Origin of the sequence: Candidatus Njordibacter sp. Uisw_002, assembly GCF_047730155.1 — a bacterium.
In the GTDB taxonomy this organism is placed as follows: Bacteria; Pseudomonadota; Gammaproteobacteria; order Pseudomonadales; family Balneatricaceae; genus Njordibacter.
Window position 1 is genome coordinate 437,501 of the sequence record NZ_CP159832.1, and the last position, 390,000, is coordinate 827,500.

The 390,000-nt window shown below is 44.0% G+C and carries 348 protein-coding genes, 17 tRNA genes, 2 rRNA genes and 1 other RNA gene (2 of these 368 only partly in view); 223 read left to right on the forward strand and 145 right to left on the reverse strand.

Features of this window, described 5'->3' with window-relative positions:
* A 23S ribosomal RNA gene (locus ABXT42_RS02100) occupies positions 1 to 2,293 on the forward strand; it begins 596 nt to the left of the window's first position.
* Between the two features lie 189 nt (positions 2,294 to 2,482).
* Positions 2,483 to 2,598, forward strand: a 5S ribosomal RNA gene (rrf, locus tag ABXT42_RS02105).
* Positions 2,599 to 2,697: 99 nt separating this feature from the next.
* Here rrf and xseA read toward each other — a convergent pair.
* Positions 2,698 to 4,029: an exodeoxyribonuclease VII large subunit gene (xseA, locus tag ABXT42_RS02110; protein ID WP_443628731.1), complete on the reverse strand. Its 1,332-nt coding sequence runs from the start codon at positions 4,027 to 4,029 to the stop codon at positions 2,698 to 2,700.
* Positions 4,030 to 4,181: 152 nt separating this feature from the next.
* Here xseA and guaB point away from each other — a divergent pair, with 152 nt between their 5' ends.
* The 5 genes from guaB to ABXT42_RS02135 all read left to right on the forward strand — a co-directional run bounded on the left by guaB (position 4,182) and on the right by ABXT42_RS02135 (position 12,500).
* Positions 4,182 to 5,651, forward strand: a complete 1,470-nt coding sequence (gene guaB, locus ABXT42_RS02115; protein ID WP_443628732.1) for an IMP dehydrogenase — start codon at positions 4,182 to 4,184, stop codon at positions 5,649 to 5,651.
* An 84-nt stretch (positions 5,652 to 5,735) separates the two neighbouring features.
* The gene (guaA, locus tag ABXT42_RS02120) at positions 5,736 to 7,310 is read left to right on the forward strand and encodes a glutamine-hydrolyzing GMP synthase (protein ID WP_443628733.1); all 1,575 of its coding nucleotides are present in this window, start codon (positions 5,736 to 5,738) and stop codon (positions 7,308 to 7,310) included.
* 49 nt (positions 7,311 to 7,359) lie between these two features.
* Entirely contained in the window at positions 7,360 to 7,920 is a 561-nt protein-coding gene (gene tadA, locus ABXT42_RS02125; protein ID WP_443628734.1) for a tRNA adenosine(34) deaminase TadA, read from the forward strand.
* Positions 7,921 to 7,929: 9 nt separating this feature from the next.
* The gene (gene purL / locus ABXT42_RS02130; RefSeq protein ID WP_443628735.1) at positions 7,930 to 11,838 is read left to right on the forward strand and encodes a phosphoribosylformylglycinamidine synthase; all 3,909 of its coding nucleotides are present in this window, start codon (positions 7,930 to 7,932) and stop codon (positions 11,836 to 11,838) included.
* A 23-nt stretch (positions 11,839 to 11,861) separates the two neighbouring features.
* Positions 11,862 to 12,500, forward strand: coding sequence for an MBL fold metallo-hydrolase (locus tag ABXT42_RS02135; RefSeq protein ID WP_443628736.1), 639 nt, complete (start codon positions 11,862 to 11,864; stop codon positions 12,498 to 12,500).
* 38 nt (positions 12,501 to 12,538) lie between these two features.
* Here the strand turns inward: ABXT42_RS02135 and ABXT42_RS02140 are convergent, their stop codons facing one another.
* The gene (locus ABXT42_RS02140) at positions 12,539 to 13,063 is read right to left on the reverse strand and encodes an NUDIX hydrolase (protein ID WP_443629426.1); all 525 of its coding nucleotides are present in this window, start codon (positions 13,061 to 13,063) and stop codon (positions 12,539 to 12,541) included.
* Positions 13,064 to 13,150: 87 nt separating this feature from the next.
* On the opposite strand from ABXT42_RS02140, the gene ABXT42_RS02145 reads away from it, so the two are divergent.
* The gene (locus tag ABXT42_RS02145; protein WP_443628737.1) at positions 13,151 to 13,744 is read left to right on the forward strand and encodes a CoA pyrophosphatase; all 594 of its coding nucleotides are present in this window, start codon (positions 13,151 to 13,153) and stop codon (positions 13,742 to 13,744) included.
* A gap of 2 nt (positions 13,745 to 13,746) precedes the next feature.
* Positions 13,747 to 13,944, forward strand: a complete 198-nt coding sequence (locus ABXT42_RS02150; protein ID WP_443628738.1) for a DUF1289 domain-containing protein — start codon at positions 13,747 to 13,749, stop codon at positions 13,942 to 13,944.
* On the opposite strand, the gene ABXT42_RS02155 is transcribed toward ABXT42_RS02150, so the two are convergent.
* Together ABXT42_RS02155 and ABXT42_RS02160 are read right to left on the reverse strand one after the other, a co-directional pair.
* Complete coding sequence (locus ABXT42_RS02155) at positions 13,941 to 15,218, reverse strand: HlyC/CorC family transporter (protein ID WP_443628739.1); 1,278 nt, start codon at positions 15,216 to 15,218, stop codon at positions 13,941 to 13,943. The genes ABXT42_RS02150 and ABXT42_RS02155 overlap by 4 nt on opposite strands.
* Before the next feature lie 75 nt (positions 15,219 to 15,293).
* Complete coding sequence (locus ABXT42_RS02160; RefSeq protein ID WP_443628740.1) at positions 15,294 to 16,076, reverse strand: cytochrome C assembly family protein; 783 nt, start codon at positions 16,074 to 16,076, stop codon at positions 15,294 to 15,296.
* Positions 16,077 to 16,226: 150 nt separating this feature from the next.
* Between ABXT42_RS02160 and ffh the strand changes: the two genes are divergently transcribed.
* The 3 genes from ffh to ABXT42_RS02175 all read left to right on the forward strand — a co-directional run bounded on the left by ffh (position 16,227) and on the right by ABXT42_RS02175 (position 17,938).
* A complete protein-coding gene (gene ffh, locus ABXT42_RS02165; RefSeq protein WP_443628741.1) occupies positions 16,227 to 17,681 on the forward strand; it encodes a signal recognition particle protein in 1,455 nt (484 codons plus the stop codon).
* Between the two features lie 82 nt (positions 17,682 to 17,763).
* Positions 17,764 to 17,853, forward strand: a tRNA-Ser gene (locus ABXT42_RS02170).
* An 8-nt stretch (positions 17,854 to 17,861) separates the two neighbouring features.
* Positions 17,862 to 17,938, forward strand: a tRNA-Arg gene (locus ABXT42_RS02175).
* Positions 17,939 to 18,272: 334 nt separating this feature from the next.
* On the opposite strand, the gene ABXT42_RS02180 is transcribed toward ABXT42_RS02175, so the two are convergent.
* From ABXT42_RS02180 to ABXT42_RS02200, 5 genes are all read right to left on the reverse strand, one after another.
* Positions 18,273 to 18,797, reverse strand: coding sequence for a Csu type fimbrial protein (locus tag ABXT42_RS02180; protein ID WP_443628742.1), 525 nt, complete (start codon positions 18,795 to 18,797; stop codon positions 18,273 to 18,275).
* A 423-nt stretch (positions 18,798 to 19,220) separates the two neighbouring features.
* Positions 19,221 to 19,748 carry a Csu type fimbrial protein gene (locus tag ABXT42_RS02185; RefSeq protein ID WP_443628743.1) on the reverse strand — a complete coding sequence of 176 codons (528 nt, stop codon included), beginning with the start codon at positions 19,746 to 19,748 and terminating at the stop codon, positions 19,221 to 19,223.
* Positions 19,745 to 22,111 carry a fimbria/pilus outer membrane usher protein gene (locus ABXT42_RS02190; protein WP_443628744.1) on the reverse strand — a complete coding sequence of 789 codons (2,367 nt, stop codon included), beginning with the start codon at positions 22,109 to 22,111 and terminating at the stop codon, positions 19,745 to 19,747. The genes ABXT42_RS02185 and ABXT42_RS02190 overlap by 4 nt, the downstream gene beginning before the upstream one ends.
* A complete protein-coding gene (locus ABXT42_RS02195; RefSeq protein WP_443628745.1) occupies positions 22,101 to 22,847 on the reverse strand; it encodes a fimbrial biogenesis chaperone in 747 nt (248 codons plus the stop codon). Before ABXT42_RS02195 ends, ABXT42_RS02190 begins: the two co-directional genes overlap by 11 nt.
* Complete coding sequence (locus ABXT42_RS02200; protein ID WP_443628746.1) at positions 22,847 to 23,443, reverse strand: Csu type fimbrial protein; 597 nt, start codon at positions 23,441 to 23,443, stop codon at positions 22,847 to 22,849. Before ABXT42_RS02200 ends, ABXT42_RS02195 begins: the two co-directional genes overlap by 1 nt.
* Before the next feature lie 350 nt (positions 23,444 to 23,793).
* Here ABXT42_RS02200 and ABXT42_RS02205 point away from each other — a divergent pair, with 350 nt between their 5' ends.
* Both ABXT42_RS02205 and ABXT42_RS02210 read left to right on the forward strand, forming a co-directional pair.
* Positions 23,794 to 23,982, forward strand: coding sequence for an MFS transporter (locus ABXT42_RS02205; RefSeq protein WP_443628747.1), 189 nt, complete (start codon positions 23,794 to 23,796; stop codon positions 23,980 to 23,982).
* Positions 23,983 to 24,520: 538 nt separating this feature from the next.
* Positions 24,521 to 25,990 carry an MFS transporter gene (locus ABXT42_RS02210; protein WP_443628748.1) on the forward strand — a complete coding sequence of 490 codons (1,470 nt, stop codon included), beginning with the start codon at positions 24,521 to 24,523 and terminating at the stop codon, positions 25,988 to 25,990.
* A 31-nt stretch (positions 25,991 to 26,021) separates the two neighbouring features.
* Here the strand turns inward: ABXT42_RS02210 and ABXT42_RS02215 are convergent, their stop codons facing one another.
* Entirely contained in the window at positions 26,022 to 26,687 is a 666-nt protein-coding gene (locus tag ABXT42_RS02215) for a TetR/AcrR family transcriptional regulator (protein ID WP_443628749.1), read from the reverse strand.
* A gap of 399 nt (positions 26,688 to 27,086) precedes the next feature.
* On the opposite strand from ABXT42_RS02215, the gene ABXT42_RS02220 reads away from it, so the two are divergent.
* A complete protein-coding gene (locus tag ABXT42_RS02220) occupies positions 27,087 to 27,224 on the forward strand; it encodes a hypothetical protein (RefSeq protein WP_443628750.1) in 138 nt (45 codons plus the stop codon).
* A 154-nt stretch (positions 27,225 to 27,378) separates the two neighbouring features.
* Here ABXT42_RS02220 and ABXT42_RS02225 read toward each other — a convergent pair whose 3' ends face one another.
* The 3 genes from ABXT42_RS02225 to ABXT42_RS02235 form a co-directional block, all read right to left on the reverse strand.
* On the reverse strand, positions 27,379 to 28,026 hold the full coding sequence (locus ABXT42_RS02225; RefSeq protein WP_443628751.1) for a class I SAM-dependent methyltransferase: 648 nt from the start codon (positions 28,024 to 28,026) through the stop codon (positions 27,379 to 27,381).
* Positions 28,027 to 28,185: 159 nt separating this feature from the next.
* Entirely contained in the window at positions 28,186 to 28,599 is a 414-nt protein-coding gene (locus ABXT42_RS02230) for a YchJ family protein (RefSeq protein ID WP_443628752.1), read from the reverse strand.
* On the reverse strand, positions 28,596 to 29,147 hold the full coding sequence (locus ABXT42_RS02235) for a glutathione peroxidase (protein WP_443628753.1): 552 nt from the start codon (positions 29,145 to 29,147) through the stop codon (positions 28,596 to 28,598). Before ABXT42_RS02235 ends, ABXT42_RS02230 begins: the two co-directional genes overlap by 4 nt.
* A gap of 210 nt (positions 29,148 to 29,357) precedes the next feature.
* Between ABXT42_RS02235 and ABXT42_RS02240 the strand changes: the two genes are divergently transcribed.
* Together ABXT42_RS02240 and ABXT42_RS02245 are read left to right on the forward strand one after the other, a co-directional pair.
* Positions 29,358 to 29,771, forward strand: a complete 414-nt coding sequence (locus tag ABXT42_RS02240) for an acyl-CoA thioesterase (RefSeq protein ID WP_443628754.1) — start codon at positions 29,358 to 29,360, stop codon at positions 29,769 to 29,771.
* Positions 29,772 to 29,818: 47 nt separating this feature from the next.
* Positions 29,819 to 31,453, forward strand: a complete 1,635-nt coding sequence (locus tag ABXT42_RS02245; RefSeq protein ID WP_443628755.1) for a sulfatase-like hydrolase/transferase — start codon at positions 29,819 to 29,821, stop codon at positions 31,451 to 31,453.
* Between the two features lie 26 nt (positions 31,454 to 31,479).
* On the opposite strand, the gene iadA is transcribed toward ABXT42_RS02245, so the two are convergent.
* Complete coding sequence (gene iadA, locus ABXT42_RS02250) at positions 31,480 to 32,646, reverse strand: beta-aspartyl-peptidase (RefSeq protein WP_443628756.1); 1,167 nt, start codon at positions 32,644 to 32,646, stop codon at positions 31,480 to 31,482.
* A gap of 265 nt (positions 32,647 to 32,911) precedes the next feature.
* Here iadA and ABXT42_RS02255 point away from each other — a divergent pair, with 265 nt between their 5' ends.
* From ABXT42_RS02255 to ABXT42_RS02290, 8 genes are all read left to right on the forward strand, one after another.
* Positions 32,912 to 34,465, forward strand: a complete 1,554-nt coding sequence (locus ABXT42_RS02255) for a trimethylamine methyltransferase family protein (protein WP_443628757.1) — start codon at positions 32,912 to 32,914, stop codon at positions 34,463 to 34,465.
* A 55-nt stretch (positions 34,466 to 34,520) separates the two neighbouring features.
* The gene (gene ltaE / locus ABXT42_RS02260) at positions 34,521 to 35,585 is read left to right on the forward strand and encodes a low-specificity L-threonine aldolase (protein ID WP_443628758.1); all 1,065 of its coding nucleotides are present in this window, start codon (positions 34,521 to 34,523) and stop codon (positions 35,583 to 35,585) included.
* A gap of 197 nt (positions 35,586 to 35,782) precedes the next feature.
* Positions 35,783 to 36,454 carry a response regulator transcription factor gene (locus ABXT42_RS02265; RefSeq protein WP_443628759.1) on the forward strand — a complete coding sequence of 224 codons (672 nt, stop codon included), beginning with the start codon at positions 35,783 to 35,785 and terminating at the stop codon, positions 36,452 to 36,454.
* Between the two features lie 59 nt (positions 36,455 to 36,513).
* A complete protein-coding gene (locus ABXT42_RS02270; RefSeq protein ID WP_443628760.1) occupies positions 36,514 to 37,899 on the forward strand; it encodes an ATP-binding protein in 1,386 nt (461 codons plus the stop codon).
* A gap of 98 nt (positions 37,900 to 37,997) precedes the next feature.
* On the forward strand, positions 37,998 to 39,245 hold the full coding sequence (locus ABXT42_RS02275; RefSeq protein WP_443628761.1) for an ABC transporter substrate-binding protein: 1,248 nt from the start codon (positions 37,998 to 38,000) through the stop codon (positions 39,243 to 39,245).
* Between the two features lie 133 nt (positions 39,246 to 39,378).
* A complete protein-coding gene (locus tag ABXT42_RS02280; protein ID WP_443628762.1) occupies positions 39,379 to 40,251 on the forward strand; it encodes a carbohydrate ABC transporter permease in 873 nt (290 codons plus the stop codon).
* Positions 40,248 to 41,114 carry a carbohydrate ABC transporter permease gene (locus ABXT42_RS02285; protein WP_443628763.1) on the forward strand — a complete coding sequence of 289 codons (867 nt, stop codon included), beginning with the start codon at positions 40,248 to 40,250 and terminating at the stop codon, positions 41,112 to 41,114. Before ABXT42_RS02280 ends, ABXT42_RS02285 begins: the two co-directional genes overlap by 4 nt.
* Positions 41,115 to 41,145: 31 nt before the next feature.
* Positions 41,146 to 42,249 carry an ABC transporter ATP-binding protein gene (locus tag ABXT42_RS02290; protein WP_443628764.1) on the forward strand — a complete coding sequence of 368 codons (1,104 nt, stop codon included), beginning with the start codon at positions 41,146 to 41,148 and terminating at the stop codon, positions 42,247 to 42,249.
* On the opposite strand, the gene ABXT42_RS02295 is transcribed toward ABXT42_RS02290, so the two are convergent.
* Together ABXT42_RS02295 and ABXT42_RS02300 are read right to left on the reverse strand one after the other, a co-directional pair.
* Positions 42,246 to 42,839, reverse strand: a complete 594-nt coding sequence (locus ABXT42_RS02295) for a dimethylsulfonioproprionate lyase family protein (protein ID WP_443628765.1) — start codon at positions 42,837 to 42,839, stop codon at positions 42,246 to 42,248. The two genes, ABXT42_RS02290 and ABXT42_RS02295, sit on opposite strands and share 4 nt — an antisense overlap.
* Before the next feature lie 29 nt (positions 42,840 to 42,868).
* Positions 42,869 to 43,603 carry a GntR family transcriptional regulator gene (locus ABXT42_RS02300; RefSeq protein ID WP_443628766.1) on the reverse strand — a complete coding sequence of 245 codons (735 nt, stop codon included), beginning with the start codon at positions 43,601 to 43,603 and terminating at the stop codon, positions 42,869 to 42,871.
* Between the two features lie 220 nt (positions 43,604 to 43,823).
* On the opposite strand from ABXT42_RS02300, the gene ABXT42_RS02305 reads away from it, so the two are divergent.
* From ABXT42_RS02305 to ABXT42_RS02325, 5 genes are all read left to right on the forward strand, one after another.
* Complete coding sequence (locus ABXT42_RS02305) at positions 43,824 to 45,770, forward strand: tripartite tricarboxylate transporter permease (RefSeq protein ID WP_443628767.1); 1,947 nt, start codon at positions 43,824 to 43,826, stop codon at positions 45,768 to 45,770.
* 87 nt (positions 45,771 to 45,857) lie between these two features.
* A complete protein-coding gene (locus tag ABXT42_RS02310) occupies positions 45,858 to 46,832 on the forward strand; it encodes a Bug family tripartite tricarboxylate transporter substrate binding protein (protein ID WP_443628768.1) in 975 nt (324 codons plus the stop codon).
* 104 nt (positions 46,833 to 46,936) lie between these two features.
* The gene (gene sauS / locus ABXT42_RS02315) at positions 46,937 to 48,343 is read left to right on the forward strand and encodes an acylating sulfoacetaldehyde dehydrogenase (protein WP_443628769.1); all 1,407 of its coding nucleotides are present in this window, start codon (positions 46,937 to 46,939) and stop codon (positions 48,341 to 48,343) included.
* Positions 48,340 to 49,905: an AMP-binding protein gene (locus ABXT42_RS02320; protein ID WP_443628770.1), complete on the forward strand. Its 1,566-nt coding sequence runs from the start codon at positions 48,340 to 48,342 to the stop codon at positions 49,903 to 49,905. Before sauS ends, ABXT42_RS02320 begins: the two co-directional genes overlap by 4 nt.
* Positions 49,906 to 50,029: 124 nt before the next feature.
* Positions 50,030 to 50,635 carry a hypothetical protein gene (locus ABXT42_RS02325; RefSeq protein WP_443628771.1) on the forward strand — a complete coding sequence of 202 codons (606 nt, stop codon included), beginning with the start codon at positions 50,030 to 50,032 and terminating at the stop codon, positions 50,633 to 50,635.
* Here the strand turns inward: ABXT42_RS02325 and lnt are convergent.
* From lnt to miaB, 5 genes are read right to left on the reverse strand one after another with little or no spacing between them, the layout of a single operon-like run.
* Positions 50,588 to 52,087: an apolipoprotein N-acyltransferase gene (lnt, locus tag ABXT42_RS02330; protein ID WP_443628772.1), complete on the reverse strand. Its 1,500-nt coding sequence runs from the start codon at positions 52,085 to 52,087 to the stop codon at positions 50,588 to 50,590. The two genes, ABXT42_RS02325 and lnt, sit on opposite strands and share 48 nt — an antisense overlap.
* Positions 52,065 to 52,943 carry an HlyC/CorC family transporter gene (locus ABXT42_RS02335; protein WP_443628773.1) on the reverse strand — a complete coding sequence of 293 codons (879 nt, stop codon included), beginning with the start codon at positions 52,941 to 52,943 and terminating at the stop codon, positions 52,065 to 52,067. Before ABXT42_RS02335 ends, lnt begins: the two co-directional genes overlap by 23 nt.
* Before the next feature lie 44 nt (positions 52,944 to 52,987).
* Positions 52,988 to 53,485 carry an rRNA maturation RNase YbeY gene (gene ybeY, locus ABXT42_RS02340; RefSeq protein WP_443628774.1) on the reverse strand — a complete coding sequence of 166 codons (498 nt, stop codon included), beginning with the start codon at positions 53,483 to 53,485 and terminating at the stop codon, positions 52,988 to 52,990.
* Complete coding sequence (locus ABXT42_RS02345; RefSeq protein ID WP_443628775.1) at positions 53,482 to 54,513, reverse strand: PhoH family protein; 1,032 nt, start codon at positions 54,511 to 54,513, stop codon at positions 53,482 to 53,484. The genes ybeY and ABXT42_RS02345 overlap by 4 nt, the downstream gene beginning before the upstream one ends.
* Before the next feature lie 6 nt (positions 54,514 to 54,519).
* Positions 54,520 to 55,893, reverse strand: a complete 1,374-nt coding sequence (gene miaB / locus ABXT42_RS02350; RefSeq protein WP_443628776.1) for a tRNA (N6-isopentenyl adenosine(37)-C2)-methylthiotransferase MiaB — start codon at positions 55,891 to 55,893, stop codon at positions 54,520 to 54,522.
* Between the two features lie 136 nt (positions 55,894 to 56,029).
* Between miaB and ABXT42_RS02355 the strand changes: the two genes are divergently transcribed.
* From ABXT42_RS02355 to ABXT42_RS02365, 3 genes are all read left to right on the forward strand, one after another.
* Positions 56,030 to 56,497, forward strand: coding sequence for an HIT domain-containing protein (locus ABXT42_RS02355; protein ID WP_443628777.1), 468 nt, complete (start codon positions 56,030 to 56,032; stop codon positions 56,495 to 56,497).
* A 269-nt stretch (positions 56,498 to 56,766) separates the two neighbouring features.
* Positions 56,767 to 57,402 (forward strand): class I SAM-dependent methyltransferase, encoded by a 636-nt coding sequence (locus tag ABXT42_RS02360; protein ID WP_443628778.1) that lies wholly within the window; start codon positions 56,767 to 56,769, stop codon positions 57,400 to 57,402.
* 51 nt (positions 57,403 to 57,453) lie between these two features.
* Positions 57,454 to 57,843, forward strand: a complete 390-nt coding sequence (locus tag ABXT42_RS02365) for a VanZ family protein (protein ID WP_443628779.1) — start codon at positions 57,454 to 57,456, stop codon at positions 57,841 to 57,843.
* Here the strand turns inward: ABXT42_RS02365 and ABXT42_RS02370 are convergent.
* Both ABXT42_RS02370 and pepQ read right to left on the reverse strand, forming a co-directional pair.
* Positions 57,835 to 58,374: a manganese efflux pump MntP gene (locus ABXT42_RS02370; protein ID WP_443628780.1), complete on the reverse strand. Its 540-nt coding sequence runs from the start codon at positions 58,372 to 58,374 to the stop codon at positions 57,835 to 57,837. The two genes, ABXT42_RS02365 and ABXT42_RS02370, sit on opposite strands and share 9 nt — an antisense overlap.
* Positions 58,375 to 58,431: 57 nt before the next feature.
* The gene (gene pepQ / locus ABXT42_RS02375) at positions 58,432 to 59,811 is read right to left on the reverse strand and encodes a Xaa-Pro dipeptidase (RefSeq protein WP_443628781.1); all 1,380 of its coding nucleotides are present in this window, start codon (positions 59,809 to 59,811) and stop codon (positions 58,432 to 58,434) included.
* A 76-nt stretch (positions 59,812 to 59,887) separates the two neighbouring features.
* Between pepQ and ABXT42_RS02380 the strand changes: the two genes are divergently transcribed.
* On the forward strand, positions 59,888 to 60,289 hold the full coding sequence (locus ABXT42_RS02380) for a GFA family protein (protein WP_443628782.1): 402 nt from the start codon (positions 59,888 to 59,890) through the stop codon (positions 60,287 to 60,289).
* 23 nt (positions 60,290 to 60,312) lie between these two features.
* On the opposite strand, the gene ABXT42_RS02385 is transcribed toward ABXT42_RS02380, so the two are convergent.
* The gene (locus tag ABXT42_RS02385; RefSeq protein ID WP_443628783.1) at positions 60,313 to 60,816 is read right to left on the reverse strand and encodes a M48 metallopeptidase family protein; all 504 of its coding nucleotides are present in this window, start codon (positions 60,814 to 60,816) and stop codon (positions 60,313 to 60,315) included.
* 116 nt (positions 60,817 to 60,932) lie between these two features.
* The gene (locus ABXT42_RS02390) at positions 60,933 to 61,826 is read right to left on the reverse strand and encodes a pseudouridine synthase (protein ID WP_443628784.1); all 894 of its coding nucleotides are present in this window, start codon (positions 61,824 to 61,826) and stop codon (positions 60,933 to 60,935) included.
* Between the two features lie 87 nt (positions 61,827 to 61,913).
* On the opposite strand from ABXT42_RS02390, the gene ABXT42_RS02395 reads away from it, so the two are divergent.
* Together ABXT42_RS02395 and ABXT42_RS02400 are read left to right on the forward strand one after the other, a co-directional pair.
* Positions 61,914 to 62,129, forward strand: coding sequence for a TIGR02450 family Trp-rich protein (locus tag ABXT42_RS02395; RefSeq protein WP_443628785.1), 216 nt, complete (start codon positions 61,914 to 61,916; stop codon positions 62,127 to 62,129).
* Positions 62,130 to 62,188: 59 nt separating this feature from the next.
* Positions 62,189 to 62,539 carry a Fis family transcriptional regulator gene (locus tag ABXT42_RS02400; protein ID WP_443628786.1) on the forward strand — a complete coding sequence of 117 codons (351 nt, stop codon included), beginning with the start codon at positions 62,189 to 62,191 and terminating at the stop codon, positions 62,537 to 62,539.
* A 26-nt stretch (positions 62,540 to 62,565) separates the two neighbouring features.
* On the opposite strand, the gene ABXT42_RS02405 is transcribed toward ABXT42_RS02400, so the two are convergent.
* From ABXT42_RS02405 to ABXT42_RS02455, 11 genes are read right to left on the reverse strand one after another with little or no spacing between them, the layout of a single operon-like run.
* A complete protein-coding gene (locus ABXT42_RS02405) occupies positions 62,566 to 63,984 on the reverse strand; it encodes a cryptochrome/photolyase family protein (RefSeq protein ID WP_443628787.1) in 1,419 nt (472 codons plus the stop codon).
* Position 63,985: 1 nt separating this feature from the next.
* Positions 63,986 to 64,540, reverse strand: a complete 555-nt coding sequence (locus tag ABXT42_RS02410; protein WP_443628788.1) for a DUF3833 domain-containing protein — start codon at positions 64,538 to 64,540, stop codon at positions 63,986 to 63,988.
* Complete coding sequence (locus ABXT42_RS02415; protein ID WP_443628789.1) at positions 64,537 to 65,127, reverse strand: hypothetical protein; 591 nt, start codon at positions 65,125 to 65,127, stop codon at positions 64,537 to 64,539. The genes ABXT42_RS02410 and ABXT42_RS02415 overlap by 4 nt, the downstream gene beginning before the upstream one ends.
* Positions 65,096 to 65,587 carry a DUF2878 domain-containing protein gene (locus ABXT42_RS02420; protein ID WP_443628790.1) on the reverse strand — a complete coding sequence of 164 codons (492 nt, stop codon included), beginning with the start codon at positions 65,585 to 65,587 and terminating at the stop codon, positions 65,096 to 65,098. The genes ABXT42_RS02415 and ABXT42_RS02420 overlap by 32 nt, the downstream gene beginning before the upstream one ends.
* 10 nt (positions 65,588 to 65,597) lie before the next feature.
* Entirely contained in the window at positions 65,598 to 66,821 is a 1,224-nt protein-coding gene (locus ABXT42_RS02425; protein ID WP_443628791.1) for a class I SAM-dependent methyltransferase, read from the reverse strand.
* Positions 66,818 to 67,699: a DUF1365 domain-containing protein gene (locus ABXT42_RS02430; RefSeq protein ID WP_443628792.1), complete on the reverse strand. Its 882-nt coding sequence runs from the start codon at positions 67,697 to 67,699 to the stop codon at positions 66,818 to 66,820. Before ABXT42_RS02430 ends, ABXT42_RS02425 begins: the two co-directional genes overlap by 4 nt.
* Positions 67,692 to 68,999: an NAD(P)/FAD-dependent oxidoreductase gene (locus ABXT42_RS02435; protein ID WP_443628793.1), complete on the reverse strand. Its 1,308-nt coding sequence runs from the start codon at positions 68,997 to 68,999 to the stop codon at positions 67,692 to 67,694. Before ABXT42_RS02435 ends, ABXT42_RS02430 begins: the two co-directional genes overlap by 8 nt.
* The gene (locus ABXT42_RS02440) at positions 68,999 to 69,730 is read right to left on the reverse strand and encodes an SDR family NAD(P)-dependent oxidoreductase (RefSeq protein WP_443628794.1); all 732 of its coding nucleotides are present in this window, start codon (positions 69,728 to 69,730) and stop codon (positions 68,999 to 69,001) included. The genes ABXT42_RS02435 and ABXT42_RS02440 overlap by 1 nt, the downstream gene beginning before the upstream one ends.
* Positions 69,727 to 70,149 (reverse strand): nuclear transport factor 2 family protein, encoded by a 423-nt coding sequence (locus tag ABXT42_RS02445; protein ID WP_443628795.1) that lies wholly within the window; start codon positions 70,147 to 70,149, stop codon positions 69,727 to 69,729. The genes ABXT42_RS02440 and ABXT42_RS02445 overlap by 4 nt, the downstream gene beginning before the upstream one ends.
* Before the next feature lie 24 nt (positions 70,150 to 70,173).
* Positions 70,174 to 71,178 carry a YbgA family protein gene (locus ABXT42_RS02450; RefSeq protein WP_443628796.1) on the reverse strand — a complete coding sequence of 335 codons (1,005 nt, stop codon included), beginning with the start codon at positions 71,176 to 71,178 and terminating at the stop codon, positions 70,174 to 70,176.
* A gap of 18 nt (positions 71,179 to 71,196) precedes the next feature.
* Entirely contained in the window at positions 71,197 to 72,258 is a 1,062-nt protein-coding gene (locus ABXT42_RS02455) for an NAD(P)/FAD-dependent oxidoreductase (protein WP_443628797.1), read from the reverse strand.
* 119 nt (positions 72,259 to 72,377) lie between these two features.
* Between ABXT42_RS02455 and ABXT42_RS02460 the strand changes: the two genes are divergently transcribed.
* From ABXT42_RS02460 to ABXT42_RS02485, 6 genes are all read left to right on the forward strand, one after another.
* Complete coding sequence (locus ABXT42_RS02460; RefSeq protein WP_443628798.1) at positions 72,378 to 73,268, forward strand: MerR family transcriptional regulator; 891 nt, start codon at positions 72,378 to 72,380, stop codon at positions 73,266 to 73,268.
* 7 nt (positions 73,269 to 73,275) lie between these two features.
* Entirely contained in the window at positions 73,276 to 74,187 is a 912-nt protein-coding gene (locus ABXT42_RS02465) for a TIGR01777 family oxidoreductase (RefSeq protein WP_443628799.1), read from the forward strand.
* 47 nt (positions 74,188 to 74,234) lie between these two features.
* Positions 74,235 to 74,597: a sirohydrochlorin chelatase gene (locus ABXT42_RS02470; protein WP_443628800.1), complete on the forward strand. Its 363-nt coding sequence runs from the start codon at positions 74,235 to 74,237 to the stop codon at positions 74,595 to 74,597.
* Positions 74,598 to 74,670: 73 nt separating this feature from the next.
* Positions 74,671 to 74,859 carry a DUF2986 domain-containing protein gene (locus ABXT42_RS02475; RefSeq protein WP_443628801.1) on the forward strand — a complete coding sequence of 63 codons (189 nt, stop codon included), beginning with the start codon at positions 74,671 to 74,673 and terminating at the stop codon, positions 74,857 to 74,859.
* 24 nt (positions 74,860 to 74,883) lie between these two features.
* Positions 74,884 to 75,930: an aldo/keto reductase gene (locus ABXT42_RS02480; RefSeq protein WP_443628802.1), complete on the forward strand. Its 1,047-nt coding sequence runs from the start codon at positions 74,884 to 74,886 to the stop codon at positions 75,928 to 75,930.
* Positions 75,931 to 76,019: 89 nt separating this feature from the next.
* The gene (locus ABXT42_RS02485; protein ID WP_443628803.1) at positions 76,020 to 76,427 is read left to right on the forward strand and encodes a PaaI family thioesterase; all 408 of its coding nucleotides are present in this window, start codon (positions 76,020 to 76,022) and stop codon (positions 76,425 to 76,427) included.
* Between the two features lie 31 nt (positions 76,428 to 76,458).
* Here the strand turns inward: ABXT42_RS02485 and ABXT42_RS02490 are convergent, their stop codons facing one another.
* The 10 genes from ABXT42_RS02490 to ABXT42_RS02535 form a co-directional block, all read right to left on the reverse strand.
* Positions 76,459 to 77,592, reverse strand: coding sequence for a M14 family metallopeptidase (locus tag ABXT42_RS02490; RefSeq protein WP_443628804.1), 1,134 nt, complete (start codon positions 77,590 to 77,592; stop codon positions 76,459 to 76,461).
* A gap of 364 nt (positions 77,593 to 77,956) precedes the next feature.
* Positions 77,957 to 78,031: transfer RNA gene (locus tag ABXT42_RS02495), tRNA-Gln, on the reverse strand.
* Between the two features lie 25 nt (positions 78,032 to 78,056).
* Positions 78,057 to 78,133: transfer RNA gene (locus ABXT42_RS02500), tRNA-Met, on the reverse strand.
* A gap of 91 nt (positions 78,134 to 78,224) precedes the next feature.
* On the reverse strand, positions 78,225 to 79,316 hold the full coding sequence (gene ychF / locus ABXT42_RS02505) for a redox-regulated ATPase YchF (protein WP_443628805.1): 1,092 nt from the start codon (positions 79,314 to 79,316) through the stop codon (positions 78,225 to 78,227).
* Positions 79,317 to 79,352: 36 nt separating this feature from the next.
* A complete protein-coding gene (pth, locus tag ABXT42_RS02510) occupies positions 79,353 to 79,949 on the reverse strand; it encodes an aminoacyl-tRNA hydrolase (protein WP_443628806.1) in 597 nt (198 codons plus the stop codon).
* A gap of 79 nt (positions 79,950 to 80,028) precedes the next feature.
* Positions 80,029 to 80,619: a 50S ribosomal protein L25/general stress protein Ctc gene (locus tag ABXT42_RS02515; RefSeq protein ID WP_443628807.1), complete on the reverse strand. Its 591-nt coding sequence runs from the start codon at positions 80,617 to 80,619 to the stop codon at positions 80,029 to 80,031.
* Positions 80,620 to 80,728: 109 nt separating this feature from the next.
* Positions 80,729 to 81,673, reverse strand: coding sequence for a ribose-phosphate pyrophosphokinase (locus ABXT42_RS02520; protein WP_443628808.1), 945 nt, complete (start codon positions 81,671 to 81,673; stop codon positions 80,729 to 80,731).
* A gap of 64 nt (positions 81,674 to 81,737) precedes the next feature.
* Positions 81,738 to 81,812 (reverse strand) — tRNA-Gln (locus ABXT42_RS02525).
* Positions 81,813 to 81,871: 59 nt separating this feature from the next.
* Positions 81,872 to 82,609: a lipoprotein insertase outer membrane protein LolB gene (gene lolB, locus ABXT42_RS02530; protein ID WP_443628809.1), complete on the reverse strand. Its 738-nt coding sequence runs from the start codon at positions 82,607 to 82,609 to the stop codon at positions 81,872 to 81,874.
* Positions 82,590 to 84,344, reverse strand: coding sequence for a tetratricopeptide repeat protein (locus tag ABXT42_RS02535; RefSeq protein ID WP_443628810.1), 1,755 nt, complete (start codon positions 84,342 to 84,344; stop codon positions 82,590 to 82,592). The genes lolB and ABXT42_RS02535 overlap by 20 nt, the downstream gene beginning before the upstream one ends.
* 228 nt (positions 84,345 to 84,572) lie before the next feature.
* Here ABXT42_RS02535 and hemA point away from each other — a divergent pair, with 228 nt between their 5' ends.
* The 7 genes from hemA (at position 84,573) to ABXT42_RS02570 (ending at position 89,208) form a co-directional block, all read left to right on the forward strand.
* Positions 84,573 to 85,874, forward strand: a complete 1,302-nt coding sequence (gene hemA, locus ABXT42_RS02540; RefSeq protein WP_443628811.1) for a glutamyl-tRNA reductase — start codon at positions 84,573 to 84,575, stop codon at positions 85,872 to 85,874.
* Entirely contained in the window at positions 85,871 to 86,962 is a 1,092-nt protein-coding gene (prfA, locus tag ABXT42_RS02545; protein ID WP_443628812.1) for a peptide chain release factor 1, read from the forward strand. Before hemA ends, prfA begins: the two co-directional genes overlap by 4 nt.
* A gap of 10 nt (positions 86,963 to 86,972) precedes the next feature.
* Entirely contained in the window at positions 86,973 to 87,866 is an 894-nt protein-coding gene (gene prmC / locus ABXT42_RS02550) for a peptide chain release factor N(5)-glutamine methyltransferase (protein ID WP_443628813.1), read from the forward strand.
* Positions 87,863 to 88,609: a HesA/MoeB/ThiF family protein gene (locus tag ABXT42_RS02555; RefSeq protein WP_443628814.1), complete on the forward strand. Its 747-nt coding sequence runs from the start codon at positions 87,863 to 87,865 to the stop codon at positions 88,607 to 88,609. The genes prmC and ABXT42_RS02555 overlap by 4 nt, the downstream gene beginning before the upstream one ends.
* Positions 88,610 to 88,710: 101 nt before the next feature.
* Positions 88,711 to 88,801: transfer RNA gene (locus tag ABXT42_RS02560), tRNA-Ser, on the forward strand.
* A 113-nt stretch (positions 88,802 to 88,914) separates the two neighbouring features.
* A tRNA-Lys gene (locus ABXT42_RS02565) sits at positions 88,915 to 88,990 on the forward strand.
* A 142-nt stretch (positions 88,991 to 89,132) separates the two neighbouring features.
* Positions 89,133 to 89,208, forward strand: a tRNA-Lys gene (locus tag ABXT42_RS02570).
* A 19-nt stretch (positions 89,209 to 89,227) separates the two neighbouring features.
* Here ABXT42_RS02570 and ABXT42_RS02575 read toward each other — a convergent pair.
* Positions 89,228 to 90,190, reverse strand: a complete 963-nt coding sequence (locus ABXT42_RS02575) for a DUF1853 family protein (protein ID WP_443628815.1) — start codon at positions 90,188 to 90,190, stop codon at positions 89,228 to 89,230.
* Between the two features lie 38 nt (positions 90,191 to 90,228).
* Here ABXT42_RS02575 and ABXT42_RS02580 point away from each other — a divergent pair, with 38 nt between their 5' ends.
* Positions 90,229 to 91,638 carry an MFS transporter gene (locus ABXT42_RS02580; RefSeq protein ID WP_443628816.1) on the forward strand — a complete coding sequence of 470 codons (1,410 nt, stop codon included), beginning with the start codon at positions 90,229 to 90,231 and terminating at the stop codon, positions 91,636 to 91,638.
* Positions 91,639 to 91,668: 30 nt separating this feature from the next.
* Here ABXT42_RS02580 and greB read toward each other — a convergent pair whose 3' ends face one another.
* Positions 91,669 to 92,199 carry a transcription elongation factor GreB gene (gene greB, locus ABXT42_RS02585; RefSeq protein ID WP_443628817.1) on the reverse strand — a complete coding sequence of 177 codons (531 nt, stop codon included), beginning with the start codon at positions 92,197 to 92,199 and terminating at the stop codon, positions 91,669 to 91,671.
* On the reverse strand, positions 92,196 to 92,912 hold the full coding sequence (locus ABXT42_RS02590) for a 16S rRNA (uracil(1498)-N(3))-methyltransferase (RefSeq protein WP_443628818.1): 717 nt from the start codon (positions 92,910 to 92,912) through the stop codon (positions 92,196 to 92,198). The genes greB and ABXT42_RS02590 overlap by 4 nt, the downstream gene beginning before the upstream one ends.
* 46 nt (positions 92,913 to 92,958) lie before the next feature.
* On the opposite strand from ABXT42_RS02590, the gene udk reads away from it, so the two are divergent.
* Positions 92,959 to 93,567, forward strand: coding sequence for a uridine kinase (gene udk, locus ABXT42_RS02595; protein ID WP_443628819.1), 609 nt, complete (start codon positions 92,959 to 92,961; stop codon positions 93,565 to 93,567).
* Between the two features lie 28 nt (positions 93,568 to 93,595).
* Positions 93,596 to 94,120, forward strand: coding sequence for a glycine cleavage system protein R (locus tag ABXT42_RS02600; protein WP_443628820.1), 525 nt, complete (start codon positions 93,596 to 93,598; stop codon positions 94,118 to 94,120).
* Between the two features lie 47 nt (positions 94,121 to 94,167).
* Here the strand turns inward: ABXT42_RS02600 and gatB are convergent, their stop codons facing one another.
* The 3 genes from gatB to gatC are packed head-to-tail and all read right to left on the reverse strand — an operon-like array spanning position 94,168 to position 97,425.
* Positions 94,168 to 95,619, reverse strand: a complete 1,452-nt coding sequence (gatB, locus tag ABXT42_RS02605) for an Asp-tRNA(Asn)/Glu-tRNA(Gln) amidotransferase subunit GatB (protein ID WP_443628821.1) — start codon at positions 95,617 to 95,619, stop codon at positions 94,168 to 94,170.
* Between the two features lie 2 nt (positions 95,620 to 95,621).
* Positions 95,622 to 97,106, reverse strand: coding sequence for an Asp-tRNA(Asn)/Glu-tRNA(Gln) amidotransferase subunit GatA (gatA, locus tag ABXT42_RS02610; protein ID WP_443628822.1), 1,485 nt, complete (start codon positions 97,104 to 97,106; stop codon positions 95,622 to 95,624).
* 31 nt (positions 97,107 to 97,137) lie between these two features.
* Positions 97,138 to 97,425 carry an Asp-tRNA(Asn)/Glu-tRNA(Gln) amidotransferase subunit GatC gene (gene gatC, locus ABXT42_RS02615; RefSeq protein WP_443628823.1) on the reverse strand — a complete coding sequence of 96 codons (288 nt, stop codon included), beginning with the start codon at positions 97,423 to 97,425 and terminating at the stop codon, positions 97,138 to 97,140.
* A 285-nt stretch (positions 97,426 to 97,710) separates the two neighbouring features.
* Here gatC and ABXT42_RS02620 point away from each other — a divergent pair, with 285 nt between their 5' ends.
* The 5 genes from ABXT42_RS02620 (at position 97,711) to ABXT42_RS02640 (ending at position 105,763) form a co-directional block, all read left to right on the forward strand.
* Complete coding sequence (locus ABXT42_RS02620; protein WP_443628824.1) at positions 97,711 to 98,748, forward strand: rod shape-determining protein; 1,038 nt, start codon at positions 97,711 to 97,713, stop codon at positions 98,746 to 98,748.
* Between the two features lie 99 nt (positions 98,749 to 98,847).
* Positions 98,848 to 99,687 (forward strand): rod shape-determining protein MreC, encoded by an 840-nt coding sequence (gene mreC / locus ABXT42_RS02625; RefSeq protein WP_443628825.1) that lies wholly within the window; start codon positions 98,848 to 98,850, stop codon positions 99,685 to 99,687.
* On the forward strand, positions 99,687 to 100,175 hold the full coding sequence (mreD, locus tag ABXT42_RS02630; RefSeq protein WP_443628826.1) for a rod shape-determining protein MreD: 489 nt from the start codon (positions 99,687 to 99,689) through the stop codon (positions 100,173 to 100,175). Before mreC ends, mreD begins: the two co-directional genes overlap by 1 nt.
* A 21-nt stretch (positions 100,176 to 100,196) precedes the next feature.
* On the forward strand, positions 100,197 to 101,678 hold the full coding sequence (rng, locus tag ABXT42_RS02635; protein WP_443628827.1) for a ribonuclease G: 1,482 nt from the start codon (positions 100,197 to 100,199) through the stop codon (positions 101,676 to 101,678).
* The gene (locus ABXT42_RS02640) at positions 101,678 to 105,763 is read left to right on the forward strand and encodes a YhdP family phospholipid transporter (RefSeq protein WP_443628828.1); all 4,086 of its coding nucleotides are present in this window, start codon (positions 101,678 to 101,680) and stop codon (positions 105,761 to 105,763) included. Before rng ends, ABXT42_RS02640 begins: the two co-directional genes overlap by 1 nt.
* Before the next feature lie 47 nt (positions 105,764 to 105,810).
* Here ABXT42_RS02640 and ABXT42_RS02645 read toward each other — a convergent pair whose 3' ends face one another.
* The 8 genes from ABXT42_RS02645 to ABXT42_RS02680 all read right to left on the reverse strand — a co-directional run bounded on the left by ABXT42_RS02645 (position 105,811) and on the right by ABXT42_RS02680 (position 114,942).
* A complete protein-coding gene (locus tag ABXT42_RS02645) occupies positions 105,811 to 108,141 on the reverse strand; it encodes a 3-hydroxyacyl-CoA dehydrogenase NAD-binding domain-containing protein (protein WP_443628829.1) in 2,331 nt (776 codons plus the stop codon).
* Between the two features lie 2 nt (positions 108,142 to 108,143).
* Entirely contained in the window at positions 108,144 to 108,944 is an 801-nt protein-coding gene (locus ABXT42_RS02650; protein ID WP_443628830.1) for an alpha/beta fold hydrolase, read from the reverse strand.
* A gap of 1 nt (position 108,945) precedes the next feature.
* The gene (locus tag ABXT42_RS02655; protein ID WP_443628831.1) at positions 108,946 to 110,259 is read right to left on the reverse strand and encodes an O-acetylhomoserine aminocarboxypropyltransferase/cysteine synthase family protein; all 1,314 of its coding nucleotides are present in this window, start codon (positions 110,257 to 110,259) and stop codon (positions 108,946 to 108,948) included.
* A gap of 35 nt (positions 110,260 to 110,294) precedes the next feature.
* Positions 110,295 to 111,419 (reverse strand): dimethylsulfoniopropionate demethylase, encoded by a 1,125-nt coding sequence (locus tag ABXT42_RS02660; protein ID WP_443628832.1) that lies wholly within the window; start codon positions 111,417 to 111,419, stop codon positions 110,295 to 110,297.
* A 217-nt stretch (positions 111,420 to 111,636) separates the two neighbouring features.
* Positions 111,637 to 112,572 carry an HAD-IIA family hydrolase gene (locus ABXT42_RS02665; RefSeq protein ID WP_443628833.1) on the reverse strand — a complete coding sequence of 312 codons (936 nt, stop codon included), beginning with the start codon at positions 112,570 to 112,572 and terminating at the stop codon, positions 111,637 to 111,639.
* Positions 112,573 to 112,590: 18 nt separating this feature from the next.
* On the reverse strand, positions 112,591 to 113,367 hold the full coding sequence (locus tag ABXT42_RS02670; protein WP_443628834.1) for an ion transporter: 777 nt from the start codon (positions 113,365 to 113,367) through the stop codon (positions 112,591 to 112,593).
* A gap of 50 nt (positions 113,368 to 113,417) precedes the next feature.
* Entirely contained in the window at positions 113,418 to 114,452 is a 1,035-nt protein-coding gene (locus tag ABXT42_RS02675) for a YeeE/YedE family protein (protein WP_443628835.1), read from the reverse strand.
* 91 nt (positions 114,453 to 114,543) lie between these two features.
* On the reverse strand, positions 114,544 to 114,942 hold the full coding sequence (locus tag ABXT42_RS02680) for a DsrE family protein (RefSeq protein ID WP_443628836.1): 399 nt from the start codon (positions 114,940 to 114,942) through the stop codon (positions 114,544 to 114,546).
* Positions 114,943 to 115,176: 234 nt separating this feature from the next.
* On the opposite strand from ABXT42_RS02680, the gene soxC reads away from it, so the two are divergent.
* The 15 genes from soxC (at position 115,177) to ABXT42_RS02755 (ending at position 128,872) form a co-directional block, all read left to right on the forward strand.
* The gene (gene soxC / locus ABXT42_RS02685; protein ID WP_443628837.1) at positions 115,177 to 116,496 is read left to right on the forward strand and encodes a sulfite dehydrogenase; all 1,320 of its coding nucleotides are present in this window, start codon (positions 115,177 to 115,179) and stop codon (positions 116,494 to 116,496) included.
* Positions 116,480 to 117,514: a c-type cytochrome gene (locus tag ABXT42_RS02690; RefSeq protein WP_443628838.1), complete on the forward strand. Its 1,035-nt coding sequence runs from the start codon at positions 116,480 to 116,482 to the stop codon at positions 117,512 to 117,514. Before soxC ends, ABXT42_RS02690 begins: the two co-directional genes overlap by 17 nt.
* A gap of 38 nt (positions 117,515 to 117,552) precedes the next feature.
* A complete protein-coding gene (soxX, locus tag ABXT42_RS02695; RefSeq protein ID WP_443628839.1) occupies positions 117,553 to 117,915 on the forward strand; it encodes a sulfur oxidation c-type cytochrome SoxX in 363 nt (120 codons plus the stop codon).
* A 46-nt stretch (positions 117,916 to 117,961) separates the two neighbouring features.
* A complete protein-coding gene (soxY, locus tag ABXT42_RS02700; RefSeq protein ID WP_443628840.1) occupies positions 117,962 to 118,417 on the forward strand; it encodes a thiosulfate oxidation carrier protein SoxY in 456 nt (151 codons plus the stop codon).
* Positions 118,418 to 118,438: 21 nt separating this feature from the next.
* Positions 118,439 to 118,753, forward strand: coding sequence for a thiosulfate oxidation carrier complex protein SoxZ (gene soxZ / locus ABXT42_RS02705; protein ID WP_443628841.1), 315 nt, complete (start codon positions 118,439 to 118,441; stop codon positions 118,751 to 118,753).
* Positions 118,754 to 118,787: 34 nt separating this feature from the next.
* Positions 118,788 to 119,648 carry a sulfur oxidation c-type cytochrome SoxA gene (gene soxA / locus ABXT42_RS02710; protein ID WP_443628842.1) on the forward strand — a complete coding sequence of 287 codons (861 nt, stop codon included), beginning with the start codon at positions 118,788 to 118,790 and terminating at the stop codon, positions 119,646 to 119,648.
* Between the two features lie 18 nt (positions 119,649 to 119,666).
* Complete coding sequence (locus ABXT42_RS02715) at positions 119,667 to 120,089, forward strand: hypothetical protein (protein WP_443628843.1); 423 nt, start codon at positions 119,667 to 119,669, stop codon at positions 120,087 to 120,089.
* A 98-nt stretch (positions 120,090 to 120,187) separates the two neighbouring features.
* On the forward strand, positions 120,188 to 121,948 hold the full coding sequence (gene soxB, locus ABXT42_RS02720) for a thiosulfohydrolase SoxB (protein ID WP_443628844.1): 1,761 nt from the start codon (positions 120,188 to 120,190) through the stop codon (positions 121,946 to 121,948).
* Positions 121,949 to 121,966: 18 nt separating this feature from the next.
* Positions 121,967 to 122,881, forward strand: a complete 915-nt coding sequence (locus ABXT42_RS02725; RefSeq protein WP_443628845.1) for an alpha/beta hydrolase — start codon at positions 121,967 to 121,969, stop codon at positions 122,879 to 122,881.
* A gap of 6 nt (positions 122,882 to 122,887) precedes the next feature.
* A complete protein-coding gene (locus ABXT42_RS02730; protein ID WP_443628846.1) occupies positions 122,888 to 123,397 on the forward strand; it encodes a hypothetical protein in 510 nt (169 codons plus the stop codon).
* A 15-nt stretch (positions 123,398 to 123,412) separates the two neighbouring features.
* Positions 123,413 to 124,120: a rhodanese-like domain-containing protein gene (locus tag ABXT42_RS02735; protein ID WP_443628847.1), complete on the forward strand. Its 708-nt coding sequence runs from the start codon at positions 123,413 to 123,415 to the stop codon at positions 124,118 to 124,120.
* A gap of 276 nt (positions 124,121 to 124,396) precedes the next feature.
* A complete protein-coding gene (locus ABXT42_RS02740; protein WP_443628848.1) occupies positions 124,397 to 125,896 on the forward strand; it encodes an FAD-linked oxidase C-terminal domain-containing protein in 1,500 nt (499 codons plus the stop codon).
* Positions 125,889 to 126,953 carry a glycolate oxidase subunit GlcE gene (gene glcE, locus ABXT42_RS02745; RefSeq protein WP_443628849.1) on the forward strand — a complete coding sequence of 355 codons (1,065 nt, stop codon included), beginning with the start codon at positions 125,889 to 125,891 and terminating at the stop codon, positions 126,951 to 126,953. The genes ABXT42_RS02740 and glcE overlap by 8 nt, the downstream gene beginning before the upstream one ends.
* A 3-nt stretch (positions 126,954 to 126,956) precedes the next feature.
* Positions 126,957 to 128,210, forward strand: coding sequence for a glycolate oxidase subunit GlcF (gene glcF / locus ABXT42_RS02750; protein WP_443628850.1), 1,254 nt, complete (start codon positions 126,957 to 126,959; stop codon positions 128,208 to 128,210).
* 95 nt (positions 128,211 to 128,305) lie between these two features.
* Entirely contained in the window at positions 128,306 to 128,872 is a 567-nt protein-coding gene (locus ABXT42_RS02755; RefSeq protein WP_443628851.1) for a glycine zipper 2TM domain-containing protein, read from the forward strand.
* A gap of 2 nt (positions 128,873 to 128,874) precedes the next feature.
* Here ABXT42_RS02755 and ABXT42_RS02760 read toward each other — a convergent pair whose 3' ends face one another.
* Positions 128,875 to 129,855 carry a threonine ammonia-lyase gene (locus ABXT42_RS02760; RefSeq protein WP_443628852.1) on the reverse strand — a complete coding sequence of 327 codons (981 nt, stop codon included), beginning with the start codon at positions 129,853 to 129,855 and terminating at the stop codon, positions 128,875 to 128,877.
* A gap of 128 nt (positions 129,856 to 129,983) precedes the next feature.
* Here ABXT42_RS02760 and ABXT42_RS02765 point away from each other — a divergent pair, with 128 nt between their 5' ends.
* Both ABXT42_RS02765 and ABXT42_RS02770 read left to right on the forward strand, forming a co-directional pair.
* The gene (locus tag ABXT42_RS02765; protein ID WP_443628853.1) at positions 129,984 to 130,334 is read left to right on the forward strand and encodes a hypothetical protein; all 351 of its coding nucleotides are present in this window, start codon (positions 129,984 to 129,986) and stop codon (positions 130,332 to 130,334) included.
* Positions 130,335 to 130,392: 58 nt separating this feature from the next.
* Positions 130,393 to 131,040: a response regulator transcription factor gene (locus ABXT42_RS02770; RefSeq protein WP_443628854.1), complete on the forward strand. Its 648-nt coding sequence runs from the start codon at positions 130,393 to 130,395 to the stop codon at positions 131,038 to 131,040.
* A 67-nt stretch (positions 131,041 to 131,107) separates the two neighbouring features.
* Here ABXT42_RS02770 and ABXT42_RS02775 read toward each other — a convergent pair whose 3' ends face one another.
* A complete protein-coding gene (locus ABXT42_RS02775; protein ID WP_443628855.1) occupies positions 131,108 to 134,605 on the reverse strand; it encodes a hybrid sensor histidine kinase/response regulator in 3,498 nt (1,165 codons plus the stop codon).
* Positions 134,606 to 134,892: 287 nt separating this feature from the next.
* On the opposite strand from ABXT42_RS02775, the gene ABXT42_RS02780 reads away from it, so the two are divergent.
* The 7 genes from ABXT42_RS02780 (at position 134,893) to ABXT42_RS02810 (ending at position 143,362) form a co-directional block, all read left to right on the forward strand.
* On the forward strand, positions 134,893 to 136,872 hold the full coding sequence (locus tag ABXT42_RS02780) for an AMP-binding protein (protein ID WP_443628856.1): 1,980 nt from the start codon (positions 134,893 to 134,895) through the stop codon (positions 136,870 to 136,872).
* Between the two features lie 3 nt (positions 136,873 to 136,875).
* Positions 136,876 to 137,673 carry an ABC transporter ATP-binding protein gene (locus ABXT42_RS02785; protein WP_443628857.1) on the forward strand — a complete coding sequence of 266 codons (798 nt, stop codon included), beginning with the start codon at positions 136,876 to 136,878 and terminating at the stop codon, positions 137,671 to 137,673.
* Between the two features lie 11 nt (positions 137,674 to 137,684).
* On the forward strand, positions 137,685 to 138,686 hold the full coding sequence (locus tag ABXT42_RS02790; RefSeq protein ID WP_443628858.1) for a branched-chain amino acid ABC transporter permease: 1,002 nt from the start codon (positions 137,685 to 137,687) through the stop codon (positions 138,684 to 138,686).
* 3 nt (positions 138,687 to 138,689) lie between these two features.
* Positions 138,690 to 139,766 carry a branched-chain amino acid ABC transporter permease gene (locus tag ABXT42_RS02795; protein WP_443628859.1) on the forward strand — a complete coding sequence of 359 codons (1,077 nt, stop codon included), beginning with the start codon at positions 138,690 to 138,692 and terminating at the stop codon, positions 139,764 to 139,766.
* A 101-nt stretch (positions 139,767 to 139,867) separates the two neighbouring features.
* The gene (locus ABXT42_RS02800) at positions 139,868 to 141,151 is read left to right on the forward strand and encodes an ABC transporter substrate-binding protein (RefSeq protein WP_443628860.1); all 1,284 of its coding nucleotides are present in this window, start codon (positions 139,868 to 139,870) and stop codon (positions 141,149 to 141,151) included.
* A gap of 108 nt (positions 141,152 to 141,259) precedes the next feature.
* Positions 141,260 to 142,075 (forward strand): ABC transporter ATP-binding protein, encoded by an 816-nt coding sequence (locus ABXT42_RS02805; protein WP_443628861.1) that lies wholly within the window; start codon positions 141,260 to 141,262, stop codon positions 142,073 to 142,075.
* 51 nt (positions 142,076 to 142,126) lie between these two features.
* Entirely contained in the window at positions 142,127 to 143,362 is a 1,236-nt protein-coding gene (locus ABXT42_RS02810; protein ID WP_443628862.1) for a phenylacetate--CoA ligase family protein, read from the forward strand.
* Between the two features lie 54 nt (positions 143,363 to 143,416).
* Here ABXT42_RS02810 and ABXT42_RS02815 read toward each other — a convergent pair whose 3' ends face one another.
* Positions 143,417 to 144,682, reverse strand: coding sequence for a hypothetical protein (locus ABXT42_RS02815; RefSeq protein WP_443628863.1), 1,266 nt, complete (start codon positions 144,680 to 144,682; stop codon positions 143,417 to 143,419).
* Entirely contained in the window at positions 144,679 to 145,365 is a 687-nt protein-coding gene (locus ABXT42_RS02820; protein WP_443628864.1) for a glutathione S-transferase family protein, read from the reverse strand. Before ABXT42_RS02820 ends, ABXT42_RS02815 begins: the two co-directional genes overlap by 4 nt.
* A gap of 213 nt (positions 145,366 to 145,578) precedes the next feature.
* On the opposite strand from ABXT42_RS02820, the gene ABXT42_RS02825 reads away from it, so the two are divergent.
* The 14 genes from ABXT42_RS02825 (at position 145,579) to ABXT42_RS02890 (ending at position 157,655) form a co-directional block, all read left to right on the forward strand.
* Positions 145,579 to 145,654 (forward strand) — tRNA-Glu (locus ABXT42_RS02825).
* A 106-nt stretch (positions 145,655 to 145,760) separates the two neighbouring features.
* Positions 145,761 to 145,836 (forward strand) — tRNA-Gly (locus ABXT42_RS02830).
* 251 nt (positions 145,837 to 146,087) lie between these two features.
* Positions 146,088 to 146,163 (forward strand) — tRNA-Glu (locus tag ABXT42_RS02835).
* Between the two features lie 78 nt (positions 146,164 to 146,241).
* Positions 146,242 to 146,317, forward strand: a tRNA-Gly gene (locus ABXT42_RS02840).
* Positions 146,318 to 146,323: 6 nt separating this feature from the next.
* Positions 146,324 to 146,397: transfer RNA gene (locus tag ABXT42_RS02845), tRNA-Cys, on the forward strand.
* Positions 146,398 to 146,783: 386 nt separating this feature from the next.
* A tRNA-Leu gene (locus tag ABXT42_RS02850) sits at positions 146,784 to 146,870 on the forward strand.
* Positions 146,871 to 147,363: 493 nt separating this feature from the next.
* Positions 147,364 to 148,335: a PstS family phosphate ABC transporter substrate-binding protein gene (locus ABXT42_RS02855; protein ID WP_443628865.1), complete on the forward strand. Its 972-nt coding sequence runs from the start codon at positions 147,364 to 147,366 to the stop codon at positions 148,333 to 148,335.
* 163 nt (positions 148,336 to 148,498) lie between these two features.
* Positions 148,499 to 150,778: an ABC transporter permease subunit gene (locus ABXT42_RS02860; protein ID WP_443628866.1), complete on the forward strand. Its 2,280-nt coding sequence runs from the start codon at positions 148,499 to 148,501 to the stop codon at positions 150,776 to 150,778.
* 12 nt (positions 150,779 to 150,790) lie between these two features.
* Positions 150,791 to 152,467: a phosphate ABC transporter permease PstA gene (pstA, locus tag ABXT42_RS02865; protein WP_443629427.1), complete on the forward strand. Its 1,677-nt coding sequence runs from the start codon at positions 150,791 to 150,793 to the stop codon at positions 152,465 to 152,467.
* 78 nt (positions 152,468 to 152,545) lie between these two features.
* Positions 152,546 to 153,310, forward strand: a complete 765-nt coding sequence (pstB, locus tag ABXT42_RS02870; RefSeq protein ID WP_443629428.1) for a phosphate ABC transporter ATP-binding protein PstB — start codon at positions 152,546 to 152,548, stop codon at positions 153,308 to 153,310.
* A gap of 20 nt (positions 153,311 to 153,330) precedes the next feature.
* Positions 153,331 to 154,062 carry a phosphate signaling complex protein PhoU gene (gene phoU / locus ABXT42_RS02875; RefSeq protein WP_443628867.1) on the forward strand — a complete coding sequence of 244 codons (732 nt, stop codon included), beginning with the start codon at positions 153,331 to 153,333 and terminating at the stop codon, positions 154,060 to 154,062.
* A 68-nt stretch (positions 154,063 to 154,130) separates the two neighbouring features.
* The gene (phoB, locus tag ABXT42_RS02880) at positions 154,131 to 154,832 is read left to right on the forward strand and encodes a phosphate regulon transcriptional regulator PhoB (RefSeq protein ID WP_443628868.1); all 702 of its coding nucleotides are present in this window, start codon (positions 154,131 to 154,133) and stop codon (positions 154,830 to 154,832) included.
* A gap of 1 nt (position 154,833) precedes the next feature.
* A complete protein-coding gene (gene phoR, locus ABXT42_RS02885) occupies positions 154,834 to 156,129 on the forward strand; it encodes a phosphate regulon sensor histidine kinase PhoR (protein WP_443628869.1) in 1,296 nt (431 codons plus the stop codon).
* 350 nt (positions 156,130 to 156,479) lie between these two features.
* Complete coding sequence (locus ABXT42_RS02890) at positions 156,480 to 157,655, forward strand: sirohydrochlorin chelatase (RefSeq protein ID WP_443628870.1); 1,176 nt, start codon at positions 156,480 to 156,482, stop codon at positions 157,653 to 157,655.
* A 72-nt stretch (positions 157,656 to 157,727) separates the two neighbouring features.
* On the opposite strand, the gene ABXT42_RS02895 is transcribed toward ABXT42_RS02890, so the two are convergent.
* The gene (locus ABXT42_RS02895; protein ID WP_443628871.1) at positions 157,728 to 157,880 is read right to left on the reverse strand and encodes a helix-turn-helix domain-containing protein; all 153 of its coding nucleotides are present in this window, start codon (positions 157,878 to 157,880) and stop codon (positions 157,728 to 157,730) included.
* 514 nt (positions 157,881 to 158,394) lie between these two features.
* On the opposite strand from ABXT42_RS02895, the gene ABXT42_RS02900 reads away from it, so the two are divergent.
* Positions 158,395 to 160,452 (forward strand): oxidoreductase, encoded by a 2,058-nt coding sequence (locus tag ABXT42_RS02900; protein ID WP_443628872.1) that lies wholly within the window; start codon positions 158,395 to 158,397, stop codon positions 160,450 to 160,452.
* A gap of 6 nt (positions 160,453 to 160,458) precedes the next feature.
* Positions 160,459 to 161,490, forward strand: coding sequence for a trans-3-hydroxy-L-proline dehydratase (locus tag ABXT42_RS02905; RefSeq protein ID WP_443628873.1), 1,032 nt, complete (start codon positions 160,459 to 160,461; stop codon positions 161,488 to 161,490).
* Positions 161,491 to 161,517: 27 nt separating this feature from the next.
* Here the strand turns inward: ABXT42_RS02905 and ABXT42_RS02910 are convergent, their stop codons facing one another.
* The gene (locus tag ABXT42_RS02910) at positions 161,518 to 162,441 is read right to left on the reverse strand and encodes a DMT family transporter (RefSeq protein WP_443628874.1); all 924 of its coding nucleotides are present in this window, start codon (positions 162,439 to 162,441) and stop codon (positions 161,518 to 161,520) included.
* A 200-nt stretch (positions 162,442 to 162,641) separates the two neighbouring features.
* Here ABXT42_RS02910 and ABXT42_RS02915 point away from each other — a divergent pair, with 200 nt between their 5' ends.
* The 4 genes from ABXT42_RS02915 (at position 162,642) to ABXT42_RS02930 (ending at position 171,894) form a co-directional block, all read left to right on the forward strand.
* Entirely contained in the window at positions 162,642 to 163,178 is a 537-nt protein-coding gene (locus ABXT42_RS02915) for a YaeQ family protein (RefSeq protein ID WP_443628875.1), read from the forward strand.
* Between the two features lie 61 nt (positions 163,179 to 163,239).
* Positions 163,240 to 166,638, forward strand: coding sequence for an exodeoxyribonuclease V subunit gamma (gene recC, locus ABXT42_RS02920; RefSeq protein ID WP_443628876.1), 3,399 nt, complete (start codon positions 163,240 to 163,242; stop codon positions 166,636 to 166,638).
* Complete coding sequence (gene recB / locus ABXT42_RS02925; protein ID WP_443628877.1) at positions 166,631 to 170,134, forward strand: exodeoxyribonuclease V subunit beta; 3,504 nt, start codon at positions 166,631 to 166,633, stop codon at positions 170,132 to 170,134. Before recC ends, recB begins: the two co-directional genes overlap by 8 nt.
* Positions 170,131 to 171,894: an AAA family ATPase gene (locus ABXT42_RS02930; RefSeq protein WP_443628878.1), complete on the forward strand. Its 1,764-nt coding sequence runs from the start codon at positions 170,131 to 170,133 to the stop codon at positions 171,892 to 171,894. Before recB ends, ABXT42_RS02930 begins: the two co-directional genes overlap by 4 nt.
* On the opposite strand, the gene ABXT42_RS02935 is transcribed toward ABXT42_RS02930, so the two are convergent.
* Complete coding sequence (locus ABXT42_RS02935) at positions 171,891 to 173,594, reverse strand: hypothetical protein (RefSeq protein ID WP_443628879.1); 1,704 nt, start codon at positions 173,592 to 173,594, stop codon at positions 171,891 to 171,893. The genes ABXT42_RS02930 and ABXT42_RS02935 overlap by 4 nt on opposite strands.
* A 226-nt stretch (positions 173,595 to 173,820) precedes the next feature.
* Here ABXT42_RS02935 and ABXT42_RS02940 point away from each other — a divergent pair, with 226 nt between their 5' ends.
* From ABXT42_RS02940 to ABXT42_RS02965, 6 genes are all read left to right on the forward strand, one after another.
* Complete coding sequence (locus ABXT42_RS02940; RefSeq protein WP_443629429.1) at positions 173,821 to 174,762, forward strand: ABC transporter ATP-binding protein; 942 nt, start codon at positions 173,821 to 173,823, stop codon at positions 174,760 to 174,762.
* Positions 174,762 to 175,535 carry an ABC transporter permease gene (locus ABXT42_RS02945; RefSeq protein ID WP_443628880.1) on the forward strand — a complete coding sequence of 258 codons (774 nt, stop codon included), beginning with the start codon at positions 174,762 to 174,764 and terminating at the stop codon, positions 175,533 to 175,535. Before ABXT42_RS02940 ends, ABXT42_RS02945 begins: the two co-directional genes overlap by 1 nt.
* A gap of 22 nt (positions 175,536 to 175,557) precedes the next feature.
* Entirely contained in the window at positions 175,558 to 176,379 is an 822-nt protein-coding gene (gene queF, locus ABXT42_RS02950) for an NADPH-dependent 7-cyano-7-deazaguanine reductase QueF (RefSeq protein ID WP_443628881.1), read from the forward strand.
* Positions 176,380 to 176,397: 18 nt separating this feature from the next.
* Positions 176,398 to 176,955 carry a nitroreductase family protein gene (locus ABXT42_RS02955; protein WP_443628882.1) on the forward strand — a complete coding sequence of 186 codons (558 nt, stop codon included), beginning with the start codon at positions 176,398 to 176,400 and terminating at the stop codon, positions 176,953 to 176,955.
* Between the two features lie 57 nt (positions 176,956 to 177,012).
* Positions 177,013 to 177,100: transfer RNA gene (locus tag ABXT42_RS02960), tRNA-Ser, on the forward strand.
* Between the two features lie 81 nt (positions 177,101 to 177,181).
* Complete coding sequence (locus ABXT42_RS02965) at positions 177,182 to 177,979, forward strand: DUF6538 domain-containing protein (RefSeq protein WP_443628883.1); 798 nt, start codon at positions 177,182 to 177,184, stop codon at positions 177,977 to 177,979.
* 203 nt (positions 177,980 to 178,182) lie between these two features.
* On the opposite strand, the gene ABXT42_RS02970 is transcribed toward ABXT42_RS02965, so the two are convergent.
* The 9 genes from ABXT42_RS02970 to ABXT42_RS03010 are packed head-to-tail and all read right to left on the reverse strand — an operon-like array spanning position 178,183 to position 185,621.
* Positions 178,183 to 179,877 (reverse strand): Na(+)/H(+) antiporter subunit D, encoded by a 1,695-nt coding sequence (locus ABXT42_RS02970; protein ID WP_443628884.1) that lies wholly within the window; start codon positions 179,875 to 179,877, stop codon positions 178,183 to 178,185.
* Positions 179,870 to 180,181: a hypothetical protein gene (locus tag ABXT42_RS02975; RefSeq protein WP_443628885.1), complete on the reverse strand. Its 312-nt coding sequence runs from the start codon at positions 180,179 to 180,181 to the stop codon at positions 179,870 to 179,872. Before ABXT42_RS02975 ends, ABXT42_RS02970 begins: the two co-directional genes overlap by 8 nt.
* Positions 180,171 to 181,661 carry a proton-conducting transporter transmembrane domain-containing protein gene (locus ABXT42_RS02980; protein WP_443628886.1) on the reverse strand — a complete coding sequence of 497 codons (1,491 nt, stop codon included), beginning with the start codon at positions 181,659 to 181,661 and terminating at the stop codon, positions 180,171 to 180,173. The genes ABXT42_RS02975 and ABXT42_RS02980 overlap by 11 nt, the downstream gene beginning before the upstream one ends.
* The gene (locus tag ABXT42_RS02985; RefSeq protein ID WP_443628887.1) at positions 181,658 to 183,136 is read right to left on the reverse strand and encodes a monovalent cation/H+ antiporter subunit D family protein; all 1,479 of its coding nucleotides are present in this window, start codon (positions 183,134 to 183,136) and stop codon (positions 181,658 to 181,660) included. The genes ABXT42_RS02980 and ABXT42_RS02985 overlap by 4 nt, the downstream gene beginning before the upstream one ends.
* Entirely contained in the window at positions 183,130 to 183,504 is a 375-nt protein-coding gene (locus ABXT42_RS02990) for a cation:proton antiporter subunit C (RefSeq protein WP_443628888.1), read from the reverse strand. Before ABXT42_RS02990 ends, ABXT42_RS02985 begins: the two co-directional genes overlap by 7 nt.
* Complete coding sequence (locus ABXT42_RS02995) at positions 183,501 to 184,472, reverse strand: Na(+)/H(+) antiporter subunit B (protein WP_443628889.1); 972 nt, start codon at positions 184,470 to 184,472, stop codon at positions 183,501 to 183,503. The genes ABXT42_RS02990 and ABXT42_RS02995 overlap by 4 nt, the downstream gene beginning before the upstream one ends.
* A 26-nt stretch (positions 184,473 to 184,498) precedes the next feature.
* Positions 184,499 to 184,858, reverse strand: a complete 360-nt coding sequence (gene mnhG, locus ABXT42_RS03000; RefSeq protein WP_443628890.1) for a monovalent cation/H(+) antiporter subunit G — start codon at positions 184,856 to 184,858, stop codon at positions 184,499 to 184,501.
* Complete coding sequence (locus tag ABXT42_RS03005; protein ID WP_443628891.1) at positions 184,858 to 185,151, reverse strand: monovalent cation/H+ antiporter complex subunit F; 294 nt, start codon at positions 185,149 to 185,151, stop codon at positions 184,858 to 184,860. The genes mnhG and ABXT42_RS03005 overlap by 1 nt, the downstream gene beginning before the upstream one ends.
* Entirely contained in the window at positions 185,148 to 185,621 is a 474-nt protein-coding gene (locus ABXT42_RS03010) for a Na+/H+ antiporter subunit E (RefSeq protein WP_443628892.1), read from the reverse strand. Before ABXT42_RS03010 ends, ABXT42_RS03005 begins: the two co-directional genes overlap by 4 nt.
* A gap of 107 nt (positions 185,622 to 185,728) precedes the next feature.
* Here ABXT42_RS03010 and ABXT42_RS03015 point away from each other — a divergent pair, with 107 nt between their 5' ends.
* Positions 185,729 to 186,277 carry a peptidase gene (locus tag ABXT42_RS03015; protein WP_443628893.1) on the forward strand — a complete coding sequence of 183 codons (549 nt, stop codon included), beginning with the start codon at positions 185,729 to 185,731 and terminating at the stop codon, positions 186,275 to 186,277.
* 210 nt (positions 186,278 to 186,487) lie between these two features.
* Positions 186,488 to 187,045: a class I SAM-dependent methyltransferase gene (locus ABXT42_RS03020; protein ID WP_443628894.1), complete on the forward strand. Its 558-nt coding sequence runs from the start codon at positions 186,488 to 186,490 to the stop codon at positions 187,043 to 187,045.
* 444 nt (positions 187,046 to 187,489) lie between these two features.
* Here the strand turns inward: ABXT42_RS03020 and ABXT42_RS03025 are convergent, their stop codons facing one another.
* From ABXT42_RS03025 to ABXT42_RS03035, 3 genes are all read right to left on the reverse strand, one after another.
* Positions 187,490 to 187,723, reverse strand: coding sequence for a hypothetical protein (locus tag ABXT42_RS03025; protein ID WP_443628895.1), 234 nt, complete (start codon positions 187,721 to 187,723; stop codon positions 187,490 to 187,492).
* Positions 187,724 to 187,847: 124 nt separating this feature from the next.
* Positions 187,848 to 188,879 (reverse strand): hypothetical protein, encoded by a 1,032-nt coding sequence (locus tag ABXT42_RS03030; RefSeq protein WP_443628896.1) that lies wholly within the window; start codon positions 188,877 to 188,879, stop codon positions 187,848 to 187,850.
* Between the two features lie 15 nt (positions 188,880 to 188,894).
* A complete protein-coding gene (locus tag ABXT42_RS03035) occupies positions 188,895 to 189,275 on the reverse strand; it encodes a DUF2237 family protein (protein WP_443628897.1) in 381 nt (126 codons plus the stop codon).
* 797 nt (positions 189,276 to 190,072) lie between these two features.
* Here ABXT42_RS03035 and ABXT42_RS03040 point away from each other — a divergent pair.
* The 8 genes from ABXT42_RS03040 (at position 190,073) to ABXT42_RS03075 (ending at position 197,285) form a co-directional block, all read left to right on the forward strand.
* A complete protein-coding gene (locus ABXT42_RS03040; protein WP_443628898.1) occupies positions 190,073 to 192,028 on the forward strand; it encodes a S8 family serine peptidase in 1,956 nt (651 codons plus the stop codon).
* Positions 192,029 to 192,040: 12 nt separating this feature from the next.
* Positions 192,041 to 192,703: a hypothetical protein gene (locus ABXT42_RS03045; protein ID WP_443628899.1), complete on the forward strand. Its 663-nt coding sequence runs from the start codon at positions 192,041 to 192,043 to the stop codon at positions 192,701 to 192,703.
* A 260-nt stretch (positions 192,704 to 192,963) separates the two neighbouring features.
* Positions 192,964 to 193,218 carry a hypothetical protein gene (locus ABXT42_RS03050; RefSeq protein WP_443628900.1) on the forward strand — a complete coding sequence of 85 codons (255 nt, stop codon included), beginning with the start codon at positions 192,964 to 192,966 and terminating at the stop codon, positions 193,216 to 193,218.
* A 60-nt stretch (positions 193,219 to 193,278) separates the two neighbouring features.
* The gene (nhaA, locus tag ABXT42_RS03055; RefSeq protein WP_443628901.1) at positions 193,279 to 194,469 is read left to right on the forward strand and encodes a Na+/H+ antiporter NhaA; all 1,191 of its coding nucleotides are present in this window, start codon (positions 193,279 to 193,281) and stop codon (positions 194,467 to 194,469) included.
* A 155-nt stretch (positions 194,470 to 194,624) separates the two neighbouring features.
* Positions 194,625 to 195,149 (forward strand): DUF3429 domain-containing protein, encoded by a 525-nt coding sequence (locus ABXT42_RS03060; protein WP_443628902.1) that lies wholly within the window; start codon positions 194,625 to 194,627, stop codon positions 195,147 to 195,149.
* A 1-nt stretch (position 195,150) separates the two neighbouring features.
* Complete coding sequence (locus ABXT42_RS03065; RefSeq protein ID WP_443628903.1) at positions 195,151 to 195,549, forward strand: thiol-disulfide oxidoreductase DCC family protein; 399 nt, start codon at positions 195,151 to 195,153, stop codon at positions 195,547 to 195,549.
* Positions 195,550 to 195,551: 2 nt separating this feature from the next.
* Entirely contained in the window at positions 195,552 to 196,298 is a 747-nt protein-coding gene (locus tag ABXT42_RS03070; RefSeq protein ID WP_443628904.1) for an SDR family NAD(P)-dependent oxidoreductase, read from the forward strand.
* 114 nt (positions 196,299 to 196,412) lie between these two features.
* Positions 196,413 to 197,285 carry a DMT family transporter gene (locus tag ABXT42_RS03075; RefSeq protein WP_443628905.1) on the forward strand — a complete coding sequence of 291 codons (873 nt, stop codon included), beginning with the start codon at positions 196,413 to 196,415 and terminating at the stop codon, positions 197,283 to 197,285.
* 4 nt (positions 197,286 to 197,289) lie between these two features.
* Here the strand turns inward: ABXT42_RS03075 and ABXT42_RS03080 are convergent, their stop codons facing one another.
* The gene (locus ABXT42_RS03080) at positions 197,290 to 198,192 is read right to left on the reverse strand and encodes a LysR substrate-binding domain-containing protein (protein WP_443628906.1); all 903 of its coding nucleotides are present in this window, start codon (positions 198,190 to 198,192) and stop codon (positions 197,290 to 197,292) included.
* A gap of 131 nt (positions 198,193 to 198,323) precedes the next feature.
* On the opposite strand from ABXT42_RS03080, the gene ABXT42_RS03085 reads away from it, so the two are divergent.
* The 3 genes from ABXT42_RS03085 (at position 198,324) to ABXT42_RS03095 (ending at position 201,213) form a co-directional block, all read left to right on the forward strand.
* A complete protein-coding gene (locus ABXT42_RS03085) occupies positions 198,324 to 199,184 on the forward strand; it encodes a pirin family protein (RefSeq protein WP_443628907.1) in 861 nt (286 codons plus the stop codon).
* Between the two features lie 9 nt (positions 199,185 to 199,193).
* A complete protein-coding gene (locus ABXT42_RS03090; RefSeq protein WP_443628908.1) occupies positions 199,194 to 200,171 on the forward strand; it encodes a glutathione S-transferase family protein in 978 nt (325 codons plus the stop codon).
* Between the two features lie 136 nt (positions 200,172 to 200,307).
* Positions 200,308 to 201,213, forward strand: coding sequence for an MBL fold metallo-hydrolase (locus ABXT42_RS03095; RefSeq protein WP_443628909.1), 906 nt, complete (start codon positions 200,308 to 200,310; stop codon positions 201,211 to 201,213).
* Positions 201,214 to 201,232: 19 nt separating this feature from the next.
* On the opposite strand, the gene ABXT42_RS03100 is transcribed toward ABXT42_RS03095, so the two are convergent.
* Together ABXT42_RS03100 and ABXT42_RS03105 are read right to left on the reverse strand one after the other, a co-directional pair.
* Positions 201,233 to 202,633, reverse strand: coding sequence for an amidase (locus ABXT42_RS03100; protein ID WP_443628910.1), 1,401 nt, complete (start codon positions 202,631 to 202,633; stop codon positions 201,233 to 201,235).
* 46 nt (positions 202,634 to 202,679) lie between these two features.
* Entirely contained in the window at positions 202,680 to 203,939 is a 1,260-nt protein-coding gene (locus ABXT42_RS03105) for a M24 family metallopeptidase (RefSeq protein ID WP_443628911.1), read from the reverse strand.
* A gap of 185 nt (positions 203,940 to 204,124) precedes the next feature.
* Here ABXT42_RS03105 and ABXT42_RS03110 point away from each other — a divergent pair, with 185 nt between their 5' ends.
* Positions 204,125 to 205,624 (forward strand): cryptochrome/photolyase family protein, encoded by a 1,500-nt coding sequence (locus tag ABXT42_RS03110; protein WP_443628912.1) that lies wholly within the window; start codon positions 204,125 to 204,127, stop codon positions 205,622 to 205,624.
* A 106-nt stretch (positions 205,625 to 205,730) separates the two neighbouring features.
* Positions 205,731 to 207,605 (forward strand): propionyl-CoA synthetase, encoded by a 1,875-nt coding sequence (locus tag ABXT42_RS03115; RefSeq protein WP_443628913.1) that lies wholly within the window; start codon positions 205,731 to 205,733, stop codon positions 207,603 to 207,605.
* Here ABXT42_RS03115 and ABXT42_RS03120 read toward each other — a convergent pair.
* From ABXT42_RS03120 to ABXT42_RS03135, 4 genes are read right to left on the reverse strand one after another with little or no spacing between them, the layout of a single operon-like run.
* Positions 207,602 to 208,192, reverse strand: coding sequence for an HD domain-containing protein (locus tag ABXT42_RS03120; RefSeq protein ID WP_443628914.1), 591 nt, complete (start codon positions 208,190 to 208,192; stop codon positions 207,602 to 207,604). The two genes, ABXT42_RS03115 and ABXT42_RS03120, sit on opposite strands and share 4 nt — an antisense overlap.
* Positions 208,193 to 208,201: 9 nt before the next feature.
* Positions 208,202 to 209,347: a 2-trimethylaminoethylphosphonate dioxygenase gene (gene tmpA / locus ABXT42_RS03125; protein WP_443628915.1), complete on the reverse strand. Its 1,146-nt coding sequence runs from the start codon at positions 209,345 to 209,347 to the stop codon at positions 208,202 to 208,204.
* A gap of 50 nt (positions 209,348 to 209,397) precedes the next feature.
* A complete protein-coding gene (locus tag ABXT42_RS03130; protein ID WP_443628916.1) occupies positions 209,398 to 210,666 on the reverse strand; it encodes an NAD(P)/FAD-dependent oxidoreductase in 1,269 nt (422 codons plus the stop codon).
* Positions 210,667 to 210,694: 28 nt separating this feature from the next.
* Positions 210,695 to 212,119: a coniferyl aldehyde dehydrogenase gene (locus ABXT42_RS03135; RefSeq protein WP_443628917.1), complete on the reverse strand. Its 1,425-nt coding sequence runs from the start codon at positions 212,117 to 212,119 to the stop codon at positions 210,695 to 210,697.
* Positions 212,120 to 212,337: 218 nt separating this feature from the next.
* Between ABXT42_RS03135 and ABXT42_RS03140 the strand changes: the two genes are divergently transcribed.
* A complete protein-coding gene (locus tag ABXT42_RS03140) occupies positions 212,338 to 213,849 on the forward strand; it encodes a fumarate hydratase (protein WP_443628918.1) in 1,512 nt (503 codons plus the stop codon).
* Between the two features lie 31 nt (positions 213,850 to 213,880).
* Here ABXT42_RS03140 and nfsA read toward each other — a convergent pair whose 3' ends face one another.
* A complete protein-coding gene (gene nfsA / locus ABXT42_RS03145; RefSeq protein ID WP_443628919.1) occupies positions 213,881 to 214,621 on the reverse strand; it encodes an oxygen-insensitive NADPH nitroreductase in 741 nt (246 codons plus the stop codon).
* 95 nt (positions 214,622 to 214,716) lie between these two features.
* Between nfsA and ABXT42_RS03150 the strand changes: the two genes are divergently transcribed.
* A complete protein-coding gene (locus ABXT42_RS03150) occupies positions 214,717 to 215,529 on the forward strand; it encodes a DnaT-like ssDNA-binding domain-containing protein (protein WP_443628920.1) in 813 nt (270 codons plus the stop codon).
* A 55-nt stretch (positions 215,530 to 215,584) separates the two neighbouring features.
* Positions 215,585 to 216,253 carry a replication protein P gene (locus ABXT42_RS03155; RefSeq protein ID WP_443629430.1) on the forward strand — a complete coding sequence of 223 codons (669 nt, stop codon included), beginning with the start codon at positions 215,585 to 215,587 and terminating at the stop codon, positions 216,251 to 216,253.
* Here ABXT42_RS03155 and yjgA read toward each other — a convergent pair.
* The 11 genes from yjgA to ABXT42_RS03210 form a co-directional block, all read right to left on the reverse strand.
* Positions 216,250 to 216,795 (reverse strand): ribosome biogenesis factor YjgA, encoded by a 546-nt coding sequence (gene yjgA / locus ABXT42_RS03160; protein WP_443628921.1) that lies wholly within the window; start codon positions 216,793 to 216,795, stop codon positions 216,250 to 216,252. The two genes, ABXT42_RS03155 and yjgA, sit on opposite strands and share 4 nt — an antisense overlap.
* Positions 216,796 to 216,805: 10 nt before the next feature.
* Positions 216,806 to 218,140 carry a magnesium transporter gene (gene mgtE, locus ABXT42_RS03165; protein WP_443628922.1) on the reverse strand — a complete coding sequence of 445 codons (1,335 nt, stop codon included), beginning with the start codon at positions 218,138 to 218,140 and terminating at the stop codon, positions 216,806 to 216,808.
* Between the two features lie 12 nt (positions 218,141 to 218,152).
* Positions 218,153 to 218,422, reverse strand: a complete 270-nt coding sequence (locus tag ABXT42_RS03170) for an HPr family phosphocarrier protein (RefSeq protein WP_443628923.1) — start codon at positions 218,420 to 218,422, stop codon at positions 218,153 to 218,155.
* 106 nt (positions 218,423 to 218,528) lie between these two features.
* Positions 218,529 to 218,975, reverse strand: coding sequence for a PTS IIA-like nitrogen regulatory protein PtsN (gene ptsN / locus ABXT42_RS03175; RefSeq protein ID WP_443628924.1), 447 nt, complete (start codon positions 218,973 to 218,975; stop codon positions 218,529 to 218,531).
* Positions 218,976 to 219,007: 32 nt separating this feature from the next.
* Entirely contained in the window at positions 219,008 to 220,492 is a 1,485-nt protein-coding gene (locus ABXT42_RS03180; protein WP_443628925.1) for an RNA polymerase factor sigma-54, read from the reverse strand.
* A gap of 65 nt (positions 220,493 to 220,557) precedes the next feature.
* Entirely contained in the window at positions 220,558 to 221,283 is a 726-nt protein-coding gene (gene lptB, locus ABXT42_RS03185) for an LPS export ABC transporter ATP-binding protein (protein ID WP_443629431.1), read from the reverse strand.
* Positions 221,284 to 221,327: 44 nt separating this feature from the next.
* Entirely contained in the window at positions 221,328 to 221,891 is a 564-nt protein-coding gene (lptA, locus tag ABXT42_RS03190; RefSeq protein ID WP_443628926.1) for a lipopolysaccharide transport periplasmic protein LptA, read from the reverse strand.
* A 2-nt stretch (positions 221,892 to 221,893) separates the two neighbouring features.
* Positions 221,894 to 222,469 carry an LPS export ABC transporter periplasmic protein LptC gene (gene lptC / locus ABXT42_RS03195; RefSeq protein ID WP_443628927.1) on the reverse strand — a complete coding sequence of 192 codons (576 nt, stop codon included), beginning with the start codon at positions 222,467 to 222,469 and terminating at the stop codon, positions 221,894 to 221,896.
* A complete protein-coding gene (kdsC, locus tag ABXT42_RS03200; protein ID WP_443628928.1) occupies positions 222,469 to 223,035 on the reverse strand; it encodes a 3-deoxy-manno-octulosonate-8-phosphatase KdsC in 567 nt (188 codons plus the stop codon). The genes lptC and kdsC overlap by 1 nt, the downstream gene beginning before the upstream one ends.
* Position 223,036: 1 nt before the next feature.
* On the reverse strand, positions 223,037 to 224,044 hold the full coding sequence (locus tag ABXT42_RS03205) for a KpsF/GutQ family sugar-phosphate isomerase (protein WP_443628929.1): 1,008 nt from the start codon (positions 224,042 to 224,044) through the stop codon (positions 223,037 to 223,039).
* A gap of 23 nt (positions 224,045 to 224,067) precedes the next feature.
* Positions 224,068 to 225,012 (reverse strand): calcium/sodium antiporter, encoded by a 945-nt coding sequence (locus tag ABXT42_RS03210; protein WP_443628930.1) that lies wholly within the window; start codon positions 225,010 to 225,012, stop codon positions 224,068 to 224,070.
* A 163-nt stretch (positions 225,013 to 225,175) separates the two neighbouring features.
* Between ABXT42_RS03210 and ABXT42_RS03215 the strand changes: the two genes are divergently transcribed.
* The 8 genes from ABXT42_RS03215 (at position 225,176) to hisD (ending at position 231,617) form a co-directional block, all read left to right on the forward strand.
* Positions 225,176 to 226,030, forward strand: coding sequence for an ABC transporter ATP-binding protein (locus ABXT42_RS03215; RefSeq protein WP_443628931.1), 855 nt, complete (start codon positions 225,176 to 225,178; stop codon positions 226,028 to 226,030).
* The gene (gene mlaE, locus ABXT42_RS03220; protein WP_443628932.1) at positions 226,023 to 226,805 is read left to right on the forward strand and encodes a lipid asymmetry maintenance ABC transporter permease subunit MlaE; all 783 of its coding nucleotides are present in this window, start codon (positions 226,023 to 226,025) and stop codon (positions 226,803 to 226,805) included. The genes ABXT42_RS03215 and mlaE overlap by 8 nt, the downstream gene beginning before the upstream one ends.
* Positions 226,802 to 227,263: an outer membrane lipid asymmetry maintenance protein MlaD gene (gene mlaD, locus ABXT42_RS03225; protein ID WP_443628933.1), complete on the forward strand. Its 462-nt coding sequence runs from the start codon at positions 226,802 to 226,804 to the stop codon at positions 227,261 to 227,263. The genes mlaE and mlaD overlap by 4 nt, the downstream gene beginning before the upstream one ends.
* Before the next feature lie 50 nt (positions 227,264 to 227,313).
* The gene (locus ABXT42_RS03230; RefSeq protein WP_443628934.1) at positions 227,314 to 227,925 is read left to right on the forward strand and encodes an MlaC/ttg2D family ABC transporter substrate-binding protein; all 612 of its coding nucleotides are present in this window, start codon (positions 227,314 to 227,316) and stop codon (positions 227,923 to 227,925) included.
* Between the two features lie 158 nt (positions 227,926 to 228,083).
* Entirely contained in the window at positions 228,084 to 228,326 is a 243-nt protein-coding gene (locus tag ABXT42_RS03235; RefSeq protein ID WP_443628935.1) for a BolA family protein, read from the forward strand.
* A 64-nt stretch (positions 228,327 to 228,390) separates the two neighbouring features.
* Positions 228,391 to 229,647, forward strand: a complete 1,257-nt coding sequence (murA, locus tag ABXT42_RS03240) for a UDP-N-acetylglucosamine 1-carboxyvinyltransferase (protein WP_443628936.1) — start codon at positions 228,391 to 228,393, stop codon at positions 229,645 to 229,647.
* 16 nt (positions 229,648 to 229,663) lie between these two features.
* On the forward strand, positions 229,664 to 230,308 hold the full coding sequence (hisG, locus tag ABXT42_RS03245; protein ID WP_443628937.1) for an ATP phosphoribosyltransferase: 645 nt from the start codon (positions 229,664 to 229,666) through the stop codon (positions 230,306 to 230,308).
* A gap of 1 nt (position 230,309) precedes the next feature.
* Complete coding sequence (gene hisD / locus ABXT42_RS03250) at positions 230,310 to 231,617, forward strand: histidinol dehydrogenase (protein ID WP_443628938.1); 1,308 nt, start codon at positions 230,310 to 230,312, stop codon at positions 231,615 to 231,617.
* A gap of 58 nt (positions 231,618 to 231,675) precedes the next feature.
* Here hisD and cmoB read toward each other — a convergent pair whose 3' ends face one another.
* From cmoB to ABXT42_RS03265, 3 genes are read right to left on the reverse strand one after another with little or no spacing between them, the layout of a single operon-like run.
* Entirely contained in the window at positions 231,676 to 232,647 is a 972-nt protein-coding gene (cmoB, locus tag ABXT42_RS03255; protein WP_443628939.1) for a tRNA 5-methoxyuridine(34)/uridine 5-oxyacetic acid(34) synthase CmoB, read from the reverse strand.
* Positions 232,648 to 232,694: 47 nt separating this feature from the next.
* Positions 232,695 to 233,444 (reverse strand): carboxy-S-adenosyl-L-methionine synthase CmoA, encoded by a 750-nt coding sequence (cmoA, locus tag ABXT42_RS03260; RefSeq protein WP_443628940.1) that lies wholly within the window; start codon positions 233,442 to 233,444, stop codon positions 232,695 to 232,697.
* Between the two features lie 4 nt (positions 233,445 to 233,448).
* Complete coding sequence (locus tag ABXT42_RS03265; RefSeq protein ID WP_443628941.1) at positions 233,449 to 234,597, reverse strand: S1C family serine protease; 1,149 nt, start codon at positions 234,595 to 234,597, stop codon at positions 233,449 to 233,451.
* A 112-nt stretch (positions 234,598 to 234,709) separates the two neighbouring features.
* On the opposite strand from ABXT42_RS03265, the gene ABXT42_RS03270 reads away from it, so the two are divergent.
* Entirely contained in the window at positions 234,710 to 235,471 is a 762-nt protein-coding gene (locus ABXT42_RS03270; RefSeq protein WP_443628942.1) for a Nif3-like dinuclear metal center hexameric protein, read from the forward strand.
* 9 nt (positions 235,472 to 235,480) lie between these two features.
* Here ABXT42_RS03270 and ABXT42_RS03275 read toward each other — a convergent pair whose 3' ends face one another.
* Positions 235,481 to 235,990 carry a YhcB family protein gene (locus tag ABXT42_RS03275; RefSeq protein ID WP_443628943.1) on the reverse strand — a complete coding sequence of 170 codons (510 nt, stop codon included), beginning with the start codon at positions 235,988 to 235,990 and terminating at the stop codon, positions 235,481 to 235,483.
* A 124-nt stretch (positions 235,991 to 236,114) separates the two neighbouring features.
* Here ABXT42_RS03275 and zapE point away from each other — a divergent pair, with 124 nt between their 5' ends.
* The 8 genes from zapE to ABXT42_RS03315 all read left to right on the forward strand — a co-directional run bounded on the left by zapE (position 236,115) and on the right by ABXT42_RS03315 (position 242,423).
* Positions 236,115 to 237,293, forward strand: a complete 1,179-nt coding sequence (gene zapE, locus ABXT42_RS03280) for a cell division protein ZapE (RefSeq protein ID WP_443628944.1) — start codon at positions 236,115 to 236,117, stop codon at positions 237,291 to 237,293.
* Between the two features lie 252 nt (positions 237,294 to 237,545).
* Positions 237,546 to 237,974: a 50S ribosomal protein L13 gene (gene rplM / locus ABXT42_RS03285; RefSeq protein WP_443628945.1), complete on the forward strand. Its 429-nt coding sequence runs from the start codon at positions 237,546 to 237,548 to the stop codon at positions 237,972 to 237,974.
* A gap of 10 nt (positions 237,975 to 237,984) precedes the next feature.
* Positions 237,985 to 238,377, forward strand: coding sequence for a 30S ribosomal protein S9 (gene rpsI / locus ABXT42_RS03290; protein WP_443628946.1), 393 nt, complete (start codon positions 237,985 to 237,987; stop codon positions 238,375 to 238,377).
* Between the two features lie 179 nt (positions 238,378 to 238,556).
* Positions 238,557 to 239,153, forward strand: a complete 597-nt coding sequence (petA, locus tag ABXT42_RS03295) for a ubiquinol-cytochrome c reductase iron-sulfur subunit (RefSeq protein WP_443628947.1) — start codon at positions 238,557 to 238,559, stop codon at positions 239,151 to 239,153.
* Positions 239,153 to 240,415, forward strand: coding sequence for a cytochrome b (locus ABXT42_RS03300; protein WP_443628948.1), 1,263 nt, complete (start codon positions 239,153 to 239,155; stop codon positions 240,413 to 240,415). Before petA ends, ABXT42_RS03300 begins: the two co-directional genes overlap by 1 nt.
* A 2-nt stretch (positions 240,416 to 240,417) precedes the next feature.
* On the forward strand, positions 240,418 to 241,203 hold the full coding sequence (locus ABXT42_RS03305) for a cytochrome c1 (RefSeq protein WP_443628949.1): 786 nt from the start codon (positions 240,418 to 240,420) through the stop codon (positions 241,201 to 241,203).
* A gap of 135 nt (positions 241,204 to 241,338) precedes the next feature.
* Positions 241,339 to 241,968 (forward strand): glutathione S-transferase N-terminal domain-containing protein, encoded by a 630-nt coding sequence (locus ABXT42_RS03310; protein ID WP_443628950.1) that lies wholly within the window; start codon positions 241,339 to 241,341, stop codon positions 241,966 to 241,968.
* A 5-nt stretch (positions 241,969 to 241,973) separates the two neighbouring features.
* Positions 241,974 to 242,423, forward strand: coding sequence for a ClpXP protease specificity-enhancing factor (locus ABXT42_RS03315; protein ID WP_443628951.1), 450 nt, complete (start codon positions 241,974 to 241,976; stop codon positions 242,421 to 242,423).
* Positions 242,424 to 242,493: 70 nt separating this feature from the next.
* Here ABXT42_RS03315 and ABXT42_RS03320 read toward each other — a convergent pair whose 3' ends face one another.
* The 4 genes from ABXT42_RS03320 to ABXT42_RS03335 are packed head-to-tail and all read right to left on the reverse strand — an operon-like array spanning position 242,494 to position 245,609.
* On the reverse strand, positions 242,494 to 243,063 hold the full coding sequence (locus ABXT42_RS03320; RefSeq protein WP_443628952.1) for a BON domain-containing protein: 570 nt from the start codon (positions 243,061 to 243,063) through the stop codon (positions 242,494 to 242,496).
* Positions 243,064 to 243,657, reverse strand: a complete 594-nt coding sequence (locus tag ABXT42_RS03325; protein WP_443628953.1) for an SIS domain-containing protein — start codon at positions 243,655 to 243,657, stop codon at positions 243,064 to 243,066.
* Positions 243,658 to 243,672: 15 nt separating this feature from the next.
* Positions 243,673 to 244,047 (reverse strand): YraN family protein, encoded by a 375-nt coding sequence (locus tag ABXT42_RS03330; RefSeq protein WP_443628954.1) that lies wholly within the window; start codon positions 244,045 to 244,047, stop codon positions 243,673 to 243,675.
* 2 nt (positions 244,048 to 244,049) lie between these two features.
* Complete coding sequence (locus ABXT42_RS03335) at positions 244,050 to 245,609, reverse strand: penicillin-binding protein activator (RefSeq protein ID WP_443628955.1); 1,560 nt, start codon at positions 245,607 to 245,609, stop codon at positions 244,050 to 244,052.
* Between the two features lie 129 nt (positions 245,610 to 245,738).
* Between ABXT42_RS03335 and rsmI the strand changes: the two genes are divergently transcribed.
* From rsmI to mutT, 24 genes are all read left to right on the forward strand, one after another.
* Positions 245,739 to 246,581: a 16S rRNA (cytidine(1402)-2'-O)-methyltransferase gene (rsmI, locus tag ABXT42_RS03340; protein ID WP_443628956.1), complete on the forward strand. Its 843-nt coding sequence runs from the start codon at positions 245,739 to 245,741 to the stop codon at positions 246,579 to 246,581.
* A 62-nt stretch (positions 246,582 to 246,643) separates the two neighbouring features.
* Positions 246,644 to 247,009, forward strand: an RNA gene (gene rnpB / locus ABXT42_RS03345) — RNase P RNA component class A.
* Between the two features lie 265 nt (positions 247,010 to 247,274).
* Positions 247,275 to 247,730 (forward strand): NUDIX domain-containing protein, encoded by a 456-nt coding sequence (locus ABXT42_RS03350; protein WP_443628957.1) that lies wholly within the window; start codon positions 247,275 to 247,277, stop codon positions 247,728 to 247,730.
* A gap of 4 nt (positions 247,731 to 247,734) precedes the next feature.
* Positions 247,735 to 248,463: a M48 family metallopeptidase gene (locus ABXT42_RS03355; protein WP_443628958.1), complete on the forward strand. Its 729-nt coding sequence runs from the start codon at positions 247,735 to 247,737 to the stop codon at positions 248,461 to 248,463.
* A gap of 60 nt (positions 248,464 to 248,523) precedes the next feature.
* Entirely contained in the window at positions 248,524 to 249,180 is a 657-nt protein-coding gene (csiR, locus tag ABXT42_RS03360; protein ID WP_443628959.1) for a DNA-binding transcriptional regulator CsiR, read from the forward strand.
* A gap of 148 nt (positions 249,181 to 249,328) precedes the next feature.
* Positions 249,329 to 249,796 carry a division/cell wall cluster transcriptional repressor MraZ gene (mraZ, locus tag ABXT42_RS03365; protein WP_443628960.1) on the forward strand — a complete coding sequence of 156 codons (468 nt, stop codon included), beginning with the start codon at positions 249,329 to 249,331 and terminating at the stop codon, positions 249,794 to 249,796.
* Between the two features lie 33 nt (positions 249,797 to 249,829).
* Positions 249,830 to 250,768, forward strand: a complete 939-nt coding sequence (rsmH, locus tag ABXT42_RS03370; RefSeq protein WP_443628961.1) for a 16S rRNA (cytosine(1402)-N(4))-methyltransferase RsmH — start codon at positions 249,830 to 249,832, stop codon at positions 250,766 to 250,768.
* Positions 250,765 to 251,094 (forward strand): cell division protein FtsL, encoded by a 330-nt coding sequence (ftsL, locus tag ABXT42_RS03375; RefSeq protein WP_443628962.1) that lies wholly within the window; start codon positions 250,765 to 250,767, stop codon positions 251,092 to 251,094. The genes rsmH and ftsL overlap by 4 nt, the downstream gene beginning before the upstream one ends.
* Positions 251,091 to 252,773, forward strand: coding sequence for a peptidoglycan D,D-transpeptidase FtsI family protein (locus ABXT42_RS03380; RefSeq protein WP_443628963.1), 1,683 nt, complete (start codon positions 251,091 to 251,093; stop codon positions 252,771 to 252,773). Before ftsL ends, ABXT42_RS03380 begins: the two co-directional genes overlap by 4 nt.
* Positions 252,774 to 252,781: 8 nt before the next feature.
* Positions 252,782 to 254,287 (forward strand): UDP-N-acetylmuramoyl-L-alanyl-D-glutamate--2,6-diaminopimelate ligase, encoded by a 1,506-nt coding sequence (locus ABXT42_RS03385; protein WP_443628964.1) that lies wholly within the window; start codon positions 252,782 to 252,784, stop codon positions 254,285 to 254,287.
* On the forward strand, positions 254,287 to 255,651 hold the full coding sequence (locus ABXT42_RS03390) for a UDP-N-acetylmuramoyl-tripeptide--D-alanyl-D-alanine ligase (protein ID WP_443628965.1): 1,365 nt from the start codon (positions 254,287 to 254,289) through the stop codon (positions 255,649 to 255,651). The genes ABXT42_RS03385 and ABXT42_RS03390 overlap by 1 nt, the downstream gene beginning before the upstream one ends.
* Before the next feature lie 3 nt (positions 255,652 to 255,654).
* Positions 255,655 to 256,737 carry a phospho-N-acetylmuramoyl-pentapeptide-transferase gene (gene mraY, locus ABXT42_RS03395; protein ID WP_443628966.1) on the forward strand — a complete coding sequence of 361 codons (1,083 nt, stop codon included), beginning with the start codon at positions 255,655 to 255,657 and terminating at the stop codon, positions 256,735 to 256,737.
* A 29-nt stretch (positions 256,738 to 256,766) separates the two neighbouring features.
* Positions 256,767 to 258,122, forward strand: a complete 1,356-nt coding sequence (gene murD / locus ABXT42_RS03400) for a UDP-N-acetylmuramoyl-L-alanine--D-glutamate ligase (protein ID WP_443628967.1) — start codon at positions 256,767 to 256,769, stop codon at positions 258,120 to 258,122.
* Positions 258,119 to 259,408 (forward strand): putative lipid II flippase FtsW, encoded by a 1,290-nt coding sequence (gene ftsW / locus ABXT42_RS03405; RefSeq protein ID WP_443628968.1) that lies wholly within the window; start codon positions 258,119 to 258,121, stop codon positions 259,406 to 259,408. Before murD ends, ftsW begins: the two co-directional genes overlap by 4 nt.
* Complete coding sequence (gene murG / locus ABXT42_RS03410; protein ID WP_443628969.1) at positions 259,405 to 260,490, forward strand: undecaprenyldiphospho-muramoylpentapeptide beta-N-acetylglucosaminyltransferase; 1,086 nt, start codon at positions 259,405 to 259,407, stop codon at positions 260,488 to 260,490. The genes ftsW and murG overlap by 4 nt, the downstream gene beginning before the upstream one ends.
* Before the next feature lie 34 nt (positions 260,491 to 260,524).
* The gene (gene murC, locus ABXT42_RS03415; RefSeq protein ID WP_443629432.1) at positions 260,525 to 261,931 is read left to right on the forward strand and encodes a UDP-N-acetylmuramate--L-alanine ligase; all 1,407 of its coding nucleotides are present in this window, start codon (positions 260,525 to 260,527) and stop codon (positions 261,929 to 261,931) included.
* On the forward strand, positions 261,924 to 262,892 hold the full coding sequence (locus ABXT42_RS03420; protein WP_443628970.1) for a D-alanine--D-alanine ligase: 969 nt from the start codon (positions 261,924 to 261,926) through the stop codon (positions 262,890 to 262,892). Before murC ends, ABXT42_RS03420 begins: the two co-directional genes overlap by 8 nt.
* A gap of 5 nt (positions 262,893 to 262,897) precedes the next feature.
* Positions 262,898 to 263,629: a cell division protein FtsQ/DivIB gene (locus ABXT42_RS03425; RefSeq protein WP_443628971.1), complete on the forward strand. Its 732-nt coding sequence runs from the start codon at positions 262,898 to 262,900 to the stop codon at positions 263,627 to 263,629.
* A 162-nt stretch (positions 263,630 to 263,791) separates the two neighbouring features.
* Positions 263,792 to 265,015, forward strand: coding sequence for a cell division protein FtsA (gene ftsA / locus ABXT42_RS03430; protein WP_443629433.1), 1,224 nt, complete (start codon positions 263,792 to 263,794; stop codon positions 265,013 to 265,015).
* Between the two features lie 89 nt (positions 265,016 to 265,104).
* Positions 265,105 to 266,268: a cell division protein FtsZ gene (gene ftsZ / locus ABXT42_RS03435; protein WP_443628972.1), complete on the forward strand. Its 1,164-nt coding sequence runs from the start codon at positions 265,105 to 265,107 to the stop codon at positions 266,266 to 266,268.
* 121 nt (positions 266,269 to 266,389) lie between these two features.
* Complete coding sequence (gene lpxC, locus ABXT42_RS03440; RefSeq protein ID WP_443628973.1) at positions 266,390 to 267,304, forward strand: UDP-3-O-acyl-N-acetylglucosamine deacetylase; 915 nt, start codon at positions 266,390 to 266,392, stop codon at positions 267,302 to 267,304.
* Positions 267,305 to 267,457: 153 nt separating this feature from the next.
* Positions 267,458 to 270,169, forward strand: a complete 2,712-nt coding sequence (gene secA, locus ABXT42_RS03445; protein WP_443629434.1) for a preprotein translocase subunit SecA — start codon at positions 267,458 to 267,460, stop codon at positions 270,167 to 270,169.
* A gap of 29 nt (positions 270,170 to 270,198) precedes the next feature.
* Entirely contained in the window at positions 270,199 to 271,413 is a 1,215-nt protein-coding gene (gene argJ, locus ABXT42_RS03450; RefSeq protein WP_443628974.1) for a bifunctional glutamate N-acetyltransferase/amino-acid acetyltransferase ArgJ, read from the forward strand.
* 9 nt (positions 271,414 to 271,422) lie between these two features.
* Positions 271,423 to 271,833: an 8-oxo-dGTP diphosphatase MutT gene (gene mutT / locus ABXT42_RS03455; protein ID WP_443628975.1), complete on the forward strand. Its 411-nt coding sequence runs from the start codon at positions 271,423 to 271,425 to the stop codon at positions 271,831 to 271,833.
* Here the strand turns inward: mutT and ABXT42_RS03460 are convergent.
* The 3 genes from ABXT42_RS03460 to gcvH form a co-directional block, all read right to left on the reverse strand.
* A complete protein-coding gene (locus ABXT42_RS03460) occupies positions 271,826 to 273,964 on the reverse strand; it encodes an MFS transporter (protein ID WP_443628976.1) in 2,139 nt (712 codons plus the stop codon). The genes mutT and ABXT42_RS03460 overlap by 8 nt on opposite strands.
* Positions 273,965 to 274,115: 151 nt before the next feature.
* Positions 274,116 to 277,019: an aminomethyl-transferring glycine dehydrogenase gene (gene gcvP / locus ABXT42_RS03465; protein WP_443628977.1), complete on the reverse strand. Its 2,904-nt coding sequence runs from the start codon at positions 277,017 to 277,019 to the stop codon at positions 274,116 to 274,118.
* A 76-nt stretch (positions 277,020 to 277,095) separates the two neighbouring features.
* Entirely contained in the window at positions 277,096 to 277,488 is a 393-nt protein-coding gene (gcvH, locus tag ABXT42_RS03470; protein ID WP_443628978.1) for a glycine cleavage system protein GcvH, read from the reverse strand.
* 262 nt (positions 277,489 to 277,750) lie between these two features.
* Between gcvH and ABXT42_RS03475 the strand changes: the two genes are divergently transcribed.
* From ABXT42_RS03475 to ABXT42_RS03490, 4 genes are all read left to right on the forward strand, one after another.
* Positions 277,751 to 278,353 (forward strand): helix-turn-helix domain-containing protein, encoded by a 603-nt coding sequence (locus tag ABXT42_RS03475; protein ID WP_443628979.1) that lies wholly within the window; start codon positions 277,751 to 277,753, stop codon positions 278,351 to 278,353.
* Between the two features lie 103 nt (positions 278,354 to 278,456).
* Positions 278,457 to 279,578, forward strand: coding sequence for a glycine cleavage system aminomethyltransferase GcvT (gcvT, locus tag ABXT42_RS03480; RefSeq protein WP_443628980.1), 1,122 nt, complete (start codon positions 278,457 to 278,459; stop codon positions 279,576 to 279,578).
* 30 nt (positions 279,579 to 279,608) lie between these two features.
* Positions 279,609 to 281,063 carry an exodeoxyribonuclease I gene (sbcB, locus tag ABXT42_RS03485; RefSeq protein ID WP_443628981.1) on the forward strand — a complete coding sequence of 485 codons (1,455 nt, stop codon included), beginning with the start codon at positions 279,609 to 279,611 and terminating at the stop codon, positions 281,061 to 281,063.
* 4 nt (positions 281,064 to 281,067) lie between these two features.
* Positions 281,068 to 281,526: a YqaA family protein gene (locus ABXT42_RS03490; RefSeq protein ID WP_443628982.1), complete on the forward strand. Its 459-nt coding sequence runs from the start codon at positions 281,068 to 281,070 to the stop codon at positions 281,524 to 281,526.
* Here ABXT42_RS03490 and yaaA read toward each other — a convergent pair whose 3' ends face one another.
* Positions 281,527 to 282,300, reverse strand: a complete 774-nt coding sequence (yaaA, locus tag ABXT42_RS03495) for a peroxide stress protein YaaA (protein ID WP_443628983.1) — start codon at positions 282,298 to 282,300, stop codon at positions 281,527 to 281,529.
* Positions 282,301 to 282,470: 170 nt separating this feature from the next.
* Here yaaA and ABXT42_RS03500 point away from each other — a divergent pair, with 170 nt between their 5' ends.
* Positions 282,471 to 283,067, forward strand: coding sequence for a uridine kinase family protein (locus tag ABXT42_RS03500; RefSeq protein WP_443628984.1), 597 nt, complete (start codon positions 282,471 to 282,473; stop codon positions 283,065 to 283,067).
* 19 nt (positions 283,068 to 283,086) lie between these two features.
* On the opposite strand, the gene kdsA is transcribed toward ABXT42_RS03500, so the two are convergent.
* Entirely contained in the window at positions 283,087 to 283,935 is an 849-nt protein-coding gene (gene kdsA / locus ABXT42_RS03505) for a 3-deoxy-8-phosphooctulonate synthase (protein WP_443628985.1), read from the reverse strand.
* Between the two features lie 372 nt (positions 283,936 to 284,307).
* Here kdsA and nrdA point away from each other — a divergent pair, with 372 nt between their 5' ends.
* Genes nrdA through yfaE form a run of 3 tightly spaced genes read left to right on the forward strand, consistent with a single transcriptional unit; the run spans position 284,308 to position 288,037 of the window.
* Positions 284,308 to 286,566: a class 1a ribonucleoside-diphosphate reductase subunit alpha gene (gene nrdA / locus ABXT42_RS03510; RefSeq protein ID WP_443628986.1), complete on the forward strand. Its 2,259-nt coding sequence runs from the start codon at positions 284,308 to 284,310 to the stop codon at positions 286,564 to 286,566.
* 53 nt (positions 286,567 to 286,619) lie between these two features.
* The gene (gene nrdB, locus ABXT42_RS03515) at positions 286,620 to 287,750 is read left to right on the forward strand and encodes a class Ia ribonucleoside-diphosphate reductase subunit beta (protein WP_443628987.1); all 1,131 of its coding nucleotides are present in this window, start codon (positions 286,620 to 286,622) and stop codon (positions 287,748 to 287,750) included.
* A 35-nt stretch (positions 287,751 to 287,785) separates the two neighbouring features.
* A complete protein-coding gene (yfaE, locus tag ABXT42_RS03520) occupies positions 287,786 to 288,037 on the forward strand; it encodes a class I ribonucleotide reductase maintenance protein YfaE (protein WP_443628988.1) in 252 nt (83 codons plus the stop codon).
* Between the two features lie 15 nt (positions 288,038 to 288,052).
* Here yfaE and ABXT42_RS03525 read toward each other — a convergent pair whose 3' ends face one another.
* Both ABXT42_RS03525 and ABXT42_RS03530 read right to left on the reverse strand, forming a co-directional pair.
* Complete coding sequence (locus ABXT42_RS03525) at positions 288,053 to 289,408, reverse strand: class II 3-deoxy-7-phosphoheptulonate synthase (protein WP_443628989.1); 1,356 nt, start codon at positions 289,406 to 289,408, stop codon at positions 288,053 to 288,055.
* A 700-nt stretch (positions 289,409 to 290,108) separates the two neighbouring features.
* Complete coding sequence (locus ABXT42_RS03530; protein ID WP_443628990.1) at positions 290,109 to 290,612, reverse strand: hypothetical protein; 504 nt, start codon at positions 290,610 to 290,612, stop codon at positions 290,109 to 290,111.
* Positions 290,613 to 290,837: 225 nt separating this feature from the next.
* Between ABXT42_RS03530 and ABXT42_RS03535 the strand changes: the two genes are divergently transcribed.
* From ABXT42_RS03535 to msrP, 4 genes are all read left to right on the forward strand, one after another.
* Positions 290,838 to 291,374, forward strand: coding sequence for a hypothetical protein (locus ABXT42_RS03535; RefSeq protein WP_443628991.1), 537 nt, complete (start codon positions 290,838 to 290,840; stop codon positions 291,372 to 291,374).
* Between the two features lie 367 nt (positions 291,375 to 291,741).
* Positions 291,742 to 291,909: a hypothetical protein gene (locus ABXT42_RS03540; protein WP_443628992.1), complete on the forward strand. Its 168-nt coding sequence runs from the start codon at positions 291,742 to 291,744 to the stop codon at positions 291,907 to 291,909.
* Positions 291,910 to 292,274: 365 nt separating this feature from the next.
* The gene (locus tag ABXT42_RS03545; RefSeq protein WP_443629435.1) at positions 292,275 to 292,763 is read left to right on the forward strand and encodes a sulfite oxidase heme-binding subunit YedZ; all 489 of its coding nucleotides are present in this window, start codon (positions 292,275 to 292,277) and stop codon (positions 292,761 to 292,763) included.
* Entirely contained in the window at positions 292,753 to 293,694 is a 942-nt protein-coding gene (gene msrP, locus ABXT42_RS03550) for a protein-methionine-sulfoxide reductase catalytic subunit MsrP (RefSeq protein ID WP_443628993.1), read from the forward strand. The genes ABXT42_RS03545 and msrP overlap by 11 nt, the downstream gene beginning before the upstream one ends.
* 113 nt (positions 293,695 to 293,807) lie before the next feature.
* On the opposite strand, the gene ABXT42_RS03555 is transcribed toward msrP, so the two are convergent.
* Both ABXT42_RS03555 and argF read right to left on the reverse strand, forming a co-directional pair.
* Entirely contained in the window at positions 293,808 to 294,764 is a 957-nt protein-coding gene (locus tag ABXT42_RS03555; RefSeq protein ID WP_443628994.1) for a LysR family transcriptional regulator, read from the reverse strand.
* A gap of 46 nt (positions 294,765 to 294,810) precedes the next feature.
* The gene (gene argF / locus ABXT42_RS03560; RefSeq protein ID WP_443628995.1) at positions 294,811 to 295,737 is read right to left on the reverse strand and encodes an ornithine carbamoyltransferase; all 927 of its coding nucleotides are present in this window, start codon (positions 295,735 to 295,737) and stop codon (positions 294,811 to 294,813) included.
* Positions 295,738 to 296,001: 264 nt separating this feature from the next.
* Between argF and grxD the strand changes: the two genes are divergently transcribed.
* The 11 genes from grxD to ABXT42_RS03615 all read left to right on the forward strand — a co-directional run bounded on the left by grxD (position 296,002) and on the right by ABXT42_RS03615 (position 308,174).
* Positions 296,002 to 296,334, forward strand: a complete 333-nt coding sequence (gene grxD / locus ABXT42_RS03565; RefSeq protein WP_443628996.1) for a Grx4 family monothiol glutaredoxin — start codon at positions 296,002 to 296,004, stop codon at positions 296,332 to 296,334.
* A 49-nt stretch (positions 296,335 to 296,383) separates the two neighbouring features.
* Positions 296,384 to 296,989, forward strand: coding sequence for a peroxiredoxin (locus ABXT42_RS03570; protein ID WP_443628997.1), 606 nt, complete (start codon positions 296,384 to 296,386; stop codon positions 296,987 to 296,989).
* Positions 296,990 to 297,227: 238 nt separating this feature from the next.
* The gene (locus tag ABXT42_RS03575) at positions 297,228 to 298,298 is read left to right on the forward strand and encodes a hydroxymethylglutaryl-CoA reductase (RefSeq protein ID WP_443628998.1); all 1,071 of its coding nucleotides are present in this window, start codon (positions 297,228 to 297,230) and stop codon (positions 298,296 to 298,298) included.
* Positions 298,299 to 299,327 carry a type 2 isopentenyl-diphosphate Delta-isomerase gene (gene fni / locus ABXT42_RS03580; protein ID WP_443628999.1) on the forward strand — a complete coding sequence of 343 codons (1,029 nt, stop codon included), beginning with the start codon at positions 298,299 to 298,301 and terminating at the stop codon, positions 299,325 to 299,327.
* A gap of 51 nt (positions 299,328 to 299,378) precedes the next feature.
* Positions 299,379 to 300,560, forward strand: coding sequence for a hydroxymethylglutaryl-CoA synthase (locus ABXT42_RS03585; protein WP_443629000.1), 1,182 nt, complete (start codon positions 299,379 to 299,381; stop codon positions 300,558 to 300,560).
* Positions 300,557 to 301,639: a mevalonate kinase family protein gene (locus tag ABXT42_RS03590; RefSeq protein ID WP_443629001.1), complete on the forward strand. Its 1,083-nt coding sequence runs from the start codon at positions 300,557 to 300,559 to the stop codon at positions 301,637 to 301,639. Before ABXT42_RS03585 ends, ABXT42_RS03590 begins: the two co-directional genes overlap by 4 nt.
* On the forward strand, positions 301,629 to 302,657 hold the full coding sequence (locus tag ABXT42_RS03595) for a mevalonate kinase family protein (protein WP_443629002.1): 1,029 nt from the start codon (positions 301,629 to 301,631) through the stop codon (positions 302,655 to 302,657). Before ABXT42_RS03590 ends, ABXT42_RS03595 begins: the two co-directional genes overlap by 11 nt.
* Positions 302,657 to 303,685, forward strand: a complete 1,029-nt coding sequence (gene mvaD / locus ABXT42_RS03600) for a diphosphomevalonate decarboxylase (RefSeq protein ID WP_443629003.1) — start codon at positions 302,657 to 302,659, stop codon at positions 303,683 to 303,685. The genes ABXT42_RS03595 and mvaD overlap by 1 nt, the downstream gene beginning before the upstream one ends.
* Positions 303,686 to 303,727: 42 nt before the next feature.
* Positions 303,728 to 304,216: an Lrp/AsnC family transcriptional regulator gene (locus ABXT42_RS03605; RefSeq protein WP_443629004.1), complete on the forward strand. Its 489-nt coding sequence runs from the start codon at positions 303,728 to 303,730 to the stop codon at positions 304,214 to 304,216.
* A 184-nt stretch (positions 304,217 to 304,400) separates the two neighbouring features.
* A complete protein-coding gene (locus ABXT42_RS03610) occupies positions 304,401 to 305,555 on the forward strand; it encodes a glycine cleavage T C-terminal barrel domain-containing protein (RefSeq protein ID WP_443629005.1) in 1,155 nt (384 codons plus the stop codon).
* Positions 305,556 to 305,765: 210 nt separating this feature from the next.
* Positions 305,766 to 308,174, forward strand: coding sequence for a DNA polymerase II (locus tag ABXT42_RS03615; protein ID WP_443629006.1), 2,409 nt, complete (start codon positions 305,766 to 305,768; stop codon positions 308,172 to 308,174).
* Between the two features lie 27 nt (positions 308,175 to 308,201).
* On the opposite strand, the gene ABXT42_RS03620 is transcribed toward ABXT42_RS03615, so the two are convergent.
* Positions 308,202 to 309,338, reverse strand: a complete 1,137-nt coding sequence (locus ABXT42_RS03620; RefSeq protein ID WP_443629007.1) for an alpha-hydroxy acid oxidase — start codon at positions 309,336 to 309,338, stop codon at positions 308,202 to 308,204.
* Positions 309,339 to 309,655: 317 nt separating this feature from the next.
* Here ABXT42_RS03620 and thrS point away from each other — a divergent pair, with 317 nt between their 5' ends.
* The 8 genes from thrS (at position 309,656) to ABXT42_RS03660 (ending at position 316,926) form a co-directional block, all read left to right on the forward strand.
* Positions 309,656 to 311,575, forward strand: coding sequence for a threonine--tRNA ligase (gene thrS / locus ABXT42_RS03625; RefSeq protein ID WP_443629008.1), 1,920 nt, complete (start codon positions 309,656 to 309,658; stop codon positions 311,573 to 311,575).
* A 119-nt stretch (positions 311,576 to 311,694) separates the two neighbouring features.
* A complete protein-coding gene (gene infC, locus ABXT42_RS03630) occupies positions 311,695 to 312,156 on the forward strand; it encodes a translation initiation factor IF-3 (protein WP_443629436.1) in 462 nt (153 codons plus the stop codon).
* A 91-nt stretch (positions 312,157 to 312,247) separates the two neighbouring features.
* Complete coding sequence (gene rpmI / locus ABXT42_RS03635; protein WP_443629009.1) at positions 312,248 to 312,442, forward strand: 50S ribosomal protein L35; 195 nt, start codon at positions 312,248 to 312,250, stop codon at positions 312,440 to 312,442.
* Positions 312,443 to 312,467: 25 nt separating this feature from the next.
* Entirely contained in the window at positions 312,468 to 312,824 is a 357-nt protein-coding gene (rplT, locus tag ABXT42_RS03640) for a 50S ribosomal protein L20 (RefSeq protein WP_046482145.1), read from the forward strand.
* Positions 312,825 to 312,946: 122 nt separating this feature from the next.
* The gene (gene pheS / locus ABXT42_RS03645; protein ID WP_443629010.1) at positions 312,947 to 313,942 is read left to right on the forward strand and encodes a phenylalanine--tRNA ligase subunit alpha; all 996 of its coding nucleotides are present in this window, start codon (positions 312,947 to 312,949) and stop codon (positions 313,940 to 313,942) included.
* Between the two features lie 20 nt (positions 313,943 to 313,962).
* Positions 313,963 to 316,335: a phenylalanine--tRNA ligase subunit beta gene (gene pheT, locus ABXT42_RS03650; RefSeq protein ID WP_443629011.1), complete on the forward strand. Its 2,373-nt coding sequence runs from the start codon at positions 313,963 to 313,965 to the stop codon at positions 316,333 to 316,335.
* A gap of 82 nt (positions 316,336 to 316,417) precedes the next feature.
* Positions 316,418 to 316,708, forward strand: a complete 291-nt coding sequence (ihfA, locus tag ABXT42_RS03655) for an integration host factor subunit alpha (RefSeq protein ID WP_443629012.1) — start codon at positions 316,418 to 316,420, stop codon at positions 316,706 to 316,708.
* A gap of 141 nt (positions 316,709 to 316,849) precedes the next feature.
* A tRNA-Pro gene (locus tag ABXT42_RS03660) sits at positions 316,850 to 316,926 on the forward strand.
* Between the two features lie 306 nt (positions 316,927 to 317,232).
* Here the strand turns inward: ABXT42_RS03660 and ABXT42_RS03665 are convergent.
* Entirely contained in the window at positions 317,233 to 318,036 is an 804-nt protein-coding gene (locus tag ABXT42_RS03665; protein ID WP_443629013.1) for an SDR family NAD(P)-dependent oxidoreductase, read from the reverse strand.
* 433 nt (positions 318,037 to 318,469) lie between these two features.
* Here ABXT42_RS03665 and ABXT42_RS03670 point away from each other — a divergent pair, with 433 nt between their 5' ends.
* The 8 genes from ABXT42_RS03670 (at position 318,470) to ABXT42_RS03705 (ending at position 328,096) form a co-directional block, all read left to right on the forward strand.
* On the forward strand, positions 318,470 to 319,774 hold the full coding sequence (locus tag ABXT42_RS03670) for a M24 family metallopeptidase (protein ID WP_443629014.1): 1,305 nt from the start codon (positions 318,470 to 318,472) through the stop codon (positions 319,772 to 319,774).
* Positions 319,775 to 319,814: 40 nt separating this feature from the next.
* Positions 319,815 to 321,290 (forward strand): NAD-dependent succinate-semialdehyde dehydrogenase, encoded by a 1,476-nt coding sequence (locus tag ABXT42_RS03675; RefSeq protein WP_443629015.1) that lies wholly within the window; start codon positions 319,815 to 319,817, stop codon positions 321,288 to 321,290.
* A 76-nt stretch (positions 321,291 to 321,366) separates the two neighbouring features.
* Positions 321,367 to 323,541, forward strand: a complete 2,175-nt coding sequence (locus tag ABXT42_RS03680; RefSeq protein WP_443629016.1) for an alpha-ketoacid dehydrogenase subunit alpha/beta — start codon at positions 321,367 to 321,369, stop codon at positions 323,539 to 323,541.
* A gap of 17 nt (positions 323,542 to 323,558) precedes the next feature.
* A complete protein-coding gene (locus tag ABXT42_RS03685) occupies positions 323,559 to 324,095 on the forward strand; it encodes a VOC family protein (RefSeq protein WP_443629017.1) in 537 nt (178 codons plus the stop codon).
* 61 nt (positions 324,096 to 324,156) lie between these two features.
* Positions 324,157 to 325,437 (forward strand): pyruvate dehydrogenase complex dihydrolipoamide acetyltransferase, encoded by a 1,281-nt coding sequence (locus tag ABXT42_RS03690; RefSeq protein ID WP_443629018.1) that lies wholly within the window; start codon positions 324,157 to 324,159, stop codon positions 325,435 to 325,437.
* Between the two features lie 55 nt (positions 325,438 to 325,492).
* On the forward strand, positions 325,493 to 326,911 hold the full coding sequence (gene lpdA / locus ABXT42_RS03695; protein ID WP_443629019.1) for a dihydrolipoyl dehydrogenase: 1,419 nt from the start codon (positions 325,493 to 325,495) through the stop codon (positions 326,909 to 326,911).
* Between the two features lie 70 nt (positions 326,912 to 326,981).
* Positions 326,982 to 327,227, forward strand: a complete 246-nt coding sequence (locus tag ABXT42_RS03700; RefSeq protein WP_443629020.1) for an FmdB family zinc ribbon protein — start codon at positions 326,982 to 326,984, stop codon at positions 327,225 to 327,227.
* Between the two features lie 119 nt (positions 327,228 to 327,346).
* Positions 327,347 to 328,096 carry a sulfite exporter TauE/SafE family protein gene (locus ABXT42_RS03705; protein WP_443629021.1) on the forward strand — a complete coding sequence of 250 codons (750 nt, stop codon included), beginning with the start codon at positions 327,347 to 327,349 and terminating at the stop codon, positions 328,094 to 328,096.
* Positions 328,097 to 328,139: 43 nt separating this feature from the next.
* Here the strand turns inward: ABXT42_RS03705 and ABXT42_RS03710 are convergent, their stop codons facing one another.
* The 10 genes from ABXT42_RS03710 to ABXT42_RS03755 form a co-directional block, all read right to left on the reverse strand.
* Entirely contained in the window at positions 328,140 to 329,171 is a 1,032-nt protein-coding gene (locus ABXT42_RS03710; protein ID WP_443629022.1) for a LacI family DNA-binding transcriptional regulator, read from the reverse strand.
* 259 nt (positions 329,172 to 329,430) lie between these two features.
* The gene (locus ABXT42_RS03715) at positions 329,431 to 330,459 is read right to left on the reverse strand and encodes an ABC transporter permease (RefSeq protein WP_443629023.1); all 1,029 of its coding nucleotides are present in this window, start codon (positions 330,457 to 330,459) and stop codon (positions 329,431 to 329,433) included.
* A gap of 4 nt (positions 330,460 to 330,463) precedes the next feature.
* Entirely contained in the window at positions 330,464 to 331,486 is a 1,023-nt protein-coding gene (locus tag ABXT42_RS03720; protein WP_443629024.1) for an ABC transporter permease, read from the reverse strand.
* A complete protein-coding gene (locus ABXT42_RS03725; RefSeq protein WP_443629025.1) occupies positions 331,483 to 333,012 on the reverse strand; it encodes a sugar ABC transporter ATP-binding protein in 1,530 nt (509 codons plus the stop codon). The genes ABXT42_RS03720 and ABXT42_RS03725 overlap by 4 nt, the downstream gene beginning before the upstream one ends.
* Before the next feature lie 185 nt (positions 333,013 to 333,197).
* Positions 333,198 to 334,217: a sugar ABC transporter substrate-binding protein gene (locus ABXT42_RS03730; protein WP_443629026.1), complete on the reverse strand. Its 1,020-nt coding sequence runs from the start codon at positions 334,215 to 334,217 to the stop codon at positions 333,198 to 333,200.
* A 1,019-nt stretch (positions 334,218 to 335,236) separates the two neighbouring features.
* Complete coding sequence (locus ABXT42_RS03735; RefSeq protein WP_443629027.1) at positions 335,237 to 336,934, reverse strand: extracellular solute-binding protein; 1,698 nt, start codon at positions 336,932 to 336,934, stop codon at positions 335,237 to 335,239.
* Between the two features lie 186 nt (positions 336,935 to 337,120).
* Positions 337,121 to 338,122: an inositol 2-dehydrogenase gene (gene iolG / locus ABXT42_RS03740; protein ID WP_443629028.1), complete on the reverse strand. Its 1,002-nt coding sequence runs from the start codon at positions 338,120 to 338,122 to the stop codon at positions 337,121 to 337,123.
* Positions 338,119 to 339,717: a GMC family oxidoreductase gene (locus ABXT42_RS03745; protein ID WP_443629437.1), complete on the reverse strand. Its 1,599-nt coding sequence runs from the start codon at positions 339,715 to 339,717 to the stop codon at positions 338,119 to 338,121. Before ABXT42_RS03745 ends, iolG begins: the two co-directional genes overlap by 4 nt.
* 1 nt (position 339,718) lies before the next feature.
* Entirely contained in the window at positions 339,719 to 340,864 is a 1,146-nt protein-coding gene (locus ABXT42_RS03750; protein WP_443629029.1) for a Gfo/Idh/MocA family protein, read from the reverse strand.
* Between the two features lie 331 nt (positions 340,865 to 341,195).
* Entirely contained in the window at positions 341,196 to 342,197 is a 1,002-nt protein-coding gene (locus tag ABXT42_RS03755) for a sugar ABC transporter substrate-binding protein (protein ID WP_443629030.1), read from the reverse strand.
* Between the two features lie 281 nt (positions 342,198 to 342,478).
* On the opposite strand from ABXT42_RS03755, the gene ABXT42_RS03760 reads away from it, so the two are divergent.
* Genes ABXT42_RS03760 through ABXT42_RS03770 form a run of 3 tightly spaced genes read left to right on the forward strand, consistent with a single transcriptional unit; the run spans position 342,479 to position 345,945 of the window.
* The gene (locus ABXT42_RS03760) at positions 342,479 to 343,438 is read left to right on the forward strand and encodes an ABC transporter permease (protein WP_443629031.1); all 960 of its coding nucleotides are present in this window, start codon (positions 342,479 to 342,481) and stop codon (positions 343,436 to 343,438) included.
* Positions 343,435 to 344,439, forward strand: a complete 1,005-nt coding sequence (locus ABXT42_RS03765) for an ABC transporter permease (protein ID WP_443629032.1) — start codon at positions 343,435 to 343,437, stop codon at positions 344,437 to 344,439. The genes ABXT42_RS03760 and ABXT42_RS03765 overlap by 4 nt, the downstream gene beginning before the upstream one ends.
* 9 nt (positions 344,440 to 344,448) lie before the next feature.
* On the forward strand, positions 344,449 to 345,945 hold the full coding sequence (locus tag ABXT42_RS03770) for a sugar ABC transporter ATP-binding protein (RefSeq protein ID WP_443629033.1): 1,497 nt from the start codon (positions 344,449 to 344,451) through the stop codon (positions 345,943 to 345,945).
* Between the two features lie 823 nt (positions 345,946 to 346,768).
* Here ABXT42_RS03770 and ABXT42_RS03775 read toward each other — a convergent pair.
* From ABXT42_RS03775 to ABXT42_RS03805, 7 genes are all read right to left on the reverse strand, one after another.
* Complete coding sequence (locus tag ABXT42_RS03775) at positions 346,769 to 349,225, reverse strand: hypothetical protein (RefSeq protein ID WP_443629034.1); 2,457 nt, start codon at positions 349,223 to 349,225, stop codon at positions 346,769 to 346,771.
* A gap of 73 nt (positions 349,226 to 349,298) precedes the next feature.
* Positions 349,299 to 350,108 (reverse strand): fimbria/pilus periplasmic chaperone, encoded by an 810-nt coding sequence (locus ABXT42_RS03780; protein WP_443629035.1) that lies wholly within the window; start codon positions 350,106 to 350,108, stop codon positions 349,299 to 349,301.
* A gap of 197 nt (positions 350,109 to 350,305) precedes the next feature.
* Positions 350,306 to 350,836 (reverse strand): hypothetical protein, encoded by a 531-nt coding sequence (locus tag ABXT42_RS03785; protein ID WP_443629036.1) that lies wholly within the window; start codon positions 350,834 to 350,836, stop codon positions 350,306 to 350,308.
* Positions 350,837 to 351,368: 532 nt separating this feature from the next.
* A complete protein-coding gene (locus ABXT42_RS03790) occupies positions 351,369 to 351,797 on the reverse strand; it encodes a hypothetical protein (RefSeq protein WP_443629037.1) in 429 nt (142 codons plus the stop codon).
* A 195-nt stretch (positions 351,798 to 351,992) separates the two neighbouring features.
* The gene (locus tag ABXT42_RS03795) at positions 351,993 to 352,631 is read right to left on the reverse strand and encodes a response regulator (protein WP_443629038.1); all 639 of its coding nucleotides are present in this window, start codon (positions 352,629 to 352,631) and stop codon (positions 351,993 to 351,995) included.
* A 210-nt stretch (positions 352,632 to 352,841) separates the two neighbouring features.
* A complete protein-coding gene (locus ABXT42_RS03800; RefSeq protein ID WP_443629039.1) occupies positions 352,842 to 353,297 on the reverse strand; it encodes a hypothetical protein in 456 nt (151 codons plus the stop codon).
* Positions 353,297 to 353,743 (reverse strand): response regulator, encoded by a 447-nt coding sequence (locus tag ABXT42_RS03805; protein ID WP_443629040.1) that lies wholly within the window; start codon positions 353,741 to 353,743, stop codon positions 353,297 to 353,299. Before ABXT42_RS03805 ends, ABXT42_RS03800 begins: the two co-directional genes overlap by 1 nt.
* Before the next feature lie 546 nt (positions 353,744 to 354,289).
* Here ABXT42_RS03805 and ABXT42_RS03810 point away from each other — a divergent pair.
* Positions 354,290 to 356,296, forward strand: a complete 2,007-nt coding sequence (locus ABXT42_RS03810) for a sensor histidine kinase (RefSeq protein ID WP_443629041.1) — start codon at positions 354,290 to 354,292, stop codon at positions 356,294 to 356,296.
* A 383-nt stretch (positions 356,297 to 356,679) separates the two neighbouring features.
* The gene (locus ABXT42_RS03815) at positions 356,680 to 359,298 is read left to right on the forward strand and encodes an ATP-binding protein (RefSeq protein WP_443629042.1); all 2,619 of its coding nucleotides are present in this window, start codon (positions 356,680 to 356,682) and stop codon (positions 359,296 to 359,298) included.
* A 7-nt stretch (positions 359,299 to 359,305) separates the two neighbouring features.
* Here ABXT42_RS03815 and ABXT42_RS03820 read toward each other — a convergent pair whose 3' ends face one another.
* Positions 359,306 to 359,941, reverse strand: coding sequence for a response regulator (locus ABXT42_RS03820; protein ID WP_443629043.1), 636 nt, complete (start codon positions 359,939 to 359,941; stop codon positions 359,306 to 359,308).
* A gap of 805 nt (positions 359,942 to 360,746) precedes the next feature.
* Between ABXT42_RS03820 and ABXT42_RS03825 the strand changes: the two genes are divergently transcribed.
* On the forward strand, positions 360,747 to 361,322 hold the full coding sequence (locus ABXT42_RS03825) for a thymidine kinase (RefSeq protein WP_443629044.1): 576 nt from the start codon (positions 360,747 to 360,749) through the stop codon (positions 361,320 to 361,322).
* 12 nt (positions 361,323 to 361,334) lie between these two features.
* On the opposite strand, the gene ABXT42_RS03830 is transcribed toward ABXT42_RS03825, so the two are convergent.
* The gene (locus ABXT42_RS03830) at positions 361,335 to 361,715 is read right to left on the reverse strand and encodes a hypothetical protein (RefSeq protein WP_443629045.1); all 381 of its coding nucleotides are present in this window, start codon (positions 361,713 to 361,715) and stop codon (positions 361,335 to 361,337) included.
* Positions 361,716 to 361,914: 199 nt separating this feature from the next.
* Between ABXT42_RS03830 and ABXT42_RS03835 the strand changes: the two genes are divergently transcribed.
* Together ABXT42_RS03835 and ABXT42_RS03840 are read left to right on the forward strand one after the other, a co-directional pair.
* The gene (locus tag ABXT42_RS03835) at positions 361,915 to 363,921 is read left to right on the forward strand and encodes a CocE/NonD family hydrolase (RefSeq protein WP_443629046.1); all 2,007 of its coding nucleotides are present in this window, start codon (positions 361,915 to 361,917) and stop codon (positions 363,919 to 363,921) included.
* Positions 363,918 to 364,859: an alpha/beta hydrolase gene (locus ABXT42_RS03840; RefSeq protein ID WP_443629047.1), complete on the forward strand. Its 942-nt coding sequence runs from the start codon at positions 363,918 to 363,920 to the stop codon at positions 364,857 to 364,859. Before ABXT42_RS03835 ends, ABXT42_RS03840 begins: the two co-directional genes overlap by 4 nt.
* Positions 364,860 to 364,874: 15 nt before the next feature.
* Here the strand turns inward: ABXT42_RS03840 and ABXT42_RS03845 are convergent, their stop codons facing one another.
* Positions 364,875 to 365,654 (reverse strand): HalD/BesD family halogenase, encoded by a 780-nt coding sequence (locus ABXT42_RS03845; RefSeq protein WP_443629048.1) that lies wholly within the window; start codon positions 365,652 to 365,654, stop codon positions 364,875 to 364,877.
* A 114-nt stretch (positions 365,655 to 365,768) separates the two neighbouring features.
* Between ABXT42_RS03845 and ABXT42_RS03850 the strand changes: the two genes are divergently transcribed.
* The 3 genes from ABXT42_RS03850 (at position 365,769) to ABXT42_RS03860 (ending at position 368,854) form a co-directional block, all read left to right on the forward strand.
* Positions 365,769 to 366,641 (forward strand): phytanoyl-CoA dioxygenase family protein, encoded by an 873-nt coding sequence (locus ABXT42_RS03850; RefSeq protein ID WP_443629049.1) that lies wholly within the window; start codon positions 365,769 to 365,771, stop codon positions 366,639 to 366,641.
* A 143-nt stretch (positions 366,642 to 366,784) separates the two neighbouring features.
* Complete coding sequence (locus ABXT42_RS03855) at positions 366,785 to 367,690, forward strand: homocysteine S-methyltransferase family protein (RefSeq protein WP_443629050.1); 906 nt, start codon at positions 366,785 to 366,787, stop codon at positions 367,688 to 367,690.
* 117 nt (positions 367,691 to 367,807) lie between these two features.
* The gene (locus ABXT42_RS03860; protein WP_443629051.1) at positions 367,808 to 368,854 is read left to right on the forward strand and encodes a TauD/TfdA family dioxygenase; all 1,047 of its coding nucleotides are present in this window, start codon (positions 367,808 to 367,810) and stop codon (positions 368,852 to 368,854) included.
* Positions 368,855 to 369,121: 267 nt separating this feature from the next.
* Here ABXT42_RS03860 and ABXT42_RS03865 read toward each other — a convergent pair whose 3' ends face one another.
* From ABXT42_RS03865 to ABXT42_RS03890, 6 genes are read right to left on the reverse strand one after another with little or no spacing between them, the layout of a single operon-like run.
* Positions 369,122 to 370,201, reverse strand: a complete 1,080-nt coding sequence (locus tag ABXT42_RS03865; RefSeq protein ID WP_443629052.1) for an ABC transporter ATP-binding protein — start codon at positions 370,199 to 370,201, stop codon at positions 369,122 to 369,124.
* Position 370,202: 1 nt separating this feature from the next.
* Entirely contained in the window at positions 370,203 to 371,255 is a 1,053-nt protein-coding gene (locus tag ABXT42_RS03870; RefSeq protein WP_443629053.1) for an ABC transporter ATP-binding protein, read from the reverse strand.
* Between the two features lie 6 nt (positions 371,256 to 371,261).
* On the reverse strand, positions 371,262 to 372,107 hold the full coding sequence (locus ABXT42_RS03875) for a carbohydrate ABC transporter permease (protein ID WP_443629054.1): 846 nt from the start codon (positions 372,105 to 372,107) through the stop codon (positions 371,262 to 371,264).
* Position 372,108: 1 nt separating this feature from the next.
* Positions 372,109 to 372,975 carry a carbohydrate ABC transporter permease gene (locus tag ABXT42_RS03880; protein WP_443629055.1) on the reverse strand — a complete coding sequence of 289 codons (867 nt, stop codon included), beginning with the start codon at positions 372,973 to 372,975 and terminating at the stop codon, positions 372,109 to 372,111.
* A 53-nt stretch (positions 372,976 to 373,028) separates the two neighbouring features.
* Positions 373,029 to 374,564 (reverse strand): ABC transporter substrate-binding protein, encoded by a 1,536-nt coding sequence (locus ABXT42_RS03885; RefSeq protein WP_443629056.1) that lies wholly within the window; start codon positions 374,562 to 374,564, stop codon positions 373,029 to 373,031.
* Between the two features lie 37 nt (positions 374,565 to 374,601).
* A complete protein-coding gene (locus ABXT42_RS03890; RefSeq protein WP_443629057.1) occupies positions 374,602 to 375,654 on the reverse strand; it encodes an NAD(P)-dependent alcohol dehydrogenase in 1,053 nt (350 codons plus the stop codon).
* A gap of 198 nt (positions 375,655 to 375,852) precedes the next feature.
* On the opposite strand from ABXT42_RS03890, the gene ABXT42_RS03895 reads away from it, so the two are divergent.
* Both ABXT42_RS03895 and ABXT42_RS03900 read left to right on the forward strand, forming a co-directional pair.
* Positions 375,853 to 377,718: a sigma-54-dependent Fis family transcriptional regulator gene (locus ABXT42_RS03895; protein WP_443629058.1), complete on the forward strand. Its 1,866-nt coding sequence runs from the start codon at positions 375,853 to 375,855 to the stop codon at positions 377,716 to 377,718.
* Between the two features lie 1,004 nt (positions 377,719 to 378,722).
* The gene (locus ABXT42_RS03900) at positions 378,723 to 380,321 is read left to right on the forward strand and encodes an exonuclease domain-containing protein (RefSeq protein WP_443629059.1); all 1,599 of its coding nucleotides are present in this window, start codon (positions 378,723 to 378,725) and stop codon (positions 380,319 to 380,321) included.
* Between the two features lie 177 nt (positions 380,322 to 380,498).
* On the opposite strand, the gene ABXT42_RS03905 is transcribed toward ABXT42_RS03900, so the two are convergent.
* Positions 380,499 to 380,575, reverse strand: a tRNA-Arg gene (locus ABXT42_RS03905).
* 255 nt (positions 380,576 to 380,830) lie between these two features.
* On the opposite strand from ABXT42_RS03905, the gene ABXT42_RS03910 reads away from it, so the two are divergent.
* From ABXT42_RS03910 to ABXT42_RS03920, 3 genes are read left to right on the forward strand one after another with little or no spacing between them, the layout of a single operon-like run.
* Positions 380,831 to 381,871 carry an extracellular solute-binding protein gene (locus tag ABXT42_RS03910; protein WP_443629060.1) on the forward strand — a complete coding sequence of 347 codons (1,041 nt, stop codon included), beginning with the start codon at positions 380,831 to 380,833 and terminating at the stop codon, positions 381,869 to 381,871.
* Positions 381,872 to 381,884: 13 nt separating this feature from the next.
* Positions 381,885 to 383,510 (forward strand): ABC transporter permease, encoded by a 1,626-nt coding sequence (locus ABXT42_RS03915; protein WP_443629061.1) that lies wholly within the window; start codon positions 381,885 to 381,887, stop codon positions 383,508 to 383,510.
* A gap of 15 nt (positions 383,511 to 383,525) precedes the next feature.
* Positions 383,526 to 384,593: an ABC transporter ATP-binding protein gene (locus ABXT42_RS03920; protein WP_443629062.1), complete on the forward strand. Its 1,068-nt coding sequence runs from the start codon at positions 383,526 to 383,528 to the stop codon at positions 384,591 to 384,593.
* Here the strand turns inward: ABXT42_RS03920 and nadC are convergent.
* Positions 384,590 to 385,444, reverse strand: coding sequence for a carboxylating nicotinate-nucleotide diphosphorylase (gene nadC, locus ABXT42_RS03925; RefSeq protein ID WP_443629063.1), 855 nt, complete (start codon positions 385,442 to 385,444; stop codon positions 384,590 to 384,592). The genes ABXT42_RS03920 and nadC overlap by 4 nt on opposite strands.
* A 421-nt stretch (positions 385,445 to 385,865) precedes the next feature.
* Between nadC and aceE the strand changes: the two genes are divergently transcribed.
* Both aceE and aceF read left to right on the forward strand, forming a co-directional pair.
* Positions 385,866 to 388,526, forward strand: coding sequence for a pyruvate dehydrogenase (acetyl-transferring), homodimeric type (aceE, locus tag ABXT42_RS03930; protein WP_443629064.1), 2,661 nt, complete (start codon positions 385,866 to 385,868; stop codon positions 388,524 to 388,526).
* A 26-nt stretch (positions 388,527 to 388,552) separates the two neighbouring features.
* On the forward strand, positions 388,553 to 390,000 hold the 5' portion of the coding sequence (gene aceF / locus ABXT42_RS03935; RefSeq protein ID WP_443629065.1) for a dihydrolipoyllysine-residue acetyltransferase. Its footprint extends 223 nt past the window's final position; the window shows 1,448 of its 1,671 coding nt (coding positions 1–1,448); its start codon is at positions 388,553 to 388,555; its stop codon lies off the right edge, out of view.

Below are 390,000 nucleotides of genomic sequence, written 5' to 3' on the forward strand. Positions count from 1 at the left end.
TAACCGAATAGGGGAGGCGTAGGGAAACCGAGTCTTAATAGGGCGTATAGTTGCTAGGATTAGACCCGAAACCGGGCGATCTACCCATGGCCAGGTTGAAGGTTGAGTAACATCAACTGGAGGACCGAACCCACGTATGTTGAAAAATGCGGGGATGAGCTGTGGGTCGGAGTGAAAGGCTAATCAAGCCCGGAGATAGCTGGTTCTCCTCGAAAGCTATTTAGGTAGCGCCTCGTGTCTCACCATTGGGGGTAGAGCACTGTTTCGGCTAGGGGGTCATCCCGACTTACCAACCCGATGCAAACTCCGAATACCAATGAGTGCAATCACGGGAGACACACGGCGGGTGCTAACGTCCGTCGTGGAAAGGGAAACAACCCAGACCGTCAGCTAAGGTCCCAAAGTTATAGTTAAGTGGGAAACGATGTGGGAAGGTTTAGACAGCTAGGAGGTTGGCTTAGAAGCAGCCATCCTTTAAAGAAAGCGTAATAGCTCACTAGTCGAATCGGCCTGCGCGGAAGATATAACGGGGCTCAAACTATACACCGAAGCTACGGACGCATGCTTGCATGCGTGGTAGAGGAGCGTTCTGTAGGCCGTTGAAGGGAAAGCTGAGAGGCATCCTGGAGGTATCAGAAGTGCGAATGCTGACATGAGTAACGATAAGGGGAGTGAAAAGCTCCCCCGCCGGAAGACCAAGGTTTCCTATCCAATGCTAATCAGGGTAGGGTGAGTCGGCTCCTAAGGCGAGGCTGAAGAGCGTAGTCGATGGAAAGCAGGTTAATATTCCTGCACCACTCAATATTGCGAAGGAGGGACGGAGAAGGCTAGTCCAGCACGGCGTTGGTTGTCCGTGTTTAAGCGTGTAGGCTGGGAGTTTAGGTAAATCCGGACTCCCTTAAGGCTGAGGCGTGATGACGAGGTCCATTAGGACTGAAGTGGTTGATGCCATGCTTCCAGGAAAATCTTCTAAGCATCAGATATTGAGTGACCGTACCCCAAACCGACACAGGTGGTCAGGTAGAGAATACCAAGGCGCTTGAGAGAACTCGGGTGAAGGAACTAGGCAAAATGGTACCGTAACTTCGGGAGAAGGTACGCCGCTGATGGTGATGGGACTTGCTCCCTAAGCTGTTGGCGGCCGAAGATACCAGGTGGCTGCGACTGTTTATTAAAAACACAGCACTGTGCAAACACGAAAGTGGACGTATACGGTGTGACGCCTGCCCGGTGCCGGAAGGTTAATTGATGGGGTTAGCTTCGGCGAAGCTCTTGATCGAAGCCCCGGTAAACGGCGGCCGTAACTATAACGGTCCTAAGGTAGCGAAATTCCTTGTCGGGTAAGTTCCGACCTGCACGAATGGCGTAACGACGGCCACACTGTCTCCACCCGAGACTCAGTGAAATTGAAATCGCTGTTAAGATGCAGTGTATCCGCGGCTAGACGGAAAGACCCCGTGAACCTTTACTATAGCTTCACAGTGAACTTTGAACCTATTTGTGTAGGATAGGTGGGAGGCTTTGAAGCGGTGACGCCAGTCATCGTGGAGCCAAACTTGAAATACCACCCTGGTATGTTTGAGGTTCTAACTCAGGTCCGTAATCCGGATCGAGGACACTGTGTGGTGGGTAGTTTGACTGGGGCGGTCTCCTCCCAAAGAGTAACGGAGGAGCACGAAGGTATGCTAATCATGGTCGGAAATCATGAGGTTAGTGCAATGGCATAAGCATGCTTAACTGCGAGACAGACACGTCGAGCAGATACGAAAGTAGGTCATAGTGATCCGGTGGTTCTGAATGGAAGGGCCATCGCTCAACGGATAAAAGGTACTCCGGGGATAACAGGCTGATACCGCCCAAGAGTTCACATCGACGGCGGTGTTTGGCACCTCGATGTCGGCTCATCACATCCTGGGGCTGAAGCCGGTCCCAAGGGTATGGCTGTTCGCCATTTAAAGTGGTACGCGAGCTGGGTTTAGAACGTCGTGAGACAGTTCGGTCCCTATCTGCCGTGGACGTTTGAGATTTGAGAAGAGTTGCTCCTAGTACGAGAGGACCGGAGTGAACGAACCTCTGGTGTTCCGGTTGTCACGCCAGTGGCATTGCCGGGTAGCTACGTTCGGACAGGATAACCGCTGAAAGCATCTAAGCGGGAAGCCCCCTTCAAGATGAGATCTCACAGGACTTTAAGTCCCTAAAGAGCCGTTCAAGACTAGGACGTTGATAGGTTGGGTGTGTAAGCACGGTAACGTGTTGAGCTAACCAATACTAATTGCTCGTGAGGCTTGACCATATAACGCCAAAAGCGTTGTACAAGCTAATGGAATCGTATGCAAATGCGGTGACATGAAGTACAAACAATTAAGTTTACGATAGAAGTACGACGGGTAAGCCCTCGGTAAACACATTGTGTATCACCTAAACGAAGACATATCACAAATTCAAGGATGCTGATCGAAAGATTATCATTCAACTTTTTTTGCTTGGCGACCATAGCGAGATGGAACCACCTGACCCCATTCCGAACTCAGAAGTGAAACGTTTTAGCGCCGATGGTAGTGTGGGGTTTCCCCATGTGAGAGTAGGTCATCGCCAAGCACCTCATTCAGTACTAAAAAACCCCTAGCCCAAAAAGCTAGGGGTTTTTTATTGGGCGTAAGAAAGGCAAAAAGAGGCAGAAAGAGGCAAATTATACCTCTACCTTGTTGATACGCTTTTCACGTTCACCTGAGCGTGACCATCTAGAAGTGTGATCTTTAAATTTTGTTCAGCTTCAATTTGCGATACTTTAGTAATCACCTGTGCCTGCATGTTTTGCGTCACACTATACCCTCGAGATAAGGTGTGCAAAGGGCTCAATTGGTTTAGTTGGGCAGCCAGTGCCATAAACCTTTGTGTGCGCCTTTGAAGCCCAACACTCTGACTTGTCTCTAATCTACGTGTAAGCTGTGTTACATTTTTTATATGTGCGCCAATAGTGTTATCAGGCCTGAGATTAATAAGTTTGTTTTGTTGTTGATTAAATATCGCCCTTTTACCATGTAGTTGCTTTAGCGAGGCTTGTTCTAAGCGAACTTGTAAGTGATCCAAACGCTGGCTTTGGTCATTAAGTTTTTGTCCAGGGTGTTTGAGTAATCCTCGCACGCGGGACAAGTTAAGTTTCTGGTGTTGCAGGTGCTTGTGCCAGAGTTGTTTTAGTTGACGTTCTATTTGCTGTATTTGATGTATAAGATCTGCTTGGTCTTTGCTCACTAGTTCTGCGGCAGCGGAGGGCGTAGGCATTCGGCAATCTGCTACAAAGTCTGCGATAGTGAAATCTGTCTCGTGGCCCACAGCGCTCACCGTAGGTATACGGCTTGAGTAGATAGTGCGAGCTAGGTGCTCATCGTTATAGCTCCAGAGGTCTTCTATAGATCCCCCTCCTCGGGTGAGAACGATGACGTCATGCTGTCCCATTAGATTGCATAGCTCTATTGCTTTAGCGCTTTGCGAAGCAGCGTTTTGGCCCTGTACGGTTACTGGAACTAAATCTACAGCTAAGCTTGGCATGCGTTGCTGCAATATTTTCAAAAAGTCATGGATTGCCGCGCCATTTTCGGAAGTAATTACTGCAATGCGCTGACAATGAGATGGTATAGATCTTTTATGTTGTTCATCAAAAAGGCCTTCATCAAGAAGCTTTTGCTTTAAGGCTAAAAATGCCTGTTGCAAATTACCACTGCCAGCCAGTTGCATTTGTTCGCCAATAAGTTGGTAATCGCCTCTGTCTGGGTAAAGACTGACTTTGGCTTTAAAGTGTATTAAGTCTCCCTCTTTGGGTTCGAATGAGCAGTATAAATTTCTATTGCGAAACATAGCGCAACTTACTTGGCCATCCATATCCTTTAAGCGGAAATACCAGTGTCCAGAGCGAGCTTTGGTTAATCCAGAAATCTCACCACTGACAGTAATAATGCCAAAACGCGTTTCAAGTAAGTTCCTAGCTGCGTGGTTAAGTTCACTGACTTGCCAAATACGGGGGCTTTCCATTATTACTTCGTCCAAGTGTCAAAAATTCAAACTAAATCATACACTAAAAAATTGTAGAAAAGAGTGGTTAAATTGGAAGCTTATAGTGGTCAAAAGGGCCTGTATTCCGGTATAATATGGCGTTTCCTTTATCCATCCAAAAGGACGCATTCATGCTACGACTTGCCGAAGATTCGCTCACATTTGATGACGTACTCTTAGTACCTGGTTACTCGGAGGTGCTGCCTAACGAAGTAACGCTGCAAACCCGCATTGCACGTGATCTACCACTAAATATCCCCCTTGCATCTGCTGCTATGGACACTGTCACTGAGGCACGTCTTGCTATTGCCATGGCCCAAGAAGGCGGTATTGGTATTGTTCACAAAAACTTAACCATTACCGAGCAAGCTGAGCAGGTTCGTCGCGTTAAAAAGCATGAAAGCGGCGTTGTTCAAGACCCAGTCACCTGTTCATCTAATATGACTGTGGGTGATCTTCAGCGCTTAGCTGCTAAGACTGGATTTTCTGGTTTTCCTGTAGTGGATGACGGCCTACTAGTTGGTATTGTAACGAGTCGTGATATGCGCTTTGAAAATCACGTTGATGCCCGTGTTGATACCATCATGACCACTAAAGAAAACTTGGTGACTGTAAAGCCAGGGGTAGATCAAGATACGGTTCGTAACTTGCTTCGCAAGCACCGCATTGAGCGCGTGCTGGTAGTGGGCGATGACTTTACATTACAAGGCATGATGACTGTTAAAGACATGTACCGTGCCAAAGCTTACCCTAACGCCTGTAAAGATGCCCAGGGCAGCTTGCGTGTAGGTGCTGCTGTTGGCACTGGCCCTGAAACTCAGGAACGTGTTGCTGCATTATCTAATGCTGGAGTGGATCTTATTGTTGTAGATACGGCCCACGGACATTCTGCTGGCGTGATTGAACGAGTTCGTTGGGTTAAGGCTAACTTCCCTCATATACAAGTAGTGGGCGGCAATATTGCTACAGCTGCGGCTGCTGAAGCCTTGGCAGATGCTGGTGCAGACGGCGTCAAAGTAGGCATTGGACCTGGCTCAATTTGTACTACGCGTATCGTGGCGGGCATTGGTGTTCCACAAATTACTGCAGTTGCTAACGTTGCTGCTGTAATGACGCCAAGAGGTATTCCTGTAATAGCAGATGGCGGCGTACGTTATTCTGGCGATTTGGCAAAAGCCATAGCAGCAGGAGCAAGTGTAGTGATGGCGGGAAGTTTTCTAGCTGGCACTGATGAGGCACCAGGTGAGGTAGAGTTGTTCCAAGGTCGTGCTTATAAGGCATACCGCGGCATGGGTTCTATTGGCGCGATGGGTCAAACCCAAGGCTCTAGTGATCGTTATTTCCAAAGCACAGACGCAGGTGTAGAGAAACTTGTACCTGAAGGAATTGAGGGGCGTGTAGCTTGTAAGGGCCCAATGGCAGCAATTGTTCATCAAATGATGGGTGGTCTGCGAGCTAGTATGGGTTATACAGGTTGTGCTGACATGGAACAAATGCGCACTATCCCTACGTTCACCCGTATTACCAGTGCGGGCATGAGCGAAAGCCATGTACATGACGTTACCATAACCAAAGAAGCACCAAACTACCGAGTTAAGTAATTCACACTTAACTATTAGGTTACTAGTTTAATTAATTTGGTTGCAGCTTGTTATAAAAGCGACAACCCACTCACGGAGTTACACATGATGCAGGATATCCACGCACAACGGATTCTCATCTTGGATTTTGGTTCACAATATACGCAGCTCATAGCACGTCGAGTGCGAGAGATTGGCGTTTACTGCGAAATTCGCGCTTATGACATTACCGAAGAAAAAATCCGTGAGTTTGCACCTAAAGGAATTATTCTTGCAGGCGGTCCAGAATCTGTTACTGAAGTAGGCAGCCCTCGTGCGCCAGAAGTTGTTTTCAATATGGATGTTCCCGTATTGGGTATTTGTTACGGCATGCAAACGATGGCTGAGCAGCTAGGCGGCAAGGTGAGTGCCTCTAACGAACGCGAGTTTGGTTATGCTGGTGTGCAAGTTGAAACAGCAGGCGCCTTATTAAAAGACATTCATGATGAAATTGAGGCTGAAAAATGTAGCCTTAATGTATGGATGAGCCATGGTGACAAAGTTACACTGATGCCTGATGGGTTTACTTGCATGGCTTCTACAGACAGTGCACCTATTGCTGGTATGAGTAATGAAGCTAAGCGTTTATATGGTTTGCAATTTCATCCAGAAGTCACACATACCAAACAAGGTGGCGCTATTTTAGAACGCTTTGTAAATGATATCTGTGGCTGTGAAGGCTTATGGACTGCTAGCAATATCATTGATGACGCCATTGCTACTGTGCGTGAAAAAGTAGGAACAGATACTGTATTACTTGGCCTTTCTGGTGGTGTCGACTCTTCTGTTGTAGCTGCTTTATTACATAAAGCCATTGGCGATCAGCTAGTGTGTGTATTTGTAGATAACGGCTTACTTCGTCTCAATGAAGGCGATCAAGTGATGAAGATGTTCGCTGACAATATGGGCGTGCGCGTTATTCGTGCAAACGCTCAAGAGTTGTTTTTAGACAATCTTAAAGGCGTCACAGACCCAGAAGCAAAGCGTAAAGTTATTGGTAATACATTTATCGATATCTTTGATGTTGAAGCAACTAAAATTACCAACGTTAAGTGGCTGGCCCAAGGCACCATTTACCCAGACGTTATAGAGTCTGCAGCCGGAGCCACAGGCAAAGCTCATGTTATTAAATCCCATCATAATGTAGGTGGCTTGCCAGATGACATGGCTTTTGAGCTAGTTGAGCCATTGCGCGAATTATTTAAAGACGAAGTGCGCAAGGTTGGCCTAGAGTTAGGCTTGCCTTATGACATGGTTTACCGTCACCCATTTCCAGGTCCAGGCCTTGGTGTGCGCATATTAGGTGAAGTAAAAGAAGAATATGCTGATCTACTGCGTTTGGCAGATGCCATCTTTATGGAAGAACTGCATGCGTCTGGCTGGTACCATAAAACTAGCCAAGCTTTTGTGGTCTTCCTGCCGGTTAAGTCAGTAGGTGTGGTAGGTGATGCACGTCGTTATGAGTGGGTTGTGAGTCTAAGAGCTGTGGAAACAATCGACTTTATGACCGCACGTTGGGCTCATTTACCTTACGAACTATTAGAAAAAGTTTCTGGCAGAATTATTAACGAGATTTCAGGCATTTCACGTGTTGCCTATGATGTTTCTAGTAAGCCACCAGCCACTATAGAGTGGGAATAGCGGGCTAGACACACCTAGAGCAGTTAAAGTTACTTAGAGAAACTAAGCCATGCAGGCTAACACCCATACCGACACTGATGCAGATCAACAATTCATGGCCCAGGCCATGGGTTTGGCGATGCAAGCTGCTGACATCGGTGAAGTGCCTGTAGGGGCTTTGGTGGTAGTTGATGGCAAAGTCATAGGCCAAGGATATAACCAAACCATTAGTGGCCACGATCCATGCGCCCATGCTGAAATAATAGCTTTGCGACAAGCTGCAAAAGCCATAGGTAATTACCGCCTTAGTGGGTGTGAACTTTATGTCACACTAGAGCCATGTACCATGTGTGTTGGTGCCATTATTCATGCGCGTATTAAACGCTTAATTTATGCTGCTACCGAGCCTAAAGCAGGCGCTGTGGTTAGCCAATTACAATTATTTTCCAAGACCCATTATAATCATCTAGTACAGGTTGAATCAGGCGTTATGGCGGATCAATCTAGTGCTATGTTAAGTCATTTTTTTAAACAACGGCGTTTGTCCCACAAAGCTAAAAAAACTGCTGTTGCTGATTCTACTTCCGTCCCCAATTTCAATATAGACCAACCCATAGATGCAGTTCTCTAGAGGCCTACCATGTTAACTCTTCGCGGCGCACCTGCCTTATCCAATTTCAGAAACCAAAGCCAACTTTCACGTTTGCAAGAAGCACTACCTAGTATTGAGGGTGTCTACGCCGAATTTGTACATTTTGTTTTGGTAGACGGCAAGCTAGCTTTGGCAGATGCAGATAAGCTTGATAAAGTGCTACGTTATGGCCCTAATGTGGCCGTGCAGGAGATGAGCGATAACCTAGTGTTGGTAATCCCTCGTATTGGCACTATTTCACCTTGGTCTAGTAAAGCTACAGACATAGCCCATAACTGTGGCTTACAGCAGGTTAAGCGTATTGAGCGCGGCACTGCTTTCTACCTAGCTACTAATACACCTTTAACACCTCAAGAATATGAAATAGCTGCAGCACTGCTTCATGATCGCATGGTAGAGCAGACGTTAACTTCTCTAGATCAGGCACAAGGTTTGTTTGTGCAAACACAACCTGCTCCGCTAGAGCGTGTGGACATTTTACAAGGTGGCCGTGCAGCACTTGTTAGCGCCAATATTAGCCTGGGGATGGCTTTAGCTGATGATGAAATAGACTATTTAGTGGATGCTTTTGCTGATCTGGGACGCAATCCAACTGATGTGGAGCTGATGATGTTTGCGCAAGCAAACTCAGAGCATTGTCGTCATAAAATATTCAACGCAAGTTGGTCGATTGACGGCGAAGATCAAACCTTGTCATTATTTAAAATGATTAAAAACACTAACGAGCTCAATGGGCAAGGCGTATTATCTGCCTATATAGACAACGCTTCAGTAATTGAAGGGCATAAAGCGGGACGCTTTTTTCCAGAGCCACAAGGCACAGACAACCCTCAGCAATATGCTTATCATGAAGAAGATATCCATATTTTAATGAAAGTAGAAACTCACAACCACCCCACTGCTATTGCTCCTTTTGCAGGTGCAGCTACAGGCTCTGGCGGAGAGATTCGCGATGAAGGTGCAACAGGTAAAGGCTCTAAGCCAAAGGCAGGTCTAACAGGTTATAGCGTATCTAATTTGCGCATTCCAGGCTTTGAGCAAGCGTGGGAGGTAGATTATGGAAAACCCGCTCGCATTGTTTCTGCCTTAGATATTATGTTGGAAGGCCCTATTGGCGGCGCATCCTTTAATAATGAATTTGGACGCCCTGCAATTAACGGATATTTTCGAACCTACGAAGCACTAGTTGCCGGAGTCAATGGCGATGAAGTTCGTGGATACCATAAGCCTATTATGATCGCAGGCGGTATGGGTAATATTCGTGCAGATCATGTAGAAAAGGGCGAAGTAGGCGTTGGTGATAAGCTCATCTGTTTAGGCGGGCCTGCCATGCAAATTGGTTTGGGTGGCGGTGCTGCATCTTCTATGGACTCTGGTGCCAGTGCTGAAAACTTAGATTTTGCATCTGTTCAGCGGGATAACCCTGAACTAGAGCGCCGCTGCCAGGAAGTGATCGATCGTTGTTGGCAGATGGGCGATAACAACCCTATTAGCTTTATTCACGACGTGGGGGCAGGCGGCTTATCAAACGCCTTTCCTGAGTTAGTTAAAGACGGTGGCCGTGGTGGTGCATTTAATATCCGTAATATTAACAATGACGAACCTGGTATGTCGCCACTTGCTATTTGGTGTAACGAAGCTCAAGAGCGATATGTACTGGCAGTGCCTCCAGAAAATATGGCCACGTTTGAAGCACTTTGTGCGCGCGAGCGTTGCCCTTATGCCATTGTAGGTGAAGCAACCCAAGAACATCATTTAACCTTGGGAGACACTCTTTTTGATGAGCAGCCAGTTGACCTGCCCATGTCAGTATTATTTGGCAAGCCGCCTAAAATGCATCGTGACGTTAAGCGTCAAAAGGTAGCATTGCCAGCGCTGGACTTAACAAATGTTGAATTAGCTGAAGCAGCAAAGCGGGTGTTAAATTTGCCGACAGTTGCCAGCAAAGGTTTTCTAATCACCATAGGTGATCGATCAATAACTGGCATGGTAGCACGCGAACAAATGGTAGGGCCTTGGCAAGTGCCTGTGGCTAACTGTGCAGTCACTACATCTGGCTTAGACTCTACTACTGGAGAAGCAATGGCGATGGGTGAGCGTACACCATTGGCATTAATAGATGGGCCAGCATCTGGACGCATGGCTATTGGTGAAACCATTACCAACATGGCATGTGCTCAAATAGATCAAATAAGTGACATTCGTTTGTCTGCCAATTGGATGTCTCCAGCGGGCTATGCAGGCGATGATGCTACTTTATATGACACAGTAAAAGCTGTAGGCATGGAGCTGTGCCCAGCTCTTGGTATCTCTATCCCTGTGGGCAAAGACTCAATGTCAATGCGCACTGTATGGAAAGATGGTGATGTAGATAAGAGCGTAACCTCTCCGGTTTCTCTTGTAATTACAGGCTTTGCTCCAGTGTCTGACGTGCGTAAAACACTAACACCACAACTAGTAACAGATGCAGGTGACACTGTGCTTATTTTGGTAGATTTAGGTAACGGCCAAAATCGTTTAGGTGGCTCATGCCTAGCTCAGGTGTTTAGCCAGTTAGGTGACACTACTCCAGATGTAGATGATGCAGAAGATTTACTTGGCTTATTTAGTGCTGTTCAAGGCCTCAATGACGATGGCTTATTGCTAGCCTATCATGACCGTTCTGATGGAGGCTTGTATACTAGCCTAGTAGAAATGTCTGTCGCAGGCCATGTGGGCATTGATATTGAATGCGCACAAATGATCAGTGATAGTGATGACTTGCTAGCTTGGTTATTCAACGAAGAGCTTGGCGTGGTATTACAAGTTAAAGAAGCAGATAGTGCTGAAGTATTACGCCAACTAAGCTCATGTGGTCTTGCTGAGCAAAGCCGAGTAATCGGCCAGCTTAATGATGACGACCAAGTGCGTTTCACCTTAGAAGGTGAAGAGGTTTTAGTGGACTCTAGAACACAGCTTCATCGTGCCTGGGCGCAAACCAGCTATCGTCTTCAGGCAATGCGAGACAACGCAGACTGTGCGCAACAAGAATACGATGCACTGCTTGATGACAAAAATCCAGGGCTTAACTCATTATTGACTTATAACACTGATGAAGATATTGCAGCCGATTTGATCGCAAGTAACATCCGTCCACGTATCGCCATACTTAGAGAGCAAGGTGTGAACGGGCAGCTAGAAATGGCAGCAGCGTTTGTTAAAGCTGGCTTTGATTGTGTGGATGTTCACATGAGCGATATTTTAGAAGGGCGTCGTGCCTTGAGTGAATTTAAAGGACTCATCGCTTGTGGTGGCTTTTCTTATGGAGACGTTTTAGGAGCCGGTGAAGGCTGGGCTAAGTCGATCTTATTTAACCCTCTAGCACGACAAGAGTTTAGTCAGTTTTTCCAACGTGAAGACAGCTTTGCACTAGGTGTGTGTAATGGATGCCAAATGTTATCCAACCTACATGAATTAATACCTGGCAGTGATCATTGGCCACATTTTGTGCGTAACCAATCAGAGCAGTTTGAAGGCAGAACTGCACTGGTTCAGGTGCAAGAAAGCGACTCTATTTTCCTACAAGGCATGGCTGGTTCACACATGCCAATCGCCATTGCCCATGGTGAAGGCCATGCAGAGTTTGCCAGTGATCAACAACGCCAAGCTTGTGAAGCCAAAGTCGCTCTTAGATTTGTAGATGGGCATGGACAGGTGACTCAAAGCTACCCAGCCAACCCCAACGGTTCGATCAACGGCATTACAGGTTTAACTGCGGCTAATGGGCGTGTGACCATTATGATGCCACATCCAGAGCGGGTCTATCGCAGCTGCACCAACTCATGGGTAGACAGTGCTTGGGGTGAGGATGGGCCTTGGATGAGGATGTTCCGTAATGCCCGTGTATGGGTAGGTTAGAGCTGTAAAATAGAGACATTATCATGGCATTGCAATTTGAAATTATTCCAGTAACACCGTTTCAGCAAAACTGTAGCTTAGTGTGGTGTGATGAAACCATGGAAGCCGCTTTTGTTGACCCAGGTGGTGAGTTACCGCGTTTATTAGATCACGTGGCTGCTCGTGGAGTAGTGCTTAAACAAATTTTGTTGACCCATGCTCATATCGACCATGCAGGAGCAGCAGGGCAGTTATCAGAAGATAAAGACCTGCCTATTATTGGACCCCATGAAGGGGATCAGTTTTGGATAGATGGTCTGGCTGATCAAAGTCGCATGTTTCAGTTTCCAGAAGCAAAAACATTTGTTCCCACACGTTGGTTACATCAAGATGATCAAGTATCTGTGGGCCATGAAACTTTAGATGTATTGCATTGCCCAGGACATACTCCAGGTCATGTGGTATTTCATCACCAAAGCCAAGGTTTGTTGTTTGTGGGCGATGTGTTGTTTCAAGGCTCTATCGGGCGCACAGACTTTCCTCAAGGTGATCATGCAACGCTGATTAATGCCATCAAAACCAAATTATTGGTATTAGAGGATCATGTGGAGTTTGTTCCTGGTCATGGGCCAATGTCTACCATTGGCATGGAGCGCAGAACTAATCCTCACTTACAAGGATAAAAGGGCATTGTAGGTGGTGTGAAAGTGCCATATTGGTTTTAGAAATCGATATGGTGAAGCTGCATTGCTCCATTTTTTCTATCTTCAAAAAAACGCTGTAATGTTTGCGTCACAGTGCCAAATGCCATGTCATCCCAAGGAATATTAGCTTCCTCAAACAGCTCTACTTCTAGGCTTTCTAAGCCAGAGCCATACTGTGCAGATGTCATTTTTGCTAAATAAAAGAGATGTACCTGGTTGTAGTTTGCTAAATTACACACACTGAACAACTCATTGAGCTGCGGTGAGGCATACGCTTCTTCATAGGTTTCTCTAAGCGCTGCTTCTTGTGTGGTTTCGCCATTTTCCATAAACCCCGCAGGCAATGTCCAATAGCCTTTGCGAGGCTCTATGGCCCGTTTACATAGCAGCACTTTATCGCCAAAAGTAGGAAGGCAGCCAGCTATAATGCGTGGGTTTTCGTAAAAAATAAATTCACATGAGCTGCACACGTAGCGATGTCGATTGTCGCCTTGGGGTACAATAAAGCTCACAAGAGCACTACAATGGCTGCAATGTTTCATGGTTTTTGTAGATCTCATACTAAAGAAGTTGGTTTATTGTAAGATAAACCTTCGACAGTAGAAACAAAGAATTGTAGATTCAAGCCAATGCGTCAGTTTATTACCCAAAAATTAGCCCAACAAACGCCTAGAATACTCACGGCAAAGTCACAAATATCAGCTGCAGTGTTGGTGGCGATCACGGACGATCATGACAATCCAGAAGTCATTTTAACGCGCAGAGCCAAACATATGCCCACTCACAAAGGGCAAATTGCTTTTCCAGGAGGCAAGGCAGAGGATGACGATAAAAGTTTGATTGCTACCGCTTTAAGAGAAGCTAGTGAAGAAGTTGCGCTTAGGCCAGAGTCAGTTGTGGTGGTTGGTCAGATGGGACAAGTGTTGTCCAGACAAGGCTTTGTAGTGACTCCAGTTGTGGGTGTGGTGCCCGCTGGCATAGTTAGTGAGCTAATACCTAATCTAGGTGAGCTGGATCGTATATTCACAGTGCCACTTAAGTTTTTAATAGACGGCCCAAGGGTAATGGACGCCTTACCTCTGGCAAAAGGGGTGAATCAGGTGCCTAGCTTTTATTATGATGACTATAGAATTTGGGGTATGACTGCTTTTATTCTAGCTGAATTTGTCAATTTGGTTTACGATGCGCGCATTGACCTATATTCAAAGCCAAAGGATGATTAACAGTGTCCAATAAAACCATAGCCTCACCCTGCGTTAACGTATGCTACCTAGACGAAAATGATATATGTCAGGGCTGTTATCGCTCTGGGGCAGAAATCACTGCATGGATGCGACTAGACAATGATGGACGAAAGCAGGTGCTAACCAAGGTGGCAGAGCGTGAATTAGCTAGTCCATTTGTCACTAGAGTAAAGCTTTAATGTACTTCGTCTACAGAAAGTTGAATTCTGCGTAAACGCACAGTTTTAATGAAATTATCCCTTATTTGTAAGGTTTCCAAATGATATTCACCCATTTTCAAACATACATTAAACTGAGGGATTTCTTCTAAGGTTTCTGTCATTAAACCATTGAGTGTTTTTGGCCCATCAATGGGCAAACTCCATGCCAGCGCTTTGTTAATGTCACGCACCGTAGTGGTGCCATCAATAAAGAAAGAACCGTCTTCTTGTGGGTGTATGTCCTCGTTCTCATGGTCTTGTTCTTCGGCCATATCACCAACAATTTCTTCTAAAATATCTTCCAAAGTTGTTAGGCCCTGAATATCCCCATATTCATCCACTACTAATGCCATCCAGTGCTTACGCTTTTGAAAATTTAGAAGCTGAGTGTTTAAGGGCGTGCTTTCAGGCACAAAGTAAGGCTCCCTAGTAAGGGCTAAAAACTCTTCCTTAGTTGGGTTTTTAGCATGTATCAGAGGCAAGATTTGCCTCACATGAACAATGCCCACTACATTATTTAGCTCTTCTTGGTACAAAGGTATTCGTGTATGCGGGCTTTGACTAATAGTATTTAAAATAGTGTGAATATCTTCATCGACGTCAATGCCGACAATCTCATTACGAGGGATCATAATGTCTTCTACAGTGACTGTATCTAGGTCTAAAATACTCAGTAACATAGATTGATTACGACGAGGAATAAGTGCGCCTGCTTCGTGCACTATCGTGCGTAGTTCTTCAGAGCTTAAGTGATCACTTACTTTTGCGGCAGCATTGAACCCAAGTATGCGCAACAAGCCATTACAAATGGTGTTCACTACCCATACAAATGGATACAGTATTTTAAGCAACGGAGACAGTATAAATGAAGCCGGAAAAGCCACTTGCTCTGGCTTAATAGCAGCCACTGTTTTTGGTGTCACTTCTGCAAAAATGAGTATGACCATCGTCAGCACAGCTGTAGCTACAGCAACACCCGCATCGCCCATCGTGCGCAACGCAATCATAGTGGCAATAGCAGACGCTAATATGTTTACAAAATTGTTGCCAATAAGAATAACGCCAATAAGACGATCGGGGCTATCTAACAGTTTACTAGCGCGCATGGCACCGCGGTGTTTTTGTTTCACTAGGTGGCGCAGGCGATAGCGATTTAAAGACATCATGCCAGTTTCTGCGCTAGAGAAAAATGCAGATAATAAAATAAGAAATGCCAAGCTAGTAAATAAATAGCTTAAAGGAATGTCGCTCAAGGCGGATGTAACCTCATGTAAGTTATGGGCCTCAATTCTTATGCTTGAGGGGCCCCCTGTCAAGTCTTGTGAGGCTTATAACAGCACTTCTAGAACTAATTTAGTGCCAAAAAAGGCCACAACAAGGGTGGCAAAACCCCATAAAGTCCACCGAATAGCCGTGCGGCCGCGCCAGCCCAAACGGTAATGGCCTAATAAAAGAATAGAAAAAATAACCCAAGCCACCAAACTTAAGATGGTTTTATGAACAACATGTTGAGCCCATAGATCATCTAAAAATAAGAATCCAGTGAGTAATGCGATGCTCAATAAAATTTGCCCAGCAGCAAGCACATCAAATAAAAGACTTTCCATGGTTTGAAGAGGCGGCAAGTTTGCCACCAAGGCAGATGAACCATGATTTTTTAAGTACCGGTTTTGGTAAATAAGTAATACAGCCTGACATGCTGCAACGGCAAACAGTGCGTAACTCAAAATAGATGTGATGATATGTAGTAAAATGCCAGAAGAAAAGTGTCGACCTTCAACGCTGGACACGCTAACGATGTCTACCGCTATGGCTAAAGCTGCAATCGGTGCAGTAAATACCAAAAGGCTAGACACGGGTTTGCGTAAACTACTGATCATAATGATGCCAATAACAGCCCATGCAGTTAAAGACAGGGCAGCACCTATGTCCAACAAAAGGCCTGCTTTAGTAAATAAATGAAGGTATAAATACAAACCTTGCAGTACCCATGCAACTAAGCCAAGCGTGTATGCACTTTTTAATACTGGCACAGATGTGGGATTATTTTGAGTCCAAGCGCTCAGAATGTAGAAAAGTATTGCGCTAAGGCCAATTATTAACGAGATCATGGAAGTCTTTTGTTTGGGATGTGTCACCCATCATAATCAAGCTTTGCAGCTGTGCCTAGACTTGATGTTAAAAAAATCTAAAACTAAGCGCCAAAATGAGTCAGCGAGGGTATACTAGGTGCCATAATTTGGGGTAATACAGAGACTTTTATGTTTGATAATCTAACTGACCGCTTAGGCAAAACGTTACAGCACATCCGTGGGCAAGCACGCCTGACTGAAGACAATGTTAAAGGTACCTTGCGTGAAGTGCGCATGGCTTTATTAGAAGCCGACGTTGCCTTGCCTGTGGTTAAGTCGTTTATTGAACAAGTAAAAACTCGTGCCGTAGGTACAGAAGTTAGCCGTAGCCTAAGCCCAGGCCAAGTGTTTGTAAAAATCGTCCAGCAAGAGCTGGAATCTATCATGGGCAGCGCCAATGAAGACCTTAACTTGGCCGTGCAACCCCCCGCAGTTATTCTTATGGCGGGCCTTCAGGGTGCAGGTAAAACCACTTCAGCTGCTAAATTAGCCAAATTTTTAATCGAAAAGAAGAAAAAATCCGTCATGCTGGTGAGCGTTGACGTTTATCGTCCAGCAGCCATTAAACAGTTACAGATGCTCAGCGAAGAAGTGGGTGCCCACTTCTTTCCTAGCACGGTTATGGAACAGCCGGTTGATATTGCCGAAAAGGCCATTAGCCATGCGCGCCAACAGCATTATGATGTAGTTATTGTGGATACTGCAGGTCGGCTAGCAGTAGATACACAAATGATGGCTGAAATTAAAGCTTTGCATGCAAGGGTAGAGCCTGTTGAGACACTCTTTGTAGTGGATGCCATGACAGGCCAAGATGCTGCTGTTACAGCCAAAGCTTTTAATGAAGCATTGCCTTTAACAGGTGTTGTGTTAAGTAAAACTGATGGTGATTCTCGTGGAGGTGCAGCCCTATCTGTGCGCCATATTACGGGTAAACCGATTAAGTTTTTAGGTGTTGGTGAAAAGGTTGATGCGTTAGAACCATTTCATCCAGATCGAGTGGCATCGCGTATTTTGGGCATGGGTGATGTACTTTCCCTGATCGAAGAAGTAGAGCAAAAAGTTGATAAAGTTAAAGCTGAAAAACTTGCTAAGAAAATCAAAAAAGGTAAGGGTTTTGATTTAGAAGACTTTCGTGACCAACTTCAGCAAATGAAAAACATGGGTGGTATGGCCGGAATGCTGGACAAAATGCCAGGTATGGGCGGTATGGCCCAAGCGGCATCCAGTGCTGGCGCTGAAAAGAATTTTGATCAAATGGAGTCGATCATTAATTCCATGACTCCCAAAGAGCGGACGCTACCTGATACTCTCAATGGCTCGCGTAAAAGGCGTATTGCCGCAGGTTCGGGCACCCAGATTCAAGACATTAACCGCTTAATTAAGCAGCATAAGCAAATGGCCAAAATGATGAAGAAAATGTCTGGTAAAGGCGGTATGCAAAAAATGATGCGTGGGCTTCAAGGACAACTGCCACCAGGCATGGGTGGAGGCGCTGGCCCAGGAGCTATGCCTGGCGGAATGCCTCCAGGAATGCCAGGTGGCTTGCCTGGATTGGGTGGCGGTTTTCCATTTGGTAAGAAATAATACCAGCAAAGATAAGATTCAATATAATTTACCTTTAGGCTTTTATTTTTCAAAAGGTTAGGGTAATATACGCGCTCTCTGCGGAGAGGTGGGTGAGTGGCTGAAACCAGTTCCCTGCTAAGGAACCGTATCTTAATTGGTACCGAGGGTTCGAATCCCTCCCTCTCCGCCATTTTTTGAGCGCCCGTAGCTCAGCTGGATAGAGTACTCGGCTACGAACCGAGCGGTCAGAGGTTCGAATCCTCTCGGGCGCGCCATTTTTTAAGGCGCTGTTTTATAAATAATTTTTCGTTATTTTATAAAACGTAACTGTCAGTTATGCTGTCATGTTTACTTCTTTTTCTCTAATATCCTATTGGCGTCCTAGTTGACTCTACAGTTAACTAATTCAACCTACTATAGCTCTTTATCATCCCTCCTATCACACTACCCAATGGCCTGCGCAGTGGCTGTGGTTTCAGGTAGGGCATCCGCAGGGGTAGACTGTCCTTTTTTAAGATGGAACAGGATTTAGTCAATGACCTGATTATCCGCGATACAGGCGATGAGCTCTCCGAAACCCCACAGTGAGTGCAGGCCTAGATATCAGCATCAGTAAGTAATTGTGATGCTGAGCTGGTCAGTGTAAACCCCCTGGGCCACTAGCTGCGCTGGTGGGACGCTACCATAGGCGGTAAGGGTTTGAGAGACGCCAGTTCCGGTAAGCGCCACACCTGTGGGGTCGGTATTTCCCCATACCGTGCCGCGAGCCACATCTGAATAAACTTGATAGACTAGGTACTTGCCTGCTCCAGCAGTCATTCGGCGAACTGGCGCTTCAGCTGAACCAGATCCTGCGGAGGCACCAGCACTCATGGTGATCAGGGCCGCTGCACCTGAGGTGCAGGTCGAAACTACCGTGGCCTTGGCTTCAAGGGCGGTCGATGCGTTACCATCATAGGTTCCAAACGCCATTGGATTAGAGTCTATGGAGCAGGAATGCGCAACCGATACGCTAACGTTCAAGGTTGAAGTAGCCGTGCCAGCGTAGGTATAGACGCTAAGAGCAGTGGAGCCGAGTGCCATGGCCGACATGATAACGAGTTTAAGAGTGCTTTGATTGAATTTCGTTTTCATACTTTGTTCCTTTTGTTAAAAAGGGCCGTTTTTTGAAAGATGATATCTAGTACCTTCCTCATCGAACGGGTCTGAGCCGACGCGAAGCCGTTAATAAACTCAAATATACTGCCAACAATGCTACACAGAAAAAGCGAGAAAAACAAAAGCGGCTTGAGAATGAAATAAGAATAAGATAAACGAAGAGTTTGAGTTTGATATTTACCCGTTAAATGCCCGTTACAACCCCACACGTGTGATAGATATAAAGGTGTGCTATGCGATTAAGGACAACACATTTGATTTAATCGGCTTAGGATACTCTATTGGCTCTAGAATAGAGCATTGATTCTAGCTAGGCCACCAACCTGCCGCTGTTCGCCTCTGTGGTGACTAGAAGGTGTTGCCCGCTTCCCACGCAGATACTTTCGCCTAGATACTTCGTCAAAAATTTATCATTATAGCGATGGTGTCGCTGTAGCTGCCCGGGTGGAGGTTCTGGAGGGCGGGGATGCGGCCGTATACCCCGTGATTTACGCTCACACCAATACCGGTACCATTTACTCTAGCGGTGCCACTGGTGGCATCGCCCCAAACGACGGCGTGGTCAGCGGTGGTGTAAAGATTGTAGTTGAACCTGTGGGCGCCGCTGCCCATGACACGCTGCGTATGGGTCCCGCCGCCCGCGGTGAGGGCCATGGAATACCCGACGCCGCTAGGGCAGTTCACGTCAATGTTGCCGGTGCTATCAAGCGGTGTATTGCTGAACACATCATAACTTCCGAAGTTCACCCCTGTAACGTTAAAGGTACATGCATGACCCTGCTGCGCTGTTAGCGCAAAGGCTAATGCGACCAGCCAAGGCACCAAAACATTACGTTTGCAGGTGCCCGCAAGGGTACTTGCCGCTGCAGAACGAGCTGGTTGAAAAGTTCGGCAGGCGCTGGATTTTAGGCTTATACATACTCTCATGGTTCTACTCCCGTGCAGATATAAGTGCCCAGGTGCGGCAGCGGGTCGGTCGACTCAGGGAAAGGCAGCACGAACTCACAACTCTGCTCTCGCCAAGTGACTCTCAGCCTATTGCTCACCGCCAGCCCGGTCAGATAAACCTCGCCCCTCAAGCCGGTGGGGAATACTTCATTTTGTTCGACGTTATCTCCAATAATTTGCGCCTGTGCGCCCGCTGGTAAAGGGTCGCCGTTATCCAGGACCACGGTGAACAGCGCCCCGCGCGAGCGCTTAACTGGAAACTTCAGCAGCAGGCCACTGCGGAAATACGGCACGGCGTCGAGCTGCACCGCATCGATCTGCGCATCCAGCGGTAAATCAGCCTGCTCGATGCGCACCGTGTTCTTTTGGTACGGGCGTAGCCTTGGCAGCAGTGCACTACCGTTGGCGTCGGTGCGCGCTACCAGTTGGTTGTCCGCGTAGACGCCCACGCCAGAATAGCCGGGCACCTGCACCACGGCGAAGCTGTTGGTAATACGCCGGCTCAAAAAGGCGCTACCCCCTAGGAAAGCCACAGCGCCTCCTGCACTGCCGCGAAAGGCCGTCTGACCACTAATCTGGGATGCTCCCAAGGTATAGGTACCGACCTCATTTTGCGCGCTGACCTCCGCCTGGCGGTAATCTGAATCGCCCGCCCCAGCAACCAGGTGATAACCAACCCCGCTACCTGCTGGCATACTGTGGCTCACTGCTAAACGTGCCTGCTCGCGGCCTGGTTGCGCCGACGTGCTGATGCTGGCGTTGGTCTGATTGCCTAATGGCATAGAGAAATTCAGGTTGAAGGTCGTCTTTGCGTCCTCAGTGAGAGGCCTAGTCACAGACGCGCTCAGGTTGCCAAGACTCCCTATTTTCCTGCTATAACTGCCGGCCAGTATCTTAATTCCCTGCCGGTCACGGAAGGCCTGTTCCGTGTAGTTCGCTGTGAATGAGCCGTGGCCGCTAGTCGCCAAATTGACAAACACCCGGCTTATGTGTCGGGGCGCAAGCGCTTCGGGCTGCATGCCCAGCTTTACGAAGCGCTGGCTGGCGAACTGAGTGTTCACACCGAAACTAAAGGGCTGGCCCTGACGCTGCAACCCAAGCGCCAGTAATCCCCCTACGCCTTTATCGCTGTGGCTCGCAGCAAAGGAACCAGATAATACGCCAGCGGCAGGCAACATCAACACGCCGCCCAGCCCTAAGCTCTGCTGATGGTCGAGCAGCTCACCATGAATCTCGGCGGTGAACTGGTCGGTGATCCCTAAGCGGTGCGTACCGACCGCCAGGGCGCGGCCGTAGTTGTTGCTGTCGGTGCCAAAATTCCTGCGCACAAATCCCAACTCGTAAGAATAATCTTGCAGGCCCTGCTTCAGCAGGCGGGGTGTGGCATAAAAGGGCAAGGTTATGATTTGCTCGCGCCCTAAAATATCGGTTAACACCAAACGAGCATCCCCTTGGCCAGCCCTAACCGGCAGATCCTGGATGCTGAATGGCCCGCTGGGCACTTCGCGGCTCATGCGCAACGCATTATCAACATAAAGATCCACCGTGGAGGGCAGCGCAGCTTCTCCAGACATCCCTGGCACCGGGAAGGAGGTGACGCCAGGCTGGGTGGAAAAATTGGTCGCCCACTGCACCCCACCAAAGCGTATCGCTCCTCCCCAACTGCTCGTGCCGCTGATTCCGTCACCCAAAAGCAGGCTAGCCATTTGCATCGGCTGGTCGCGCGTCCAGGTGGTATCGAGCCGAACAGCCCTCGCTTGCCTGTTCAGGTCTAACGCCAAAATACGAGTTTGGGCTGTACCCCAGCTACCAAACCCCCCAAGTTCCAGTGCCCCGCCAGTATTGGTTTCCCCCGCCCTATGACTGGCAGTCACATCGTAATTAAGAAAGCCGCCGAGAGACGCCGGGGTGGGCGCACTGAAATTGGTTACCGTTCCCTTTAGCCGCGTGGCATCAAATAGGCTTGGCGGCGCTTGAACCGTCAGCACTTGGCTAGATTCATCAAATCTATACGACAGGCCTGCCAGCGCATCAAGCGCGAAGAAGTCTTCGCCGTACTGGGTAAGAGGGGCAGTATTCGGCAAGCGCAAGCGCCAGCGCCGCAGATCTTGAGCTCCCGCGAACAGACGACCGTCGCTGCGCAGTATAACGACGGTGCCTTGTGTTTGCTCGTTGATAAGCACCGCCATAAATACTTCGTCTACATCATGAACTGGATCTTCCGCCAGCGCCGCTAGCGGTGTTAGCGTCAGTATAGTCAGCAGAAGTAGGCGTGCATTGAGATACGTGATGGCATTAATCTTATGAGCAACCATTCCTGCCTGATACACATCAAGGCGCAATAATGACTTCGGCCTCAATGTCACCGGCATCCGTCTGAGCAAAAAGCTTTAAGCTGACGCCTGGCGGCGGAGCTGGGTTTTCCGGGTTAGCCGGCAGGATCCAGTCGCGGCTCTGACCAGCTAGTACATAATCAGACGTCTGTAGGGTTGCCCAAGGTTGCACGCTATCAATCAGTGATAACTTGAAGTTTTTAATTTGGATGTGGGCGTTACCACTATTGCTTAGGCTGATCTTGAGTGCGCCTTGCGAGGTGCGGACCGCCTGCCACAGCAGCAGTGGTTTGGTGTCGATCTCGGGTGAAACAAATACGGGCAGGCTGATACGTAACGTCATACGTGCACCCGAACCCGAAGAATCAGAATCGGGTGGCGGCGGCAATTCCTCTAGGATGACGCGATACGATAGCTCGCGCTGCGCATCAGGTGCGCGGCGCAGCCCAACTCGGACCAACTGCGAGTTTCCAGCTGGAATGGTAAAAATGGGTGGGTTGGCAAGTAACTCTCGAGTAGCTGCGAAAACAGCTTTCCCCTCCCGCTGTGACCAGCTCAGCACCTCCATTTGCATTGTTATTGGCTCAGTACCCTCGTTGCGCACGGAAAGCGAACCTATCTTCTGACTGTCCGATAGTGTTACACGCACCGGACTCACCCCAATTTTGCCGGCGTTAGCGATGCCAGCACAAATCACAAAAAAGAACAGGCCGCAAGCGGCCTGTTTTAACGCTCGTGTTAGCATTAGTAAGTGAGTGTGACTTGGACGAAGTCATGAAACGCTCCGTAGGAAGCCGGTTGTTCCTTCCCAATCGTACCATAGACCGTAGTGGTATTGTCACCTGCAGTCGCGGTGAATGATTGTCCTGATTCCTCATCATTTCCCCAAACAACGGGGCTTGGACCATCATCCTTATACAACTGGTAATTTAGTTTCGAGGTATCAGAGTGGGTCATTTGGCGTAATGGAACGGCATCGGTAGAACCAGTAACTACAGCGGATCCCCCATTCATTGTGATTGTTGCCGAGCCGCCATAAGTGCAGTTCGATGTTATAACAGAAGTAGCTTTTGTATCGCTTGTTGCGGTCGGATCATAACTTGTGAAATCTAACGTAGGGGCACTGACAGTGCAGGACATCAACACGGTCGTCTGAACTCTCATTTGATCGCCGACCGTCGTGGCAGCATAACCAGCAGCGCTAAAACCAGCGGAGCCAACTAACATAGCCGATACGATCGCAAGTTTAAGTTTGCTTTGATTAAGTTTATTTTTCATTTTTTGTTCCTTTCTATTTACAAATGCCGTTTTCGGCAAGGTGATATTTAATGACTTACCCATCGAATTATTTGAGCTAAGAAGATGGATTGGCAATAATACTATGCACACCTCCCCACAAAGTCAACAGATTTTGCTATAAATAAAATTTGGTTGCCAATTAAATCTGTATCAATATGATGCCTCAATCGCCGGCTAAAAGCAGTAACCTGCTGTATTAAATAGGTATTAATTCCTAAAACTTGTCTATTTGGTCAGCTTTTTATATAAAGTTGGTACAAAAATAAAAGTTAATCTACTTCCTCGCAATCTGGCCAAGGCCTGAAAAGGATTTCAATATGTCAAATGTTAGCTTTCAGAATCGTCTGCTGTATAGCTCGGGCATTGTCAGTCACGCACTCAAAGAGGCGGCAATGGGTGTGTTTATCCTGTTTTACTATAAGCAGGTGCTGGGCTTGTCGGGGACGCTAACTGGTCTTGCTATTGCCATTTCAATTATCTGGGACGGCATCAGTGATCCTATGATTGGCGCCTGGTCAGACCGTTTGCGCTCGCGTATAGGTCGCCGCCATCCGCTAATGATTGCCGCTGGCAGGTACTGAAGTCCTTCGAAAGGGCGGCAGCCCCGCCATATGGGTGAGCATGGCTCCAGTGAAATGGTGGCTACCATCGGTGCTTTTAATACGGTGGTCGGCAGCATTCAAAAGTTTACTGGCGTTAGAAGGGCAGCTTTCAGATGATGAAAGGCGATGCCATACATGAAAACGCACAGCGTATTAATCAAAGCCCAGCAGTGATCACGCTGGTCTAATGGGTGAAGTCTATTTATATTTGTAACCTTTTGTAACACTTTCCTACGCTGTGTGACGTTCACTTATGTAGACTCTCCATGCGGGAGTGTAAATGCCTCATAACAAGACTAATAAATAATAGGCCCATTAATGAACAAAAAATAAAATCTATTTAAAAAAATGTTCAATATTTGAACACCTAAATATTCTGCTATTGCAAAAATTCAACACCCTTGGCCCACCATTTGCAACAGTATTTAGGTATATTAAATATAGAAAGAACGCATCGTATCGTATTTTTGGAATATTACGAATGTTCTGATATTATAAATATTTTTGAGTTTTTTTAATGCAAAACTTTCACAACCATTGCAAAGACATCTCAGGTATTAGCTTTCAGAATCGTCTGCTGTATAGCTCGGGCATTGTCAGTCACGCACTCAAAGAGGCGGCAATGGGTGTGTTTATCCTGTTTTACTATAAGCAGGTGCTGGGCTTGTCGGGGACGCTAACTGGTCTTGCTATTGCCATTTCAATTATCTGGGACGGCATCAGTGATCCTATGATTGGCGCCTGGTCAGACCGTTTGCGCTCGCGTATAGGTCGCCGCCATCCGCTAATGATTGCCGCGGTTATTCCACTGGCTGCAGGTTTTGTAATGCTGTACGGGCCACCAGACACCGTGCTGAGCGACCAAGGACAGCTGTTTGCTTGGCTTTTGATCAGCATCCTGCTAGTACGCACAGCCCTGACCTTTTTTATGGTGCCCTACCTAGCCCTGGGCGCAGAGATCACCAACGACTATCACCAGCGCTCGCAGCTGGCTGGCATGCGCACCATTATGGCTTGGTTTATTGGCACTCTTGCTTCGGCCACCGGCCTGATTTTTTTATTCAACGAAGAAAATGGCCTAGACGGCCGCTTTGTCATCGATAATTACCATTTCTTTGGCTGGATCAACGGTTTCCTTGTCATACTGTTTAGTGTCATCTGCATTGCCGGCACCTGGCAATACATTCCCAAACTCTCCAGCGGCGCGGCAAATGCCAGCGGTAATATGCTGCGCGATCTATTCAGCACGTTTCGTAATAAAAACTTTAGATACATGGTGATTTTGGATATGGGTCTTGGTGGTATAGGTGGCATTACCGCGACATTACTAATGGTGACTTACACCTATTTCTGGCAACTGGATGCAACCCAGACTTCCATACTTTTTGCTGGTCCCATTATTGTCGCGATACTGCTGGTGGCTATATTTTCCGGATTTCTGAATCGACTGTTTGAAAAACAACAATTACTGCGCCTGACCTGCGCTTTGACCACCATCAACCTGCTCTGGCTGACACCGTTAAAATTGTTTGACCTGCTACCAGATAACAGTGCGGTGGTATTTGCCTTGATTTACGTCAATTGGGCAGTCCATGTGACCATGACTATTTTGCGTGTGATCGCTGTTCAGTCGCTGCTGGCTGATATCGTGGATGAGCAGGAGTTGGCCACTGGCAAGCGCCAGGAGGGCGTAATTTTTGCGGCGGCTTTCTTTTCTGCCAAATTCATTAGCGGCTTTGGCTACCTAATAGCTGGCCCGTTTCTGGACCTAATAGGCCTGCAGGCTGGAGCACGACCAGGCGAAGTGTCCAGTACGGTATTGTGGGGTCTGGGCCTGATTATGGGGCCGGGGCTGGCGATTATCATGCTGCTGCCCCTGTGGATGTCATTCAAAGTGAAGATGAGTCACGCCAGTCAGTTGGAAGTTCGCCAGGCCTTGTCACAGCGACAACAGGCAGGTGATAGTAGCAACAACGCCACACCCTAATGGCCAATAACGAACGAGATGGTGCTATAAACTATAGGTTGTTGAGTCCATTGATTTCTTCACTCAGCCTAACATGCAGTTCGGGGCTGGCATCGGACGCGTACGCCAAAAGTATGCTCTCTAATACCTGATGGCGGTATTGATCCAAATCAATGTAGCCATCCACCCAGTCAAGTCGCCCAAGCCGGTTGCTATTGTGAACTATTTTCATCATTGTGCTGGGTTGGATATTGCCTAAAAACAACCCACTCTCGTACCACTCCTTCCTGGGCGCTGCCACTTGCTGTGCCCGCTGGAAAAGTCCACCCGGAATTCTAGGATCAAACAATCTTAATTGCTCAGCCGACATAAATGCGGCACGATAAAAGTCGGCATCTTGTTCGAATGCAGCAACCATGTTGTCGAGGAAGAACTTGGCATTTTCAATAGGGTCAATGGGCGGGTGGTGCAGGAAAATACCCTGCATTTTTTCAATTAAATTCGAAACCAACTCTTTAATGATGTCACTTTTTTTCCCGAATAAGTTGTGAATCGTTGGTGTTGATACTCCCGCTTCGCTGGCAAGCCGGTTTATTGTAAAGGCTTCTACACCCTCCGACGCCATTAAGTGAGCGGCAAGTTCAAGGATACGTTGCCGGCGCTGCTTTTTATTAGCCTGGCGGACGGTGTTTCCATAAGCGACGCGTGGAGTCTTCATAATTATTTCTTAGATTAATATTCAATATAGCTAATATAATATTCTACGCCTCTTTGCGGTCTTTTTCAAGCAGTTTTGTGTCTAAGTAAAAACTTAATATTTGGCTTCAGTGAATTTGCCTGCCTAATTAGGCATGGGTGTTTGGTGCAAACCATCAGGCTAGGCTAGCTACTCACTAAGGCGATATGCAACGTAAGACTTTGTCAGCAAAGTAAAAAGATGTAATCAGTGTTGTTGGTAATTAAAAATATTGTTAATTTCACTGTCGAGACTTGATACTCTCTGAGTAGTTGCCTGCTCACTTTTACCACGGGGTTCACCCGAACCTCGGTGGTTTTTTTTGGCAGCCCAATCCTAGAGTTATTGCTCTGCCACCCTTTAACCCACGTTGGAGTTGTTATGATTACGATTATTACTATGGCCTGTGTCGCTGGCTTCTTTATCGGGATTGCTACTCACCTTACGCTTACTCAGTTAGCGCAGAAAAGGAAAGTAGAGCTTGTGCGTGTTGGTTCTAATTGGCAGGTCTATAAATAGTTAGGGCGGGGAAGGTTCTAGCGGTCCTTCCCTGTCACCCTGTTTTTATTTAAGTACCTTATGCAGACACAGTGAGCTATCCTTTGGACAGGTCAATTTATACGCAACAGTCGCTATAGGGGCCTTCTAAGCAGGGCGTTGTTGCGTTTGATTGTTATTTTGCTTGTAACTTCTTTGCTACTACAAAATAGCTAGAAGCTCCTTTATATATTTCTTCTGATGCTACAACCTGAAAGCCGTTAGCAATTAGTAAATCGTCTACTTCAGAGCTCGTTATCCTTCTTATAGGAATGGGAATTAATCCAATCTTACATAAGACCCTAACGAACTGAATTTGCAGATTAACTAACAACGACATCTTTTGCCGTAAGCAAGGTGTGACCGAAATAAATAAACCATCCGGATTTAACATTGCATTTATTCGTTGCGCAACATCCTGCGGACTAGGAACTGTGTGCAACATATTAAAAGCCAGAATGACATCATACGATTCGCTGGAATACTTTTTATCAAAAATATCCGATTGCTCGAAATTTACATTTTCAATGTGACCAAGAGCGGCTTTCTCTTTTGATATTGCAATCATCTTAGATGAAATATCAATTGCATGAATATCTTTTACCAGACTAGAAAATTGGCAGGACGCAGTGCCTGTCCCACACCCATAATCCAGAACAGAGTCGCTATCTTTCAAGAACCTTTTAGTATTTTCTCTAGATTTTTTATGAATGTACTCAAACCGCTCTTCAGTCTTGTCATAGTTTTTTGAAGCGTTATCCCAAAAACTTTCCGATTTATTCATTCTCTATACCTTAGGGTAAAATACCACAGATTATTACTGACACATTGAGAAAGCTAAGGTTACTCATCGTTTATTTATACGCACCTACCTATCCTTGTGTTGATGGTAGCTCTAGTTAACTTATATACACACGGCGCAGTTAGCTATAATTCACTAACATCAAACAAGAGTGCCTTGGGTGTAATACCAAAGGCCATGCTCAAAGACAAATTCACTCCTTTCGTGCAAGCGGTAAGCCTTACCATCAATTTTGTAGCGAGCCACAAACTCTACCATGCCTTGAAGCTCTCCAGGCTTGCCATATTGAGTGGTTACAATTTTAAGGCCAAGCCATTGTTGCTTCGCTTCAAAATCTAGGCTTTTTGGGCGTGTATTAAGGTGCCAGGTGTTTAACAGATAATCTTGGTTGTGCAAGCAAAAGGCTGTGTAACGTGAACGCATAAGTGCCTGCGCTGTTTTAGCTTGAGAGTCTTCGCTAAGTATAGGCTTACAGCATAAATCAAAGCTTACCCCTGATGTGCAATAACAAAGGCCTTCTTTTGGTGGTATAAAACCGCCCTTGTTTTTGCTCATAGGAGATCATCAATAGCATTTTTAAGTAGCCATGAAGTGGGAGTAATCCACTGTCTGTATCGGTCTACTACATTGCCATTTTTGTCTACTAGGTACTTGTTAAAATTCCAGCTAGGTGGCCCTTGTTGTTCATTAATGTGCTTGAATAAAGGATGCGCATTTTCTCCAGTCACCTCAATAGTTTGGCTCATCAAAAAAGTAACACCAAAATTATAAAAGCACACTTTAGCGGCTTCTTCTTCGTTTAAAGCCGCTTGATTAAAGGCGTTACTTGGAAATCCAATAATGACTAACCCTTGGTCTTTATATTCTTGGTGTAACTCTTCTAAACCTTCAAACTGTCCAGTAAAGCCACAATGACTAGCCGTATTGACCAACAAAAGTGGTTTACCTGCTGTGACTGCACACAAATCTAAAGGTTGGCCTGAATGAAGTTGTTTAAGCTCATGCTTTAACCAAGGGGCACAATCTGCCATGGCCGTATGAGATGCCAAAAGGCCAATAAAAAGTATAAATAAACAATGGGTAATACGAAGTGGAGACACCATAAGAGACTATCCTAAGCTTGTGATATAGCTGATATGAAAATGATTTACGATAAAGGCTTTATGTTGTAATAATAGGTTTGAAATATGTGATCTGTCATTTATATTCTATAGTAACTAGGGTGGATTAAGAAGCTAGGATCTGTAGGCAAAGAGCACCTGAGTGTTATCATTAGTGAAATTGAAAAAATATTAGAAAAGGGATGTATTATCGTGACCACACCAGACGAAGAAAATGAACCACTATTAGTAGGCATGCCAGCAGGTAATCCATCTTTGCGCACTGTAGCGATGCCCGCTGACGCTAATCCAGATGGTGATATTTTTGGTGGCTGGATTATGTCTCAAATGGATATCTCCAGTGGTGTGTTTGCAGCCCATGCAGCTAAAGGGCGCGTAGTAACGGTGGCGGTCGATGCTATGACCTTTCACAAACCTGTGTATGTTGGTGACGATGTCAGTTGTTATTGCAAACTTGCAAAGCGCGGTAATACCTCTATTACTGTGCTTGTAGAGGCTTGGGTTAGGCGTCGCCACAGTGATACGATAAATAAAGTAACACAAGGGATGTTTACCTTTGTTGCAGTGGATGCCAACGGCAAGCCAAAACCATTGCCTCCAGAATAAAGGCTTATTTAGGCTGGCTTCAATAGTGCATAAATAAAGGAAAGGTGATGGCGCAAAAAAATATTCTCTTCATTATGTTAGATCAGCTGCGTGCTGATGCGTTGTCCTGTTATGGAAATGAAGTGGTGCACACTCCCCACATAGACCGATTGGCCCAACAAGGCGTGCAGTTTAATAGGTGTTATGTTCAAGGCACCAGCTGTGGTAATTCTAGGGCATCTTACTACACAGGCCGACATGTGCGTTCTCATGGGGCCACTTGGAATGGTTGGCCTAACAGAGTGGATGAGTTAACTTTAGCTGATCATCTTGCAACCTGTGGTATGAACACTTATTTGATGGGTAAAACCCACATGAAGCCAGATCTTGCAGGTATGAAACGCCTGGGCCTTGAGCCACAATCAGAGCTAGGACGATTTTTGAGTAACGCTGGGTTTAGCCAAGGTGAACATGATGATGGCCTGCATACTATAGGTGTGGCTGGTGGTTATGGTGCAGGCACACCGGCTTATTATGATTATCTACGAAAGCATGGATATGAGGCAAAAAATCCTTGGGTCACTTGGGCTAGCGCCATGAAGGATGAAGAAGGTGTGTTGCGCAACGGCATGTTTTTAAAATATGGACACTTACCTGCCCGGGTAGATAAAACTCATTCTGAAACTGCATACACGACCGATCGAGCCGTCGAAATGATTGAGCATTTGGGGCATCAAAATTGGTGTTTACATTTATCTTATATTAAACCTCACTGGCCCCTTGCGGCGCCTGCACCTTATCACCAGATGTATCGCGGTGTTGATTTGCCAAAAGCGATAAAGTGCGAAGCTCAAAAGCAAAACCCTCATCCTATTTATAAAGCTTTTATGGATTTGCCCCAAAGCCAAACCTATGCCAAAGATGAGTATCGCAATCATGCCTTGCCCACATATTATGGCTTGGTGAAAGAAATTGATGACAATTTAGGGCGCTTATTTGAAGCTTTGAAGCTGCAAGGTCAAGATAAAAATACCATGATCGTATTGACGTCTGATCATGGCGACTATTTTGGTGATCATTGGTTAGCTGAAAAAGATTTATTTCATGATGCTGTAGCTCGTGTACCACTGCTTATTATGGACCCTAGTGTTGCCGCCAACTCAAGTCGTGGCACTCAATGTGATCAATTAGTGTGTGCCATTGATCTAGTGCCCACCTTCGTAGATTGGGCTGGTGGTCAGCCCCAGTGGAATTGGTTGGAAGGGCAGTCGTTGGTGCCAGTGATTCATAATCTACCTATGATTGAGCGAAACTGCGTGGTGTCAGAATGTGACTATGGCGTAATGGACTTTACCCAAAAATTGGGCCGTACCAGTGATAATGCCCGCATGACCATGTTATTTGATGGGCGCTACAAATATATCCACTGTTTGGGTTTTAAACCCATGCTATATGACTTACAAGAAGATCCACAAGAGTTTGTAGATCTAGGTCAAGATGGTGGGTATAAAACTGTGCGTGGGCAACTTGGTGAACAAATGTTGGATTGGTCTGCGGGCCTAAAAAACCGTGTGAGCGTTAACCAAAGCATGGTTGATCGTCAGCTAGGTAAAGCAGGTGAGGTGGGTATTTTAATTGGTTATTGGCAACAAAATGACGTACCTCAGGCTCAGCAACTTGTGCCTGAGGTACCAGATAAATAGCAAAAGTTAACTGCCTATGGTGTCTGTTATGGTGTTTCGTAAGTGCCCAAAATTTGCATTTCTCCACTGCGCTTATGCCAGCGACCACGCGCCATGACATCAGTAATATGGTGTTGCTGATCTAAAACCACCATGTCGGCGTCTTTGCCTTGCACTAGCCTGCCTTTTTGAGACAGTTTTAATAAGTCGGCCACGTTAGAGGTAAAGGGCAAAAGGGCCTCCTCCATAGGCACATGGTTATTTAGCACTTCAGCTAAGGTTTTCACCAAGGTGGATGCGCAGCCTATGCCCATGCTCTCAGGCTCTCCTTCGGCATTAAAGTGAGGTAGACACCCGCCACCATCAGAGCTAATGGTTAGCTTATCAGCAGGATAACCCCCATCGCGATAACGTAAAAATGCTTCAGCCGCAGACCAGCCCGGTGCGCTGTGACCCTCAGGGAAGGCAGTTACATCTAGCCTTACCCCTTCAAGAGACAAAGGTAGTGCTTCATCAAATAGGGTTTTGTTACGGTTAATGTGGGTTGGGTTAAATACTCTAGCTGGAATTTCACAAGTGTCCAGCGCTTCACGCACAAGCTCTAGGCCTCGTTTACCATCGCCCATATGAATATGTAAAATACCGGCTTTGCCCGTCATTAAACCAGCTACATGAGCTTCACTTGCTACGCGCAAAAACTCACTCAAAGTAGGCTGGCTTGAACGATGATCACTGATGGCTAATTCTCCCACACCAATCACTGGGTCAATAAACACGATGTCTCCACGAGCACTGTCTGTAAGGGTAGTCAAAGGCAAGTGATAGCCCCCAGTATGACACCAAGCAGACATACCTTCTTCACGTAAACCATAGGCTTGAGTCACTAAGCTCTGGGTGTTGCGGGTGAGGTCGTCTGTACCTAATACACCCACCACACTTGTCACACCAAAGGCTGTAAACTGCGATAAAAATACAGGAGGCACGCGGCTAGCTGGGCCTGTTTCACCGCCGCCACCGGTTATATGAGCATGTCCATCTATGAATCCGGGCACCAATGAAGCCCCTTTTAAATCGGTCACTTCTACCTGCAAGGCGTTATCTAATGCAGGTAAGTGTGAACCGATGTAAACAATGGTCTGTCCAGCGATAAGCAAGTGACAAATGCCCATGGCCTCTGGTGAAAAAAGGTTAGCGTTGGTGATGAGCTTTAGCATGGTGAATCCGTATGTTAAATAATTAAAAGAACTTAAGTCACTACTGTAAATCTTGTATCAAGGTCATTTATTTATCCCAATATTGTAAGGTGCATAGTAAGCCTTTTTGGATCCTAAAAAATAGTAATAGAGCAATATATGCACTAAAACATGAATGTGTTATCTATTTTTCTTTGATTGAGCCAATTAAATGCTATGGTTGATCGTGTTAATCCACTATAAAAACAGAAGTAAGAGGCTATACATTAACCTCTAGGTGAAAATAATGAGCCGTACAGAAGGTCGCCGCCGCAAAGTAAAGCAAGCACCTATTAAATCGTTTGCTATTCATCAGCTTGAAAGGCAAGTAAAACGTAACCGCTTTGCGCCAATGGCTGCGCTTGAGCCAGAGCAAGTTGAGCTAATCCATGATGCCTCTATGGATATACTTGAGCAGCTAGGTATTGAAGTGATGGGCCAAGCGGCGCTTGATTTATTTAAGCAAGCAGGTGCAGATGTAGATGCCCAAGGCATTGTGCGCATGGACAGAGCTTTGGTGATGGAGTGCATCAGCAAAGCCCCTTCACAGTTTACCCTTACGCCCCGTAACCCTAATAATGCTTTGGATATTGGATCTAATATAATTCACTTTGGCTTAACTTCTGGCCCACCAAATGTGCACGACTGCATCAATGGGCGTCGTCTGGGAAATTTCACAGACTATGAGCACATGATTCGTTTTGGCCAATATTTTAATGTTATTGATTTTTTTGGTAATCAGGCCGTGGCCCCCACAGATTTGCCGCCTAATACCAGACATTTAGATACCACCTTTGCTAACCTAACTCTTGCAGATAAAGTGTTTTTTGCCCAAGGCATTGGCGCTGGGCGTGTTAAAGATGCTGTCACAATGAATGCGATTGCTAACGGTATGACATTGCATGAGCTGGCCCAAAAACCAGCCACAATGACCAATATCAATATAAACTCACCTCGTAAGTTGGATGACAGTATGGCCTATGGCGCCATGCAAATGGCAAAAATGGGCCAAGCAGTAACAGTGACACCCTTTACACTGATGGGCGCCATGACCCCAACCACTATGGCAGGCGCACTGGCCCAACAAAATGCTGAAGCTTTGTTGGGTATTGCCCTAGTGCAATTGACCAAAGCTGGCGCGCCAGTAGTGTATGGCGGTTTTACCTCAAACGTTGATATGCGCTCAGGAGCCCCTGCTTTTGGTACGCCAGAGAACTGTTTAGCCAATATGGCCAGTGGGCAAATGGCCAGACGATATAACTTGCCCTACCGCACCAGTGCCTGCAATGCGTCTAACGCAGTAGATGGGCAAGCGGTATACGAAACCCAAATGGCTTTGTGGGGCTCGGTGATGGGCCACGGTAATTTAATTTATCATGCAGCAGGTTGGTTAGAAGGTGGTTTGGTCGCCTCTTTTGAAAAAATTGTGATGGACTGTGAAATGCTGCAGCACATGGCAGTGATGATGCAGCCTCTAAAAATAGATACCATTGAAATTGGTATGGAGGCTATGGAAGAGGTAGGGCCTGGAAGCCATTTCTTTGGTTGCAGCCACACTATGGAACGTTATAAAAGTGCCTTTTACCAGCCGTTTTTGAGTGACTGGAAAAACCATGAAAGCTGGGTTGAAGCAGGGTCCAAAGATGCTACCATGAGGGCCACTGAAATTTGGCAGAAAATTTTAGCCGAGTTTGAACCACCCAAAATAGACATCGCTAAAAAAGAAGAACTTGAAGCATATGTAGCCAAACGCAAAGAAGAGCTTTGTGGCAGTGAGCCACTACTTGAGCCGATTGATTAGAGCCTATCGAAATAGCTAGTACGCGACATAACACATTAATAAACAAGGTTAACTCATGGCATCTCATTACCCATTAGCAGACGCACAACATACTGCCATTGTCCCAATAACGATTGATCTTCGCAGTGACACTGTGACACGACCAAGCGAAGCTATGCGAGAAGTGATGGCCAGTGCCCAAGTGGGTGATGATGTGTATGGGGATGATCCTAATGTAAATGCCCTAGAACATGAGGCAGCCCAGCTATTAGGTAAACAAGAAGGTCTATTTTTACCCAGTGGCACCATGAGTAATTTAGCCTGTGTGCTGGCGCACTGCCAAAGAGGTGAAGAGGTTATAGTGGGTGATCGCTATCACATTAGTTGTGATGAAGCTGCAGGGGTGGCGGTGCTTGGCAGTGTGGCAATACATTCCATAAGCACAGATAAGTTTGGCTATTTTAATCTTGATCAGCTCAATGCGTCGGTGAAGCCCAATGATTTTCATTGCCCCATATCACGGCTACTATGCCTAGAAAATACTGTGGGAGGATGCATTCAAGAGCAAAGCCATATTGATGCTTTAGTAGATTGCGCTAAATCCCACGGGCTATCCACTCACATGGATGGCGCCAGACTCCTTAACGCTGCGGTAGCGCAAAACTTGCCACCAGCTCGATTAGTAGAATCTATCGATACGGTGTCTTTGTGTTTATCTAAAGGCTTAGGTGCGCCTTTAGGTTCGGTATTAGTTGGCCCTAAAGATACCATTCAAAGGGCGCGAAGGTTACGTAAAATGCTAGGTGGAGGCATGCGACAAGCTGGCGTGATTGCAGCTGCAGGCCGATACGCCTTAACTCACAATGTCGCTCGCTTAGCGCAAGACCATGTGCGTGCACAAATATTGGCCACGGCTCTTGAAGGCATAAAAGAGCTGTATTTAGATCGAACTTTAGTGCAAACAAATATGCTTTTTATACAATCTCCACAGATGCCAGCCTTGGCTGATTATCTAGCTAAGCGAGGTATTGCCATCACAGCTGTCGGAAAACATTGCCGGATTGTTTTACATAAGCAAGTGGATGATAAGGCTGTACAGAAAATTTCTGAGTCTATAAAAGCCTTTTTTACGGCCGCTTAAATGGTTTTATAAAGCCGTGTGTTAATCATGTCCAGTCATATGCTGTGGTGGTGATGGCTAATAAAGTAGTGTTTTTAATTGTCTAAAGTGCAGTATCCTTAGCAAAAATTTGCCTATTAAGGGCTTTATCATGATAATAACTACGCTAGTGTTTTTAGCTTTACGCTTTTTATAAATTTTAGTGACCACTTCTTACTATGCAAACTCTCGCACTGATCGACGATGATTTAGAAATCCGTCAGCTTCTAAGCCAATACTTGAGCCAACAAGGGTTTGATGTGATTGCTTTTGCTGATGGTGAAAGTTTCTTAAAAGCCCAGATGTCCCAGTTTGATCTAGCTGTTTTAGATATAGGCCTGCCGGGTATGGATGGGTTAGATGTGTGTCGCAACTTAAGACAAACCTCAAGCTTACCAGTAATTATGCTCACAGCAGCCAGTGATGACCTGGATCGTATTTTGGGTTTAGAGCTAGGTGCTGATGATTATATGGGCAAGCCGTTTAACCCTCGAGAATTGTTAGCTCGGGTAAAAGCTTTGCTGCGCCGCGTCAAGGTTCAGCAACCTGTGGCCAATTCAGAAAATACGCCTACCTTAAGCATAGATACTCTAACGCGCAGTGTCAGCTATGCAGGCACTAATCTGCCACTCACTGGTGCTGAATTTGATCTGCTTAACCTTTTATATCAACACAAAGGGGAAGTGCTCAGTCGAGATGCCATTTGCCAAGTATTACACGGGCGCAATGCACAACCCTTTGACCGCTCTATAGACACCACTATTAGCCGTTTGCGCAACAAGCTTAATCAAGTGGCAGGCGATAGTATTCAAAGTGTGCGAGGCAAGGGCTATGCGCTGGTATTAGTGTGAGTTTATTAAAAGGGATATGGTTAAGGTTACTCCCCAATTCTATAATGGCACGTGTCACCATGGTGCTCTTTGTTGGCATTTTGATGGCTCAGGTTTTTGGTACTTGGTTGTGGGTATCACAACTTAAAGCCAATGAAAGAAATCGTTTAGTGGACGTGTCCCAAACTATGGGTTCTCGTATTGGCCAAACAGTACAGTTTTTTAAGAAGTTGCCAGACCAATATCGCCACATTGTATTAGATCAGCTGCGTGATATGGGAGGCACCCGTTTTTTTGTCTCAGTTAATAAGCAGCATATTAGCTTGCGCAATATCCCTCAAACAGATTTTTCACAATTGGTTAGGCAACAACTCAGCACCAGTATTGTTACTCAAATGGGCGTAGCAAACGGGCTGGATATTCAATTTGTTGATTTTGATGATCTAAAAATACTATCTGGCTCTAATTTAATGGTGGACTTGTCGCCCAAATGGAAACGCTTTGCCCTCATAGAGCCAGGTGATGATAGCCCCATTGCCGTGGTGCAATTACCCGTAGCCAATGAATGGATTTACTTAGCTGCAGTGATTCCTGAAGGCCACATGCTCACCGGAGTAACTTGGCTTACAAGTGAGCGTATGTTAAGTATTAGCTTAGTATCTTTAACCGTGTTGTTGCTTACTTTGCTTTTGGTGCGCTGGGTAGTGAGGCCTTTGCGTCTATTGGCTAGGCAAGCAGAGGCCATAGGCAAGGGTCGCAAGCCTCGCCATATGCGTGAGCAAGGCTCCAGTGAAATGGTGGCTACCATTCGTGCGTTTAACACTATGGTTGGCCGCATTCAAAAGTTTACAGGTGACAGAGAGCGGCTCTTTGCTGCTATTTCCCATGACCTTAAAACCCCGCTTACTAGAGCAAGGCTTAGGGCTGAAATGATCTCTGATACGGATCAAAAGCAGGCTTTAATTGGTGATTTAGAAAATTTAGAAACCATGGTGAAAGGCAGTTTGCAGATGATGAAAGATGATGCCATTCATGAGAACGCAAAACGCATTGATCTAAGTCAATTGCTTTTGGATTTAGCAGCAAACAACCAAATATATGGGCTACCTATAGAGTTAGACATTCAGCCTGGGTTAGTGATCGATGGACGCAGCATGGCCTTGCAACGCCTATTTAGCAACCTTGTTGATAATGCACTAGCCTATGGTAAAGCTGTGAAAATAGTAGCTAAAGCCAACCCACAGGGCACTTTAATTTCCATCATGGACCCAGGTCCTGGTTTAAGTGATGCCGATAAAGCCAGAGTATTTGAACCTTATTATCGTATTAATCAAAAACCCAGTGGTGACCACGTTGGTCTTGGGTTGGGCATTGCGCGCAGCATAGCCAACCTTCACGGAGGGGAGTTAGAGCTTAAAGACCGAAGGGGTGGTGGTCTAATGGTTGAAGTTTATTTCTATTCGTAACCTTTTGTCACACTTCCCTACGTTGTGTCACGGTGACCTATATAAACTCCTGCTACCGGAGTGTGACTGCCGGATAATAAGACTAATGAGGAATTCACATGAACACAAAGTTAACAGGTTTGGCTTTAGCCACTATGATGGCTGCGGCACCTAGCGTACAAGCAGGCGAAGTAGAAGTATTACATTATTGGACCAGTGGCGGTGAAGCTGCCAGTGTGGCATTTTTAAAGGATCAGTTAGCGGCCTCTGGCGTAGATTGGGTTGATTTTGCAGTAGCTGGTGGTGCAGGTGAAAGCGCTGCGACAGTGCTTAAATCTCGTGCTATTTCTGGCAACCCACCTACAGCTGCACAAATCAAAGGCCCATCTATTCAAGACTGGGGCGAGCTAGGCTTTTTGACTAGCATCGATGACGTTGCTCAAGCGAACAACTGGGATGAGATTTTACCAGAAGTCGTATCAAACGTGATGAAGTATGAAGGCAAATATGTAGCTGCACCAGTAAACGTACATCGTGTTAACTGGTTGTGGGCTAACCCAGAAGTATTCCGTAAAGCAGGCGCTACTATCCCAACAACTTGGGATGATTTCATGGTACAAGCTCAAAAATTAAAAGACGCAGGCTACATTGCCCTAGCTCACGGTGGACAAGCTTGGCAGGATGCTACTGTATTTGAAGCGGTTGTTCTAGGTGTTGGTGGTGCTGACTACTACAACAAAGCTTTTGTACAAGCAGATATGGATGCACTAAACAGTGCAACTACCAAAGAAGTCTTTGAAACCTTTGGTCAATTGCGTCAGTTTGTTGATATCAACTCTCCAGGACGTGATTGGAACTTAGCCACCTCTATGGTAATCAATGGTGAAGCAGGAATGCAAATCATGGGTGACTGGGCTAAGGGCGAATTTAAGGTTGCAGGCATGAACCCTGGCACAGACTATGTGTGTGTAGCAGCTCCTGGCACTTCTGGCGCTTATACCTTTAACGTAGACTCATTTGCTTTCTTTAACCAAAGCGATGCTGACAATACTCAGGCTCAAAAAGTGATGGCCAAAGAAATCTTAAGTACCGATTTCCAACGTGTATTTAACCTTAACAAAGGTTCAATTCCAGCACGTTTAGGCATGGCGCGTACCGAGTTTGACTCTTGTGCTCATGACTCTATGGATGCATTTGTTGCTAGTTCAGCATCAGGTAGTTTAGTGCCAAGTTTTGCTCACGGCATGGCTGTTTCAGAAGCGGTTTCAGGGGCAATCTATGACTCTGCAACTCAGTTCTTTAACTCAGATGACTCTGCAGAAGCTGGTGTAGCTGCACTTGTAGCAGCGGTTGCTGCTGCTAAGTAAGCACAACTTGCTTTGTCATTGCCAGCTTCATCGGCAATTATAGGCTGGGCCCAATCGTTGCAATGATGACTGGGCTTAAGTTTGGCAATGACATATTTCTAAAAAATTCATTGAGCTAACCTAGAGCTAACTTATGTTCGATTATCTCGAAAAACAATTACCCAAACTAATTTTGGCACCTACTGCCATTGTTACTTTGGTCTGTATGTATGGCTTTATAGGCTGGACTGCAGCACTGTCTTTCACCAAAAGCCGCATGCTACCCCAATGGGATTTTGTCGGCTGGCAGCAGTACGAGCGTTTATTCGCTAACCCACGGTGGCATGTAGCCTTAGACAACCTGCTAGTGTTTACTGTGCTTTTTATTGTGATTGCATTATTTTTAGGCCTTATGCTGGCCATTTTATTAGACCGTAATATTCGTAATGATGGGGCTTTACGCACCATCTATCTTTACCCCATGGCAGTGTCTTTTATAGTCACAGGTACGGCATGGAAGTGGATTCTTAACCCAGGTTTGGGTATAGAAAAAATGGTCCGCGACTTAGGCTTTACAGACTTTGAATTTCGCTGGCTAGTCGATCCAGATATGGCCATTTATACTATTGTTATTGCTGCAGTTTGGCAATCTAGTGGATTTGTTATGGCGATGTTTTTGTCAGGGCTTCGCGGAGTGGATGATAGCTTGATTAAAGCCGCCCAAATGGATGGGGCCTCGGTATTTCGCACCTACTGGCATGTTATTTTGCCTGTCATGCGCCCTGTATTTTTTGGCGCCGTGGTGATCTTAAGCCACATTGCTATTAAAAGTTTTGACTTGGTGCAGTCCCTCACAGGAGGTGGCCCAGGCTATGCATCAGATTTACCAGCCACCTTCATGTATACCCATGCATTTAGCCGTGCCCAAATGGGCTTAGGCGCCGCAAGTGCCATGGTGATGCTAGCAGGTGTAATGGCCATTATAGTGCCGTATCTATACTCTGAGTTGCGAGGTAAAAAGTCATGAGCTCGTTAACTCTTTCTAAAAAGCTATACAAAGCCTTTTTTATTACTTTGTTGTTGGTGTTTGCATTGGCCTATTTAGGGCCTTTATACGTCATGCTAACAACCTCCTTTAAAGGCATTGAAGAAATCCGTAACGGTAACATCTTAGCTTTGCCAAATGCTCTAAATGGCAGCGCATGGGTTAAAGCATGGAGCAGTGCCTGCACTGGTGGCGACTGTTATGGCTTGGCACCCTATTTTTGGAATAGCATGCGCATTGTTATACCTGCTTTGCTTATCTCTACAGCAGTGGGTGCATTGAATGGCTATGTGCTATCTCAATGGCGTTTTAAAGGCAGTAATTTCCTCTTTGGTGCTTTATTGTTTGGTTGTTTTATTCCTTTTCAAGTAATTCTGCTGCCTATGGCTAAGCTCTTAGCTTGGCTTGGTTTGGCCAATACGGTAACCGGTTTAGTGTTAGTGCATGTGATTTATGGCATAGCATTCACCACCTTATTTTTCCGTAATTACTATGTGGGCATCCCCAATGAATTAGTGCGTGCTGCAAGGCTAGATGGCGCAGGCTTTTTTGCTATTTTTAGGCATGTATTTTTGCCTCTTTCTACTCCAATAATAGTAGTAAGTGTGATTTGGCAATTCACTCAAATTTGGAATGATTTCCTCTTTGGAGTGGTTTATTCCGGGCCAGGCACTCAGCCGATTACAGTGGCACTGAATAACCTAGTGAATACCACCATGGGCGGTAAAGAATATAACGTCGACATGGCTGCTGCGGTCATTGCCGCCTTACCTACCTTAGTCGTTTATATAGTGGCTGGTAAATATTTTGTACGTGGTTTAACTGCGGGCGCCGTCAAAGGCTAATAAGAAGATTTTACAAAGGAAAGAAACCGATATGGGTTCCATACAAATACAACAACTTACCAAGTCTTTTGGCGATACAGAAGTGCTAAAGGGCATAGATTTAGACATTAAAGATGGTGAGTTTCTCATCCTAGTAGGCCCCTCTGGCTGTGGTAAATCTACCTTAATGAATAGTATTGCTGGGTTAGAAGAAGTAACCAGTGGAGATATTTTAATTGATGGCGATAATATCACCGATTTAAGCCCTAAGGAGCGAGACATTGCGATGGTGTTTCAGTCTTATGCGCTTTATCCCACTATGAGCGTCTCGCGCAATATTAGTTTTGGTTTAGAGATGCGCAAGGTACCTAAAGCTGAAATAGAAAAAACGGTTGCTGATGTGTCCCAGCTATTACAAATAGAGCATTTATTAGATCGTAAACCTAGCCAACTTTCAGGTGGTCAGCGTCAACGTGTGGCCATGGGGCGGGCTTTAGCGCGCAACCCTCGGGTGTTTTTGTTTGACGAGCCTTTGTCTAATTTGGACGCTAAGTTGCGAGTAGAGATGCGCACCGAGATCAAAAAGCTACATAAACGCTTGGGTACAACCATTGTTTATGTAACCCATGATCAAGTAGAGGCGATGACTTTGGCTGACCGTATTGCGGTAATGAAAGATGGCCAAGTACAGCAGTTTGGCACACCCTATGAGATCTACAATAACCCAGCCAGTCGCTTTGTAGCAGACTTTATGGGCTCACCGCCAATGAACTTCATTGAATGTGTGGTATTGGATGACAAGTTAGTGATTGAAAGCCAAGGTGAGAAGTTTGAGCTGCAAGTGCCACATGGAGATCACCTTAAAAATGCGGGTGTAGACACAGTGATTCTAGGGATTCGCCCAGAAATGATTACTGAGCCAAAGCCCCATGTTGAAGGCGCGTTAGTGCATTCTATACCTATGCAAATTGAAGTGACCGAGCCTATGGGCCCAGATACTATTGCTTTTGGACAGTGGAATAGCACTGAAATTCAGGCTAGGCTAAGCCCAGAAGCAGGAGTAGATGCGCAGGATACTGGCAAGATTACGGTGCAAGTGGATACCAGTAAAGCCGTATTGTTTGATGCCTTTAGTGGTGCTCGATTAGGTGTTTAAGCATCCATAGTGTAATTATCAAAACTTAAATCACCGCGCCATGCCCATATTGCTAAAAGATCTTCGTCTTTGGTTTTCAGGGCATGGTCTATGCGGTCTAAATGTTCAAAGCTTGCCCCAGGTGTTTGGGGCTTAAAATCTTGGTCACCTCTTTGCCAAAGCGCTGTACCACTTATAATGTGGTAAAGCTCCAAAGCATTATGGCGATGCTTTGGATAAAAGGTATGGGCTTGTTGCCAGTAAATGCCAAAACGAAATTGGTCACTAAACTTCACACCCTCTGGGCCTACTAGCTCTATGTAGGCGCGGTTTACGTCTTCGCTGTTACTAAATACACCGCGTTCTACCCATGTCAAATAAGCCCCAATTTGCGCCATAGCTTTTCGAAATTCGTCGTCATTTATAGCATTTATACTGGCCGCTAATGGCAAAGTGTTAGGGATGTCATTCCAAGTAGGGTGCGTCTTTGAAAAAGGCAGCAACAAGGATGCAACCTCAATGCCAATAGCAGTATTACTTGCAGCAAACCGCGCACAGGCAAGGTGAATAAATTGTTGCCAGTGAAGGTTTCTACTTGAATTATTTGGCATGCTCTAATTCCAGCTTAGTAGTGTTTCGACTAACGAATTTCGGTGCGGTAACTAAAGCTATCCGCCCTGCCTCTAGTAATTCTAAACTCAACAGGGAGGTTATTTTTACTATAGGTTAACCGGTGCAATACCACCAGTGGTTCACCTACCGCTATGCCCAAGCTAGCCGCTGTGGTTTGGTCTGCTATTTCTGCCGTAAGGGATTCTTCTGAGCGAACAATAGGCAAATCAAACTGGTCTACAACCACAGCGTATAACAAATCTGGTATGTGCACTTCCTCTTTTTCCAAACCACGCACTAGGTCTGCTACCCACCAACACTGCTCTATCAATACGGCTTTGTCATCACGAAAGCCTACTCTTTCTATGTAAACCATCTCAGTACCTGTGGGCACATGAAGCCTTTGGCAAATCTTTTCGCTGCCGATAGCAAGCTCTCTCACAGGGGTTTGCTTACGAATTCGTACAGGGTTTCCAGAGTGTGTGCCGTAAGAGAAGAAACGAAATAAGCTGTTATTAAAATCGATGCGAGACACGTAGGTGCCTTTACCTTGATGACGGTAGAGTAATTTTTGATGAACCAGGTTTTCAAGAGCTTTTTTAACGGTGCCAGTGCTGACTGAAAGGTATTCTGCTAATTGTGGCTCAGAGGGGATTAAATCACCAGGTGCTAATTCACCTGCGGTAATTTGTTCTTGGAGAAAATTTTCCACTACTTTGTATAAAAGTTTCCCTGGGGTTTTTTTGATGGGCCATTGAGTCATTAAGTATTTGAATCTCTGATGTTTATATAAAATTAACCTTTAAATTAATAGCTCGAATCTTAACAGATTCTGACATTGGACAAAAAAATATTATCATAAAAGCTTGACTCATGTATATGAGTTATATTATCTATACATTACTTTGAAACGTTAATTCTGAAAAATTAATAATAATTACAACTATTGTGGTGAGTTTTAGGCTCTCCCAGAGGAAGAATCCGTGGAAATATTTGATTATATTGGGGCTATATTCAGCGTCAGTAACCTTACAGTGTTGATTCTAGCCACAGCTGGGGGGTTGATTCTAGGGGCCTTACCAGGCTTAAGCCCCACCATGGCTGTTGCACTACTGATTCCATTTACCTTTCAAATGGATGCGGCTACAGGCTTAGTGCTTTTGGGCGCTGTATATACTGCAACCGTTGCAGGTGGAGCGATCAGCGGCATTTTAGTTAATATTCCCGGAGCCCCTGCAAATATTGCTACGGTATTAGATGGCCACCCCATGGCTAAAAAAGGTAAAGCAACCCAAGCGCTCCATTTTTGTTTTATTAGTTCTTTTGTTGGCGGCATTATTGGTGTGTTGGTGTTGATATTCTTTACGCCCCCCTTGGCTAAGTTAGCACTTCGATTTGGACCTTCGGAAATGTTTTGGATGGCCATTGTGGGTGTCACAGTCATAGGCACTTTAGGCTCCAAGTCAGTGGTAAAAGGGCTGTTCTCTGGGGTGTTAGGATTATGGATCTCAACCATAGGCATCAGCCCAATATTTGGAGAATCACGTTTTGTATTTACCGACCACCTTACTGGAGGGGTGCATATCGTTGTGGCCTTGATTGGTCTATTTGCTGTGCCTCAAATCTATCAACTTTTGGTGACCAGTAGGCAAAAATCTAGTGGAGGTTTATTTGCCACTGAAAAAACCTCGTTATTATCATCTATTCGATACAATTTAAGCCGCTTTAAAGCCTTAACTATTGGCACTCTTTCTGGAGTGATCGTGGGTATTATTCCTGGTGCTGGTGGGCAGATAGCAGGTTTGGTTGCCTATGATCAAGTTAGAAAGTTTAGTCCAGATGCTAGCAAGTTTGGCCACGGTGAACCCGATGGCGTTATTGCGGCAGAGTCGGCTAATAATGCAATGGTTGGCCCCTCATTGGTACCTTTGCTAACCCTAGGTATTCCAGGTAGTCCAACAGCAGCGGTATTATTAGGTGGCCTGCTGATTAATGGTTTGTTTCCAGGCCCTGATTTATTTACGGTGCATGCACAAGTGACTTGGACTTTTATTGGGTCATTACTAGTAGCGCAAGTATTTATGCTTATTATTGGCTTAGCTTTGAGCCGCAGTAGTAGTTACTGGGTGATGCGTGTTCCGTCTCAATATATGGCGGCAGCAGTGACTGTGCTTGCTGTGTTTGGCACCTATAGTATTCAAAATAGTTATTCTGATGTAGTGCTGATGTTAGTGCTTGGTAGCTTGATGTATGTCCTCAACAAATATGGCTTTAGTGCAGCACCTATAGTGCTGGGCATTATATTAGGCCCTATCGCAGAAGATAATTTTTCCATGGGCAAAATGATTGCTGATGTGGGAGATGGCGCACTACCTTACTTTTTGACAGGTTCGGTAAACCTAGTGCTTATATTTGTATGTGTAGTCTCCATTGGCTACAGCGTTTGGGTAGAAATAAAGCAACGCAGGCAGGTGGCTCCAGGTATGAAGCGCTCAGCCCCAGGCACACGAGTGGCTGCCATTGGTGCATTTATAGCTTCGTTGGTGGTGTGGGGCATGGTGATGTCTGCTGATGGTAGCCAAGCCTACGACTTCCCATTTTTACTGGCCGTGTTGATGTTTGCGTTTGCCGCTATATTGTTAATTGATACACTGCGCATGTGGGCACGCCAAAAATCAGGCCCAGGCCTAGTGGAGTGGTCAGACCTTGGTATGGGCATCGCAGTGATTGTGGGTTACTTGTTGATCATGCAAACTTCAGGCTTTTACTTAGCGTCTTGGATTGCTTTTTCAGCTATTGTTTTATTTTATACAACGGATATAAATCGACAAAAAACCACCCGAATAGTGTTGGTTTCCCTAGGGTTTATGACCGCCATTTATGTGCTCTTTAGCCTTTCTCTAAGAGTTATAACACCAGGTTTTTTCTAAACGATTCGCACTATTTGGATGGTCCATATAATGCATAAAAACGCTACTCACATCACATGAGTTGGCTAATAATAAAAGGTAACTACCATGATACTAAAAAAAATAAAATCATCTATTCTTATAGCTGCAGTCACCACCGTATTGTTGGCGCCCAGCGCTACAGTATTAGCAGCTGATTTCCCTAATGCTCCCATTCAGGTAGCTGTTGCTTATGGCCCAGGTGGTGCAACAGACTTCCAAGCCCGTATTGCTACGATGATGGCGGGCAATGAAAAATATCTTAATATGCCAATGGTTATTTTTAACAAGCCAGGAGCAGGTGGCCAAAAAGGCTGGAACTGGTATGCCAGTAGTGCCAGTCAAGATGGGCACCAGCTTGCAGCGTATAACGTGCCACACTTTATTGCGCAATCACTTAAGTTTGACACCTCCTACAATATTAACAATCTAGAGCCCATCGCCAACTGGGGTGCAGACCCAGCTGTGCTTATTGTGCCAGCAGATAGCCCATTTAACTCAGCTACAGAGCTTGTGGCGTGGGCAAAAGCGAACCCAGGCAAGCTTACGGTCAGTGGTGCAGGTTTGTATGTAGGACATCACATTGCTGGACTGCAGCTAGACAAAGCAGCCAACATTAGCACTCAGTACATTCCTGCTGGTGGCGGTGTGCCTGCAATGAAGATGGTGTTAGGTAGTCAAGTAATGGCTGGTTTTAACAACCTTAGTGATGCTTTTCGTCAAGGTGATCGTATTAAAATTCTTGCGGTAGCTGATAATCAGCGCGAAGAGACTTTTTTGCCAAATGTACCTACGTTTAAAGAGCAAGGCATTGATATTGATGACTCGAGTGTAAACTTCAGAGGCATTATGGCTCGCACGGGCACACCATCTGAAGTGATAGATTTCCTTGCAGAACGAGTGCATGCAATGTTCCAAGACGCAAAAGTGGCTGGTAAAATGAAAGCAGGTGGTTCACCTATGCGCATTATGACCCGTGCTCAAGTGCAAAACATGTGGGCTGAGCGTCAAGTTTACTTAGACGGACTATTAGCAGATCTATAATCTTCGTTAAGTAATGAGTACAACTGCATAGACCGGGTCTTTTCAGTTGTACTCTTTTTCCAACTCAACCCTATCGTAAATAATACTTTGACATGGAGATTTAAATGTCACAGATGGACGCTCATAGTCAAGTAGCTCAGTTAATACAGCAAGCTAATCAAGCTCAAAAAACGCTTGAAGCTTATGATCAAGCTGCAGTGGATGAACTAGTGACAGCCGCTGCTTGGGCATTGGTTAACCCAGAAAACAACCAAAAACTATCTCAACTTGCCGTAGCCGAAACAGGCTTGGGTAAGGTATCAGACAAAATTACTAAAAATCACCGTAAAACCTTGGGTTTGTTACGAGACATGAAGGGTGCCAAAACAGTAGGTGTCATTAAACGTGACACCCAAATGGGCATTGTAGAAATTGCTAGGCCTGTGGGAATTGTAGGGGCTATAGTACCTTCCACCAACCCCGTTGCCACACCGATGAACATGATATTGAATGCGCTTAAATGCCGCAACGCGATTATTTTATCGCCTTCACCCAAAGGTCAGCCAAGTTGTAACCGGTTGATTGAACTCATTTATCTTGAGTTGGATCGCATAGGTGCCCCACGTCACTTAGTGCAAGCCTTACCGACTCCAGTTAGTAAAGATTTGAGCATGGAGTTGCTCAAACAAGTAGATCTTGTAGTGGTTACTGGATCTCAAAATAACGTTAGGGCAGCTTACACATGCGGTACTCCAGCGTTTGGCGTGGGGGCTGGTAACGTTACAAGCTTAGTTGATGAAACTGCCGATCTTTCATCTGCTGCAAATAAAATAAAGGCATCTAAAACATTTGATAACGCCACAAGCTGCTCTTCAGAGAACAGTGTGATTATCGTTGAAGAAGTTTACAAAGACATGTTAGAGGCACTGCATTTAGTAAATGCATGTTTGCTAAACGCCAAAGAAACGGCAGCTTTAAAAGCGACGTTGTGGCACAACGGTCATTTAAATGCGGCCATGCTTGCTAAGCCTGTAAGTGTGATGTGTGAGCTAGCAGGCATCACTCGCCAAGCAGCGTGTGATGCTGATTTTCTCATGGTGGAAGAAACAGGAGCAGGAGCTGAGTTTCCTTTTTCTGGTGAAAAAATGGCACTTGTGCTTGCCGTCTATCGTGCTAAACACTTTGAAGATGCACAACACATTGCTAGCGAAATTTTAAACTACCAAGGTAAAGGCCATTCTTTAAGCCTGCACAGTGAATCGGTTGAGCGAGCAGAAATGCTAGGGCTAAAAATGCCCGTATGTCGAGTGATCGTAAACCAAGCCCACTGTTTTGCTACGGGCGGCAGCTTCGATAACGGCCTGCCTTTTTCTTTGTCCATGGGCTGTGGCACTTGGGGAGGCAATGTGACAGATCAAAATGTGCACTACCGGCACTTTATGAACGTGACTCAAATAGTAACCACTATTGCACCCAGAGAAGTATCGGTTGATGATATGTTTGCTGATTACCATCGCAGGTATCTGTCATGAGCTTACAAAACTACATCCCGCCTGCAGATACAGTTAAAGCCCTGATACAACAACATGCTCGCTTACAGCCCAATAATATTTATGCAATATTTCCAGAGACACAAAGCGCATTAACGTATCAGGACTTGGAGCAAGAAATACTAGAATATGCTGCGCAATTTAATGCGTTAGGGCTAGTGCAAGGCGATACTATTTCGTTCATGATGGGCAACGGTAAAACAGCCTTAATGTTGTTTTTAAGCGCCTTATATACCGGCCTTATCATTTCTCCGCTAAACCCTGCAGCAGGGCCAGACCAGATAGCTTATGTGTTACAACATTCAGACACCAAAGTAGTGTTTTTATCCCTAGCGTCCAAGGCTGTGATACTCGCTTTAGAAGACAATTTGCCCAAACAAATTAGGCTTATTGAAGCTGATGAAGATCATAGCCCTAACTGGATAAAAGCAACTCAAAGCACAACAAGCTGGGCCGAAATCACGCCTCAAAACGATGGTTTGTTGATGTATACATCAGGCACTACAGGCCGCCCTAAGGGGGTGATACTGACCCATAAAAACTTGCTGGCTGGCGGCATGAATACAGCCGTAGCCCATGGGCTAAAAAGTACTGATAGGGGCCTTTGTGTGCTGCCTTTATGCCATATTAATGCCCAGTGTGTGTCTGTGATGGCCTCTTTAGTAAGTGGTAGTAGCATAGTGATGCCACACAATTTTAGTGCCTCACGTTTTTGGGATTGGGTGATTAAAAATCAGTGTAGCTGGTTTAGTGTGGTGCCTACAATTATCTCTTATTTGATGCATCAAGCACCAAACGGTGAAGCTCAACGTGTGGCACAAGCTACCACCAAAGTACGTTTTGGTCGTTCTGCGTCTGCCGCACTGCCTCCGGCGCTCCATGCGGGCTTTGAGAAAAGATTTGGTGTGCCTATTGTTGAGACCATGGGCCTTACGGAAACCTCGGCACAAATACTCTCTAATCCATTACCTCCTGAAGCTAACAAATATGGCTCTCCAGGGCTGGCCTATGGCACCCAAGTGAAAGTGGTAGATCCTGCTGGGCAAGAAGTATCCAGAGGTGTGGAAGGGGAGCTACTAGTAAAAGGCGCTTGTGTGATGCGCTGTTATTATAAAAACCCCATAGCTACTCAAGAAACCATAGATGACCAAGGCTGGCTTCACACAGGTGATTTGGCGATTATGGATGAAGATGATTTTTGTTTTATTACTGGGCGCATCAAGGAGCTAATCATTAAGGGTGGGGAAAACATAGCTCCGCGTGAAATAGATGATGTGCTTTACACGCATCCTGCAGTCATGGAAGCAGCAGCCATTGGCATTGATGACCTGCACTACGGGCAAGAAGTAGAAGCCTGTGTGGTGCTAGGCCAAGGTAAAGACATCACAGAGTTAGAGCTTATCCAGTTTTGTCAAAGCCGCTTGGGGAAGGTAAAAACGCCAAAGCAAATACACTTCTTAAGTGATTTGCCCAAAGGCCCTTCTGGTAAAGTGCAAAGGCTTAAATTAGCACAACGAATGGCAAAAACGATACAAAGCTCATGAAGCTATTAGCTATCTATATAATAGGATGTAATTAAGCTGATTTGAGTCTTGCCGTTATCCTGTGTCGCAGGTGTCCATCAATGTGGCGTTTGTTTGCTTTGTTTACGCTCCAGCTTGCTGCATAATGAATCAAAATAAGATTCATCCTAGTGCACACCAAGAGGACACAACCGTGATTGCAAGCGACAAAACATTAGAACATGACTTCATGCACTGGCAGTGTTTAAGCCGATTATTTGCTGCACGCCAAGCAGCAGGTTTCCCATTAGATGAAGCAAAACCTTTAGTGTGCTATGGCGCCGAAGGTGACATAGGTGTTGAGCTAACTATTTTGATATTAAAGCGAGAGCTAGATCATCTGGTAGCACAATATAAGCACAACGCTATAAAAACGGTTGATCCTATTGAACGCTTTGAATGGGTAGTGAAACAGCTGTCTGCAGACTATTATCAAAAAGCGGATAGCTTTCAATCCACCATGACCGCACTTTGCCCCATAGATGCCCCCCATGCCCAAAAATTGCTGGATGCTGGTGAGTGTAGAATGGTGTTTCGAGCGCGTGGTGATGGCTATTTGGTGCCTGCCAAAGTGGTTCAGCTAGAGCCAGATGATATTAGAGCAAAATTCACCCAAATTCATAACTTCCATTTCAATCACAAACAGCCCCAACCCCATGTGATTTTAGGTTTTGAGCCTGATTGGGAAAACGCCTATAAGGTGGCGCCTTAAACCGCATAAGATTAAACCCATGCTGATAAATAATACAGGCCAATTGAGGCCTGCATTATAAGGCGTGCTACCTTCCATCAATACGACCTGACCAGTCACCTGGGCTTGCTCATATAATGGGGCAATGTGAGTAGTCACTCCGCTAGCATCTACTAGTGCAGATACCCCGCTATTGGTAGCTCTTGCAACGGGTTTGCCATTTTCTAAAGCTCTCATCTGCGCCATTTGTAAATGTTGCCATGGTGCTAAAGAGTGTTCAAACCAAGTGTCGTTACTTACGGTTACAATAATCTGTGCATCGGCTGCTTGCGCAGCTATCAACTGTGGGTAGGCGATCTCGTAACAAATATTACCTGCAATGGGTATGCTTTGCGTGAGCAGACCTTGCTCTTTTTGGGGCAATTTAAATGCAGACATCGGTAAGTCAAAAAACTCTATAGTGCCTCTTAACCAAGACTCTAATGGCACATACTCACCAAAGGGTACCAAACGCTGTTTATAATACTGCCCATCTTCGGCACCAAAGGCGATGAGTGAATTATAATAGTGTGCTTGTGTTTGGGCAGTATCTCGGATCACCGTGCCACTGATAATTTGTGTATTCTTTTGTTTGGCTAGCTGGGCAAGGGGTTGGAGCACAGGAGCAATATAGTCCCAATAGGTAGCGATGGCTGTTTCTGGCCAAATGATCAAATCACTGTCTAAATGCCGGTAAGACTGTGAAAGGTAATAAGCTAATGTGGGGGTTAGATTTTCTGGTAGCCATTTTTCTTCAAGCTTTACATTGGCTTGAAGTAAGGTAACTGTAATAGGTTTGTCTTGGCTTGGTTGAGTCCAAGAAATGGTGCTTAAACCATAACCAAAAAGCCATACACTGGTGAGCAAAACAAAACGAACAAGTGGCTTAGTTTGCATGCCAAACACTAATAAACTACTTAATAGCAACAGCAGTGTAACGCCGTGCACGCCAAGTATAGGTGCATATCCGGCTACAAAAGTGTCAAGCCCAGCATAGCCTAAATATAACCAAGGAAACCCTGTGAGTATCCAGCCACGCAATAAATCTAGGCTTAGCCAAAGGCCTATAAATAACAAGCTAGGGTATTGGTGATGAGGTTTTATACGAAAAAACACACCCGCAAAAAGGGCATAAAGTAATGCCAAACCACCACAGAAAAAACTAGTAAGCACAGTAGCTAGTAGCCAGTGTGTGCTGCCATGGTCTACCATGCTGACAAACACCCAGCTCACCCCAACGCCAAAATAACCTAGGCCATAGGCAAAGCCTACAAGGGTGGCGTGTTTGTTGGATTGGCTTTGATTTAGGCTATACCAAAATAGCATTACACTTAGCAATGCCAAAGGCCATAGGCCACTTGGTGCAAGAGCTAATGGTGCTATAGCACCAGCAAAGATGCTGGTGGCTAGATTAGCTTTGGGGTGCAGGCTCATTAGCATCAACGCTAACAGGGTTAACTTGCATGAGACGGATTCTACGGTTGTCAGCAGCCAAAATTTGGAAGATTAGCTCACCAATTTGGATTTTTTCATCTTTAGCAGGTAAATGGCCAAACTGCTGAGTGACAATGCCACCGATGGTATCAAACTCTGTTTCGTCGTAATAAGTGCCAAAGTGTTCGTTAAAATCTTCAATGGTAGTGAGGGCTTTAACTAAAAAGCCATTGTCGGCAAAAGGCCTGATGTTGCCATCGTCATCTTCTTCGGCGTCTGTTTCGTCTTCAATTTCACCCACAATTTGCTCTAAAACATCTTCGATAGTAACAAGGCCGGCTACGCCGCCGTATTCATCTAAAACGATAGCCATGTGGTAGCGATTGGTGCGAAATTCGTTAAGCAAAATAGAAAGACGCTTACTTTCTGGCACAAAAATAGGCTTGCGCAACATAGCGCTTAGGTCAAAATTATCCATTTGCTTAGCAAACGCAAGAGGTAATAAATCTTTGGCTAATAAAATGCCCAGCACTTCATCTGGAGACTCACCAATAACCGGAAAACGTGAGTGTGACGTTTCGGTGATGGTGTGCATAAACTCTTGAGTGGTTTGGTCTGCCTTTACAACTGCCATTTGAGGGCGTGGCACCATAATGTCACGCACTTGCATGTTTGACATCTGTAAGGCGCCTTCAATGGTATCAAGCACCTCACGATCTAATATCTGATCTTCTTCTGCCTGACGGATACGCTCTAACAGATCTTCTTTGGTGCTAGGTCTGTCGCTTAGAAAAAAAGAAAGTTTATCCAGCCAGGAGCGTTTGTCCTGACCGTTGGTCGACGCGTCGTCGTTCATAAGGAGTGTGTATTCCTAAAAGTTAATAAAACCAGTTTATACGCTTAAGTGCTTTGTTTAGCAACATAAGGGTTTGGTATGTTGAGTGAGGACAAAAGCCTTGCCTCTAGAGTTTCCATCGCTTGAGCTTCTGCCTCTTGTATATGGTCGAAACCTTGTAAATGCAAGGTGCCGTGAATAACTAGATGCGCCCAGTGATCTTCTACCGGCTTGTCTTGTTCGGTGGCTTCTTGGGCTACCAACGCTGCATTAATTACTAGGTCGCCCAAATAGTTTATATCACCTAGCTCGGCAGCCATTTGTGCGGCTAACTCTGGGTCATCAAATTCGGGTTGTTCAAAGGCAAAAGACAACACATTAGTGGGCTTATCTTTACCGCGATATTGCAGGTTAAGCTCGTGGCTTTCGGCGTCATCTACTATGCGAATAGTGATTTCAGCTTCAGCGTCTGATGATTGTATTGCAAGCTCAGCCCACTGCTCTAGATGCTCAAGGGTGGGTAATTGCTTACTTTGGCTTGCAATTTGTAAGTCTATAATCATGATGTTTTGTTTTCAAAAGCGTCATAGGCATCAACAATGCGCTGCACTAGGGGGTGGCGCACAATGTCGCTAGACAAAAAGTGGGTGAAACCAATGTTGTCTATACCATCAAGCACTTCAATGACATGTTTAAGGCCAGACGGGGTGCCTTTGGGTAGGTCTATTTGTGTGACGTCACCCGTAATAACCGCCGTAGAGCCAAAACCAATGCGCGTAAGAAACATTTTCATTTGCTCACGGGTGGTGTTTTGGCTTTCATCTAAAATAACAAAACTGTTGTTAAGCGTTCTGCCACGCATATAAGCTAAAGGGGCAATTTCTATGATATGTTTCTCTATCATACGAGCCACTGTTTCTTCCCCAAGCATTTCATAAAGGGCATCATAAAGAGGGCGCAAGTATGGGTCTATTTTTTGTGCTAAATCGCCAGGCAAAAAACCAAGCTTTTCACCCGCTTCTACCGCTGGGCGCACTAATAAAATACGACGCACATCTTCACGCTCTAGTGCTTGCACTGCACAGGCAACAGCAAGGTATGTTTTGCCTGTGCCTGCAGGGCCAATGCCAAAATTAATGTCAAACTCATCAATAGACTTAATGTAGCTTTGCTGAGTTTCACCACGAGGCTTAATAGTGACGCGTTTGGTGCGAATGCTAAGCCCAGTGTCTTGGGGTTGGTTAGCTTTAGGCGCCAAGAGGGCGGTATTGGTTTCTGTCATGGTATGTAGGGCTTCCACTAAGGCAAGATGAACCATTTCTGGGGTAACTTCACTGGTATTTTGGGCTTCACGATAGAGCTGCTGTAATACATTTTCACTAGCAATGCAGGCCTTTGCAGTGCCTGCTAAGTGAAAACGATTGCCGCGGTTACTAATGCTTACATGCAGCCGCTGTTCAATAAGGCGTAGGTTTGCATCCAGCTGACCTTGCAAGCTAGCAAGGTGTCTAGTGTTATCTGGCAACAGGCTAAAAATAGAGCCTGTGTGCTCAGAAGACGTGGATGAAGAGCTATTAGTAGACTTTGTCATAGAGTGCTATTGCAGCACGATTGGGCCAACTGGCGCAAGTCCGTCTAATTCAGACGCTACAAGCACGCCCCTTAATGAGTGAGGAAACGCTTCCAAAATATGTATTTGGGCAAACTTACCAATAAGATCAGCATTGTTACTGGCAAAGTTTACCGAGCGGTTGTTTTCTGAACGGCCCGTTAATTTACCGGGGTCTTTCTTTGAATAACCATTCACCAATACACGCTGATAAGTGCCTACCATGGCTTTACTGATATCAAAAGATTGGCTGTCAATGCGGCGCTGCAACAAGGTTAAACGCTGCTTTTTGGTAGCGTCATCAGTGTTGTCTGGAAGATCTGTGGCAGGTGTGCCTGGGCGCTTGCTGTAGATAAAGCTATAGGATAAGTCAAAACCAATGTCGGCGATTAAATCCATAGTGGCCTGAAAATCTGCATCAGATTCGCCAGGAAAACCAATAATGAAATCTGATGAAAAGCTAATGTCTGGGCGCAGCTTGCGAATACGACGCATTTTAGACTTGTATTCTAGTGCCGTGTGGCCGCGTTTCATGGCCATTAATATCTTGTCAGAGCCTGATTGTACAGGCAGGTGTAAATGGCTGACTAGCTCTGGTATTTGGCCAAAGGCTTCAATAAGGCTATCAGTAAACTCAACAGGGTGGCTGGTGGTGAAGCGAATACGATCAATGCCATCTACATTGGCTACTAAAGCAATAAGCTCTGCTAAATCTACCGTATCGCCGTCTTGGGCTTCGCCTTGATAGGCATTCACATTTTGGCCAAGCAAGTTCACTTCGCGCACACCTTGCTCTGCTAGCTGCTCTATTTCTAGCATTACAGAAGCTAGGGGCCTGCTTACCTCTTCACCACGAGTGTAGGGCACTACACAAAAGCTGCAATACTTAGAACAGCCTTCCATGATAGATACAAAGGCTTCTGCGCCATCTACTTTGGGGGCGGGTAAATTATCAAACTTTTCTATTTCAGGAAAACTAACGTCTATCACACCTTTAGCGCCGGCATCGGTAGCATCTACCATCTCTGGCAAGCGGTGCAATGTTTGGGGGCCAAAAATCATGTCTACAAAAGGCGCACGTTTAGAAATAGCATCGCCTTCTTGGCTAGCTACACAGCCGCCCACACCAATTTTAATATTAGGGTTAGCTTCTTTAAGCTTGCGCCAACGCCCAAGCTGGTGATACACCTTGTCTTGAGCTTTTTCACGAATAGAGCAAGTGTTTAGCAGCAAAATGTCTGCGTCTGCTTCACTGTGTGTGATTTCCATACCATGGCTATCTCCCAATAGGTCTGCCATACGTGAAGAATCGTATTCATTCATCTGGCAGCCGTGGGTTTTAATAAATAGCTTTTTTGTCATCTGGTACACCTACATTAATTGAGGGCGTATTATACATTTAAGCCAGCCCTTATACCTAGCTTCAAAACGCTGTTTTTATTGCTAATGGGCACTAATATGGATGATAAACACTACATAATCTATAAAAGCATATAACATGAACAAAACCACTATTAGAGAAGATAAAACTATGGCCCCAGCCAACAAACACACCGATGACACATTTGTACTAGATGCTCGGCTAGAAGCCGATTGCGAATGGGTAGCAGACATGGGCCTATGCCGGCTATTAATGATGAACAACAAAAGCGTGCCGTGGTTTATTTTAGTGCCACGCATAGCCTGCACTACAGAGCTTACCCATTTACCCATGGCACAGCAGCAGCAAGTGCTGCAAGAAATGAATGAAGTGGCCACCATGGTAACCCAGCTATACACCCCCCATAAGCTAAATATAGGTGCCCTAGGCAATGTGGTAAGCCAGCTGCATATCCATGTGATAGGGCGCTTTACTCACGACCCAGCATGGCCTGGCCCAGTGTGGGGGCAACTGGCGCCTAATGCGTATGATGATGAGCAGCTGGCTAAACACTTAGATGCTGTGCGAGGAGTTTTAGAGGGCTGAATAAAAAGACTAATAGCCTAATAGGTTGTTGTGTTGCTATGGCCTAAAGATGATCAATGCGTTGCAACAAGAAGCTATTAAACTGGGTGCATCTCATATATCTTGGACAGTAAGCAGTGCTAACAACCAAGGCAAAAAATTCTATAATAGAATTGGTGCTCAAGTAGAGCGCACAGATAAAACCTTAACCTATTATAGATTACCCATTAGAGCTAACTAAGCCTTATGAAGGCAGTCCATTAATCGCTTACAAAACTTGGAGTAAATAATTGAAAAACAGCACTCAGCAACGATTTTCTATCCAAGAAAATAAACCCGTAGATTGGTTTGAGCCTTTATATGCAGGCTCAAACAAAGCAGGTGATGGTGTGCCGTGGGCAACTATGGATACGCATCCATCTTTTAAGCGATGGCTAGCAAAAAACCCACTGGTAGGGGGTGCCAAGGCAGCCTTGGTGGTAGGGTGTGGCATGGGTGATGATGCCATAGAGCTGGAACGCCTTGGTTTTGTAGTGACAGCCTTTGATGTGTCACACACTGCCATCAAACTGTGTAAAGAGCGCTTCCCTCAATCAAAGGTGAGCTTTGTCCAAGCCGATCTATTACAAAGCCAAGGGCAATGGGCTAATAAGTTTGATTTTGTGCTTGAGATCTATACCGTGCAGGCATTACCGCCTAAATATGAACACCAATTAATAGAAAATATAGCGGGTTTTGTAGCGGGTTGTGGCAAGCTATTGGTGATCGCTGAAGTAGGAAATAACCAAAGAGATTTTGCTAATGGCCCGCCTTGGCTGCTCACGCCAAAGCATATAGACAGCTTTGTATCGCATGGCCTTAGCCTTCAAAATACAGACCTACAAGGCACACAAACATACGTCACTGTGTTTGAAAATACTAAGTAAAAAGCGCTAGGTTTAAATCACAGCTATGTTTTTAACTAAGGAAAATACCTAATGACATCACTACTTGCCATGGTCAAAACTTATTGGGTGGTGATCACTGCGGTCATACTTGCAGCCATCACCATACTTTCACTCTACCCTGCACAAAGCCTGCCTGTGGTGCCAGGCAGCGATAAAACCCACCACCTTATTGCCTATGGTGCTTTGATGTTCCCCATCGCTTTGCGCAAACCAAAATATTGGTTACTTATGGGTGCATTCTTTGCTTTTTGGGGCGGCGGCATAGAGCTGATACAACCTTTCGTTAATCGCCATGGTGAGTGGCTTGATTTGGCAGCTAACATCACTGGCTTAGGCTGTGGTTTACTTATGGCATGGATTATCAATTGGTTTAGGCCGATTAATTTACAAGGTGATGATAATGAGCAAGGATCAAAATAATAATACCTTAAACCCTATGACAATGAGTACAATGCCCCCAAGCAGCTCCGCCTTTCCTTCTAAGTATGTGCCATTTTTAGCGCCAACATAAACACCAAGCCAACTAAATATAAACGCTGTAGCCCCTATTAACGCACAGGCAAAAAATGGGTTTACATCAAAAAGTGTGAGTGCAAATCCAGCTGCTACCGCATCTATGCTGGTGGCTATAGTAAGAGCTAAGAGCATTTTATGGGTGATCTGTGTGGTTTCTTTTATGCTCACTTGAAAAATAGATTCGTAAATCATTTTCATACCAACCAGCAAGAGAAGGAAAAAAGCGATCCAATGCGCATAACCTTCAACCCATCCAAATACACCCTTACCTCCTAAAAAGCCGATTAGGGGCATTAAGGCGTGAAACAAACCGAAGTATATTGCGGCTTTGGCTGCTAAAGCTCTAGTATTATGCTCATACTTTGACCCCAGGCCGATAGATACAGCAAAAGCATCCATGCTTAGGGCCACAGCTAAAATTAATACTTCAAACATTTACTAACCTCTGCCTGTATTACTGAAGATTATCGATCAATATACCTGTCAATGTGCCTATAAAGAAAGCTTAACAGGCGTTTGTGCCACTACTATATTGTCTTCTATACGCACGCCGCCCAAAGGCCTTAAATGGTCTATTGTGGTGGTGTTAAGCAAGTGTGCAAAGCCTGACTTTTTCCACTTTTCCAACAAACTATCAATAATATAAAGTCCAGGCTCTATGGTGATCACCATGTTTTGTTCTAAGGTTTTAGTGCAGCGTAAAAACCCATGTTGCTTTGGTGGCGACAACATAGTGCCAAGCTCATCTTGCTGCCAGCCGCCGATATCATGCACCTGCAAACCTAATAAGTGGCCCAGCCCATGAGGAAAAAAGGCGCTGCTGATATGGCTTGTTATTAGCTCGTCTTTAGAGCCTTGCACTAGGCTAAAATCCATTAGTATATCTAGCACCAAGTGATGCATTTGTAGATGTAAATCCACAAAGCTCACTCCAGGCTTGGCCATCGCACATATCTTTGCTTGGGCTTGTGTCATAGCCTGTGTTAGCTCTTTGTAAAGCACACTGCCTCGGCTATGGCAGCGGGTCACATCTGCTGCATAGCCATTAAATGATGCCCCTGCATCAATCAAAAAACTTTGAGGCTGATTCATGTTTTGAGGGCTATGATCATAATGTTGATAATGCAATATGGCACTATGGTGGCCAAAAGCCACAATGTTGCGATAGGGCATTTGCAAGGTGTCTTGTTGGGCTGCACATAGATAGGCAAGCTGAGTGTCAAGCTCACTTTTACCCGCCATAAAAGCCTGTTTTGCCCCTTGATGCCCTGCAAAAGCGGCTACATTGGCCTGTGTTAAACAGGCAAGCTCGTATTGGCTTTTAACGGCTCTGGCATAGTGCAACTGGTGCATAAGGCCTTCAGGGTTTGCTTGAAGTATCCCCAGCTCTTTAGCAAGCTCTATGTCTTCTCCAATCCAAGCCCTATTTTCATTTGTAGATTGATACTGCCTTAGCCCACGCTTTACCTGAGCTAAATCAGCACACAAATGAATATCAAAATAATCACACCAAAACCCTTGTGGTGGCTGGGGTGGCACATGCCAAAAGTCATCTGCCAAATGATAAAAAAGCACAGGCTTTTGGCCTGTTTGAATGAGTAGATAACAATGGGGGCTTTGGGTAATAGGTAGCCACCAAGTAAAGTGAGGATTGGCTTTATAGGGGTGGTGGTAATCATCTAAAAAGGATAGCTTTGGCGCACCACTGTGGATCAAAATGCTGTCACACTTTTGATAACTCATGGCTTTTTCTGCAATGCTGGCTAACCCTTGTAGGTGCTTTGGGTATAGTATCGACAGTGAAGCAAGTGGAGTAAGCATAGTGGTTGCTCTGGATAAGCTTAATGTCACATTATTATGATGATGTTGCATGAACTAAGCTAGGGTCTTAAATAAAATTTTAATGTAAATTCAATGTTATGTTGCCAGTTAAACCATGGAGAAAAATATGAAGATTGAAGGTGGATGTTATTGTGGAGAGCTTAGGTATATAGCACAAGGAGAGCCTCAGGCTAGCGTTCAGTGCCATTGTAGAGAGTGTCAGTATATTACTGGTGGCAACCCCAACATCATCATGATCATGCCATTAGAAGGCTTTAATTTCACCAAAGGGCAAGCCAAAACATTTAAACGCCCAGATCTTGAAAAAGCGGTGACACGGCTATTTTGTAATCATTGCGGCACAGCTATTGGTACTCAAAACCCCATGAGGCCTACTTCGATTATTTTAAAAGTGGGCACGTTTGATGATCCTTCTATTTTCACCCCCGCGGTCGCTATTTTTACTTGTGATAAACAGAAGTTTCATCACATCGGTGAAGGCGTTAAGGCGTTTGATAAGCGGCCCTAACATATTGCCTTTGTATGGTGGTGTTAGTAAATATCGCCATACAAAGATATTTGGGTTAAATAAAGACGCATGTCTAGTTCGAGCTGGTGGTAGTCACTTTCCATATGACAGCATAGGTTGTAGAAGGCTTTGTTGTGGTCTTTTTCTTTTAGGTGAGCCAGCTCATGCACCACAATCATTCTTAAAAATGCTTCTGGAGACTTTCTAAACACATCACTAATTCTAATCTCATTTTTACTTTTAAGTTTATTACCCTGCACTCTAGAAACAAAGGTGTGCAGCCCAAGGGCGTTGTTGATGACATGTATTTTAGGGTCATAAATCACCTGACTTAATGGCGATGATTTTTTGATGTATTGGTTTTTGATGGATACCGCATATTCGCGCAATGATTTGTCATTCACAAGCTGATGGGTGGTAGGGTATTTTTTGAGTAGATAATCAGCCAGTTTTTCTTGTTCCACTAGCTTTAATACTTGCGCTTTTACTTGTTCTGAGTAGTTTGAAAGATATTTTAAAGTGGACATTTTTTAGGCATCATTAAGTTGGCAGGCATGGCTAATAGTAATTACATAACACCCACTCAGTATAGGCGTGAACAATGGTGCAATCTACACAGTCGCTAGTATTAATCAGCGATGCTTTATGCAGGTAGTGATAAATTTCCCTCATAGCTAAAGCTCATTGGCTTTTGGGTCATAGGGTCAATAAATGCCAGCTGCTTGGCTAATAGCTGCAATGGCGCGCTATAGTCATCTGCACACAAGGGCTGTAATACGGGGTAGTAACGGTCATTGAGTATAGGCCAGCCCAAGGTTTGCATGTGTAAACGCAGCTGGTGGGTTTTGCCTGTAATAGGGTTTAACTCAAACAGTGCTTGTCCATTTAGCTGCTGCAAACACCTAATCACAGAGTGGCTATTGGCATCACCTTGGGCCACGCGCATGCAAAATTTTGGATTACCCTGCGCAATGCGATTTTTTATCTCCCACTCCAACCCCTTGATAGGCTTATCTTTGTTGATACTAGCAATAGCCTGATAGGTTTTGTGCATTTTTCGTGTTTGAAATAAACCATGATAGTCACTGAGAGTGTCTGGGTTGGTAGAAAACATAACTAGCCCAGCGGTAACTCGGTCTAAGCGATGTAATGCTTGTAGGTTATCAATGCCAGTGCTAGCTCTTAGACGGTTTTGCAGACATTCGTTCACATAAATGCCACCTGGGGTTACTGCTAAAAAGTGGGGTTTATAGGCCACTAAAATATGTTGATTCTGAAATATAATATTTTCTTTAAAGGGAATGACAGGCTCATTTTCTACTTCTCTATAGTAGTAAATCCTTTGCTGTGGTTGAAACAAGGATTGCAGTGTAACCTTGGATCCATCATGGTAATGCACTTTTCCATCTAGCACGCGTTGTTGCCAAATGTGCGCATCAATGTAAGGGAATTTAATGATCAAATACGCAAGCACCGTAGTTACGCCAGGGTTAGTCTGGGGTAAACTTAAATGTGAAGGATGTGTAGAAATGACCATTAATTGATCCAAATCGTTGATTAAAGCATAGCTTTAGTTAATAGACTCATTTTTCAGTGATAAAGTATTTTTACCTAGGAATAAATAGTGAATCCAATTAACCCCAAAAAGTTGCTCAATAGTAAATGGACAGCAGTAAAGCCAGAAAATAAGGAAAAACACTTCACTGTCAGCGCTGTAAAGTTTGATGAAGAAGGTATGGTAACCTCATGCACGATAGAAGCGGTGATGACCAAACGTGAAGCGCCTATACAGTGGCAACAATTAAAAGACATTAGCCAATGGCGACAAGGTTGGTGCTAATTTAACACTAGCTTGCATGATAAAAGCTAAAACCATGTACCTTTCACTAGAGCTAACCGATGCGCAAAACAGATAAAAAAATAGATAAACAGCTTACCCGTGTGCTCACGCAATTGTGTGAACACACGTGTAAAGGCATTCATGGGTTTGTGTGGCTTACACATTTGGTTAACTACACAAACTTCCCTTACAGCTTAAAGGTGGTGTGCATTTTTGATACCAATGAAAATCTTGATGTTTTTATGCAAGACAAAAAGCACATCAAACTTGCCACGCAGATTGGATCAAAATTAAATGAAGCCGATGTGAACGTAAATAACGTGATGGATCACGTGTTATACGACACAGAAGAAAATTGTGCAGCGCAGCACGCTGGTGAATGGGACAAAAGGTTAGCTTACTCCTCTTAAAGAGCAAGCCAGCCAACAAGCCTTCATTAGCCTCTCGTTAAACTATAGGCCTCTAGGGCTCTTAGTCGTGATTCTTTGATCTGCACAACAGGGTGTGGGTAAGTGTCGCCCAAGGTGACATTGGCCTTACGAAGCACCTCTGGAGGCGCTTCCCAAGGTCTATATAGGTATTTGTCGGGCAGGTCTTTTAGCTCCGGTAAAAAGCACCTTGTGTATTCACCTTTGGGATCAAATTTTTCGCCCTGAGTAATAGGGTTAAATACTCGAAAGTAAGGTGAGGCATCAGTGCCACAGCCTGCAACCCATTGCCAGCTTGCACTATTGCTAGCTAAGTCTGCATCTACTAAGCAATCCCAAAACCAGCTAGCACCTAGGCGCCAGTCTACCAATAAGTTTTTGATCAAAAAGGATGCTGTTACCATGCGCACACGGTTATGCATATAGCCTGTTTGCCAAAGTTCGCGCATGCCCGCATCCACTAAGGGATAGCCTGTAAGGCCTTGTTGCCAGCACTTTAAATAATTAGGGTTATTTTCCCATGGGAATTTGTCAAAATTTGGTTTTAAATTTTGCTCTGGCAAACCTGGAAAGTGAAACAATAAATAATAAGAAAATTCACGCCAACGGATTTCTTTTTTAAAGTGTTCACTGTTTTGATCATCTTCTACAGTAAGCAAGGCATTAATGATCTGATCAGGTGAAATGTCACCAAAATGCAGGTGCGGGGATAGGCTAGAAAAAGACTTTAATGCAGGTCTGTCTCTGCCTTCTTTGTAATTATTGATGCCGTCTGCCAAAAAGCGATTAAGTGCCAAAAAAGCACCTTCTTCTCCCGGTGTCCATTGCTCATAAAACGAAGTGTCCCATTTTATCTTTGGTAACAACGAGAGGCTTTCTAAATCTGTGGCTTTTGGATCAACCACCACGGTTTGTGGCAAAACAGGCGCTGGCAAAAGGGCGGTAGGCTGATCTACTTTGCATGCTTCACGATGATATGGGGTAAAGATTTTGTATGGGCTGCCATCTTTTTTAAATACAGACCAAGGCTCGTTCAGTAACGAGCCGTTGATGCTATTGGCCTTAATATCTAAGGCAGATAGTTGTATTTTTATGTGCTTAGTTTGTTCGATGTTATGGGGTTCGTAACAACGATTCCAAAAAACCGCTTCCACATCAAAACGTTGACACAAGTCTTCAATAATCATGGCGGCGTTGCCACTATATACATTAAGTGCATTGCCTAGTGAGGCATCAAGCTTGGTTAATGAATGGTGTAACCACCATCTGCTAGCTGCCCCCATGCGATGTTGGCCTGCTGTTTCATCATCAAGTATATAAATAGGCAGCACATTACTTGCTGTAAACGCAGCGCTAAGGGCTGGGTTATTTTGCAGGCGCAAGTCTTGGCGAAACCACATGATGGTAATGGGGGAGGCTAAGCTCACGTTATTTAACCTTTTCTATAACAAGTGTGATTTGCCCCACATGGAAGCCCCACTTTGTCATTTCAGTGACGTTTATTAGCCGCGAATCATCAAGTTGATAAATCCAATCATTCAATTGGATATCCCACGTTGTATCATCCACGTCAATGGCAAGGGTGTAGCGCCAATTGAATGCAAAACCTTCACTTTGGCCTGTGGCTTCTCCCACAGAATCAGAGGCTACACCGCTGTATTGATTGTTGCCATGCTTTATTAAGCTCCATACACGACGCTGAGTTTCACCATCATCATAAAAAAAGTCCTCTTCTAAAAGGCCAGAATTACCCTCCCATGAGCCCACTAAGTCAGCATGAAAGCGCCTAATGACCTTGCCTTGCCTGTCTTGCACCATGCCATAGGCAATAAGCTTGCCATCAAAAAAACTCTTCATGTCAAATTCGGGTGTGGTGGTTTTGTAATCAGCAATGGTGGTGCTACACCCTACTAAAAATAAGCCTAAGCTTATGGCGATAAAAAAACGTGAAAAAGAACGGATATAACGCGCAAGATTTTTCATAGTGTAATGCCTATTAGTTGGTTACGTTGTGCTGGCTTTATGGTGTTTTCAGATAGCCAAATGGCGCTAAAAGCAGGGGCAAATAAAACATCATTCACTAAGCCTATAAATTGTGAATTATAAAAAAAGTGGCTAATACTTGCCTCATCTACATACAATGTAAGTTGATCCTGTGATGATACGTCTGGCCAAATTTCATTTAACTTTTTGATCCAGAGTTCATCATAATTAATATTTTGACGCTCCCAATCTTTTACTGTGGAGGTGATTAACTGTTTAGCTGTGATGTCTTTTTGGTAATTTAATTCAAGCAATATTGGCCATGTATTAGGCTGATATACCCCACTTGGAGTTTTAAGCGTGGCTTGGTAAATTTTCAACCAAAGCCATTTCATTTGAGCTTTGCCTACTTGCTTAAAACTAGGTAAAGACTCCAATGTAATCGCACTGTTTGTGCTCAATAAAGGCGTATCTAACTTGGCCTCTTCACTGGCAGAAGCTGCCGTTACAAAGAGCAAATGCAAGGCTATAACCAATGTGAACTGTGCGATCCATTTACGCATCAGCAGGCTTACGTATAAATTCATCAGCCTTAACGCACACAGGTAACACAATGCTCCAATTAACAGCGATGATGGCCAAGGAAAATATAGCTCCATATGGCAGCTCTACGGCTCCCAATTTCCAGCTTACCCAATATGCATAGGTCCCACCCAAGGCGCTAAAGCACACAAGATAAATAAGCTTAAATCGTCTTAAAAAGCGCATGCTATGACCCAAATTAAGGATAAAAGCCATCCATAGTAGCAACAACCACAGGGGCCACTGAGCAAAACTAAATAACCCAAATTGAGTCAAAAATAAATCTATGGCAAATCCTACTAATGCTAATGGGATCACTTTCACATCGTCTAAGCGAGTAGGGCTTAACAAAAAATGTAGCGCTAAAATAGCGATGCTTAAAGGTAACCAAGTGTTGCCACCCCAGATAAGGCATAGCCATATGGCTTGAAAGCTAATGGGTTGAAACCATGTCCACATTTTCATTATTGGGTCCTTAATATTCGTTCTTGACCAGCTCAATATGAACTAAGCCAATGGCCGATTCACGAAAGCCGCCTTCGCAGTAACAAAAATAATACTCCCATAAGCGGATAAAATCATCAGTAAAGCCTAGTTGTGTAATAGCCTCACGGTTTTCTAAAAAACTGTCTCGCCATGCACTTAAGGTCTTTGCATAATCAATTCGATAGTCTGACAACTGCTTCATGTACATGTTGGTGTTGTTTTTAAGAAGATCACAAATCACACTTACAGACGGAAGATGCCCCCCTGGAAATATATGACGTTGAATAAAGTCTACATTCTTAACATAACCATCGTAGCGTTGGTCATTCATGGTAATAGCTTGAATGAGAGTTTTACCACCTGGCTTTAATAGGGTGTCTATCATAGAAAAATAGGTAGGCATAAATTTATGACCTACCGCTTCAATCATTTCAATAGACACAATCTTAGAAAATTGCCCGGTTAAGTCACGGTAATCTTTTTTAAGTAAGGTGATTTTTTGGCTAAGATTTTCATCTTCCACACGTTTTTTGGCAAGCTCAAACTGAGCATCTGAAATAGTGGTTGTAGTAACATGGCAGCCATAGTTCTTGGCCGCATAGCAGGCTAGTCCGCCCCAGCCAGTGCCTATTTCTAACAACTGATCATCTTCAGTTAGGTTCAGTGCCTCACAAATGGTTTTTAGTTTATGTTGCTGGGCTTCTTCTAACGTGGCTTGTGCACTGGGGTATATAGCTGATGAGTATTGCATAGCCTTGTCTAAAAAGAGCTTGTACATCTCATTGCTTAAGTCATAGTGGGCTGCAATGTTGGTGCGGCTGCCTTTTTTACTATTGCGATTAAGGCGATGCTTAAACAAATTGGTAATGTTCAATAAAAAGCCAAAGCGCTGTTCATATTGTTCCAAAGTGGCTAGATTTCGAGAGAATAATTGAATCACCCCCACTAAATCATCGGCACTCCACAAACCTTCTACATAGGCTTCTCCAGCACCTATGCTGCCGCCCCACAGGATACTAGAATAAGCTTTTGGGTCATGAATAGTGATCGTTACATTAATGGTGGCATCTTTGTCACCAAATAGCACTTGGGAGCCATTTTCAATCAAACGAATATGACCCCCATTTAGCTTTTTGAGTAATGAAAATACAATGCGCTTACTCAGTGATGGTTTGGTCATTTTCTCAATACTCTGGGTGTTAGTTGTGGTCATGGCTTACTCTTTGTATTGGGCTTCCCAGCAATTACTGTGGGTAGTTCTTGTTGTTTGGTTTGGTAAGGTACGTAACGTATGCCTTTAATATACAATTTGAAGGCCTGCCAATAAATAGCCCTCACTATGCTCACAGTGACAATGGGCCAGCGAAGAAATATGGCTGTTACTTTTTTAGTATTAATATCATAACGTTGGGCGTCAAAAACAGCCATAAATAACCGACGGTCACGCCAGCTTTCGATAACAATTTTAGTGTTTAATTTGGGTTCTTTTACCTGCCACTGATACACCATGTCTAAATCCATAAACGGAGAAACATGAAAAGCTTTTTCGGTAGGGGCAGGGGCAGTTAAGTCGATTAAGTAGCTGTGGGTATTATTCCATGGGGTGTTACTGACTTCTGCAATGAGGTATTTTGCGGTGTTTTTTTCGTATAAAAAGAAAAAATTCACGGGGCTAAAGTAAATACCTAAACAGCGTAGTTGTGCCAACATACACACCTGATCAATGCCACTTAAGTCTGCGCCCAAGGCTTTTGCTGCGGCAAGGGCAGTGGCCTTTAAATGGTTGCCTGTGCTTTGGTTTTCATCGCTAGTTAAAGGCGTTCTATCCTTTAAATAATCTGTGGCTTTGAGCTGTAAAGGAGCCCATTTTTTCGATGAAAACCACCAAAATTTCTTATCAAGTAATTCAACTTCATCAAGGTCGATGAAATTCATATACAAAGGGTAGGTGAACTTATGCACTTTGGGGACAAAGCGCTTATGAAACACATGGCCAATATAAAACGCACTATTAAATGCGCCTTTTGTGGCATTTGTGGTGTCCACAACATTATTGCTGGCTGTTGGGCCAGTTGAATGGGGTCTATGCATCAGCGCTTGCTGTGAGTGGGTTAGTTTCCATAGTATCCAACGTAACACCAAAACGTTGGCATACATCTAGTGCACTTTTCACACCGTCTTCATGAAATCCGTTGTACCAATAAGCGCCACAAAAGTGGGTGAGGTTATCACCACAAATCGTATGACGTTGTTTCTGTGCGGCAATAGACTCAAGAGAAAAAACAGGGTGTGAATATGTAAATTGTCGCAAGATGTGTGCTGGGTCAATGTTTTGTGTTTGGTTGAGCGTGACACAAAGGTCTTGGTTAGTTTTTAGGCCTTGCAAAATATTCATGTTGTAAGTGAGTGTGGGTAGCTCGTCAACCTGTGGGTCAATGCAATAGTTCCAGCTAGCGTAGGCATTTTTGCGTTTGGGTAATAAGGTCTTATCTGTGTGCAACACCACGTCATTGGAGCGATATTTCATAGCGCCAAGCACTTTTGACTCTTGTTGGCTGGGGTCATTCAGTAGATGTAGGGCTTGATCTGAATGGCAAGCAAAAATAACTTCATCAAATACTTCAGTGCCCTTGTCGCTGGTGATTTCTACATGGTCACAGTGACGGGTGACCCATTGCACTGGTGTGCCAAGGCGAATATCTTGAATGGATTGGGTGAGCCCTTTGATATAGCTGCGAGACCCGCCTTCAATCACATACCACTGAGGTCGGTTGGCAATGTCCAGCAGGCCGTGGTTGGTTAAAAAGCTTAGGAAAAACTGCAGTGGAAAATCTCTACAGCTATTAATAGATGCTGACCAAATAGCTGCAGTCATTGCCAGTACATAATGGGTAGCAAAATAATCGCTAAAACTATGCTTATCCAGAAACTCACCTAAAGTACCTAGGTCAGTTTCACCCGATGCATTGGCTTTTTTAGCCATCTTATTGAAACGTAGGATTTCAAAAATAAAGGAATAAAATCGTGGGCTTAATAAGTTTCGTCGCTGTGCAAAGAGGGTGTTTAAACTATGTCCGTTGTATTCAAAGCCTGTGGCTTTATTGTGGACGCTAAAACTCATTTCAGTGGGTTTACTGGTTATGCCAATTTGGTCCATCATTTTGATGAAGTTAGGATAAGTTCGATCGTTAAATACGATGAACCCAGTATCCACAGGCAAAGTTTTACCTTCTATATCTAGGTCAATGGTTGCTGTATGCCCACCTAAGTGATTATTGGCTTCAAATAAGGTCACTTCATTTTGCTTGCTAAGTAAGTAACCGCAAGTTTGACCAGAAATGCCACTACCAATAATGGCAATACGCTTTTTCTTGGTATTTAAAGCTATCATTATGGTGTCCTGATCATTTTAATGGCAAGTTGACGCCACAGTTTGTTTGGTAAAAAGGCTAATAAATTCATAGTAAAAAAGAATAATCTGGGGAAGTTTATCTCTAGTTTTCTTTTTTCAAGGCCGCGCATGATGTACTTGCAGGCTTGCTCTCCCGTAATAATTCCAGGCATAGAAAATGTATTTTTTTGAGTTAGGGCGGTATCAACAAAGCCAGGGCGGATCAATGACACAGCAATGTCTTTGGGGCTTAGGTCTATTGCCAAAGTGCGTGCTAAGTAATCTAATGCAGCTTTTGAGGCGCCATAAGCCTCTGAGCGCGTCAGTGGTAAAAGCGTGACAGAGGAGCTTACAATGGCTAGCTGCCCACCGCGTTTGATGTTGCCGATGACACCCTCTAAACAGTAGCCTGTGCCAATGACATTGGTTTCGATCACTCGCTTAAATAGTGCGCTATCAAATGACAACGGGTCATCCATGTATTCACATGTTCCTGCATTTAAAATCACACAATCAAGTGAATCAAATTGTTTAAGCGTTTCAATAGCTTGCGTTGGTTGGTTTATATCAAACGTGCATAAAGTAAGCTCATTATGGTCTGATGGCATAGCGTCTTGGAGCTTTTGCATAGATCTGCCACAAGCAATAACATGCCAACCAGCTAATAAGTAACTGTTACAAAGGTGCATACCAATGCCTGAGCTTGCGCCTGTTATTAATATACGTTTCACACTGTTAGCCTTTTTTTAAGCATTTTTATTACACCTTTAACTACAGGGACGTGTTCGTAAAACATAGCCCCTACGTCGAAATAGTCGCGATGGTAGGAAATGCGCTCATCAAACTTAATATCACTCACACCATCTACTACAATTTCTTCATGGTTATTTAGCTTGGGGTGAGCAAACATCATGGTCCAAGTGATAAACGCCTGTCCCTCATTACTCACTACATTTATAATTTCAAAGCGGCAGTAGCTCACATTTTGCATCATTTGGCTAAAATGTTGTTTTACATTGTCTAGCCCTTCAAGCTTGCTGAATGGGTCTTGTAAAATGACATTTTGGTGGTACATCTCATCAAGCCCAGGGATGCTTTCTTGGCTAAACTCTTTGTAGTAATTGCAAAACTTCTCAACAAGTATATGCATAGTGAACCTTTCTTAGTTGTAGTGTCATTTAAAGGTGTCAACCATAGGGCTGATTATTTCAGGGTATGGCTCCAAGTAGCGCTGATCTTTAATGTAATCACAGCCGTGCTGCATTAACTGATGCTTAAGCAACGTCAAAGGCGTTGTTAGTGGTGTTAGGCCTTTATTATAATTATGAATCACGCTAATAATATGCTGTGTGGCTATGGGGGATAATTTGTCTTTCAAATAACCCAAAATATGAAACAAAGCATTGGTGTGGTTTTTTCTACTAGCTGGCTTAGAAAGTGCGTCAATAAAGCCACTAAAATAACAATTAATAAGCGCTTCTAGGGAGCCTTTTTTATGGGATCCTAAAAGGCGGCCAAGTGCGCGACACTTATCTTGGTTATGCGCCATGAGTAGGTATTTATAGCTACTATGAAACACCATTAAATGATGGAGGCTAGGCTGTTCTATAACGTCTTTTCTGAAATTGTTGTAGGCATACACACGTAATAAAAAGTTATCAAATAATTTGCTGTCATGCAAACGCCCTTCTTCTTCGATGGGCATAAAAGGGTATTGTTTTTTTAACGCCTTAGCAAAAACCCCAGTGGCCCGGGTTTGATGTGGATGGCCATTACCTTGATAAACTTTTATTTTATCAAGGCCACAGCTAGGCGAGTTTTTCATTAAAATGTAACCGTCAAGATGGCCCATTTTAGGTAGTTCTTTTTCAAAACCTTTAACCAGCTGGTCAGTTAAGTCGTTAGCGTCATCATTGCTAAACACTAGTTTTGGTGAATCTGGGTCACCAGTGAGCCTCATAGTGGGCCTTGGTATGCTAAAACCTGCCGCTACTTCTGGGCAAAAGCTTGTAAATGTGAAGCACTGGCTTAATAAATCAAGACACAAACGTGACTGTGTATGGCCTCCATTATAACGCACCTCATTACCTGTTAAGCAAGCGCTAATGCCAACGTTTATGGCGTCTTGGCTTGGCTTGCTGTCTGCTCTATCAGAGGTGATGGTGTTTGAGTTGGTCATTATTTATACCGTCACAGCCTATATAGAATCAAGCATTGCTTGATGTAATGTAATGGCACTAGTGAGCGCCCCCGTTGTGCCTCCACCACCTAACCAGTCGCCAATGCAACCAATTTTGTTTTCTTCATCCCAAAAATACTGGGCAGTGTTTGGCATTACTGTTTTATATTTAGCCATACGCCAATAATGAGATGTGAGAACTATAGGTTTATCTTCAATACCAAAGTGCTTACAAAATGCATCCGCCAGTTTAGTCGCCGCTGTATTGCTGTCCATGTGGCATAGCTCTTGTGCCCACTCATAGGTGCTTTGTAGCACCCAAACTTCTTTTAAGTCAGTGGGGTATGCTCTGCCAGGTTTACTGTTTTCACGGATGGCTTTGTGTAAGGAAATATGCCCACTTTGGTAGACATCTGCATCCATAATTTGTGGGTGAGCAAAGCCAATAGCACAAACATATTGAGGTAAGCTTTCTTGTGGCAAGGTGTCAGGCAAGCTAATGGGATCTAATAACTGCGCAGTGTCTAATAAAGCACGTGTTTGTTCTGGGGGTGCAGTGATTACAATTTTCTTGCTAACAGCAATAATATGATTTTTTTCATCCAATAAATGCCAGTAGCCGTCAGCTTTTTTTAAGCTGCACACTCTAATTTGGATCAATGTATTAATATGACTAGCAATATTACTATGCCATGAATTCATTGAAGGTGCGCCACACAAAGTAGATACTGTCTTATTGGCTTCACATTGGTGGTCAAAACGGCTAGTATTCTGCACCCATTGGGATAAATAACCTGCATCACGCCAGGTATCTAGCATCTTTTTAAGTAATAAATTTGTGACTTGTTTTGGAGAAATATCAGAGCCACCCAGGTCTATGGCATAGTGTGCATCATGGTCTGTGCTAATACGTCTGCGGCTGCAGCGACCGCCCATACCTCTGCTTTTTTCTATCAGAAGGCAATCAATGCCATCTTTATCAAGCAAATTGGCTATGAGGCAACCGGCGCTTCCAGCACCTATGATGGCAACTTCAGTGGTGATGGCTTTAGTAGAGACAGCAGTAGGTGTGGACAGCATTTGGTATTACGATTAAACAACAGTATAAAAATAATACTGTACAGTTAAATACTTGTACAGTATTATTTTTTGTATAATTATTTTTTGAATTAACATGGATCCATATAGGTTGAAAAGTAATGGCAGACGATGAAAATCAAAGCCTTCAAAGCCAATTCCCGATACGCGAATTGAGTGCGCGCACACAAATCAATACAGTTACTTTGAGGGCGTGGGAGCGTCGTTATGGTTTGTTAAAGCCACAAAGAACACCTAAGGGGCACAGGCTTTACTCAGAAAAAGATGTAGCCATTATAGGGCGCATTCTTACCCTAGTAGCTAGGGGTGTTCCCATTGGTAAGGTGAAATCATTACTTGAGCAAAATGTAGCAATAGACTCACAAGTAGTCGAAATAGGCGATTGGTCAGATGCCACCATTGAGCTCAAAGATGCTGTTACGGCGTTTTCATTAAGTAAGGTCGAACATTTACTACAAAAAGCATTCTCTAATTATCCTGCGCCTATTTGTAGTGAGCACTTATTAAAGCCTTTGTTTGCTGAGCTAAGTTTAATAGATGACCATGGTGCAGCACTTGGTTTTGCTGAAAGTGAATTAGTGCGCTATGCACTGATGCGCACAAATGCCAAGGTGGCTAAGAAAAGGCCTTCAGAAACCGTACTTTTAATCGCCGGCTACCAAACCCCCACATGGCGTCTTGCGCTAATGGCGTTAGAGCTAACGGATGTTAAGTTTTCTGTCCACCTACTTACTCACTCCTTTAGTGTTGCGGCTGCAATTGAATTGGCGCAAAAGTTTGAAAAGGCCTATACGGTGTTTTATCAAGATGGCCTTTGGAAAGACGCTGATAAAGACCTCATGAACAAGTTACCACTCTATAAAAATCGACTTTTTCTTTGTGGCACGGCGCCAGTATTAGCCAATGTATATGCAGAAGGGCGAGTGTTTAAAAATTCAAATGCGTGTATTTCAGAGCTGATAAAGCACCAAACCACACTACATAATGTTTAGGTAACCTATGAATATATTAATAACAGGCGGTACGGGTCTGATAGGCCGCGCATTTATTAAGCAGTTTGATAGCCACCACTACACAGTGCTTTCAAGATCAAAATTAGGTGCATCAAATAAAACCACTGCATTACCAGAACAAGTTACTTTAATACATTCATTAGATCATTTACAAAACTTAGACCTATTTGATGCGGTTATTAATCTTGCAGGCGAGCCCATTATAGACAAACGTTGGAGTGCCAAGCAAAAGCAGGTTATACGTGATAGTCGATGGTTATTAACTCAACAACTTGTTACTTTGTTTGAAAATAGTGAAAGTCCTCCTGCAGTTTTTCTCAATGGATCAGCCATTGGCGTTTATGGTGATCGTGGCGCCCAGGATCTTACTGAGAGTTTCCCTGTAGAAGTCTGTGATTTTCCTACTCAGCTATGTTTGGGTTGGGAAGACATTGCGCAAAAGGCAAGCCCTCATACCCGAGTAGTGTTGCTAAGAACAGGCATTGTATTGGCTTCAAGTGGAGGGGCTTTAGCAAAAATGTTGTTGCCGTTTAAGTGCTTTTTAGGGGGGCGTATTGGCCACGGAGAGCAATATATGTCATGGATTCACTACCAGGACCATATCCATGCCATGCAGCATGTATTACTTGAAAAAACGATATCTGGAGCGGTGAATTTGGTTGCTCCAGATGCACAAAAAAATAGTGCATTTACCAAGGCTTTGGCAGCGTCTTTGAATAGGGTAGCTATTTTGCCAGTGCCCAAAAAAGTAATGCAAGTTTTGTTGGGAGAATCGGCCTGCTTGTTGCTGGACAGTCAAAAAGTAGTGCCTGAAAAGTTATTAGACACTGGATTTAGGTTCAAATTTAATACTTTAAAGTTGGCTTTAGATGATTTGCTCTCTAGTAGCGCCAGCTAACATGAATCAATCAATTAAATAAAATTAAACCTTTGGATACGACAAATATGAGGCAATTAGTAATTGCGGCTCACGGTAGCCGCAGAGAATCATCTAACGACGAATTAAGAGCTCTAGTTGCTCTGGTATCAGATGAATTAGATATGGGTTTTGATGGTGTTGAGGTGGCTTTTTTGGAGCTTGCATCGCCTTCTGTAGAGAGCGTGCTAGGTGAGTTGTTTAAGGGTGAAACTAGTGAGGTGGTTGTTTTACCTTATTTTTTATCAGCGGGTAATCACGTGGTTAAAGACATACCAGAAGAAATAAACAAAGCATTGAGCCTTTGGCCTGATAAAAAAATAACTGTTTTGCCTCACATCGGTGCCTTTGAAGCGATGGCTTCTGTTATTGCACAAGCCTGCCAACACTAATTCAACAGCTAAGGTCTTAGGATACTTTAATAAGTGCCACATATATTTTGGTTACATGAACTAAGCTGCTAGTATGGCCAAGTTAATTACAGAGCAGACACAAATGAATCGTAGAAAAAAAGGCGTACAAATTTTAAAAGCGCAAGCCAAAAAGCATAACGCTAAATCTAGTACTAAAGTTAAGCCTAAATACATTAGTAAAGCGCAGCGAGCCAAGCTAGAAATGGGAGCTATAGATGAGAATGCTTCGGTAGCTATTTAGTAAAATTATACGGAAATATGCACAATGAAAATGAATCCTATGGGGCGCACTGGCGTCATGGTTTCTGAATTATGTCTTGGCACGATGACCTTTGGCACCCAAACCTCCGAGTCCCAAGGGCATGCACAATTAGATTGTGCGCTAGCCAATGGCATAAATTTTGTTGATACAGCAGAAATGTACCCTGTTAACCCTATTTCAAAAAAAACTGTTGGCAAAACAGAAGAAATACTAGGCACTTGGAATGCTAAAAATAAGTCGCGCAGAACAGACTATGTTTTGGCCACCAAGCATTCTGGGGAAGGTTTTAACTATGCGCGTAATGGGGCAGCCATATCCTCACAGACTATTCCTGAGGCTATCGAAGGTAATTTGCGAAGACTGCAAACAGATTATATCGACCTATATCAATTCCATTGGCCCAATCGCGGGTCTTATATGTTTCGTAAAAACTGGGACTTCAACCCTGTCTCTCAAAGCAAAGAAGATACACTAGCGCAGATGGAAGACTGCCTAGAAGCGCTTCAAAAACAAGTTGATAAAGGTAATATAAGGCATTTTGGTTTGTCTAACGAAAGTGCTTGGGGTACTGCTCAGTGGTTACGCTTGTCAGAAGATAAAAATTTACCCCGGGTTGCAACTATACAAAACGAATATTCACTTTTGTGTCGATTGTATGACACGGATCTAGCCGAACTAAGTATGAACGAAGAGGTTGGGTTGATGGCGTTTTCACCTTTGGCGGTGGGATTGTTAACGGGTAAATATCAAAATAATGCCACTCCTGCAGGGTCACGCAAAACTCTTGCTGCAGATTTGGGTGGGCGCACTACAAACCGTGTTTGGCCAGCAGTTGATGCTTATATGCACATTGCTGCTAAGCATGGGGTAGATGTTGTGCATATGTCACTTGCGTGGTGTCTAACTCGACCCTTTATGTGCTCTGCTATTTTTGGTGCAACAAATCAAGCGCAGCTTGAGCATATTCTTAAAACTCCTGATGTAAAACTAAGTGATGAATGCCTTGCTGATATCGCCAAGGCGCATAAGTCACACCCCATGCCCTTTTAGACAGGGTAAGTGCTTACACTCATTATATCTACACAGATTTAAATTTATAAATTACGTTTGTGTGGTTATTCAAATTCAAAGGTACCCTTATGGCAACCCAGCAAGAGATTTCAGCTTTTTTAGCAAAAGAGTTTCCTCAATCCAAATGCGTAATTGAATCCATTGGAGATTGCACTAGTGTGGTTAGCCATGCTGTTGGTTTTGATGAGCTGCGTCCAGGTGGTACCGTTTCAGGGCCAGTGCTGATGGCTTTGGCTGATGTGGCTTTATATACTGCTGTGCTTGGCAAGCTAGGTTTGGTTGCTTTGGCAGTGACGTCAAACTTATCCATCAATTTTTTAAGAAAACCTTCGGCAGATAAAGCCATAGTGGCTCACTGTAAATTAATTAAAGTGGGCCGTACGCTAGTGATGGGGGAGGTGATGCTTTACTCTAGGGGAGATGAAAAGCCAGTAGCCCATGTGATGGGTACCTATGCTTTGCCTGCTAAAACTTAAGCTTTTGTAGGTAAAAACTAAGGTTATAGCATCACCTTAGCTCTTTAATGACAGCCAGCATAGCTGGTAATAAGGCTGCACCCATGTCGCGACTGCGTTGTGCAGACCAGCCATAAATTGGGTCTGGTCGATTAAAATTATCGATAAATGGCATTTCCAAGGTGAATGATAAGCAATTATAGGTATGCCCTACATAGGTGCTTGCAAGTGAAAGATCTGCTTGACCGGGTTCATCGATGTCGTAGCCGTATTTTGTTTGGTAGTCTGGATTACTGGTGAGTAATTGCTGTTTAAAGTTTGCTTCTAGATTGGCCAGTCTAGGTCCATATCCAGGGATGCCTTGGTTATCAACTAAAAATACGTAAGGAATTTCTTCGTCTCCGTGACAATCGATAAAAAGATCGACACCAGTCTCACGCATTTTTTGTTGTGTTAAAAACACTTCTGGGCTTTGGGCCATAGAGGCATTTAGCCACTCACGATTAAGATTAACTCCTGCTGCATTAGTTCGTAGATGCCCTAGCACGCTGCCGTCCGGATTCATGTTTGGAATAATGTAAAATACAGCACTTTCAAGCAGTGCGCGGCTACATGAATCATTTACATCTAATAATTTTTGTAATAACCCCTCTATCGCAAACTCAGCCATGGTTTCACCAGGATGTTGACGAGCAGTGAGCCATATTTTTCTTTTTTGAGGGGCGTCATCACCAATAGTCAAAAGGGACAAAGACCTACCTTCTAGGCTATTACCTAGGCTTGTAAGAGTGCATGAAGGGTAGGTTTGTGCCCATCCAATAAGTTCTTGGTGGCGTTCCCATGAGTAAGGTGTGAAAAAGCTATACCAAACTAGGTCATGCTCTGCTGCATGGCTAAAGGTTAATTGGCCGTTTTCATAGCGCGTGGTGACCCTAAACCACTCTTGCTTATCGTAGGATGCCACCACTTGAAAGTATTGCCAGCCCTCTGGGAAAGCTGCACCTGAGGCATTGGTGAGGCTTATCTCTAAGTTATTTTTGCCTTTAGCTCCAGTAACGGTAAAGTGAAACCACTGATAAAAATCGGATTGATTATCATGACGTATGGCAAGCTCAATGGGGTTGCTGTTGGCATCGATAATCTCAATATTGCCGCTATCAAACTTGCTGTTAATATAAATGCTCATGAGCTTTTCCTTCGCTGGGGCCACTTGAATTTAGTGAAATGTGAAGTTTGCATTAGCGTGCAATCTTGCGTGTAATTAGATCTGGGTATAGAGGTGGTTATCAGCGCCTCAAAAAGCCTCTCAGTAGCTAATTCAGAGTAATCTTTCGTAGTGGGCGGGTGTATCCTCATATGGCCTGAGGGCGTGTAATTGGAGCATCAAGGTGTGTGATAAATGTCCCTTAGCTTGCACTGACTAAAGTGCTACTTTAAGCATTTTCAAGTTCAATCGCAATCACATAAAACACAGTCATCAAACTGATGAGGGTTCAGACAAAGTAATGGGTTTTTTGATCTAGGATTTTTGTAATATATAAAGCAACAAATGGCTGGGATAGCTGGATTCGAACCAGCGCATGACGAGATCAAAACCCGTTGCCTTACCGCTTGGCGATATCCCAGAAATGTCTTACATATTGATCAAAATGGTGGCTATGACTAGATTCGAACTAGTGACCCCATCATTATGAGTGATGTGCTCTAACCAACTGAGCTACATAGCCATTTTGACCGTTTTCAAGCACAGTGGCTGCACTTGAGGACGCGAATTATTCCTTGTTTTGGGGGTGCTGTCAACACCCACAAACAAAGCTTTTACACATTAAATCGGAAGTGCACTACATCGCCGTCTTTTACTCGGTACTCTTTGCCTTCTAAGCGCCACTTTCCAGCTTCTTTTGCGCCTTGCTCACCGTTGCCGGCAATAAAGTCTTCATAGCCTACAACTTCTGCACGGATGAAGCCTTTTTCAAAGTCTGTATGGATTACACCAGCTGCTTGAGGTGCTGTAGCATTTTGCTTTACAGTCCAAGCGCGCACTTCTTTGACACCTGCAGTAAAGTAGGTCTGAAGCTTAAGTAGTTCGTAACCTGCACGAATGACACGGTCTAAGCCTGGCTCTGTCATGCCGATATCTGATAAAAACTCACGTTTATCTTCATCGTCTAATTCACTGATTTCAGCTTCAATTTGGTTACAAACAGCAACAACTTGAGCACCTTCGGTGTCTGCATAAGCTTTAACTGCGTCTAGGTGTGGGTTGTTCTCAAAACCATCATCGGCAACGTTGGCAATATACATCGTCGGTTTGGTTGTAAGTAGGTGAAAGGATTTCACCATCGCTAACTCATCATCATTTAAATCTAGTGAGCGCACAGCAACGCCTTCACTTAGTGGGCCTTCTAGTTTTTCTAAAAGCGCCATAATAGTTTGGGCTTCTTTATCTCCAGTGCGAGCCACACGATGTACGCGAGCCTTCTGTTTTTCTACTGAATCTAAATCGGCTAAAGCCAGCTCCATATTGATAATGCCGATGTCATCTATTGGATCGATACGGTTTGATACGTGAATGACGTTTTCATCTTCAAAGCAACGCACAACGTGAGCGATAGCATCGGTTTCACGGATGTTAGCTAAAAACTTATTGCCCAAGCCTTCACCTTTGGATGCGCCTTCTACTAAGCCTGCAATGTCCACAAATTCCATAGTGGTGGGCATCACACGCTCTGGATCAACAATGGCAGCTAAAGCATCTAAGCGAGGGTCTGGCATAGCCACTACACCTGCGTTGGGCTCTATAGTGCAAAATGGAAAATTTTCTGCGCTGATGCCAGATTTGGTAAGGGCGTTAAATAACGTAGATTTGCCAACGTTAGGTAGGCCTACAATGCCGCAATTGAATCCCATGGGATACCTCTAGTAATAAATTAGTTAGACCGCTTTTTAGCTTGTGTGCAGGTCATTCATAGCTTTTTGCCACTGCCCAGACATCACCTGTGGAATAGCTTTCATTGCTTTATCCATCGAATGCTGGGTGCTGATGCGCTCTTCAAGAGGCGCTTTTTTTAATACGTAACTCGCTACCAGTTTGGCGTTGCCAGGATGACCGATACCTAAGCGTAAGCGGTGGAAATTTTTATCACCACTGAGTTTGCTGATAATATCTCGTAAACCATTATGTCCCCCGTGACCACCACCTAACTTGAGGCGTGCAGTGCCAGCTGGTAGGTCTAGCTCGTCATGGGCAACAAGAATATTTTGCGTATCAATCTTATAAAAGCTACAAAGCGCTTGTACAGCTTGACCACTTAAATTCATAAATGTATTTGGAGCCAGTAAGTGTAGCTTTTGTCCATCCACAAAGCCTTGGCCATAGTCACCAAAAAAGCGTTTTTCTGTGGTCAAGCTAATGCCTTCTTGTTTGGCCAGTTGTATAAGCCAGTCTTTACCTGCGTTGTGACGAGTTTGCTCATATTGAGTGCCAGGGTTACCTAGACCTACAATGAGTTTTATCGGTACATCAGATGTAGAGTTAGACATAGTCTGGGCTCCAAATAAAAACGCCTTTGTTAAGTGAATAACAAAGGCGCTTATACAGCAACAATTAAGTAATGCAGTATTAGCTGCCTTTAGAGCCGCTGATAGTTGCGATAGCTTGGTTGTGGTCATCACCTAAACGCAATGCGCGAATCGTTACGCCTTTTGGCAATACGATATCTGAAAGGTGAACAATGCCACCGATAGCTACATCTTGCATGTCTATAGTTAGACACTCTGGTAAATTTGCTGCCAAGCAAGTGATTTCAACTTCGCTTTTCGCATGAGAAACTGTGCCGCCTTGGATCTTAATGGCAGGTGCACTTGCTTCATTTATAAACCTTAAAGGAACTAAGATGTTGATTAGGTTTGACTTGGTTACACGCAAAAAGTCAACGTGCTGGATTTCATTTTTGGCTGGGTGGCGCTGAATATCCTTAACAATTACAGGCTCTTCTTTGCCAGCAATGTTTAGAGTGATTACAGAGCTGTAAAAGCCTGCTGTTTCAGAAGCTTTCCAAAGGTCTTTATGAACCAAGGTAACAGATTGAGGCTTACGGTTTTTTGCACCACCAAAAACGATAGCAGGTGTACCGCCAGTTAGACGACGTAGGCGGCGGCTCGCACCTTTCCCCAAGTCATCACGGGCTTCAGCATTTAGAGAGATAGACATTTGTCTTTCCTTATTTATTGTCCAGGGCACTTGCGACCGGTGCACTATAGGACGGTTAAAATGGCCTTATTAAAGGCCGATAGTATCAACGCGCGTTTACGACCTAATTTTAGGTGCGAAACATCGCGCTAATGGATTCTTCGTTGCAAACTCTGCGGACAGATTCTGCTAATAAATCAGCCATGGTTAGTTGGCGAATTTTGCTACAGGCTTTGCTGGCCTCAGATAGCGGTATAGTGTCAGTTACTACTAGTTCATCAAGCGATGAGTTACTGATGTTATCAACTGCAGCACCAGATAGCACAGGATGAGTAGCGTAAGCTACAACACGCTTGGCGCCATTAGCCTTCAATGCATCTGCTGCTTTGCATAAAGTGCCTGCTGTATCACACATATCATCTACTAATATGCAGGTACGATCTGTAACATCACCAATGATGTGCATCACTTGAGATTCATTAGCTTTCTCACGACGTTTGTCAATGATTGCTAAATCTGTGTTGAGCTGTTTGGCAACAGCACGAGCGCGTACAACGCCTCCAACATCTGGTGATACAACTAAAGGGTTGTCATAATCTTGTTTGGTAATCTCATCCAATAAAACAGGAGAGCCAAAAACGTTGTCTACTGGAATGTCGAAAAAACCTTGAATTTGTTCGGCGTGCAAGTCGACAGTTAATACCCGGTCAATACCAGAACGAGCCATCATGTTAGCCACAACGCGTGCGCTTATAGGCACACGAGCAGAGCGGGGGCGACGATCTTGGCGTGCATATCCAAAGTAAGGTACCACTGCCGTTACACGGGCAGCAGAAGCTCGGCGCATGGCATCAGCCATTAAAATCAGTTCCATTAGGTTACTGTTGGTAGGTGCGCAAGTAGGCTGGATGATGAATACATCCTTGCCACGCACGTCTTCCAGTAATTCAATAGCACATTCGCCATCGCTAAAGGTGGACACTTTAGCTTCACCAAGAGGGACACCTAAACGATCTACAACCATTTGGGCTAATGCTGGATGGGCACTGCCGGTAAAAACTTTTAGTTTTGACACCTTGGGGGCACCTATGCTTTTTTATGGTTATTAAGACGCAAGCCAATGCTTACGAATTGGAATGTGGCTGGGATAGCTGGATTCGAACCAGCGCATGACGAGATCAAAACCCGTTGCCTTACCGCTTGGCGATATCCCATAAATTTCACGCGCATATTTTCGCGGAATTGGTTTCTAATGTCAACATAATTTGTGCCTTCACTGTCGGTTTGGCGCAAGCTTAGGGCTAAGGTTAGCGCTTAAATTGGGGCTAGGAAAGGGAGACAAGTTGCTCCAACTTTTTAGTACTAAAATAAGACGGATATCCTCGCCAATAATTTCAATCTTCTTGGGCATTGCTAAAGTAACTAAGGAGTCTTCTTGAATATAAGGCAGGGTAGTGAGTTTGTTATAAGAATGGTAGGTCACATGCCAGCCTGATTGCTCTATTGTGCTTGCATCACCTTGTGGATTGTAACTTATTTTTGCCACACTATTAGGCTTTGGAATGCCTCTAACCCAATAGTGTAAGTCCTGCATAGGGAATGACCACCCAAATTCTTGTTCAAATAGATTCTCAATAGTGTTGGAGGTGACTTGGTCTTTGTTGCTGGTAGCAATGACCAAGCCTGGTTTACCTTCTATGCGCAGTTGGCCGCTGCCCAAGGGGCCATTAATTAATAAATCAAATTCATTGCCTCTTTGGCGCCACGTCATTAGGCCAGAATTATTCTTATTATTAACATAAACAGCTAATTTACCTTCAACGTCCCACTGCACAAGCTGTTCTAGTTGCTTTTGTTTGTATGAAAACGGTGAGTAGGCATTGGCTGCTGTTGCTATAGATGGAAGGCTGCTTAAAGGTGCGGTACTGCAGGCTGCGATGCCTATGGAGGCTAAGCCTAAAACGGTGATCCGTATGAGGTTTTTAAAACCTCTAATCCTTTTGGAATTCATTTTGTGCATCCAAGATGGCTTGTTTAATAAGCGCATTATCAGGCTCTTTTTCAAGTGCAAGGTTCCATGTATTAAAAGCACCTTGAGTGTCTCCAAGAGCCCATTTTACAACACCCAAGTGAGCTGCCATTTCTGCTATGGGCATTATATCATAGGCTTGAGAGAGTAAATTTAGGGATTGTCTCAAATGTCCTAGCCGATATTTCACCCAGCCTAGGCTATCCATAATGGCAGGGTTTTTAGGATCTAGGGCGAGTGCTTTGAGAATCAATGCTTGGGCTTCTTTAAGCTTTATATTGCGTTCTGCATAGGAATAGCCCAAGGCATTAAGTGCGTTAACGTGATTAGGTTCTATGTCGATAATGCGCTGTAACATTTGTTCGGTGATATCAAATTGATGAAGTGAATCGGCAAATAAGGCGTAGGCATATAAAAGTGAAATATTATTGGGGTGTTTATGTAATGCTTTTTGGTAGGTCTGTGTAGTTGCTTCAAAGTCTTGTGCTTGTTGTAGATAGCTTATTTCTAAAGCAAAAATATGTGGGCTTAAATCTTGGTTTTGATCGCGCATCTGGAGAAAATATGAAGCCCTTGAAAGTGTGTTGGGGGCCTCTAGTTCAACCAGCAAGTTGAGGGCGTTGACTCGATCAGGGCCTTGGTTTATCTGACTTAAAAAACCGATAGCTTGATTGGGCAGCTCTTCACGAAGGGCACTTAGGGCCATATAGTAGAATGCGCTGTGCTTGGTTGGGTCAAGCTCTATAGCTTTTTTTAAATAAGAAATCGTTGCTGAATAATCATTATTTTCATAGGCTAAAAGGCCCGCTGAATATTGAAAGTAAAAGTGATTGGGCTGGCGCCTTGTTAGCTCTTTGAAATATTCATATGCCAAAACAGGGCGACGCATTAGCGTAAATGTTTGAGCATGCTGATTAATCAACACGCTAGGAGCCTGCTCCAGTGGTCTAGTATATTGGGACAAATAACGATCTGCACCGTCCAGATCATTACTTTGAATTAATAAATCCCCATAAAAAAATTGCGCTTCAAGGTACCTTTCATCAAATGATAGTGATGTTTCTATATGCGCTATAGCCTGATCAGTTTGGTCTAATTTTTTTGCCAAAATAGCCAGTGCGTAATAAATCTTTTTGTGACTTGGGTAGGTGCCTAGCCATAACTGGAATTGATGCTGTAAACCTTTTTGACTTACGTCAGTACTTAAGTTCGCTACACGAACCAATCCTTCACCACCACCACCACGTTTAAGCTCTTTTTCTAAAGCATCTATGGTTTTTTCAAATTGTTGGTTAAGGCTTTGTGCCTGAGCGATGTATTGCCAGGGAAGTGGGTCTTGGGGTGCAAGCTGGCTCCATAAAAAACTAGCTTGAATGAGAAGGTCTGGTGTTTGAGAAAGCTGTGCTGAATATGTGGCTCGTATGGCGGTGTTTAGGTCTTGGGTTGATTTGGCAGCTTCAATCAGTTGTGTTGTTGAGGTTTTGTAATCGCCTCTTTGTAATGATAGTTCACCTATTAAAAGCTTAGATAGCTGCGCAGTAGTGAGGTTATGCTTAGGGCTTGGTAAATTTTGCTCAGTTTCTATGTTGCCAATTTTGATTGCACTATTACTTGTGCTGCTACAACTTATAACCATAACGCAGGCAATGACAACACCTACAAGGCGGGCACCCCAGTGAATGTTGAAGAATAAGTAAAGTGATGGCAATCCCGACAAAATTAAGTTTCTTTGCTAGTGCAGTAATGATTAAGTGTATCAAATGGGGGCCTTTACACAATACTCGCGTAACCACAAAATGATAAATATTAAACCGCTTTTTTGTGATTAGTAGGGCGCAAATACAATAGCCCTTACTTAGGCGCTTTGTTTGCTATGGAGGCGGTTAAGTTTCGGGTATAATAGTTTTTTTAGCGTTTCGTAACTGTTTGGCATCCGCAGACCATCATGACTTTGTTTGTATTCGGCATTAACCACACCACAGCCTCTGTTGATATGCGTGAAAAGCTTGCCTTCGCGCCAGAAATTACTGCGGCTGCTTTACAGCAGTTAGTGAGTCAAGAAGGGGTGTTAGAAGCGGCTATTTTATCTACCTGTAATCGCACAGAGATTTATGGCAGGCTGGACTTGGGTGCTGAAAAAGTTATTCAGCAGGATGCGCAATTAAGTATTGAGTCTGGTCATGTGATTGCCAAATGGTTATCTGACTTCCATCAGGTTCCTTTAGACCAAGTAAAGCACCACAGCTACTTTCAGCAAGACGACCAAGCTGTTAAACACATGATGCGAGTGGCAAGTGGCCTAGATTCTATGGTGTTGGGAGAGCCACAAATTCTTGGCCAGTTAAAGTCTAGTTTTTCTGTAGCACGACAAGAAAAAACCGCCACCAGCCATTTAATCCGCATGTTTCAAAGTGCCTTCAATATGGCTAAATATGTGCGCACTCATACGGCTATTGGTGAGAATCCAGTGTCTGTAGCCTTTGCTGCAGTGGCTATGGCGCGGCAAATTTTTGCTAATTTACAAGATCAAACTGCATTGCTCATTGGTGCTGGTGAAACCATAGAGCTAGTAGCTCGTCATTTACATGATGCAGGGCTAAAGAAAATTATTGTAGCTAATCGCACGTTAGCTAGGGCGCAAGAGTTGGCTCATGAATTTAATGCACAAGCGGTTTTGTTAGCAGATATTCCAGATCATTTAGCTGCTGCTGATATTGTAATTTCCTCTACTGCCAGCCAATTGCCCATATTAGGTAAAGGCGCAGTAGAGCTAGCACTTAAAGAGCGTAAACATAAGTTGATGTTTATGGTGGACATCGCAGTGCCTCGTGATATAGAAGCGCAAGTGGCCCAACTTGATGATGTTTATTTATATACCGTGGATGATTTAAAAGATGTCATCGACGAAGGTATGCGTTCTCGTCAAGAGGCTGCAAAAGCTGCTGAAGTGATGATAGAAGAAGGGTTGTTAGCCTATCTAGAGTCAGAGCGTGCACTAGATGCAGTGGATAGTATTCGCGATTATAGACAGCGAATGGAAGCGATAAGAGATGAAGAGTTGGAGCGCGCGATAGCGCTGTTAGCTAAAGGTGGGGAAGTAGAGATGGTTATGCAGCGTTTTGCTAGATCCCTCACCAATAAAATGATGCATGCACCTACGGTGCAATTAAAAAAAGCCAGTGCCTTAGGTGATGATAAAAGTCTAGCCTTATTGCAAACCATGTTTGATTTGAATAAAACCTTATGAAAGCCTCAATACTTAGTAAATTAGAACGCCTACAAGATCGCTATGAAGAACTAGAAGCCCTATTGGGTGTAGCCGAAGTGATTATGGATCAGGATAAATTTAGAGCTTATTCCAAAGAATACGCAGAGCTTGAAGACGTAGTTAATAACTACGGCCAATACGTTCAGTTGCAAGCTGATATGGAAGAAGCCAAGCTTATGTTGGCTGAAGATGACGCTGAAATGAAAGCCATGGCTGAGGAAGAAATTCAAGATGGTAAAAAGCGTCAAGCAGAGCTAGAGCTAGACCTGCAAAAGCTTTTATTACCCAAAGATCCTAATGACACCCACAACACCTTTGTAGAAGTTCGTGCAGGCACAGGTGGAGATGAAGCGGCTATTTTTGCTGGAGATCTTTACCGTATGTATACACGCTATGCTGAAAATATGGGCTGGAAGGTCGAGATTATTAGTCAAAACGCAGGCGAGCATGGTGGCTATCGTGAAATCATCTTGCGCATGGTAGGCAATGATGTGTATTCACGTCTTAAATTTGAGTCAGGTGCTCATCGTGTTCAGCGGGTGCCAGAAACAGAGTCACAAGGGCGCATCCATACTTCTGCTTGCACTGTGGCTGTCATGCCAGAAGTAGACTCGGTCGATGAAGTTGATATCAATAAAGGCGACCTTCGTATTGATACCTTTAGGGCCTCTGGTGCTGGTGGTCAGCACGTTAACAAAACAGACTCAGCTATTCGTATCACTCACCTGCCCACAGGCACTGTAGTAGAGTGTCAGGACGAAAGGTCTCAGCATAAGAACAAAGCCCGTGCTCTGTCCCTTTTGGCTTCTAGGCTGCTTTCTAGTGCGCAAGAAGTAGTTGCAGCAGAACAAGCAGATGCCCGTAAAAGTTTGGTAGGTAGTGGTGACCGGTCTGAGAGAATACGCACCTATAACTATCCTCAAGGTCGGGTAACAGATCACCGCATAAACCTCACTCTTTATAAATTGGGTGATATTATGGAAGGTGATGTGAACTGCATTATTGAACCACTAAGCAATGAGCATCAAGCCAATCTGTTGGCTTCTCTAGCAGAAAATGAAGGTTAGTTCGAACATAATGTCTAACTCTGGCCCTAACTACACGCGCCAACGCGCATTAGCTTGGGCCAAGTTAAGTTTTTCTACAGCAGCTCAGCCCACCCAAAGCCCTGCTTTGGATGCCCAGCTTCTGTTATGTAAGGTGCTAGATGTGACTAATGCTAGCCTCCATGCTTGGCCAGACAAGCTTCTAAGTATGGAGCAGTGGAGTGGGTTTGAAGCTTTGGTACAAGAGCGCTGCTTGGGCAAGCCTGTAGCTCACTTGTTGGGCACGCAAGGCTTTTGGAGTTTAGACTTACAAGTTGATGCATCCACCTTGATTCCTCGCCCAGAAACTGAGCTGTTAGTTGAAATAGTGCTTGAGTTAAATTTACCCCGTTGCGCCAGTGTTTTAGATTTAGGTACGGGCAGCGGTGCTATCGCACTAGCTTTGGCTAGCGAAAATCCCTATTGGCAAATAGTAGGTGTGGATCAATCATTAGCTGCTGTGAATCTTGCGAAAGCTAACGGGTTTAGCTCCAGTTTAGAGCAAGTTAAATTTTGCCAAGGTAACTGGGCCCATGGGTGGGTGAAAGACGACTCTAAACCCCTGCACTGTATTGTTAGTAATCCTCCTTACATCGATGCCCAAGACCCCCATTTAAATCAAGGTGATGTGCGCTATGAGCCCTTATCTGCCCTTGTGGCTGATAACCATGGCATGGCAGACATCGAAACCATTGCGCAGCAAGCGGCACAATTATTGGAAGTAGATGGGTGGTTGGCATTTGAGCACGGCTACGATCAAGGCGAAAAAGTAGCTAAACTATTAGCCAGTTTAGGATTTAATCATGTCACTACGCGTAAAGATTATAATGGCCAAGACCGAGTGACTTTTGGCCAATGGTCAGCTAATGCAGGAGCTAAATTATGAATGATGAGCAGCTGCAGCGTTATAGTAGGCAAATCATGCTGCCAGATTTTGACTATCAAGGGCAGCAAAAATTACTAAGCGCTAGGGTGCTGATTATCGGTCTAGGAGGTTTGGGCAGCCCTGTGGCACTGTATTTGGCATCTGCAGGTGTGGGTACTTTGGTATTGGTTGATGATGATGTGGTAGATCAGTCCAACTTACAGCGCCAAATTATTCATGGTGAAGCTGATATAGGTACAAGTAAAGTCTTGTCGGCCAAGCAAAGTATTGCTGCACTTAATAGTGATGTGTTGGTAGTGACGATCAACAGTCGGCTTGAAGCTAGTGCGTTACTAAAAGAAGTAATAAAGGCTGATGTGGTATTGGATTGTTGTGATAATTTAGCGACACGCCTAGCGGTTAATAAAGCCTGCTTGCAAAGCCACACACCTCTTGTTTCTGGCGCTGCTATTCGTATGGAAGGCCAGATTACAGTTGTGGATCCTCGCCAACCTAATACACCTTGTTATCACTGCTTAACTCAACTTACAGGAGATCAGCAAGGTAGCTGTTCAACTAACGGTGTGATGGCACCACTTGTTGGGATTATTGGAGCAACTCAAGCGATGGAAGCCATAAAGGTGCTTTCTAGCTTCGGGGAACCATTAGTGGGTAAGCTGTTGTTATTGGAAGCAAAAACGATGCACTGGCAAACTTTTAGCCTAGCTAAAGACATGAATTGCGTAAGCTGTGGTGAAAATTAATCAAATCTCATTTTTTTTATCCTTTTTTAGTGTTTTTTGGGTTTGTTCGGCTGTAGAGGCTTGACTCTAAATCTCAATGGTTTACTATACGCGCTCTCTGCGGAGGGGTGGCAGAGTGGTCGAATGCAACGGTCTTGAAAACCGTCGTGGGTTTGTAGCCCACCGAGAGTTCGAATCTCTCCTCCTCCGCCATTTTATTTGTGCAGGTGTGATGTTTTTAATCATATTTGAGTAGTAACGTAATAGGTTTTTATATTGCGTATTAGTATTAAGGGGCGCAATCTACCAAGCCCCGTAGAGAATTTGGGTCGTTAGCTCAGTTGGTAGAGCAGTTGGCTTTTAACCAATTGGTCGGGCGTTCGAGCCGCCCACGACCCACCATATTAAATCGTATCAACCGGTAAATGTTGGTCAGTTTATTGCTGTACAGTAATAGGTTGTGTGGACATAATTTTTAAACTATTAAAGTTTATTTATTATTAAAAAGTAAGGGGCGCAGTCTACCAAGCCCCGCAGAGAATTTGGGTCGTTAGCTCAGTTGGTAGAGCAGTTGGCTTTTAACCAATTGGTCGGGCGTTCGAGCCGCCCACGACCCACCATCATAAGAAACAGCCCTCGCTAGGCAACTAGCGGGGGCTTTTTTGTGGCTAAAACTAAACCACGATGCTTAAAGACCCAGGGTTCAAGTAAGTGGTCAGCCTCACCAATATCATGGGAGTGGCGAGTGTGTAATGGGTAAGCGCGTTCATATACCAGAACCATGTTTGGCCAAGAATCTGCGGTTGTAAGTTGAATGAGTGTTTCGTGGTTAATAGGAACAGGGTCGCTATAATGACGTGGTCCACCGATCCAATGCCACTTGGGTAAAATAATAAACCCTCGTTCTAACCCCTCAATGGGTTTAATCTGCTCAAGTTCATGGTGCTCTAGCCACCAACCACGCTGATGATTTGGGTCAACACCAATGTCTTTGACAGTGGTGGAGTGCCAGTTTTCATAGGCATAGAACAAGATGCCCGTTAACAGCAGCTGACGGTGACTTGGCAGGGGTAAGCACTGTTGCTGTAAGAAATCTAATACTTGCTCAGTGTGGCTCAATGGAAGCTGGTGTTGGCGTAACCTATCCCACTTAAGGTCTAAGCGGTCTCGCCCCGCTGGGCCAATAAAATCTTCTAGCCTAGAGCCGCCCTTAGTGAGTAAATAAAACTTTATCGAAAGCTCTAAGTGCACAACTTCGCTGGCACTATTTCGATAAATAAGATCTAACTCGCCAAGGGTTCGTTGGGGTGTTTGAATCACCAAGTTTCTGGCAATAATGTGGTTGTTTTTGGATGCGTTGAATAAATGTTCGACGCAATCTTCAAAATGTTTGCCCAAGCGATAGGCGGGCTGTGCAGGGTAAGTTACCAAGCGATTCATGGCTACTTTGGGTTCGACGGTAATATCTTGAGGAATAAATAAGCTTACTGTGGGTGTGGCCAACATAAGGGGTTGGCTTTGTAACAGCCAATCTAAGTCAACTTGGATATCAACTTCAATGGGATTGCCAGTTTCATGGTTGTATTGATCTTGTTGGCCCACAATAGACACCCTAACTTACTGTTTGATAAGGGAGTATAATGGCACAGATGAACGCGACACAACTACAATCCTATTATGATCAAACACCTAACGCTCGAAGAATGGCGTTAGTGAGTGTAGGTTTGGTAATGGTGGTATGTTCTCTAGCTCTTTCTGCGGTCAATATCGCTATTCCTCGCATAGCCTTTGATTTGCAAGCCAGTGCAATTGCGGTGAGCTGGATTCCTGTGGCTATGTTGTGGGGTAATGTAGTTTTCTTATTACCTATAGGCCGCCTTGCAGACATCGTTGGGCGAAAACGCATGTTTGTCACTGGCATAATACTATTTATCCTGTCTTCTTTGTGCGTACTGCTGCCACAATCTATTACCTCTTTGTTGCTTATCCGAGTGGTGCAAGGCATTTCTAGCTCTATGGTTTATGGCACTAGCATGGCGATTATTGGTGTAGTTTATGCCAACTCTAATCGAGGCCAAGCTTTAGGGATAGCGGCATCGTCTGTATACCTTGGGCTCACTCTTGGTCCATTAATAGGAGGTTGGTTAACCCAGCATTGGGGTTGGCAAAGTGTGTTTTGGGCACCCACTGGTGTCTTAATTTTGTGTTTAGTGGTTTTATTTGTGTATGTTAAAGGTGACTGGAAGTCGCAAGTAAGAGTGGCGTTTGATTGGCAAGGGAGTTTGATTTTTGCTGCGTGGGTGAGTGCTTTTATGCTTGGTTTGTCACGCTTAACAGACTGGCGTTTTGCTTTGTTAGCTCTATTTGGCTTGGTGTTATTGGCCTTTTTCGTATGGCATCAATCCAGGGCGCCATCACCCTTGGTAAAGCTCTCTGCATTGCGGGCTAATCGCATATTTAACCGTTCTTTGCTATCAGCGTTCTTTATTTATGGCTCTAGCTTTTCTATGGTGTTTTTACTGAGCCTATATTTACAATACATTCATGGCTTAAGTCCTAGTGAAACAGGTCAAATTGTATTAATACAAACCCTCATAATGATGGTATTAGCGCCTATTACTGGCCGCCTATCTGATCGTTTTGAACCACGAATACTATCCACCATAGGATGTGGTTTTTTTGTTATTGGTTATGGCATGTTGTTTAGGCTGGATATGCAAACTTCATTGCATTATGTAATGCTGGCATTGGTGTTTTTAGGCTTGGGCTTTGGTTTCTTTTCATCACCTAATAACAATGCAGCCATAGGCTCGGTGGCAGCTGATAAGTTGAGTATTGCTGCGGTATTGCTTAACTTAGCGCGAACTATGGGTAATATGGTGAGCTCTGCTATAGTAATGACACTTTTTAGCGTGACCATGGGTGGTGCAGCCATCACCTTGGAGCTTTATCCTGAACTGTTGTTTGTAATTAAAGTCACCATGGCTTTGTCGATGGGTTATGCCTTGATTGCGGCTATTTTTTCGTATCGCCGAGGCACTATTCATTAAGGTAAATCATTTAATGAGTGCTACAGTTTATTATTCAGCTGCAGCGCTTTTATAGTCAATAGCAATAATTTCATAGCCTTTATCTAGGTCGCTTAGTTCTACTCTATCATCTAATTGCTTGCCAATAAGTGCTAAGGCAAGAGGTGAGTCTATGCTGATAAATCCTGAGCTTGGATTAAGCTCATCAGCTCCTACAATACGATAACAGCGTTCATTGTCATCATCGTCCACTAATGTAACCCAAGCTCCAAAATACACTCTATTTGGATCTGCAGGTGTGCCTTCCACTACTTTGATGCGATCAAGTCGACGTTGTAAATACAAAATGCGACTGTCCATTTCGCGTAACATTTTTTTGCCATAAATATATTCAGCATTTTCTGAACGATCGCCCAAAGCGGCTGCTTCCCCTACGGCTTGAGTTATTACGGGGCGTTTATTGCGCCACAAGTCATCTAGTTCAGCTTTAAGTGCTGCTGCGCCTTCTGGAGTAATTAAAGGTGAGCGTTTTGGGCCTGGCGCGCGGTAGCGACCAGCGAAGCGTTGTTTAGCAGATTTCATAATGTACATAACCTTGAGATAGCTACAGGAATTGCAGTTTCTACGCGCATGATCCGAGGCCCAAGGGAAAAGGGCGTAAAGCCTTGCTGGATTAATTTATCCACTTCGTACTCAGTAAACCCGCCTTCTGGGCCAATAGCCAAGGTGGTTGCTTGTTGGTTGGCAGTGGGGCATTGGTGGGCATCACGTGGATGGGCCACAAGGCGGCGACTTTGGCCTGCCCATTGATCAAGCTTATCTTCTACGTAAGGTTTAAATAGTTGCGCTTTGTGCACCAAAGGCAGCTGTGTGGTACCTGCTTGCTCAAGCCCTAAGATTAAGTTGTCATAAATGCTTTGGGGTTGCAAAATGGGTGTTTGCCAATAGCTCTTTTCTACTTTGGCACTATTTAATAATGTAATTTCGCTCACACCCAAAGTAGCACAGGTCTGCAGTATTCTGCGCATCATTTTGGGTCTAGGTATCGCAAGCAATAGTTTTAGTGCAAGTGGCGCAGGGCTAGCTTGATTGAATACGACCTCTAAATGAGTCTCAAGTGGAGTGTGAGAAATGACCTTTGCTAAACCAATAGCGCCATTAATTTGACCTACTCTAATCGTGTCGCCAATAATAGGCTTGATCACTTTAGCTAAATGAGTTTGACGACGCAGGTCGTTAATTATGATCTGTCTCGTATGAGACAGTTCGCTAGCGTTAAAAAGTAGTATATTCATAGCGTCACAGTATAATGGGTGATTCGATATATGTGTTGGAGTTTGTGTGGTTATTATTGGTATTGCAGGAGCATCGGCTTCTGGTAAAAGCGTATTGGCAAAAAATGTAATGGACGGGTTTGGGGCAGATCAAGTCATGATGATGTCAGAAGACAGCTATTACAAAGACCAACACAACTTATCTAAAGATCAGCGTAACCTGACCAATTATGATCACCCAGATGCAATGGATCATGATCTGATGGCCCAGCACCTTGAGGCACTATCTATGGGGCAAACCATTGAGCAGCCTGTTTATAGTTTTCATGAACACTTACGTTTGTCACAGACAGTGTTAATGAAACCTTGTAAAGTGTTAATTGTTGAGGGTATTTTGTTGTTCACGCAAGAGCGGTTGCGATCTTTGTTTAATCTACGCATCTTTATGGATGTTCCATTGGATGTTTGTTTAATTAGACGCTTAGAGCGTGATGTAAACGACAGAGGCCGAGATTTACAGTCAGTTTTGGCGCAATATCAAGCCACAGTAAGGCCTGGTTATTTTAACCATATTTCTCCTTCTCGTGGGTTTGCTGATTTAATTGTACCAGAGGGGGGTGAAAACCCGGCAGCCATAGAATTATTAAAAGCTCGGGTCGCACAAATGCTGATCTAGCTGATACAACTACCAATTGGAGACGATAATGAATAAAACCTTAGTACTCACTGCCATCTGTGCAGACCGTCCAGGCCTTGTGCAAATGCTTTCTGAAGTTATTTACACTCATGATGCCAGCTGGGAAGAGTCTAGTATGGCCCATCTTTGTGGTCAATTTGCCGGCATTCTTACAGTCAATGTTGACGAATCCTTAATTCCCGCTCTTGAGAAGGATTTACGTGAGTTAAGTAAGCATGGTATGGCGGTTACTTTAAACGAAAGTGTAGATGCACCTGAAGCTGACAATCAACACACTATTTGGTTAGACCTGACTTGTCATGACAAGCCAGGCATCATGCGTGAAGTGTCGAATGTGTTTGTAGCACAACATGTCAGTGTGCAAAGTTTAGATACAGAAGTAGTTAGTGCATCAATGTCTGGTGGAGAGATGTTTGTTGCTGGGGCTCAATTGTTAGTCTCAAAAGACTTTGACATGGATAACCTACAGCAAGCACTTGAAGGTTTATCTGATGACTTGATGGTGGACTTAGCTCTTGCTGATGAGGAGTAAAACTGCCGTTAAAAGCGCAGTTTTACTCTCAAACTAAGCTGAGCGTGCTAACACAGCGCGTTTAGCTTTTTGGCTAATAGGCCATTGACTTGGCCTGGATTAGCAGAGCCTTTAGAGGCTTTCATTACTTGGCCCATAAAGAAGCCTAGCATTTTACCTCTTTTGTCTTCTTGGGCTTCCAAGTATTGTGCTACTTGTTTGGGATTGTTGGCAATAACCTCATCCACCATTAAATCAATAGCAAAGACATCGTTGACCTGCTTAAGACCACTGGAAGCAATAATTTCATCCACTTCACCCGTTTGATTCCACAAGCCTTCAAAGACAGTTTTAGCACCCTTGCCATTAATCGTATCATCCTTAATGCGGCAAATAAGCTGGCCAAGGCGGGCTGCACTTACTGGGCATTGTTCAATTTCAATATTATTTTGATTCATGTATTTAGCGACTTCACCCATCACCCAGTTGGCGCTCAGTTTGGCGTCATCACACACATCAACAACAGCTTCAAAATAATCAGCTAAGTGTCTGGATGAAGACAATACAGCAGCATCATATTCACTCAAACCAAGTGTGCTTACAAAACGTGCACTACGCTGGTCTGGCAGTTCTGGCAAGCTTTGGCGAATAGCTTCAATGTAGGCGTCATCAATTTCGATAGGTAGTAAATCAGGGCAAGGGAAATAACGATAATCGTTGGCTTCTTCCTTGCTGCGCATAGGCCGTGTTTCGTTCTTATCGGCATCGTAAAGGCGGGTTTCTTGTACAATTTTGCCACCATCTTCCAAAATATCAATCTGCCTTTCCACTTCTATATTAATGGCGCGTTCAATAAATTTAAATGAGTTGATGTTTTTCAATTCAGTACGGGTACCAAGTTTTTCTTGCCCTTTAGGACGCAGTGATACGTTGGCGTCGCAACGCATAGAACCTTGCGCCATATTGCCATCTGAAATGCCTATAGTGGTTACAATAGCGTGCATCTTTCGCATGTAGGCGACGGCTTCTTTGGCGCTACGCATATCTGGCTCAGAGACGATTTCTAGCAAAGGGGTGCTAGAGCGGTTTAGGTCAATGCCAGTCATGCCATCATAGTCTTCGTGCAATGACTTTCCAGCATCTTCTTCAAGGTGCGCACGGGTGACACCAATGCGTTTGGTTGTGCCGTCCTCTAGTTGAATATCCAAATGACCCAAACCTACAATAGGGTGATCCATTTGGCTAGTTTGATAGCCTTTTGGCGAATCTGGATAAAAGTAGTTTTTTCGAGCAAATACAGAGTGTTTGCACACTTGTGCATCTATAGCAGTGCCAAAAGTCACAGCCATGCGTAAAGCAGCTTCGTTAAACACTGGTAATGCGCCCGGCATACCCAAATCTACCAAAGTGGTTTGAGTATTTGGTGCTGCACCAAAGCCTATTTTAGCACCCGAAAATAGCTTTGTTTTTGTAGCTAATTGAACGTGAATCTCTAAACCAATAACAATTTCCCAAGTCATAATTAAGCTCCCTTTTCTTGGTTAGAGGCAGCTAGGCCGGTTGATGGGGGTTTTTGTAAGTGCCAATCAGTAACTTGCTGATATTGATGCGCAATATTCAAAAGTTTGGCTTCAGCAAAATAGTTACCCATGATGTGCAATCCCACTGGGCGACCGTTGACAAAACCTGCAGGTGTAGACATGGCTGGAATGCCTGCCATGTTGGCAGACAAGGTGTAGATGTCTTCTAAATACATCGCTACAGGGTCTTTGGTATTGCTGCCCAAATCAAATGCTGGTGTTGGGGCGACTGGCCCCATAATCACATCTACTTGAGATAGTGCGCGGGCAAAGTCGTCTTTAATCATGCGACGGATGCGTTGCGCTTTAACATAGTAGGCATCGTAATAACCTTCAGATAAGGCATAAGTTCCCACCATAATGCGGCGCTTCACTTCGGTGCCAAAGCCTTGCGCACGAGTACGACAATAAAAATCCATCAAATCTGTTGGCTGATCGCAGCGATAACCATAGCGAACGCCATCAAATCGGCTCAGGTTAGAGGAGGCTTCTGATGGTGCGATCACATAGTATGCAGGGATTGATAACTCTAAGTTAGGCAGACTAATATCAATAATTTGAGCACCAAGGGCTTCAATTTCTTTTACAGCAGCCATAATGCACTGGGCCACTTGAGGGTTAAGGCCTGCGCCAAAAAACTCTTTAGGTAGACCTACCTTTAGCCCCGTAAGAGGTAAGTTTAGATCTGCAGTGTAATCTGGAGTTTCTTGGTTTACGCTGGTGGAGTCTTGGTCATCAAAACCTGCCATGACATTAAGCATCATTGCTGCGTCTTGCGCACTTTGGCACATAGGCCCAGCCTGATCTAGGCTAGACGCATAAGCAATAATTCCAAAGCGCGAGACACGTCCGTATGTAGGCTTTATACCTGTTAAATTACAAAATGATGCGGGTTGACGAATAGATCCGCCGGTATCGGTGCCCGTGGCTGCGGGCACAAGACCTGCTGCCACGGCAGCAGCAGATCCACCTGAAGACCCTCCAGGCACAGCGGTTAAGTCCCATGGATTTTTAACAGCACCAAAAAAGCTATTTTCGTTGGAAGAGCCCATGGCAAACTCATCCATGTTGGTTTTACCCACACATACAGCACCAGCAGTTAATAAACGTTGGCCCACAGTAGACTCATAGGGTGGTACAAAGTTGGCCAGCATTTTAGAGGCCGCTGTAGTAACGTGGCCTTGGGTGCAAAATAGATCTTTGTGAGCAAAAGGCACGCCAGTAAGAATGTCTGCGGTACCCGCTTTAATGCGCGCATCAGCTGCAGTTGCTTGAGCTAAAGCAAGATCTTCTGACAAGCTAATAAAACTATTGTAGATGGGGTCGCGTGTTTTAATGTCGGCAATGGTGTCCTGAGTGATTTCACGGCTAGAATAAGTTCCAGCAGCTAAATCCTTAGAAATTTGATCGAGGGTTTTAGAGGTCATGATTATACGGTCGCTTTGTTAATCTAATACGTTAATCTAGTACTTTAGGGACTAGGTACAAGCCGTCTTGTGTGGCTGGAGCAATGGCAATAAAAGCGTCACGCTGATTATCGCAAGTGACTATGTCTTCACGCAGGCGCTGGGTGGCATCATGAGGGTTGGACAATGGCTCTATGCCATTAGTATCAACCTGCTGCATTTGGTCTATAAGAGACAAAATGCTAGAAATGCTGTTGGTATAATCGTTGATTTCATTGGGATCGACTTGCAAACGAGCAAGAACAGCAATTTTTTCGATGTCGGCGTTTTCTATGGCCATAATATTCTCGACTTAGCGGTATTTAATCATACAAATGTTATTGAACTTTTTAGCTTAAAAACACTCGAATGCTAGTGTTGTTGTGCTGTCAAATGGAAGCGCAACCTTAATTTAATTTACAGCAAATGTATTAGCGGTAAAACAGGGCTCTAATTTATCATAAATAGAGCCGTTGGAAAACGGATTAACCTTGCTCAAACGCCCCTTGATTGTTAATATTTAACCCTTAGTAGCAGCGATTTATGAAGATCGCCATTATTCTCCGATTAGAGCCAATAAATTAGCATGTTTAAAAAAATACGCGGTCTATTTTCTAGCGACCTGTCCATTGATTTAGGCACGGCCAACACCCTCATTTACGTGCGCGATAAAGACATTGTCTTAAACGAACCCTCTGTTGTGGCAATTCGTACTCATGGAAATCAAAAAAGCGTTGCTGCAGTGGGTGCTGACGCTAAACGTATGTTAGGTAGAACACCTGGCAACATTACTGCCATTCGCCCTTTAAAAGATGGTGTGATTGCAGATTTTCATGTGACGGAAAAAATGTTGCAGCACTTTATTCATAAAGTGCACGAAAACAGTTGGATGACTCCTAGCCCAAGAGTGCTGGTTTGCGTACCTTGTAAGTCTACGCAAGTTGAGCGAAGGGCTATCAAAGAGTCTGCGATGGGGGCTGGGGCACGTGAAGTTTACTTAATTGAAGAGCCTATGGCAGCAGCCATCGGGGCGGGACTGCCAGTAGAGCAGGCCAGTGGTTCTATGGTGGTCGATATTGGTGGTGGTACCACTGAAATAGCTATCATATCCCTTAATGGGGTGGTTTATTCAGAATCAGTGCGTGTAGGTGGCGACCGGTTTGATGAATCTATCATCGCTTATGTGCGTCGTAACTATGGTTCGTTAATCGGTGAAGCAACAGCTGAACGTATCAAACAAGAAATTGGTACTGCTTACCCTAGGTCTGATGTTTTAGAAATAGACGTAAGAGGCCGAAATCTAGCAGAAGGTATTCCGCGTAGCTTCACGCTAAACTGCAACGAAATTATGGAAGCACTGCAAGAGCCGCTTTCAACTATTGTTCAGTCTGTGAAAAGCGCTTTAGAGCACTCACCACCAGAGCTTGCTTCTGATATTGCAGAAAGTGGTATTGTGCTGACCGGTGGTGGCGCATTGCTAAGAGATTTAGACCGTTTAATCAGTGAAGAAACTGGCTTGCCAGTTATAGTAGCTGAAGATCCTTTGACCTGTGTTGCAAGGGGTGGCGGTAGAGTTTTGCAAATGCTTGATGACAGCACCTTTGATTTACTGGCTAGAGACTAAATGATCTAGCTACCAATAACACAACGGCGGGGTAGCTTAAGCAATCTCGCCGTTGTTGTTTAAGGCGACAGGATCGCTAGGAGACTCGTTATTGATCCTTTGTTTAAAGGCCGATCTACCGTTAAAAAATTCTTTATTTACGGTTTTATCTGTACTGGCTTAATTATATCTGACTACCAATTTGATCAAATGCAGCGTTTTCGTGGGTGGCTTTCTGTGGCTGTGACACCTGTGCAATGGTTAGTTGATGTGCCTCAGCGGTCTTGGACTTGGTTAGATGAAAGGCTACAAGTTCGTGATGAGCTAATTGCCGAAAATAAACAATTACGCGCCCAAACTCTTTTAGCCGAAAGGCGAGTTCAAAAACTAGCAGCACTGACAGTGGAAAATTTTCGCCTGCGTGACTTACTTAACAGTAGTGAACAGTTGGATGAAAAAGTGATCGTTAGTGAGCTCATAGGCATTAACTCAGACCCATTTGTTCATCAAGTAATTATTAATAATGGTTTTAATAGTGGGGCTTTTACAGGCCAGCCTGTACTTGATGCAACAGGAGTTATGGGCCAAGTGATCTTTACGTCAGCATATACTAGCAGAGTGCTATTAATTACTGATGCAGATCATGCTATTCCAGTTGAGGTAAACCGTAATGGACTGCGAAGCGTGGCTTATGGCCTAGGACATTATGACTATTTAGAATTACAAGATCTCTCAGACACTGCTGATATTGAAGTAGGTGACACATTAGTAAGCTCTGGCTTAGGTTTGCGCTTCCCCAAAGGCTACCCAGTAGCTGAAGTGATTGAAGTGCAACACTTTGCAGGACAAGACTTTGCCAAGGTGTTAGCTAAGCCTACAGCCGCCTTAGGTCGTTCGCGGCATTTGTTGCTAATTGAAACGCCACAGCAACAAAGTCTAGCTCAGCAGGAGGTTAAGTAATGGTTATGCAAAGAGCCCATAACCTATGGGTGCCTTTTGTTACTTTGCTCATAGCTTTTATGTTGAGTGCACTGCCCATGCTTGAGTGGGTGCAGTGGGGTTGGCCTGAATGGGTGTTAATGGTCTTTCTTTATTGGGTGATTGCTTTACCTCAAAGATTCGGCATAGGTTGGGCCTTTGTATTGGGTTTATTGCTGGACCTATTACAAGGGACTCATTTAGGCATTAACGCGCTAGCCATGGTGGTAGCGACCTTTATTGTTATATTAATGTATCGTCGCCTGCGTATGTATCGTTTGTGGCAACAGGCGTTTGTGATATGTGTCTTAGTGGTTATTTATCAATGCATTAGTTATTGGTTGCAAGGGATTGGTAGCAATGCCAGTAGCGGCCTTTGGTTTTTATTACCTGCGCCAATAAGCGGTGTGCTTTGGTTGTGGTTGTTTGTCGTGCTGCGTGGCATTCGAAGAGCGTTTAAAGTCGCTTAAGGAAAAGGATAGGTCCTCATAATGAACGAAGAAATTCTTATCAATTTTAGCCCAATGGAAACTCGTGTGGCTGTGATTGAAAATGGTATGTTACAAGAAGTTCATATAGAGCGTAATGACCACCGAGGTATTGTAGGCAATATCTATTTGGGAAAAGTTGTGCGTGTTTTGCCAGGCATGCAGGCTGCCTTTGTAGAAATTGGTTTAGAGCGCTCTGGTTTTATTCATGCTGCAGATATTGAGCCCAAAAATGGGCAACCAGATTCGGATGACATTGCATTACTAGTAAGAGAAGGCCAAAGTATACTGGTGCAAGTGCTTAAAGATCCAATTGGTACCAAAGGTGCTCGCCTTTCCACACAAATATCCATCCCATCGCGTTACTTAGTGTATATGCCAGGAAGCGGCCATGTAGGTGTGTCTCAACGTATAGAAGATGAAACTGAAAAACAACGCTTAAAGAACAGCTTAGAGCACTATTTAGCAAAACCTTCCAAGGTTTTGAATGAGACCCCTGAGCTAGCAAAAGAAGGCGTGATTGTGCGCACAGTTGCAGAAGGCGTGAGCGAACAAAGTCTGCACCATGACGTCGATTTTCTGCGTCGTTTGTGGCACACGATTAAGCAGAAAATCTCGACAGCTAAGGCTCCCCAAACGATTTATGAAGATCTGCCTTTAGCGCTGCGTGCGTTAAGAGATATTGCCCACCCACAAATTGAGAAAATCCGTATAGACTCTAAAGAGACTTATCAAAAGGCGACAGAGTTTGTGAACCAGTTAGTGCCTGATATGGCCAGTAAATTAGAGCACTATCCGGGTGAGAGGCCTATATTTGACCTCTACAATGTAGAAGATGAAATTCAAAGAGCCCTTGGGCGAAAAGTGCCATTAAAGTCAGGTGGTTATATTATCATCGATCAAACCGAAGCCATGACTACTGTGGATGTGAATACCGGTGCTTATGTGGGTCATCGCAATCTAGAAGAGACTATTTTCAAAACCAATCTTGAAGCTGCAACAGCTATTGGTCGACAGCTTAGGTTACGTAACCTTGGTGGCATTATCATTTTAGACCTTATTGATATGCATGATCTTGAGCACCAGCGTCAAGTGGCTAGAACCTTAGATCGTGCGTTAGCCAAAGACCACGTTAAAACTAAAGTGTTGGGCGTATCAGATTTGGGTTTGATTCAAATGACACGAAAACGCACACGTGAAAGCTTAGAGCAGCTTTTATGTGAACCCTGTTCAGCATGTGATGGCACCGGTATTAATAAAACACCAGAAACCATCTGTTATGAAATATTTAGAGAAATTTTACGAGCTCACAGAGCCTACGATACTCAAACTTATTTAATTCTTGCATCACAATCAGTGATTGATCAGCTGTTAGATGAAGAAGCTCACCGCTTAGCGGAATTAGAGGCATTTATAGGTAAGGCAATCTCATTGCGCCTAGAACCTATGTACCAAAATGAACAATATGATGTGGTGTTGCGTTAATGATGACTAAAGTTAACCAATGGTTTCTAGCCTTTGCTTGCCTATTATTGGTTACATTAGCGCTGTGTATCTCTTGGCTTCGCTTTGGCATTAGTGAACACTCAATATACCATCAGTGGGTTGAAACCCAGGTGAGTCAGTCTATTGGGCAAGATCTAAAAATAGAGACGTTTGAAGTAAAGCTAGTAGGTACATCCCTTAGGCTCAACTTAACACAGCTTCAAGCTAATACCGGTCTAACCCTTGAGCGTTTAACATTAGGTGTGGATCTGCTGGAGTCCATTAGAACTAGTGTGCTTACTTTATCTAATGTTCAAGCAACAGGCGTGTCCATTAAAGCCAGCCAACAAGAAGATGGACGTTGGGGGGCGCAAGCAACGCATGGCCCTCATTTTTTGCTGAAATTATCATCCAGTGTGCCTCAGTTGTTACTTGAGGATGTCCGCTTAATATTGACACCGTATCAAAGCCAGCCCATTAGCCTGCCCAAACTTAACGCTCAAATTGGTGTTGCTCAAAGTAAGGCTCATAGTGCTACTGAACATACAACTGAGGTAAACCTATCTCTTTACAGTGGCACAGCTACTAAAACATTAAATGATGATGCCAAAATACACCTTACATTAGACATTAATACCACTGGAGGTATTAATGGTCTGCCCCAAGCAAGTATTGAATCAGCCCAGGTATATTTGCACGCCAATGGTTTGGAGGTTGCATCTTGGTTACCCTTAATAATGCCTATTGAATCATCTTTTAATGCTGACAATTTGAGTGTGTTTGGTGAGTATTGGCTAGATTATCAAGCCGCCAAATCTCTTCAGATAGTGACTAAGAAATCTAATTTTAAATTCATTACCCAAATGGAAAAAGTAGATTTGACAGCAGATGTTAGAGCAACGCTCAAGCTAGATAACAATAGTAATAATGTATGGGATTTATCCCATTGGAGCCTTGCAGCGCAGGCACTAAGTGGGAAAATAAATGAGGCTGTTTTGCCTTTTAGTAAGCTACAGATCTTAAAACAAAACCAACATCTAGTGATACAAAGCCCAGTGATTGATCTGGCAGACACACACACATTACTAAGCACCCTTAGTCGCTTACCTGCAAAGGTGAGTATGCCTATTGGATCCCTTGCCCCCAAAGGTTGGTTGTCTCAAGTTGCGCTATTCTTAGACGTTAATCAGCCTAGTGAGTTTTTATTCACTGGCGACCTACAACAGGCAAAAGTAGAGGCGTGGGCAGGTGTGCCCCAAATTAGTCATGCAGATGGACGCATTTGGCTCAACCGCTATGGTGGCAAGGTGGCGATCAGCGATACCGACGGTTTGACATTACAAGTGCCTAAACTCAATGGATTGCCTTGGAAGTTTAATGCCGTACAGGGTGAGTTTAATTGGCACTATGGTGCTTTGGCTAACAGAGTCAGCTCATCTAATGTCACTGCCAGCCTAGCACAAGGGCATATAAATCTTTTAATGGCAGGCGAGTTTCCTCGAAAGGGATCATCCACAGAACCCTTTATACAACTGGCGTTGGGGATGAAAAACCTTAATGTAGGTGAGATACCAATAATGCTGCCAGATAAAGTGCTGGGTAAAAAGCTAGGTCAATGGATCTCTAAAGCAGCACCTATTGGCACCGTTACACAAGCGGCTCTTATCTATAATGGCCGTCCAGGAAAGGTTTTAAACTCGGAAAATAAGCTGGCAAGAAGTATGTCTATTGCAGCACACCTTGATATTCCTGACTTCACCTATCACCCAAAGTGGCCCCAAGTGCAGGGACTAATCGCTGATTTGACTGTAAATTCAACAAGTGCAGTGATAAAACTTGAATCAGGTACTTTGGCCCACGGTTTAATGTCTGCAAAAGTAGATGGGTGGCAAGTGGAAGTGCCCATATATACCAAATTTTCCACAGCGTCTAGATCAGAAAATTTAACAAATAACTCACAAAATGCGCCAGTGACAAAGGCAAATGATGGTTATATTAAGGTACAAGGGCAACTATCAGGCGAAGCTCAGCAGATGATAGATTTAGCACAGCAGCTTCCACTTAATATCAATTTACCACCATGGCTAAAAAATCTAAAACCAGAAGGTAACGTGTCTTTGCAGGGCCGTTTTGGGATACCTTTTGGTCACCAAGCAAAACCCACCTATGACTTCAAACTATCTAGTGATAATTTACATGCTTTTTGGGCACCCCTGCAGGCAGATATACGCCACGTTGAATTTGAAGTTGAACTAAATTCATCCTATTCGGGTATTGGAGAGGGTTTTGGTAATGGCCTTATAGATGGACAATCGATCAGTGTTAAACGCTTACCTAAAGTTGAGCTTGCTACCCCTTGGCTGTCCAGCATTCCCAAACCCATTCTACGTGATGTAAGAACCAATGCTGGAGGGGAAAAAGGTCACTTAGTATTACAATTTGAAGGGCGTTTACCAGCACATTACTTGGCGACAAAAACAAGTCAGCCTTGGGCGCAAGAAATTACTGGTGCATTACCCTTTGTTGCAAGACTATCCACCTGCACGCAAATGCAGGGACAGTGTGCATCATTAAGTGCTCAGGTAGACTTGAGTAGTGCTGGTATGGCCCTGCCAGAACCTTTGAATCAATTACAACAATTACAGCTGATTGGCAATTGGCAGCAAGGCCAACAAGATTGGTATGCCAGTATAGACGGACAGCAAATAGCGATTAAATTGGACACTGGAAAAACCTCAGATGCACTATCGGTAGTAGGTCTAAATGTAGGGTTTAAGCAGTCTGTTGATTGGGCAAAAAAAGATCAGTGGAATATTGATGGCCACCTGGATATGTTAGATATAGCCTCTTGGTGGTCAGTTTATCAAGATCGTATAAAGGCATGGGGAAGGGGGCAAGACAAGCAAAATATAACTGCTTCAAAATCAAGATTGCCTCTGGTTAATGTGACAATAAAGCAGGCTCAGTGGTTTGGTTTAGACATTAACCAAGCCCAAGTAACGCTTGCGCCACTTGAAAAAACAGATGGCTTACTATTGTCAGATCCATGGCGGTTGAATATTGCCTCAGAAAATTTAATGGGCCATATAGATTATTTTGACACTCAGCTGCCTCTAGCTATTAATGTAGAACGAGCGCTTTTTAACTTCCCAGATACTTCACAGGAAACGATAAAGGTCGCTGATGTATTAGAGAATATTGACCCCAAAAAACTACTAGATGCAGATGTTTCTATCCAAAATTTAGTTAAAAATGATGAACCCTTTGGCCGCTGGGAATTTAAAATCCGACGTGACAAAGAGCAAATATACGTCCACGATTTAGATGCAACTATTCGCCATACTAAGCTTCAAGGTAACCTTATTTGGGATAAGCTTGATGGTGTCCATCGCACCCAGTTTACTGGTCGTGCTGAATCTGACGATTTGGCTAGTGTGCTAATGGCTTGGGGTTATGAGCCAGGATTAAGCGCTAAAGGCTCATCTATGGAAATACAGCTAAGTTGGCCTCGCTCTCCTTTGGCTTTTGCGTTAAAAGACACCACTGGAGATCTAGGACTGCGTCTTAAAAATGGCAGCATATCATCTTCGCCCAGTGCCGTTGATGGACTAAAAGTGTTGGCTCTTTTAGATGTTGGTCGATTAATCAACCGAGTTAAGTTAGATTTTTCTGACATTATTCAGCCAGGTTTTAACTTTGATAGTGTGACATCCCATTACCGCTTTGATGAGGGCATTGCCTCTACTGTCACACCCTCCACCTTCAAATCATCGACCTTAAATCTAACCATGGACGGCTGGATCGATTTTAATAATCGTCAAGTGGACAATAACTTAATTATTACTTTGCCAGTAGTAGATAAGCTGCCGCTGGCAGCTTTAATAGTAGGTCTGCCTCAGCTGGGAGGCATGATGTACGTAGTTAACAAGTTAATTGGTGATGAATTAGCCACCTTTACAAGCGCTAGGTACCATGTTTTGGGCTCATTGGATAAGCCAAAAGTTGAGCTGGTGAGATTTTTTGATAAAGATTACCAACAGCAATCTGTGCAGGAGCGTATTGATAGCGTGCTTTCTATTGAATAAGCCTACTCAATTTTAAGCCAAGTGTTTATTGCCCCTGCACTATTATGCTAGTTTCTTATGGGTGAGCCTTGGTCCAGCATAGTCACAATGCGTGCTTGTGTTGCACTTGATTGGGCCAAGCGCAAAAAAGACTCGCGTTCAGCGTCAAACAGATCTTGTTCACTCATCATAGTGTTAGCTTTAACTTTGCCACCAGTAAAAATGCGTGCAAGCTCTGTACCTACAACCACATCATGGGCGGTAATTTTTTGCTGATCGTGCGCTTCAAATAACCAATCCATCATTTCACGATAGGTTTCTTCACCTGCCATAGGCAAAGGCTTTCGAGGTTTCGCTTTTTTAACATTATCAAGTTGTGATAGAGCTTCACTTAATAGACGATCTCGGTTCATCATATATTGATCTTCTGGATAAAGCATAGCTTGTTCAGTAGCCTCTATAGGTGACTTGGCTGTCCAGCCATAACCTACAATCATAAAGGCTTTCCATGCAGCTGCTTTGATGTCACCCAACACTTCATACCAACGGTATAAATACTCTTTACACCCGCCACCACCAGGCACCACCCCTACACTTGATTCTACTAGGCCCATAACGCAGTTAGAGTGTCCAATAACGTGGTCAGCAGCCAACACGACCTCAAACCCACCCCCAATAGACATGCCTGCAGGTGCTGCAATTACCGGCAACGTACAGCGATTTATTGCGTGCATCGTTTGCTGGAAGTGATTTAAGAAGTGGTCCATGCCAGCATAATCTTCTGCTTCAAAAAAGCCTCGAAAGGCGGTTAAGTTAACACCACAAGAAAAATGCTGGGCGTCATTGTGCAATACCACACCACGAAGTTTTAAAACCTGTGCCTGTTCTAATGCATGTCGAATAACATCCATAGAATCTTTATCTAAGGCGTTGGCCTTAGAATGAAACTCTACAATAGCGGCATTATCGTGTACAAACCAACTGGCCTTTGCATTACTATACTTAGGCGTTAATGTTTGGCGCAATTCAGAGAAACGTAAAACACCAGAGGGCCGTTTTATGGCCACATACTCAGCACTGTCGTCTAAGCTACATAGCTGTTTATTAATGACCTTGTAAAATCCTTCCTTTTGAGCAGATAGCGCCAGCATAGGCGCCACATCACGGCCTTCTTTTTGCATTCGTTCAACGACACGTTTGGCACCAATTTGATCGATTAATTCAAATGGGCCATAAATCCAGTTATAACCCAACTTCATAGCATCATCGATGGGTAAAATATTGCTGCCAATTTCTGGTATAAGCGCGGCTGCGTAGTTTAAGGTGCTAGACAATACTTGCCATGCAAAGCGGCCATAGACACTGTCATCATCTAACAATGCAGCTACACCGTGCGCCTCAGCCTTTTGAGCTAGTGGCAGCTGTATGCGGGTGGTGGGTTGATAGGTGCCGCTTACCAAGTCCAAAACCTCTTTGCCTGCATCCAATTCACGGTAAAACCCTTGTCCACCTTTGTTACCTGTTTGCCCATTGGCAATCATTTGGGTCATCAAAGGCACAGGTTTTGCATATTGGTGAAAGGCATCATTTGCAGGCAATATGCTCTCTAAACTTTTGGCTACGTCAGCCATCAGATCTATTCCTATAAGGTCATATAAACCAAAGACCCCAGTCTTTGGAATACCCATAGGTCTACCAAATAAAGCGTCAGCTTCATTGGGTGATAAACCCATATTAAACGCAGTGTGTAAGGCGCATTGAATCGCAAAAACACCAACACGATTCCCCAAGAATCCAGGCGTGTCTTCACACACCACAACGCCTTTACCTAGGTTGCTTTCACAAAATTGACTCAACGTATTAATGACTTCATCTTGCGTATGTTCGCCACGCACCAGCTCTAATAACCGCATAAAACGCACAGGGTTAAAGAAATGGGTAATAGCAAAACGTTCACAAAATGCTTGTGGCATGCCTTGTGTAAGCAAGCTAATAGGAATAGTGGAGGTGTTTGAAGTCACAATGGTGTTTGGGCCAGTGATGGCATCAATACGCTTATATAACGCGTGCTTTACATCCAGCCTCTCCACAACAGCTTCTGCTATCCAGTCACAATCAGCCAGTTGATCAAAGTCGTCTTGAGTATTACCACAATGAATTAATTGACCAGCTTCGTTGCTCATCAAACCTGGAGAGTCGATATTTTTTAAACGCTTAAAACCACGTTCAGCCAAGGCATTAACAGCATCGCCTGAGCTTGGTAAGTCTAACAACCATACCTCCACGCCAGCATTAGCAACTTGACCTGCGATACCTGCACCCATTGTGCCAGCACCTATAACAGCTACTTTTTTAATGTTTTTGTAAGTAGAGGATGAGTTGTCGATTAGCTTAGCCATGGTTATTTCTCTATGGACTGAATAAATGTTTTCATAATGTGAAGGCTTTCTTTGGGTGCTTCCATAGGTAGCATATGCCCCATACCATTAACCACGTGTGTTTGAGCATTTAAAGCATGGGCTAGTTTCAAGCCTTCTTTTTTTGGCGTCATGCGATCTTGTTCAGCAAGAATGACGCAGCTAGGGCAGTCTGCATCTGCTACTTGCTGAGCTTTATTTGCTCCTTCAATATATGCGTTGCATGCGGCAAGGTCTATTGCTAAAGGATTACTGGCCATGATACGTGAGCCTATGCCAATAGGCTGCATCCCTGGCACGGCACTTGCGCCATGCTGGTGTTTGCTGCCAAAGCCCCATTGCAGCATCATAGCTGCAGCATTTGCTGGATTCTTTTGAGCCATATCCACTAACGCCGGATTAACAGGTATCGCACTCGCTGTGGCAAGTGCCGTCACAGACTTCACTCTATCACCTAGTAAGGCTGCCGCCTCTAAGGCTACCAAAAACCCTTGAGAGTGGCCTACTAAATGCACTTTGTCTACTTCTGCGGTATCCAAAGCACGTATAAGCCAAGCACCCATAGATTCGATGCTTGTGAGGGCTTGCCCTTGTGACAAGCTATGCTCTGGAAAATCTGGCGCGAATACACTAAAACCATGGAATGCAAACCAACGTGCCTGTAATGCCCAAGTGCGATGATCTGTGCCAGAACCATGCAGCAGCACTACAGTGGTTAAATTTGCATCAAAAGGTTTGCCGCCGGTAGCGATAAAGGTGTTGGCATTATCAACTTGAATATACATGTTAGACCTGAGCCTCTTCTTGGCGAGCAACAACTTTAGCAGCTGCGCGCAAGCCTAAATTAAAATCAGCTTGTATGTCTTTAAGCGTCTCTATACCAACAGAGACACGAATAAGGTCTGCGCTTATGCCTGCTGATAACAAGTCTGCTTCTGTTAGGCGCGAGTGGGTAGTGCTGCCTGGATGCAGCACCAAAGTGCGAGAGTCACCCACGTTGGCTAAATTTGAAGAAAGCTGTAAGGCATCAATAAAGGCTGCCCCGGCGCTGCGCCCACCTTTTACACCAAAAGTAAGCATTGAGCCTGCGCCTTTGGGAAATAAAGCTTTAGTGTGATCATCTGCATCAATATCAGGGTGGTTTACCCATGCAACAGCGTCTTGTTCTTGCAGCCATGTCACCATAGCTTGAGCATTAGATACATGCTGCTGCATACGTAGGTTTAAGGTTTCTAAGCCCTGCAATAATAAAAACGCGTTATGAGGTGCCATTGCCGCACCTATGTCACGCATAGATTCACAACGAATACGCATAGCCAAAGCTGCAGGGCCAAACTCTTCCCAAAAATTCATCCCGTGAAATGGTTCATAAGGTTGAGTTAGTGTGGGGAAACGACCACTTTTAAGCCAATCAAAATTGCCACCATCAATAACCACACCACCAACAGCTGCGCCGTGGCCGCCAATCCATTTGGTTACAGAGTGCACGACAACATCAGCGCCATGCTCAATAGGATTGTTAAGGTAAGGTGTTGCAAAAGTAGCATCTACTACTAAAGGGACTCCCTTCGCATGGGCCGTTTCGGCAATGGCAGGCAAGTTAGATACATCTAAGCCTGGGTTGCCAATAGATTCACAAAAAACAAGTTTGGTGTTGTCTTGTATGGCGTTAGCCACTGCTTGTTGATCGTTTATATCTACAAAAGTAGAATCGATATTAAACCGTTTAAGGGTGTGTTTAAGCAACGTGGCCGTAGAGCCGTATATTTGCTTGGCACTGACAATATGATCACCAGCTGAACATAGGCTAAAAAAGCTCACAAACAAAGCGCTCATTCCAGATGCTGTACAAATAGCCGCTGCACCGCCTTCTAATGCCGCCAAGCGTTGCTCTAACACGGCCACAGTAGGATTGGTTATGCGGCTATATATGTGCCCGCCTTGCTCTACGTTAAATAGAGCAGAAGCTTCATCTACACTGTCAAATACATAAGAGGTAGTTTGGTAAATAGGCACAGCTCTTGAGCCATGATCTGATTCGGGTTGATAGCCACTGTGAAGCGCAATAGTATCGGCGCCTAAAAATGAAGATTTGCTCATAATGTTGCCTTGTTGTGCACAAAAGACACCTGTTTTTAAGTGCGTGCTTTAGGTATTAAGTTTAGGGCGTCAAAATTGAAAGGTAACGGTGTGAGTTGACCTTTTAACATACCAATTTGCGTGTGCACGTCTATTGAAAGGTGAGCGCCCAAAGCTGGTAAAGAGCATAATACAAATGCTAAATGTACGCCATATTTAGGCGAAAAAGCATGGCTAGTAATTTCCCCCACGTCTTGGCCATCTGCAGTCACATTTAACGTGGTCAATGCACATGCTTGGTCGATCACTACGCCCATAAGTTGCTGTTGTGGCACATGCTTTCGCAAAGCAGGTAAAGATAGACTATCCACATCGGCATCTAAATTGACGTATTGGTTTAAACCACACTCAAAAGGCGTAGTGTCATAACCCATGTCATTACCCAAAGATAACAGGCCACTTTCAACCCGCTCGATTGAGTTTGGACACCCTGGGCCTACATTGAGGTCTTCACCTTTAGCAAATAGTTCATCCCATAATGGCAGGGCGAGGCTTTTATCATTAACATAGATTTCAAAGCCGCCTTGCTTGCTCCACCCAGAACGGGCCACTTGCATCGCTACACCCTTGTAATACATAGGTTGGATGTTAAAAAACTTAATGTCACGCACACTCTCCCCAAATACTCTAGCCATTAAATCTTCGGCTTTTGGGCCTTGCACTGCTACAGGCCAAACATCAGGCTCACTCACGCTTACGTCTAAATTAAATCCAATGGCTAAGCCTTGTGCCCACAACATAACGTCTGTATCAGCAATCGATAGCCACCAATCATTTTCTGTGAGTTTGATAGCGATAGGGTCATTAATAATGCCCCCTTGTGGATTGCACAAAGGCACATAAAAGCAACGTCCAATGCGGGCTTTTGATAAATCCCTAGGAGTCATAAGCTGAATCAATCGGTAGGCATCTGGCCCACTAATAGCCACTTGCTTTTCAGCCGATACGTCCCACACTTGAACATGTTCACACAAATGCCAGTAATCTTCTTCTACACTGCGAAACTTAGTCGCAAGTAAAGTGTGATTATAAACTGTGTAGCCCTTCACTCCAGCAGCCTCAACTCTGCTAGTAAATGGAGTAGAACGTGTACGACGAGAGACGGAAAGTTCTGGATTCATAATAGTACAACCAAGCCAAATATATATCGAAAATAATTGTCGTCAATATACGCCCACGTAGCAGCCTAGGAAATAGATAAACCTAGTCAGTCATTTTTTAAACGAGTTAGGGTTTTTGGTGCAAAGTTCAAACTAAAACTGGGCTAATTATAAGTGATAAGCCCAAGTCTGTGAAAAGCTTAAGGAAGGCTTTTAAGTAGCCGCTAATTTTTTAAGCCTAGGGTGAAACCATCATATAGTCTGGCACAATGCCAGACTGGGTAATGTAGGGTGTAATGTTTTGTTTTGCGAATAAGCCATGGCCTGTAATCAGGGCTGTTTTTATCCCATATGCAGCGCCACCCAGTATGTCTGTGTGCAAAGTGTCGCCCACCATTAATATGCGGTGTCTTGGTGTGTCCTCTAAACCTTGGCATGCAAGTTGAAAAATATTAGCAAAGGGTTTGCCAAAAAAATGCAGGCTAACCTCGTTTATTTGGCTTAGCTGATGAGCAAAGTAACCAGGCTCTAAACTTAAATGATGCTCATTGGGTGCGACCAAATCTGGATTTCCTACCCACACTGGGCGAGGTTTTTTTATCAGGCTGCGCACGAGCAGTTGTTGCCTGTGTTGAGTCCAATAAGATGCTCCCAATAGGATAAAACCACTAACTTTATCAAATAGCGCGCCATCATCACCTAAAGCAATACTAGCTGCAGGTAATTCGTGTAACTGTGAATCAGGTCTGGCCATAACGCCCCATAAAGCGTTGGTGTTTTGTGCACCAAAGCTATGAGCCAGTGCGTTACACAGTGCGTTTCGGCTAGCTATAATATGATCTGCGTCAAAATCAAAACCCATACACTTGAATTTTTTCTTAGATTCACTTGCAGGCAGGCTAGCGCCGTTGGTTAATACCATCACTTTCTTGCCAGCTAATTGCAGCGCAGATACAGCTGCAGGGGCTGTTTTTATGCTTGTTTGGCCAACATTAAGCACACCAAAGGCATCCAGCAAGAACACGTCAAAGTCATCCATCAAGTCAGTTAGGCCTTCAACCCATTGGCTTGTCTGTGGGAAACTTGCCTTGGGCAGTGTGTGCCTTATGGTTTGGTAATGTTCAAAAGCCCACGCAGTGTTTATTTCACTTGGGTGTGGGTAGGTTTTAATCATTATATATTAGCCTTAGTTTCAACCGTCACGATGTTTTAAAAGCGCTTTTATTTCAGCTAGTTCAGCGCGCAGGTCAGTCATAGAAGGCTCACCCTCGGCTAATCGCTCGGCTGCATTTTCATTTTCCATAACGTTTACCACAATGCCAATAACCATGTTTAAAAATGCAAAAGTGGTGAGAAAAATAAAGCTTAAGAAAAACACCCAAGCATAGCCATACACAGCCATTACTTCATACATTACGTCTGTCCAATCTTCAAAGGTCATCACCCTAAATAGGGTGAGCATAGAGATCGCTATATCTCCCCATAACACCGAATTAATAGTGCTAAAAAAGGTAGTGCCTACCGCGGCGTAGATGTAGAAAATTATAAACATCAACATAAGCACATAGCCTAGCTGGGGCAGGGCTTTGATTAATGAGTTAAGTAATATACGCAGCTCAGGCACTACAGATACCATGCGTAACACACGGAAAATACGTATTAGCCTTCCCACTAAAGCCAGTTCGCTATCTTCAATAGGAATAAGGCTCACCACCACAATAATGGTGTCGAAAAGGTTCCAGCCATTTAAGAAAAATCGACTTTTAACAGGGTCGCCAGCAAAGCGAATACTTATTTCTATTAAGAAAAACACCGTGATGCCAAGGTCTAGATAGCCAATAAAGTTGATAAGCTGGGCTGGCATGTTATAGGTTTTAGCACCGATCACTAGTGCAGAAAGTAAGATGATGCTCACCACGAATAATTCAAAAACTTTGTTAGATCGCAAGGTGTATAAGCGTGTTTGCATGCTAGATGACATCATAGATGGAAGCTCAGTATGTGAAATTAATCAATGTGTTATGCACTATAGCGCGTGCTTATCAGCCCGCCAATGATGATGAAAATAAGCGTGACTATAGAGCCAGTAGCCATTACTGCTGTGCCAGACAAACCAGCCCCGACCGAACAACCACTAGCAAGTACCGAACCTACCCCCATCAGCATACCCGCTAATAAATAACGTCTAATAGGCAGTTTTTGGGTAAAGCTTTGAAGATTAAAGTCTTGGCGTATAAGGCTCACAATAAGTGCGCCCAAAAAGCACCCTGCCACAAGGCCTGCTGCAAGTCTAATAAAGGGCGCGTCAACAGACATAAGGGCAATGAGGCTTTGCGCCGTGGGTGCGCTAAAAGTGATACTTTGGGGTAATATGTCATTAAAAGTGTGATAAGCCACAAAGCTTGTTACATACCAACCAAGTGCAATAGCAAGGCCTACTATAGTGCCACCCATTAAATGTGACCAAGCTTGACGTTTAATCAGCATAACTAAGCAAACTAAGGCAATGCTAGCGCTAATAAATAAAAACAGTGTGGGCGAAAATGGCACAAAATCGTGTACTTGATTGTACGATGGATTAAGGCGCCAGAGCTCTTGCACGCTTTGTCTAAAAGATACCAGCTGTCCACCATAGGTGAGCTGAGCGAAAACCGCAAAAGTGCCAAAGGTAACAAGAGAGCGTAAGTTGCCCGTGGTGATCAAGATGATTTGACGTGAGACGCAGCCACGGCTGAGTATCATGCCAAAGCCAAACATTAAACCACCCACGATAGAGCCGCTAAGGCTAGCTTGAACTGCAATGACGGGTGCTTCGCTGATATCACTGGCATCGCCTTGCAGCAGTAGCTGGGTGAAAGTGATGGCAATAGCTAAGCCTAGTAGCCAAGTGTAGCTAGTGCTGGTGAATTTGAATGTCGATAAATCTAGCACAAAGCCGCGTAGGCAAAAGTTGCTCATGCTAGCACCTATGCCAAAGGCCAAGCCCATGGCTAATCCTAAATAAAGTTGTAACGGCTGAATACCAATGTTTAAGATGAGCTGTTCGTAATCCATAATGTGTTAATTTAGATAATGTGATCTGTCAATTATAACAAATTATAGGATTTTTGAGTGTAAAAATTACATATACATTCGTGGTAAGCCTCTAGGGCCTAAGGTACATATAACCTGCTTGCTGAAGCGCCACTATGGCTGGCAAGCCAGCTTGTACCATATCTTCTTTTGCAACGTCATACAGATCTTCTAAGCCAAGGTGGTAAGCTTGCAAAGTGTTATTACAGATTAAAAACTGGACGTCTTGAAGGCGAAGGCTATCTAAAGCGATTTGTTTGGCTGAATCAGTTTTGGCAGCAATAAGATATTCTAACGCTGCGCCATGAATCATAACCTTTAAGTCAATATTGTCTTCTCCAACAGCTTCGATGTGATTATTTATATTGCCAAAAGTTGCGCTAATACGGCTTATATCGCTGTAGTTAATGTGATAAACCACTTTTTGTGATGCGTAATCTTCTGCCCCAAAACCTACGGGGGCAGCGAACAAGAGAAATAACCCTAATAAATTTCTACATCCAAACATGACACAATCACCATTACGAAAACCTGTACAGCAATATAGCATATGTATGTGTGCTCATTTTATCGTGGTTATATGAATTTATTATATAAGCATATGCTTTTTAGTTTGTTTTAGAATATGAGACCTAAGTCTCTTGATACATCTGCCTTTAGTTAAGTATCCTTAGCTATTGCTAAACTCTAATGACGCTATTTATCTATGACTACGCCTAGTACCCAACAATTGATGCAAACCATGCAGGGGGCCAGTGAGCACTTAAGTGTTAGCGATCGACGTGAGTTTTTGCGTCGTGGCATGAGTTATGTTGCGGGCGCAGCTGCTGTAGGTGGTACTACCATCGCATCAGCGGCTTCACTAACGAGTAACTTGCCACCAAACGAGCCACAATGGGGTCGTCAATTGGGTACAGGCGTTGTAGAAAATCCGTATGGATTGCCTTCGCGCCATGAAGCCCAGGTTGTGCGCCGCACAGTACCTTGGCTTACAGCAGAATCAGTTTCCTCTATAAGTATGAGCCCAATTCAAGACCTCAAAGGTATTATCACGCCTAACGGTTTGGTTTTTGAACGTTATCATGCGGGTGTACCTGATATTAATCCCGATGAACATCGTTTGATGATTCATGGTTTAGTAGATAACCCATTAATCTTCACTATGGAAGATTTGATGCGATTCCCTTCGGTATCGCAGATTAAGTTTATTGAATGCCCGGCTAATGGTGGCATGGAATGGCGCGGCCCACAAATGGAAGCGCTACAATTTACCCATGGCATGTTAAGTTGTTGTGAATGGACAGGAGTGCCTTTAAAGGTGTTGCTGGACGCTGCAGGTGTACAAACTGAAGGTAAGTGGATCTTAGCTGAAGGTGCAGACGGCGCGCATATGAGTCGCTCTATACCAATAGAAAAAGTGCTTGATGATACACTTGTTGTTTATGCTCAAAATGGTGAAATGTTACGTCCAGAGCAGGGCTATCCTTTACGTTTGCTTAACCCTGGCTGGGAAGGTAATACGTCTATCAAATGGTTACGTCGTATCGAAGTAGGTGACAAGCCTTGGCATCACCGTGAAGAGACCTCTAAATATACCGATTTAATGGCAGATGGACGCGCGCGTCGATTTACCTTTGTGCAAGAGTGTAACTCAGTAATCACCTCGCCTTGTCCAGAAAACCCTATCCTTCGTAAAGGCTTTATAGAAGTTGAAGGTTTGGCCTGGACTGGTCGGGGCACTATAAAAGGTGTGGATGTGTCTTTTGATGGCGGTGTGTCTTGGCGTCCAGCAAAATTAAAAGGTTTAGTGCTTGATAAGGCATTGACTCGTTTTAGCTTCACCACCCAGTGGCAAGGTGAGCCCTGGTTGATCCAAAGCCGAGCTTATGATGAAACCGGCTATGTACAGCCCACCTTAGCCCAGCTTAGAGAGCAACGTGGCGTGAATTCGATATATCACAAAAACTCTATACATACGTGGCAAGTAGCGCCAACAGGTGAGGTGAAAAATGTTCAAATCACTTAAGTTGAGTTTTTCAGCCACTTTGGTTGCAAGTGTTGCTGCTGGTGCAATATCCAGTGTTACTTATGCGCAAGACTATAATATTGGCACGCCAGCATCAGCAGTAGAGATTGCAGGCTGGGACATTGATATTCGTCCAGATGGCATGGGCCTTCCAGTGGGCAGCGGAAATGCTTTAGATGGAGAGGAAAGCTATGAAATGTTCTGTGCCTCATGCCATGGTGTATTTGGCGAAGGTGAAGGCCGTTGGCCAGTACTAACAGGTGGTGAAGGCACTTTAGCCGATGAACGCCCAGTGAAAACTGTGGGAAGCTATTGGCCTTATGCGAGTACATTATTTGACTATATTCGCCGTGCCATGCCATTTACAGCGCCGATGAGTTTGGATGATCAGCAAGTTTACGACATCACCGCTTACGTGCTTTATATGAACGATATTATTGAAGATGACTTTGAGTTATCTCATGAAAATCTGGCGCAGATAAAAATGCCCAACGAAGATGGTTTTTACATAGACGATCGTCCAGATGTCAGTAACCCCCGTTGTATGGTAGATTGTTCAGACCCAGCAAAAATGATGTTGCAAAGCTCTTTAGCAGGTGTAACACCTATTGGCCACTTTGTAGAAGGTGCTGATGCACCAGCTGCAAGCCATTCAGATCAACATGATTTAGAAGCCAGTAAAGAAGCCGAACGTAAGGCGTCTATCACGGGTGAAGAAATCGAAGTACCTGTTGCCAAGGAAACGTTGGCAATGAGTAAAGTGGCGATTGCTGGCGAAGCAACTTATCAAGCTGCATGTGGGGTTTGCCACACGAGTGGTTTGGCAGGTGCGCCGAAAGTAAGTGATGCTGATGCCTGGTCTGAAAGGCTTCAGCAAGGAACTGATTTACTTATTACCCATGCACTAGAAGGGTATGCTGGCAATGCTGGGTACATGCCAGCCAAAGGTGGTAGAGCAGATTTATCAGACGAAGCAGTGGCCAACGCGGTCCTATTTATGGTGGAGTCTCAACAATAATGTTGGTATTTCATGAAGAAAAAAAAGAGGAAAAACCAATGCGAAAAAACATAATAAAGCACGCATTACTAGGTTTGGTATTGACTGGAGTATCTTCCATGACTTTGGCAGATTATTCTGCTGACCAAATAGCCAAGGGTAAAGCGCTTTATCTGAATAAGAAAGCAGGTAATTGTATTGCTTGTCATATGATCCCTGATGCAGATGCTAAGCTACCAGGAAATCAAGGGCCACCTTTATTGGCTATGAAAGCTCGCTTTCCAGATCCAAAGGTACTTAGAGCTCAAATCTGGGATCCAACAGTAAAGAATCCGACAACGATAATGCCTCCGTTTGGTAAGCATTGGATTTTGTCAGAAGATGATATAGATGCCATCGTGGCATACTTGTATCAGTACTAAACTCTATTTCAGTGCCATTTAAAGAATATGGCAAAGGACTAAATCAATGATGAATCGAAGAAGTGTTTTAAAAGCGGTCTTTACCGGTGGCTTAGTTGCCGGTATGGGTGTGCTAATGCCTCGTGTGGCTTTGGCCGCATGGTCTAAAGCTGCGTTTCAAGCAGAGTCTCAAGAAGCAGCTATGGGTGCCTTGTATAGTGCTGATCCAAGTGCAAGTGCACAAGTGACTATGAAAGCTCCTGATATTGCTGAAAACGGTGCTGTAGTGCCTGTCAGTGTAAAAAGTAGTTTGGCTGGAGTGACTAGCATTGCTATTTTTGTGGCGAATAACCCACAACCATTAGCAGCGCAGTTCAATATTCCTGAAGGTACTATGGCAGATGTGTCTTGTCGTATCCGTATGGGAAAAACCTCTCAAGTTACTGCGGTAGTAACTACGGCCAGTGGTGAATTTAGTGCTTCTAAAGAAGTGAAAGTAACAATCGGCGGCTGCGGCGGCTAAGGCGAACTAGGAGAAATTATCATGGCAAAAGGTATTTTACGCGCCAAAGCAAAAGCCAAAGGCGACAATACAGTAGTAAAAATCATGGCTAAGCATGCTATGGAAACAGGCAACCGAAAAGACAAGAGCGGTAACAAAATTCCTGCGAAGTTTATTCAAACCCTAAGTGTTGCACATAATGGTAAAACTGTTATGGAAGCCAACATGGGAGCTGCTGTTTCTAAGAACCCATATTTGGCTTTTACCTTTGTTGGTGGCGCCAAAGGTGACGAATTGCAAATGACATGGACGGAAAACACGGGCGCTAGCGCTTCGGAAACCGCCAAAATTAAGTAGCCGGTAACGGCCACTCTATAGCAGAGGCATCAGAATGAAAATAATAAAATCACTGTTAGCTGGCGCATCCATAGCGCTTGTAGCCAGTATCACTCAAGCAGCAACTAGCGGTAACACTCTGGCATCAGTTGATCCAGAAGCAGACCGCTTAGCACTACAAAGTTTTTTTCAAAAGCGCTTTCCACAAGTGCCACTGGATGACTATGTTAATGGCATTTATTCTCTAGACGCCGGTTCACGTGAACAATGGGAAGAGATTGAAGAGTTTCCTCCTTATGAGTTTGATGTTGAAGAAGGCGAAGTTTTGTTCAATACACCATTTGCTAACGGCAAGTCTTATGCAGACTGTTTTGCTAACGAAGGTGTTGGCATCCGTCAAAACTTCCCCCGTTGGGATGAGTCTCAAGGTAAGGTAGTCACCTTAGAGTCAGCTATTAACCAGTGTCGTGAAGCCAATGGCGAGAAAAAGCTAGGCTGGAAAAAAGGTAAAATCGCCCAGATTTCGGCCTATATGGCCTACACCTCACGTGACAATGTATTTGACGTGCAAATCTCAAATGACGGCGCTAAAGCCGCTTATTTAGATGGCAAGCAAAGCTTCTATACACGTCGTGGTCAGCTAAATATGAGCTGTGCTAACTGTCACGTTGCAGGTTCTAACGTGCTGATTCGTGCAGATTTGCCAGGGCCTGCCTTAGGTCATGTTACACATTTTCCCGTGTTTCGTTCTAAGTGGGGCAACCTAGGCACACTTCAACGTCGTTATGCTGGATGTCAGTCTAACGTGCGTGGTGTATCGCAAAAAGCTCAAGGTGAAAAGTTAAGTAACTTAGAGTTTTTCCAAACATACATGTCCAATGGCTTAGTAGTTAATGGCCCTGGCGCACGTAAATAAGCAAACGAGGAGAACAACATGAATAAAACGATTTCCCTTGTAGCAGCGTTGATGATGATATCTGGCAGTGTTGCTGCCCAGACCTTCGATGAAGCCTTTAATGCGCAGCGTGCTATGAATGGTAAAGGCCATAGCTTTACCTTTGAAGGCAAAAGCTATACTACGGATCATCCCGAAGAGGTTGCAGCAGCAGCGCCAGCAAATGCCGCTAATGCTAAGCAATTACTAGCTGATGCTAAAGCTCAATATGCTAAAGCATTAGAAGTTGACTTTGGTTGGACGTTAACCAAGGGCCTGCTTTCTTCAGCCAATAAGGCTTTGGAAGCTGGTGAATTCCGTAAGTCTATGGAAATATCTGCACGCGCTCAATACCATTCACGTATGGGTGTAGCGCAGTATCATCAGTCTCAAAAAGAATGGCTAATGGCTGTGCCTAACTAAGGCGAACGGCAGCCACTACCAAAGCCCACGCTCTGTTTCAACGGCAGTTTCGTGGGCTTATTTATTTAAGCTCAATTAGGTCATCATAGGAATAAGTCATGTCTACTAGCCGTCGCGATTTTGCTCGTTTAATGGGAATTGCCGCAGTTTCTGGTGTGTTGCCAAGCCAAGGCTATGCCGCACAAAAAAAACCTGCTGATTTCTATGAAGTGCCTAATTTTGGTAATGCACGTTTACTGCACATGACCGATTGTCATGGACAGCTTAATCCAGTTTATTTTCGTGAGCCTAGTATCAATTTGGGTATCGGCACAGCCTATGGCAAAGCTCCCCATGTGGTTGGCAATAAGTTTTTGGATCATTTTGATATCGCTCCAGGATCAATGGAAGCTTATGCTTTTACCTATTTAAACTTTGAGCAAGCCGCACAAGAGTATGGAAAAGTAGGTGGTTTTGCTCATCTTAAAACCTTAGTTGACCGCTTGCGTACAAGCTATGGCAGTGAAAATACACTGTTGTTAGACGGCGGTGACACTTGGCAAGGCTCTGGTATTAACTACAAGTCTCGTGGCATGGATATGGTACGCGCATGTAATTTGTTGGGCGTAGACATGATGACTGGTCACTGGGAATTCACCTATCATCAGCAAGAAATTTTACACAATATTAGCCAGTTTAACGGTGAATTTTTAGCCCAAAACGTGCTAATTACAGAAGATGCACTGTTTGATGGTGCAGATGATTATATCTATGACGAAGACTCTATGCGGGTGTTTAAGCCCTATAGTATTCGTGAAATGGGTGGCTCTCGGGTAGCCATCATCGGTCAAGCTTTCCCACGAGTAAAAATTGCCAATCCAGCGCGGTTTGTGCCAGATTGGAGCTTTGATATTAACGGCGAAATGATGCAAGAGCTGGTGGATGACTTACGCCAAAATCAAGGTGTAGATGCTGTAGTTGTGCTTTCACACAACGGTATGGACGTAGACGTAGCCATGGCCCAAAGAGTCACAGGCATTGATGCTATTTTAGGTGGCCACACCCATGACGGCATTCCTGCGCCCACCCAAGTAAAAAATAATGGTCACACCACGTTAGTGTGTAACGTGGGTTCAAATGGTAAGTTTTTGGGTGTACTAGATTTAGATATTGGCAAAGGCAAAGTGAATGGCTTTAGCTATCGTTTGTTGCCAGTATTCTCCGAGCTATTACCAGCAGATGCGCAGATGACAGCGCTTATAGCAGCAGAGCGTGCACCTTATGCAGGCTGGATGGACGAAGAACTGGCGGTGGCTGATGAAGTGCTTTATCGCCGCGGCAATTTCAATGGTACCTTTGACCAAGTGATTTGTGATGCTTTACGAAGCCATTATGATGCCCAAATTTCTTTGTCGCCTGGTTTCCGCTGGGGCACTAGCGTATTGCAGGGCCAGACCATCACTATGGAAAGGGTGCTAGACCAAACAGCAACCACCTACCCCGAAACCTATGCACGGGATATGACAGGTGCAGAAATTAAGCTTATTTTAGAAGACGTGGCAGACAACATCTTTAACCCAGAACCATACCTGCAGTCAGGCGGTGACATGGTGAGACTAGGTGGGCTGGATTACCGTTGTGATCCTTTGGCTCAAATGGGCTCGCGTATTGACGAAATGCGTTTGGACAACGGCACAGTGATTGAAGCCAGCAAAACCTATCGTGTTGCAGGCTGGGCTACAGTTGGCTCGCGTTCTGAAGGTGATGATATTTGGGATGTGGTTGCTCAGCATCTTCGAGATCAGCAAGAAGTTAAAATTGATAAGCTTAATACACCAGTGTTGCTTAATGTGGCTGGTAACCCAGGTTATAAAGCCTAGAAAAGTAGAGAGGCGGCGATGAATAAATTAATCCAACATGCGCTATTAGTGCCATTGATTTCTTTGGCTGTGGGCTTCACGAGTGTTTCGGTTCATGCACAAGAAATTACTATTGAAGCGAACGATCTGCAAATAAATGCTCAGCTTAATATCGCCTCACAAAGCATTACTGATGGCCCATTGGTGTTGTTGGTGCATGGCACATTGGCCCATAATGACATGGAAATTATTGCCAATTTACAGACACTTTTAGAAGATGAATCTCTTAATAGCCTGGCGATTAATTTAAGCCTTGGCATGGATGATCGTCATGGCATGTATGATTGTGCTGTGCCACATCAACACCGTCATGAAGATGCCATGGCTGAAATTGCCCTTTGGATTGAATGGCTAAAGGAACAAGGCGTCACCCAAGTGTTGATAGCAGGTCACTCAAGAGGTGGCTCTCAGGTGGCTGCTTATAACCAAAATCCAGACCCTGTTGTGCTAGGCCAAGTGCTAGTAGCCCCTGCTACTTGGAGTGCGCAAGCCATGGCAGAAAGTTATCACCGTCGCTACCAAAAACACTTATCCGACCTTATTGAAGTGGCACAACAACAGCCTGCAGACGGATGGATGCCACAGCCTACAGACTTTATCTACTGCAATCAGGCGCCTCAGGTAAAGGCAGCTAGCTTTTTGTCTTATTATAATCCACCACAAACACTGAACACCCCAGATCTTTTAGTGGAAGGTGGTCTACACACTGTGATTTTGGCAGGCAGCGAAGACCAAGTGGTTAGAGACCTGCCAGCGCAGCTAGAAGCGCGTGAATTTTCCAATGTAGAATTTATCTTGGTAGATGGCGCGGATCATTATTTCCGCGATTTATATTCAGATGACATTCTGGACGCTATTCTAGACAGCATAGACACATTAGTGGAAGGGGATTAACCGTCTATGAACATCAAGTGGGTTATAAAGCGAGTGATCAAATCATGCAGTTGGTTGTTATTAACCCTCTGGTTTCCTGCAGCTATGGTGGTCACCGTAGGCACTGCAAGTGCTAACGAGCCGTTTGGTATGTTCAAAGACACAGCTTCATTAGAGCCAGATCGTGTTTTAGTTCTGCTTGCAGAGGTTGAAAACTGTAGTTTTTGTAAGCGAGTAAAAAATGACTTCCTATTACCACTGACCCTTGATCCAAAATGGGAACCCTTGTTTCAAGTGCGCCGCATAGATCTAAATTCACAGGCGATAGTGACCGATTTTACGGCCCAAAAAATATCCCAACAAGAACTTTCTCAGGCTTTTAATGCTGATTTTTCACCTACTGTAATGTTTATCCATCCTCGCACTGGACAGCGTATCGGTGAAGACATTGTAGGTTTGGTGACACCTGATTTTTATGGATTTTACCTACAACAGCAAATTACTCAATCCTATAATAAAATAACTGGGCAGCTATAGCCCTTGGAGAAAAAAATGAATACATTGTCTAAGTTTTTAACAGCTGCAGCTGTCGCAGTATCAACTCTCTCGATGGCAACTTTGGCTCAGGCGGAAAACAAGCCAGTAGGCATTACCGGTAGCCTTAGCTCTGTTACTGTCATGCATGAAGGTGCTGGTGTGGAGTTGATGCGTGAGCAAAATAATGCCAACACTATTACGCAAGACTTTGCTTTAACGTCGCGTCCTTGTCCTCCATTTTGTATCCAGCCTATGGTGTTTGCACCAGGAGTAGACACTTTAGGTGAGCTAGAAGTGATTGATCACCTGGTGCGTATGCAAGCCGGTGAAAACATACTAGTTATCGACTCACGCACACCCAACTGGGTGGCCAAAGGCACTATTCCAGGTGCGGTGAATATTTCTTGGGTAGACCTAACTCCTGCTAAAGGCGCCACGACTGAAGGCATCATGGACGTTATGCTTAACCAAATGGATGTAACATTGATCGGTGATGTGGACGAGTTTGAAGTAGATGAAGCTATTGTGAATGGCAATGTGGAAGATGTATTTGATTATTCAAATGCAAAGACCTTAGTGCTATTTTGTAACGGCATGTGGTGTGGACAATCTCCAGCGTCTATGAAAACTTTGCTATCGTTTGGCTACCCTGCCAACAAAATTAAGTGGTTCCGCGGTGGTATGCAAACATGGGAAGTATTGGGTTTAACGACTGTAAAGTAGTTTTAATCTAGTTTAACTGCCCAGAGCTTTGGTTCTAAGGCATCTAAAAACGTTATGTGGCTTAAATGCTATATAGCGTTTTTTTTGATCTTTGTTAATGGATTGCTCTATATTACTGGGCTGTATACCCACTAAGTTTTATTGCTAATGTCAAAAACCTTCTCAACTGCAAACCATTTTAATTGTCAACTGCGCTATCTTTATGGCACATAGTGTCAACCTAAAGCCTAGCTTATGCTAATCTATCCATAATCATTTATCACGCAGGCGCTATCCATGCAGGCCTTACAAAGCTCATTGAGTGACCACGCTCTACCTATTAGTAGCGCACCCATTAGGACACCCACTACTACAGCCAAAAATGTGGCCCTACTTATCCATGAGCTACAGCAATTGTTACCTGCCTCTAGTGTCATACTATCCACTGAAAGTCAGCGTCCTTTTGAATGTGATGGCTTGGCTGTTTATCAGCAGCTCCCACTTATTACAGTGATTCCAGAAACAGTAGATCATGTGCAAGCTATTTTGCGCTTGTGTCATTTATACCAAGTGCCTTTGGTGCCAAGGGGCGCAGGCACTGGCTTGTGCGCTGGAGCTATGCCCCATGCAGAAGGGGTGTTGTTGGTGATGACTAAGCTCAATAAAATTCTACACATCAATGCGAATACAGCTACAGCTACTGTGCAACCGGGTGTACGCAACTTGGCCCTCACTGAAGCAGTGCAGGATCTTGGCCTGTATTATGCGCCAGACCCCTCATCACAAATTGCCTGCACTATTGGCGGCAATGTGGCAGAAAATTCTGGTGGCGTGCACTGCCTTAAATATGGTCTTACGGTAAATAATGTCTTACAAGTGAAACTCATCACTATAGAAGGGCAACTTATTACCTTGGGCGGCGAAGGCTTAGATGAGCCGGGTATGGACTTACTCAGTTTATTTATAGGCTCTGAAGGTTTGTTAGGTGTGGTGGTGGAAGTGAAGGTGAAATTATTGCCACGAGCACCTCGTGTGCAAGTACTTATGGCCGCTTATGACAGCGTCACCAAAGCAGGTGATGCAGTGGCAGCACTTATAGGGCAGGGCATTATCCCTGCAGGCTTGGAAATGATGGATCATTTAGCCATAAGCGCCGCAGAAGATTTTGTAAAAGTGGGCTACCCCACAGAAGCTCAAGCACTGCTTATTTGTGAATTAGATGGCACAGATGCAGAGGTAGAAGAGCAGCTAGCAGTGGTGAGTGAATGCTTTAAAGAGCATGGAGCCACTAGCATTCGCATTGCTAAAAATGCCACAGAAGCGCAGGCTTTATGGCAAGGTAGAAAGGCTGCTTTTCCTGCAGTGGGGCGCATTTCGCCAGACTACTACTGTATGGATGGCACTATACCCCGTGGCAAAGTAGGCTATGTATTAACGCGCATTCAAGAGCTTGCGCTAAGCTATGGCTTAAGAGTGGCTAATGTTTTCCATGCAGGCGATGGCAATTTGCATCCACTTATTTTGTTTGACGCCAGTATAGATGGCCAGCTTGAACAGGCCGAATTATTAGGTGGAGACATCCTTACTTTATGTGTGGATGTAGGCGGCACTATTACTGGTGAACATGGCGTTGGATTAGAGAAAATGCCACAAATGCCTTATCAGTTTGCTGATGCAGAATTGGCCCAGTTTAGACGTTTAAAAGAGGCATTTGATAGTGAATGCTTGCTAAACCCAGGCAAGGGTATTCCAACTCTTAAATATTGCCAAGAATACCGGAGCTTGCAACATGGGTGATTTAACCCAGCAGTTAGTGGAGCAAATCCAACACGCCCACGCCACTAAAACAGCTCTCAACATACAGGCAGGTAACACTAAAGCCAGCCTTGGCCGCCATACATCAGGTCAGGTGATCGATGTGTCACAACACACAGGTGTGCTCAGTTACAACCCTACAGAGTTGGTAATAACAGCCCGTGCTGGCACTAAAATAGAACACCTCAACGATCTATTAGCCCAAACACAACAAAGGCTACCTTTTGAGCCACCTGCCTTTGCTGGAGAGGCCACTATCGGTGGCACTGTAGCAGCTAACCAAAGTGGGCCTTCGCGTCCATGGTTTGGCAGTGTGAAAGATAGCTTGTTAGGTTTGGGACTTATCAATGGCTACGGCCAAGCCATGCAGTTTGGTGGTCAGGTAATGAAAAATGTGGCAGGGTTTGATGTCACACGGCTACAGTGCGGTGCAATGGGTGGCTTAGGTTTGATTACTCAAGTGTCGATAAAGCTATTACCGGCATTTAAGCTTACGCAAACCTTAACCTTTGAAATGACAGCGCAGGCTGCTCTGGATACCATGCAGCACTGGTCTAATCTTAGCTTACCTATTACTGGTATGTGTCACTTTCAAAATAAAGGCCAAAGTCTGCTTTATGTGCGGCTGCAAGGTGGCATCAGCGGTGTTGAAGACGCCCAGGTGTTTTTAGGTGGTGAGTCACTTTTGCCTGCGAAGGCGGATGCTTTTTGGCAAGCCTTGAATCAAGGCACGCTAATGCAACGCCAAGATCACCAAACACTGTGGTGCTGGGGTGGGCCTAGTGATGCCCCCTTTGATAGAGTGCCAAACACTTGCATGATTAATTGGGCAGGTGCGCAGCGATGGGTATTAGAAGATACCTCCAATACGCGCTCACAAGGTTTGGAAAAATCCCTATGCCAATATCAAGGTGGCAACCGTTTAGGTGAGGTTAATGGTACTGTAAGTGTGCCCCAAAAAGCCCTGCAGCAGCGCATAAAACACGCCTTCGACCCCCATAGCATTTTGAACGCAGGCCGCGTTTATTCTTGGATGTAGACGATGAAAACAATGATTGCTAAAGAGTTTGCAGACCAGCCCAAATTTGATCCTGTTAAGGGCATTTTACAAGCTTGCGTGCACTGTGGCTTTTGCACAGCCACTTGTCCTACCTACCTTTTGTTAGGTGACGAACGTGATAGTCCTCGTGGCCGCATCTATATGATGAAGGCTATGTTTGAAGGCCAGCCAGTCACCCATGAAACCCGTGATCATTTAGATCGGTGTCTTACATGCAGAAACTGTGAAACTACGTGTCCTTCAGGTGTTGAATATGGCCATTTGGTTGATTTAGGTAGACAAGTGGCAGAGCAAAAGGCGCCACGAAAAATACCGCAAAAACTGATCCGTTGGGGCTTGCGTCAAGTGTTGCCGCGCCGTGCTATATTTGGCCCCTTACTAAAAATGGGGCAGTTGTTTAGGCCTTTATTACCGCAAGTAATCAAACACCATGTGCCTTTGCCAGTCGCTAAGCTTAGGGTGCCCAAAACCCAACATAAACGAGTGATGTTGAGCTTGCCTGGATGTGCTCAAGCCAGTGCAGCGCCCAACACAGACATTGCCGCTGCAAAGGTGCTGGATCAGCTTAATATTAGCCTTAAAGTGCTGCATAAAACGGGCTGTTGTGGCGCAGTGAATCACCACCTAAATGCCCATGAAACGGCTCTTAATCAAGCAAGGCACAACATCGACTTGGTGTGGCCACAGTTACAAGCAGGGGCACAGGCCATAGTGATCACTGCCTCAGGTTGTGGGGCGGCCATACAAGAATATGGCTACATGCTACGAAATGATCCACACTATGCAAACAAAGCCAAGCAAGTATCACTTGCTGCCAAAGATATTGTGGAGATTTTGGCTCAGGAAGACTTATCCAACCTTAAAGAAAAACTAAGTAAAGCTAGGCAAGCTAAAGCTATAGCTTGCCCATCTGCAAATATTAGCAAAGTGGCAGTGCACTGCCCATGCACTCAGCAACATGCCATGCAACTGCCCAACAAAGTGAAAACACTGTTAGATAGCTTAGGTATAGAGACCGCAACCACCAAAAATGACCACTTGTGTTGTGGTTCAGCAGGCACCTATTCGTTACTACAACCCAAACTCAGTCAGCAGTTGCTTAGCCAAAAGCTTAAAGACTTAACTCTTGACCAGCCTGATGTTATCGTTACCGCAAATATTGGCTGTCAGTTGCACTTAGGTGGGACGGCTGATGTGCCTGTTAAACATTGGTTGGAGTTGTTGATTGATGCATAACGTAAATAAATATTTACCTAGTTTGACACCGTTTTGGGGAATTATTTGACGATGTGTTTGTCTATAAAAAAGAATCATATTATTAAGGAAAATCTATGAAAAACGTATTCACCAAAAATATTTCAACCCTGACTAAAAAGCTGAGTGTCACTGCTTCTTTAGCTACGCTAAGTCTACTTTTAGCAAACACTGCTCAAGCGCAAACGATGCTGGTTAAAGTGCTACAAGCTTCCGACGAAATAGTGTCCCAAGTGTATAAAGAAGTGCCTATTAAGTCTTGTAGAATCGAAAAGACACCTATCTATGGCACTCAAGAAGGCTCAGGTCAGGCCTCCACTGCTGATGTGGTAGCTAGTGCTATTTTCGGTGGTTTGTTGGGTAATCAAGTGGGAGGAGGCACGGGTAAAGATGCAGCCACCTTGCTTGGTGCTATAGCGGGTGCAGACATGGCTAATAAAAAAGGTAAAAGTAAGCAAGTTATTGTGGGCCATAACCAACAAGAAGTATGCGATGTGATCATGCAGCAACGCTCTGTAAATCAAGTCACAGGCTACAAAACCTATATCGAATTTGGTGGCAATGTATGGCAAATGACCACAGTGATCCCTTACACTAAGGGTGAGTTTTTAAGTGTGAACGTTAACATAACGCCTGCCGAATAATCCTACTCAGCCAATGCTTGATCCAGCATGGCTGGGTCTACATTGCCGCCCGACAAGATCACTACCGTGGTCTTATCAGCTACAGCTAAGCTGTGATTTAAAATTGCAGCTAATCCTACACACCCACCAGGTTCCACTACAAGTTTTAGCTGTTGCATGCATGTAGCCATAGCAGCTAATACATGTTGGTCATTCACAGTTTTAGCGCCTGCTAAATACTTGTGCAATATGGGGAACGTGAGTGCGCCAACCTTAGGTGTCACAATGGCATCACAAATAGAGGCAGGTGAATGGTCATTGCCTATTATGGTGCCAGCAATGATTGAGCGTGCTGCGTCATCATAACCTTGGGGTTCTGCCCCCCATAGTGATATATCTGAAAAGTGGTGCCTAAGTGCTATAGCGCTGCCTGACATCAAACCGCCGCCCCCAATGGGGCCTATGGCTTGGTCTGGTATTAGGTTTAATGCCTCAAGCTGATAGGCTATTTCTAGGCCAGTGGTGCCTTGACCTGCAATAATATCCGTATCATTAAATGGTGGAATAAGGGTGAGGTTATGAGCCTGTGATAGTTGCTGGCCAATGGCATCCCTATCTTCTTTGTGCCTTTGGTATAGCACCACTTTAGCGCCAAGGGCCTTGGTATTTTCAATCTTAATCTTAGGTGCGTCACTGGGCATGATAATGGTAGCGGGCACACCAAAATATGCAGCAGCAGCAGCCACTCCCTGAGCATGGTTGCCTGATGAATAAGCAACGACTCCAGTTAGTTGGTTAGCGTCCGCAAGCTTACTTAGTTTGTTAAAAGCCCCACGAAATTTAAATGACCCAGTATGTTGCAGACTTTCAGCTTTAAAGAGTACGCGACCACCAAGCTGCTGGTTTAGTAGGGGTGATTCTAATAAAGGTGTGACTAATGCGTGGCCTTTAATGCGTTGGCTGGCAGTGAGGATATGCTGATAATTAATTGCAAGTGAGGCCATAAATTGCATGTCTTTTGGTTGGTATTTTATCTCTAAAGCGATCTTTGCTTTGTGAGCTTAGCTTACAACATACCTGAAAATAAAACCTGTGTTATGATTAGAGATTGCGTTTCTATTTTCCACATACTATGACATTAACCAGTAGTCCAAAATCACGCCTTAGGTTGCCGCCTAATAAGCATCAGGTTAAGCAAGAATTAGCCCAAGATGTTGCCAATTTTTTGGCGCGTGGAGGAAATGTAGAGTATGTTGAGCAAGGTGAAACAGCGTTGGTGAATGGCTGTTTTAACCAACAGCGTCCTGTCATTGCTACGCAAGCACAAACACGCACACTTTTATCATCTCAAATAGAAGCCATCGAAAAGCGCAAAGAAGAGCGTCGCCAGGCCAAACCCGCGCCTATTACTACCAATCGTCGCCCCACTAAAAAGTGGATATATGATGACTTTGGTGAGCCTTTACGTTGGGTTTGGGCTTAATATATAACGACATTTTAATAAGCCATTGTGCTAGTTTTGTATACAAGGGATTTTAATTATGCAGTTTATCATCGCTGATGATCACCCTTTATTCCGTACTGCGATAACACATACTCTACAGCAGCACTTTGACGGTGCCCAAGTGTTAGAGGTGGGTAGTTTACAAGAGCTCTTAAAGTTATTGAAAACGGGAGTAGACGCAGACCTTCTATTACTTGATTTACATATACCAGACGCTCATGGATTTAATGGTTTGGCTCAGGTAAGTGAGCTTTTCCCAGATATCCCTGTGATGATTGTATCGGGTAATGATAATCCAAGTGTTATACATAAATCGGTGGCATTAGGTGCCAGTGGTTTTTTACCTAAATCAACTTCAAACGAAGACATGGCTGTTGCTATTAATTGTGTTATGCAAGGCCAGGTGTGGATTCCAGCTAACTTGCCAGCTATTACAATGTCCCTAGATAACGAGCAAACTGCACAACGTATTGCGGCATTAACACCTCAGCAATTAAAGGTGTTAACGATGATGGGAGATGGGCTGTATAACAAGCAGATAGCCTCAGAACTGTCGGTAACAGATGCCACTGTGAGGGCTCATGTGACTGAAGTTTTTCGTAAATTAGGGGTAACTAATAGAACTCAAGCAGGCATCTTTTTTAATCGCCTAAAAGTGGAAGACCCTCATTGTCAGGTGATGTAAATGCATTGTGCGGTTGAAAAAACTCAACTGGAAACGTGTCAGTACAGGTAAAACTGGCCTAACCACACTAACCTAAACGATTAATAAACTTGCGCAACACCGCCGGTTTGATCGGTTTGTGAATGAGGCCAAAGCCTGAGGCTTTAGTTAGTTCTCTCATCTGATGGCTTTGATCAGCGGTAATCACAATTGCCGGTACTTCTTGCTCTATTACCTTGCCTATGGAAGCTTGCATTTTTTGCCTCATAAATTGTCTTATTTCAACTATAGCGTCGGTACCCAAGTAGTTTTGATCTAAATGGTAGTCTGCCAGAATTAGTTGGGGCAAGGTTTCCATAGACAAGCTTTCAACAATATTTACAGCCTGTTGTGCACTTGCTGCACAATACACATCACAACCCCACAAAGTCAGCATGGCGTGCATACCTTGCTGAATGCTTAGGTCATTATCGATCACTAACACTCTAAAACCTTTGAGTTGATAATGATTAGCAGATAGTTGGATGTTCCTGTCGTGTTTTGGTTTGAGTGCATCATCTCCGAAAGGCACTTGAATTGAAAACATCGAACCCTTGCCATAGGTAGACACAACTCTTAGAGGGTGAGCAAGTGCTTTTGCTGTTCGTTGAGCAATAGCCAAGCCCAAGCCAATGCCATTTTTAGACGCATGAGGGCCTATTTCTAAACGCTTAAATTCGATAAAGATGTCGTCTAGTTTATTCTCAGGTATCCCCAAGCCTGTATCCCAAATCTGTATTTCTAAACAATTTTCTAAACGCCTACAGCCTAAAAGCACCTTACCTTTTTCAGTGTAACGCAGTGCATTAGTGAGGAAATTTTGTAGTACGCGGCGCAACATGTTGGGATCGCTAAAAAGTGTAGCTTGGCTGCATTGTAGGTGAAAAGTTAGCTCTTTTTGTTGGCATAAGACGTTAAATTCAGCTGCTAGCTGTTGCATCAACTCGGCTGCGCAAAAATGATTTGGTTGTGGCCTTGAGCCTCCTCCATCTAAAGTGGAAATTTCTATTAAATCACTGATTAACTGTTCGGCATTAGCTAAGGATGCGTCTAGGTGTTTTGAAAGTTGTAGGCTTTGGGCGTCTTTTTGTAAATCTGATTGGCGCTGAGCAAGGGCTGTAGAAAATAATTTTGCAGCGTTTAAAGGCTGCATTAAATCATGGCTAGCAGCAGCCAAAAAGTGGGTTTTACTGTGGTGGCTCGCATCAGCTTGGGCTTTTGCTTGTTGTAGCTCAATGTTCACCTTAGATAGGCTTTCAGTGCGCTCGTTAACACGCTTTTCCAGACTCTCATTGGCTTCAATGAGGTCTTTTTTGCTTTTTCTTAGGGCCGATTCCGCGTGGTGTTGTTCACTGATGTCTACGTAGGTATTTACATAACCTCCATCGGGCATTGCATGGCCGCGCACTTCAATGACAGTGCCATCTTCGCGATACCGAATGCTGCGATGCTGCTCACCGCGCGTGATCATCTCCATGCGTAACGTAACAATTTTGGCAGGATCAATAGACCCATATTCGCCTTGTAATGCGCTTAGGCGAATGATTTCTTCAATAGGGGTTCCTACCTTGACAACATCTTTAGGGAATTCAAACAATTCTAAATATCGTGTATTCCACATTGCTAGGCGAAGATCTTTGTCTATTACTGAAATACCTTGGCTTACGTTATCGATAGTGGCTTGCAGCAAACCTCTGTTAAAGCTTACGGCCTTTGCTGCTTCGCCCACCATAGACACTACATCACCTAAATTAACATCTTTTTGGTTGAGGCTAGATTCCATTACAGCTCTTGCAGAAGAGGTGCCAATAATGCCACTTAAGGTGCGTTCAAAGTGCAGGATTAGTTGTGAGTTAATAGGTGCGTTTTTGTGTAAATCTAAATGTGGTTGTTTAATACCTAACTGTTTGAGTGACTCTACAGTAGCGCGGTACCCCAAAAAACGTTCTAGCAAAGTGGACAAGTCACCTACACAAAGCTCACTATTGTGCCTGCGACCTTCAATTAAAGCCGATTGGGGCAAAGTCCCAACGAACAAGTCAGCTTGTATGCGATCAATGATTCTGGGTGTGCTAACTTTTGAAACAATAATATATAACGCTATATTTACACTTAAGCTCACCAGCGTAGCATGGGAAATGGGGTCTAGCTCCAAACCAAACAGTGCTGTGGGTCTAAGCCATTCAATACCGAATGGGCCGTTGTTGATTATGCTGCCTGATTGAAGAAAAAAACCTGTGAGATTAGGTAAAAGCAAACAATAAACCCAGGCTGAAAAGCCAGCCAATAGCCCCGCTGTTGCGCCGCGCACATGTCCTCCCCGCCAAAAAATACCACCAAATAAGGGTGGGCCAAACTGTGCAACAGCAACAAATGCTGACAAGCCAATAGACACCAACGCAGTGCCACTATCGATGAGTAAATAGTAGCCATAGGCCATCAGTAATACAGCAAAAATACTTAAGCGCCTTAAGTTGAGCAGTAGATGGCCTAAGTGCTTGTTTTGTGACACTTCCACTGCACGCACATGCAATATAAACGGCATAATGATGTCATTAGTCACCATGGTGCTGATAGCAATAGTAGACACTGTAACCATACCTATAGCTGCTGAAATACCACCGATGTAGGCCAAGATAGACAGACCTGTTTGCTCTTGCGCCATTGGCATTAGCAAGGAATAAAAGTCTGGATTACTATTGGTGCCTGCCAAAGCTTGACTGCCAGCCCAAGCAATGGGGATCATGAAAGCGCACATGCTAATCATATAAAGCGGGAACAACCATCGTGCTGTATTGACATGGTCTGGATTAGTATTTTCTACTGCCAGCATATGAAATTGACGTGGCAAACAGATTACTGCGATAACAGCTAAAAAACTTTCAATAATAAAGCTAGTACGAAATGGAGAGAACAGGCCTAGGCTGCTGCTGCCATTTTGCTGCTCTAGTTGATTAAAAATATCACCGAACCCATCATTAATTACATAAGTGGCAAAAAAACCTATCGAGACAAAAGCAATCAGTTTAATAAAAGACTCAACTGCAATGGCTAAAACCATTCCAGGATTATGGGCAGAAGTGTCAACTTGGCGTACGCCAAACAACACACTAAATATGCCAATGAGCACGGCAATCATTAATACAGAAATATCAGCTTGAGAATTACGTAACCCACTTTGGCTACTCAGCACTGCATAACTTAGGTCAATCGCTTTAAGTTGCAAAGCTATATAGGGTAATACGCTCAAGGTAGCGATCAGGGTAACGGTGACAGCCAATCGCCTGCTCTTACCATAGCGTGAAGAGATAAAGTCTGAAATTGAACCAATGTTTTCACGTTGTGCAATAAGCACTATTTTGTAAATGACGCGATGTCCAAAAAGAAAAAACAGTATGGGGCCAAGGTATGAGCCTAAAAAATCCCACCCTGACGTAGAAGCGCGCCCTACTGAGCCATAAAATGTCCAAGAGGTTAAAAACACTCCCAAAGATAAGCTGTAAATAATGGCTTGAAGGTGCCTATTTGAGTGAAGCTTAAATGACACAAGTTTGTCTCCAAGCTTTGCCACACTCAGCAATAGAGCGAAGTAAGCTAAAGAGATAATCAAAAGTGAACTGCTGCTAAACATAGGCAAGTAGGTAGCGCAAATAGAAGTCGCTACAGGGTAACACGGTCAATAGCAAAAGGTCATTGAGCAGCGACAGCAAGCAATTTTACTTAAATATTTTTTAACACCTACGTTAGTCTATGAACCGACATATATCTAATACCAGTAAAATCAATTAGAGGTTATCTTTACAAAAATAAGAATATTTTAAAGTAGAATTTGCCATGACCCTTAGCTTAAAAAAACCAACCTACCCAGCGCCGGGACTAGATACCTTCCCCAAACTCTTATTGCATAATGCACGCATGTTTACTGATAAAGATGCCATGCGCGAAAAAGAATTTGGTATTTGGCAGTCATGGACTTGGAGCCAAGTGGCAGAAGAAGTAGAGCGGTTTGCTCTTGGTTTACAGGCTAATGGTGTTAAGGCTGGAGATACAGTGCTTATCATAGGTGGCAATCGCCCACGCACATACTGGACTATGTGTGCAGTGCAATCTTTAGGAGCGGTGCCTGTTCCTACTTACCATGACTCGGTTGCAAGTGAGATGCAATTTGTGATTGAGCATTCTGATGCTCGGGTTATCGTGGCTGAAGACCAAGAGCAGGTAGATAAAATTTTAGATGTAAAAGCTCGTTGCCCAAGCGTGGAGCTGATCATTTACGATGATCCTCGTGGAATGAAAGGCTATGACCCTCAAGAGATCAAAATCCAAGATTTTGTCACTGTGCAGGCTCAAGGAGAGGCCATTCGTAAGGATAATCCTAACCAATTTCAAGAGCTTGTTAACCAAGGTAAAGGTGAGGATCTTTCTATTATTCTTTACACCTCGGGCACCACCGGGCAGCCTAAGGGTGTGGTGCTGACCTATGATAATACTCTGCTCACTGGCTACTATGGCGGCTTGCTTGAAGGTCTCACAGAGAATGAAGAAATACTTGCCTATTTGCCTGTGGCTTGGATTGGGGATCACATATTTTCTTACGCTCAATCTTACACCATGGGTTTTTGTGTTAACTGCCCAGAAAGTACTGAAACAGTGGCATCTGACATGCGCGAAATCGGCCCTACTTATTATTTCGCCCCACCTAGAGTGTTTGAAAGTTTGCTAACCAACGTGCAAATACGCATGGAAGATGCAGCGCCTTTTAAGAGAAAGATGTTTAAATATTTTATGCAGGTCGCGAAAAAAACGGGTATTAAGTTATTGGAAAATAAGCCAGTAGGCCTGATGGACAGAATTAAGTACGCCTTAGGTAACGTTCTGGTATATGGGCCTTTGAAGGATGCTTTAGGTATGGGGCGTGTGCGTTTGGCTTATACTGCAGGAGAGGCAATTGGTGGAGAGATTTTTGACTTTTACAGGTCGTTAGGCATCAATATAAAGCAACTCTATGGGCAAACTGAGTCCTCAGTATTTATTACAGTACAGCCAGATGGTGAGGTTTTTCCAGACACAGTGGGCACGCCAAGTCCAGGTGTGGAGTTGAAGATAGCTGACAATGGCGAGGTGATTTACCGCAGTCCAGGTGCCTTTCACAGTTATTTCAAAAACCCTGAATCTACCGCAGCTACTAAAACAGATGAAGGTTGGGTGCACACAGGCGATGCGGGTTTCATGACCCCAAATGGCCACTTACGTATTATTGATCGTGCTAAAGATGTGGGGGCCTTTAATAGCGGCAAGATGTTTGCCCCTAAATACATTGAAAATAAACTTAAGTTCTATCCTCATATCCAAGAAGCAGTTGCATTTGGTGATGGGCGTGATGACTGCATGGCCTTTATCAACATAGATTTGGGCGCCGTAGGCAATTGGGCTGAAAGAAACAACATCGCCTATGCATCCTATCAAGAGTTAGCAGCCCATCCGGCAGTGAACAAGATGGTGGCACAAAGTATTGCTGAAGTGAACGAGTCTTTGTTGGATGATGAAATGTTGGCTCATTCACAGGTCAGTCGCTTTCTTATATTGCACAAAGAGCTGGATGCTGATGACGGCGAACTTACTCGCACTAAAAAGGTGAAGCGTAAGCTCATTAACGAACGTTACAAAGTGTTAATTGACGCCTTGTATGAAGGTAAAGACCAGTGCTTTATTGAAACCGAAGTGGCTTTTGAAGATGGTCGCGTTGGTACAATTTCCGGTGACATCAGTATTCATGATGCCAAAACTTTTAACCCAGTAGCCCAAGCGAGCTAAGCCATGAGTGAACCATTACAACAAATGGAAGCGGCCTCAAAACTGCTAGAGCTGAAAAATATCGACTTGTCTTTTGGTGGTGTTAAAGCCATCAGTAATATTAGTTTTGACGTAATGGAAGGTGAAGTTCGCGCCATCATTGGTCCCAATGGCGCAGGTAAGAGCTCCTTGCTTAATGTGATTAATGGATTTTATCACCCTCAGCAAGGGGAGATTTGGTTTGATGGTAAGCAACGTCATGCCATGAAGCCTTATCAAATTGCCTATCAGGGAATTGCGCGTACCTTTCAAAACATTGCCTTATTTAAAGGCATGACAGTGCTGGATAATATAATGACAGGGCGCTTTACCCACATGCATAAAAACATGTTTTGGCAGGCGTTGTGGAAAGGCCCAGCAGAAAAAGAAGAAATTGAAAACCGAGAATTTGTTGAGCACATTATCGACTTCTTAGAGATACAAGCGATACGCAAAACCCCAGTAGGGCGCTTGCCTTACGGGCTACAAAAGCGTGTTGAGTTAGGTCGAGCTTTAGCAGCACAGCCAAAAATGCTGCTATTGGATGAACCAATGGCTGGTATGAACGTAGAAGAAAAAGAGGACATGTGTCGCTTTATCTTAGACGTGAATGACACTTTTGGTACCACCATTGTGCTTATTGAGCATGATATGGGCGTAGTAATGGACATAGCGGACCGTGTGGTGGTGTTGGATTATGGCCGAAAAATTGGCGATGGCACTCCAGATGTGGTGCGTAATGATCAAACTGTAATTGATGCCTATCTTGGCGTGAGTCATTAAGGGGACTATGTATGAGTGCTGATTTTTTATATACCATCGAAGTAATACTCAACGGCCTAATGGCGGGTGTGATGTATTCTCTGGTGGCCCTTGGTTTTGTGCTGATTTTTAAGGCATCAGGTATTTTTAACTACGCCCAAGGCGTAATGGCTTTGTTTGCTGCTCTGACTTTGGTGGGCATTCAAACTGGACAGATACCTTTTTCCCATCTAATTAATGCCATTTTTGGCACCAATATGCATCACTTTGGCTGGCAAGTGCCTACGATCATAGCTATTTTGCTAACAGTAGGCGTAATGGTGCTTTTTGCCATTATTGTAGAGCGCTATATATTGCATCATTTGGTTAACCAAGAGCCTATTATCTTGTTTATGGCGACCATCGGATTAGCCTACTTTATGGAAGGTTTCGGCGACATCATGTGGGGTAGTGACATTAAAACCCTAGATGTAGGCTTGCCCTCAGGAGGCTCGCTTTGGTTAGAAGAGTACACCTTAGGCTGGGCTGCTGAAGGCGAGAATTATTATGGTATGTATTTGGATAAGTTGGATATGGTGGCCAGTTTAGTCGCTATAGTATTAGTGGTTTCATTAACCATTTTTAGTCAATACACCAAAACAGGCAGGGCTTTGCGAGCGGTAGCAGATGACCACCAAGCAGCGTTGTCTGTGGGCATTTCATTGCGCACCATCTGGGTGATTGTGTGGTCTATTGCAGGCTTTGTAGCTTTGGTGGCTGGTATTATGTGGGGTGCCAAGTCTGGCGTTCAATTCTCGCTTTCCCTAATCGCATTAAAAGCCTTACCTGTATTGATGCTGGGTGGCTTTACTTCCATTCCAGGAGCCATTATTGGTGGTTTGATTATTGGTGTAGGTGAAAAGTTATTTGAATATTCCATTGGCCCGTTAATTGGCGGTGCTACAGAAAATTGGTTTGCCTATGTGTTGGCGCTTATGTTCCTTGTGTTTAGACCACAGGGGTTGTTTGGCGAAAAGATTATAGAAAGGGTGTAACAGATGTTTTATCGCGAATCAGGTGATTTTAAAAAGACTTACCAAAAAGATAATCAAACCTTTCCTATTAAATTTGATCGGTGGCGATATTATTTTGTAATGCTAGTGGCTTTTATTGTTGTCCCCATGTTTCTTACAGACTACATGGCTAATGCAGTCATGATTCCCTTTTTAGTGTGGGCCATAGCTGCACTAGGGCTGAATATTTTGGTGGGTTATACCGGACAGCTGTCTTTAGGCACCGGTGGTTTTATGGCAGTAGGAGCCTATGCAACCTATAAGCTTATGACCGCATTTCCTGGCATGGATATGGTTAGTGTTGTATTGCTTTCTGGTTTAATTACCGCAGTAGTAGGGGCTCTTTTTGGCTTGCCAAGCTTGCGGATTAAAGGCTTCTACTTAGCAGTAGCCACACTAGCAGCGCAATTCTTCTTAGTATGGTTACTTAACAAGGTGCCATGGTTTTATAACTACTCTGCATCCGGTCAAATTAGCGCCCCACAGCGGGAGATGTTTGGGGTCATTGTTACCGGTCCTCATGCGACACCAGTAGCTGGTTATCTTTTTTGTTTGGTGTTTGCTGTGGGTTTAGCTTGGGTAGCACGTAATTTAACCCGAGGGCGTTTGGGGCGCAGCTGGATGGCGATACGAGACATGGATATTGCCGCAGAAATAATTGGCGTTAACCCATTAGCTGCGAAGCTATCTGCCTTTGCGGTCTCGTCGTTTTTTGTAGGCATTGCTGGCTCTTTATTCTTTTCTGTGTATTTAGGTGCTGCTGAAGTGACTGAAGCGTTTGGCATCTCTGTGTCATTTGCAGTGCTATTTATGGTCATTATTGGCGGCTTGGGATCTATCTTTGGTAGCTTCATAGGAGCAGCCTTTATGGTGTTAATGCCAGTTTTACTAAAAAATATTTTAGTAGGTGGTATGGGTTGGCCTACAGATTTAGCTGCGCACTTTGAATTTATTATTGTGGGTGGGCTTATATTGATATTTCTGATCGTAGAGCCCCATGGCCTAGCGCAAATGGCTCGAGTATTAAAAGAAAAATTACGGCTTTGGCCGTTCCCGCACTAGGTTTACACGAAGCGTTATTAGCTTTATGAAAACCACTTAGTGTTGTTTCATGCTCATGTGAGCAAAATAAAAATAAGTCAAACCCTTAGGAGGATGACGACATGAAATTTACTAAATTAGCAACGATTGCTTTGACTACAATGGCGGTTTCAGCACCTGTTGTAGCTGATCTTGTATTTCCATCATTAAGCTACCGAACCGGGCCCTATGCCTCAGGTGGTGCGCCCTATGCTGATGGTTATGCAGATTATTTCACTTTGTTGAATGAGCGTGATGGCGGTATTGGTGGTGTTAAAACTGCTGTGCCAGAGTGTGAAACGGGTTATAACACAGCAAAAGGTGTGGAGTGTTATGAAGCAACCAAAGGCGACGGCGCATTAACCTATCAACCTTTGTCTACAGGTATTACTTATCAGTTGATTCCTAAAACCATGGCGGATGATATTCCGCTGATGACACAAGGCTATGGCCGTACATCGGGCGCAAACGGCAAGGTGTTCTCTCATGTATTTAACTTCCCAGCCAACTATTGGTCTGGCGCTAGTCGAATCATCAACCGAATTAAAGAAGAGAATAGTGGTAGTGCTGAAGGCCGCAATATTGCTTTGGTTTACCACAACTCAGGCTATGGTAAAGAGCCTATTACTACGCTAAAAGCATTGGCAGACAAAGAAGGCTTTAACCTTACTTTGATTCCAGTAGATCATCCTGGCCAAGAGCAAAAGTCTCAGTGGTTGCAAATTCGTCGTGAGCGTCCAGACAATATTATTCTGTACGGTTGGGGTGTAATGAACCAAGTTGCCCTAAAAGAAGCTGCTAACATCCGTTATCCAATGGATCAAATGTTCGGCATCTGGTGGTCTGGTACGGATAATGATGCACTTGAAGGTATGGGTTCACATGGCTACAAAGCAGCAACCTTCCACAACGTAGGTAGCGACTTTCCAGTATATGCTGATATCCAAAAGTTTGTGGTTGATGCAGGTTTAGCAGCAGGCGATGGTTCTAACGTGGGTACTGTGTTGTATAACCGTGGTATGTACTCTGCAATGTTAGCAGCGTCTGGCGCGGCTAAAGCACAAGAGATTCATGGTGTGAAAGACATTACTTCGGGCATGATGCGCGATGGTCTAGAAGCATTAGATGTGACAGATGCCTTGATGGCTGCAGCTGGCATGCCTGAGTTTGGTCCTGAATTTACTGTGAGTTGCTCTAACCATGGTGGTCCAGGTGACGTGGGTATTCAACAGTGGGATGCTAACGATCGTCAGTGGAAATTGATTGGTGGTTTTGAAGCTCCAGACACCAAGCTGATTAACCAGCTTATTAAAGTTGACTCTGAAGCGTATGCAGCAGAAAACAACATCACTCCACGTGATTGTTAATTTAAGCATTAACTAAGTTGCTTAAATAATCGAGGCGCCATTATTAGTGGGCGCCTCGACTTTAATTTTTACTAAAATAGATTGTTTTGCTGGTGATAGGAAAAAATCATGACCACACAAAAAGCACCGATACTATCCATCAACAATATTGAGGTGATTTATGATCACGTGATATTAGTATTGAAGGGCGTATCCTTAGAAGTTCATGAAAAAGGCATTGTGGCTTTGCTTGGCGCTAACGGCGCAGGTAAGTCTACCACCATTAAAGCAATTTCTAATTTATTAGGCTCTGAGCGTGGCGTTGTCACCAAAGGTAGTATCGAATTTGAAGGCGAAAATATTAACACCCGTAACCCAGCCGAGTTGGTAAAAATGGGTGTAGTGCAGGTGATGGAAGGCCGTCACTGTTTTGAGCATTTAACGATAGAGGAAAACTTGTTAGTAGGTGCTTACGCTCGCACAGATGGCCGCCGAAGTGTGCAAGAAAGTTTGGAAATGGTATATAACTATTTTCCTCGCTTAAGAGAAAGACGGAAAAGCCAGGCTGGATATACTTCTGGTGGCGAACAACAAATGTGTGCCATTGGCCGTGCCTTAATGGCTAATCCACATATGATTTTGTTGGATGAGCCATCCATGGGTCTTGCTCCTCAGTTGGTGGAAGAGATTTTTGAGATTGTTAAAAAACTCAATGAGGAGCAAGGCGTCACTTTTTTGTTGGCAGAGCAAAATACAGCGGTAGCCCTGCGCTACGCCACTTATGGCTACATCATGGAAAATGGTCGAGTGGTGTTAGACGGAAAAGCCAGCGACTTACGTGAAAACGAAGACGTGAAAGAATTTTACCTAGGTGTAAGTGATGGCGCACAAAAGAATTTTCGTGATGTGAAGCAATACCGTCGTCGTAAGCGTTGGCTGGCCTAATTACTTGCCTTGCTAGCATTCAAGTTTTAGGATTATCAATGTGAAGGACACATGATGACAGATTTTTATAACAATCTAGAAACCCGTGAACCTGGTCAGCGTCAAATTGAACAGATTCAAGCGGTTGCAGCTCAGGTAGCACATGCCAAAGCCACTTGCCCGGGTTGGGCAGGTATTTTGCATGCAGTAGTTGCAAGTGACATTACTTCGACTCAAGCCATAGCCAAGCTACCCATTACTCGCAAATCTAGCCTCGTTGAACTACAAAAAAACAACATGCCTTTTGGTGGTTTGGTGAGCAGTAAAGCTGCGCCACTTGCTTATGTGTTTTCATCTCCAGGCCCTATTAATGAGCCTGGATTTGAAGTGCCAGACCATTGGCACTTTGCCAGAGCATTATATGCTGGCGGTTTGCGTAAAGGGGATTTGGTGCACAATACCTTTTCATATCACTTTACCCCAGCGGGAGCCATGTTTGACAGCGCATTAAAAGCCCTAGGGTGTACCGTGGTTGCAGCAGGAGTGGGCAACAGTGAAATGCAGGCTCAAAGCATAGCGGCGCTTAAACCCAAAGCCTACGTTGGAACCCCTTCGTTTTTAAAAATACTATTAGAAAAGGCGGATAACCTTAACTTAAATGTTAGCTCCTTGACCCATGCAGTGGTGGGTGGTGAGCCATTTTTTCCAGCCCAACAAGACTTTTTCAAAGCCCGTGGGCTTAATGTATTACAAGGTTATGCTACGGCAGACCTTGGCAGCATTGCCTATGAAACGCCAGCTAGACAGGGCATGGTGATCGATGAGGATGTGTATGTAGAAATTGTTCGCCCAGGCACCGGTGACCTCGTGGCAGATGGCGAAGTAGGTGAAGTGGTGGTGACCAACTTTAATAAGCACTATCCATTGATCCGTTTTGCAACAGGTGATATGTCTGCTATTTTGGTAGGACAAAGCCCATGTGGACGAACCAACAGGCGCATTAAAGGTTGGATGGGACGGGCAGACCAAGCCGCTAAAGTGAGAGGAATGTTTGTGCGGCCAGAGCAAGTAGCTGACTTAGTAGCCAAACATGAAGCGTTAGTAAAAGTTCGCCTGCAGGTGAAGCAGATAAACGGGCAAGATAGTTTGCAAGTGTTATGTGAAGTTAAAAATACCTTATCCGAAACAACTCAACTTATTACAGAAGGTGTACGCAGTGTGTTGCACCTTCGTGGAGAGGTTGTTTTACACGCCATAGGAAGCTTACCCAATGATGGCATCGTTATTGACGACCAGCGTGAACGCTAAGTTTTTAATCTACTAAAATAGCCGACTAGTGTTTAGCGATTTATCTAATAATGATTAGCTAAACACTGCATAAATATAATAACTAACGCAATTTATAGTATACAGCCCAGCCACAGGCAGTGTATTGGCGCGGGCAATCTGACTGCCGCTAATGTGATAGTTGCCCTGCATGGCCAATAAAGTGCCCGAAACAGGGTTAATTGAGCTACCAAGCCCCCAAGCTGATAAAAACGTCATTGCCAATAAGTTCGGATCTGGCTCTAGAGTGAGTAATAGTGGCGCAATCACCGCCATAATCATGATGACATGCACACCTAGGCGCCCAGCTACTAAGCAAAAACCTAAGGTTAAACTAGCTTCTAGTGGGCCATAATGGCTAAACGGCAGCCAAGGTGGCACTACCTTAAAGAACTCCCCCAAACCAATAGCAAAAACGCCAGCAGCCAAAAAGAGGGTGATTTCATTGTGCATTTTGGCCAAGCGATTGACTATATGGCTATGCAATTGCTGAGGCCTACCCTCATACAGCAACACTGTAATCACTAATACGGGCGCACTGATGGCGATGATTTGCGTGATCGAAATGGTGGGCCATATTTCATGAGCCACAATCACGGTGATGGCTAAAAGTGTAGGCAATACTAAATTGCGCCCTTTAAGTGGGTAGCCTGTCATCTGAGACTCAGGCGCTTGGTTTAACCAATACAGCATGGCTAAACTAATGAGGCCCATAGGCGCACCCACGCTCATTACAGCCAATAGGCTCATATTTGGTACCAGGCTTAGGGTATAAGCCATAGCAGCAAAAAAAGGCGACCACAGGGCACACACTGCAAAATTAATAGTAAGTAAGCTGGCTGTACGAGTATCTATTGTACGACGTTCGCTGAGTTTTTCGGCAATAATAAGTATCGCTGACATATTAATGATAGCGCTAAAAAAATGTCCCGAAATAAGGGTGCTTATGAGGCCTTTTTTGCCTGCAGGAGGGTGTCTCTTTTTGCTATGTTTAGAGGGCGTGGCTATAAGGCTTAAAAAGCTCACAGCTGTGAGCATGGCTAGTAGTTGAGTATTGCTATTAATAAGTCGATAAAGTGGCGCAGAGGCGCCCTCAAGGAGGCTGTAGCTAAGCCCGGCTAGGCCCACGCCAATTAAAACCATCGATTGCACTAAAGCTCGGCGGGCAAGTAATTTAAAAGAACAAAAAGCAAAGAGCCAAAGTAATAGGCCGGCAACAATGTAAAGCGGTTGAAAAGCCAGAGCTAGTACACTGAAAAAAGTGCCCGCAGCTAAGCTATAGCCACGAAATTGATTGCTCAACCTAGTGCCTTGGGCATGATGGATGCGCGAATTTTATTTAACGTCACTTGCTCACGTGTGACTAGATTATTCCATATGGGCATAGCGAGCATGCGCTCAAAGTAATCAGATAGCTGGGGCCACATAGCTTTATTAATATGTTCACCGCCGTGCATAAAATTAATCATTTGGCTGGTAATCGCAATATCCGCTAAAGACAAGCGGTTATCAACAAAGTAATAGTTACTGCCTAGCTGGTTGGTAAGGTAATCCAGTAGTGGGGGAATGCGCACAGATAAGGCTTCTTGAATACGTTCTTCGTTAGGTACTTTCCCTGCAGCTTTTATCAGTACCCGTTGGCGAAATACAACAAAAGTTAGCCATGGCGCTAATTCATAATCAGCAAATTTTTCTAACCACCGCATGTGGGCCCTAAGCTGAGCGTTGGCGGGAATGAGAAGCGTTAAATCATCATGATTTAGAGTTTCAATAAGATAATTACACACAATGCTTGAATCAGCCTGATAAAACTCGTTATCTTGTAAAACAGGGATGCGCCTTAATGGGCTAATAGTTACAAAATCATCTGGCACTGATCCAGGCACAATAATTTTAAGCTTATAATCAGTTTTAGATAACGCCAGCAAATACATCACTTTGCGAACAAATGGCGAAAGTGGTGCGCCATGAAGGGTAAATGCCATGAGATTCATCCAAAAAAAATAGTGCAGCCATTGTGGATGAGAGGGCACACAAACTCAAATAGTTTACTGATATATTGTTTAGTGACAATAAATTACTAAGTGATTGAAATAAACATACTATTTTTATAATTAGTGCTTGACACAAATCCACTCAATCACTAATATGCGCACTCCAGTTTGGTACAGCCAATAGGCAATACCAAGCGCGAATGTGTCCCGTTCGTCTAGTGGTCCAGGACACTGCCCTTTCACGGCGGTAACAGGGGTTCGAACCCCCTACGGGATACCACTATTTTCGGAATGCAGTTATAAGTTGGCGTTTTAATCAATGCTGGCTTATAACTGCAAGCCTAAATAGTAAAGGTTAATCACAAGCCTTCAACAAGTGATATGTAGCGGGAATAGCTCAGTTGGTAGAGCACGACCTTGCCAAGGTCGGGGTCGCCGGTTCGAATCCGGTTTCCCGCTCCATTTTTTATTACAGCACTCATTTTCCTAAAGTGCTCACACTACTTCTACTCCTTTTATACCTCAGTGCAGCATCTACTGTATTGCTGACTCATTTGTGTATGTTTTTGTCTTATGCAAAACATCTAATGTTTATCAGCTTGTGCTCGCCATTAATCGCAAAATACCCAAGATTACCCGATATATGCCAATTTTAAGTTGACATAATCCTGCAAAATCAATAATATGCGCTCCACTCTTAACGGAGCTGTAGCGTCCCGTTCGTCTAGTGGCCTAGGACACTGCCCTTTCACGGCGGCGACAGGGGTTCGAACCCCCTACGGGATGCCAATAAAAACGCTTTGTAAAATGAGTGTTTCAGGTGATAATAGTAACAGGCGCATCACAGCCTTAAACCAGTGATATGTAGCGGGAATAGCTCAGTTGGTAGAGCACGACCTTGCCAAGGTCGGGGTCGCCGGTTCGAATCCGGTTTCCCGCTCCAAATTTAGGCCGAATGGCAGAGTGGTTATGCACCGGATTGCAAATCCGCTAACCCCGGTTCGATTCCGGGTTCGGCCTCCACATTTTTCCAGGACACAGTGACCAGATCACTGCCTGTTTTGCACTAGCTCAACACCCGCCGAATATGCAGTGGTTATCCATAGTGCTTAGGTGGTTGTTTGATGTTTGTATGTCAAAAGTCCAAAAATTATAGCCACGTGAGATGATAAACACCCATGTCACAACACGAGCACTTAATAACGCCTAATATAAAGAAAATAACGTATTTTCGCTTTACTTTAACGGCCCAAAGTGTAAAATGCTGTTCCGCATAACACGTTGAAATAAAACTTTATTCAGCCGTGAAAGCATTGGCAGCAATCTCAGTATTGTTACCAAAAATGTAATGGCTTAGTAGCATTACAAGGTAAGTATTTTTTAATGCATGCCGCCTCTGTAGGACCATCGCCCGGATGGTGAAATTGGTAGACACACAAGACTTAAAATCTTGCGACTTAACGGTCGTGCCGGTTCGATTCCGGCTCCGGGCACCATCTTTTATTCTTATATATCAATTAGTTAAAGTAATTACTCGAAATATTTTGTTTTTTGTTTTCCATATGCATTTCCCGTGTAGGCTTAATGTAGGCATTTCAGAAATTGATGCATTCAGAGATTAATTATTAAGTGCCTTTTTTACATATGCTTCGATCAGTTTAAAAATTCACTATGCGAAGGTATCTAATATCAGTCTGCGCTTAAACGTGTAATTGCCCTACCTCCGGTACCTTGAACGGCACACACTGTGCCTTTGTGGAGGCCACAAAAATAATGGTTAATTAGCTTTCGACTTAGAGATGCGGCCAGCCGATGGGCGACTTGTTTTTATTTAGGATATCTATATTCCCCTGTTTACCGACGCTGTAGTAACAATTCCCGCTTTTTTTGTAGTCGTCATAAAATCATTTTAATGTGTCATTTGCTTGTCACACTTCACTCATAGAATGGGTTCCAACATAAAGAGCATTTAAATTTTAGGAGTAAACCATGATTATCAAGAATTTTTTAACTGCTGCCGCACTGGTCGCTAGTACCGTTTCATTTTCAGCACAGGCATCTGATCTGCTTGACCCTAACTTACCTGTTTACAACAAGGTGAGTGGAGTATCTGGTAACTTGTCTTCAGTGGGCTCAGACACACTTGCCAACTTGATGACATTATGGGCAGAAGAGTTTAAGCGTAATTACCCGAACGTGAACATTCAGATTCAGGCAGCGGGTTCTTCAACCGCGCCCCCAGCTTTAATAGAAGGTACTTCTAACATAGGCCCAATGAGCCGTATGATGAAAGACAAAGAATTGGCGGCGTTTGAAACCGAGTATGGTTATAAGCCTACTGCTGTGCCAGTAGCTATTGATGCCTTGGCTGTGTTTGTAAACAAAGATAACCCAGTGGAAGGGTTGAAGATTGCTGACGTTGATGCGATCTTCTCAGCAACGCGCAAGTGCGGTGGCGAAGCAGATATTGTTAACTGGGGTCAAGTTGGCGTTGCAGGTGCATTAGGTCAGCGTGATATGCAGATCTATGGCCGTAACTCTGTATCGGGTACTTACGGCTACTTTAAGTCAAAGGCTCTATGTAAAGGTGATTTCAAAAACTCTGTGAACGAGCAACCGGGTTCGGCGTCTGTGGTGCAGTCTGTAGCCACTTCTTTGAACGGTATTGGTTATTCTGGCATCGGTTATAAAACCTCATCTGTACGTGCTGTGCCATTATCAAAAAAAGGTGGTGCTTTCATTGGCGCGACCCCTGATAACGCCATTAACGGAACTTACCCTTTAGCCCGCTTCCTATATGTTTATGTCAATAAAGCGCCTAACAAAGATCTGTCTCCATTAGAGCGTGAATTCGTTAAGTTAGTGATGTCCAAAGTTGGCCAAGAAGTTGTGGTTAAAGATGGGTATATTCCACTACCTCTTAAGGTAGTTAATAAGACTCTCAAGAGCTTAGGTATGTAACACTGAGAAAGTAATGAGCATTAGTTAATGCCTTAGTTAATACCTAAAAGGGCCTGTCATTTGACAAGGCCCTTTTTTTTATTCGTACTATTAAGTGAAGGTATGACAGTGATCTGACAGTTTGGTCATATTACTGTCATATTCCCACACTAGACTTGTCGCCATGAATGAAAAAACAAATATATCTGTTCCAGAACTGGACTTCAACACCCCTGCTTTACGCCGCAATCGTAGGCTGAGGGCCATAAAAGACCGCTTTACCACTGTGTTTGTTGGCATTGGTGGCATGAGCGTTATTGTGGCTATTTTATTAATTTTTGTGTATCTAATGTATGAGGTATTGCCATTATTCCAAGGGGCTGAAATTACCCCTTGGGAGGGGCAGAGCACTAGTTACCAAGTGGGTTCGGACTCACCCAGCCTGCACTTAGGTGTGGAAGAGCAAAACGAAGTAGGCTTTAAGTTGGCCAGTGACGGGAGTGCGTATTTTTTTGCCACTCAAACTGGACAAATACGGCTCACCGATCAACTTGCTTTTAGTGAGCAGCAAGGAATTAGTGCTTTTGCTTTAGACACTAATGTTAATCGCTTATTTGGGGCTGCTAATAAGCAGGGTGAAGTGCTAATAGCTCAGCCACAATACGACACTAGTTACCCCATAGGGACAGAGCGTCTCATCACCCCTAGCTTAATCTACCCCTATGGCGATACCCCTATTGCCTTACCGGCAAGTTTTGGTGAGCCCACATTCTTGGCCATTAGGGATGCAGAAGACGCTCTTGTTATCGTGGCGGCCAATGCCTCTCATGAGTTGGTTTTAGTTGAGTTAAGCAAAGATCAAAACTTTATGACCGAAGAGGTGACGCTTAGTGCTGCAGTCTATGCCCTGCCAACTTTGAGTTCTATGCCGTTCAAGATTCTTATTTCACCTGATCAGCGCTGGGTAATGGCGGTAGATCGGGATGCTAATCTGAGTATTTTTGATGTTAAAGATAGCCAGAACCCACGGTTGAATGCGGTTCACAAATTGTCTGATTATGCTTTAAATGACGTGCAGTTGCTGTTGGGTGGTTCAACCTTGACGGTATCTGATGTGAGTGGGGCAATGAGCCAGTGGTTTATGGTTCGTGACCAAGACAATCACTGGTCACTGGGCCACATACGCGACTTTGAGCAACAGGATGGTCCCCAATTGTTGGCTATGGAACATCGTCGCCGTGGCTTTGCCACCGGTGATGCAGAGGGTAATGTGGCTTTTTTTAGTGCCACAGCAGGGGTCCAGGTACATCAGCAAAAAATTATCAAAGCGCCTATTCAGTTTATTGCTATGTCACCTCGAGCCAACGCCATGCTCTTGGAAAATAACGCAGGGCATTTGAGCTTTTGGCAAGTCGATAACAATCACCCCGACACCTCTTGGAAAGCCCTGTGGCATAAAATATGGTACGAAGGCTACGAGAACCCTGAGTATATTTGGCAGTCCTCAGCTTCGTCCAATGATTTTGAACCGAAATATAGTTTAGTTCCATTAGCCTTTGGAACTTTAAAGTCGGCTTTTTATGCCATGTTAATGGCCACCCCATTGGCCATTTGTGGCGCCATCTATACCGCCTACTTTATGGCCCCTGCCCTGCGTCGCAAGGTGAAACCATTAATTGAGCTGATGGAAGCTTTGCCCACGGTAATTTTAGGATTTTTAGCTGGCCTGTGGTTGGCGCCGTTTATCGAAACTAACTTAGCCAGTGTGTTCACCTTATTTGTCATAGTTCCCATGGGTACATTGGTGTTTGCTTTCCTCTGGGCGCAGCTGCCCAAAGATTTTGGATGGCAATTACCAGAAGGTTGGGATGTGCTGATTATCATCCCCGTGGTGCTGGCTTTGGCTTGGTTGTCTATGCCCATCAGTGATGCACTAGAAACAAGCCTATTTGGCGGTAACATGCGCCAGTGGGTTAGCAGGGACTTAGGTATTAATTTTGATCAGCGCAACGCTTTGGTGGTGGGCATTGCGATGGGGTTTGCGGTTATCCCAACCATCTTTTCCATTACTGAAGATGCCATTTTTAGTGTGCCTAAGCATTTGACCCAAGGCAGTTTGGCTCTGGGTGCGACGCCTTGGCAGACGCTAACCCGCGTGGTTATTCCAACGGCAAGCCCAGGTATATTTTCTGCTGTAATGATTGGGATGGGGCGTGCAGTTGGTGAAACGATGATCGTCTTGATGGCCACAGGAAACACGCCAATTATGGACATGAATATTTTTGAAGGCATGCGCACCTTGGCGGCTAATATTGCGGTGGAGATGCCGGAATCGGAGGTAGGTGGATCGCATTTTCGTATTCTGTTTTTGGCTGCGTTGGTGTTATTTGCCTTTACCTTTATGGTTAATACGTTGGCAGAAGTGGTACGACAACGTTTACGTCAGAAATACGGTTCACTGTAAGAGTTAAAAATGATGAGAATTGGTGTAAGACAATGGTTTGCAAGTGGTTTGCCCTGGATTTGGCTTAACGGCGCGGCGGTGGCGATAAATGTCATCATGGTAGTGGGGCTGCTGGGGCTGATTGCAGTGCGAGGTTTAGGCCATTTTTGGCCAGCGCCCGTACTACAAGCACAGATCCATGCGCAGCAGGAAATTACTACCCTAATCGGCTCCATTGCTGATGATGAACTGGTGAGTGCAGATCAATTACGTGGGTCTGGCGTCATACTACCGGTAGGCCAAGAAAGTGCCAAACGTCTGCTGATTAAAGCAGGAAACCGAGACATCACGGGGGTAGATTTTGTTTGGGTGCTAGAACAGGACTTAATAGACCCAACTTACCCAAAACAAGTGATGACTCTTGAACGACGCGAGTGGGGTAATTTTTATGGTGAACTATTGTCTGTAAAAGAGTCTGGCGTAGTTATTGGTGATCGTAATGATGGGCAAGATGCAAAACTTTGGGAGCTTTTTCAAGAGCGTTTAGCGCGAAGCATAAGCATTTATGATGACATTAAAGGTATTGAAACAGGTGCCATTGGCGATATTAATTATGGTATGGAGCGTTTACGACTAGATCAGCGCCGCCTTGAATTAGATAATCAACTATCCCCTTTTAGGCAAGCTGAGCTTGATGTAAAACGAGACCTATTAGATCGGCGCTATGAGGGGTTGCAACAACAGTTGATCGACCTTTATACGGCATTTGAGCGTGACAGTATTATGGCGCAGACGATGTCTGGAACCCAGGTGGAGATCAACCTTTCAAAGATAGTCCGTGCGTTTCGCCCCAATGGCATGACGGCCATGGAGAAGGTGATCTTTTATATGGCTAAGGTATGGGAGTTTGTAAGCACAGATCCCAGAGAGGCTAATACCGAAGGTGGTGTATACCCTGCTATTTTTGGTACCGTGCTAATGGTGCTGCTTATGTCTGTGATGGTGACACCGATCGGTGTGGTCGCAGCAATCTACCTACGTGAATACGCCAAGCAAGGCATAGTGACACGTATTATTCGCATAGCGGTGAATAATCTAGCAGGTGTGCCGTCTATTGTTTACGGCGTGTTTGGACTTGGTTTCTTTATCTACTTCTTAGGTGGGAATATTGATCAGTTATTTTTCCCTGAAGCTGCTCCAGCTCCTACATTTGGTACACCAGGTTTATTATGGGCTTCATTAACACTAGCTCTATTAACTGTCCCCGTGGTTATTGTAGCGACTGAGGAAGGGCTTTCTCGTATTCCCCGTGCAGTACGTGAAGGCAGCCTAGCATTGGGGGCAACCAAATCTGAAACCCTATGGCGAGTGGTTTTACCAATGTCCAGCCCTGCGATCATGACAGGTGTTATCTTGGCTGTAGCACGTGCTGCAGGTGAGGTTGCTCCTTTGATGTTGGTGGGTGTGGTGAAGTTAGCCCCTTCTTTACCATTAGATGGTAACTACCCATTTTTGCACTTGGACCAAAAGTTCATGCATCTTGGGTTTCATATTTATGACGTGGGTTTTCAAAGTCCAAATGTAGAAGCAGCAAGGCCTTTAGTTTACGCTACTGCCTTTTTGCTAGTGCTAGTTATCGCCCTATTAAACTTGTCTGCTGTTGCTATTCGTAACCGTCTACGAGAAAAGTACAAGGCTTTAGAGAGTTAATTAATGAGAGCAGATATGATGGATACACAGCGCAAAACCAATTTTAGTTTAGCCATTGATGCCCCTCAAGGCCTCAGCATGGAGCAAGAGCGCATTGCTGTAGAGGTGAATGACTTGAATCTGTATTATGGTGATAAGCGCGCCTTAAATAGTGTCAGTATGCAGATTCCCCGTAATCGTGTGACTGCGTTTATTGGTCCCAGTGGCTGTGGTAAATCGACTCTGCTGCGTTGCTTTAATCGTATGAATGATTTGGTAGACTCATGCAACATTGAGGGTCAAGTTACGCTTGATAAAAACAATATTTATGCCAAGGGTGTGGATGTAGCCGATCTTCGTAGAAGAGTAGGAATGGTATTCCAAAAGCCTAACCCTTTCCCCAAAAGCATTTTTGAAAATGTAGCTTATGGCTTACGAATCCAGGGAATCAAAAAAAAGCAGCTTATCAATGACACAGTCGAGTGGGCGCTTAAATCAGCGGCTTTATGGGATGAGGTCAAAGATCGCCTGCATGAAAGTGCTCTAGGCATGTCTGGTGGCCAGCAACAAAGGCTAGTGATTGCTCGCACCATTGCCGTAAAGCCAGAAATATTGCTGTTAGACGAACCAGCCTCATCGCTGGATCCTATTTCAACGTTAAAAATTGAAGAGCTGATACACGAATTGAAAAAGGATTTCACCATCGTCATTGTGACTCACAATATGCAACAGGCGGCCCGAGTCTCAGACTATACTGCATTTATGTATATGGGTGACTTAATTGAATTTGGCACTACCGATCAATTGTTTACTAATCCTGTGCAAAAGCAAACAGAAGATTATATTACTGGCCGCTACGGTTAAATGACTTTAAGGAATTGCAGATGAATATTACCAATAAAGATGGCCATGTAGGCCATATCTCCCAGCAATTCAATACTGAACTGGATGAAATTCTCACGCATTTAATGACCATGGGCGGGCTCATAGAACAGCAGTTAAAGGACGCCATGCTGGGCCTGAAAACTGGCGACATACAGCTGCTGCAATGCGCTATTAAAGCTGATGATCAAATTAATATTATGGAAATGCATTTGGACGAACAATGCACCCGCATTATTGCCCGCCGCCAGCCAGCGGCGAGTGACTTAAGGCTAGTGATTGCGATCAGTAAAGCGGTATCAGACCTTGAGCGCATGGGTGATGAAATCTGTCGAATAGCCAATAGTGGGAGTAAACTCATTGATGGATTCCCCGGAGAAGGTTACGCTCAGGTTAGGCATATAAGTGAATTGGTTGCTACTATGGTTAGTGACTCATTAACGGCGTTTGCCCGTTACGATGCAGACTTAGCCTATCAAGTGGCCAAAAGCGATGATGATGTGGATCAGGAGTATAAGTTTGCCATGCGGGCTCTGGTGACACAAATGATGGAAGAGCCACAAACCATTAAGCAAAGTATGCATACTATATGGATTTTACGCAGCCTAGAGCGTGTTGGAGACCATGCCCAAAATGTAGCGCAACACCTTATTTATTTGGTGAAGGGCATTAATGTTAGTCACAGTTCTGTGGCGCAGATGAATGCAACCGTTGATATGGATGACAAACAATAATTTTCAACCCAGTCGCATGTCATTTTTTGGCACAACAACCTTATGTGAGTGAATTATAGGAGACTATCATGACTCAAAAGAAAATATTAATTGTTGAAGATGAAGAAGATATCCGTGAAATACTGCGATTGGCATTGGAGAAGGCCGACTTTATATGTTTTGAGGCGGATAACATTAAAGATGCCTACATCAAAATTATCGATCTTCAACCTGATTTGGTGTTGTTGGATTGGATGTTGCCAGCCGGAAGTGGCATCGACCTCGCCCGCCGTTTAAAGCGTGATGAATTGACTGCTAGCTTGCCCATTATTATGCTCACTGCACGCGAAGAAGAAGCTGATAAAGTGCTTGGCTTAGATTCAGGCGCTGATGATTTTATCACCAAACCCTTTTCCTCACGTGAACTGGTGGCGCGTATTAAGTCAGTCATGCGCCGCGCGGGTGGATTGACAGAACAAAGTAACATACACATTGGTGATTTAACCCTAGACTCTAGAGCACAAAGGGTGATGATTAAGGACCAACCCATCACTATGGGCCCATCAGAAACCCGCTTATTAACCTTTTTTGTGACCCACCCAGAGCGAGTTTATAGTCGTGGGCAACTATTGGACTATGTCTGGGGTGCCAACGTCTATATTGATGAGCGAACCGTGGACGTGCATATTCGCAGACTGCGTAATGCTTTAGGTAAAGAGCATGCACAATTTGTGCAAACTGTACGTGGCTCTGGATATCGCTTTTCCACAAAAATAGATGAGGTAAGCTAGGGTGCCCAAGGCTTATGCAGCTGTTGCTCTGAGTGTCATTATGGGTGCCATTTTTTGGTCACTCAGTTGGGCCATTGCCAGTGGGCTCATGGTCCTCTTGTTATACCATGTACGTAAACTACAGCAACTGGATGTGTGGTTAAATAATGATGACAGACTCGCAGAGTTGCCCGAATCCCAAGGTATTTGGGGTCGGGTGTTTGACCGTATTGAAGAGTTACAAGTTAAACACTTCAAATCCGAGCAAGAATTAACCACTGCTATTTTACGTATTCAAAAATCGGCTAATGCGCTACGCGAGGGTGTGATCACGGTTGACGCCAGTGGTGCACTAGAGTGGTGGAACCTGTCGGCCCGCAAAATGTTTGGCTTAAAAAACAAACAGGACCGGGGTGCTCCTTTACTTCACTTACTGCGCGAGCCAAACTTCTTTCGTTACTACCACCATGCTGATTTTGGTCAGCCCATTTATGTGCAATCGCCAGTTAATCCTGAGCGAGTATTAGAAATAGCGGTGACTTCCTTTGCTAAGGGTGACAACCTACTGATCGTGCGGGATATGACTGAAAGTATCAAGCTGGGAAATATGCGACGTGATTTTATCGGTAATATATCCCATGAATTGCGCACACCATTAACCGTGATTCAGGGCTATTTAGAAACATTCCAACTGCATTATCCTGAATTAGATGCTGATGTACAAAAAAGTCATACGCGTATGTTAGCGCAAGCCCATCGAATGACTAACTTGGTGCAAGACATGTTAGTGTTGTCGCGCTTGGAAGGGAGCATTGACCGGTCAAAATTTGTGCGTAATCAAATGTCCATATTGTTGGCTCAGGCGATCTCTAGGGGACACGATACAGCCCGGAAGCTAGACAAAAAAGTCACCATAGAGCTTTGCCTTGAAAGGCAAGCAAGTGTGGTGGGTGTGAAGTCAGAGATACTTAGTGTGTTAACGCACCTGGTGACCAATGCGGTTAAATATACTCAGCATGGGGGACGCGTAGATATCGCTTTGCACACAACTAATGATGGGTGGTGCATTAATGTGTCTGACAATGGCATTGGCATTGGCCAAAAACATTTACCGCGTTTAACCGAGCGCTTTTATAGGGTTGATCCCAGCCGTTCTAGTACCAGTGGAGGCACTGGTTTAGGCTTGGCTATAGTGGAGCGAATTATCTTGCGGCATGAGGGTAGTTTAGACATCAGCTCACAAAAAGGTAAAGGCAGTCATTTCACCTGTACGTTTCCACACCAAAATATGCCATCTTCCGATAAGGAAGCGATGTAAAAAATATAATAATAACACCAAAGCATTAGCCAACCACCACTTTTCAATATACATATAATACCGCAAATTAGTTGTTACATAATTAATTTTGGTGCTATTTATGGTGCTATAAATTAAATTTACGGCCAGTAATTATCTTGTATTAGTGGTTTTTAGGATATATTACTTGTCCGGCTCCGGGCACCATCTATGACAACTCAAATATTCCCAAACTATTTGTATTTTTATCCCCCGTTTTTATTATTCACCTAATAAACTAGCTAGTTAGGCGCAAATTGAGAATTATTTGACGTGTTGGGTATTTAACCCTGCCTATGTGCCTGTATAATTTGCAGCTTAAGGAGATACTCATGTCATTATTAAATGCTTTACCCGCAAATTCTGGAATCATTATTTGTGGCCATGGTAGCCGAGCTAAAATTGCTGAAGAAGAGTTCAGCTTATTGGCTACTGGCTTGCGCGCTAGGTTTCCTCAGTTAGAGGTTGAATATGGTTTTTTAGAATATTCATCACCTAATATCCACATGGCGTTAGATCGTTTGATTGCTAAAGGCATCACTAACATCTATGCGGTGCCTGGCATGTTGTTTTCAGCCACGCATGCGCAAAATGATATCCCTTCAGTATTAACCACTTACATGCAAAAAAACCCTGCACTTACCATCAAATATGGTCAAGAGCTTGGCTTGCATGATGAAATGATCATGGCTTTTCAGCATCGCATTATGGAAGCGGTGGATCTAGCTGAAATGCCACAGCCTGGTGATTTATACGACACCATGCTGGTAGTGGTGGGCCGAGGCACATCAGTGGCTCAAGCCAATGCAGAAGTTTCAAAACTCACCCGCATTGTGGCAGAAAATATGGGCTTTGGTTGGTGTGAAACGGTTTACTCTGGCGTTACCTTTCCATCGGTGGGGCGCGGTTTAGAAATGGCGTTAAAGCTAGGCTTTAAAAAGATAGTAGTGGCACCATATTTTCTTTTCTCAGGTAAATTAATTGGTCGTATCCACGGCTATATTGACAAGGTTGTGGCGCAGCATCCTGATGTAAGTATTAGTGTTGCTGATTATTTGCGTGACCAATCCCATGTAATTAATACCTTTGTTGAGCGAATCGAAGAAACAGTGTCTCAGCCTGCGGTAAATAATGGCCTTATGGAAAGTTTTCAAGCTAGGCTAGCTGCTGGTGAAGTAACTGTTCATCATCATCATGCAGAGTTTCAGCCAGAGGTTGAAGTGGCTTCAGATGCCCATACGCACAGCCATGATCATAAGCACGATCATGATCATGACCATGACCATTCACACAAAAAGCAAGGGCACAGCCATGCTGGGCACGGGCACACACATGCGCCTTATAGACACATTGCTCACCCCCATGGGCCCAGAACAATGATAGATGAAAATGTGTGTTGTTGCTTTATGGGGCAGTTCCCTCAAGCGGTCATTGATGAAGAGCGTGCGCTTAGATTAGCAGCAGGTATTGCGGCTGTGGATCAGATTCCACAATGTAAGATTAAATAGTAAACATCTATTAGGCCACTTTGGGTAAATCCATAGTGGCTATACAGTGGTTAGGTAGGTGAGTTTTGGGGGCTACTGATCAGCTAAAAGACTTTCCACTGATACATCAAGTGCTTTTGCAATTTGAGAGACTTTTTTTAAAGAAGGGCTTACCGTACCACGTTCAATGTGGCCCATATGTGCCCTATCAATGCCGGCCATATTGGCTAACTTTTCTTGTGACATCCCCAAGGACGTTCGGAGCTGCCTAACTCGGTAGCCAAATTTGGTATCTGAGCTTTCCATATGAGGCCTAAGTTTCGCACTGCTAACAACCTGTTGCAGTGATAACTTTTTTGTATTTTTTGAGATAACTTCTTGAAAGCCCAGTGGCTATTTCAAGAAGGAGCGATTAGTGCTGTAAAAAATAAATATTAATGTAAGAGCAACCCCTTATATGAGGTGGAGCTTAAATCATCTTAGTCTGTTATACCACGGGAGATAACACGTTAGGTATGGATTACATGTTAACTAATGTTCATTTCCTGACAACCCCATGTTTGATAGGGGTATTTGGTTTAAACCACTTCATCATGGCCTGGTTTTATTTCAGCACCATGATCTCATTTTTTTAGCCATACTATGGTGGTCTCACAACACTTGACACGCATGTCAATATTCTGCCAAATTGTAATTGATTAAAAGCTTAAATTTTCAGGTATAAGCTTGCTATGGTTATTTATTATCTGATGGGCAAATTATGTCAAACGATCCTCTATTAGAGCCTTTTGCGCTTAAGCATCTAACCTTAAAAAATAGAATCATGACCACAAGTCATGAACCTGCTTATCCAGAACATGGCATGCCTAAAGAGCGTTATGTGGCCTACCACGTAGAGCGTGCTAAAGCAGGAGTAGCGTTAACCATGACCGCAGGTTCTGCATCGGTAAGCAGAGACAGCCCGCCAGTATTTAATAATATTTTAGCTTATCGTGATGAAGTAGTGCCTTGGATTCAGCAGCTCACAGATGGCGTGCATGAGCATGGCTGCGCAGCCATGATCCAGCTTACCCACTTAGGGCGGCGCACTAATTGGAATAAAGGCGATTGGCTCCCTTCGGTCTCATCATCAAAGCACCGGGAACCATCACACAGAGCTTTCCCTAAGCTGATAGAGGACTGGGATATAGAGCGCATTATTAATGATTTTGCAGACTCTGCCCAACGCATGCAAGCAGGTGGGATGGATGGCATCGAGCTACAAGTGTATGGTCATTTATTGGATCAGTTTTGGTCGCCCTTAACCAATGATTTAATAGGTCCCTACGGCGCTGATACCTTAGAAAATCGTATGCGTTTCCCGATGGACGTATTAGACGCTATTCGTAAGCGCGTAGGTAGTGAGTTTATTGTGGGGCTGCGCTTTACTGCAGATGAAATACAAAAAGGCGGTATCACTCCAGCACAAGGCATTGAGATATCCAAGCGCTTGGCCGCCTCTGGACAAGTGGATTTTTTAAATGTGATTAGAGGCCGCATACATACAGACCCTGCATTGACCGACATGATTCCAGTGCAAGGCATGCCCAATGCACCACACCTTGATTTTGCAGGGGAAGTCAAAAAAGCAACGGGATTACCTACGTTTCATGCTGCAAAAATATCTGATGTAGCCACGGCGCGTCACGCCATCTCAGCAGGATTGTTAGATATGGTGGGTATGACCAGAGCGCATATGGCCGACCCACATATAGTGCGCAAAATTATGGAAGGGCGTGAAGAGGACATTCGCCCATGTGTAGGCGCCACCTATTGCCTTGATCGCATTTACCAAGGCGGCGAAGCGCTGTGTATCCACAATGCTGCTACAGGGCGTGAGCTTACCATGCCTCATGATATTCCAAAGGCTACCATCAAGAAAAAAGTGGTCATTATAGGTGCTGGGCCTGCAGGTATGGAGGCCGCACGAGTGTCTGCAGAGCGCGGGCATCATGTGGTGGTGTTTGAAGCAGCGCCCAAGCCAGGTGGCCAAATTCGTTTGGCAGCGCAATCGCCAAGGCGTCGTGAAATGATGTCTATTATAGACTGGCGCATTACTCAATGTGAGGCGCGTAATGTTGAATTTCGGTTTAACACATTAGCTCAACCCTGTGACATTACAGAGCTTGAGCCAGATGTAGTGATCATTGCTACTGGTGGCCTGCCAAATACACAGCTGTTTGAAACCAACAAAGAGCAATCTAGTGTGGTCACCAGCTGGGATATTATTTCTGGTGATGTAAAACCTGCCAAACACATGCTTATCTATGATGAGTCTGGAGATCATCCAGCCTTACAAGCCGCTGAATTTGCAGCGAGTTTAGGCTCACAGATAGAGATAATGACGCCAGATCGCACCTTTGCCCCAGATGTGATGGCCATGAATTTAGTGCCCTACATGCGCTCCTTGCAAGACAAAGACGTCACCTTCACCGTGGCGCGGCGGTTGCTTGATGTTAAAAAGAGCATTGAACACAGTGGTAAAAAGTTCACTGCGCTTATTGGCACAGATTACAGTGATCATACTTATGCAATGGACTATGACCAGATTGTAGTCAATTACGGCACCTTGCCGCTGGATGAGCTATATTTTGATCTCAAACCGCTGTCTTCAAATGCAGGTGAGGTAGATCAGACCGCCCTAATATTAGGGCAAGTGCAAGAAGTGTCTCGAAATGAAGCGGGTAAATTTCAGCTGTTTCGAATAGGTGATGCAGTTTCGGCTCGTAATACCCATGCAGCTATTTATGATGCCCTGCGTTTGATGAAGGACATTTAACCTATTATGGCAAGCATTAAAACCATACATGTAGTTTCTTGCCATGCGGAAGGTGAAGTAGGGGACGTGATTGTGGGTGGTGTCGCTTCGCCACCAGGTGATACCTTGTGGGAACAGCGTAATTGGATTGCTAATGACCAAACACTGCGCAATTTTATGCTCAACGAACCCCGTGGTGGTGTATTTCGGCATGTCAATTTACTAGTGCCACCTAAACATCCTGAGGCGCAAATGGGCTTTATTATCATGGAGCCTGAAGATACCCCGCCTATGTCAGGCTCAAACTCTATTTGTGTAGCCACGGTGTTATTAGACACTGGTATCATTCCAATACAAGAACCCATAACACACCTGGTGCTTGAGGCGCCAGGTGGTTTGGTGCGCGTGCGTGCGCAATGCGCCGATGGCAAGGCACAACGAATTACAGTACAAAACCTACCTTCTTTTGTAGGTGAGCTAGGGGCCAAGATAACGGTTGCTGGTATTGGTGACATTACTGTAGATACGGCATTTGGTGGAGACAGTTTTGTGGTGGTAGATGCCCAAGCACTAGGGTTTAAATTAGAAAGCGGTGAGGCCAAAGACCTGGCTACCTTGGGTGTTAAAATCACTAATGCCGCTAATGCTCAATTGCAATTTCACCACCCCTTAAATCCTCAGTGGACGCACTTTTCTTTTTGTTTATTTGCAGGGCCATTAACCCGAAAGGGCAGCCATTTAACCGCAAAATCTGCAGTGGCTATAAAGCCAGGAAAAATTGATCGATCTCCAACTGGCACAGCAAGCTCAGCACGTATGGCGTTACTCCATGCCTGTGGCAAAATCAAGATTGGCGAAACCTTCACCGCACAATCTATTATTGGTTCAGAGTTTCACGGGCGTATTATTGATACCACTATGGTGGGTAGTATCCCAGCAATTATTCCTGAAATTACAGGGCGAGCATGGGTGACAGGCACACACCAACATGTGCTTGATGCTGGTGATCCTTGGCCACAGGGGTATCGTTTGAGTGACACTTGGCCTGATATCAAATAAGTGAGCCCCCACTATTTATTTGGGTGCTCACTTACGCTTCCAAAGCCGCCCATCTATCGCTGACAAACCACAAGCAATAAGGCCCATGCCCACCATCTGATTCCACCCAAGGGTTTCGCTTAGCAATAATGTGCCTAAAAGAATGGCCGAAACAGGCACCAAAAGTGTCACTAGCAAAATGTTGGTAGCACCAGAGGATGACAAAATTTTAAAATACAATACATAAGCCAGTGCTGTGGAAAAAATGGCTAAAGCCAGTATAGACATCCACACTAGGTAGCTTGGCCCAAGTGGGCCAAAGATCACCAGTGGGCCATCAACCAGCATGGCAACAGGAGCTAGTATTACCGTAGAGCCTGTCACCTGGCCTGCGGCGATAATAATAGGGTTTAGCCCTGTGGCTTTAAAGCGGCGTCCAAAAACACTGGCAAAGGCATAAGATAAAGCTGCAACCAATATAGCCATTTGAGCCAAAACACTAGCTTGGGTGGCTATGTCTACTGTAGGCATACCAATCATGACTAGCACCCCTGAAAACCCAATAGCTACGCCTATTAACTTTAGACCAGAGATGCGTTCGTCTGCTAATAACAAGCCAGCCACTAATACACCAAATAAAGGAGTGGTTGCATTGAGCACCGATGCTAAGCCAGAGCTAATGTGTGTTTGGCCCCACACAATAAGACTAAAAGGGATAATGTTGTTGAGTAATCCCATGGTTAAAAACGCAGCCCAAAGCCCAAGGTTGGTGGGAAATTTTAGCCCCATGGCCATGGCAATAGCCCACAAAGTGATTGCAGCAAGGCCCACACGCAAAGCCACTATGGTTAACGGAGGCAAGGCTGTCACTGCTACCTCAACAAAAAAGAAGGAGCCTCCCCACAGCACAGATAGTGTAATTAGCATAAGCCACTCACGAGCGCCCATAGTGCGTTGGATAGAAGATGCCATGTAAACAGACCTTAAAGCAGTGGGTAGCGGATGAGCTAAAATTAATAAATGATACTCACACACAATTACTTAGCCGTCAAAGACTGAGCAAGGCGCTAAGTGTAAGCTTGGCTTTATAAACAGCCGTTTTTAGATGTGTTCGTGTTAATCTAGTGACACACTATTATATGTATCACTAAATCCTAGCATAGAGAAAAACCATGGCCATAGGCGCGACCATATACAAGGCAAATTTAAACCTGTCCAACCTTAACAGCCACCACTATGCTGATTACAATCTCACCATAGCCAAACACCCTTCTGAAAACGAAACACGCCTTATGTGTAGGCTGATTGCTTTTTTACATGCAGCTCATGAAGATCTAGAGCTTACTAAAGGCATAAGCTCTGTAGATGAGCCTGATTTATGGCAACGGGATTTAACTGGAAATATAGTCCATTGGATAGAGCTTGGCATGCCTGATGAAAAACGCATTCGACAAGCCAGTGGCAAAGCACAACAAGTGTCTATTTATACCTACCATGACAACAAAGCTGACATTTGGTTAGACAAAAACCGTGCGGCTTTAACAGCTAACAAAAAGGTCAAGGTATTTCATATTAATGTGAAAAGCGACGATGCTATAGAACAGTTGTTGTTTAAAACCATGAACTTAGGCTGTATTATTGAAGAAGATCAAATGCACTTAAGTGATGAAAAACAGCATATGAGTGTGCAAATTACTCAAAGCTTGTAATCAACAACAGCAGGGCCTGTGTGAGGCAGGCTCAAAAGTTAACACACAAGGAATAGCTTGCATGGCGCTAGCAAAACAACTGATGGTGTACCCTGCTAACAGGCTGGAAGACTTGGCGGTGTTGCTCAACCATGTGGTTAAACTAGGGCACCAAAAGGGCTTGGCTGGTGTGCTTAATAGTAGCCAAGTGATCGTAGAAAACCCAGGCATGCAGCATTGGCTTAATACTCAGTTAGCCAAGCAAGATGGCATTGCCATGAACATAAATTACCCTTTACCTGGAAAGTTTGTATGGCAACTAGCGCGCAAACTTTTAGGAGACGATCAGGTTCCTCAGCAACCTCCTTATCAGCGTGAAGCTTTGGTGTGGCGCATTGACGATATTTTAGCCAGTGATGATACACTCAAAAATCCAGCCTTTACTCAAGCCAATAGGTATTGGCAATCTGCATCTAACCTAGGTGAATATAGCGCTGATGACTTACTAAAACGCTTTCAACTTGCAAGCGCCCTAGCCGATTTATTTGAACAATATATCCTTTATCGACCCGACTGGCTTACCAACTGGCAAATTAAGGCACAAGATCAAACACAACACTGGCAAGCCCAGTTGTGGGCTGTTTTATGTCAGCAAGATGATCGTCATCCCATTGATATTCAACGAAAGCTAATACAAAGTTTGGGCCAATTAACTAGCGCCCAGCGTAATGACCTGCCACAACAAGTGTGCTTGTTTGCACTTAACACCATGGCACCTGCTACCTTAGAAGTATTTTCTGCCTTGGCAGCGCATACCCAAGTGCATGTGTTCCATCTTAACCCTTGTGCCGAGTATTGGGGGCATATTCAATCTGAAAAAGCCATCGCATCAACGCACCTTAAACACTGGCTTGAGCAACAAGACGATGATGTTTTAGTGGACGGGGGTAATCCGTTATTAGCCAATTTGGGCGCCCAAGGCAAAGAATTTTTTCGGTTATTACAACAACAAGACAGCTACAACATTGATGCCTTTGAAGAGGCGCAGCCCGCAACCGCAGACGGCCATCTATCTACTTTACAGCAGATACAACACGATATTTTGCACTTGGAAGACGCACGCAACCCTTCACAAAAACTTGCCCAAAAAAAGGTTGATGATAGTCTCGTCTTTACCCATGGCTCCAGTGCTTTGCGAGAGTTACAAGGATTGCACGATTGGTTGCTTGGTAAATTCCAACAAGATCCTACACTCAAACCTAGTGACATATTAGTGATGTGCCCACAGGTAGAAGATTATGCAGCCCACGTGGGTGCGGTATTTGATACTCATGGGCGTCAGTTTGATCACGGCTATGGTTTTGACAATGGTTCTCAAACACCTCAATTACCTTGTTCTATAGCTGATAGAAAACCACAAGATTCTCAACCCTTAGTGGCCGCTTTTTTGCAGCTTTTACAATTACCAGATAGCCGTTTTCAAGTGTCTTTTATTCTAGACTTTTTGCGCCTACCAGGTATTCAAAGAAAGTTTGGAATAGGTGTTGACGAGCTTGAAATTATTGCGGTGTGGTTGGCGAATGCCAGTGTACATTGGGGTTTGGATGAACAGCATAAGGCACATACGTTGGGTCAAACATCTTCAACACCTACCTACAGTTGGTCGTGGGGACTTAAGCGTTTGCTGCTTGGTTTTGCCCAAGGTGACCAAGCGCTTAACTATCAAGATGATTGGCTGCTAGCCGATGTAGAGGGCGATCAAGCTATACTTCTAGGGCGCTTAATGCAGGTGCTTGAGCAACTACAAACCCATGCACGGCAGCTTAATACACCCCGCACTGGTAAAGCCTGGCGTGGCTACCTTACTAGCATGATAGATGAGTTTTTTGCTGACGATCAAGACGGTGACTACAGTGAAGAGCTTGCAAAAGAGTGCTTATCTACCGCTATTGGTAATATGGCTGTGTGGATTGAACAAGTGGATTATGTCCAAACGATTAGTTTGGAAGTGGTGCGTTATAGCCTCACACAAAAACTGTCTGTAGCTAGTAGCACGCAAGCTTTTATTACGGGCAAAGTCACCTTTTGTTCCATGGTGCCTATGCGCAGTATTCCCTTTAAAGTAGTGGCTATGTTGGGCCTTAATGATGGGCAGTATCCTCGTCAATCAAAACCATTAGACTTTGATTTAATGGCTCAAGAAGGTCGCAGAGTAGGAGATCGTTCGCGCCGTGGTGATGATCGTTATCTGTTTTTGGAAGCGTTAATAAGTGCACGTGAGTGTTTGTATTTAAGTTATCAAGGCAGCGATAGCAAAAATAACTCTCCACGTCAGCCTAGTTTGGTAGTGTCAGAGCTAATGGAATACTTGCAAAACGGCTATGGGTGGCATTTTAAGGATGATCACTTAGCATCACAGCTTAGACCATTGCCTTTGCATAGCTTTAGCGAGGAAAATTTCCATGGTGTTTCTAATGCCTCCTTCGATACAATGCCTTCGCCTAGTTTTGAATCAGCGTGGCTGCGTGTGCTGCAAGCAAAACACGAAGTGCAAGATGACGTTGTAGAACTAACTCCTAGTATTACTTCTAGCCAGAGCAGTATCACCATCAATGAGCTAGTGCGTTTTTTGGAAAACCCTGGGCGTATGTTTACTAACCAACGCTTGGGCTTGTATTTACATGACTATGATTTAGATCTCAATGATGATGAGCCTTTTGCAAGCTCTAAGTTGGTAGAGTATAAGCTGCGCGAAAAAATGCTCGAGGCAGTATTATCTAATGAGCCGCAGGCTTGTGCCTTGGTAAGGCAAGAGTATCAGCTAAATGGAAAATTACCAGATAGCCACCTTGGTGCTAATAGTATAGATACCAGCGAAGGCGAAGCACAATCTTTGGTAGATGAGCTATGTAGTGTGAATTATGCCCAGATAAAAAAACACCCAGTCAGTATCAGCTTTATGGGCTTAACCATCACCGATGAAATAGCCCTAACTGGCGAGCCACTGGATGAAAATAGCCCGTTAAAAGTAGTGCTTACTAGGCCTACTAAGGCCAAAGCTAAAGATAAACTATCCCTTTGGGTGAGGTGCTTGATCGCTCAGGTGGCATTTGAACAAAACGTTGATGGTGTGTCTGTGCACTTAGAAAAGAACCTTCAACTAAAAGGTTTAGAAGATGTAAAAGCCCAGCTAGACAGCATTATGCAAATGTATATTTTAGGTCTAACTAAAGCACTACCCTTGGATGCAGAGCTAGCCATAGAGTTGCTAAAAGTAGATTCTCAAGATGAAGCCAAACGTAAAAGTCAGTGGCAAAAAAGCTGGTATCACCATAAATATAGTATGGCGTTTGATTTTTCAAGTGACCCTTATAGGCGATGGTTGTGGCCACAAACGCCACCATTTGATGACTGGCATGAACAGTTTGGCCCCTTATATCAGCCCATGGTAGATTGCATTAAATTGGTGAAGCATGCCTAACCTAGACTTAGTAAATTTACCACTCCAAGGTCGCCACCTTATTGAAGCAAGTGCGGGCACTGGTAAAACCTATAGCATTACGCGGATATATTTGCGTTTGCTGCTAGAAAAACAAATCCCTGTAGAGCAAATATTGCTAATGACGTACACCCGTGCAGCCACGCAAGAGTTGCGCGGCCGTATAGAAGAAACCTTGCGTGATGCGCAGAGTAATTGGGGCAAGCATAAAGATGAATTTTGGCAGCACCTCTACCAACACACCCAAGCGAAACAAGCTCAATTGTTGTTGCACCAAGCCCTACTCAATTTAGATCAAGCGGCCATATTTACCATCCATGGCTTTTGTGGGCGTGCCCTAGAACAACATGCCTTTGCTAGTCAGACAGGGCTAGAGGTAGTGCTTGAGGCTAACACACAAGACTTAGCCTTTACTGCACTGCAAGACTGGCTGCGGGTGGCTATGCACCAGCCTAAGCTATATAGCCAGCTAGAGCAGCAAGGCTGGCACACACCTAAAGGTTTTTGGGACGCATTTAGTGGGGCTCTATTAAGCCAAACACCTGTGTTTTGCGCTTCTGCGGACGCTTGGCATAAAGCTTGGCACGCCAATAAAATACAAGTGCGTGAAAGCTTGCTTGATTTAGAAGAGCAAATGATCCAAGCCACCATGTCAGACCCTAAAACAAAAGAGGCAAAACTGGCCCAGTGGCAAGGTTTAATTAATTGGCTTGGCACTGTTGATTTTGCCCAAGCGCACAAAGACCATTTGCTCTGCTTACACGGGGGTAAACTTGGCAAAGTGCCAGAGCTAAAACCTGTCATTAAAGCTTTATCTGTGCGTATAAATAATGAAAGCTTTAAGAAAAACTATGCTGCCAATGCACAGCAATGTGTATTGGCACCAGACATTTTGATAGCCGTAAATACGGTAAGAAAAGCCTATCAAAAAGCAAAACACAAGCAACAGGTTATGGAGTTTGATGATCTGGTAAGGCGTTTGTCTGAATGTGTGATAAAGCCTGAAAATGCAGCCCTTGTAGATGCACTGCGCATTGCTTATCCCGTGGCTTTAGTGGATGAGTTTCAGGATACTGATGGGCATCAATACGCTATTTTAAATCGCCTATATGAAGCGCAAGGTAATACTGCACTATTTATGATTGGTGACCCAAAACAAGCTATATATGGCTTTAGGGGCGGCGATATACATACTTACTTACACGCCGCACAATCTACCGATTACCGCTGGCATATGGACACTAACTGGCGCTCTAGCCATGCCATGGTAGCCGCTTATAATCGTTTATTTTTAAAGGCCCATGAGCATAACCTATTAGGCCCAGGCATCGACTACAGTGCTGTAAAAGCCAGTGCTTTTGCCACAGCAAATCAAGATCAAAACCCTAAAGCCAGTGGGGTGGCTTTGTCGTACGTTTGGTTGCCTACACAAGTGCTTACCAATGAACACAAGTACCAACACATCGCAAACTGGTGTGTGGGGCAAGTGCAAACTATTTTACACCAAGGGCATTTTAAAGCCTGCGATATTGCTTTGTTAGTGCGCGGGGCAGGCGAAGCTCAAGCCTTGCAAAAAGCCTTGCAAAAAGCCCAGTTACCAAGCGTTTATATTAGCGATAGAAGTAGCGTGTATAAAAGTGAGCAAGCTATTGAAATGCTGCGGTTACTTAATGGAATACTGCACTGTGAAGACCAAAGGCAGCTTGTACGTGCCGCTAGTACGCAGTTATGGGGTGGCAATGTGCCCTTGTTGGCTAAGCTTTCATCCAGTGACAGCTATTTAATAGAAGTAAGAAGCCAAATGATGCAAATGCGCAAACTATGGCTGCAACAAGGCGCCATGGTGCTTATTATTAGGCTGCTAAAGCAACGTGCCGTGCCGCCTGCCCAAAATAAAGAACGCTATCTAACCAACATGGTGCAATTGGCAGAGCTATTACAAAAGGCATCAAATCAGGCAAGCTCTGCATTATTGCTGGTGGAATGGTTGCAACAGCAGTGTGATAGCGACCAAGCAGATGCTAGTGCTGAATTAAGGCTAGAAAGCGATGCCAAGTTGATCCAAATTGTTACCCAGCATGGCTCTAAAGGCCTGGAATACCCAGTGGTATTTATACCGTTTGCTAGCCAAGCAAAAGATCCTCTAAAACGAGGCAAGAAAAAGTCTCAGCTATTCTCTTACTATCATCCAAAAGAGCACTGCCAAGCATTGATGATAGGGCCAGACCCTTCGATATGTGAGCAAACCGCTCAAGCTGCCTATGAAGAATCATTAAGGTTGTTATATGTGGCGATTACACGTGCTCAATATCAGTGTTACATTCCAGTAAGTAACTTCCCTAACAGCCAGTTGTCGCCTTTGGGGCAAGTGGTTTTTGGAGCTTGTGATAATAATAACTTACCTAGCTGGCCTGAAGCTTTGGTGCCACTAACCCATGCCACAGACTCACAAGTGCTATGTGTAGATGAAGATGAGCTGCAAAGGTCTATGTCTGTGCCTACTGTTGAAGCTTTAGTGAAAGATGAATTACAAGCACAGGTATTAACCACACAAAATTTTACCGGACACATTGATGCAAATAACCACTTGTTATCTTACAGTGCCTTGGTGCGAAAGCTTGGCTATGGCTCTGTGCCACCACAAAGTAGCGTGAAAGACCGGGGAGATGGCAGCACTGCCTTAGTTGAGCCTTCACAAACCATAAAATCGCAGGCATTACGCTTTACTCTAGCAAAGGGTAAAAATAGTGGTTTGTTGTTGCATGACATTTTAGAACAGGTAGATTTTGCTCAGCCAAATTGGGTTCATGCCATGGAAGTGCCTTTGGCCAAATATCACACTATGGTAGGTATAGGCGCAGATGATACTGACAAGATGGCGCGTTTGCAGCAGTGGTTAGAGGAATGTTTGTTAACTCACTTGCCAGCCCTTGGCACACAAGAAGACACAGGCTCACAATCGCAAAGTAATTGCAGCTTGGGGCAGCTGTTAGCCCAGCAAACATTAAGGGAAACTGAGTTTTACTTCCCCTTACAGCATGCTAAGCAAGCAACCTTAGCAAATATTTTAAGCGCACATAGATCAGGTGCACCTACTGCATTACCTACTCACCCTGTGTTACATGGCATGATGCATGGTTTTATAGATTTGGTGTTTGAACATGACGGACGATTTTTTGTAGCCGATTACAAATCTAACCATTTAGGTGACAACTTTGCAGACTACAATCACCAAGCCATGCTGGAGTCCAATCAAAACCACTATTATGACCTGCAATATTTAATATATAGCCTAGCCCTGCACCGATACCTAGGCCAAAGATTGCCAAACTATAGCCCGCAGCAGCACTTTGGTGGGGTATATTATTTATACCTTAGAGGCATGTCACCCCATAGTGATACAGGTGTATTTGCTCAGGCAATTACTACAGATGAGCTTAATCAGCTGGATCAATTGTTTGCAGGAGATGTCAAATGATGGTTTCAAAAGAACAGCTGCATAATAATTACACTGGTTTAGAAGCGGTGGATGTGTTTTTAGCCAAGGGCTTATGTGAAAGCTTAAACAGCCAAAATGATGTGATGCAACATTTGATCATGGCCTTAAGTAAAGCCTTGCGAAGTGGCCACACTTGCCTGCCTTTAGCTGATATAGCAGGACAAACCTATTGGTCTTCCTTGGTTGATCTAAGGGTTGATTCTAGGCCTGATGTGGGACCTGATGAAGTGATCGACGAAAAGATAGGTTATACATTTGGTGCATTTGAAGAACTGGTGAATTGTGTTCAAGATCATCCCATTACTCCAAGCCATACCGCACCTTTGGTATTTGAATATGAACGTTTGTATTTGCGCAGATATTGGCACTATGAACAGCAGGTTGCAAAACAGTTATTAAATCGGATGCGCAAGTGTGAACTAACACCACAACAAGAGGTGATTGCTGATGAAGTGTTATCACAACTTTTTGCTAAACAGGCCCAAGTAGACTGGCAAGCCCAAGCAGTCAAAGATGCATTTGGGCGCCAGTTAAGTGTGGTGTCTGGTGGCCCAGGCACAGGTAAAACCTATACTGTTGCTCGTCTTTTAGTGGCTTTACAAGCCGTAAGTGATACCCCTTTAACCATTGCCATGGCGGCCCCAACAGGTAAAGCAAAGCAGCGCTTAGTGGAGTCTATTAATGCCGCCAAAGCGCAATTATTAAACCAAGGCATCAATAAAACACTCATCAATAGCCTCCCAGACACTGCCCATACGCTACATGGCTTGTTGGGAGTGCGCCCTAATACACACGTTACTAAGCACCATCAGGATAATACTTTACCCATTGATCTATTGCTGGTGGATGAAGTTTCCATGGTGGATTTGCCTATGATGGCGCGCTTGTTAGCAGCCCTTCCTAGTCATTGTAAGCTAGTATTGGTGGGAGATGCGCAGCAGTTACCTTCTGTGGCAGCAGGTTCTATTTTGGCTGATATACCTCCAAGCTTTATCAGCTACTTACATAAAAGCCATCGGTTTGATGGCCAAGGTGGTATTAGTTTATTAGCAACTCAGGTCATGCATAATCAAGCCCAAGAAAGCTTTGAAGTGTTGGCAGACCATAAAGACTTGCACTTGATCACAGATGAACACTTTGAACTGTGGCTTGCACAAATGTGTGATGAATATTTTATGCCTATGCTCAAAGCACCTTCATTGGATGAAGCCTTTGAGTGTTTAAATCAATTTAGAATCCTAGCCGCAACCCGCCAAGGAGACTTAGGTGTAGAAGGCCTTAATGAACACGTAGAGCGCTTGCTTAGCAGGCGCTTGTCTCAAGTTAGGTTGGGGCAAAACTATCATGGGAAACCTGTGATGGTGACTAAAAACCACCATGGGCTGGGTTTGTTCAATGGTGATGTTGGCATTATGTGGGCGCAAGAAGATGGCCAGCTAAATGCCTGTTTTTTACAGTCTCAAATAGTGCGCAAAGTAAACGTGGGCTTATTACAAGATTTAGAAACTGTGTATGCCATGACCATTCATAAAACCCAAGGCTCAGAGTTTGCTCACGTGGCGCTTATTGTTGCTCCCCAAGCCCAGCGATTGTTGTCTTCTGCGTTACTTTATACCGCCATCACTCGTGCCAAGGTAACGTGCAGTATTAAAGTAGACCAATCGGTGTGGAACAAAGCTGTGAACAATAAAACTAGGCGTTGGTCTGGCCTGCGTGGGCTTTTAAATGGGCACGTTTAAATACTATTGATGCAGGTTCTAGGCGCTAAAATTTGCTCAAACAATGCTTCAAGTTCTGGGTCTTCACGTTGTAAGTTTAGCTCTTCTTGATTGCTGATTGTATAGCTTTTTTGGCGCACTATTAAGTAAGGTTGATGCTTGTGTGAGCAACTAAAGGATGCACTTGGAAAGCGCTTTAAACACTGGTTAAAAAAGCTCATGTTGTTGGCCACTGCCATGATTTTTTCGTTCGGGTAAACCTGCTGTGCATTTTGTGCGTGGATGTTAATTTTTTGATATCGTTCAATGTTAATAAACACCCTAGGGTCAAACACCTGTATGCCTTTTTGGTTACCCGTGGCGCTAGTGAGTGGAAACTGACCTTTAGGAACACTATTATCAAAAAAAGTGAATTCATACTGAGGCGTAGTATGGGCTAGCCACTTAAATATTAGCTTTGGAATGCCCTGGTATGCTTCCACACTGTGGCCCAAAAAATCTTCCACAGATTTGTAACGCCCCCTTTCTTTACCTCTTATCCAGCCTCGCTCTACAGTATCTTGAGGCGCAGTGATGATAAAATACATATACATAGTGTGAGCGTATTTGGCATAGGTGCCATGTAGTACTTTTTGTATTTGCTGCGTTGAAAAGCTGTCAAATCTAAATCGATCTACCAAAATATTGGGAATGGATTTATTCTGTTGGCTTACACGCCTTATGTAGCGGTCTAATTTGCCGTCAATAATATTCACTTCGTTGCTGGTAAAGCGGCCTGAATATTTATAATGAGGGCCTAGCGACTCGTAGTCTAATAATTGGCGACGCCAAATGTCTGGGCTAATAATGCCATATAACGAAGACTCAATGCCACGTTGCTTCATGGTCTCTTTTAATAGTGGACGTATGGTGCTTTTTCCAGCTGCAGAAGCGCCTTTTAAGCTAATAATGACAGGCTTTTCCACACCTTTCAGTAGCTGATATTGGTTAGCTATGACAGCGGTTCCAATGGCAGGTTCTATCCATTTACCCACCATATAGCTGCCATAGTTGTTAAGGGTGTGGCGGCAAATAATGCGGCTCATAAAGATGGCGTCATTACCTATCAAACCTCGAGTAGCAGCAATAGAACCTAGTATTTGATAACTACTTTTGTAAACGGCTTTAATCAAAGGGTTTGTGTGTGCCAAACCTGTGGTCTTGAGTGTGTTAATCGCCTTAAATTGAATTTCGGCACTGCTTAGGTGAGGTTGTTCAGTAGGGTTCTTTTTATGCCAAGGCCATACGCTTTTTTTTATGACAACAGGGGGAGTATGAATCATTATTTCTTCAGTCAGTACTCTATCCACTTCTAGCTTTACACAATCTGATAAGTGTTGAAACTGGATTTCAATGGTGGGGTATAAGGGCGCAATGTGTTGGTGTAAAATGTCATTAGTAATACGCCGAAAATTGATACCTAAGTCTTCTTCAAGCTCAGCTTCTGGGATATGAATGTTGGCTCCCACCCTAACAATGAGCTCGTGCATTACTAATCGCCAGGATGTAAAGCCAACTAAATGTTGCGGTTTAAGGCCGGTCAGTGCTGCAATTTCCTGAACTTCTTCGTAGTCAGTATAAACATTGGGCGCTTGAAAAATAGTTTCCAGGCGGCCAAGATCCAGCGGTAAGTTAGTACTTAACCCTGGATTCCATGCACTGTATTCTTCTTGTGTAGGCATCTGTTGTGTGGGGATTGTTTTGTATAGTGCTATGTATAGCAGGTTTTTTTAAGTACGTCATTTTCCTATCTAAGCGTTGTGCTTTGGTGAGCACAGTAAAGTAATTTTTACACAACGATGTCTTTGCCGGCACAGTAGTGCAATCTGATAGGGGTGCCCTTTAAAAAACCCAAAGAGCCCCCATAATATGAGAGCAAACGATCACTTAAAACCAGTACAAAACACTATGACACATGCATTAGAAATTAATCAGTTACACAAAATATACGACAACGGTTTTGAGGCACTCAAAGGCATTAGTTTAAAAGTAGAGCAAGGCGATTTTTTTGCCTTGCTAGGTCCCAACGGGGCGGGTAAGTCCACCACGTTGGGTGTGGTGTCCTCTTTGGTGAATAAAAGCTCAGGTACGGTGAGCGTGTTTGGGTATGACCTGGACACCCACGTTAGCCAAGCCAAATGTATGATGGGTGTGGTGCCGCAAGAATTTAATTTCAATATGTTTGAAAAAGTTGCAGATGTGGTGGTGCAGCAAGCAGGCTACTATGGTATCCCACGTGATGAAGCTCTCAGGCGCACAGAGCAGCTTCTCAAACAGCTAGGCTTATGGGACAAACGAAAAGAGGCATCTCGTAATTTGTCAGGCGGCATGAAACGCCGCCTAATGATTGCTCGTGCCTTAGTTCATAAACCCAAGTTGCTGATACTAGATGAACCCACCGCAGGCGTAGATATAGAGCTTCGACGCTCTATGTGGGAGTTTCTTACGCGTATTAATGAGCAGGGCACTACCATTATCCTCACTACGCATTATTTAGAAGAGGCAGAAAATCTGTGCCGCAACATCGCTATTATTGATCAGGGTGAAATTATTAAACACAGCCCTATGAAAGAGCTGTTAAAAACCATTAATACAGAAACCATAGTGCTAGATTTATTAGAGCCTTTAGCCACTGCGCCAGAAATATCGGGCTATAGTTTGTTGTTGGTAGGTGATACGCATTTGGAAGTCACCCTTAACCAAGGCCAAGATATCAACAGCGTGTTTGTTGTTTTATCAACGGCAGGCATTCAAGTGACAAGTATGCGAAATAAAACCAACCGACTAGAAGAGCTATTTGTCAACCTAGTCACCAACAACAAGACTGATTTGCAAGGAGTAAGCGCATAATGTCAGCTTATGAAATATACATTGCCTACTCCACTATTGTGCGCAAAGAAATTCAGCGCTTTATGCGTATTTGGGTGCAAACCTTATTACCACCTTCTATTATCATGGTGCTATATTTTATTATCTTTGGTAATTTAATAGGCAGCCGTATAGGGCAGATGGGTGGCTTTGATTACATGCAGTTTATCGTGCCAGGGCTAATCATGATGTCGGTGATTAGTAATTCTTATGGCAATGTAGTGTCTTCTTTTTATAGCACTAAATATCAAGGCAGCCTAGAAGAAATGCTAGTGTCACCTATGCCTAACTGGGTGATTTTGGCAGGCTATGTGACAGGCGGTGTGGCCCGTGGTTTGGCTGTGGGTACCATAGTGACTTGTTTGTCGTTGTTTTTTACCCAGCTTGACGTGCATAACCTAGGTATCATCGTGCTGGTGGTGCTAATGACCTCTATTTTATTTAGTTTAGGCGGCTTTATTAACGCAGTGTTTGCTAACAGCTTTGACGATATCGCCATAGTGCCCACCTTTATTCTTACCCCCTTAACCTACCTAGGTGGAGTGTTTTATTCCATAGATTTACTGCCAGATTTTTGGGCGAGTGTGTCACAACTCAATCCCATTTTGTATATGGTGAATGCGTTTAGATTTGGTATTTTAGGAGTGTCTGACATACCTGTAGGTTATTCCTTACTTGTGATATGTGGGTTTATTATTGCCTTATTTAGCTACTGCATGCACTTATTAAATACCGGTAAGGGCATTCGTAAATAGCCATTTTTGCTTGGAGAAAAAGATGCAACAAAAAGATTTTATAGAAGCGTCCCCTTTAGGTGACCAAAGTAGTTATGTCACACAATATGCGCCAGAATTGTTATTTCCTATTCCGCGTAATACCCCTTGGCAGCCAGAATTTTCATCACGACCCTTTTATGGTATTGATGTTTGGAACGCCTTTGAAGTGTCTTGGCTAAATGAAAAAGGCTTACCGCAAATGGTGGTAGCCGAATTTAGAATCCCTGCTGATAGCCCCTATATTATTGAAAGTAAGTCATTTAAGCTTTATCTAAACTCATTTAATCAAACCAAAATGAACAGTGTCTCTGGGGTGCAAGAGCGAATGGTGGCTGATTTATCTGCAGCAGCAGGGGCCGATGTACAAGTGACTTTGTATGGCTTGGATCAAATGGCCATGCCTGTGTTACCTGTGCCAGGGGCAAATATTGATGACCAAGATATCCAGATCACCACTTATGAACCAGATGCAAGCTTGTTATCTTCTAACGTAAAAGCTTACAGAACTGAAATATTACATAGCAACTTGCTCAAAAGTAACTGCCCGGTAACAGGTCAGCCAGACTGGGCCACTTTAGTGATAGAGTATGAAGGCCCAACAATACAAAGAGAGGGCTTATTAGCCTATATCGTGTCTTACCGTGAACATGGTGATTTTCATGAGCAATGTGTTGAGCAGATTTTCCTAGATATTAAAGCGCAATGTAAACCTGGCCAGCTTACAGTGTATGCACGTTATGTGAGGCGGGGTGGCTTGGATATTAATCCCTACCGCTCTACTAGGCCTGTGTTGCCCAGCAACCACCGCACTCAGCGTCAATAGGTATTTAGAGACATTATTATGGAATTATTACACGGCTTACTTAATCGGGTTTCAGTGCAAAGGCTGCAAGCACCGGCACCTTCGCAGGTGCAGCTAGAAGTGATTTTGCAAGCGGCTTTAAGAGCTCCAGACCATGGCAACCTTAAGCCTTGGCGTGCTGTGATGGTGGAAGGCGCAGGCCTAGATAAACTTGGACAACTACTACATCAAGCACAGCTTGAGCGTAGCCCAGATAGTGATGCACAAACACTTGAAAGATGTCTTAACATGCCTCACCGTGCACCCAGCATATTAGTATTAATAGCCAGCCCTAAAACGCACCCTAAAGTGCCTACGGCAGAGCAAATACAAGCCACTGCCGCTGCGGGCCACGCTATGTTGCTGGCTGCTTATGCACAAGGTATTGGCGCCGTATGGCGCACAGGTTGGGTAGTGGCTCATCCTACTATAACGCAAGCGTTTGACCTGCAAGAAGGCGAGCAGATGATCGGTATGATTTATATGGGCACACCTATCGTAGCCCCTAAATCTGTGCCTGTAGTTAATAGCCAAGCATTCATTAAGCATTGGCATTAATGCATTGAATTTTATTGCTTTTTATCCTTTAAAAGCATAGAATCTGCGCCTTCAAATGGTGAGGTGTCCGAGTGGCCGAAGGAGCACGCCTGGAAAGTGTGTGTACCGCAAGGTACCGAGGGTTCGAATCCCTCTCTCACCGCCAATATTCACTGGCAATGGCCAGATAAGTTGTTGAAATATCTACCGTATTAACTCCACCCCTATGGAACGGTAGACATAACTGATGACACAAATCGCCCCTAAGCATCCTGCTTACACTTACTTGAAGGGTAATATCTATTACTTTTCACGTGTTATTCCTGCAGATTTAACAAGTTACTACAGTAAGCCCCGTGTAATTCAATCCTTACGTACTACCAATCGTAGACATGCTGTGCATTCGTCTAGGTTGTTATCTGTGCGTTTGGAAGACTATTGGCACGATCTAAGGTTGAGGAATACTGAGCCTCCTTGTGCTCACTTATTGACCAGAGAGCACCTGCAGGGCAGCTCAACAGTCATCACACTCATTCAAGCATTAGAACTCTACTTGAGCGTGAAAGGGGTTGGCAGGGCAGACATGTTCTTTCGTACTGCAAGGCGTAACATCGATTATGTAATTGATTGCCTATCTGATAGGCCGCTGGATATGTATAAAACCAGTGATGCTGCTCAGCTTAGGCAATGGTTGCTAGAGAAGGGTTTGAGTATAAGTTCGGTACAGCGTACATTTGGCGTTGTGAGGGCGGTAACTAACTTTGCTATTGCCGAGCTTGGACTGGGTATCCAGAATAACTTTATTGGCATATATCTCCCAACAATCCACTTGGGTGAGAAGCGTAGGCCAATACCAACTGATAAGCTGATAAAGCTTCAGAAGCAATGTCTTGCAATGGATGATGATATTCGCTGGTTAGTGGCATTGATAAGCGATACAGGTATGAGGCTCGCAGAAGCGTCAGGCTTGCTGATAGAAGATATTAACTTGCAAGCTCCTACACCCTATATAAACCTTAGACCACACCCCCACAGACCGCTATAAACACATGCAAGTACACGACATATACCACTAATAGGTGTTTCGTTATGGGCGGCTAAAAAGGTCTAATAGACTGTTAGACGCTGAATACGTGAACTAAATAAGAGGCCAGCTGGACTTACGTCGGTTGGCCTTGTTTTCGGTGTTTGGTTCTGGTCTTTGAAATGGCCTAAGTTAAACGAGTGTATTAATCATGCTCTATTTGATTAGCGAATAAAGCTCATGAGCAAGTAGATGGCCAGCAGAACCGCAACCCACAGTACCATGCTGCCTGCCGGATGATCACGGGAGAGAAGGCTACTGGGCCCTTCATGCCTTTGCGCCAAATAGTTCAAACCCGAATCTAATTTGGCCAGAAAACTGCGGCGTATCACTCCATCGACTTTCCAAATAGCAGCCAACAAGCGACGTAATACTAAAGGAATAAACCGTCGATAGGTCCAATCAAAATCTAGGTGCGTTGACTTTAACTCGGGTGGGTACATGCCGCGTAAATTTAACCACACGAAAGCCAGTGCAGAGAAGAACAGCAGTTGCGTTTGCGCTAGCACATGGGTGGCATCATAAGGGTTGTAGCCTGTGTCATAGGGAAGCAACGAATACAATGCCGCAGGGTAAACGCCAATGCCAATACACAGCCCCGCCGCAATAAACATGGCAATCAACATGTTTGTTGGTGGATCACTGGCTCTCAGGCCTGAGTCGTGGGCGAAGAAAGCAAAGTAAGGGATCTTGATGCCCGCATGGTGAAATACACCCGCAGAGGCAAATAATAGCATTAGCCATACCCAATCATGTCCGTTTTCCAGTGCCGCCGCCATCACCATGGACTTGCTCACGAAACCGCTAAACAGCGGGAAGGCAGAAATAGACGCCGCACCAATAATACACAGTACCGTAGTTTTCGGCATGGTCTTATAGAGCCCCCCCAAATCAGAACCGTTTATACGTCCTGTCATGTGGAGCACAGCCCCCATACTCATAAAGAGTAGCCCTTTAAAAATAACATCATTAAAGGCATGGGCCACGGCACCATTGATTGCCAGCGCTGTGCCGATGCCTATGCCGCATACCATAAACCCCACCTGATTAATTAGGCTGTAGGCGAGTACACGGCGCAGGTCATTTTCAACAACCGCCCAAAATATAGGAAAGCAGGTCATGGCAGCGCCAATGTAAACGAGCAATTCAGTGCCAGGATAGCCTCGTGCTAAGGCATAAACTGCCACCTTAGTAGTGAAGGCACTTAAAAAAACAGTGCCCGTAGGCGTGGCTTCGGGGTACGCATCAGTCAGCCAATTGTGCAGCAATGGAAAGGCACACTTAATGCCAATGGCAAAAAAGATAAGCCAACCATACACACCGTCCAAACCAATGTATTGAAAGTCTAAGGTGCCTTTTTCGGTAGCGTAAAACAACACGCCGACCAGCAGTAAAACACCTGAAAAGATTTGAATAATAAGGTACCGCAAACCCACCACGTAAGCCCGACGTGTCTTTCTGGCCCAAATAAGAAACACAGAAGTGAGCGCTAACAGTTCCCAAAAAACGAATAAAGTTAATAAATCCCCAGCAAAAACGGCGCCCAAAGCACTGCCTGCGTACATCATCCCTGCAACTTGCTGCACTGTATCCTTTACATGCAAGGAGTAGGTGATGGAAATTACAGCGGCAATATGAAACACGTAGGCAAACATCAAGCTCAGCTTGTCAATCTTGTATGGCTCAAGCTGATAGTCCATAAAAGCAAACTGCAGATGCACACCTTCAGGCATCATCCATAGGTTAGCCGCACTGAAAAGTGGGATAGCTAACATGATAAAGCCACGTATACGGCCCCTTGTCAGCGCTGCAAACAGTGCGCCAATAAAGAAGAGAACAAATGGAGGTAAATCAGTCATCCACATTAGCGGCTCCAGTGTCACTGGTATTTTTTTCGTCTAAGTCGGTGTTCCACTCGTCATCATAGTAATCTTCTGATCTCATTAGAAAAGTACGCATCCAGGTGGCAACAATGACTAACACAACACAGCCCGCAAAACCGTATATGGCATGGAAGCCCCACAGGTTTTCCCAGCTATGATAGACGTGCCGGTGAATGACAAAATCCAAAGCAAACAAAAGCGCACAGCTTGCATAAAGAAAGTGCATAACCCGCTTAACATTTTTAGGGTCGTCAAAAATATGTTTTGGTTTATTGTCCATGAGCAATACTCGATGTTTGTAGAATGGACGAAGCAAGTTCATACAAAGGCTGTGGGTAGATAAATAGGGCGATGCAACCCACGGTTGTGATACCGATAGCGATTAGGCAAGGTAGGGGAGCTTCTTTGATACCTACCGCCGCATTGGAGGTTGGGTCTTTGAACAAAAAAGCCCGCATGGATATGGGTAGTAGGTAGGCAATGTTGAGTAAAGAACTAATCAGTAAGATCACTAGAATAATCCATTGCTGGGTATCCATGGTGCCCATTAATAAATACCACTTACTCCATGTACCACCCGCTGGAGGAATACCAATAATACCTAGGCTGGCAATAAAAAAAGCGGTCATGGTGATAGGCATGCGCCTGCCCAAGCCATCTAATTGACTCACTTTGGATTTATGCACTGCCACCAAAATAGCCCCAGCACAGAAAAACAGCGTGATTTTTCCAAACGCGTGCATGGCAATGTGCATCGATCCACCAACCACCCCCATGGAGGAGGCGAGTAATGCACCAATGGTAATATAGCCCAATTGGCCTACAGTTGAGTAGGCTAGTCTAGCTTTTAAATTATCTTGGCGCATGGCAATAACAGACGCCAACAAGACCGTTGCACCCGCAAGATATAACAGTGACTGGGTGGTAGGGAGCACGCTTAATAGATCAATACCAAAAATCAACACACAGACTTTCATGACAGTGAAAACACCGGCCTTAACCACAGCGACGGCATGTAACAAAGCACTCACCGGAGTTGGTGCTACCATAGCGGCGGGCAGCCATCGATGGAAGGGCATAATGGCCGCCTTACCAATACCGAAAATAAACAGTACCAAAATGAACCCTAGCACAGCCGTGTTTGCGCCTGCTGGGAACACACCACCTTGGGTGAAATCTAGGGTACCAGCCATAACCCATGTACCCAGTATAGCGAATAAAAAGAAGCCTATTGAGGTGGTGAGCAGAATACCAAGATATACCCGTCCACCTTTCTTAGCAGCCTCTGTGCCTGCGTGGGTGACAAGAGGATAGGTAGATAGGGTTAGTATTTCATAAAAGATAAATAGGGTGAATAAATTATCTGCAAACGCCACGCCCATCACACTACCAATGGCAATGGCAAAGCAGCAATAAAAGCGGGTTTGATGGTCTTCGTTATGGCCACGCATATAGCCAATGGCGTAAACAATGGTAACGAACCAGAGGAAACTGGCGATTAAGGAAAAGATCATGCCCAGTGGCTCAACGCTAAAGCTCAAACTTAGACCGGGCAATATTTGTAGCCAATTGACGTCGATTGTTGCGCCACCTTGCAAGCCAAGGTAAATAGACACCACTGCATAAAAGACTAACACGCTAGTGCCAACGCTAACTGCTTCCCTTAAGTTTTGATGGCGTCTTAAAGCCACAATGCCCAGGGTTGCAAAGATCGGTAAAAGGATACATAACTGCAGCAAGGTTGCTAATGATAGATTCATGGGACAACCCCAAATAAGCTCTGCGCTGCAGCAGTGGCAATGTCCACACTGATGCGCGTATCGATACCAAAGTAGACATTGGCACTGACGAGAATCCAAACGGGTATGAGGAAGGTCATGGGAGCTTCTTGCACCAGCTCCTTACCGACCACTGGTGCTTTAAAATAAGCGGTCTCAACAATACGCCAAACATAGACAACCGCTAATAAGGAAGCCAGTAAAACCAGACCCGCCACGGGCCACCAGCCCTTTTCAATGGCGGCTACCACTAAATACCATTTACTCACAAAACCTACTGTTAACGGTACTCCAATAAGGCTCAAGCCCGCCAAAACAATGGCTGCCATGGTTAATGGCATTTGGCGCCCTAACCCCTGAAAGTCTCTAAGCTGGGTGCTGCCAACGCGGTAAAGCACAGCGCCTAAAGCCAGAAATAACGCTCCCTTCATAAGTGCATGATTGAACACATGCAACAGCATGGCGCTTAAGCCAGCGTTGGTGGACATGCTGAAACCAACAATCATGTAACCAATCTGAGCCACACTGGAATAGGCAAACACATGTTTTATGTTGTCTTGATAAATGGCCACGGTAGAGGCCACGAATATACCCAATAAACCCAATCCTAAGAACAATGTCTCCATTGGCAGGGTGGTAAAGGAAAACGACACCCCAAAAATTGAAAAGGTAAAGCGAATCAGCAAATATGCGGCCACCTTGGTCGAGGTTGCAGCAAAAAATGCAGTGACGATTGATGGTGCATGTGCGTAGGCATTGGGCAGCCATAAATGCAGAGGAAATAGAGCTAACTTTAGGCACACACCCACAATAAAAAAGACATAGGCTGTGGTAACCGTGCGCGTCTCTGCAACTTCAGGTAAGCGAGTGGCAAGGTCAGCCATATTTAGGGTGCCGGTCATTTGATACATGAGACCGATACCGATAAGAATAAAAGTTGCACCTATGGTGCCCATAATCAGATACTGAAAAGATGCCCAAAGGGCGCGCCTGTCTCTACCTAATGCAATTAAGGAATACGCAGAAAGAGAAGATATTTCTAAGAACACAAACACATTGAACGCATCGCCAGTGGTAACGATACCCAGCATACCCGTTAGGGATAATAGGTAGAGGATATAGAATAGGGTGTGCTTGTCTTGGGGTATTTCTTTTTCTATGCTGGTTTGCGCTGCCAGCAGCACCACGGTGCTGACGCCAGAAATAATAAGGGCAATAAAGGCGTTCAGCTTATCAATACGATATTCAATGCCCCACGGTGGGCTCCAACCGCCTAGTTCATAACTAATGGTGCCCGTCTGCATGACTTGCTGCAGCAAAAGAATACTAATAATAAATGCTAAGGCACTGGCTAGAAGAGTAAACAACCAAACCAGTTGTGGCCTTCTTAAAATCAAGCAGGCAGGGGCCGCCATGAGCGGCACAATGACTTGTAATATGGGGAGGTGCGCTAACACGGCTTAGATTCCTTGTCTTGATTGTCCATAGCTTGGATTTCATCTTCATCAATGGTGCCATAGGCTTCTTTAAGCCTAATGGTTAAGGCAAGCCCCAAAGCTGTAGTTGCTATACCGACCACAATCGCAGTGAGAATTAGCACGTGGGGCAGTGGGTTTGAGTAAAGTAGGATGCCTTCTTGCCATATAGGTGCAGTGCCTCCCTCAACCTTTCCCAGAGAGATGTAAAAAATAAATACCGACGTCTGAAAGATATTTAGTCCGACTATTTTTTTGATAAGGTGGCCATGGGCGATAATGATGTAAAAACCAATCATCATCAGAACGATCACAATCCAGTAGTTATAAAGGCCCAGTATCATGCTCATAAGGACTTACCTTTTTTAGCCTGTTGATATTCACTGCGTCCAGCAAAACTGAAGAAGATAATGATCATCACTGACGCAACCGTTACGCCCACTCCCAGCTCAATTAAGAGAATGCCTAGGTGTTGTCCAGCAATGGGATCGGCCGATAACACACCGTAATCCAGAAAGCTGCCACCATTTAACATAGACACCACACCCACACTGCCATAGATCAATACACCGATCGCGGATAAAAGCTGCACTAAGGGTTGCTTAATGACTCGGCGTGCTAAGCTAAGTCCAAACAACATGGCATATAAGATAATGCCTGCAGCAAATATAACCCCTGCTTGGAAGCCACCACCAGGGCCAAAATCACCATGAAATTGCACATAAAATGCATACAGTAGAATAAATGGGATTAAGGTTTTTATGACCACTCGTAAAATCAGATGTTTTTCATGCATAGAATCATTAATAGCTTCAATGGCAGTATCATCCTCTGGCCGCCGCACGACCGACAATAGGGCTAACACCCCAATACCCGCTGTGAATATAACCGTGACCTCACCAAAGGTATCAAAGCCTCTATAACTTGCCAGTACCGATGTCACCATATTAGGCACACCAATTTCCTGCATGGAATCTAAAATATAACGAGGACCAACATGGTTCTGAACAGGGGCATCAACAGAGCCAAAATACGGCATATCAAAGGTGCCATAAATGAGTAGACCACCCGTCACCATGACCACAAACAAAGCCAGCATTGGCTTATGACTGGCCTCATGCTCTGTGCGGCCAGTCATGGCCACCGTGGTTAACATTAATAAGGTGGAAATACCTGCGCCCACAGAGGCTTCAGTAAACGCAACATCAACCGCGTCCAAAGTCACAAAAAAACTGGCAGAGACAAGTCCATAAATACCCGCCAGCATAACGACAGCAAACATATCTTTGATTTGGTTAATGGCAACGGCAATGCCCACTAGAAGCGTTAGTAAGACAATATCGATTAAGATTTCGATGGGTTATCTCCTACTTCAGTGGTCTGTCCAGCATGGTTTTTATCTCCAGCGACGACTGGTGTTAAACCATTTAGCAAGGCAGCTCGGCCTAGAGCATGACTTGCTGAAGGGCTAATAAATAGGGTCATTAAGAGGATGATGATGAGCTTTATAATCACCAACGTTTCAGGAATCTGCAGCATTAGGCCAATGAGGATCATAGCCGCAGCAAGGGTGTCCGATACTCCAGCGGCGTGCATGCGCGTATAAAAGTCAGGAAAGCGCAAAATGCCTACACCACCTGATAGACACAAAAAACTCCCCAATAACAGGCAAAAAGAACTGGCTAGATTAAGCAATGTATCCATTATAAATCTCTCTGTGCAGGCTCAACAACTTTGCCATTATGCTTGGCAGTAAAGGCCTCAAATAATCGCAACACACCGATCACACTAATAAAGTTTATAAGGGCATAAACCATCGCTATATCTAGGAATTCAGGCCGCCCCATCACAAAGCCCAAAAGAGAAATCAGTAATACAGTTTTAGTGCCAAACATATTCACGGCTAGAATGCGGTCATAGAGACTAGGGCCCATCACGCCCCGGATGATGGCTAACACCATCACTACCAGAATGGCCAAAGTGGCTGCAATTATCATGACTTCTCCAATTGACTCACCCGTCGATCCATATCTCCAGACTCTAGGGCGTCGATATTTTCTCGAATGAGCGCGTGTACTGTTATTTTATCACCCACCAGCCCTAAACTGACAGTGCCTGGTGTTAAGGTAATTGAATTGGCATAGATCACTTTACCCACGTCTGTTGTTTGGCTCGCATTAACCTTGGTCATAGTGGGGGAAATGGTCTTATTACCAAGCCAGATATGCTTAACAACGGCCACATTGGCGACTATGATTTCCTTTGACAACCATAAGCCGTACTTTGTAAATGCTAGAGACAAGCCCATAGACTGCGACTCGTGGTCCACTACATCCATACGATGAGCAATAAAGATAACGACAGCGATAGAAAGCACACCTAAGAAAAGCATCAGATTACTGTAGTGCCCAGAGTTCAGCAGCCAAAATAATGCTAGCAGAATGGAAAGGTTTATTTTATGACGCATAGTTATTACTCGCTCCATCGTTCAGTAAACAAGCCATTGAACGAGCATATCATTCAATGGAACGGCCCATCGCAAATTTGAGGTTTTATGGTGTATCTTCAACAATCGTGTCTAAACCAGCGAATGCCAATTTTTTAGCCCTTCAGACCTTAACCGAAAGGCTAACTCATCATTTGTGTTCTTTAGAACACTATTATGAGCGCATAGATCATACAGGTAAATTTGAAAACTTAATATCCTGTAGCCGATATGACGGAGCTGATGATGATTGGATTGTGGCCACCTTACTACATGATATAGGTGACGGCTTGGCCCCACAGAATTACGACCGCATGGCAGCAGAAATCTTGCGTCCATTTGTGCGAGAAGAAGTGACTTGGGTCGTTGAACACCACGGCGCTTTTCAAATGATTTACTACGCCCACCATTTAGATGGTTGGAATCCCAATGAACACGACCAATACCGTGATCATGCTTATTACCAAACCGCCGTTGATTTTTGCGAACGTTGGGACCAAAACTGCTTTGATCCACTTTATGATAGCCAGCCATTAGCCTTCTTTGAACCATTTCTCGAGCGCGTATTCAGTCGCAAAGCCTATGCACCAGAAATCATTAAAATGGACAATATGGCAGGATTGCCTACCATCATTTGAGATAGACCCAACTTGAAAATCTTATACATAATCATAGAAATGCTAAGCGGCAAAGGATGAAATATCGACACTAAGCGTGTTCCAAATTGATTGGTTCATGTTTCATCACCATAGAGGTATTTAACTTCGTCAGAGTAATTCGAATACTCCCGTTTTAACAACACTCCCAGCAACTCAATCTCGATTTTAATGAACTCACGGTAGAATCGCTTGAAGTTAGAAGAATCAACATCAGTAGAGCGGTCAAAAGCTTCGGCTACTTCGATAGCACGGTCTAACCCCTGCCAATTTTCTAGTCTGGTAAAAAATATTCATGCAATTGATATTTCATCTAAGATGATTGCAATATCAAAAGAGAAAGCCGCTCTTGGTCACATTGAAAATGTAAATTTCGAGCAATCGGATATTTTTGATAAAAAGTATTCCAGCGAATCGTATGATGTCATTCTGGCTTTTAATATGTTGCACACAGTTCCTAGTCCGCAGGATGTTGCGCAACGAATAAATGCAATGTTAAATCCGAATGGTTTATTTATTTCGGTCACACCTTGCTTACGGCAAAAGATGTCGTTGTTAGTTAATCTGCAAATTCAATTAGTTAGGGTCTTATGTAAGATTGAATTAATTTCCATTCCTATAAGAAGCATAACGAGCTCTGAAGTAGACGATTTACTAATTGCTAACGGCTTTCAGGTTGTAGCATCAGAAGAAATATATAAAGGAGCTTCTAGCTATTTTGTAGTAGCAAAAAAGTTACAAGCAAAATAACAATCAAGGGCAGCATCGTCGTGCCTAGAAAGTAACTATACGGACTGTTGAGTATAAATTGACCTATCCAGAGGATATGTAGATGCGTACGAATAAACGATTAATGCCACTAGTTTTCTCAATGCTCTTCAGTAGTGGAGTGGCTGCTGCTGAGGAGAATGTTGTTGATATTGAATCACCACCGCTTACCACCTGCTAAATGCTGGCTTGGGAAGGTTTAGGCCTAACTACAGGACAGGCTATCAAATTATGCAGTGGTACGACAGATACTGCTAAAACAATCACGTGTTTTGTAAAAGCGTATGCAGCTGACGAGGACAACGGATTGGGACTTACTATGGGATACGCTGTGAATCTATGCAAAAGCAACTCGGAGCCTTTCCGAAGAGAGTGACCTACGAAGCTCTGGAGAACCTCGTGGCCAAGCAATATAAATACACCATTTTACTTTTTACATACTGCTTGATAAATAGTTGCATAATTAGCTGATGCGGTTGAATAAAACATTGCATTTTCTCCATTTCCTTCTTTCCATTCTCCATCTGCAAGGACAAGAAATGTTCCAATCGCTTTATATATTTCTTGACAACTTTCTTTTGGGTAAACCTTTATGTCTTTAGACGCATAAGCTGTGTAAGAAATTAATAAGCCGATAACTAAGACGGTAATATGTTTCATAATATCCTCTCCTTAAAAATAAATTTAATTTACTTCATATATAAAAGTAGGTGCGTATCAAAGCCCCGTTTATTTCCTGTGCGCAAGCCCTGCAAGTGACTATCGATAACCGATGAAGTTAAAATTACTCCGCCACATAACCTGATACACCTCTATCATGATCTTTGAACATGCGCCGCAGAGTTTTTATATCAGGTTTACTTAAAACGGGGTCAAAATAAGTCATAAACAATCTATACCCAAGTGCATTATGCTTACGAACCCCCTTTGCTGTCCTTGCTTTGTTCGACCATTCTGGCGCTAACGACCCACCATCGCCCCAAAATTCTTTACCAAATTCCCACATACTGAAGTTTAATAAATACATATATTCGGTCATCATGACAGAACTCATGTGGCCTCTTGGATCACCATTTCCATAATCAGAAACATTGAATACTCTATTATCAATCGCCTCTTTCATTGCCAGCCAAAGCTCTTGCTTATGGTAATCTCTCCTGCGCTCTGGATCCCAAGATAGCGCATCTAAGGAACCATCAACTACGCCAGGCAAGCCAAATGAGTGAATGGTATGCATTAAGTGTTCGAGCAGTTCTACAATGTCATCATCACCTGTGTGTAAACTGTCTACGTTTTTATACCAGACCATATCTTTGTGAACCATACGATCTAACCAGGCCTCAAACCCTTTGTAATGCCGAATACCATTATCACGTAATGGGTTTGGACGATAGGAGTTGCCTCCGCCATACCCGATACGCTGGCCTGTTTGATAGCCCTGGTGCGCAGTGCCGGCGGCCCCTGCTAACGTGGCTACAAGACGTTTTTGTAAAACGTTTTCAATATTGGGTGCCGAACTATCGATTAACAGCTTAATGGTCTGAGCCGTTTTTTCTACCCACTTGTTAGGCACAGCTTTTTGGCCACCGACAGCCCCAGCCACTACGATTTGAATACCTCGAACCTCTAATGACCGATCAAACCAAGCACCATTAGAGTCGTCCGCAACAATAGTCCCGATCTTTACTGCAGTATCAGCTGCCAATGCACCCTGCCAAGTAAAAAGGGCACCTAGCAACAGACAGAAAAATATAGTGTGATTCATATTTAGTACAACGCAGTAGCGATCAGTGAAAGCAGGATGCTTAGGGGGCATGTGGGAGCCTTGCAGCTAGTTTAAATCTACTGCATATTTTTTAAGTAGGATCATGGGGACTATCTCTAAAGCCCTGATATGGGTACTTTGAAGGTGCAGTCGTGGAGCCATGCCGTTTTTTTCTGCCTCTAACCACCGTCCAGCGCATACACACCAACTATCGCCAGGCACTAAACCTTGAAAGTTAAATGCAGGCATAGGGGTAGACAAGTCGTTGCCCTTAGATTTTGAATAGTCTAAAAATTCCTGTGAAGTTTCAATACAAACTGTATGAGAACCAAAGTCATCTTTACAGGTATTACAAGCTCCGTCTCGGTAGAATCCAGTTATTGGGTCTACTCCACAGGTTGTTAGCTTTTCACCAAATACGTTAATCGGCTCATCCATTTTGATCATTTTTGAATCTCTATTTTGAAGAAGTTGAAGTGTTGATTGTTTATTTTGTCGCCGCCTTGTGTTCAATTGATACCATGATTCCTATACGATAAATATCTTCAACAACTTATATGAATATAGTCAGTGTAATAGTGGTGGTGAGAATGTTGTTCATCCCTACTATTAGAGCCAAATTTAGAAGGCACCAGAGTAAATCAAATACTCACAGGGCAGTCGGTCAATGTCAAGATAACGTTTATTTTTGATGTTGCAATGCCCGCAATTTACGTGTCAAAAATCACTGAATCTATTATTAAATACCTCACCTAAACTTTCACTGAATACCTCATATATAGTAAGTCTTGCGCAATCTAGCCTTTATCTACAAACAATGGAATAAACCTAGTAAGATTTTTTACATGATGGTTGGCCAAAAAGCACACAGCACTTTATCAATTATACCCTCTTCAACCTACCCTTTATGGCCCATTTCTTTTGGCTTCCAAAATAATCTTCTCTAAATAAGTTATTTTTAGCATTTTTTAATATATAAATCATATATATATAAAATTTTACTAATATTTATTTTAGATTATTAAGTATTAGATATTGACTATGAGCATTTTTATCATATAATAAGAATATAAGTGATACCTTGTTTAGTTTTAATTAATAAAATGAGGCTTAATATAGTGAGATTTTCGGTTCACTATGGAAAAGTTGTAACTAGCACAGCTACTAAAAATTTATCCTAAAGGGAGAGTGACTTTAGAGTAAATAAATCTTCTTTATTCACAAAGTAAAAGGGGAGCCCTATTATGAAAACTGTGATGAAAGCTATTATATTAACAGGTTTGCTTAGTGTCATAATAAGCTGTGGAGGCGAATCTACTGCCACCTCCAGTTCGAATACATCCCTATCGACGATCGCCAATCAAGTGACCGGTCAAGGCGTCACTAAAGCAGTAAGCATTAGTGCAATTAATAGTGCAGGGCAGGGGCTAACTTACACACTGACTTCCAGCCCAATAAGCACAGTTGCTGGGAGTGTTTTAGGTTCTACATTAACTTTAACCCCTGAAGCTTCTTTTTATGGCACTGCGTCGCTAACACTAAAAGTAAGCGACGGGATAAATGAAGCTAGCCAAACATTTTTACTAATGGTGGAGGCTCCCGATCCTTTATATGCATATCAATGGCACATTAATAACTCTGGACAAGCTAATTTTAGTAGATCCACAGGCATACCTAGTAAAGATATCAATGTCGACAGTGTTATCGCTGCAGGCTATTTAGGGGCTAATGTGAATGTTGCAGTGCTTGATACAGGTTTAGAAATCGCGCATGAAGACCTTGCTGCCAATGTAGTCACTCATGGATCTTGGGACTTTGTTTCAAACGACACGAACCCTACAAACACTGCTACTACTGGTGATCATGGTACGAGTGTGGCTGGTCTTATTGCAGCTACAGGATGGAACGGAAAAGGTGGTAGAGGCGTTGCACCAAAAGCTTCTTTAAAAGGATTTAACATACTGCGCAACCAAACTGTAGGCAATTATGCGAGGGCTCTTGGTGGCTTTGCGAACTCCGCAGATGTTGATATTTTTAATCAAAGCTTTGGGGTTAAAGTAGATTATGACATCAATATGAATAGGTATATTGAGGCCCAATATCTAAGCGGTGTTACTCACTTACGCGGTGGAAAAGGTGCGATATACGTTAAATCTGCTGGCAATGGTTATAGAGGGATTTGGGTCTTAGACCGCTTTATTAACTGTAATACAGACTATGGCGCAAATACTGGGTTAACGTGCCAAAATGCAAATATGGACCCATGGAATACCATTCCTTACAATGTTGTCGTGGGTGCACTCAACGCCAATGGGGTTAAAAGTAGTTACTCATCTTCGGGTTCGTCAATCTGGGTGTCTGCACCTGGCGGCGAGTATGGGAGCCACGCTCCAGCTATGATTACTACGGACCAATCCAATTGTTCCAAAGGCTATGTGCGAACTGGTGGTAGAGCAATAAACGAGTTTGACACAGTGAGCGGTGGTGTTGGACATACAGAAAATTTCAGCTGCAATTATACGTCTTCATTCAATGGCACATCCTCCTCTGCACCCATATTATCAGGTGCTGTGGCCCTCATGCTTGAGGCAAACAACACGCTCAATTGGCGGGACGTTAAACACATACTCGCTAGTACTGCTGTGCAAGTGGATTCAACCATTGCGGATACGGTGCTGTCGATAAATGGTATTAATCATATATCAGAACCAAGATGGCTAACCAATGGGGCAGGGTATAAATTTCATAACTACTATGGCTTTGGTGGGGTAGACGTAGCTAGCGCAGTTGCAGCAGCTAAAAGCTATGTTTCAGGTAGCATGGGTGCTTTTGGCACTTCGGTTAACAAAAGTGGTGCCGTTAATCTTACTATACCAAACAACAGTGCAGCTGGCCTTTTAAACACTATCACTGTAAATGAAGAGAGAACAATTGAGTCCATCCAATTACAGGTAAATATCACCCAGGAGTCAAGTGGTGTTTTGGCCATAGAAGTCACCTCACCATCAATGACCAAAAGTGTGCTTATGACTCCTTTAAACGTGTTTGGTGCCAGTAATGATTTAACCGATATGGTGATGTTATCAAATGCTTTTTATGGAGAGCCAAGTAACGGCGATTGGACTATAAAAGTAGTAGATCCGCTGGTTGGCAATGCTGGGCAACTTAACGATTGGCAAATTAAAGTGTTTGGGCACTAGGAGTAAATAAATATGAAACTATTTTCAATTTTAGCTATGTTAACTCTGCCTATGATAGCTTGCGCCAATGGTTTTACAGTGAAAGAACCAAGTGCTAGCCCCGCTTCGATCAACATGTTAATTGAACAAAAAGCTCAAGCAAGCGGCGTGACTTTTGTAAGTAATAATCAACAATATCAACTAATCTCTGGTGGTCTGGGGGTTAAACAAAACATGGGTAATGGTTCTGGCTCGTCTTCCAAGGGGGTATCTAGCCTAACCTCAGTCACCTCGCCTAGGGTGTCTTCTAGTAATTTAGGCCCATCTCTATGGCAAGGCAAAAAGGCTGGGTTCAAACTATTTATCATTGATAAGGAGTCAATTGCCTTGGCGGCTTCTGCGTCAGTGTCAGGCACTACTAATAATTATTATCAGATAGGGTACAATCCAAGCACTAAAGCTATTGCTATTATCTGTGGCAATATTATTGTTACCTATAATAAATATGCCTCACCTGAGCTTATCGCTCAAACCTTTAACATCAATCTAGTTGATCATTTTCCTGATATGAAAGTTGCTATTTTTTCAATGCCGTCATGGGGTGATATTTTTACCACTACCGATAGTATCAATCAATCAGGTTTAGTCGTTCAAGCTGAAATAGAAGTCCTTGAGAATGAATCTGTGCCGCTTTAAAAGGCTTTTTAATAGAGCAGCTTTAGCTTTAAATAACCAATGAGCTTAATAGTTTTACTGGTTTTCTTATGATTCTTCCCCTACAACGACGACTGTGAATACGTCAATATGTGTATTTAGATTGGCCCTCATCGCTACTTGGAAAAATTTCATCTCAACTTATGTAATGTAAACAATTTGATCAAACAGCCCAACCTGTTTTTTATCTGTGCAGTAGTGTGTATTATTGCCATCTATTATTATCATCTAAAGGAAATAAGATGCTACTCACTGTTTTGGTGACAGGAGTTTCAGGATACATCGGGTTATACGTTGCTCAACAACTGTTGCAGGCACCCAATTTTGTATTGCATTTTATGGCACTGTTTGATCGTGAGTCAAAAGGCATGCTAGACACTAATATAGCTGCTGACAACACAGAAACCCTAAGCTTGACTAATTGGGTTTTCACATCTTTGAAAGAGTCTTTAACGGACAGCTTATTGGTGGTAAATACATTAATCAAAAAGCATTAATCTATATGTCCATTTGGTCGAAAAATCCTTATCTGCATCCATTAACCCCTAGAGGCAATTATGCATAATCAATCTAATTCCACGACCTTGTCATTTTTCAAGCTTGAATCTGCCGGTGGTATGATGCTTATTATGGCGGCAGCGCTAGCCATGATATTAGCTAATTCTCCTTTTGAAGGGATTTACCAATCTTTTCTTTCTATTCCTGGTGAAATACGTGTTGGGCCGCTTGAAATTGCCAAGCCGTTAATTCTTTGGATTAATGATGGTTTGATGGCTATTTTCTTCTTTTTGATAGGCCTTGAGTTAAAGAGAGAGATGCTTGAAGGGGAATTGTCAGATAAAAGAAATATTATATTGCCAGGCGTCGGCGCTATAGGGGGAATGCTTGTGCCTGCTCTTATATACCTCTACTTCAATATAAATGATCCTGTGGGGGTAGAAGGTTGGGCTATACCTGCTGCCACAGATATTGCCTTTGCTTTAGGTGTTTTGGCATTGCTTGGTTCGCGTGTACCGGCATCTATTAAAATATTCCTAACCTCGTTAGCCATTTTTGATGACATCGGTGCAATACTGATTATTGCCTTTTTTTACACCTCCAAAATATCTGCGATGTCCTTAATAGTGGCTGCTGTTTGTATGCCTATTTTGTTTTATCTTAATAAGCGTAATGTTACTTCAAAAAGTCCGTATATTTTAATTGGTGTGATCCTATGGGTGGCCATGTTGAAGTCTGGTGTGCACGCAACCCTAGCAGGTGTTGTGTTAGCCATGTTTATTCCCATGCGCTCTAAAAAGCAGCCAGACTATTCACCCCTTAAAAGTATGGAACATGATCTACACACAGTTGTGGCATTTTTTGTGTTGCCTGTGTTTGCTTTTGCCAATGCTGGCATTTCTCTTCAAGGCGTCACGGCAGACCAGCTAACGCACAGCGTACCTATGGGCATTGGCCTTGGGCTATTTGTGGGTAAGCAAGTGGGTATATTCGGTTTATGTTGGTTATGTATTAGATTGAAGGTCACTGCGTTGCCTAAGGGCATGAGCTGGTTAAGTTTGTATGGTACCTCTGCCCTTTGTGGTATTGGTTTTACCATGAGTTTATTTGTAGGCTCATTGGCCTTTGGAGAAATGGGCCCACTTTTGTTTGATGAGCGTCTTGGCATCATTATAGGCTCTGTAGCTTCTGGTGTTTTGGGTTATATCATCTTATATTTTAGTTTAAACGCTAATAAAAAGGTGCCTTAGTAGGCACCTTTGTTGCTGCTAATAAAATAGAAAATTTCTTTTTGTCGGCGTAGCGTAAAGACTAAATTAGCTAACCCTCATGGCTTGAGAATCATGAGGATAGTAGGTAGTCTAATAGCCTTTTAGTGTGCTGATTTATACCTATGGGACTGCGCATGGCTGGTAACACAGGCCTTTTGAAAATGCCCATGCTCAAGCTTATACATATCTTGGGTTATGCGGGATTACTGCCTTTTATAATGTCTGCTGGTCTGCTCTTAGTTGAGCGCTGGTTTGGCTTTAGTTTGCTTTTGGTTTATCCATGGGGGCCTTTGCCTGCTTTTCTGGAAGCCTATTTTTTCACCACTTATAGCGCCATCATCTTAAGCTTTATGTCGGGTACCCTTTGGGCAAATGGGCAGGGTCTCAAGAGTCATAATGCAGCACTGGGTGCTATTTTGATGAGTAACATACTTGCACTTCTTGCATGGTTTGCATTGCTGCTTGGCATTGTTTTACCGCAAATGCTTGTGATTTGCCTGCTTGTGTTAATGTTTGGATATGTAAGCTTATTATGGGTGGAGCGAAGCCATAATGAGGTAAAAAGCGAAATTGAAAGTGCCTATTGGCTAATGCGACTGCGGCTAAGTTTTGTGGTTTTGGCATTGCACCTATTAATGATTATTTTGTTGGAATTTTAACATGACACAATTAACAATGTTTTTTGATGGCGGTTGTCCTTTATGTGCGTCCGAAATTAGACACCTTGAAAAGCTGGATCGTGACAAAAAAATAGCCTTTGAAGACATTTATGCGCCTTTGTTTACCGAACGTTTCCCCCATATAGATGTTAAAAAAGCTGATCTAGTTTTGCACGGGCAGTGGAGCGATGGCAGTATTATTTATGGTTTAGATGTCACGTATCACTCGTGGGCCTTGGTGGGAAAGGGCCATTGGGTAGCTATTTTGCGCTGGCCGGTATTTAAGCAATTAGCGCAGCTAGGCTACCGGTTTTTTGCCCGTTATCGCCACCGTATATCTGCCCTTGTTACAGGTAAAGGCCGTTGTGAGCCATGTGCGACAAAAGAGGATGTGAAGTGATTATGCAAGACAATCATCACGCATTAATCTTGGGCGCCGGTGGTGGCTTAGGCGCGGCCTTAGTAACTCAGTTTTTAGCCGACCCTACCATTACCAGTGTATTTGCAGTGAGTAGCCAGGTTCGACCTGATTTTTCGGCGATGCCAGAAGATCTTAAAAGTAAGCTGGTTTGGATTACATGCACATACAATGAAGCCTCTATGGCACAAGTAGCAGATCAGCTTACACCTTACCAAGGTCAGTTTAGCCGCGTGTGTGTTTGCCATGGCTTACTGCATTCAGATACGCTTTGGCCTGAAAAACGCCTTGAAGATATCAATGCTGATGCTTTGCATGAGGTCTTTCAAAGTAATACGGTAGTGCCTACACTTTGGTTAAAGCTTCTTTTTAAAGTGCTCAAAGGCTCCACTCCATGTGTGGTAGCCACTTTGAGCGCTAGAGTTGGTAGCATAGGTGACAACCGTATGGGCGGCTGGCATGCTTACCGTGCCTCTAAGGCTGCGTTGAATATGGTGCTGAAAAACATGGCCATTGAATACGCCAGACGAGCTAAAAACGTTAAGTTGATGGCTTTTCATCCAGGCACTGCAGACACAGGCTTATCTAAGCCTTTTCAAGCGTCGGTGCCTAGTGGTAAATTATTCACTCCAGAATTTGTAGCGTCACAACTATCTAACATCATGAGTGATGTGGAGCCAGATGGTTTACTGTCTTATGTGGATTGGAATGGCCAAACAATAGACTGGTAAAAGTAATAGTAAAGCGTTGGGTAGCTTTTTAGTAAGCTCTTGACGCGTATTTATTAGTACAGCTTCAATAGGCCTTGTAGTATCTAGATCAGCTACAAAGTGAGGGTCTAATTTATGAAATTATCTGATGTGTTAATCGCCCTTATGGTGCCCCTTATTTGGGGTATGGGTTTGGTCATTGCCAAGCCTGCTGTAGATCAGTTCCCTCCTATATTACTTATGGCTTTGCGCTTTTCTGTCACGGCATTGCTGTTAGTGTGGTTTGTGCCTGTACCCAAAGGCATGCGCAAATCTTTAGCTTTGGTCGCATTAATAGGCTCTACCTTACAATATGGGTTGTCTTACAACGGCTTAAAGCTCTTAGACGCCAGCACAACCGCCTTAATTGTGCAGATTGAAACACCTTTCTTATTACTCATTAGTGCGCTTTGGCTTGGCGATAAACTTAGCATGCGCCAACTTGTGGGTTTGGCTGTTGCGTTTGTAGGTATGTATATTCTTACGGGGGCGCCAAACTTAGTGGATAAATGGTTGGGTATTAGCTTAACCATTGGCGGGGCTTTTATGTGGGCTTTAGGGCAGGCACTCATGCGCCGTTTAAGCCAAAAACAGCCCAATCAGCTTTCAGGTATGGCGACCATTGCTTGGGTGTCAGTATTTGCAGCGCCTCAGTTATTTGTAGCCTCATTTATTATGGAAGATCAACATTGGCAGCATATTAGCCATGCAGGCTTTGCTGTTTGGGGTGCTGTGGCTTATTTAGGCATAGTAATGACTGCACTTGGCTATACCTGTTGGTACCATTTTTTGGGTCGATATCCCGCATCTAAAGCTGCACCCTATTTACTTTTGCTGCCAGTGTTTTCTACCTTGGGTGGCTGGTTATTCTTAGAAGAAGTGGTGAACCAACGCATGCTTATAGGTGGTGGGGTGATTATCTTGGGTGTGGCTTTGCTTACGTTGCAACGAGCTAGTGCTAAAACATAAACTATCATTTATCCCAATAAGGGGTGTCACCAAAACGATGTGTGAGAAAATCGATCAAACTTCTTACTTTACCAGGTAGGTAGCTTGTGGAAGGGTAGACGGCATATGCATGCATGTTAGGCAAAGAGTAGTCTTCTAGTATGGGCACTAGGTCACCCTTAGTGAGTGCGTCCCAGCTGATAAAGGTGGGTAATATTACAATGCCGTGTCCAGCCACTGCAATCTGTATGATGGCGTCGCCGTTGTTGGCAGTAAAGTAATCATCTACATTGACTAAATGCTGTGTTCCTTTTGTATCTGATAAAGCGATGCCTGCCAATGGCCAATGGCCATACTTGAGTACTTTATGTGAGCTTAAATCCTGGGGCAAAATAGGTGAGCCGCAGCGTTTAAGGTAGTCTGGGCTGGCGCAGATAGTGTGTCTAATGGGCGTTATTTTACGCGCCTTTAGGCTGGAATCTGGCAAGGTACCAATACGAAATGCCAAATCGTAACCGCCGCCTATAATATCCACTTTGCCATCTGAAAAATCCATCTCAATATTTAGTTCAGGGTGTAAACGCATGAAAAATTCAATAGCAGGGGTAAGGTGGCTAATGCCAAAAGACAAAGGCACTGCTAATTTTAAGACCCCAGATAATACCTGGTTTTTTTGGGTTATTTCTCCATTTAAAGAATCCACTTCCCCCAGTAATAGCTTCACTCTTTGGTAATACTGATTGCCTGCCTCAGATAGGCTGGAAGTGCGAGTAGTGCGATTGATGAGTTTGGTGCCTAAGCGTTTTTCTAAGTCGCCCAAGCGTTTGCTTACGGCAGATTTTGCAAGGTTTAGCTGGCTTGCAGCTTGAGTGATACTGCCGGCTTCCACTATCCGCACAAACACGTGCATATCTTCTAGCTGACCCATGTATAGTTCTCTTTTTATGAACAATGTTTTCTTATTGTTTGGGTTTTTGCGTATTTAGTCAACATGCTAAACTATTCAATATTAAAGATAAAAAAATTATTGACCCACACCACTCACCTTAAGGACCCGCTATGACAAACACCCAACACAATACGCAGCCTTCAAGGCAGATCGTTTATAGCACGCCAGGTATGCCTGCTTCAGATGGTGACGGGGTTAAGATGACCCGCATTATTGGCACACCACATTTGGATATGCTGGACCCTTTTTTAATGTTGGACTGTTTTGAAAGTGATCAACCACAAGACTATATTGGTGGCTTTCCTGACCACCCACACCGAGGCTTTGAAACGGTTACTTATATGTTAGCGGGGCGGATGCGCCATAAAGACAGCATGGGTAATGAAGGCGTTATTGCAGCTCATGGTGTGCAGTGGATGAGAGCAGGTAAGGGGATTGTGCACTCAGAAATGCCAGAGCAAGAAAGTGGCCTGCTCAAAGGTTTTCAATTATGGGTAAATTTGCCTAGCAAAGACAAAATGTGTGAACCAGCCTATCAAGAATTTGTTGCAAATGACCTAGCCTTGCAAATGCGCGAAGATGGAGGCCAAGTGAGAGTGGTTGCCGGCCACACCAATGAGGGAACTGCAGGGCCTGTGACACGTGAAGATATTAAGCCCATTTTTATGGATGTAAATTTGCCAGCAGGTGGCACCTTTACCCAAGCCATTAAAGCAGGTGACAGTGCTTTTATTTATGCCATAAGTGGGGACGTGTTAGTAGGTGATGAGCAGGTTTTATGCACTAGGCAGCTTGGCATATTAGGTGAGGGTACTAGCGTGACCATTACGGCTTGTGAAACTGAGGCTCAGTTTTTACTGGTTGCAGCCACCCCAATAAACGAACCTGTTGCTAGAGGCGGGCCATTTGTTATGAACACTAAAGAGCAAGTAATGCAGGCATTTAACGACTATAGAAATAACCGATTTTAGGAGCAAGTAATGGGATTACTCATTGACGGTACATGGCATTCAGACTGGTATGACACAAAATCAACAGGGGGACGTTTTGAGCGTAAAGCGCCAAGTTTTCGCAACTGGATTACTGCAGATGGCAGTGCTGGGCCTTCTGGCGTAGGTGGTTTTAAAGCCGAAGCAGGCCGCTATCACCTGTATGTGTCACTGGCTTGCCCTTGGGCCCATCGCACTATGATTTATCGCAAGCTTAAAGGCTTGGAAGAGATGATTTCTATTTCTGTGGTTAATTCATATATGGGTGATGAAGGCTGGACTTTTGAGCCAGGTGATCAGGTTGTGGGAGACCCTATTCATAACGCCACTAGAATGCATCAAGTCTATACAGCCGCTATGCCAGACTATACGGGGCGGGTAACGGTGCCTGTGATATGGGATAAACACACGAATACTATTGTGAGTAATGAATCCCCTGAAATCATCCGCATGTTTAACAGCGCATTTGATGATATAGGCGCGACAGATGGTGATTTTTGTCCTGCGCATTTATTGGCTCAAATTGATGAGCTTAATGAATTTATTTATCCCAATATTAACAATGGTGTTTATAGAGCAGGCTTTGCCACCACAACAAGTGCATATAGGGCTGCAGTGACGGATGTGTTTGATGCCTTAGACCAGTTAGAAGCTAAACTGTCTAATCAGCGTTACCTTACTGGAGATAGCATTACTGAGGCAGATTGGCGTTTATTCACCACCTTAGTGCGTTTTGACGCAGTGTATGTGGGCCATTTCAAATGTAACCTGCGCCGTATTGTGGATTACCCCAACCTTTGGGGTTATTTACGGGATCTTTATCAGGTGCCAGGTATTGCCGAAACCTGCTTCATAGACTACACCAAAGCACATTACTACGGTAGCCATGAAACTATAAACCCCACCTTGATTATACCTGCAGGCCCAGTGATTGATTTTATGCAGCCACATAGTCGCAAGGTGCTATAAGTAAGAAGTAGGCAGGCACACATTGCAGTATGTCAGCGGTGTTAGTTTCAATGTATGATGTTGATAATATAAAATATAAGAGACTGCTCATATGTATTATCTTTATCGTAAATTGTGTATTTTACTAGCTTTTACTATGAGCATTTCAATAGCTTTGATGAGCCAAATGGCCTTTGCAGCAAACGCAGGTTTAACCACTGAACACATCGAAGGGCCTGTGTATGCAATCATTGGTGAGACGGGTAATCGTAGTGCTGAGAACCTAGGTAATAATGCTAACTTTGGTTTTATTGTGGGCGATACTGGGGTGCTTTTAATCGACAGCGGTGCAGGCACCCATGCGGCAAAAGCAATAGAAGCTAAAATATTAGAAATCACACCATTACCTATTACTGTAGTCATTAACACAGGTGGGCAAGATCACCGTTGGTTAGGCAATGCCTATTTTGCCAAACAAGGCGCGCGTATTATTGCAAGTAACGCAGCCGTTGCAGATCAAAATGCACGAGCTGGTGATCAAATTCAAGGTCTGATAGCCACCACGGGTCAACACCCAATGAATAATCTGGATATCCTCACAGCGCCAGAAACCTTTGATCAAACCTATGAGCTAAACCATGCAGGCCTAGATATTACTATTCATCACCAAGGCGCAGCACATACGCCAGGGGATAGTTGGGTATTTATTCGCGCTTTGAAAATTCTGTTTACTGGCGACATTGCTTATGGTGATCGTATGCTAGGGGTGATTGAAGTGTCTGATAGCCGGTCTTGGGTAGATGTCTTTGAGGCCATGGCGCAATTACCAGCGCAAAAAGTAATCCCAGGCCATGGTTTGGTGAGTACATTAGCTAAACTGAGTGAGCAAACATACAACTATCTGGTGCATTTAAGGCAAGGAGTAGGTGAGTTTTTGGATAATGGCGGTGACTTGGCTGACATTCGAAAGGTTGATCAGTCAGCCTTTGATGACCTACTCAACTATGCAGGCATCGCTCCAGGTAATGCTTTGCGTGTTTATGAACAAATGGAATGGGAATAGCATTACAGCTGCTAGAGTGTTAAAAAACTAGCTTGGGAAGCTGTTGCCCATAGCCTGTGTTGCGCTCAAACGCGGCAGCTATTTGTAGCACTAGCAAGTCTTCTCCTGGGCGGCCAGTGATCATGACACCGTGTGGCATGCCATCTTCAGTGAAACCACAAGGCACAACAATTGACGGTAAGCCTAGCAGGGGTGCAAGGTAGAAAGCGGACCAATCGCACAAGTCGTGCCCAACCGTATCTGTGGCCCCATAGGCGAAGCAGTTGTGTGCAGGGGTGATGATAACGGCATGGTCTTGCATGTATACCTGAGTGTTAACCCGCAGTATTTCTCTAGCTCTAAACATATTAAAAATTTGTTTCGCACTCATGCTCATATAGTGATCAATATTGGTTTGAATACTAGGTTTTACTGGCTTGCCCTGTAAACAGTCGTTCAGTACTTGGGTGGGTAGTCCTTTGACATAGCTGTAGGCGTTAAAATCACTGTAGAGCTGTCTATATTCGCTGCCTAGGTTCAGCTCTATGCTGGAAAGAGTTAATCCGCAGCCCTCGAATAAACTGCTATGTGCTTCAAACTGGGTGCTTATTTCTGGCTCCATATTACGCTGAGCAAAATCTGCCGACCAAGCTGCTTTTACCCCCAATGGCAGCCTATCTAATGCTGTTACAGTAATCTCCTGGCCCGCAGGGTAAGGCGTTGCTGAACGTAAGTCAGGCCCATCACAGGCTTGCATAAATAAAGCCGTGTCTTTAACACAGCGAGTAAAAGCGCCAGCTGTGCTAGTGTTGCCATCAGCTAGAGAGCCAGGAGGCCCTGGTATACGGCCGGAGCTTGGGCGAAAACCCACACAATTACTCCATGCTGCAGGTGAGCGCAAAGAGCCGCCAATATCACTGCCATCAGCCATGCATACCATGCCACTCATAAGGCTGGCCACACCGCCACCACCGCTGCCGCTGGTGGTTTTTTCAAGATTCCACGGGTTACGGGTGAGGCCAAAAATAGTGTTATTAGTAATACCCCCAGATGCACAATCTGGCGTGTTACTTTTACCCAATATAATGGCTCCAGCTGCTTTTTCTCGGGCCACAACTAAGTCATCTTGTGTAGGGATATGTTTGGCAAAATGCTCATTGCCTAGGGTTGTGCGCAGGCCGCGGGTAGCAAAAACATCCTTCACAGCTATAGGCAGGCCGTGCAACGGCCCCACTGCTTTTCCATGTTGAGCTAATTGTTGATCTGCCTCAATGGCTTGTTGGCGTGCGGACTCTAAATTTAGAGTGACTAACGCATTGATTGAGGGGTTGTGTTTTTGGGTTTGGGAAATGAAAGTCTCCAGTAGCTCACGCGCACTGATATCTTTGGCCAATAGTTTGCTTTGCAATTGGTGGGCTGGCATAAAACAAAGATCGGGCATGTGGTGTCTCTTGAGTATCTTTAAATGAAGTATTAGCTTATTTTGATTAGTTAAAAGACCCAATCGCAAAGTCGGATAATAGCTCAACCCCCGTTTTGGTGATACGCACTTGTTGCTCCAGCTTTACCCCTTCTTTTTCACCAATACCACCAGTGTAAGACTCCACACACACCACCATATTTTCATGAAAATGGCCGTCGTAGCCTACTTTTTCATAATCTTGAGGATGGTAAATGCACGGGTATTCATCGGCCAAACCCACGCCATGCACTGAGCATGAGTATCGATTGGGAGCAAAACGGGCAGGTAATTTCCACGACTGAGCAACAAAGTCTCTAAAAGCCAGCCCGTCTTTTAGAAGGCCCATGTTATAGCTGATGTGTTCCATAGCAATGTCGTAAATTTCGGTTTGCTTGCTGGTGGGTTTTTCATGCCCTGCAATCCATGCTCGAGAAATATCGGCACAATAGCCATAAGGGCCAATAAGATCTGTGTCAAAAGAAACAATGTCTCCTTTTTGAATAATGGCGTCTGAGCTTTCTCGCATCCACGGGTTAGTGCGTTCACCTGAGGTTAAAATACGCGTTTCGATCCACTCACCGCCATTACGAATGTTCTCAAAGTGCAGATGAGCCCACAGTTCATTTTCGCTAATGCCAGGTTCACAGTGATCCCACATGCGCTCCATGCCTTTTTGGCAAACGGCGATGGTCCATTGCATCATTTGTAATTCTTCGGCAGATTTAATGCCTCTAGCATGTTCCATATATTTCATACCATAGAGTGTCTCTATACCATGATGGTGTAATTGAGCCATACCTAGTTGTTCGCAAATATCCACCGCTAAGCGTTTATTACCACCGCCATATTGTTTCATTAAGGAGGCAATGTCAGCTCCCCAGCGGATGGCCTGTTCAGGTGCGCGCTCGCCTGCAGCAAAATAAGCCCAAGCAATGGCTGGGCGAATTTCATCCACAGTGAGTTCGCCATTGGGTAAGCGCTTTTCATCGTGCAAATGAGCGCAGTTGAGGTAGTCAAATAAGAGCGCGGGGCCATCGGCAAAAATTAATGCGTAGCGTGATGGGTTGTGCATGGTCCACAGCTGCATGTTGGAGGTGTCGGTGGCGTAGCGAATGTTACAAGGGTCATATAGCAAAATTGCTGCAATGTCGTTGTCTTTGAGTATCTTACGAGTGCGCTCAAGGCGATACTGGCGCGCTTTGCGCACGGTCGCTTCAGCAATGGGATTGGTTAGAGCAAGGTCGGCCGCATCTTTGTTGAGGTAGCGTATTTTGTCATCAATCATGGGTGTAATTCCTGTTTACTAAGCTTCTTTAGGAGGAGTTATCAAACGTTTAGTAGCGCGTAATTTTTTGCACAAATACAAGACAAGTTAATCCTAATACACGTTGCATCACAATCTATTTATGGTCAAAATAGTTCTTTTTAGTGTAATGATTAACACTTCAAGTGTTTTACTTTGGTAACCCTATGAAAAATACTCGATTACTTATTTTATTAGGCAATCAGTTATTCCCTTTGCAAGACATTCGTGTAGCTAATGCTGGCGCTATTTTTATGGCTGAAGATCTTGGGCTATGCACTTATGAGCGTCACCACAAGTTAAAGATACTGATGTTTTTGGCATCGATGCGAGAAAAGCGAGATGAGCTTTTAGACGATGATTTCAGTGTTGATTATGTGGGTATAGAGCAACCAGAATTTGACATACCTTACGAGCAAAAACTATTAACATGCATAGCCACGCGCAATGTCACGTCCCTAGTGGTGTTTGAAATTGAAGATAAAGCCTTTGAACTGAGGCTCAAGACTTTTGCTGCTCAAAATAATATGCCCCTTGAAATATTGCCGTCGCCGATGTTTTTATTAACACGGGACGAGTTTTTAGAGCTTAACCAATCCTTTAAAGTGTTGCGCATGGGTAATTTTTATAAGGGTGTTCGCAAAAAGTTAGGCTTGTTAATGGATGAACATCAAAAGCCATTAGGAGGTCAGTGGTCTTTTGATGAAGATAATCGAAAAAAAATCCCCAAAGGTCTCGCTTTACCAGAGCTTTATACACCCTCTAAATCGACTTATATTGAGCTACTAAAACCGATAATAAAAGCGAAGTTTGCACATCATCCAGGTGAATTAGAAGATGTTTGGATGCCTCTTACGCGTAGCGATGCACTTAAAAACATTGATTACTTTTTAGCAATTAAGTTTGAAAATTTTGGTATCTATGAAGATGCCATATTGCAAAATGACACCTTTATGTTCCATAGTGCGTTAAGCCCTTCATTAAACTTAGGTTTGATTACACCCCGCGATATCATTGATAAGGTGCTTAGCTATACCGAAAAAAACCAGGTTCCACTCAATTCTGTGGAAGGGTTTTTGAGACAAATTATTGGCTGGCGTGAGTTTATCAGGGGGGTCTATCAAAACCATAGTGAAACTCAGATACAAAGCAATTTCTTTAACTTTTCTAATTCGCTTAACAGCAGCTGGTACTCAGGTGATACCGGAATCCCTCCCCTTGATGATGCCATCAACTTTTCTAACCAATTTGGATACACGCATCACATTAACCGGCTCATGGTGATATCTAATTTGATGACCTTGTGTGAGGTGCATCCTCAAAACGTATACCGTTGGTTTATGGAGATGTATGTCGATTCATCTGAGTGGGTCATGACGCCTAATGTGTTTGGTATGGGTACCTTTGCAGATGGAGGCATTTTTGCCACCAAACCCTATATTTGTGGTTCTAACTACATCTTAAAGATGAGCGATTATAAAAAAGGGGATTGGTGTCATACAGTAGATGGCCTCTATTGGCGTTTTGTAAGCCGCAACATGGGTATGCTTAAAAATAACCCACGTTTATCCTTTATGCGTAGCACCCTAGAAAGAATGAGTGAAGAGCGTAAAACGCTCATTTTTAACTGTGCTGAAGAGTTTATCGAAAAGCACTGTAAATCATAAAGCTAATTCTTGTTGTCTTAATCTCTTACTCCAATGTCTTAGTTTAATTTCTTTGTGCCTAGGTTATGATGTGTCTCTAATTTTTTGACAGACTGAGTATGATCTTATGAGCTACGCCGCTTCGTATAAACAGGCCCTTACCAATCCAGCAGCTTTTTGGCTGCAGCAGGCGCAACGTCTGTCTTGGTTTAACACGCCAACTCAAGCAGTGGATACTAGCGAATTGGCTACTGGACGATGGTTTGGTGATGGTGTGATGAACACAAGCTACATGGCACTGGATCATCATGTTAATAATGGCCGTGGTGACCAAGTTGCTATACATTATGATTCTCCAGTGACGGGTAGTAAGTCTAGCCTCACCTATAGCCAGCTATTGGCGCAAGTAGCTCTTTTTGGTGGTGTCTTAACCCAGCAAGGGGTGGCTAAGGGTGATCGCGTAGTGATTTATATGCCTATGGTGATGGAAGCGGCCATTGCCATGCTTGCTTGTGCACGTATAGGTGCGGTGCACTCGGTGGTGTTTGGTGGCTTTGCAGCAGCTGAGCTAGCTGTGCGTATAGATGATGCAAAACCTACTGCTATCATTAGTGCATCTTGCGGTATTGAAGTGGCTAAAATCATTGCTTATAAGCCTCTGCTTGATGAGGCCCTCGAGATAGCAACGCATCAAGTGAGTAGTGTCATAATATTACAAAGGCCACAGTTGCAGGCTACATTACAAGCAGGCAGAGATCATGATTGGTTAGAGCTGATGGCAAAAGCTGAGCCTGTGGAAGCTGTGCCAGTGAAGGCCACAGACCCTTTATATATTCTTTATACCTCAGGCACTACAGGCAAACCTAAGGGTGTGGTGCGTGATAATGGGGGTCATGCTGTGGCACTGAACTACAGTATGAAAGCCATTTATAACATGCGGGCTGGCGATGTATTTTGGGCTGCCTCTGATGTGGGCTGGGTGGTAGGGCACTCTTATATTGTTTATGGCCCTCTTTTTGCAGGATGTACCTCTATTTTGTATGAGGGAAAACCTGTAATGACTCCTGATGCAGGAGCTTTTTGGCGCATGATAGAAGAGTATAAAGTCAAAGCTGTTTTTTCTGCTCCTACTGCTTTTCGTGCTATTAAAAAAGAAGACCCTACAGGGCAGCTGCTTAAAAAATATGACATTAGCAGCTTAGAAACTGTATTTATGGCGGGTGAGCGCCTAGATCCACCTACCTATGATTGGGCCCTAGAGACCATTGGCAGGCCTGTGGTAGATCATTGGTGGCAAACAGAAACGGGCTGGTCTATTTGTGCTAACCCGGTTGGATTAGATAACTTACCAGCCAAACCTGGCTCTTCTGCAGTGGTGATAGCAGGTTATGATTTACGCATTTTATCTGATGAATACGAAGAGCTTGGTAATAATCAAAAAGGTAACATCGTACTTAAATTACCTTTGCCACCAGGCTGTTTGGTAGGTATTTGGGGTGATGAAAACCGTCTTAAAGATTCATATCTAACAGAGTTTCCAGGCTTTTTTAGCTCTGGTGATGGGGGTTATCGTGATGAGGATGGGTATGTGTTTATTATGGGCCGCACGGATGACGTGATTAACATTGCTGGTCATCGATTATCGACTGGAGAAATGGAAGAGGTAGTCGGCGCCCATACCATGGTGGCTGAATGTGCTGTAGTAGGTGTGCAAGATGAGCTAAAGGGTCAGTTGCCCATGGCTTTGGTATTGCTTAAAGACGGAGCGCAAATTGATGAGGTGCAGCTAGGCAAAGATATTGCAGCTATGCTCCGTAAAACCATAGGCCCTATCGCGGTGTTAAAGAGTGCACACATAGTGTCGCGGTTACCCAAAACCCGCTCAGGTAAAATTTTGCGTAAAATTATTCGTAATATTGCTAATGGTGAAGACTATGTAGTGCCTTCTACCATTGATGATCCTGCAAGTTTGGATGAGATTAGTGCGCTAGTGCGAAACTAATGACGATTGGCGTGGTTATCCACCAGTGTTTGCAGTAGAGCTTTGAAGTGGGCAAAGGGATATGTTTTCATATCAGCTACTTTGCCTACATCATCCACTAAGCGCACTTGTATAATATCTTCTAAGTAAGGGTTTAGTTCAAAGCTTGCCACTTCATCAGTGTTCATGGGCCCACCTTGTAGTTGCAATGAATGCACTGAAGCTGCACTAAGTTGTGAAAAATAGGCTGACCTTGTAGCACAAAGGTAGCGTTTTGCAGCTACGTGATAACGCACACACTGGGTAACTATTTCTGGAAACCATGGTGCAAGCACTTTGCTCCCATAACTTTCATGCTTTAGATCGTGTGTGTCTTCCATAGAAAAAGTGCCAAAATCATTGGTGAAATGGCCAATGTCATGTAAAAGGGCTGCTGCGATGACTTCATCTGAGCAACCTTGGTGCTGAGCCAGTGAGGCTGCTTGCAACATGTGCTGTGCCATAGTGACAGGTTCACCTAGGTATTCTTGAGCGCCACTATGTTCAAAGATATGGGATAAGTAATCAACGATAGTGTCAGATGTAATTGTTTTAAATTCACTTTCCATTGTCCGCTCCTAATCATTTAAGGTGTTTTTATACATTTTATTAAGCACGGCTAGGCGCGAGAGTAAGCCGTCCATATCGGCATAACAGCCCTGTAGCCAGCGTGTGCCAGATCCTGAAAACGCCTTACGTGCATGTAATACACGGGTGTTATCTATTACAAAACAATCACCTGGGTTAAGCCTAAAGCCTACTTCTAACAAAGGGTCGTTAATAATCTCACCCAAGCGCCTGTAAGCATCGTAGTAGTGCGCCATATGCTCAAACGGAATGTCGGTAAAGGGCGCAGCTGATCGATTATTAAAACGTATGCCTTGTAGCTGACCATCTGGGGTTAGCTCAATCATTGGGCGTTTAGATTGCAAACATACATATTCTTCGCCAGCATATTCAAAACGTGCGCAGTAACGGCTGAGTAAATCAAACCCGTGGGGGTCTTCTTTTTGTAATTGGGTGGCCGCCATAAACCCGTCTACTAAAACATTGTCACCCCCTGGTGCTGAGCTTTCTAAGCAGTAGAGTACTTGAATAGTAGGCACTGGGTCACGATAAGGGTTGTCTGTATGGGCTTGTAAGGCCAAGCCTGTAAAGGCAAGGTTGGTGGGCTTTTCCTCTACTTGTACTTCAAATATTTTTCCATAGTTGGTTTCGCGTAGATGACCAAATAAATCCACTACTTGGGTTAGTGCCATGGCTTTTACTGGGCCATTATTAAGCTTGGCAAAGCCAAAACGGGCAATGCTGCCAAGCCATGCGTGTAGTGCTTGAGTGGAGGTAGAAACCCTATCAAAATCTTCTTCAGGTAGATTCCCCATCAAACTACTATTCCATAAGGCTTGCGTGGGCTTGTGCCAGCCTTTACCTTGTATGCACGGCTTGTCATAGGCATGGTTCAGCAGCCAGTCTAAGGGATAATCTATGCGTTTATTTTCTGGCATGAAGGTAATTTTTAGTGAGTGAGGATGCAGCTGCACATGGCTTACATAAGTGCTTTTATGTATATCTTGCAAAGCGATTAGGCGTTGTCCGTTGCCCTTGCTTCTAGTGTCTTTGTCTAAGGCATTATCTCTTAACCATATCGCATGAAAACGGGAAGTGTGGCCTATAATAGTGAGACTAATAAAGTCGCCCTTGGGGGCAATAGTGACAGTATTCATACACGACCTATATTTATATTTATTGAAATTCAGATTCACTTGAGTGAAGTTTAAAACCTACAGCTTAGCCAATGATTAAGTGTAGCTCCCATATCAAAATAAGTGGCTCGTAATTGGGTATGTTTTTCAAATATGGGTGCTGTAACACACACGGGGAGTTCACTTTCCTCTCCTGAAGAGGCCCACTGTGCAGCGGCTTTACCAAATAGGGTGCCAGGCCCAATACCTCGACCACTGTAGCCATAAAGACGAATGCCTTGGGTGCCAATTTTGGTTATTTTTGGCAGATAGTCTGATGTCATGGCAATTTGTCCATCCCACATGTAGTCAAAATCAACATTTTTAATGTGTGGGAATAAAGCATTGAGCTTTCGGTAAGCCCAATTAATCTGTGTGTTTTTTCCGCGATTATCTAATGAACCCAAGCCTCCAATAATTAGCCTTGCGTTGTTATCCATTCTAAACGATGACATCACTTGATTAGTGTCCCAACAGCCTTCACCGTTTGGTAAAATTAGTGCTCTTTGTGTTTGTGTTAAAGGTTGGGTGGCAAACTGAATGTAATGCGCTTTAGTGAACGTTTGATGAGACACGTCAGTGGAGTCATAAGCGTTAGTAGCATGAATCAGCTTATCTGCGCTAATGCAGCCATAGGCAGTATTAACTACCCAGCTGCGCCCATTATGTTGGCAAGTCAGGGCAGGGCAATGGGCGTGGATGATGGCCGAAGCGTTGGTGGCTGCCTTTGCTAAGCCTAATGCATAGTTTAATGGTTGTATTGTGCCCGCCCTATGGTCTAACAGGGAACCTAAGAATTTTGTTGAGCCGGTGCGCTGGCGAGTCTCTAAAGAACTTAATAACTCTACGGGTGCATTGCGCGCTATTTGTTGGGTAAGGCGGGCTTTGAGCTGCTTTAATCCAGCCTTATCTGATGCGCAATGCAGTGTGCCGTTACGCAGCCCATCACAGTTGATTTGATGTTTTTTAATGAGCGAGAATACAAGCTCTGGCGCTTTTGCGAGGGCTTTGTTTAGAATAGTTCCTGCGGCCTTACCTAAGGTTTTTTCCACGTCATCAGGAGGCGTCCATAAACCTGCATTTACTAAACCAACATTTCGACCTGAACCGCCATAGCCTATTGTCTTAGCTTCTAATACTCGCACGCTCATGCCTTGTTGTGCTGCATGAAGCGCAGCACTTAGGCCACTGTAGCCGGCGCCTATGACCACAAGATCGCAGTGTTCATGGCTGCTAAGTGGTTTATCTACAATGCTTTCCCTAGTGTCTGTTTGCCAGAGGCTGTGATGAGCTATTTTCATGGTAATCAAAACTCTCTTTGATAAAGGTTTATAGCCTTAACATTATCTTGATTATCTTATCGAATGTTTTACCGTAAGGTGGGTACATTAAAGACAAAGATGGGTAACGCGCCTGTTTAAAAATGGGCCTAAGTTTACTCATAGTCAAAAACCCTTCTACACCATGATATTGCCCCATGCCACTTTCACCAACCCCCCCAAAGGGCATATCGTGCTGACCGACATGAAGTGCGGTGTCGTTCATGCACACACCACCAGATCTGGTTTTTCTAATCACTTTTTCTTGTGTCTTTTTGTCATCACTAAATAAATATAAAGCTAATGGCCTATCTCTGTGATGGATATACTCTAATACTTGGTCTATGTGGTGATAGGTCATAATAGGCAGTATGGGGCCAAAGATTTCTTCTTGCATCACGCGCATGGTGTCTTTGACACCAGTGAGTAGGGTGGGGGGGAACTTTCGTGTAATGTCATTTGCGATGCTGTTTGGCACTAAAGTTGTGGCGATGGCGCCTTGTCCAAGAGCTTCAGCAAGAGTTCCTTTAAGCCGTAAGTAAGCTGTGTCATCAATGATGGAGGTATAGTCTTTGTTTTCTATATTTGGATAACGCTCAGCCACAATAGCTTTTGCTGCAGTGATAAATTCATCTACTTTACCTTCAGGAACAAAAACATAATCTGGGGCTACACAGGTTTGTCCAGCGTTTAAAAACTTTGCAAATAACAATCGTTTTGCTGCTTTAGCAATTGAATAGTCTGGTGCAATAATGGTGGGAGATTTTCCACCTAACTCTAAGGTCACAGGGGTTAAGTTGTCTGCTGCGGCGCGCATGACTTGGCGGCCTGTATTGCTAGAGCCTGTAAAAATCAAATGGTCAAAAGGCAAAGATGAAAAATCTGAGCCTTTTGCACCTTGCACAATAGTGAGCATTTCCTGGGGGAATTTTTCGGCAAATAAAGTGCGTAGTAAATGACTTAGGCCGCTAGAATTTGCAGCCATTTTTATCATGCAACGATTACCTGCTGCAAGGGCACTAATCAATGGGCTGATGCATAAAAACAATGGATAGTTCCAAGGTACTACGATGCCCACCACACCTAAAGGTTGCGGAATCACTGTATTACTAGATCCCAAAAGCCAAATAGACACTGAACGTTTTTGTGGGCGCATCCATTTCTTTAAACGCTTACGTACATACCGAATACCATCAAGACACAAAAACAGTTCGGCCAGTTGGGTTTCTTGATGGGCCCGATGGCCAAAGTCATTTGAAATCGCCTGTGCAATAGCCTGTTGATTATTTTTTAGAATATCAAACAAAGTATCCAAGTTACTTAAGCGTTGCTCTAAGCTTGGAATGCCTTGGGTATAGTAGGCTTGGGTTTGTGCATCTAGAACATTGTGTAATTCTTGTGCTGTCACAGGTGCTGGATAATGAGGCTTTTTCATAAATCAATGATCTGACGTGAAGATATTTAAATACTTACTGAATCATAAAGCTAAGGCTGCATTGCATGCAATGGTTTGTAAAAACTATCGACTAGTATTCATGGCGGGTATAACCCACATAATTGCGCTTAGGAGCTGACTATGTGAACTAAGAGCTGAGTTGAACACTATAACGGGTTACAATAGGTTATCTATTTTGGCCAAATAAGGACCCTACCATGACCATCATTGCCCAAGACGACTTAATTGATAGCGTAGCAGACGCTTTACAGTTTATTTCTTACTACCATCCATTAGATTTTATACACGCAGTTCATGAAGCGTATCTGCGAGAAGAGTCTCAAGCAGCTAAAGATGCGATGGCACAGATATTAATTAACTCGCGTATGTGTGCCCAAGGTAAGCGCCCTTTGTGTCAGGACACGGGTATTGTGACAGTGTTTGTGGAAGTAGGCATGGACGTGCAGTGGGATGCGCAGCTTAGCTTAGAAGACATGGTAAACGAAGGAGTAAGGCGCGCCTACCTACACCCAGATAACAAACTACGTGCATCTATTTTAGCTGACCCTGCAGGCACTAGAACTAACACTAAAGACAATACCCCAGCTGTGATACACACCTCTATTGTTAAAGGAGATCGGGTCGATATTCAGGTAGCTGCCAAAGGTGGTGGCTCTGAAAATAAAAGCAAAATGGCCATGCTGAATCCATCAGACAGTATCGTGGACTGGGTGTTAAAGACTGTGCCAACAATGGGGGCTGGCTGGTGTCCTCCTGGTATGCTGGGCATAGGCATAGGTGGTACTGCAGAAAAAGCGGCACTGATGGCAAAAAAGTCATTAATGGATCCTGTAGATATTCAGCAACTCCAAGCTCGTGGTGCTAGTAATACTGCTGAAAAACTACGTTTAGAATTGTTTGATGCAGTGAATGATCTAGGTATTGGTGCCCAGGGTTTGGGTGGCTTAACCACTGTGTTGGATATCAAGGTGATGGATTATCCTACCCACGCAGCCTCTTTACCTGTGTGTATGATTCCAAATTGTGCGGCTACACGCCATGCTCATTTCGTATTGGATGGCAGTGGCCCTAGCCTGCAAACTCCCCCCAGTTTGTCGGACTACCCTGACATAGCATGGGATGCCGGTGCTGGTGCCCGCAAAGTTAACTTAGACACGATCACACCCGCTGACGTGTTAACTTGGCAGCCAGGTGAAACCTTGTTGCTTTCAGGCAAAATGTTGACAGGTAGAGATGCGGCGCATAAAAAAATGATAGACATGATGGATAATGGTGAACCATTACCTGTTGATCTAAAAGGGCGATTTATTTATTACGTGGGGCCAGTAGACCCAGTAAGAGATGAGGCCGTTGGTCCTGCAGGGCCAACCACAGCTACCCGCATGGATAAATTCACAGGAGCTATGTTAGAAAAAACAGGCTTGTTAGGCATGATTGGTAAAGCCGAACGTGGTCAGCTGGCCATTGATGCGATTAAGGCGCATAAAGCGGTGTACTTAATGGCGGTAGGCGGCGCTGCTTATTTAGTATCAAAGGCTATTAAAAGCGCTGAAGTTGTGGCTTTTGCAGAACTAGGTATGGAAGCAATCTATGAGTTTGACGTGCAAGATATGCCAGTAACAGTGGCCGTTGATTCAGGAGGTACTTCGGTACATAAAACTGGGCCTGCACAATGGTACGATATTATTCAGGCCCGTCAGATCAGTTGATATAACATCATATAAATTGTGTAACCCGCGCTTAGCGGGTACTAAAACCTTGGGTGTGAAGGTAAGGAAGCATATGGGGTCTAGCTTCTTTCACCACAGTTTTAATGATATGTTCGCTAAAGCTGAGGCTTAGTTTCCCTTGGCTACGCTGCTGATAATATTCACTTATTTGCTGATCGTAGTCATTTAGGTGAATCAAATTGTCGTTTGAGTAATGTTCTTGATGAAGTACCATCGACAGAGGTAGGCGCGGTTTTTGTCCAGGATTTTGATCAGGATACCCTAGGCAAAGGCCAAATATTGGGAATACCTGTTCAGGTAATTTTAATAGCTTAGTCACAGCTGCTGGTTGGTTACGCAAACCACCAATAAAAACCCCACCTAAACCTAGGCTTTGGGCTGCGAGCAACACATTTTGTGCAAATAGCGCGGTATCTACACTGGCAATAAGCGTTTGCTCTGTAAAACCAGTAGGCATCTGATGTTGCAGGTGCAGGCATATTTGTTGATTACGCTGCAGATCTGCACAAAAGACTAAAAAAACAGCGGCGCTTTCTACGTAAGACTGGCCGCCTGCGGCAATGGCTAAGGCAGTGCGGCTTTTTTTGGAGTTGACTTGAATCACACTAGTCACCTGTACAAAGCTTGAGCTGGCAGCAGCTTGGCCTGCTTTTATGCATGTATTAATGATCTCTTGAGAGACAGTTTGGTCTGTGAATTTACGAATGGATTGATGGTCCATCATATGGTCTATGAAGTTTTTTTGAAGCATGATTTATATTAGTCTTGTACTAGCATAGTTGATGTTAGCATAGGAGAAGTTAGGGTAGAATAGGTTTATTATTCAGTTTATGGTTGTTTTTAGTTATGTCTTTGTTGGCCCCCAATTTATCTATTGCTCCATATTTAGCTAAGCAGTATGGCCTAGAGCAGGCTGTGATGTTAGCTGTGGTGTCTGAATTGGTAGGTGCATGGAACGGACAAGTGGTGATCGAAGAGCAACGCCTGTATGGCAGAGCTATATGTTTCACACGTCAGCATCAAGGCCAGCTTTTATCTGAGCTTTCGTCATTGGGTCTATTGCAAGTTGCTCCAGCTGGTGAGGGCAGAGTGCGGATTGAATTGCACCTTCTAAAAGATCAGCCATTACCTTTGTATTCTAATACCCAAGACGGTAACTACGACCATAACCAAAGCAATGGCTCACCTGAAGTTGAGATAATACCTTTAGTGGAGTCTCCAAAGCCTTCTATGGGTGGCTTTGGAGGTTGGCGCAGAGATGTAGGTGAAGGCGATGAATTAAGCCGATTGTTTGCCGCCAAAGAGGCTCAACACCAGCACTTGTGCCATATGGATTTAGAATGGAAAATTTCTGCTAATATTATTAAAGTTTTAGCGCAGCAGCACCAAATAAGCGAAGCTTTTGCACTTGGCATTAAAGATGAGTTTGTGGTGTATTATATGGACAAAGGCCGCCGCGAAACTCCAGGTGGCTGGGACCAAAAGTTTTTAAAATGGGTCAAAAAAGAACAGGTTCACCAGCAAACAGCTCAAGCCCGTGCCCAAAGACAAACCCAACAACAGACTAATTCATCCAATGAAGAAGCTAGATACGCTGCTAAGCAGCGCCGACGTAACATCACAGCAAACGTCCTGGACATCAATAATACCGACTGGTAAAACTGTTGTTGCAGCACATGCGCCTATTGACCATAAGATAAAGTCTCTGGTGAACATGCTCTTTGCCCGATTTATGACGATCTATGGTCATAAGTTTAAAAGCGCTTTTGACGATGACAAAGAAATTATTATAGCTAAACGAGAATGGGCGCTGAGTTTGGCTGGCTATGAAGAAGATGTTTTGGTATTGGCGATTGAACAGGCCAAGCGTCAGTATAGTTGGATGCCGTCAATTGCTGAGTTTTTACAACTTATGGATCAGTGTCAAGAAAGTTTTGGTTTGGCACCAAAAGAGCAAGCCTATGCCGAAGCTTGTCGTCATGCAACTGCTCCAAGCCATCATCCGTGGAGTCATGCTGCGGTCTACCATGCCGGTAGGGCAACAGGTTGGTTTGAATTAAAAAGCCTACCCAGACAAGCTACTCAAGGCCGTTTTAACCAACACTATAAAACCTTATGCCAGCGAGTATTGGCTGGAGAAAATTTAGACCAAGTCAAAACTTCTGCTTTGTCTGCACCTAACAATGATAATTTATTTGCCTTAATTGATCAGTGGGCTAGGCAGATGGATGTAACGCCAGAGCTTGCTCAAAGCGCACTATACTTTTTGCATTTACCAAAGCATAGTCCGTTAAGAAAAAACCTATATTTACGCAGTAAGTTTGAGTACTCAGGTTATGTTATACCTGACACTATTGATGCGCTGCGCAGCCAATTGGCCTAAAGGTCAGCCAATACACGCAGGTATTTGAATAACTTTTTAGAAGCAGTTTTTGCTTTAGCATCTTGATTTAGGCTCTGTGCCTGCTTCACTAAATGAGATATATGTTGACGATCGGCTTCTTCATGGAGCGCTACAATGTCATTAAGAGTCTCTGGATTGTTGGAAATTAATCCGTCCCTCCAAGTTTCTATTTGATGAAAAGCACGCCTGTGCTCATCGGAGCCAGAGTCGTGCACAGCTAAGGCTTTGGCAATCGCTTCTGAATCCTCGTCGCGCATTACTTTACCTATATATTGTAAATGACGACGTTTAGCCTCATTTTGTGCAATACGACGTGACTCATCAATGGCTGTTTTTAGCGTTTCACTCATTGGAATGCGCGCTAATTCGGCAGGTTTAAGGTCGAGCAATTTGCCACCTAAAGTCTGCAATGCTTCCATTGCACGCTTAATTTGGGTGCGACTTAATTCTTCTTCAGCTGGCAGGTTTTGTTGTAATGCTTCAAGTTCTGCAGCGGCCTTGCGGGCTTTAACTTTGCCCATATTAAATTCCTTACGCGTAAAATAATGTGGCTAGGCCTAAAAAGGCACAAAATCCGACCACATCGGTTATGGTTGTTAAAATCACGCCTCCAGCTAAAGCAGGATCAATGTTCATTGCTTTAAGGATAACGGGAAGGGAAGTGCCAAAAATAGCGGCTACAATCAGATTGATCACCATAGCTGTGGCGATAATGAAACCAATGGTTAAATCTGAGAACCACCAGCTGGCTATACTTGCCACTACGGTCGCCCAAAGTAAGCCATTGATAGCTCCAACGATAATTTCTCTGTGCAGCAAATAGCCAATATTACTACGTTCAACGTGCCCCAGGGCTTGGCCTCGAATAACTAGTGTTAATGCTTGGCTGCCTGCAATGCCACCCATGCTGGCAACAATGGGCATAAGTATAGCAAGAGCCACAACTTGTTCAATAGTATGCTGAAACAGACCAATCATCATAGAAGCAAAAAGCGCAGTGAGTAAGTTGATTCCAAGCCATACAGCACGTCGCCTAGCTGTTTTTACTACAGGTGCAAAGGTATCTTCGTCCTCGTCTAAGCCGGCCATGCGCATGAGCGAGTGGTCAACTTCTTCTCTAATCAAATCTACCACATCATCGATTGTGATCCGGCCTACCAAAAGACCATCTTGATTAACCACAGGTGCAGAGACCCAATCGTTACGTTCAAATAAGTTAGCGACATCTGTTTCATCTAAATGTGCAGGTATTGCTTCACGCTCTGTGTCCATGATGTCTGAAATAAGTGTATTCGGATCACTTACTAATAAACTGGTCACTGGCAGTAAGCCAATATATCGGTCTTTGCGTGTGACAACAAAAAGGTTATCAGTCATTTCTGGCAGGCTGTCATGACGGCGTAAATAACGCAGAACAGCATCTATAGTAAGGTCAGGACGGATGCTCACTACGTCGGTGTTCATAAGACCACCGGCAGTGTCTTCTGGGTAAGACAACACTTGTTCTAAGCGTTCACGATCTTGCAATCCCAAGCTATTGAGCACTTCTTGCATTACCTTTTTTGGCAGCTGTTGCAAGATATCGGCAAAATCATCAGTATCTAAATTTTCTGTGGCCTGAAGAAGCTCTTCAGTGTTCATTTGATTAACGAATTCAGCTTGAATTTCGTCACTTAAATGCTGAAGGACTTCACCTTCTAACTCTGGATTGACCAAATTCCAAAGTAGTTCACGCTCTCTAGGAGGTGAGGATTCAAGTAAATGTGCTGTATGAGCAGGTTTTAGGGTGTGGTTAAGCATGTGGCGCGCTTGAATAAAAGCACCACTGTCCAGGGCGTCGTTAAGTTCTTGAAGGCGGGTTTCCATGAAGTTACAGCCTTATTCGCCTTCGTCAAAGAAATTGTTGACTAGGTGTAGTATGTCGTCAACGGCCTGTTGTGCATCATCTCCACTGACTTTAAGGTCTAAAATTGTGCCTTTTGAAGCGGCTAGCAACATCACTGACATGATACTTTTTGCGTCGACCATTTTGCCTTCAGTGCCAATTTCTATACTACAACCATAGCGCCCAGTAACACCGACAAGTTTAGCCGCAGCACGAGCGTGCAAACCAAGTTTGTTGATGATGGTGATTTTTTGGTTGATCATACACAAAACCTTACGAGAATAGCTCTACAAAATAGTGTTACAGCAATTTAAAAGCATGTCTCAAGCTTTTCAAGATTAGCCCTATAGCATACCCTTTTTGAGGCATTTATGCGATAGCAATTTTGTACATAGCATCTGCGTCAGGTGCCTGTCTGATGCTCTCTCGAAATTCAGCTTGGCCAAAGCATCCTGCTAAGGTGGCTAAAATTTGTAGGTGCTCGTCGGTGGCTTCAAGAGGCACTAAAAGCACAAACAATAAATCTACCGGCTGCTGGTCTATGGCATCAAAATCTACGGCGTTAGTTAACCTGACTAACGCACCAGTGACATGGGTGCAACTGGCTAAGCGGCAATGAGGTATTGCGATGCCATCACCAAATCCGGTGCTACCCAATTTTTCGCGGGTGATTAGCGCATTAAATAGTTCTTTGCTATCAAAATCGCTCATTTGGTCGCTTAGCCACTGGCTTATCGACTCTAGGGTGCGTTTTTTGCTAGCGCACGCTAAATCAGAGAGCGTGCGTTTTGGAGTGAGAATGTCACTGATATTCATATGGTTTTATTAAACCTGTTTATGGTGTGGGCTCAATTGAGGCGTTTACGTTCATTGGAAGGAGGGATGTTCATACTTTCTCTATATTTGGCGATAGTTCTTCGGGCTACATTAATGCCTTGAGATTCCAGCATATCAGTTAGTTTTGAGTCGCTTAAGGGTTTACGTGTTGATTCAAGCGCGATGAACTTTTTAATAATTGCCCTTATGGCCGTAGATGAACACTCTCCGCCACTTGCGGTAGCTACGTGACTAGAAAAGAAATATTTTAACTCAAAAATACCTCTAGGTGTGTGCATATATTTTTGGGTAGTTACACGAGAAATAGTAGATTCGTGCATTTCCACGTGCTCTGCTACTTCTGCTAGCACTAAAGGTTTCATTTCTTCTTCGCCATGCTCTAAAAATTTTTGTTGTATTTCACAAATACGAGCAGACACCTTAAGCAACGTCTCATTTCGGCTTTCAAGGCTTTTTATAAACCAGCGAGCTTCTTGTAAGTGATTTTTTATATAACTTTTGTCACTAGCGTTGCCGCTGCCTCCAAAATTAGCATATTGTTGATTGATTCTTATCTTTGGTGCGCAATTGGGGTTTAATGAAACTTTCCACACCTTGTCAATTTTTTGTACCATGACGTCTGGAATTACATAGTCTGCCTGACTTGAGGCAATGCTAACGCCTGGTTCTGGTTGAAGTTGAGTGATTAATTCAACAATATGAACTAATTCGGTTTCTTTATAGCCTGAACGGCGTCTTAAGGTGCTGTAGTCGTGGCTACCCAGCAGATCTAGGTATTTGTCTACGATGGCAATCGCACCTTCTCGCCAAGGGGTATCAGTTGGCGAATATTTTAACTGAATAAGCAGGCATTCTCTTAGGTCTTGCGCAGCAACACCTATAGGGTCAAATTGTTGAATCAGAGTTAATACTGCTTGAGTCTCATACTCTTCAATAACATCTTGCTCTTGCTGAATTAAGTTGCCATTAATGCCTTGTGTAATCTCGCTTAGAGTTTGACTTAGGTAACCTCGTTCATCTACAGCATCAATAATACTAGCTCCGATAAACTGATCGATATCACTTAAGCGGCTAACATTTAGTTGCCACTCAAGGTGTTCTTGTAGGCTTGGCTCGTGGCTATTGTGGGCGTCAAAGTCAAACTCGTCCGCATGACCAGTAGCGGGTGTAGTGGAACTTTGGTATATATCATCCCATGAGCTGTCAGTGGCAAGCTCGACTGGGATTTCCTCATGCCAGTCACTGTCAGCTAGCTGCTCATCTGTAAGTTGGTCATTGGATTTATCGTCTGGCGTGATGACGTCATCTAAATTTGAGGCGTCAGTTTCTGCCTGCTCAAACTCTTCTTCTAATTCTAGTAGGGGATTAGAGTCTAAGGCTTGTTGGATTTCTTGTTGGAGGTCTAAAGTTGAAAGTTGCAGTAAACGAATTGCTTGTTGCAACTGTGGTGTCATTGACAGTTGTTGATTCACTTTGAGTTGCAAAGAAGCTTTCATAGTTATACTAATTCATTGCTACTAAAAAGTTGTTTGATAGACCTTTGGCTTTGCTCTTGTTAAAGCTATAGGTTGAAATCGTCACCTAAGTATACCTCTCTTACTTGTTTATTCGCTAATATATCACTACTGGTTCCGTGGGCTAAAATGTAGCCTTCACTGACGATGTAAGCTAAGTCACAAATATCTAATGTCTCTCTTACGTTATGGTCAGTGATCAACACGCCAATGCCCTTATCTTTCAACTGCTTAATAATGTGTTTGATGTCTTTTACTGATATGGGGTCTACTCCCGCAAAGGGCTCATCTAGCAAAATAAATTGGGGTTCACTCGCTAAAGCACGAGCAATCTCAACCCTACGTCGTTCACCGCCTGATAAACTTAGACCAAGACTATCTCGAATATGAGTAATGTTAAACTCTGACAAAAGGACTTCTAGCTTTTCAAGACGTTGTGTTTTTGTAAGGTTTTTTTGGGTTTGCAATATGGCTAAGATATTTTGTGCTACGCTAAGCTTGCGAAATACTGAGGCTTCCTGGGGTAAATAGCCGATACCTTTGCGGGCCCTTCCATGCATAGGCTCATTAGAAATATTTTCTTGATTAATAAATATTTGCCCACGATCCGCTTGCACCAAACCCACTATCATATAAAAACAAGTGGTTTTCCCAGCACCGTTTGGCCCAAGTAGCCCCACCACTTGACCCGCTTCAATACGAATGTTGACGTCTTTTACAATAGCGCGCTTATTGTATGATTTAGCAAGGTTTTTTGCTTCTAATGTAGCTATCTTGTTAAGCATGTGTGGGTGTTGATCTTCTTTTTAAGTGGATATTAGTTAGCGTTAGGTAAAAATATCATATTAACTCGTTTACCTTTACCACCGGAGGCTTTTACACTGTCCTTGGGCATATCAAACAGGATTTGATGCCCGCTAAATTGGTTGCCTTGTTGAATGAGTTTGGCGCGACCTAATAGAGTTAAGAACTCAGTGTTAACTTGAAAATCAATGCTCTCACCCCACGCTTCCATCACTTCACTTTGACCTGTTGCGTTAGGTTCTGATTGCTGACTCATATAGGCCAAGCCGTCATGGTGGCCATCTGTGGCTAACATCGTATCTATGCCATCATCGTTAAAGGTAACTTTAACCGTAGAGGCTTCAATTTTTATTGAGCCTTGGGTAATAATGACATTGCCAGAGTATATTGAAAAACCCTCACCTTCATTAAGTTCAGCTTGATCAGCTGCAATTTCCAACGGTTGTTGGCGGTCGCTATCAAGGGCCCAAGATAATGGACTTGAAAAGCATAGGGTGCAGGTAAGAAAAAATATTGAAAGTTTTGGACAGTTGTTCATAGTTGGTGTCTTAAAAGCAGGCAGGGGGAGCGATAACATAATTAATTCCTTGGTACATATTGGGAGCCCTTGACCTGATGCAAGAACAATAACCGTTGTGTGTCCAGTGTGAGCTGCATTCCAGTGCCCGTCAAGTGGCTATACTTGCCGGTTAAAGTGACTATTTCATCTGACACGGCGTAGCTTTGGTTGGGGAATAACCTTAAGCTTTGAGTCGTTAAGCTAAGAGGTTTGTTAAGATCTGGGCCATTGGTTATTAGCACTTTGTCACTAAGGTTAATTTGTGCCCCAGAATCTAATATGAGTCCCTCATCAGCTTTTCCAAACCAGGCGACGTCAGAGTTTTTTAGGTAAATATTGAATCTAGGTTGGAGCATATCTGTGGAATCGAACTCTCGAATGTGAGTAAATTTCAAAGCGCTGATGTTAGAGAACAGTTCACCATCGTTATTGTATTGGCTGATGGTAGCGTTAGTCAGGTAATAGTCAGGAATCCACTTAGCTTCTGATTCTATAGTCTGTTGGGTTGTTTGTTGCCACCACCAAAAGAGCAGCACTGACAAGCCGAAAGTCGCTAGGTTTATATATAGCCAACGGCCTTTAAGTAACGCACCCATTAAGGTTCTGCTGTGATCTGAGTAGATAGGTATGGCGCTAATGCCTCATCCCATGTGCCTTGGGCTTGCATGATTAAGTCGCAAACTTCTCTTACGGCGCCGTGTCCGCCGCTTAGTCGTGTGACATACTGACTGTATTGTGCCATTGTTTTGGCTGCATTAGGCACGCTGATGCCTAAGCCAACCTTGATGATAGCCGCTAAGTCAGGCAAGTCATCTCCTATGTAGGCCATTGCATTCCAGTCTAAGCGCAAGTGTTCAGTGAGTTCATACAAAGCTTTGAGTTTATCTTCTCTGCCTTGCAAAACTAACTCAATACCTAATTGTTTTGCCCTTTGTGCGACTATATTTGATGTTCTTCCTGTGACTATAGCTACTTTTACGCCAGAGGCTTGGAGCATTTTTATGCCGTGACCATCTAAGCTATTAAAGGCTTTTATTTCTTCACCTTGGTTGCCAAAATACAGCTTCCCATCACTCAATACACCATCTACATCTAAAGCAAGCAAGCGCACACAGCTAGCCTGCCGAGTAAGGTCAATCGTTTTAAGCTGTGCACAGGGCATGTTATATCACCCCTGCTTTTAGCAAGTCGTGCATATTAATAGCCCCAACCGGTTGATCTTTTTCATCACACACAATGAGAGCATTTATTTTATGTTGCTCCATGAGCTTTAGCGCTTGTGCGGCTAGCATGTCGGCATGTGCCTTAACGGGGTCACGCGTCATTAACGTACTGATGTGACATTCGCGCAAATCTTGACTATGGTCTAAGCTGCGACGTAAATCTCCATCAGTGTATATGCCGGCAAGTTGCCCTTTGGTATTAACTACCGCAGTCATTCCCATGCCTTTTTGAGTCATTTCCATTAACGCGTCAGCAAAGCGGGTGTCTTGTGATACCTTTGGTAATGCTTTGCCTGAGTGCATTATATCACTCACCTTTAATAATAATTTCCTACCTAAAGCGCCCCCTGGGTGCGAAAAAGCAAAATCTTTAGCACTGAAGCCTTTTGCTTCTAATAAAGCAATAGCAAGAGCATCACCCATGACTAAGCTTGCAGTGGTGCTAGAGGTGGGTGCAAGATTTAAGGGACAAGCTTCAGTGCTAACTTGCACGTTAAGGTGCACATCTGACGCTTTAGCTAAAATGGAATTCGGTGCCCCTGTCATAGCAATGAGGGGGCTGCCTAAGCGTTTTAACATGGGCAATAAGGTGACTATTTCGCTAGTGGTGCCTGAGTATGACAATGCTAATACTACATCACTAGGTGTAATCATGCCCATGTCCCCATGACTGGCTTCACCTGGATGGACAAAAAAAGCTGGCGTGCCAGTACTGGCTAAAGTGGCCGCTATTTTATTGGCAATATGGCCAGATTTACCCATGCCTAAAAGAACCACTCTAGACGAACAGTCCATTAGTATCTGGCATGCTTGTACAAATGTTGCATCTATACGAATGGTAAGCTCTGCAATAGCAGCCTGCTCTAAGCCGATGGTGCGCAAGGCTGATTCGGCAAATAGTGTCGTCTGGGCTGGGCTGGGCTGTAGGGTATTATTATCGCTCAACATCTCTCCTTGGGCTTATGCATAAATTATGTAGCATTAGTATAAAGTAAAAGCATATACATGACATAGATCAACAGCAGCAAGATACCCATGAAGCGGCTAATACTGCCCCCGTTGCGGGCCTTAAATCCAACAGCAAATAAAAATAAAGTTAACAAAAGCATCAACCCGTAATCACGCCATAAAGCATCGGCCTCTATAACTACTGGGCTGATAAGGGCAGGTATTGCCATCACTCCTAGCAAATTAAAAATGTTGGAGCCAATTACATTTCCTAAAGCGATGCCGTGCTGGCCTTTGCGAGCGCTCATAATAGATGCTGCTAGTTCAGGTAAGCTTGTGCCTATGGCTATAATAGTGAGGCCTATGATCATTTCGCTGACGCCAAGGGCAGTGGCAATGTGAACAGCGCCACCCACTAAGATTCTTGAGCCAATAGCTAAAACAACTAAGCCTAAAATAAGCCAAATAATGCCCTTTTTTAAGCTCATGCTGGCTTGGGGGGTGGTTTGATCTTCTGGATGCTGACATTGGTAACGTTTAAATAAATATAAACATAAGACTAAACCAAAAAGCAGTAGCATGGCGTCTACCAGATCTAGGTAATAGTCTAATAATATAATACCAGCGCCAAGGGTGGCGACGGTTAATATAGGTAGTTCAGTGCGAACTAAATCACCTCGGATAGGTATGGAGGATACTAGTGCTGTGGCGCCTAGTACTAAGGCAATGTTGGCAATATTAGAGCCAATAGCATTGCCAATGGCTAATCCTGGAGCGCCATCTAAGGCCGCCATAGTTGATACGAGCATTTCTGGTGCAGAAGTGCCAAAGGCTACAATGGTTAAACCAATAAGCATAGGGGACATGCCTAAATGACCAGCAGTAGCTGATGCGCCGTCAACAAATCGGTCGGCACTCCAGATGAGCAGGCCTAAACCAACCAGAACGGCAATAATTGCAATAAGCATATAAAAATCTAATGAAAGGGTGAAAAACTGGCGACTAGGCGTCTTTAAAGGGCCTAGTCAAACCGTGAGGGGCAATGAAAACAAGAGTCGACACAATTTGCAAGTTTCTTTGCACTTAAGCGTGGCAATGGTAAACTTAAGTATATATTTTTCAGCGCTAATTATGGCGTATACGAGTGCTAATGAGCACTTAATTGGAGCCGCGCCTATGACGCCAAAAGGCATTATTGAAATTAAAAATGTTACCTTTTATCGCGCTGATCGGGCAATTTTTAAAAATTTAAGCTGTACTATATCGACTGGAAAAATCACCGCCATTATGGGGGCAAGTGGATCAGGTAAAACAACGCTCTTGCGCCTAATCGGAGGTCAACTTCAGCCAGATGAAGGTCAGGTTTTTTTGTTTGGGCAAGATGTTGCTTTACTTAACACCTTACACCTTAATCAATTGCGCTCACGTATGGGTGTATTGTTCCAAAGTGGGGCCTTATTTACAGACCTATCAGTATTTGACAATGTTGCCTTCCCTTTGAGAGAACACTTAAATCTTAGTGCTGACGACCTGTACAACCGAGTTTTGTTAAAGCTAGAGGCGGTAGGGTTGCGCGGTGCAAGAGACCTTATGCCATCTCAGTTGTCAGGAGGTATGGCTAGGCGAGTTGCATTAGCTCGTGCTGTAGCAATTGAGCCAGAACTGATTCTTTATGATGAGCCGTTTGCTGGACAAGACCCGATTGCCATGGCTGTTCTCCAAAGATTGATAAAGCACATCAATGCTCAAATGCAGTTGACTAGTGTACTGGTGTCTCATGATATTACTGAAGCGTTTGCTATTTCTGATGAAGTGATCTTGTTGGGACACTCAAGAGTGCTTGCTCAAGGGAGTCCTGACGAACTAAAGGCTAGTGAAGATCCGGCAGTAAAACAATTTATTCATGGGGAAGCAGATGGAGTGATTCCTTTTCATTTTGTTGCACCGCCTTTGCAAGAAGAATTAAGGGGCTTAAATCATGATTAACGTTATTGCTGATATAGGCAGCATTGCTCTGGGTAAATTGATACGTATGGGCGAAGCTTTGTTGATGCTGTTGCAGGCTATTGTGGTAAAGCCTAAAATTTCAAGCATTTCTAGGCTTATTCAGCAACTCTATATAGTAGGTGTTCAGTCTCTGGTTATTATACTTGTGTCAGCTTTGTTTATTGGCATGGTATTGGGTTTGCAGGGGTATACCTTACTCTCAGCCTATGGTTCTGAGCAGGCAGTGGGCCAAATGGTAGCATTAACGTTAGTGAGGGAGTTATCTCCAGTAGTTGCCGCTTTGCTATTTGCGGGTAGAGCAGGTTCTGCTTTAACAGCAGAAATTGGACTAATGAAGGCCACTGAGCAGTTAGCAAGCTTAGAAATGTTTGGTGTGGACCCATTGCACCGTATTGTGGCACCACGTTTTTGGGCGGGTATGATTTCTCTACCTTTATTAGTAGCAATTTTTAGCTTGGTAGGTATTTATGGTGGCTACTTAGTTGCTGTGGACTGGTTAGGTGTTTATGGCGGTTCATACTGGGGCAATATGCAGCAAGCGGTAGATTTTAATGAGGATGTTCTTAATGGCATGGTTAAAGCCGTGGTCTTTGCGTTTTTGATTAGCTGGACGGCTTTGTATCAGGGCTATTCATGTATCCCAACATCACAGGGTATTAGCGCCGCGACAACCCGCACTGTGGTTTATAGCTCTTTAGCTATTCTTGGGTTTGATTTTATTTTAACGGCGCTAATGTTTGGAGGCACAATATGAAAAAAAGATGGTTGGAGCTAAGTGTAGGCCTAATGATGGTGGCTGGAATAGCAGCTTTAATAACATTGGCCATACAAGTGAGTGGAGGCTCCATGTCTCGCAACGCTGACCATTATACTGTTACAGCGCTGTTTGAAAACGCTGCTGGCCTTTCGCCAAAAGCTAAAGTAACCATGGCTGGTGTGGTAGTAGGAGAGGTTGTATCGGTGGGTATAGATCCCTATGCATTGAAAGCGCAGGTACATATGAAAATTGATGGCCAAGTGAATTATTTATCCATAGATACTAGTGCCAGTATTCTTACATCTGGTTTGTTAGGGGAAAAATATGTTGGCCTAACCGTTGGAGCTGAAGAGGATGTATTGGTAGATGGTGACGTGATTGAAGACACCCAATCTGCCCTTGTTTTAGAAGATTTGATCGGTCAGTTTTTGCTCAATTTTGGTGACAATACATAGGAACAACGAAGATGATAGATTTGTATAAACACACGATAAAAGTAGTTTTTATGGCATGGTTTGCGTTATGCGTGGCAACTGTTCAAGCCGCAGAATGGGATGATGCGAGTAAAGTCATTGAGCGAAGCACAAGGGCCATGGTTGTTTTATTAGAAAATGGACGACTGGAGGCGGCTCTTAGTACTGAGGCAGAAGGTGAGGCCGTTAAATTTGATGAGGCCCAGCTTTTTTTAGGTATGGAGGGTGTGTTAGCAGGTGTGATTGATTTTAATAGTATCGCTAAAGGTGTGATGGCCAAATATTATCGCCAAGCTTCACAGCAGCAAATAGAAGAATTTAGCATTGCTTTTAAACAATCATTACTCAACACTTATGCCGGTGCAGTGCTAGCGTTTAGGATTAATGATTTTGAAATACAAGCTAATCCAAGTAGTAAGGCTAAGCCTGGGCGACAAAACGTGTGGGTGAAGATCTATGCTAATGGCGCAGCTTACGATTTGCATTACGCTATGAAAAAGCGCAAACAAGGCTGGATGGTGACCAATGTCACCCTTGACGGTATCAACTTAGGGCTAGCCTTCAGGCAACAATTCGCAAGTGAAATGGCTCAAAATAAAGGTAGTATTGATGACGTGATTGCTTTTTGGAATGATCCGTCTTAAAGCTATTCAATTACGGGCAACGGTGGCGATAGAGGTGAGTATTTTGCTATACTAACGCGCTTATCGCACCCTTGTTTTTTTGTTTTTGGTGCTTCGCTTGTATTAAAGTTATAAGTCCTAATTTATACCCCCTTATTTATGACCCCATGGAGAATATTGTGGACGCAGAACAAGTTAAACAAATTATTGAACAGCAACTTGTGGGCACTCAAGTGATCCCAAGTGGCGAAGGATGTAGCTTTCAAGTGACTGTAATTGGTGATCTTTTTATAGGCTTATCACCAGTTAAAAAACAACAGTTGGTATATAGCTGCTTGACTGATCAAATTGCAGATGGATCAATACATGCGCTAGGAATTAAAACCTATACAGCTGATCAATGGCAAAGTGTAAGTGTTTAACTAACGCTGCTAAACCTAATGTACCCAACACACCTAATACATACACATATTTGGCGAAAATATTATGGATAAATTAAGCATTACTGGCGGTAAGGTTCTGGACGGTGAGATTCGTATTGCTGGTGCAAAAAATGCGGCACTACCTATTTTGGCCGCTACTTTGTTAGCTCAAGAGCCTGTCACAATTCGTAATTTGCCACACTTGCATGATGTTACCACCATGATCGAATTATTGGGTCGTATGGGTGTGTCTTTGCTGGTAGGGGACAAATTAAGTGTAGAGATAGATGCCACCACGCTTGATCATTGCATAGCACCTTATGACTTGGTTAAAACTATGCGTGCATCTATTTTGGTATTGGGGCCCTTGGTGGCGCGTTTTGGCGAAGCAGAAGTATCTTTGCCTGGTGGTTGCGCCATTGGTAGTCGACCGGTAGATCTGCATATTCGTGGTTTAGAAGCCATGGGTGCCACCATTACTGTAGAAGATGGCTACATCCGTGCCAAGGCTGATCGTCTTAAAGGTGCACACATCTTCTTTGATACTGTGACAGTAACAGGTACTGAAAATATTTTAATGGCAGCAACTCTGGCTGAAGGTGAAACAGTGCTGGATAATGCTGCTCGTGAGCCTGAGGTAGTGGATTTAGCTGAATGTTTAATTGCTATGGGCGCTAAGATTACGGGCCACGGTACTGGAACAATACGCATACAAGGCGTCGAAAAACTTCATGGTTGCCAGTATGACGTTCTGCCAGACAGGATTGAAACAGGCACTTATTTAGTGGCTGCAGCGGTAACAGGTGGACGAATTAAAGTGAAGGATACTCGTCCTGATACTATGGAAGCGGTACTTGCTAAGTTGGAAGAAACTGGCGCAGAAATAGTTGTTGGTGATGATTGGATTACTTTGGATATGCACGGCAAACGGCCAAAAGCTGTGAATTTAAAAACAGCACCTTACCCAGGTTTTCCCACAGATATGCAAGCTCAGTTTTCGGCACTCAATGCGATTGCTATAGGTAGTGGGCGTATTACTGAAACTATTTTTGAAAACCGTTTTATGCACATTGATGAAATGGCGCGTATGGGTGCTCAAGTGGCAGTAGAGGGTAATACAGTAATCCAGCAAGGCATCGAGCGTCTTAAGGCAGCCCCCGTAATGGCAACTGATTTAAGGGCGTCGGCTAGTTTGGTGATTGCTGCTTTAGTAGCTGATGGTGAAACAATCATTGATCGTATCTACCATATTGACCGTGGCTATGACTGTATAGAAGAAAAAATGGGCGCTTTAGGCGCTATTATCAAGCGCGTAGCTTAACTGAGAAAATAACAACATGCCCAACAGCTTAACCATCGCATTGTCTAAAGGTCGTATTTTAAAAGAGACCTTACCTTTGTTTGCAAGTGCCGGAATAGAGCCTTTAGAAGATGTTTATACCAGTCGTAAGCTAGTGTTTGAGACCACTCAGCCAGGGGTCAGGTTTATAGTGATTCGTGCCACAGACGTTCCTACTTACGTTGCTAACGGTGCAGCAGACATGGGTGTGGCTGGCAAAGATGTGTTGCTAGAGCATGGTGGTAGTGGTTTATATGAGCCTTTGGATTTACAAATCTCAAAGTGCCGGCTCATGACTTGCGCACCAGTAGGTGCTGCACCAGCAGGTAGGCGCTTACAGGTGGCTTCTAAGTTCGTTAATATCACTAAAGCCTACTTTGCCGAACAGGGCCAGCAAGTTGATATTATTAAGCTTTATGGCGCCATGGAATTGGCCCCTATTTTAGGTTTGGCCGATCAAATTGTAGATATTGTTGATACAGGCAATACCCTTAAAGCCAATGGTTTAGAGCCTCTTAAAGAAATCGCTATGATCAGTAGTCGATTGGTAGTAGGTGAAGCTGCCATGAAGCTTAAGCACGGCCGTATAGGCCCTCTTATTGAACAGTTATCAGCAGCGGTCAACGCTAACCAAGGGCGTTAATATGCAGTTTTTAAAAGTAAATAGATTAGATACCTCCAAGGCCAACTTTGAGTCTAAATTGAATCAACTGTTGGGCTGGGAGAGCGTATCAGACCAACGAGTACAAAAGACGGTTGCTGATATTATTGAACGCGTTAGAGTTCAGGGTGATACCGCATTATTACAACTAACAAATCAGTTGGATCGCACCCCGTTTAAAGCAGCATCAGAGCTTGAAATATCTCAGCAACAGCTTGAACAAGCTCTTGCTGACGTTACTGATGAAGAGCGAGAAGCTTTGCAAGTAGCTGCAGATCGTATTCGCTCTTATCATCAGCACCAAAAACAAGAATCCTGGCGTTATGTTGAAGCTGATGGCACAGTGCTTGGGCAGCAGATCACAGCAATGGATCGTGTGGGTATTTATGTGCCAGGTGGCAAGGCGAGTTACCCTTCGTCTGTCTTGATGAACGCCATACCCGCTAAAGTAGCTGGTGTGAAAGAGATTATAATGACAGTGCCTCTGCCTAACGGTAAGGTTAATCCTTTAGTTTTAGCTGCTGCTGCGATTGCTGGCGTGGATCGTGTATTTGCAATTGGCGGAGCTCAGGCTATTGCAGCTCTGGCTCATGGTACCTCAATGGTGCCAAAAGTAGATAAAATTGTGGGCCCAGGTAATATTTACGTGGCTACTGCAAAGCGAGCAGTATTTGGTACTTGTGGCATTGACATGATTGCGGGGCCGTCAGAGATTTTAGTAATTTGTGACGGACAAACTAACCCTGATTGGGTAGCTATGGATCTATTCTCACAAGCAGAGCACGACGAACAAGCTCAATCCATTTTATTGTGCCCAGATAAAGATTACTTAGACCAAGTAGAGGCATCTTTTAAGGCCTTACTTCCTACATTAGAGCGTAATAGCATTATTAAAGCGTCCATTGAAAAACGAGGCGCTCTAATTCAAGTGGCAGACATGCAAGAAGCGATTGATATTTCTAATCGTATTGCTCCAGAACATTTAGAACTATCAGTAGCTGATCCTGAGTCGATGTTGCCAAAAATACGCCACGCTGGCGCTATTTTTATGGGGCGCCACACAGCAGAAGCGTTAGGCGACTATTGTGCAGGCCCCAACCATGTGCTGCCAACATCTGGCACTGCCCGCTTCTCATCACCTTTGGGTGTATATGATTTCCAAAAACGTTCTTCTTTGATTAAATTTTCAGAGCAAGGAGCAAGCGCCATGGGCAAAGTGGCCTCTATATTGGCCCGTGGAGAAAGTTTAACGGCTCATGCCCGCTCTGCTGAATATCGCATCATCGACTAAGTGGTGTAAAAATAGCTTGCGTGTTTGCGAGCTATTTTTTAGTGTTGATAAGGTCCTGCTAGGCTTTGGTAGCAACGATAGTAGCTCTCAGTGGTGCGGGGTGTCCTTCAGCTGAAAGATTAGGGTCGTTTGGATCAAGGAAGTCTGCAAGCGAGTGAAAATTCATCCAATCTGTTGCTCTTTGTTCTTGGTTTGTTGTTTGAGTAACATCGACTGTGCGAATGTCTTTTAATCCCAACTTATGTAACATATTCTCTAGGGCTTGGGTGCTGGGCAAAAACCACACATTAGACATTTTCGCGTAGCGTTCTGGTGGCACAAGTATGGTGTTTATGTCACCAGGTACTACCAACGTTTCCAGCACTAATTCTCCGCCTGGTCTCAAGTAAGACATCAATTCTTGGATGTGATCTATGGGTGAGCGTCGGTGGTATAGCACGCCTAAGCAAAATACCGTGTCGAAGCTGCCAAAAGCCGGTAAGTGTTCACTTCTCAAGGGTAAAAGGTGCGCGCCGTTTGGGGGTAATAATCGCTGTGCAGCGTGGAATTGATATAGAAAGATTCGTGTGGGGTCAATTCCTAGTGCAAGGCGAGCCCCAGCGCCTAACATACGGTATAAGAAGTAGCCGTTACCTGTGCCAATATCCAGCACCTGTCGACCTTCAAGGGAGCTTATATGTGGAACAATTCGTTGCCATTTCCAATCTGAGCGCCATTCTGTGTCTATCTCTACGCCCAGTAAATTCCATGGGCCTTTACGCCAAGGCATAAATGCTTTGAGATGTTGCTTATAAGCGCAATGATCTAAATTGAGGCTATCAGGCTTGGATATGGTGACGCTTTTGTCGTTAAAGGTGAACTCAGCTTTGTCCAGCTGTGGCATAGCATTAAGTGCGGCATCCCATTCAATCGAGCGGCCATGGATTTTTTGATGATAGTGTTGATCTAGGGCTTGGCGCAGCTGTGAATGAAACTGCTCCAGTACTGAGTGTTTGGTGTGCTCAAAAAAAGCCTCTAAATTTATGCCCATGATGGTCTCGATAATAGGATTGTAGTGTTGTTAGATGCAGTGCAGCGTTATTTAAAAGCAAGCAAAGCGCAAAAATTAAAACACTGCATGCAAGTTTCAACGCGGCTAAAGCCAGCATCAAGCAACCGTTGACGATGTTGCTCTAAGGTATTTGGCACTAGTACATTTTCTAGTGCGGCACGCTTTTGTGCGATCTCAAGGTCACTATAACCTTGGTATCGTTTAAAGTCGTGATATAGATCGACCTGTAAATCATTTTGCTCAGGGTCCTCAAAACATACTTTTTCAGCTAACAGTAGTACCCCATCAGGGCGCATACCCTTGGCGATATTTTTTAGAATACTAGGCCTTTCAATGTCGGCAATAAACTGCAGGGTAAAGTTGAGAATCACCATGGATGCATTGTCTATCGGGGTGTCCTGTAGGTTTTGATGACGGATTTCATAGCTGGCTTGGCTTTGGTCTCTAGCCATATTGTGTTGGCAGCGACTTACCATTGCTGCAGAGTTATCGACACCTATTACATGGGCATAAGCTGGTAAATTTTGGCGCAAACGCAAGGTCATGGTGCCAAGGGAGCAGCCAAGATCGTAGCAGTTGCTATTAGGTTTGCCGTAGCGAGCAGCAAGCAAACCTATCACATCAAGCAAAAAATGATAGCCAGGAACTGATCGCTGAATCATATTCTCAAATACATCAGCCACCTGCGCATTAAACTCAAATGGCGCAGGCGTCTCTAGGGGTTTTGCAAAGATTTTATCTAAGGCATTAGGGGTGTTTTTAGTAGTCATGGTCATAAGTTTACTTAGCAGTTGGACGGGTGCCAAGAATGGCTGTGACAGTATAAGTGTCATCACTACGGCGATAAGTTATATCTAGCTCACTGCCTGGACTTAGACTAGTGACATACTTTAATGACTCATTCCAATCTTTCACCACATTGCCGTCAAAGTGAGTGATTAAATCGCCAGGTTTTAACCCTGCAATATGAGCAGGGCTATTAGCATACACACCAGATAACATGATGCCTGTAGCTTCTTTTGATGAGAATGCATTTTGGCTATATTGACGTTTAAATACATTAAAATCTATCCCCAACCAGCCACGGATGACTACGCCCTCTTGCACGAGGCTTTGTAGCACGTCAAATGCTATGTTAATGGGTATAGCAAGGCCTATGCCTTGGCTTCTTGCGCTGGTTGAGGAATTGTAAAAGTGAGCAGTATTAATGCCCACTAATTCACCTCTGGTATTGATTAAAGCGCCACCTGAGTTGCCGGCATTGATTGCGGCGTCGGTTTGAATGAAGCTTTCAAACGTGTTCAGGCCTAGCCGATTGCGTTCTTTGCCACTGATGATACCCATAGATACCGATTGACCTAAGCCGTGGGGATTGCCAATGGCAAATACGATATCACCAACACGAGAATCTAAATTAATGGGGACTTTGGCAGGGGTAAGGTTATCTAATTGAATTTTTATGACCGCCAGATCGGTTGCAGGGTCAGTGCCTACTAAAAGAGCAGGTGCAAAGCGACCATCGGCTAAGCTGACTTGAATGCGCTCAGCGTTTTCAATAACGTGATTATTAGTAAGTATGTGTCCATCTCGGCTTGCAATTACCCCAGATCCTAAATTTACATCACTAGCGACAATGTCGATTAATTGACCTTCTAATATGCTTGCGTAATGGGGGTCTTGTAATAGCGCTAGACTGGTCGGTGTCGTTGAGGTTTGGCTATAGATGCGTACTACAGAGCCCATAGTTGCTTCAAGCAGGTCGGCGTAGCTGTGTGTTGTATTGAATGTTGTTTCAGAGGCTTTTTGAGACCATAGTGGGATGCCAGTTTTTTGTGAAAGCCACTGCGGTGAGGCGAAGATGAGGGCGGTGGCAAGCAGTATGCCAGCAAGGGCAAAGCGTAATAAATACTTGATCAATGAGCGGGTCATATTGTTAGAGTATCGATGATGGTATAAAATTTCTGCCAGATGTGTCTGAAAGGCTTGGCTATAGTGTAAACTTTGGTGATGTTAAAGGCAAAAAAACACACGAGGTATTTGAATGGCTATTGAGCGTAAAGAATTAATCACCTATTTAGATCAGTTGCTACAACCTCATCAATTTAATGACTATGCACCTAATGGTCTTCAGATTGAAGGTGCGCAAACAATACAGCGGATAGTTGCTGGGGTGACTGCTAGTCAGGCACTAATAGATGAAGCCATAGCTTATGGAGCGGATGCTTTACTGGTACATCATGGGTATTTTTGGCGCAACGAAACATATCCATTGGTGGGCATCAAAAAGCAGCGAATCAAGTCATTGATGGCGCATGACATTAATTTAATAGCGTACCATCTGCCTCTAGATTGCCACCCTGAGCTGGGCAATAACGCTCAGTTAGGTAAGCTTATGGGCTGGGTGCCTGATGCTCATATGCAGTCAAGCGGTGTGACTGGGCTAGGCTTATATGCCACCTTAAAGGAGCCTATTACAGGTGCTCACATGCAACAGCATATTTCAAAGGTGCTGGGGCGTGAAGCGTTACATATTGATAGCCCACTTAAGCCTATAAAACGTATTGGTTGGTGTACTGGTGGGGCTCAGGGCATGATTGAAAAAGCTATTGAGCTGGGCTTGGATGCATACGTTTCTGGTGAAATATCTGAATCTACAGTGCACGTTGCGCGAGAAAATAATGTACATTATTTTGCCGCTGGCCACCATGCTACTGAACGATATGGGGCGAGGGCTCTTGCTGCACATTTGCAGCAAGAATTAGGTCTAGAATGTGAATTTGTAGATATACCTAGCCCTGCATAGTATATCTGTTTACTTCGCTTGATTAGAAGATGAAGGCGATACAGGGATGTCGTAAGCAGCTGGATTTATTGGCTCTTGTTTAGGTTTGAGACCGTAACGCTCATCTAAGGTGCCATGCTCTTTGCTAGTGTTGTTTGGGGCATAGTCCATAGGTGGGCGGATCGTTTGAGTTGGCTGTTCTTGGTGTTCAATCGTGCTTTCAGAAGGTCCTGCTATAGTCTCTAAGCTGCTAGCGGCATCAGGATCATCGCATAAGCTTTGGGCGCCCTTGGCAAGTTGTTGGTGCACATTTCGATAACTTTCAGTGAGCTGGTTAACGGCCGCTGCAGTATCGGCAAAGTGCAGGTTTACTTGCTCTTTGTATTCTGCAAGCTCAGTGTGAGCATCTTGTAGTTGTTTGCTAAGTTGGTTCTGTCGCTTAAGGTCGCTATTGTTGGTACGTCCCAATATAAAACCTATACCTATGCAAAGTATTAGAAGTACTAGCCAAAAAAACCAATCGTTGCTGAGTAAATCCACTGTCTGCTCCTTTCAATAAAGTGTCTCAGAAGCTACTATTGTAATTGAATTAGCGCATTAGTACATCTAAGATACTTCCTAAGTCGTTCATTTATTCACACTATCTACTATTTTGATGCCCCATATGCCTTCACCGATAGAACAGTACCGCAAGGACCAGCAGCAGTTGGGTTTTTCTTTAGATGTCGCTCAAGGCAATGCTATAGAGCATTTGCAGCGACTTTATATAGATTTATGTAAGTTTAATGACGCCAAGGCACAGCCATTACGCTGGCATCAGAGGATCTCTGGATGGGGCGTTGGTAGTGTTGATCATCATGCTGCTATAAAAGGGCTTTATTTTTGGGGTGGAGTAGGGCGCGGTAAGACCTACCTCATGGATGTCTTCTATCACTGTCTGCCATTTGAAAACAAGCAGCGTACCCATTTCCATCGATTTATGCGTGATATTCATCGCCGTTTGACGCTCAATAAGGGTGTGAAAAATCCATTATTGGTGGTGGCGCAGGAGCTTGCAAACGAATCTAAAGTCATCTGTTTTGATGAATTTTTTGTAACTGATATTACTGATGCGATGATTTTGGCGCAGTTGTTAGATCGGTTGTTCGATTTGGGTGTAGTGCTAATAGCTACGTCAAATATAGAGCCTAAAGGTCTATATGAGAATGGTTTGCAGCGGCAGCGCTTTTTGCCCGCCATTAAATTATTAGAGCAACACACGGATATCGTTAACGTAGATGGTGGTGTTGATTATCGTTTACGTACACTGTCACAGGCCCAGCTGTATTATTGGCCTTTAGGTGAGCAGACTGATAGAAGTTTAGCCGAAGGCTTTGCGGTGCTTTCGCCTAAGTTGAACTCAAACTTATCGTCTCAATTGGCACCTTTGAGTAGTGCTGTAGCTTCAAGTGAGCAGGATGTGATTAATATTAATGGCCGTAATTTTAGCTACATAAAAAAGGCTGACGGCATTATTTGGCTCACTTTTGATCAGTTGTGTGTGCAGCCTCGTTCTCAAAATGATTACTTGGAATTATCCTATGAATTTCATGGTTTAATCATTAGCAATGTACCGCACTTAATTGCGGGCATGGAGGATCAGGCTAGGCGGTTTGTTAACTTGATTGATGTTTGTTATGACGCTAATTTAAAAGTCATTATTTCAGCTGAAGTGCCTTTAGCAAAACTGTACGGTGGCGGCCAATTGGACTTTGTGTTCGCGCGCACATTAAGTAGGTTGCAAGAAATGCAGTCCTATGAATACCTGGCTTGTGGCCATATTGTAGGTAATGTATCGGTATAATTGCTAAAAGCCTTAAAAACATTCACTTTAAGGCTTAACAAAGGGTTAGTTTGTCCTGTATAATTTGCCCTCGCAGTTTCTGTGTTGGCTTTTTCTGTTTTGCAGTTAGGGTTGTTAGGGGCGCAGGCTGCTAGGCACGTTATTGGCGGTAATGGGTAAGTATGGTCTGTTCAAGGCTTTATTCAATACGGTGCAATAACTCAATAATTATAGGTAGGTCCAATTAGATGGGCCATTAAACAGGTTATTTACATGAAAACCGTAAGTACTAAACCAGCTGACGTTACCCGTGATTGGTACGTTGTCGATGCTGAAGGTAAAACTTTAGGTCGTATGGCTACAGAAATCGCTCGTCGCCTACGCGGCAAGCATAAGCCAGAATTCACTCCTCACGTTGATACTGGCGATTATATTATTGTTGTTAACGCTGAAAAAGTTCGCGTAACTGGCAATAAAGCAAAAGATAAAATGTACTACCGTCACACTGGTTATCCAGGTGGTTTGCGTTCTATGTCTTTTGAAAAAATGGTTGATCACGCTCCTGAGCGCACCATTGAATTCGCTGTTAAAGGTATGTTGCCAAAAGGTCCTTTGGGCCGCGCTATGTACTCCAAGCTTAAAGTGTATGCTGGTACTGAGCATCCACATCAAGCGCAACAACCACAAGCATTGACCCTGTAAGGAGACGATCATGGCAGTTACTCAATATTATGGTACTGGTCGTCGTAAGACCTCTACCGCTCGTGTGTTCATGACTCCTGGCACTGGTGCCATCACTGTAAACAGCCGCGAGTTGGATGTTTATTTTGGTCGTGAAACAGCTCGTATGATTGTTCGCCAACCGTTAGAGTTGACCGAGACAGTTGAAAAGTTTGATTTATTCATCACCGTAGAAGGCGGTGGTGGTTTTGGTCAAGCTGGCGCTATCCGTCACGGCATCACTCGTGCCTTGATGAACTTTGATGAAACCTTGCGCCCTAGCTTGCGTGCCGCTGGTTTTGTTACCCGTGACGCTCGTGAAGTTGAACGTAAAAAGGTTGGTTTGCGCAAAGCGCGTAAGCGTCCTCAGTTCTCAAAGCGTTAAGCTTTATTGCATCCTTTTGGTGCATTCAAAAAAAACCCAGCCATGTTGCTGGGTTTTTTATGCCTTCGCTAAAATCAATCCTTTTTGTATGGTGAGTATGGGGCTTTAACCTTGTCTATTTAGTGCCTTTCCTTTAAAATTAGGCCAGAAATTTTACAGCTCAGCTGGAGACCAATTGAATGAGTAATGAAGTCGCAAATCCGACCCGACGTCGTGTGCTAGTCGGCGCATCCTTAGTTGTGGGTGCTGTTGGCGGTGTAACTGCGCTAACCCCTTTTGTAGCCTCTTGGAACCCAAGTGCAAAAGCCCGAGCGGCGGGTGCAGCAGTCAAAGCGGATATTAGTAAGCTAGAGCCAGGTCAGCAAATGATCGTTGCGTGGCGTGGAAAACCAGTGTGGATTGTGCGCCGTAGCGCAGAAGCATTGGCTAATTTGGACACCTTAAATGGTAGCTTAGCCGACCCAGATTCGTTTGATGCTAAACAGCCTACGTATGTGCCGAACACTCCAGTGCGTTCGTTGCGTGATGAGGTCATTGTTATGATTGGCCTTTGTACCCATTTAGGTTGTTCTCCAACATACAACCCTGAGGTTGTTCCAACTGCTTTTGACGCTAACTGGCAGGGTGGTTTCTATTGCCCTTGTCATGGTTCTACCTTCGACCTGTCAGGTCGAGTATATAAAGGTAAGCCAGCCCCAACAAATTTAGAAATTCCGCCACATTTTTATGAGAGTGACACTGTTATTCTTATTGGCGAAGATGGAGGTAATGCATAATGGGAGTAGGTAATCCTAACCGCGCTAAGGCGGAAAGTGGTATTGTTCGCTGGATTGATGATCGCTTTCCACTGACTCAAATGTGGCAAGACCACATGTCTAAATATTATGCTGCTAAAAACTTTAACGTTTGGTATGTATTTGGTGTCCTTTCATTGCTCGTTCTAGTTAACCAAATCCTAACAGGTGTTTGGCTAACGATGTCTTATGAACCTACAGCCGAGGGCGCATTTGCTTCAGTAGAATACATTATGCGTGATGTGGAAATGGGTTGGATTATCCGTTACATGCACTCTTCGGGTGCTTCAGCTTTCTTTGTTGTGGTTTATCTACATATGTTCAGAGGCTTGATGTACGGTTCTTACCAAAAACCACGTGAGCTAATTTGGCTATTTGGTATGGCGATTTATTTAGCGCTTATGGCTGAAGGCTTCTTTGGATACCTTTTGCCTTGGGGGCAAATGTCTTACTGGGGTGCTCAGGTTATTTTATCTCTGGCAGGTGCTATTCCTGTTGTAGGTGAAGACCTTGTGCAATGGATTCGTGGTGATTATTTAATCTCTGGCATCACTTTAAATCGATTCTTCTCATTGCATGTTATTGCCTTGCCAATGGTTATCTTAGGTTTGGTTGTGTTGCATATTTTGGCATTGCACGATGTGGGTTCCAATAATCCAGATGGTATCGAGATTGACCAAAATAAAGATGAAAATGGTGTGCCTGTTGACGGCGCAGCTTTTTGGCCATATCACGTTATTAAAGATTTGGTTGCTGTGGGCGTGTTCTTAACAGTGTTCTGTTTAGTGATCTTCTTCTTCCCAGAGGGTGGTGGTTACTTTATTGAGAAACCAAACTATGAGCCAGCTAACTCTTTGAAGACACCAGAACACATTGCTCCTGTTTGGTACTTTACCCCTTACTACTCTATGCTGCGTGCAATTACTCAACCACTATTTGGTTTAGATGCTAAGTTCTTGGGTGTGATTGTCATGGGTGGCGCTATTGCTATTCTATTTGTAATGCCTTGGCTTGACCGTAGTCCAGTCAAATCTATGCGTTACAAAGGTTGGATGAGCCGCGTATGGTTAGCTATATTTGTGGTGAGTTTTGTTATTTTGGGTTACCTAGGTACTTTGGCTACAACTGAAGGTCGCACAACAGTGGCGCAAGTATGTACTTTATTGTACTTCTTGTACTTCATTCTCATGCCGTTTTACACGCGTATGGAAACCACCAAACCTGTTCCAGAAAGGGTAGTCTAGACATGAAAAAGTTACTATTACTCAGCTTAATGATGATGGTACCAATGTTTGCTCAGGCTGCTGGCGGCCCAAGCGTAGCATTGGACTCTATCGAAGTGGATGCCTCAGATCATTCCTCTTTGCAGCGTGGTATGAAAACATACGTTAATTATTGTTTAGGCTGTCATACAGCGCAGTACCAGCGGTATAGTCGTGCTGCAGAAGACTTGCATATGCCAGAGGACTTAGTTGTTGAAAATTTGATCTTTAGTGGTCAAAAAATCGGTGAGCAGATGACTAGCGCCATGGACCCTAAAGTGTCCGCTAAATGGTTTGGCGCAGCACCACCAGACTTAACTAATGAAGTGAATTTGCGTGGCGCAGATTGGATATACACATACCTACGCACGTTTTATGTCGATGATAGTCGTCCGTATGGCGTTAACAACGTAGTATTTCCAAGTGTAGGTATGCCTAACGTGTTGGCTGAATTACAGGGCATACAGTCTAAGTCTTGTGGTGAAGTTAGTGAATATGATACACATGGTAACCCTGCAGTTGATGGCGTAACAGGCAAAGCCATTACTCACCAAAGTTGCGATATACTTACTGTTGAAGAAGGTTCTGGTAGCATGACGCCGGCTCAGTTTGATGCCACAATTTATGACCTAACCAACTTCATGGCTTATATGTCTAAGCCTTATAAAACAGATAGTCATCGCATTGGCTTGTGGGCAATTTTATTCTGTTTGATGATGACTGTGTTGTTTTACTTCTTAAAGAAGGAATTCTGGCGCGATATCCATTAGCACACGAATTTGAGGTATAATGCCTCACGTAGTCTATTTCAACGCGGCCGCTGTTATTCATCATTGATGAATGCAGCAGGTCGCGTATTCGTTTTTGGCGCGCAGCGCTGTCGTTTATTACTGAGGTATACCTAAATGGGTGTAGTTGCAAAACGCTCTTCAATGACTTTTTTCTCTGATGGGGCTAACCATTATAGCCACCGTGTGCGTATAGTTCTTGCAGAAAAGGGTGTTACCGTTGACATTATAGATGTTGATGCTGAGCACAAACCAGAAGATCTTGCAGATTTGAACCCTTACAACAGTTTACCTACCTTGGTAGATCGTGACTTGGTGCTTTACGAAGCTAATGTAATGATGGAGTATTTGGATGAGCGTTTTCCACATCCGCCTTTATTGCCTGTATACCCAGTTGCTCGTGCTGAAAGCCGTCTATATATGTACCGCATTGAGCGTGATTGGTGTCGCCTTGCTGATGTGATTATGACATCAGACGATGAGTCAGAGATTGTCGAAGCGCAAAAAGAATTACGAGAAAGTCTTATTTCCACGGCCCCTATTTTTACCGAAAAAGACTTCTTTATGAGTGAAGAGTTTACTTTGGTTGATTGTTGTATTGCACCTATTTTGTGGCGTTTGCCTCAGTTGGGTATAGATCTTCCAGAGCTTCAAGCTGGACCGATGCTTGAGTATATGGAACGCATCTTCGCCCGTGAAGGGTTTCAGGAAAGCTTGTCTGAGCTTGAGCATGAAATTAGACTTTAACTAATATGATGACTCCAAGTCGAGCGTATTTATTACGAGCCCTACATGAGTGGATTTTGGATAATGACTCCACTCCTCATATTGTCGTTGATGCCACTATAAATGATGTGATGGTGCCTGAGCACTTTATCAATGATGGTCAAATAGTGCTTAATATATCGCCAAGTGCTGTGCAAGGATTAAACCTAGGAAACGATGCGGTAGAGTTTAACGCTCGTTTTGGCGGAGTTCCAATGCATGTTTATGTGCCTATTTTGGCGGTACTAGCTGTTTATTCCAAAGAAACAGGAGAAGGTATGGGTTTTGGTTTTGAGCCAGGTATACCTAGCCCAGATGGCCCTCGCCCACCACCAGCCCCAGTATCTGCAGTTGATAAGCCTAAGCCTAAGTCACCTGGTACAGTTTCATCCATTGGCAGTCATGCAAAACGGCCTACACTTAAAGTCGTTAAATAAGTGTTCAATTACTGGACAATAAAAAAGGGCCGTAAGGCCCTTTTTTATTGTCCAGTAATTACCTTAATGCCTAGTCGATGTATTCAAATACTTTAACAATTCGTTGTATGCCACTGGCATTAGAAGCTATGCCTACGGCCCAGTTAGCTTCTGCTTGGGTCACTAAGCCCATTAGATACACGACTCCATTTTCAGTAACCACTTTAATCCTGCTACTAGGGAAGTCAGTCTCAGCAAGCATGCGAGCCTTTACCTTGGTCGTAATAAGAGCGTCATTGGCTTTGACGACGCCAGATGCTGGACCACTAACTAATAATTCGTTATGTACTTTGCGTACGTTGCTAATGTTCCGGGTGATTCCGCCTGCGATGATTTTAGTATCTTCGTTTGGTACCTGTCCAATTAATAAAACGATACCATTCACACTAATAACACTTACATTGGCAGATGCGAACAATATGGATGACCGTGAAATTGCATCAGCAGCAGAGCTTTCGATGAGCTGATCGTTATACAAGGTCCCTAAAGAACGACTGCCTTTGTTATCCGCTATGGGTTGGCTTGTAAGCATAGGAGTGCAAGCGCTCACAAGGGCTATCGAGATTGCTAAGGTGATTAATTGAACGCCTTTTTTTAGCATTTATTCATTGCTCCCAAATAGTTGATAATCGATTAAATCACAAAGGCAATGAATGGTCACCAGTTGCAGTTGTAATATATTAATGTTGTTGTCACTGGGAATTCGAATGGCAACATCGTCTGGGTCTAGAACTGTAGCCATGTCACCACCAGTTTGGCCAGTAATAGAAATGACTTGTAAATTGCGATTGTGTGCTGCCTGAATGGCTTGTATTAAGTTGCCACAGTTACCTTGCTCTGACATCACAATAACAATATCACCTTGCTGTCCTAAAGCGCTTATTTGCTTAGCAAAAACATCTTGAAAACTAGAGTCACGAATAACAGCGCTCATGGTTGTACTATCGGCAGCTAAATTAAAAGCGGGTAAGCTTGGACGTTCTTGTCTAAAACGGCTTAATAAAGCGGCGCAAAAGTGGTGCCCATTTGCAGCGTTAGCACCATTACCGCAGATAAGAACTTTGCCCTCTTGGATAAAACATTGGTGCAGCATTTGCGCAGCAATAGCAATATCTTGAGGTAAGTGTTCTGCACTGTATGCGGCGCAACCCATGTGTTCATGAAATTGATTTATAACCCTGTCTTGCAGTTCCATTAGTGAGCTCTAACCCTAGCCTGAGGTGATGAATGCATTATCTATCCATTGTATCCGAACTTGGCTATGGGGGCTATCAGAACCACTGATAGCAATCAGGTCAAAGCGGCAATCCAAGTGACTTAATGAGGGGTAGCGTTGTAAAAATACTTTCGCACTGTGAATCAGGCGACGTTGTTTTTTGGGTGTAAGGCTAGCCACTGCTCCACCCATAGCTTGGCTTTTACGGTACTTTACTTCAACAAATGCAACCACGCTGCCTTTGCGAGCTATGATGTCTAGTTCGCCCCCTTTACAAAAAAAATTACGTTCAATCAATTGCCAGCCATGTTCATGTAGGTGGTTCCAAGCCAGTTCTTCAGCCCAAGCACCTATTTCGGTAGTCGTCATACTTATTGGGCTGAATCCATAATGACCTTACCAGATCTGAACTTACCCCAAGAGCTTTGCGTAACAATTCTATTTTTTTCATTCAAATTCAATACCCCCGTAACGCCTATCACCCTCTTGCTACTATTGATGCTGAGCTGTCCAAGTTTAGGGTACAGGTGATATGCATCAACACCAACGGCGAACAAGCGGGTGTATCTTTGTCTATCAAGCCATGTTTGGCTAATCTTTTTCTGCATGGCCGGTTGCTCTATTAGCCAAGGTAGATCTGTAAAAACTACTTTTTCTAAATCACGATCACGGCTTGTGTCAGTTGGGCCCTGATAAATATGGTGAGTGGCATAAACGGGTAGTTGAGCAGCGAAGTGAAAGGCTAAAGTTGGAATGATTTGTCGGCCATCTGTAGGCAATGCAAATAGCACAATAGCGTCAATATCTTGGCGTCGTCTAGGCTCAAATTTAATTACATTCTCCGTGTTTGATAGGTGCTTTTTCAGTGTCTGTGCTCGCTCATTACTTTGGGTGATCAGTAGAGCTTCAGTGATCGACTTTGAGTGGTCACCACTGCCAGAAAAGCTTACTTGATCGGCAATTTCACCTCCTAATGCCAGCCATGAGTTAGTGAAATGTTGCGCTCCTCTTATAGCCCAGGGTTGGTCTTGATGTAAAATAAGGATGCGTTGATGGCCTTCAAGCAAGCTGCGCTGGGCAATTTGGGATGTTTCATCCTCTACTGCTAAGCCAAATTGAATTAAGTTGGTAGTGGTGTTGTTTGTGTTGTTTAAAGGGGTGTAGTTCAGAGCAAGCGTAGGGATAGGCAGAGCTTCCTTTTTGCTGAGTTCAATTACCTTACTTTTATCCAGTGGGCCGATTATTAAATCTATTTGGTCCATTGAAGCTTGCAGGTAAAGTGCGTCTGGGCTGCTTATTTTGGTGCTGTCATAAACTTTAATATAAGGCATCTCCTTTAAACTGCTCAGATCTTCAAAGTGAGCAGCCATAAATCCATCGACCACTGCTTGGCCTACTTTTCCCAGTTTACCGCGCAGTGGCATGGCTAAAGCAATACGTTTAGGTGGGTTCAAACCTATATTAGTTAAATATGTATTATTGTTCTGGGTTCCAGTGGTAAACATGATTTTTGGTGAGTTAACCGGCAAAGCCGCAGATGGCATAGTTGTTTGTTGGTTTTGTGTTAGTTCATCGGAGTCACTATCTGGAGTATCGCTCCCAGGTTTAGTTGTATTCATAGTGTTGATTGATATTTTATCAATAGTAACATCTTGCACTAAGGTGGCCTGCTGTGGCTGCACCTTTGTCGTTGTAAAAACGGGTGCTGTTTTAGCTTCAGTTATGGGTGCTGTTTTAGGCTTGGGTGCTGGAGCTAAGACCACAGGTGTTTCTTTTTGAGTAAGATCTATTTTTATAACCATTATGTCTGTGGACGCAGGTTCTAATGTGGCTGATGCTGGGCGTATGTTTTGTTGCTGACAGGCACTGGCCAAAACTAACCCACAAAAAATGCTAATAAAGCGGAAAAATTTGGGGTTAATTTTTTTCATAAAAAATTCTTAGTGAGTATGGTTTAGGCGCTTTAGGTTACAATACGCTTAACTTGACTATTTCATTGGTCTCATTCTAGTAAGCCTAGCATAAAAGCTCGGTCAAACAAGTCCAAAAGGCTCAAAAGCATGACAGTATCAATTCTTTACGTGGTTTCTACCCCTATCGGCAATCTAGAAGATTTAACACCACGGGCGGTAGAAACCTTGAAGAAAGTAGACCTTATCGCAGCAGAAGATACACGTCATAGTGGCAGATTGATGCAGCACTTTGCTATATCTACACCAATGCTTGCTGTACATGACCATAACGAGCGCCAGCGAGCTCAGATACTTGTTGAAAAGCTATCCCAAGGCCAGTCTATTGCCTTAATTTCAGATGCGGGTACGCCGCTTATTTCTGATCCAGGTTACCATCTTGTGAGTGCAGTTCGAGAAGCCGGTTACAAGGTTGTGCCTGTGGTAGGGGCATGTGCTCTTATTGCAGCTCTTAGTGTTTCTGGCTTAGCCACTGACCGATTTAGCTTTTATGGTTTTTTACCTTCCAAAAGTAGTGGCCGTACACAAAAGCTCCAGCAATTGGCCAAAGTGACACACACACAAGTATTCTATGAATCTCCTCATCGCATAGTGGCTATGGTTAGTGACATAGTCTTGGTTATGGGTTCTCATCGGCAGATCGTGCTAGCTCGCGAGCTCACTAAAACCTTTGAAACTATTTATGGTGGCCCAGCTGCGGATGTACAGGCGTGGTTGCTTGCTGATCATAATCAGCAAAAAGGTGAGTTTGTGGTATTGATTGAGGGTGCTGAAGAAGAACAACTTCACGATATTGGCCCAGAAGAGGAACGTATGTTGACTTTATTATTGGCAGAACTGCCGATCAAGAAAGCTGCAGCTATTACCGCATCCATTACTGGACACAAGAAAAAAGCTTTGTACGATCGGGCTTTAGAGCTACAAGGTAAGTAAGTGCCACATACCCTACATTTAGCCTTGCCACAGCTGTGTAAACTCGGTATCCTGCGCGCGAGAAAGTTCGCCAGACAGTCGCTGCTACTTTACATTTAGGTGTTTTAGTAGGGGAGGAAAGTCCGGGCTCCATAGGGCAAAGTGCCAGGTAACGCCTGGGCGGCGTGAGCCGACGGCTAGTGCAGCAGAGAGTAGACCGCCAACCCCGATTTATCGGGCGGTAAGGGTGAAAGGGTGCGGTAAGAGCGCACCGCGTGCGTGGTAACACGTTACGGCATGGTAAACCCCACTTGGAGCAAGACCAAATAGGAACCCGCTAGGTGCTGCCCGCACTGGGTTCGGGTAGGTCGCAAGAGGTCTGTGGCGACGCAGGCCCTAGATGAATGACTGTCCACGACAGAACCCGGCTTATGTGGCGGGCTTTCTCACTTTTTAATTGATCTCTTCTATTTATATGCTGGCGCCAGTAGTTGCCTTCCATGCGCGCTTCAAACAATGCTCAACCTCCCCTATCCCAAACTTTAATTAACGACTGTTAGTCTTATTGACTGGATCTCGTTGGTTAAAATACAGTAATAGATATTCGTTTGGCTTGTAAATGAATTCTGCCTGCTTATACTTGCAAAATACTTTAAGTAAGAGGCGGTGCACATTTAAGTATTTGTCTTATAGTAAACATCTAAGGAGAGTTCTATGCGTCATCGCATTCGGGCTGCAGGACTCATTATTGATCAAAACCGAATCTTAATGGTTAATGAACATGACACAGGGCAGTCCTATTGGGTGCCTCCTGGAGGCGGTTTCGAGGCTAAGGATGGAAATACATCTAATACCGTTAAGCGTGAAGTTTGGGAGGAAACAGGTCTATCTGTAGTTGTTGGTAAACTGATGTTTATTCGTGAGTTTTGCGAAACTGAAAGAAATATCTATCATGTTGAGCAGTTTTATAGGGTCGATCATTGGCAGGGCACTATATCGCTAAAAAATCTTGAAGCATTAGAGGGTGAGGTAAGGTCTATTTCACAAGTGCGTTGGTTTACCAAAGAAGAGCTTGTGCACGTTGATGTGTTTCCACCGCATTTAAAAGACGTTTTATGGCAAAAGTTAGATGATGATGATCTTTCAATTGTGCATTTAGGTTACTCTTAATTATATGGCTTTAACGCATTTAGAAACCTTAGATATGGATGGTTATGTTGCGACTATTAAGCGCACTAGTCGCAAAGGGAGTGTGGGATTTAGGTTGTCCTCGGGCAAGGTAGTGATTTTAGCACCTAAAGATATTTCAGCGTCACAGATTAGCCTCATATTGGAATCTAAGCGTCACTTAATATTAGATAAACTTGAAGCTCAAGATCGCGTTACCTCCCAAACACCTGTTATGTCTCAAGTGGAGAGGCGGTATTTGTGTGGTGAGCGATTTGCCTATTTGGGTGGTGAATTGGTTTTAAAGGTGAATAAAGGCAGGCCCGGCGCATGTTTTGTTGACGCCAAAAAAATCAATGTGAATGTGCTAAATACTAAACCTGATTTGGTTCGAAACGCTTTAGTACTCTGGTATAAGCAGCAAGCTCAAAAGCATATAGAGCAGCGCATAAGTTACTTTGCCCCAATAGTAGGTGCTTGGCCTAAGGCTATTGAAATTAAAACCTACAAAGCTAGGTGGGGTAGCTGTACTAGCAAGGGGTTGGTTCAGTTTAATTGGAAGATAATGATGGCCCCACCGACTGTGGTTGATAGTGTTGTGGTGCATGAATTGTGTCATTTGCTGCATATGAATCACGGTCCAGAGTTCTGGGGGCAAGTGATGCGTGTATGTCCAGCATATCAAGATGCAAAGCAATGGTTAAAAAATGAAGGGCGTAATTTGGGATTAGATTGATATTCCCTAGCTTTTAGGTATTAAAATTTCGACATTAGTTTAAAAGGATAAATTCATCCCATGCCGCAAGAAAATTCAGCTGCCAAAGTATTGCATCACTTGAAACAAGATATTTTAAAGGGTGTTTTTGCTGCAGGACATAAGCTTAAAATGAGCGCTTTAAAAGAGCGCTATAAGGTAGGGGTTAATCCGCTTCGTGAAGCGCTGTCGCAGCTTGTAGTAATGCAATTGGTGCAAGTGCAAGATCAAAGGGGTTATCGTGTCTGCCCTGTCACCCAATCTGAGTTGGTGGATATTTATGACACTAGAGCACGCATCGAATCTTTGTGTGTTGGCTTGGCCATTGTGCGAGGAGATGATGCTTGGGAGGCGGGTATTGTTGCTGCTGCCTATCAGCTTCAAGCAAATGCTGATCTGCTAAAGGCTGATGGAGACATACAAGCATGGGAACAGTTGCATCAGCAATTTCATTATTCCATAGTTCAGGGCTGTGGCTCTAAAGAGTTGCTTAGAGTGCGTTTAGATCTTTATGAAAAAGCATCACGTTATCGCAATTTATGGCTGCAACATAATGCTGGTCATGGTGCTTTTGATGTTAACCAAATGGAGCATGAACAGCTGGTAAAAGCTACTCTTGCAAGAGATGCTGAGCTTGCCAAAAAACTTATATCACAGCATATTCAAGTGCCTAGCCAAGTCCTGCGAGACCTCTTGTAAGCCTTGTTTTTTTTGTGAGCCAATCCAATTAAGTAACTTTATATTTCCCCTTGCAATGTATCTTTGATCTGCCTACACTTGTAATGTGGGTAGAAGTGGGTAAAAGTGGTTTTTTTTCCCTAAAAGTTATAGTGATTGGGTGATTAGTATGTTCCGTGGTGCCGCAACAATTAATATAGATGTCAAAGGACGCATGGCGATGCCCGTGCGCTTTCGTGATCTATTTGTTGGTAAGGCCGACCCCAGTACCAACCCACAACTTGTTGTCACTATTGACACCGAAGAGCCTTGTCTATTGATTTACCCATTAGTTGAGTGGGACTTAATACAGCAAAAGTTAGAGCAGCTGCCAAGCTTCAACCCGGCTGCAAGGCGTATCCAAAGATTATTAATTGGCCATGCTACAGATCTTGAGCTTGATGGTAATGGACGTATCTTGTTACCTGCTTTACTAAGAGAGTATGCCCAGTTAGACAAAAAAGCGATTTTATTAGGGCAAGGCAAAAAAATTGAATTGTGGAGCGAATCCTTATGGAACTCGCGCCGAGAAACATACTTACAGGCCAACAGTGATAATCAAGAGTTACCCGAACTCTTACATCAGTTGTCTTTGTAGTCAGCGTTGGCTGGCATAATTAATGGAACTGAAATGACCGAAGAATTTAACCACAAATCTGTCTTGCTTGATGAAGCTGTAGAGCATTTAGTTCACGATGAAGATGGTATGTATATCGATGGAACCTTTGGTCGAGGTGGGCACAGCGGACTAATCCTAAAGCACCTAAGTCCCACAGGAAAACTGCAGGCCTTTGACAAAGATCCGTTAGCGATTGCTCAGGCTCAAGTAATGAGTGTCCAGGACCCACGCCTATCTATCGCGCAAACCTCATTTGCGAATATGGATAAAGTAGCCCAGCAAAATGATTGCTTTGGACAAGTACAAGGCATTTTATTGGATTTAGGCGTTTCATCGCCGCAAATAGATGACGCTAGTCGGGGGTTTAGTTTTCAGCATGACGGGCCATTAGATATGCGGATGAACCCAGACGAAGGCGAATCTGCAGCGCAATGGCTGGCCCGTGCTAGTGCTGAAGAAATAGCTGACGTGCTTTATCATTATGGGGAAGAGCGCTTTTCAAGGCGGATGGCTAGAGCTGTAGTGGAGTATCGCAAAGAGCAACCTATTACGACTACAAAGCAGTTGGCTAACATTATAGCCTTGGCTAATCCAAAATGGGAGAAGGGTAAAAATCCAGCTACTCGCGCATTTCAAGGTATTCGTATTCACATCAACCAAGAGTTAAAAGATTTAGAAGTTGGCTTGGATGCTGCTCTTGAGACTCTAGCACCTGGCGGACGTTTAGTGGTGATCAGTTTTCACTCATTGGAAGATCGCATTGTAAAGCGTTTCATGCGTGAGCACGCAAAAGGCGACTCCCATATTCCTCGTGGCTTACCTGTAACTCAAGATCAGCTTAAAAGGCGCTTAACTTTATTAACTAAAGCCAAAAAACCTACTTCAATTGAAGTTGATATCAACCCTCGTTCTCGCAGTGCAGTAATGCGTGTGGCAGAAAAAATCGCATGAAAGACATGAGCCAAAATCTCAATATGTGGCTAAAACGTGCAAGCTTACAAGCTGAACGTTATGCCATGGTATTGGGTTTTTTGCTGTTACTGTTGTTAGTGATTAGTGCCCAGATGGTTATTTATAGCTCCTTTGAGGCTAGGGTTCATATCAATCATTTACACCAGCTTGAAAAAGCTCGTAATGCAATGCAAGTTGAATGGGGGCAGTTGCTGCTAGAGCAAAGTGCTTGGGCTTCACATAGTCGTGTCGAGTCTATGGTCACTGAACAGTTAAATATGAGTGTTCCTAAGGCAAAAGACACTATTTTGGTGCGACAGCTATGAATGTTATGGACTATCCATGGCGTATGCGCTGCGTGTGGCTTATTTTGTTGGTTGCAGGCTCGATAGTAGCTTGGCGTTTAGTGCATCTTAATGTTACAGAGCGCTCATTTTTAATGCGCCAAGGAGATGCTCGAATGGTGCGTGAAGTAGCTGTTCCGGCACACAGGGGTATGATTTTAGACCGTCGTGGAGAACCTTTAGCCGTTAGTGCGCCAGTGGTCAGTTTATGGGCCAATCCACAGGTGTTAGGTGAGGATTTAGAGCATGCGAAAAACATTGCTCAAAGTTTGGGTTTGCCTGAAGCCGAATTTATAGAGCGCGTTGTACGTTTAAAGAATAAAGAGTTCATGTACTTAAAGAGACATGTTAATCCAGCCGAAGCTGAAACTGTGTTGGCGAATAAATGGCAAGGTGTGCATGGCACTGAAGAATTTCATCGATATTACCCTGCTGCAGAGGTGGCTACCCATTTAGTAGGATTTAATAATATTGATGACCAAGGCCAAGAAGGTATGGAGTTAGCTTATGAGTCATGGTTGCAAGGAACATCCGGTAAAAAAGTAGTACAAAAAGACCGTACTGGACGAACAGTAAAAGATTTGCAGCTATTGTCTACCGCCCAGCCAGGTAAAGATTTAAATTTGAGTATCGACTTACGTATGCAGTATGTGGCTTATAGGGAGTTAAAAGCTGTAGTGCAGCAGCACAAAGCCTCTTCAGGTTCGGCTGTAGTGTTGGATGTACAAACTGGTGAAATTCTTGCCATGGTCAATCAGCCGGCTTATAACCCTAATAATCGTGCAGTAATGAGTATAGACAGTTTACGCAATCGTGCACTAACCGACGTACTAGAACCTGGCTCAACTATGAAGCCTATCACTATTGCAGCGGCTTTAATGAGTGGTCAGTACGATCCGGATAGTAAGGTAGATACAAATCCTGGATTTATAAAGGTCAAGCGTAAGACCATACGTGATCATCGTAATTATGGCGTGCTAGATATTACTGGCATTATTACCAAATCCAGTAACGTGGGTGTGACCAAATTGGCTTTGTCACTGCCAGAAAATAGTATTAGAGAAACCTTTTATAGTTTTGGTTTAGGGCAACCTACTGCAAGTGGGTTCCCTGGTGAAAGTGCGGGGGTCTTACCCAGCTATGCTAAATGGAACCCAATAAACTTGGCAACCATGTCTTATGGCTACGGCATCGCAGTGACACCTGTGCAATTAGCCCAAGCTTATAGTGTATTTGCCAGCTATGGATTGAAGCGTCCCGTGTCCATTTTGAAACAAGACACAGTGCCAGAAGCAGAACGAGTAATGCCAGAGCGTGTGGCTAAGCAGGTAATTGCAATGCTTGAAACGGTCACTCAAACAGGGGGCACAGGCACCCGTGCCAGAGTTCCTTCTTACAGAGTCGCTGGTAAAACTGGCACAGTGCATAAGCCATCAAAAGATGGTGGTTATGACGATGATGTCTACGCAGCAGTTTTTGCTGGCATGGCGCCGGCGTCTAAGCCGCGCTTAGTATGTGTTGTGATCATTGATGATCCTAAGGGTGAACAATATTATGGCGGCGAAGTTGCTGCCCCCGTATTTTCTCGAATAATGACTGAGAGTTTACGGCTTTTAAATGTGGCACCAGATGACCTGGCGCCATCACAAGGTTTACAGTGAGGTTGGATGTGGATACCAAACGCTTACATGAACTGATGTCTTTGCCAAGACAAGCCCAAAGGTGGGCAGACGTTTGTGTGTATGGGGTGTCATCAGATAGCCGGCAGGTAAAGCAAGGAGACTTGTTTATATCCTGTTTAGGGGAGCCAAAACGGCAGCGCAGCTATATCGAGCAAGCGCAGGCAAGTGGGGCCGTGGCGGTAGTTATGGATGCACAGCAGGCATTAACATTGGACCTGTCCAGCCTCACTGTTCCCATTGTTGGGATTGACAATCTTTTAGCTATTCAAGGCTCAATCGCTGCTCGTATGCACAATAACCCCAGTCAAAAAATGTCATTGATTGGTATTACCGGTACTAACGGGAAGACTAGTTGTAGTCACTTTATTGCCAAGTGTCTATCTAGCCTCGGCCTTTCTTGTGGGGTAATGGGAACTTTGGGTTATGGCTTTTTGAATGCTTTGGAACAGGGGCCAAACACCACTCCCCATGAAGTCACATTACAAAATCAATTAGGTGCTATGTCACTCTCTGGGGCCAAGGCCTGTGCAATTGAAGTCTCCTCACATGGTTTGAGCCAGGGGCGTGTTAATAGTTGTCACTTTGACACTGCAGTGTTCACAAATCTCACCCAAGACCATTTAGATTATCATCGGACTATGAAAGCCTATGGTCAGGTAAAGGCCCAATTATTTAAGTGGCCAAGTTTACGATGTGCAGTAATCAACTTTGATGATAAATTTGGTAGAAGTTTACTTAAAATGATTGCTTCAAACGTAGATATCTATACCTATAGTGCAAGAGTTTGTGAGCTTAAGAATGTAAACATAGGTGTATCTAGTGTAGTGCAACACGAACATGGGTTGGACGCTATGATAGTCACACCTCAAGGCCAAGCATTGTTACAGGTAGGTCTTATCGGACGTTTTAATTTAAGTAATTTACTGGCTACTCTAGCTGTGCTTTTGTCACACAAAATTGACCTATTAAAAGCAATGCAGGCCATCAACCAACTCACAACAGTATGTGGCAGGATGCAGCTAATAGCATCAGAGTTTGAATCGAGTAAGTACCCACAAGCAATTGTGGATTATGCCCATACTCCAGATGCGCTAGAGCAAGCCCTAATGGCTGCAAAAGAACACATAAACTCTGGAAAACTTTGGGTAGTGTTTGGGTGTGGTGGAGATCGTGATTCGGGGAAGCGGCCTAAAATGGCAACTATTGCAGAGTCTTTGGCAGATCACGTTATTGTTACTGATGACAACCCCCGTGCAGAATCTAGTGAGAAAATTTTAGCAGATATTGTGAAAGGTTTTAAACACCCAGCTAAAGTGGCAGTTAAAGCAGACCGAAGCCAAGCTATCACTTTTGCAATTCAGCACGCTAAGCCTGGTGATATTGTTCTCATCGCAGGCAAAGGCCATGAAACCTATCAAGATATACATGGACATAAACACCATTTTAGTGATCATGAGCAGGTGTTAATTGCGCTTGCAGGAGGGTTTTGTTAATGAAATCTTTTAGTCTGTTTGAGCTATCTAAAATGATACCAGATAGCTATGCCATTGGTGCGGCGACCTTTAGCGGATTGTCCACAGATACGCGCAGCTTAATTGCTGGAGATCTATTTGTCGCTTTAGTTGGGCCAAGCTTTGATGGCCATGAATTTCTTGCACAAGCCCAAGGCTTTGGTGCATGTGCAGGTTTGGTTAGCACGGTAATAGATACGGATTTGCCCTTATTGGTGGTGCCAGATACGCGCATCGCACTAGGGCAACTAGCTGCTATTAAGCGTCAGCACCTTAATGGACAGTTTGTAGCAGTAACAGGCAGTAGTGGTAAAACTACCGTGAAGGAAATGTTACAAAAAGTATTGTTTCAAGCTGGGCAGGTTGAGGTAACAAAAGGCAACTTTAATAATGATATTGGTGTACCTATAACCCTTTGGGGTATGCACGAAGACACTGACTATAAAGTGTTAGAGCTGGGTGCAAATCATGTTGGAGAAATCGCATACACAAGTCGTATGGTCAGAGCAGATATCGCTGTTTTGAATAATGCACACGAAGCCCACTTATCTGGCTTTGGCGGTTTAAATGGCGTAGTCAAAGCTAAGGGTGAAATTATTTCTGGTCTTTGTGAAAAAGGCCAAGTGATTTTGAACTTAGATGATCCCCATTTTTATGTGTGGCAAACGTTAGCGCAATCCAGACGAGTTTGGAGCTTTAGTTTAATCAATGAAAAAGCTAGTATTTATGCCAGTGACATAGCAACTACACCCACAGGGAGTCGCTTTGTTTTGAATCTAGGTCTACAAAAACGACAGGTAGAGCTACAGCTTTTAGGGCAACACAACATTGCTAATGCCCTGGCCGCGGCAGGTGCTGCATTAGCTTTAGGCCTTTCTCTAGATCAAATTGTTAGCGGTTTAGCCCAGGTTAGGCCATATCAGGGCCGTCTTGTCAGTCATTCTTTAAGTCAGCGACGCTGCCTTATTGATGATACTTATAATGCTAACCCAAGCTCTGTAAAGGCAGCAATTGACGTGCTGCAAAAATGCCACGGTAAGCGCTGTTTTATGCTGGGGGATTTAGCTGAGTTAGGCGAGCAACAGGTACAAATTCATCAACGCATTGGTGCCCAAGTTGCTGCGGCAGGTATAGAGCAGTTTTATGGTTTTGGACCACTTGCGAAGGTGGCAGTTGAAAGCTATCTGCAAGAAGGTGGACACTATGGGGAAGTCTGTGTTGATCAAACACAGTTATCGACCTGCTTTTTACAGCTTCCTAAAAGCGATATGAGTTGTTTGGTAAAAGGATCTCGATCCAGCCAAATGGAACATGTGGTAGAAATATTAATCAACGGTGGAAATTAGCCCATGTTGTTATGGTTGGCAGAATATTTATCTCAGTATTATAGTGCTTTTAGTGTTTTTCAATACTTAACCATGCGCGGCATTATGGGGGTGCTCACATCCTTGTTCATTGCCATGGCGATTGGCCCGTATATGATCAAGCATTTGAAGACCAAACAAATTGGTCAGTCTATCCGTGAAGATGGACCACAAAGCCACCTGGTTAAGGAGGGCACTCCAACGATGGGTGGTGCGCTTATACTCTTGGCTATTCTAATTAGTGCACTGTTGTGGGGAGACCTAACTAATCGTTATATTTGGGTGACTATTGCTGTAACTGCTGTATTTGGCGCAGTAGGTTGGGTAGATGATTACCGTAAAGTGGTGGAAAAAAATTCTCGGGGACTTATAGCCCGTTGGAAGTATTTTTGGCAATCGGTAGGTGGGCTTGGAGCAGCGCTATTTTTATACTACAGCGCACAAACCCCCCAAGAATTAGAACTTATAGTGCCTTTTTTCAAAACAATAGGCATTAATTTAGGGGTGTTCTATATCTTGTTAACTTACTTTGTCATTGTTGGTACTTCAAATGCAGTGAATCTTACAGATGGACTAGATGGCCTGGCTATCTTGCCTACAGTGCTTATTGCTGGAGCATTAGCAGTGTTTGCTTACTTGACAGGCAACTCTGTTTTTTCTGAATACCTAAATATACCTTATATACGAGGCGCAGGAGAACTGGTGGTTTTTTGTGCTGCAATCGTTGGCGCTGGTATGGGGTTTTTATGGTTTAACACTTATCCTGCTCAAGTATTTATGGGTGACGTTGGTGCACTAGCCCTTGGCGCGGCTTTGGGTGTGGTGGCTGTCATAGTGAGGCAGGAATTAGTGCTGTTGATTATGGGAGGTGTGTTTGTGATGGAAACTGTGTCCGTTATTATACAAGTAGCTTCATTTAAATTAACTGGTAAGCGAGTCTTTCGTATGGCTCCCATTCATCACCACTTTGAGCTTAAAGGCTGGCCTGAGCCTAGAATTATTGTACGTTTTTGGATTATTACTGTAGTTCTAGTCTTGATTGGCTTGGCCACTTTAAAGTTGCGATAAATAATAATTTCCAAGGAGTAGAGTCAACAATGCCATTGATCGTTAGTGATCGTTACAGCCTTATTATCGGTTTAGGAGTCACTGGGTTTTCTTGTGCTCAATATTTAGCCCGTCAAGGTGAGCGATTCTGCGTGGTTGACTCTAGGCAAGATCCTCCATTTTTGCAGCAATTAAAATCAGAGCAGCCAAACACGCTGATACACTTAGGTGAATTTGCTCTTGATTTATGCCTTAACGCAAGCCAAATCATTTTAAGTCCTGGGGTATCCTTACAAGAGCCTGTTTTAGTTGAAGCAGCCAAGGCCGGCGTGCCTATTCGCAGTGATATTGACCTATTTGCACAGGCAGCCCGTAAAGCTTGTGTGCCAATTGTGGCAATAACTGGGTCTAATGCTAAAAGTACGGTCACAAGCTTGGTGGGTGAAATGGCTAAAATGGCCAATCTCAATGTAGCTATTGGCGGTAATCTTGGTCAGCCCTCGGTGTCATTGTTAGCTGATAATATTGACCTATATGTGATGGAATTATCAAGTTTTCAGTTGGAATCTACTACTGGCTTAGGCGCAAGTGTTGCTTGTGTGCTTAATGTGAGCGCAGACCACATGGATCGCTATAATAACCTTATGGGCTACCATCAAGCTAAGCATAGAATTTTTCAGGCATGTAAAGCTGTGGTAGTTAATGGTAATGACGCCCTTACTAATCCTCTTGTGCCAGATACCGTTACTCAAACACGCTTTAGTCTGGGTGAACCAGATGTAGGGCAATTTGGTGTACTTACAAAGCATGGTGAAAAATGGCTTGCTAAAGGTATGTACTGCATTATGCCAGTTAAAAAAATGGCATTAAAAGGTGGCCATAATATAGCTAATGGCCTTGCAGCTTTGGCTCTTGGCGAAGCAGCAGGTCTGCCAATGGATGCAATGGTTAGCACCCTAACAACTTTTACAGGCTTGCCCCATCGCTGCGAGCATGTGGCTAACATCGATGGCGTGTCATACATCAATGACTCTAAAGGTACTAATGTTGGGGCAACTGTGGCTGCTATAGAAGGCCTAGGGCCTGAGTTAAAAGGGAAAATAATACTGATCGCAGGTGGGGAGGGTAAAGGTGCAGACTTTTCTGACTTAGCTGCGCCAGTATCAAAGTTTTGTAAACAAACTCTTTTAATAGGTGCAGATGCACAAAGAATTAAACAAGTCTTATTTGATAGCTCTATCTTCTTTGATGCAAAAGATATGCAAACGGCAGTGTCAATTGCACACGAAAATGCAGTCAGTGGTGATTTAGTATTATTATCTCCAGCATGCGCAAGTTTTGATGCTTATGATAATTTTGAGTCAAGAGGCCTACATTTTTCCCAACTGGTGAGGGCGTTGATATGAATCTTGTATCTGAACAGTGGAGAATTGTAGCGAGTCAAAGGTTAGATTTGGTCTTATTTGTTCCAGCCTTGGCGTTAGCTCTCATAGGTTATGTATTGATTACATCAGCGTCAATGGATGTCGTTGCTATTAAGTTTAACGACCCTTTTTATCAAAGCAAGCGACAGCTTTTATTCATGATTCTGGGCAGCTTTAGTATGATGATGTGTCTTATGACACCAGTGCACGTGTGGCAAAAACAAAGTCCATACTTGTTGTTGCTGGGTATGTTGCTATTGGTTGCCGTATTGATCCCAGGGCTAGGTAAAAATGTGAATGGTAGTACGCGATGGATCCCCGTAGGACCATTAAGTTTGCAACCTTCAGAGTTTGCTAAAATAGCGGTTGTGACATTCATGGCAGGATATTTAGTGCGCCAACAAGACGTCATTAGAAATAATTTCTCAGGCTTTTCCAAATCTTTAGTAGTGCTGGGCGCTTTTATTGTACTCCTTTTGTTAGAACCCGATTTTGGCGCAGTTGTGGTGATGATGAGTGCTGTTTTGGGGATGTTTTTTTTAGGTGGTATGCGCAAGCGTCACATCTCCATAGTGCTTTTAGCTGCGGCTGCCTTGGGAGCAATGACCATTTTTGCTGCTGAGTATCGAGTCAAGCGTTTAATGACGTACCTAGACCCATGGAGTGATCCTTTTGGTAGTGGTTATCAATTAACTCAGGCGCAAATTGCCTTTGGCCGTGGAGGTTGGTTTGGTGAAGGTTTAGGTCAGAGCATGCAAAAACTATTTTACCTACCTGAAGCCCACACAGATTTTGTTTATTCTGTATTGGCTGAAGAATCAGGTGCTTTTGGTGCTTTAATCGTAGTAGCTCTATATGGTGTACTCATAGTGCGCGGGCTACAGATAGGTCAAAAATCTGAGCGTTTAGGTCGCCATTTTTCAGCTTATCTAGCGTATGGTTTAATATTGCTGATAGCCACCCAAGCAATGATAAACATTGGAGTGAATCTAGGATTACTGCCGACCAAAGGGCTGACTTTACCCTTTGTGAGTTACGGTGGAAGTAGTATGTTGGCGTGTGCTGGGAGTTTAGGTATTTTACTGCGTATTTCTTTAGAAAATAATGCCTCTTATTTAAGTTTATCAAGTGAAGTTACTGTCGGTGGATATCCGGTCCAAAACTCATCGAGCAACACAACTGAAAAATTAATCCAAGTCACTCCAGGTTTAGATGATGTTGATCAATGGTTTGTCGATGACAAGAGTAAGCGAGGCACAAATTCATGATTGAGTCTCAACTAAAAAAGGAAGCAAAGCGGGTGCTTATTATGGCGGCTGGCACGGGTGGTCATGTTTACCCAGCGTTGGCAACCGCTAAAATTTTATGCAGCCATAACTTTGAAATAGAGTGGCTAGGCACTGGCAAAGGAATAGAAGCGCGTTTGGTACCAGAGGCTGGTTTAGTATTAAATTGTATTGATGTGGTGGGCTTAAGAGGCAAGGGGAAACTATCATTGTTGTTTGCACCTTGGCGGTTATTTAAATCATTATTACAATCCATACGCTTAATACGACGCTTTAAGCCTGACTGTGTTTTGGGTATGGGTGGCTTTGTCACAGGCCCTGGAGGGTTGGCTGCAAAGCTTCTGAATGTGCCGCTAATATTACATGAACAAAATGCAATTCCTGGGCTGACAAATCGATTATTACGCCCACTTGCTAACAGAACATTACAAGCATTTGCGGGGAGTTTTTCTGATGACAAGGCGATCACTGTAGGTAACCCTTTGAGATCTAATATTATTGCTAACACTCCACAAAAATCAGCTGATGGCCTTAAGGTGTTGGTCGTAGGGGGTAGTTTAGGAGCTTTAGCTCTTAACAAACTGGTTCCTAAGGCCGTGGCGCTGTTGAGTCTTGAGCACAGGCCAACAATTTGGCATCAAACAGGTCCTAAACATCAAACTATGACTCAAAATGGCTATGATGAAGCTGGAGTTGTGGCTAAAGTGGATGGGTATATTGACGATATGGGACTTGCGTATGCTTGGGCTGACCTAGTTATTTGCCGCTCAGGAGCGCTTACTGTAAGTGAGCTAGCTAATGCTGGCTTGGCATCTATATTGGTGCCATATCCCTACGCTGTAGATGATCACCAAACTGCCAATGCTGCGGTTTTAACAAGCGCAGGCGCCGCTATTTTATTACCCCAAGACACCTTATCGCCAGTTCTTCTTAGTGAAAAAATACGGGCATTGTATTGCCACCCATCAACACTTAATAATATGGCTGAAGCAGCGCTTACTTGCGCTTCTCCCAAGGCCTCTTACGCTGTAGCACAGCACTGCATGGAGATTGCTTGTGGTTAAATTTATCCCACCAAATCAATACACCATTCCAGAAATGCGACGCATTAAGCGCATTCATTTTGTTGGTATCGGTGGAGTAGGCATGTGTGGCATTGCCGAAGTTCTACTCAATCAAGGGTATGAAATCAGCGGTTCGGACATACGCGTAAGCCCCGTAACGCAGAGATTATCAAGCCATGGTGCGCAAATTTTTATTGGACATCAAGAAACGAACATTCGTGGCGCTCACGTGGTGGTGGTTTCTACAGCGGTAACCGAAGAAAATCCAGAGCTCATAGCAGCACGATCTCATCGTATTCCTGTCGTGCAAAGAGCGCAAATGTTAGCTGAATTAATGCGCTATCGTCATGGTATTGCAGTGGCGGGAACCCATGGAAAAACCACGACGACGTCTTTAGTTGCTTCTGTTTTGGCTGCAGGGGGATTAGATCCCACATTTGTAATAGGTGGAAAACTGACCAGCTCAGGCACCAATGCAAAACTTGGAGCTAGTTCATACTTAGTTGCAGAAGCCGATGAAAGTGATGCTTCTTTTTTACATCTGCAACCATTAACTTCGATAGTAACAAACATTGATGCAGACCATATGTCTACTTACGAAGGAGACTTTAATCGCTTAAAGAAAACCTTTGTAGAGTTTTTACATAACCTACCTTTTTATGGTTTAGCCATTGTCTGTGTAGATGATCCCGTAGTATGGGAAATACTACCTCAAGTGAGTAGGCCATTGATGACCTATGGATTTGATGAAAAAGCGGATGTAAAAGCGGTCAATGTTCAACAAAGAGGCATGATTACGTCATTTACTGTTTGTAGACAAGGGTATAAAGACTTAGATATTGCATTAAATATGCCTGGAAAACACAATGTCCAAAACGCATTGGCAGCCATTGCTGTGGCCACAGACTTAGAAGTGGCCGATGAGCATATAGTGAGTGGTTTAAATGATTTTGCAGGCGTAGGTCGAAGATTCCAAGTTTTAGGTGATTATCCAGCCAAAAAAGGCACAGCAACCTTGGTTGATGACTATGGCCACCACCCAAGAGAGGTTTCTGTCACCATTGATGCGATCAGAGCAGGTTGGCCTGACCGTCGTCTAGTAATGGTCTACCAGCCACATCGCTACTCACGCACGAGGGATTTATATGAAGACTTTGTGGATGTGCTATCACGTGTGGATGTGCTGGTTTTATTAGATATTTATCCAGCAGGAGAAGACCCAATCAACGGTGCTGATGGGCGAAGCCTTTGTCGTAGTATTAGATCCAGAGGCCAAGTAGACCCCATTTTTGTAGAACGTGGTGCCGCTGTTGCTCCAGTATTGGAAAATATTTTGCTCGATGGTGACCTTTTACTCACTCAGGGAGCCGGCGATATAGGGCAAATTTCCAGAGCTCTTCTAGAAAAAATGCAACAGCAGGAAAAGGTGAGTAATGACTAAATTGAACCTTTCTCAGAGCTGGAGCCATCTACTTACAGTGCCTAATATGCGTATTGCAGTCATTTATGGAGGCACGTCTGCTGAACGGGAAATATCTTTAATGAGTGGTGCGCAAGTGCTAACTCATTTGAAAAGTGCAGGTGTAGATGCCTTCGGCTTGGACCTAGGAGCAGATGGTCAGGATCAGGTTGCCCAGTTACAAGAGGCTGACATGGATGCTGCATTTATCATCCTTCATGGCCGAGGTGGTGAAGATGGTACGCTTCAAGGTGTTCTTGATTTTATGTCTATCCCTTATACGGGCTGCGATGTTTTGGCATCTAGTCTAGGTATGAATAAGTTGATGACCAAGTTAGTTTGGTTAGCACAAGGGGTGAAAACGCCAGCGTATGAAGTGCTAAACGATGGGAGTGATTGGGCGCAAGTTGTTGAGCATCTTGGTTTACCGATGGTGGTCAAACCAGTGCATGAAGGGTCAAGTCTAGGTATCAACATTGTTGATTCCATAAAAAGTTTAAAGCAAGCCTACCTCGATGCAGCCGAATATGATCGGGAGGTGATGGCAGAACAGTTTATCGATGGGGATGAATACACGGTTCCAATTCTTAATGACGAGGCTTTACCTGCGATACGATTGGAAACGGATAATGTTTTTTACGATTTACAAGCTAAATATTATTCTGAAAAAACTCGCTATTTGTTTGATAACCCCATGACTAAGGCACAACAAAAGAGCATGGAAGGCGAGTGTGGTTACGCCTTTAAAGTGTTAGGTTGTCGGGATTGGGGGCGTATTGACGTAATGCGAGATAAACAAGGTTGTAATTGGTTATTGGAAGTAAATACGACTCCTGGCATGACTAGCCATAGCCTAGTGCCTATGGCGGCTAAGGCAGCTGGGTTGAGTTTTGCCCAATTAACGCTGGTTATTTTAAATTTAGCTCTGGCGCGGGCTGCATAATGGTAATGAAACAGGCAGAACAGGCAGATCAGTTAAGTCGCTGGAGTTGGGGCGCCAAACTACTTTTGCTTATGGTGATGCTTACAGTTTTTCTGCTTACATGGCAGGCGATACAGCCTTGGATGCAGAGGCCTTTAGCGCAAATCGTTCTGCAAGCAGACATCCCTGCGACAGATAAAGTTACACTACAAAGCCAGTTGAATGCCCATTTGCCAGATTCGTTTTTTGGAGCAAACTTAGAGCAAATTCGACTTGAGGTAGAAAGTCATCCTTGGGTGAGTGATGCAAAAGTGAGTAGGGTGTGGCCCAATAGGTTAATGGTAGAGGTATCACCACAAATCTTTATGGCGCGTTGGTATGATGGTGGTTTTGTCAATCATAAAGGTCAAGTTGTATTGGTAGATCCTAGTCAGGTCGTTGAGGCCGAGCAGTTGCCTGTATTAGAGGGGCCTCTTGATAGTGCATGGGTTATGAGTGAGTTATTTCGACAAATGAGCTGGTTAGTGGGTCGAGACGATCTTGTCATTGACCAAATGACAATGGCGCGTCGTGGTGCTGTTGAGTTGCGTTTGGATAACAGTGTTATTTTAGTGCTTGGCCGCGACCAAGTGTTGCCTAGGTTGCAGAGATTAATGAAGGTGTATCATAGTTATTTCGTGACGAAAGCGCACATGATTGAACGTATAGATGGTCGCTATGTTCATGGTGTATCTGTAGCGTGGAAAGACGCTAGTTAGGGTAATAGATTTAGTGGCAAAAACGACACTTTTTACTGATTAATCCACCACTTAAGAGCTAAAGTGTGGGATAATCTAAGTCACTTTAAATGGCTTATTTTGCTTGTTTGAAAAATGTAATGATAAGGAAGAAATTGGTTGGCAGACTTAGTAATTAAGCCCATGGTGGTAGGGTTGGATATTGGAACTTCTAAGGTGGTTGCTATGGTGGCCGAGTTTGGGGATGATAACGAGCTTCACGTTGTGGGTATTGGTGCACAAGAATCTCGCGGTTTGAAGCGGGGCATCGTAGCCAATATTGAGTCTACAGTATTGTCGGTAAAGCGCGCCATCGAAGAAGCTGAATTGATGGTAGATTGCAAAATAAATACGGTTACCGTGGGCATTGGTGGTAATCACATCAGCAGTATGAATTCACACGGTATTGTGGCAATACAAGCTGGTGAAGTATCTGAACTGGACTTGGAGAGAGTCATCGAAGCTGCTCGAGCAGTAGCAATTCCTTCAGATCAAAAGATTTTACATATTTTGCCGCAAGAATACGTGATTGATGGCCAAGAGGGGATTCAAGACCCACTTGGTATGTCTGGTGTTAGGTTGGAAGTAAAAGTGCATATTGTCACCTGTGCGTTAAACGTAGCTCAAAATATAGAAAAATGTGTCACTCGGTGTGGTTTGTTATTAGACAATATAGTGCTCAATGCGCTTGCTTCAAGCTATGCAGTGCTCACTGATGATGAAAAAGAATTAGGAGTGTGTTTAGTAGATATGGGTGGTGGCACGATCGACGTGGCTGTGTTCACTGCAGGTGCCATTCGCCACACAGCAGTCATACCTGTTGCAGGTGATCAGGTAACTAATGATATTGCGATGGCTTTGCGCACGCCAACAGTACATGCAGAGGATGTGAAAGTAAGGTATGCCTGCGCCTTGGCCCAATTAACTGATTTGTCAGAAAGTATCAAAGTGCCAAGTGTAGGTGATCGGCCTGCTAGAGACCTTTCACGTCAGGCCCTGGCCGAAGTAGTAGAGCCTCGTTATGAAGAGCTATATACCCTTGTTCAATCTGAGCTAAGACGCAGTGGTTATGAAGATTTGATCGCAGCTGGTATGGTTTTGACAGGTGGCACGGCATTGATGGAAGGCGCTGTTGAATTGGCGGAAGAGATTTTCCATATGCCAGTTAGGTTAGCCAGGCCACATAAAGCGAAGGGCCCTAGTGGATTATTAGATAATCCAACTTATTCTACCTGTGTTGGCCTATTAAATTATGCCCAGCAAGCTGGGCCTAGTAATCAGGCTCCACAGGCTAAGGGAATGAATCTTTCTCTGGATACGAGCCAATGGTTAACAAAGTTTAAAATGTGGGTTAAATCGAATTTTTAAAGATAAGTCACTTAAGTGGCTATCTAAGTGAAGTCTGATGTCGATCAATTTCGTGTCAGAAAATAATAAATTAGACTAGGAGCAAGGCGATGTACGAATTAGTAGATAACGTGCCGCAAAATGCAATCATTAAAGTAATTGGTATCGGTGGTGGCGGCGGCAACGCTGTGAGTCACATGTTGTCCAGTGAAATCGATGGCGTTGAATTTGTGTGTGCGAACACAGATGCTCAGGCCTTGAGAGGCATGGAAGCGCGCTCAGTGATTCAATTAGGTGCTCAAATAACTAAAGGTCTAGGCGCTGGCGCTAATCCTAATGTTGGTCGTGAGGCAGCTCTTGAGGATCGCGCACAAATAGAAAGTATTTTGCAAGGGGCCGATATGGTCTTTATCACTGCAGGTATGGGTGGCGGCACAGGTACTGGTGCTGCTCCAATCGTGGCCGAAGTTGCTCGTGAGATGGGCATCTTAACAGTGGCCGTTGTAACCAAGCCATTCCCCTTTGAAGGGCGTAAGCGTATGGCTATTGCAGAGCAGGGCCTTAAAGAGTTAGCAGAGCATGTGGATTCATTAATTACTATTCCAAATGAAAAGCTGCTGCCAGTATTGGGTAAAAACTGTAGCCTTCTTACCGCTTTTAGCACTGCAAATGATGTGCTACTTGGCGCGGTACAAGGTATTGCAGACCTTATTACTCGCCCCGGTATGATAAACGTGGATTTTGCAGACGTGCGTACAGTGATGTCGGAAATGGGTATGGCTATGATGGGTACGGGCGTTGCTCGTGGAGAAGATCGCGCTCGTGAAGCTGCGGAAGCTGCAGTGCGTAGTCCATTATTAGAAGATGTTGATTTGCGGGGTGCAAAGGGCATCTTAGTTAACATCACCGCTGGTTTAGATATGAATTTGGGCGAGTTTTCAGAAGTAGGTAATACTATAGAGGAATTTGCGTCAGACAATGCCACAGTGGTAATTGGTACGGTGATTGATCCAGAAATGTCTGATGAGTTAAAAGTGACGGTAGTTGCTACAGGTTTAGGTCATGGGTATGAAAAGATTGAACCATTGGTAAAAGCTGTGGTCAATAACCCTAAGAGACGCCCAACCATCGATCAAATGGAACTGCCAGCGGTGAAAGACCCATTAGCAGGGGATGTGAATTTGAGCGAATCTGATGCTGATGCATCTAATAGCACTGCAGGCGATATTGGTTATTTAGACATCCCAGCATTCTTACGACGTCAAGCTGATTAAAATTTTGGCTTGGGCTTAGGTCCAAGTTTTAACGTATAACCTGTAATGGGTAGTTAATCAGCCTTAAATAAAGATTTTTTTGCTACATTTTCGGATACCCCGCGTGTAGGGCTAGGACATAATGGTTAAACAACGTACATTAAAAAATATTATTAGAGCCACTGGAATTGGTATTCATACGGGTAAAAAAGTTTATCTGACATTGAAACCTGCACTAGCTAATGTGGGCATCGTATTCTGTCGAACTGATCTTGATCCTGTCGTGTCGATTGCCGCGACCGCCGAAAACGTTGGTGATACGACACTATCTACCAATCTAGTAAAAGATGGTGTCCGAGTCTGTACGGTTGAACATCTTTTGTCAGCTTTCGCAGGGCTTGGCATAGACAATGCTTATGTCGAATTAAGCAGCGAAGAAGTGCCTATTATGGATGGTAGTGCGGCACCATTTATATTCCTATTACAGTCTGCTGGTGTTGAAGAACAAAACGCACCGAAAAAATTCATTCGTATTAAAAAGTCTGTCAGTGTCAGTCAGGATGATAAAACTGCATCCTTGGAGCCATTTAATGGTTTTCATGTAGGCTTTACTATTGATTTTGATCACCCATTGTTTGAAAGCCGTAATTGCACTACCCATTTGGATTTTTCTAGCACTTCTTATGTAAAAGAAGTGAGCCGTGCTCGCACGTTTGGTTTTATGAAGGATTTTGAATACCTTCGGTCTAAAAATTTAGCTCTAGGTGGTAGCTTAGACAATGCTATTGCCGTAGATGATTATCGCGTTTTAAATGAAGACGGCTTGCGTTATCAGGACGAATTTGTAAAACATAAAGTATTAGATGCTGTCGGAGACTTATACTTATTGGGACGCAGTCTCATTGGCAAGTTTGAAGGTCATAAGTCTGGGCATGGTTTGAATCATATGCTGCTAAGGGAACTATTATCCCAAGAAGATGCTTGGGAAGTCGTTACATTTGATGATGAGTTAGACTCTCCCATCGCTTATATGAGTCAAGCGGCTGCTATAGCATAAAAAATAATAACGACAAAGCTGGTGTTCCAAAAGAACTCCAGCTTTTTTACGTTTCAGGCCTTTGAAAAATGGCTTAAGGCCCCATAGTAATAGTAGAGATAATAGACGTCTCATTTACCCTAACAAACGCACCAGCGCATATAAAAAGATAAGATAATGGTACAAATTCTAAAGTCACTTTTTGGCAGTAAAAATGATCGTGAAGTAAAACGGTTTAATAAAATTGTAAGTAATATCAATAAACTAGAAAGTGATTATCAGTCATTATCAGATACTGAGATTGCAGCCAAGCGAGCAGAATTCAATCAACGTTTTGATGCTGGTGAAAGCTTAGATGATCTACTACCTGAGGCGTTTGCCGTTTGTCGCGAGGCTTCAGTCCGGGTGATGGGAATGCGCCACTTTGATGTGCAAATGATTGGTGGTATTGTCTTGCATCAAGGCAAGGTGTCTGAGATGCGCACAGGTGAAGGTAAAACTCTAGTTGCTACACTTGCAGTTTATCTTAACGCCATTTCAGCTAATGGAGTTCACGTAGTTACCGTGAACGATTACCTAGCTCAGCGCGATGCCCAATGGATGCGTCCACTCTATGAAGGCTTGGGTTTGTCTGTGGGTATTATTCTTTCAGGCCAAGACAGTAACATAAAACGCGAAGCATATGCCTGTGACGTGACATACGGTACTAATAACGAGTTTGGATTTGATTACCTACGAGACAATATGGCATTTAGTGCTGTAGATAAAGTACAGCGCCCCCTTAATTATGCCATTGTAGATGAAGTTGACTCGATCCTCATTGACGAGGCGCGTACCCCTTTGATTATCTCTGGGCCGGTTGAAGATAACACTCAGATGTATCTCACTATCAACGGTTTAATGCCACAGCTTGAGGTTCAGCCAAAAATAGAGGGTGATGAAGAGCCTACTGGTCACTATACTTTTGATGAATCTCACAAAACTATTGAGCTTACCGAAGGAGGGCATCAATTTGTTGAAGAGCTGTTAATTGGTGCAAACCTTTTAGGGTCAGGTGAAAGCTTGTATGCTGCGGCCAATCTCCCATTATTGCATCATGTACATGCGGGACTTAAAGCCCATGTAATCTTCTCTCGCAATGTGGACTACATTGTTCAAGATGACCAAGTGGTAATTGTTGATGAGCATACCGGCCGCACTATGGCGGGCCGTCGTTGGTCAGAAGGAATCCACCAAGCCATCGAAGCAAAAGAAGGTGTGAGTATTCAAAAAGAAAGCCAGACTATGGCGTCTACCACTTTCCAAAACTACTTCCGCTTATATGAAAAACTTGCAGGTATGACAGGTACTGCAGACACTGAAGCATTTGAATTACATCAAATCTATGGTTTGGATGTATTGGTTATTCCTACCAACGTTGATGTCAAACGTAAGGATATGAATGACCTTGTTTATCTGACGATGCCAGAAAAATTTGCGGCCATTATCGAAGATATACGTCTTTGTGTGGCGCAGCAGCGTCCAGTTTTGGTGGGTACGGCGTCTATTGAAATGTCAGAGATGGTTTCTCAAGCCTTAACTGATGCCGACGTGCCTCACAACGTGCTTAACGCTAAGCAACATGAGCGTGAAGCAAGCATTATTGCCGAAGCAGGTCGTCCTGGTGCCGTGACTATTGCCACTAACATGGCCGGTCGAGGCACTGATATTGTTTTGGGTGGCAAGCTAGAAGCTGAACTAGAAGCTTTGGGTGAAAACGCTAGTGAAGTAGAAATAGAGGCGGCTAAAGCAGACTGGAAAGTACGTCATGACTTAGTATTGTCCTCTGGTGGCCTGCATATTATCGGCACAGAGCGTCATGAGTCTCGAAGGATAGATAATCAGCTTCGTGGTCGTTCAGGTCGTCAAGGTGACCCAGGGTCTTCGCGCTTCTTTTTATCATTAGAAGACAATTTATTGCGTATTTTTGCACCAGAGCGTATCAAAGGCTTGATGCAAAAGTTAGGTATGGAGAAAGGCGAAGCTATTGAGCATCGAATGGTATCAAATGCTATTGAAAAGTCTCAGCGTAAGGTTGAGGGTCGTAACTTTGATATGCGTAAGCAACTACTAGAATACGATGACGTAGCTAACGACCAACGCACCGTGGTCTATGATCAACGTAATGAGTTAATGTCAACAGATGACATCGCTGATGTGATTACTAACGTGCGCTATGAAGTGGTAGACAGCGCGATTGATCTATTTATTGCACCGCAAAGCCTTGCAGAACAATGGGATATAGATGGTTTGGAAGCTGAGCTTAAAAAGCAATTTGGTATGGAGCTACCTGTTCAAAAGTGGCTTGATGCAGACGATCGTCTAGAAGAAGAAATTTTACGTAATAAAATTCAAACTCAATTAAGTGATAGTTATCAATCCAAAACTGATGTAGTAGGGGCTGACACTATTCGTGGTTTTGAAAAACAAGTGATGCTACAAGTGATTGACTCTCGCTGGAAAGAGCACCTAGCAACTATGGATATGCTACGCCAAGGTATTCATTTACGTGGGTATGCACAAAAAAATCCTAAGCAAGAATACAAACGAGAATCTTTTGACCTTTTTCAACATCTACTTTTTTCTATAAAAGAAGACGTTATTCGTATTTTAAGTAACGTTCAAGTTCGATCTCCAGCAGAAGTGGAGGAAGAGGAGAGAACGAAACGAGAACAGGCGCAAGCAGCAATGCAGTATCGTCATGAGCAAGCATTAGCTCAAACAGGTGCGCAGCAACAAGCACAAGCAGCCTCTACCGGTGTCCCGCCCTCGAAGGTAGGTCGTAATGAACCTTGTCCTTGTGGTTCGGGTAAGAAATATAAGCAGTGTCACGGTAAACTTACCTAACTAAAAAGTGATGTATTAGGAATTAAATTATGGCTGTTGGACGCTTAGCTAATGTGAACTACCATCCTATTGAAGGGTTTCAATTAGGTACCACAGAGGCTGGAATTAAAACCTCTGGTCGTAAAGACTTAGTGGTAATGCTAGCCCAAGCTGGTTCAAGTATCGCTGGAGTATTTACCACTAATGCATTCTGTGCAGCTCCAGTGCAGCTATGTAAGCGACATTTGCTAGAGGATAGCCCTTTGGCCTTAGTCATCAACACAGGTAATGCTAATGCAGGCACTGGACTTGTGGGTGATGCTGATGCATTCACTTGTTGCCAAGAACTGGCAAAAGGTCTCAGTTTAAATAGCTCTCAAGTATTACCCTTTTCAACAGGGGTAATCGGAGAAAAGCTTCCAATAGAAAAAATCGTATCAAACTTGCCTCACGCTATAAAAAAATTAGACGTTAATGGCTGGCAAGATGCGGCTTTGGGGATATTAACTACAGACACTCGCACCAAAGGCGCTAGTGTTCAAATTGAACACCTAGGCCAAACGATCAGCCTCACTGGCATTTCTAAAGGTTCAGGTATGATTCGGCCAAATATGGCCACTATGCTTGCGTTTGTTGCAACTGATGTGAGATGTTCACCCACCTTAACCCAAGACCTACTAGACCAAGCTGTGGAACAAAGCTTTAACCGAATTACAGTAGACGGCGATATGTCGACTAATGATTCGTGTATGCTCATCGCTACAGGTGCTAGTAGCTTATGCTTAGATGATGATAGTGAACTGATCTCCAAATTTAGCAAAGCCCTCACTGAACTTATGCAGCAGTTAGCTCACGCGATTGTACGAGACGGAGAAGGTGCAACTAAGTTTATTAGTGTAGAAGTGGAAGGTGGTGCGAATACACAAGAGTGTTTGCAAGTGGCGTATGCTATCGCCCATTCACCACTTACAAAAACTGCAATGTTTGCTAGTGACCCAAACTGGGGGCGCATATTATGCGCAGTAGGTTATTCTGGCGTGCCCAACCTTGACGTTAACACCCTAACCATTCATTTAGGTGACTGCCTTCTAGTTGACCAAGGCGGCTGTGCAGCAAGTTACACAGAATCAGCAGGTCAAGAAGTCATGGACCAAGAAGAAATCATCATACGAGTAGACCTTAAGCGCGGCGATATAAAGCAAACAGTGTGGACTACTGATTTATCTTATGATTACGTTAAAATCAACGCTGACTATCGCAGTTAAGGTAAAGCAATGAATAAGCGTGTGGAGGTAGTTGCAGCAATCGTGGTTGATTCTCAGCAGCGAATACTAATGGCACAACGTGCGCATTGGCAACATCAAGGTGGTAAGTGGGAATTTCCAGGCGGAAAAATAGAAACTGACGAAACCCATTTACAAGCTTTGGCAAGAGAGCTTGAAGAGGAAGTTGATTTACAGATTGATCAACGCTTTTGTGAGCTATTTAAAGCTGTGCATCACGACTATGCTGATAAAAATGTGTCATTGTATTTCTATCTAGTTAAGAATGCATCAGGCATTGCTAAAGGCATGGAAGATCAGCCCGTTTTATGGGTCGATGCAAAAACATTATCTGGGCTGGCTATTCCTGATGCGAATAAAGCGATTGCTGATGCTTTGCTTGAAACTTGGCCTGTTAGCTAACCTGACGATCGGCTTGTTCGTTAGCTTCAGCGTCCATTAGCACATCTTGTAGTATCTCTTCTGCTTGTTCTGGCAAGGAGCTGGCCACAGCATACATCACATCATCTGCCATTTCTGGTGCCACCTCGCTTATACTATCGACTAACTCCGATGCATTTTCAGGATCTGTTTGAGCTATAGATTCAGCTACTTGAGCGGCGTCTTCTGGGAGTATTTCAGCAACAGCGGTTGCAATATCAAAGGCTTGTTCTGGTGTTTCTTGGCCTAAAGCAATAGCTAGCTCTGCGCCTTCTCCTAAGTAATCATCATTTTCTTCACCTGCTAAGAAACTGTGCAACTCTTCATCAGGACTTGAAGCTATGGTTTCTGCTACTCCAGTGGCTATCTCTACACTGGCCTCGGGCACTTCTTGAGTTACTGCTGTAGCTACTTCTACCCGCTGATCTGGTGCTGCTTGCGCGGCCAAGACTGCAATTTGAGCGACTAATTCAGGCATATCGTCGGCAATTTCATGACTGACTATAGCGGCAATTTCTGCAGCTTGCAGAGGTGCTTCATCCAGCAGTTTTAACGTAAGCCTGCTTAATGCATTAAAACTTGCTTCAGGATCGAGTTTTTGTTGTTTAATTAAGCCACACATATATCGTGCTAAATCCGCACCAGAAGAAGGAGCGGAGCCTGCCACATTAGTAATAATATCAAGTTTCAAGTGGGGCAGTTCATTAGCCAAGGTGATGGCTAAAACTACAGCGTCATCAGGGTAGTTGTAGGCAGTGGCTTGGGCTATATTAACAGCCTCTTCTGGTTGATTTAGAGCGATGCTCAAGGCGATTTCTACCACATCATCTGGATTTTCTTCTGCCAATAAAAGCACAGTTTCAGCAGCTATACTGGTTTCATCCAAACTATTATATTCTGTACGCGGATCAAGTTCGGTAGCCATGGGTGCCATGCCTTGCATCACGAATGATTCTTGCAGTGCATCAGGCACTGCTGAGCGAATACTCATGCGATACATTACGAAGGTAATTAACACCAGACATGCCACAATTAAGTAGCCAAACAAAGCTCCTGCGCCCATGTGTTTCATTACCAATGAAGACGTATAGGGACCAATGACTCCACCTGTAGAATAAGCCAAAATGAGCTTTCCACTGGCTGCCACCATTTCAGTAGGCTTGAGTCGATCAAAGGCATCTGCTAAGGCTATGGGGTACACACAAGCCAAAGCGCCACTGAGAATTATTGCACATGCAATAGTAATAGCCATTTCACCTTGAGAGGCCATAATGGGTAATACCATCGCTGCAAAGCAGGCCACCAGCAGTGTGATCACTAACACGGTACGTCTATCAAATAGATCAGCCAATTTGCCCACAGGAAACTGTAATAAAAACCCTCCCACCATAGTAGCACTCATAAAAGTTGCTATTTGGCTTTTGGTCATACCCACGTCGGCACCGTATATGCTGCTCATATTGTACAAAGCGCCTAAGCAAATGCCAGAAATCATGATGCCTATAACGCCCAGGGGTGATGTTTTGTAGAGGATTTTTAATGGCATAGATTCAGATTCATTAATGCGCGGGCCACCAGAACGGCTCATAAGCACTGGAATCATACATAAACAAAAGAGCATCGCTACATAGATGTAAAGAATAGGGTCTTGTGGTTCTGCAAAATTCAACATAAGTTGGCCTAAAGCTAAGCCAAAATAAGTAACAAACTGATAGCTACCAAGAACTGTAGCGCGGTTCTCTCTAGTAGAGCTCTCACTTAACCATGTTTCCATAGTCATAAAAAAAGTTGCATTGGTAAAACCAATGAGTACCCTTAATAGTCCCCAAACTACAGGCACAGACCAGATGCTGTGTAATAAAGCGCACATAGTGGCTACAGAAGCACAAGCGGCAAAAATGCGTATATGGCCTACACGGCTGATAAGGTTCTTGCCATACAAGGAACCTAGCAACATACCTACAAAATAAAGCGACATGACTAAGCCAATAGCATCTGTATCTTGGCCATCTAAGCGCATGCTCATGGGAATAATAATGAACAACAAACCATTGCCCATGAGCAATAGAGTACAGCTTAAAAATAAAGGTAAAAATGGATTCAGCGCTTTCACGAGTTCCCTGCTAAGTAGTTAGTTTGAAGCGGGTAATTTAGTCGCAAAATATAGTAAATATAGACGTGGGTCAATGAATAAATTTAGCTGCTTACAAGCGCTTTTATATTACACACCTTCCCAACGTCATTTACGCTGTTAGAAGCCTTTATTAGTCTTGGTATGACTCCATCGGGGGGCAAGAGCAGATAAGGTTACGATCACCATAAACGTTATCTATACGATTAACCGTAGGCCAGAATTTTGCATCCAAGGTTGCTGCAGATGGAAAAGCTGCAACACTGCGGGAATAACCCCGATTCCAACCATGGCTCGCTAAATCTGACTGGGTGTGTGGTGCCATTTTTAATGGGTTGTGCTTCGGGCTCCACTCGCCTGATTCAATTTTCGCAATTTCACCACGAATACTAGCCATAGCGTCACAAAAGCGATCAATTTCTCGCTTTGGCTCAGACTCTGTGGGCTCAATCATCAAGGTGCCTGCCACAGGGAAGGACATGGTAGGCGCATGAAAGCCATAGTCCATCAAACGTTTGGCAATATCTTCTTCACTGATACCGGTGGTTTCTTTTAGTCCACGAATATCAATAATACACTCGTGTGCTACACGATCATTGCGGCCTTGATACAAGATAGGGAAGTGCTCACTTAAGCGTGAAGCCATATAGTTGGCACTCAAAATAGCCTGGGCGGTGGATTGCTCCAAACCTTCTGAACCTAACAAATTAATGTAAGCCCAAGAAATAGGCAGGATTGAACCACTACCATAAGGCGCTGCTGAGACTGCTCCATTACCATTGTCTTCTCCGTGTACGGGAACCACAGGGTGATTAGGTAAAAAAGGCGCAAGATGAGACTTTACGCCAATAGGCCCCATACCTGGACCACCACCACCATGAGGAATAGCAAAGGTTTTATGTAAGTTAAGGTGTGAAACGTCAGAACCTATGAGGCCAGGTTTGCTCACCCCTACTTGGGCGTTCATATTAGCACCGTCCATATAAACTTGGCCGCCATTATCATGAATAATTTGGCAAATTTCCACGACACTTTCTTCATACACACCATGTGTTGAAGGGTAGGTGATCATTAAGCATGAAAGCTGTTCAGCATATTGCTGCGCTTTGGCTTTTAGTTCTGCAACATCTACGTTGCCTAAATCATCACAACCAACCACAACTACCGTCATATCTACCATAGAAGCACTGGCAGGGTTGGTGCCATGAGAAGAGCTTGGGATGATGCATACGTTGCGATGACCTTCGCCAATACTTTCTTGGTATTTGCGAATGGCCACAAGTCCAGCGTACTCGCCTTGGGCACCAGAATTGGGTTGCATTGACACATGGTCGTAACCAGTAATTTCAACTAATTGTGCTTCTAAAGACCTAATTAACTCCATATAACCTTGAGTTTGATCTGCTGGAGCAAAGGGGTGCATATTAGAAAATTCAGGCCATGTGACTGCTGCCATCTGCGCTGTGGCATTAAGTTTCATAGTGCAAGAACCCAGTGGGATCATGCCATGAACTAAAGAGAAATCTTTATTTTCTAATTTTTTCATATAGCGCAACATATCTGTTTCGCTATGATAGCTGTTAAAAATAGGGTGCTCTAAGATAGCATCAGTGCGCATTAATTCGTTAGGCATCCCCATGCTGATACTGCTGCACAAGGCATCTGTCGCAACTAAGTCAAACTCTACTTGAGTTCCTGAAAATATATTTAGCAACGCTTGAACATGATGTGTTTGGGTAGTTTCATCTAAGCTAACGCCTAAGCCATCAGTGCCAACTCTGCGTAAATTATAACCAGCATCAAGTGCGCGCTGATAGATTTCATCTTGTTGGCCATTGGTTGGCAAAGTTAAGGTATCAAAGAAGTTTTGGTTACTGGAAGGAAAACCTAAAGTCTCAAGCTGAGCTGCCAAAATAGCTGTAAAGCGTTGGATGCGATTAGCAATAGTGCGAAGACCCTTTGGGCCGTGATAAACCGCGTAAAAAGACGACATGTTAGCCAATAGGGCTTGTGCCGTACAGATGTTAGAGTTAGCTTTTTCTCGGCGGATATGTTGTTCACGGGTTTGCATAGCCATACGCAGCGCAGGCCTACCTTTGGTGTCTATTGAGACGCCAATAATACGTCCAGGAATGGAACGTTTGTATTTGTCTTTACTGGCAAAAAAAGCAGCGTGTGGACCACCAAACCCTAAGGGCACACCAAAGCGTTGGCTAGAGCCAAACACTACATCAGCACCAAGCTCTCCAGGAGAGCGCAATAACACCAAACTCATGATGTCAGCACCAACAACAACCAGTGCTTGTTGCTCATGGGCTTCATCAATAATGCTCTTTAAGTTACAAATAGCGCCATCACTACCTGGGTATTGAACCAGCACGCCGAATAAGTCGTGTTGAGCCAAATCTGTGGCTGGGTTGCCAGTGACAATCTCAAACCCAAAATACTCTGCGCGTGTGCGTATTACAGATAGATTTTGTGGGTGAGTATTATCATCAACAAAGAAAGTCACGCTCTTTTTCTTGTTGGCCCGTTTGCAAAGTGCCATTGCTTCTGCAGCTGCGGTTGCTTCATCCAGTAATGAAGCGTTAGAAAGCTCCATGCCTGTTAAGTCCATAATCATTTGTTGGTAATTAAGTAATGACTCTAAACGACCCTGAGCAATTTCTGGCTGATAAGGTGTGTAAGCGGTATACCATGCTGGGTTTTCCATAACGTTGCGTAAAATAACGTTTGGGACTAACGTATTGCTGTACCCCATGCCGATGCAAGATACATTGACTATGTTTTTGCTAGCCATCGTTTTAAGCTGAGCTAAAGTATCTACTTCAGACTGTGAAGAAGGTAAGTTTAAAGGCTGGTCTAAGCGGATACTGTCTGGCACTGTTTCGTCCAACAACTCACCCATGCTAGACACATTGAGGTGACGCAACATAACATCATTGTCAGCGCTGCTTGGGCCAATATGACGGTCAATAAAAGCATCAGTTTGAAGTAACTGTGCAATAGGAGTTGGAGTAAAAGAAGGTGCAGACATGGGGAATCCTCGCTAGGCGCTATAAATAGCGTACTAGGATAATTTATTATGAAATTAGGGTGATCAAAGCAACTGTTTAGTCTTCGTTATTAATAACGTCAGAATAGGCTTGTGCGCTAAGCAACATACCTAGATCTGCGTCTTCTGCTAGTTTAAGCTTCACAATCCAACCCTCTATATAAGGGTCCTCATTAACCATTTCAGGAGAGTCTTCTAGAGAATCGTTAAAAGCAATTATTTCTCCTGCTATTGGAGCATATGAATCTGATGCTGCTTTTACTGATTCAATAACCGTATACTCTTCGCCAGCATCCAAGCTTCGGCCCACATCTGGAGCTTCAACAAACACGATGTCTCCTAATAACTCTTGGGCATGATGAGTGATGCCAATTGTTACAGTGCCATCACCATTGTCGGCCAACCATTCGTGGGAGTCGGTATAAAGCAATTCAGCAGGAATGTTATTCATGTTTTTGGTTCCTATTATCCAAGATTAAAGTAAATACTCGGCTCTAGTGAAGAGTCGTATATAATATGCATACAGCATATCATTTTGATTAGATCCAATCAATAAAATAGCGTATAGGAAATATTTCCCCTTTTTAGTTTTGCTGTATTCTCGTGCAGGCGCTTGTTAGTTGCCTCGGCATGACGGTGGACGCATGCCGTGTTAGCATGAGCTTTAGCCTGTGAAACCTATGAGATACAACATGTCCGCGGAGCAACCAAATATGCCTGAGTTAAAGATTGAATCCGGTTCTGGGATGCAAGCTAATGTAGAGCCTTTGCAGCTGGGTAAGCGATTACGGGAAATTAGGAAAAGTTTGAATTTAACCTTAGAAGAGGCTAGTCAAAAAACAGGCTTGGCTCGCTCAACTTTGTCTAAGATAGAAAATGAGCAGATCTCTCCAACCTTTACAGCTGTCCAAAAACTAGCAAATGGTCTGCAGATTGACATCCCACAACTTTTCGCTAAACCTCGCACTACCATGGCTTCTGGGCGACGTGTGCTTACGAAATCGGGTCAAGGAACACCGCATCCAACTAGTACCTATGAGCATGAGCTTTTATCTACTGACCTTGCTAGAAAAAAAATGGTGCCTTTTAAGACACGTGTTAGAGCGCGTAGTTTTGATGACTTTGGTGACTGGGTTCGTCATGAAGGAGAAGAGTTTTTGTTGGTGTTAGAAGGTGAGTTAGCTCTTTATACTGAGTTTTACGAGCCTGTAGCTATGGTGGCAGGAGATAGCATGTATTACGATGCAAATATGGGCCATGCTTTGGTGAGCTTGAGTGAGACTGACGCCCTTGTATTGTGGATCGTCGCTCGATAAATCCCTCCAACGCTGAATATTATTTAAAGTAATTTTATTTCCTATAGGAAACTTGTTATAATTTCTGCAGATGAGTGATTTTAACCCAAACTGCGAGAAGTTTATGACTGATTCTTTGTTAACTACCCCTTTTCATTCCATGCATATTCAAGCAGGAGCAAAAATGGTTCCTTTTGCGGGTTACGATATGCCCGTGCAATATGCCATGGGTGTCAAAAAAGAACATTTACACTGTCGTGCTCAAGCTGGATTGTTTGATGTTTCCCATATGGGCCAAGTGCGTCTCACCGGTACATCTATGGAATCAATTGCTCTAGCTTTAGAAAGCTTGATTCCTGCAGATTATGTTGCGCTAGCTCCAGGGCGACAGCGTTATGGTTTTTTTACTAATGCTTCTGGTGGCATTATGGACGATTTAATGGTTACCAATGCTGGTGATCATTTCTTTTTAGTTGTCAACGCTGGGTGTAAGGTGCAAGACATCGAGCATATGCGTGCTCACCTTGGCAGTAATATTGATCTAGAAGTTCTTGAAGATCGTTCTTTATTGGCGCTGCAAGGTCCAAAGGCTTGTGAAGTTCTTGCTCGCCTAGCACCAGATGTTGAAGATATGCGTTTTATGGATGCTAGATCAGTGTCTATTTTGGGGCATGAATGTTTTATTGGTCGAGCTGGTTATACGGGTGAAGATGGGTTTGAAATCTCTGTTGCTAATGATCGAGCAGAAGCATTAGCTGCAAGCTTATTGGCCTTTGATGAAGTAGAGTGGGTAGGCCTTGGCGCTCGTGATTCTTTACGACTAGAAGCAGGATTATGTTTGTATGGACACGACTTAAACCAACAAACGACCCCTATCTCAGCTAATTTGACCTGGGGGATTCAAAAAAGCCGTCGCGCTGGAGGTGATCGTGAAGGTGGGTTTCCTGGGGCAGAAATTGTGTTGGAAGAAATGGCTAATGGTGCGAAGCGTCGCCGTGTTGGTCTACTACCAGAAGGCAAGGCTCCAGTTCGTGAAGGTGTTCAGTTAGTTACAGCACAAGGTGATGTGATTGGCGTAGTAACCTCTGGTGGATTTGGTCCAAGCTTGGGTGCTCCTCTAGCAATGGGCTATGTTGATAATGCTTATACCCCCTTTGATACTCAAGTGTTTGCCTTAGTTCGTGGCAAGCAATTACCTTGTAGAGTGTGTAAGATGCCATTTGTAGAACAAACTTATCGTCGGTAATTATCGGCACAGCCTTTAAGGAGCTTTCGCGTGGCGTATCAACCGGACCAAACTCAAACATTGCTATGGCATGATTATGAAACTTTTGGTCTGGACCCGCGCTGGGATCGCCCTTCACAATTTGCAGCGATACGTACAGATCTAGATTTTAACCAAATTGGTGAGTCTATGATGTGGTACTGCCGTCCAGCTGATGACTATCTACCATCACCAAGTGCCTGTTTAGTGACAGGCGTTACCCCTCAAAAATGCTTACAAGAGGGTGTGCCAGAAGTGGAATTCATGGCTCTAATTAATGAGCAAATGAGCAAGCCAGGTACCTGCAGTTTAGGTTATAACAGTTTACGATTTGATGATGAATTCACAAGGTTTGGTTTGTACCGAAATTTGTTTGATGTCTATGCTCGCGAATGGCAAGGTGGTAATAGCCGTTGGGATTTGATTGACCTGGTCAGAACAGCTGCTGCCATTCGCCCTGAGGGCATCAACTGGCCTCGTAATGAAGCGGGTGAGCTTGTGCTAAAGTTAGATCGACTAGCTCCAGCTAATGGTATCGAGCATGCTGACGCTCATGATGCTTTGGCGGATGTTCGCGCTACTATAGAGTTGGCGCGTTTGCTTAAAAAATCTCAACCTCGACTATACAACTATGTGTTTCAGCTAAAACATAAAGCTCAAGTTTGGGGTCAGTTAGACTTACAAATGCGTAAACCTGTATTGCACGTTTCTTCGACTTATGGGCGTGAAAACGGCTATTTGTCATTGGTTGGTGCGTTTGCAAAGCACCCAAGCAACAACAACGCAGTGCTGGTATTCGACCTGCGCCAAGATCCACGCATTTGGCAAGGCTATAGTTCAGCACAGTTACAAGAGCTGTTATTTAGTCGTAAAGATCTACTGCCTGTGGATGCTCAGCGTCCAGCAGTGAAAGAGATCCAAGTCAACAAGTGCCCTGTGGTATCGCCATTGCAGACCTTGTCTGATGAGCAAGCTACATCCTTTAGTGTTGATAAAACGCAGTGTCTAAAACACCTGCAGTATTTGCGTGAAGACCTAAATTTATGTGAAGCACTATCTCAAGCATATTCAAATCGACCTGACTTCCCTGTAGTAGATCCTGATGCTGGACTTTATGGCGGTGGTTTTTTTAATGATAAAGATCGCAAACTGATGGAAAAGGTACATCAAAGTGATCCGTCTATCTGGAGCGAGGGTGAGTTTTCCTTCACAGATAATCGCTTAGAAGCCATGCTCTTTCGCCTTAAAGCGCGTAACTATCCACATCTATTAAGTGGTGACGAAATGCAGGCGTGGGAGGCTTTTCGCAGTGAACGGCTGCTTGATGCCAGCGCTTCTGGTGCGCGTACTTATGAACACTTTGCCAAAGAGCTAAATGAGTTAGGTCAAAAAATTAAAGACCCAGCTCAAATTGCGATCCTTGAAGAGCTGCACATGTATGCAGAATCTATTTATCCAATGAGCTAACTCAGTGTCGTGGCTTAGTTTATTTGTGTTTAGCGCACTTGCTGCAACATTATTACCTGGTGGGTCGGAGGTCTTGTTGGTGGCTATGTTGATAGAACAGCCTGAAAATGGCTTTTGGTTGTGGCTTATTGCAACTTCGGGCAACAGTTTAGGTGCGTATGTGACCTTTTTCATGGGCGGTATATTAGCTCTTAGATTGCAGCGAAGTAAGTTTCAATCGAGAGTTAAGGGGGCTCTAAAGAGCAGAATAGAAGGGATGTTCATTTTATCAGCACTGCGTGTTGATCAACTTCAAAGTTATGGTGTTTGGTTATTACTGCTTAGTTGGGTGCCTATCATTGGTGACGGATTTTGTTTGGCTGCTGGCTACTTGGGCTGGCCAAAAAGGCTTTGCCTAAGTCTTATCGTGATAGGTAAGGCCTCCCGGTATGCATTGGTCTGGCTGTTTATGATATGGGCGTAATTATACTTCTTCGCGTAAAAATACCCATTGATCATTAGTGCTTTGTTCTTCGCTGTAATAGTAACCAGATTGATCAAAATGTTTAATTTTTTCTACCTCATTGAGTTCGTTTTCAATAATGTATCTTGTCATCATACCTCTAGCTTTTTTTGCAAAGAAGCTAATAATCTTATAATTGCCATTCTTTCTATCTTTAAACACTGGGGTAATAATACGAGCATTTAAGGCCTGTGGCTTTATCGCTTTGAAGTACTCATTGGATGCTAAGTTGATCAATACAGGGGCAGAATCTTGCCCCAATAATGCGTTCAAACCTTCAGTTAGTGAATTTCCCCAATACTCATAGAGGTCTTTACCTTCAGGCGTGGCTAATTTGGTACCCATTTCTAAACGATACGCCTGCATTAAATCCAAAGGTTTTAATAATCCATATAAACCAGACAAAATGCGCAAATGAGACTGGCTAAAGTTGAGTTGGCTTTGAGTTAATGTATTCGCCTCTAGTCCAGTATACACATCCCCCTTAAAAGCTAAAATGGCTTGTTTTGCATTGTCTGTAGTAAAAGGTGTACTAAAACTTCCGTAACGTGCGGTATTAAGCGCTGCTAATTTGTCACTTAATTTCATTAATTGTGCGACGTCTTGAGGTGCCATGGGGGCTAGTACATCGATTAAGGCTTGAGATTGGCTAAGGTACTCTGGCTGACTAGACAGTGTTGTGTGGCTAGGGGTTTCAAAATCTAGTGTTTTGGCAGGAGAAATAACAATTAGCATAGGTAGTAGTATTGCACTTAAAAAAGTAAATAATAATAATGATACTAGGTAACTAAGCTTTTGAGTGCAAGTGTTAAAATGAAACTTTACTCAGGTTTGTCGTCATTAAACATGAGCATGTTAAGATCCCCTTTTTTAATGGCTTGTTAGAGAAGTTTTATGGACACTGTATGTGGTTAAAAAAAATTCAAGGTATCGCTAAATCAGCCCAAACTCAATACCAACAGAGTCAGCTTTTCGTCATCGCTATAGATGGCTGTGGTGGTGCAGGTAAATCGACTTTATGCCAGGCGTTAAGTGATGAAATAAAACCTTGGGCGCATACTCAAGTGGTAAAGTTAGATGACTTTTACCATCCATTGACCAAAATACAGCAGGGGAAATTACACAATGTTTGTGCGAGAGATGCCTATTTCAATGTTAGTGAGTTTAAAGACTGCTTGCTTGAGCCGTTACTAAAAGGTATGAAAGTAAGCTACAAGCCAGTGCATTGGGTCAATGGGGAAAGTGATGACAGTATAGAGCTGCTGCCCAAGGGAGTGTTGATTATTGATGGAGTGTTTGCTTTTAGCAAACCTCTGCGGGACATGGTCCACCTGTCACTTTTTGTGGATACGCCTAGGTCGTTGCGCAAGCAGCGCATGCTGGCTCGACCTCAAGATGATACAAGTTGGATAGATCACTGGCAGTGCACCGAGTCCTGGCATCATCATCAAGAATCAACAGTTGATGCGGTTGAACACCTAGTGTTAGGGGATCAAACCTAGTGGCAATTCTTCTGGCTACTTAGCTTTGGGTATTAAGTGCTGGTAACGCTTTTACTAAATCATCCATTGCCTTTACTTGCCTTAAAAAAGCTTCTAGCTGTGATAATGGCAGCGCACAAGGACCATCGCATTTGGCTTTGGATGGATCAGGATGGGCTTCAAGAAATAAACCAGCAATGCCTTGAGACATGCCTGCCAGGGCTAGCTGGGTTACCTGCGCTCGCCGGCCTCCCGCTGCGTTTTCTTGACCACCTGGAATTTGTAGGGCGTGAGTCACATCAAATAACAAAGGATGTCCGAACGCTTTCATCGTGCCAAACCCCAGCATGTCTACCACTAAATTATTGTAGCCAAAGCTACTGCCGCGTTCGCATAACATTAGCTTGTCATTACCAGCGTCTTTAAACTTGGTGATAATATGAATCATTTCACTTGGTGTTAAAAACTGAGCCTTTTTGATGTTGATAGCAGCCCCAGTTTTGGCCATAGCGATCACTAGGTCTGTTTGCCTGGATAAGAACGCAGGTAATTGAATAACATCAGCAACTTGCGCTGCTGCTTGAGCCTGGTGGGGTTCATGTACGTCGGTAATAATGGGTACATTGTAAGCTGACTTCACTGCCTGAAGTATTTCTAAACCTTTATCAAGGCCTGGCCCACGAAATGAATTGATCGAAGATCGGTTGGCTTTATCAAAAGAAGCTTTAAACACATAGGGTATTTTGAGCTTTTTTGCGGTGTTTACATAATGGTCGGCTATTTCAAGTGCAAGATCTTTAGATTCAAGTACGTTCATACCACCAAATAAAGTAAATGGCAGTGTATTACTAACTGATAAATTCCCAACGGTGACTGTGTTTTGAGACATGGTCTAAAAAATCCTTTAACTGCCATTTATGCATAAGCAACTATTGTATCAGTCAGTTTGTTACAAGCCTATATTTTCCCAATCGATATGATGTATTTATGAGCTGAAAAAATAATTAATACAAGCCCAGTAGGAAAGCCAGAGCTGATCTGCCTTGGCAATTTGTCAAGTCAGATAGTTTAGATTTAAATAATATTCGGCTTGATTTTATCTAGGCAAATGTCTATATTTGGTGGCATATTATGTTTTGAGGCACAATATATAGTGATTTGTTGTTTTTTTCACTATTTGCTTGAATTGCAAAATATGCTGATGTTCTTCAGTTAAGCTGCTGAAAAATAGTAAAAGTTAACAACAAATATAGGCAAATCTATGCAAGGTTTGATGGTCACAAAGCGTAACGGTCGACAAGAAAAAATTGACCTAGAAAAGATACATCGTGTCATAGATTGGGCCGCAGAAGGCTTGGAAAATGTCTCGGTGTCTCAGGTTGAGCTTAAAGCTCATATTCAATTCTTCGATGGTATTCGCACTGCTGATATCCATGAGACCATCATTAAGTCTGCGGCTGATTTAATATCTGAAGAGACGCCTGATTACCAATACATGGCCGCTAGACTGGCTATCTTCCATCTTCGAAAACGTGCCTTTGGCAGCTTTGAACCGCCCCATTTGGGTGAGCACGTTAAAAACATGGTCGCTCTTAAGCGTTATGATAGTGCCTTGTTAAAAGATTATACAGACGCTGAATTTGATCATTTGAACGAATGTTTAGACCATTCTCGCGATATGAATTTTAGTTATGCTGCAGTGAAGCAAATGGAAGGCAAATATTTGGTACAAAACCGAGTGACAGGCCAAATCCATGAAAGTGCTCAAATTTTATACTTGCTGGTAGGTGCTTGCTTATTCTCTAACTACCCTAAAGACACCCGACTAGACTATGTGCAACGTTTCTACGATGCCGTCTCTTTATTTAAGTTGTCGCTGCCTACGCCCATTATGGCAGGTGTTCGAACGCCAACACGCCAGTTTAGTTCATGTGTATTGATAGAATGTGGAGATTCATTGGATTCAATCAATGCTACTTCTTCGGCCATCATTAAGTATGTAAGTCAGCGTGCAGGCATTGGTATTAATGCAGGTCGTTTGCGGGCCTTGGGTAGCCCTATCCGTGGGGGAGAAGCATTTCACACTGGTATGATTCCATTCATAAAGCACTTTCAAACAGCTGTTAAAAGTTGTTCACAAGGTGGTGTGCGTGGTGGTGCAGCTACCTTGTTTTACCCCATTTGGCACCTAGAAGTTGAATCTCTATTGGTATTAAAAAATAACCGTGGGGTAGAGGAGAACCGTGCTAGGCATATGGACTACGGCGTTCAATTTAACCGCTTAATGTACACTCGTTTGATAAAAGGTGGCAACATCACCTTATTCAGTCCTTCAGATGTACCAGGTTTGTATGACGCTTTTTTTGCTGATCAGGATGAATTTGAACGTTTATACGCCACGTATGAGGCTGATGAGTCTATCCGTAAGCGCACCGTTAAAGCAGTAGATTTGTTCAGTAAGTTTGCACAAGAACGAGCTCAGACTGGGCGTATATATCTGCAAAATGTGGACCACTGTAATACACGTAGTGCCTTTGACCCTAAAAAAGCACCAGTGCGAATGAGTAACTTGTGTTTAGAAATCACGTTGCCAACGGCTCCGTTAGATAGCATTGGTGATGCTAGTGGTGAAATAGCCCTGTGTACGTTATCGGCCTTTAACCTAGGCGCTTTAGATAGTTTAGATGAGTTGGAAAACTTAGCAGACCTTATTGTTCGTGCTTTGGATAGCTTGCTTGATTATCAAGAGTATCCAGTACCAGCAGCTTATGAAGCCAGTATGAAGCGTAGAACATTAGGTGTTGGTGTGACCAACTATGCCTACTACCTAGCTAAAAATGGCGCCAAGTATTCTGATGGCTCTGGTAATGCACTAACTCATCGAACGTTTGAAGCGGTGCAGTATTATCTATTGCAAGCCTCTAGCCGCTTAGCCCAAGAACAAGGCGCATGTCCTGCTTATGATGATACTTTTTACGCTCAAGGTGTAATGCCTATTGATAGCTACAAAAAAGACGTGAACAAGTTTTGTGATCAAGAACTTTTACTTGATTGGGATGCGCTACGTCAGCAAATTAAGCAGCACGGCTTGCGCAATAGTACCTTAACAGCGTTGATGCCTTGTGAGACATCGAGCCAAATAACTAACAGCACTAACGGGATAGAGCCTCCACGAGGCTTTGTTAGTGTTAAGGCTAGTAAGGATGGTATTCTCAAACAGGTGGTGCCTGAATTTAAGCGCCTGCGTGATTCGTATGAATTACTTTGGAGTATTCCAAATAATGAGGGTTATTTGCAGCTGGTAGGTATTATGCAAAAGTTTGTTGATCAGGCTATTTCTGCCAATACAAACTATGACCCAGCACGTTTTGAAAATGAAAAAGTGCCTATGAAGCTATTGTTAAAAGACTTACTTACAGCCTACAAGTATGGTGTCAAAACTTTGTATTACCATAACACCCGTGATGGCGCTAATGATGATCAAGATGATGGCTGTGAAGGTGGTGCTTGCAAACTATAGCAAGGACCGTTTTTAAATCCTTTAAGATATAACTGTATAACTACGAGATATTCATGGCTTACTCCACCTTCAGCAAGGTTAAAAATGATGCGTTAAAAGAACCAATGTTCTTTGGCCAAAATGTTAACGTTGCCCGTTACGATCAACAACGCCACCCAATTTTTGAAAAGTTGATCGAGAAACAGCTGTCTTTTTTCTGGCGCCCAGAAGAGGTGGATTTATCCACAGACCGTAAAGATTTTATGGCTATGGCAGAGCATGAAAGGCACATATTCTTAAGTAATTTAAAATACCAAACACTGCTAGACAGTGTGCAAGGGCGATCTCCAAACGTTGCATTTTTACCTGTAGTATCGTTACCAGAGCTAGAGACTTGGCTTGAAACTTGGTCGTTTAGTGAAACAATTCATAGTCGCAGCTACACTCATATCATTCGTAATGTGGTGGATAACCCAGGCATAGTATTTGATGACATTGTAGATAATGACGAAATCGTTAAGCGTGCGGACTCAGTCACACGGTATTATGACTTATTCATTGAAATGTGTAGCCAGTACAGCTTGCTTGGTGAAGGAGTTCATCAAGTTAATGGTGAAGAAGTTGTTGTTAGCTTGAGTGCTTTAAAACGTCAGTTGTATCTCACTCTTGCTTCGGTGAATGTGCTTGAAGCAGTGCGTTTTTATGTTAGTTTTGCTTGTAGTTTTGCCTTTGCTGAAAGGGCTATTATGGAAGGCAACGCTAAGGTTATAAAACTTATTGCTCGCGATGAAGCTTTGCATCTGGCTGGCACTCAGCACATGCTTAATTTAATGGCTAACGGCCAAGATGATCCAGATATGGTAGACATTGCTGCCTCATGCAAAGATGAAGTGATAGAAATCTTTCGAGAAGCAGCAGAACAAGAGCGTGAGTGGGCTAAGTATTTATTTAAAGACGGCTCAATGATTGGCCTAAACGCTGAGATCCTTAGCGACTATGTAGACTATATAACTAACGTTCGTTTACGAGGCTTGGGGTTGGAAGAGATATTTGATATTCGTAGTAACCCCTTACCGTGGATGAATGCTTGGTTGGTAAGCGATAACGTTCAGGTAGCGCCTCAAGAAGCTGAAATAAGCTCATACCTTGTGGGTGCCATCGACAGTAATATGGACGACGCAGATTTTGATGACTTCGACCTTTGATGGTCGCAATACTTTAAATATCGGTAACACAGCTAATGAACGCCACAGTCACTATTAATGACACCCAAAGCTTTGTATACGACGAAGAGTTCTCTTTGTTAGATAGCATGGAAGGGCACCAGATACCGGTAACATATAATTGTCGTGGTGGTTATTGTGGACTTTGTAAAGTGAAATTAACCTCAGGTAAGGTTAACTGGGTACAAGATAGTTTGGTCTCTTTAGGGGATGGAGAGATCTTGGTTTGCTGCTGTGTACCAGATGGCCCTATAGGTTTGGCCATCTAGTGCAAACCCAAAAGACTAGCGATTAATTCGCGCTTGTTTGAGAGTCTCTGCAATTAAGAAAGCTAATTCTAATGCTTGATCGGCATTGAGCCTAGGATCACATGCAGTGTGATAACGGTCAGCTAGGCCTTCAGCTGTGATATCGTGCGCACCACCCATACACTCAGTGACATTTTGTCCAGTCATTTCAAAATGCACACCACCAGCATAAGTGCCTTCAGCATTATGTACATCAAAAAAGCTCTTAACTTCTCGCAATATATCTTTAACTTGACGAGTTTTATAGCCCGTATGGGTTTTAATAGTGTTGCCGTGCATTGGATCACTACTCCAAAGTACGTTACGACCTTCTTTCTCTACGGCCCTAATTAAGCCAGGAAGGTAGGTTTCTACATTATCTGCACCCATGCGGGTAATAATGTTAATTCGGCCCGCTTCATTGTCAGGGTTCAGGATGTCTAGCAAACGCAACATGTCGTCTGCTTTCATTGTAGGTCCTGCCTTAAATCCAAGGGGATTTTTAACACCACGTAAAAACTCAACATGAGCGCCGTCTGGTTGACGAGTACGATCTCCAATCCAAAGCATGTGTGCAGAACAGTCATACCAATCATTAGTCAGACTATCTTGGCGAGTTAATGCTTGTTCATAGTTCAAAAGTAAGGCTTCATGAGAAGTATAAAGGCTGGTTTTATGGAGCTGTGGCGCATTTTCAGCATTAAGGCCGCAGGCGTTCATAAAGTTCAAAGATTGATCAATTTGTGTTGCTAGGTTCTCATAACGGGCGCCAAGGGGGCTTGTTCTTACGAAGTCTTGATTCCACTGGTGGACTTTGTTCAAATCTGCGAAGCCACCTTGGGCAAAAGCCCTAAGTAAATTAAGAGTTGCTGCCGATTGATTGTAGGCTTGCATTAAACGTTCTGGGTCGGGAGCACGGGCAGCCAAAGTAAAGTCGGCACTGTTAATAATGTCACCACGATAGCTTGGAAGCTCTACTCCATTTAGAGTCTCAGTATCTGCAGACCTTGGTTTAGCAAATTGACCAGCCATACGACCCACTTTAACCACAGGGCAACTGCCTGCAAAGGTTAATACTACAGCCATTTGTAACATTACTTTAAAAGTGTCACGTATGTTTGACGCGCCAAATTCAGAGAAGCTTTCTGCACAGTCTCCGCCTTGTAACAAAAAAGCTTTGCCATTAGTGACTTGGGATAAGTGTTTTTTTAACGCGCGTGCCTCACCTGCAAACACCAAAGGGGGTACCTGAGCAATTTGTTGTTCAACGCGCGCAACCTCATGTAGGTCAGGGTAGTTAGGTTGTTGTAATATTGGAAATTTACGCCAGCTGGTTGGAGACCATGGTTTCATTAGTAGGGCCAAAAAATAGTAGATTAGACAGTGCTTTAGGCAATGTATTAGTATCTCTATTTTATATCACGACTACCTATCAGGTACAATTTAGTTTCCATTATTTTTAGTTTAAATTAGTGTGGTACGCGTCCTCATGTACGAAGATCGCATAATTAAAGTCCACTTTTTTAAAATCTACTATACTTGCATGAATAGTTAATTATAAGTTATACCGTGTGTATAAATATTGTCTTAGCCGTCCCTTAAACAGCATTATACAATGCAGAAGTCATTGATAATCACACAAAGGAAGTTAGTGATTTTGAAAGAATAGATACATCAAAAATAATACTTATAGGTGACTCCGAACTTTTATCTAAGGAAGTGAAAGGTATACCCGCTAGGACAGTGTTGTTTGGTACAGCCGATGTTCAAAATGATCTGTATTCTAAGGATGCTTCAAAACACTTTACAAACGGTATCTGAGAACGCCCACAAAGTTCCTATAAAGATATTAGTGAAGCTGATGCGTTTCATCAAATAGCTATGAACATAGGCTTATGATAGCAGTGTGTGGATTATTAATCACATTGAGCAAGGAGATTTAGTGCAAGCTGTAGATTCAACAAAAAAAATCACTATTGAGCCCACTAGCCAAATGCGAGAGTTGAATTAACCGTTAAGTTATAAGGTGGAGTTTAGTGGGTATTTGGAAGGGTTACTTAAAGGCAATGCTTCCCTCAATATCAAACCATGGGCTTAGCGCTAAGGGTTGCTTGTTATAAATACTACCCACAGAGAGCGGGCCTACAGGCGACATTACTTGATAAATAAATAGCTCAACATCTGGGTAGTCAATTAAGAATGCATCAACTAGCTCAATCTGTGTAATAGGTTGAGGAAGCTCAGGTTTTACCGGTGCGCCCCCTTCAATCATTCGATTTTTCCACTGAGCTTTGATTTGAGACTTTAGATCTGGACGCAAGCGAAGGGTGTTTAGTACTTTTGATCCACTGATTAGAATGTCATCTGAGTTTGTTCTTTCTGCAATACCAGTGTAGCGTAGTGGGTAAACATCAAAGTCGAAGTCAACAGTAACTGCACAGCAACGATGGCCTTCTTCTTTAAACATGGCGTCTAAAAAGGAAAAAGCTTTCCGGCTTGATGACGCTCCATACATGCCCGTGTATAAGGCGCCTTGTGGCGATTCAATCCCAAGCATTGTAAGCACTGAATTATCTAATTCATGCGTAGTATCAGAAGTATCCGATTTATTAAACTTTGTGTAAAAAAGTAGGCTTTGCATAGATAATTTAGCGCTGTTTTATTGATGGTTTTACATTAATGAGATCATTATTTGCTTGGTGCTGCCCATTAAGCAAATCTAGTATATAATAAATTTTATAAAATGTTTAACCTTTTCCAAAGTTAGGAATAAATGTAACTCATGTCATCAAACCCATTATCAGGTAAAGAGCTTAAGAGGCTATCCGTTGTATTAAACGAACGGATTGCATCCCTTTCGTGGTTGTTTGGTTTTTCCTCAGCCCAGTGGGTGAAAAACGCCAATAGAGAAAAAGGCGAGCTACTTATTCAGCATTCTTTGATGATACGAATGCTGTTGGAGCGGCCTGAGTTATCTCCTATTCCAAAAGTGCCGTTAATGCATGAAGTCTATGACCTATTGGTTGCGATTGATCCTAGTCTTACGCACAATAAAATGGCGACAATGGTTGGCTTGAGTACAAAATCAACAAAACGAATTTTTGGTGATGGAGCGCCAACAAGCACGGTTGGTCATATGTTATTGATCATCAAGGATGAGCTTGGACGCTTAAAGACAAAACAGGAAAAACGTGAGTTTTATAAATTCTTACAAGATAATATTAAATGTGAAGCTCAAGCTCGTGGCTACGATGCTGATAAAGTATTGAATGATCTAGGCTGGACAATAAACGCCACGCCCGCAGACCCCAAAAATTAATTCATTACTATGTCATAGTTTGTATATAAAAGCTGGGTAGATTTTGCCGCGTAGTTTTGTATATTGCTTAAGTGGCTTAGTGTTAAACTTATAACTTGACTCAAAACCAAATCTAATAAATTCAAGATAGTAACTCCGTACATATCATTTAACTTATAATAATATTGTACTTTAGGTAATAAAGTATGCGATCAAGTTTTTTTGATAAAGGCCTGCAACAACTTTTTATAATCTGCGCAGCTCAATCTACCCCTCATGCCTTTAAAACACTATAGTAATCCACTCAAATGCGTCTTTTTCCAGTGTGCCTGCGTATATTAAAGAATCATGACTTGCCTAAGATTGCTTACAGGCCGGCTATGTTGAAATGTGGAATAATTTGGATAGCTACGGTGCCAAAAAAAGTAAGACAGTAAGGTGGATGAGTCGTATTATTCGAAACAAAGCTTTAAATATGGTGAAGCCAGCAACCAACAACAAAGCTATATTTTGGTGTTACAAAACCAGCAAGGAGACTCCGCTCTATTGTCTCTAAATTATCAGCACTGACTATCGTCTCATGGTTATTCGCTGGATACCTAGTTAGGGCAGCAGAAACTATATTGGCAAATGATTCTTATGCACACCAGTTATGGGGCCTCGAGATGTTAGTACTAGTGTTATATGGCCCTAAACCTTGGTCTTTAGAGCGTTTATGAATTAGGTGTGATTAGATTTTGTATATTTTTAGTGGTTTAATATTAGTGTTTATTTTGTGGGAAATAGCTTTCCAAAATAATTATCAATTTTAAGTAAAAGAGAGTGCTTGTGAGACTAAGTTGGTTACCTAGAAAAACACAAAAACACGTGCTGAACATTGGCTTATGTTTATTATTAATTTTAGGTTCCTTTGAAGCGTTAATGGGGCCCGATTTAGTATCGAACCTACGAGATTTTACGGGTAGGTATGGAGCTTATTTGTTACTTATCAGTTTGCTTTTTACTCCTTTGAGCCACAGATTCAAATGGGCTAAGCGTAACCTATGGATGCGTCGTAATATTGGAGTATGGGGATTTATCTATGCCGCCGCACACCTTGTTATTTGGATTGTTTTGGAGTTTTACTTTGATTGGGCACTAATGTTTGATGAAATTAAAGGCAACTTGTTTATTTTACTTGGCATTTTAGCCTTTTCTTTGCTGTTACCCTTAGCACTTACATCCAACAATCGTGCTGTTAAATATCTTAGCTTTCGCAAGTGGCAATTACTACACTCATTAACGTACGTGGCTATTTCTGGAGTAATTGCGCATCATTTTATGGCACAAAAAACAGCAGAGTCAGAGCCCTTGCTCATGGGCTTAGTATTAATTTTAGTATTTATTTGGAGGTATCGTCATGCCCATTGAGTCGTCTGAGATTACACCAGAAAAAGTATATAAAAGGCGCCGCATTTTAATTGCTGCAGGGGTTGGCGTATTAGGGGTGCCCTTAATAGATAAAGCGTATGGTATTTTTCAAGAGAAGCAGGATGGACAAATGCCATTTCCTAAAGTATCCGAGTTACCAAATGAACAAAGCCAGCCATTAGTGCCAACGCCATATGAGACAATCACGTCCTATAACAACTATTATGAATTTGGTTTTGGTAAGGATGATCCTTCCAAAGCAGCTAAAACATTAACTACTTCGCCTTGGAGTGTTGAAATTGGTGGTGAGGGAGCCGATAAGCCTGGCATTTATGATATTGCTGATATTAAGGGTGAATCTGCTATTGAGAATCATATATATCGATTTCGCTGCGTAGAAGCGTGGTCGATGGTGATCCCGTGGAACGGTATCAAACTATCTGAAGTTATTAAATCTGCACTACCTAATAGCAAAGCTAAATATGTACGTTTTACTACGATAAATGATCCCCAACAGATGCCTAATGCAGGTTGGGCTGGTGGGCCTTATGTAGAAGGCTTGACCATAGAAGAAGCAATGAATCCTTTGACATTATTGTCCACGGGCATATATGACAAGCCGTTAGAGCAGCAAAATGGAGCGCCTATTCGATTAGTAGTGCCGTGGAAATATGGCTTTAAGTATGCCAAATCTATTGTAAAGATCGAGTTAGTCGAGAAAATACCCCAAAACACATGGTGGCTACAAAACAAAAGAGAATATGGTTTTTATGCTAACGTTAACCCTAAATTTAACCACCCACGTTGGACGCAAGCGACAGAGCGAGTAATTGGCGAGCTAGGTCGCAAGCCTACGCTGTTGTATAACGGGTATGCACAGGAGGTTGCACATATGTATCCAGATGTGGAAAACCGATTATATTTTTTTTAGCGTGTGATGAAGTGCCTTACCAGCGCCTTTAATAAGCTTTGGTAAGAGATGCCGATGCTATAAAGGTAGACCCTTTTAACCCATAAGTCATGGGTTTAAGCTTGGGCCTGTGATTACAGGCAATCTTGCGGTGGCTTTAGGGGCTGGCCTTGCTGGTTGGTTTGCTTTACACCCACTAGGGTTGCGGCAGAAGTTTCACGGGCGGTGACCAAAAAATCCATCATGTACTTACTGTTGGCTTGGTCACTGCGCAGTGCAGCATAAAGAGTGCACCAAATGCCAGACTCACCCATAGGCACGGCAGTCACGTAGCCACGGCTGCTATATTCTTCTAGCGCCCAGTTTGGCAAAGCGCACACGCCTCGACCACTAGCTACCAGTTGCATCATCATTACAGTAAGCTCTGCGTGTCTTATGGCTGCTGGCTCTACTTCTGCGGGGTCTAAAAATTGCACAAACACATCCAACATATCCTTATCTACTGGGTAGCAAATAAGGGTTTGGTCTACAATGTCTTGTGGCTCTATAAATGCTTTTTGGGCCAGTGGATGACGGTTGCTTACGGCAAGTACAGACTCGTAGCTAAACAACGGCACATAGCTAATGCCAGGCAAATCTTTAGGGTTGGCGGTAATCACAAGGTCTAGCTCACCACTGCGCAGTGCTGGCAGGGGGGCAAAGTTGAATCCGCTGGCTAAATCTAGCTCCACCTCGGGCCAGTCACCTCGATATCGGTCTAAGCTTGGCATAAGCCATTGAAAGCAGCTGTGGCACTCTATAGCAATGTTAAGGCGGCCCACGGCACCAGCAGCCAAACGGCCAAGCTCTCGTTCAGTGTTGCTAATCTGTGGCAATAAGTCGTCAGCCAAGAGCAGCATCCTTTGCCCTGCAGTGGTGAACTCTACAGGTTTAGTTTTGCGAATAAATAGCTCTAAACCCAGTTTATGCTCTAAGTCTTTAATTTGGTGAGACAAGGCCGACTGAGTGAGAAACACTTTCTCAGCGGCCTCCACCAAGCTGCCAGTTTCTCTTAGGGCGGATAGTGTGCGTAGGTGTCTTAGCTCAATCATTAGTTGTATTTAGTTCTGGTCTTTATTGGATTACAAAAAGGGTAGGTTAATGAGTTTGTGGATGCAGCAGTAAAAATTCCATGAGTGCTTTTTGTGCATGCAAACGATTCTCTGCCTCGTCATAAACCACACTGCGCGGATCATCAAACATATTATGGCTAATCTCCAAGCCACGATAGGCGGGTAAGCAGTGCATAAATAATGCATCTGGCTGGGCTAAGTCCATAAGCTGTGGGTTTACTTGATGATTTACAAAGGCTGCCTCACGAGCTTTTTTCTCGTCTTCTTGGCCCATAGAGGCCCAAGTATCGGTCACTACTAAGTGACTACCTACCACAGCATGTTTGGGGTTTTGTATCAGCGTTACTCGGTCTGCGTTACTGGCCATTAGTGCGGCATTGGGTAAGTAGCCGTCTGGGCAGGCGATATTAAGCTTAAAATCAAACTGTTTGGCGGCGTTCATAAATGAATGGCACATGTTGTTGCCATCGCCTACCCAAGTGACAGTTTTGCCTTTAATGCTGCCACGGTGCTCTACAAAGGTTTGTATATCGGCAAGTAATTGGCACGGGTGATAATCGTCGGTGAGTGCGTTAATAACAGGCACTTTAGAATGGGCTGCAAACTCTTCTACTTGCCTATGGGAAAACGTGCGAATCATAATAATATCCACCATGCTAGAGATTACTTTTGCACTATCTATGATGGGTTCGCCGCGGCCTAGTTGGGTGTCTTTTGAAGAGAGAAATATAGCGTGGCCACCTAGTTGCGCCATGCCAGATTCAAACGATACACGGGTACGGGTAGATGATTTTTCAAAAATCATGCCCAGCACTTGGTTACGAAAAGGCTCGTACACAGTGCCTTGACGTCTAATGTTCTTAAGCTCTATGGCGCGGTTAATCACCCAATTGAGTTCATTTGGCGATAAGTCGAGTAAGGTCAAAAAGTGACGTGGTGAAGGAGTAGACATGGATAATAGTCGCCTAAACAAGAAATCATACGGCGAATACATCGTGCTTGCAAATATCCAAGCCTATAGACCCTATAAATAGCGTAAATAGTTAAATATAAAGGTATATGCCGGACCATAAAGGCACGCGGTACTTTATTGGCCAAATAATACCTGACTAAATTGGTAGGATAGGTTTATAATTGCGTTTATGAATGAGCTGCTTTTTTTGCGTGCTCAAAAAGTATCCGAATTAAGTCATTACAACCCAGCGAGACCATCATTATGGACACATTAGCCACTATTAAAGAACAGATTCAAAGCAATGCGATTTTATTGTATATGAAAGGCACACCTAAATTTCCTCAATGTGGCTTTTCCTCACAAACTGTGCAAAACCTAATGAACTGTGGCGAGCGTTTTGCTTTTGTGAATATTTTAGAGCACCCTGATATTCGTGCAGAATTGCCTAAGTATGCAAACTGGCCTACGTTTCCACAATTGTGGGTAGGTGGTGAGCTTGTGGGTGGGTGCGATATTATTACAGACTTAGCTCAGTCAGGCGAATTAGCAACACTTATCAGTGCTGCTGCCCCCAAAGACGATGATGCAGAATAAGTAACACTTATACAAAACCACAGCAACTCACTCTAATAGAGGAAACACTATGAGCGTATTAGTAGGCAAGCAAGCCCCAGATTTTACGGTACCGGCTGTATTAGGCGACGGTACTATTGTTGATGACTTTAACTTTAGCGCCGCCACTAAAGGCAAATATGCTTTGGTTTTTTTCTACCCACTAGATTTCACTTTTGTTTGCCCATCAGAGCTGATTGCTTTAGATCACCGCATGGATGATTTCAAGGCTCTAGGTGTAGAAGTGATAGGAGTGTCTATAGACTCTCATTTTACTCACAATGCATGGCGCAACACGGCTATAAACGACGGCGGTATTGGTCCAGTTAAATACACTTTAGCAGCAGATATGGCCCATGATATTTGCCGCGCTTACGACGTTGAGCTGGCAGATGGCAGTGTGGCTTATCGTGGTGCTTTTATTATCGACCGTGACGGCCAAGTGCGTTCACAGATCATTAATGACTTACCTTTGGGTCGTAACATGGACGAATTGCTGCGTATCTTTGATGCGCTTCAATTCCATGAAGAGCATGGCGAAGTTTGCCCAGCGGGTTGGACTAAAGGCGATTCGGGCATGAAAGATTCACCTGCAGGTGTTGCTTCTTACCTAAGTGAGAACGCTGACAAGCTGTAAGCTTTGTGCCAGCACTTGTGATAAAAAGCCTCGCTAATATAATAGTTAACGGGGCTTTTTTGTGCCTAAGTTTTTCCTAAAAAATAGATGGCATATCTATGTTAAATAGGCCTTAAATAAGTGTTTAATGGTTGGCGTGCGCATATGGTTGATCATCATCATTGCATTACCCCATAGGGCTAGTTAAAATCACTATCAATTACCCTTCGCGTTACTTACTTTTTATAAGGCACCTTGCATGGCCCCTACCCCAGCTAAAACGAGCCCAAAAGTGACTTCAGCACCCGTGCCTATGCGTTTTGTTGGCCCCATGAAAATCAGTTCTCAAAAAAGCTTGGATAATGCATGGCAAGATAAAGTGTCAGTGCCGCTGGCTACTTACGAAATCCCTTTGTGGCATTCGGTAGGTCGTGGCGCTAGGCTGTCTACCTTGTGTGATGAAGGCATAAAAACCACATTGGTTGATGAGCGTATGACCCGCTCTATTTTGCTAGAAGCAAAAGATGCGAGCCAAGTGCTCAATGCATGGCGTTCTATTGAAATGCGCCAAGACGAAATGCAATTAATCGTGAGTGAAACCAGTCGTTTTGCCAAGCTTATTGATATGAATATGCAGATTGTGGCCAATTTATTGTATTTGCGCTTAGAGTTTAAGACAGGCGATGCATCGGGCCATAATATGGTCACTAAAGCAGCAGATCGCCTCATGCAGTGGGTTTTGGATGAATACCCAACGCTTTCTTATTCATCTATTTCAGGTAATTATTGTAGTGACAAAAAAGCCACCGCAGTAAATGGCATTTTAGGCCGTGGCAAGTATGTGGTCGCAGAGCTTAGCGTGCCCAGAGATTTGTGTGAGCGCAAACTACTGACTACCCCTGAAAAAATAGTAGATCTTAATATTAAGAAAAACCTACTAGGCACGCTCATGGCAGGCGGCCTGCGCAGTGCAAATGCCCACTTTGCTAACATGCTACTGGGCTTTTATTTGGCCACAGGCCAAGATGCGGCCAATATTATAGAAGGCTCGCAAGGCATGGTGCATGCTGAAGTGAGAGAAGGAGATTTATACTTTTCATGCACCCTACCTAATATTATTGTAGGCACCATAGGCAACGGCAAAGGGTTAGATTTTGTGACTCAAAACTTGGCTAGGCTTGGGTGTTCTGAAGAGGCTGAGTCAGGTGCGAATGCGCGCCGTTTGGCGCAAATATGTGCTGCTACGGTGTTATGTGGAGAATTATCTTTACTGGCAGCACAAACTAATCAGGGCGAGCTTATGCAAGCCCATTTGACGTTAGAGCGATAAATGAACGATCAAACAAATCGCCGAAAACGGCAACACATTGAAGTGATTGGTAGAGACGAAGGCGTGGAGCGTAACGGGCGGTTTTTTGATGCTATGGCGTTACAGCATCGTGCCATGCCAGAGATTAACTTAGCTGATGTCGACCCTAGCATAGAGATTATGGGTAAGCGTTTAAGCTTTCCTTTACTTATTTCCTCCATGACTGGTGGTGATGATGTGTTGGTAGAGAAAGTGAACCAACGTTTGGCCCAAGCTGCTCAAATTACTGGAGTAGCTATGGGTGTAGGCTCACAAAGGGTAATGCTAGAGGATAAAAAGGCTGCGGCGAGTTTTGATTTACGCAAATATGCTCCTGATGCATTATTGTTTGCTAATATAGGCGCCATTCAGTTAAATAATGGTATGGGGCCGGATCAGTTACAAAAAGCGATTGATGTATTGGCCGCAGATGCTATTTTTTTACATCTTAATCCGCTACAAGAAGCGGTGCAGCCAGAAGGGGATACTAATTTTGCTAATTTGGCACAAGCTATAGGCCATGCGCAAGCCAACCTTAATGTGCCTGTTGTGCTTAAAGAAGTGGGTGCAGGGCTTAGTGTTGCAGATATAGAGCTAGGCATGCGCCACGGTATTAAATGGTTTGATGTGGCTGGGCGTGGCGGCACATCATGGGCGCGTATTGAACAGCAGCGCCGGCAAGACACGCATACTTTAGGTTTTACTCTACAAGACTGGGGTATTCCTACACCACTGGCCATGAAAAATGCACGTCCATACATGCAAGATGCACATTTCATTGCCAGCGGTGGGATGCGCAATGGGCTAGACTTGATAAAGAGTGTTATCATGGGCGCTAAGTTAGGTGGCGTAGCTAAACCGCTTTTAGGGCCGGCCATGGAATCTACTGATGCAGTTGTGGATGCTATTGAAGCCTTGAAAAAAGAGTTTGTTACTGCCATGTTTTTATTGTCTGCAAGCTGTGTAGACGATCTGTATTTAAACGATACATTAGTGCTTAGTGAAGGTTAGTTGAGACATCTGCGCTTTGTTCAGTTTTAGTAGGGAAGATAGAGAAGTTATATGCCCGTTGGTATTGATGATATAAGTTTTTATACGACTAACTTTAGCCTAGATTTGCAAGAGTTAGCCGCTAATAATGGCTCTGATGCAGCCAAATACACTGTTGGTATAGGCCAGGAGCGCATGAGTGTGCCTGGTGCTGATGAAGACGTCGTGACTATGGCAGCCAATGCTAGTGTGCCTTTACTTGAAGGGATGAAGGCACGAGGCGAAGACCCACAGGCGATCACCACTATTTTGTTTGCTACCGAAACCGGTATAGATCAATCTAAAGCTGCGGGTGTGTATTTACATTCTTTGTTAAAGCTGGGCCCTCGTTGTCGTGTGGTTGAGCTGAAGCAAGCCTGCTATAGCGCCACTGCTGCTTTATTACTTGCTACTGCATGGGTAGCTCGTAAACCCAAAGAAAAAGTGTTGGTCATCGCTTCTGACATTGCCCGATATGAACGTCAATCGCCCGGTGAGGCCACCCAAGGCTGTGGTGCAGTGGCGATGATAGTGAGCGCAAACCCAAGGCTTATAGAGCTAGACCCTGAAACAGGTATACACACAGAAGATGTGATGGACTTTTGGCGGCCTAATTATAGATCTACTGCGTTGGTGGACGGTAAGTACTCTACTAAGGTGTATTTGCGGTCTGTGCGAGCAGCTTGGCAAGATTTTCAACAACAAAGTGACTTAAATTTTGGTGATTTTGATTACTTTTGCTATCACTTACCGTTTAGTCGTATGGCACAAAAAGCGCATAATCATTTGGCTAATGGCAATGCCCATGAGCTGAGTGCGAAAGCTTTAGATCAGCAAATTAGTGCCAGTCTTATATATAACCGTATTACTGGTAATAGCTATACTGCTGCGATGTATATTGGTTTAGTGTCTTTGTTAGATAATACGTCAGCCGATTTATCGGGTAAGCGCATTGGCTTTTTTAGCTACGGCTCTGGAAGTGTGGGTGAATTTTTCACAGGCACGTTGGTTGAAGGTTATCAAAACATGTTGCACCAACAAGCCCACCAAGCCATGCTCGATGCAAGAGCGCCATTAAACTATGCAGACTATCAAAAAATGTATGCCTTTGAAGTGCCCACAGATGGAGGTGATCATGAATTTGAGCAGCAAACTAACGGCAAGTTTCGCTTGACGGGAATTAGCCAACACAAGCGCCTTTATCAGGTGCGATGATCGATTTTGATACCACCGATGTAAGCCCTACTGCAGGGCCTTTTTGCACTCGCGCAAAGGTGCCAGGCAAAGTGATTATCAGTGGTGAACATGCTGTTGTTTACGGCGCACAAGCCATTGCTTGCGCCATCCAAAAATATGCCTTTGCTAAAGTTAGCAGTAATAATTTTTTGGGTGTACACCTTATTGTAAGTGCATTTGGCATAGATCAACAATTCACGCCCATACAGCTACTTGCGCTATCCCAAAAAACCCAACTCTCTCATCAACAATATACACTTGGCTTAAGCTCTTTGAGCGATGTGGTTTCTGGCCCTGATGCTTTTTTTGCAGCAGCCATAGGTGCCAGTGGTTTGGTTGATGTGTTGCCCAATGACACTGGATTGCATATAGAGCTGACGACTAACCTAGCCACCGGTGGTGGCATGGGCTCATCTGCTGCCTTAGTGGCGGCTATGTTAGCTGCTAGCTTTAAACATTTAGGCCAGCCCTTAAGTGCGGCTGAGCTAGTGTTAAAAACCACCCAAAGTGAGCACTGGCAACACGGGCGTTCTAGCGGTTTAGACCCTTATGTATGTGTGATGGGTGGCTTGCAGCAATATCAGTATGGTAAAGCGATTAAAAGTGCCTCTCTCACACCACAAGCTTTACAACTGCCCCCATGTTTCTTGATAAGTAGCGGTAAGCCAGAAAGCTCTACAGGTGACTGCGTGGAGTTTGTGAAACAACAAAATTTCTCCAAAAGTATGTGGCAAAAATTTAATACAGTGCAAGTAAATCTTCTTACAGCCTTGCAAGAGAATCAACAGGAAAAAGTGCTAGGCGCCATAAGAGCTAATCATCAATTACTTTGTGATATTGGTGTAGTGCCCAAGCAAGTGAATGAGTTTATTGTAAATATAGAAGGCCATAAAGGCGCTGCAAAAATATGTGGTGCAGGCAGTGTGGTAGGTGACGCGGCCGGCTTATTGCTAGTAACGGGGCTTGAGCAAAATATATTGGCTAATCTGTGCGCTAACCAAGGTTATGAAATGCAAGTCATGCAGCCAGACTTAGTGGGGATGGCTTATGACGACTAATAAAAGTGTGGTTGTTTCTGCGCCTGCTAACACCATGCTTATGGGTGAACATGCGGTACTTTTTGGCCACAATGCCTTAGTGTGTGCGTTAACTTCGCGCATCTATATAGAGGCTCACAAGCGCACTGATGGTCATATCGTTATCGACTCTAAAATGGGCCATTTTTCCTGTGCCTTGGCTGATTTGGATATGCATTTAAGTAAAAATTCTCCTTTGAGTTTTGTATTAGAGTCACTGGCCATCACTTCGCCTAAGCACGGCGTGGGCCTAGTGATTGTGTCAGATTTTGAGCATACTTTAGGTTTGGGTTCTTCGGCAGCGGTGACAGTGGCCACTATTGGCGCTATGGAGCTACTGACTAAAGGTTATTTTGATCCCCAAGCAGTGATGCAGTTAGGTATTAAGGTGATTCGCCAAGTGCAAGGCAATGGCTCTGGCGCAGACGTGGCGGCAAGTGCTTTGGGTGGTGTTGTTAAGTTTAAAGCTAAGCCTGTCAGTGCTGATAAAGTGTCACTTGGTGAGCTAACATGGCGCAATGCTCCCACATTACGTTTAGTGTATTGTGGCTACAAAACTCCAACACCAAAAGTCATAGCAAGTGTGGCTTTAGCTTCTGAGAAAGACCCAGAGTTTTTTCAAAACTGTTATGAAAAAATGGGAGCTTGTGTTGAATCTAGCATAGTTGCTTTACACCAAGGGCATTGGCAAAAGTTTGCTCGCACTATGGATCACTATCAAGACCTTATGAGAGACATAGGTGTGAGTGATGAGGCCATTGAAAGTATTATAAAATTGGGTTTAAGTCAGGCAAATGGGCAGACAAGCAAAGGCTTGGATGATGAAGTCTTATTTGGGGCAAAAATATCTGGCTCTGGACTGGGTGACTGCGTGCTTTTACTTGGTAGCCAAGCCATAGATTGGCCTCATCAACAAATCTGCGTACAGATAGACCCCCAAGGTTTACGCGAAGAAGCAGGCCTTCCTGACCAAACCAACACGCTAAGAGAGATTATGTGATGGGAACTATCAAAGCCTCAGCGCCGCCTTCAAATATTACAGTTGAAAAATGGGTTGATCACATTTTAGGTGACGCCAAAGTTAATACACCTGCAGCACAAGCCAGTGCCTATGCGCCTAGTAATATTGCCTTAAGCAAATATTGGGGTAAGCGAGAAGCAAGCTTCAACCTGCCTGTCACAGGCTCTGTGTCCATTTCTTTGGCAGATCATGGAACTCAAACCGACCTTTGCATAATAGATGGGCCAAAACATCAAGTGAGCTTAAACGGTAAAGGCTTGGATGCCAGTGATGGCTTTGTGATAAAGCTTAGTCAATGGCTTGATAGAGTTTTACCCAAAAATTTAAAGCTGGGCGTAGACACTATTAATACGGTGCCCACCGCTGCTGGGTTGGCTTCATCTGCAAGTGGCTTTGCTGCGTTAACCCTATCTACAAATAGCCTTATGGGCTGGAATTTGCCCCAACACCAGTTATCTGCATTGGCTCGTTTGGGCAGTGGCAGTGCCAGTCGGTCTTTGTGGCATGGCTTTGTAAAATGGCATGCGGGGCAGCTGCCTGATGGTAGTGATAGTGTAGCTAATCCTCTAGATCACCAATGGCCCGATTTACGGGTGGGTTTATTAACAGTTTCAAGCCATACCAAAGCAGTGTCTTCTCGTGAAGGCATGGCGCGTACGATTGCTACGTCCAAGTTATATAAACAATGGCCACAACAAGCCCAAAATGACCTAGCTACCATTGAAGCGGCGATTGCTATGGGTGATTTTGAAACCATGGCCAAAACTGCTGAACATAACGCCATGAGTATGCACGCAACTATGGCTTCTGCTTGGCCGCCGTTAATCTATTGGCAGCCTGAGTCGTTGAGCCAAATGCAAAAAGTATGGCAGCTGCGTGCCCAAGGATTGCCGCTTTATTTTACGATGGATGCAGGGCCAAACCTTAAATTATTGTTTGAAGCCAAGCATCAGGCTGATGTAGAATCGGCTTTTGAAACTGTCAAAGTTATCACCCCGTTTCAGTAGGTGGGTTCAGTTGGGCTGGGTGGTTTATTAAGAGAATCAAACATGAAAAAACTTGCCTTAGATGCGATTGATCTGCGTATTTTATGTGCGGTGCAAACTCATGGAAAAATAAGCAAATTTAAACTGGCAGAGCTGGTTAATTTGTCTCCTACACCTTGTCGGGTGAGGCTAGATAAGCTTAAAAAAATGGGCATTATTAAGGCCTATCGAGCTGAAATAGATCTTGATCACTTGCTGGATTTAACCCAAGTCATTGTTACAGTTTCATTAAAAACTCATAAAAAATCTGACTTCGAACGCTTTGAATCTTACATTAATCAAGTGGAGGAAATTATTGAATGCTATGCCACAGGCGGCGGCTGCGATTATGTGATGACCTTCATGAGTAGAAATCTTTCCAGTTTTCAAACTTTGGTGGAACAGCTGCTTAGTGAAGATATTGGCATCGACCGTTACTTTATTTACATTGTCACCAAGCGAGTTAAAAAGACACCTCCTAACCTCACTGCACTTCTATCGCCTAATCTTTAGTTGGCAGCTAAAGATTTTTAGGCTTTTTAATGGTTTTTAATTGCTATTAATAAGAGCCTAATTAGTCTTTTACACAGGCTAATTTAGTCCATTTTTAATGTGTGTTTCACCTATAGTTCGGTTATCAATTTCGTAATAGGCCTTGGCTAATTATGCGATTTATTAACTAAAAATGGACTATCTAATGAGCGCACCTAAAGAATTTGGCTTTGGCACACAAATCCGTAAATCACCTTATTTTGATGCAACCATACGTTGGGGAGCTACAGATTTTTCTGTGTATAACCACATGTATATCCCTAGAGACTTTGGTAATCCCCAGCAAAACTTTTGGAATTTAGTCAATGACGTCATTTTGTGTGATGTTGCAGTAGAGCGCCAGGTAGAAATTACAGGCCCAGATGCAGCGAAATTTGTACAAAGACTTATTTCACGAGACTTATCAAAATGTGCGGTAGGGCAATGTAAGTATGTATTGTTAACCAATGCCGCTGGTGGTGTTTTAAATGATCCTATTATGCTTCGCTTGGCCCAAAATCACTTTTGGATCTCCCTAGCAGATAGCGATATCTTATTTTGGGCACAAGGTGTGGCGGTGAACTCTGGCTTGGATGTGCATATAGGTGAGCCAGATGTGTCTCCGTTGCAGCTTCAAGGCCCTAAGTCTGGTGAGGTGATGAAGGCGCTGTTTGGTGATGATATTGTGGATCTAAAATATTACTGGCTGCGCGAATATAACTTAGATGGCATCCCTTTAATTGTTTCTCGAACAGGCTGGTCTAGCGAATTGGGTTACGAGCTATATTTACGCGATGGCTCTAAAGGTGATTTGCTATGGGAAAAGATAATGGCAGCGGGCAAACCTTTTGGCATTAAGCCTGGCCACACCTCTACTATTCGACGCATAGAAGCGGGCATGCTGTCTTATCATGCAGATATGGATATTCATACTAATCCTTATGAATTAGGTTTGGATCGCTTAATCGACATTGATGAAAACTTTGATTTTATAGGCAAGGCTGCATTGCAAAAAATTCGCCATGATGGTGTTCAGCGTAAGCAGGTGGGGTTGGTTATTAGTGGCGAGGCTATGGAAGGCTCTAATACTCGCTTTTGGGATTTGGAGAAGGACGGTGAGTTGGTAGGCAAAGTAACCTCTGCAGTGTATTCACCTCGGCTTCAAAAAAACATAGCGTTGGCTATGGTGGATGTACATCGTGCTGCTCATTTAGCGGATATAGGGATGGAGCTTGTAGTGATCAAGCCTGATGGTAAGGCCTTGGCCACTGTAGTGGAGAAGCCATTTTTTGATCCTAAAAAGAAATTAGCCGCCAGCTAACACGCTCACATCATTGGGATATTTATACTATTCTAGGGTAGGCGGGTTTAAAACGGGGTGTTCAACGGGGGTCATTTATTGCACTAGGTCTGAACACTTCTGTTATCATGGGAATGTAATTATTAACCAATACTAACACCTCTAAAGGGCACGCTGTCACCTAATGGTTTGCCTTTTCACCCTGGCATAAACTAGATAGGCACAACGACAATGAAAGGGTTTGTACTATCTCGCCACAGCCACGATACACCAAAGGGTATCCAGCTAACCTATTGGTTAGCCACTGATGATGGCCCTGTTTGTCTGCGTCAAAAGCAGCAAGAGGTTGTGTGCTTTTTGCCAAAATCTCAGCAGCATCAAGCCCAAAGCCTAGTTGAAAAAATGGGGCTAGACCCTGCTATTTGGCGCTTTCAATCTTTACCCCTCAAAACCTTCCAAAACGAGCCAGCTGTGGCGCTTTATATGCTTAATCATAAAGTTTTTTTACATGTATGTGGGGTGTTGGTTGATGCGAATATTAGCTTAATGGAACAGGATGTTCAGCCACAAGAGCGCTACTTAATGGAGCGTTTTATTAGTGCGGGTTTGGTGGTGGATGTGCCTCCTACTCATGGTGTTTTAGAAGATGTGAGAGTAAAAAGCTGTGACTATATTCCGGCTATAAAGACAGTCTCGTTAGATATTGAAACCACTATGGATGGCAAAACTATTCATAGTATTGCAGTTTATGGCATGCATGGTCAGACAGAAGTGCCTGTAGTATGGCTGCATTGGCCTGCTAGTATGCCTAAGGAAAACATTAAAGATTTGCCCCAGTACACCCGAGTATGTGCCAACGAAAGGCAGCTGTTAAAGCAATTTAGCCAATGGCTACAAGACTACAATCCAGATGCGATTATTGGTTGGGCTTTAGTGCAATTTGATTTTCAAATTTTATGTGCTCGTGCCAGAGTGCTGGGTGTGCGTTTGCGGTTGGGCCGAGGTGGTGAGGAAATACGCTGGCGAGCAGGACAGGGCAATCGTCCCGCAAAGCTTTATATACCAGGTCGTGTGGCATTAGATGGTATTGAAGTGATGCGCTCCGCCACATGGCAATTTGAATCTTTCTCATTAGAAAATGTGGCAAGGCAACTGCTGGGTCGTGGCAAGGCTATTACTAAACCTCAAGATCGCGGCGAAGAAATCCAACGCATGTATCGGGAAGATCCAAGCTCATTGGTAAGCTATAACTTAGAAGATTGCCGCTTGGTATGGGACATCTTTATTAAAGCTGATTTGATGGCTTTTCTCATTGAGCGTGCAAGGTTGACGGGTTTGTCCATGGATCGACTGGGCGGCTCTTCTCAAGCTTTCGACCACTTATATTTACCTCGCTTGCACAGGCAAGGCTATGTGGCGCCGGCATTTGCCTCGGGTCAGGCAGGTGATAGCCCTGGTGGCTTTGTGATGGATTCAAAACCTGGGCTTTATCGTAATGTGCTGGTATTAGATTTCAAAAGCCTCTACCCAAGCATTATACGCAGTTTCAAAATAGATCCTTTAGGGCTAATCCAAGGCATACAAGATGAGGCGTTAAATGCTGATGTAGCAGGATATATAAGTGACTCTATACAGGGATATAAAGGCGCCCAGTTTAGCCGCAATCAAAGTATTTTACCGGACATTATTGCAGAGCTTTGGGCGGCTAGAGATGTGGCAAAAGCTCAAAAAAATACGCCTTTATCAACGTCTATAAAAATTGTGATGAATGCGTGTTACGGCGTCTTAGGCTCTAGTGTCTGCCGCTTTTATGACCAGCGTTTAGCTAGCTCTATCACCCTGCGCGGCCATGCCATTTTGAACCAAACCAAAGACCTCATACAGCAACAAGGTATGCAGGTGATTTATGGTGATACAGACTCTGTGTTTGTATGGCTAGGTGATGAAACTATCGATCTAGAACAGGTGCAAGAGCGTGGGAATGCATTAGCAAAGATGCTGAATGAGTGGTGGAGTGAGCATCTACAAATAGAATTTAATCTGCAAAGTTATTTAGAGATTGAGTTTGAAACCTATTTTAGTCGCTTTGTAATGCCCACGATTAGAGGCCAAGAAACGGGTAGTAAAAAACGTTATGCAGGAGTGACAGTGGCGCCTGACGGTACCTCTAAAATGCTCTTTAAAGGCTTAGAGCAAGTGCGCACAGATTGGACCAAACTAGCCAAAGAGCTGCAAGCTAAGCTTTACCAAAGAATATTTAATGATGAGCCCTATTTGGATCTTATTAAGCCTTTGATCAAGCAAGTAAGGTCTGGTGAGTTAGACAGCAAGCTGGTTTACAGAAAACGCTTGCGTAGGCCCCTAGCCGAATATCAAAAAAATGTGCCACCTCATGTACAAGCAGCTCGCAAAGCTGAAGCTTGGCGCACCCAAAATAATTTTCCATCAGCCTATGCCAGCGGGGGTTGGATAGAATACGTGATTACCCTTACAGGCCCTGAACCGTTAGAAATGTCCCCTAAAAACTACGACTATCAGCACTATATTGATCGCCAAATAGAGCCGGTGGTTGATGGAATTTTGCCGTTTCTCAATGACAGTTTTGCTAATATTACTGAGCAACAGTTGGGTTTGTTTTAATGAGTGCTTAAATTTTTTTAGTTGAGTCTAATTGATCAAATGCTTGGGCAGGTCGTCAATTCTTTCACAGCCTATTTGCTCCATGACTTGTTGAAGTTGGCGTTTAAAAATCTCTAACACTTGATTGCCTCCTTGGTCTCCCATGGCGCAGGCGCCAAACATGGGAGCTCTGCCTAGAAAAGTGAATTTGGCCCCTGAAGCCAAGCTAGAGGCTACATCTGCGCCTGATCTTATGCCGCCGTCCATCATCAAGGTGACGCTGTCGCTGTATTGTTGGGCAAGTTTTGACAGGGATGTAATGCTGGACTCGCCTGCATCTAATTGCCTGCCCCCGTGGTTGGAAACGATTAAGCCATCTACGCCAAGCTTAATAGCTATTTCTGCGTCTGCTGGGTTCACGATTCCCTTAATCACTAAATTGCCTTTCCATTGGTCTCTAATGGCCTTTATTTTGTCTAAGCTTAAGCGTCCAGAAAAAGTTTCATTCATAAATAAGCCCAAGTGCTGCATATTCAGACCATGAGGAATATAGGTTTTCATGGTTTTAAATTCGGGCGAGCCTGCAAGTAGCTGGGCTATAGACCATCTAGGATGGGTCGTCATTTGTAAAAGGTTAGACAAGGTCATTTTGGGTGGAATAGACAAACCATTTCGAATTTCTTTAGGGCGGTAGGCAAAGGTAGGCGTGTCAGCCAATAGCACTAATGTATTGCAGCCTGCTTGGTCTGCACGCTGGATCAGTTTGTCTCGCAGTTTATTGTCTGTGGGATGATAAAGCTGAAACCAAAAATCACCTTCAGTAATCTTGGCAATAGTTTCAATGCTTGCTGTGCCTACAGTGCTAAGGCAAAAAGGCACGTTGTGCAGCTTGGCTGCCGCCGCTAAAATTTCACAAGATTTTGGCCACATGAGGCCCTGCAGGCCCACAGGAGCGATACCAAAAGGTGAGTCGTAGGTTTTGCCAAACAAGGTGGTTTTTTGTGAAGCGCCATTAAAATCACGCAGGTAGTGTGGCTTAAGCGCAACATTTTGAATGTCTTGTGTGTTGCGGGCTAAATTAGTGTCAGAGAAGCACCCTCCAGTAAGGTAGTCATAGGCAAAACCTGGCATGCGTTTTTTGGCGCGTGCTGCGAGCATTTCGATTGAGGGGAAACGTGAGTCCATGTTTATTTCTCGCAGGGTTATTTTAACTTCATTCTGGCTAATAAGCCTTGTAAAGTTGCACTAGATAACCGCCATTATGCCCTTGGTGGCGTTTGGGCTCTAGTGTCTATAAGTCTTATGTTTAAAGTGGCTGTTTTACTGAGCTTTTTTGGGCTTGTGACGGATTGTCTCAATGGGCCTTAAAGCTTGTTCTTAAGGCCTAATGAGGGTAAAATGAGCGCCTTATTTTTTGCGCTGCTGTGGTTTTCTTTTGACAATGCAGCAGCGTATACACCAAGTGGCTTTTGGTAGGAGCCACCACTGAGCAAGGAAACTCAATGCCTGTAATTACTCTTCCCGATGGCAGCCAGCGTGCTTTTGACGCGCCTGTATCGATTTATGATGTTGCTTTTGACATTGGCCCAGGCCTTGCTAAAGCAGCAGTAGCTGGCAAAGTAGCTGGCGAATTAGTAGATACTAGCTACGTTATCAATGAAGATACAGCCCTTGCTATTGTTACAGCCAAAGACCAAGAAGGTCTAGAAGTTATTCGTCATTCTTGTGCTCACATGATGGCGCAAGCTGTACAAGACGAATTCCCTGGTGCTCAGGTGACTATTGGCCCTGTGATCGAAGATGGTTTTTTCTACGACTTTGCCTATGAACGTCCATTTACCCCAGAAGATTTGATTAAGATTGAAGCTCGCATGAAGGCCCTGACTAAGGAAAACCTTAAAGTTGAGCGTCGCATCATGAGCCGCCCAGATGCTGTAGCGTTTTTTAAAGACCTTGGGGAAGACTATAAGGTAGAAATTATCGATAGTATTCCTGGCGAAGAAGATCTGTCTTTTTACAGCCAAGGTGGCTTTACCGACTTGTGTAGAGGCCCGCATGTGCCTTCTACTGGACACATCAAGTCGTTTAAGCTGATGAAGGTTGCAGGTGCCTATTGGCGTGGCGACTCTAACAATGCCATGCTTACCCGTGTTTATGGCACTGCTTGGGCTGATAAGAAAGACCTTAAGGCATACTTGTTCCGTCTAGAAGAGGCAGAAAAACGAGATCACCGTAAGCTAGGCAAGAAACTAGATTTGTTCCATACCCAAGAAGAAGCTCCAGGTATGGTGTTTTGGCATCCAAATGGCTGGACGATCTATCAGGTGGTTGAGCGTTACATGCGCGAGCGTCAGATTGAAGGCGGTTATCAAGAGGTGAAAACACCTCAAGTGGTTGATCGTAGTTTGTGGGAGCGCTCTGGCCATTGGGATAAGTTTTCTGACATGATGTTTACTACGTCATCTGAAAGTCGTGACTATGCGGTTAAGCCCATGAACTGCCCATGTCATATTCAAATTTTTAATCAAGGTTTGAAGAGCTACAAAGAATTACCGATTCGTATGGCTGAGTTTGGCTCTTGTCATCGTAATGAGCCTTCAGGTACTTTGCACGGCATTATGCGTGTGCGAGCATTTACCCAAGATGATGGCCATATTTTTTGCTCTGAAGATCAGATGCAAGATGAAGTGGCTCGTTTTATCGACTTTTTGTACGACGTATATAAAGATTTTGGCTTTGACGATATTATTTTAAAGCTCTCTACTCGCCCAGAGCAGCGTGTAGGTGCTGATGATGTTTGGGATCGTGCAGAGGCTGCTTTAGAAGAAGCCCTAAACGCTAAGCAATTGCCATTTGATATTTTGCCTGGTGAAGGCGCTTTTTATGGCCCCAAGATTGAATTTTCTTTGAAAGATTGTCTTGGCCGAGTTTGGCAGTGTGGCACCATTCAAGTCGACTTCTCTATGCCTGGTCGATTGGATGCGCAGTTTGTAAATGAAGCAGGTGATCGTGAAGTGCCAGTGATGTTACATCGGGCAACTTTGGGTTCATTTGAACGTTTCTTGGGTATTTTGATTGAAAACTTTGCTGGAGCCATGCCACCTTGGTTGGCACCAAAACAAGTATCAATTTTGAATATTACCGACAAACAGGCACCTTTTTGCAAAGAAGTTGAAGAAAACTTAACAAAAATGGGCTTTAGGGCCTCTGCGGACTTGAGAAACGAAAAGGTAGGCTTTAAAATCCGCGAGCATACAATTCTTAAGGTTCCTTATCTTCTAGTAATAGGAGATAAGGAAGTTGAAACTCAATCTGTCACTGTGCGAACTCGTACGGGTGAAGATTTGGGTAATATGAGCCTAGAGTCATTTGCGGATCTGCTTAATGCAGACATTGCAAAGCTAGGGCGCACTGAAGCGTAAATATACGCTTTAAATTACGAATTAACGGAGATACCGAAATTAAACGGGAATATAACACTAAGGGCAAGTCAAAACGCCCAACAATTAACGAACATATTGAAGCGACTGAATGTCGCCTTATCGGTGCTGACGGCGAACAAGTTGGCATTGTAACTGTAGCTGAAGCATTGGTAATGGCAGAAGCCGCCAAGCTTGATCTAGTGCAGATTGCAGCCGATGCTGAGCCTGTGGTCTGTAAGATCATGGATTACGGCAAACAAGTGTTTGAAGTGAAAAAACAAAAAGCGGCTGCTAAAAAGAAGCAAAAGCAGACGCAAGTGAAAGAAATCAAGTTCCGTCCAGGGACTGATGTAGGAGATTATCAGGTAAAACTACGCAACCTGATCCGTTTCCTAGAGAATGGTGACAAGACTAAAGTAACCTTGCGTTACCGTGGTCGTGAGATGGCACACCAAGAATTGGGTATGGATTTACTCAAGCGTGTAGAGGTCGATTTGGCTGAATACGCTGGAGTAGAGCAGTATCCGAAGATGGAAGGCCGTCAATTGACTATGGTTTTGGCACCAAAGAAAAGAAAGTAGCCGTTAAAAGCTGCAATCGGGAGACCATCTAAGAGTTTAGGTTCTTAAGTGCGTCTTCATTAACAATCAACGAATGCGTGGAGTAAATGTAATGCCTAAGATGAAATCTTGCAGCGGCGCTGCAAAACGATTCAAGAAAACTGCTAACGGCTTTAAACACCGTCAGTCCTTCACCAGTCATATTTTGACCAAAAAGAGTACCAAGCGTAAGCGTCATTTACGTGGCACTTTGCAGATTAGTTCTGCAGATAAGCCATTAGTAAAGCGCATGTTGCCGTATATCTAATTAGTCACTGGTAAGGAGAAGTATAATGTCTCGCGTAAAACGTGGTGTCCAAGCACACCGTCGTCATAAGAAGATCCTCAAGCTGGCTAAAGGCTATTACGGTGCTCGTAGCCGTGTATTCCGAGTTGCTAAGCAAGCCGTAATCAAAGCTGGCCAATATGCCTACCGCGACCGTCGTCAACGTAAGCGTCAGTTCCGTGCTCTATGGATTGCCCGTATTAACGCCGGTGCGCGTATGAATGGGTTGTCTTACAGCCGTTTGATTTCTGGTTTGAAGAAATCTTCAATCGAGATCGACCGTAAAGTGTTGGCTGATTTAGCCATTCACGACAAAGCGGTATTCACAGCGATCGTAGAGAAGGCTAAAGCGGCACTCGCTTAAGCTGGTTGATCTAACTAACTTTGGTTAGTATAGATTAAACTACCTTCGTATCCTCTTAGGAGGATTAGAAACAGGGGAAGAGTGCAAACTCTTCCCCTGTCTTGTTTTAGATGGAGAATAATATGCAACACCTCAAGCAACTGGTCACCGATGGCTTAACTGCCGTGGCTCAAGCGGCAGACGAAACCGCCCTTGACCAAGTTCGGGTTCAGTACTTAGGTAAAAAAGGCGAGCTAACACAACAGCTCAAAAACCTTGGTAAATTGTCAGCTGATGAGCGCCCTGCAGCAGGCGCAAAAATCAATGAAGCCAAACAGCAGGTGCAAGACGCAATTACTGTTAAGCGCACTATGATGGCAGCTGAAGCCCTAAGCGCACAGCTTGCAGTAGAAAGCATTGATGTGACATTACCTGGCCGTGGCCAAGACCTTGGTGGCTTACATCCTGTCACTATGACCATCGAACGTATTGAAAACTTTTTTGCTCAAATTGGTTTTTCTGTTGCCCAAGGCCCAGAAATAGAAGATGACTATCACAATTTTGAAGCCCTAAATATCCCTGCCCATCACCCAGCGCGTGCAATGCATGACACGTTTTATTTTGGTGATGGCACGTTACTACGCACGCATACATCAGGCGTACAAGTAAGAACTATGGAAACCCAGCAACCGCCTATCCGCATTATTTGCCCAGGCCGTGTATATCGCTGTGACTCTGACCAAACCCATTCTCCCATGTTTCACCAGATAGAAGGGTTGTTGGTTGATGACAATATTAGTTTTGCAGACCTAAAAGGGATCTTGCATAACTTTTTGAACGTATTTTTTGAGCGCGATCTTCAAGTGCGCTTTCGGCCTTCATACTTTCCTTTTACCGAGCCTTCAATTGAAGTAGATATTGGGTACTTAGGTAAAGACGGCGAACAAAAGTGGCTGGAAGTACTGGGCTGTGGCATGGTTCACCCCAAAGTATTCGAGCACTCAGGTATCGACACTGAAAAATACACAGGCTTTGCCTTTGGTATGGGTGTGGAGCGTTTGGCTATGTTGCGCTATGGCGTGAAAGACTTGCGGATGTTCTTTGAAAATGACCTGCGCTTTTTGGCCCAATTTAGTTAACCCTCGAGGCAGAGATAGACATGAAATTTAGTGAACAGTGGCTGCGCGAGTGGGTTAACCCAGCAATAAGCAGTGATGAATTAGTAGCTCAGATTACTTTAGCTGGGCTAGAAGTTGACGATGTATGCTCTGCCGCAGGCGAGTTTAGTGGCGTCATCGTAGGTGAAATTGTAAGTGCTAGCCAGCATCCAAACGCAGATAAGCTAAAAGTCTGTCAGGTTAGTGATGGTGCTACTGAAACTCAGGTCGTATGTGGTGCACCTAATGCGCGTGTAGGCATTAAAGTGGCCTTTGCTACGGTGGGTGCTGTACTGCCAGGTAACTTCAAAATTAAAAAGGCCAAAATTCGCCAAGAAGAATCTTTTGGCATGCTGTGTTCGGCTTCTGAGCTTGAAATCGGTGAAGAAAATGATGGCATTATGGAACTTGCTCTAGATGCTCCAGTAGGTGCTGATATTCGCGCTTACCTGAACCTTGACGACAAAATTATTGATGTGGACTTAACGCCTAACCGTGGTGACTGCCTAAGTATTGCAGGCCTTGCCCGTGAAGTAGGCGTGCTTAACTCGCTTGATGTCACTTGCCCTGAATACACTGAACAAGCACCACAAATAGAAGATGTATTTTCAGTAAGGGTAAACGCCCCTGAGCATTGCCCGCGCTTTTTGGGTCGTGTGTTAAACAACATCGATATTACTAAAACGTCTCCACTGTGGCTGCAAGAAAAGCTAAGCCGTTGTGATGTGCGAAGTATTGACCCTGTGGTAGATGTGACCAACTACATTTTGCTTGAAATGGGTCAGCCCATGCACGCATATGATTTGGATAAGGTGAATGGCTCCATTATCGTGCGTATGGCAAACCAAGGTGAAAGCCTAACCTTGCTTGACGGCCAAAAAGTTGAGCTCACTGATGAAACCTTGGTGATTGCTGATAACGAAGGTGTATTAGGCATGGCGGGCATCATGGGTGGTGCTGACACTGGAGTAGGTGAAGGCACTCACAATGTATTCTTAGAAGCTGCTTTTTTCAACCCTATCAGCATTGCTGGCAAAGCGCGAAGCTATGGCTTGCATACCGATGCATCCCATCGTTTTGAGCGAGGTGTAGATTATGACCTACAGCGTAAAGCGATGGATCGCGCCACATTGTTGTTACAAAGCATTGTGGGAGGCGAAGCAGGCCCAATCGTTGAACAAGTGTCCACAGAGCATTTACCCAGCCTAACGCAGGTTGTTTTGCGTAAAGCTAGGTTAGAATCTTTGTTAGCGTATAAGATTGCTGATGAAAAAGTGCTGGATATTCTCACCCGTTTAGGCCTTTGTTTAGTGTCATCTGATGACAAGAGTTGGACCTTTACCGCGCCTTCATGGCGCTTTGATGTCGCTATAGAAGCAGACCTTGTAGAAGAAGTGGCACGAGTATACGGCTATAACAATCTACCTAGCACTAACCCTGTAGCGAGTATGGAAATACCTGCTAAGCCCGAAATAGAGCGCCCTTTAACTGTGTTACGTCGCCATATGGTGAGCCGTGGTTATCAAGAGGCGATTACCTATAGCATGGTAGAGCCAGGTTTATTGGCTAAGTTTGACGATCAAAACAAACCTGTAAAGCTTATAAACCCCATTTCTGCAGATATGGCCGTGATGCGCACAAGCCTATGGCCAGGTTTGGTGAAGGCTTTGCAGCATAACCAAAATCGTCAACAATCACGCGTACGCTTGTTTGAGACAGGGCAGCGGTTTATCCCTAGTGATCAAGGCTTGCAGCAACAAGACGTGTTTGCGGGTCTGCTATATGGTTCAAAGCATCCTGAAAGCTGGCATGGTAAGTCTGAGGCAGTAGATTATTTTGATGCCAAAGGCGATTTGGAGTCTTTATTACAAATTTGTGGACAAACGTTCTCCTTTGAAGCGGCTCAACACTTAGCCTTACACCCAGGCCAAAGTGCAGCGATTAAGTTTGCTGACAAAACCATAGGTTACATTGGAGCTATGCACCCAGGGTTATTGAAAGACTTAGACCTTCAAGGCCCTGTGTTTATGTTTGAAGTGGATCTTGCCTCAATTAGTGAAGGTGTATTGTCTGCTTATGAAACGTTATCTAAGTTTCCTGAAATGCGCCGTGACTTAGCCATTATTGTAGATGAAAAAATAAGTGTTGCTAAGGTGACGCAAGCCATTGAATTAAGTGCTGGTAAATGGCTTACTGGCGTGCGTTTATTTGATGTTTATCAAGGCCAAGGTATTGAAAACGGTCAAAAAAGTCTAGCTTTAGGCTTGACGTGGCAGCACCCAGAGCGCACTCTTACTGATGATGAAGTAAATCAATGGGTTGAACAGGCGGTTGAACACCTGTCTAAGCACCTTGATGCGAGCTTAAGAGGCTAAAAATACCCCGTTAGTGATAGCGCTAACGGGGCCATTAAGCTTGGTAAGCTAGAGAATAATAAATAACAGTGGAAGCTCATTTATGGGATCACTCACCAAAGCTGACATGGCAGAACGCCTAAGTATTGAACAAAAATTAAGTAAGCGAGAAGCCAAAGAAATGGTGGAAGCTTTTTTTGAAGAAGTGTCCTCTAGTCTTATTAGCAATGAGCAAGTGAAATTGTCAGGCTTTGGCAATTTTGACCTAAGAGATAAACGCTCCAGACCCGGACGTAATCCCAAAACAGGTGAAGAGGTGGCTATTTCTGCCCGACGAGTGGTTACTTTTAGGCCAGGCCAGAAGCTTAAAGACCGTGTTGAGAAAGAAAACTAGCTCCACGCATTAAACGCACCAATGACTTGATTTAATTCTATTTTGTTACCTAATTCTATGCCTGGTTGCTTCCAAAGTGACAGGGATTAAAGTAACATACGCCCTGCTCGAGCTTGTCCTAGACTAGCTTAGCAGTAGTGTCGGGGCGTGGCGCAGTTTGGTAGCGCACCTGCCTGGGGGGCAGGGGGTCGTAGGTTCAAATCCTGCCGTCCCGACCAATAATTTTTAAAAAAAGACATTATTTGATGTCTTTTTTTTGCTTCAGACGTTGTAATTAAAGACCGATTTGAGCTCGCTAAAGATCAACGAGAGGGTAGGTTGGCAAACATAAAGTAAGCTGGACCAATAGGCGGGTCAAACCTCAGTGCAAACGCTGGATCATAATTCAAAGCAATCTAACACTCTAATCTAGGTCTTGTATATAGCGTTATTGAGAAGCGTGGAATGATGACTTTTGCGGAAACCAAGTGCGGTAAACTAGATGAACCACTGTCATTGCAAAGTGGTTCATCTAGTGAGTGCGGCTATTGCATTATCATGCCACCATCAATCATAATTAACTGACCTGTCATATAATCAGATTCGCCGCTCGCAAGGAAACTTGCTGTGCCTACCACATCTTCTGGGTAGGAGTAGCGCTTCAGTAAGATCATGTCTTCTGCCAACTGGTCCATCGACTGACCTTCCTTTTCAAACTTTCCAATAGCCACTAAATCCTTGTCTAGTTGTTCCCATAGCTCGGTGCGTACCACCCCTGGGCCATAGCCGTTTACGGTAATGTTTTCTGCTGCTAATGCTTTGGCACCGCCATTGATCATGGCTAAAACAGCATGTTTACTGCAAGCATAGGGGACGACGTCGTCAAACGCTTGGCGAGAAAGGATAGAGCCAACGTTGATGATTTTGTAGGGCTCAGTTTGCTTGCCTTGTTTGATCATTTGTTTGGCCGCTTCTTGCATACCGATTAGGGTGCCTAGGGCGTTAATATCCATAATTTGTTGCCAGTTTTCTTCCGTAATGTCTAAGAACATTAGTGGTTTATTGACTCCAGCATTATTTAACATCACGTTGATGCTGCCAAAGGCCTTAGCGGTGGCTTCTACGGCGGCTTTGACTTGATCCCGTTTGGTGACATCAACTTTTGCGGCAATCGCTTCCCCGCCACTCGCTTTGATGCGGGCAACAACCTCATGGCATCCTTCTAGATTAACGTCTGCGACACAGATTTTAGCTCCTTGTGCTGCGTAGTGTTCTGCAATTGCTGCGCCCATGCCGCGGGCTGCACCCGTTATCATTACATGCTTGCCCTGTAGGCGGTTGGTATCCATAAGTCACTTCCTTTACGTTTAGTTTTATATTTTAAGGCTCAGCCATTTTCACCAAGCTTATTTGGCTTTTGTGCAAACGATTGCACCATGAAAGTGCTTTTATGTCAATATTTCGTTTTAAAAAGATGGTTAAAGTATATCTAGCTACCTTGTATATAGCCAATAAACTGCAACTTGTTATATTCGTTGGTTATAGTGGATGCTTCCTAAAATATCTAGGTACTAAATATGTTGACTATCTTTTTATTATGATGCAACATAAGTGCAATCGGTTGCATGATTTTTTTTCTAATCGGATACTCATATAGTTAGTAGTTTAAAGTTTATGGAAGTGACTTGCATCGGCCATTATTACTAACAAATTTGAGCTGAGATCATCACTTCTAAAAATGCAGTGACAACACAATAACACTAGATTTTATAAGGTAACATTATGACTATATTGGCATCTACTGACCCTAAAATTATAATGCCGGGTGATATCGATCCGCACTGGGATTGGACGGGAATGATCCCAGCTCCTGGGCGCATGAATGTGGATTTTGAAGAGCGTGTTGATTTCCGTCGCTTGCACAATTACCGAACTGCTCGAGCACGCCAAGCCTTGGCCAACTCCAACATAGGTGCCTTGTTGTGCTTTGATAACAACAACATTCGTTACTTAACCAGTACGGTTATTGGTGAATGGTCGCGCGATAAGATTTGTCGTTATACCTTATTTACAGGCAACTCAGAACCTTACTTATGGGACTTTGGCTCAGCAGCAGCGCACCATCGCCTGCACAATCCTTGGCTTGAAAAAGATCGGGTTATGGCTGGCATGCTGGGCCTACGAGGCTCTGTTCCAGAAGATGTTGGCTTGTTCCGCAATGCAGCACGACAGATTGCTGATTTGTGTCGCAAGGAAGGCGTATTTGATATGCCCATTGGTGTCGACATTGTAGAGCCACCCATGATGTTTGCGCTGCAAGCTGAGGGACTAAATGTGGTGGATGCTCAGCAAGTCATGTTGGATGCTCGCATGATTAAGAGCATGGATGAAATTATCTTACTCAACACTGCAGCCTCAATGGTTGACGGTGCTTATCATCACTTGTCTGAAGCACTCAAGCCTGGTGTGCGTGAAAACGAAATGGTGGGATTAGTTAATAAGTTTTTGTATGACAACGGCTCAGACGATGTTGAAGCAATCAACGCAGTATCTGGTGAACGCTGTAGTCCACACCCTCATAACTTTACCGACCGTATGTACCGGCCGGGAGATCAGGCTTTCTTTGATATTATTCATTCGTATATGGGTTACCGCACCTGCTATTACCGCACCCTAAACGTAGGCTTCAAGACGCAAGGCCAATCGGATGCCTATAAGCAAGCACGTGAGTGGATTGATGATGCGATTGCGTTGGTCAAACCAGGCTTAACCACTGACAAGATTGCAGCTGTTTGGCCCAAGGCAGAGGATTTTGGCTTTGCCAATGAAATGGAAGCCTTTGGTTTGCAGTTTGGTCACGGCCTAGGTATGGCATTGCATGAGCGTCCAATTATTAGCCGCCTAGTGTCATTTGATAAGCCGTTTGAGCTGCAAGAAGGTATGGTATTTGCCTTAGAAACCTATTGCCCAGCGCTTGATGGCAGTGGTGCAGCACGTATCGAGGAAGAGGTTGTGGTGACTGCTGATGGTTGTAAGATCTTGACGTTGTTCCCTGCTCAAGAGCTGTTTGTGGCTAATGCATATTAATAATGCGCTTTTTACCTCTCCTTGAACTAATGGAACTATCATGACAAGTCAATTTACTGCAGGACTCACGGTCGATTTAGCCACTAGTGTGCCCACCAACTTATACATTAATGGCCAATGGGTACCGGCAGCCGACGGTGGCACTTTTTCGGTGGTTAATCCAGCCAATAATCAAGCCTTAACCAGTGTTGCCTCTGCTTGTGAGCAGGATGTACTTAGTGCGATTACAGCGGCCTATAATGCTGGTTCTAGCTGGGCTAACTTCTCACCTCGGGCACGGGCTGAAATATTGCGTAAAGCCTTCGAACTGATGATCGAGCATAAAGACGTCATTGCGCGGCTTATCTCTTTGGAAGAAGGTAAGACTCGAGCTGAAGCCCTCGGTGAAGTGGGTTATGCGGCTGAGTTCTTTCGCTGGTATGCCGAAGAAGCCTGTCGCGATCAAGGCACGTTTATGCGCGCCCCATCTGGGGCTAATAACATTTTAGTTAAAAATCAACCCGTAGGTGTGTGTTTGCTCATTACACCATGGAATTTCCCAGCGGCTATGGGCACTCGAAAGATAGCTCCAGCGCTTGCTGCGGGTTGCACCACTATTCTTAAGCCGGCATCAGAGACGCCTTTAACTGCACTCTACTTAGCGCAACTGCTGGAGCAAGCGGGTGTGCCTGCAGGTGTGGTGAATGTTATTCCGTCTAAACGATCGTCTATGGTGTCTGAAATCAGTTTAAGTGACTCACGGGTAAGAAAAATATCCTTTACCGGCTCCACTGAGGTGGGGCGGTTGTTATTGGCAAAAGCCAGTGAAAGAGTGGTTAACTGTTCCATGGAACTGGGTGGAAATGCACCCTTTATCGTCCTAGAAGACGCCGATATGGCGGTTGCTGTAGACAGCGCTATGGTTGCAAAAATGCGCAATGCCGGGGAATCTTGTATTGGTGCTAATCGCTTTTATGTGCATCACACCCGCGCCGAAGAATTCTCTTCAAGCCTTGCCCAAGCGATGAGCAGTTTGGTACTGGGTGACGGCATGAAAGAAGGGGTTGATGTAGGCCCGCTAGTGAATGCTAGTACCATTAACAAAGTAGAGCAATTAGTTGATCAGGCCGTCGAGCTGGGTGCCAAGGTATTAACCGGTGGCTTACGAGTTGCAGGCCCCGGATTTTTCTATAAACCCACAGTCTTGGTTGATATCCCTAAGCATGCGGATATTTTACGCGAAGAAATATTTGGACCCGTGGCGCCAATCGTTACTTTTACGAGTCAAGAAGAAGTGATTGCTGCTGCAAATGACACGGTGTTTGGTTTAGCTGCCTATGTTATAGGTGCCAATGTAGGTAATGCTTTAGCGGTTGCAGAAAAGTTAGAGGCGGGCGTTTTAGGAGTCAATAGGGGCTTTATTTCTGACCCAGCAGCACCCTTTGGTGGCGTTAAACAAAGTGGTATTGGTCGTGAAGGCTCACAAGATGGTTTGCACGAGTTTACTGAGAAAAAATACATCGCAATCGATTGGTAACCAAGCCCTATTGCATTGCAACTGGGTTTTAACACATCAATAACAGTGTAATCATTAATTGACAGGAGTAATGGCCGTGGCCAAGGCAACAAATATCCCCATAGACGTAAAGTGGCTGCAGATCACTGCAACGGATACTGACTGGAAAACCATAGGCAAGGCTGAGTGTATAAAAATGCTCACCCATCTGCATATTATTCGAGCCTTCGAAGAGACCTTATCGGGTCTTAATAACAACGGTTTGATTCACGGCCCCTTACATTTAAGTATTGGCCACGATGGCGCTGTTGTGGGTGCCATGTCGGAACTTGGTACGGACGACCTGGTGAACGGTTCCCACCGTGGCCACCATGTATTTCTCGCTAAAGCGCTAAATCATGTGCATGAACAAAGTATTGAGTCATCGGCAGATGGGTTTTCCCCAGCGGTCAGGGACACCGTTTATCGCACCATGGCTGAAATTATGGGCTTACAGCCTGGCTACAGTGGTGGTCGTGGTGGTTCTATGCATCTGCGCTGGAAAGAAGCTGGTGTGATTGGTACTAATGCTATTGTTGGGGGCGGTGTTCCGACTGCTGCCGGTGCAGCGTGGTCGCAACAACGAGATGGTCAGGGCAAGGTCGTACTCACGGCTTTTGGTGATGGTTCGTGTCACATAGGCAATGTGCTTGAAACCTTTAACTTAGCTGCTCTTTATGATCTGCCTTTATGTTTTTATATCGAAAATAACGGTTATGCCGTGTCTACTACAGTGGCCGAACAAGCGCGTGAAACGCGCATGTCTGCCCGGGGTATTGGCTTTGGTATTCCTTCATTCAAAGTCGATGGTATGGATCCTGTTAGCGTGCGCATGGCCATGCAGCAAGTGAACGAGCTGTTACGCAGCGGTCAAGGCCCTGCTGTCTTAGAAGTCGATGTGTACCGTTTCTATCATCACAGTGGTGGTGTCAAGGGCAGTGCCTTTGGCTATCGTGAGAAGGAAGAAGAGCGAGAGTGGATTGCACGTGACCCATTGCGCTTTATGGAAGCCAAAATGATCGACTTAGGCTGGCTCAGTCAGGATGACTGCGATGCCATTGGCACAGCCGCAGCTGAGTTAACTGCTGATGCCGCAGCAAAGTTAACGGTCACTAATAATGGTACCCGCACTATCCGTGAGGAATTGTGGCCAGACCCCAACACTTGCGATGACAGTCTACGCAGTAACCTAGAAGAATTAGAGCATGTAGACTACGTAGAACAAGAAAACTTTACGGGCCAGCTTGCGCCCACTAAATTCATTACTTCGATCGCTAAAAATATGGTGCGTCGTTTTGATACAGACGAACGTTTGTTTGTGTTAGGCGAGGACGTGCATAAACTGATTGGTGGCACCAACGGAGCGACGAAGGGCATCCCTGAACGCTGGCCTGATCGTTGTGTACCCACACCCATAGCAGAGCATGGTTTTGTTGGCTTAGCTGGCGGGGTTGCTGTGACTGGTAAATATCGCCCTGTGGTGGAACTCATGTACCCTGACTTTGGTTTGGTGGCAGCGGATCAGTTGTTTAACCAAATTGCTAAAGCACGGCATATGTTTGGCGGCACCATTAGCATGCCTTTGGTATTGCGTACCAAGGTGGCCATTGGCACAGGGTATGGTTCTCAACACTCTATGGACCCTGCTGGGTTGTTTTCTATGTGGCCTGGTTGGCGCATTGTGGCGCCGTCTAACCCGTTCGATTATGTTGGTTTAATGAACTCGGCTTTGCTATGTGAAGACCCAGTTTTGGTGATTGAAAGTGTAGAGCTTTACAACAAAGTGATGCCTGCCGCAGTTGATAACGATGATTATTTCATTGCTCTGGGTACCGCTAAAGTGGTTCGAGAAGGTGCTAAATTCACGGTGTTAACTTACCTGAATATGGTGGGCAGGGCATTAGACGTGTGTGAAGAACATGGCATAGATGCTGAAATTATCGACTTGCGATCATTAGACCGTGCGGGACTCGATTGGGAGACCATCGGCGCGAGTATTGAAAAAACCAACCACGTGATCGTACTTGAACAAGGTTGTGTGACTAATTCTTATGGTGGTTTGGTGGTTGAAGAAGTGCAGAAGCGCTACTTTGATCACTTGGATCATCCAGTAAGGCGGATCCATGGCAGTGAAGCATCGCCTGTGGTTTCTAAGCCTTTAGAACGTGCAGCTTTTGTTGGTGCAGAAGAAATCCTTAAGGGTTTTGAGCAAGCTATCGCTGATCAGGGCTAACAGACAAGGTGCTAAATATGAGTAACACAGTGGGCATGCCTGGACTAAGAGGTATCGATCATATTGGGATCACAGTACCCAATGTCAAACAAGCTGTAGATTTTTTTGTCAATATTGTTGGCTGTGAAGCGTTTTATGAATTAGGCCCATTTGAAGCCAGTGAATGGTTGTCTAAAACATTAGACGTTCACCCTGAGACAGTGATGAAAAATTTACGTTTCTTGCGTTGTAAAAATGGCACCAATCTTGAGCTTTTTGAATACAGTTCTCCTGATCAAAATACTCAAGTGCCTAAAAATAGCGATATAGGAGGACACCACTTGGCCTTCTACGTTGATGATTTTGACCAAGCTCTAGGTTACCTAAGAGCTAGTGGCATCGAGGTGATGGGTGAGCCAGTAGTGCGCACAGAAGGCCCTAGTGGTGGCCAAACATGGGTCTATTTTAAAGCCCCATGGGGCTTACAGCTAGAGTTGGTAAGTTTTCCAAAGGGCAAGCTGTATGAGCGAGATTACGATCATAAATTGTGGCATCCAGCCTACCCAGACCAATAGGTTGACTAGTTTATACTTGCTCTTAGGGAGCAAGTAATTATGTACATTGAGGAGATTTACAGTGCCAATCGAAATTAAGATGCCTGCCATAACCCCAGACTTTGATGCGGGTAATATCAGCAGCTGGGATATGGCTGTAGGCGATAAAGTTGCCAAAGGTGACGTACTGGTTGCCGTCGAAACTGACAAAGCCGTGATTGAAGTTGAAGCTGAAAGTGCGGGCATATTGGGACAAATTTTAATACCTGCCGGCACTGATGATGTGCCAGTGCATTCGTTAATTGGTTACCTACTCATTGGTAATGAAACCATTGCAGACCTTCCTAGTGCTGCGGCATCTGGTCAAGCTACAGCCACTCCAACAGTGGTAGACGTTAACCCACAAAGCACCCCTGGGGAGTCTGTCACGTCTGTACCCGCCACAGCACCAACACAACAACTTGCTGACAAACAGCCACAGCGGCTCTTTGCCAGCCCTCTTGCAAGGCGTATTGCAGATCAAAATCAAGTCGATTTGCAGACCCTAAAGGGCCGCGGCCCACGGGGTCGAATTTTACGTGCAGACATTGAACATGCGATGAGTAACAAGGTGCCTCACTCAGCATTGGCATTGCCAGCCATGTCTCAATCGAGCCAAGTTAAACACAGTCAAATACGTAAAGTGATTGCTCAGCGCTTGGTTGAATCGAAACAAAATATCCCTCATTTTTACCTATCTGTAGACTGCGAAATTGATAGCCTTAAAGGCATGCTTAAAGAACTCAATGCTAACGCCCCAGCAAGCATTAACAGCATTACAGGCAACAAAGAAGCCACCTATAAACTCACCATTAATGATTTTTTAGTGAAGGCTGTCGCTAAGGCCATGGAACAAGTTCCACAGGTCAATTCCAGTTGGAGTGATACGGCGATGTTGCACCACGAGGACATTGATATATCCATCGCAGTGTCTACGGATGCTGGACTAATTACCCCCATCGTGTGTCGGGCCGACACCAAAGGTTTAGTAAGTATTTCCACTGAAATTCGACAGCTTGCCGCAAGCGCCCGTAAAGGCCAATTGCAAGCACATCAATATCAGGGTGGTGGTTTTACTATTTCAAATTTGGGCATGTATGGCATTGATAACTTTAGCGCGATCATCAATCCACCCCAAGCGTGCATTTTGGCCGTGGGTGCGGGCAAGCAAAAACCAGTGGTTAAGGATGGCGAACTGGCCGTTGCAACACTAATGAATTTAACCTTATCAGCAGATCATCGGGTTGTAGATGGAGCTGTGGGGGCTCAATTTTTAAGTGTGCTTAAGCGCTTTGTTGAATCACCTGCGCATTTGATGCTGTAGTTAACACAGTTGAGCACTTAGCGTGTTTAAACGGAAATATACAATTGGGTTTGGTATGAAAATTTTTGATTTGGTGGTGATTGGTGGCGGTCCTGGTGGCTATGTGGCGGCTATTCGCGGGGCACAGTTGGGCATGTCTGTGGCCGTGGTTGAAGCGGATGAGCTAGGCGGTGTATGTCTTAATTGGGGTTGTATTCCTACTAAGGCACTACTTAAAAGTGCTGAACTAATCGATAAAATCAAGCAAGCAGACAAGTATGGTATTACCGTCAATGATTACAGCTTTGACTTGAGTAAAATGGTACAACGTTCACGCCAAGTGGCCGATAATTTAAACAAAGGCATTGGTCATTTATTGAAAAAGAATAAGGTTTCAGTTGTCTACGGGACTGCCAAATTGTTGGGGGCTGGTAAAATTGCTATTACCCCTGCAAATGGCGGCAAGAGTGCTGAGTCTAAGGAGCTACAAGCAAAGCACATTATTATTGCGACTGGAGCTACCCCGCGAGCAATCCCTGGCTTAGAGCCAGATGGCAAGTTTATTTGGAGTGCTAGAGACGCAATGACGCCCAAGCATATGCCTAAGTCTTTGCTGGTAATGGGGGCGGGTGCGATCGGCATGGAGTTTGCTAGCTTTTATAATTCTTTAGGGGTGCAGGTCACAGTTGTTGAAGCCTTAAACCATGTGTTGCCCGTAGAAGATGAAGAAATATCTAACTTTGCTGCTAAGGCATTCACCAAGCGTGGTATCGATATAAAGCTGGATACTAAGGTGTTAAAAGTTGAGCATCATGAAGGTGGGCTAAAGGTCCACCTTAAGAGTGGGAGTAGCCCCGCAGATGCACATCAGGAACTCGAGGTTGAATGCATCATTTCAGCTGTGGGTGTGGTGGGCAATACGCACTCTTTAGGTCTAGAAAACACTGCCGTTGAGCTTGAAAATAGTTTTATAAAAGTGGATCAGTGGCAGGCGACCCATGAAGCTAATGTGTATGCCATTGGCGATGTTGCTGGAGCCCCTTGCTTAGCCCACAAAGCCAGCCATGAAGGCATGATTTGCGTTGAAAAAATTAATGGCCTTGACCATGTGAATCCTCTCAACAAGGACTTAATACCAGGTTGTACCTATGGCAGCCCTCAAGTGGCTAGTGTAGGATTAACTGAAAATAAGGCACTCATAGCTGGCCACACCCTTAAAGTGGGCCGCTTCCCTTTGTCTGCCAGTGGTATGGCGATTGCTAGTGGAGACACTGAAGGCCTGATTAAAACCGTATTTGATGCCGATACAGGAGAGCTTTTAGGGGCCCATCTTATTGGTGCTGATGTGACGGAATTAATACAAGGTTTTGTGGTGGCTAAAAACATGGAAACCACAGAACAGGAACTGATGCATACGGTGTTTGCCCACCCTAGTATTTCAGAAGCGATGCACGAATCTGTATTGGATGCTTATGGTCGTGCCATACACATATAAATGTCTTTTGCGCTGACAGGATTAGCGCCTAACGCAAACCGAATTTCACAGTAATACCATGGAGTTACTCATGCCAACGTACATTTACCAAACCATAGTTGCTGGACCAAGTGGTGAACCTAGGCGGTTTGAACAGTTTCAAAAAATGAATGACCAAGCCTTAACTCATGACCCTGATACGGGTTTGGCCGTGCAGCGCGTCATTACCGGTGGTATTGGCGTAAGGCGCAATGGTTTAAAGCGCACCACAGTAGTTAATAAAAAGAGCGCAGCAGCCACAGCCTGCGGTTGTGTCACAGGGTGCACTCATCGCTGATAAATTAGTGCATCCCAGCAGTTGATATAATGACTGCAGCCTACCCCAAAGGCATCTGCCTTGGCCCAATGCAAAGCCCTTCCTAATGTTCCAGGGGCTTTAACAATAAGGTTTATTTAGTGATTACTGATCCATTATTCTATTTTTTTGCAGTGCCTGCAGTGCTTATTTTTGGCGTGGCTAAAGGGGGATTCGGTAATGCCATTGGTGTGGTCTGCGTGCCGTTAATGGCCATGGTCATAAGTCCCATGCAAGCGGCTGGTATTTTATTACCTATTTTGTGTGTAATGGATGTGTTTGCAGTACGCAAATTTTGGGGCCAATGGGATTCACATAACTTGAAGATTATGCTCCCATCAGCCCTGGTTGGAGTGCTGTTAGGCAGTTTAACTTTTAGCTATTTAAACGAATCTCATGTGCGTTTAATTATTGGTCTACTGGCACTGGCATTTGCACTAAACTTTTGGTTGAAGTATGAGTCGTCAATCCAACAAACCCCCAACCCTATCAAGGGTGCCTTTTGGTCTACGATTGCTGGCTTTACTAGTTTTGGCATTCACTCAGGCGGGCCTCCAGTCAACTTTTATTTGGTTCCACAAAAACTACACCCTACGGTGTTTATGGGCACATGCACCATATTCTTTGGCATTACCAACTATGTAAAGCTGATCCCCTATTTTTGGTTGGGGCAACTCGACAGTCAAAACTTACTGACTTCCTTGGTATTGTTACCCTTAGCTCCTATTGGTGTGAGCTTGGGTTATCACTTACACAAGCGAGTCTCACCACAGAAGTTCTATCAAATCTTCAACTTTTTCTTGTTTATAACGGGTTGTAAACTAACCTATGACGGCCTTGCTCTATTGTAGCTATAGTGTGAGGGTAGGGCTAAAGATGCCCACAGGCGCAGGCCTATGTTACTGTTACCTGTGCTGGCGGTGGGGCAGTGCTTTGTCTTACTTCAAGTTTAGGAGCCAGTAGCACCTTTTGTTTGGGAGCATCTTGATCTTCTATCGCGTTGAGTAATAAGCGTGCGGCTTGCTGCCCCATTTGTTCTGCCGGCATAGCTACTGTGGTCAAAGCTGGACTCAACATTTCGGCAAACGGCATACCGTTGTAACCCACAACAGATACTTGCTTAGGCACATTAATATTGTTGGCTAACAAATATTGTATCGCGCCGACAGCAATCAAGTCATTGCCTGCGATGATGGCGGTCGCCTCACACTTGTTATTCACAAAATGTTGAGCTGCTCTTTTACCTGCCTCAACCGTGAAGGCGGTGGCGTTAATAATGTCTACTTGGATATTTTGAGCTTGGCAATGCTGAATAAAGGCTTCCTTACGCTTAATCCCTTGCAATATATCTTGTGGACCAGCGATATGAGTAATGTGAGTGTGGCCAAGATCCACTAGGTGACCTATGGCGAGTTGGATGCCGTGGTTTTCATCATCCATGACTTGATGTATCAAGTGACCATCCTTAATAGAGCGGTTCACCGTCACTAAGGGGATATTGTTATCGATACAGAAGTTAACACTCGCATCCTGTAAGAAGGCACTGGCGATGATCACGCCGTCTACACGCCTAGAGACCAGCTTGCGCATTTCAGTAATGGCTTGATTTTGTTCATTATTAGTAAACAAGGTGAAGGTTACAAAGTTATGTTTTGCCAGGTATTCCTGTATGCCTTTAATAATGGGGGGGAATGCTGGGTTAAGGATGTCAGGAATAATTACGCCAACAGTATAAGTACGCTGATTGCGCAAACTTGCTGCTGCAAAATCCATGGTGTAACCCAGCTTATCAGCAGCACGTTTAACTTTGCTTACCACGTCACTACTGATCATGTTGCAGGTTTTAGGATTCAGTGCTCTAGATACCGTTGAGGTACTAATTCCCAAGTGCTGCGCCACATCTTTAATACGAACTCGACTACTCAACGATTAACCCCAGGTCAGTAAATTATAATCAACATTAATTATTGCACATTTGACACAACAAAAGGAGAGTAATAAAGACACGTTAGAGCCTCTAAGGTCCCCAGTTCGGTAGCGATATGCACCGAACTAGGTTTTATTTAGGCTGGAAAATTTTAACGACGATCAGTCTGTAGCTGTTCTCACTGTGGGCTGTTATTTTCGCCTATACTATTTTGGGTCAATTATTAGCTCAGGGATAATAATTATTGTCTCACTCTACCTAGGCTTTTAAACTTTTCAACAGTCGCTGTCGGAAACTATCTGTGTCGGCCAGTTTAAGTTGTCGTTGCTGTTTGTCCTCATACACCTTGGACATGCTTTGAAACAGTATAACTACCAGCAGCAAGCCTCCCATATACATTTGTGCAATATAGGCTGGGGTGACGTTAAACACTAAACCGGTGTTGAGAAAGTTCACCGTTAAAACGCCGACAAAAGCCCCAACAACGCCACCTTTTCCACCCAGAACACTCACGCCGCCAATAAAAGCAGCCACTGTGGCTGCCAAAAGCAAGTATTGCAAGCCTAGAGGTTGGGCTGTGCCCGAGCGCAAACCGATGATAGCACCACCAATACCTGCGCACAGGCCTGAAATAGCGAATACTATCATCATTGGGCGTTTCAAGCTCACTCCAGAGGCCACAGCCTCCTTACGAGCCCCTCCGATGGCATAAACCTCACGACCATATTTAGTGTAGCGCATAAATAATGCCACAAGCACAAATATTGCAAGCACTAAAAATGATGCAGGAGAAAAAATATAGAACACCTTCTCTTGAATAAAGTCTGGAATATCAAAGTCAGTTAACATCACTGTCTTTTCATCGGCGGCAAATAAAGTGATGCCACGCAGAAGCATTAGTGTGCCCACAGTTAACACGATAGCACGCACCTTTAGGTAGGCGATAAAGAAACCTTGGATCAAGCCAATGCTGGTGGCCACAGCCAAGGCAATTAAGATGGCGTTGGTTGCACCGATTGAATCAGTTAACCGCACCACAATGACGGCCGACAAGGCTGCATTGGAGCCGATAGACAAATCTATTTCGCCGGCAATAATGCATAAGGTTAAGGCCAAACCTACCAAGCCCAGTACGGCGAAGCGCTCCATAATGGCAAAACCAGTGTTAATGTTAAAAAACAATGGCTCATTGAAAGAGAAAAAAGCAAACACCAAAGCAGACAAAAGAATGGCAAAAGCCAAATCAGGGTCGTTACTGGTGATTTTTTTAAGGTTGAAAAATGTCATGTTGTTAGCCCTCAGAGCGGTTGTCTCTGCGTATGTAAGCAAATACTAAAATACTAAATACAATCATAAGTCCTACGGATAATACCCGAGGTCCGCTGTTGTAACCTTGCAACACCATCATGTTATCCACAGCCGATATAAAGACCGCACCTAAGCTAGTTCTTAACGTAGAACCGTAACCACCCATAATTGAGTTACCAGCCACCATGACGGTGGCAATAACTAAAATAGTGAAGTCGCCACTCGAACCAAATTCAGAGGAAAAGTAGTTTGCTTGGGCGCTGGACATCTGGGCAGAAAAAGCAACCGCAACAATGGCACAGCAAACTGAAGCGATCATGCAGACCTTGATGGCCATGCTTCTGTTTTCGTGGCCAGTAGCCTTGCCTGCGGCCCGGTTGGCACCAATTAAATACACTTGACGTCCAAAGCTGGTTTTACGTAACACTAACTCGGCTATTATAGCGATGACAATAAAGGTGATGGTGATATTAGGTATGCCCATCACAGAGCCAGTACCTAACCACTCGGCGTCATTGGGTCGTCGAAAAGAAATCACCAAGTTATCGCTCCACCAACTAGCAATGCCATACAAAATACCTGCAGCACCTAAGGTCACCACTATGGGGTTGCCCCCTCTACCGATCAGTAAGCCTTGTAAGCCACCTGAAATCATTGCAACCGCTACAGCGCCAGCCAGTGAAATGACAAACCCAAAATCGTGCGACATACTCGTGGCGAAAGTGATAATACACAGAGCTGCTGTTTCCTTCATGGATAACAAAAAGAAATTACCTGATAAAGTAACAAAGGTAAGTCCAATGCCCATGATGCCCACCAAGGCAGCATCACGCACGATGGTTTTAATATTAAATAGGGTCAAATAATTGTGCGTAGTAATGGCAAAGCCGATAAACACCAAAGCAATAATAGCTAAAAATATATTAAGGCCATTTTGCTTGACGATGTCTACGGCTGTACTTTTTCCGGCGCCGGCCGAACGTTTGCTCTCTGCAGCGGCGCTCATGATGCATCTCCTGTTAGTTGTAAGAAGGTTTCTGGGTTAGTGATTTCTTTGAGAATATTTTCGGTGTTCACCTTGTTGCCCTCTAGTTCACAGGTTAATGCACCCTTGTAGAAGGTGAGTACACGGCTGGGTAGTTCAGATATTTCAAGCAGGTCAGTAGAGGCGACGATGATGGACACCCCTGATTCTGCAAGTTCTACAAGCTTCTGATAAATTTCTGCACGAGCACCGACATCCACACCACGGGTGGGTTCGTCTACGAGTATTAGTCCAGGGTTAATGGAAAGCCATTTACCCAATGCCACTTTCTGTTGGTTACCACCGCTTAGAACTGAAGCCTCGTGGGGCAGGCGGCTGGGGTCTATAGTAAAGGACTCAGCGATGTCAGCACTGAGGGTGTTGCTTTTGGAGGTGTTAAGTATGCCTTTATCAGAAATGCGTTTTAGATTGGGAGCTGTTAAGTTTTCGGAAATTGGACGTCCTAAAAATAAACCATCGTGTTTGCGGTCTGGCGAGCAATAGGCAATGCCATAGGTAATGGCCACTTTTGATGACTTGGGCAAAAAAGACTTGCCACTAGACATATCAGTGATTAAACCGCAACGAACTGGATGGGAACCCGCAATGGCAGCCAATATTTCACCAGCACCACTGCCAAGCTGTCCCGCAAGGCCTAAAATTTCGCCTCTGTTCACATTGAAGGAAATAGGGCTTAATAAACCGTCGGGCCATAGGTCAGAAACTGTATAGGCTGTTGTGCCTTGGCTTTTCAGATTCTTGGGTGGAAACATGTCGCTTAATTCGCGCCCCAACATTAATGTCACCAAGTTGGGTACGTCTAATTCAGAAGCCAGTTTGGTTGCCTGGCTGGCACCGTCGCGTAACACCGTTACACGGTCGGCAATTTTGAAAATCTCGTCCAATCGATGGGACACATAAATGATTGACTTGCCATTCGCCTTGAGGCGATTAACCATGTTGAGTATGCGTTCACTGTCAGTTTCGCTCAATGCTGCTGTAGGTTCATCGAGAATGAGTAATTGGGGGTTATGAGCGACTAAGCGGGCGACTTCAACTAGATGGCTTTCGCCTACTGAAAGTCTATGAACGGGCGCTTTTGGGTCTATATCATTAAGCCCAACTTGATCTAAAAAGGGTCTAGCCAATTTGCTTAGGGTGCTTAAGGAGGCTATGGTCGGACCATGATTGCCGCCTAAGAAAATATTTTCTGCTACCGATAGGGTAGGGATTAGGCTTAACTCTTGTTGAGCAATAGCAATGCCTAGTGCTTGTGCTTTATTGGGAGAGCCAAGTTCAACCGCCCGTCCATCAACGAATACTTCGCCAGTGAAACCGCTATCAAAGCCGCTCATGATTTTCATTAGGGTGGATTTTCCTGCGCCATTCTCTCCTACCAAGCCCAATACTTCGCCTCGGTTGATTTGGATATCAACGCCTTTGAGCGCTTTAATGGAGCCAAAATGCCGTTTTATCCCCTTGAGCTCAAGCCATGGAGCATTAGTCATATCAATAGGTCCTTGTTGGATTAGTCTGGTCTAAAATGATTTATATAGCGGGATCCAGGTCTACCTGATCACAGAAAATAAAGCATCTGAGGACGTTTTCAAACGTTACTTTTTTTAAAAAATTATTAAAAAAGCGCCCGGCTGGGCGCTTTAATTCAAACACCAACAGGGATCAACCCGTCTGCTTAATTCCAAGCACCAGAGCAAAGCTCTTCGATAGCGTATACTTTACCGTCATAACCTTTCAATGCCACTGTGTCCATGTTGGACTGGGTAATTGGTGGGTTAGGTGTAAAGTTGATGTAGTTTTCAAGCTTACCAGTAGCAAGGTACTCTTCTACTAGCTTGATAGCCAACTGACCTTCATGCAATGGAGACTGCAAAGTTGTACCGTATTGCTTACCTTCTTCTAGCAACTGCTTGTCACCGTTACATACGGTACCCACTGCAATCACGTCTTCGCCCATTTTGTAGCCAGCTTCTTCTAAAGCTTTAAGGCCACCTGTTAAAATGGCGTCATCCATGCCGTATACGAAGTCAATGCCCTGATCTTTCAATTTTGCAACCAGTTTGGCAGCACCTTTATACCCATTTGCTTGGCCAAAACCTTCGTCAACTTCACCGATTAGGTTCAAGTCTGAGCCTTCAATGGCTGCGTTAAACGCGTCCATAGAAAGACCGTAGCCACCGTAAGATTGTGGGTAGGTTAATGCAACGACGTTAAACCCTTTACCGCCAGCGGCTTTCTTTTCTTTAGCGGCTTGTACCATCATGACACCAGCGTTACGAGCACGCAAACGGTCATCTGGGCCTGCATAACCAAAGATGTACTTTTTGTCTTGGTCATTTGGCAACTGGTTAATTTTTAGAACCGGTACACCCGTCTTATGCATAGCCCGCAAAGAGCCTAAGCCTGCAACTGCATCAGAAGGCCACCAAATGAAAACGTCAGGTAACTGGCCAGTAGCCAACACTTGCTGTACTTGCTGGTCTTGCTCTGCCTGATTAAACTGGTTTTCATACACCTTGATATCGAAGCCTTTTAATTCGGCAGTGGCTTTAATGCCTTTGATGAATTTGCCGATATAGGCTTCACCAGCTGGACCGTTAAACGACACAATAGAGGCTGCTAGTGCACTCATGCTCAACGTGCCTGCTAACACAGCAGTACCGAGTGTAGCTATGAGAGTTGATTTTGTAGTCATAATTTATACCTAAGTTATTTTTATTTATATGCAATCGATTGCATAATTAATATAAACATATGCTTTTTTTAAAGTCAATTTAAATTATGAATAAATTGTAACCTTATCGCGTTTTTTAAACTGGGCTTCATGCTAAATAATTTTTTATTACCATTTTCATTTTATCATTAATTCAATATTAACAATGATTTATAGTGTTTTTATGTGTGATTGGCAACTGAGTTATGACCTAAGTATAAGTTTTTAGATTGATTGCATAGTCGCAGATTAAAGTGTTTTGTCACCTTTTATATTTTTATTTAGTTAAGTTAGATTTTTATTTCTTCTTAATCTTTATCAACTTAAGCTTAATTTGATGCAATCGTTTGCTTTTAAGTCTACTTCAATTTAGCGTGATTTAATCAGACAAGGAACTTAGACCATTTAGCGCCACCAACCTTTCTGTACTCAAGTTCTACTGCCAGCAACAGAGTTAAAAAAACCAAGGGTAATTGGGATTGGTATCAGTCAACTGGATTATTAAACGGCTGACATATGTTTATTCACAGGAAGGTTGGCGGTCCGTCAATCTCCGCACTGTGCTTAATAAACCTAGCCAAGTTCAAGGTAAAGTAAGCCACCCATAATGAATGTCAACCCAAAAGCCACATAGCCTGCAATACTAGGGGAGATGCACATCCGATTGTAAGGGATACCCACAATACTTGGATGTTTTGATAAGATCATCATTGGCCAGCGCTGCCAAACTATAGATAGCTTGGCCACGAAAGCTTGAAACTGGAGGCCATGGTAATTTCTCCTGTGCTATAACTTTTTTCCCTGTATTAGGTTGAGCGACTAATTACAGGCGAAATTTTTGTGCGTTTCTTGGTCATGAGTTAGTGTGGGAATGACCATTTAACAACACATAAGAGCATGTGACATTTATAACCAGACTGCGTAACTTGCATGACGGGTTCGCTAACCGGAGCTGCAATGAATTCGTTGATCTTTAGGGTCAAGTGATCTGGCATCTGTGCCTAAGAAGACCTACCTACCCTAACGTTAATCGACAACTTATCGAGCCGAACTTGCGCTCTTTTTAGACCAGCTGCCACGCTATATGTACGGACTAAAATTGAATGAATTTCCTCACCAAGTATTTTAATAATATCAAAATATTCTGGGATTGGGGGCCTGACTCCAGTTTGCACTTGACCTTTACGCTCTAATTCATCAACCAGTTCCACCACTGGGCTCACCATTTTTACCTCGGGGTCTGCACTGGTTGAATAACGAGTGCTCGAATAGTTGCCGTTTAAAGCATACCATTTGATAAGCTCAGGCCTAGTTAAGTATTTCATGACACGCCATGCAGTATCTTGTCTTTCCTTGCTCATATTGTTGGGAATGGCTAAGGAGAAACCCCCAATGGGCGACACTGAAGCCACACCAAGTGCGCTAGGTGGCGCGCAATAACCTACCTGCTGAGCAACGGTTGTGTAATCACTTAACTCCACCATAGATGCTCGGATGGACCAACCATATGTCATTGCAGCTTCTCCTTTAGCAAAAGTACGGATTCGCTTATCCCAATCGCAACTTAGGCTGCATGGGTGGGCATAATCGAGTAACTCTAAAAGATATTCCATCGTCTTTTTGCCCACCTCGGTGTCGACTCTTGGGCGTCCTTGATTAAATAACCCATTCGACTCTGTGCTTTGTAACATGATGCTTTGGCCCATAGACGCCATAGTCTGCATGAAAGTATGGGCTATGGGAGTACCTATCCCATAGTTCATGACAATACCACTTAAGCCCGGCTGTACCTGATGCAATTTCTGTGCGGCTTGCAAAACATCGTCAACTTGCTGCGGCGGGCAATCAATATCAAACTCTTCAAACAGATCGGTACGGTATAAAAATACCTCGCTAGTGGATTGAATAGGAATACCATATTGGTCACTCTGGTAAGCTGATCCCTGCCAGGCCGCATTATGAAAATCTGTAAAATTGAATTTCTCTTCATCGATTCTATCATTCAGAGGCACTATTATTTTTTTAGCAACAAATTCACCTAAACAAGGCAAATCAAAGGCAATGAGATCGTACTCAGACTGCTCTAATAAAGCGTTACGAATAGACTCTTTCCGGAGATCATCAAGATTCATCACCACCATTTCTACAGGGCCACCGCAAAATTCATTAATTTGACGAGGATTACCTGCCAGAAAATTAAAAGTTGGATCAGTCGGGCCTAATATGCGTAGCTTTTTATCAAAACCGACCCCAAAACTTAAGGCTGAAGGAAAGGATAGGGTGCTAGACGCCATATAAGAAGCACCAAAATAAAAGTCATCCAACGACTTGCCACCCTCATTAAAACCGAAAGTAACGCCGATGTGAGATTTAAGCTGAAATGCATATTCTTCAAATCTGCCGATTAGCTGTTTGGAGGGGTGTAAGGAAAAAGACTTTCCAGTTTTGGAGCGTTGACGCTTTAGTATGTATCCTTCATCTATTAACTCATTGATTCGACGTATAGCAGAGCCATAAGGTACATTGGCTGCCATCGTCAAGGCTGTTTGGGTAAGGATTTTGCCTTCAAGATGACGGCGCATCGCATACAAAATGATGTTCCAACGAGAATCCACACCAGCCAAGGTGTTTTTTCCCTGCGCCATACACTGTATTTTTTCTACAAATTCTAGAATAGAAAGCAGCTCAGTTTGGGTCATGGCGCCACCGATTAAATTGATAAATTAAAGATATGTTACCTAGGTGAGTTATGGAAGTCATCCTTAAATAGAATTGCCCCGGCTAGGGTCCCTACTAGCCACTGTTATTGATTAGGTGGTGGAGCAATAACGGGTTGCAACACAAAGTTGGGCGCCAATAATAGACTCTGTTTTTTGTTGTCATGTCTAGGAATATACTGGCGCAATGGCCTTACGTTCTTTAACTGATCGATTACAAGCAAGGGCTATCGCTAGAGCACTGCGACCATCATATTGATTACAATCTATAGACTTTTTGTTTTGTACCGCATAAATAAATTCATCTATGATAATGCAATATGATTGTTTATAACGCTCTAGGAAAAAGTATTCTAGTGGCGACGCCATATTAGTTTGGGTGTCAGAATAGCTAAGTAACGAATGTTCATGTTGGTTTTGTGTTTGTAGCATGCCCTTGGAACCAAAGGCTTCTATGCGCTGATCAAACCCGTACACGCTCCGCCGGCTATTGTTTACATGGCAAATGGTTCCACTAGGCATCAGCATCATGGTCATGCTGGTGTCGATATCACCAAGTTCACCAATTTTGGGGTCAACTAGACAGGATCCAGTGGCCATGACTTCAAGAGGCAACTCTTGGCTGATCCAACAAATCAAATCGATATCATGCACTGTGCTGTCAATAAAATAACCCCCAGAACTTTGTAGGTAGTTGACTGGAGGTGGACACGGATCTCGGCTAGTAAGTAGCAACATATTAAGATGGCCTACGTCTCCCGCTAATACGCGTTGTCGAAGTTGGCTAATTTGTGGGTCGAAGCGGCGGTTAAAACCCAACATAAAAGGTATCGGACACTGGGCTAAGGTCTCTAAGCACTGATCGACCCTTTGTATATCTAGATCAATGGGCTTTTCACAAAACACCGCTTTTCCTGCTTTTGCCGCCATAGTCACAATGTCTAAATGAGTAGGTGTGGGGCTAGCGATAATAATGGCATCGACGGCCTCGTTATTGATTACCACACTAATCTCTGTGCACGCATGTGCTTGGTATTTATGGGCTAGTTTGGATGCCGATTCTAGTGTTCTACCGACCACATAAACAAGCTTGCAATGTTCATTTTTCGCCACATTATGGCAATATATTTGCCCCATACGACCAGCACCAATCACCGCAATATTAATCATGCCCTGGCATCCTCAACAATCATCGCCGCACCTTTTTCTCCAATCATCACGGCGGTGGCATGGGTATTAGCCGAGACCACGTTGGGCATAATAGACGCATCAACTACCCGCAAACCAATTAACCCGCGCACTCTTAAACGGTAATCCACAACAGCATCTTCTTGTTCTATTGTACCCATGCGGCAGGTCCCTGCGCCATGTAGCAAAGACAAACCATTTTTCCGACAGTGAGCTTCCAGTTCTGCATCCGTTTTTGGACCTGGCCCAGGCGCAATCTCGCTTTTCACAAACCCATCCATGGGTGCTGTTTGGGCGATTTTTCGGGCCTGTTTGAGGCCTGCAATCGCCGCATCAATATCATCTTGATGTTTAAGAAAGTTAAATTTAATAATTGGTGCGTCTTGTTTTCTGGAAGTCTTGACATGGCAGGAGCCTCTGGATTTTGGTCGAATATGTTCAGCTAAAATTGTAAAACCAGAAAACGGCTTGGGCTTCAAATCTTCACCCGTATTCCACGCCATTAAAGTAATCATCATATCTGGGGTTTTAATATGGGGCGCTGTGGTAATGAAGGTATTGGAGTAATTACCATTGTCGGCAAAGGGACCGGTTTTAAATAACAAATAGCGCAATAATTGTAAGCCGCCTAAAATCGGGTTATTGTATAAATCGTTAACGGTAACTTTTTTGCTGCAGTGATATTCTGCACTGATACCAAAGTGATCCTGAAGGTTTTCCCCCACCCCTGGTAGCTCGTGCTGAACTTCAATACCTGCTTTCTCAAGCACCTCTCGCTTGCCTATACCGGACAATTCTAGAATCTGTGGTGAGTTGAAAACACCACCACAAACAATGACTTCTTTAGTCACAAAGCTCTCATAGTTTCCAGACTTGTTGCTCCAACGAACACCCGTCGCTACGCCGTTCTTTAGAATAATGTTCTCGACCATTGCACCAAGCTGCACTGTAATATTTTGCATTGCAGGCCCAGTTAAAAATCCCGACGCAGTACTCCAGCGCCTTTGCTTTTTAGTATTGATTTGTACATAGCCTGTACCGACTTGGTCTGCACCGTTAAAGTCATTGTTGCGGGGGGAGCCGAGCGCCTCAGAAGCGCTGTGGAAGGCTTCACCCAAAGCATGATTAGAGGGTAAATCGGAAACTTCCAAGGGGCCACCCACACCATGGAATTCGCTTGCCCCACGTTGTTGATTTTCTGATTTTTTAAAATAGGTCAGCACTTCCTCCCAGCCCCACCCAACACAACCTTGGGCTTCCCAGGAATCAAAATCTTGTGCCTGACCGCGCATATAAATCATGCCGTTAATGGAACCAGACCCACCAAGCACTTTACCCCTTGGCTGGAATAGAGGTCGGTTATTCAATTCTGGCTCTGGTTCGCTCGTATAGCACCAATTAACCTTTGGATTGTTGTACAGCTTAGAGTAGCCCAATGGAATTTTTATCCAAGGGCTATTATCCTTCCCCCCCGCTTCCAATAATAATACTTTGTATCCAGCTTCGCCCAGGCGGCCAGCAACTACGCAGCCTGAGGAACCCGCACCTATAACGATATAGTCGTATTTACTTTCCATTTTATTCAATATGCTCCTTGATGCTAACCCATTGTCCAGTGTCCGCAGATGACTGCATAGCAGCGATGGTGCGTTGGACTTGGTAGCCTTCTTGAAAATCTGTAAAGAGTGGTTCGCCATTTAACATCGCATTAATAAGTTCGGCCACCTCGATCACTTTTAAATCATTAAATCCGATGTGGTGGCCTGGCGCTGGGCAAAATTGATCGTAGGGGGGATGCTGGGCGCCTGTTTCTATTTTGGTAAATCCAGTTTCAGAACTATTTTGAATAGGCTTATAAACGTGGATTTCATTCATTCTTTCTTGATTAAAATGAATGGCCCCAAGGGTGCCCGTAATTTCGAAGGACAGGTCCATATTGCGCCCTGTCTGCAGCCAGCAAACATCAATACTGCCGATACAGCCGCTAGCAAACTCCACCAAGATATGTGATACATCATCAACTTGAACCGGGAGCATTTCATAACTTCCAAGTTCGCGTGGCCTGTCTTTGACCACCGTTTTTTGGTGTGCATTCACTTTGCTTATAGGGCCCAAAAAATAACGAGCTAATGATGTTATATGGCTGCCTATATCAGCTAATGCACCTCCCCCTCGGGGGTGGGTCCTAAATGAATGGGGTTGGCATGGGTCACCCATATAGTTTTCGGCATGAGTCCCGCGAAAGCTTACAATGTCGCCTAGGTCACCTCGTTCTATCATGTTTTTAGCCATTTTAAAGAGCGGGTTGCGTAAAAAATTAAACCCCACTTGAGTAACGATTCCGGCGTTATTAGCCGCATCTACCATACGCATAGCCGACTCCAAAGTTGTCGACAGAGGTTTTTCACAATAAATTGTTTTGCCATGGCTTGCAGCAAGGATAGCCATTTCCTCATGCAGGGCATTGGGGGATGTTATCGCAATAATATCTATGTTTGGGTCAGCTACCATGTCCTGCCAGCAGTCTGTACTTGAAATAAAACCGAGAGCGTCTGCGTTATCCTGCGCCAGCGCTTTGTTGATATCTGCTAAACAAGTAAGCTCTATATTGACTGGAAGATTAAATAAACTGCTTACGTTGCGAAAAGCATTAGCGTGACAACGGCCCATAAATCCAGACCCAATTAAGCCAACGCGAATGGTAGGTTTATCTTTTAATCCCATGTGGACTTCCCTCAGATCTGCCTAGTCGTTGGCTTCCTATAAAAAGCCAAGTTCGATTATTGTTATGAGTTATGGAACCACCCAAAATATGATTTTTCTCAACCCTGTTGAAGAAAAAACTAGAGAAAATGGTTCCAATTTTTTTTAATTCTGTGATCAATTTAACCCGTCGTGAAAGGCTTCTCTCAACCAGAGAAGCCTTTGTCTAAGGGCTTTCGATGCCTAGATCAATAGGCAATTGTTCGTCTAAAAATCCATACTCTGGTAAATTAACTAGCAAACGGTTCGTTAGTCGATTGCGTTAAATGATAACGACCCGTTTACTACCAAACTACCAACTTGGACGTTCGAATTGGTTAACGTTGTTAGCTTGGATTTTTGGAGTTTCGATTTGGGCTAAAACGGGTACATCAATACCATGGGCAATTTTTACTGCAGTTTGAATTGCTAATATTGCATCATCTTCTGCTGATTGCTTGTTGGAGCCAGTTTCCCAGCCAGTTTTGATAGCGTCCCAACCTTCACCAAATAAGTTACAGGTTACAACCTTTACGTCACCAGGTTTTTTGCCTTTAGCTTGTAATGCACTAATAATACCTAAACCCATACCATCATCAAACGCATAAACACCATCAATGTCGTTACCAAACTTGGTTAAGAAGGTTTCCATAACAGTCTGTGCCTTTTCACGACTCCAATCGGCTGATTGGCTAGCAAGGATGTTGACGTTGGGGTATGCATCTTCTATTTTATCGAGAAAACAGTTCTTTCGAAGAATCGAAACGCTGTAACCTGGCGTACCTTCAACGACAACAATATTACCTTTTCCGTTGAGTGAATCCCCCAACATTTCTGCTGCTTGTTCTGCCTGAGCACAATCGTCTGGACCTGTGTGTGCTTTAATATATCGACGACCAGCCTCTCCAATAGGTGAGTTTGACGTAATAACAGGGATGCCCGCGCGCGCTGCTTGACGCACAGCAGGTATAAGAGCATTCTGGGAGGTTGGCCACAATACAATGACGTCCAAATTTTGAGAGACCATATCCTCAATTTGGTTGAACTGTACAGCTGGGTCACCTTGAGGATCCATCACTGTCGCATCTATGCCAAGTTCTTTTGCATAACTGACCGCTGTTTCCGCATATTTTGCTTGATAGGCATTGGAGCCTGGGTATAGCACGGTAATACCAATCCGGGTTTCGGAAAGTGGTTTTGTCAACTTACCTCCCAACCAATCAGGTGCATTGGCCGCTTGAACTGCACTAGTTAGCAGGCCAGCACACAATAATCCAGCAATCGAAATTGCTGATGTTGTTCTTATTTTATTCATCACTTTGTACTCCGTTAAATTATTAATCGTACAACCTAAGCCTTATATGCTTTGGCCTATTTATATCACCATAGCTGGCAAGTAGGTCGCAATACTCAGTATATCCAAATTGGATATTTTATTAAAAATCTTAAAAATGGGTTCTATTGGTGATGTTGGTTTTTTTATGAGCGATGGCTATCCTATAAATATCCATTTTGGACAAATACCCACTACTATTTAACTATTGAATAGAACTATTATATAGAAAGTAAAACAAAAACTAATGTAGATTCTTTATTATGGCCCTTCTCAAAAAAGCCAGTGAGACAGCTCAAAAACACGGTTTACTTGGTGGCTTCGCCATCTTTTTAGCAGTGGTGTCTTTTTCTTCACCCGAATTTCTTACCCCGGGTAATATTTTAGATGTAATTCGCCAAGTGTCGATCACTGGAATGATCGCTATTGGGGTGACGTTTGTTGTTATTACGGGGCGCTTAGATTTGTCAGTTGGATCGATACTTACCTTGCTAACAGTTCTAGTCGTGGACCAACATAATCAAGTGGGGCCAGCCATAGCTATCGCGTACACTTTGTTTGCCAGTCTTTTAATTGGCATAGTAAATGGTTATTTGATCGGGTTTATGCGCTTAAACTCGCTAATTGTCACCCTAGCGATGTTGTCATTACTGCAGGGCGCCACACTATTTTATTCGGGTGGTTCAAACGTTAACGTCACTAACCCTCAAGAAACTTGGTTCCGGTTTTTTGGACGAAGTGAGTTTATAGATATTCCAGTACCTGTTTGGATATTCTTCTTTGCTGCACTTGTGGGTAGTTTTGTACTTTTAAAAACTAACTTTGGACGTTGGGTTTTTTCCATTGGAGGAAACGAAACCGCCAGTTTGTTTTCGGGTGTGCAAACCAGGTGGGTGGTCTTAATGGCTTATGTTATCTCTGGTTTTGGAACTGGGTTAGCGGCCATTATCATGGGTAGCCGAGTCATGGGAGCGCAAAGTACCATTGGTCAAGGATATGAGCTGACGGTTTTGTCTGGAATAATTCTCGGTGGCACATCTATGTTGGGTGGCTCAGGCACCATTTGGCGAACAGTCATTGGCGTTACAATGCTGGGCTTCGTGCAAAACGGTTTGTTGTTATTAGGCTTTGCTTATTATGTCCAGTGGTTGGTGACCTGGGCGGTTATTATTCTTGCAGTGTGGATTGATTTAGCTGCGAAGAGAGGGAGGGTTTTCGTATGAGCAACTCAGTGGGTGTGAAGAAAGACCGCGCTGCCAAAATGATGACATCAATGCAAAGCTCGAGCTTAAGCATATTGAGAATCATCCGAGAGCAGCACATCTGGGTGTTCTTGTTTATTTGCATGCTGGTGTTTTCTCTTGCTTCACCATATTTTTTCACCCTCAATAATATAGGTAATGTGCTTACGCAGGGCTCTTTTATTGGCTTACTTGCCGTGGGAATGACCTTGGTTATGCTCAATGGCGAGATCGACCTTTCGGTGGGTGCAACGTTAGCCTTATCTTCGGCGCTTGCTATAGGCCTGCAGGACAGTATTGGTATTTGGCCCGCTATTTTGGTGGCTTTATTGTCGGGTGCTTTGTTTGGCTTCATTAACGGCGCCTTAGTCGCATTATCTGGAATTCATTCTTTTATAGTTACGCTGGGGTCGCTGATGGGCATTCGCGGTATTGTGTTCATTTTTACGGGTGAAGAAGCCTTAATGACCAGTGATTATTCATACACAGAGTACCCAGAAATTTATCTCGGCCCCGTGTCGCTTACTGCCATGATATTTTTTGGCTTAGCCCTGTTTTTCCAGTGGATTCTTTCTAAGACCAAGCATGGATTAGAAACCTATGCCGTTGGTGATAACGAAAAGTCTGCTCATGAGGCGGGCATCAGAGTTCGACGTCATAAGGTCATTAATTTCACCCTTTGTGGTCTATTAGCCGGGGTTGCTGGCGTTTTGTTGTCTATGCGTTTAGGAACTGCAGAACCCAATGCCGCTAGAATTTGGGAACTGTGGACGATTATTGCTGTGGTTTTGGGCGGTACACGCTTAACCGGAGGGTATGGCAGTATGTGGAAAACAGTGGGGGGTGTTATTACTCTAGCGGCGCTTCTGAACGGGTTGCGGCTGCTTAATACGCCTAATTACATCGAGTTGATCGTCATGGGAACAGTGCTTGTGCTCGCATTAATTCTTGATAAAACGTTAACTTCTAGCCAATCTAGGTAGGGTGAAAAAATGAATGACATTATTCTAACTGCTGATTCTATTTTGAAAAAATTTCCGGGTGTGATCGCACTTAACAGAGTTAGTTTTGATATCAGGGCGGGCGAGGTGCATGCGCTAATGGGTGAAAATGGCGCAGGTAAATCAACGCTTATGAAAGTGCTATCAGGCATTTATAACCCTGATGAAGGCGCCATTCACCATCGTGGCAAAAAAGTCATTATAAAGACACCCAAAGAAGCTCGAGAATTAGGCATCCTGCTGGTACACCAAGAACTTTCATTATCACCCGAATTGTCAGTTGCAGAAAATATTTACCTAGGCGACTGGCCAACCAATCGCTTTGGAATAGTTAACAAACGAAAAATGAACGCAGCAGCAAAAATTGCCTTAGATGAGTTAGGTTGTAATTTTGGACCCGAAGTTCTTGTGCGTAATTTGTCAATTGCGAAGCAGCAAATGGTAGAAATTGCGCGCACGCTGGTCTTTAACGCCAATGTTGTTATCTTTGATGAACCCACTGGAACACTTACAACTACTGAAAAAGATCAGCTTTTTGAAGTCGTGCGATCCTTACGTAAAAAGGGTGTGGCGATTGTTTACATTAGCCATAAAATGGATGAAATTTTTGAGATAGCAGATCGAATTACGGTTCTCAGAGACGGAGAAGTACAGTGTACGGTGAACACCAGTGAATCAACCATTGGAGAAATCACCAATAGAATGATTGGTAGAGATCTAGACCAGTATTTTCACCGAGCAAAAGCAGAATTTGGAGCCGAGTTATTGAGTGTTAATCAATTAACTATCCGGGGTTTGTTTAAAGATATTAGCTTTTCAGTCCGAGCAGGAGAAGTGGTTGGTTTATATGGCTTGATAGGCGCGGGTCGGTCTGAAGTTGCTGAAACACTCTTTGGTGTGCGCCAAAAAGATAGTGGCGAAATTATTTTTGATCAGCAAAAGGTGAGTTTTTCATCCCCAAAACAGGCCATTGAAAAAGGTATGGCGCTGGTGCCTGAAGATCGAAAATCGCAAGGCCTTATATTAGGGATGGGCGGCAGACACAATATGACTCTGCCACACCTTAGTTTATATTCAAATGTGGGGGTTCCTAGCGTGGACAAGGAACTTCAAATTTTTGAAGACTATAAAACCAAACTTGAAATTAAAACGACGGGGCCAGAGCAATTGCTTTCTGATCTTTCTGGTGGCAATCAACAGAAATTAGTTCTCGCCAAATGGCTATGTGCCAATCCAAAATTAATTATTCTTGATGAGCCAACTAGGGGCGTTGATGTGGGTTCCAAATCTGCCATTCATCAATACATTGCAACACTGGCTGAACAAGGCTTAGCAGTGATTGTGATTTCTTCGGAGATGCCAGAAGTGATTGGTGTGAGTCACCGCATATTAACCATGGCAGAAGGGCGGCTAGTTGGAGAGTATACGGGTAAAGAAATGACAGAAGAAAATTTAATTGCAGCAGTGTCAGGGTTGACTGCAGCCTGATAAATTTTTTTTCAGATTGTGATCTCATTCATGTCTAAATGTTTTTAGAAAAAATTTATACATTCACCTGCCCCCTACCTAGGTTCCCTTATGCAGAGAAGGTGATACGCACCCAGTTTAATAGACACTCCAATTGGTTACAATGTAACTCAATAGGCACCGTGTGGCTTATAGTTTCAACCAGCCCATTGTTGCATCGTATATCGCGGCAGGAGCGGATGTGTCGATAACTGATAATCAACGACACAAGACGGAACACAAAGCAGGTAAAGGCTTGTTTGCAGCATCGCAGGAACATTCCATCCTTATCGGCCTATTGCAGGTATAGCATCTATGCAAACTAGTTGAAAAATTGAATGGCTTTGTTAAAACAGTTGATGATTTGTTTGTAAAGCTCACCCACCTAGCCCCCATGCCCTTAATTTCGTACACTTTTTAGATCGTTGGTTAGTCTATAAGCAGGCATTTTAATTAAAAAGTTTATCTAAACTGCTGTATTTTATGGCTTTTATAGATTTGGTGATGTTAGCTCACTCAAAGAAGGTATAGTAGGGGGCTGTAGGTTCAAATCCTGCCGTCCCGACCAGACATTTTTTGTAAAAGACATCATTTGATGTCTTTTTTTTGCTTCATCAGTTGTAATTAAAGATCGATTTGAGCACGCGAAAGATCAACGAGAGGGTAGGTTGGCAAACATAAAGTAAGCTGGGCCAACAGGCGGGTCACAACTCAGTGCAAACGCTGGGTCATAATTGAATGCAATCTAACAGTGTCTATTAAACTGGGTGCGTATCAACATTAACTAAGCGAATGTATCTTATGATTAGTGCTGCACAACTAAATTACCCAGCCGGGAGATACCTTGATCACTCTCTACCACCTCTACGGTCACACTTCCTAGTTCTGTAGTGATTTCATAGTAACCGGGCTTAATTTCGGACATTTGAAAACGGCCACTTTGGCTGGTAACCGTGTGCACAACTTTTTCATCTAAGTTATCTGCGTCTTTTATGTGGCGGATTTGGATGGGGGTGTTTGCTAGAGGTGCCTGTTGCTTGTCTACGAGTCGGCCAATTGCAAAGATAGTACGTTCTTTTCCAACTTCTATAAGAAATCCACTTTTGTATGCACTAAAGAGAGAGAAGTTCATTTTTTTAGGCGTTACGCCTAGGGGGGGATTAACTGGCTCAATGTTCATTTTTTGTAACTGGTAATTTGGAATACCAACCAGTACAGCGGGACTGATCCAGTTAGACTTTGCATTCATTCCACCCCCGCCGATCGGACTTACCTTCATTTCAATCCCTGACAAACCTTTATTGCCTTTGATAATAGCGAAGCCATTTATTACTGGGCGGGCTAGAGCAATGGTACTGTTTGCAAGTACAAGTGCAGTTTGAAGGCGCAATACAGTGTCGTCACTTCCTAGCGACCCATTAATATCTTGGTTAGTGGTTCTAGTTGAAAAGTGTGAAAGCTCCGCTAGCCCCTGGCTTCCGTGGTAACCAACACCCGTTCTGTATTCGCGTTTATCGGATCCAACTCTTGCAGATCCGTATTTGTAAGTATTGCCACTTCTGGAATTCCAAGTGGATACTAAGCTATTACTTTCTATCTCTTTTGCCACATAAAAGTCACCCAGGTTATTAGAAAAAGTAGAACTAATTCCAAATAATATTTCTGTTTGCATCAGGCTATTACTTGAGCGATTCCGTCTGATAGCACTATTGATCCAAACGGCTTTTCCCCACTTGTAAGATAGTCCAGCTGACCCTCTGTGGGAGTCAGCTGAGCCAACGTCCCGAGAAGGTGCGAAAGCACCACTCATACTGACTGACAAACGCGATCCGATCTGGAGCGCAACAGTGGCGTTTAAATTGATGACATCCCTTTGAGTTTTAGAAGACGTATCAGTTAAGCCAAAATTTTTGCCGAGGTATTCCATTGATAATTGTGATGTTTTTTTAAATCGGTCATTTTTTTTAGGAATGTTGTTCCAAGAAATTTTGGCCACCGAAGCCTGTTTCCCAGAAACTGATTGGCTGGCAGCTATGTCCACCTGTAGGGTGCTAGTGGGTAGTGTGTGAAGAGCACTAGTACCGATCAAGGATTGCAAATAATCTGTTTGAGCGTAGATGATAAGATTTGTCTGATCTGCTATGCCCATCCTGTAGGACGCAGACAGAACTGGTTTGTTTGAGTCGTAATGGTATATCCCATCCTCAAATGTGCGACTAAATCCAGCATTGTAGAAAAATTGAGATTTACCTTTTGATAGCACCTTGGAGTTGAAGACGTACGAATAATGCATTACTTTTTCTTGACCTGAAGCATTTTCTATAACCAGACGTGTGTCATTTTGGCCTAAGGCTGGTGAGAACCCACGTATATCGTGGCGACCTGCAGGAAGCTCTAAACTGCTCACTAGAGACTCGTTCACCCACACATCTACTGTGGACGGTTGTTCTAGGTAAAACTCTAGGTTTTTTTCCCTATGGTTAGGCACATACGGTTGAAGAGAGAAGTCCTTTGCAACGCCTATGCCACCGACTTCCAAAGTGCGTTGGTAACCTATCGTTGGATACTTGAGGTCTCCTAGGGTATATCTTAGCGCTCGGTGTGGCTGATCATAAACCAGACGTATATCGCCTCTTTGTAAAGAGTTTACTTTGCTGGTTTGGCTAGATACAGAAGTTTCAACCACCACTCCCATTACGTTGATAGCGCCCGAGGCTGAAATCCCCGTTCGGGGTTGATAACTCGAAGGGTTGGCTCTTTTTGTTCTACCAACCAGTACTTTATGTTCAAAATTGATAAAACCCGATACTGGCGCAGGGGGAATCGAGTGTGCTATGGAAGGGACAAAGATTGGGGCAGATAAATGGCTGACCTTTTTTTTACGTATGCTAGGAAGTGTTGTAACGGTAAGTTCAAATTTGCTAGGATTGAATAAGGTTGATACTCCTGTACCTTTGAAAGCATTTATATTGAGCCACCCTTCAGCATCAATTTTGTGCTCTAGTTGTTGTAAAGCATCCTCATTTAGTAGTTGTTGTGATAAGATTTTTATTAATAATTTTCCCTCAAGCAGCATTTCTTGCTTGCCCTGGGGCATAACAACTTTCATTTTTTGCTCCATCCCATCGTTGAACAGCACTAAAATATAACTGTTAACTGGGATGTTGGGCGTAGGATTTTTGAAAATGTCTAGGAAAAGCTCTTCCCGTGTTTTTTGATAGGGAGTGTCCGCATCACTATTGGCAATAACTGTGACAGGCATGCTGGCAAAAAAAAGCAACCAAAAACATGCACGTTTTGTTGATGCACAAAATAGGCGGCTTTTGAGTGATGTGTTATTGAGACAGGATAACATCGAATTGACCCGTCTGGAGGCCTTCAGGTCTTGGAATAAGTAAGCGTCGTTTTCCTCCTGCTAAAAGGTGTGACCGCATTGCAGGAATTTTTGCTACATCTATGGCAATTGATTGTTCTTTTAACTGAACGCCTGCTGAGTCAAGCGGTACGAAAACTAATGACATGTTAGACATCGATATATGGGCTGTGCCTTGGTTTTCAAAAATTATCTCAATTATTTCAGGCGAGCTAGTCCCTGAAACTTGGTTGACTGAAGTAGTAATAATATCGGCCTTTGCGCCCAGCGGTGTTATATAGACTCGACCTTCATAATTCATCAAAAATCGAATATCAAGGATGAGTTTATCAGCAGAATCAGGCTGGACTGTGACTTCACGTGGGATAGGTATTTGTCGACTTAGTAAGGTAAATGCTTGTTCAATATCTAATATGGACTCGCCAACCCACACTACCTGTACACTGACTTCATCACCAGGCATCATAATCACCTGATGTGGATAAATAATAAATTGGTCGCTAGCATCCCGGCCTCTAATGGCTTTTCCATCTGGGTCTTTACTGTGTTCGTAAATATTGAATTGGATGGCTGCGGGTTCTGTTGCTTTATTTACAAGCTGCATAAATCTGCTGGACTCGCTGCCAGAGTCTCTCAGTGTCATAGTCGTTGGAGAGAGTGTGTATGCCAAGGTTGGCAGTGACATAAATATAGTAAGGGCTAAAAGTGTCTGGCAACATTGGATAAAATATCTCATTGTGTATGTTATCTTTTCTAGGAAGAGTTTTTTCATAGTTATCCACTGTGGCATATTGGCTAAGAACCACTCTACTGCGTTGAGAGTCACTTTGGTTACTAGAAATTAGTGCAGTATTAAAAATGAAAGTGTAATTAATAAGATCCATTTTAATAATCCAAATCAACGACCACATAGCCGTTAATTTGGATTTTAAGATCTACTAAATAAGACTTATTTAGCTACAGTGCCAACTAGTTAGCTGCTAGCACCAAAGTAAATGTGTCTGAGTATGTACCTGCCAATAGGCTAGTATCTGCAAGCCAGCTCACACCTACGGTGTAGTCCTGGTGAACTGTTGCAGTCGATACTGCTGAAGTAGCAAATTTGTGCACTCCTGCAGATGGTGTCGCAGACCCATAAACACTTCCAGATGCCTCAACTCCCATAACACTGCCTGCGTTTTTAACCTCATTCAAATGGTACAGGGTGTATGGAATTTCGCTACCTGCGCCTGTTCCACTAGAGCCTTTCAATTTTCCAGAATTAGTAGATGTCACTGTCACGTTCCAACCACTGTTACTGTTGTTTGAGATTGTTCCTGAGAAAACCTCTAGGTTGCTTACGTCAGCAGAGGCCACAATTGCTGGCAAATCTGTTTGTGCGCCGGTCAATGAGTTGATTGGTGCAATGCCACCAGCAGCCATAGCCGAGCTAGCAAAGCCAGCTGTCAATACTGTAGCTACTGCAACATGTAGTACGGATTTTTTTAAGATTTTGTTCATGATATTTTCTCTATTATTAAGGGATTAGTTATTTTTTATCTACATTAACTTATCTAAGCTTGAGATTAGATAACCAATTAATTTAATTAGCACAATTTAATTAATTTAATTAAAATTCTATATAAGAATTAATTTAATATATATAGGTTGTTTTACCTATCATTAATTGAACGGTACAAATAAATAAATCGATAATTAATATTACATAATAATATATTTAATATATATGGGCTCTTTTACCTATAATTAGATAATAAATGTAAAAATTTATAAGTTTTTTTACCTATGATGTTAATATATAATTAATATATAGGTTATTTTACCTATGATGTTAATATATAATTAATATATAGGTTATTTTACCTATGATGTTATTATATAATTAATATATAGGTTATTTTACCTATGGTGTTAATAAAATAGTTAATAATAGATAAATATAACCAACATATTGATTATATTAATTGTAGAAGTGTTTTTTAATTTAATTAGTGGGTAAACCTAAGTGTAAAAAAGCTGGTAACCACAGTTACTAATCAACAGGAACAATAAGTAAGGTGATGGTATCTGTGTATCTGCCTCCCAGTATGGATGGGTCTGCAGGCCAGCTTACTTGGAGTTCGAATTTGTAGTCCACTGTTGCAGTTGTGGCTACCCCGGTATCAAATATGGCGGTCCCACTGGTAATAACCCTATCTACACCGGAAGGATTAGTAAGGGTTGCTCCCAAAGTGCCGCCAGTGCTTGCCATTTTGACGTTACCGTACACAATTTCATTTCCAGGCCCGCCAGAACCGTGTGTTAGCTTGCCCTTGTTAGCGGACATAACTTTCAGTATCCACCCTCCTGGGCTGTTACTGTTAATAGTTCCTGATGCCAGAACCGCATCGGTTTGCCCAGTACCAGCAACCACGTTTATGCCACTCACCGAGTTGTAATCTAAGGTGTCAATTTTGGCCACCGAGCTACTTATGGCATAAGCCAAAAGGGACGTGAAAGTGCCAAGTGCTAGCACGGAGACTGCTATAATCTTGAGTTTAGATTGTGGCAGTCTGAGTTTTCTAGGGTTGCGCCCCTTATTCTTATTGTTGTTAGTGCTCTGCATTTATAAAAAAAATCTCGTATCAATGCTATTTAATGGTAGTAGCTCATTGGGTTAATAGCTGGGTAAACCTAGTTGGTTAGCATACTCAACCATTTCAATTGCGTTCGGAGTATTAAGCTTAGCAATAACCTGAGCACGATGTTTTTCTGCAGTACGTGGGCTTATTTTCAACACGTTAGCGATACCTTTTGCGGTTTCACCATATACCAAAAGCTTCAACACTTGCCGCTGCCGGCGAGTTAGGCCCATATTAGGAGTGTCACTTTCTGTGCTTGAGTCTACTGCACCGCTGGGAACTACAAATTCTTGGTCGCCCTCTAATACGTCTACAATGGAGTTCATGAGTTCCTGATGGGAGCCGCTTTTAAGTGCGTAACCATCTGCACCTGCTGTTCTGGCTTGAGCAATACCAGAACCATCTTCATGGCTAGTAAGCATGAGGATTTTAATTCCTGGCCACTTCTGTTTAAACATAAAGGCTGTTTCGTAGCCATTAACATTTGGCATGTTTATATCTAGTAGCACTAAGTCTGGCTGTTCATGTTTAAGGGTAGATAACGATTCCTTATAACCTTGGGCCACACCCAATACATGAATGCCTTTTTCAGCACCGCGAGATGTAATTAAGTCTGAAATAGCGTCAAGTATAAGCTCCTGATCATCTATCAAAAAAACGTTTGCCTGAACCATAGGTGAATTCCCTTTACTAAGAACACTTAAACTGAAGTATGGTAACGAAAATTACTAATTACTTGCTAAGTAGCTTACTGTGCTACAGCGAAGGACTTTTTAATTCATAATCTTATTTTAGCTAGACTGATAAGACTTAACAATGCGTATAAATGCCCATGTAAGTCTAATTAATTTTAACTTTATAGTTAAGTGGCAGTTAAATAACGATTAAGGTTGGTCAGAAAACCATAATCGATAACCTATTAACTGTTGATCAGCTTGTATAAGTAACGAGCTGATTGCCTCAGTATCGTAGGGCTCACTGATTAGGTTTTTTTGAATTCTCAATACTGTTTGTGATAATTCATTGGCACCAAATAAACCAGCATTGCCTACACATTTATGTAATTCGTGACTCAGTGCTTTGAAATTACGCGAGCTTAAGTAATTTGTGCACAATAGTACGGTAGCAATATTTTGGTTTACAAAATCATCAAACAGATGCATTAATACGGGGTCGGTGTTAGGCCGTAAAGGCGAAGATGTACAGCGGCTATTTATGTCTAACGCTTGACTGATGGCATTGATAAGTTGCATTTGAGTAAACGGCTTAGGGAGTAATTGGCCGATATCCACGGATTGAGCTTGATCGCTCAGACCAGACCAATTATCTGCCGTATGCATTACAAATGGACAAATAGGGCTGCCAGTCTGATGTTCATAACTTCTAATGTTTTGGCTAACCACAAGTCCATTAATATTAAGTCTACACCATGTTCTTTGAAGTGCTCTATTGCAGAGGTGCCTGTATCACAAATGCGTATGTTAGCGCCTGTCTTTTGAAGGAACTTGGTGATAACGTTCTGGTTAATGGAGGAATCTTCTACCAACAATATATTGATGCCAGTGAAGGAGGCTAGGGCGCTCTCTGCGGTTTCGGGCACGTCCGTAATATTACGTTGGCCTATACCTGGCGCATTGACGGTGGGTAAGGGTAGTGTAATAGAAAAATGACTGCCGTGGCCTAAATGAGAAGTGACTATGATCGCCCCGCCCATGGCTTTAGTGAGGCCCTCAGAAATAGCCAACCCTAGCCCAGTGCCTAAGCAGTTAGCTTTGGCGACAGGCAATGCCGAAGCATTTATCTGGGTTTGGTGTCGCTAACTTGCTAGTATCAGCCCAGTACGATGTGAGTAAACTTTGTGATTCAATAGTGTTACTCAAGTTAACCTGAGGTATTGCACTGCCCCATGATGAACTAGGAATCAAGATGAATAAAACTACTAAAAATCGCATCCATGGAACATAAGTAGTGTAAGAGATAAGCATAATTCCGTCTGCCATCAAGTACCAGTTGAAACGCTACAACCCTATGGCTGAGAGCTAGAGTCAAGCAATACAGGTTTATGGGTGATAGTTCCTATGTCTGGGCTATGTCTAGACTATGCCTGCACTATGCATGCAGTCCGTTCGTTGAGCCTGCCGGTAAGATTAATTAAGTCTATTTTTAGCTACGTAGGAATTTTAATACCACTGTGAGTTGGTTCAAATTTTGTCAGGAAATCAATGAGATTTATATAGGTATTTTTGCCCATTGCGAAGGCTTTTATCTGTCGCTAAAATCATATTCACTAGAGATATATTTGATAGATAGTGGGTAAGATTAAAACAACTATATGGGTTTTATTCAAAAAACAGTACGTATATGGCAACGAATTAGCCTGATTTTATTCATATTAATCAGCGAAATTTCAGGCGCCGACAATATACCCAACTTCGATCTGAGTGGCGATACGAAGTTATTCAGTATATCCAGCTTATACTGGGAGGACACTAGCAAAATCGCCACACCATCTGAGGCCAAAGTTCAATTGGGTGATGGCGAACTCATCAATAATAATTTCACCGTACCTGTTACAGATGCTAGCTATTGGTTTGCGTTCACTCTCACTAACCTCGCTGACCATGCACTTTCCAAGAGTGTATATTTAGATAAACCGTACCTTAATAAAGTGAACCTACATTATCAACAACAAGGTAAATGGGTAAGCGAGCTTAACGGCACTGACATAGCGTTAAATAAACGTAAAGTGCGCAATTTACTACCAATATTTATTGTTAGCTTAGGTGCTCACGAAAGTCGAACTTTTTATGTTGAGGCACACAGCAAAATAAAATTATTGCAGTTCAATTTTAATATAGACGAATCAGATAACAGCCGTTCCATCGGTGAAATTCATACCACTATCGTGAAAATGTACATTGGTGCTGGGCTTTTGGTCACCTTAATTAATGCGCTGATGTGCCTCTTTTTTAGAGATAGGGTTTATATATATTACAGTGCATTTACCTTCAGTTTTATTTTTGCGACCTTTGCTATTAACTCCTTCGATCTTTTTTTGAACGTTCAGTTTCAAAACAGAAACCTTTTTCTTTTAAGTTATCTCAGCGTGCTTTTTTTCCTCTCTTTGTTCATCGGTGAGGTGCTTCAAACCAATAAGAATATGCCATGGATCGAGGGCGCATTGAAAATTTCTCGGTTAATATTAGTCACTATTGGCATTATGACTACTTTTAACGAGAGTCACGTCTCTTACGTGTTGGTTAGCACCATTCCAGCATCTATGTTATTTTTACCCATCCTAGTGGTTGCCAACCGTCAAGGCGCACCTTATGCAAAGACTTTAATGGTGGGTGTTATGCTATTGATATCGGGTGCTATGACTACGGTGCTAGTTAACCTAGGCGTATTGCCTAAGAATGAGGTGACTGTTCATGCCATTCTTATTGGCTCTATTGCCGAAATGGTGATCTTTTCCGTTACTTTATTTAGGCGAGTAATCGACTCAAATACTGAGGCTAAGTCCGCTTTATCAGACATGGCTGAACATTCCAGCACTAAGCTAGAAAACACGGTTATAGCGCGCACAAGAGAGCTTAATCAAGCAAAACAAGCAGCCGAGCAAGCCAACGAAAATCGTAGAGACTTTTTTTCTAACATAAACCACGAAATGCGCACTCCATTAAACGGCATTCTCGGCATCATTGGGGTTATTGGGCAGCAGGACGAAAAAACAGTCTCAGTTCAACATTTTAAAACACTTAAAATAGCCAGCCACCAGCTTTCCAATCTTGTTAGTAATGTTCTAGACCACTCTAGGCTATCTAGCAATGCCGCACTTGAAATCCAATCAATCCACTTCAATATTTTAGATATCGTTAATGAATTAGAAGACATGTTTTATAATATGGCCGACGACAAGGGCCTATCACTCAGTTTTCACGTGCAAGGCGATTTAATGTTGGATCGCTACGGCGACTATGGGAAGCTGCGGCAAATACTTATCAATATAATGGGCAACGCCATTAAATTCACTCACTCCGGTCAGGTTGGACTCACTGTATTACAGGGTTCCTCTGAAGGCGAACTCATGTTTAGCATTACAGACACCGGTGATGGCATCGAAGAAGCACACATAGAGCGTATTTATACCGCCTATCATCAAGTGCCTGGTAATAATAGTTTCCAAAAAACAGGTAGCGGTCTAGGTCTTAGTATCTCCAAAGCACTAACTATGGTTATGGGCGGCACCCTTAACGTGAAATCCAATATAAATAGAGGCACTCAGTTTGATTGTGTCCTGCCACTGAAGCCTGTTATTGTGTCCCACAAAAAAATGTGAAGGAAAACGTGCGATTAATTCGATAGATCTATCAGGTAAGGTCTATTACTAACACTCAAGGAGTGAAGTTCAAATGCTGTCTGTGAATTGAGTGGATTTATATGAGTACTTTTACCCATTGTTAAACCTCATGTCTGTCGCTAAAGTTAGATTGGGATTGTATAGCACAAAGGCATGTGACCTTGGCCTGAGCAAGATTGAACGTATAATCCTGCTTCAATGGTTAGTTGGTAAAATAATAAAGGCCAAGAATGAATTTTTCCAATACAAATGCTCCTCTATGGCAACGGTTAAGCCTGATTTTATTCATATTAATCAGCCAAATTTCTGCTGCCGATAACATACCTAACTTCGATCTGGATTACGATTCTCAGTTCTTCAACATGTCGAGTGCACATTGGGCGGACAACAGCCAAATCTCAATACCCGCCGAGGCCAAAGTTCAATTAGCTGACGGCGAACTTATCAAAAAACATTTCCACATACCTTTTACAAAGGCGAGTCACTGGTTTGCATTTACTCTTACCAATATTACTGATCATGCCCTTAGTAAGAATGTGTATATACAAGAAGCTTATCCTCAAAAAGTTAACCTCCATTATCAGCAACAAGGTCAGTGGATAAGCGACCTGAATGGCACTGACATTGCGTTAAATGAACGTAGTGTGATTAACCGACTGCCAGTATTTGATATCAACTTAGAGGCTAACGAAAGCCGAACTTTTTATCTTGAAATACACAGTAAAGTAAAATTATTGGGGATCTCTCTTAACGTAGAGGGATCAGAAATTACAGATGGCCACACCATAGGTGACCAGCGTGCGGCTATCGTCATTTTGTATATCGGTGCGGGGATTTTAATTAGTTTAATCAATATGTTGATGTACTTCTCTTTTAGAGACAGAATTTACCTATTCTACAGTGTTTATTGCGCCAGTTTTGTTGCAACGACCATGGTTATGAACTCCTTTGATCTGTTTTTTGATTTTCCGCTGCAAGATCGAAATATTTTATTTTTAACCTACCACATTATGATCATTTTCCTCTCTTTATTTATAGCAGAGGTGCTTCAAACCAAGAGTTCTATGCCATGGGTAGACATGGTATTAAAAACTGCCCGATACTTAGCGTTAGTTATTGGCATAATGACTTTTTTTGATATGAGTTACTTTTCTTACACTCTTATTGTATTCATGCCTTTATCGATATTGTTTTTAGGTATTACGATATTTGCTAGCCTAGTAGGTGCACCCAACGCAAAGCTTTTATCCTTAGGCATTGCATTTTTTTTAAGCGGTATTCTTATTACGATGCTAGGCAATCTAGGGATCTTTCCTAGCAGCGTGGTGACCCTCTATAGTGTTCTCATTGGTGCTCTTGTAGAAATGATGATCTTCTCGGTTGCATTGTTTAGACGAGTGCTGAGCCTAAATACATCCATAAATATGGGTAACCTAAAAGCATTAACCTTGGCTGAGCAGTCCAAATTGGAGTTAGAAAAGACGGTTGTAGAACGCACACACGAGCTTAATCAAGCAAAACAAGCAGCCGAGCAAGCCAACAAAAACACGAGTGAGTTTTTTGCTAACATAAACCACGAGATGCGCACCCCATTAAATGGCATTCTAGGCATCATCGGCATTATCGGACAGCAGGGCGACCAAAAAGTCTCAGCACGGCATTTCAAAACACTCAAAACGGCCAGTCATCAGTTATCAAGCCTTGTAAGCAATGTACTCGATCACTCTAAATTATCCAGCAATGCAGTGTTTGAGATTCAGTCCACCCACTTCAGTGTGTCAGATCTGGTTAATGAATTAGAAGACATATTCTTTAATATGGCAGACGACAAGGGCCTATCACTCGGTTTTCACGTGCAAGGCGATTTAACGTTGGATCGTTACGGCGACTATGGGAAGCTGCGGCAAATACTTATCAATATAATGGGCAACGCCATTAAATTCAGTCACTCCGGTCAGGTTGAACTCACTGTATTACAGGGTGCTTTAGAGAACGAACTCACCTTTATTCTAAGTGATACCGGTGATGGAATCTCTGAAGAGCAAATCGAGCATATTTTCACCGCCTACCATCAAGTGCCTGGCAGTAATGATTTCCGACAAGAAGGCAGCGGGTTAGGGCTTAGCATTTCCAATACGCTCACTACGATTATGGGTGGCACCCTTAGCGTTGAATCGGAGCTAGGCAAAGGCTCACATTTCACATTGCGCCTGCCACTGAAGACTATCATCGCTCACCACAAAAAAGACTCTCATACAACGCGTACAATTAACCCGGTAGATCTGTCTGGTAAGTGTATTTTAGTCGTTGACGATTCTGATGTTAACCAAGAGGTAGTATGCGCCTTTTTATCCTCTACAGGCATCACAGTGGTTGCTGTTACAGATGGTAAGCAAGCGTTAGATCGATTTCAACTAGGGGGTATCGATATTGTATTGATGGACTTGCATATGGGCGTAATGGATGGCATTACCGCAACCAGTCGTATAAGAGAATTTGAAGCCAATAATAGCATAGAGCATTGCCCAATCATTCTTCACACAGCCGATACCGGTGAAGAGGTGTTATATCAAGCTAACCAAGCCGGTGCAGACCATTTTTTATACAAACCTTACTCTCAGGTTCAATTGCTTAGTACTTTGTGTGAGTTTATAGACTTAGAGTTTGATAGCCAGGCCGTGGATGTTGTAGAAGTGAGTCAAATGAAACCCTTAGTCGACCGGTTTTTGGATCACTTTAATACGTCTCTTACCACTTGTCACCGTCACATAGAGCACAATGACTTTGATGCTTTAGGCCAAGAAATTCATCAAATGCTTGGGAACTGTGGTGTGTTTGGGGCAACCTCTATGTTTGCCACTTTGACAGAAGTGAAAACATTGCTTAATGAAAAAAAAATTGAGCCTTTACCCATGCTGGCACTGCTCGCTACAGTGACAGAACAGTTGTTAGTGTACCGTCAAACTGGGAAACAGTACTAATCAGTAGTTAGCAGGGCAAGCCCAGTTTATAAGCATATTCGACCAGTTCAATTGCGTTCGGTTCATTGAGTTTAAATAGAACCTCGGCACGATGTTTTTCTGCAGTACGTGGGCTTATTTTCAACACGTTAGCGATACCTTTAGCCGTTTCACCATGAACCAAAAGCTTCAATACTTGTCGTTGTCTATGGGTAAGGCCCATGTTGACGTTGCTGCTTTCGCTATTTAAGCCAGCTAGAATGCCTGGAGTTACAAACTCTTGGCCACCCTCTAGCACGGTCATAATGGCGTCCATGAGCGCCTGATGGGAGCCACTCTTAAACGCATAACCATCTGCACCTGAGGCTCTGGCTTGAGCAATATTGTCATCGTCTTCATGGTTACTTAGCATGAGAATCTTTACGGTGGACCACTTCTGCTTGATCATGTAAGCTGTTTCATAGCCATTAACGCTGGGCATCTGTATGTCTAACAGCAATAAATCCGGCTGTTCACATTCAAGAGCAGCTAGTGCTTGTTCATAGTTCTGGGCGGTGCCAACCACATGAATACCATGCTCAGTACTACGGGTGTTAATCAAGCCTGAAATGGCGTCCACTATGAGTTCTTGATCATCTACTAAAAATAGTCGTACTTGAGTCACTTACAAATACCTGTTGCTACCTGTATTGAATACCCATTTTACCTTGTTTTAAGTGTCAAATAAACAAACTGAAAGTTGTGGTTGATACGCACCCAGTTTAATAGACACTCCAATTGGTTGTAATGTAACGCAATAGGCACCGTGTGGCTTATAGTTTCAATCACCCCATTGTGGCGTTGTATAGCGTGGCAGGAGCAGATATTTCGATAACTGATAATCAACGCCACAAGACGGAACACAAAGTAGGTAAAGGCTTGTTTGCAGCATCTCAAGAACATTCCATCCTCCTCGGCTTATTGCAGGTATAGCCTCTGTGCAAACTCGTTAAAAATTGAATGGCTTTGTTAAAACAGTTGATGATTTGTTTGTAAAGCTCACCCCACCTAGCCCCCATACCCTTAATTTTGTACAATTTTTAGATCGTTGGCTAGTCTATAAGCAGGTATTTTAGTGAAAAAGTTTATTTAAGTTACTGTATTTTATGACTTTTATAGATTTGGTGATGTTAGCTCATTCAAAGAGGGTGTAGTAGGGGGCTGTAGGTTCAAATCCTGCCGTCCCGACCAATTCTTCCTGAACTATCCTTCGTGTCTTTAAAACTGGCCTATATAAGCTTTTATTTATAGGCTGCCTTGTCTTTGCATTTATGAATTACACCTCCCATAAGCATGGTGTTATAGAGCACTGTTTTGTAACCTCATTACCAACAATACTGAAAAAATATTTGAGTCTACCAATCGTGTTTAGGGTTTCGTTGGGGTTATAATTAGGTTTAATTTCCCAACCAGTAATAGGTTTGATGCCTGTGGCCCAACTTTACTTTCACTACTCTTCCATGAATGCCGGTAAGTCTACCGCGTTGTTACAATCTGCTTATAACTACCAAGAGCGTGGCATGCATCCGTTTATTTTGTCGGCTGCCTTAGATGATCGCTATGGTGTGGGCAAGGTAACCTCTCGTATAGGCTTAGCAGCGCAAGCACAACTATTTACTCACCAGGATGACCTATTTGAAGTGCTCAAAAAAGAGCACCAAAATCAGCATATAGATTGTATTCTCATTGATGAAAGTCAATTTTTGAGCCGTGAGCAAGTGAAGCAACTCACCCAAGTGGTGGACCAGTTGAATGTCCCCGTATTATGTTATGGCATACGTACAGATTTCAGAGGCGAACTTTTTCCTGGAAGCCAATATTTATTAGCTTGGGCAGATAAATTGGTGGAGCTTAAAACTGTGTGCCATTGCGGTCGCAAAGCTACCATGGTGGTGCGCACAGATGAACATGGCAAGGTGATTAAAGACGGCGAACAAGTTGTGATTGGAGGTAATAGCCAATATCAGTCATTGTGCCGCCGTCATTTTAGCGAGCAAATGTGGTGAGCATAAATGCCATTAACTAAGTTTGTAGCCTAAGGCAAACTCGTGTTTGATAGCGCTAGGTATAATCTTAGCAAATAATAATGTCATCACCATCCAAGTCCATAAAGGTGCCATTACTGCTGCAGCAGCTAGTGAAATGCCTAGAGATAACACCAAAATATACTTCGATGCGATGACCAGCGCGCAAGCTCCGATCATGAGGCTAAGATCGTAGGCTATATGTTTTTTTACTGCATGTCGGTTGTAGCACAACTTAAGAATAATGGCGGTCATCATCAAGGTGAGGACACTACTCCAGCTCCAAGGTAATAAAAAAAGCCAACTTAAATTAATGCCTAGTCCACTGATTAGAATGAGGCCAATAATGGGGGAGTTGGTGAAAAATTTCATCATGGTGTGAGGTTACCTGTGCACTAGGCATCAAAGATTAATTACGATTAAATGGTGATAAACGCTTTTGTTAGGATGCAGTTTATCATGAACTATGTTGCATCATTTAGGTAAAAATCACTATACCTACAGAATAATCCAATGGTATGTTGTGACATCTACGCAAGCTGGCATCCAAGACAAGTTTTGGAAGTGAAAACTGATGATGAACGACCTCAATTTTACCCACTCTATAGAAGAGTGGCCCCACTTTTGTATTCCACTGGCACACGGTACTCAATTAGCTGCAAGGGCTTGGCTGCCCACCAATGCAAGCTCTTGCCCTGTGCCTGCTATTTTAGAATACATCCCTTATAGAAAACGCGACGGCACCGCTACTCGTGATGAGCAAATGCATCCCTACTGGGCGGCTTTTGGTTATGCTTGTATTCGGGTTGATATGCGAGGCTGTGGTGAGTCTACTGGATTGATGTTAGATGAGTATTTACAACAAGAGCTTGATGACGCGGTAGAAGTGATCAAATGGCTTGCAGATCAGCCTTGGTGTAGCGGCAAAGTGGGCATGATGGGCAAGTCTTGGGGTGGGTTTAACAGTCTCCAGGTTGCGGCAATGGCACCACCTGAGCTAGCGGCTATCGTCACAGTGTGTTCTACAGATGATCGTTATGCCGATGATATCCATTATCGTGGAGGCTCTTTATTGCTGGAAAACTTTAGTTGGGCTGCTACCATGTCCTGCTATATGTCCAAGGCACCAGATCCACTATTATTGCCAGACACATGGCGCACTTTATGGCTCCAGCGATTGGAAGCCATGCCTTTTTTGGCTAAGCAATGGCTAGAACATAGTTATAAGGATGATTACTGGAAGCACGGTTCCATTAATGAAGACTATAGCGCCATTAAGGCCGCCGTTTACTGTATAGGTGGCTGGGGTGATGCCTACTCAGAAGCGATTCCACGCATGATGCAAGGGTTGTCTTGTCCAAAAAAAGCCATGATTGGGCCATGGGCACACAAATACCCTAATGATGCATCGCCTAAACCTGAAATCGATTTTCTTGGTGAAGCCAAACGCTTTTGGGATTATTGGTTAAAAGACATTGATAATGGCATTATGGCAGAGCCTAGCATTGTTGCTTATATCCAAGACAGCGTGCCACCTCAAGCCGCCTATGACGAGCGCCCGGGCATATGGGTAGAAGGTCATCAGTGGCCTATTCAATCTGGCAGCCTTAATTTTTGGCTAAGTGACTCGGGTGAATTAGTTGAACATGCAACCGGTGGGCAGGTGAGTGTTGATAGCCCCCTCACTACGGGTGCTGCGAGTGGCGAATTTTGTGTGATTTGGTGTGGGCCAGATTTTCCAACGGACCAACGCCAAGATGATGCCAATAGTGTGTGTTTTGACACTAAGCCCATGGTGCAGGCTGTCTCTATTTTGGGGGGTGCCGTGTTTAACACGCATGTGACTAGTGACCAGGCGTGTGGCCAAATGATTTTACGTTTGTGTGATGTGGCGCCAGATGGCAGCAGCACTCGCATTACCTATGGCATGCTAAATTTGGCAATGCGTGCTGGTTTAGATGATCCTCAACTCGTTATTGCAGGGCAGTCTATGGAGATCACTATAAAGCTGGATGACACAGGTTATGAAATCCCTCAAGGTCATAGATTACGTTTGTCCATCTCCACAGCTTACTTTCCGCTACTTTGGCCAGCGCCACAAAAAGCTAATTTAAATTTAGACTTAAGTGCTACTCATTTGAGTATTCCATGGCATGACCGTAGCGGACAACTCACTCGAGACTTGGGCCACGGGTATGTGTGCCCAGTTAAAGCAATGACTGACACAAGGCCCGAAACACACACCCGTAGCACCCAAATTAATGCTGTTAATGGTTTGCACACGACCATTATTGACGACGATTTTGGTGAGTTTACTTTTGTCGAGCATGGGCTCACTGTAGGAGAAGTCTGCCATGAAGAACATGGCATATTACCCCATGATCCTCATTCTGCGACAAGCTTATGCCAATGGCATTCCCACCAATCTAGGGTGGATTGGGAAATCGACGTTTATACGCGCCTTAAAGTCACTTGTGATGCAACTCACTTTTACCTAGATGCCACTTTAGAGGCCTTTGAAAATGGTCAAAAAGTACACTTAAAAACCTGGCAAGAACATATATTACGAGGCTTTTCATGACCTTACTTGATACACAAATGCAGGCTTTTATAGCTCAAACTATGCAACACTACCCAGCTGATTCAGTGGTTTCTAACACGGCTCAACAAAGGCAGTGTTATAAAAATATGTATCTTGCTTTTGCGTTACCCAGGCCTGCTAATGTAAAAAGTGTAGACAAATATGTGGAGGGGCCTGATGGCCATTTAATCCCTGTGCGTCACTATGATCCTCAGGCTAAAAGTAGCCCTGAAAAGCTTAAACACCCCGTACAAGTGGTTTACTTGCATGGGGGTGGTTTTGTGGTGGGAGATTTAGACAGTCACGACGATTTATGTGCACAGATGGCCGATCTATGTGGTTTTAAACTGGTGTCGGTAGCCTATCGTTTGGCGCCTGAGCACCGATATCCTTGTGATATCACTGATTGTTTAGCCGTAGTGGATCACTTGCTGGAGCAAGGTAAGGCGGTTATATTGGTGGGTGATAGTGCCGGCGCCACCCTTGCTGCTTGTGTGGCTAATGCGCGATCAAGCTATACAGGCACTCAGTTATTGGGCCAAGTGCTTATATATCCAGCTTTGGCCAATGATGCCAATACCCCCTCAATGCAGGAACATGCCCATGCACCTTTATTAAGTAAACAAGACATGATTTTTTATCATGGTATTAGAGTGGGCGAGGGCCATGCTCCGATACAAGACCCTCTTTGCTGTCCTTTGCATGCATCAAGCTTTGCAGATTTGCCACCCAGTCATCTGTTTCCAGCTCAAATAGACCCTTTGTTTGATGACTGTGGGCTATATGCTAAGGCATTAAGCCGTGCAGGAGTTGAGGTGGAAAATCACACTCAGGCAGGTGATGGGTTGTTACATGGCCATTTAAGAGCACGGCACATGAGTGATAAGGCAGGGGCTAACTTTCAACTTATCTGTAAAACTATTTTAGCTCTTGGGTGATAGGCCTTTTGATATTTATTCTAAGCGACCGAAAAAGGTCATACGAGCCGATTCAGACAGAGCAACGTCAGCTTCTGCATTATAAGCCAACACGGCTAACATGCGTGTGGTGTTGCCTTGTGTTGGTGTAACACGATGAAGCGAGTCCCTGCCTCTAAATAACACTAAATCACCAGCAGACATAGCAAGCTTAAGGGTTTGCATTTGTCCATCTAAAACCTGAGCTACACCCGTATAATTCATATCCCCTTTGCTAGAATCTCTAAGGTTTGTGACATATTCAAACTGACCACCTGCTTTTGGGCTTTGAATCAATAAAGTGATTGCAAACGATGAATTATCAAAGTGCCAGCCCAGCTCTTGGCCTTGGCTTGCGTAATGTAAGTTTATGGAAGACAGGCTGTCAGCGTAGGGGTAAAGGTGCTCTTCACCCATCACAAATGCTAAAAATGAGCGTAACTGTGGTGAGTCGTAAAGCGTGCGCAGTGGTGAATCTAGTGCCACTTGGTCATCAGTGATGCAGCCCTTTGAAGACTGCACCCATCGGTTACGAGGGTGGTCATCAGCAAAAGAGGGGTCTTTTTGGGTGAGATAAACATTATGACCAGAGCTTGTATAAAAAGCCTCAGACTGTTTGTTGATGCCCTCATCTACCATTGCAGTGCGGGCAGGTAAAGTGAGAAAGTCTTTAAGAACTAACACTCCTTCTTTATCTAATTGAAGTTTGCAGGCTTGCTCATAGTGTTTTTGGTGAATGGGGTGAGCAGTGATATTGATCACTTGATTAAGCTGCATATTTAACTCCTAAGTAGTTCTAGCGTTTCATTATAGGGCATTAATGATTCGGTTGAATTGTTTGTTTCTTATTATATATACTCACCCTATAAGAATACTGGGAATAAAGTGTTAATGTTATTCAAACCAACAGATGATAATCAGCAATCGTACCGTGAACAAGGGTACCTTGTAGTGGATAAAATACTCCCACCTGATCAGCTTCCCCCTTTACACCAAGCGTTTGATGATATTTATCATGGTATCTTTGAAACGGGCGTCACGCCAGATGAGGTCAACTGGCAACATGGCACAGGGGATCCCAGCCTTACGCGCCAAATATGTAACGGCTGGAAAGCCAATCGAAGCATTGCATGCGTAGTATTAAATGAAGACTTAGCTCGTAGCATCGCTCAATTGGCCGGTTGGCCAGGCATTCGCATCATGATTGATAACCTATTATCCAAGCCACCTGGAGCAAGGGCTTTGGGCTATCACCAAGACAGTTCATACTTATCGTGGTTTACCCCTAGTGACCTTATATCCTGTTGGATTGCGCTTGATGACACCACGAAAGTGGGGGGTACGTTAGAGTTTGCTACCCATTCGCACCAGTGGCAAAAGGGTGTGCCTGTTGGTGAATTTCACGGGCCAGATGATTATCAAAAACCCATGCAACTTGCTGCAAAGCACGAAGGGGTGCAACCGCACATTAAATATGTGCAAGTAAAAGCCGGTGGTGGGTCATTGCACCATGGCTGGACATGGCATGGCTCTGGCGCTAATGAGTCTGCTATACCAAGACGAGCCTTAGTGCTGCATCTAATGCGCAGTGATGCCGCTTATGATCCCGACCAACTTGCCCAAGGCATTGGCCCTATTTATAGTCGCTACAAACATTTAGCTGACAACCAACTGGATGAAAATCACTTTCCCATTTTGTGGCATGAAAATGGCACTAGAACCCAAGCTATTGATGACTATTTAAACCCACCCAAAGCCACATGATCACTTAGTTTAAAGTGGAGTCTTAAACTATTACTGGGGTTTAAAAATTAGCCTGCATTTAGCGTATCTGCAGGTTACACTAGCGCACATACCAAACAATCCTACTAGCCATAGTGCCCGCTTACATAAGGTAGTTTTCAAATATGACTTCAAATAAACCAACCATTACATTGCTAGATGGCGGCATGGGCCAAGAGTTAATTAAACGAAGTAACAAAGAGATTACCCCGCTGTGGTCTACTCAGGTGATGATCGATGAACCTGAGATTGTGCGCGACTTACACATTGAGTTTATTCTTGCAGGCGCGCGGGTAATTACGTTAAATGCCTACACTATGACCCCTCAAAGATTAACGCGAGATGGCCAAATAAAAGATTTTGAAACACTCCAACTGGCTGCAGTGCATGCAGCTACTAGTGCACGAACTAAGGCGGGCATTGAAGGGGTGCAAATAGCAGGTTGCTTGCCACCGCTGGTGGCCAGTTATCATGCAGAAGTTGCACCTGCATATGATGAAATGATAGCTAGCTACAGCAAAATAGTAGCTGTTCAGGCGCCCCATGTGGATGTGTTTTTGTGTGAAACAATGCCCTCTATTGCTGAGGCTAAGGCTGCCTTATTAGCTGCTAAAGCGAGTGGTTTGCCAGTATGGGTGTCATTAACCATTCAAGACAATGATGAAGCCCAGTTGCGAAGTGGTGAGCCTTTGTCTCAAGCTGTGGCAATGTTACATGAGCTGGGTGCAGATGCCATATTACTCAACTGTAGCAAACCTGAAGCTATTTTGGCGGCATGGCCACAGATGCAATCAGATCAGGGTTTAACAGGGGCCTATGCCAATGGCTTCACTAGCGTTGACAGCTTAAAGCCAGGTGGCACTGTGAAGTCTATGGAGTCTCGATCTGACCTTAATCCGCAAGCTTATGCAGAATTTGCACTTCAATGGGCCAAACATGGCGCGGGCTTAATTGGCGGTTGTTGCGAGGTGGGCCCAGCTCATATTGCGCAGCTGGCTAAACGTTTTACCCAAGCAGGTTATGCAGTTTAAACCTTAGAGCACATAAACATTGCTAAAAAATAACGGCTGCCCACAGTAACAAAGTGCAGCTAATATCGAATAGATGTTTAAGCAGTGAGTGCTTTATTTGTTGAATGTGATGAGAATATGAATCATTTACCTAAAAATTTTGCTGGGCCATCAGCATGGCTGGGTAAAGACATGGCGAATAACCCTAAAGCTTGGTTATATCAGCTCACACAAGAAGATATTTTAGATTTGGAGAGTGCAGCTCAGCACTTTTTGAGCCTTGGCATTGATGTGGGCTGTATTACTAAAGAAACGTTCCCCTTACAGGCCTTTACCAAGCACGCAAAAACGTTAATCCATACTTTGTTAAGTGGAGTAGGAGTAGAGGTGTTAAGGGGTTTGCCTATTCAAAACTACACCCAAGAATTTACCGCAACCATTTTTTGTGGCCTAGGCGCACATTTGGGCAGTGCGCGCTCCCAAAATGCGAGCGGGCACATTTTAGGCCATGTGCGTGATGTTGGTGCAGATGCCAATGACCCTAATAGTCGTATCTACCAAACCAGCCAGCGCCAAACCTTTCACACAGATAGTGCCGATGTGGTAGGGCTGTTATGTATGCAAGAAGCCAAAGAAGGTGGACGCTCATTGCTAGTGAGTGCTGAGTCTATCTATAATCGCATGAAGGCACAGCGGCCAGACTTATTGCAAAAATTGTTTGAACCCATTGCTACTGATCGTCGTGGTGAAGTGCCAGAAGGTGCCAAACCCTTTATGGAAATACCCGTATTAAGTTGGCATAAGGGTTACCTTACGGTGTTTTACCAAAGGCAGTATATCGATAGTGCCCAGCGTTTTAGTGATGTTTTAAAACTAACACCGCAACACATTGCAGCGTTGGATCTATTTGATGAGCTTGCAAACAGCCAAGATCTATTTTTTAGTATGCAACTTCAACCTGGTGATATGCAGCTTGTGTATAACCACTGCCAGCTGCATGACCGCACTGGTTTTTTAGATTGGCCTGAGCCCCACAAGCGACGGCATTTAATCCGCCTATGGTTATCTATCGATGGAGACCGCCCGCTGCCAGAGTGTTTTAAACAACGCTATGGCACTATTGAAGTGGGTAACCGTGGGGGCATCATCACCCAGCATACTAAGTTACATGCGCCGTTAAACTAGCCCGATGCTGTTGGGTAAAAATCAGTTCGCCTAAAGAAAGGCAACCTTTAAAACTAACAATGAGACACACTGTTATTTTTAGTGTGTTTTAAGTTCACTGCCTTGTGCCCTTCGGATAGAAAAACAGCACTATGCAAATGAGGTTTAGAAGTTACACCATCAAAGCATGATCATCTAACTTAGGAGTGTCATAAGAGCAGCAGGGCCCAAAAAAGACCCTTTTACCCCATATTAAAAGTGACACTAGTATTGGTATTTAAATAGAGACTAAGGAGCCAATATTCCATCACGGTACAAAAGTGCATCGTTATGCCGCACGTTGATACCCATCGTGGTCCCTACAGTCATCTCAGTGTGCTTGCGAGTTTTCGCTTTAATCAACACATTGGCTGCTAATTCCAGCGTCACAATACCATCCACACCTAGGTGCTCAATCTTTTTAATGATGCCAACGCCAATGTTGGCTACCGTATCATCAACCAAAGAGATATGCTCAGGTCTGATACCCATTTGATAAAGTAGGGTGCTGCTTTCAGTGGGCGCTTGATGCGTCAGACTTAGGGCATCTGTGGCTAGGACCCCTTGGCGTGCCTCAAGGTTAATCATATTCATAGGCGGTGAGCCTATGAAATAGCCCACGAAATCATTCTGAGGGCGCGAAAAGAGTTCCTCTGGGGTGCCTGATTGTTGTAATAACCCATCTTTCATCACCACAATTTCATCGGCAAAACTCATGGCTTCACTTTGATCATGGGTCACTAAGATCATCGTTACGCCGGTTTGGCGATTAATTTCCCTTAACTTACGCCGTAGCATAAATTTCATTTGTGGATCAATAACCGTTAATGGCTCATCTAAAAGAATGGCACTAACGTCTTCTCGCACCAGACCACGGCCCAAAGAAATCAATTGTTTTTGATCAGCACTGAGCTTACGTGCTGGCATGTCTAGGGCATAATCCAAATCTAACAACGAGGCAACTTCGGCCACACGTTGCCTGATTCGAGCAGGTGCTACGCCACGACATTCCAATGGAAATGCTAGGTTCTGTCTCACAGTTTTAGTTGAATAGATGACAGGAAACTGAAACACTTGAGCAATATTTCGCTCTGAAGTTGGGATGTTAGTAACATCTTGCCCATCAAACAATAAGCGCCCATGTGATGGCGAGACCAATCCAGAAATAATGTTAAGCATAGTGGTCTTACCACAGCCTGAAGGTCCCAACAAAGCATATGTTTTACCATCCTGCCAAGTGAGATTGACCGGTTTCAAAGCATAGTCATGCTCACCATTGGGATTAGCTAAATAGCTATGCCCAAGGTTTTCCAATACAATTTTAGCCATCTTAGTTGTTCCTAAGTGTTATATTGCGGCCGTCTGGTGCAAACAGCATGATGTGTTCGGACTGGATGGATACGTTGATGTCATCCCCCGCTGCAAAGGTTTCAATACCCTCGACCATCATAATGGCGCGGCCAAAATCAAAATCGAGGTGAATGATAGTTTGCGACCCACTAAATTCTGACAAACCTATCTTGGCATTAAATGCGCCATCTGGCTCAATTGCATCAGGCCGCAGGGCAATGGTCACTGGGCCATCTTCTGGCAATACCAAGCCTTCACTCGGGGCAAGGTGGCCTTCGCTAAAGTAAAGTTCATGGTTGCGCACAAAGCCTGATACAAAGGAAATGGGTGGGTCACTTATGACACTGGCTGTATCCTTGGTCGGTGGGTTCGCAAACAGCTCTGCGGGCGCGCCGCTGGCAATAATGCTGCCGTTATGCATGACGATCATCGTGTTACCCAACTCCATTGCCTCGCGAGGCTCTGTGGTGGTATACAAAATGACACTTTCAGCGTTGTCTGCCACCAGTCTTGGAAACTCCTCACGCAGTTGCTCACGCAGTTTATAGTCTAGGTTTGCCAATGGTTCATCGAGCATCAAGATGCGTGACTGTTTAACCATAGCCCGGGCTAATGCAACACGTTGTTGCTGACCACCAGAAAGTTGCGCAGGTCGGCGTTGCAAAAATTCTCCCAAGCCAACCGTCGCCAGCATAGTGCTAGCCAGTGCTTGGGCCTGTGCTTTGTCTTTACCTTGTCGGCGCAGTGGAAAGGCCACATTATCCAGCACGCTTAAGTGTGGGTAATTGATGAACTGTTGGTACACAAGGGACATATAGCGGGCCCTGATGGGCTCCTCAGTAATGTCTTTTTCGTCTAATTTGATATTGCCATGGCTCAAAGGATTAAGCCCCATCAGGGCCCGCAAAAGTTCTGTCTTACCAGCCCCAGTGCGACCTAGGATTGTATAAATTTTGCCCGCCTCAAAAAGAAATGAGACGTCATCCAAAGAGACTTTGGCATCGACAGTTGTAAGATGATTAATCTGAAGCATTATAATTTACCTAATGGCCCCCGACATTGTGCCGCGTGACATGTAACGCTCAACAATGACTGCAACGCAAGCTAATGGCGCAACAGAAATTAGCGCGAAAGCTGATAGTGACCACCATGGCGTCACTGAGGAGTTAAGTGAAACAATTGAGACTGGCAAAAGCTGAGTCTCAGTAAATGTTAGAGTGAAGGCGAAGAAGAAGTCATTCCATCCAAAGATCAGACAGAACATACCTGCCACAACAAGCCCCGGCACCGAATTGGGCAGTATGACTCGAAAGAAAGCGCCAATGGGGCTGCAACCGTCTGTCATGGCCATCTCGTCTAACTCTTTAGGAATCCCTGAAAAGAAATCAGTCATCACCCACACAGCGATGGGCAGCAGTAATGCGATATACACTAAAACCAGACCAAAAATAGTGTCCAGTGCACCTAATTCTTTGAGCATTAGAAAGAACGGTATGGCAAGCACAATAGGTGGCATGATGCGCTGAGAGATGAAGAAAAAAGTGATGTCAGAATTCTTTACAAAGCCCAAGCGATACTCAAACCGAGAGAGGCCATAAGCCGCCAAGGTGCCCAGTATCAAACTCACTAAACTAGCGATGAGTGTGACCACCGCAGAATCAATAAACGGGCCCACAATGTTAATGCCCTGGGAGCCTGTAGTGAACAGTGACGTCCAACCTTGGGTGGAAGGTTCAAAATCAACCCAAGGGATATAGGTTGCACCGCTGGTAATCGCATTAGCATCTTTAAACGACGTCGACAGCGCCCAAAGAAACGGAAACACAACAAAGATTGACCAGCCAAGCAAGAAAATAGTTTTGAGGGTATGGTAGAACTTATTCATTTTATTCATCCTTCCCGACCAGCGTTCGTAACAGAAGTTTAGCGATGATAGTGAGACTGATAATCATGATCACTAGATAAACCAAAGACAAGGCGGCAGAATAACCGATCTGAAAGTCTCGCAAGCCGCGTATATAAATGTAATACGACGAGGTTTCAGTGGCAGTTCCTGGCCCACCTGAGGTTAGTACATAAACGGTGTCCATGATCTTTGAAGCCTCAATGAGGCGGATAATCAATGCACCAATGGTAATAGGCGCCATCAACGGAAAAGTCACCTGCCAGAATGTTCGCCATGTTCCTGCTCCATCTATTGCAGCCGCCAGGTAAGGTTCCTTAGGCAAGGACACCAAGCCCGCTAATAAGAGCAGGAACATAAAGGGTGTCCACTGCCAAACCTCTACAATTAACACACTAATGAATGCCCCCGTTGCACTGGAGAGCCACGGTACAGGCCCAACGCCAAAGGCGCTTAAAATATCATTCACAGGGCCTAGGCTTTCATGAAAAACGGTGCGCCAAATGACCGACATCACCACAGGTGTGGTCATCATTGGAATCAGAAATAATACCCGCAATAAGCGGCCCCCCCGCACTTGTTTCCAAACGGCTAAGGCCAGTGCAAAGCCCAGGGTGTACTGGAGCGATACGGAGATAATTGAAAGTAGCGATAAACGTTGCAGGCTTTGCCAGAAACGTTCGTCCTCAAACACACGGACGTAGTTACTGCCGCCTATAAAATCGAGTCCCGACTGGAATACATCCCAGCTTGAAAAACTAACTCGAACAGTAAATAAAAGTGGGAAAAGTATGATAGCCACCAAGGTTAAAAGAGCTGGTAGCAAAAAGAAGTGTTTTGAAGATAACATTTTAATTTTTCCAAGATGGTGTGTGGAGGCCAAGAGGCCTCCACACTACAGCATCAATCTTCGTTGTCTTCAAGCTTAACAACGTTTGAATACGCTTCACGTAACCGATCCTTGCCAATACGATCAGTGATGTCAGCCCATTCCTTAGCTACACCATCCAGCGCCTCTTGAGCAGATTTCTGACCAGCCATTGCCTCGGCAACACCGTTAGCCATAGATGACATGAACTGGCTTACACCAGGAACACGTAAATCAAACACACGGTTTTGACTTTGCTCCATGTTCGACAAGGTCGAAACATAAGACTCAGCTGTCTTGTCTTCCCAGCCTTGACCTTTCCAGAAGTCTACATCTAAATGCTCGTCACGGTAAGGGTTAACTCCAAAGCGACCGATCTGTAGGTCGTGCTTGGCGTTGGCTTCGTTAGAGAAGAAACACAAGAAGTCAAAAGCCATATCTTGTTCTTGAGACATCGACGATACAGCTGAAGACCATCCCCAAGTCATGTAAGGTGCACGGTTTGGCGTAGCAAACGTGTCCCACATGCCTGTGTCACGGTTCCAAACTTCACCCGCACCAGGCAGAGGTGCTGCAGCAACCATATTACGAATACGGCTATCAGGTTGGTTAGCCTGGACATAAGCATCATCCCAGCTGTAGCTCATTAAAGTCTGTCCACCACCGAATGAGAAGATCTCATCACCAAGTCCAAAGTTGTTACCCCCTGGTGGGAAGCTTTTTTGTGCATCAACAAACAGTTTTAAACCACGTACAAAGCCTGGTGAGTTTATCAATGGCTCCATTGTTTCTAAATCAAAGAAGAAACCACCTTTAACGTCTGGGTGCTTTGCGTAAGGAGCTGCACGACTAATGAACGCTGAGAACATCAAATCATCACGTTTGGCTACTTCAGCTGAACCATAATTTAGCTCCCCATCTCCATCCCAATCACGGTCGTTAAAGTAAGCTGCAACCTTGTTGTAGTCTTCCCAAGTCTCCGGCACAGTAAGCGCACTGCCAGTATCTGCAAGGAACTTAGCCTGTACTTCAGCATTGTCAAAAATATCAGTACGGTATTTCAAGTAATGGCGATCGCCATCCATTGGGTACTGAATCATCTGTCCATTCCAGGTGGCAACGCCAGTGAAGCTATCGGTCACATCTGCCATGCCCGTTGAATCAATGTACTTCTGCGGCACCGGCTCTAAGAAACGGTTAAAATCACCGATCCAAAGTGAAGCGTAAAATAATACGTCATAAGCATTTTGCTCACTTTGGAAAGGGATCATAATGCGCTGAAACAAATCACCAAAAGGTACATGTACAACGTTCACCTCGGCTCCCGTAAGTGCTGAAAACTGTTCAGCGTGAAGCGCTGTTGGTTCACCAATCACTGGGATTGCATGAGTGATGACGTTTAATGAACGTCCAGAATAATCTTTAGCATCGATCGCTTCGTAGCTACAGGTGCCTGGCAAATCCTTTTGAATACCAAATTGTGTGTAATCCTTTGCTAATGCCGGCGATGCCGCCGCAACAGCAAGGGCAAGTACTGACGCTGGTCCTATAAATTTATTTATTTTTATCATGCTTTACTCCAGTTTAGTTTAATTTTTTCGATTAAGTTCAGGGAATCAGAACAGCACGGCCGCTGATCTTACCGTCATGTAAATCACGCAAAGCAATGTTTGCATCGCTAAGCGAATACTCTTTGGTGGTAAGATCTACCAAGCCTCTGTGCGCCAACTCCATTAATTCTGTAAGTTCAGCCCAAGTGCCTACTAGATTGCCTATGATATTTTTTTCCGTGATAACTAAATCAACTGTTGGAATTTGAATATCTTCACCGTACCCGACCACGTAATAACTACCAGCAGCGCGGGTCATCTCTAAACCCTTACGGGTCGTCCCTTTTTCACCAACGAAGTCCAGTACTGCTTCAGCACCCCGGCCCTTGGTCAATGATAGAACTGCCTCGACTTCACCACCATCAGCTTGCACTAGATAGTTAGCACCACACTTGCCCGCAAGTTCGAGTGATTTAGCTGAGGTATCAACTACAATAATTTCGGCAGCACACATGGCCCGCAAAACTTGAATAGCAATGTGGCCTAAACCGCCTGCACCAATCACTACACAGTATTCACCAGGCAAAAGATGACGTGTCGCCTTTTTTGCTGCTCTGTAGGCTGTGAGGCCCGCATCTGAATAAGGTGCAACTTCTTTAGGCAACAATGAGTCAGGTAACTTGATGATATTACGTTCTGAGGTCACTAACGCTTCAGCATAACCGCCGTTTGAATCTAGCCCAGGGAAAGTGCCTTCACCATGCATGTCTTGTCCACGTCGACAAGCAATACAGGTGCCATTTGAAATCTTTGGATGCACAATGACGGGGTCACCCTTTTTTAAGCCTTCAACTTCAGGACCCACATCTTCAACCCAACCTGCATTCTCATGACCCAGAATGAGTGGTAAGAGCTGGTCACCGGTAGGGTCCATGTGAGGCCGCCAAACGCCTTCAATAACATGTAAGTCTGTCCGACAAACACCCGCGCCGCCAATGCGCACGATCACATCAGAACCTTTTGTAATTGTTGGATCTGGCACATCGATGTACTGAACCCAAGATGATGCAGTGAGGTCATCATCGTATTTATGTAGAACTTGTGCCTTCATGTAACTCTCCAGAATTATATTACTATGTTTGGTGTATGCAGCGAATATACCTACATACTTTTACAAACGGTGGACTAAGGGTGTTCAATTTTTGCGAGAGTAGAATATTTAGGTGTTCAAAAATTGAACATTTTTTCTAATTGCCTTTATTTATTGTTCAACAACGGGCATATTATTTGCAAGATCAGGAGAATACTTTTGGAAACTGCATTTGAAAAAGCTCGTAAAGGCCTAGAGCTGAATGGAAAATTTGCTTATGGTGCTATGCCAGCACCTATCGCTGATAGCTGGCGACGCTGCGTACGCCTTGGTTTAGATCCATCAAGTAAGCCAGAGGAAGCTGTTGTTTCTCACACGGACCTGAACCAGCGCCGTGATAAGTTAGGCTTAGTGATGCAGTTGGCTCGACCAGAGTTAGAATTGCTCAGTGCGCAGATTGCTGGGCCCAATTTCCTGTTAGCTTTTGCCGATAGTGATGGTGTGATACTGGATCGCATTGTTGATGAGGAGTTTCGCAACTCAAATTGTGGCAGGAGCATCATCCCTGGATCCATTTGGAGTGAGGCAATTCGTGGTACTAACGCTCTAGGACTCTCACTTCACAGTGGCGTACCTTGTAACGTGACTGGCCCTGAGCATTTTTTCTCCAAGGAGGGCCAAGTTTCATGTTTGTCGGCCCCCATATTTGATAGCAGTGGTCAGTTAATTGGATTGATTGATGCATCTTCTGAGGTGACTGTGCGGCAGTACCACACCCTCGCCCTAGTAAATTTGGCGGCACAGAATGTTGAAAATCGACTCTTCGTGGATGACCACCGTGGCCATCAAATTATTCAGTTTCACCCACGCCAAGAATACCTTCAGACCCAAAATGTGGGCATGATTGCCTTCAATCAAGAAGGCGAAATTACTGGCGCTAATCGCCGCACAGGCGAATTACTAACGGGCTTAAAGCTATCCAGTACACCTAAGTATGAAGATGTATTTATGGGCCAGTTTCGTGCGCTGATTAGTCGTATTTGTAAGGGTGAAGTGGTGCAGATTAAAGACTGGCTCCACTCGGGGTATTTTGCTCGACTCAGACTGACCCATAACGCTAAAAGCGCGCTCACCAAGACCCAATTCTTCTTGCCAGCCGAGCCTATTTATCACATCAGGCCAGCTACACAGAGCTCCATCACAGGGCGCGTATTCAAAGATGAGACCCTGAGATATAATCTTAGATTAGGTAAAAAATCGGCTCAGCAGGGCTTGCCGGTATTGATACTAGGAGCCAAAGGAACGGGAAAGAATACCATCGCTGAAGAGTTGCACGAGCAACTGCATGCAGACCAGAACTTTATAATGGTTGATTGTTCAACCGTCGATGTAAATTCGGTTGAAAGCCAACTGATTGCACAAATGAAATCTTTGCCAGATACTAGCACGGCAACACCTGATACCATTGATCTTAATAAAGGCGGCACGCTGTACCTTGACAGGGTTGATCTATTGCCCACTGATATCGCGCCCATGCTCAACACATTACTAAACCGTGTTATGCAAAGACGCAGTCCCTTATTGAGTGAAGGTGAGTGGATCATCCTCAGTAGTGCGCACACTGATGGTGTCAAAAAAGTAGCTCAGGGACCTCATAACCAGCTAATAAAACGGCTATCAGGTTTTTCCCTTTTCTTACCCAACCTTAATCACCGCTCAGATTTTCAGCATTTGTGCAGCACTATGCTAGCAATGATATCGCCACAACATTCGCTGTCAAATTGTGCGATTGAAGCACTACAAAAGAGTTCATCCATAAATAATTTGTCTGATCTGGATTGGAGTATACGCACTCTTGCCACACAGCATAACGAAGGCATCATTCGCACCGAAGGGATTGTCAGGATTCTGGGACACCATGAATTTGCAATTACTCCTTGCCCTCGCTGCAGCGGTCAAATGGCTAAGGAGGTTCAATGCCTTGAAATTAAAAAAATGATCCGCGAGTGCAGCGGTAATATTGCACTCACAGCGCGTCAGCTTGGTGTTTCACGCAATACCGTATACGCTCACTCCATTGACTAAGGTTTGTCCCTAGGCCCCCTATGTTAAGAAAAGTTAACCCAGCTTTTCGGCAGGCGTCAAATTACGAAGCGCTTACAGAATAAGGAATAAATCCACACAACTTACCCAGGGACAAGGGCGGAGTGGGTGTTAAACAGTAAGGAAATAAACTAAAAGATGGTCTGGAGCCTCACTCATCTTGAAGCTATATTGCATTGATTAATAATTAAACTTATACCCCTAAATATAACCCCATGTGTAAAAAAATTTATTTAGCTCTTTTAAATCAAGAGCACTTAAATCTGCTTTTATTGATAAGGTATAATTCGGGAGCACTGAGTTAATATATACTGCGTTACTCAATAATCTACCACAAACTCAAAGCCGTACATTGTCGCTCATGTTGTTATGCATCAATTCTACAATGACACCCAATGCCTCCACTGTGTGGTTCTTGGCAAGCCCTGAGAGACCTTTCTTGATGTCAGCAGTAGCTCTATTTTGAACCAGCGCCTACCTGAACCTTCTCTCATGCCGCCTCGATTTGCCATGTTGATTTCCTTTCGATAAATCTGCTGCTGAGTGTGCGAAGTTTTAACTGAATCAGGTCTATTTTAATATAAGCTGGCGTACGACTTTTTCCACTTATAACATCGATTAAGTACGTTGCAGCCACACTCTAAGCTGCGTTCGCTCTTCCAGCACCGCAATGCTACCAAAGCTCATTAGCGCTGCTTAGAAATTGCTGTAATGCTTAAATTAGCAACTGTGCACGATAATTCTAAGAAATTTACCTAGGCTTTTGGTGGTAGGCTTATAATAGTATTTTTTTATTAGCTATTTATTATGGATGCTCATCTATGGTTATGGGTTAAGTTTTAGGCGCAAATGTATAGCGCTAGGGGTGTTGCAGTGTAGTATTCATTTTGTCATCAAAACACAATAAACCAAATAGCACAAAATGGTACCATAAGCTCGCGCTATAAAATGCCTTATGCTAATAAACAAGCCACCAAGAGACCCCTATGCAGCTCAATTTTTTAGACCAACCCATGCCTAAGCAGCTCTCATCTGGGTTTCCAGATAGCATGGTGATATTAGATTGCGAAACCACAGGAGGCCAAGCCATTCACCACCGTATTATAGAAATAGGCCTGGTGGTTATAGAACAAGGCAAGCTTGTGGAAACGTGGCAAAGTTTCATAGACCCTAACGTGCAAATACCGCCCTTTATCCAAAAGCTAACCGGCATCAGCCCTGGCATGTTGGTAGGCGCCCCAGCATTTAGCGACATAGCCCAAACTTTGTTAAAGAAGCTAGAAGGGCGCACACTAGTGGCCCACAATGCTCGCTTTGATTATAGCTTTTTAAAAAACGAATTTGACCGAGTAGGCATTCGCTACAATGCCAAGCCGCTATGTTCGGTAAAATTTAGCCGTAATTTATACCCACAATTTAGACGCCATGGCCTATCACAAATTATTCAGCGCTTTGAATTAGCCATAGAAAACCGGCACCGCGCCTTAGACGATGCCCAGATGGTGTATCAGTTTTTCCAAAAGTCCTCAGCCTTGTTTTCAGATGACGAAATAGCAGCCACATGCCAAGCCCTGCTAAAGCGCCCAGCGCTGCCTACTCTTTTAAAGGCCAAAGACGTAGAAAAATTACCCGCAGCAGCAGGGGTGTATTATTTTTACGATGAAAAGGGCGCCTTGCTGTATGTAGGCAAAAGCGTACACATTCGTAACCGGGTAATGAGCCACTTTAGCTCCGACCACAAAAACCCTAAAGACCTACAAATGAGCACAAAAATTGCCCATGTAGATTTTGAACGCACCCCCAGCGACTTTGGTGCTCAAATACGTGAAAGCAGCCAAATAAAAGAGTTAGCGCCTTTGTATAATCGTAGGCTGCGCAAAGTGAAAAAGTTGTACCAAATAAGAAGCCGCACCGATGATGCAGGCTATTTGCGGCTTAGTGTAGAGATCGTAGAAACAGCCGACACCCAAGTAGATGAACAGTTTGGGTTGTTTCGCTCGGCCCGCCAAGCCTCTAAAAAGCTAGAAGCACTGGCAGACCAATACTTTTTATGCCACAAGCTAATGAACCTAGAGGGCAGCCAAACATCTAACCACCCCTGCTTTAGAGCCCAGCTAAAAAAATGCTTTGGCGCATGCCATGGCAAAGAAACCCCAGAACTTTACAACGAGCGCACCCAAGCAGCCCTGAAAAACTACCAAGTAAAAACATGGCCCTACCCAGGTCCTATATTGTTAGAAGAGCGAGACCCAAATAACTTGGATAACGTGATGTTTCATGTGGTGGATAGATGGCGCTATGTTGCTAAGCTTGCCCTGTTAGAAGACATCTACGATTATGGTTATCAACTAGCCCAAGCCCAACAGCAAAACGCTTCAGCCGCTAAAGGAAGCGCATTGCTATTAGGTACGCAACCAAGCAGCCCAAGTGAAAGCCAGCTACAAATAAGCGCAGCCCAGCTAGAGCAGAATCACCAGTTTGACCTAGATACCTACTTTATATTAGTGCGCTTTTTAGTGAACCAAAAGAAAACCCAAGTCAACGGCCTAAAGGTTTGGCCGTTAGTGGCCATTGCCACCCCTTGACAAAAACTCTGACACTTTTACAGTGTGTAAATGGGCATTAAGAGTGGGTACTGTTAATGTAAGTGGGCGACAGCACGCAATGACGAAAATAGCCCAACGGCTAAATCATTTCCAAAAAATGGATTTAAAATATGAAAACCAAGGACATGCTGGATGAAACCGGAAAATAAGGGGGAATGGCGTCCCAGAGAGGAGTCGAACCTCCGACCTGCCGCTTAGGAGGCGGCTGCTCTATCCAGCTGAGCTACTGGGACGTTGTAGCCGCGCATTCTACCAGTTGATCAATTCTATGTGTAGCTGCATTACTAGCAAAGTGTGTAAATAAAACTATTTTTTCTTAATCAATGCAAACTAAAGCTTTATTGTAAATCTTAATAAGAATGATTTGCATTTGCGTTAACTGCTGGGTATAATTTTGGTATTGAATGGTCTGCCAGCTATTTAAAGGCAAGCGGCAGTCTATTTGTATGACGTAATTAACATTGAAACGAGACATGACAGGAGATCCCATGAACCTTATTAATAAGCTTATATTTTCCACTTTTACTGCAGGGTTTTTGTGTGTAAACGTCGCCCAAGCGGCTGACGTTGTTAATGTTTATTCTGCCCGCAAGGAAGCGTTGATTAAGCCCTTATTGGATGAGTTTAGTGCCTCTACAGGCATTGAAGTTAATCTTGTAACAGGCAACGCTGACGCGTTATTAAAGCGTTTGCAAGTAGAGGGCAGTGCAACCGAAGCAGATATTTTTATCACATCAGATGTCGGTCGCTTGCACCGTGCTAAAGAGGCAGGTGTATTAAAGGCTGTAGCTTTGCCTGTATTAGAGGCGTCTATACCTCAAGCGCTAAGAGATTCTGAACATTATTGGTATGGGCTCACCCTAAGAGCAAGGCCTATTATTTATGCCAAAGACCGCGTTGATGTAGGCCAATTAACTACCTACGAAGCATTGGCTCAGGCGCAATGGCAAGGTCGCATTTGCCTTAGGTCTTCTCAAAATGTGTACAACCAGTCTCTAGTAGCGGCAGCTATCCATGCATTAGGCGATGAAACTACGCAAAGCTGGATAGAAGGCATGGTTAATAATTTAGCCAAATCACCCTCTGGAGGGGATACAGATCAGTTAAAGGCTGTGGCAGCAGGGGTGTGCGATGTGACCATTGCAAACACGTATTACCTTGCGCGCTTGATCAATAGTAGCAAGCCTGAAGATCAAGCAGTGGCTAACAAATTAGCAGTATTTTGGCCTAATCAAAAGGGCGAAGGTGCAGCAAATCGCGGCGCCCACGTCAATGTAAGTGGTGCAGCCTTTACTAAATATGGTAAACACTACAATGAAGCCCAAGCTCTGTTAGAATACTTGGCTTCTGCGCCCGCACAAGCATGGTATGCCAAGATCAATAATGAATATCCTGTGGTTGATGGTGTAGAGGTTTCACTAGCACTTAAAGGCTTTGGTGATTACAAGATGGACCCGATTGATTTAGAAATTTTAGGTCTCAATAATCGACAAGCGATTAAATTAATGGATCGCGCTGGTTGGAAATAGGTAATAAAGGTTAATGTTTAAACGCCATGGGTTAAGTGCTTTTGCTGTTGTGATTGCAGTTTTTATATTGCTTCCAGTGATTGTGATTGGCAGTTATGCCATGCTTGCTGATGGCGCACTTTGGCAGCACTTGTTTGATACGGTGTTAAGTGAATACCTAGTTAATTCTTTGCTGTTGTTGTTTGGGGTAGGTACAGGCGTGCTTTTATTGGGCGTGCCCACAGCATGGCTCACCAGTATGTGCAGCTTTCCAGGTCGAAGATGGTTTAGTTGGGCGTTATTATTACCCCTTGCCATGCCTGCTTATATTATTGCCTATACCTACACCGGCATACTCGACTATGCAGGGCCAGTGCAAACGTCTATAAGAGAGTTAACTGGTTTAGGTTACGGCGATTATTGGTTTTTTGAAATTAGATCCATGGGTGGCGCTATCGTGATGATGTCACTCGTGTTGTATCCATATGTTTATCTTTTAGCTAGATCTGCTTTTTTGGAGCAGTCTGTTAATAGTATCGAAGTAGGCTGCAGCTTAGGTTATTCAAGGTGGCGTGCTTTATGGAGTTTGGCGTTACCCATGGCAAGGCCAGCTATTATTGCAGGCTTATCCTTGGCGCTGATGGAAACTTTAGCCGACTATGGCACGGTGCAATATTTTGGTGTGAGCACTTTTACCACAGGCATCTTTAGAACTTTCTACGGATACGGTGATACGGCTGCTGCCGCTCAACTTGCTGTGGGCTTATTGGCATTTGTAATGTTATTGGTGTTGCTAGAGCGCTATTCGCGCCGTCGTGCTCGCTACCACTCTGCAGTAGAGTCTAAAGCTCGCGCTGATTTAATTCCTCTAGATGGAAGTAAGGCGCTCATAGCTTCTGCCTTATGCCTTGCGCCACTGCTTTTTGGTTTTATGATTCCAGCCGCACAGTTATTATATTGGGCTGTATTTGAAGCGCAGCCTTTGGGTTGGGACTTTGTAGAGCTTGCCTGGAACTCATTTAGTTTGGCCTTCATGGCTGCACTTATTGCGGTAATATTAGCTATCATTTTGTCTTATGCAAAAAGAAATAAACCCATTAAACCCATTAGCACTGTGATTGCTATATCAGGGTTTGGTTATGCCTTACCTGGCACTATTATTGCGATTGGTGTATTGATCCCTTTGGCGTGGATGGATCATAGTATCATCGCCATGTTTGAAGGTTTGGGTTGGGATAATCCCGGGCTGCTTTTGTCTGGCAGTTTGGTGGCGTTATTGTTTGCTTACACTGTGCGTTTTTTGGCTGTTGCTCTTGGCAGTGTGCAAGCAGGTTTAGACCAAATTAAACCGAGCTTAGATCACGCGGGTCGCTCAATGGGTCACAGTCCCTGGGCTATCTTGCGTCAAATTCATGTGCCGTTAATGCGTGGTTCTATACTCACTGCGGTGTTGATCGTTTTTGTGGATGTGCTTAAAGAGCTACCGGCAACATTAATATTGAGGCCCTTTAACTTTAATACCATGGCCGTGAGGGCTTATGAATTAGCTTCAGATGAGAGGCTTGTAGATGCCGCGCCTGCTTCTATCATGATCGTGTTGGTAGGGCTCATACCTGTTTTGATGTTACACGCTTCTATATCTCGCCGCAGGCCTCACTAATATGAGAAATGATAAATGACTATGTCAACTCTGTCTTTTGATAACTCGGACCAGCATTTGCTGGTGGATAAGGTAAACATTGCTTATGGGCAGCATGCAATCGTGCATGATGTAAGCTTGGCAGTGGGAATAGGCGAAATAGGCTGTTTATTGGGCCCCAGTGGTTGTGGTAAATCCACGTTATTGCGCGCTATTGCTGGTTTTGTGCCGTTGCAGTCTGGCAGTATCAGCTTAGCAGGTAAAACTCTGGCTAAAGACGATTTTTGCCTGCCAGCTGAAACTCGCAACGTAGGTATGGTGTTTCAGGATGTGGCGTTATTTCCTCATATGAATATCGCTGCAAACGTGGCTTTTGGCTTGCACTTATGGCCCAAGGCCGAACAGGTGCAGCGAGTTGAAGAGTTGTTGAGTTTGGTGGGTTTGAGTGGTTATCAAGAGCGTTATCCCCATGCATTATCAGGTGGGCAGCAACAGCGTGTGGCGCTGGCTCGCGCCATGGCCCCCAAACCAAGTTTGCTATTATTAGATGAGCCTTTTTCAGGCCTAGATGCCATGCTACGTGAAGAGCTAGTGCCTGAAGTGAGAGCTATTTTAAGGCAGGAGAAGATTCCAGGATTGTTAGTGACTCATGACCAAACTGAAGCCTTTACCATGGCTGATCATGTGGCCGTAATGAACCAAGGCCGTATCCAACAATGGGATACGGCGTACAATATTTATCACAAGCCAGATGGCAGATTTGTAGCTGATTTTATAGGCGAAGGCGACTTTTTGGCCTGTAATGTTATTAGTGACACTTGTGTGCAATCACCCATAGGTGAATTGTGTAGTGACCGTCCTCATGGTTTTCCCATTGGACAAAGTGCAGAAGTGTTTATTCGCCCAGATGACGTGCTTCATTTAGATGATAGCCCTATAACAGGTCGTATTATCAGTAAGCGCTTTAGGGGAACGCACTTTTTATATCGGGTGTTAATAGCAGGAAATCAGACCATCTCCTGCTTTGCTGATTCCCACCATAATCATGAAATTGGTGAAGAAATTGGTATCAAGCTCTCGCTTGATCATCTAATGTTGTTTTAAACAAAGCGCATAGACAAATCAATGGCGCGACAATCTTTGGTTAATGCGCCAATAGAAATATAATCTACCCCTGTTTGAGCTATGGGGAGCAGAGTATGCTCAGTAATTCCGCCAGAGGCTTCCAGTTGAGCTCGTCCTGCTGCAAGCTTTACAGCTTCTGTCATGTCACTTAAGGTGAAATTGTCCAACATGATCCGATCTGCATTGGCATCCAGTGCTTGTTTTAGCTCATCCATAGATTCCACTTCCACTTCCACAGGTTTAGTCGGCTCTTGCTGTCTAGCCGTAGCAATGGCTTGGCTTATGCCGCCACAAGCTGCTATGTGGTTCTCTTTGATCAAAAACGCATCATATAGCCCAATACGGTGGTTAAAGCATTGGCCACAAGCCACGGCATATTTCTGGGCTTTGCGTAAGCCTGGAATCGTCTTGCGCGTGTCCAATAGTTTTACTTGTGTATCAGCTACCAAATTGGCGTAATAATAGGCAGTGCTTGCAGTGCCTGACAAACATTGTAAAAAATTAAGAGCGCATCGTTCAAAGGTAAGTAGGCTGCGAGCATTGCCAGTGGCTTTGAACAATATTTGATTAGCTTGTGCGTGTTGACCGTCAGACACCATCCAATCTATGACGATGCTAGGATCTACTTGCAGTGCCACTTCATTCACCCAGTCGACACCACAAATGGTAGCCTCTTCACGGGTAATTACCGTAGCACAAGCCATTTCATCTGCTGGAATAAGACGTGCTGTAATGTCTCCTTCACCTACATCTTCTAGCAAAGCTGCGGCTACGTTGCTTTGTAGGTCGGCTTTAAGATAATGGTTGTTAAGATCGTTATTTGTAGGCATTGAAGATTCCATGCTAGGTGCTAGAGGTGTGGTGTAACGGGCAATATGATACCACAGCCTTTACAAAGGTTTAGAGTACAAATGTTAACGTTACTGGTATGCTAATGCCAATATTAAATGTAAGTAAAGTATACGCATGTGTGGGTGTGTAGGTTTATAAAGTGGGTAAAAAAGCTTTTAACTTACTGGTTTATCATTTGACATTTATTAAAGAGTCTATTACGAGGCAGGGGGAAGTATTGGTTCCTTATAGGCTTGGTATGAGGCGTTATGGTGTTTAGTAATAAAATGTAAAACATTTACTCTAGCGACTTTTAGCCGGCTTAAATTGGCATTATTTATGTAAATATTGTAGTATTACTACATATCTTTTTAGTGTGCGGAAGCAAAAAGCTTCAGCAGAAGTAGACAGGAGAGTAATGTGTTGCAGTCTCATTCAGATATTGATCCAATCGAAACACAAGAGTGGTTGGATGCTTTGACATCAGTAATAAAAAACGAAGGTGCTGATCGTGCCCGTTTTATTCTGGCGCAGTTGGGCGAACAAGCCCGGTTGCAGGGTGCAAAAGTAGAAAATTCCCTTACTACACCTTACGTAAACAGCATTGCTCCAGGCGATGAGCAGCTTATGCCAGGTGATCTATTTATAGAGCGTCGTATTCGTTCATTAATTCGCTGGAATGCCATGGCTATGGTAATGAGAGCAAATGATAATGACGATGGGCTAGGTGGCCACATTGCTAGCTTCTCCTCGTCGGCTACTTTATATGATGTAGGTTTTAACTACTTTTTCCGTGGTAATACAGATCAACAAGAAGGCGATCTGGTCTTCTTTCAAGGCCATATTTCTCCTGGCATCTATGCACGTTCTTATCTAGAAGGGCGCTTAAGTGATGAGCAAATGGATAATTTTCGCCGTGAAGTAGATGGCAATGGTTTATCTTCTTACCCACACCCTTGGCTAATGCCTGATTACTGGCAGTTTCCTACGGTTTCTATGGGCTTAGGTCCGTTGCAGGCGATTCATCAAGCTCACATTATGCGCTACCAGCAGCAGCGTGGTTTAGTAGATAATGGCGACCGTAAGGTTTGGGCATTTTTGGGTGATGGCGAATGTGATGAGCCAGAATCTTTGGGGTGCATTTCTCTTGCAGCTCGCGAGAAGCTAGACAATCTTATTTTTGTAATCAACTGTAATTTACAACGCTTAGACGGCCCTGTGCGTGGTAACGGCAAGGTTGTACAAGAGCTTGAGAGCATCTTTAAGGGTGCAGGCTGGCATGTGATAAAAGTGCTTTGGGGCCGCCATTGGGATCCTTTATTAGAGCGTGACACAACAGGTTTACTGCAAAAGCGCATGAATGAAGTGGTTGATGGAGAGCTACAAAACTATAAAGCCATGGGTGGAGCTTACACGCGTGAGCACTTCTTTGGTAAGTATCCTGAACTACTAGAAATGGTAGCAGATTACTCTGACGAAGATATTATGAAGCTTAACCGCGGTGGGCATGATCCTTATAAGGTTTATGCAGCCTACCACGAAGCCACTCACACTGTTGGTCGCCCTACAGTGATCTTAGCCCAAACCGTTAAGGGCTATGGCATGGGTAAGTCAGGTGAAGCAAAGAACCCGACCCATTCTCTTAAAAAGCTTGATATGGATGAAATGGAAAGCTTTTGCCAGCGTTTTAATATTCCGTTAACGCGTGATCAAATTAAAAATGTACCCTATTACAGGCCTGCAGAAGATACGCCTGAAATGAAGTATATGCGCGCAAGACGCGAGTCTTTAGGTGGAGTATTACCTAGTCGTCGTAGTGATTTTGAATCACTTAATACACCCAGCTTAAAATCATTAGGTGGGCAATTAAAATCTAGCGGCAAGCGTGAAATATCTACGACCATGTCATTTGTTCGTACCCTAACCACCTTGGTTAAAGATAAAGAAATTGGTAAGCGTGTTGTGCCTATTGTGCCAGATGAAGCGCGCACCTTTGGTATGGAAGGTATGTTCCGTCAACTAGGTATTTATACCGCAGAGGGCCAAAAGTACGTGCCTCATGATTCGGATCAGGTGATGTATTACCGAGAAGATCAGGCTGGGCAAATTTTAGAAGAAGGTATTAACGAAGCAGGCGCCATGTCAGCATGGTTGGCGTGTGCTACTTCATACAGTAATAACAATTACGCCATGATTCCGTTTTACATTTTCTATTCTATGTTTGGTTTCCAGCGTATTGGAGATATTGCATGGGCAGCTGGCGACAGTCAGGCGCGTGGCTTCCTCATAGGTGCCACCGCTGGCCGTACCACTTTGAACGGCGAAGGTTTGCAACACGAAGATGGACACAGCCATATTTTAGGTAACCTAATCCCCAACTGCGTTACTTATGATCCTACATACGCTTATGAGCTTACTGTCATCATTCAAGATGGCCTGCACCGCATGTATGATTTAAAAGAAAATAAGTTTTACTACATTACTGTGATGAACGAAAACTACATTCAGCCTGATATGCCTATCGGCTGTGAGGAAGGCATCATTAAGGGGATGTACTTATTAAAAGAAATTAAGCCTAAAGCTAAAAAGCGTGTGCAGTTGCTTGGTAGTGGCACTATCTTACGAGAAGTTGAAGCTGCTGCAGAAATTTTGGCGAAAGACTTTGAGATTGGTTCAGATGTCTGGAGTGCAACGAGCTTTAACGAATTGGGTCGCAATGCCCAAGATATTAGTCGTTGGAATATGCTCCATCCAGAGGCGCAGCCTAAACAAAGCTATGTAGAAGAGTGCTTCTCAGCTCATGCAGGCCCAGTAATTGCTGCCACAGACTATGTGAAAGCATTTGCTGAGCAAATTCGTGAGTTTGTACCTGCTACCTATAAAGTGCTTGGTACAGATGGCTACGGTCGTAGTGATAGCCGTGAAAAGCTAAGAGAGTTTTTTGAGGTTAACCGTTACTACATTGTTGTTGCAGCGTTAAAAGCATTGGCAGAAGATGGCACGATAAAGGTAAGTGAGGTGTCGCGAGCCATTAAAAAGTTCAATATCGACAGTGACAAGCCTAATCCTGTTCACCTGTAAGCTGCTGACGAAAAGAGGACAAAGACATGGCAACAAGTAATATGATGATCCCAGATATGGGCGGCGCGCAAAGTGTAGAAGTGATCGAAATCTGTGTAGCTGTTGGGGATGTGGTAGATGAAGGAGACTCTATTATAGTCGTTGAGACTGATAAAGCGTCAATGGAGATTCCAGCATCAAGTGCGGGCACTATTAAAGCCATCCTACTCAAAGAAGGCGACACCTGCAGCATGGGTGACGTGATGATAGAAATTGAAGCTGCGCACGGCGATTCTGCCGATGCACAAGTAATAGATGTTAAAGCTGAAGAGGTTGCAGCTGCTACTGCCGAAGTGGAGGTTGTATCGCCAGCACCAGTTTTGGCAGTAAAAGAGTCTGAGCCTGCCAGTTCGGTGGAGTCTGAGCGTCTAGCGTTAGTGCCAGATTTAGGTGGCGCCACTGATGTAGAAATCATTGAGATTTCCGTTAAGGTGGGCGACGAGCTGTCTGATGGCGATAGTCTGGTTGTACTTGAAACAGACAAAGCCTCTATGGAAATTCCAGTCAATTTTGCAGGCACTGTGCTAGAACTTAAAGTAGCAGAGGGCCAAAAAGTTAATGTAGGAGATACCATTGCGGTGCTAATGGCTGCTTCTAACGAAACCATTAAGGCTGATGAGCCAGTAACTCAAGTGAAAGCTCCAAGTGTTGCTGTTACGGCTCAAGTTAGTAAGGCCGCTGTAGCCCAAAAAGTTGTGTCGCCTGCTAAAGCTCCCGCACCTAAAGTATCTGCAGCTGCGCCAGTTGGGGCTGGAAGTGCAGCTCATGCAGGCCCGGCTGTGCGCATGTTAGCTAGAGAGCTAGGTGTAGATCTAGGTCAGGTTTCTGCAACAGGGCCTAGAGGCCGTGTGCTTAAAGAGGATGTTCAGGTGTTTGTGAAGCAGAAAATGCTTCAGCCTGCTTTATCTGCCGGTCAAGGTGTGGGTATAGAGCAGCCGCCAGCGATCGACTTTAGTCAGTTTGGTGAAGTTGATCATATTAAAATGAGTAAGATCAAACGTATTACGGCGCAAAATATGACCCGTAGTTGGCTTAACGTACCTCACGTTACTCAGTTTGATCATGCTGATATCACTGAACTTGAAGTCTTCCGTAAAAGCATAAAGGCAGAAGCAGAGAAAAAGGGTACCAAAGTTACACCTTTACCCTTCATGCTAAAAGCCTGTGCGATGGCCTTGCGAGAGTTTCCGCAGTTCAATGTGTCCTTAGATAACGATGGCGAGCACATTATTCAAAAGCATTATGTCCATATCGGTGTTGCTGTTGATACCCCAGCTGGACTGATGGTACCTGTGATTCGTGATGTTGATAAAAAGTCTATCTGGCAGCTTTCAGAAGAGCTCATAGCTATGGGCGCCAAAGCAAAAGACAAAAAGCTAATGCCTGCAGATATGCAGGGAGGTTGCTTTACAATCTCTAGCTTAGGCAGTATTGG

Coding starts and splice junctions, on each gene's coding strand:
- ABXT42_RS03010 (WP_443628892.1), bottom strand. CDS start 185,621: ATGCGTCATAAAATAAACCTTTCCATTCTGCTAGCATTATTTTGGCTG.
- ABXT42_RS02655 (WP_443628831.1), bottom strand. CDS start 110,259: ATGAGCAAATCTTCATTTTTAGGCGCCGATACTATTGCGCTTCACAGT.
- ABXT42_RS02280 (WP_443628762.1), top strand. CDS start 39,379: ATGTTCGATTATCTCGAAAAACAATTACCCAAACTAATTTTGGCACCT.
- ABXT42_RS02370 (WP_443628780.1), bottom strand. CDS start 58,374: ATGTTTGAAGTATTAATTTTAGCTGTGGCCCTAAGCATGGATGCTTTT.
- guaA (WP_443628733.1), top strand. CDS start 5,736: ATGATGCAGGATATCCACGCACAACGGATTCTCATCTTGGATTTTGGT.
- ABXT42_RS03500 (WP_443628984.1), top strand. CDS start 282,471: ATGTGGTTAAAAAAAATTCAAGGTATCGCTAAATCAGCCCAAACTCAA.
- ABXT42_RS03270 (WP_443628942.1), top strand. CDS start 234,710: ATGGCTATTGAGCGTAAAGAATTAATCACCTATTTAGATCAGTTGCTA.
- ABXT42_RS03775 (WP_443629034.1), bottom strand. CDS start 349,225: ATGCCTGTCACAGTTATTGCCAATAGTGATGCGGACACTCCCTATCAA.
- ABXT42_RS03840 (WP_443629047.1), top strand. CDS start 363,918: ATGACCTTACTTGATACACAAATGCAGGCTTTTATAGCTCAAACTATG.
- ABXT42_RS02690 (WP_443628838.1), top strand. CDS start 116,480: ATGTTCAAATCACTTAAGTTGAGTTTTTCAGCCACTTTGGTTGCAAGT.
- ABXT42_RS02445 (WP_443628795.1), bottom strand. CDS start 70,149: ATGCATATACTTGTTGAGAAGTTTTGCAATTACTACAAAGAGTTTAGC.
- ltaE (WP_443628758.1), top strand. CDS start 34,521: ATGGCATCTCATTACCCATTAGCAGACGCACAACATACTGCCATTGTC.
- ABXT42_RS03350 (WP_443628957.1), top strand. CDS start 247,275: ATGCGTCATCGCATTCGGGCTGCAGGACTCATTATTGATCAAAACCGA.
- ABXT42_RS02905 (WP_443628873.1), top strand. CDS start 160,459: ATGGCAAGCATTAAAACCATACATGTAGTTTCTTGCCATGCGGAAGGT.
- ybeY (WP_443628774.1), bottom strand. CDS start 53,485: ATGATTATAGACTTACAAATTGCAAGCCAAAGTAAGCAATTACCCACC.
- ABXT42_RS03900 (WP_443629059.1), top strand. CDS start 378,723: ATGCAGCTCAATTTTTTAGACCAACCCATGCCTAAGCAGCTCTCATCT.
- ABXT42_RS03110 (WP_443628912.1), top strand. CDS start 204,125: ATGAAAAATACTCGATTACTTATTTTATTAGGCAATCAGTTATTCCCT.
- ABXT42_RS03865 (WP_443629052.1), bottom strand. CDS start 370,201: ATGGCTAAAATTGTATTGGAAAACCTTGGGCATAGCTATTTAGCTAAT.
- ABXT42_RS03880 (WP_443629055.1), bottom strand. CDS start 372,975: ATGTTATCTTCAAAACACTTCTTTTTGCTACCAGCTCTTTTAACCTTG.
- ABXT42_RS02725 (WP_443628845.1), top strand. CDS start 121,967: ATGAATAAATTAATCCAACATGCGCTATTAGTGCCATTGATTTCTTTG.
- ABXT42_RS02935 (WP_443628879.1), bottom strand. CDS start 173,594: ATGCCTACACAAGAAGAATACAGTGCATGGAATCCAGGGTTAAGTACT.
- ABXT42_RS03870 (WP_443629053.1), bottom strand. CDS start 371,255: ATGCTTCAGATTAATCATCTTACAACTGTCGATGCCAAAGTCTCTTTG.
- yfaE (WP_443628988.1), top strand. CDS start 287,786: ATGAACGCCACAGTCACTATTAATGACACCCAAAGCTTTGTATACGAC.
- ABXT42_RS03555 (WP_443628994.1), bottom strand. CDS start 294,764: ATGATTGAGCTAAGACACCTACGCACACTATCCGCCCTAAGAGAAACT.
- ABXT42_RS02765 (WP_443628853.1), top strand. CDS start 129,984: ATGACATTAACCAGTAGTCCAAAATCACGCCTTAGGTTGCCGCCTAAT.
- ABXT42_RS02220 (WP_443628750.1), top strand. CDS start 27,087: ATGATTACGATTATTACTATGGCCTGTGTCGCTGGCTTCTTTATCGGG.
- ABXT42_RS03080 (WP_443628906.1), bottom strand. CDS start 198,192: ATGGGTCAGCTAGAAGATATGCACGTGTTTGTGCGGATAGTGGAAGCC.
- ABXT42_RS02205 (WP_443628747.1), top strand. CDS start 23,794: ATGGGTGTGTTTATCCTGTTTTACTATAAGCAGGTGCTGGGCTTGTCG.
- murG (WP_443628969.1), top strand. CDS start 259,405: ATGATTGAGTCTCAACTAAAAAAGGAAGCAAAGCGGGTGCTTATTATG.
- ftsA (WP_443629433.1), top strand. CDS start 263,792: ATGGTGGTAGGGTTGGATATTGGAACTTCTAAGGTGGTTGCTATGGTG.
- ABXT42_RS02225 (WP_443628751.1), bottom strand. CDS start 28,026: ATGAATAAATCGGAAAGTTTTTGGGATAACGCTTCAAAAAACTATGAC.
- ABXT42_RS02735 (WP_443628847.1), top strand. CDS start 123,413: ATGAATACATTGTCTAAGTTTTTAACAGCTGCAGCTGTCGCAGTATCA.
- ABXT42_RS02930 (WP_443628878.1), top strand. CDS start 170,131: ATGATGGTTTCAAAAGAACAGCTGCATAATAATTACACTGGTTTAGAA.
- pstB (WP_443629428.1), top strand. CDS start 152,546: ATGGAGCAAGAGCGCATTGCTGTAGAGGTGAATGACTTGAATCTGTAT.
- ftsL (WP_443628962.1), top strand. CDS start 250,765: ATGAAAGACATGAGCCAAAATCTCAATATGTGGCTAAAACGTGCAAGC.
- ABXT42_RS02665 (WP_443628833.1), bottom strand. CDS start 112,572: ATGATTAAAACCTACCCACACCCAAGTGAAATAAACACTGCGTGGGCT.
- ABXT42_RS02780 (WP_443628856.1), top strand. CDS start 134,893: ATGACCCTTAGCTTAAAAAAACCAACCTACCCAGCGCCGGGACTAGAT.
- ABXT42_RS02180 (WP_443628742.1), bottom strand. CDS start 18,797: ATGAAAACGAAATTCAATCAAAGCACTCTTAAACTCGTTATCATGTCG.
- ABXT42_RS03025 (WP_443628895.1), bottom strand. CDS start 187,723: ATGAAACATATTACCGTCTTAGTTATCGGCTTATTAATTTCTTACACA.
- guaB (WP_443628732.1), top strand. CDS start 4,182: ATGCTACGACTTGCCGAAGATTCGCTCACATTTGATGACGTACTCTTA.
- ABXT42_RS03755 (WP_443629030.1), bottom strand. CDS start 342,197: ATGAATAAAATAAGAACAACATCAGCAATTTCGATTGCTGGATTATTG.
- miaB (WP_443628776.1), bottom strand. CDS start 55,893: ATGACAAAAAAGCTATTTATTAAAACCCACGGCTGCCAGATGAATGAA.
- ychF (WP_443628805.1), bottom strand. CDS start 79,316: ATGGGATTCAATTGCGGCATTGTAGGCCTACCTAACGTTGGCAAATCT.
- rsmH (WP_443628961.1), top strand. CDS start 249,830: ATGACCGAAGAATTTAACCACAAATCTGTCTTGCTTGATGAAGCTGTA.
- nfsA (WP_443628919.1), bottom strand. CDS start 214,621: ATGCTTCAAAAAAACTTCATAGACCATATGATGGACCATCAATCCATT.
- ABXT42_RS03585 (WP_443629000.1), top strand. CDS start 299,379: ATGCCCGTTGGTATTGATGATATAAGTTTTTATACGACTAACTTTAGC.
- ABXT42_RS02490 (WP_443628804.1), bottom strand. CDS start 77,592: ATGAGCATTTATATTAACAGCAAGTTTGATAGCGGCAATATTGAGATT.
- ABXT42_RS02480 (WP_443628802.1), top strand. CDS start 74,884: ATGAAAATGAATCCTATGGGGCGCACTGGCGTCATGGTTTCTGAATTA.
- ABXT42_RS03855 (WP_443629050.1), top strand. CDS start 366,785: ATGACTTCAAATAAACCAACCATTACATTGCTAGATGGCGGCATGGGC.
- ABXT42_RS03795 (WP_443629038.1), bottom strand. CDS start 352,631: ATGGTTCAGGCAAACGTTTTTTTGATAGATGATCAGGAGCTTATACTT.
- ABXT42_RS03535 (WP_443628991.1), top strand. CDS start 290,838: ATGTCATCAAACCCATTATCAGGTAAAGAGCTTAAGAGGCTATCCGTT.
- gatA (WP_443628822.1), bottom strand. CDS start 97,106: ATGACCTCTAAAACCCTCGATCAAATTTCTAAGGATTTAGCTGCTGGA.
- ABXT42_RS03785 (WP_443629036.1), bottom strand. CDS start 350,836: ATGAACAAAATCTTAAAAAAATCCGTACTACATGTTGCAGTAGCTACA.
- pheT (WP_443629011.1), top strand. CDS start 313,963: ATGAAATTTAGTGAACAGTGGCTGCGCGAGTGGGTTAACCCAGCAATA.
- lnt (WP_443628772.1), bottom strand. CDS start 52,087: ATGAGCCTGCACCCCAAAGCTAATCTAGCCACCAGCATCTTTGCTGGT.
- ABXT42_RS03920 (WP_443629062.1), top strand. CDS start 383,526: ATGACTATGTCAACTCTGTCTTTTGATAACTCGGACCAGCATTTGCTG.
- ABXT42_RS02640 (WP_443628828.1), top strand. CDS start 101,678: ATGATGACTAAAGTTAACCAATGGTTTCTAGCCTTTGCTTGCCTATTA.
- ABXT42_RS03760 (WP_443629031.1), top strand. CDS start 342,479: ATGGCCCTTCTCAAAAAAGCCAGTGAGACAGCTCAAAAACACGGTTTA.
- ffh (WP_443628741.1), top strand. CDS start 16,227: ATGTTTGATAATCTAACTGACCGCTTAGGCAAAACGTTACAGCACATC.
- ABXT42_RS03720 (WP_443629024.1), bottom strand. CDS start 331,486: ATGAGCGCCGCTGCAGAGAGCAAACGTTCGGCCGGCGCCGGAAAAAGT.
- ABXT42_RS02600 (WP_443628820.1), top strand. CDS start 93,596: ATGAATAAAACCTTAGTACTCACTGCCATCTGTGCAGACCGTCCAGGC.
- pth (WP_443628806.1), bottom strand. CDS start 79,949: ATGTCTAACTCTACATCTGATGTACCGATAAAACTCATTGTAGGTCTA.
- ABXT42_RS02415 (WP_443628789.1), bottom strand. CDS start 65,127: ATGAATTTATACGTAAGCCTGCTGATGCGTAAATGGATCGCACAGTTC.
- ABXT42_RS03915 (WP_443629061.1), top strand. CDS start 381,885: ATGTTTAAACGCCATGGGTTAAGTGCTTTTGCTGTTGTGATTGCAGTT.
- ABXT42_RS03665 (WP_443629013.1), bottom strand. CDS start 318,036: ATGGATACCAACCGCCTACAGGGCAAGCATGTAATGATAACGGGTGCA.
- ABXT42_RS02145 (WP_443628737.1), top strand. CDS start 13,151: ATGCGTCAGTTTATTACCCAAAAATTAGCCCAACAAACGCCTAGAATA.
- prmC (WP_443628813.1), top strand. CDS start 86,973: ATGTCTAACTCTGGCCCTAACTACACGCGCCAACGCGCATTAGCTTGG.
- ABXT42_RS03420 (WP_443628970.1), top strand. CDS start 261,924: ATGACTAAATTGAACCTTTCTCAGAGCTGGAGCCATCTACTTACAGTG.
- ABXT42_RS03620 (WP_443629007.1), bottom strand. CDS start 309,338: ATGGACTCACGTTTCCCCTCAATCGAAATGCTCGCAGCACGCGCCAAA.
- ABXT42_RS02785 (WP_443628857.1), top strand. CDS start 136,876: ATGAGTGAACCATTACAACAAATGGAAGCGGCCTCAAAACTGCTAGAG.
- ABXT42_RS02915 (WP_443628875.1), top strand. CDS start 162,642: ATGGCCATAGGCGCGACCATATACAAGGCAAATTTAAACCTGTCCAAC.
- ABXT42_RS02660 (WP_443628832.1), bottom strand. CDS start 111,419: ATGAATCCAGAACTTTCCGTCTCTCGTCGTACACGTTCTACTCCATTT.
- yjgA (WP_443628921.1), bottom strand. CDS start 216,795: ATGGGCAAAGTTAAAGCCCGCAAGGCCGCTGCAGAACTTGAAGCATTA.
- ABXT42_RS02800 (WP_443628860.1), top strand. CDS start 139,868: ATGAAATTTACTAAATTAGCAACGATTGCTTTGACTACAATGGCGGTT.
- soxB (WP_443628844.1), top strand. CDS start 120,188: ATGTCTACTAGCCGTCGCGATTTTGCTCGTTTAATGGGAATTGCCGCA.
- gatC (WP_443628823.1), bottom strand. CDS start 97,425: ATGGCCATAGAAAACGCCGACATCGAAAAAATTGCTGTTCTTGCTCGT.
- zapE (WP_443628944.1), top strand. CDS start 236,115: ATGCCTTCACCGATAGAACAGTACCGCAAGGACCAGCAGCAGTTGGGT.
- ABXT42_RS02475 (WP_443628801.1), top strand. CDS start 74,671: ATGGCCAAGTTAATTACAGAGCAGACACAAATGAATCGTAGAAAAAAA.
- nadC (WP_443629063.1), bottom strand. CDS start 385,444: ATGCCTACAAATAACGATCTTAACAACCATTATCTTAAAGCCGACCTA.
- pheS (WP_443629010.1), top strand. CDS start 312,947: ATGCAACACCTCAAGCAACTGGTCACCGATGGCTTAACTGCCGTGGCT.
- ABXT42_RS02325 (WP_443628771.1), top strand. CDS start 50,030: ATGAATCAAAATAAGATTCATCCTAGTGCACACCAAGAGGACACAACC.
- ABXT42_RS02980 (WP_443628886.1), bottom strand. CDS start 181,661: ATGAATCTATCATTAGCAACCTTGCTGCAGTTATGTATCCTTTTACCG.
- ABXT42_RS03700 (WP_443629020.1), top strand. CDS start 326,982: ATGCCAACGTACATTTACCAAACCATAGTTGCTGGACCAAGTGGTGAA.
- ABXT42_RS03305 (WP_443628949.1), top strand. CDS start 240,418: ATGAAAAAGTTACTATTACTCAGCTTAATGATGATGGTACCAATGTTT.
- ABXT42_RS02975 (WP_443628885.1), bottom strand. CDS start 180,181: ATGGACAATAAACCAAAACATATTTTTGACGACCCTAAAAATGTTAAG.
- ABXT42_RS02945 (WP_443628880.1), top strand. CDS start 174,762: ATGTCAGCTTATGAAATATACATTGCCTACTCCACTATTGTGCGCAAA.
- ABXT42_RS02795 (WP_443628859.1), top strand. CDS start 138,690: ATGTTTTATCGCGAATCAGGTGATTTTAAAAAGACTTACCAAAAAGAT.
- thrS (WP_443629008.1), top strand. CDS start 309,656: ATGCCTGTAATTACTCTTCCCGATGGCAGCCAGCGTGCTTTTGACGCG.
- ABXT42_RS02400 (WP_443628786.1), top strand. CDS start 62,189: ATGCGCAAAACAGATAAAAAAATAGATAAACAGCTTACCCGTGTGCTC.
- ABXT42_RS03095 (WP_443628909.1), top strand. CDS start 200,308: ATGAGCATTTCAATAGCTTTGATGAGCCAAATGGCCTTTGCAGCAAAC.
- ABXT42_RS03105 (WP_443628911.1), bottom strand. CDS start 203,939: ATGATTGATGACAAAATACGCTACCTCAACAAAGATGCGGCCGACCTT.
- ABXT42_RS03045 (WP_443628899.1), top strand. CDS start 192,041: ATGAAACTATTTTCAATTTTAGCTATGTTAACTCTGCCTATGATAGCT.
- pstA (WP_443629427.1), top strand. CDS start 150,791: ATGAGAATTGGTGTAAGACAATGGTTTGCAAGTGGTTTGCCCTGGATT.
- iolG (WP_443629028.1), bottom strand. CDS start 338,122: ATGATTAATATTGCGGTGATTGGTGCTGGTCGTATGGGGCAAATATAT.
- soxZ (WP_443628841.1), top strand. CDS start 118,439: ATGGCAAAAGGTATTTTACGCGCCAAAGCAAAAGCCAAAGGCGACAAT.
- ABXT42_RS03830 (WP_443629045.1), bottom strand. CDS start 361,715: ATGATGAAATTTTTCACCAACTCCCCCATTATTGGCCTCATTCTAATC.
- ABXT42_RS02335 (WP_443628773.1), bottom strand. CDS start 52,943: ATGAACGACGACGCGTCGACCAACGGTCAGGACAAACGCTCCTGGCTG.
- rplM (WP_443628945.1), top strand. CDS start 237,546: ATGAAAACCGTAAGTACTAAACCAGCTGACGTTACCCGTGATTGGTAC.
- hemA (WP_443628811.1), top strand. CDS start 84,573: ATGACTTTGTTTGTATTCGGCATTAACCACACCACAGCCTCTGTTGAT.
- murD (WP_443628967.1), top strand. CDS start 256,767: ATGCCATTGATCGTTAGTGATCGTTACAGCCTTATTATCGGTTTAGGA.
- ABXT42_RS03890 (WP_443629057.1), bottom strand. CDS start 375,654: ATGAAGGCACAAGTTCTACATAAATACGATGATGACCTCACTGCATCA.
- ABXT42_RS03735 (WP_443629027.1), bottom strand. CDS start 336,934: ATGACCCAAACTGAGCTGCTTTCTATTCTAGAATTTGTAGAAAAAATA.
- ABXT42_RS03050 (WP_443628900.1), top strand. CDS start 192,964: ATGCTACTCACTGTTTTGGTGACAGGAGTTTCAGGATACATCGGGTTA.
- hisD (WP_443628938.1), top strand. CDS start 230,310: ATGCAGTTTTTAAAAGTAAATAGATTAGATACCTCCAAGGCCAACTTT.
- ABXT42_RS03675 (WP_443629015.1), top strand. CDS start 319,815: ATGACAAGTCAATTTACTGCAGGACTCACGGTCGATTTAGCCACTAGT.
- rsmI (WP_443628956.1), top strand. CDS start 245,739: ATGACAGTATCAATTCTTTACGTGGTTTCTACCCCTATCGGCAATCTA.
- ABXT42_RS03425 (WP_443628971.1), top strand. CDS start 262,898: ATGAAACAGGCAGAACAGGCAGATCAGTTAAGTCGCTGGAGTTGGGGC.
- ABXT42_RS02275 (WP_443628761.1), top strand. CDS start 37,998: ATGAACACAAAGTTAACAGGTTTGGCTTTAGCCACTATGATGGCTGCG.
- ABXT42_RS03330 (WP_443628954.1), bottom strand. CDS start 244,047: ATGACGACTACCGAAATAGGTGCTTGGGCTGAAGAACTGGCTTGGAAC.
- ABXT42_RS03545 (WP_443629435.1), top strand. CDS start 292,275: ATGGGGCCCGATTTAGTATCGAACCTACGAGATTTTACGGGTAGGTAT.
- ABXT42_RS02140 (WP_443629426.1), bottom strand. CDS start 13,063: ATGAAACATTGCAGCCATTGTAGTGCTCTTGTGAGCTTTATTGTACCC.
- ABXT42_RS02910 (WP_443628874.1), bottom strand. CDS start 162,441: ATGGCATCTTCTATCCAACGCACTATGGGCGCTCGTGAGTGGCTTATG.
- ABXT42_RS03750 (WP_443629029.1), bottom strand. CDS start 340,864: ATGGGATTAAAAGATAAACCTACCATTCGCGTTGGCTTAATTGGGTCT.
- ABXT42_RS03530 (WP_443628990.1), bottom strand. CDS start 290,612: ATGCTTGGGATTGAATCGCCACAAGGCGCCTTATACACGGGCATGTAT.
- ABXT42_RS02185 (WP_443628743.1), bottom strand. CDS start 19,748: ATGAGAGTATGTATAAGCCTAAAATCCAGCGCCTGCCGAACTTTTCAA.
- lpdA (WP_443629019.1), top strand. CDS start 325,493: ATGAAAATTTTTGATTTGGTGGTGATTGGTGGCGGTCCTGGTGGCTAT.
- ABXT42_RS02890 (WP_443628870.1), top strand. CDS start 156,480: ATGTCATTATTAAATGCTTTACCCGCAAATTCTGGAATCATTATTTGT.
- recB (WP_443628877.1), top strand. CDS start 166,631: ATGCCTAACCTAGACTTAGTAAATTTACCACTCCAAGGTCGCCACCTT.
- gcvH (WP_443628978.1), bottom strand. CDS start 277,488: ATGAATAACATTCCTGCTGAATTGCTTTATACCGACTCCCACGAATGG.
- ABXT42_RS02425 (WP_443628791.1), bottom strand. CDS start 66,821: ATGACCACAACTAACACCCAGAGTATTGAGAAAATGACCAAACCATCA.
- ABXT42_RS02410 (WP_443628788.1), bottom strand. CDS start 64,540: ATGAAAAATCTTGCGCGTTATATCCGTTCTTTTTCACGTTTTTTTATC.
- ABXT42_RS02365 (WP_443628779.1), top strand. CDS start 57,454: ATGACATCACTACTTGCCATGGTCAAAACTTATTGGGTGGTGATCACT.
- mutT (WP_443628975.1), top strand. CDS start 271,423: ATGAATAAGCGTGTGGAGGTAGTTGCAGCAATCGTGGTTGATTCTCAG.
- ABXT42_RS02265 (WP_443628759.1), top strand. CDS start 35,783: ATGCAAACTCTCGCACTGATCGACGATGATTTAGAAATCCGTCAGCTT.
- ABXT42_RS02235 (WP_443628753.1), bottom strand. CDS start 29,147: ATGGTGTCTCCACTTCGTATTACCCATTGTTTATTTATACTTTTTATT.
- csiR (WP_443628959.1), top strand. CDS start 248,524: ATGCCGCAAGAAAATTCAGCTGCCAAAGTATTGCATCACTTGAAACAA.
- mvaD (WP_443629003.1), top strand. CDS start 302,657: ATGGGAACTATCAAAGCCTCAGCGCCGCCTTCAAATATTACAGTTGAA.
- ABXT42_RS02485 (WP_443628803.1), top strand. CDS start 76,020: ATGGCAACCCAGCAAGAGATTTCAGCTTTTTTAGCAAAAGAGTTTCCT.
- ABXT42_RS03765 (WP_443629032.1), top strand. CDS start 343,435: ATGAGCAACTCAGTGGGTGTGAAGAAAGACCGCGCTGCCAAAATGATG.
- ABXT42_RS03730 (WP_443629026.1), bottom strand. CDS start 334,217: ATGACTACAAAATCAACTCTCATAGCTACACTCGGTACTGCTGTGTTA.
- gatB (WP_443628821.1), bottom strand. CDS start 95,619: ATGACTTGGGAAATTGTTATTGGTTTAGAGATTCACGTTCAATTAGCT.
- murC (WP_443629432.1), top strand. CDS start 260,525: ATGCGACGCATTAAGCGCATTCATTTTGTTGGTATCGGTGGAGTAGGC.
- ABXT42_RS02320 (WP_443628770.1), top strand. CDS start 48,340: ATGAGCTTACAAAACTACATCCCGCCTGCAGATACAGTTAAAGCCCTG.
- phoB (WP_443628868.1), top strand. CDS start 154,131: ATGACTCAAAAGAAAATATTAATTGTTGAAGATGAAGAAGATATCCGT.
- ABXT42_RS03090 (WP_443628908.1), top strand. CDS start 199,194: ATGGGATTACTCATTGACGGTACATGGCATTCAGACTGGTATGACACA.
- ABXT42_RS03210 (WP_443628930.1), bottom strand. CDS start 225,012: ATGCTTATTGCAATTATTGCCGTTCTGGTTGGTTTAGGCCTGCTCATC.
- ABXT42_RS02255 (WP_443628757.1), top strand. CDS start 32,912: ATGAGCCGTACAGAAGGTCGCCGCCGCAAAGTAAAGCAAGCACCTATT.
- ABXT42_RS02790 (WP_443628858.1), top strand. CDS start 137,685: ATGAGTGCTGATTTTTTATATACCATCGAAGTAATACTCAACGGCCTA.
- ABXT42_RS03100 (WP_443628910.1), bottom strand. CDS start 202,633: ATGCCCGATCTTTGTTTTATGCCAGCCCACCAATTGCAAAGCAAACTA.
- ABXT42_RS03130 (WP_443628916.1), bottom strand. CDS start 210,666: ATGAAAATAGCTCATCACAGCCTCTGGCAAACAGACACTAGGGAAAGC.
- ftsW (WP_443628968.1), top strand. CDS start 258,119: ATGAATCTTGTATCTGAACAGTGGAGAATTGTAGCGAGTCAAAGGTTA.
- ABXT42_RS03120 (WP_443628914.1), bottom strand. CDS start 208,192: ATGGAAAGTGAATTTAAAACAATTACATCTGACACTATCGTTGATTAC.
- ABXT42_RS03670 (WP_443629014.1), top strand. CDS start 318,470: ATGACTATATTGGCATCTACTGACCCTAAAATTATAATGCCGGGTGAT.
- ABXT42_RS02990 (WP_443628888.1), bottom strand. CDS start 183,504: ATGAGCATGATACTGGGCCTTTATAACTACTGGATTGTGATCGTTCTG.
- ABXT42_RS02460 (WP_443628798.1), top strand. CDS start 72,378: ATGGCAGACGATGAAAATCAAAGCCTTCAAAGCCAATTCCCGATACGC.
- ABXT42_RS02900 (WP_443628872.1), top strand. CDS start 158,395: ATGTCAAACGATCCTCTATTAGAGCCTTTTGCGCTTAAGCATCTAACC.
- yaaA (WP_443628983.1), bottom strand. CDS start 282,300: ATGCTAATTGTTATTTCTCCTGCCAAAACACTAGATTTTGAAACCCCT.
- iadA (WP_443628756.1), bottom strand. CDS start 32,646: ATGCTAAAGCTCATCACCAACGCTAACCTTTTTTCACCAGAGGCCATG.
- ABXT42_RS03850 (WP_443629049.1), top strand. CDS start 365,769: ATGTTATTCAAACCAACAGATGATAATCAGCAATCGTACCGTGAACAA.
- ABXT42_RS03170 (WP_443628923.1), bottom strand. CDS start 218,422: ATGATCAACCAAAAAATCACCATCATCAACAAACTTGGTTTGCACGCT.
- ABXT42_RS03065 (WP_443628903.1), top strand. CDS start 195,151: ATGACACAATTAACAATGTTTTTTGATGGCGGTTGTCCTTTATGTGCG.
- ABXT42_RS03040 (WP_443628898.1), top strand. CDS start 190,073: ATGAAAACTGTGATGAAAGCTATTATATTAACAGGTTTGCTTAGTGTC.
- gcvP (WP_443628977.1), bottom strand. CDS start 277,019: ATGTCTGCACCTTCTTTTACTCCAACTCCTATTGCACAGTTACTTCAA.
- ABXT42_RS03180 (WP_443628925.1), bottom strand. CDS start 220,492: ATGAAAGCTTCTTTGCAACTCAAAGTGAATCAACAACTGTCAATGACA.
- ABXT42_RS02970 (WP_443628884.1), bottom strand. CDS start 179,877: ATGACTGATTTACCTCCATTTGTTCTCTTCTTTATTGGCGCACTGTTT.
- ABXT42_RS03135 (WP_443628917.1), bottom strand. CDS start 212,119: ATGAAAAAGCCTCATTATCCAGCACCTGTGACAGCACAAGAATTACAC.
- ABXT42_RS03780 (WP_443629035.1), bottom strand. CDS start 350,108: ATGAAAAAACTCTTCCTAGAAAAGATAACATACACAATGAGATATTTT.
- ABXT42_RS03860 (WP_443629051.1), top strand. CDS start 367,808: ATGAATCATTTACCTAAAAATTTTGCTGGGCCATCAGCATGGCTGGGT.
- ABXT42_RS03230 (WP_443628934.1), top strand. CDS start 227,314: ATGGCATGGTTTGCGTTATGCGTGGCAACTGTTCAAGCCGCAGAATGG.
- ABXT42_RS03300 (WP_443628948.1), top strand. CDS start 239,153: ATGGGAGTAGGTAATCCTAACCGCGCTAAGGCGGAAAGTGGTATTGTT.
- ABXT42_RS02810 (WP_443628862.1), top strand. CDS start 142,127: ATGATGACAGATTTTTATAACAATCTAGAAACCCGTGAACCTGGTCAG.
- pepQ (WP_443628781.1), bottom strand. CDS start 59,811: ATGCAACATCATCATAATAATGTGACATTAAGCTTATCCAGAGCAACC.
- ABXT42_RS02715 (WP_443628843.1), top strand. CDS start 119,667: ATGAATAAAACGATTTCCCTTGTAGCAGCGTTGATGATGATATCTGGC.
- ABXT42_RS03315 (WP_443628951.1), top strand. CDS start 241,974: ATGATGACTCCAAGTCGAGCGTATTTATTACGAGCCCTACATGAGTGG.
- ABXT42_RS02620 (WP_443628824.1), top strand. CDS start 97,711: ATGTTTAAAAAAATACGCGGTCTATTTTCTAGCGACCTGTCCATTGAT.
- ABXT42_RS03540 (WP_443628992.1), top strand. CDS start 291,742: ATGTGGAATAATTTGGATAGCTACGGTGCCAAAAAAAGTAAGACAGTA.
- ABXT42_RS02465 (WP_443628799.1), top strand. CDS start 73,276: ATGAATATATTAATAACAGGCGGTACGGGTCTGATAGGCCGCGCATTT.
- ABXT42_RS02270 (WP_443628760.1), top strand. CDS start 36,514: ATGGTGCTCTTTGTTGGCATTTTGATGGCTCAGGTTTTTGGTACTTGG.
- ABXT42_RS02805 (WP_443628861.1), top strand. CDS start 141,260: ATGACCACACAAAAAGCACCGATACTATCCATCAACAATATTGAGGTG.
- ABXT42_RS03685 (WP_443629017.1), top strand. CDS start 323,559: ATGAGTAACACAGTGGGCATGCCTGGACTAAGAGGTATCGATCATATT.
- ABXT42_RS02390 (WP_443628784.1), bottom strand. CDS start 61,826: ATGGTCATTTCTACACATCCTTCACATTTAAGTTTACCCCAGACTAAC.
- ABXT42_RS02200 (WP_443628746.1), bottom strand. CDS start 23,443: ATGGGTAAGTCATTAAATATCACCTTGCCGAAAACGGCATTTGTAAAT.
- mreD (WP_443628826.1), top strand. CDS start 99,687: ATGGTTATGCAAAGAGCCCATAACCTATGGGTGCCTTTTGTTACTTTG.
- ABXT42_RS03265 (WP_443628941.1), bottom strand. CDS start 234,597: ATGACCCGCTCATTGATCAAGTATTTATTACGCTTTGCCCTTGCTGGC.
- ABXT42_RS03030 (WP_443628896.1), bottom strand. CDS start 188,879: ATGCCCCCTAAGCATCCTGCTTTCACTGATCGCTACTGCGTTGTACTA.
- ABXT42_RS03570 (WP_443628997.1), top strand. CDS start 296,384: ATGAGCGTATTAGTAGGCAAGCAAGCCCCAGATTTTACGGTACCGGCT.
- ABXT42_RS02210 (WP_443628748.1), top strand. CDS start 24,521: ATGCAAAACTTTCACAACCATTGCAAAGACATCTCAGGTATTAGCTTT.
- ABXT42_RS03005 (WP_443628891.1), bottom strand. CDS start 185,151: ATGATAATTGCAGCCACTTTGGCCATTCTGGTAGTGATGGTGTTAGCC.
- ABXT42_RS03155 (WP_443629430.1), top strand. CDS start 215,585: ATGCTCTTTGCCCGATTTATGACGATCTATGGTCATAAGTTTAAAAGC.
- ABXT42_RS02290 (WP_443628764.1), top strand. CDS start 41,146: ATGGGTTCCATACAAATACAACAACTTACCAAGTCTTTTGGCGATACA.
- queF (WP_443628881.1), top strand. CDS start 175,558: ATGCAACAAAAAGATTTTATAGAAGCGTCCCCTTTAGGTGACCAAAGT.
- ABXT42_RS02135 (WP_443628736.1), top strand. CDS start 11,862: ATGGCATTGCAATTTGAAATTATTCCAGTAACACCGTTTCAGCAAAAC.
- ABXT42_RS02435 (WP_443628793.1), bottom strand. CDS start 68,999: ATGATAGCTTTAAATACCAAGAAAAAGCGTATTGCCATTATTGGTAGT.
- ABXT42_RS02160 (WP_443628740.1), bottom strand. CDS start 16,076: ATGATCTCGTTAATAATTGGCCTTAGCGCAATACTTTTCTACATTCTG.
- cmoB (WP_443628939.1), bottom strand. CDS start 232,647: ATGGGCATAAATTTAGAGGCTTTTTTTGAGCACACCAAACACTCAGTA.
- ABXT42_RS02245 (WP_443628755.1), top strand. CDS start 29,819: ATGGCGCAAAAAAATATTCTCTTCATTATGTTAGATCAGCTGCGTGCT.
- mgtE (WP_443628922.1), bottom strand. CDS start 218,140: ATGGAAACCCGCCTTCAAGAACTTAACGACGCCCTGGACAGTGGTGCT.
- ABXT42_RS02470 (WP_443628800.1), top strand. CDS start 74,235: ATGAGGCAATTAGTAATTGCGGCTCACGGTAGCCGCAGAGAATCATCT.
- prfA (WP_443628812.1), top strand. CDS start 85,871: ATGAAAGCCTCAATACTTAGTAAATTAGAACGCCTACAAGATCGCTAT.
- ABXT42_RS02650 (WP_443628830.1), bottom strand. CDS start 108,944: ATGTATATTCAAGTTGATAATGCCAACACCTTTATCGCTACCGGCGGC.
- hisG (WP_443628937.1), top strand. CDS start 229,664: ATGCCCAACAGCTTAACCATCGCATTGTCTAAAGGTCGTATTTTAAAA.
- ABXT42_RS02755 (WP_443628851.1), top strand. CDS start 128,306: ATGAAAAACGTATTCACCAAAAATATTTCAACCCTGACTAAAAAGCTG.
- mnhG (WP_443628890.1), bottom strand. CDS start 184,858: ATGGATACATTGCTTAATCTAGCCAGTTCTTTTTGCCTGTTATTGGGG.
- ABXT42_RS02760 (WP_443628852.1), bottom strand. CDS start 129,855: ATGGCCTCACTTGCAATTAATTATCAGCATATCCTCACTGCCAGCCAA.
- ABXT42_RS03590 (WP_443629001.1), top strand. CDS start 300,557: ATGATCGATTTTGATACCACCGATGTAAGCCCTACTGCAGGGCCTTTT.
- ABXT42_RS02345 (WP_443628775.1), bottom strand. CDS start 54,513: ATGACAAAGTCTACTAATAGCTCTTCATCCACGTCTTCTGAGCACACA.
- ABXT42_RS02450 (WP_443628796.1), bottom strand. CDS start 71,178: ATGACCAACTCAAACACCATCACCTCTGATAGAGCAGACAGCAAGCCA.
- petA (WP_443628947.1), top strand. CDS start 238,557: ATGAGTAATGAAGTCGCAAATCCGACCCGACGTCGTGTGCTAGTCGGC.
- ABXT42_RS02195 (WP_443628745.1), bottom strand. CDS start 22,847: ATGCTAACACGAGCGTTAAAACAGGCCGCTTGCGGCCTGTTCTTTTTT.
- ABXT42_RS02430 (WP_443628792.1), bottom strand. CDS start 67,699: ATGCATAGACCCCATTCAACTGGCCCAACAGCCAGCAATAATGTTGTG.
- lptC (WP_443628927.1), bottom strand. CDS start 222,469: ATGGGTGCGTTACTTAAAGGCCGTTGGCTATATATAAACCTAGCGACT.
- mlaE (WP_443628932.1), top strand. CDS start 226,023: ATGATTAACGTTATTGCTGATATAGGCAGCATTGCTCTGGGTAAATTG.
- msrP (WP_443628993.1), top strand. CDS start 292,753: ATGCCCATTGAGTCGTCTGAGATTACACCAGAAAAAGTATATAAAAGG.
- ABXT42_RS03380 (WP_443628963.1), top strand. CDS start 251,091: ATGAATGTTATGGACTATCCATGGCGTATGCGCTGCGTGTGGCTTATT.
- ABXT42_RS02895 (WP_443628871.1), bottom strand. CDS start 157,880: ATGTCACAAGAAAAGTTAGCCAATATGGCCGGCATTGATAGGGCACAT.
- xseA (WP_443628731.1), bottom strand. CDS start 4,029: ATGGAAAGCCCCCGTATTTGGCAAGTCAGTGAACTTAACCACGCAGCT.
- ABXT42_RS02855 (WP_443628865.1), top strand. CDS start 147,364: ATGATTATCAAGAATTTTTTAACTGCTGCCGCACTGGTCGCTAGTACC.
- ABXT42_RS02820 (WP_443628864.1), bottom strand. CDS start 145,365: ATGGCATTTACCCTTCATGGCGCACCACTTTCGCCATTTGTTCGCAAA.
- ABXT42_RS02730 (WP_443628846.1), top strand. CDS start 122,888: ATGAACATCAAGTGGGTTATAAAGCGAGTGATCAAATCATGCAGTTGG.
- ABXT42_RS03745 (WP_443629437.1), bottom strand. CDS start 339,717: ATGGAAAGTAAATACGACTATATCGTTATAGGTGCGGGTTCCTCAGGC.
- glcE (WP_443628849.1), top strand. CDS start 125,889: ATGGGTGATTTAACCCAGCAGTTAGTGGAGCAAATCCAACACGCCCAC.
- lptA (WP_443628926.1), bottom strand. CDS start 221,891: ATGTTATCGCTCCCCCTGCCTGCTTTTAAGACACCAACTATGAACAAC.
- ABXT42_RS03800 (WP_443629039.1), bottom strand. CDS start 353,297: ATGCATACGGCAGATAATTGGTCTGGTCTGAGCGATCAAGCTCAATCC.
- phoU (WP_443628867.1), top strand. CDS start 153,331: ATGAATATTACCAATAAAGATGGCCATGTAGGCCATATCTCCCAGCAA.
- ptsN (WP_443628924.1), bottom strand. CDS start 218,975: ATGAATATCAGTGACATTCTCACTCCAAAACGCACGCTCTCTGATTTA.
- ABXT42_RS03325 (WP_443628953.1), bottom strand. CDS start 243,657: ATGGAACTGCAAGACAGGGTTATAAATCAATTTCATGAACACATGGGT.
- glcF (WP_443628850.1), top strand. CDS start 126,957: ATGAAAACAATGATTGCTAAAGAGTTTGCAGACCAGCCCAAATTTGAT.
- ABXT42_RS02215 (WP_443628749.1), bottom strand. CDS start 26,687: ATGAAGACTCCACGCGTCGCTTATGGAAACACCGTCCGCCAGGCTAAT.
- ABXT42_RS02590 (WP_443628818.1), bottom strand. CDS start 92,912: ATGAATATACTACTTTTTAACGCTAGCGAACTGTCTCATACGAGACAG.
- ABXT42_RS03205 (WP_443628929.1), bottom strand. CDS start 224,044: ATGTTGAGCGATAATAATACCCTACAGCCCAGCCCAGCCCAGACGACA.
- ABXT42_RS02965 (WP_443628883.1), top strand. CDS start 177,182: ATGACACAAATCGCCCCTAAGCATCCTGCTTACACTTACTTGAAGGGT.
- ABXT42_RS03605 (WP_443629004.1), top strand. CDS start 303,728: ATGAAAAAACTTGCCTTAGATGCGATTGATCTGCGTATTTTATGTGCG.
- ABXT42_RS02285 (WP_443628763.1), top strand. CDS start 40,248: ATGAGCTCGTTAACTCTTTCTAAAAAGCTATACAAAGCCTTTTTTATT.
- argF (WP_443628995.1), bottom strand. CDS start 295,737: ATGTCTACTCCTTCACCACGTCACTTTTTGACCTTACTCGACTTATCG.
- ABXT42_RS03595 (WP_443629002.1), top strand. CDS start 301,629: ATGACGACTAATAAAAGTGTGGTTGTTTCTGCGCCTGCTAACACCATG.
- ABXT42_RS02940 (WP_443629429.1), top strand. CDS start 173,821: ATGACACATGCATTAGAAATTAATCAGTTACACAAAATATACGACAAC.
- ABXT42_RS03115 (WP_443628913.1), top strand. CDS start 205,731: ATGAGCTACGCCGCTTCGTATAAACAGGCCCTTACCAATCCAGCAGCT.
- kdsC (WP_443628928.1), bottom strand. CDS start 223,035: ATGCCCTGTGCACAGCTTAAAACGATTGACCTTACTCGGCAGGCTAGC.
- mraZ (WP_443628960.1), top strand. CDS start 249,329: ATGTTCCGTGGTGCCGCAACAATTAATATAGATGTCAAAGGACGCATG.
- ABXT42_RS03140 (WP_443628918.1), top strand. CDS start 212,338: ATGACCATCATTGCCCAAGACGACTTAATTGATAGCGTAGCAGACGCT.
- ABXT42_RS02355 (WP_443628777.1), top strand. CDS start 56,030: ATGAACAAAACCACTATTAGAGAAGATAAAACTATGGCCCCAGCCAAC.
- ABXT42_RS02420 (WP_443628790.1), bottom strand. CDS start 65,587: ATGAAAATGTGGACATGGTTTCAACCCATTAGCTTTCAAGCCATATGG.
- ABXT42_RS03060 (WP_443628902.1), top strand. CDS start 194,625: ATGGCTGGTAACACAGGCCTTTTGAAAATGCCCATGCTCAAGCTTATA.
- ABXT42_RS02670 (WP_443628834.1), bottom strand. CDS start 113,367: ATGCAAACACGCTTATACACCTTGCGATCTAACAAAGTTTTTGAATTA.
- ABXT42_RS03610 (WP_443629005.1), top strand. CDS start 304,401: ATGAGCGCACCTAAAGAATTTGGCTTTGGCACACAAATCCGTAAATCA.
- sauS (WP_443628769.1), top strand. CDS start 46,937: ATGTCACAGATGGACGCTCATAGTCAAGTAGCTCAGTTAATACAGCAA.
- ABXT42_RS03215 (WP_443628931.1), top strand. CDS start 225,176: ATGGCGTATACGAGTGCTAATGAGCACTTAATTGGAGCCGCGCCTATG.
- ABXT42_RS03885 (WP_443629056.1), bottom strand. CDS start 374,564: ATGATAAAAATAAATAAATTTATAGGACCAGCGTCAGTACTTGCCCTT.
- ABXT42_RS03035 (WP_443628897.1), bottom strand. CDS start 189,275: ATGATCAAAATGGATGAGCCGATTAACGTATTTGGTGAAAAGCTAACA.
- tadA (WP_443628734.1), top strand. CDS start 7,360: ATGCAGGCTAACACCCATACCGACACTGATGCAGATCAACAATTCATG.
- greB (WP_443628817.1), bottom strand. CDS start 92,199: ATGAAATCTGCTAAACAACGCTTCGCTGGTCGCTACCGCGCGCCAGGC.
- lolB (WP_443628809.1), bottom strand. CDS start 82,609: ATGAATTCCAAAAGGATTAGAGGTTTTAAAAACCTCATACGGATCACC.
- ABXT42_RS02455 (WP_443628797.1), bottom strand. CDS start 72,258: ATGCTGTCCACACCTACTGCTGTCTCTACTAAAGCCATCACCACTGAA.
- ABXT42_RS03815 (WP_443629042.1), top strand. CDS start 356,680: ATGTCGAGTGCACATTGGGCGGACAACAGCCAAATCTCAATACCCGCC.
- ABXT42_RS03390 (WP_443628965.1), top strand. CDS start 254,287: ATGAAATCTTTTAGTCTGTTTGAGCTATCTAAAATGATACCAGATAGC.
- ABXT42_RS02955 (WP_443628882.1), top strand. CDS start 176,398: ATGGAATTATTACACGGCTTACTTAATCGGGTTTCAGTGCAAAGGCTG.
- ABXT42_RS03845 (WP_443629048.1), bottom strand. CDS start 365,654: ATGCAGCTTAATCAAGTGATCAATATCACTGCTCACCCCATTCACCAA.
- soxA (WP_443628842.1), top strand. CDS start 118,788: ATGAAAATAATAAAATCACTGTTAGCTGGCGCATCCATAGCGCTTGTA.
- ABXT42_RS03725 (WP_443629025.1), bottom strand. CDS start 333,012: ATGACTAATGCTCCATGGCTTGAGCTCAAGGGGATAAAACGGCATTTT.
- rplT (WP_046482145.1), top strand. CDS start 312,468: ATGTCTCGCGTAAAACGTGGTGTCCAAGCACACCGTCGTCATAAGAAG.
- soxY (WP_443628840.1), top strand. CDS start 117,962: ATGATGAATCGAAGAAGTGTTTTAAAAGCGGTCTTTACCGGTGGCTTA.
- ABXT42_RS02580 (WP_443628816.1), top strand. CDS start 90,229: ATGGCACAGATGAACGCGACACAACTACAATCCTATTATGATCAAACA.
- gcvT (WP_443628980.1), top strand. CDS start 278,457: ATGACTGATTCTTTGTTAACTACCCCTTTTCATTCCATGCATATTCAA.
- ABXT42_RS03320 (WP_443628952.1), bottom strand. CDS start 243,063: ATGCTAAAAAAAGGCGTTCAATTAATCACCTTAGCAATCTCGATAGCC.
- ABXT42_RS02295 (WP_443628765.1), bottom strand. CDS start 42,839: ATGCCAAATAATTCAAGTAGAAACCTTCACTGGCAACAATTTATTCAC.
- fni (WP_443628999.1), top strand. CDS start 298,299: ATGAACGATCAAACAAATCGCCGAAAACGGCAACACATTGAAGTGATT.
- ABXT42_RS03310 (WP_443628950.1), top strand. CDS start 241,339: ATGGGTGTAGTTGCAAAACGCTCTTCAATGACTTTTTTCTCTGATGGG.
- ABXT42_RS02860 (WP_443628866.1), top strand. CDS start 148,499: ATGAATGAAAAAACAAATATATCTGTTCCAGAACTGGACTTCAACACC.
- cmoA (WP_443628940.1), bottom strand. CDS start 233,444: ATGACCATGACTACTAAAAACACCCCTAATGCCTTAGATAAAATCTTT.
- rng (WP_443628827.1), top strand. CDS start 100,197: ATGAACGAAGAAATTCTTATCAATTTTAGCCCAATGGAAACTCGTGTG.
- ABXT42_RS03525 (WP_443628989.1), bottom strand. CDS start 289,408: ATGAAACCATGGTCTCCAACCAGCTGGCGTAAATTTCCAATATTACAA.
- ABXT42_RS03070 (WP_443628904.1), top strand. CDS start 195,552: ATGCAAGACAATCATCACGCATTAATCTTGGGCGCCGGTGGTGGCTTA.
- lpxC (WP_443628973.1), top strand. CDS start 266,390: ATGGTTAAACAACGTACATTAAAAAATATTATTAGAGCCACTGGAATT.
- ABXT42_RS03355 (WP_443628958.1), top strand. CDS start 247,735: ATGGCTTTAACGCATTTAGAAACCTTAGATATGGATGGTTATGTTGCG.
- ABXT42_RS02675 (WP_443628835.1), bottom strand. CDS start 114,452: ATGGATTACGAACAGCTCATCTTAAACATTGGTATTCAGCCGTTACAA.
- ABXT42_RS02380 (WP_443628782.1), top strand. CDS start 59,888: ATGAAGATTGAAGGTGGATGTTATTGTGGAGAGCTTAGGTATATAGCA.
- soxC (WP_443628837.1), top strand. CDS start 115,177: ATGACTACGCCTAGTACCCAACAATTGATGCAAACCATGCAGGGGGCC.
- mraY (WP_443628966.1), top strand. CDS start 255,655: ATGTTGTTATGGTTGGCAGAATATTTATCTCAGTATTATAGTGCTTTT.
- ABXT42_RS03150 (WP_443628920.1), top strand. CDS start 214,717: ATGTCTTTGTTGGCCCCCAATTTATCTATTGCTCCATATTTAGCTAAG.
- ABXT42_RS02230 (WP_443628752.1), bottom strand. CDS start 28,599: ATGAGCAAAAACAAGGGCGGTTTTATACCACCAAAAGAAGGCCTTTGT.
- ihfA (WP_443629012.1), top strand. CDS start 316,418: ATGGGATCACTCACCAAAGCTGACATGGCAGAACGCCTAAGTATTGAA.
- ABXT42_RS02555 (WP_443628814.1), top strand. CDS start 87,863: ATGAATGATGAGCAGCTGCAGCGTTATAGTAGGCAAATCATGCTGCCA.
- recC (WP_443628876.1), top strand. CDS start 163,240: ATGGCGCTAGCAAAACAACTGATGGTGTACCCTGCTAACAGGCTGGAA.
- ABXT42_RS03085 (WP_443628907.1), top strand. CDS start 198,324: ATGACAAACACCCAACACAATACGCAGCCTTCAAGGCAGATCGTTTAT.
- kdsA (WP_443628985.1), bottom strand. CDS start 283,935: ATGTCTCAAAACACAGTCACCGTTGGGAATTTATCAGTTAGTAATACA.
- ABXT42_RS02645 (WP_443628829.1), bottom strand. CDS start 108,141: ATGGCTAAGCTAATCGACAACTCATCCTCTACTTACAAAAACATTAAA.
- ABXT42_RS02770 (WP_443628854.1), top strand. CDS start 130,393: ATGCAGTTTATCATCGCTGATGATCACCCTTTATTCCGTACTGCGATA.
- nhaA (WP_443628901.1), top strand. CDS start 193,279: ATGCATAATCAATCTAATTCCACGACCTTGTCATTTTTCAAGCTTGAA.
- ABXT42_RS03875 (WP_443629054.1), bottom strand. CDS start 372,107: ATGAATAAGTTCTACCATACCCTCAAAACTATTTTCTTGCTTGGCTGG.
- argJ (WP_443628974.1), top strand. CDS start 270,199: ATGGCTGTTGGACGCTTAGCTAATGTGAACTACCATCCTATTGAAGGG.
- purL (WP_443628735.1), top strand. CDS start 7,930: ATGTTAACTCTTCGCGGCGCACCTGCCTTATCCAATTTCAGAAACCAA.
- ABXT42_RS03835 (WP_443629046.1), top strand. CDS start 361,915: ATGATGAACGACCTCAATTTTACCCACTCTATAGAAGAGTGGCCCCAC.
- ABXT42_RS03075 (WP_443628905.1), top strand. CDS start 196,413: ATGAAATTATCTGATGTGTTAATCGCCCTTATGGTGCCCCTTATTTGG.
- ABXT42_RS03810 (WP_443629041.1), top strand. CDS start 354,290: ATGGGTTTTATTCAAAAAACAGTACGTATATGGCAACGAATTAGCCTG.
- soxX (WP_443628839.1), top strand. CDS start 117,553: ATGCGAAAAAACATAATAAAGCACGCATTACTAGGTTTGGTATTGACT.
- ABXT42_RS02310 (WP_443628768.1), top strand. CDS start 45,858: ATGATACTAAAAAAAATAAAATCATCTATTCTTATAGCTGCAGTCACC.
- ABXT42_RS03770 (WP_443629033.1), top strand. CDS start 344,449: ATGAATGACATTATTCTAACTGCTGATTCTATTTTGAAAAAATTTCCG.
- grxD (WP_443628996.1), top strand. CDS start 296,002: ATGGACACATTAGCCACTATTAAAGAACAGATTCAAAGCAATGCGATT.
- nrdA (WP_443628986.1), top strand. CDS start 284,308: ATGCAAGGTTTGATGGTCACAAAGCGTAACGGTCGACAAGAAAAAATT.
- rpmI (WP_443629009.1), top strand. CDS start 312,248: ATGCCTAAGATGAAATCTTGCAGCGGCGCTGCAAAACGATTCAAGAAA.
- tmpA (WP_443628915.1), bottom strand. CDS start 209,347: ATGAATACTGTCACTATTGCCCCCAAGGGCGACTTTATTAGTCTCACT.
- ABXT42_RS02740 (WP_443628848.1), top strand. CDS start 124,397: ATGCAGGCCTTACAAAGCTCATTGAGTGACCACGCTCTACCTATTAGT.
- ABXT42_RS02300 (WP_443628766.1), bottom strand. CDS start 43,603: ATGACTCAATGGCCCATCAAAAAAACCCCAGGGAAACTTTTATACAAA.
- nrdB (WP_443628987.1), top strand. CDS start 286,620: ATGGCTTACTCCACCTTCAGCAAGGTTAAAAATGATGCGTTAAAAGAA.
- rpsI (WP_443628946.1), top strand. CDS start 237,985: ATGGCAGTTACTCAATATTATGGTACTGGTCGTCGTAAGACCTCTACC.
- ABXT42_RS03615 (WP_443629006.1), top strand. CDS start 305,766: ATGAAAGGGTTTGTACTATCTCGCCACAGCCACGATACACCAAAGGGT.
- ABXT42_RS02385 (WP_443628783.1), bottom strand. CDS start 60,816: ATGTCCACTTTAAAATATCTTTCAAACTACTCAGAACAAGTAAAAGCG.
- ABXT42_RS03335 (WP_443628955.1), bottom strand. CDS start 245,609: ATGAAAAAAATTAACCCCAAATTTTTCCGCTTTATTAGCATTTTTTGT.
- ABXT42_RS03575 (WP_443628998.1), top strand. CDS start 297,228: ATGGCCCCTACCCCAGCTAAAACGAGCCCAAAAGTGACTTCAGCACCC.
- ABXT42_RS02515 (WP_443628807.1), bottom strand. CDS start 80,619: ATGTCTATCTCTCTAAATGCTGAAGCCCGTGATGACTTGGGGAAAGGT.
- murA (WP_443628936.1), top strand. CDS start 228,391: ATGGATAAATTAAGCATTACTGGCGGTAAGGTTCTGGACGGTGAGATT.
- ABXT42_RS03910 (WP_443629060.1), top strand. CDS start 380,831: ATGAACCTTATTAATAAGCTTATATTTTCCACTTTTACTGCAGGGTTT.
- mlaD (WP_443628933.1), top strand. CDS start 226,802: ATGAAAAAAAGATGGTTGGAGCTAAGTGTAGGCCTAATGATGGTGGCT.
- ABXT42_RS03715 (WP_443629023.1), bottom strand. CDS start 330,459: ATGACATTTTTCAACCTTAAAAAAATCACCAGTAACGACCCTGATTTG.
- ftsZ (WP_443628972.1), top strand. CDS start 265,105: ATGTACGAATTAGTAGATAACGTGCCGCAAAATGCAATCATTAAAGTA.
- ABXT42_RS03475 (WP_443628979.1), top strand. CDS start 277,751: ATGCCTGAGTTAAAGATTGAATCCGGTTCTGGGATGCAAGCTAATGTA.